Source organism: Streptomyces sp. NBC_01431, from assembly GCF_036231355.1.
GTDB lineage: Bacteria > Actinomycetota > Actinomycetes > Streptomycetales > Streptomycetaceae > Streptomyces.
Genome location: NZ_CP109496.1, coordinates 3,322,897 through 3,777,980 on the forward strand (window position 1 = coordinate 3,322,897; position 455,084 = coordinate 3,777,980).

Annotated in this window: 439 protein-coding genes, 5 tRNA genes, 3 rRNA genes, 2 pseudogenes and 1 riboswitch (2 of these 450 only partly in view); of the genes and pseudogenes, 173 read left to right on the plus strand and 276 right to left on the minus strand. The window is 70.3% G+C overall.

The features are described 5' to 3' along the window. Positions 1-853, plus strand: partial view of a nucleotide sugar dehydrogenase gene (locus OG522_RS15105; protein ID WP_329463514.1) — the 3' portion only. Its footprint begins 392 nt before the window's first position; only the last 853 of its 1,245 coding nucleotides appear in the window; the start codon falls outside the window, past its left edge; its stop codon occupies positions 851-853. Between the two features lie 111 nt (positions 854-964). Further along, positions 965-1,492, plus strand: a complete 528-nt coding sequence (locus OG522_RS15110; protein WP_329463515.1) for a hypothetical protein — start codon at positions 965-967, stop codon at positions 1,490-1,492. Positions 1,493-1,567: 75 nt separating this feature from the next. Here OG522_RS15110 and OG522_RS15115 read toward each other — a convergent pair whose 3' ends face one another. The 4 genes from OG522_RS15115 to OG522_RS15130 form a co-directional block, all read right to left on the minus strand. Beyond that, a complete protein-coding gene (locus tag OG522_RS15115; RefSeq protein WP_329463516.1) occupies positions 1,568-2,692 on the minus strand; it encodes a GuaB3 family IMP dehydrogenase-related protein in 1,125 nt (374 codons plus the stop codon). A 107-nt stretch (positions 2,693-2,799) separates the two neighbouring features. Continuing rightward, positions 2,800-4,305: an IMP dehydrogenase gene (gene guaB / locus OG522_RS15120; protein WP_329463517.1), complete on the minus strand. Its 1,506-nt coding sequence runs from the start codon at positions 4,303-4,305 to the stop codon at positions 2,800-2,802. A gap of 161 nt (positions 4,306-4,466) precedes the next feature. Then, a complete protein-coding gene (locus OG522_RS15125) occupies positions 4,467-5,051 on the minus strand; it encodes a sigma-70 family RNA polymerase sigma factor (protein WP_329463518.1) in 585 nt (194 codons plus the stop codon). A gap of 253 nt (positions 5,052-5,304) precedes the next feature. Further along, positions 5,305-5,916 (minus strand): response regulator transcription factor, encoded by a 612-nt coding sequence (locus OG522_RS15130; RefSeq protein WP_003948568.1) that lies wholly within the window; start codon positions 5,914-5,916, stop codon positions 5,305-5,307. A gap of 427 nt (positions 5,917-6,343) precedes the next feature. On the opposite strand from OG522_RS15130, the gene OG522_RS15135 reads away from it, so the two are divergent. Further along, positions 6,344-6,670: a WhiB family transcriptional regulator gene (locus OG522_RS15135; RefSeq protein ID WP_329463519.1), complete on the plus strand. Its 327-nt coding sequence runs from the start codon at positions 6,344-6,346 to the stop codon at positions 6,668-6,670. A 104-nt stretch (positions 6,671-6,774) separates the two neighbouring features. Here the strand turns inward: OG522_RS15135 and OG522_RS15140 are convergent, their stop codons facing one another. Then, on the minus strand, positions 6,775-7,668 hold the full coding sequence (locus OG522_RS15140) for a LysR family transcriptional regulator (protein ID WP_329463520.1): 894 nt from the start codon (positions 7,666-7,668) through the stop codon (positions 6,775-6,777). Positions 7,669-7,749: 81 nt separating this feature from the next. On the opposite strand from OG522_RS15140, the gene OG522_RS15145 reads away from it, so the two are divergent. Both OG522_RS15145 and OG522_RS15150 read left to right on the plus strand, forming a co-directional pair. Then, positions 7,750-8,418 carry an MOSC domain-containing protein gene (locus tag OG522_RS15145; protein WP_329463521.1) on the plus strand — a complete coding sequence of 223 codons (669 nt, stop codon included), beginning with the start codon at positions 7,750-7,752 and terminating at the stop codon, positions 8,416-8,418. Between the two features lie 112 nt (positions 8,419-8,530). Then, a complete protein-coding gene (locus OG522_RS15150) occupies positions 8,531-9,304 on the plus strand; it encodes an SDR family NAD(P)-dependent oxidoreductase (RefSeq protein WP_329463522.1) in 774 nt (257 codons plus the stop codon). Positions 9,305-9,468: 164 nt separating this feature from the next. Here the strand turns inward: OG522_RS15150 and OG522_RS15155 are convergent, their stop codons facing one another. Next, the gene (locus OG522_RS15155; RefSeq protein WP_329463523.1) at positions 9,469-11,346 is read right to left on the minus strand and encodes a DUF2264 domain-containing protein; all 1,878 of its coding nucleotides are present in this window, start codon (positions 11,344-11,346) and stop codon (positions 9,469-9,471) included. Positions 11,347-11,811: 465 nt separating this feature from the next. Between OG522_RS15155 and OG522_RS15160 the strand changes: the two genes are divergently transcribed. The 6 genes from OG522_RS15160 (at position 11,812) to OG522_RS15185 (ending at position 18,440) form a co-directional block, all read left to right on the plus strand. Continuing rightward, the gene (locus OG522_RS15160) at positions 11,812-12,969 is read left to right on the plus strand and encodes a substrate-binding domain-containing protein (RefSeq protein WP_329463524.1); all 1,158 of its coding nucleotides are present in this window, start codon (positions 11,812-11,814) and stop codon (positions 12,967-12,969) included. Positions 12,970-13,203: 234 nt separating this feature from the next. Beyond that, positions 13,204-14,532: an ABC transporter substrate-binding protein gene (locus tag OG522_RS15165; RefSeq protein ID WP_329463525.1), complete on the plus strand. Its 1,329-nt coding sequence runs from the start codon at positions 13,204-13,206 to the stop codon at positions 14,530-14,532. A gap of 101 nt (positions 14,533-14,633) precedes the next feature. Then, positions 14,634-15,659 carry a carbohydrate ABC transporter permease gene (locus OG522_RS15170; RefSeq protein ID WP_329463526.1) on the plus strand — a complete coding sequence of 342 codons (1,026 nt, stop codon included), beginning with the start codon at positions 14,634-14,636 and terminating at the stop codon, positions 15,657-15,659. Further along, positions 15,656-16,579, plus strand: coding sequence for a carbohydrate ABC transporter permease (locus OG522_RS15175; RefSeq protein ID WP_329463527.1), 924 nt, complete (start codon positions 15,656-15,658; stop codon positions 16,577-16,579). Before OG522_RS15170 ends, OG522_RS15175 begins: the two co-directional genes overlap by 4 nt. A gap of 59 nt (positions 16,580-16,638) precedes the next feature. Continuing rightward, the gene (locus OG522_RS15180) at positions 16,639-17,667 is read left to right on the plus strand and encodes a hydroxyacid dehydrogenase (protein WP_329463528.1); all 1,029 of its coding nucleotides are present in this window, start codon (positions 16,639-16,641) and stop codon (positions 17,665-17,667) included. Positions 17,668-17,744: 77 nt separating this feature from the next. Then, positions 17,745-18,440 carry an ester cyclase gene (locus OG522_RS15185; protein WP_329463529.1) on the plus strand — a complete coding sequence of 232 codons (696 nt, stop codon included), beginning with the start codon at positions 17,745-17,747 and terminating at the stop codon, positions 18,438-18,440. 83 nt (positions 18,441-18,523) lie between these two features. On the opposite strand, the gene groL (OG522_RS15190) is transcribed toward OG522_RS15185, so the two are convergent. The 3 genes from groL (OG522_RS15190) to OG522_RS15200 form a co-directional block, all read right to left on the minus strand. Beyond that, the gene (gene groL / locus OG522_RS15190) at positions 18,524-20,152 is read right to left on the minus strand and encodes a chaperonin GroEL (RefSeq protein ID WP_329463530.1); all 1,629 of its coding nucleotides are present in this window, start codon (positions 20,150-20,152) and stop codon (positions 18,524-18,526) included. Between the two features lie 114 nt (positions 20,153-20,266). Continuing rightward, positions 20,267-20,575: a co-chaperone GroES gene (groES, locus tag OG522_RS15195; RefSeq protein ID WP_329463531.1), complete on the minus strand. Its 309-nt coding sequence runs from the start codon at positions 20,573-20,575 to the stop codon at positions 20,267-20,269. 312 nt (positions 20,576-20,887) lie between these two features. Then, complete coding sequence (locus OG522_RS15200; protein WP_329463532.1) at positions 20,888-21,799, minus strand: polysaccharide deacetylase family protein; 912 nt, start codon at positions 21,797-21,799, stop codon at positions 20,888-20,890. Between OG522_RS15200 and OG522_RS15205 the strand changes: the two genes are divergently transcribed. Further along, positions 21,798-23,153: a class I SAM-dependent methyltransferase gene (locus tag OG522_RS15205; protein ID WP_443074705.1), complete on the plus strand. Its 1,356-nt coding sequence runs from the start codon at positions 21,798-21,800 to the stop codon at positions 23,151-23,153. The genes OG522_RS15200 and OG522_RS15205 overlap by 2 nt on opposite strands. Before the next feature lie 84 nt (positions 23,154-23,237). Here the strand turns inward: OG522_RS15205 and OG522_RS15210 are convergent, their stop codons facing one another. From OG522_RS15210 to tsaB, 10 genes are all read right to left on the minus strand, one after another. Continuing rightward, positions 23,238-23,603, minus strand: coding sequence for a hypothetical protein (locus tag OG522_RS15210; RefSeq protein ID WP_329463533.1), 366 nt, complete (start codon positions 23,601-23,603; stop codon positions 23,238-23,240). A 67-nt stretch (positions 23,604-23,670) separates the two neighbouring features. Continuing rightward, positions 23,671-24,291: a hypothetical protein gene (locus OG522_RS15215; protein WP_329463534.1), complete on the minus strand. Its 621-nt coding sequence runs from the start codon at positions 24,289-24,291 to the stop codon at positions 23,671-23,673. 120 nt (positions 24,292-24,411) lie between these two features. Continuing rightward, positions 24,412-25,026 carry an HD domain-containing protein gene (locus tag OG522_RS15220; protein ID WP_329463535.1) on the minus strand — a complete coding sequence of 205 codons (615 nt, stop codon included), beginning with the start codon at positions 25,024-25,026 and terminating at the stop codon, positions 24,412-24,414. 71 nt (positions 25,027-25,097) lie between these two features. Further along, positions 25,098-25,574, minus strand: coding sequence for a VOC family protein (locus OG522_RS15225; RefSeq protein WP_329463536.1), 477 nt, complete (start codon positions 25,572-25,574; stop codon positions 25,098-25,100). A gap of 258 nt (positions 25,575-25,832) precedes the next feature. Further along, the gene (locus OG522_RS15230; protein WP_329463537.1) at positions 25,833-26,189 is read right to left on the minus strand and encodes a YciI family protein; all 357 of its coding nucleotides are present in this window, start codon (positions 26,187-26,189) and stop codon (positions 25,833-25,835) included. A gap of 156 nt (positions 26,190-26,345) precedes the next feature. Further along, a complete protein-coding gene (locus OG522_RS15235) occupies positions 26,346-27,140 on the minus strand; it encodes a polysaccharide deacetylase family protein (protein ID WP_329467598.1) in 795 nt (264 codons plus the stop codon). 233 nt (positions 27,141-27,373) lie between these two features. Then, positions 27,374-27,625, minus strand: coding sequence for a hypothetical protein (locus OG522_RS15240; protein ID WP_329463538.1), 252 nt, complete (start codon positions 27,623-27,625; stop codon positions 27,374-27,376). Continuing rightward, complete coding sequence (tsaD, locus tag OG522_RS15245) at positions 27,622-28,734, minus strand: tRNA (adenosine(37)-N6)-threonylcarbamoyltransferase complex transferase subunit TsaD (protein ID WP_329463539.1); 1,113 nt, start codon at positions 28,732-28,734, stop codon at positions 27,622-27,624. The genes OG522_RS15240 and tsaD overlap by 4 nt, the downstream gene beginning before the upstream one ends. Next, the gene (gene rimI / locus OG522_RS15250) at positions 28,734-29,192 is read right to left on the minus strand and encodes a ribosomal protein S18-alanine N-acetyltransferase (protein WP_329467599.1); all 459 of its coding nucleotides are present in this window, start codon (positions 29,190-29,192) and stop codon (positions 28,734-28,736) included. The genes tsaD and rimI overlap by 1 nt, the downstream gene beginning before the upstream one ends. Positions 29,193-29,269: 77 nt before the next feature. Then, positions 29,270-29,923, minus strand: a complete 654-nt coding sequence (tsaB, locus tag OG522_RS15255) for a tRNA (adenosine(37)-N6)-threonylcarbamoyltransferase complex dimerization subunit type 1 TsaB (protein ID WP_329463540.1) — start codon at positions 29,921-29,923, stop codon at positions 29,270-29,272. Positions 29,924-30,014: 91 nt separating this feature from the next. Between tsaB and OG522_RS15260 the strand changes: the two genes are divergently transcribed. Continuing rightward, positions 30,015-30,614: a hypothetical protein gene (locus tag OG522_RS15260; protein ID WP_329463541.1), complete on the plus strand. Its 600-nt coding sequence runs from the start codon at positions 30,015-30,017 to the stop codon at positions 30,612-30,614. Between the two features lie 37 nt (positions 30,615-30,651). On the opposite strand, the gene OG522_RS15265 is transcribed toward OG522_RS15260, so the two are convergent. The 8 genes from OG522_RS15265 to glmS form a co-directional block, all read right to left on the minus strand. Beyond that, on the minus strand, positions 30,652-30,831 hold the full coding sequence (locus OG522_RS15265; protein ID WP_329463542.1) for a hypothetical protein: 180 nt from the start codon (positions 30,829-30,831) through the stop codon (positions 30,652-30,654). 153 nt (positions 30,832-30,984) lie between these two features. Beyond that, the gene (gene tsaE / locus OG522_RS15270) at positions 30,985-31,494 is read right to left on the minus strand and encodes a tRNA (adenosine(37)-N6)-threonylcarbamoyltransferase complex ATPase subunit type 1 TsaE (RefSeq protein ID WP_329463543.1); all 510 of its coding nucleotides are present in this window, start codon (positions 31,492-31,494) and stop codon (positions 30,985-30,987) included. Continuing rightward, positions 31,463-32,698 (minus strand): alpha/beta fold hydrolase, encoded by a 1,236-nt coding sequence (locus OG522_RS15275; protein ID WP_329463544.1) that lies wholly within the window; start codon positions 32,696-32,698, stop codon positions 31,463-31,465. Before OG522_RS15275 ends, tsaE begins: the two co-directional genes overlap by 32 nt. Before the next feature lie 24 nt (positions 32,699-32,722). Then, positions 32,723-33,877, minus strand: coding sequence for an alanine racemase (alr, locus tag OG522_RS15280; protein ID WP_329463545.1), 1,155 nt, complete (start codon positions 33,875-33,877; stop codon positions 32,723-32,725). Between the two features lie 57 nt (positions 33,878-33,934). After that, positions 33,935-34,753: a L,D-transpeptidase family protein gene (locus OG522_RS15285; RefSeq protein ID WP_443074834.1), complete on the minus strand. Its 819-nt coding sequence runs from the start codon at positions 34,751-34,753 to the stop codon at positions 33,935-33,937. A gap of 486 nt (positions 34,754-35,239) precedes the next feature. Further along, on the minus strand, positions 35,240-36,661 hold the full coding sequence (locus OG522_RS15290; protein ID WP_329463547.1) for an NAD(P)H-hydrate dehydratase: 1,422 nt from the start codon (positions 36,659-36,661) through the stop codon (positions 35,240-35,242). A gap of 109 nt (positions 36,662-36,770) precedes the next feature. After that, positions 36,771-37,139 carry a holo-ACP synthase gene (locus OG522_RS15295; RefSeq protein WP_329463548.1) on the minus strand — a complete coding sequence of 123 codons (369 nt, stop codon included), beginning with the start codon at positions 37,137-37,139 and terminating at the stop codon, positions 36,771-36,773. Next, complete coding sequence (gene glmS / locus OG522_RS15300) at positions 37,136-38,983, minus strand: glutamine--fructose-6-phosphate transaminase (isomerizing) (protein WP_329463549.1); 1,848 nt, start codon at positions 38,981-38,983, stop codon at positions 37,136-37,138. Before glmS ends, OG522_RS15295 begins: the two co-directional genes overlap by 4 nt. A gap of 175 nt (positions 38,984-39,158) precedes the next feature. On the opposite strand from glmS, the gene coaA reads away from it, so the two are divergent. Then, positions 39,159-40,148 (plus strand): type I pantothenate kinase, encoded by a 990-nt coding sequence (gene coaA, locus OG522_RS15305; protein ID WP_329463550.1) that lies wholly within the window; start codon positions 39,159-39,161, stop codon positions 40,146-40,148. Positions 40,149-40,236: 88 nt separating this feature from the next. On the opposite strand, the gene glmM is transcribed toward coaA, so the two are convergent. From glmM to OG522_RS15325, 4 genes are all read right to left on the minus strand, one after another. After that, the gene (gene glmM / locus OG522_RS15310; RefSeq protein ID WP_329463551.1) at positions 40,237-41,595 is read right to left on the minus strand and encodes a phosphoglucosamine mutase; all 1,359 of its coding nucleotides are present in this window, start codon (positions 41,593-41,595) and stop codon (positions 40,237-40,239) included. Positions 41,596-41,698: 103 nt separating this feature from the next. Next, positions 41,699-42,220 carry a 30S ribosomal protein S9 gene (gene rpsI, locus OG522_RS15315; RefSeq protein WP_329463552.1) on the minus strand — a complete coding sequence of 174 codons (522 nt, stop codon included), beginning with the start codon at positions 42,218-42,220 and terminating at the stop codon, positions 41,699-41,701. 44 nt (positions 42,221-42,264) lie between these two features. Next, a complete protein-coding gene (gene rplM, locus OG522_RS15320; protein ID WP_329463553.1) occupies positions 42,265-42,708 on the minus strand; it encodes a 50S ribosomal protein L13 in 444 nt (147 codons plus the stop codon). A 273-nt stretch (positions 42,709-42,981) separates the two neighbouring features. Then, a complete protein-coding gene (locus tag OG522_RS15325; RefSeq protein WP_329463554.1) occupies positions 42,982-44,604 on the minus strand; it encodes an ABC-F family ATP-binding cassette domain-containing protein in 1,623 nt (540 codons plus the stop codon). Between the two features lie 56 nt (positions 44,605-44,660). On the opposite strand from OG522_RS15325, the gene OG522_RS15330 reads away from it, so the two are divergent. Beyond that, positions 44,661-45,503 carry a hypothetical protein gene (locus OG522_RS15330; RefSeq protein ID WP_329463555.1) on the plus strand — a complete coding sequence of 281 codons (843 nt, stop codon included), beginning with the start codon at positions 44,661-44,663 and terminating at the stop codon, positions 45,501-45,503. On the opposite strand, the gene truA is transcribed toward OG522_RS15330, so the two are convergent. The 31 genes from truA to rpsJ form a co-directional block, all read right to left on the minus strand. Continuing rightward, a complete protein-coding gene (truA, locus tag OG522_RS15335) occupies positions 45,474-46,355 on the minus strand; it encodes a tRNA pseudouridine(38-40) synthase TruA (protein ID WP_329463556.1) in 882 nt (293 codons plus the stop codon). The two genes, OG522_RS15330 and truA, sit on opposite strands and share 30 nt — an antisense overlap. Before the next feature lie 85 nt (positions 46,356-46,440). Continuing rightward, positions 46,441-46,917, minus strand: coding sequence for a 50S ribosomal protein L17 (gene rplQ, locus OG522_RS15340; protein WP_329463557.1), 477 nt, complete (start codon positions 46,915-46,917; stop codon positions 46,441-46,443). Positions 46,918-47,061: 144 nt separating this feature from the next. Next, complete coding sequence (locus OG522_RS15345; RefSeq protein WP_010473911.1) at positions 47,062-48,084, minus strand: DNA-directed RNA polymerase subunit alpha; 1,023 nt, start codon at positions 48,082-48,084, stop codon at positions 47,062-47,064. Positions 48,085-48,210: 126 nt separating this feature from the next. Beyond that, positions 48,211-48,615, minus strand: a complete 405-nt coding sequence (gene rpsK / locus OG522_RS15350) for a 30S ribosomal protein S11 (RefSeq protein WP_003956432.1) — start codon at positions 48,613-48,615, stop codon at positions 48,211-48,213. A 71-nt stretch (positions 48,616-48,686) separates the two neighbouring features. After that, a complete protein-coding gene (gene rpsM / locus OG522_RS15355) occupies positions 48,687-49,067 on the minus strand; it encodes a 30S ribosomal protein S13 (RefSeq protein WP_053727621.1) in 381 nt (126 codons plus the stop codon). A 189-nt stretch (positions 49,068-49,256) separates the two neighbouring features. Next, complete coding sequence (gene rpmJ / locus OG522_RS15360; RefSeq protein WP_003956441.1) at positions 49,257-49,370, minus strand: 50S ribosomal protein L36; 114 nt, start codon at positions 49,368-49,370, stop codon at positions 49,257-49,259. Positions 49,371-49,432: 62 nt separating this feature from the next. Further along, complete coding sequence (gene infA, locus OG522_RS15365; RefSeq protein WP_003956442.1) at positions 49,433-49,654, minus strand: translation initiation factor IF-1; 222 nt, start codon at positions 49,652-49,654, stop codon at positions 49,433-49,435. Between the two features lie 232 nt (positions 49,655-49,886). Next, complete coding sequence (gene map, locus OG522_RS15370) at positions 49,887-50,732, minus strand: type I methionyl aminopeptidase (RefSeq protein ID WP_329463558.1); 846 nt, start codon at positions 50,730-50,732, stop codon at positions 49,887-49,889. A 423-nt stretch (positions 50,733-51,155) separates the two neighbouring features. Continuing rightward, positions 51,156-51,812 (minus strand): adenylate kinase, encoded by a 657-nt coding sequence (locus tag OG522_RS15375; protein WP_329463559.1) that lies wholly within the window; start codon positions 51,810-51,812, stop codon positions 51,156-51,158. Beyond that, entirely contained in the window at positions 51,812-53,125 is a 1,314-nt protein-coding gene (secY, locus tag OG522_RS15380; protein WP_329463560.1) for a preprotein translocase subunit SecY, read from the minus strand. Before secY ends, OG522_RS15375 begins: the two co-directional genes overlap by 1 nt. Positions 53,126-53,361: 236 nt before the next feature. Continuing rightward, positions 53,362-53,817 carry a 50S ribosomal protein L15 gene (gene rplO / locus OG522_RS15385; RefSeq protein WP_100578128.1) on the minus strand — a complete coding sequence of 152 codons (456 nt, stop codon included), beginning with the start codon at positions 53,815-53,817 and terminating at the stop codon, positions 53,362-53,364. Between the two features lies 1 nt (position 53,818). Further along, positions 53,819-54,001, minus strand: coding sequence for a 50S ribosomal protein L30 (gene rpmD / locus OG522_RS15390; protein ID WP_329463561.1), 183 nt, complete (start codon positions 53,999-54,001; stop codon positions 53,819-53,821). Next, positions 54,001-54,603 carry a 30S ribosomal protein S5 gene (gene rpsE, locus OG522_RS15395; protein ID WP_329463562.1) on the minus strand — a complete coding sequence of 201 codons (603 nt, stop codon included), beginning with the start codon at positions 54,601-54,603 and terminating at the stop codon, positions 54,001-54,003. The genes rpmD and rpsE overlap by 1 nt, the downstream gene beginning before the upstream one ends. 46 nt (positions 54,604-54,649) lie before the next feature. Further along, positions 54,650-55,033 carry a 50S ribosomal protein L18 gene (rplR, locus tag OG522_RS15400; RefSeq protein WP_028812363.1) on the minus strand — a complete coding sequence of 128 codons (384 nt, stop codon included), beginning with the start codon at positions 55,031-55,033 and terminating at the stop codon, positions 54,650-54,652. Between the two features lie 3 nt (positions 55,034-55,036). After that, positions 55,037-55,576 (minus strand): 50S ribosomal protein L6, encoded by a 540-nt coding sequence (gene rplF, locus OG522_RS15405; RefSeq protein WP_329463563.1) that lies wholly within the window; start codon positions 55,574-55,576, stop codon positions 55,037-55,039. 21 nt (positions 55,577-55,597) lie between these two features. Continuing rightward, entirely contained in the window at positions 55,598-55,996 is a 399-nt protein-coding gene (gene rpsH / locus OG522_RS15410) for a 30S ribosomal protein S8 (RefSeq protein ID WP_329463564.1), read from the minus strand. Between the two features lie 223 nt (positions 55,997-56,219). Then, on the minus strand, positions 56,220-56,405 hold the full coding sequence (locus tag OG522_RS15415; protein ID WP_003956452.1) for a type Z 30S ribosomal protein S14: 186 nt from the start codon (positions 56,403-56,405) through the stop codon (positions 56,220-56,222). A gap of 5 nt (positions 56,406-56,410) precedes the next feature. Beyond that, positions 56,411-56,968, minus strand: a complete 558-nt coding sequence (gene rplE, locus OG522_RS15420; RefSeq protein ID WP_053727613.1) for a 50S ribosomal protein L5 — start codon at positions 56,966-56,968, stop codon at positions 56,411-56,413. Then, a complete protein-coding gene (gene rplX / locus OG522_RS15425) occupies positions 56,968-57,291 on the minus strand; it encodes a 50S ribosomal protein L24 (protein WP_053727612.1) in 324 nt (107 codons plus the stop codon). Before rplX ends, rplE begins: the two co-directional genes overlap by 1 nt. Positions 57,292-57,293: 2 nt before the next feature. Continuing rightward, positions 57,294-57,662, minus strand: a complete 369-nt coding sequence (gene rplN / locus OG522_RS15430; RefSeq protein WP_053727611.1) for a 50S ribosomal protein L14 — start codon at positions 57,660-57,662, stop codon at positions 57,294-57,296. A 130-nt stretch (positions 57,663-57,792) separates the two neighbouring features. Further along, positions 57,793-58,077 (minus strand): 30S ribosomal protein S17, encoded by a 285-nt coding sequence (gene rpsQ / locus OG522_RS15435; protein WP_100578124.1) that lies wholly within the window; start codon positions 58,075-58,077, stop codon positions 57,793-57,795. Further along, complete coding sequence (gene rpmC, locus OG522_RS15440; RefSeq protein WP_003966952.1) at positions 58,077-58,301, minus strand: 50S ribosomal protein L29; 225 nt, start codon at positions 58,299-58,301, stop codon at positions 58,077-58,079. The genes rpsQ and rpmC overlap by 1 nt, the downstream gene beginning before the upstream one ends. Further along, entirely contained in the window at positions 58,301-58,720 is a 420-nt protein-coding gene (rplP, locus tag OG522_RS15445) for a 50S ribosomal protein L16 (RefSeq protein WP_053727610.1), read from the minus strand. Before rplP ends, rpmC begins: the two co-directional genes overlap by 1 nt. A 5-nt stretch (positions 58,721-58,725) precedes the next feature. Then, positions 58,726-59,568 carry a 30S ribosomal protein S3 gene (rpsC, locus tag OG522_RS15450; protein ID WP_053727609.1) on the minus strand — a complete coding sequence of 281 codons (843 nt, stop codon included), beginning with the start codon at positions 59,566-59,568 and terminating at the stop codon, positions 58,726-58,728. Then, on the minus strand, positions 59,568-59,915 hold the full coding sequence (gene rplV, locus OG522_RS15455; protein ID WP_004571827.1) for a 50S ribosomal protein L22: 348 nt from the start codon (positions 59,913-59,915) through the stop codon (positions 59,568-59,570). The genes rpsC and rplV overlap by 1 nt, the downstream gene beginning before the upstream one ends. A 43-nt stretch (positions 59,916-59,958) precedes the next feature. After that, positions 59,959-60,240 carry a 30S ribosomal protein S19 gene (rpsS, locus tag OG522_RS15460; protein WP_100578122.1) on the minus strand — a complete coding sequence of 94 codons (282 nt, stop codon included), beginning with the start codon at positions 60,238-60,240 and terminating at the stop codon, positions 59,959-59,961. Positions 60,241-60,252: 12 nt separating this feature from the next. Then, positions 60,253-61,089 carry a 50S ribosomal protein L2 gene (gene rplB / locus OG522_RS15465; RefSeq protein ID WP_120721901.1) on the minus strand — a complete coding sequence of 279 codons (837 nt, stop codon included), beginning with the start codon at positions 61,087-61,089 and terminating at the stop codon, positions 60,253-60,255. Positions 61,090-61,128: 39 nt separating this feature from the next. Next, the gene (rplW, locus tag OG522_RS15470; protein WP_100578120.1) at positions 61,129-61,443 is read right to left on the minus strand and encodes a 50S ribosomal protein L23; all 315 of its coding nucleotides are present in this window, start codon (positions 61,441-61,443) and stop codon (positions 61,129-61,131) included. Next, positions 61,443-62,093 (minus strand): 50S ribosomal protein L4, encoded by a 651-nt coding sequence (gene rplD / locus OG522_RS15475; RefSeq protein WP_100578119.1) that lies wholly within the window; start codon positions 62,091-62,093, stop codon positions 61,443-61,445. Before rplD ends, rplW begins: the two co-directional genes overlap by 1 nt. A gap of 4 nt (positions 62,094-62,097) precedes the next feature. Further along, complete coding sequence (gene rplC, locus OG522_RS15480; protein WP_120721902.1) at positions 62,098-62,742, minus strand: 50S ribosomal protein L3; 645 nt, start codon at positions 62,740-62,742, stop codon at positions 62,098-62,100. A gap of 14 nt (positions 62,743-62,756) precedes the next feature. Beyond that, a complete protein-coding gene (rpsJ, locus tag OG522_RS15485) occupies positions 62,757-63,065 on the minus strand; it encodes a 30S ribosomal protein S10 (RefSeq protein WP_003948644.1) in 309 nt (102 codons plus the stop codon). 829 nt (positions 63,066-63,894) lie between these two features. Between rpsJ and OG522_RS15490 the strand changes: the two genes are divergently transcribed. Then, positions 63,895-65,886 carry a PIG-L family deacetylase gene (locus tag OG522_RS15490; RefSeq protein ID WP_329463565.1) on the plus strand — a complete coding sequence of 664 codons (1,992 nt, stop codon included), beginning with the start codon at positions 63,895-63,897 and terminating at the stop codon, positions 65,884-65,886. A 90-nt stretch (positions 65,887-65,976) separates the two neighbouring features. Here the strand turns inward: OG522_RS15490 and tuf are convergent, their stop codons facing one another. The 14 genes from tuf to OG522_RS15560 form a co-directional block, all read right to left on the minus strand. Next, complete coding sequence (gene tuf, locus OG522_RS15495) at positions 65,977-67,170, minus strand: elongation factor Tu (protein WP_261712259.1); 1,194 nt, start codon at positions 67,168-67,170, stop codon at positions 65,977-65,979. Between the two features lie 157 nt (positions 67,171-67,327). Continuing rightward, the gene (gene fusA, locus OG522_RS15500) at positions 67,328-69,454 is read right to left on the minus strand and encodes an elongation factor G (RefSeq protein ID WP_329463566.1); all 2,127 of its coding nucleotides are present in this window, start codon (positions 69,452-69,454) and stop codon (positions 67,328-67,330) included. 39 nt (positions 69,455-69,493) lie between these two features. After that, positions 69,494-69,964: a 30S ribosomal protein S7 gene (gene rpsG, locus OG522_RS15505; protein ID WP_018101248.1), complete on the minus strand. Its 471-nt coding sequence runs from the start codon at positions 69,962-69,964 to the stop codon at positions 69,494-69,496. A gap of 2 nt (positions 69,965-69,966) precedes the next feature. Further along, on the minus strand, positions 69,967-70,338 hold the full coding sequence (gene rpsL, locus OG522_RS15510; protein ID WP_003948652.1) for a 30S ribosomal protein S12: 372 nt from the start codon (positions 70,336-70,338) through the stop codon (positions 69,967-69,969). A gap of 418 nt (positions 70,339-70,756) precedes the next feature. Next, entirely contained in the window at positions 70,757-74,656 is a 3,900-nt protein-coding gene (locus OG522_RS15515; protein WP_329463567.1) for a DNA-directed RNA polymerase subunit beta', read from the minus strand. Between the two features lie 99 nt (positions 74,657-74,755). Continuing rightward, on the minus strand, positions 74,756-78,241 hold the full coding sequence (gene rpoB, locus OG522_RS15520; protein ID WP_329463568.1) for a DNA-directed RNA polymerase subunit beta: 3,486 nt from the start codon (positions 78,239-78,241) through the stop codon (positions 74,756-74,758). Positions 78,242-78,851: 610 nt separating this feature from the next. Further along, entirely contained in the window at positions 78,852-79,235 is a 384-nt protein-coding gene (gene rplL, locus OG522_RS15525; protein ID WP_329463569.1) for a 50S ribosomal protein L7/L12, read from the minus strand. 113 nt (positions 79,236-79,348) lie between these two features. Beyond that, complete coding sequence (rplJ, locus tag OG522_RS15530; RefSeq protein ID WP_328310989.1) at positions 79,349-79,879, minus strand: 50S ribosomal protein L10; 531 nt, start codon at positions 79,877-79,879, stop codon at positions 79,349-79,351. A gap of 296 nt (positions 79,880-80,175) precedes the next feature. Beyond that, the gene (locus OG522_RS15535) at positions 80,176-81,099 is read right to left on the minus strand and encodes a hypothetical protein (RefSeq protein WP_329463570.1); all 924 of its coding nucleotides are present in this window, start codon (positions 81,097-81,099) and stop codon (positions 80,176-80,178) included. Positions 81,100-81,260: 161 nt separating this feature from the next. Continuing rightward, the gene (gene rplA, locus OG522_RS15540) at positions 81,261-81,983 is read right to left on the minus strand and encodes a 50S ribosomal protein L1 (RefSeq protein WP_329463571.1); all 723 of its coding nucleotides are present in this window, start codon (positions 81,981-81,983) and stop codon (positions 81,261-81,263) included. Between the two features lie 89 nt (positions 81,984-82,072). Further along, the gene (rplK, locus tag OG522_RS15545; protein ID WP_053731185.1) at positions 82,073-82,507 is read right to left on the minus strand and encodes a 50S ribosomal protein L11; all 435 of its coding nucleotides are present in this window, start codon (positions 82,505-82,507) and stop codon (positions 82,073-82,075) included. A gap of 167 nt (positions 82,508-82,674) precedes the next feature. Next, on the minus strand, positions 82,675-83,592 hold the full coding sequence (gene nusG, locus OG522_RS15550) for a transcription termination/antitermination protein NusG (RefSeq protein ID WP_329463572.1): 918 nt from the start codon (positions 83,590-83,592) through the stop codon (positions 82,675-82,677). A gap of 74 nt (positions 83,593-83,666) precedes the next feature. Further along, positions 83,667-83,963: a preprotein translocase subunit SecE gene (gene secE, locus OG522_RS15555; RefSeq protein ID WP_329463573.1), complete on the minus strand. Its 297-nt coding sequence runs from the start codon at positions 83,961-83,963 to the stop codon at positions 83,667-83,669. Between the two features lie 106 nt (positions 83,964-84,069). Next, a tRNA-Trp gene (locus OG522_RS15560) sits at positions 84,070-84,142 on the minus strand. A 224-nt stretch (positions 84,143-84,366) separates the two neighbouring features. On the opposite strand from OG522_RS15560, the gene OG522_RS15565 reads away from it, so the two are divergent. Both OG522_RS15565 and OG522_RS15570 read left to right on the plus strand, forming a co-directional pair. Then, positions 84,367-85,605, plus strand: coding sequence for a pyridoxal phosphate-dependent aminotransferase (locus OG522_RS15565; protein WP_329463574.1), 1,239 nt, complete (start codon positions 84,367-84,369; stop codon positions 85,603-85,605). 131 nt (positions 85,606-85,736) lie between these two features. Further along, positions 85,737-86,756 carry an adenosine deaminase gene (locus OG522_RS15570; protein WP_329463575.1) on the plus strand — a complete coding sequence of 340 codons (1,020 nt, stop codon included), beginning with the start codon at positions 85,737-85,739 and terminating at the stop codon, positions 86,754-86,756. A gap of 175 nt (positions 86,757-86,931) precedes the next feature. Here the strand turns inward: OG522_RS15570 and OG522_RS15575 are convergent, their stop codons facing one another. Next, entirely contained in the window at positions 86,932-87,528 is a 597-nt protein-coding gene (locus OG522_RS15575; RefSeq protein WP_329463576.1) for a TetR/AcrR family transcriptional regulator, read from the minus strand. 119 nt (positions 87,529-87,647) lie between these two features. Between OG522_RS15575 and OG522_RS15580 the strand changes: the two genes are divergently transcribed. Then, on the plus strand, positions 87,648-88,280 hold the full coding sequence (locus OG522_RS15580; protein WP_329463577.1) for an NAD(P)-dependent oxidoreductase: 633 nt from the start codon (positions 87,648-87,650) through the stop codon (positions 88,278-88,280). A gap of 26 nt (positions 88,281-88,306) precedes the next feature. Here OG522_RS15580 and OG522_RS15585 read toward each other — a convergent pair whose 3' ends face one another. The 8 genes from OG522_RS15585 to OG522_RS15620 form a co-directional block, all read right to left on the minus strand. Continuing rightward, complete coding sequence (locus OG522_RS15585; protein ID WP_443074706.1) at positions 88,307-89,362, minus strand: UDP-N-acetylmuramate dehydrogenase; 1,056 nt, start codon at positions 89,360-89,362, stop codon at positions 88,307-88,309. A 310-nt stretch (positions 89,363-89,672) separates the two neighbouring features. Next, positions 89,673-91,172, minus strand: a complete 1,500-nt coding sequence (locus OG522_RS15590) for an MFS transporter (protein WP_329463578.1) — start codon at positions 91,170-91,172, stop codon at positions 89,673-89,675. Between the two features lie 96 nt (positions 91,173-91,268). After that, entirely contained in the window at positions 91,269-91,844 is a 576-nt protein-coding gene (locus OG522_RS15595; protein ID WP_329463579.1) for a TetR/AcrR family transcriptional regulator, read from the minus strand. Positions 91,845-92,011: 167 nt separating this feature from the next. Then, positions 92,012-92,446: a MaoC family dehydratase gene (locus OG522_RS15600; RefSeq protein ID WP_329463580.1), complete on the minus strand. Its 435-nt coding sequence runs from the start codon at positions 92,444-92,446 to the stop codon at positions 92,012-92,014. 5 nt (positions 92,447-92,451) lie between these two features. Further along, complete coding sequence (locus OG522_RS15605; RefSeq protein ID WP_329463581.1) at positions 92,452-92,904, minus strand: MaoC family dehydratase N-terminal domain-containing protein; 453 nt, start codon at positions 92,902-92,904, stop codon at positions 92,452-92,454. Between the two features lie 162 nt (positions 92,905-93,066). Next, positions 93,067-93,231: a 50S ribosomal protein L33 gene (gene rpmG, locus OG522_RS15610; RefSeq protein WP_003956487.1), complete on the minus strand. Its 165-nt coding sequence runs from the start codon at positions 93,229-93,231 to the stop codon at positions 93,067-93,069. Between the two features lie 88 nt (positions 93,232-93,319). Next, a tRNA-Met gene (locus OG522_RS15615) sits at positions 93,320-93,392 on the minus strand. A 44-nt stretch (positions 93,393-93,436) separates the two neighbouring features. Next, positions 93,437-93,509: transfer RNA gene (locus OG522_RS15620), tRNA-Thr, on the minus strand. Positions 93,510-93,738: 229 nt separating this feature from the next. On the opposite strand from OG522_RS15620, the gene OG522_RS15625 reads away from it, so the two are divergent. Together OG522_RS15625 and OG522_RS15630 are read left to right on the plus strand one after the other, a co-directional pair. Continuing rightward, positions 93,739-95,010: an amidohydrolase family protein gene (locus tag OG522_RS15625; RefSeq protein ID WP_329463582.1), complete on the plus strand. Its 1,272-nt coding sequence runs from the start codon at positions 93,739-93,741 to the stop codon at positions 95,008-95,010. A 191-nt stretch (positions 95,011-95,201) separates the two neighbouring features. After that, positions 95,202-95,858 (plus strand): SDR family oxidoreductase, encoded by a 657-nt coding sequence (locus tag OG522_RS15630; protein ID WP_329463583.1) that lies wholly within the window; start codon positions 95,202-95,204, stop codon positions 95,856-95,858. Between the two features lie 317 nt (positions 95,859-96,175). Here OG522_RS15630 and OG522_RS15635 read toward each other — a convergent pair. After that, a tRNA-Tyr gene (locus OG522_RS15635) sits at positions 96,176-96,257 on the minus strand. Between the two features lie 227 nt (positions 96,258-96,484). On the opposite strand from OG522_RS15635, the gene OG522_RS15640 reads away from it, so the two are divergent. From OG522_RS15640 to OG522_RS15650, 3 genes are all read left to right on the plus strand, one after another. Then, entirely contained in the window at positions 96,485-96,973 is a 489-nt protein-coding gene (locus OG522_RS15640) for a YajQ family cyclic di-GMP-binding protein (protein ID WP_329463584.1), read from the plus strand. A gap of 130 nt (positions 96,974-97,103) precedes the next feature. Then, the gene (locus OG522_RS15645; RefSeq protein ID WP_329463585.1) at positions 97,104-97,628 is read left to right on the plus strand and encodes a methylated-DNA--[protein]-cysteine S-methyltransferase; all 525 of its coding nucleotides are present in this window, start codon (positions 97,104-97,106) and stop codon (positions 97,626-97,628) included. After that, positions 97,625-98,293, plus strand: a complete 669-nt coding sequence (locus OG522_RS15650) for an alpha-ketoglutarate-dependent dioxygenase AlkB family protein (protein WP_329463586.1) — start codon at positions 97,625-97,627, stop codon at positions 98,291-98,293. The genes OG522_RS15645 and OG522_RS15650 overlap by 4 nt, the downstream gene beginning before the upstream one ends. A 35-nt stretch (positions 98,294-98,328) precedes the next feature. Here the strand turns inward: OG522_RS15650 and OG522_RS15655 are convergent, their stop codons facing one another. The 14 genes from OG522_RS15655 to OG522_RS15720 all read right to left on the minus strand — a co-directional run bounded on the left by OG522_RS15655 (position 98,329) and on the right by OG522_RS15720 (position 110,931). Continuing rightward, on the minus strand, positions 98,329-98,601 hold the full coding sequence (locus tag OG522_RS15655; protein WP_329463587.1) for a GlsB/YeaQ/YmgE family stress response membrane protein: 273 nt from the start codon (positions 98,599-98,601) through the stop codon (positions 98,329-98,331). Between the two features lie 178 nt (positions 98,602-98,779). Next, entirely contained in the window at positions 98,780-99,172 is a 393-nt protein-coding gene (locus OG522_RS15660; RefSeq protein ID WP_329463588.1) for a YccF domain-containing protein, read from the minus strand. Beyond that, positions 99,169-100,032, minus strand: coding sequence for a zinc metalloprotease HtpX (htpX, locus tag OG522_RS15665; RefSeq protein ID WP_329463589.1), 864 nt, complete (start codon positions 100,030-100,032; stop codon positions 99,169-99,171). Before htpX ends, OG522_RS15660 begins: the two co-directional genes overlap by 4 nt. Positions 100,033-100,171: 139 nt before the next feature. Further along, positions 100,172-100,627, minus strand: coding sequence for a large conductance mechanosensitive channel protein MscL (locus tag OG522_RS15670; RefSeq protein WP_329463590.1), 456 nt, complete (start codon positions 100,625-100,627; stop codon positions 100,172-100,174). 176 nt (positions 100,628-100,803) lie between these two features. Beyond that, positions 100,804-102,300 (minus strand): NADH-quinone oxidoreductase subunit N, encoded by a 1,497-nt coding sequence (locus OG522_RS15675; RefSeq protein ID WP_329467601.1) that lies wholly within the window; start codon positions 102,298-102,300, stop codon positions 100,804-100,806. Positions 102,301-102,338: 38 nt separating this feature from the next. After that, complete coding sequence (locus tag OG522_RS15680; RefSeq protein ID WP_329463591.1) at positions 102,339-103,964, minus strand: complex I subunit 4 family protein; 1,626 nt, start codon at positions 103,962-103,964, stop codon at positions 102,339-102,341. Positions 103,965-103,967: 3 nt separating this feature from the next. Next, entirely contained in the window at positions 103,968-106,007 is a 2,040-nt protein-coding gene (locus tag OG522_RS15685; protein WP_329463592.1) for an NADH-quinone oxidoreductase subunit 5 family protein, read from the minus strand. Continuing rightward, on the minus strand, positions 106,004-106,384 hold the full coding sequence (gene nuoK, locus OG522_RS15690; RefSeq protein ID WP_329463593.1) for an NADH-quinone oxidoreductase subunit NuoK: 381 nt from the start codon (positions 106,382-106,384) through the stop codon (positions 106,004-106,006). The genes OG522_RS15685 and nuoK (OG522_RS15690) overlap by 4 nt, the downstream gene beginning before the upstream one ends. After that, complete coding sequence (locus OG522_RS15695; protein WP_329463594.1) at positions 106,384-106,992, minus strand: NADH-quinone oxidoreductase subunit J family protein; 609 nt, start codon at positions 106,990-106,992, stop codon at positions 106,384-106,386. Before OG522_RS15695 ends, nuoK (OG522_RS15690) begins: the two co-directional genes overlap by 1 nt. After that, the gene (locus OG522_RS15700; RefSeq protein WP_329463595.1) at positions 106,989-107,657 is read right to left on the minus strand and encodes a NuoI/complex I 23 kDa subunit family protein; all 669 of its coding nucleotides are present in this window, start codon (positions 107,655-107,657) and stop codon (positions 106,989-106,991) included. The genes OG522_RS15695 and OG522_RS15700 overlap by 4 nt, the downstream gene beginning before the upstream one ends. Then, the gene (locus OG522_RS15705) at positions 107,657-108,625 is read right to left on the minus strand and encodes a complex I subunit 1/NuoH family protein (RefSeq protein WP_329463596.1); all 969 of its coding nucleotides are present in this window, start codon (positions 108,623-108,625) and stop codon (positions 107,657-107,659) included. Before OG522_RS15705 ends, OG522_RS15700 begins: the two co-directional genes overlap by 1 nt. After that, positions 108,618-109,955: an NADH-quinone oxidoreductase subunit C gene (locus OG522_RS15710; protein ID WP_329463597.1), complete on the minus strand. Its 1,338-nt coding sequence runs from the start codon at positions 109,953-109,955 to the stop codon at positions 108,618-108,620. The genes OG522_RS15705 and OG522_RS15710 overlap by 8 nt, the downstream gene beginning before the upstream one ends. After that, on the minus strand, positions 109,952-110,557 hold the full coding sequence (locus tag OG522_RS15715; protein ID WP_329463598.1) for an NADH-quinone oxidoreductase subunit B: 606 nt from the start codon (positions 110,555-110,557) through the stop codon (positions 109,952-109,954). The genes OG522_RS15710 and OG522_RS15715 overlap by 4 nt, the downstream gene beginning before the upstream one ends. Further along, positions 110,548-110,931 carry an NADH-quinone oxidoreductase subunit A gene (locus OG522_RS15720; protein WP_329467602.1) on the minus strand — a complete coding sequence of 128 codons (384 nt, stop codon included), beginning with the start codon at positions 110,929-110,931 and terminating at the stop codon, positions 110,548-110,550. Before OG522_RS15720 ends, OG522_RS15715 begins: the two co-directional genes overlap by 10 nt. A 224-nt stretch (positions 110,932-111,155) precedes the next feature. On the opposite strand from OG522_RS15720, the gene OG522_RS15725 reads away from it, so the two are divergent. From OG522_RS15725 to OG522_RS15750, 6 genes are all read left to right on the plus strand, one after another. Then, on the plus strand, positions 111,156-112,388 hold the full coding sequence (locus OG522_RS15725) for a sensor histidine kinase (protein ID WP_329463599.1): 1,233 nt from the start codon (positions 111,156-111,158) through the stop codon (positions 112,386-112,388). A 180-nt stretch (positions 112,389-112,568) separates the two neighbouring features. Further along, on the plus strand, positions 112,569-113,888 hold the full coding sequence (locus OG522_RS15730; protein ID WP_329467603.1) for a sensor histidine kinase: 1,320 nt from the start codon (positions 112,569-112,571) through the stop codon (positions 113,886-113,888). Between the two features lie 343 nt (positions 113,889-114,231). Continuing rightward, positions 114,232-114,891, plus strand: a complete 660-nt coding sequence (locus OG522_RS15735) for a response regulator transcription factor (RefSeq protein WP_329467604.1) — start codon at positions 114,232-114,234, stop codon at positions 114,889-114,891. Positions 114,892-115,209: 318 nt separating this feature from the next. Next, entirely contained in the window at positions 115,210-117,147 is a 1,938-nt protein-coding gene (locus OG522_RS15740) for a 2-oxoacid:acceptor oxidoreductase subunit alpha (protein WP_329463600.1), read from the plus strand. Continuing rightward, positions 117,140-118,204, plus strand: coding sequence for a 2-oxoacid:ferredoxin oxidoreductase subunit beta (locus tag OG522_RS15745; protein ID WP_329463601.1), 1,065 nt, complete (start codon positions 117,140-117,142; stop codon positions 118,202-118,204). The genes OG522_RS15740 and OG522_RS15745 overlap by 8 nt, the downstream gene beginning before the upstream one ends. A 77-nt stretch (positions 118,205-118,281) precedes the next feature. After that, positions 118,282-120,231, plus strand: a complete 1,950-nt coding sequence (locus OG522_RS15750; RefSeq protein ID WP_329463602.1) for an APC family permease — start codon at positions 118,282-118,284, stop codon at positions 120,229-120,231. 62 nt (positions 120,232-120,293) lie between these two features. Here OG522_RS15750 and OG522_RS15755 read toward each other — a convergent pair whose 3' ends face one another. Continuing rightward, a complete protein-coding gene (locus OG522_RS15755; protein ID WP_329463603.1) occupies positions 120,294-120,692 on the minus strand; it encodes a winged helix-turn-helix transcriptional regulator in 399 nt (132 codons plus the stop codon). A 97-nt stretch (positions 120,693-120,789) separates the two neighbouring features. On the opposite strand from OG522_RS15755, the gene OG522_RS15760 reads away from it, so the two are divergent. Together OG522_RS15760 and rarD are read left to right on the plus strand one after the other, a co-directional pair. After that, positions 120,790-121,647 carry an SDR family oxidoreductase gene (locus tag OG522_RS15760; RefSeq protein ID WP_329463604.1) on the plus strand — a complete coding sequence of 286 codons (858 nt, stop codon included), beginning with the start codon at positions 120,790-120,792 and terminating at the stop codon, positions 121,645-121,647. A gap of 98 nt (positions 121,648-121,745) precedes the next feature. Beyond that, entirely contained in the window at positions 121,746-122,720 is a 975-nt protein-coding gene (rarD, locus tag OG522_RS15765) for an EamA family transporter RarD (protein ID WP_329463605.1), read from the plus strand. 130 nt (positions 122,721-122,850) lie between these two features. On the opposite strand, the gene OG522_RS15770 is transcribed toward rarD, so the two are convergent. Beyond that, entirely contained in the window at positions 122,851-123,879 is a 1,029-nt protein-coding gene (locus tag OG522_RS15770; RefSeq protein WP_329463606.1) for a helix-turn-helix domain-containing protein, read from the minus strand. A gap of 53 nt (positions 123,880-123,932) precedes the next feature. Here OG522_RS15770 and OG522_RS15775 point away from each other — a divergent pair, with 53 nt between their 5' ends. Both OG522_RS15775 and abc-f read left to right on the plus strand, forming a co-directional pair. Next, positions 123,933-124,337 carry a cupin domain-containing protein gene (locus tag OG522_RS15775; RefSeq protein WP_329463607.1) on the plus strand — a complete coding sequence of 135 codons (405 nt, stop codon included), beginning with the start codon at positions 123,933-123,935 and terminating at the stop codon, positions 124,335-124,337. Positions 124,338-124,639: 302 nt separating this feature from the next. After that, positions 124,640-126,268: a ribosomal protection-like ABC-F family protein gene (gene abc-f, locus OG522_RS15780; RefSeq protein WP_329463608.1), complete on the plus strand. Its 1,629-nt coding sequence runs from the start codon at positions 124,640-124,642 to the stop codon at positions 126,266-126,268. A gap of 59 nt (positions 126,269-126,327) precedes the next feature. Here abc-f and OG522_RS15785 read toward each other — a convergent pair whose 3' ends face one another. Next, positions 126,328-126,837 (minus strand): RICIN domain-containing protein, encoded by a 510-nt coding sequence (locus tag OG522_RS15785; RefSeq protein ID WP_329463609.1) that lies wholly within the window; start codon positions 126,835-126,837, stop codon positions 126,328-126,330. 198 nt (positions 126,838-127,035) lie between these two features. Here OG522_RS15785 and OG522_RS15790 point away from each other — a divergent pair, with 198 nt between their 5' ends. Then, positions 127,036-127,611, plus strand: a complete 576-nt coding sequence (locus OG522_RS15790; protein WP_329463610.1) for a flavodoxin family protein — start codon at positions 127,036-127,038, stop codon at positions 127,609-127,611. Here OG522_RS15790 and OG522_RS15795 read toward each other — a convergent pair. From OG522_RS15795 to OG522_RS15810, 4 genes are all read right to left on the minus strand, one after another. Next, the gene (locus OG522_RS15795) at positions 127,577-128,182 is read right to left on the minus strand and encodes a TetR/AcrR family transcriptional regulator (RefSeq protein WP_329463611.1); all 606 of its coding nucleotides are present in this window, start codon (positions 128,180-128,182) and stop codon (positions 127,577-127,579) included. The two genes, OG522_RS15790 and OG522_RS15795, sit on opposite strands and share 35 nt — an antisense overlap. Positions 128,183-128,330: 148 nt before the next feature. Next, complete coding sequence (locus tag OG522_RS15800; RefSeq protein ID WP_329463612.1) at positions 128,331-129,302, minus strand: ABC transporter permease; 972 nt, start codon at positions 129,300-129,302, stop codon at positions 128,331-128,333. After that, positions 129,289-130,224 (minus strand): ABC transporter ATP-binding protein, encoded by a 936-nt coding sequence (locus OG522_RS15805; protein WP_329463613.1) that lies wholly within the window; start codon positions 130,222-130,224, stop codon positions 129,289-129,291. Before OG522_RS15805 ends, OG522_RS15800 begins: the two co-directional genes overlap by 14 nt. A 131-nt stretch (positions 130,225-130,355) precedes the next feature. Then, entirely contained in the window at positions 130,356-131,573 is a 1,218-nt protein-coding gene (locus OG522_RS15810; protein WP_329463614.1) for a LolA family protein, read from the minus strand. Positions 131,574-131,892: 319 nt separating this feature from the next. Here OG522_RS15810 and OG522_RS15815 point away from each other — a divergent pair, with 319 nt between their 5' ends. Beyond that, positions 131,893-132,432 carry a hypothetical protein gene (locus OG522_RS15815; RefSeq protein ID WP_329463615.1) on the plus strand — a complete coding sequence of 180 codons (540 nt, stop codon included), beginning with the start codon at positions 131,893-131,895 and terminating at the stop codon, positions 132,430-132,432. Here OG522_RS15815 and OG522_RS15820 read toward each other — a convergent pair whose 3' ends face one another. After that, positions 132,433-133,443 carry a polyprenyl synthetase family protein gene (locus OG522_RS15820; protein ID WP_329463616.1) on the minus strand — a complete coding sequence of 337 codons (1,011 nt, stop codon included), beginning with the start codon at positions 133,441-133,443 and terminating at the stop codon, positions 132,433-132,435. A 379-nt stretch (positions 133,444-133,822) separates the two neighbouring features. Here OG522_RS15820 and OG522_RS15825 point away from each other — a divergent pair. Both OG522_RS15825 and OG522_RS15830 read left to right on the plus strand, forming a co-directional pair. After that, positions 133,823-134,145: pseudogene (locus tag OG522_RS15825) on the plus strand (peptide MFS transporter); the annotation flags it as partial. Between the two features lie 10 nt (positions 134,146-134,155). Continuing rightward, complete coding sequence (locus OG522_RS15830) at positions 134,156-136,156, plus strand: CocE/NonD family hydrolase (protein ID WP_329463617.1); 2,001 nt, start codon at positions 134,156-134,158, stop codon at positions 136,154-136,156. Between the two features lie 57 nt (positions 136,157-136,213). Here the strand turns inward: OG522_RS15830 and OG522_RS15835 are convergent, their stop codons facing one another. Together OG522_RS15835 and OG522_RS15840 are read right to left on the minus strand one after the other, a co-directional pair. After that, on the minus strand, positions 136,214-137,419 hold the full coding sequence (locus OG522_RS15835) for an NAD(P)-binding domain-containing protein (protein WP_329463618.1): 1,206 nt from the start codon (positions 137,417-137,419) through the stop codon (positions 136,214-136,216). An 80-nt stretch (positions 137,420-137,499) separates the two neighbouring features. Beyond that, a complete protein-coding gene (locus OG522_RS15840; protein ID WP_329467605.1) occupies positions 137,500-138,735 on the minus strand; it encodes a carboxylate--amine ligase in 1,236 nt (411 codons plus the stop codon). Positions 138,736-138,953: 218 nt separating this feature from the next. Here OG522_RS15840 and fahA point away from each other — a divergent pair, with 218 nt between their 5' ends. Then, the gene (gene fahA / locus OG522_RS15845; RefSeq protein WP_329463619.1) at positions 138,954-140,180 is read left to right on the plus strand and encodes a fumarylacetoacetase; all 1,227 of its coding nucleotides are present in this window, start codon (positions 138,954-138,956) and stop codon (positions 140,178-140,180) included. Between the two features lie 155 nt (positions 140,181-140,335). On the opposite strand, the gene recQ is transcribed toward fahA, so the two are convergent. From recQ to OG522_RS15920, 15 genes are all read right to left on the minus strand, one after another. Continuing rightward, entirely contained in the window at positions 140,336-142,195 is a 1,860-nt protein-coding gene (gene recQ / locus OG522_RS15850) for a DNA helicase RecQ (RefSeq protein WP_329463620.1), read from the minus strand. A 160-nt stretch (positions 142,196-142,355) separates the two neighbouring features. After that, on the minus strand, positions 142,356-144,008 hold the full coding sequence (nuoN, locus tag OG522_RS15855) for an NADH-quinone oxidoreductase subunit NuoN (protein WP_329463621.1): 1,653 nt from the start codon (positions 144,006-144,008) through the stop codon (positions 142,356-142,358). Continuing rightward, the gene (locus OG522_RS15860; protein WP_329463622.1) at positions 144,005-145,603 is read right to left on the minus strand and encodes an NADH-quinone oxidoreductase subunit M; all 1,599 of its coding nucleotides are present in this window, start codon (positions 145,601-145,603) and stop codon (positions 144,005-144,007) included. Before OG522_RS15860 ends, nuoN begins: the two co-directional genes overlap by 4 nt. Before the next feature lie 4 nt (positions 145,604-145,607). Beyond that, on the minus strand, positions 145,608-147,554 hold the full coding sequence (nuoL, locus tag OG522_RS15865) for an NADH-quinone oxidoreductase subunit L (protein ID WP_329463623.1): 1,947 nt from the start codon (positions 147,552-147,554) through the stop codon (positions 145,608-145,610). 14 nt (positions 147,555-147,568) lie between these two features. Then, entirely contained in the window at positions 147,569-147,868 is a 300-nt protein-coding gene (gene nuoK, locus OG522_RS15870) for an NADH-quinone oxidoreductase subunit NuoK (protein WP_053728780.1), read from the minus strand. Next, on the minus strand, positions 147,865-148,689 hold the full coding sequence (locus OG522_RS15875; protein WP_329463624.1) for an NADH-quinone oxidoreductase subunit J: 825 nt from the start codon (positions 148,687-148,689) through the stop codon (positions 147,865-147,867). Before OG522_RS15875 ends, nuoK (OG522_RS15870) begins: the two co-directional genes overlap by 4 nt. After that, positions 148,686-149,351, minus strand: coding sequence for an NADH-quinone oxidoreductase subunit NuoI (gene nuoI, locus OG522_RS15880; protein WP_329467606.1), 666 nt, complete (start codon positions 149,349-149,351; stop codon positions 148,686-148,688). Before nuoI ends, OG522_RS15875 begins: the two co-directional genes overlap by 4 nt. Before the next feature lie 4 nt (positions 149,352-149,355). After that, the gene (gene nuoH, locus OG522_RS15885) at positions 149,356-150,708 is read right to left on the minus strand and encodes an NADH-quinone oxidoreductase subunit NuoH (protein ID WP_329463625.1); all 1,353 of its coding nucleotides are present in this window, start codon (positions 150,706-150,708) and stop codon (positions 149,356-149,358) included. Beyond that, positions 150,705-153,209 (minus strand): NADH-quinone oxidoreductase subunit G, encoded by a 2,505-nt coding sequence (locus OG522_RS15890; protein WP_329463626.1) that lies wholly within the window; start codon positions 153,207-153,209, stop codon positions 150,705-150,707. The genes nuoH and OG522_RS15890 overlap by 4 nt, the downstream gene beginning before the upstream one ends. Then, entirely contained in the window at positions 153,206-154,567 is a 1,362-nt protein-coding gene (gene nuoF / locus OG522_RS15895; RefSeq protein ID WP_329463627.1) for an NADH-quinone oxidoreductase subunit NuoF, read from the minus strand. The genes OG522_RS15890 and nuoF overlap by 4 nt, the downstream gene beginning before the upstream one ends. Then, the gene (gene nuoE / locus OG522_RS15900; RefSeq protein WP_329467607.1) at positions 154,567-155,382 is read right to left on the minus strand and encodes an NADH-quinone oxidoreductase subunit NuoE; all 816 of its coding nucleotides are present in this window, start codon (positions 155,380-155,382) and stop codon (positions 154,567-154,569) included. Before nuoE ends, nuoF begins: the two co-directional genes overlap by 1 nt. A gap of 17 nt (positions 155,383-155,399) precedes the next feature. Further along, entirely contained in the window at positions 155,400-156,722 is a 1,323-nt protein-coding gene (locus OG522_RS15905; RefSeq protein ID WP_329463628.1) for an NADH-quinone oxidoreductase subunit D, read from the minus strand. After that, a complete protein-coding gene (locus OG522_RS15910) occupies positions 156,722-157,447 on the minus strand; it encodes an NADH-quinone oxidoreductase subunit C (RefSeq protein ID WP_329463629.1) in 726 nt (241 codons plus the stop codon). Before OG522_RS15910 ends, OG522_RS15905 begins: the two co-directional genes overlap by 1 nt. After that, entirely contained in the window at positions 157,444-157,998 is a 555-nt protein-coding gene (locus tag OG522_RS15915; RefSeq protein WP_329463630.1) for a NuoB/complex I 20 kDa subunit family protein, read from the minus strand. The genes OG522_RS15910 and OG522_RS15915 overlap by 4 nt, the downstream gene beginning before the upstream one ends. A 17-nt stretch (positions 157,999-158,015) precedes the next feature. Beyond that, a complete protein-coding gene (locus OG522_RS15920; protein ID WP_030494815.1) occupies positions 158,016-158,375 on the minus strand; it encodes an NADH-quinone oxidoreductase subunit A in 360 nt (119 codons plus the stop codon). 731 nt (positions 158,376-159,106) lie between these two features. Here OG522_RS15920 and OG522_RS15925 point away from each other — a divergent pair. Together OG522_RS15925 and OG522_RS15930 are read left to right on the plus strand one after the other, a co-directional pair. Then, the gene (locus OG522_RS15925) at positions 159,107-159,922 is read left to right on the plus strand and encodes a C40 family peptidase (protein WP_329463631.1); all 816 of its coding nucleotides are present in this window, start codon (positions 159,107-159,109) and stop codon (positions 159,920-159,922) included. A 146-nt stretch (positions 159,923-160,068) separates the two neighbouring features. After that, on the plus strand, positions 160,069-160,611 hold the full coding sequence (locus OG522_RS15930; protein WP_329463632.1) for a hypothetical protein: 543 nt from the start codon (positions 160,069-160,071) through the stop codon (positions 160,609-160,611). A 71-nt stretch (positions 160,612-160,682) separates the two neighbouring features. Here the strand turns inward: OG522_RS15930 and OG522_RS15935 are convergent, their stop codons facing one another. Next, a complete protein-coding gene (locus tag OG522_RS15935; protein WP_329463633.1) occupies positions 160,683-161,966 on the minus strand; it encodes a geranylgeranyl reductase family protein in 1,284 nt (427 codons plus the stop codon). A 136-nt stretch (positions 161,967-162,102) separates the two neighbouring features. On the opposite strand from OG522_RS15935, the gene OG522_RS15940 reads away from it, so the two are divergent. Then, complete coding sequence (locus tag OG522_RS15940) at positions 162,103-162,663, plus strand: GNAT family N-acetyltransferase (RefSeq protein WP_329467608.1); 561 nt, start codon at positions 162,103-162,105, stop codon at positions 162,661-162,663. 30 nt (positions 162,664-162,693) lie between these two features. Here OG522_RS15940 and OG522_RS15945 read toward each other — a convergent pair whose 3' ends face one another. Further along, a complete protein-coding gene (locus tag OG522_RS15945; RefSeq protein ID WP_329463634.1) occupies positions 162,694-163,386 on the minus strand; it encodes a demethylmenaquinone methyltransferase in 693 nt (230 codons plus the stop codon). Positions 163,387-163,508: 122 nt separating this feature from the next. On the opposite strand from OG522_RS15945, the gene OG522_RS15950 reads away from it, so the two are divergent. Further along, positions 163,509-164,513 carry a chitinase gene (locus tag OG522_RS15950; protein ID WP_329463635.1) on the plus strand — a complete coding sequence of 335 codons (1,005 nt, stop codon included), beginning with the start codon at positions 163,509-163,511 and terminating at the stop codon, positions 164,511-164,513. A gap of 14 nt (positions 164,514-164,527) precedes the next feature. Here the strand turns inward: OG522_RS15950 and OG522_RS15955 are convergent, their stop codons facing one another. From OG522_RS15955 to OG522_RS15965, 3 genes are all read right to left on the minus strand, one after another. Next, a complete protein-coding gene (locus OG522_RS15955; protein ID WP_329463636.1) occupies positions 164,528-165,163 on the minus strand; it encodes an imidazolonepropionase-like domain-containing protein in 636 nt (211 codons plus the stop codon). A 15-nt stretch (positions 165,164-165,178) separates the two neighbouring features. Continuing rightward, the gene (gene mqnC, locus OG522_RS15960; protein ID WP_329463637.1) at positions 165,179-166,378 is read right to left on the minus strand and encodes a cyclic dehypoxanthinyl futalosine synthase; all 1,200 of its coding nucleotides are present in this window, start codon (positions 166,376-166,378) and stop codon (positions 165,179-165,181) included. Positions 166,379-166,537: 159 nt separating this feature from the next. Further along, positions 166,538-168,370, minus strand: a complete 1,833-nt coding sequence (locus OG522_RS15965; protein WP_329467609.1) for a serine/threonine-protein kinase — start codon at positions 168,368-168,370, stop codon at positions 166,538-166,540. A 249-nt stretch (positions 168,371-168,619) separates the two neighbouring features. Here OG522_RS15965 and OG522_RS15970 point away from each other — a divergent pair, with 249 nt between their 5' ends. After that, the gene (locus OG522_RS15970) at positions 168,620-169,669 is read left to right on the plus strand and encodes an alpha/beta hydrolase (RefSeq protein WP_329463638.1); all 1,050 of its coding nucleotides are present in this window, start codon (positions 168,620-168,622) and stop codon (positions 169,667-169,669) included. 45 nt (positions 169,670-169,714) lie between these two features. Here the strand turns inward: OG522_RS15970 and OG522_RS15975 are convergent, their stop codons facing one another. Continuing rightward, positions 169,715-170,581, minus strand: coding sequence for a menaquinone biosynthetic enzyme MqnA/MqnD family protein (locus tag OG522_RS15975; protein WP_329463639.1), 867 nt, complete (start codon positions 170,579-170,581; stop codon positions 169,715-169,717). A gap of 271 nt (positions 170,582-170,852) precedes the next feature. On the opposite strand from OG522_RS15975, the gene OG522_RS15980 reads away from it, so the two are divergent. Next, positions 170,853-171,056, plus strand: a complete 204-nt coding sequence (locus OG522_RS15980; RefSeq protein WP_003967102.1) for a cold-shock protein — start codon at positions 170,853-170,855, stop codon at positions 171,054-171,056. Between the two features lie 112 nt (positions 171,057-171,168). Here the strand turns inward: OG522_RS15980 and OG522_RS15985 are convergent, their stop codons facing one another. Together OG522_RS15985 and OG522_RS15990 are read right to left on the minus strand one after the other, a co-directional pair. Beyond that, a complete protein-coding gene (locus OG522_RS15985) occupies positions 171,169-171,948 on the minus strand; it encodes an AMP-binding protein (RefSeq protein WP_329467610.1) in 780 nt (259 codons plus the stop codon). Next, positions 171,897-173,141, minus strand: coding sequence for an AMP-binding protein (locus OG522_RS15990; RefSeq protein ID WP_329463640.1), 1,245 nt, complete (start codon positions 173,139-173,141; stop codon positions 171,897-171,899). Before OG522_RS15990 ends, OG522_RS15985 begins: the two co-directional genes overlap by 52 nt. A gap of 93 nt (positions 173,142-173,234) precedes the next feature. Here OG522_RS15990 and OG522_RS15995 point away from each other — a divergent pair, with 93 nt between their 5' ends. Next, the gene (locus tag OG522_RS15995) at positions 173,235-174,242 is read left to right on the plus strand and encodes an AraC family transcriptional regulator (RefSeq protein ID WP_329463641.1); all 1,008 of its coding nucleotides are present in this window, start codon (positions 173,235-173,237) and stop codon (positions 174,240-174,242) included. A gap of 91 nt (positions 174,243-174,333) precedes the next feature. Further along, complete coding sequence (locus OG522_RS16000) at positions 174,334-175,488, plus strand: lipase family protein (protein ID WP_329463642.1); 1,155 nt, start codon at positions 174,334-174,336, stop codon at positions 175,486-175,488. Between the two features lie 113 nt (positions 175,489-175,601). Here the strand turns inward: OG522_RS16000 and OG522_RS16005 are convergent, their stop codons facing one another. Further along, on the minus strand, positions 175,602-176,237 hold the full coding sequence (locus OG522_RS16005; RefSeq protein ID WP_329463643.1) for a MerR family transcriptional regulator: 636 nt from the start codon (positions 176,235-176,237) through the stop codon (positions 175,602-175,604). A gap of 117 nt (positions 176,238-176,354) precedes the next feature. Here OG522_RS16005 and OG522_RS16010 point away from each other — a divergent pair, with 117 nt between their 5' ends. The 3 genes from OG522_RS16010 (at position 176,355) to OG522_RS16020 (ending at position 178,424) form a co-directional block, all read left to right on the plus strand. Continuing rightward, positions 176,355-176,873, plus strand: coding sequence for a DUF4188 domain-containing protein (locus tag OG522_RS16010; RefSeq protein WP_329463644.1), 519 nt, complete (start codon positions 176,355-176,357; stop codon positions 176,871-176,873). 19 nt (positions 176,874-176,892) lie between these two features. After that, a complete protein-coding gene (locus tag OG522_RS16015; protein ID WP_329463645.1) occupies positions 176,893-177,129 on the plus strand; it encodes a hypothetical protein in 237 nt (78 codons plus the stop codon). A gap of 113 nt (positions 177,130-177,242) precedes the next feature. Further along, positions 177,243-178,424 carry an acyltransferase family protein gene (locus tag OG522_RS16020; RefSeq protein ID WP_329463646.1) on the plus strand — a complete coding sequence of 394 codons (1,182 nt, stop codon included), beginning with the start codon at positions 177,243-177,245 and terminating at the stop codon, positions 178,422-178,424. Positions 178,425-178,574: 150 nt separating this feature from the next. Here the strand turns inward: OG522_RS16020 and OG522_RS16025 are convergent, their stop codons facing one another. From OG522_RS16025 to OG522_RS16045, 5 genes are all read right to left on the minus strand, one after another. Continuing rightward, positions 178,575-179,924, minus strand: coding sequence for a dicarboxylate/amino acid:cation symporter (locus OG522_RS16025; RefSeq protein ID WP_329463647.1), 1,350 nt, complete (start codon positions 179,922-179,924; stop codon positions 178,575-178,577). Between the two features lie 461 nt (positions 179,925-180,385). Continuing rightward, on the minus strand, positions 180,386-180,682 hold the full coding sequence (locus tag OG522_RS16030) for a DUF4229 domain-containing protein (RefSeq protein WP_329463648.1): 297 nt from the start codon (positions 180,680-180,682) through the stop codon (positions 180,386-180,388). 122 nt (positions 180,683-180,804) lie between these two features. Continuing rightward, positions 180,805-181,329, minus strand: coding sequence for a GNAT family N-acetyltransferase (locus OG522_RS16035; protein WP_329463649.1), 525 nt, complete (start codon positions 181,327-181,329; stop codon positions 180,805-180,807). A gap of 10 nt (positions 181,330-181,339) precedes the next feature. Continuing rightward, positions 181,340-182,503, minus strand: coding sequence for an aminofutalosine synthase MqnE (mqnE, locus tag OG522_RS16040; protein ID WP_329463650.1), 1,164 nt, complete (start codon positions 182,501-182,503; stop codon positions 181,340-181,342). A gap of 55 nt (positions 182,504-182,558) precedes the next feature. Then, positions 182,559-183,008 (minus strand): Lrp/AsnC family transcriptional regulator, encoded by a 450-nt coding sequence (locus tag OG522_RS16045; RefSeq protein WP_329463651.1) that lies wholly within the window; start codon positions 183,006-183,008, stop codon positions 182,559-182,561. A 142-nt stretch (positions 183,009-183,150) separates the two neighbouring features. On the opposite strand from OG522_RS16045, the gene OG522_RS16050 reads away from it, so the two are divergent. Further along, the gene (locus tag OG522_RS16050) at positions 183,151-183,276 is read left to right on the plus strand and encodes a hypothetical protein (RefSeq protein WP_329467892.1); all 126 of its coding nucleotides are present in this window, start codon (positions 183,151-183,153) and stop codon (positions 183,274-183,276) included. On the opposite strand, the gene OG522_RS16055 is transcribed toward OG522_RS16050, so the two are convergent. From OG522_RS16055 to OG522_RS16065, 3 genes are all read right to left on the minus strand, one after another. Continuing rightward, complete coding sequence (locus OG522_RS16055; RefSeq protein WP_443074707.1) at positions 183,273-183,953, minus strand: UbiX family flavin prenyltransferase; 681 nt, start codon at positions 183,951-183,953, stop codon at positions 183,273-183,275. The genes OG522_RS16050 and OG522_RS16055 overlap by 4 nt on opposite strands. 49 nt (positions 183,954-184,002) lie before the next feature. Then, the gene (mqnP, locus tag OG522_RS16060; RefSeq protein ID WP_329463652.1) at positions 184,003-184,905 is read right to left on the minus strand and encodes a menaquinone biosynthesis prenyltransferase MqnP; all 903 of its coding nucleotides are present in this window, start codon (positions 184,903-184,905) and stop codon (positions 184,003-184,005) included. A gap of 82 nt (positions 184,906-184,987) precedes the next feature. Beyond that, positions 184,988-186,445: a menaquinone biosynthesis decarboxylase gene (locus tag OG522_RS16065; protein WP_329463653.1), complete on the minus strand. Its 1,458-nt coding sequence runs from the start codon at positions 186,443-186,445 to the stop codon at positions 184,988-184,990. An 88-nt stretch (positions 186,446-186,533) separates the two neighbouring features. Here OG522_RS16065 and OG522_RS16070 point away from each other — a divergent pair, with 88 nt between their 5' ends. Continuing rightward, complete coding sequence (locus tag OG522_RS16070; RefSeq protein WP_329463654.1) at positions 186,534-186,803, plus strand: PLD nuclease N-terminal domain-containing protein; 270 nt, start codon at positions 186,534-186,536, stop codon at positions 186,801-186,803. 24 nt (positions 186,804-186,827) lie between these two features. Here OG522_RS16070 and OG522_RS16075 read toward each other — a convergent pair whose 3' ends face one another. From OG522_RS16075 to hemL, 8 genes are all read right to left on the minus strand, one after another. Beyond that, a complete protein-coding gene (locus OG522_RS16075; RefSeq protein ID WP_329463655.1) occupies positions 186,828-187,331 on the minus strand; it encodes an SRPBCC domain-containing protein in 504 nt (167 codons plus the stop codon). A gap of 25 nt (positions 187,332-187,356) precedes the next feature. After that, on the minus strand, positions 187,357-188,448 hold the full coding sequence (gene ccsB, locus OG522_RS16080; protein ID WP_329463656.1) for a c-type cytochrome biogenesis protein CcsB: 1,092 nt from the start codon (positions 188,446-188,448) through the stop codon (positions 187,357-187,359). Then, complete coding sequence (gene resB, locus OG522_RS16085; RefSeq protein WP_329463657.1) at positions 188,445-190,175, minus strand: cytochrome c biogenesis protein ResB; 1,731 nt, start codon at positions 190,173-190,175, stop codon at positions 188,445-188,447. The genes ccsB and resB overlap by 4 nt, the downstream gene beginning before the upstream one ends. Before the next feature lie 3 nt (positions 190,176-190,178). Beyond that, complete coding sequence (locus tag OG522_RS16090) at positions 190,179-190,940, minus strand: cytochrome c biogenesis CcdA family protein (protein WP_382799870.1); 762 nt, start codon at positions 190,938-190,940, stop codon at positions 190,179-190,181. Between the two features lie 7 nt (positions 190,941-190,947). Then, positions 190,948-191,556, minus strand: a complete 609-nt coding sequence (locus tag OG522_RS16095; RefSeq protein WP_329463658.1) for a TlpA family protein disulfide reductase — start codon at positions 191,554-191,556, stop codon at positions 190,948-190,950. A 77-nt stretch (positions 191,557-191,633) separates the two neighbouring features. Further along, positions 191,634-192,848, minus strand: coding sequence for a hypothetical protein (locus OG522_RS16100; RefSeq protein WP_329463659.1), 1,215 nt, complete (start codon positions 192,846-192,848; stop codon positions 191,634-191,636). Positions 192,849-193,217: 369 nt separating this feature from the next. After that, complete coding sequence (locus OG522_RS16105; protein WP_329463660.1) at positions 193,218-193,928, minus strand: histidine phosphatase family protein; 711 nt, start codon at positions 193,926-193,928, stop codon at positions 193,218-193,220. Then, positions 193,925-195,247: a glutamate-1-semialdehyde 2,1-aminomutase gene (gene hemL, locus OG522_RS16110; protein ID WP_329463661.1), complete on the minus strand. Its 1,323-nt coding sequence runs from the start codon at positions 195,245-195,247 to the stop codon at positions 193,925-193,927. Before hemL ends, OG522_RS16105 begins: the two co-directional genes overlap by 4 nt. Before the next feature lie 174 nt (positions 195,248-195,421). Here hemL and OG522_RS16115 point away from each other — a divergent pair, with 174 nt between their 5' ends. The 7 genes from OG522_RS16115 to OG522_RS16145 all read left to right on the plus strand — a co-directional run bounded on the left by OG522_RS16115 (position 195,422) and on the right by OG522_RS16145 (position 204,051). After that, positions 195,422-196,006: a hypothetical protein gene (locus OG522_RS16115; RefSeq protein ID WP_329467613.1), complete on the plus strand. Its 585-nt coding sequence runs from the start codon at positions 195,422-195,424 to the stop codon at positions 196,004-196,006. 223 nt (positions 196,007-196,229) lie between these two features. Next, on the plus strand, positions 196,230-196,625 hold the full coding sequence (locus tag OG522_RS16120) for a TOBE domain-containing protein (protein WP_329463662.1): 396 nt from the start codon (positions 196,230-196,232) through the stop codon (positions 196,623-196,625). A gap of 196 nt (positions 196,626-196,821) precedes the next feature. Then, entirely contained in the window at positions 196,822-197,634 is an 813-nt protein-coding gene (modA, locus tag OG522_RS16125) for a molybdate ABC transporter substrate-binding protein (protein WP_329467614.1), read from the plus strand. 330 nt (positions 197,635-197,964) lie between these two features. After that, complete coding sequence (locus tag OG522_RS16130) at positions 197,965-199,989, plus strand: ABC transporter permease (RefSeq protein WP_329463663.1); 2,025 nt, start codon at positions 197,965-197,967, stop codon at positions 199,987-199,989. A gap of 70 nt (positions 199,990-200,059) precedes the next feature. Then, entirely contained in the window at positions 200,060-200,410 is a 351-nt protein-coding gene (locus OG522_RS16135) for an ArsR/SmtB family transcription factor (protein WP_329463664.1), read from the plus strand. Continuing rightward, positions 200,394-203,258 carry a magnesium-translocating P-type ATPase gene (gene mgtA / locus OG522_RS16140; RefSeq protein ID WP_329463665.1) on the plus strand — a complete coding sequence of 955 codons (2,865 nt, stop codon included), beginning with the start codon at positions 200,394-200,396 and terminating at the stop codon, positions 203,256-203,258. The genes OG522_RS16135 and mgtA overlap by 17 nt, the downstream gene beginning before the upstream one ends. Then, positions 203,227-204,051: a helix-turn-helix domain-containing protein gene (locus OG522_RS16145; RefSeq protein WP_329463666.1), complete on the plus strand. Its 825-nt coding sequence runs from the start codon at positions 203,227-203,229 to the stop codon at positions 204,049-204,051. Before mgtA ends, OG522_RS16145 begins: the two co-directional genes overlap by 32 nt. 109 nt (positions 204,052-204,160) lie before the next feature. Here OG522_RS16145 and OG522_RS16150 read toward each other — a convergent pair whose 3' ends face one another. Beyond that, positions 204,161-204,592 carry a GNAT family N-acetyltransferase gene (locus tag OG522_RS16150; RefSeq protein WP_329463667.1) on the minus strand — a complete coding sequence of 144 codons (432 nt, stop codon included), beginning with the start codon at positions 204,590-204,592 and terminating at the stop codon, positions 204,161-204,163. Between the two features lie 397 nt (positions 204,593-204,989). Between OG522_RS16150 and OG522_RS16155 the strand changes: the two genes are divergently transcribed. Then, complete coding sequence (locus OG522_RS16155; RefSeq protein ID WP_329463668.1) at positions 204,990-205,829, plus strand: NAD(P)H-binding protein; 840 nt, start codon at positions 204,990-204,992, stop codon at positions 205,827-205,829. Positions 205,830-205,961: 132 nt separating this feature from the next. Further along, positions 205,962-206,717: a Mut7-C RNAse domain-containing protein gene (locus tag OG522_RS16160; protein ID WP_329463669.1), complete on the plus strand. Its 756-nt coding sequence runs from the start codon at positions 205,962-205,964 to the stop codon at positions 206,715-206,717. 51 nt (positions 206,718-206,768) lie between these two features. On the opposite strand, the gene OG522_RS16165 is transcribed toward OG522_RS16160, so the two are convergent. Together OG522_RS16165 and OG522_RS16170 are read right to left on the minus strand one after the other, a co-directional pair. Further along, on the minus strand, positions 206,769-207,215 hold the full coding sequence (locus OG522_RS16165) for a MarR family winged helix-turn-helix transcriptional regulator (RefSeq protein ID WP_382800000.1): 447 nt from the start codon (positions 207,213-207,215) through the stop codon (positions 206,769-206,771). Between the two features lie 178 nt (positions 207,216-207,393). Next, positions 207,394-207,975: a TetR/AcrR family transcriptional regulator gene (locus tag OG522_RS16170; protein WP_329463671.1), complete on the minus strand. Its 582-nt coding sequence runs from the start codon at positions 207,973-207,975 to the stop codon at positions 207,394-207,396. A 115-nt stretch (positions 207,976-208,090) separates the two neighbouring features. Here OG522_RS16170 and OG522_RS16175 point away from each other — a divergent pair, with 115 nt between their 5' ends. Then, complete coding sequence (locus OG522_RS16175) at positions 208,091-209,587, plus strand: FAD-dependent monooxygenase (RefSeq protein ID WP_329463672.1); 1,497 nt, start codon at positions 208,091-208,093, stop codon at positions 209,585-209,587. Positions 209,588-209,742: 155 nt separating this feature from the next. Here the strand turns inward: OG522_RS16175 and OG522_RS16180 are convergent, their stop codons facing one another. Further along, positions 209,743-210,114 (minus strand): hypothetical protein, encoded by a 372-nt coding sequence (locus OG522_RS16180; RefSeq protein ID WP_329463673.1) that lies wholly within the window; start codon positions 210,112-210,114, stop codon positions 209,743-209,745. A 598-nt stretch (positions 210,115-210,712) separates the two neighbouring features. Here OG522_RS16180 and OG522_RS16185 point away from each other — a divergent pair. Both OG522_RS16185 and OG522_RS16190 read left to right on the plus strand, forming a co-directional pair. Further along, entirely contained in the window at positions 210,713-211,048 is a 336-nt protein-coding gene (locus OG522_RS16185; protein ID WP_329463674.1) for a YnfA family protein, read from the plus strand. Between the two features lie 375 nt (positions 211,049-211,423). Beyond that, the gene (locus tag OG522_RS16190) at positions 211,424-212,188 is read left to right on the plus strand and encodes an SDR family NAD(P)-dependent oxidoreductase (protein WP_329463675.1); all 765 of its coding nucleotides are present in this window, start codon (positions 211,424-211,426) and stop codon (positions 212,186-212,188) included. A gap of 187 nt (positions 212,189-212,375) precedes the next feature. On the opposite strand, the gene OG522_RS16195 is transcribed toward OG522_RS16190, so the two are convergent. Next, positions 212,376-213,206, minus strand: a complete 831-nt coding sequence (locus tag OG522_RS16195; protein ID WP_329463676.1) for an MmyB family transcriptional regulator — start codon at positions 213,204-213,206, stop codon at positions 212,376-212,378. Positions 213,207-213,773: 567 nt separating this feature from the next. On the opposite strand from OG522_RS16195, the gene OG522_RS16200 reads away from it, so the two are divergent. Next, entirely contained in the window at positions 213,774-214,841 is a 1,068-nt protein-coding gene (locus OG522_RS16200; protein ID WP_329463677.1) for a hypothetical protein, read from the plus strand. A gap of 700 nt (positions 214,842-215,541) precedes the next feature. On the opposite strand, the gene OG522_RS16205 is transcribed toward OG522_RS16200, so the two are convergent. Beyond that, the gene (locus OG522_RS16205) at positions 215,542-216,735 is read right to left on the minus strand and encodes an RtcB family protein (protein WP_329463678.1); all 1,194 of its coding nucleotides are present in this window, start codon (positions 216,733-216,735) and stop codon (positions 215,542-215,544) included. A 199-nt stretch (positions 216,736-216,934) separates the two neighbouring features. On the opposite strand from OG522_RS16205, the gene OG522_RS16210 reads away from it, so the two are divergent. The 3 genes from OG522_RS16210 to OG522_RS16220 all read left to right on the plus strand — a co-directional run bounded on the left by OG522_RS16210 (position 216,935) and on the right by OG522_RS16220 (position 219,985). Then, positions 216,935-217,798, plus strand: a complete 864-nt coding sequence (locus OG522_RS16210) for a DUF3558 domain-containing protein (RefSeq protein ID WP_329463679.1) — start codon at positions 216,935-216,937, stop codon at positions 217,796-217,798. Between the two features lie 34 nt (positions 217,799-217,832). Continuing rightward, positions 217,833-218,597: a DUF3558 domain-containing protein gene (locus OG522_RS16215; protein ID WP_329463680.1), complete on the plus strand. Its 765-nt coding sequence runs from the start codon at positions 217,833-217,835 to the stop codon at positions 218,595-218,597. 104 nt (positions 218,598-218,701) lie between these two features. Next, the gene (locus tag OG522_RS16220) at positions 218,702-219,985 is read left to right on the plus strand and encodes a DUF2637 domain-containing protein (RefSeq protein WP_329463681.1); all 1,284 of its coding nucleotides are present in this window, start codon (positions 218,702-218,704) and stop codon (positions 219,983-219,985) included. 7 nt (positions 219,986-219,992) lie between these two features. Here the strand turns inward: OG522_RS16220 and OG522_RS16225 are convergent, their stop codons facing one another. Continuing rightward, the gene (locus tag OG522_RS16225; RefSeq protein ID WP_329463682.1) at positions 219,993-220,217 is read right to left on the minus strand and encodes a hypothetical protein; all 225 of its coding nucleotides are present in this window, start codon (positions 220,215-220,217) and stop codon (positions 219,993-219,995) included. Positions 220,218-220,341: 124 nt separating this feature from the next. Then, positions 220,342-222,069, minus strand: coding sequence for a lysine--tRNA ligase (lysS, locus tag OG522_RS16230; protein WP_329463683.1), 1,728 nt, complete (start codon positions 222,067-222,069; stop codon positions 220,342-220,344). Positions 222,070-222,237: 168 nt separating this feature from the next. Here lysS and argS point away from each other — a divergent pair, with 168 nt between their 5' ends. After that, positions 222,238-224,001: an arginine--tRNA ligase gene (gene argS, locus OG522_RS16235; RefSeq protein ID WP_329463684.1), complete on the plus strand. Its 1,764-nt coding sequence runs from the start codon at positions 222,238-222,240 to the stop codon at positions 223,999-224,001. A gap of 32 nt (positions 224,002-224,033) precedes the next feature. On the opposite strand, the gene OG522_RS16240 is transcribed toward argS, so the two are convergent. Further along, the gene (locus OG522_RS16240) at positions 224,034-225,461 is read right to left on the minus strand and encodes a helix-turn-helix domain-containing protein (RefSeq protein WP_329463685.1); all 1,428 of its coding nucleotides are present in this window, start codon (positions 225,459-225,461) and stop codon (positions 224,034-224,036) included. Positions 225,462-225,795: 334 nt separating this feature from the next. Here OG522_RS16240 and OG522_RS16245 point away from each other — a divergent pair, with 334 nt between their 5' ends. Beyond that, on the plus strand, positions 225,796-226,548 hold the full coding sequence (locus OG522_RS16245) for a DUF4232 domain-containing protein (RefSeq protein ID WP_329463686.1): 753 nt from the start codon (positions 225,796-225,798) through the stop codon (positions 226,546-226,548). A gap of 22 nt (positions 226,549-226,570) precedes the next feature. Here OG522_RS16245 and OG522_RS16250 read toward each other — a convergent pair whose 3' ends face one another. Then, positions 226,571-228,019, minus strand: a complete 1,449-nt coding sequence (locus OG522_RS16250) for an MFS transporter (protein WP_329463687.1) — start codon at positions 228,017-228,019, stop codon at positions 226,571-226,573. Positions 228,020-228,136: 117 nt separating this feature from the next. On the opposite strand from OG522_RS16250, the gene OG522_RS16255 reads away from it, so the two are divergent. Beyond that, positions 228,137-228,745: a helix-turn-helix domain-containing protein gene (locus OG522_RS16255; RefSeq protein WP_329463688.1), complete on the plus strand. Its 609-nt coding sequence runs from the start codon at positions 228,137-228,139 to the stop codon at positions 228,743-228,745. Between the two features lie 44 nt (positions 228,746-228,789). Here the strand turns inward: OG522_RS16255 and OG522_RS16260 are convergent, their stop codons facing one another. Together OG522_RS16260 and OG522_RS16265 are read right to left on the minus strand one after the other, a co-directional pair. Next, entirely contained in the window at positions 228,790-229,992 is a 1,203-nt protein-coding gene (locus OG522_RS16260) for an aminotransferase-like domain-containing protein (protein ID WP_329463689.1), read from the minus strand. Between the two features lie 110 nt (positions 229,993-230,102). After that, positions 230,103-230,531: an ATP-binding protein gene (locus OG522_RS16265; RefSeq protein ID WP_329463690.1), complete on the minus strand. Its 429-nt coding sequence runs from the start codon at positions 230,529-230,531 to the stop codon at positions 230,103-230,105. A gap of 151 nt (positions 230,532-230,682) precedes the next feature. On the opposite strand from OG522_RS16265, the gene OG522_RS16270 reads away from it, so the two are divergent. From OG522_RS16270 to OG522_RS16280, 3 genes are read left to right on the plus strand one after another with little or no spacing between them, the layout of a single operon-like run. Then, positions 230,683-231,468 carry a helix-turn-helix domain-containing protein gene (locus tag OG522_RS16270; protein ID WP_329463691.1) on the plus strand — a complete coding sequence of 262 codons (786 nt, stop codon included), beginning with the start codon at positions 230,683-230,685 and terminating at the stop codon, positions 231,466-231,468. Further along, positions 231,465-231,701 (plus strand): DUF397 domain-containing protein, encoded by a 237-nt coding sequence (locus OG522_RS16275; protein ID WP_329463692.1) that lies wholly within the window; start codon positions 231,465-231,467, stop codon positions 231,699-231,701. Before OG522_RS16270 ends, OG522_RS16275 begins: the two co-directional genes overlap by 4 nt. Before the next feature lie 34 nt (positions 231,702-231,735). Continuing rightward, positions 231,736-232,497, plus strand: a complete 762-nt coding sequence (locus OG522_RS16280) for a DUF4253 domain-containing protein (RefSeq protein ID WP_329463693.1) — start codon at positions 231,736-231,738, stop codon at positions 232,495-232,497. Positions 232,498-232,581: 84 nt separating this feature from the next. On the opposite strand, the gene hemB is transcribed toward OG522_RS16280, so the two are convergent. The 6 genes from hemB to OG522_RS16310 form a co-directional block, all read right to left on the minus strand. Next, positions 232,582-233,571, minus strand: coding sequence for a porphobilinogen synthase (gene hemB, locus OG522_RS16285; RefSeq protein ID WP_329463694.1), 990 nt, complete (start codon positions 233,569-233,571; stop codon positions 232,582-232,584). A 434-nt stretch (positions 233,572-234,005) separates the two neighbouring features. After that, on the minus strand, positions 234,006-235,652 hold the full coding sequence (locus OG522_RS16290) for a bifunctional uroporphyrinogen-III C-methyltransferase/uroporphyrinogen-III synthase (protein WP_329463695.1): 1,647 nt from the start codon (positions 235,650-235,652) through the stop codon (positions 234,006-234,008). Beyond that, complete coding sequence (gene hemC / locus OG522_RS16295) at positions 235,649-236,647, minus strand: hydroxymethylbilane synthase (protein WP_329463696.1); 999 nt, start codon at positions 236,645-236,647, stop codon at positions 235,649-235,651. The genes OG522_RS16290 and hemC overlap by 4 nt, the downstream gene beginning before the upstream one ends. Then, on the minus strand, positions 236,644-238,245 hold the full coding sequence (locus OG522_RS16300) for a glutamyl-tRNA reductase (protein WP_329463698.1): 1,602 nt from the start codon (positions 238,243-238,245) through the stop codon (positions 236,644-236,646). Before OG522_RS16300 ends, hemC begins: the two co-directional genes overlap by 4 nt. Then, positions 238,242-239,015, minus strand: a complete 774-nt coding sequence (locus OG522_RS16305) for a redox-sensing transcriptional repressor Rex (protein WP_329463699.1) — start codon at positions 239,013-239,015, stop codon at positions 238,242-238,244. Before OG522_RS16305 ends, OG522_RS16300 begins: the two co-directional genes overlap by 4 nt. 332 nt (positions 239,016-239,347) lie before the next feature. Continuing rightward, positions 239,348-239,635: a glutaredoxin family protein gene (locus OG522_RS16310; RefSeq protein WP_329463700.1), complete on the minus strand. Its 288-nt coding sequence runs from the start codon at positions 239,633-239,635 to the stop codon at positions 239,348-239,350. 140 nt (positions 239,636-239,775) lie between these two features. On the opposite strand from OG522_RS16310, the gene OG522_RS16315 reads away from it, so the two are divergent. The 3 genes from OG522_RS16315 to OG522_RS16325 all read left to right on the plus strand — a co-directional run bounded on the left by OG522_RS16315 (position 239,776) and on the right by OG522_RS16325 (position 243,281). Beyond that, positions 239,776-240,723 carry an HAD family hydrolase gene (locus tag OG522_RS16315; protein ID WP_329463701.1) on the plus strand — a complete coding sequence of 316 codons (948 nt, stop codon included), beginning with the start codon at positions 239,776-239,778 and terminating at the stop codon, positions 240,721-240,723. Positions 240,724-241,044: 321 nt separating this feature from the next. Next, on the plus strand, positions 241,045-241,833 hold the full coding sequence (locus OG522_RS16320; protein WP_329463702.1) for an ECF subfamily RNA polymerase sigma factor, BldN family: 789 nt from the start codon (positions 241,045-241,047) through the stop codon (positions 241,831-241,833). A 263-nt stretch (positions 241,834-242,096) separates the two neighbouring features. After that, a complete protein-coding gene (locus tag OG522_RS16325) occupies positions 242,097-243,281 on the plus strand; it encodes a DUF5667 domain-containing protein (protein ID WP_329463704.1) in 1,185 nt (394 codons plus the stop codon). Positions 243,282-243,416: 135 nt separating this feature from the next. On the opposite strand, the gene OG522_RS16330 is transcribed toward OG522_RS16325, so the two are convergent. The 11 genes from OG522_RS16330 to OG522_RS16380 form a co-directional block, all read right to left on the minus strand. Next, positions 243,417-244,472: a lysophospholipid acyltransferase family protein gene (locus tag OG522_RS16330; RefSeq protein ID WP_329463705.1), complete on the minus strand. Its 1,056-nt coding sequence runs from the start codon at positions 244,470-244,472 to the stop codon at positions 243,417-243,419. A gap of 14 nt (positions 244,473-244,486) precedes the next feature. After that, complete coding sequence (locus tag OG522_RS16335) at positions 244,487-245,569, minus strand: NAD-dependent epimerase/dehydratase family protein (protein ID WP_329463706.1); 1,083 nt, start codon at positions 245,567-245,569, stop codon at positions 244,487-244,489. Positions 245,570-245,749: 180 nt separating this feature from the next. Continuing rightward, positions 245,750-245,848 carry a 30S ribosomal protein bS22 gene (locus tag OG522_RS16340; protein WP_003948845.1) on the minus strand — a complete coding sequence of 33 codons (99 nt, stop codon included), beginning with the start codon at positions 245,846-245,848 and terminating at the stop codon, positions 245,750-245,752. A 120-nt stretch (positions 245,849-245,968) separates the two neighbouring features. Then, positions 245,969-246,181 (minus strand): helix-turn-helix domain-containing protein, encoded by a 213-nt coding sequence (locus tag OG522_RS16345; RefSeq protein WP_329463707.1) that lies wholly within the window; start codon positions 246,179-246,181, stop codon positions 245,969-245,971. Between the two features lie 128 nt (positions 246,182-246,309). Next, the gene (locus tag OG522_RS16350; protein WP_329463708.1) at positions 246,310-247,125 is read right to left on the minus strand and encodes a phosphatase; all 816 of its coding nucleotides are present in this window, start codon (positions 247,123-247,125) and stop codon (positions 246,310-246,312) included. A 98-nt stretch (positions 247,126-247,223) separates the two neighbouring features. Beyond that, on the minus strand, positions 247,224-248,399 hold the full coding sequence (locus OG522_RS16355) for an acetoin utilization protein AcuC (protein WP_329463709.1): 1,176 nt from the start codon (positions 248,397-248,399) through the stop codon (positions 247,224-247,226). Further along, positions 248,368-249,567 (minus strand): MFS transporter, encoded by a 1,200-nt coding sequence (locus tag OG522_RS16360; RefSeq protein WP_329463710.1) that lies wholly within the window; start codon positions 249,565-249,567, stop codon positions 248,368-248,370. The genes OG522_RS16355 and OG522_RS16360 overlap by 32 nt, the downstream gene beginning before the upstream one ends. A gap of 43 nt (positions 249,568-249,610) precedes the next feature. Further along, positions 249,611-250,255 carry an HAD family hydrolase gene (locus OG522_RS16365; RefSeq protein ID WP_329463711.1) on the minus strand — a complete coding sequence of 215 codons (645 nt, stop codon included), beginning with the start codon at positions 250,253-250,255 and terminating at the stop codon, positions 249,611-249,613. A 75-nt stretch (positions 250,256-250,330) separates the two neighbouring features. Next, positions 250,331-250,447: ribosomal RNA gene (gene rrf / locus OG522_RS16370) — 5S ribosomal RNA — on the minus strand. 88 nt (positions 250,448-250,535) lie between these two features. Continuing rightward, a 23S ribosomal RNA gene (locus tag OG522_RS16375) occupies positions 250,536-253,660 on the minus strand. Positions 253,661-253,947: 287 nt separating this feature from the next. Continuing rightward, positions 253,948-255,473: ribosomal RNA gene (locus tag OG522_RS16380) — 16S ribosomal RNA — on the minus strand. Together the 16S, 23S and 5S rRNA genes form the textbook arrangement of a ribosomal RNA operon. Before the next feature lie 776 nt (positions 255,474-256,249). On the opposite strand from OG522_RS16380, the gene OG522_RS16385 reads away from it, so the two are divergent. Then, positions 256,250-256,750 carry a hypothetical protein gene (locus OG522_RS16385; protein WP_329463712.1) on the plus strand — a complete coding sequence of 167 codons (501 nt, stop codon included), beginning with the start codon at positions 256,250-256,252 and terminating at the stop codon, positions 256,748-256,750. Between the two features lie 4 nt (positions 256,751-256,754). On the opposite strand, the gene proC is transcribed toward OG522_RS16385, so the two are convergent. The 6 genes from proC to OG522_RS16415 form a co-directional block, all read right to left on the minus strand. Next, positions 256,755-257,564 carry a pyrroline-5-carboxylate reductase gene (proC, locus tag OG522_RS16390; RefSeq protein WP_329463713.1) on the minus strand — a complete coding sequence of 270 codons (810 nt, stop codon included), beginning with the start codon at positions 257,562-257,564 and terminating at the stop codon, positions 256,755-256,757. A 146-nt stretch (positions 257,565-257,710) separates the two neighbouring features. Then, complete coding sequence (locus tag OG522_RS16395; protein WP_329463714.1) at positions 257,711-258,448, minus strand: ABC transporter permease; 738 nt, start codon at positions 258,446-258,448, stop codon at positions 257,711-257,713. Continuing rightward, the gene (locus tag OG522_RS16400) at positions 258,445-259,272 is read right to left on the minus strand and encodes an ABC transporter ATP-binding protein (RefSeq protein WP_329463715.1); all 828 of its coding nucleotides are present in this window, start codon (positions 259,270-259,272) and stop codon (positions 258,445-258,447) included. Before OG522_RS16400 ends, OG522_RS16395 begins: the two co-directional genes overlap by 4 nt. 76 nt (positions 259,273-259,348) lie before the next feature. Further along, positions 259,349-260,161, minus strand: coding sequence for a class I SAM-dependent methyltransferase (locus OG522_RS16405; RefSeq protein ID WP_329463716.1), 813 nt, complete (start codon positions 260,159-260,161; stop codon positions 259,349-259,351). 95 nt (positions 260,162-260,256) lie between these two features. Beyond that, the gene (locus OG522_RS16410) at positions 260,257-260,736 is read right to left on the minus strand and encodes a hypothetical protein (RefSeq protein ID WP_329467615.1); all 480 of its coding nucleotides are present in this window, start codon (positions 260,734-260,736) and stop codon (positions 260,257-260,259) included. Between the two features lie 579 nt (positions 260,737-261,315). Then, positions 261,316-261,570, minus strand: coding sequence for an SH3 domain-containing protein (locus OG522_RS16415; protein ID WP_329463717.1), 255 nt, complete (start codon positions 261,568-261,570; stop codon positions 261,316-261,318). Between the two features lie 119 nt (positions 261,571-261,689). Here OG522_RS16415 and OG522_RS16420 point away from each other — a divergent pair, with 119 nt between their 5' ends. Then, complete coding sequence (locus OG522_RS16420) at positions 261,690-263,846, plus strand: serine/threonine-protein kinase (protein WP_329463718.1); 2,157 nt, start codon at positions 261,690-261,692, stop codon at positions 263,844-263,846. A gap of 7 nt (positions 263,847-263,853) precedes the next feature. Here the strand turns inward: OG522_RS16420 and ilvD are convergent, their stop codons facing one another. The 4 genes from ilvD to OG522_RS16440 all read right to left on the minus strand — a co-directional run bounded on the left by ilvD (position 263,854) and on the right by OG522_RS16440 (position 268,297). Continuing rightward, positions 263,854-265,704 carry a dihydroxy-acid dehydratase gene (ilvD, locus tag OG522_RS16425; protein ID WP_329463719.1) on the minus strand — a complete coding sequence of 617 codons (1,851 nt, stop codon included), beginning with the start codon at positions 265,702-265,704 and terminating at the stop codon, positions 263,854-263,856. Between the two features lie 115 nt (positions 265,705-265,819). Further along, positions 265,820-266,458 carry a TetR/AcrR family transcriptional regulator gene (locus OG522_RS16430; protein WP_329463720.1) on the minus strand — a complete coding sequence of 213 codons (639 nt, stop codon included), beginning with the start codon at positions 266,456-266,458 and terminating at the stop codon, positions 265,820-265,822. Next, on the minus strand, positions 266,455-267,276 hold the full coding sequence (locus tag OG522_RS16435; RefSeq protein ID WP_329463721.1) for a sugar phosphate isomerase/epimerase family protein: 822 nt from the start codon (positions 267,274-267,276) through the stop codon (positions 266,455-266,457). Before OG522_RS16435 ends, OG522_RS16430 begins: the two co-directional genes overlap by 4 nt. Before the next feature lie 88 nt (positions 267,277-267,364). Next, positions 267,365-268,297: a Ppx/GppA phosphatase family protein gene (locus OG522_RS16440; RefSeq protein WP_329463722.1), complete on the minus strand. Its 933-nt coding sequence runs from the start codon at positions 268,295-268,297 to the stop codon at positions 267,365-267,367. Between the two features lie 52 nt (positions 268,298-268,349). Between OG522_RS16440 and OG522_RS16445 the strand changes: the two genes are divergently transcribed. Next, entirely contained in the window at positions 268,350-269,165 is an 816-nt protein-coding gene (locus OG522_RS16445; RefSeq protein WP_382802606.1) for a hypothetical protein, read from the plus strand. A 38-nt stretch (positions 269,166-269,203) separates the two neighbouring features. Here the strand turns inward: OG522_RS16445 and OG522_RS16450 are convergent, their stop codons facing one another. Next, positions 269,204-270,865: a hypothetical protein gene (locus tag OG522_RS16450; protein WP_329463723.1), complete on the minus strand. Its 1,662-nt coding sequence runs from the start codon at positions 270,863-270,865 to the stop codon at positions 269,204-269,206. Between the two features lie 338 nt (positions 270,866-271,203). Between OG522_RS16450 and radA the strand changes: the two genes are divergently transcribed. Both radA and disA read left to right on the plus strand, forming a co-directional pair. Further along, positions 271,204-272,601 (plus strand): DNA repair protein RadA, encoded by a 1,398-nt coding sequence (radA, locus tag OG522_RS16455; protein WP_329463724.1) that lies wholly within the window; start codon positions 271,204-271,206, stop codon positions 272,599-272,601. A 90-nt stretch (positions 272,602-272,691) separates the two neighbouring features. Beyond that, complete coding sequence (gene disA / locus OG522_RS16460) at positions 272,692-273,816, plus strand: DNA integrity scanning diadenylate cyclase DisA (protein ID WP_329463725.1); 1,125 nt, start codon at positions 272,692-272,694, stop codon at positions 273,814-273,816. 15 nt (positions 273,817-273,831) lie between these two features. On the opposite strand, the gene OG522_RS16465 is transcribed toward disA, so the two are convergent. Continuing rightward, positions 273,832-274,692, minus strand: coding sequence for a hypothetical protein (locus OG522_RS16465; protein WP_329463726.1), 861 nt, complete (start codon positions 274,690-274,692; stop codon positions 273,832-273,834). 162 nt (positions 274,693-274,854) lie between these two features. Here OG522_RS16465 and OG522_RS16470 point away from each other — a divergent pair, with 162 nt between their 5' ends. From OG522_RS16470 to OG522_RS16500, 7 genes are all read left to right on the plus strand, one after another. Then, positions 274,855-275,481: a phosphatase PAP2 family protein gene (locus tag OG522_RS16470; RefSeq protein WP_329463727.1), complete on the plus strand. Its 627-nt coding sequence runs from the start codon at positions 274,855-274,857 to the stop codon at positions 275,479-275,481. 52 nt (positions 275,482-275,533) lie between these two features. Continuing rightward, a complete protein-coding gene (locus OG522_RS16475) occupies positions 275,534-276,457 on the plus strand; it encodes an A/G-specific adenine glycosylase (RefSeq protein WP_382802616.1) in 924 nt (307 codons plus the stop codon). Positions 276,458-276,674: 217 nt separating this feature from the next. Continuing rightward, on the plus strand, positions 276,675-277,232 hold the full coding sequence (locus OG522_RS16480; RefSeq protein ID WP_329463728.1) for a SigE family RNA polymerase sigma factor: 558 nt from the start codon (positions 276,675-276,677) through the stop codon (positions 277,230-277,232). Next, on the plus strand, positions 277,220-277,873 hold the full coding sequence (locus OG522_RS16485; RefSeq protein ID WP_329463729.1) for a hypothetical protein: 654 nt from the start codon (positions 277,220-277,222) through the stop codon (positions 277,871-277,873). Before OG522_RS16480 ends, OG522_RS16485 begins: the two co-directional genes overlap by 13 nt. A gap of 121 nt (positions 277,874-277,994) precedes the next feature. Continuing rightward, positions 277,995-278,696, plus strand: a complete 702-nt coding sequence (cseB, locus tag OG522_RS16490; protein ID WP_329463730.1) for a two-component system response regulator CseB — start codon at positions 277,995-277,997, stop codon at positions 278,694-278,696. 120 nt (positions 278,697-278,816) lie between these two features. Continuing rightward, positions 278,817-280,142 (plus strand): two-component system sensor histidine kinase CseC, encoded by a 1,326-nt coding sequence (gene cseC / locus OG522_RS16495; protein ID WP_329463731.1) that lies wholly within the window; start codon positions 278,817-278,819, stop codon positions 280,140-280,142. 79 nt (positions 280,143-280,221) lie between these two features. Beyond that, on the plus strand, positions 280,222-281,454 hold the full coding sequence (locus OG522_RS16500; protein ID WP_329463733.1) for a low temperature requirement protein A: 1,233 nt from the start codon (positions 280,222-280,224) through the stop codon (positions 281,452-281,454). Positions 281,455-281,476: 22 nt separating this feature from the next. Here OG522_RS16500 and OG522_RS16505 read toward each other — a convergent pair whose 3' ends face one another. From OG522_RS16505 to OG522_RS16515, 3 genes are all read right to left on the minus strand, one after another. Next, on the minus strand, positions 281,477-281,884 hold the full coding sequence (locus OG522_RS16505) for a VOC family protein (protein ID WP_329463734.1): 408 nt from the start codon (positions 281,882-281,884) through the stop codon (positions 281,477-281,479). Between the two features lie 10 nt (positions 281,885-281,894). Then, entirely contained in the window at positions 281,895-282,335 is a 441-nt protein-coding gene (locus OG522_RS16510) for a helix-turn-helix transcriptional regulator (RefSeq protein WP_329463735.1), read from the minus strand. A gap of 158 nt (positions 282,336-282,493) precedes the next feature. Then, positions 282,494-284,086 carry an MDR family MFS transporter gene (locus OG522_RS16515; RefSeq protein ID WP_329463736.1) on the minus strand — a complete coding sequence of 531 codons (1,593 nt, stop codon included), beginning with the start codon at positions 284,084-284,086 and terminating at the stop codon, positions 282,494-282,496. Between the two features lie 171 nt (positions 284,087-284,257). On the opposite strand from OG522_RS16515, the gene OG522_RS16520 reads away from it, so the two are divergent. Next, positions 284,258-284,821, plus strand: a complete 564-nt coding sequence (locus OG522_RS16520; RefSeq protein WP_329463737.1) for a TetR/AcrR family transcriptional regulator — start codon at positions 284,258-284,260, stop codon at positions 284,819-284,821. A gap of 4 nt (positions 284,822-284,825) precedes the next feature. Here OG522_RS16520 and OG522_RS16525 read toward each other — a convergent pair whose 3' ends face one another. Further along, on the minus strand, positions 284,826-285,503 hold the full coding sequence (locus OG522_RS16525; RefSeq protein WP_329463738.1) for a M23 family metallopeptidase: 678 nt from the start codon (positions 285,501-285,503) through the stop codon (positions 284,826-284,828). 308 nt (positions 285,504-285,811) lie between these two features. Between OG522_RS16525 and OG522_RS16530 the strand changes: the two genes are divergently transcribed. Beyond that, on the plus strand, positions 285,812-289,144 hold the full coding sequence (locus OG522_RS16530) for an NACHT domain-containing protein (protein ID WP_329463739.1): 3,333 nt from the start codon (positions 285,812-285,814) through the stop codon (positions 289,142-289,144). On the opposite strand, the gene OG522_RS16535 is transcribed toward OG522_RS16530, so the two are convergent. After that, positions 289,068-289,571, minus strand: a complete 504-nt coding sequence (locus OG522_RS16535; protein WP_329463740.1) for an FBP domain-containing protein — start codon at positions 289,569-289,571, stop codon at positions 289,068-289,070. The two genes, OG522_RS16530 and OG522_RS16535, sit on opposite strands and share 77 nt — an antisense overlap. 130 nt (positions 289,572-289,701) lie before the next feature. Here OG522_RS16535 and OG522_RS16540 point away from each other — a divergent pair, with 130 nt between their 5' ends. Together OG522_RS16540 and OG522_RS16545 are read left to right on the plus strand one after the other, a co-directional pair. Next, positions 289,702-290,061, plus strand: coding sequence for a trypco2 family protein (locus OG522_RS16540; protein ID WP_329463741.1), 360 nt, complete (start codon positions 289,702-289,704; stop codon positions 290,059-290,061). Further along, a complete protein-coding gene (locus tag OG522_RS16545; RefSeq protein ID WP_329463742.1) occupies positions 290,058-293,291 on the plus strand; it encodes an NACHT domain-containing protein in 3,234 nt (1,077 codons plus the stop codon). The genes OG522_RS16540 and OG522_RS16545 overlap by 4 nt, the downstream gene beginning before the upstream one ends. Positions 293,292-293,389: 98 nt before the next feature. Here OG522_RS16545 and OG522_RS16550 read toward each other — a convergent pair whose 3' ends face one another. Beyond that, a complete protein-coding gene (locus tag OG522_RS16550) occupies positions 293,390-295,915 on the minus strand; it encodes an ATP-dependent Clp protease ATP-binding subunit (protein ID WP_329463743.1) in 2,526 nt (841 codons plus the stop codon). A gap of 430 nt (positions 295,916-296,345) precedes the next feature. On the opposite strand from OG522_RS16550, the gene OG522_RS16555 reads away from it, so the two are divergent. Then, positions 296,346-297,044 (plus strand): SCO3374 family protein, encoded by a 699-nt coding sequence (locus tag OG522_RS16555; RefSeq protein ID WP_329463744.1) that lies wholly within the window; start codon positions 296,346-296,348, stop codon positions 297,042-297,044. Here OG522_RS16555 and OG522_RS16560 read toward each other — a convergent pair. From OG522_RS16560 to OG522_RS16605, 10 genes are all read right to left on the minus strand, one after another. Further along, positions 297,023-297,364: a histone-like nucleoid-structuring protein Lsr2 gene (locus OG522_RS16560; protein ID WP_053729112.1), complete on the minus strand. Its 342-nt coding sequence runs from the start codon at positions 297,362-297,364 to the stop codon at positions 297,023-297,025. The two genes, OG522_RS16555 and OG522_RS16560, sit on opposite strands and share 22 nt — an antisense overlap. Positions 297,365-297,517: 153 nt before the next feature. Beyond that, positions 297,518-298,048 carry an amino-acid N-acetyltransferase gene (locus OG522_RS16565; RefSeq protein ID WP_329463745.1) on the minus strand — a complete coding sequence of 177 codons (531 nt, stop codon included), beginning with the start codon at positions 298,046-298,048 and terminating at the stop codon, positions 297,518-297,520. Positions 298,049-298,057: 9 nt separating this feature from the next. Beyond that, complete coding sequence (locus OG522_RS16570; protein ID WP_329463746.1) at positions 298,058-298,522, minus strand: BlaI/MecI/CopY family transcriptional regulator; 465 nt, start codon at positions 298,520-298,522, stop codon at positions 298,058-298,060. A 138-nt stretch (positions 298,523-298,660) separates the two neighbouring features. Then, positions 298,661-298,831, minus strand: a complete 171-nt coding sequence (locus tag OG522_RS16575; protein WP_329463747.1) for a hypothetical protein — start codon at positions 298,829-298,831, stop codon at positions 298,661-298,663. A 13-nt stretch (positions 298,832-298,844) separates the two neighbouring features. After that, positions 298,845-299,420, minus strand: coding sequence for a hypothetical protein (locus tag OG522_RS16580; protein ID WP_329467618.1), 576 nt, complete (start codon positions 299,418-299,420; stop codon positions 298,845-298,847). 195 nt (positions 299,421-299,615) lie between these two features. Further along, positions 299,616-300,422: a type III pantothenate kinase gene (locus OG522_RS16585; protein ID WP_329463748.1), complete on the minus strand. Its 807-nt coding sequence runs from the start codon at positions 300,420-300,422 to the stop codon at positions 299,616-299,618. Further along, positions 300,422-301,447: a carboxylating nicotinate-nucleotide diphosphorylase gene (nadC, locus tag OG522_RS16590; protein ID WP_329463749.1), complete on the minus strand. Its 1,026-nt coding sequence runs from the start codon at positions 301,445-301,447 to the stop codon at positions 300,422-300,424. The genes OG522_RS16585 and nadC overlap by 1 nt, the downstream gene beginning before the upstream one ends. A gap of 2 nt (positions 301,448-301,449) precedes the next feature. Then, positions 301,450-303,138, minus strand: coding sequence for an L-aspartate oxidase (locus OG522_RS16595; protein ID WP_329463750.1), 1,689 nt, complete (start codon positions 303,136-303,138; stop codon positions 301,450-301,452). Next, positions 303,135-304,139 carry a pantoate--beta-alanine ligase gene (panC, locus tag OG522_RS16600; protein WP_329463751.1) on the minus strand — a complete coding sequence of 335 codons (1,005 nt, stop codon included), beginning with the start codon at positions 304,137-304,139 and terminating at the stop codon, positions 303,135-303,137. The genes OG522_RS16595 and panC overlap by 4 nt, the downstream gene beginning before the upstream one ends. Beyond that, entirely contained in the window at positions 304,136-305,059 is a 924-nt protein-coding gene (locus OG522_RS16605) for a Rossmann-like and DUF2520 domain-containing protein (protein WP_329463752.1), read from the minus strand. Before OG522_RS16605 ends, panC begins: the two co-directional genes overlap by 4 nt. A 131-nt stretch (positions 305,060-305,190) precedes the next feature. On the opposite strand from OG522_RS16605, the gene OG522_RS16610 reads away from it, so the two are divergent. Continuing rightward, positions 305,191-306,393, plus strand: coding sequence for a threonine aldolase family protein (locus OG522_RS16610; protein WP_329463753.1), 1,203 nt, complete (start codon positions 305,191-305,193; stop codon positions 306,391-306,393). 25 nt (positions 306,394-306,418) lie between these two features. Here OG522_RS16610 and OG522_RS16615 read toward each other — a convergent pair whose 3' ends face one another. Further along, positions 306,419-306,649, minus strand: a complete 231-nt coding sequence (locus tag OG522_RS16615; protein WP_329463754.1) for a hypothetical protein — start codon at positions 306,647-306,649, stop codon at positions 306,419-306,421. A 144-nt stretch (positions 306,650-306,793) separates the two neighbouring features. On the opposite strand from OG522_RS16615, the gene OG522_RS16620 reads away from it, so the two are divergent. After that, complete coding sequence (locus OG522_RS16620) at positions 306,794-307,906, plus strand: DUF5937 family protein (protein ID WP_329467619.1); 1,113 nt, start codon at positions 306,794-306,796, stop codon at positions 307,904-307,906. Between the two features lie 82 nt (positions 307,907-307,988). Here OG522_RS16620 and OG522_RS16625 read toward each other — a convergent pair whose 3' ends face one another. The 3 genes from OG522_RS16625 to OG522_RS16635 form a co-directional block, all read right to left on the minus strand. Beyond that, positions 307,989-308,966 carry a quinone oxidoreductase family protein gene (locus tag OG522_RS16625; RefSeq protein ID WP_329463755.1) on the minus strand — a complete coding sequence of 326 codons (978 nt, stop codon included), beginning with the start codon at positions 308,964-308,966 and terminating at the stop codon, positions 307,989-307,991. Positions 308,967-309,143: 177 nt separating this feature from the next. Further along, positions 309,144-309,818: a response regulator transcription factor gene (locus OG522_RS16630; protein ID WP_329463756.1), complete on the minus strand. Its 675-nt coding sequence runs from the start codon at positions 309,816-309,818 to the stop codon at positions 309,144-309,146. 54 nt (positions 309,819-309,872) lie between these two features. After that, a complete protein-coding gene (locus OG522_RS16635) occupies positions 309,873-311,078 on the minus strand; it encodes a sensor histidine kinase (RefSeq protein WP_329463757.1) in 1,206 nt (401 codons plus the stop codon). A gap of 194 nt (positions 311,079-311,272) precedes the next feature. On the opposite strand from OG522_RS16635, the gene OG522_RS16640 reads away from it, so the two are divergent. After that, positions 311,273-312,172: an SAM-dependent methyltransferase gene (locus tag OG522_RS16640; RefSeq protein ID WP_329467620.1), complete on the plus strand. Its 900-nt coding sequence runs from the start codon at positions 311,273-311,275 to the stop codon at positions 312,170-312,172. A 67-nt stretch (positions 312,173-312,239) separates the two neighbouring features. Continuing rightward, positions 312,240-313,382: an NADH-quinone oxidoreductase subunit D gene (locus OG522_RS16645; RefSeq protein WP_329463758.1), complete on the plus strand. Its 1,143-nt coding sequence runs from the start codon at positions 312,240-312,242 to the stop codon at positions 313,380-313,382. A 23-nt stretch (positions 313,383-313,405) separates the two neighbouring features. On the opposite strand, the gene OG522_RS16650 is transcribed toward OG522_RS16645, so the two are convergent. The 5 genes from OG522_RS16650 to OG522_RS16670 all read right to left on the minus strand — a co-directional run bounded on the left by OG522_RS16650 (position 313,406) and on the right by OG522_RS16670 (position 318,207). Continuing rightward, positions 313,406-314,425 carry a PhlD gene (locus tag OG522_RS16650; protein WP_329463759.1) on the minus strand — a complete coding sequence of 340 codons (1,020 nt, stop codon included), beginning with the start codon at positions 314,423-314,425 and terminating at the stop codon, positions 313,406-313,408. A 268-nt stretch (positions 314,426-314,693) separates the two neighbouring features. Continuing rightward, complete coding sequence (locus OG522_RS16655) at positions 314,694-315,707, minus strand: hypothetical protein (RefSeq protein WP_329463760.1); 1,014 nt, start codon at positions 315,705-315,707, stop codon at positions 314,694-314,696. An 86-nt stretch (positions 315,708-315,793) separates the two neighbouring features. Next, entirely contained in the window at positions 315,794-316,780 is a 987-nt protein-coding gene (locus OG522_RS16660; protein ID WP_329463761.1) for an ABC transporter substrate-binding protein, read from the minus strand. A gap of 74 nt (positions 316,781-316,854) precedes the next feature. Then, positions 316,855-317,523 carry an ABC transporter permease gene (locus OG522_RS16665; RefSeq protein ID WP_329463762.1) on the minus strand — a complete coding sequence of 223 codons (669 nt, stop codon included), beginning with the start codon at positions 317,521-317,523 and terminating at the stop codon, positions 316,855-316,857. Between the two features lie 3 nt (positions 317,524-317,526). Then, a complete protein-coding gene (locus OG522_RS16670) occupies positions 317,527-318,207 on the minus strand; it encodes an ABC transporter permease (protein ID WP_329463763.1) in 681 nt (226 codons plus the stop codon). A 138-nt stretch (positions 318,208-318,345) separates the two neighbouring features. Between OG522_RS16670 and OG522_RS16675 the strand changes: the two genes are divergently transcribed. Beyond that, positions 318,346-319,500 (plus strand): ABC transporter ATP-binding protein, encoded by a 1,155-nt coding sequence (locus OG522_RS16675; protein ID WP_329463764.1) that lies wholly within the window; start codon positions 318,346-318,348, stop codon positions 319,498-319,500. Here OG522_RS16675 and OG522_RS16680 read toward each other — a convergent pair. Next, the gene (locus OG522_RS16680; RefSeq protein ID WP_329463765.1) at positions 319,487-320,599 is read right to left on the minus strand and encodes an alpha/beta hydrolase; all 1,113 of its coding nucleotides are present in this window, start codon (positions 320,597-320,599) and stop codon (positions 319,487-319,489) included. The two genes, OG522_RS16675 and OG522_RS16680, sit on opposite strands and share 14 nt — an antisense overlap. A gap of 150 nt (positions 320,600-320,749) precedes the next feature. Here OG522_RS16680 and OG522_RS16685 point away from each other — a divergent pair, with 150 nt between their 5' ends. Continuing rightward, on the plus strand, positions 320,750-322,588 hold the full coding sequence (locus tag OG522_RS16685) for a phosphatidylglycerol lysyltransferase domain-containing protein (protein ID WP_329463766.1): 1,839 nt from the start codon (positions 320,750-320,752) through the stop codon (positions 322,586-322,588). A gap of 287 nt (positions 322,589-322,875) precedes the next feature. On the opposite strand, the gene OG522_RS16690 is transcribed toward OG522_RS16685, so the two are convergent. After that, complete coding sequence (locus tag OG522_RS16690) at positions 322,876-324,351, minus strand: MFS transporter (protein ID WP_329463767.1); 1,476 nt, start codon at positions 324,349-324,351, stop codon at positions 322,876-322,878. 131 nt (positions 324,352-324,482) lie between these two features. Here OG522_RS16690 and OG522_RS16695 point away from each other — a divergent pair, with 131 nt between their 5' ends. From OG522_RS16695 to OG522_RS16720, 6 genes are all read left to right on the plus strand, one after another. Beyond that, entirely contained in the window at positions 324,483-324,941 is a 459-nt protein-coding gene (locus OG522_RS16695; RefSeq protein WP_329463768.1) for a MarR family winged helix-turn-helix transcriptional regulator, read from the plus strand. A 16-nt stretch (positions 324,942-324,957) separates the two neighbouring features. After that, on the plus strand, positions 324,958-325,818 hold the full coding sequence (folP, locus tag OG522_RS16700) for a dihydropteroate synthase (RefSeq protein ID WP_329463769.1): 861 nt from the start codon (positions 324,958-324,960) through the stop codon (positions 325,816-325,818). Next, on the plus strand, positions 325,815-326,276 hold the full coding sequence (locus OG522_RS16705; RefSeq protein ID WP_329463770.1) for a nuclear transport factor 2 family protein: 462 nt from the start codon (positions 325,815-325,817) through the stop codon (positions 326,274-326,276). The genes folP and OG522_RS16705 overlap by 4 nt, the downstream gene beginning before the upstream one ends. Positions 326,277-326,473: 197 nt before the next feature. Next, entirely contained in the window at positions 326,474-326,833 is a 360-nt protein-coding gene (gene folB, locus OG522_RS16710) for a dihydroneopterin aldolase (RefSeq protein WP_329463771.1), read from the plus strand. Next, positions 326,830-327,438 carry a 2-amino-4-hydroxy-6-hydroxymethyldihydropteridine diphosphokinase gene (gene folK / locus OG522_RS16715; RefSeq protein ID WP_329463772.1) on the plus strand — a complete coding sequence of 203 codons (609 nt, stop codon included), beginning with the start codon at positions 326,830-326,832 and terminating at the stop codon, positions 327,436-327,438. The genes folB and folK overlap by 4 nt, the downstream gene beginning before the upstream one ends. A 216-nt stretch (positions 327,439-327,654) precedes the next feature. Continuing rightward, positions 327,655-328,134, plus strand: coding sequence for a DUF3180 domain-containing protein (locus OG522_RS16720; RefSeq protein WP_329463773.1), 480 nt, complete (start codon positions 327,655-327,657; stop codon positions 328,132-328,134). A gap of 332 nt (positions 328,135-328,466) precedes the next feature. Here the strand turns inward: OG522_RS16720 and folE are convergent, their stop codons facing one another. The 6 genes from folE to dacB form a co-directional block, all read right to left on the minus strand. After that, the gene (folE, locus tag OG522_RS16725) at positions 328,467-329,072 is read right to left on the minus strand and encodes a GTP cyclohydrolase I FolE (RefSeq protein ID WP_329463774.1); all 606 of its coding nucleotides are present in this window, start codon (positions 329,070-329,072) and stop codon (positions 328,467-328,469) included. 117 nt (positions 329,073-329,189) lie between these two features. After that, complete coding sequence (gene ftsH, locus OG522_RS16730) at positions 329,190-331,214, minus strand: ATP-dependent zinc metalloprotease FtsH (protein WP_329463775.1); 2,025 nt, start codon at positions 331,212-331,214, stop codon at positions 329,190-329,192. 205 nt (positions 331,215-331,419) lie between these two features. Next, the gene (gene hpt / locus OG522_RS16735; protein WP_329467621.1) at positions 331,420-331,959 is read right to left on the minus strand and encodes a hypoxanthine phosphoribosyltransferase; all 540 of its coding nucleotides are present in this window, start codon (positions 331,957-331,959) and stop codon (positions 331,420-331,422) included. 74 nt (positions 331,960-332,033) lie between these two features. After that, on the minus strand, positions 332,034-333,074 hold the full coding sequence (gene tilS, locus OG522_RS16740) for a tRNA lysidine(34) synthetase TilS (RefSeq protein ID WP_329463776.1): 1,041 nt from the start codon (positions 333,072-333,074) through the stop codon (positions 332,034-332,036). Positions 333,075-333,295: 221 nt separating this feature from the next. Further along, entirely contained in the window at positions 333,296-334,435 is a 1,140-nt protein-coding gene (locus OG522_RS16745) for a zinc-dependent metalloprotease (RefSeq protein WP_329463777.1), read from the minus strand. Between the two features lie 49 nt (positions 334,436-334,484). Continuing rightward, the gene (gene dacB / locus OG522_RS16750; protein WP_329463778.1) at positions 334,485-335,900 is read right to left on the minus strand and encodes a D-alanyl-D-alanine carboxypeptidase/D-alanyl-D-alanine endopeptidase; all 1,416 of its coding nucleotides are present in this window, start codon (positions 335,898-335,900) and stop codon (positions 334,485-334,487) included. A gap of 134 nt (positions 335,901-336,034) precedes the next feature. On the opposite strand from dacB, the gene OG522_RS16755 reads away from it, so the two are divergent. Further along, positions 336,035-336,529: an inorganic diphosphatase gene (locus tag OG522_RS16755; protein WP_329463779.1), complete on the plus strand. Its 495-nt coding sequence runs from the start codon at positions 336,035-336,037 to the stop codon at positions 336,527-336,529. A gap of 129 nt (positions 336,530-336,658) precedes the next feature. After that, positions 336,659-338,308 carry a threonine/serine ThrE exporter family protein gene (locus tag OG522_RS16760; RefSeq protein WP_385098885.1) on the plus strand — a complete coding sequence of 550 codons (1,650 nt, stop codon included), beginning with the start codon at positions 336,659-336,661 and terminating at the stop codon, positions 338,306-338,308. Between the two features lie 103 nt (positions 338,309-338,411). Here the strand turns inward: OG522_RS16760 and OG522_RS16765 are convergent, their stop codons facing one another. Continuing rightward, complete coding sequence (locus tag OG522_RS16765) at positions 338,412-339,107, minus strand: DedA family protein (protein WP_329463780.1); 696 nt, start codon at positions 339,105-339,107, stop codon at positions 338,412-338,414. 138 nt (positions 339,108-339,245) lie between these two features. Between OG522_RS16765 and OG522_RS16770 the strand changes: the two genes are divergently transcribed. Beyond that, positions 339,246-339,611 carry a YbjQ family protein gene (locus OG522_RS16770; RefSeq protein ID WP_329463781.1) on the plus strand — a complete coding sequence of 122 codons (366 nt, stop codon included), beginning with the start codon at positions 339,246-339,248 and terminating at the stop codon, positions 339,609-339,611. 51 nt (positions 339,612-339,662) lie between these two features. Continuing rightward, entirely contained in the window at positions 339,663-341,096 is a 1,434-nt protein-coding gene (locus OG522_RS16775; protein ID WP_329463782.1) for a glutamate decarboxylase, read from the plus strand. Positions 341,097-341,175: 79 nt separating this feature from the next. Here the strand turns inward: OG522_RS16775 and OG522_RS16780 are convergent, their stop codons facing one another. The 4 genes from OG522_RS16780 to OG522_RS16795 all read right to left on the minus strand — a co-directional run bounded on the left by OG522_RS16780 (position 341,176) and on the right by OG522_RS16795 (position 344,896). Beyond that, positions 341,176-341,808, minus strand: coding sequence for a PadR family transcriptional regulator (locus OG522_RS16780; RefSeq protein WP_329463783.1), 633 nt, complete (start codon positions 341,806-341,808; stop codon positions 341,176-341,178). A 17-nt stretch (positions 341,809-341,825) separates the two neighbouring features. Next, positions 341,826-342,362: a DinB family protein gene (locus OG522_RS16785; protein WP_329463784.1), complete on the minus strand. Its 537-nt coding sequence runs from the start codon at positions 342,360-342,362 to the stop codon at positions 341,826-341,828. A 130-nt stretch (positions 342,363-342,492) separates the two neighbouring features. Continuing rightward, positions 342,493-343,950 carry an aldehyde dehydrogenase family protein gene (locus OG522_RS16790; protein WP_329463785.1) on the minus strand — a complete coding sequence of 486 codons (1,458 nt, stop codon included), beginning with the start codon at positions 343,948-343,950 and terminating at the stop codon, positions 342,493-342,495. Between the two features lie 46 nt (positions 343,951-343,996). Beyond that, positions 343,997-344,896 carry a helix-turn-helix domain-containing protein gene (locus tag OG522_RS16795; protein WP_329463786.1) on the minus strand — a complete coding sequence of 300 codons (900 nt, stop codon included), beginning with the start codon at positions 344,894-344,896 and terminating at the stop codon, positions 343,997-343,999. Between the two features lie 291 nt (positions 344,897-345,187). Here OG522_RS16795 and OG522_RS16800 point away from each other — a divergent pair, with 291 nt between their 5' ends. After that, positions 345,188-345,688: an ATP-binding protein gene (locus OG522_RS16800; protein ID WP_329463787.1), complete on the plus strand. Its 501-nt coding sequence runs from the start codon at positions 345,188-345,190 to the stop codon at positions 345,686-345,688. A 151-nt stretch (positions 345,689-345,839) separates the two neighbouring features. On the opposite strand, the gene OG522_RS16805 is transcribed toward OG522_RS16800, so the two are convergent. After that, positions 345,840-346,079 (minus strand): DUF397 domain-containing protein, encoded by a 240-nt coding sequence (locus OG522_RS16805; protein WP_329463788.1) that lies wholly within the window; start codon positions 346,077-346,079, stop codon positions 345,840-345,842. Between the two features lie 385 nt (positions 346,080-346,464). Between OG522_RS16805 and OG522_RS16810 the strand changes: the two genes are divergently transcribed. Next, positions 346,465-346,953, plus strand: coding sequence for a hypothetical protein (locus OG522_RS16810; RefSeq protein WP_329463789.1), 489 nt, complete (start codon positions 346,465-346,467; stop codon positions 346,951-346,953). A gap of 44 nt (positions 346,954-346,997) precedes the next feature. Here OG522_RS16810 and OG522_RS16815 read toward each other — a convergent pair whose 3' ends face one another. Beyond that, positions 346,998-349,052 carry an FUSC family protein gene (locus OG522_RS16815; protein WP_329463790.1) on the minus strand — a complete coding sequence of 685 codons (2,055 nt, stop codon included), beginning with the start codon at positions 349,050-349,052 and terminating at the stop codon, positions 346,998-347,000. Positions 349,053-349,127: 75 nt separating this feature from the next. Continuing rightward, positions 349,128-350,252 (minus strand): DUF2786 domain-containing protein, encoded by a 1,125-nt coding sequence (locus OG522_RS16820; RefSeq protein WP_443074708.1) that lies wholly within the window; start codon positions 350,250-350,252, stop codon positions 349,128-349,130. A gap of 372 nt (positions 350,253-350,624) precedes the next feature. Between OG522_RS16820 and OG522_RS16825 the strand changes: the two genes are divergently transcribed. Beyond that, positions 350,625-351,290: a DUF4232 domain-containing protein gene (locus OG522_RS16825; RefSeq protein WP_329463792.1), complete on the plus strand. Its 666-nt coding sequence runs from the start codon at positions 350,625-350,627 to the stop codon at positions 351,288-351,290. Between the two features lie 25 nt (positions 351,291-351,315). Here the strand turns inward: OG522_RS16825 and OG522_RS16830 are convergent, their stop codons facing one another. Then, positions 351,316-351,828: a carboxymuconolactone decarboxylase family protein gene (locus OG522_RS16830; RefSeq protein ID WP_329463793.1), complete on the minus strand. Its 513-nt coding sequence runs from the start codon at positions 351,826-351,828 to the stop codon at positions 351,316-351,318. A 107-nt stretch (positions 351,829-351,935) separates the two neighbouring features. On the opposite strand from OG522_RS16830, the gene OG522_RS16835 reads away from it, so the two are divergent. Both OG522_RS16835 and OG522_RS16840 read left to right on the plus strand, forming a co-directional pair. Continuing rightward, complete coding sequence (locus OG522_RS16835; protein WP_329463794.1) at positions 351,936-352,505, plus strand: MarR family winged helix-turn-helix transcriptional regulator; 570 nt, start codon at positions 351,936-351,938, stop codon at positions 352,503-352,505. Positions 352,506-352,638: 133 nt separating this feature from the next. Beyond that, positions 352,639-353,631, plus strand: a complete 993-nt coding sequence (locus OG522_RS16840) for an aldo/keto reductase (protein WP_329467624.1) — start codon at positions 352,639-352,641, stop codon at positions 353,629-353,631. Between the two features lie 121 nt (positions 353,632-353,752). Here OG522_RS16840 and thpR read toward each other — a convergent pair whose 3' ends face one another. Next, positions 353,753-354,322, minus strand: coding sequence for an RNA 2',3'-cyclic phosphodiesterase (gene thpR / locus OG522_RS16845; protein ID WP_329463795.1), 570 nt, complete (start codon positions 354,320-354,322; stop codon positions 353,753-353,755). A 117-nt stretch (positions 354,323-354,439) separates the two neighbouring features. On the opposite strand from thpR, the gene OG522_RS16850 reads away from it, so the two are divergent. Continuing rightward, positions 354,440-355,657 carry an FG-GAP repeat domain-containing protein gene (locus OG522_RS16850; RefSeq protein WP_329463796.1) on the plus strand — a complete coding sequence of 406 codons (1,218 nt, stop codon included), beginning with the start codon at positions 354,440-354,442 and terminating at the stop codon, positions 355,655-355,657. A 169-nt stretch (positions 355,658-355,826) separates the two neighbouring features. Here OG522_RS16850 and OG522_RS16855 read toward each other — a convergent pair whose 3' ends face one another. Both OG522_RS16855 and OG522_RS16860 read right to left on the minus strand, forming a co-directional pair. Continuing rightward, the gene (locus tag OG522_RS16855; RefSeq protein ID WP_329463797.1) at positions 355,827-357,164 is read right to left on the minus strand and encodes an MFS transporter; all 1,338 of its coding nucleotides are present in this window, start codon (positions 357,162-357,164) and stop codon (positions 355,827-355,829) included. A gap of 27 nt (positions 357,165-357,191) precedes the next feature. Continuing rightward, the gene (locus tag OG522_RS16860) at positions 357,192-357,635 is read right to left on the minus strand and encodes a MarR family winged helix-turn-helix transcriptional regulator (RefSeq protein ID WP_329463798.1); all 444 of its coding nucleotides are present in this window, start codon (positions 357,633-357,635) and stop codon (positions 357,192-357,194) included. Between the two features lie 157 nt (positions 357,636-357,792). Between OG522_RS16860 and OG522_RS16865 the strand changes: the two genes are divergently transcribed. Beyond that, positions 357,793-357,975 carry a ribbon-helix-helix protein, CopG family gene (locus OG522_RS16865; protein WP_329463799.1) on the plus strand — a complete coding sequence of 61 codons (183 nt, stop codon included), beginning with the start codon at positions 357,793-357,795 and terminating at the stop codon, positions 357,973-357,975. Between the two features lie 105 nt (positions 357,976-358,080). Here OG522_RS16865 and OG522_RS16870 read toward each other — a convergent pair whose 3' ends face one another. After that, complete coding sequence (locus OG522_RS16870) at positions 358,081-359,472, minus strand: NCS2 family permease (RefSeq protein WP_329463800.1); 1,392 nt, start codon at positions 359,470-359,472, stop codon at positions 358,081-358,083. Between the two features lie 220 nt (positions 359,473-359,692). Between OG522_RS16870 and OG522_RS16875 the strand changes: the two genes are divergently transcribed. Continuing rightward, positions 359,693-359,953, plus strand: coding sequence for a DUF2530 domain-containing protein (locus OG522_RS16875; RefSeq protein WP_329467625.1), 261 nt, complete (start codon positions 359,693-359,695; stop codon positions 359,951-359,953). Positions 359,954-360,082: 129 nt separating this feature from the next. Continuing rightward, the gene (locus OG522_RS16880; protein WP_329463801.1) at positions 360,083-362,500 is read left to right on the plus strand and encodes a cation-translocating P-type ATPase; all 2,418 of its coding nucleotides are present in this window, start codon (positions 360,083-360,085) and stop codon (positions 362,498-362,500) included. A gap of 8 nt (positions 362,501-362,508) precedes the next feature. On the opposite strand, the gene OG522_RS16885 is transcribed toward OG522_RS16880, so the two are convergent. Continuing rightward, on the minus strand, positions 362,509-365,601 hold the full coding sequence (locus tag OG522_RS16885) for a sacsin N-terminal ATP-binding-like domain-containing protein (RefSeq protein WP_329467626.1): 3,093 nt from the start codon (positions 365,599-365,601) through the stop codon (positions 362,509-362,511). Positions 365,602-365,959: 358 nt separating this feature from the next. Further along, positions 365,960-366,868, minus strand: a complete 909-nt coding sequence (locus tag OG522_RS16890; protein ID WP_329463802.1) for a DUF3027 domain-containing protein — start codon at positions 366,866-366,868, stop codon at positions 365,960-365,962. Between the two features lie 335 nt (positions 366,869-367,203). On the opposite strand from OG522_RS16890, the gene OG522_RS16895 reads away from it, so the two are divergent. From OG522_RS16895 to OG522_RS16910, 4 genes are all read left to right on the plus strand, one after another. Next, a complete protein-coding gene (locus OG522_RS16895) occupies positions 367,204-368,559 on the plus strand; it encodes an MFS transporter (RefSeq protein WP_329463803.1) in 1,356 nt (451 codons plus the stop codon). An 80-nt stretch (positions 368,560-368,639) separates the two neighbouring features. Beyond that, a complete protein-coding gene (locus OG522_RS16900; protein WP_329463804.1) occupies positions 368,640-369,134 on the plus strand; it encodes a DUF2771 domain-containing protein in 495 nt (164 codons plus the stop codon). Between the two features lie 17 nt (positions 369,135-369,151). After that, positions 369,152-369,967 (plus strand): futalosine hydrolase, encoded by an 816-nt coding sequence (locus OG522_RS16905; protein WP_329463805.1) that lies wholly within the window; start codon positions 369,152-369,154, stop codon positions 369,965-369,967. Further along, complete coding sequence (locus tag OG522_RS16910; protein ID WP_329463806.1) at positions 369,954-370,853, plus strand: 1,4-dihydroxy-6-naphthoate synthase; 900 nt, start codon at positions 369,954-369,956, stop codon at positions 370,851-370,853. The genes OG522_RS16905 and OG522_RS16910 overlap by 14 nt, the downstream gene beginning before the upstream one ends. A 31-nt stretch (positions 370,854-370,884) precedes the next feature. Here OG522_RS16910 and OG522_RS16915 read toward each other — a convergent pair whose 3' ends face one another. After that, positions 370,885-371,268: a cold-shock protein gene (locus OG522_RS16915; protein WP_189965218.1), complete on the minus strand. Its 384-nt coding sequence runs from the start codon at positions 371,266-371,268 to the stop codon at positions 370,885-370,887. Positions 371,269-371,438: 170 nt separating this feature from the next. Here OG522_RS16915 and OG522_RS16920 point away from each other — a divergent pair, with 170 nt between their 5' ends. Next, complete coding sequence (locus tag OG522_RS16920; protein ID WP_329463807.1) at positions 371,439-371,693, plus strand: hypothetical protein; 255 nt, start codon at positions 371,439-371,441, stop codon at positions 371,691-371,693. 57 nt (positions 371,694-371,750) lie between these two features. Here the strand turns inward: OG522_RS16920 and OG522_RS16925 are convergent, their stop codons facing one another. After that, complete coding sequence (locus OG522_RS16925) at positions 371,751-372,374, minus strand: HAD family hydrolase (RefSeq protein ID WP_329463808.1); 624 nt, start codon at positions 372,372-372,374, stop codon at positions 371,751-371,753. Positions 372,375-372,509: 135 nt separating this feature from the next. Continuing rightward, positions 372,510-373,484 (minus strand): hypothetical protein, encoded by a 975-nt coding sequence (locus OG522_RS16930; RefSeq protein WP_329463809.1) that lies wholly within the window; start codon positions 373,482-373,484, stop codon positions 372,510-372,512. A 157-nt stretch (positions 373,485-373,641) separates the two neighbouring features. On the opposite strand from OG522_RS16930, the gene OG522_RS16935 reads away from it, so the two are divergent. Further along, positions 373,642-376,143 (plus strand): helicase C-terminal domain-containing protein, encoded by a 2,502-nt coding sequence (locus OG522_RS16935; RefSeq protein ID WP_329463810.1) that lies wholly within the window; start codon positions 373,642-373,644, stop codon positions 376,141-376,143. 324 nt (positions 376,144-376,467) lie between these two features. Here OG522_RS16935 and OG522_RS16940 read toward each other — a convergent pair whose 3' ends face one another. Together OG522_RS16940 and OG522_RS16945 are read right to left on the minus strand one after the other, a co-directional pair. Beyond that, entirely contained in the window at positions 376,468-377,655 is a 1,188-nt protein-coding gene (locus OG522_RS16940) for a flotillin family protein (protein WP_329463811.1), read from the minus strand. A gap of 11 nt (positions 377,656-377,666) precedes the next feature. Next, a complete protein-coding gene (locus OG522_RS16945; RefSeq protein WP_329463812.1) occupies positions 377,667-377,918 on the minus strand; it encodes a hypothetical protein in 252 nt (83 codons plus the stop codon). Between the two features lie 322 nt (positions 377,919-378,240). Here OG522_RS16945 and OG522_RS16950 point away from each other — a divergent pair, with 322 nt between their 5' ends. After that, positions 378,241-379,884: a DNA repair helicase XPB gene (locus tag OG522_RS16950; protein ID WP_329463813.1), complete on the plus strand. Its 1,644-nt coding sequence runs from the start codon at positions 378,241-378,243 to the stop codon at positions 379,882-379,884. On the opposite strand, the gene OG522_RS16955 is transcribed toward OG522_RS16950, so the two are convergent. Next, a complete protein-coding gene (locus OG522_RS16955; RefSeq protein ID WP_443074709.1) occupies positions 379,842-381,002 on the minus strand; it encodes a glycosyltransferase 87 family protein in 1,161 nt (386 codons plus the stop codon). The genes OG522_RS16950 and OG522_RS16955 overlap by 43 nt on opposite strands. 115 nt (positions 381,003-381,117) lie before the next feature. Continuing rightward, on the minus strand, positions 381,118-381,312 hold the full coding sequence (locus OG522_RS16960; RefSeq protein WP_329463814.1) for a hypothetical protein: 195 nt from the start codon (positions 381,310-381,312) through the stop codon (positions 381,118-381,120). 136 nt (positions 381,313-381,448) lie between these two features. On the opposite strand from OG522_RS16960, the gene OG522_RS16965 reads away from it, so the two are divergent. Both OG522_RS16965 and OG522_RS16970 read left to right on the plus strand, forming a co-directional pair. Then, positions 381,449-382,372 carry a sigma-70 family RNA polymerase sigma factor gene (locus OG522_RS16965; protein ID WP_329463815.1) on the plus strand — a complete coding sequence of 308 codons (924 nt, stop codon included), beginning with the start codon at positions 381,449-381,451 and terminating at the stop codon, positions 382,370-382,372. A gap of 177 nt (positions 382,373-382,549) precedes the next feature. Beyond that, positions 382,550-384,520 (plus strand): HelD family protein, encoded by a 1,971-nt coding sequence (locus OG522_RS16970; protein WP_329467628.1) that lies wholly within the window; start codon positions 382,550-382,552, stop codon positions 384,518-384,520. Positions 384,521-384,611: 91 nt separating this feature from the next. Here OG522_RS16970 and OG522_RS16975 read toward each other — a convergent pair whose 3' ends face one another. Both OG522_RS16975 and OG522_RS16980 read right to left on the minus strand, forming a co-directional pair. Then, positions 384,612-385,070: a hypothetical protein gene (locus OG522_RS16975; protein WP_329463816.1), complete on the minus strand. Its 459-nt coding sequence runs from the start codon at positions 385,068-385,070 to the stop codon at positions 384,612-384,614. A gap of 200 nt (positions 385,071-385,270) precedes the next feature. Beyond that, positions 385,271-385,618: an ArsR/SmtB family transcription factor gene (locus tag OG522_RS16980; protein ID WP_329463817.1), complete on the minus strand. Its 348-nt coding sequence runs from the start codon at positions 385,616-385,618 to the stop codon at positions 385,271-385,273. A 128-nt stretch (positions 385,619-385,746) separates the two neighbouring features. Between OG522_RS16980 and OG522_RS16985 the strand changes: the two genes are divergently transcribed. The 4 genes from OG522_RS16985 (at position 385,747) to OG522_RS17000 (ending at position 389,608) form a co-directional block, all read left to right on the plus strand. Then, entirely contained in the window at positions 385,747-386,916 is a 1,170-nt protein-coding gene (locus OG522_RS16985; protein ID WP_329463818.1) for an MFS transporter, read from the plus strand. A gap of 76 nt (positions 386,917-386,992) precedes the next feature. Continuing rightward, entirely contained in the window at positions 386,993-387,541 is a 549-nt protein-coding gene (locus OG522_RS16990) for a hypothetical protein (RefSeq protein WP_329463819.1), read from the plus strand. Between the two features lie 209 nt (positions 387,542-387,750). After that, complete coding sequence (locus OG522_RS16995; protein ID WP_443074710.1) at positions 387,751-388,947, plus strand: sensor histidine kinase; 1,197 nt, start codon at positions 387,751-387,753, stop codon at positions 388,945-388,947. After that, positions 388,940-389,608: a response regulator transcription factor gene (locus tag OG522_RS17000; RefSeq protein WP_329463820.1), complete on the plus strand. Its 669-nt coding sequence runs from the start codon at positions 388,940-388,942 to the stop codon at positions 389,606-389,608. Before OG522_RS16995 ends, OG522_RS17000 begins: the two co-directional genes overlap by 8 nt. A gap of 33 nt (positions 389,609-389,641) precedes the next feature. Here the strand turns inward: OG522_RS17000 and OG522_RS17005 are convergent, their stop codons facing one another. Both OG522_RS17005 and OG522_RS17010 read right to left on the minus strand, forming a co-directional pair. Continuing rightward, positions 389,642-389,899 (minus strand): DUF397 domain-containing protein, encoded by a 258-nt coding sequence (locus tag OG522_RS17005; protein ID WP_329463821.1) that lies wholly within the window; start codon positions 389,897-389,899, stop codon positions 389,642-389,644. After that, complete coding sequence (locus OG522_RS17010; RefSeq protein WP_329463822.1) at positions 389,896-390,732, minus strand: helix-turn-helix domain-containing protein; 837 nt, start codon at positions 390,730-390,732, stop codon at positions 389,896-389,898. The genes OG522_RS17005 and OG522_RS17010 overlap by 4 nt, the downstream gene beginning before the upstream one ends. Before the next feature lie 158 nt (positions 390,733-390,890). On the opposite strand from OG522_RS17010, the gene OG522_RS17015 reads away from it, so the two are divergent. After that, the gene (locus OG522_RS17015) at positions 390,891-391,367 is read left to right on the plus strand and encodes an ATP-binding protein (protein ID WP_329463823.1); all 477 of its coding nucleotides are present in this window, start codon (positions 390,891-390,893) and stop codon (positions 391,365-391,367) included. A gap of 363 nt (positions 391,368-391,730) precedes the next feature. Here the strand turns inward: OG522_RS17015 and OG522_RS17020 are convergent, their stop codons facing one another. Beyond that, positions 391,731-392,420, minus strand: a complete 690-nt coding sequence (locus tag OG522_RS17020) for a copper homeostasis protein CutC (protein ID WP_329463825.1) — start codon at positions 392,418-392,420, stop codon at positions 391,731-391,733. Between the two features lie 255 nt (positions 392,421-392,675). Between OG522_RS17020 and OG522_RS17025 the strand changes: the two genes are divergently transcribed. From OG522_RS17025 to OG522_RS17040, 4 genes are all read left to right on the plus strand, one after another. Next, positions 392,676-394,937, plus strand: coding sequence for a heavy metal translocating P-type ATPase (locus OG522_RS17025; protein ID WP_329463826.1), 2,262 nt, complete (start codon positions 392,676-392,678; stop codon positions 394,935-394,937). Between the two features lie 349 nt (positions 394,938-395,286). Continuing rightward, positions 395,287-395,928, plus strand: a complete 642-nt coding sequence (locus OG522_RS17030; RefSeq protein ID WP_329463827.1) for an HD domain-containing protein — start codon at positions 395,287-395,289, stop codon at positions 395,926-395,928. A 50-nt stretch (positions 395,929-395,978) separates the two neighbouring features. Then, a complete protein-coding gene (locus OG522_RS17035; RefSeq protein WP_329463828.1) occupies positions 395,979-396,497 on the plus strand; it encodes a GNAT family N-acetyltransferase in 519 nt (172 codons plus the stop codon). Positions 396,498-396,798: 301 nt separating this feature from the next. Further along, on the plus strand, positions 396,799-398,010 hold the full coding sequence (locus OG522_RS17040) for a Cmx/CmrA family chloramphenicol efflux MFS transporter (RefSeq protein ID WP_329463829.1): 1,212 nt from the start codon (positions 396,799-396,801) through the stop codon (positions 398,008-398,010). Positions 398,011-398,104: 94 nt separating this feature from the next. Here the strand turns inward: OG522_RS17040 and OG522_RS17045 are convergent, their stop codons facing one another. The 3 genes from OG522_RS17045 to OG522_RS17055 all read right to left on the minus strand — a co-directional run bounded on the left by OG522_RS17045 (position 398,105) and on the right by OG522_RS17055 (position 399,194). After that, the gene (locus tag OG522_RS17045) at positions 398,105-398,308 is read right to left on the minus strand and encodes a cold-shock protein (RefSeq protein ID WP_053724154.1); all 204 of its coding nucleotides are present in this window, start codon (positions 398,306-398,308) and stop codon (positions 398,105-398,107) included. Positions 398,309-398,553: 245 nt separating this feature from the next. Further along, positions 398,554-398,820 carry a DUF4031 domain-containing protein gene (locus OG522_RS17050; RefSeq protein WP_329463830.1) on the minus strand — a complete coding sequence of 89 codons (267 nt, stop codon included), beginning with the start codon at positions 398,818-398,820 and terminating at the stop codon, positions 398,554-398,556. Continuing rightward, positions 398,817-399,194 carry a hypothetical protein gene (locus OG522_RS17055; RefSeq protein WP_329463831.1) on the minus strand — a complete coding sequence of 126 codons (378 nt, stop codon included), beginning with the start codon at positions 399,192-399,194 and terminating at the stop codon, positions 398,817-398,819. The genes OG522_RS17050 and OG522_RS17055 overlap by 4 nt, the downstream gene beginning before the upstream one ends. A gap of 131 nt (positions 399,195-399,325) precedes the next feature. On the opposite strand from OG522_RS17055, the gene OG522_RS17060 reads away from it, so the two are divergent. From OG522_RS17060 to OG522_RS17070, 3 genes are all read left to right on the plus strand, one after another. Beyond that, a complete protein-coding gene (locus OG522_RS17060; RefSeq protein WP_329463832.1) occupies positions 399,326-400,243 on the plus strand; it encodes a MurR/RpiR family transcriptional regulator in 918 nt (305 codons plus the stop codon). A gap of 75 nt (positions 400,244-400,318) precedes the next feature. After that, on the plus strand, positions 400,319-401,266 hold the full coding sequence (gene murQ / locus OG522_RS17065; protein WP_329463834.1) for an N-acetylmuramic acid 6-phosphate etherase: 948 nt from the start codon (positions 400,319-400,321) through the stop codon (positions 401,264-401,266). A gap of 44 nt (positions 401,267-401,310) precedes the next feature. Continuing rightward, positions 401,311-402,774: a PTS transporter subunit EIIC gene (locus tag OG522_RS17070; protein ID WP_329463835.1), complete on the plus strand. Its 1,464-nt coding sequence runs from the start codon at positions 401,311-401,313 to the stop codon at positions 402,772-402,774. Between the two features lie 50 nt (positions 402,775-402,824). Here OG522_RS17070 and OG522_RS17075 read toward each other — a convergent pair whose 3' ends face one another. Further along, on the minus strand, positions 402,825-403,421 hold the full coding sequence (locus OG522_RS17075) for a Uma2 family endonuclease (RefSeq protein ID WP_329463836.1): 597 nt from the start codon (positions 403,419-403,421) through the stop codon (positions 402,825-402,827). A gap of 278 nt (positions 403,422-403,699) precedes the next feature. After that, on the minus strand, positions 403,700-404,200 hold the full coding sequence (locus OG522_RS17080; protein ID WP_329463837.1) for a hypothetical protein: 501 nt from the start codon (positions 404,198-404,200) through the stop codon (positions 403,700-403,702). A gap of 202 nt (positions 404,201-404,402) precedes the next feature. On the opposite strand from OG522_RS17080, the gene OG522_RS17085 reads away from it, so the two are divergent. Continuing rightward, positions 404,403-406,712, plus strand: a complete 2,310-nt coding sequence (locus OG522_RS17085; RefSeq protein WP_329463838.1) for a hypothetical protein — start codon at positions 404,403-404,405, stop codon at positions 406,710-406,712. Positions 406,713-406,912: 200 nt separating this feature from the next. Here the strand turns inward: OG522_RS17085 and OG522_RS17090 are convergent, their stop codons facing one another. Further along, entirely contained in the window at positions 406,913-407,164 is a 252-nt protein-coding gene (locus OG522_RS17090) for a hypothetical protein (protein WP_329463839.1), read from the minus strand. 118 nt (positions 407,165-407,282) lie between these two features. Between OG522_RS17090 and OG522_RS17095 the strand changes: the two genes are divergently transcribed. The 4 genes from OG522_RS17095 (at position 407,283) to OG522_RS17110 (ending at position 410,336) form a co-directional block, all read left to right on the plus strand. Then, complete coding sequence (locus OG522_RS17095; RefSeq protein ID WP_329463840.1) at positions 407,283-408,122, plus strand: helix-turn-helix domain-containing protein; 840 nt, start codon at positions 407,283-407,285, stop codon at positions 408,120-408,122. Next, positions 408,106-408,441 carry a DUF397 domain-containing protein gene (locus tag OG522_RS17100; RefSeq protein WP_329463841.1) on the plus strand — a complete coding sequence of 112 codons (336 nt, stop codon included), beginning with the start codon at positions 408,106-408,108 and terminating at the stop codon, positions 408,439-408,441. The genes OG522_RS17095 and OG522_RS17100 overlap by 17 nt, the downstream gene beginning before the upstream one ends. Positions 408,442-408,738: 297 nt before the next feature. Then, positions 408,739-409,701 (plus strand): hypothetical protein, encoded by a 963-nt coding sequence (locus OG522_RS17105; RefSeq protein WP_329463842.1) that lies wholly within the window; start codon positions 408,739-408,741, stop codon positions 409,699-409,701. Between the two features lie 56 nt (positions 409,702-409,757). Beyond that, complete coding sequence (locus tag OG522_RS17110; RefSeq protein WP_329463843.1) at positions 409,758-410,336, plus strand: Uma2 family endonuclease; 579 nt, start codon at positions 409,758-409,760, stop codon at positions 410,334-410,336. 34 nt (positions 410,337-410,370) lie between these two features. Here OG522_RS17110 and OG522_RS17115 read toward each other — a convergent pair whose 3' ends face one another. The 5 genes from OG522_RS17115 to thrC all read right to left on the minus strand — a co-directional run bounded on the left by OG522_RS17115 (position 410,371) and on the right by thrC (position 415,710). Further along, entirely contained in the window at positions 410,371-411,117 is a 747-nt protein-coding gene (locus tag OG522_RS17115) for a DUF4097 family beta strand repeat-containing protein (RefSeq protein ID WP_329463844.1), read from the minus strand. Positions 411,118-411,338: 221 nt separating this feature from the next. Further along, positions 411,339-412,964 carry a chaperonin GroEL gene (gene groL, locus OG522_RS17120; RefSeq protein WP_053728151.1) on the minus strand — a complete coding sequence of 542 codons (1,626 nt, stop codon included), beginning with the start codon at positions 412,962-412,964 and terminating at the stop codon, positions 411,339-411,341. Positions 412,965-413,512: 548 nt separating this feature from the next. Further along, entirely contained in the window at positions 413,513-413,716 is a 204-nt protein-coding gene (locus tag OG522_RS17125) for a cold-shock protein (protein WP_005315736.1), read from the minus strand. A 400-nt stretch (positions 413,717-414,116) separates the two neighbouring features. Then, complete coding sequence (locus OG522_RS17130; RefSeq protein ID WP_046258800.1) at positions 414,117-414,392, minus strand: MoaD/ThiS family protein; 276 nt, start codon at positions 414,390-414,392, stop codon at positions 414,117-414,119. Positions 414,393-414,423: 31 nt separating this feature from the next. Beyond that, positions 414,424-415,710, minus strand: a complete 1,287-nt coding sequence (thrC, locus tag OG522_RS17135) for a threonine synthase (RefSeq protein WP_329463845.1) — start codon at positions 415,708-415,710, stop codon at positions 414,424-414,426. 16 nt (positions 415,711-415,726) lie between these two features. After that, a riboswitch (SAM riboswitch) is annotated at positions 415,727-415,871 on the minus strand. Between the two features lie 135 nt (positions 415,872-416,006). Here thrC and OG522_RS17140 point away from each other — a divergent pair. Further along, positions 416,007-416,954 (plus strand): glucosyl-3-phosphoglycerate synthase, encoded by a 948-nt coding sequence (locus OG522_RS17140; protein WP_329463846.1) that lies wholly within the window; start codon positions 416,007-416,009, stop codon positions 416,952-416,954. Positions 416,955-417,038: 84 nt separating this feature from the next. After that, the gene (locus OG522_RS17145; RefSeq protein WP_329463847.1) at positions 417,039-418,502 is read left to right on the plus strand and encodes an alpha,alpha-trehalose-phosphate synthase (UDP-forming); all 1,464 of its coding nucleotides are present in this window, start codon (positions 417,039-417,041) and stop codon (positions 418,500-418,502) included. Between the two features lie 104 nt (positions 418,503-418,606). Here the strand turns inward: OG522_RS17145 and otsB are convergent, their stop codons facing one another. From otsB to OG522_RS17160, 3 genes are all read right to left on the minus strand, one after another. Further along, positions 418,607-419,446, minus strand: coding sequence for a trehalose-phosphatase (gene otsB / locus OG522_RS17150; protein WP_329463848.1), 840 nt, complete (start codon positions 419,444-419,446; stop codon positions 418,607-418,609). Positions 419,447-419,494: 48 nt separating this feature from the next. After that, on the minus strand, positions 419,495-419,722 hold the full coding sequence (locus OG522_RS17155) for a DUF3263 domain-containing protein (protein WP_329463849.1): 228 nt from the start codon (positions 419,720-419,722) through the stop codon (positions 419,495-419,497). A 125-nt stretch (positions 419,723-419,847) separates the two neighbouring features. Next, complete coding sequence (locus OG522_RS17160) at positions 419,848-421,065, minus strand: extracellular solute-binding protein (protein WP_329467630.1); 1,218 nt, start codon at positions 421,063-421,065, stop codon at positions 419,848-419,850. A gap of 283 nt (positions 421,066-421,348) precedes the next feature. Between OG522_RS17160 and OG522_RS17165 the strand changes: the two genes are divergently transcribed. The 3 genes from OG522_RS17165 (at position 421,349) to OG522_RS17175 (ending at position 424,506) form a co-directional block, all read left to right on the plus strand. Beyond that, positions 421,349-422,368, plus strand: coding sequence for an ROK family protein (locus tag OG522_RS17165; RefSeq protein ID WP_329463850.1), 1,020 nt, complete (start codon positions 421,349-421,351; stop codon positions 422,366-422,368). Further along, entirely contained in the window at positions 422,368-423,513 is a 1,146-nt protein-coding gene (gene nagA, locus OG522_RS17170; RefSeq protein ID WP_329463851.1) for an N-acetylglucosamine-6-phosphate deacetylase, read from the plus strand. Before OG522_RS17165 ends, nagA begins: the two co-directional genes overlap by 1 nt. A gap of 72 nt (positions 423,514-423,585) precedes the next feature. Then, positions 423,586-424,506 (plus strand): 1-phosphofructokinase family hexose kinase, encoded by a 921-nt coding sequence (locus OG522_RS17175; RefSeq protein WP_329463852.1) that lies wholly within the window; start codon positions 423,586-423,588, stop codon positions 424,504-424,506. A 12-nt stretch (positions 424,507-424,518) separates the two neighbouring features. Here OG522_RS17175 and OG522_RS17180 read toward each other — a convergent pair whose 3' ends face one another. Both OG522_RS17180 and cdgB read right to left on the minus strand, forming a co-directional pair. Beyond that, entirely contained in the window at positions 424,519-425,484 is a 966-nt protein-coding gene (locus OG522_RS17180; protein ID WP_329463853.1) for a CBM35 domain-containing protein, read from the minus strand. 107 nt (positions 425,485-425,591) lie between these two features. Next, positions 425,592-427,265, minus strand: coding sequence for a diguanylate cyclase CdgB (gene cdgB / locus OG522_RS17185; protein WP_329463854.1), 1,674 nt, complete (start codon positions 427,263-427,265; stop codon positions 425,592-425,594). A 420-nt stretch (positions 427,266-427,685) separates the two neighbouring features. On the opposite strand from cdgB, the gene OG522_RS17190 reads away from it, so the two are divergent. After that, the gene (locus OG522_RS17190) at positions 427,686-428,159 is read left to right on the plus strand and encodes a flavin reductase family protein (protein WP_382813145.1); all 474 of its coding nucleotides are present in this window, start codon (positions 427,686-427,688) and stop codon (positions 428,157-428,159) included. Between the two features lie 169 nt (positions 428,160-428,328). On the opposite strand, the gene arfB is transcribed toward OG522_RS17190, so the two are convergent. After that, on the minus strand, positions 428,329-428,763 hold the full coding sequence (gene arfB / locus OG522_RS17195; RefSeq protein ID WP_329463855.1) for an alternative ribosome rescue aminoacyl-tRNA hydrolase ArfB: 435 nt from the start codon (positions 428,761-428,763) through the stop codon (positions 428,329-428,331). A gap of 186 nt (positions 428,764-428,949) precedes the next feature. On the opposite strand from arfB, the gene OG522_RS17200 reads away from it, so the two are divergent. Together OG522_RS17200 and OG522_RS17205 are read left to right on the plus strand one after the other, a co-directional pair. Continuing rightward, complete coding sequence (locus tag OG522_RS17200) at positions 428,950-429,525, plus strand: TerD family protein (protein ID WP_329463856.1); 576 nt, start codon at positions 428,950-428,952, stop codon at positions 429,523-429,525. A 277-nt stretch (positions 429,526-429,802) separates the two neighbouring features. Next, complete coding sequence (locus OG522_RS17205) at positions 429,803-431,308, plus strand: M4 family metallopeptidase (RefSeq protein WP_329467632.1); 1,506 nt, start codon at positions 429,803-429,805, stop codon at positions 431,306-431,308. Positions 431,309-431,336: 28 nt separating this feature from the next. On the opposite strand, the gene OG522_RS17210 is transcribed toward OG522_RS17205, so the two are convergent. Then, positions 431,337-432,725: a M1 family metallopeptidase gene (locus OG522_RS17210; protein ID WP_329463857.1), complete on the minus strand. Its 1,389-nt coding sequence runs from the start codon at positions 432,723-432,725 to the stop codon at positions 431,337-431,339. Between the two features lie 723 nt (positions 432,726-433,448). On the opposite strand from OG522_RS17210, the gene OG522_RS17215 reads away from it, so the two are divergent. After that, complete coding sequence (locus tag OG522_RS17215; protein ID WP_329463858.1) at positions 433,449-433,949, plus strand: hypothetical protein; 501 nt, start codon at positions 433,449-433,451, stop codon at positions 433,947-433,949. 1 nt (position 433,950) lies between these two features. Next, positions 433,951-434,400 (plus strand): protein-tyrosine phosphatase family protein, encoded by a 450-nt coding sequence (locus tag OG522_RS17220; RefSeq protein WP_329463859.1) that lies wholly within the window; start codon positions 433,951-433,953, stop codon positions 434,398-434,400. A gap of 48 nt (positions 434,401-434,448) precedes the next feature. On the opposite strand, the gene OG522_RS17225 is transcribed toward OG522_RS17220, so the two are convergent. Continuing rightward, entirely contained in the window at positions 434,449-435,132 is a 684-nt protein-coding gene (locus tag OG522_RS17225; RefSeq protein ID WP_329463860.1) for a pentapeptide repeat-containing protein, read from the minus strand. 133 nt (positions 435,133-435,265) lie between these two features. Here OG522_RS17225 and OG522_RS17230 point away from each other — a divergent pair. Continuing rightward, a pseudogene (locus tag OG522_RS17230) lies at positions 435,266-435,577 on the plus strand (FAD-dependent oxidoreductase); the annotation flags it as partial. Between the two features lie 180 nt (positions 435,578-435,757). Here OG522_RS17230 and OG522_RS17235 read toward each other — a convergent pair. Then, entirely contained in the window at positions 435,758-436,234 is a 477-nt protein-coding gene (locus OG522_RS17235; RefSeq protein ID WP_329463861.1) for a GNAT family N-acetyltransferase, read from the minus strand. A 229-nt stretch (positions 436,235-436,463) separates the two neighbouring features. On the opposite strand from OG522_RS17235, the gene OG522_RS17240 reads away from it, so the two are divergent. Further along, positions 436,464-437,270: a rhomboid-like protein gene (locus OG522_RS17240; RefSeq protein WP_329463862.1), complete on the plus strand. Its 807-nt coding sequence runs from the start codon at positions 436,464-436,466 to the stop codon at positions 437,268-437,270. Here the strand turns inward: OG522_RS17240 and OG522_RS17245 are convergent. Next, positions 437,267-437,992 (minus strand): DsbA family protein, encoded by a 726-nt coding sequence (locus OG522_RS17245; RefSeq protein WP_329463863.1) that lies wholly within the window; start codon positions 437,990-437,992, stop codon positions 437,267-437,269. The two genes, OG522_RS17240 and OG522_RS17245, sit on opposite strands and share 4 nt — an antisense overlap. 194 nt (positions 437,993-438,186) lie before the next feature. Here OG522_RS17245 and OG522_RS17250 point away from each other — a divergent pair, with 194 nt between their 5' ends. Next, positions 438,187-439,578 (plus strand): NAD(P)/FAD-dependent oxidoreductase, encoded by a 1,392-nt coding sequence (locus tag OG522_RS17250; protein ID WP_329463864.1) that lies wholly within the window; start codon positions 438,187-438,189, stop codon positions 439,576-439,578. A gap of 69 nt (positions 439,579-439,647) precedes the next feature. On the opposite strand, the gene OG522_RS17255 is transcribed toward OG522_RS17250, so the two are convergent. Both OG522_RS17255 and OG522_RS17260 read right to left on the minus strand, forming a co-directional pair. Beyond that, on the minus strand, positions 439,648-441,783 hold the full coding sequence (locus OG522_RS17255) for a restriction endonuclease (protein ID WP_329463865.1): 2,136 nt from the start codon (positions 441,781-441,783) through the stop codon (positions 439,648-439,650). A 658-nt stretch (positions 441,784-442,441) separates the two neighbouring features. After that, positions 442,442-443,200 (minus strand): GntR family transcriptional regulator, encoded by a 759-nt coding sequence (locus tag OG522_RS17260; RefSeq protein ID WP_329463866.1) that lies wholly within the window; start codon positions 443,198-443,200, stop codon positions 442,442-442,444. 78 nt (positions 443,201-443,278) lie between these two features. On the opposite strand from OG522_RS17260, the gene OG522_RS17265 reads away from it, so the two are divergent. From OG522_RS17265 to OG522_RS17280, 4 genes are all read left to right on the plus strand, one after another. Continuing rightward, positions 443,279-443,557, plus strand: coding sequence for a hypothetical protein (locus OG522_RS17265; RefSeq protein WP_329463867.1), 279 nt, complete (start codon positions 443,279-443,281; stop codon positions 443,555-443,557). 736 nt (positions 443,558-444,293) lie between these two features. Continuing rightward, complete coding sequence (locus OG522_RS17270; RefSeq protein ID WP_329463868.1) at positions 444,294-445,040, plus strand: GntR family transcriptional regulator; 747 nt, start codon at positions 444,294-444,296, stop codon at positions 445,038-445,040. Between the two features lie 59 nt (positions 445,041-445,099). Further along, positions 445,100-445,393 (plus strand): hypothetical protein, encoded by a 294-nt coding sequence (locus tag OG522_RS17275; RefSeq protein ID WP_329463869.1) that lies wholly within the window; start codon positions 445,100-445,102, stop codon positions 445,391-445,393. Positions 445,394-445,618: 225 nt separating this feature from the next. Then, positions 445,619-446,782: a hypothetical protein gene (locus OG522_RS17280; protein WP_329463870.1), complete on the plus strand. Its 1,164-nt coding sequence runs from the start codon at positions 445,619-445,621 to the stop codon at positions 446,780-446,782. Between the two features lie 384 nt (positions 446,783-447,166). On the opposite strand, the gene OG522_RS17285 is transcribed toward OG522_RS17280, so the two are convergent. Beyond that, entirely contained in the window at positions 447,167-447,634 is a 468-nt protein-coding gene (locus tag OG522_RS17285; RefSeq protein WP_329463871.1) for an NUDIX hydrolase, read from the minus strand. Positions 447,635-447,652: 18 nt separating this feature from the next. On the opposite strand from OG522_RS17285, the gene OG522_RS17290 reads away from it, so the two are divergent. From OG522_RS17290 to OG522_RS17335, 10 genes are all read left to right on the plus strand, one after another. After that, positions 447,653-448,432 (plus strand): GntR family transcriptional regulator, encoded by a 780-nt coding sequence (locus OG522_RS17290; protein ID WP_329463872.1) that lies wholly within the window; start codon positions 447,653-447,655, stop codon positions 448,430-448,432. Between the two features lie 139 nt (positions 448,433-448,571). Further along, entirely contained in the window at positions 448,572-448,928 is a 357-nt protein-coding gene (locus OG522_RS17295; RefSeq protein ID WP_329463873.1) for an SCO3933 family regulatory protein, read from the plus strand. A 2-nt stretch (positions 448,929-448,930) separates the two neighbouring features. Further along, positions 448,931-450,289 (plus strand): FtsK/SpoIIIE domain-containing protein, encoded by a 1,359-nt coding sequence (locus tag OG522_RS17300; RefSeq protein ID WP_329463874.1) that lies wholly within the window; start codon positions 448,931-448,933, stop codon positions 450,287-450,289. A gap of 76 nt (positions 450,290-450,365) precedes the next feature. Then, positions 450,366-450,998, plus strand: a complete 633-nt coding sequence (locus OG522_RS17305; RefSeq protein WP_329463875.1) for a DUF2637 domain-containing protein — start codon at positions 450,366-450,368, stop codon at positions 450,996-450,998. Positions 450,999-451,061: 63 nt separating this feature from the next. Next, positions 451,062-451,253 carry a mobile element transfer protein gene (locus OG522_RS17310; RefSeq protein ID WP_329463876.1) on the plus strand — a complete coding sequence of 64 codons (192 nt, stop codon included), beginning with the start codon at positions 451,062-451,064 and terminating at the stop codon, positions 451,251-451,253. 9 nt (positions 451,254-451,262) lie between these two features. Further along, entirely contained in the window at positions 451,263-451,418 is a 156-nt protein-coding gene (locus tag OG522_RS17315; RefSeq protein ID WP_329463877.1) for a hypothetical protein, read from the plus strand. A 23-nt stretch (positions 451,419-451,441) separates the two neighbouring features. Continuing rightward, positions 451,442-451,765 (plus strand): SpdD-like protein, encoded by a 324-nt coding sequence (locus tag OG522_RS17320; RefSeq protein WP_329463878.1) that lies wholly within the window; start codon positions 451,442-451,444, stop codon positions 451,763-451,765. 88 nt (positions 451,766-451,853) lie between these two features. Continuing rightward, positions 451,854-453,284 carry a replication initiator protein RepSA gene (gene repSA, locus OG522_RS17325; RefSeq protein ID WP_329463879.1) on the plus strand — a complete coding sequence of 477 codons (1,431 nt, stop codon included), beginning with the start codon at positions 451,854-451,856 and terminating at the stop codon, positions 453,282-453,284. Then, entirely contained in the window at positions 453,281-453,475 is a 195-nt protein-coding gene (locus tag OG522_RS17330) for a helix-turn-helix domain-containing protein (RefSeq protein WP_329463880.1), read from the plus strand. Before repSA ends, OG522_RS17330 begins: the two co-directional genes overlap by 4 nt. After that, positions 453,475-454,629, plus strand: a complete 1,155-nt coding sequence (locus tag OG522_RS17335) for a tyrosine-type recombinase/integrase (RefSeq protein WP_329463881.1) — start codon at positions 453,475-453,477, stop codon at positions 454,627-454,629. The genes OG522_RS17330 and OG522_RS17335 overlap by 1 nt, the downstream gene beginning before the upstream one ends. A gap of 101 nt (positions 454,630-454,730) precedes the next feature. On the opposite strand, the gene OG522_RS17340 is transcribed toward OG522_RS17335, so the two are convergent. Continuing rightward, a tRNA-Thr gene (locus OG522_RS17340) sits at positions 454,731-454,807 on the minus strand. Between the two features lie 181 nt (positions 454,808-454,988). Here OG522_RS17340 and OG522_RS17345 point away from each other — a divergent pair. Then, positions 454,989-455,084, plus strand: partial view of an ABC transporter ATP-binding protein gene (locus OG522_RS17345; protein ID WP_329463882.1) — the 5' portion only. It continues 1,041 nt past the right edge of the window; the window shows 96 of its 1,137 coding nt (coding positions 1-96); the start codon lies at positions 454,989-454,991; its stop codon lies off the right edge, out of view.

Sequence of the window (455,084 nt, forward strand, 5' to 3'; positions counted from 1 at the left end):
CCGCCCGATCCTCGAAGAGGGCTCGGGCCTGCGGGCCGGGCGCGACTTCCACCTCGCCTGTTCGCCCAGCCGCGTCGAGCCCGGCAACCGCACCCACCCCTACGCGGCCATCCCCAAGGTCATCGGCGGCCTCACCCCCGCCTGCACCGAATCGGCCGCCGCGTTCTACGGCCGGCTCACCGACAAGGTGGTGCGCGCCCGGGGGCTGCGCGAGGCCGAGATGTCCAAGCTTCTGGAAACCAACTTCCGGCACGTCAACATCGCCCTGGTCAACGAAATGGCGGTGCTCTGCCACGACATGGGCGTCGACCTGTGGGACGTCATCCGCTGTGCGGAGACCAAGCCGTTCGGCTTCCAGGCCTTCAGGCCCGGTCCGGGCGTCGGCGGTCACGGCATCCCGCTCGACCCCGCCCCGCTCCCCTACGCGGGCCTGCGCATGGTCGGTCTCGCCCGCGAGATCAACGCGCACATGCCCAGCTACGTCATCCAGCGCTCCACCGCGCTCCTCAACGAGCACGGCAAGTCGGCCCGCGGCGCCCGCGTCCTGCTGCTCGGCGTCACCTACAAGCCGGACTCACCCGACCAGGAGGGCTCGCCCGCCCACGAGATCGCCGGACGGCTGATGGATCTGGGCGCCCAGATCACGTACCACGATCCGCACGTGCCCACCTGGCGCGTGCGCGACCAGCCGGTTCCGCGCGCGGACTCGCTGTACGAGGCCGCCGCCCACGCCGATCTGACCGTGCTGCTCCAGCACCACCGCACGTACGACCTCCAGGGCCTCGCGGTCAAGGCGCAGCTCCTCCTGGACACCCGCGGCGCGACCCCGGCGGGAGCCGCCCACCGGCTCTGAATCAGGGACTTACAAATTTCATATGACCACGCGGTCACAGGCTGCTAATCTTCGGGGCCGCTCAATCGCACAATCGTGCGCTTGTCCATGTTTCCAGGGGGGAACGCGAAGATGAGTCAGTCCTTTCCGCCGCCACAGCAGCCGGGTCAGCAGCCGGGCCAGTTCGAGCAGGCCCAGCAGCCGCAGGGAGGCTTCGGCTACCCGATGGCTCCGATGGCCCCGCCGGCCGCTCCGGTGCGGAACAACTTCGCGCTCGGCCTGATCGCCGCGATCGTCGCCGCCCTGGTCACCGCGGGCATCTACGGTGCGATCATCGGCGCCACCAAGCACGAGATCGGTTACGCGGCCGTCGGCGTCGGCTTCCTGGTCGGCTTCGCCGCGGGCAAGGCTGGCGGCCGCAACCCCGCGCTGCCCGTCATCGGCGCCGTGCTCTCGCTGGTCGCCGTCTACTTCGGCCAGCTCCTCGGTGAGGCGATCATCGCCTCCAAGGAGCTCCCGGTGACCGTCTCGGAGCTGTTCTTCCAGCACTTCAGCCTCCTGAACGAGGCCTGGAAGGCCGACGCCGACCCGCTCACCTTCCTGTTCTTCGCGATCGCCGCGGTGGCCGCCTTCTCGGGCGCCAAGAAGGCCTCCGTCTGAGCAGCCGCACGACACCGCACAACGAAGGGGCCCTGATCGCCAGCCGATCCGGGCCCCTTCGTTGTGCGGCTGACCTCAGCGCTTGTGCTGCGCGTCCGCCACCGTGACCTCGACCCGCTGGAACTCCTTGAGCTCGCTGTAACCAGTCGTCGCCATCGAGCGGCGCAGGGCGCCGAACAGGTTCATCGAACCGTCCGGGGTGTGCGAGGGACCGGTGAGGATCTCCTCCGTGGTGCCCACGATGCCCAGGTCGACGAGCTTGCCGCGCGGCACGTCCTCGTGGACGGCTTCCATGCCCCAGTGGTGGCCGCGGCCCGGCGCGTCGGTGGCGCGGGCCAGCGGGGAGCCGATCATCACCGAGTCGGCGCCGCAGGCGACGGCCTTGGGGATGTCGCCGGACCAGCCGACCCCGCCGTCCGCGATGACGTGCACGTACCGACCGCCGGACTCGTCCATGTAGTCGCGGCGGGCCGCGGCGACATCGGCGACGGCGGTGGCCATCGGGACCTGGATGCCCAGGACGTTGCGGGTGGTGTGCGCGGCGCCGCCGCCGAAGCCCACCAGGACGCCGGCCGCACCGGTGCGCATCAGGTGCAGGGCAGCCGTGTACGTGGCGCAGCCGCCGACGATGACCGGGACGTCCAGCTCGTAGATGAACTGCTTCAGGTTGAGCGGCTCGGCGGCGCCCGAGACGTGCTCGGCCGAGACGGTGGTGCCACGGATGACGAAGATGTCGACGCCCGCGTCCACGACGGCCTTGGAGAACTGGGCGGTGCGCTGCGGGGAGAGCGCGGCGGCGGTGACCACACCGGAGTCGCGCACCTCCTTGATGCGCCGGCCGATCAGCTCTTCCTTGATCGGGGCCGCGTAGATCTCCTGAAGGCGGCGGGTCGCGGCGGCCTCGTCCAGCTCGGCGACCTCGTCGAGCAGCGGCTGCGGGTCCTCGTACCGGGTCCACAGACCTTCGAGGTTCAGCACGCCCAGGCCGCCGAGCTCGCCGATGCGGATCGCCGTCTGCGGCGAGACCACGGAGTCCATGGGGGCGGCCAGGAAGGGCAGTTCAAAACGGTAGGCATCGATCTGCCAGGCGATCGAGACCTCCTTCGGGTCCCGGGTGCGCCGGCTCGGGACGATGGCGATGTCGTCGAACGCGTACGCCCTGCGGCCGCGCTTGCCGCGCCCGATCTCGATCTCAGTCACGTTGTGTGGGCCTTTCCCTCTACGTCTGCATGCCCCAGTATCCCCGACACAGCGCCGAGGGGCGGCCCCGGGAACTCCGGGGCCGCCCCTCGGGCGCTCTGCGGGCGTCAGCGCCGGTTGTAGTTCGGCGCCTCGACGGTCATCTGGATGTCGTGCGGGTGGCTCTCCTTGAGGCCCGCCGAGGTGATCCGGACGAACCGGCCGTTGTCCTGGAGCTCGGGCACGGTGCGGCCGCCGACGTAGAACATCGACTGGCGCAGACCGCCGACGAGCTGGTGCACGACCGCGGAGAGCGGGCCGCGGTAGGGCACCTGGCCCTCGATGCCTTCGGGGATCAGCTTGTCGTCGGTGGAGACGGTCTCCTGGAAGTACCGGTCCTTGGAGAACGAGCGCTGCTCGCCGCGGGACTGCATGGCACCGAGCGAGCCCATGCCGCGGTACGACTTGAACTGCTTGCCGTTGATGAAGAGCAGCTCGCCCGGGGACTCCTCGCAGCCCGCGAGCAGCGAGCCGAGCATCACCGTGTCGGCGCCCGCGACCAGGGCCTTGGCGATGTCGCCGGAGTACTGCAGACCGCCGTCGCCGATGACCGGCACGCCCGCGGCCTTCGCCGCGAGGGAGGCCTCGTAGATCGCGGTGACCTGCGGGACGCCGATGCCGGCCACGACGCGGGTGGTGCAGATGGAGCCGGGGCCCACGCCGACCTTGATGCCATCGACGCCCGCGTCGATGAGCGCCTGGGCGCCGTCACGGGTGGCGATGTTGCCGCCGATGACGTCGACGCCCGACGAGTTCGACTTGATCTTGGCGACCATGTCGCCGACCAGGCGCGAGTGGCCGTGCGCGGTGTCGACGACGATGAAGTCGACGCCGGCGGCGATCAGCGCCTGGGCGCGCTCGTAGGCGTCGCCCGCGACACCGACGGCCGCGCCGACGAGCAGCCGGCCGTCCTTGTCCTTGGCGGCGTTGGGGTACTTCTCCGCCTTGACGAAGTCCTTGACCGTGATGAGGCCCTTGAGGATGCCGGCGTCGTCGACGAGCGGCAGCTTCTCGATCTTGTGGCGGCGCAGCAGCTCCATGGCGTCCACGCCGGAGATGCCGACCTTGCCGGTGACCAACGGCATCGGCGTCATGACCTCGCGCACCTGACGGCTGCGGTCCGATTCGAAGGCCATGTCGCGGTTGGTGACGATGCCGAGCAGCTTGCCCGCGGAGTCGGTCACCGGGACGCCGCTGATGCGGAACTTGGCGCACAGCTCGTCGGCCTCGCGCAGCGTCGCGTCCGGGTGCACCGTGATCGGGTCGGTGACCATGCCGGACTCGGAGCGCTTCACCAGGTCGACCTGGTTGGCCTGGTCCTCGATGGAGAGGTTGCGGTGCAGCACGCCCGCGCCGCCCTGACGGGCCATGGCGATGGCCATGCGCGCCTCGGTGACCTTGTCCATCGCCGCGGAGAGCAGCGGGACGTTCACCTTGACGTTCTTCGAGAGGTACGAGGAGGTGTCGATCTGCTCGGGCGCCATGTCGGACGCGCCCGGCAGCAGCAGCACGTCGTCGTATGTCAGCCCGAGCGTCGCGAATTTCTCGGGCACTCCGTCGACGTTTGCAGTCATGACACCTTCCCCAATGGCCTTGATCGGTGCGGATGTCCATGCTAACGGGCTGTGCGGGTGTCTCATTCCACGAGCAAGATCATCAAGATTCTTTGTACGTTCGCACGTGTTTCACATCGGCGTACGCCGCATAAGGCTCCCCGCGCTCACAAGAGGCGCGCCTACTGCTCCGCGAGGGCCCGCAGCCTGCTCAGCGCGCGGTGCTGGGCCACCCGGACCGCGCCGGGCGACATCCCCAGCATCTGGCCGGTCTCCTCGGCGGTGAGGCCGACGGCGACCCGCAGCACCAGGAGCTCCCGCTGGTTCTCCGGGAGGTTGGCGAGCAGCTTCTTGGCCCACTCCGCGTCGCTGCTGAGCAGCGCCCGCTCCTCGGGGCCGAGCGAATCGTCGGGGCGCTCCGGCATCTCGTCGGACGGCACGGCCGTCGAACCGGGGTGGCGCATCGCGGCCCGCTGGAGGTCGGCGACCTTGTGCGAGGCGATGGCGAAGACGAAGGCCTCGAAGGGCCGCCCGGTGTCGCGGTAGCGCGGCAGCGCCATCAGGACGGCGACGCAGACTTCCTGGGCCAGATCCTCGACGAAGTGGCGAGCATCACCCGGAAGGCGGCTGAGCCGGGTGCGGCAGTAGCGCAGTGCGAGGGGGTGGACGTGCGCGAGGAGATCGTGCGTGGCCTGCTCGTCGCCGTCGACCGCACGGTGAACGAGTGCACCGATGACCCCTTGGGCCGCAGCCTCGTCGTCGCGCATCGATCCATGGTGCCCCGGCGCCGCCCCGTCCGCGGCACCGCGTCCGTAGTTGTGCACTGAAGCGTTATGAGCGGGTGCGCCGGAACTCATCCCCTGCACCCCCCTCCCGCTCGACCGACCTGTCCCCGAGGAACTCCACACCTACAAGGATGCGGCATCGCGGCGGAAGCAACACCTCTGCTGCCGTTCGCGGGGCGACCGGGCCCGTCCGCCCGGCGGCGGACGGGGCTCCGACCGGCTGTGCAAACCGCCGTCAGCGCACCAGACCCCAGCGGAAACCGAGCGCCACGGCGTGCGCCCGGTCCGAGGCACCGAGCTTCTTGAACAGCCGCCGGGCGTGCGTCTTGACCGTGTCCTCGGACAGGAACAGCTCGCGGCCGATCTCCGCGTTGGAGCGGCCGTGGCTCATGCCTTCGAGCACCTGGATCTCACGCGCGGTGAGCGTGGGCGCCGCGCCCATCTCGGCCGACCGCAGTCTGCGCGGGGCGAGCCGCCAGGTCGGGTCGGCGAGCGCCTGGGTGACGGTCGCCCGCAGCTCGGCGCGCGAGGCGTCCTTGTGCAGGTAGCCGCGGGCGCCGGCGGCGACCGCGAGCGCGACCCCGTCGAGGTCTTCGGCGACCGTGAGCATGATGATCCGGGCACCCGGATCCGCGGACAGCAGCCGCCGGACGGTCTCCACACCGCCCAGTCCGGGCATGCGTACGTCCATCAGAATCAGGTCCGAGCGGTCGGCACCCCAGCGGCGGAGGACTTCCTCGCCGTTGGCCGCCGTCGTCACACGCTCGACGCCGGGCACGGTCGCAACCGCGCGGCGGAGCGCCTCGCGGGCAAGCGGGGAGTCGTCGCAGACGAGGACTGATGTCATGGCCGCCCTCCGCAGCTGATGCGCGTCACCTTGAGCCTCCAGGCTGGGTACATGTGTCACCTGTGCGATTGACGCTCTCGGACACCTGCCCGAGCGCTTGTTCTTTCAATCGCTCCGCACTCTCAACGACGGTCACTCGAAAGAGTTACGGGTCGGACGGGCACGTTCGGCACTCTACGTGAGGAAGCGCGCACACAGGAGAGCGCCGCGAGTCCGGCGCCCAACTTTTTGACCTATGCCCCATTTAGCAGCTTTTCTTCCCTTTTGCTGGTGTCTGTGACTAGATTCCCAATGAGTCATATTTACATCTACTTCTACAGGAGATGTACCTTCGTCGGTACGTACGTTTCGGATGAGCCCTCGTGCGCACCCGTCCCGTACCGGCCGCCCATCCGTCTCAGCACACGGCTTCAAGGGGACTAGAGCAATGGCAGATTTCTCCCGCCTTCCCGGACCGAACGCCGATCTGTGGGACTGGCAGCTCCTCGCGGCCTGCCGCGGGGTCGACAGCTCGCTCTTCTTCCACCCGGAGGGCGAGCGCGGCGCGGCACGGAGTGCGCGCGAGAGCTCGGCGAAAGAGGTGTGCATGCGCTGCCCGGTGCGTGCACAGTGCGCGGCCCACGCCCTGGCGGTACGGGAGCCCTACGGGGTGTGGGGCGGACTCACCGAGGATGAGCGCGAAGAACTCATGGGCAGGGCCCGTAACCGCCTGGTGACGGCGGCCGCACCGGCCGTCGGCATGGGGCCCAGCTGAGCGAGCCCGGATCGGACCGGATCAGAAGAAACGTTCCTGCGCCGTTTGGTCCAGCGGCGTCGGCAAAGTCGTGCCCCGGCGCCCCCTGGTAGCGCCCGGCGCCCTCAGCCGCGCGTGGCGGCGCGGACCAGCTCGTCCAGGGTGGCCGCGACGGCCGGAACCCGGGCCAGGTCGGGCAGCGTGAGCGCCACGATCTCCCGCTCGACGGCGGGCTCGACGGTCACCGTCCGCGCCCCCTTGGGCCGCACGGACTCGATCGCGAGCTCCGGCAGCACCGCGACACCGAGCCCCGCCCCGACCAGACCGATCACCGCCGGGTAGTCGTCCGTGGCGAAGTCGATGCGCGGGGTGAACCCGGACTCCTCGCAGACCTCCACCAGCTGACGGCGACAGCGGGGGCAGCCCGCGATCCACGGCTCACCGGCCAGGTCCTTGATGGCGACGGTGCCCGCCTCGGCCAGCGCGTGCCCCTCGGGAACCAGCCCCACCAGGCGGTCGACCAGCAGCGGGCGCACCACCAGGTCGTCCCACTCCGTGGCGTTCGAGCCGTACCGGAAGGCCAGCGCGACGTCGCAGTCGCCGTCGCGGAGCATCTCCACCGAATGCGGCGGCTCGGCATCCACGAGGGAGACGCGGGTACCGGGATGCGCGGCACGCAGCGCGGCGAGCGCGGTCGGTACCAGCGTGGAGGACCCGCTCGGGAAGGAGACCAGGCGCACCCGCCCGGCCCGCAGGCCCGCGATGGCGGCGATCTCCTCCTCCGCGGCGGTCAGCCCGGCCAGGATGCCGGAGGCGTGCCGGACCAGCACCTCGCCGGCCTGCGTCAGACGCATCTCGCGGCCGGTGCGGATGAGCAGCGGGGTGCGGGCCGACGATTCGAGGGCTTTCATCTGCTGGCTGACGGCGGGCTGGGTGCAGCCCAGCTCTCGGGCCGCCGCCGAGAAGGAGCCGGTGGTGGCGACGGCGCGCAGGACGCGGAGATGACGGGCCTCGATCATTTCTTCATCATAAGCGAATCTTGGAGACTGCGGAGAAAAATCGTGCATAACTTTGGGTTTGCCTCGGCTAGCGTTCGCTGAATGGAACTCCTGTCTGTGAACCTGGGCCGCGCCATGGCCGTCGACTACACCGACGCCGAAGGCGGCCTGACCGGTATGAACAAGCGGCCGGTGACCGGCCCGGTCCGGGTCTTCGCGCCGGGGCCCAGGGGTGCGGGCGGCAGCGGCGCCGAGGGCGACGATGTCTGCGACAGGCGCCACCACGGCGGGGACCACCAGGCGCTCTACGCCTACGCCCGCGAGGATCTGGACGTGTGGGCCGAGGAGTTCGGCCGCGAACTGCCCAGCGGATCGTTCGGCGAGAACCTCACGACGTACGGCATCGATGTGAACGACGCCCGGATCGGCGAGCGTTGGCGGATCGGCCGGAACGTCGTCGTCGAGGTGGCGTCCGGACGCATCCCCTGCCGTACGTTCGCGAGCTGGCTCAATCAGAAGGGCTGGGTCAAGCGCTTCACCCAGGCGGCAGTGCCGGGTGCGTACTTGCGGGTGATCGAGCCGGGAGAGATCCGTGCGGGCGACCCGATCGAAGTGATCGAGCGACCGGATCACGAGGTTTCGGTCACGTTCTGGTTCCGGGCGTTCACGACCGAGCGGACGCTGCTGCCGCGCACCCTCGCCGCAGGCGAGGCCATGGAGCCCGAGGCGCACGAGACCGTACGGAAGTACCTGGCCAAGCACGCCGCTTAGGGGAGGGCGCCGACCCGGCCCGGAAGAACTGTCGGTATTGGGCCAGTTCATGCGGATGGGGGCCGGACCGGGGGCGGTCACCGCACCGCCACCGGGGCACTAACGTGCGCGTATGACGACTGCACTGATTACGGGAGCGACGGCGGGCATCGGCGCCGCGTTCGCGCGGCGCCTGGCGGCCGATGGACACGATCTGGTGCTGGTGGCCCGGGACACCAAGCGGCTGCGCGAGCAGGCCACCGAGTTGCACGACCGGCACGGCATCGAGGCCGAGGTGCTGACCGCCGACCTGTCCACCGAGGACGGGATCGCCGCGGTCGAGGCGCGCCTCTCGCAGCCCAGACAGCCGGTCGATCTCCTGGTCAACAACGCCGGGTTCGGCAACAAGGGCAGTTATCTGGACGTTTCCATGGCCGACGAGCTGACCATGGTGAAGGTGCACATCGAGGCGGTGCTCCGGCTGACGTCGGCGGCGGCCTCCTCGATGCGCGAGCGCGGGCGCGGCGGGGTCGTCAACGTGGCCTCGGTCGCCGCCTTCGTACCGCGCGGCACCTATGGCGCGTCCAAGGCGTGGGTCGTGCAGTTCACGCAGGGCGCGGCCCGGGACCTCGCCGGGTCCGGGGTGCGCCTGATGGCGCTGTGCCCCGGGTTCGTGCGCACCGAGTTCCACCAGCGGGCCGGCATGGGCACCGACAACATCCCTGGCTGGCTGTGGCTGGACGCCGACAAGCTGGTGGCGGCGGCCCTGAGCGACCTCGCCCGCGGGAAGTCGCTGTCGATCCCGGACCCGCGCTACAAGGCGCTGATGGGCGCGGTGAAGCTGGCGCCGCGCGGCCTGCTCGGCGGGATCACCTCCAAGACGGGCCGCAAGTACGGGCCGAAGTGACCTGGGGGCGTCCGGTTGACGCCCCTCAGTTCCGGCGGTTCCGGGCCTCGGTGGCTGAGTAGTCGACGTTGTACTTACGCCCGTGGTGCGGGGCGGCGTTGGCGACCGGTCGGCGAGCACGGCGGCTGCCGACGCGGTGCCGTCGGCGGCGGTGCGGCGAGGTCTCATATGCCCTGCGTGCGGCCGGTCGGGGAGGTGTGGACGGTCGGTGAGGTGGAGTCGAGTACGAGTCGGCAGGTGGTTCCGTTCCGCCAGGTGACCTGGATCGTGTGGCCGGTGACCTGGATGTCGGCGAGGGCGTGGACCGGGCCGGGGTCCGGTTCCGCGGTGAGGGAGGCCAGTGCGACGAACAGCGAGGATTCGGTGCTGGTCGCTCCGTGGAGGGCCTGGATGTCCGAGGCGGGGCCGAACAGGGTTGATCCGGCGGCCAGTTGACACGCCCCTGCGGTATAGCCGTGCACGGGGTGCAGCTGGGCGGTGCGGCCCAGGGTGGTGGCCCAGCCGGTCTGGCGTACCGGGGTGCCGGGGGTGGCCCCGATGACGAGGTGTGCGCGGAGTTCGGCGCGGCCGTGCGCCAACGTCACCGAGACGATGCGCACGCCCGGCGGGCCCGGCCGCGGCTCGGACAGTGAGGCGGCCCAGCCGGGGCCGTGGCCGAGCGGCGCCGCGGGCCCCCGGGTGGTCGGCCCGGCCTGGGACAGCAGGGCGAAGTGGTTGTCGGGCGTGCCCGTCGAGGTCGGGCCGGTCGCGGTCGAGTAGGCGAAGCGCGAGTAGCAGGGGTCCTCATCCGGGCCGCCGTCCAGGTGGTGGTTACTGCCGTGGTTGTGGAGGCGGACCAGGCCGTCCGCGGCCGTCGACTGGATGAGCATGTTCGGCCGGCCGAGGGTGATGGCCGCGTCCTCGGTCTCGGCGGGCAGCGGTTCCTCGACGGCCGTCCAGGCGGGGTGGTCTGGCGGCAGGAGCAGTCCGAGGTAGCCCTTGGCCGCCCAGTACGGGGAGGCGGGGCCCGAGTAGTGCTGGATCACCGGCGGGTACGGGCCATGCCAGCCCAGCGTGAGCAGCCCGTTGGCGTCGGTGGCGCCCCGGTTGTCCGGCCGGTCGAGGAAGTACTTCAGGGTGCCCGAGGCCAGCCGCCGGGTGGCGCCGGGAGTGAGGGGCGTGTGGCCGGTGAGCGCGCCCAGCCAGGGGGCGGCCGCGGCGGCGAAGCGGTAGGTCAGCGAGCGCCCGTACGGCAGCGGCGCACCGTCGGACCCGAACAGGCGTGTATGCGCGTCGAGTTGGGCGTGCAGCCGGGGCCCGTAACGGTTCAGGAGGTCCTGGTCGCCGCCGAGGTGGGCGTGCAGGACGGGATAGAAGTGGAGCGCCCAGGCGTTGTAGTGGTCGAAGGAGCGGTTCGGGCCGTCGCTGTACCAGCCGTCGCCGAGGTACCACTGATCGATGCGTTCCAGGGCGCGTTCGATGGTGACCGCGGCGCGGTCGGTCTCGATGCCGACGTCCTGGAGGAATCCGGCGACAGTGAGCCCGAACAGCCACCAGTTGTTGTCGACCGGGGACGGGCGAAGGGCGGGCAGCAGCCAGTCGACGGTGCGTCGGCGGGTGCGGTCGTCCAGCTTGTCCCACAGCCAGGGGCGGGTGAGACGCAGTCCGAGCGCGATGGAGGCCGACTCGACGACGGCCTGTCGGACGTGGGTGGTCAGCGGCCAGGCGTCCGGATGGGACGGCGTCAACTCGCCGGTGGGGAGCGGGTGTTGGGTGCCCGAGGCGAGTCCTTGGGCGTAGCGGTCGAGGTGGCCGTGCGGATCGTCGCCGTTCGCGCCGGCCACGCGGAGTGCGGCGAGCAGCCAGGTGCGGGCGTAGCCTTCGAGGCCGTCCGAGCGCGGCCCCGACCGGCTGGGCCGGGCCCCGGGCAGGTTGATCAGACCCCGCCCCGGCGATGCGTGGGGCCGCACCGCCAGCAGGAGGCGGTCCGCCGTCCTCTCCCAGTGCTCGCGCGTCCAGCCGGTGTACGGGCTGAGCTCACGGTTCTCGAACGCGATGGGCATGGATGCGCTCCCCTCATGGATGCTTCCCTGGAGACGGCGGCGCCGGAATCGACAGGACCCGCGGGGCCGTTCCGGCGGGGTCCGGGATGGGCTCCTGGTCCCGGTCTTGGTCCAACCCGGAACCTGGTGCTGGTCCAACTCGGTCCTGGTCCAACCCGGATCTGACGCGGTCCCGGTCTGGATCCAGCCCCGCCGACCCGGGCTCTGGTCCAACCCGGTCCTGGTCCGGTCCAGATCCGACACCGACCCCAGCCCAGGGCCAATCCGACCCCTGGTCCCGGCCCCGGGGGCGGTTGGGGGCGGAGCCAAGCGTGGGGCCCGGTCTCGCGGAATCTCTGGGAACTTAGAGCTCTGTTTGATCGAACGTCAATGGATCGGACCGAATGATCGAAACTCTCGGCACTCGATCACGCTGCACTAGGGTCATGGCCCATCGGGCCACCACACCGCGAAGGGGATGCCGCCGTGCGTGAACGTGCTGCTGAACGTCATGACCGACTGCTGGAGCTGGTGCGCGCGCGTGGTTCGGCGCGGGTCTCCGAGCTCGCCGCCCAGCTGGGGGTCTCGCCGGTGACCGTGCGGCGGGACGTGGAGTTCCTGGCCAACGAGGGGCGCCTGGACCGGGTGCACGGCTCGGTCTCCTGGCCGGGCGCCACCGACGCTCCCCCGCAGGGCGGGCCGGCATCCGGTCCCGGCCCCGCCCCCCGCGAGCTGGTCATCGGCATGCTCGCCCCCAATGCCACGTACTACTTCGCCGAGGTCATCAGGGGTGCGCACGAGGCGGCCGCAGCCGCGGGGACGCGGCTGGTCCTGCGGATCTCGGACTACCGGCCGCAGGAGGACGCGGGCCGGGCGGCCGGGCTGCTCGCGGCCGGGGCCGAGGGACTGCTGATCGCGCCGGGCTGGAAGGAGCCGGACGACCCGGTCGAGCACGGCGCCTGGATCGCCGGACTCCCGGTGCCCACCGTGCTCCTGGAGCGGCGCGGGGTGCCCGGCCGGGAGCTGGACGATCTGGACCGGGTGTGCTCCGACCACAGCCACGGCGTACTCATCGCGGTGCGCCACCTGCTCGGCCTCGGCCACTCCACACCCCTGCTGGTGGCGCGGGCGGACAGCCCCACGGCGATCGCGGTGCGCGCCGGATACCGGTACGCGCTCGACGCGCTCGGCCTCAAGTCGCCGCTCCCCCCGATCGGTTCGGTGTCGGCCGAAGTGGACCCGGCCGGCTTCGAGCGCGCCGTTCAGGCGCTGCGCACGGCGGTCCTGGCCGGCCGGGCCACGGCGGCGCTCGTACACAACGACGTGGACGCCATCCGGATCGTGCAGCGCCTGGCCGAACTCGGCGTCCGGGTCCCGGACGACCTGGCCCTTGTGGCGTACGACGACGAGGTGGCGGCCCTCGCGGACATCCCGCTCACCGCGGTCGCCCCACCCAAGCACGAGGTCGGGCGGTACGCCGCCGAGCTGCTGATCGAGCGGCTGCGCAGGGGGCCCGGAGGCGGTCCGGGCGCGGGCGCCGAGGGGCCGCGGCGCCATGTCGACCTGCTGCCGCGGCTGCGAGTGCGGTCCTCCTGCGGGGCCCCGTCGGAGACCCTGCCAAACACGGCGACCCCCCGGTCCTGAATCAAGCCTCTCTGGGCCCCTCCCGAGCAGCGCGACCACCCAGTCATGAACCAAGCCCCTCGGGCCCCTCCCGAGACCCTGCCGAACGGGGGCACCCCTCCAACCGCGAACCAAGACCATTCGCTCTCCCTTTGATCTTTTTTCGATCAATCGAACTTTCGCTCTTGACTTCGGTCAGAACTGGGCCAAGGATCGCGGCCATCGCCTCGTCCCCTCACGTTCAGGAGCCGTTCCGTGAGCCGCAGTTGGACCAGATCGACATGTGCCCTCATCGGCGCCGCCACCGCTCTCACCATGCTCACGGCCTGCGGTGGCGGGGACGGCGCGGCGGGCGACGCGGGCAAGGGCAGCGCCGACAAGCCCGTCACCATCACGTTCTGGGCCTGGCAGAAGGGCACCAAGGACGTGGTGGACGCCTTCAACGCGTCCCACAAGAACATCCGGGTGAAGTTCGAGGAGATCCCCTCCGGCAACGCCGGCGGCTACGCCAAGATCTCCAACGCGGTGAAGGCCGGCAACGCGCCCGACCTCGTCACCGTCGAGTACCCGATGCTCCCGGAGTTCGTCAGCCAGGGCTCCTTCCAGGACATCAGCGAGTACGTCACCGACGACATGAGGAAGCAGTTCCTGCCGCAGTCGATCCAGCAGACCACCCTCGGCGGAAGGAACTGGGCGATCCCCTTCGACGCCGCGCCCCAGGCGTACTTCTACCGCAAGGACTTCTTCGCGAAGAACAACATCGAAGTCCCCAGGACCTGGGCCGAGTTCAAGGCCGCCGCGCAGAAGGCCAAGGCGGCCGACCCCAAGGCGCGGATCGGCACCTTCTTCCCCGACGATCCGACCACCTTCGAGGCGATGGTCTGGCAGGCCGGCGCCCAGTGGTTCAAGGCCGACGGCGACACCTGGAAGCTCAACACCGCCGACGCCGCCACCAACAAGGTCGCCGACTACTGGCAGGGCCTGCTCGACGACAAGCTGGTGCAGAACGCGGTCTCCTTCAGCCCCGAGTGGACGGCCTCCCTCAAGGACGGCTCCACCGTCGGCTACCTCGGCGCCTCCTGGGGCGCGGGCGTCCTGAAGGGCACCCTGCCCGACCAGAGCGGCAAGTGGGCCGTGGCTCCCGTGCCCACCTGGGACGGCAAGCCCGCCAGCGGCATGCTCGGCGGCTCCACCTGGGCCGTGACCAAGGGCAGCACCAAGACCCGGGCCGCCCTGGAGTTCGCCACCTGGATGTCGACCACCGAGGCGGGCATCCAGGCCCGCATCAAGTCCGGTACGTCGAGCGCCTTCCCGGCCGACATCGCGCTGCGCCCCGCCGCCAAGAAGGCCTTCGACGCGAACTTCTACACCGGCGAGGACATCTACCAGCTCTTCGACGCCGCCGGCACCTCGATCAACGCCAACTGGGGCTGGGGTCCGAGCATGGGCACCACCAACACCACGCTCAAGGACCAGTTCGGCAAGGTCTCCGGTGGCTCGGTGAAGATCACCGACGCCATCAGGGCCGCGCACGACGCCACCGTGACCGAGCTGAACAAGCGCGGGCTGAAGGTCGAGGGCTGAGAGCGATGAGCACGAAGGGGCGTCCCGCGGGACCCACCGGGCCGCCGCCCGGCACCCCCGGTGCCCGAATGCCGGGCGGCCCAGGGGGTCATGGCCCTGCCATGGCGAAGGGCGACGCGGCAGACCTACGCGCCGAGGCCCCCGGGCCCGGCCCGGCCCGCGGGACGCCCATCGGTACGCGGGCACGCACCGCCGAGGCACCCCGGCCCGGCCCGGCCCGCCGGACACCCCTCGGGACCCGGGGTCGCCACGGCGCCGCCGCGGGCGTGCTGCTGACCCCGTTCTTCGTCCTGTTCACCGCGGTCACGGTGGTGCCGATCGGTTACGCCCTCTGGCTCAGTCTGTTCACCGAGAAGCAGTCGGGGCTCGGCTTCGGCGGCGTCCGGTCCGTCTTCAGCGGGCTCGACAACTACACGGCGGCGCTGAGTGACCCGGCCTTCCGCGACGGCTTTGGCGTGCTGGCCGGCTACTGCGTCGTCTATATCCCGCTGATGGTCGGGGGCGCCCTCGCGCTCGCGCTGCTGCTCGATTCCACGCTGGCCCGCGCCCGCCGCTTCTTCCAGCTCGCGCTGTTCCTGCCGCACGCCGTGCCCGGCATCATCGCCGCGCTGATCTGGGTGTACCTCTATACCCCCGGACTCAGCCCCGTCGTCAAGGCCATGAACTCCGGCGGCATCGGCTTCAGCTTCTTCTCCTCCAGCGGCACGCTCCCCTCCGTCGTCAACATCGCGCTGTGGGAATGGCTCGGCTACAACATGGTCATCTTCTACGCGGCGCTCCAGGCCATCGACCGCTCCGTACTGGAGGCGGCCACCGTGGACGGGGCGGGCGAGTGGCGCACCGCGTTCGGCATCAAACTCCCGCTGATCCGCGCCTCGTTGGTGATGGTCTGCCTGTTCACCGTCATCGGCTCGCTCCAGCTCTTCACCGAGCCGCTGATCCTCAACCAGGGCGGCAGTTCCACGGTCACCACCACCTGGACGCCCAACATGTACGCCTACACCGCCGCGTTCAGCCGCAACGACTACGGTCTCGCCGCCGCCTCGGCCGTGCTCCTCGCGCTCACCGCGGCGCTGCTCTCCTTCGTCGTCACCCGCCTCACCAACCGGAAGGGCGCCAAGGCATGACCTCCCCGACCGTGGCCGGGCCGAACACCGCCGTGCGCGCCGGGGACGGCTCCCCCTCCCGTACGGGCACGGCCCGCCGGGCCCCCAGCCGCTGGCTGTCGCGGACAGCGGTCAACGGCACGCTGCTGCTCTCCGTGCTCTACACCCTCTTCCCTCTGGTGTGGCTGGTCACGGCCGCCACCAAGGATTCCGGCGGGCTGCTGTCCGGCGAGGCCTTCTCCTTCAAGGGCTTCGACCTCGGCCACAACCTGTCGCAGCTCGCCGCGTACAACGACGGCGTCTACTTCCGCTGGTACCTCAACTCCCTTCTGTACGCGGGCGGCGGGGCCGCCGTCTGCGCGCTGGTCAGCGTCGCCGCGGGGTACGCCTTCGACAAGTACGCCTTCCGCGGCAAGGAGAAGCTGTTCGGCGTGGTGCTGCTCGGGGTGCTCGTGCCCACCACGGCGCTCGCGCTGCCCATGTATCTGCTCGCCAGCAAGGTCGGCCTGGTCAACACGTACTGGTCGGTGCTGATCCCGGTCCTGGTCAACCCGTTCGGCGTCTATCTGTCCCGGGTGTTCAGCGCGAGCTACATCCCCGACGAGGCCCTGGAGGCCGCCCGTATCGACGGGGCGGGCGAGCTGCGCACGTTCTGGTCGATCGGTCTGCGCATGGTGATGCCGGGCTTCGTGACCGTCTTCCTCTTCCAGTTCACCGCGATCTGGAACAACTTCTTCCTCCCCCTGGTCATGCTCAGCGACCAGAAGCTCTTCCCTCTGAGCCTCGGTCTGTACGCGTGGAACAGCAACACCCATGCCGAACCGAGCTACTACCCGCTCGTCGTCACCGGCTCCCTCCTCGCCGTCATCCCCCTGGTCGTCGCCTTCGTCTCCCTCCAGCGGCACTGGAAGGCCGGACTCGCCGCGGGCAGCCTCAAATGACCGGCCCCCGCCCCCCGTTACGCTTGCGCCAGCGCCTCGTGAGGAGCCCGAGTTCAACCATGCCCCACGCCACTGACAACCGGCCCACGCTGCTTCTCGCGATGGGCCCCGGCATCGCGGACCGCCTCCTTGCCGACCGGCACCGCGCCCGGCTGGCGGACCTCGCCCGCACCGACCCGTACCTCGTCGCGCACGACCTCGCCGCTCCGGCCCCGCCCGTCGCCGCCGCCCTCGCCACGGCCGAGGTCCTGCTCACCTGCTGGGGCGCGCCCCCGCTCACCGCGGCCGTCCTCGACACGGCCCCCAAGCTGCGCGCGGTCGTCCACGCGGCGGGCTCGGTCAAGCACCACATCACGGACGCCTGCTGGGAGCGCGGCATCGCGGTGACGTCCGCGGCGGCGGCGAACGCGCTGCCGGTCGCCGAGTACACGCTGGCCGCGATCCTCTTCGCGGGCAAGAACGTCCTCGCCGCGGCCCGGAACTACGCCGCGCTGCGCACCACTCCCCCGTGGCCGATCGGGACCGGCGCCACCGGCAACTACCGCCGCACGGTCGGCCTGGTCGGCGCCTCCCGCATCGGCCGCCGGGTGATCGAGCTGCTGCGCCCCTTCGATTTCGAGGTCCTGCTGTACGACCCGTACGTCAGCGCCGCCGAAGCGGCCTCCCTCGGCGTCGAGCCGGTTTCGCTCGACGTCCTCTGCGCCCGCTCGGACATCGTCTCCGTGCACGCGCCGCAGCTGCCCGACACGTACCGCATGATCGGCGCGCGCCAGCTGGCCCTGATGCCGGCGGGTGCCACCCTGATCAACACCGCGCGCGGCTCCCTGGTGGACGAGGCCGCCCTGCTCGGCGAGCTGCTCACGGGCCGCCTGCACGCGGTCCTGGACGTCACCGACCCCGAACTCCCGCCCCGCGAGAGCCCGTTGTACGACCTGCCCAACGTGCTGCTCACCCCGCACATCGCGGGCTCGCTCGGCAACGAGCTGCACCGGATGGCGGACCGGGCGCTGGACGAGGTGGAGCGGTTCGCGGCCGGGGTGCCGTTCGCGGACCCCGTACTCCCGGCGACTCTGCGCCACTCGGCGTGAGCCGTCGCCCCTGCGCGCAAATGGGTCAAATCTCATTAAAATGGATGTGTCCCGCCCACATCCAGTCGGGAGGAGTCATGACTTTCACGCAGGTAATCGACTTCAAAACCCAGCGGTTCAGTGACCTGGACCAGCTCATGGACCGGTGGATCGCACAGACCAAGGGCAGGCGGACCGCCTCGCACAGCCTCATAGGCAAGGACCGCTCCGACGGGTCCCACTACATCGAGATCATCGAATTCCCCTCGTACGAGGAGGCGATGGCGAACTCGAACCTCCCCGAGACCAACCGGATCTTCGAGGAGATGGTGGCGCTCTGCGACGACATGCCCACCTTCATGGACCTGGATGTGGTGCGCAACGACCAGTTGAACGCTACAACAGCTCGCCGGTTCTTCCACGAGATCGCCTCGGGCGGCAACCTCGACGCCATCGGCGAGGTGTTCGCGGACGACTACGCCGACCACGACATCCTCAAGGAGCAGGACACGGTCGTCGGCTCCGACAAGATCCGCAACGACGTCGCCGGATGGCGGTCGGCCTTCGACTTCGCCTTCGAACTCGACCGGCAGATCTGCGAGGGCGACGACGTGGTGACGCTGTGGACCTTGAACGGCACCCACACGGGCGACTTCAGGGGCGTCCCGGCCACCGGCAAGCAGGTCAGCATGACCGGCACCACGATCTTCCGGTTCAAGAACGACAGGATCCAGGAAGGCTGGTGGCACTACGACGCCATGAAGCTGATGCGGCAGTTGGGCATCGGGGGCTGAGGCGCCGACACCTCCCGGAAACGGGGAAGGCCCCCGCCCCGCCGATGGCGGGAGCGGGGGCCTTCACGCGTGGTGCGGGGCCGTCAGTGGCTGTGGCCGTGACCGTGGCCGTGACCGGCCTCGGGCTCCTCCTCGGCCGGCTTCTCGACGACCAGGGTCTCGGTCGTGAGCAGCAGGGAGGCGATGGAGGCGGCGTTCTCCAGGGCGGAGCGGGTGACCTTGACCGGGTCGATGACGCCGGCCTTGACCAGGTCGCCGTACTCACCGGTCGCGGCGTTGAAGCCGAAGCCCTTGTCCAGCTCGCTCACCTTGGAGGTGATGACGTAGCCCTCAAGACCGGCGTTCTCGGCGATCCAGCGCAGCGGCTCGACGACGGCGCGGCGCACGACGGCGACACCGGTGGCCTCGTCGCCGGTCTTGTCGAGGTTGCCCTCCAGGACCTTGGCGGCGTGCACCAGGGCGGAGCCACCACCGGAGACGATGCCCTCCTCGACCGCGGCGCGGGTCGCGGAGATGGCGTCCTCCAGACGGTGCTTGCGCTCCTTGAGCTCGACCTCGGTGGCGGCGCCGACCTTGATCACGCACACGCCGCCGGCCAGCTTCGCGAGGCGCTCCTGGAGCTTCTCGCGGTCCCAGTCGGAGTCCGTGGACTCGATCTCGGCCTTGATCTGGGCGATGCGGCCCTCGACGTCACCGGAGTTGCCGCCACCGTCGACGATGGTGGTGTCGTCCTTGGTGACGGTCACGCGACGGGCGCTGCCGAGCACCTCAAGACCGGCCTGGTCCAGCTTGAGGCCGACCTCTTCGGCGATGACGGTGGCACCGGTGAGGGTGGCCATGTCCTGGAGCATCGCCTTGCGACGGTCGCCGAAGCCGGGAGCCTTGACGGCCACGGCGTTGAACGTGCCGCGGATCTTGTTGACGACCAGGGTGGAGAGCGCCTCGCCCTCGACGTCCTCGGCGATGATCAGGAGCGGCTTGGAGGAGCCGGCCTGGATGACCTTCTCCAGGAGCGGCAGCAGGTCCTGGATCGAGGAGATCTTGCCCTGGTTGATCAGGATGTACGGGTCGTCGAGGACGGCCTCCATACGCTCCTGGTCGGTGACCATGTAGTGCGACAGGTAGCCCTTGTCGAAGGCCATGCCCTCGGTGAACTCGAGCTCCACACCGAAGGTGTTGGACTCCTCGACGGTGATGACACCGTCCTTGCCGACCTTGTCCATGGCCTCGGCGATGAGCTCGCCGATCTGCTTGTCCTGGGCGGACAGCGCGGCGACGGCGGCGATGTCGGTCTTGTCCTCGATCGGACGGGCGGTCGCGAGGAGCTCCTCGGACACGGCCTTGACCGCGGCGTCGATGCCCTTCTTCAGGGCGGCCGGGGAGGCGCCGGCGGCGACGTTGCGCAGACCCTCGCGCACCAGCGCCTGGGCCAGCACGGTCGCGGTGGTGGTGCCGTCACCCGCGATGTCGTTGGTCTTGGTCGCCACCTCCTTGACGAGCTGGGCGCCCAGGTTCTCGTACGGGTCGTCGAGCTCGACCTCGCGCGCGATGGTGACACCGTCGTTGGTGATGGTGGGAGCGCCGAACTTCTTGTCGATGACGACGTTGCGGCCCTTGGGGCCGATCGTCACCTTCACCGTGTCGGCAAGCTTGTTGACGCCGCGCTCAAGGGCGCGACGGGCGTCCTCGTCGAACTTCAGGATCTTCGCCATGGGAGCGGTTCAGCCCTCTCGGAAAACTCGGGTTAACGAAACTGCGCCCCTCGCCGCCCGGCAATCAGCGGGGTGACCAGGGGCGCAGACTCAAAGCATTCGCTTCGAGGTGAATTACTTCTCGATGATCGCGAGCACGTCGCGAGCCGAGAGGACGAGGTACTCGTCGCCGTTGTACTTCACCTCGGTGCCGCCGTACTTGCTGTACAGCACGATGTCGCCGACCTTGACGTCGAGCGGCAGACGCTCGCCGTTCTCGAAGCGGCCCGGACCAACGGCCAGGACGACGCCCTCCTGGGGCTTCTCCTTGGCGGTGTCCGGAATGACCAGGCCGGAGGCCGTGGTCTGCTCGGCGTCGAGCGGCTGGACCACAATGCGGTCCTCGAGCGGCTTGATGGCAACCTTGGAGCTGGTGGTCGTCACGATCCGGTCTCCCCCTTCGGAGATCTCACGGGGTTAACTGTTTGGGTGGCGACCAGGTGGATCCGTCGTCGCGGGTGCCGGACCTGCCCGTCGCTGTGTTGGCACTCTCCAGTGGGGAGTGCCAGAAGCGAGACTAGGACGGCGATTAGCACTCGGTCAAGCGGAGTGCCAATCTCGCACCGACGCGGCGGATTCCGCGGGGCTGTGTGACGGCCCGCCAAGCGCCCCCGGACAGCCCACCGGCCGCGGTCCGCCCTCCCAGGGGCGGCCCGCGGCCGGTGCGCGCGGTTCATGCCGGATCCCCGGCTCCGGTCATACGTAGTCCTCCAGCCGGGCTACCGCGTACCCCTTGTCGGTGATCACCTTCATCACCTGCCGGACCATGTCGCCCATGGTGCCGTTCCAGTCCTGGGGTCCGCGGAAGTGGGTGAGGATGATGTCGCCGGGGTGCAGGTCGCGGTCCCACTCGCGCCATTCCATGTGATCGGTGAAGGCCTCCTCCGCCCACAGCGGCGCGGCCTTGATCCCGCACGACTGGGCGGCCTTGAGGGTGTCCTCGTTGTAGTTGCCGTACGGCGGCCGGAACAGCTTGGGCCGCTCACCCGCCCACTGGCCGATCTTGTCCTGCTGGTCGCAGATCTCGTGCCGCTGCTCGTCGTAGGAGAGCGCGGGCATGTAGCGGTGGTTGAGGGTGTGGTTGTTGAGCGTGACCCCGAGGCTCTGCATCTTCTTGAAGTACGCGTGGTTGTCCTTGACGAGGTAGTCGCTGAGGAACGCCGTGTACGGGATGCGGAGTTCCTGCATCATCTTCAGGAACTGGGGGTCCTTGTCCGCGCCGTCGTCGATCGTCAGGAAGACGATCTTGTCCTTGGTCGGCACGGTGGTGAAGACGGGCGGCAGCGAGTCTCCCCCGTCGGTCTCGAACCCCGGTCGGTTGGTGATCCTCGGCTTGACGGCGGGCGCCGGGGGCGCGAGCAGCGGCGGCTTGGCGAGCCCCCACTTCTTGACCGCCGCGAGCCGGGCGGCCTCGGCGTGTTTGAGCTGCTCGGAGTATCCGGTGAGGGAGCCGGCCGGCCCCTTGGCGGCCGGGGCGCCGTGCTGACCGGTTCCGGCGTCGTCGGCGGCGCACCCGGAGGCGAGCAGGGCGGCGGCGAGCGCCGCGGCGGCCCAGACGGCCTTGGTGAGTGATGTTCGGGATTTCCCCTTTTGTCCTACTAGCTGCATGGCGCCGCATCCTGTCAGGACCGCGCCGCGCGAGCCGCACGACACCGCCACCACGGGCGCACCGTCGCCCGCCTGGCCCACAGCGGCCCGGCGACTGGACGACAATGGCGGGGTGAACGACCTCGACACCTTCTCCCTCCTGCTGACCGGCGAAGGCCGCGCCCTGCTCGCCTCACTGCGGGAGTACGACCCGTCCCAGGAGCTGGCGGTGGCCACCCGGCTGCGCCGCGAGCACGACGCGGACCTGGTGTCGGCGGCGCTCGGGCAGGCGCGGCTGCGGCAGCGGGCGGTGGCGAAGTTCGGTGCCGAGGACGCGCACCGGATGTTCTTCACCCCGAACGGCGTCGAGCAGTCGACCCGCGCCTCGGTCGCCGCCCATCGCGCGCGGGTGTTCGCCTCGCGCGGCGTACGCGGTGTCGCGGACCTGTGCTGCGGCATCGGCGGGGACGCCCTCGCGCTCGCGCGCGCCGGGATCCGTGTCCTCGCGGTCGACCGCGACCCGCTGACGGCGGCCGTCGCCCGCGCCAACGCTCAGGCGCTGGGCCTCGCGGACCTGATCGAGGTGCGCTGCGCGGATGTGACCGACATCGACACGAGCCCGTACGACGCCGTGTTCGTGGACCCGGCGCGGCGGGGCGGCAGACAGGGCGGGGCCGCGCGAAGCGCGTCGGTGAGGGGCGGTGGTCGGGCGACGGGCGGGCGGATCTTCGACCCCGAGGCGTACTCCCCGCCGCTCTCGTGGGCCGTCACGGCGGCCCTGAAGGCGCCGTTCGCCGCCCTGAAGATCGCCCCCGGCATCCCGCACGAGGCGATCCCGCCGCAGGCCGAGGCGGAGTGGATCTCGGACGGGGGCGACGTGAAGGAAGCGGTGCTGTGGTTCGGCACCGGCGTGGCCCCGGGCGCGGTCCGCGCCACCCTGCTGCCCTCGGCCGCCGCCCTGTCGGCGCCCGCCCCGCTCGCCGCCCCGCCGGTGGGCCCGGTCGGCCGCTATCTGTACGAGCCGGACGGCGCCGTCATCCGCGCCCATCTGGTCGCCGAGATCGTCCGGCGGTGCGGCGGTCGGCTGATCGACGAGACGATCGCGTACGTCACGAGCGACGAGCCGTACGCGTCGCCGTACACCTCGGCGTACGAGATCACCGATCAACTCCCGTTCAACATGAAGAAGTTGAAGGCCCTGCTGCGCGAGCGCGAGGTGGGTGTCCTGACGGTGAAGAAGCGCGGCTCGGCCGTGGAGCCGGAGGAGGTCCGCCGCAAGGTGAAGCCCCAGGGCCCGAATTCGGCCACGGTCTTCCTGACCCGGGTGGCGGGCGCCCCGACGATGCTGATCGGAAGGCCGGTACCACGCCCGTAGCCGACCGCGCCCCTGGGGCTCGGCGCGGGGAACCGCGCAAAACGCCGCGGCCGCCCGAACCGACGAACGCGCCCCGCGCAGCGCCTAGTTGAGGTCGGTCAGCTCGTCCGCGTACACCTGGGAGAGCGGCTGAGGACCCACGTACTGCTGGCAGTTGCACTGGGCTGATTCGAAGCGCAGCGGCTTCTTGTTCTCGTCCCAGGCGACCGGGACCTCGACCCGCTCGTGGCACTTGCCCTGCTTGTCGTGCTTGGCGAGGTGATGGGTGCAGCCGCAGACCGGCTCGGGCGCCTTGTTGGCGGCTTCGAGGGCGAGCCGCTCCTGCTTGGCCGCCTCCAGGCGCTCCATCTTGCGCTCGTGCCGGGTGCGCAGCGCCGTGCGGGCGTTGTCTATCGCCCAGCCGAAGCCGCCCATCCAGAAGACGACCAGAATCCACCAGTACCAGGCCATGTCGGCCGTCCTTCCCCCGGTTGTGTCACCGCCGGTCCGCGGCGACATCCCCAGGATAGGACGCGGTTCAGCGGCGTACACCGCGGGCCAGGGAGCGCAGCACCCAGCGCCGGTGCGCGGCGGCCTTCACCACGCCGATCAGTCCGGTCAGCCAGCAGATGAGGCCGAGACCCATGCCGTAGACGACGACGGCGTAGGTGTCGTGGCGCGGGTCGGCGCTCGCGGGCAGCACCAGACAGACGACGAGGCCGACCCCGCACAGCACGGTCGAGGGCAGCAGCCAGGCCAGGTTCAGGCCGGGCCTGCGCAGGTTGCGGTCGAGCACCGGGTCGCGGTCCAACTCGCCCCACTGGCACAGTAGTTCATGGATCCGGCGGTCCTTGCGCAGCCCGAACCCGACGGCCAGGCCGGTGGGTATCATCACCGAGAGTCCGAGCACCAGGAGTACTCCGCCGACGATCGCGGTGAGGACGTCGGTGAGGGAGGTGAGCGCCGCGCCGACCAGCGACCAGCCGAGCGCGAAGAGCGCCGCCCACAGCCAGAGCAGCCCGAGCCGCCCGGCCCCCAAGTACGCCTTGACCAGGGCGTCCAGGACCTGCGCCCGGTCGGCGAGCAGCGCGTTGCGGTCGCGCCAGGCGCGTATCTCGACCGGAGGCGGGGGCGGCGGAAGCGGCGAACGGGACGACATGCGGCAGAGATTAGCGGTGCCGCGAAGGGCCCCGCCGCGCAGCCTCGGTCCCGGCCGGACCCGATGGCTGGGATCGTCCGTCGGCGGCCCCGACGGCACGGTGGTCCGCTCGCCGGCCCCTCACCCCTGTTCGAGCGGGTTGGCCGCGACGCGCTCCGGCCAGCCGCCCGCGACCAGCGTGGCCGCCACGCACGCCGGCTTGCGTGCGGCCTGCTCGCGGAAGAGGGCGACGAAGGCGGCGCCGAACCCGGCCCTCGGGTGGTGGTGCAGCAGCTCCGCCCGGAACTCCGGGTCGAAGGCGCCGAGTCCGCCGCCGGAGACGTCGGCGGTCGTGCCGATCTGGAGGAGGTGGCTCTCCACGTCCTGCTCCGCGGACACGTCGTCCCGCATGTGCAGCACGATGATCTCGGCCGCCCGGTCCCGCCGCGCCGCGTCCCAGCCGAGCCCCGCCGTGAAGACCCGGGCGAGATGACCGCCGGCCTCCTCGAAGGGCAGGGCGTGACTGTCGAAGGGCGGGGTCAGCGCGAGGTCGTGCAGGAGCGCGGAGACGTAGAACAGCTCGGCGTCGAAGGCGAGTTGGCGCTCCTTGGCATAGGCGGCGCCGAAGACGTACGACCGCATGGAGTGGTGGTACAGCGCCTCGTCGGCGTACTCGGCGCACACCGTCCGCGCGGCCTCGGCAGCCCGTCCGCCGGGCATCTCCACCCCGGCGACCCACGCACTGGTCCTGCTCATGATCCCCTCCCCGCGCGGGCCGGCTGCCCGCGGCGCCCTCAGGGTAGGACGTGGGCCGGGCCCCGGCGCGTTCAGGCGTCCCGCATCGCCTGGACGTCCAGCTTCTTCATGCCCATGACGGCCGCCATGACCCGATCGGTCTTCTCCTGGTCCCGGCCGAGCAGCTCGGGCAGCTCGGCGGGGACGACCTGCCAGCTGAGCCCGTACTTGTCCTTCAGCCAGCCGCACGGCCCCTCTTCGCCGCCCTCGGACAGCAGCGCCCAGAACCGGTCGATCTCCTCCTGGCCCTCGCAGGCCACCGCGAGCGAGACCGCCTCGGTGAAGGAGAACTGCGGGCCGCCGTTGAGCGCGATGAAGTGCTGGCCGGCGAGCTCGAAGTCGACCGTCATGACCGAGCCGGTCTCACCGGGGGCCGACGCGGTGTAGCGGGTGATCCCCACGATGCGCGAGTCGCCGCCGAAGATGGCGACGTAGTGGTTGGCGGCCTCCTCGGCCTGGGTGTCGAACCAGAGGAAGGGGGTGATCTTCTGGGTGATCTTCGCGGTCATCGTCGGCCTCCTTGCCGTTGCCGCCCGGTGCGGGCGGCATCGACAGGTGGACCGGAACCGCGCGCGGAACTCATCGCCGTGCGGCCCGGGAGCCCCGCCTCCTCGCTGCGGCCCGGCCGTCCCAGCAGATCACCACGGCTGGCGGGCGGCAACATTTCCCGCGGAGTCGGGGGCCGGGGGCCGGGCCGGGAGCCAGGGAGCCGGGGAACTGGGACCGGGAAGCCAGGCCCCGGCCCCGGCCGCTCCGGCGGGCGGAGGTCAGCCCTCGGCGATCTCCCGCACCTCCGAGGTGACGTCCCACTCCACCTCGTGGATCTGCACGAACCGCCTCGCCCACTCCACGGCCTCCGCCTGATCCTTGGCCTGGATGATCGCGTAACCGCCCACGACCTCCTTGGACTCGGTGAACGGACCGTCGGTGACCGCGAGCCCGTCGGCGTTCCAGCGGACCCGGGTGCCCTCGGCGGACGGCCTGAGGCCCGCGGTGTCGAGGAGGACACCGGCCTTGGTCATCTCGCCGATCAGTTCGCCCATCCGCTCCATGAGCTCGGGGCTGGGGCCGCCCGCGGGGGCGTTGTTCTCGTCGATGCGGACCATCGTCAGGTAGCGCGGCATGGCCGTCTCCGTTCTGTGCGTGGTGCGTGCGGTGCGGGGACCGTTCCCCGCCTCTCACTCATACGTCGAACGGGGGCCGCCGCGATCGACACCACCCGGGAAATCCGCCCAAGATTCTTTCGCGCGCCCGTCGGGCCCGACAGACCCGGACACCGCTCAGACGTAGTCCTCCAGGCGGGCCACCGTGAAGCCCTGCTCCTGGATGTGGCGGAGCATGTTGGCCGTCATCTCCGTCATGGAGGTGCCCTTGAGCTCCTTGGGGCCGCGGAAGTGCGCCAGGATGATGTCGCCCGGGTGCAGCTTCTTGTCGCCGCGCTGGTACTGCATGTTGGTTATCTGCATCGTTTCGCGCCACAACACGATCGCCTGGAGATCGCAGGCCTTGGCCGCCGTCCGGGTGTTCTCGTTCCAGTTGCCGTACGGGGGCCGGAACAGCCGGGGCACCTTGCCGTACTCCTTGCCCAGCTTCTGCTCCTGGGTGCATATCTCGTTCTTCTGCGCGGCCGCGCCGAGCGTGCGCAGGTTGGGGTGCGAGAGCGTGTGGTTCTCGATGGAGTTGCCGAGCTCCTGGAGCGGCTTGAAGTAGCCGTAGTCGCTGCGGATGATGTCGTCGGTCAGGAACATCGTGAAGGGGACCTTCAGGTCCCGCATCATCTCGACGAACTTGGGGTCCTTCTCGGCCCCGTCGTCGAACGTCACGAAGACGATCTTGTCCTTGGTGGGGATGTCGCTCACCACCGGCACCTCGCCGGGCTTCGCCTTCACCGGCTTCTCGGCCGGCGGCGCGGGCGGTGCGGCGAACGGCTTGAGCCCCCACTTGCTGTACGCGGCCGCGCCGTCGGCCCCGTCGGCGCCCGGGGACGCGGACGGCTTGCCGCCGACCTGACCGGACGGGGCGGACGCGGACGGCGCGCTGCCCGAGCCACCGCCGGACGAGCAGCCCGCGACCATCAGAAGCCCGAACAGAGCCGCACCGACCGCCTTCTTGCGACCGATTGCCTTCTTGCGCACGAGCCAACCCCATGTCCGTTTTCAGTCATCACCTGCAGAGAGGTTGATGCCAGAAACAGTCACAAGGTTGCTTTAAATGATCAGCCGTTGGTCACCGGTGGTTAGGTGGTGACCAGTCAGCGGTCAGACGGTGGCCAGTCAGCAGTCGATCATTCAGCGATCGGGCAGACCCGTCAGTCCACCGGCTCGAAACGCCAGCGGTGCACCGGCCGTGCCACCAACTCCCCTGCCGGATCGGGCAGTTCGGGCAGTTCCGCGTCGTACGGGGCGTCCCACCAGGTGATGACGAGGACCCGGTCGCCGGGCGCGCGCATGATCTCGCGGCGCAGTGGCGAACCGGCCACGGGCCGCTCCCGCACCCAGGCGAGGAGTGCGGCGCCGCGCCCCTCGGCGGCGCGGGCCTCCCACATCAGCGCGACGGTCATGAGTACAGGTTCTTCTTGCTGACCTCGTGCACGTGGTCGTGGTCGTGGCTGTGCGCGTGCGCCTCGCCGGGCACGTGCGGCTCGGTCACCGGCAGCGAGGAGTCCGCCGAGAGCTCCCAGTCGGAGGCGGACCGGTTGCGCGCCACCATCTCGGCGCCGAGGGCCGCGACCATCGCGCCGTTGTCCGTGCACAGACCGGGGCGCGGCACCCGCAGCCGGATCCCGGCCCGCTCGCAGCGCTCCTGGGCGAGCGCCCGCAGGCGGGAGTTGGCCGCGACCCCGCCGCCGATCATCAGGTGGTCGACGCCCTCGTCCTTGCAGGCCCGTACCGCCTTGCGGGTCAGCACGTCCACCACGGCCTCCTGGAAGGACGCGGCGACATCGCGCACCGGAACCTCCTCGCCCGCGTTCCGCTTGGCCTCGATCCAGCGGGCCACCGCGGTCTTGAGGCCGGAGAAGGAGAAGTCGTACGCCGGGTCGCGCGGACCGGTCAGGCCGCGCGGGAACGCGATCGCCGTCGGGTCGCCCTCCTTGGCCAGCCGGTCGATGACCGGGCCGCCGGGGAAGCCGAGGTTCAGCACCCGGGCGATCTTGTCGAAGGCCTCGCCCGCCGCGTCGTCGATGGTGGCCCCCATGGGGCGGACGTCGGCGGTGATGTCGGGGGCGAGCAGCAGCGAGGAGTGGCCGCCGGAGACGAGCAGCGCCATCGTCGGCTCGGGCAGCGGCCCGTGCTCCAACTGGTCGACGCAGATGTGCGAGGCGAGGTGGTTGACCCCGTACAGCGGCTTGTTCAGCGCGTACGCGTACGCCTTGGCGGCCGAGACGCCGACGAGCAGCGCGCCGGCGAGCCCGGGGCCCGCGGTGACCGCGATGCCGTCGAGGTCACGCGCGGAGATCCCGGCGGTCTTCAGGGCGCGTTCGATGGTCGGCACCATCGCTTCGAGGTGGGCCCGCGAGGCGATCTCGGGGACCACGCCGCCGAACCGGGCGTGCGTGTCCACGCTGGAGGCCACGGCGTCGGCGAGCAGCGTCGTCCCGCGCACGATGCCGACGCCGGTCTCGTCGCAGGAGGTCTCGATGCCCAGTACGAGCGGTTCGTCAGCAGCCATCAGTCAGTCTCTTCTGTTCCTTGGACGGTCAGTCGCATCACGAGCGCGTCGACGTTGCCCGGCTGGTAGTAGCCGCGCCTGAAGCCGATGGGCTCGAAGCCGAAGCGCTCGTAGAGCTTCTGGGCCCGGGTGTTGTCCACGCGCACTTCGAGCAGGACCTCGTCGCACTCGAAGGCGGTGGCGTGCTTGAGCAGGTCGGTCAGGAGGCGGGCGCCGAGCCCGGTGCCCCACTGGTCGCGGGCCGCGGCGATGGTCTGGACGTCGCCGAGGCCGCCGACCGCGGCGAGTCCGGCGTAGCCGACGAGGCGGCCGTCCTGTTCGGCGACCACATAGCGGCGGGTGGCGCCGGGCCCGCGCGCGTGGGCGAGCTCGGACCAGAACATCCCCGCCGACCAGGCATCCTCGGGGAAGAGGTCGTGTTCGAGGTCGAGCACGGGCGCGATGTCCCACCAGCGCATCTCGCGCAGCGACGGACGGGGGCCGCCGCGCACCGGTGTCGGTGCGGGGCAGTGGCCGGGCGACGGGTGGGCCTGGGTCACTTGGGGGTGACCACCTTGTAGTTCTTGGGCACCTGGGCGTCCGGGCGGCGCAGGTAGAGGGGGGTCGGCGGCAGGAACTCCGAGCCCTGGGCCAGCTTGTGGGCCGCGAGCGCGGCGAGCGCCGCCGCCGACTGGTGCTCGGGGCCACGCGCGTCGGGGAACGCCTCCGGGTAGAGGACGGCGCCCGCTCCGACGACGGGCAGTCCGCTCAGCTCCTCGGCGATCTCGCCGGGCCGGTCGACGGCGGGCTCGCCCGCGCGGGTACGGAAGTCGTCGTATCTAGCCCAGTACACCTCCTTGCGGCGGGCGTCGGTCGCGACCACGAAGGGCTCCTCGATGCCGGAGGCGTAGGCGAGTCCGTCCAGGGTGCACAGGCCGTGGACGGGGACGCCGAGCACGGAGGCGAAGGTCGCCGCGGTGACCAGGCCGACCCGCAGCCCGGTGTACGGGCCGGGTCCGACCCCGACGACCAGGTCCGTCACGGCGTCCAGTTTCAGGCCGGCCTCGGCGAGCACCCGCTCGACGGCGGGCAGCAGCAGCTCCCCGTGCCTGCGGGCGTCGACCTGACTGGACTCGGCGACGACGGCGGTGCCGTCGTGCAGGGCGACGGTGACGGCGGGGGTGGCGGTATCAACGGCGAGCAAGAGCACGCGAACAGCCTACGACCAAGGCGGCGGAGGCACGGCGTCCCGCCCAAGGCATCACCTGCTGCTACCGTCAGCCGCAGGTATGACCGTAGACATGCACGTACGTACGAAAGGGGAAGCCCAGGTGGCACGGAGCAGCTCGGGATTCGTGGCCGCGATCACCGTGGCCGCTCTCGCGGTGGTCGGCTTCCTCGCCTTCCAGGCCTCGGCGAGCGCACCGCGGGCCGCGGACCTCGCGGCCCCCGGTACCAGCGCGTCCCCTTCCGTGAAGCCATCGAAGGCACCGGCCGCGGGCTCGCCCAACAACAGGGTCGACCTCTCGGTGCCGGCCAACTCGGGCACCGGCGTACGGGTCGTGTACGCGCTCGGCGCGAAGCGGGTGTGGCTGGTGGGCGTGACGAAGACGCCGAAGACCTTCGAGGTCATGCCGTCCACGATCAGCCCGAAGCCGGGCACCTACGTCGTGACCTCGCGTTCGGGCAACGTCACGGGCTCGGACGGGGTGGCCGTCGAGCACGTGGTGCGGTTCGCGAGCAGCGAGAACGTGGCGATCGGCTTCAGCGCGGCGGTCGACGGCTCGATGGCGAGCCCCAAGACGGAGAAGAAGACCGGCGGCATCCGCATGAAGCGGGCGGACGGCAACGCGATGTGGACGTTCGCGACCGTCAACTCGAAGGTCGTCGTCGTCCCGTAATCGCGCGTCCGACCGCCCCGACGAACACTCGATAGAGCTACGCCGCGTCCTTGCGGGCGTCGTCCTCGGTGGTCGTCTTCGGGGCGCTCTCGCGTGGTGGGGTCGACACCGCGCTGGCCGCGGCGCACGAGGCGAGCAGATCGTGTATCGACACCCCGAGCGGCGCCGGGACGCCCCGCGGGGCCTGCGGCTTCGCTTCGCGTTCCGGCACGGTCATGGCGGCCTCCTGAGGCTGCGGAAGAAGGCGCGGTTAGGTAGACCTAACCAGGTCTCTGTCTCCATGTGACCACGCCTGGTGCGGCCCGCGCAACATTTTGCCGACGGCTTGTCGGAATGTACGGCGCACTCCGGCCCCGCCCGAGGCGCGTCCTCAGAGGCTCTCGACTCCCGCGTCCGCCCAGCGGGGCCCGATTCCGGTGACCGTGACGGTCCTGCGGTCGTCGTCGGTCTCGCCCACCACGCGGTCGATCAGCACCTGGAGCCGGTCCTCCGAGAGGTCTTCGACCTTCCCCTCGCCCCACTCCACGACGACCACGGACTCGGGCAGCGACACGTCGAGGTCGAGGTCCTCCATCTCGTCGAGCCCTCCGCCGAGGCGGTACGCGTCGACGTGCACCAGCGCGGGTCCGCCGACCAGGGAGGGGTGGACGCGGGCGATGACGAAAGTGGGCGACGTCACGGCACCCCGCACCCCGAGGCCCTCACCGAGGCCGCGGGTCAGGGTCGTCTTGCCCGCGCCGAGCTCTCCCGTGAGCATCACGAGGTCGCCGGGACGGAGCAGTTTCGCGATGCGACGGCCCAACTCCTGCATTTCGGAAGGGGAGTTGAGGGTCATGCCGGTGCCGGCGTCAGCCGCCGGGCTGCTGTGCGGTGCTTCCATGCGTCCCAACGTTAGCGGCCTGCGGGACCGCGCCGACCCGGGCCAGGAGGTCGGCGAGGCGGTCGGTGACCGTCTCGGGGTGCTCCAGCATCACCAGATGCCCGGCGTCCGGCACTATGACCAGCTCCGCGTCGGGCAGCAGATCGGCGATGGCCTCGCTGTGCGAGCTGGGGGTCACCAGATCGCTCTCGCCCGCCAGGACCAGGACCGGGACCTCCGCGAAGACAGGCAGGGCCGCGGCCTTGTCGTGCTCGGAGAAGGCCGGGTAGAACTCCGCGACGACGTCGATCGGAGTGCTCTCGATCATTCGCTCGGCGAACCGGGCGATGGCCGGGTCGACGTCCTTGGAGGAGAACGAGTAGCGCTTGATCATGCCGGCGAAGAGATCCGCCGTGGCCCGCCGGCCGCGCTCCACCAGCTCGGCCTGCGAACCCAGCGCCTTGAGCACCCCGGGCAGCACCCGGCGCACCGCGTTGACCCCGGCGACCGGAAGCCCGTAGTTGACTTCGCCGAGCTTGCCCGACGACGTACCGACGAAGGCGACGCCGACCACGCGCTCTCGGATCAGTTCGGGGTACTGGTCGGCCAGGGCCATGATCGTCATGCCGCCCATGGAGTGACCGACCAGGACCAGCGGGCCGTCCGGTGCGGCCGCGTCGATGACGGCCTTCAGATCGCGGCCGAGCTGGTCGATGTCGACCGGCACGCCCTCGCGCTGGGCCTTGCCGCGGTCGGAACGGCCGTGGCTGCGCTGGTCCCAGTGCACGGTGCGGACCACTCCGCGCAGCGCGGCCCGCTGGAAGTGCCAGGAGTCCTGGCTCAGGCAGTAGCCGTGCGAGAAGACCACGGTGACCGGGGCCGGGGGCTTGCGTCCGAAGAGCCTGCGCTTGCGCGAGCCGTTGGCGCCCGCCTCCGGCTCGACCTCGTCGCTCTCGTAGTAGAGGACGGTGCCGTCGTCGGCGACCGCCTTGCCCGGCATCCCGCGCAACGAACCGTAGGGGCCGGACGCGTCCAGCGCCAGACGGGCCTTCTTGCGCATGCCGCGCCCGACGGTGAGCCGCTCTATGGCGACGCCGGCCGCCGCGCCCGCCGCGACCACACCTATCGCGGCGCCCGCGATCCCCGCCACGCGCCAGTTACCCACCGCCGTCTGGGCACCCTGGACCGCGGATGCGACGGCGTCCCCCGTGCTGGTCTCGCTCACCGTGCCGCTCCGCTCTCGCTCGTCCTACTCGTCGCCGGAACACTCGTTCACATAGACCCGGGGCACCCGCGAACCGATCCGGGTCACGATCTCGTAGCCGATGGTGTCGGCCGCCCGCGCCCAGTCCTCCACCGTCGGCTCCCCGCGCTCCCCCGGCCCGAACAGGATCGCCTCCGCGCCCGGCTCGACCGTGTCCCCCTCAAGGTCGACCACGAACTGATCCATGGCAATGCGGCCCGCCGCGGTACGCACTTTCCCTTCGACCAGAACCGGACCGCGCCCCGAGGCGTGCCGCGGGATGCCGTCGGCGTACCCGAGTGGTACGAGGCCGAGGGTGGTCTCGCCCCGGGTGACGTAGTGATGCCCGTAACTGACGCCGTGACCCGCCGGAACCTGCTTGGTCAGCGCCACCGAGGCGGCGAGCGTCATGACGGGCCGCAGCCCGAGCTCCTGCGAGGTGCCGAGTTCGGGGGCCGGGGAGACGCCGTACATCGCGATGCCGGTGCGCACGAGGTCGAAGTGGGACTCGGGGAGCGTGAGCGTGGCCGGGGAATTGGCGATGTGCCGCACCTCGGGTGTGACGCCCGCCTTCTCGGCGAAGGCCAGCATTTCCTGGAAGACGGACAGCTGGGCCGCGATCGAGGGATGGCCCGGCTCGTCGGCGCACGCGAAGTGCGACCACAGGCCGGTGACGGTCACCTCGGGGGTGGCGAGCGCGGCATGGACCAGTTCCGGCCAGTCGGCGGGCTGGCAGCCGTTGCGGCCGAGCCCGGTGTCGGCCTTGAGCTGGATCCTGGCGGTGCGCCCGGCGGCGCGGGCCGCGTCGGTGACCTCGCGCAGCGCCCACATCCCGCTCACCGAGACATCGATGTCCGCTTCGATCGCCTCGCGCCAGGGGCCGCCGGGCGTCCACAGCCAGCACAGCATCGGGCCGTCGATCCCGGCCGCGCGCAGCGCCAGCGCCTCCTGCGGGGTCGCGGTGCCCGTCCATGCCGCGCCGGCCTGCCTGGCCGCCCTGGCGCACGGCACCGCGCCGTGCCCGTACGCGTCCGCCTTCACCACGGCCATCAGCTGCGCGCCGGGTGAACAGGCCCGCAGCGTACGGACGTTGGCGCGCAGCGCGCCCAGGTCGATCTCGGCGCGGGCGCGCCCGGCGGGGTTCTGTGTCTTCGCGGTCATCGCGCCAAGTCTCTCAGAGCGCACGGGGACTCGGATTGTGCCGCAGGACACACGCGATCAGGTGCCTTCCCGGTGCCCCCACACATAGACGGCGTCGCCCTGACGCAGTGCGTCCCAGAGCGTGCGGGCGTCGGCCAGGCTCAGGTTCACGCAGCCCTGGCTGCCGACGGTGGTGTAGACGCTGTGGTAGATGGCGTGGAAGGCCTGCCCGCCGTCGAAGAACTGGGCGTACGGCATGGACTGGTGGTAGATGGTCGACCAGTGGTTCTTGTGCCGCCAGTAGACCTTGTGCCAGCCCGCCCGGGTGGGCAGGCTGGCCCGCCCGCTGCGGATCGGCACCGGACCGTAGGTCACCTTCTTGCCGGTCTGCACCCACATCAGCTGCCGCGTCAGGTCCACGCAGGCCACCCGCCCCGCCCGCACGGGGCACTTGTGCGCGGCGTTGGGGTTCTTGCGGGCCGACAGGAACTGCATCCGGGACCAGGTGACCGGGCCCGCGAAGCCGATGGTGGGCTGAATGCCCTGCGCCTGCTGGAACTTGCGGATCGCGGCGCAGTCCGCGGCGGACTGCTTGCCGTCCACTTTGAGCCCGAGCCAGCGTTCGACCTCCCGCTGATGTGGCCCGGTCCTGGTGGTGCAGCTGCCGGGCTTGGCGCCGAGTTCCTCCCGCGGTACGTACTCCACGAGCCGGTCCGCGCCCTCGGGCGCCGCGGCGGGTTCGACCCTGTCCTCGGCGGCCCCGGGCTCGTACACGAGCGGCGGCAGCGCCTGGTCCGGGGTGTCGAGGGGCGCCTGCGCGAGCGGCACTCCGGGCACCAGCGTGTCGGAGGGCGCGGGCTCGGTGCCTCCCGGCGCCGGCGGGGGCGGCGCCGGGATGCCGGGCGGCGCGGGGATGCCGGGCGGCGCGGGGATGCCGGGCGGCGGGGGCAGCGGGACGCCCGACGCGGGGCCGGCGGCCCCGAGCACGAGCGCCGCCGCGAGCACCACCCCCCGGGTCCCCCATTTCTGACGCTTTGTACGCGTATGTTCTTTTCTCATGAGCGTAGGAAACCCCGCCCCCCGGGCGTGTCGCGGAAGCCGCGCGGCAGATGTCACCCGGGGGTGGACGGGTTCGTGACACGGGACCCCGTGTCCGAGCGGCCCAGCCGAAGTCCGGCGCGGTAGCGCGCGCCATGAGCGGCGCCGGAAAGTACGCGATCAGCCACCGGCTACCCGCGGAACGGGGGCCGTCTTGCGCCGGAGCGCTTGGCCGCGCCCCGCGAGAGGCCTACTCGCGGCAGGCGTGGGCCCACGGTCAGCCCTCGACCTCCGGCAGGCGTGACCCGCGGCCAGCCCCCAGCCCGACGCAGGCGCGACCCTCGGTCAGCCGCCCGTCACGTCTCGCCATACGCCCGGCAGCGCCTCGGCCACCGCGTACGCCGTCGTCGGGGCGCCCTCGGCGGCGTGGCGGCCTGCCAGGCCGTGGAGGTAGGCCGCGGCCGAGCCCGCGTCGCGGGCGTCGAGGCCGGTGGCGAGCAGGGAGCCCGCGAGGCCGGACAGAACGTCGCCGCTGCCCGCCGTGGCCAGCCACGGGGTGCCCGTCGGGTTGACCCGGACCGGGCCTTCGGCGTCCGCGACCAGCGTGGTGGAGCCCTTCAGGAGGACCGTCGCGCCGTACCGCGCCGCCAGCTCGCGCACCGACGCGAGCCGCTCGGCCTCGACCTTCTCGCGCGGGACCCCGAGCAGCGCCGCCGCCTCGCCCGCGTGCGGCGTGAGCAGGGTGGCCGCCGACCGGGCCCGTACCGCTTCGGGGTCCAGACCGCGCAGCCCGTCCGCGTCCACCAGGACCGGCACGTCCGAGGCCAGCACCTCGTCCACGCCCGCGCCGTCGCCGAGCCCGGGGCCGACCACCCACGCCTGCACCCGGCCGGCCTTCGCCGGCGAGCCGTCCGAGACCAGGGCCTCGGGGAAGCGCGCGATCACCGCGTCCGCGCCGGGCCCCACGTACCGCACGGCCCCGGCCCCGCCCCGCAGCGCACCGGCCACCGCGAGGACCGCCGCGCCGGGGTAGCGCGCCGACCCGGCCACGACGCCGACCACGCCCCGCCGGTACTTGTCGCTCTCGGCCGCCGGAGCGGGCAACAGGTCTGCCACGTCCGCGTGTTGGAGCGCCTCGGCATCCGGTACGGACGGCAGGTCGAGCCCGATGGGGATCAGCCGCACGGCCCCCGCGTACTGCCGCGCGGGGTCGATGAGCAGCCCCGGCTTGTACGCCCCGAACGTCACCGTCGCGTCCGCCCGCAGCGCCTCGCCCGCCACCTCACCGGTGCCCGCGTCCACGCCGCTGGGCAGATCGACGGCGACCACCAGCGCGTTCGACCCGCGGGCGGCCCGCGTGACCGGCACCGCGTCGGGACGCAGGCCGCCGTGGCCGCCGATGCCGGTGATGCCGTCGAGTACGAGATCGGCGGCGGCGAGCACCTCGTACGGATCGTCGGTGACGCGCCCGCCCGCCCGGGTCAGTGCGGCGAGGCCGCCGGGGTGTGCGCGGTCCGGGGCGAGCAGTACCGCGCTCACTCCGGCGCCGCGGCGGGCCAGCCGGGCGCCCGCGTACAGGGCGTCGCCGCCGTTGTCCCCGCTGCCGACCAGCAGCACGACCCTGGCGCCGTAGACCCGCCCCAGCATCGCGGCACAGGCGGCGGCGAGCCCGGCGGCGGCGCGCTGCATGAGCGCGCCGTGGGGCAGTCGCCCCATCAACTCCCGCTCGGCGGCCCGGACGGTCTCGACACGGTAGGCGCTACGCATGAAGCCAACTCTCCCTCACCCCGCCCCTTCCCGAAACCGGGGGCTCCGCCCGGACCCCGCTCCGCCATCGCCACAGGCTCCGGACGCGCGCCGCCAGCGCGGGGCAAGGTCAGCCCTCCGCGATCACCACCGCCGACGCCACTCCCGCGTCATGGCTGAGCGACACATGCCAGTGCCGGACCCCGAGCTCCGCGGCGCGTGCGGCCACGGTTCCCCGCACCCGCACCCGCGGCTGCCCGCTCTTCTCGACGTACACCTCCGCGTCCGTCCAGTGGAGCCCCGCCGGAGCCCCAAGGGCCTTCGCGAGGGCCTCCTTCGCCGCGAACCGCACGGCCAGCGAGGCGATCCCGCGCCGCTCACCGCTCGGCAGTATCAACTCGCTCTCCACGAACAGCCGTTGGAGCATCGCGGGGGTCCGCTCCACCGACTCCCCGAACCGGTCGATCTCGGCGACGTCGATCCCCACCCCGATGATCATTCGACGGTGACCGACTTCGCGAGGTTGCGCGGCTGGTCCACCTCATTGCCGCGCGCCGTCGCCAGCTCACAGGCGAACACCTGGAGCGGCACGGTCGCCACGAGCGGCTGGAGCAGCGTGGGCGTGGCCGGAATCCGGATGAGGTGGTCGGCGTACGGCGCCACCGCCTCGTCGCCCTCCTCCGCGATCACGATCGTCCGCGCTCCCCGGGCCCGGATCTCCTGGATGTTGGACACGATCTTGTCGTGCAGGACGGACCGGCCCCTGGGCGAGGGCACCACGACCACCACCGGCAGGTCCTGCTCGATGAGCGCGATCGGCCCGTGCTTGAGCTCACCGGCCGCGAAGCCTTCGGCGTGCATGTACGCCAGTTCCTTGAGCTTGAGCGCGCCTTCGAGCGCGACCGGGTAGCCGACGTGCCGCCCGAGGAAGAGCACGGTGTTCTTGTCGGCGAGCGAGCGCGCCAACTCCCGTACGGGCTCCATGGTTTCGAGCACCCGGTCGACCTCGCGGGCGATCTCGGCGAGGTCGTGCACCACGGCCCGGACCTCGTCCCCCCACTTCGTTCCGCGCACCTGTCCGAGGTACAGGGCCACGAGGTAGCAGGCCACGAGCTGGGTGAGGAACGCCTTGGTCGACGCCACCGCGACCTCGGGGCCCGCGTGCGTGTACAGCACCGCGTCCGACTCCCGCGGGATGGTCGAGCCGTTGGTGTTGCAGATCGCGAGGACCTTGGCGCCCTGTTCCCGTGCGTGGCGCAGCGCCATCAGCGTGTCCATGGTCTCGCCGGACTGCGAGATGGCGATCACGAGCGTGCGCTGGTCGAGGATCGGGTCGCGGTAGCGGAATTCGCTGGCCAGCTCCGTTTCGCACGGAATCCTGGTCCAGTGTTCGATCGCGAGCTTCGCGATCATGCCGGCGTGGTACGCCGTCCCGCACGCCACGACGACGACCTTGTCGACCTCCCGCAGCACCGCGTCCGGGATCCGCAGCTCGTCCAGGGTCAGCGAGCCCGCCGCGTCGATCCGCCCGAGCAGGGTGTCGGCGACCGCCTTCGGCTGCTCGGCGATCTCCTTCAGCATGAAGTAGTCGTAGCCGCCCTTCTCGGCGGCCGAGGCGTCCCAGTCCACGTGGTAGGCCCGGGTCTCGGCCGGCGCCCCGTCGAAGTCGGTGACGCTCACCCCGTCCCGGCGCAGCTCGACCACCTGGTCCTGGCCCAGTTCGATCGCGGAGCGGGTGTGCGCGATGAACGCGGCGACGTCGGAGGCGAGGAAGGACTCCCCTTCGCCGACGCCCACGACGAGCGGCGAGTTGCGCCGCGCGCCCACCACCACGTCAGGCTCGTCGGCGTGCACCGCGACCAGCGTGAACGCGCCCTCAAGGCGTCGGCACACCTGGCGCATGGCCTCCGCCAGGTCCTCGGCCGAGGAGTAGCACTCGGCGAGCAGGTGGGCGACGACCTCGGTGTCCGTCTCGGAGGCCAGCGCGTGGCCGCGTTCAGCCAGCTCGGCCCGCAGCGCGGCGAAGTTCTCGATGATGCCGTTGTGCACGACCGCGACCCGCCCCGCGTTGTCCAGGTGCGGATGCGCGTTGGCGTCGGTGGGGCCGCCGTGCGTGGCCCACCGGGTGTGCCCGATGCCGGTTGCCCCGGCGGGGAGCGGCGCCTCCAGGAGCGCCTTCTCCAGATTGATCAGCTTTCCGGCCTTCTTCGCCGCGGCGAGCCCGCCGTCCGCGAGCACCGCGACGCCCGCCGAGTCGTACCCGCGGTACTCCAGCCGCTTCAGCCCCGCCACCACGACGTCGAGCGCCGACTGCCCGCCTACATATCCCACGATTCCGCACATGGCGGCAGCCTACGACCGTGGCGCCCCTTTCCCGGGCCATCCCGGGCACCCCGTCGAGACCTACGGCCGGTTTGTGCCCGGACGCCACAATCCGGCCGTGGCCCACCCGAAACCCCCTGCTCCACGTGACCCACCCCACCCCCCACGGGGGAGCCGGACCACCCACAATGGGGAGGTGATCACTTCGCCGCCACGGAGCGCCCACCGCAAGCCGGAGGCGACTCCCTACGTGGACCTGACCCGCGCAGAGTGGAGCGCCCTGCGCGACAAGACGCCGCTGCCGCTGACCGCCGACGAGGTCGAGCGGCTGCGCGGGCTCGGCGACGTCATCGACCTCGACGAGGTGCGGGACATCTACCTGCCGCTGTCGCGCCTGCTCAACCTGTACGTGGGGGCCACCGCCAATCTGCGCGGCGCGCTGAACACCTTCCTCGGCGACGCGGGCAACGGGCACGGCACCCAGCACGGCACCCCGTTCGTCATAGGCGTGGCGGGCTCGGTCGCGGTCGGCAAGTCGACCGTGGCCCGCCTGCTCCAGGCGCTGCTGGCCAGGTGGCCCGAGCACCCCCGGGTGGAGCTGGTCACCACCGACGGCTTCCTGTACCCGATGGCCGAACTCCAGCGCCGCGGCCTGATGTCGCGCAAGGGCTTCCCCGAGTCGTACGACCGCAGGGCGCTGACCCGGTTCGTCGCGGACATCAAGGCGGGCAAGGACGAGGTCACGGCGCCCGTCTACTCGCACCTGATCTACGACATCGTGCCGGACGAGCGGCTCGTGGTGCGCCGCCCCGACATCCTGATCGTGGAGGGCCTCAACGTCCTCCAGCCCGCCCTGCCCGGCCAGGACGGCCGCACCCGGGTCGGACTCGCGGACTACTTCGACTTCAGCGTGTACGTCGACGCCCGCACCGAGGACATCGAGACCTGGTACCTGAACCGGTTCCGCAAGCTGCGCGAGACCGCCTTCCAGAACCCCTTCTCGTACTTCCGCAAGTACACCCAGGTCTCCGAGGACGAGGCGCTGGACTACGCGCGGACGACCTGGCGGACCATCAACCGGCCCAACCTGGTGGAGAACGTGGCGCCCACGCGCGGGCGGGCCACGCTCGTCGTGCGCAAGGGACCCGACCACAAGATCCAGAAGATCTCGCTGCGCAAGCTCTGAAGGCTCCCCGGATCCGGACGGCTCCGAAAACACGCGTGCGCCGGTCGCCCGGAACCTCTCCGGGCGACCGGCGCACGCGCCAACTTCCTTAGCCCAGTGCGGACTTGACCACATCGGCGAGACGACCGGCGACCGAGCGGGCCTGCTCGATGTCGGCGGCCTCGACCATGACGCGGACCAGCGGCTCGGTGCCGGAGGGGCGAAGCAGCACCCGGCCGGTGGCGCCCAGCTCCCGCTCGGCCTCGGCGACCGCGACACCCAGCTCGGCGGAGGTGGTGACCCGGGACTTGTCGACGTCGGGGACGTTCACCAGGACCTGCGGCAGCCGCTCCATGACCCCGGCGAGGTCGGCGAGCGTGCGACGGGTCGCGGCGAGGCGGGCGGCCAGCATCAGACCGGTCAGCGTGCCGTCACCGGTCGTCGCGTGGTCGAGGATGATCACGTGGCCGGACTGCTCGCCGCCGAGCGCGTATCCGTGCTCCTTCATCGACTCCAGGACGTAGCGGTCACCGACCCCGGTCTGGACGAGCTGGATGCCCTCGCGCTCCATGGCGATCTTGAAGCCCAGGTTGGACATGACGGTGCCGACGACGGTGTTGCCGCGCAGCGTGCCCGCCTCGCGCATGGCGAGGGCGAGGACGGCGAGGATCTGGTCGCCGTCGACCTCGTTGCCCTCGGCGTCCACGGCCAGGCAGCGGTCGGCGTCGCCGTCGTGCGCGATGCCGAGGTCCGCGCCGTGCTCCACGACGGCCGCCTTGAGGAGGTCGAGGTGGGTGGAGCCGCAACCGTCGTTGATGTTGAGCCCGTCCGGCTCGGCACCGATCGTGACGATCTCGGCACCGGCCCGCGTGAACGCCTCGGGCGAGACCCGCGCGGCCGCGCCGTGCGCCTCGTCCAGGACGACCTTCAGCCCGTCGAGGCGGTTGGGCAGCACCCCGATGAGGTGCGCGACGTACCGGTCGAAGCCCTCGCCGTACGACCGGACGCGACCCACGCCGGCGCCGGTCGGACGCTCCCACGGGGCGCCCGTGCGGTGCTGCTCGTAGATGGACTCGATGCGGTCCTCCAGCTCGTCGGCCAGCTTGTGGCCGCCGCGCGCGAAGAACTTGACGCCGTTGTCCGGCATGGCGTTGTGGCTCGCCGAGAGCATCACGCCGAGGTCGGCGCCCAGCGCCCCGGTGAGGTACGCCACCGCGGGGGTGGGCAGCACACCGACGCGCAGGACGTCCACGCCCGCGCTCGCGAGGCCCGCGACGACCGCGGCCTCCAGGAACTCTCCCGACGCCCGGGGGTCACGGCCGACCACGGCGGTCGGTCGATGCCCCTCGAAGGTGCCCGCCTCGGCGAGCACGTGCGCCGCAGCGACCGACAGGCCGAGCGCGAGCTCAGCCGTCAGATCCGAGTTGGCGACACCGCGCACGCCGTCCGTGCCGAAGAGTCGTCCCACGTCTGTCCTCCGAAAACCTCAATGTGCCAGGTGATAGACGAACGCCCCGGCAGCACGGAACGTGCTGCCGGGGCGAACGAAAGCCGTACGGGCAGGCGCGGATTTAGCGCTTGCTGTACTGCGGAGCCTTGCGGGCCTTCTTGAGACCGGCCTTCTTGCGCTCGACCGCACGGTCGTCGCGGGAGAGGAAGCCGGCCTTCTTGAGGACGCCGCGGTTGTTGTCCACGTCGGCCTCGTTCAGCGCGCGGGCCACACCGAGACGCAGGGCGCCGGCCTGACCGGACACGCCGCCACCCGAGATGCGGGCGATGACGTCGTAGCGGTTGTCGAGCTCGAGCACCTTGAAGGGCTCGTTGACTTCCTGCTGGTGGACCTTGTTCGGGAAGTAGTCCTCGAGCGTACGCCCGTTGATCTTCCACTTGCCGGTGCCCGGGACGATCCGGACGCGGGCGATGGCGTTCTTGCGACGACCCAGGCCGGCGGCCGGCTGGGGGTCACCGAAGCGGGACGCCAGCGACTCGGAGGTGTACTCGCCCTCGACGGGCACCTCGGACTCGGTGGTGTAGTTCTCGATGTCGACGAGCTCAGTCTCTTCGACCGGCTGCTCAACGGTGGTCTCGGCCACGATTCTCCTCAGATTCTTTTCTGTCTTAGGGGGTGTGGCCGGAACTACTGCGCGACCTGGGTGATCTCGAACGGCACCGGCTGCTGGGCAGCGTGGGGGTGCTGGTCGCCCGAGTAGACCTTCAGCTTCGAGAGCATCTGACGGCCCAGGGTGTTCTTGGGGATCATGCCCTTGATGGCCTTCTCGACGGCCTTCTCCGGGTTGTTCGCCAGGAGGTCGTCGTAGCGCACCGAGCGGAGACCGCCCGGGTAGCCGGAGTGGCGGTACGCCATCTTCTGGGTCTTCTTGTTGCCGGACAGGTGAACCTTGTCGGCGTTGATGATGATGACGAAGTCACCCATGTCCATGTGCGGTGCATAGACGGGCTTGTGCTTGCCCCGGAGGAGGTTCGCAGCGGTGGTCGCCAGACGACCCAGGACGACGTCCTGGGCGTCAATGACGTGCCACTGGCGAGTGATGTCGCCGGGCTTGGGGCTGTACGTACGCACTTCGTAGCCTTCGCTTCTTCAGTGGATGGGGTCCAGACACATTGCACCCTGAAGCGATATGCAGCTGGGACTCACAATGCCGGGGACGCTGCCCGTATGCGAGCCACTGGTAACTGCTCCAGAGAACCTACGTAAGGGCCCCTCGCGTGAGAACGACCAAGCCAATACGCATAACAAACCGCAAGAATACCCGGGTGCCCCCGGGCGGGTCAAAACCGCCCGGACGCCAGCTCGCCGGAATCGGCCGCTTCGGGCCCTGGCCTGCGCAAACGGCTACCGCGCCCGCTCCACCCGCCGCTCGTCCCACACGGGCTCCGTCGTCTCCCGCACCACTCCGTCCGAGCCGAACACCAGATAGCGGTCGAACGTCTTCGAGAACCAGCGGTCGTGGGTCACCGCGAGCACCGTGCCGTCGTACGACTCCAGTCCGTCCTGGAGCGCCTCCGCCGACTCCAGGTCCAGGTTGTCCGTCGGCTCGTCCAGAAGCAGCGCGGTCGTGCCGGCCAGCTCCAGGAGCAGGATCTGGAAGCGGGCCTGCTGGCCGCCGGAGAGCTTCTCGAAGGGCTGGTCCCCCTGCCGCTCCAGCTCGTAGCGCCGCAGCACCGACATCGCGGCCCCGCGGTCCTTGGCGTGCTCGCTCCACAGGATGTCGACGAGCGTGCGACCAAGGAGCTCGGGGTGCGCGTGGGTCTGCGCGAAGTGACCGGGCACGACCCGCGCCCCCAGCTTCCAGCTCCCGGTGTACGCCACCGACGCGTCCCCCGCGAGCAGCCGCAGGAAGTGCGACTTCCCCGAGCCGTTGGAGCCGAGCACCGCCACCCGCTCGCCGTAGAACACCTCAAGCGAGAACGGCTTCATCAGCCCGGTCAGCTCAAGGTTCTCGCAGGTCAGGGCGCGCACACCGGTACGGCCACCGCGCAGCCGCATCCGGATGTCCTGCTCGCGCGGCGGCTCCGGCGGCGGGCCCGCCTCCTCGAACTTCTTGAAGCGGGTCTGCATCGCGTGGTAGCGCGAGGCCATGTCCGGGCTGATCGCGGCCTGGTTGCGCAGCCGCAGCACCAGCGCCTTGAGACGCGCGTGCTCCTCGTCCCAGCGCCGCTTGAGCTCCTCGAAGCGCGCGAACCGCTCCCGGCGGGCCTCGTGGTAGGTCCCGAATCCGGCGCCGTGCACCCACACGTCCGTCCCAGCGGGGCTCGGCTCCAGGCTCACGATCCGCTCGGCGGCCCGGGAAAGCAGCTCCCGGTCGTGCGAGACGAACAGGACGGTCTTGCGGGTCTCCCGCAGCCGCTCCTCAAGCCAGCGCTTGCCCGGCACGTCCAGATAGTTGTCCGGCTCGTCCAGGAGCAGCACCTCGTCGGGCCCGCGCAGGAGCGCTTCGAGCACGAGACGCTTCTGCTCGCCACCGCTGAGCGTGCGCACCTCGCGGAACTGGGCCTTGTCGTACGGCATCCCGAGCGCGGCCATGGTGCACATGTCCCAGACCGTCTCGGCCTCGTAGCCGTGCGCCTCCGCCCAGTCGCTGAGCGCCTGGGCGTACTGCATCTGCGCGGCTTCGTCGTCCACCGTCATGATCAGGTGCTCGGCCGCGTCCACCTCGGCCGCGGCCTTCCGGATGCGCGGCTGCGCGACGGAGACGAGCAGGTCACGCACCGTGCGCTCATCTCGTACGGAGCCGACGAACTGCGGCATCACACCGAGCCCGCCGCTCACGGACACCGAGCCGCCGTGCGGCTTGAGCTCCCCGGAGATCATGCGCAGCAGCGTCGTCTTGCCGGCCCCGTTGGCGCCGACCAGGGCCACCACCGAGCCCTCCGCCACCCGGAACGAAGCATCGCCGAGCAGCACCCGCCCGTCCGGCAGGTAGTACTCCAGGTGTGCAGCCTCTAGATGTCCCATGGGCGGATTGTCACCCAGGCCCTGCCCCCCTGAACAATCGAATTAGGATGCGCGGCATGAGCTTTGGGCATGGGGGACCCGGGTGGGGCCCGGGGGATCAGCAGACACCCGACTGGGCGGCGCTCGCCGACCAGTCGGCCGCGCGCAGCAGACGCAGGAAGTGGCTGTTCATCGGGGGCGGCACGGTGGCGACGGCGGTGGTCGTCGCGGTCGTGGCCACGGTGATCGTCACCTCGGGTTCGAAGGACGACGGCAAGTCCGCCGACCAGCTGCCCTCTCCCCCGGCGCTGCCCAGCAACAGCGCCCAGCCTGGGCCCTCGTTCTCCAAGGTGGCCCCGCCTCCCCCGCCCAACCCGTACGACTACGTCGCGGACGCGAAGAAGGACAAGGCGCCGCTGAGCGCCGACACCCTCTTCCCGGGCACGAGCCTGACACTGGGCAGCGGCGTGTACGTCAAGGGCCCCACCGACAGGGTCACCGACTGCTCCTCGGCCACCCAGGGCGCGCTCGGCTCCGCCCTCAACGGCAACGGCTGCCGCCAGCTCATCCGGGCCACGTACACCAAGGACGGGGTCGCGGTCACCATCGGCGTCGCGGTCTTCGACACCGACGTCCAGGCGAAGAAGGCCAAGGACCAGGCCTCCGGCGGCGTGGCCTCGCTGTCCGGCTCGGGCGTGAACACCTTCTGCCGGGGCGGTTCGGTCTGCCGCCAGACCACCAACTCCTATGGCCGGTACGCCTACTTCACCACCGGCGGCTTCGCCAACGGGAAGAACGTCACCCAGGGCGACGCGGGCGTCTTCACGGCGGGCGACGACCTCGCGAAGTTCACCTTCGATCAGATCGTCGCCCGCGGCCGCAACCAGGCCTCAGCAGCAGCCGCCGTCCCCGCCACCTGACGCACCGTCAATCAGGGGCAGGGTCCGCATGTTCCGCGCCTGCCTGCTGCGCTCGGCGAGCAACTCGTCGGCTGGGTAGCCGACTTCCTCCAGGGTGAGCCCGTGCGGCTTCACCACGTGCACGGAGGAGTCGCGCACCGCCGCCGCGAGGACCTTGCCGGGCCACTCGACGCCCCGGTGCCCGTCCCCGACGTACAGCAGCGCACCGACCAGCGAGCGCACCATGTTGTGGCAGAAGGCGTCCGCGCGCACGGTCGCGGTGATGACGCCGCCCTCGCCGCGCGTCCAGGACAGCTCCTGGAGCGTACGGATGGTGGTGGCGCCCTCGCGCCTCTTGCAGTACGCCGCGAAGTCGTGCTCGCCGAGCAGTGCGGCGGAGGCCGCGTTCATGGCGTCGACGTCCAACTCCCAGTCGTGCCACAGGACATGACCGCGCAGCAGCGGGTCGACGCCGCCGGGGTTGTCGGTCACCCGGTACGCGTAGCGGCGCCAGATGGCCGAGAACCGCGCGTTGAAACCGCTCGGGGCCTCGGCGGCGCGCCAGATCCGCACATCGTGCGGCAGCCGCCCGGCGAGGCGACGCAGCAGCTTCTCGCGGTGCTCGGCCCACACGTCCTCGGGGAGGTCGACGTGCGCGACCTGTCCGCGCGCGTGCACCCCGGAGTCCGTGCGCCCGGCGACGGTCAGGTCGTACGTCCGGTCCGAGCGCGTGACCGTGCGCAGCGCTCCCTCGATCTCGCCCTGGACGGTCCGCCGGCCGCCGGGCTGCTTGGCCCAGCCGGAGAAGTCCTTGCCGTCGTACGACAGGTCAAGCCGCACCCGCACGAAGCCGGGCTGCACCTCGTCACTCACGTGATAGTTCCTCTCGAAGCATCCACACAGCAGAACGGGCCCGCCCCCCGAAGGGAACGGGCCCGTTCACCAGCCTTCAGAACGCTTACGCGTCCTTCGCCTCGGCGTCCTCGGCGACCTCGGCCTCAGCGGCCTTGGCGTCGGACTCCTTGACGGCGCGCACGGTGGCGGCCTCGGCCTCGGCAACGGTCGCCTTCTTGGCGATCTCGCCCTCGACCAGCTCGATCACGGCCATGGGCGCGTTGTCACCACGGCGGTTGCCGATCTTGGTGATACGGGTGTAGCCACCCGGACGCTCCTCGTAGCGGGGCGCGATCTCGGTGAAGAGGGTGTGGACGATGCCCTTGTCGGTGATCGTCTGCAGCACCAGGCGACGGTTGTGGATGTCGCCCTTCTTCGCCTTGGTGATCAGGCGCTCGGCGACCGGACGCAGGCGGCGGGCCTTGGCCTCGGTCGTCGTGATGCGGCCGTGCTCGAAGAGCGACTTCGCCAGGTTGGCGAGGAGCAGACGCTCGTGCGCGGCGCTGCCGCCCAGACGGGCACCCTTTGCGGGACGCGGCATGGTGTTTCTCCTAGTGATCTGCACCGGCCGTATGAGGTACCGATGTCAGTGTCCGAGCAGGCGGATGCCTGTCGGAGACCCGCGCCCCGTAAGGGGCGCGGGGAACTGCGCGACCAGCCGAAGCCGGCCCGCAGACGAAGACCGTCAGTACTGCTCGGTCTCCACGAAGCCCGCATCCGCGTCGTCGTCGGCGCCGAAGGCGTCGGCAGCGGCGGTCGGGTCGAATCCGGGCGGCGAGTCCTTCAGCGCGAGGCCCATTCCGGCCAGCTTCGCCTTGACCTCGTCGATCGACTTCGCACCGAAGTTGCGGATGTCGAGCAGGTCGGCCTCGGAGCGCGCCACGAGTTCACCCACGGAGTGGATGCCCTCACGCTTGAGGCAGTTGTACGACCGAACGGTGAGCTCAAGCTCCTCGATCGGCAGCGCCAGGTCAGCGGCGAGGGCGGCGTCCGTGGGGGACGGGCCCATGTCGATGCCCTCGGCGTCGATGTTGAGCTCGCGCGCCAGACCGAACAGCTCGACCAGGGTCTTACCGGCCGAAGCCATGGCGTCACGGGGACGCATGGCCTGCTTGGTCTCGACGTCGACGATCAGCTTGTCGAAGTCGGTGCGCTGCTCGACACGGGTCGCCTCGACCTTGTACGTGACCTTGAGCACCGGGGAGTAGATGGAGTCGACCGGAATGCGGCCGATCTCCTGGCCCAGCTGCTTGTTCTGCACGGCGGAGACGTAGCCGCGACCGCGCTCGACGGTCAGCTCCATCTCCAGCTTGCCCTTGCCGTTGAGCGTGGCGAGCACCAGGTCGGGGTTGTGCACCTCGACACCGGCCGGCGGGGCGATGTCAGCAGCGGTGACCAGGCCGGGACCCTGCTTGCGCAGGTACATCACGACCGGCTCGTCGTGCTCCGAGGAGACGACCAGCTGCTTGATGTTCAGGATGAGGTCGGTGACGTCCTCCTTGACGCCCGGCACGGTGGTGAACTCGTGCAGGACACCGTCGATCCGGATGCTGGTGACAGCGGCGCCGGGAATCGAGGAGAGGAGCGTACGACGCAGGGAGTTGCCGAGCGTGTAGCCGAAGCCCGGCTCCAGGGGCTCGATGACGAACCGCGAGCGGTACTCGTCAACAACCTCTTCGGTCAGCGAGGGGCGCTGAGCGATAAGCATGAGGAGATCCTTCAGTCATGGGCACCCACTATTTGATGCCCTGCTGGGTACTGCGTACTGCAAGGGTACGGGCGGCACGCCTCGAAGGAGCCGTACCGCCCGAAAACCTGTACAAGCAGCCGTGCGTCAGACGCGGCGGCGCTTGGGCGGGCGGCAGCCGTTGTGCGGCGTGGGGGTGACGTCCTGGATGGAGCCGACCTCAAGACCGGTCGCCTGAAGCGAACGGATGGCGGTCTCGCGACCCGAACCCGGGCCCTTGACGAAGACGTCAACCTTGCGCATGCCGTGCTCCTGCGCGCGGCGGGCGGCCGACTCGGCGGCCATCTGCGCGGCGAACGGAGTCGACTTGCGGGAGCCCTTGAAGCCGACGTGGCCGGCGGACGCCCAGGAGATCACGTTGCCCGAGGGGTCCGTGATCGAGACGATGGTGTTGTTGAACGTGCTCTTGATGTGCGCGTGGCCGTGAGCGACGTTCTTCTTTTCCTTGCGGCGCACCTTCTTGGCAGCGCCCTGACGACCCTTGGGGGGCATGTCTTACTCCAGCTGGAGAGGGGAGGTGATCGGTCCTACAGCGAAGACCGCTGAAAAGCGTCCGCTGTGGACTACTTCTTGCCCGGCTTCTTCTTACCGGCGATGGCGCGACGCGGGCCCTTGCGGGTACGAGCGTTCGTGCTGGTGCGCTGACCGTGGACCGGCAGACCACGACGGTGGCGCAGACCCTGGTAGCAGCCGATCTCGACCTTGCGGCGGATGTCGGCGGCAACCTCACGGCGAAGGTCACCCTCGGTACGGAGGTTGGCGTCCACGTACTCGCGGATCTTGACCAGGTCCTCTTCGGCCAGGTCACGAACGCGGGTGTTCGGGTTCACGCCCGTCGAGGCGAGGATCTCCTTGGACCGGGTGCGCCCGATACCGAAGACGTAGGTGAGTGCGATCTCCACACGCTTTTCGCGCGGGATGTCAACACCGGAAACGCGTGCCATTTACTGGCTCCAGTTGTTTTCGGGGGTCTTCCGCAGTACCGCTCCCGACCGCCGTACTAGGTACGTTTCGGGTCCCCGGCCCCCGCCGGAGGTGTCACCAGCCGGGGAAACCGGCCAGGTGGGTGCTGCGTATGTACGTTTTGCTCGCGTCGCGGGAAGAACTGCGAAGTGCAGGTCGGTCGGCGTGCGTCAGCCCTGGCGCTGCTTGTGGCGCAGGTTGTCGCAGATGACCATGACCCGGCCGTGACGGCGGATCACCTTGCACTTGTCGCAGATCTTCTTGACGCTCGGCTTGACCTTCATGGGATGTCAGGTTCTCCGGGTCAGTGCCACCGCCGCCTGGGAACAAGCGGCGCGGGCAAGATCTACTTGTACCGGTAGACGATCCGGCCACGCGTCAGGTCGTAGGGAGAAAGCTCCACCACAACCCGGTCATCCGGGAGGATACGGATGTAGTGCATCCGCATCTTGCCGCTGATGTGCGCGAGGACCTTGTGACCGTTCTGGAGTTCCACCTTGAACATGGCGTTCGGGAGGGACTCGATCACGGTGCCCTCGATTTCGATGGCACCTTGCTTCTTGGCCACGCTTCGCCTTTCGAATCGGCTACCTTGATCGACTCCCGCAGCCGTGTGTGGACACACGGGTACACGAGAGCCGACGCATCAGTCTACGTCAGGGCACCCGAAAAGACGAATCAGATGAGTCTGCCCCGACGCGGAGATCGTTACGCGGCGGAGCCCCATCCCTGACGCCGCTCTCGCGGGCTCGGCGCCGGGGCGCCTCACGAGCTTCGAGCGGCCACGGATCAGGACCGCGTCAGGCCAGCGGATCCGGCGCCGTCGTGATGCCATACTCCGCCAGCTTCGCCTTGCCGCCGTCCGGCATGGTCAGCACCAGCGGGCCGTTCTCGGTCAGCGCGACCGAGTGCTCCCAGTGCGAGGACCAGGAACCGTCGGTCGTGATGACCGTCCAGTCGTCCTCAAGCACCTCGGTGCGCGGCGTGCCCAGCGAGACCATCGGCTCGATGGCCAGGCAGAAGCCGGGGATGAGCTTCGGGTTGTGGCGGCCCAGCATGCGGCGCTTGTCGACGTAGTTCAGCAGGTGCGGGTCCATGTGCATCTCGGAACCGATGCCGTGGCCCCCGTAGTCCTCGACGATCCCGTACTTACCGGTCGAGGGGCGCGGCTGGCGGCGGATGTACGACTCGATCGCGCGCGAGACGTCGACGAGCTTGTTGCCCTTCTTCACCGCGGCGATGCCGGCCCACATCGACTCCTCGGTCACCCGCGAGAGCTCGACCAGCTCCGGCGCGTGGCCGGAGCCCACGAACGCGGTGTACGCGGCGTCGCCGTGCCAGCCGTCGATGATCGCGCCGGCGTCGATGGAGATGATGTCGCCGTCCTTGAGGACGGTCTTGTCGTCCGGGATGCCGTGCACGACGACCTCGTTGACCGAGGTGCAGATGGTGGCGGGGAAGCCGCCGTACCCGAGGAAGTTCGACTTGGCGCCGTGCTCGGCGATGACCTTGCGGGCGACCTCGTCCAGGTCCTTCGTCGTGGACCCGGGCACCGCGGCCTCGCGGGTGGCGGCGTGGATCGCGGCGACGACCAGCCCCGCCTCACGCATCTTCGCGATCTGCTCGGGGGTCTTGATCTCCACCATGTGCGGCTCACGCCTTTCTGGACAGGTACGGGTCACCCCAACGATAAGGCTTCCCTGTCCACCCTTGACCGGGCAGCCCGGCCCGCTCGACCGGGGCAGAGCCCCGCGCGCCCTCCCAGCACGGACCGTGCGGGATTGCCCGCGCAGTTCCCCGCGCCCCCAAAACCCGTCGTCGGCTGCGGACCGTGCCCACGTCTCGCGCAGTTCCCCGCGCCCCTGGCAGGACCGGGTACAGCCATACCCAGCCCGTCATGGGGGTCCCCTGGCCCTTAAGGCCTTGGGGGAGTTTGAGGACGAGCGCCCTCAAGGCGCGATACGGGGTCTGGGGCGGAGCCCCAGGAAACGACCACCAGCCCGCACACGCAAAACGGCCGCAGCACCCCAGGAGGGGCACCGCGGCCGCAGGCAGCGCGCTGAATGCGACTACGCCGCTTCGCGGCGCAACGCGTCCATCGCCTTCTTGGTGACTTCGTCGACCTTGCCCAGCGCGGAGATGGTGATGACCAGCCCCTGCGCGCGGTAGTAGTCGATGATCGGCTCGGTCTCGCTGTGGTAGACCTCAAGCCGCTTGCGCACGGTCTCCTCGGTGTCGTCGCCGCGCTGGTACAGCTCGCCGCCGCACTTGTCGCACACGCCGTCCTGCTTCGGGGCGTTGTACGCCACGTGGAAGACGTGCGCGCTCTCGTTGCGGCAGATGCGCCGACCGGCGATCCGCTTGACGACCTCGTCCTCGGGGACTTCCAGGTCGAGCACCGCGTCCAGCTTCACGCCGTCCGCCTTCAGCACCTCGTCGAGCGCTTCGGCCTGGACCACGTTGCGCGGGAAGCCGTCGAGAAGGAAGCCGTTCTCGGCGTCCGGTGCTTCCATGCGGTCCTTGGCCATCCCGATGGTGACCTCGTCCGGCACCAGGTTGCCGGCGTCCATGTACGCCTTCGCCTGCTTGCCGAGGTCCGTGCCCTGGCTGATGTTGGCACGGAAGAGGTCGCCCGTGGAGATGTGCGGGATCGCCAGGTTCTGGGCAAGGAACGCGGCCTGCGTTCCCTTGCCTGCACCGGGCGGTCCGACGAGGACGATTCGCATCAGCGGAGGAACCCTTCGTAATTGCGCTGCTGAAGCTGGCTCTCGATCTGCTTAACGGTTTCCAGACCCACACCCACGATGATGAGGATGCTCGTCCCGCCGAGCGGGAAGCTCTGGACACCGCCGAAGATGATCAACGCCATTGTCGGTACGAGCGCGATCAGCCCCAGATACAGCGACCCCGGCCAGGTGATCCGGTTGAGTACGTAACTCAGGTACTCAGCGGTCGGTCGGCCAGCCCGGATGCCCGGGATGAAGCCACCATACTTCTTCATGTTGTCGGCGACTTCCTCGGGGTTGAACGAGATCGCCACGTAGAAGAACGCGAAGAAAACGATCAGCAGGAAGTAGCTGACGATGTAGTAAGGATGGTCGCCCTTGGTCAAGTTGTCCTTGATCCAGGTCGCCCAGCCCGCCGTCGAGTTCGAGAACTGGACGATCAGCGCCGGAATGTAGAGCAGCGACGAGGCGAAGATGACCGGGATCACACCGGCCTGGTTGACCTTCAACGGGATGTAGGTCGAGGTTCCGCCGTAGGACCGGCGGCCGATCATGCGCTTCGCGTACTGCACCGGGATGCGCCGCTGGGCCTGTTCGACGAAGACCACGAGCCCGACCATGACGAGGCCGACGAGGATCACGGTGCCGAACTCGATCCAGCCGCCCGCCAGGTGACCCTGCTTCTTGATGGTCCACAGGGAGCTGGGGAAGCTGGAGGCGATCGAGATGAACATCAGGATCGACATGCCGTTGCCGATGCCCTTGTCGGTGATGAGCTCACCGAGCCACATGACGGCGGCGGTACCGGCGGTCATCGTGACGACCATCGTGATGGTGGTGAAGATCGAGCGGTTCGGAATGATCTCGGTGGCCACCTGGCAGCCGTTGAAGAGCGCACCGCTGCGGGCGGTGGCCACCAGACCGGTGCCCTGGAGGATCGCCAGCGCGACGGTCAGATAACGCGTGTACTGCGTGATCTTGGCCGTGCCCGCCTGCCCCTCCTTCTTGAGGGCTTCCAGGCGTGGGATCACCACGGTCAGCAGCTGCAGAATGATGCTCGCCGTGATGTACGGCATGATGCCGAGCGCGAAGATCGTGATCTGCAGCAGCGCACCGCCACTGAACATGTTCACCAGGCCGAACAGACCGCTGTTCTGCTGAGCCTGGTCCACACAGGTCTGCACGTTCTTGTAGCTCACGCCGGGCATCGGCACATGCGTACCGAGCCGGTAGATCACGATGATGCCGAGTGTGAAGAGCAGCTTCTTGCGCAGGTCAGGCGTCTTGAACGCCTGGGCGAACGCGGTGAGCACGGTGCCTCCTGCGACCCCCGCGCAAGTGCGTCAGGGTGACGGTCTTGAGGATCGACGAATAAGGATGGAAAGTCTTGACCTGCCAAAAATCCGTGCGGTAGCCGTCCAGGCACACAGCACGGAACTTAGACAGTGCACGCCACCTTACCGGCGAGCGTGCCCCCCTAGGAACGACCAACCGGGGATGCCCCATATGAGAGGCATCCCCGGTCGGATGTTCAAGCCATCAAGCTGTCTCAGACAAGCTCGGTGACGGTGCCGCCGGCAGCGGCAATCTTCTCCTTGGCGGAGCCGGAGACGGCGTCAACCGTCACCTGCAGCGCCACGGAGATCTCGCCCTGGCCCAGGACCTTGACGAGGCTGTTCTTGCGCACCGCGCCCTTGGCGACCAGGTCGGCCACCGTGACCTCTCCACCCTCGGGGTAGAGAGCGCCGAGCTTGTCCAGGTTCACGACCTGGTACTCGGTGCGGAACGGGTTCTTGAAGCCCTTCAGCTTCGGAAGACGCATGTGGAGGGGCATCTGGCCACCCTCGAAGCGCTCCGGAACCTGGTAACGGGCCTTCGTACCCTTGGTACCACGACCTGCGGTCTTACCCTTGGACGCCTCACCACGACCCACACGGGTCTTGGCGGTCTTGGCACCCGGGGCAGGACGGAGGTTGTGGGCCTTCAGCGGGCTGTTCTCACCCATGTCAGTCAACCTCCTCAACCGTCACGAGGTGGCGGACGGTCTGCACCATGCCGCGGAACTCGGGGCGGTCCTCCTTGACAACCACGTCGTTCAGGCGCTTGAGCCCGAGCGAACGCAGGGTGTCGCGGTGGTTCTGCTTGCTACCGATGTACGACTTCGTCTGCGTGATCTTGAGACGGGACATTACGCACCCGCCCCAGCACGTGCACGCAGCAGAGCCGCGGGGGCGACGGCCTCGAGGGGCAGACCACGGCGAGCCGCGATCTCCTCGGGACGCTGCAGGCCCTGGAGGGCTGCCACGGTCGCGTGCACGATGTTGATCGCGTTGTCGGAGCCGAGCGACTTCGACAGGATGTCGTGAACGCCGGCGCACTCGAGCACCGCACGCACCGGGCCACCGGCGATAACACCGGTACCGGGGGAAGCAGGCTTCAGCAGGACGACGCCCGCGGCCTTCTCGCCCTGGATCGGGTGCGGGATGGTGCCCTGGATGCGGGGAACCTTGAAGAAGTTCTTCTTGGCTTCCTCGACGCCCTTGGCGATGGCCGCGGGAACTTCCTTGGCCTTGCCGTAACCGACACCTACGGTGCCGTCACCGTCGCCCACCACGACCAGCGCGGTGAAGCTGAAGCGGCGACCACCCTTGACAACCTTGGCAACGCGGTTGATCGCGACGACGCGCTCAACGTAGGCGGTCTTCTCGGCGGCAGCGCCACCGTCGCGACCCTTCCGGTCCCGCCGCTCGCCGCCACCGGCACCGCTTCCGCGGCGCTGGGGTCCAGCCATTGGATTTACCTCTCTCTGTTACGTCCGTTAGTCCCGGAACCGGGGCTTAGAACTTCAGCCCGGCTTCGCGGGCGGCGTCAGCCAGAGCGGCAATGCGCCCGGCGTACCTGTTGCCACCACGGTCGAACACGACGGCCTCGACGCCGGCGGCCTTCGCACGCTCGGCGACAAGCGCGCCGACCTGCTGGGCCTGGGCGCTCTTGTCGGCCTCGCCACCACGGATCGAAGCGTCCAGGGTCGACGCCGACGCGAGCGTGTGGCCCGCGATGTCGTCGATGACCTGAGCCACGATGTTGCGGTTGGAGCGCGTCACGACCAGGCGCGGACGCTCCGGCGTACCGGACACGTGCTTGCGCACGCGGATGTGGCGGCGCTTGATGGCAGCGCGCTTGTACGCGTCGCCCTTAGCAATCTTCACACCGTATGCCATGGCTTACTTACCCGCCTTTCCGACCTTGCGGCGGATGACCTCGCCCGCGTACTTGACGCCCTTGGCCTTGTACGGGTCGGGCTTCCGCAGCTTGCGGATGTTGGCGGCGACCTCGCCGACCTTCTGCTTGTCGATGCCCTCGACGCTGAGCTTCGTGGGCGACTCGACCTTGAAGGTGATGCCCTCGGGGGCCTCGACGGTGATCGAGTGGCTGTATCCCAGCGCGAACTCCAGGTTGGAGCCCTTCGCCTGGACGCGGTAACCGACACCGCTGATCTCGAGCGCCTTGGTGTATCCCTGGGTCACACCGGTGATCATGTTGGCCACCAGCGTGCGGGACAGGCCGTGCAGGGCCTTGTTCTGACGCTCGTCGTTGGGGCGGGTGACGTTCAGAACGCCGTCCTCACCCTTCACGATCTCGATGGGAGCCGCAACGGCGTGCGTGAGGGAACCCTTGGGGCCCTTCACGTGGACCGTACGGCCATCGATGGTGACGTCCACACCGGCGGGAACCTGGATGGGGAGCTTGCCGATTCGCGACATTAGCTTTTCCTCCGTTCCCGACTACCAGACGTAGGCGAGGACTTCCCCACCTACGCCCTTCTTGCCTGCCTGCTGACCGGTGAGCAGACCGTGCGACGTGGAGATGATCGCCACGCCCAGGCCGCCGAGCACCTTCGGCAGGTTGGTGGACTTCGCGTACACACGCAGACCGGGCTTCGAGATCCGCTTGATGCCCGCGATGGAGCGCTCACGGTTCGGCCCGAACTTCAGCTCGAGGGTGAGGTTCTTGCCGACCTCGGCGTCCTCGACCTTCCAGCCAGTGATGAAGCCCTCCTGCTGGAGGATCTCCGCGATGTGCGACTTGATCTTGCTGTGCGGCATCACGACGGTGTCGTGGTACGCCGAGTTAGCGTTGCGCAGACGAGTGAGCATGTCTGCGATCGGGTCAGTCATGGTCATGAATCGGCCTTCGGCCTCTCTCGCCGCGGTTTCCTGTATGCGCCATCCCTCTCCCCACTCAGTGGCGGGACGGGTGCGGTGCGGGGACCTACGGCGTAGTAAGTCGTTATGGGCGGCGGACGCCCAACCCCACAAGCCTACGGCATATGGAGGAGGGCATCCGCCGACCAGATACTTACCGAGAGCGTCTGGAAATTCCCAAGTCCCTTAGGACAGAGGGGAATTACCAGGAGCTCTTGGTCACGCCCGGCAGCTCGCCACGGTGAGCCATCTCACGGAGGCACACGCGGCACAGGCCGAACTTGCGGTACACGGAGTGCGGACGGCCGCAGCGCTGGCAGCGGGTGTACGCACGCACACCGAACTTGGGCTTACGAGCAGCCTTGGCAATGAGAGCCTTCTTCGCCATCTCGCTTACGCCTCCTTGAAGGGGAAGCCGAGGTGACGGAGGAGCGCGCGGCCCTCGTCGTCGTTGGTCGCCGTGGTGACCACGGTGATGTCCATACCCCGGGTACGGTCGATCTTGTCCTGGTCGATCTCGTGGAACATGACCTGCTCGGTGAGACCGAAGGTGTAGTTGCCACGGCCGTCGAACTGCTTCGGCGACAGACCACGGAAGTCACGGATACGCGGCAGCGCGAGCGACAGCGTACGGTCCAGGAACTCCCACATGCGGTCACCACGGAGGGTGACGTGGCAGCCGATCGGCTGCCCCTCGCGCAGCTTGAACTGCGCGATCGACTTGCGGGCCTTGGTGACGGCCGGCTTCTGACCGGTGATCGTGGTGAGGTCGCGAACCGCGCCGTCCATCAGCTTGGAGTCGCGGGCGGCGTCGCCCACACCCATGTTGACCACGATCTTGACGAGGCCGGGAACCTGCATGACGTTCTCGTACGAGAACTCCTCACGCAGCTTGCCCGCGATTTCCTCGCGGTACTTCGTCTTGAGACGCGGAGTGGTGGTGGTAGCCATCAGATGTCCTCACCCGTCCGCTTGGCAACGCGGATCTTGTTGCCCTCGTCGTCGAAGCGGAAACCGACGCGGGTAACGACCTTGTTGCCGTCCTTCTCCACGACGAGCTGAACGTTGCTCACGTGGATCGGGGCCTCGGTCGTCACAATGCCACCGGTCTGCGAACCGCGAGCGGTCTGGCCGGCCTTGGTGTGCTTCTTGACCCGGTTGACACCCTCGACCAGGACGCGGTCCTCGCGGGGGAAGGCCGCGATGACCTTGCCCTGCTTGCCCTTGTCCTTACCGGTGATGACCTGAACCAGGTCGCCCTTCTTGATCTTCATGCTTACAGCACCTCCGGCGCGAGCGAGATGATCTTCATGAACTTCTTCTCGCGCAGCTCCCGGCCCACCGGGCCGAAGATGCGGGTGCCGCGGGGGTCGCCATCGTTCTTGAGGATGACGGCCGCGTTCTCGTCGAAGCGGATGTACGAGCCGTCCTGACGACGACGCTCCTTGACGGTGCGCACGACGACAGCCTTGACGACGTCGCCCTTCTTCACGTTGCCACCGGGGATCGCGTCCTTGACGGTGGCGACGATGACGTCACCGATACCCGCGTAGCGGCGACCGGAGCCACCGAGCACACGGATGCAAAGGATTTCCTTCGCACCAGTGTTGTCGGCGACGCGCAGTCGCGACTCCTGCTGGATCACGTCTATCTCCTGATCGTCTGCCGGTTCCCGGCCGGGGCTTGATGAATCAAGCCCCGGCCGAGCCTGGCGGAACTAACCCGAGGGAAAACCCCTCGGACTGTCTGTATGGAATTCGCTTGCGCGAATTGCCTTACTTGGCCTTCTCGAGGATCTCGACGATGCGCCAGCGCTTGCTCGCCGACAGCGGACGCGTCTCCATGATGAGGACGCGGTCGCCGACGCCGGCAGCGTTCTGCTCGTCGTGCGCCTTGAGCTTGTTCGTACGGCGGATGACCTTGCCGTACAGCGCGTGCTTCACACGGTCCTCGACAGCGACGACGACGGTCTTGTCCATCTTGTCGCTGACGACCAGACCCTCACGGGTCTTGCGGAAACCGCGCGCTTCAGTCGTCTCAGTCACATTCTTCTCGCTCATCAGGCGCTCTCCACCGTCTCGATGCCCAGCTCGCGCTCGCGCATCAGGGTGTAGATCCGGGCGATGTCCTTACGGACGGACTTGAGCCGACCGTGGTTCTCGAGCTGGCCCGTCGCCGCCTGGAAGCGGAGGTTGAACAGCTCTTCCTTGGCTTCGCGGAGCTTGTTGAGAAGCTCCTCGTCACCCAGCTCGCGCAGTTCGGACGCCTTGGTTCCGGCCGACATCACGCCTCACCTGCCTCGCGCCGGACGATGCGGCACTTCATCGGGAGCTTGTGAGCGGCTCGGGTGAGCGCCTCACGAGCAATCTTCTCGTTCGGGTAGGACAGCTCGAACATCACCCGACCCGGGTGAACGTTCGCGACCCACCACTCCGGAGAACCCTTACCGGAACCCATGCGGGTCTCGGCAGGCTTCTTCGTCAGGGGGCGGTCCGGGTAGATGTTGATCCAGACCTTGCCGCCACGCTTGATGTGGCGGGTCATCGCGATACGAGCCGCCTCGATCTGGCGGTTGGTCACGTACGCCGGCGTGAGGGCCTGAATGCCGTACTCGCCGAACGCAACCGTCGTACCACCCTTGGCCATACCGCGGCGCTTGGGGTGGTGCTGCTTGCGGTGCTTGACCCTACGGGGGATCAGCATTTCGGTCAGGCCTCCGTTCCGGTGCTCTCAGCCGGAGCGGCAGCGGCGGGAGCCTCGGCCTTGGGGGCCTCGGCAGCCGGCGCAGCCTGCTGCGGCTTGCGGCCGCGACCGCCACGCTCGCCGCCACGGCCACCGCGGCCACCGGCCGGACGGTCGTTGGCGCCACCACGGGCCGGGCGGTTACCCGCACGGGCCGCTGCGTTCTCGGCGCGAACCTCGGCGATGTTCTTGACGTCGCCCTTGTAGATCCAGACCTTCACGCCGATGCGGCCGAAGGTCGTCTTGGCCTCGAAGAAGCCGTAGTCGATGTTCGCGCGCAGGGTGTGCAGCGGCACACGGCCTTCGCGGTAGAACTCCGAGCGGGACATCTCGGCGCCGCCGAGACGGCCGCCACACTGGATCTTGATGCCCTTGGCGCCGGCCTTCATCGTGCCCTGCATGCTCTTACGCATGGCGCGACGGAAGGAGACGCGGGAGGAGAGCTGCTCGGCAACGGCCTGAGCAACCAGCTGAGCGTCCATCTCGGGGTTCTTGACCTCGAGGATGTTCAGCTGGACCTGCTTGCCCGTGAGCTTCTCGAGGTCACCGCGGATGCGGTCGGCCTCGGCGCCACGGCGGCCGATGACGATGCCGGGACGCGCGGTGTGGATGTCCACCCGCACGCGGTCACGGGTGCGCTCGATCTCAACCTTCGAGATGCCGGCGCGCTCCATGCCGGACGTCATCATCCGACGGATGGCGACGTCTTCCTTGACGTAGTCCTTGTACAGCTTGTCGGCGTACCAACGCGACTTGAAGTCGGTGGTAATGCCGAGCCGGAACCCGTGCGGGTTTACCTTCTGGCCCATTACCGGGTTCCTTCCTTGCTGCTGACGACCACGGTGATGTGGCTGGTCCGCTTACGGATCCGGTAGGCACGGCCCTGAGCACGCGGACGGAACCGCTTCAGGGTCGGGCCCTCGTCCACGTACGCCTCGCTGATGACCAGCGAAGAGGCGTCGGTGTGGTCGTAGTTGTGCGCGGCGTTGGCAATGGCGCTGTCAAGCACCTTGCCGACCGGCACGCTCGCGGCCTGCGGGGCGAAACGCAGGACCGCCTGAGCCTCCGTGGCATCCATGCCACGGATAAGGTCCACCACGCGGCGGGCCTTCATGGGCGTGACGCGGATGTACCGCGCCTGGGCCCTGGCTTCCATGGTTGTCCCTTCGGTGTAAGTCATAGTCGTTACCCACCCCGCGTTAGCGGCGCTTCGACTTCCGGTCGTCCTTGACGTGGCCGCGGAAGGTGCGAGTCGGCGAGAACTCGCCGAGCTTGTGGCCGACCATCGACTCGGAGACAAACACCGGGACGTGGGTCTTGCCGTTGTGCACCGCGATCGTGTGGCCGAGCATGGCCGGGATGATCATCGAGCGACGGGACCAGGTCTTGATGACGTTCTTGGTACCAGCTTCGTTCTGAGCGTCCACCTTCTTTACGAGGTGGCCGTCAACGAAGGGTCCCTTCTTGAGACTGCGCGGCATCTAAACCCGCTCCTAGCGCTTCTTGTTCGTCTTGCGGCGGCGGACGATGTACTTGCTCGATGCCTTCTTCGGCGAGCGAGTACGACCCTCCTTCTGACCCCACGGGCTGACCGGGTGGCGACCACCACTGGTCTTGCCCTCACCACCACCGTGCGGGTGGTCGACCGGGTTCATGGCGACACCGCGGACGGACGGGCGAACGCCCTTCCAGCGCATACGGCCGGCCTTGCCCCAGTTGATGTTCGACTGCTCGGCGTTGCCGACCTCGCCGATGGTGGCGCGGCAGCGGGCGTCGACCAGGCGAATTTCGCCGGACGGCATACGAAGGTGGGCCATCGTGCCCTCCTTCGCCAGCAGCTGCACCGAAGCACCCGCGGAGCGGGCGAACTTCGCACCGCCGCCGGGACGCAGCTCGATGGCGTGGATGGTCGTACCGACCGGGATGTTGCGCAGCGCCAGGTTGTTGCCCGGCTTGATGTCGGCCCCGGGGCCGTTCTCAACGCGGTCACCCTGGCCGAGGCCACGGGGCGCGATGATGTAGCGCTTCTCGCCGTCTGCGTAGTGCAGGAGCGCGATGCGCGCGGTGCGGTTCGGGTCGTACTCGATGTGAGCGACCTTGGCCGGCACGCCGTCCTTGTCGTGACGACGGAAGTCGATCACGCGGTAGGCACGCTTGTGGCCACCGCCCTGGTGACGGACGGTCACACGACCGGTGTTGTTACGGCCGCCCTTGCTGTGCAGGGGGCGGACCAGCGACTTCTCCGGCGTGGACCGCGTGATCTCGACGAAGTCGGCGACGCTGGAGCCACGACGGCCCGGAGTCGTCGGCTTGTACTTGCGGATACCCATTTCTCAGTCCTCGTCCGATATTCGGACCAGGGCGCTCCGTTAGGAGGCCTGGCCGAAGATGTCGATACGGTCGCCCTCAGCAAGGGTCACGATGGCGCGCTTGGTGTCGGCGCGCTTGCCGAAACCGGTCTTCGTGCGCTTGCGCTTGCCCTGGCGGTTGATCGTGTTGACCCCGGTGACCTTGACCGAGAAGACCGCTTCCACGGCCTGCTTGATCTGGGTCTTGTTGGAGCCCGGCTTAACGACGAACGTGTACTTGTTCTCGTCGAGCAGCGCGTAGCTCTTCTCGGAAACAACCGGCTTGACAAGAATGTCGCGCGGGTCCGTGAAGGTCTTGCTGGTGATCTCGGCCATCAGGCCTCGCTCCCCTCGTTGTCATCGGCCTTGGGGCCAGACACGAAGGACTCGAAAGCGGCCTGGGTGAAGACCACGTCGTCGGAGACGATCACGTCGTACGTGTTCAGCTGGCCCGGCTCCAGGATGTGGACCTGGGGCAGGTTGCGGGCGGACAGCCACGCGGCCTCGTCGGCGCGCTCGACGACCAGGAGCAGGTTGGCGCGCTCCGAGATCTTGCCGAACAGCGTCTTGGCGGCCTTGGTGGAAGCCGTGCCCTCGACCACGCCGGTGACGACGTGGATGCGGGAGTGGCGCGCCCGGTCGGAGAGGGCACCGCGCAGGGCGGCGGCCTTCATCTTCTTCGGGGTGCGCTGCGAGTAGTCACGCGGCTGCGGGCCGTGGACGACGCCACCGCCTGCGAACTGCGGCGCACGGGTCGAACCCTGGCGCGCGCGGCCGGTGCCCTTCTGGCGGTACGGCTTGCGGCCACCACCACGGACTTCGCCGCGGGTCTTGGTCTTGTGCGTGCCCTGACGGGCAGCTGCCAGCTGAGCGACGACGACCTGGTGGATCAGCGGAACGCTGGTCTTCGCGTCGAAGATCTCCGCGGGGAGCTCGACGGTACCGGCCTTGTCGCCTGCCGGCGAAAGGATGTCAATGGTGCTCATTACCTCAAGCCCCCTTGGCCGCGGTACGGACCAGGACGAGGCCGCCGTTCGGACCGGGGACCGCGCCCTTGATGAGGAGCAGACCCTTCTCCGCGTCAACCGCGTGGATGGTCAGGTTCTGGGTGGTGACACGCTCGTTGCCCATGCGGCCCGCCATGCGGACGCCCTTGAACACACGGCCAGGGGTGGCGCAGCCACCGATGGAACCGGGCGAGCGGTGCTTGCGCTGGACGCCGTGTCCGGCGCCGAGGCCCTTGAAGTTGTGACGCTTCATGACACCGGCGAAGCCCTTGCCCTTGCTCTTGCCCGTGACGTCAACCTTGACGCCGGACTCGAACACCTCGGCAGTGATCTCCTGGCCCAGCGTGTACTCGCTGGCGTCAGGGGTGCGGAGCTCCACCAGGTGGCGGCGCGGGGTCACGTCGGCCTTGGCGAAGTGACCCTTGAGGGGCTTGTTCACCTTGCGCGGGTCGATCTCGCCGAAGGCGATCTGGACCGACTCGTAGCCGTCGACGTCGTTCGTGCGGACCTGCGTCACGACACACGGCCCGGCCTTGATGACGGTGACCGGGACAACCCGGTTGTTCTCGTCCCAGACCTGGGTCATGCCGAGCTTCTCGCCCAGGACGCCCTTGATGTTCTTGCTCATCTCGGCCCGTCCCTTCAGAGCTTGATCTCGATGTCGACACCGGCCGGAAGGTCGAGGCGCATCAGCGAGTCAACCGTCTTCGGCGTGGGGTCGAGAATGTCGATGAGGCGCTTGTGCGTGCGCATCTCGAAGTGCTCGCGAGAGTCCTTGTACTTGTGCGGCGACTTGATGACGCAGTACACGTTCTTCTCAGTGGGCAGCGGCACCGGGCCTGCGACCGACGCACCAGTGCGGGTCACCGTCTCGACGATCTTCTTCGCCGAGGAGTCGATGACCTCGTGGTCGTAGGCCTTGAGCCGGATGCGGATCTTCTGTCCCGCCATGGCTACCTAGTAGTCCTTTGTCTCGTAACGCTCTGGGACCCGAGGGTTCTACCGACTCTGTCTCCGACCCACGCGGTCGGGCGTGTCGCACTCCCTCTACGCAGAAATCCCATACGGGATTTCCCAACCAAGGGGATGCGGGCCACAAGACCTCGCAGACGGGGGCAGAACACCCACCGGGCGCCTGGCCGGCACCCCGCTGACACTTCCCGGAAGATTCCCGTACGTCCGCCCCTTGCCCCTCCTCTGGAGAAGCGTGGGACGACGAGTACTGTGGGACTCGCTTCCGGTCCTCCCGGCGGGAGGCGCGCAGCATCGGCACTCAACCGAGCAACCCCGACAGTCTGCCATACGAGGCCACGGCCTGGCCAATCGCAGCGGGGAAGCGTACCCCACGTCACAGGGGCTCACGCATTCGGCACGGGCAAGCTGTGCCCAGCGCCGCCCCTCCCTCTCCATACGGGTGCCCCGCGCCACGCCGGGTATGCCCCAGCAATCCCCGATCTGGGTGGATACGACGACGACCACGACGGGCCACCCGTCCGCGCCGGTCACCTGTTCGCACGCAGACCTTTGACTGTCGCCAACTCGGCGGTACTCGTTGCCAGTTGGCCGCCATACGCTCGCCGCGACAGCCCCGGGCCCGCGGCGACGACAACCCCCGCGGCGCTACGCCCACCTCCCGGCCTGCCGCCCCGCACACCCTCGATAGCATCGCCGGTGTCCCCCTCGGCACTCAGCGGACGGAACGTACGTGTACGACGCAAGCGGTCGCGCGCGGCCCAGCGAAGAAGCCAGGCCCACCCGAGTCGGACCCACCCGTCGCCGGGTGATCGGCACCGCGGCCGCCGCCGGGCTCGCCGCCAGCGTCGCGGGGTGCTCCGTGCCCACCACCGGGCGGGCGAAGCAGGCGGGCACGGCCGCCCCGCTCGCCGCACCCCGCACGCCCCTGCTCCTCCAGATCCTCGCCCACCCCGACGACGACCTGTACTTCATGAACCCGGACACCCAGCACACCCTGGACTCCGGCGTTCCGCTGGTCAGCGTGTACGTCACCGGCGGGGAGGCCAACGGGGACAACCGGGTCGTGAGTGACACCGGGCCGCACGTCTACGACAAGGCCGCCTACTCCTCCGCCCGCCACCAGGGGCTCCGGCAGGCGTACGCCACCATCCTCGGGCTCGACAAGTACACGCCGTGGGAGAAGTCCGTCGCCGAGCTGCGCGGCGGGCACCGCGCCGAGGTCAACCGGCTCCAACACGGCGGCCGCAGCGTGGAGTTGGTGTTCCTCAACACCGCCATGCACACCCCGCTCGGCGGCCGGATGGGGCTGCCCAGCCTCTGGGAGGACCGGAGTCTGCAACTGCCCGTCGTCATCGCCGCCGGGTCCCCGCTCACCCGGGCCAAGGCGTACACGTACGACGACATGGTCGATGTGCTCGCCGGGATCCTGGAGGACTACGCGCCCACCCTCGTCCAGACCCTCGACCCCGACCCGGACATCCAGCACAGCTCCCCCGCCGACCGCCAGCACGATTCGGAGCAGCCGGGGTACGCCGATCACGCCGACCACACCGCCGCCGCCTCCTTCGCCTGGGCCGCGATGATCCGGCACGCCGAGCGGGGCAACGCGTTCGCCGCCACCGCGTACCGCGCCTACTACAACCGGCACTGGCCCAAGAACCTCCCCCCGAAGGTGCTCGCCGAGAAGGCCGCGCACCTCGTTCCGTACGGCGGGAGCAAGGACTGGCAGTGCGGGAATCCCGGCGGCTGCGGGGACTACAACGTCGGCGGGAACCGGCCGCTGACCAACTGGAAGGGGTGGGTGCGTTCCACTCACTACCGCTACCCCGGGACCCGGCTCCTGGTGTCCGAGGACGGCGCCCACGCCTATGGCGTGCTCGGGCTGCGGGCCGTGCGGTGGAGCCGGCGCCCCGATGACAGCTGGGGCGCCGCCGAGGATCTCGGCGGCTCGCCGCTCGCTCCGGTGCTCGGCGGTACGACCCTCCCCGACGGGCGACAGCTCCTCTTCGCGCTGCGGTTCTCCTCGCTCCAGGGGCGGGCCGGGGCCAACACCCGCGAGGTCGTTCTGCTCGAACAGGCCACACCTGGAGGGCGGTTCACCGCCTGGAAGGGGCTCGGCAACCCCGAGCGCGGGGACGACCGCGGTCGGCGGATCGGGCCGCCGACGGCGGTCACCACGCCGGACGGGCGCGTCCACCTCTTCGTGCGCAACGCCGACCGGGGCATCAGCACCCGTGTCCGGGAGGCCGGCGGCACCTGGTCGCCCTGGCGCGACCTCGGCGGGGAGTCCGTACAGGAGGGGCTGAGCGCCGTTGTCGACGGGCGCGGTCGCGTGCACGTCTTCGCGGCCGGCGCCGACACCGTGCACCACTGGACCCAGTCCGCCCCCGGCAAGCCCCTCGCCCCGGCCCCTTCCAGGCTGCCGCTCGCCGTGGACGCGGTGGCCCCGGTCCCGCTCGGCGACGGCGTACAGCTCCTGTACCGCACGTCCACCGACCCGAAGAAGGCCCGCCAGGACCCCGGCTCCCCCGCCTCCCCGCACCTCACCTCCGTACACCTGGACGGCAGCGCCGCGAAGCCGGTCGCGCTCGACGGGTACGGCCCGGTGGGCGCGGCCGACGGGTACGTGCTGGGCACGGACGAGAAGGGCCTGGTCCAACTGGCGGTCGCGGGGCGGGTGTTGAAGCGGGCGCGCGGTGTCGTGACCGTAGGGGCGCCCACGCTGTACGTCCGTGACGGGCGGGCGCTCGCGGTGGGGCTCGGCGTCGACGCGACCCCCTGGTCCTGGCGGCCCTGACCCGCCCCGGCACAGCGAAGAGCCCCGCACCTCGAAAGGTGCGGGGCTCTTCTGACAGCTCAGCGAGCTACCAGGTCAATCGTCGGGTACTTACTTGACGATCTTGACGACCTGGCCGGCGCCCACGGTCCGGCCACCCTCACGGATGGCGAACTTCAGGCCCTCCTCCATGGCGACGGGCTGGATCAGCGAGACCGTCATGGAGGTGTTGTCGCCCGGCATGACCATCTCGGTGCCCTCGGGGAGGGTAACGACGCCGGTCACGTCCGTGGTACGGAAGTAGAACTGCGGGCGGTAGTTGTTGAAGAACGGCGTGTGACGGCCGCCCTCGTCCTTGGAGAGGATGTAGGCCTGGGCCTCAAACTCGGTGTGCGGCGTGACCGAACCGGGCTTGATGATGACCTGGCCGCGCTCGACGTCCTCGCGCTTGATGCCACGAAGCAGCAGACCGACGTTCTCACCGGCCTGGCCCTCGTCGAGCAGCTTGCGGAACATCTCGATGCCGGTGACCGTGGTGGTGGTCTTCTCGGTCTTGATACCGACGATGTCGACGGTCTCGTTGACCTTCAGGACACCACGCTCGATACGACCGGTGACGACGGTGCCACGACCGGTGATCGTGAAGACGTCCTCGATCGGCATCAGGAACGGCTTGTCGACGTCACGCTCGGGCTGCGGGATCGCCTCGTCGACGGCGGCCATCAGGTTCAGGACCGACTGGCCCCACTCCTTGTCGCCCTCGAGCGCCTTGAGCGCCGAGACCTTGACGACCGGCAGGTCGTCGCCCGGGAACTCGTACTCGGAGAGGAGCTCACGAACCTCGAGCTCGACGAGCTCCAGGATCTCCTCGTCGTCCACCATGTCGGCCTTGTTCAGGGCGACAACGATGTACGGAACGCCGACCTGGCGGGCCAGGAGCACGTGCTCCTTGGTCTGCGGCATCGGGCCGTCGGTGGCGGCAACCACGAGGATCGCGCCGTCCATCTGCGCGGCACCCGTGATCATGTTCTTGATGTAGTCCGCGTGACCGGGGCAGTCGACGTGGGCGTAGTGACGCGACTCGGTCTGGTACTCGACGTGCGCGATCGAGATCGTGATACCGCGCTGGCGCTCCTCGGGAGCCTTGTCGATCTGGTCGAAGGCCGAGGCCTCGTTCAGGTCCGGGTACGCGTCGTGCAGCACCTTGGTAATGGCGGCCGTGAGGGTCGTCTTACCGTGGTCAATGTGACCGATGGTGCCGATGTTGACGTGCGGCTTAGTCCGCTCGAACTTCGCCTTCGCCACTGAGTCCTCCTGAAGTGGTTCTGTACGCCTTGCTTCATCGGCGCCAGGTGATCTTTGCTGGGATGCCGGGGCCCGGGGCATTCACCGTAAACCTGGTGGTTTACGCCGAATGCCCCAGTGGCTCCGGTGACAAGCCTAAAGCGTGAACTCGGAAGAGTTACTCGCCCTTGGCCTTCGCGATGATCTCCTCGGCGACGTTCCGCGGAACCTCGGCGTAGGAGTCGAACTGCATCGAGTAGCTTGCGCGACCCGAGGTCTTGCTGCGGAGGTCGCCGACGTAGCCGAACATCTCCGAGAGGGGCACGAGGCCCTTCACGACGCGGGCGCCGCTGCGCTCCTCCATGGCCTGGATCTGGCCACGGCGGGAGTTGATGTCACCGATGACTTCACCCATGTAGTCCTCGGGCGTGGTGACCTCAACGGACATCATCGGCTCGAGGAGCACGGGAGAAGCCTTGCGCGCGGCCTCCTTGAAGGCCTGCGAACCGGCGATCTTGAACGCGAGCTCGGAGGAGTCGACCTCGTGGTAGCCACCGTCGAGAAGGATGACGCGGACGCCAGTCATCTCGTAGCCGGCCAGGATGCCGAACTGCATGGCCTCCTGCGCACCCGCGTCCACCGACGGGATGTACTCCCGGGGGATGCGGCCACCGGTGACCTTGTTCACGAACTCGTACGACGCCTCGCCGCCCTCGATGGGCTCGATCGCGATCTGCACCTTGGCGAACTGACCGGTACCACCGGTCTGCTTCTTGTGGGTGTAGTCCACGCGCTCGACGGTCTTGCGGATCGTCTCGCGGTACGCGACCTGCGGCTTGCCGACGTTCGCCTCGACCTTGAACTCGCGACGCATGCGGTCGACGAGGACATCGAGGTGAAGCTCGCCCATACCGCCGATGACGGTCTGGCCGGTCTCCTCGTTGGTGTGCACCTGGAAGGAGGGGTCCTCCTCCGCGAGACGCTGGATGGCGACACCCAGCTTCTCCTGGTCACCCTTGGACTTGGGCTCGATCGCGACCTCGATGACCGGCGCCGGGAAGTCCATGGACTCCAGGATCACCGGGTTCTTCTCGTCCGCGAGCGTCTCACCGGTGGTGGTCTGCTTCAGGCCCATGACGGCGACGATGTCACCGGCGCCCACCGACTCGATCTCCTCACGCTTGTTCGCGTGCATGCGGTAGATCTTGCCGATGCGCTCCTTCTTGCCCTTGACGGAGTTCAGCACCGAGGTGCCGGCCTCCAGGCGACCGGAGTAGATCCGGATGAAGGTGAGCTTGCCCAGGTGCGGGTCGCTCGCGATCTTGAACGCCAGCGCCGAGAGGGGCTCCTCGTCGGACGGCTTGCGCTTGACCACGACCTCCGGGTCCTTGACGTCGTGGCCCTCGATGGCCTCGACGTCCAGGGGGGAGGGCAGGTAGCGCACAACGGCGTCGAGCAGGGGCTGAACGCCCTTGTTCTTGAACGCGGTGCCACAGAAGACCGGGGTCACCGTGGTGTCCCCGCCCTTGCCGGACGCGATGGTGATGCGACGGACCGCGGCGTACAGCTGCTCCTCGGTGGGCTCGACGCCCTCCAGGAACAGCTCCATGATCTGGTCGTCGTTCTCGGCGACGGTCTCGACCAGCTTGCCGCGCCACTCTTCAGCGGCTTCGACGTGCGTGGCCGGGATGTCGACGACGTCGTACATCTCGCCCTTGGTGGCCTCGGCGGACCAGACAAGAGCCTTCATACGAACGAGGTCGACGACGCCCTCGAAGTTGGCCTCGGCACCGATCGGCAGCTGCATGACGATCGGGGTGGCGCCGAGGCGGTCCACGATCATGTCCACGCAGCGGTGGAACTCGGCGCCGGTACGGTCGAGCTTGTTGACGAAGCAGATACGCGGAACGCCGTAACGGTCGGCCTGACGCCAGACCGTCTCGGACTGCGGCTCCACACCGGCGACACCGTCGAACACGGTGACGGCACCGTCGAGGACGCGGAGCGAACGCTCCACCTCGACCGTGAAGTCCACGTGGCCCGGGGTGTCGATGATGTTGATGGTGTGGTCGACGTCCTCGAGCGGCCAGTGGCAGGTCGTCGCGGCGGACGTGATGGTGATGCCGCGCTCCTGCTCCTGCTCCATCCAGTCCATCGTGGCAGCGCCGTCGTGGACCTCACCGATCTTGTACGACACACCGGTGTAGAACAGGATCCGCTCGGTGGTGGTCGTCTTGCCCGCGTCGATGTGAGCCATGATCCCGATGTTGCGGACCTTGGCCAGGTCAAGTGAAGTGGTAGCCATCTCGGCTCAGTCTTCTCTCGGTCTCGATGTGGGTTCGGACTACCAGCGGTAGTGCGCGAAGGCCTTGTTGGACTCGGCCATCTTGTGGGTGTCCTCACGCTTCTTGACCGCAGCGCCGAGGCCGTTGGAGGCGTCGAGCAGCTCGTTCATGAGGCGTTCGGTCATGGTCTTCTCACGGCGGGCGCGGGAGTAACCCACGACCCAGCGCAGCGCGAGGGTGGCGGCGCGACCGGGCTTGACCTCGATCGGCACCTGGTAGGTGGCGCCACCGACACGGCGGGACTTGACCTCGAGCGAGGGCTTGACGTTCTCAAGCGCGCGCTTCAGCGTGATGACCGGGTCAGCGCCGGTCTTCTCGCGGAGGCCTTCCATGGCGCCGTAGACGATGCGCTCGGCGGTGGAGCGCTTGCCGTCCAGGAGGATCTTGTTGATCAGCGAGGTGACAAGAGGAGAGCTGTAGACCGGGTCGATGATGACCGGGCGCTTCGGGGCGGGGCCCTTACGAGGCATTCTTACTTCTCCTTCTTGGCGCCGTAGCGGCTGCGGGCCTGCTTGCGGTTCTTGACACCCTGGGTGTCGAGCGAACCGCGGATGATCTTGTAGCGAACACCCGGCAGGTCCTTCACACGGCCACCACGCACGAGCACGATCGAGTGCTCCTGCAGGTTGTGTCCCTCACCCGGGATGTAGGCCGTGACCTCGATGCCGGAGGTCAGACGCACACGCGCGACCTTACGGAGCGCCGAGTTCGGCTTCTTCGGGGTGGTCGTGAACACACGCGTGCAGACGCCGCGACGCTGGGGCGAACCCTCGAGCGCGGGCGTCTTGTTCTTCTCGACCTTGTCCTGCCGGCCCTTCCGGACCAGCTGCTGGATCGTAGGCACTACTTCTCCGGTTTCTGTGTGCCGTAGTAAAACTAACCTGAAACACGGCGCCGACCCACGCGGTCGGGTGTGTCGAATACTGCACACTGCCACCCGAAGGCAGAAGAGGCGCAGATTGCGGTAGCCGGTCTAGGAGCTCACCCTGCGGACGTAGGCACGCAGCGGAGCCCAGGCACACCCCAGGCACAAGGTCTGAGCGTACCTACCTCATCGACTTGGGTCAAAACAAATGGCCACGCACGGGCCCCCGCACCCAGTGGGACATGTCACCGCATACCCATCCCGTCCCACCGGTGAGACAAACCGTCTCAGCAGGCGGCCATCCGCGCCTTCCCGCACACCGGGATCCGCACCGGAAAACCCCGAAGGGCACCCACCCCGCCGCAGCGGAGTGGGTGCCCTTCGGCAGACGTAGGCCTTACTGGTTGTACGGACCGTAGTCGTAGTCCTCCAGCGGAACGGCCTGGCCGGAGCCCGTGCCGAACGGCGAGTAGTCGATGTCGTCGTAGCCGACGGCCGAGTACATCGCGGCCTTGGCCTCCTCGGTCGGCTCGACCCGGATGTTGCGGTAGCGGGACAGACCCGTACCGGCCGGGATGAGCTTACCGATGATGACGTTCTCCTTGAGGCCGATGAGGCTGTCGGACTTGGCGTTGATCGCCGCATCCGTCAGGACTCGGGTCGTCTCCTGGAAGGAGGCGGCCGACAGCCAGGATTCCGTCGCCAGCGAGGCCTTGGTGATACCCATCAGCTGCGGACGGCCGGAGGCCGGGTGGCCGCCTTCCGTGACCACACGACGGTTCTCGGTCTCGAACTTCGAGCGCTCGACGAGCTCGCCCGGCAGCAGCTCCGCGTCGCCGGACTCGATGATCGTCACGCGGCGCAGCATCTGCCGGATGATGATCTCGATGTGCTTGTCGTGGATCGACACGCCCTGCGAGTTGTAGACCTTCTGGACTTCGCCGACCAGGTGGACCTGGACCGCACGCTGACCGAGGATCCGCAGCACGTCGTGCGGGTTGGTGGCACCGACGGTGAGCTTCTGGCCCACCTCGACCGCGTCGCCCTCGCCGACCAGCAGACGGGCACGCTTGGAGATCGGGAACGCCGTCTCCTCGCTGCCGTCGTCCGGGGTGACGACGAGCTTCTTGGTCTTCTCGGTCTCCTCGATCCGGACGCGGCCCTTGGCCTCCGAGATCGGCGCGACACCCTTGGGCGTACGGGCCTCGAAGAGCTCGACGACACGCGGCAGACCCTGCGTGATGTCGTCACCGGCCACACCACCGGTGTGGAAGGTACGCATCGTCAGCTGGGTACCGGGCTCACCGATGGACTGGGCGGCGATGATGCCGACCGCCTCACCGATGTCGACCAGCTTGCCGGTGGCGAGCGAGCGTCCGTAGCAGAAGGCACAGGTGCCGACCGCGGACTCACAGGTCAGGACCGAGCGGGTCTTGACCTCCTCGACACCCGCACCCACGAGGGCGTCGATGAGCACGTCACCGAGGTCCACGTTGGCCGGCGCGATGACCTTGCCGTCGACGACGACGTCCTCGGCGAGCATGCGGGCGTAGACGGAGGTCTCGACGTCCTCGGTCTTGCGCAGCACGCCGTCGGCGCCCCGCTCCGCGATCTTGAGCTTGAGGCCGCGGTCGGTGCCGCAGTCCTCCTCGCGGATGATGACGTCCTGCGAGACGTCCACCAGACGACGGGTCAGGTAACCCGAGTCGGCGGTACGCAGGGCGGTGTCCGCCAGACCCTTACGGGCACCGTGCGTGGAGATGAAGTACTCCAGAACGGTGAGGCCCTCGCGGAAGGACGCCTTGATCGGACGCGGGATGGTCTCGTTCTTCGCGTTCGACACCAGACCACGCATACCGGCGATCTGACGCATCTGCATCATGTTTCCTCGGGCACCCGAGTCAACCATCATGAAGATGGGGTTCGTCTTGGGGAAGTTCGCGTTCATCGCCTCGGCAACCTCGTTGGTCGCCTTGGTCCAGATCGCGATGAGCTCCTGCGTGCGCTCGTCCTTGGTGATCAGACCGCGCTCGTACTGCTTCTGGACCTTCTCGTCCTGGGCCTCGTAGCCCTGGACGATGGCCTTCTTGGCCTCCGGGACGACGATGTCCGAGACAGCCACGGTGACACCGGAACGGGTCGCCCAGTAGAAGCCGGCCGCCTTCAGGTTGTCGAGCGTCGCCGCCACGATGACCTTGGGGTAGCGCTCGGCGAGGTCGTTGACGATCTCGGAGAGCTGCTTCTTGCCCACCGAGTAGTCGACGAACGGGTAGTCCTCGGGCAGCAGCTCGTTGAAGAGCGCGCGGCCAAGGGACGTACGCAGACGGAACGAGTCGCCCTGCTGCCAGGTCGTCTCGCCCTCCTCCTCGGCCGGCGGGGTCCAGCCGCGCGGCGGGACGGTGCCGATCGGGAAGCGGATGTCGACCTTCGCCTGGAGCGAGAGCTCCCGGGCGTCGAACGCCATGATCGCCTCGGCGGTCGAGTTGAAGGCGCGACCGGCGCCCTTCACCTCGCGCTCCTCTTCGTCCGTGGTGAGGAAGAAGAGACCGAGCACCATGTCCTGGGTCGGCATGGTGACGGGACGACCGTCGGCCGGCTTCAGGATGTTGTTCGAGGACAGCATCAGGATGCGGGCCTCGGCCTGCGCCTCCGCGGAGAGCGGCAGGTGCACGGCCATCTGGTCACCGTCGAAGTCCGCGTTGAACGCGGTGCAGACGAGCGGGTGGATCTGGATGGCCTTGCCCTCGACCAGCTGGGGCTCGAAGGCCTGGATGCCGAGGCGGTGCAGGGTGGGCGCACGGTTCAGCAGCACCGGGTGCTCGGCGATGACCTCTTCGAGGACGTCGTACACCACGGTGCGGCCGCGCTCGACCATGCGCTTGGCCGACTTGATGTTCTGCGCGTGGTTCAGGTCGACCAGGCGCTTCATCACGAACGGCTTGAAGAGCTCAAGAGCCATGGCCTTGGGCAGACCGCACTGGTGCAGCTTGAGCTGCGGACCGACGACGATCACGGAACGCGCGGAGTAGTCCACACGCTTACCGAGAAGGTTCTGACGGAATCGACCCTGCTTGCCCTTCAGCATGTCGCTGAGGGACTTCAGCGGGCGGTTGCCGGGGCCCGTGACCGGGCGGCCGCGACGACCGTTGTCGAACAGCGCGTCAACGGCCTCCTGAAGCATGCGCTTCTCGTTGTTGACGATGATCTCGGGCGCACCGAGGTCGAGAAGGCGCTTCAGACGGTTGTTGCGGTTGATCACGCGGCGGTACAGGTCGTTCAGGTCGGAGGTCGCGAAGCGGCCACCGTCCAGCTGCACCATCGGACGCAGGTCCGGCGGGATGACCGGCACGCAGTCGAGCACCATGCCCTTGGGGCTGTTGCTCGTCTGCAGGAACGCGGAGACGACCTTGAGGCGCTTGAGCGCACGGGTCTTCTTCTGGCCCTTGCCGGTACGGATGATCTCGCGGAGGCGCTCGGCCTCCTCGTCGAGGTCGAAGGTCTCCAGGCGCTTCTGCAGGGCAGCGGCACCCATCGAGCCGTCGAAGTACGTGCCGAAGCGGTCACGCAGCTCGCGGTAGAGCAGCTCGTCGCCCTCGAGGTCCTGGACCTTGAGGTTCTTGAAGCGGCTCCACACCTCGTCGAGACGGTCGATCTCGCGCTGCGAACGGTCGCGCAGCTGCTTCATCTCGCGCTCGGCACCCTCGCGCACCTTGCGGCGCACGTCGGCCTTGGCACCCTCGGCCTCAAGCTCGGCGAGGTCCGTCTCGAGCTTCTTGGCGCGGGCTTCGAGGTCCGAGTCGCGACGGTTCTCGATCTGCTGACGCTCGACGGAGACGTGCGCCTCCAGCGACGGCAGGTCGCGCGTACGGCGCTCCTCGTCCACGAACGTGATCATGTACGCGGCGAAGTAGATGACCTTTTCGAGGTCCTTCGGCGCGAGGTCGAGCAGGTAGCCAAGACGCGACGGAACGCCCTTGAAGTACCAGATGTGGGTCACGGGAGCGGCAAGCTCGATGTGGCCCATCCGCTCGCGGCGCACCTTGGCACGCGTGACCTCTACGCCACAGCGCTCACAGATGATGCCCTTGAAGCGGACGCGCTTGTACTTGCCGCAGTAGCACTCCCAGTCCCGGGTCGGACCGAAGATCTTCTCGCAGAAGAGTCCGTCCTTTTCGGGCTTGAGGGTGCGGTAGTTGATGGTCTCCGGCTTCTTGACCTCACCGTGGGACCACTGACGAATGTCGTCAGCAGTGGCGAGGCCGATCCGCAGCTCGTCGAAGAAGTTGACGTCGAGCACTTGTCGTCAATCCCTCTTTCGGGGTCGATTCTTCAAGATGGTCTGAGGGGGGTCCGGGGACGGCGGGGGACTCTCAGCGAGAGCCCCCCACCAGACCCGTCAGACCTCTTCGACGCTGCTCGGCTCGCGCCGGGACAGGTCGATACCGAGCTCCTCCGCAGCGCGGAAGACGTCCTCGTCCGTGTCGCGCATCTCGATGGACATGCCGTCCGAGGACAGCACCTCCACGTTGAGGCAGAGCGACTGCATTTCCTTGATGAGCACCTTGAAGGACTCGGGAATGCCGGGCTCAGGGATGTTCTCGCCCTTGACGATCGCCTCGTAGACCTTCACGCGGCCGGTGACGTCGTCGGACTTGATGGTCAGCAGCTCCTGGAGGGCGTAAGCGGCGCCATAAGCCTCCAGCGCCCACACCTCCATCTCACCGAAGCGCTGGCCACCGAACTGGGCCTTACCACCCAGCGGCTGCTGGGTGATCATCGAGTACGGACCGGTCGACCGGGCGTGCAGCTTGTCGTCGACCAGGTGGTGCAGCTTCAGGATGTACATGTACCCGACCGAGATCGGGTCCGGGAACGGCTCGCCGGAGCGGCCGTCGAACAGGTTGGCCTTGCCCGAGGGCTGGACCAGCCGGTCACCGTCGCGGTTGGGGATCGTGGCCTCGAACAGGCCGGTGATCTCGTCCTCGCGGGCGCCGTCGAAGACCGGGGTCGCGACGTTGGTGCCGGCGGCGACCTGGTCGGCGCCGATCGCCTGGAGGCGCTGGGCCCAGTCGTCCGCCAGACCGGAGACGTCCCAGCCGCGGCTGGCGAGCCAGCCGAGGTGGATCTCCAGGACCTGTCCCGGGTTCATTCGGGACGGGACACCCAGCGGGTTGAGGATGATGTCGACCGGGGTGCCGTCCTCCAGGAACGGCATGTCCTCGATCGGGAGGATCTTGGAGATGACACCCTTGTTGCCGTGGCGGCCGGCGAGCTTGTCACCGTCCGTGATCTTGCGCTTCTGCGCCACGTAGACGCGAACCAGCTGGTTCACGCCCGGCGGCAGCTCGTCGCCCTCTTCACGGTCGAAGACGCGGACGCCGATGACCTTGCCGGTCTCGCCGTGCGGCACCTTCAGGGAGGTGTCACGGACCTCGCGGGCCTTCTCACCGAAGATCGCGCGCAGCAGGCGCTCCTCCGGCGTCAGCTCGGTCTCGCCCTTGGGCGTGACCTTGCCGACGAGGATGTCGCCGGCGACGACCTCGGCACCGATACGGATGATGCCGCGCTCGTCGAGGTCGGCGAGGACCTCCTCGGAGACGTTCGGGATGTCCCGGGTGATCTCCTCCGGGCCGAGCTTGGTGTCACGGGCGTCGACCTCGTGCTCCTCGATGTGGATCGAGGAGAGGACGTCGTCCTGCACGAGGCGCTGCGACAGGATGATCGCGTCCTCGTAGTTGTGACCCTCCCACGGCATGAACGCCACGAGCAGGTTCTTGCCCAGCGCCATCTCACCCTGCTGGGTGGCGGGACCGTCGGCCAGGACCTGGCCCTCGATCACGCGGGCGCCCTCGTCGACGACAACCTTCTGGTTGACCGAGGTGCCCTGGTTGGAGCGGGAGAACTTGGCGATCCGGTACGTGGTGTACGTGCCGTCGTCGTTGGCGACGGTGATGTAGTCCGCGGAGACCTCCTGGACGACACCCGCCTTCTCCGCCTTGATGACGTCACCGGCGTCGACCGCGCAGCGGTACTCCATGCCGGTGCCGACGAGCGGCGCCTCGGACGTGATCAGCGGCACGGCCTGACGCATCATGTTCGCGCCCATGAGGGCACGGTTGGCGTCGTCGTGCTCAAGGAACGGGATCATGGCGGTCGCGACCGACACCATCTGGCGCGGCGAGACGTCCATGTAGTCGACCTCGGTGCCGGGCACGTAGTCGACCTCGCCGCCACGACGGCGGACCAGGACGCGCGGCTCGGTGAACTGCATCTCGTCGTTGAGCGCGGCGTTGGCCTGCGCGATGACGAAGCGGTCCTCCTCGTCGGCGGTGACGTAGTCGACCTCGTCGGTGACCTGGCCGTCGACGACCTTGCGGTACGGCGTCTCGATGAAGCCGAACGCGTTGACGCGGCCGTACGAGGCGAGCGAACCGATCAGACCGATGTTCGGGCCTTCGGGGGTCTCGATCGGGCACATGCGGCCGTAGTGGGACGGGTGCACGTCACGGACCTCGAAGCCGGCCCGCTCACGGGAGAGACCACCCGGGCCAAGCGCCGACAGACGGCGCTTGTGGGTGAGACCCGACAGCGGGTTGTTCTGGTCCATGAACTGCGACAGCTGGCTGGTGCCGAAGAACTCCTTGATGGAGGCGACGACCGGCCGGATGTTGATCAGGGTCTGCGGCGTGATCGCCTCGACGTCCTGGGTCGTCATGCGCTCACGCACGACGCGCTCCATACGAGCCAGACCCGTACGGACCTGGTTCTGGATGAGCTCGCCGACGTTGCGCAGACGACGGTTGCCGAAGTGGTCGATGTCGTCGGTCTCGACGACGATGTTCCGACCCGACTCGCCGACCGTCTCGGTCTCACCGGCGTGCAGCTTGACCAGGTACTTGATGGTCGCGATGACGTCGTCGGTGGTGAGCACGCCGGCGTCCAGCGGCTCGTCGGCGCCGAGCTTCTTGTTCACCTTGTAGCGGCCGACCTTCGCGAGGTCGTAGCGCTTCGGGTTGAAGTAGAGGTTCTCGAGCAGCGTCTGAGCGGCCTCGCGCGTCGGCGGCTCGCCCGGACGCAGCTTGCGGTAGATGTCGAGCAGCGCGTCGTCCTGGCCCTGGGTGTGGTCCTTCTCCAGGGTGGCGCGCATCGACTCGTACTCGCCGAACTCCTCAAGGATCTGCTCGGTGGTCCAGCCGAGAGCCTTCAGGAGGACGGTGACGGACTGCTTGCGCTTGCGGTCGATGCGGACACCGACCATGTCGCGCTTGTCGATCTCCATCTCGAGCCAGGCACCCCGGGACGGGATGATCTTGGCCGTGAAGATGTCCTTGTCGGACGTCTTGTCGATGTTGGAGTCGAAGTAGACACCCGGCGAGCGGACCAGCTGCGACACGACGACACGCTCGGTGCCGTTGATGACGAAGGTGCCCTTGTTGGTCATGAGCGGGAAGTCGCCCATGAAGACCGTCTGGGACTTGATCTCGCCGGTCTCGTTGTTGGTGAACTCGGCGGTGACGAAGAGCGGGGCCGCGAACGTGAAGTCGCGCTCCTTGCACTCGTCGATCGAGTTCTTCGGCGGCTCGAAGCGGTGGTCGCGGAAGGTCAGCGACATCGACCCGGAGAAGTCCTCGATCGGAGAGATCTCTTCGAAGATCTCCTCCAGACCGGACTTGGTGGGGACGTCCTGTCCACTCTCGAGAGCGGCCTCGACCCGAGACTTCCAAGCGGCATTGCCGAGCAGCCAGTCAAAGCTCTCGGTCTGCAGCGCAAGAAGGTTCGGAACCTCGAGGGGCTCCTTGATCTTTGCAAAGGAGATGCGCAGCGGGGCGGTGCTGGCGCCGTTGTTCGTATTGGCGGTCGAGGCGTTGCGCGAGGCGGCCAAGAGGGGGTCCTTCCGAGGGCTCGGACTCACTACGCGCGTACCGGTCCCACGTGGGCACAGAGAGAGACGTTTCTGATTCGGCCGCGAGGGCCAGGTCAGGGCGGTTCAATCCGAGGTGCTCAAGCGAGGGCATGCCCCTGGTGACGGGCAGGGGACAGCTAACAGGCAGCGCAAAGGGACAGTGTAGCCACTCGGCACACTGATGTCCAGGGCGGATTTTCAGAGACCCGCATTGCTCTTCTCAAGTACCTCGGTACCTCGGTCAGCCGTGCGCCGCGCAGACGCAGATTAGTACTGCCCTCTTCGCCGTCGATCCATGCCTCGGATCCGGATCGTTGTGACGACGCGTCCTGAGAATTGCGCGCTGCGTGCGGTTCGTCAAGACCCCTCCGCTCCCCGGAGATCGCCGCGGGAGTCGTCGTGGGCGCGTACCTGCGTCATCGCCGAGCAGACGGCGAAGATCACCATACCCCCGACGGGCCGCGCGCAAGGCAGCCACCGCGGGCACGCCGAAGGGCGACCACCCGGATGGGTGATCGCCCTTGGCAGTGTCCAGCGGCGCGCGAGCGCGCCTGCGAGACGGGTGCGGGTCCGAAGGACCCGCGAGGTGTTACTTGACCTCGACGGAGGCGCCGGCGCCCTTGAGGGACTCGGCGGCCTTCTCGGCGGCGTCCTTGGCGACCTTCTCGAGAACGGGCTTCGGGGCGCCGTCCACGAGGTCCTTGGCCTCCTTCAGACCCAGGGAGGTCAGCTCACGCACGACCTTGATGACCTGGATCTTCTTCTCGCCGGCACCGGTGAGGATGACGTCGAACTCGTCCTGCTCCTCGACGGCCTCGGCGGCCGGGCCACCGGCGGCGGGGCCGGCAACGGCGACGGCCGCGGCGGCGGTGACGTCGAACTTCTCCTCGAAGGCCTTCACGAACTCGGAGAGCTCGATGAGGGTCATCTCCTCGAACTGGGCGAGCAGGTCTTCCTGGCTGAGCTTCGCCATGATGGGCGATCCTTCCACTAATTCGGCGGGTGCCGGATGTACATGTAGGCGGGCGTACGTTCGGCCCGCTGCGACCGCGTCCCTAGTGGGCCGCGATCAATGCGCGAGCCGAGTTACTCGGCACCGCCCTGCTCGGCGAGCTTGACGCGAAGCGCTTCCGCGGTGCGGACGAACTTCGACGGCAGCGCCTGGAAGAGCGAGGCAGCCTGGGACTGCTTGCCCTTGAACGCGCCGGCCAGCTTGCTGAGCAGAACCTCGCGGGACTCGAGGTCCGCAAGCTTCTTGATCTCATCGGCGGACAGCGCCTTGCCATCAAGGACACCGCCCTTGATGATCAGGTTCGGGTTCTCCTTGGCGAAGTCACGAAGACCCTTCGCCGACTCCACCGGGTCACCGGTGATGAAGGCAACCGCCGTCGGACCAGTGAACTGGTCGTCCAGCGAAGTGATCCCGGCCTCGTTGGCCGCAATCTTGGTCAGCGTGTTCTTCACCACGGCGTACTGGGCGTTCTCACCGAGCGAACGACGCAGCGTCTTGAGCTGCGCCACGGTGAGACCCCGGTACTCGGTCAGCACGGCGGCGTTCGAGCTGCGGAACTGGTCCGCGAGCTCGGCTACCGCGGCAGCCTTGTCGGGCCTTGCCATAGAGCGTCGGCCTCCTTCCGGGTGATGAGGACCGCTCAGAAGGGGCTGAACAATACGAAACGCCCCGGCGCAGGCGCACGGGGCGTAGCTCGACCGGAACGAATCCCGGGAGCTTTCCACGGTCACCTGCGCGGGTCGTCCGCATTGAGCGGATCCTTCGGCCACCGCCCCTTCGAATGAAGGCACGGCAACGACCAGCGGTCTTTGGCTTCTGGGGAAGCGTACGGTACGTCGTCCGTGTCAAGCAAATCCGCCCATACGGGTTGCTCGTTCGGGGGTGGACGACGACGGGCCCGTCAGGCGTTGTCGCCCGTGCCGCGGCCCTTCATCATGTCGGCGAAGTCGAAGGTCTCCGACGCCGGCGGCGCACTGACGGCGACCTTGGTGCCGTAGTCCGAGTAGTGCGCGCTCATGGTGATCTGGCCGTTGGAGCTGTTGATGCCGACGTTCATCCGCACCGGGTAGCCGTCCTTGTTGAGCCAGAGCTCGGTGTCGTACCCCTGGATGCCGGCCTGCTTCATGCCGTCGACGAGCTTCTGGCGGTCCTGGGCGGGCATGCCGTCCAGGTTCTGGTTGCTCGCCACCATCTCGTCCAGCGTCAGGGTGCCCTTGTAGTGCTCCGCCGGGGCGCCGTCGATCTGCTCGGTACCGAGGTGCTTCACGTTCGGCGAGTCCGTCAGCAGGGCGAGCTGCTGGGCCGGGTCCTGCTTCTCCGCGCCGCCGGTCATCGCCTGGGGCGACACCGCACCACCGCCCGCCTTGGCCAGGGCGCCGAGGTCCATCTTCATCCAGCGCTTGCCGTCCATGTCCTTGGCCGCGGCGGCACCCACGTCCGTGTACGAGACACCGTCGAGCTGGATCATGTGCAGCTTGGCCGGTGCGTCCGGCGCGGTCTTGAAGGCGGCACCGCTCAGGGTCAGGTCCAGCGCGGCCGGGTCCCACGACTGGACGCCGGACATCTCCATGTCGCCCGCGCCCGCGGCCCCCGCCCCCGGGATCGACATCTTCATGGTGACCTTCGCCGACTTGGCCGCCGAGGTCTTCTTGTACGCCGCCTGGAGCGCCGTGCGGGCGTCCTTGGGGCTCGACATCCCGGCGTCCTTCTTCGGCGCTTCGGCGGACTTCTTGGCGTCGCCCCCGCTCTGGCACCCGGCGGCCCCCGCCACCAGTACCGCCACCGCCGCCAGGGAGATTCCGGCGCGCTCGACCGACCTGCTCATGACCCCACCCCTTGATCAATCCGACGCAAACTCCCGCAACCGTAACTCAGCCCACTGACAGCGGACACAGAAAAACCGGCCCCCGCTCCTCTGTCGAGGTGCGGGGGCCGGTCTCAGTACAGCTCAGTACGCGAACCCGCGACTGCCGGTGATCGGTGGGATCAGACGGCGGCCGGGTCCTCCTCGACGAGGAGGTTGCGGGTGCGGTTGGAGTCGAGCGAGATACCGGGGCCCATCGTGGTGGTGATGGTCGCCTTCTTGATGTACCGGCCCTTGGCGGCGGACGGCTTCAGACGGAGGATCTCCTCCAGAGCCGCACCGTAGTTCTCCACCAGCTTGGTGTCGTCGAAGGACACCTTGCCGATGATGAAGTGCAGGTTCGAGTGCTTGTCGACGCGGAACTCGATCTTGCCGCCCTTGATCTCCTCGACGGCCTTGGCGACGTCGGGGGTGACCGTGCCGGTCTTCGGGTTCGGCATCAGACCACGGGGACCGAGCACGCGGCCGAGGCGGCCGACCTTGCCCATGAGGTCCGGGGTGGCGACGACGGCGTCGAAGTCCAGACGGCCCTTCGAAACCTCGTCGATGAGCTCGTCGGAGCCGACGATGTCGGCGCCCGCGGCAAGCGCGGCCTCGGCACGGTCACCGGTCGCGAAGACCAGGACCCGGGCGGTCTTACCGGTGCCGTGCGGGAGGTTCACGGTGCCACGGACCATCTGGTCGGCCTTGCGCGGGTCGACACCCAGGCGGAAGGCGACCTCGACGGTGCCGTCGAACTTGGTCGTGGAGGTCTCCTTGGCGAGACGGACCGCCTCGAGCGGCGCGTACAGCTTGTCCGCGTCGATCTTGGCGTCCGCAGCGCGGAGAGTCTTGCTGCGCTTCACTTCAGCTCCTGTGTTGGTTCAGGCATGGAGTCGTGGTGCGGGCCAGCGCATGGCCCTACCACTGGAGGTCAAACGGGGGTGAGCTGAGATCAGCCCTCGACCGTGATGCCCATGGAACGGGCGGTGCCGGCGATGATCTTCGACGCGGCGTCCAGGTCGTTGGCGTTCAGGTCGGCGAGCTTCGTCGTGGCGATCTCGCGGACCTGGGCCTCGGTGATCTTCGCGACCTTGGTCTTGTGCGGCTCGCCGGAGCCCTTCTCGACACCAGCGGCCTTGAGGATCATCTTCGCGGCCGGCGGAGTCTTGGTGATGAAGGTGAAGGAGCGGTCTTCGTAGACCGTGATCTCCACCGGGATCACCCAGCCACGCTGCGACTCGGTCGCGGCGTTGTAGGCCTTGCAGAACTCCATGATGTTGACGCCGTGCTGGCCGAGCGCGGGGCCGACCGGCGGGGCCGGGTTCGCCGCACCGGCGTTGATCTGGAGCTTGATAAGCCCCGTGACCTTCTTCTTCTTGGGAGGCATTGCTCTCTCCGGGTCCTAGTGAGAGTGAACCGCCTGCATCCGATCAACCGGATGGAGGCATACCGCACAACGATAACGGGTATAGCTGCGCGGCTAAAAACCGAGCAGGTCAGAGGGGCTGCGAGAGCCTCTCTGACCTGCTCGGAAGTGCTGGGTTCCAGAAGCCGCTAGTTCTTCTGGATCTGGTCGAAGCTGAGCTCGACCGGGGTCTCGCGGCCGAAGATCTCGACGAGGCCCTTGACCTTCTTCGAGTCGGCGTTGATCTCGTTGATGGTCGCCTGCAGCGTCGCGAACGGGCCGTCGGTGACGGTGACCGAGTCGCCCACCTCGAAGTCCAGGACCTGGACCTCGACCTTGCGCTGCGGTGCCGGCTTGCCCTCGGCCTCGGCAGCCTCACGGGCTGCCTTCTCCTCGGCCTCCGGGGCGAGCATCTTGACGATCTCGTCCAGGGTCAGCGGGTACGGGTCGTAGGCGTTGCCCACGAAACCGGTGACACCGGGGGTGTTGCGGACGACGCCCCACGACTCGTTCGTCAGATCCATGCGGACGAGAACGTAACCGGGCAGCTTGTTCTGCCGGACGTTCTTGCGCTCGCCGTTCTTGATCTGGACGATCTCCTCTTCGGGGACCTCGGCCTGGTAGATGAACTCCTCGACGTTCAGCGAGACGGCGCGCTGTTCGAGGTTGGCCTTCACACGCTTCTCGTAACCGGCGTACGTGTGGATGACGTACCACTCGCCGGGCAGGAAGCGGAGCTCCTGGCGCAGGGCCTCGACCGGGTCGACCGGAGCGGCGGGCTCCGCGGCCTCTTCCTCGGCGGCGTCGGTGGCCTCGGCGGGCTCGTCCGACTCGGCGTCCTCGTCCTCGTCGGAGGCCTCGGCGTCGGCGGCTTCGAGCTCGGCCTCGTCGGCGGGCTCGGCGGAGTCGTCATCGGAGTCGACGTGCAGGGCAGCCTCTTCGGCCGCTTCGCCCGCAGCGGCGTCGGCAGCCTCGGCCTCGTCCTCGTCGGCCGCCTCGATGATCTCGAGCTCGTCCTCGACGGACTCGACCGACTCGATGGCGTCGTTCAGGTTCGGGTCAGACACGGTGGCTGCTTCTTCCTGGCTACAGATGGGGTGGAACATGCGAAAGGGGCGCCGTTGTGGGCGCCCTTCGCTGATCAGCCGAAGACGTACTTGACTACCTGCTGGAAGCCGGAGTCAATCAACGTCACGATGCCAATCATGATGACAACGAACACGATCACTACGCTGGTGTACGTCGTCAGCTGGCTGCGTGTCGGCCAGACAACTTTACGGAGTTCGGCGACAACCTGCCGGTAGAAGAGCGCGAGACGGCCCAGAGGGCCCTTCTTTCCGCGCTTACCGCCCTTGCGGGCCTTCTTCTTCGAATCCTTGGACTCCGCTGCCTCGTCCTGGGCATCAGGCATGTCGATGGAGCCCACGGCGTCCGTCACGCTACTCACCTGATTCCGGGTCATGGCCGTGCCGCGCCCGGTGGAGCCGCACGGCGGTGCATTGAAGTACGTACATGCGCACACATCCTGGCGAAGGTGTGTGTAGCAGGGCCGGAGGGACTTGAACCCCCAACCGCTGGTTTTGGAGACCAGTGCTCTACCAATTGAGCTACGACCCTTTGTGGTTCCCCCAACCTACCGCATCAAACGATGTGGTCGGTGAGGGCCAACAGCCAGTGAGTGTACGTGGTCAGAGGCCCGGCGTCGAACAGCTTGCTCCCGAACGGTCCCGCACCCCGTCCGCACCACCTCTGCCGGTGGCCGCTCGGACGCGTGTCCACATGCTGACCGGTCCGTGGAACGCGGATGCTCCCGGCGTTCGAGGTCTGCGAGCATGGCCCGCATGAGCGCTGCAACTCCCCCGCCTTCCTCCCCCACCGAGCGCCGGGTCTCCGCGCGCATCGGCGCCATCTCCGAGTCCGCGACCCTCGCCGTCGACGCCAAGGCCAAGGCCCTCAAGGCCGCCGGGCGTCCGGTGATCGGCTTCGGCGCGGGCGAGCCCGACTTCCCGACGCCCGACTACATCGTCGATGCCGCCGTCGAGGCCTGCCGCAACCCGAAGTACCACCGCTACACGCCGGCCGGCGGACTGCCCGAGCTGAAGGCCGCGATCGCCGCGAAGACGCTGCGCGACTCCGGCTACGAGGTCGACGCCTCGCAGGTCCTGGTGACCAACGGCGGCAAGCAGGCGATCTACGAGGCCTTCGCGGCGATCCTCGACCCGGGTGACGAGGTCATCGTCCCGGCCCCGTACTGGACGACCTACCCCGAGTCGATCCGGCTCGCGGGCGGTGTCCCGGTCGAGGTCGTGGCCGACGAGACGACCGGGTACCGGGTCTCGGTGGAGCAGCTGGAGGCGGCGCGCACGGAGCGTACGAAGGTCGTGCTCTTCGTCTCCCCGTCCAACCCGACCGGCGCCGTCTACAGCGAGGCCGACGCCGAGGCGATCGGGCGCTGGGCCGTCGAGCACGGCCTGTGGGTGATGACGGACGAGATCTACGAGCACCTCGTGTACGGCGACGCGGCGTTCACCTCGCTGCCCGCGATCGTGCCCGCGCTGCGCGACAAGTGCATCGTGGTCAACGGTGTCGCCAAGACCTTCGCGATGACCGGCTGGCGGGTCGGGTGGATCATCGGCCCGAAGGACGTGGTGAAGGCCGCGACCAACCTCCAGTCGCACGCCACGTCGAACGTCTCCAACGTCGCGCAGATCGCCGCGCTGGCCGCCGTCTCCGGGAACCTGGACGCGGTCGCGGCGATGCGCGAGGCCTTCGACCGGCGCCGCCGGACCATGGTGCGGATGCTGAGCGAGATCGACGGCGTGATCTGCCCCACCCCCGAGGGCGCCTTCTACGCCTACCCCTCGGTGAAGGGCCTGCTCGGCAAGGAGATCCGCGGCAAGCGCCCGCAGACCTCGACGGAGCTCGCCGCGCTGATCCTGGACGAGGCCGAGGTCGCGGTCGTCCCCGGCGAGGCCTTCGGCACGCCGGGCTACCTGCGCCTCTCGTACGCCCTGGGCGACGAGGACCTGGTCGAGGGTGTCTCGCGCATCCAGCAGCTGCTTGCGGAGGCCAAGGACTGAGGTCCGCTCCGCTCACGGCAGGGGCACGTCCGGGAAATCGGAGGTGCCCCTGTCCCGTTTCTGTGTACGAGCGAGACCACCTTCAGGGAAAGCCCTACCGGTGCAGTGGGGACGTGCGGCAGGATCTTGGGATGGAGCACGTTCGCGACGTACGAGATCTGCCGAAGGCCCATCTGCACCTGCACTTCACCGGGTCGATGCGGCCCACCACCCTGCTGGAGCTCGCCGACAAGTACGGTGTGCGGCTGCCCGACGCGCTGACCGGCGCCGAGCCGCCGAAGCTGCGGGCCACCGACGAGCGCGGCTGGTTCCGCTTCCAGCGCCTGTACGACACGGCCCGGTCCTGTCTGCGCGCCCCCGAGGACATTCAGCGCCTGGTGCGCGAGGCCGCCGAGGAGGACGTCCGGGACGGTTCCGGTTGGCTGGAGATCCAGGTCGACCCGACGTCGTACGCCCCGCTGCTCGGCGGCCTGATTCCGGCCCTGGAGATCATCCTGGACGCGGTCGACTCCGCGTCGCGCGAGACCGGGCTCGGCATGCGCGTCGTGGTCGCCGCGAACCGGATGAAGCACCCACTCGACGCGCGCACGCTGGCCCGCCTCGCGGTCCGCTACGCCGATCGGGGCGTGGTCGGCTTCGGGCTCTCCAACGACGAACGCCGGGGCATGGCAAGGGACTTCGACCGCGCCTTCGCGATCGCCCGCGAGGGCGGCCTGCTCGCGGCCCCGCACGGTGGCGAACTGGCCGGGCCCTCGTCGGTACGGGACTGCCTGGACGATCTGCACGCGCTGCGGGTCGGGCACGGGGTGCGTGCCGCCGAGGACCCCCGGCTGCTGCGCCGCCTGGCCGACCAGGGCGTCACCTGCGAGGTCTGCCCCGCGTCCAACGTCGCCCTCGGCGTGTACGACAAGCACGAGGACGTGCCGCTTCGGGTGCTGTACGACGCGGGCGTCCCGATGGCGCTGGGCGCGGACGACCCGCTGCTCTTCGGGTCACGACTCGCCGACCAGTACGAGATCGCGCGCCAGCGCCACGGGTTCGGCGACACCGAGCTTGCCGAACTGGCCCGCCAGTCGATCCGCGCCTCGGCCGCACCCCCGGAGGTCCGGGAGAAGCTGCTGGCAGGCGTAGAGGGATGGCTGACCCCTTAGGGGCGCGGGGAACTGCGCGACCAGCCCCGCACGGCCCGCAGCCGATCCCGCCGGGCAACAAGCGCCCCGCACGGCCCGCAGCCGAACCGACCGGACAACCTGAGCTCCGCAAGGCCCGCCCGGCAGCCGAGCCGCCGCACAACCAGCGCCCCGCAGCCACAGCCCCGACGTGCGCCTAGGCGATTCCGCGCAGGACCGCCCGCGCCGTGGCCAGCGCGAATTCCGGCAGCGGCTGGGGAGGCTGGCCGGTCTCCGTCATGTCGTACGCGAACGCCCGCAGCGCACAGGCCCCGAGCAGCAACGACGCCGCCGCATACGTGTCGGCGCCCGAGGCGATCCGCCCGGCCCGCTGCTCCGCCCGGAGATACGCGTCGACGCCCTCGATCGGCACGTGCGGGCCCGAGCCGAGTTCGCGCAGGGCGTCGTCGTGGCGGCGTTTGAGCTGGGGATCCGCGTAAAGGGACGCTGCGATCGGGAAGCTCTCCGCGTAGAACAGCGCGGCCTGGCGGGCGATCTCGGTCAGGTTCTCCTCGACCGAGCCCTCCCCCGGCTCGGCGGCCAGCCGCGACACCAGCGGGCCCAGTTGGGGCAGCCGCTCGTTGAGGACCTTCACGAACAGGTCCTCCTTGCTCGCGAAGTGCTTGTAGAGCGCGGCCTCCGAGCAGCCCGCGGCCTTCGCGATCTCTTTGGTCGTGGCCCGCGCGAGTCCAATGGTGTGCATGAGCTCGTGTGCCGCGTCGACGATGCGGACCCGGGCCGGCGGCAACTGCATGTGTGCTCCAACGGGGCTTGACGAGTGGGTAAGTATTTACTCACTCTAGTGGGGAGGCGTGGTGAGTGAATACTCACCCACCTTTTCTCGGCCACTTACCGCCCTAGGAGGGTGACGCGATGAAGCTCACGGTTTTCGGTGCCACAGGAGGCATCGGCCAGGAAATCGTCAAGCAGGCGCTGGCTTCCGGTCACGAGGTGACGGCGGTCGTGCGCGACCCCGCGAGGTTCACGGTGACCGGCACCGGCCTCCAGGTCTTCCGGGCCGATCTGACCGACCCCGAATCACTGCGCGCCGCGGTCGCCGGGAGGCACGCCGTCCTGTCCGGGCTCGGCGCCCGCAAGCGCTCGGACGCGGGGGTCGCGGCCCGGCTCACGCGGTCGGTGATCGCCGCGATGGAGGCGGAGGGGACCCGGCGGCTGATCGTCGTGAGCGCGGCGCCGCTGGGGCCGGAGCCCGAGGGGCAGCCGCTCGTCGACCGCCTCATGCTGTCCGCGATCGGCGCGCTGCTCAAGGGCGTCTACGACGACCTGCGCGTCATGGAGCAGGAACTGGCGCGCAGCGCGACCGACTGGACGTCGGTGCGTCCGCCCCGGCTGCTCGACAAGCCGCTGACCGGGGCGTACCGGGTCACCGTCGGCGCGAATCCGCGCAGTGGGCGGCTGATCTCGCGGGCGGACGTGGCCCACGCGATGCTGGCGTTCGTCGACAACCCGGCGACGGTCAAGCAGGGCGTGGGGGTGGCCTACTGAGGGCCGGGGAAGCGTTTTCGCGGGGGCTAGATCTCCACGCCAACCGCCACCGGCTCGTTCACCAGGGTCACTCCGAAGGCCTGCTCGACGCCCGCGACCACTTCGCGGGCCAGGGCCAGCAGGTCCTCGGTGGTGGCGCCGCCGCGGTTGGTGAGGGCGAGGGTGTGCTTCGTGGAGATGCGCGCCGGGCCGCTTCCGTACCCCTTGGTGAAGCCTGCCTTGTCGATCAGCCAGGCGGCGGAGGTCTTGGTGCGGTCGGCGCCCACCGGCCAAGCGGGGGGCGTGACCTCGGCGCCGAGGTGCTCCTGAGCGCGGGCGAGGAAGGCCTCGTACGCCTCGTTGGGCAGGATCGGGTTGGTGAAGAACGAGCCCGCCGACCAGGTGTCGTGGTCCTCGGGGTCGAGCACCATGCCCTTGCCCGCACGCAGCTTCAGAACAGTCTCGCGGGCCATCGTGGCGGGCACCCGGTCGCCGGGCCGCACGCCGAGCGTGCGGGCGGTCTCGGCGTACTTGACCGGCGCGGAGAGGCCCCCGGCGTCCTCAAGCTCGAAGACGACGCGCAGCACGACGTAGCGGTCGGGGTGCTGCTTGAACCGGCTGTGCCGGTACGAGAAGTCGCATTCGGCGCCGGGGATGGTGACCTTGGTGCGGCTGTGGCGGTCGTAGGCGACGACGTGGGTGATGGTGCTGGAGACTTCCTGGCCGTACGCCCCGACGTTCTGGATCGGGGTGGCGCCGGCCGAGCCGGGGATGCCGGCGAGGCACTCGATGCCGGCCAGTCCGGCCTCGACGCTCCTGGCGACGGCCTCGCTCCACACCTCGCCCGCGGCGAGCTCCAGGCGGGTCCCGTCGAGCTCGAACCCGCGGGTGGCGATGCGCAGTGCGGTACCGGCGAAGCCCTTGTCCCCGATGAGCAGGTTGCTGCCGCCGCCGATGACGAGCAGCGGGGTGCCGCTGTCGTCGGCCTCGCGTACGGCGTCGATCACCTCGGCGTCGGTGGTGGCCGTCACCAGCCGGTCCGCCGGGCCGCCGAGGCGGAGGGTGGTCAGGGGGGCGAGGGGGGCGTCGTGAAGTTCCTGCACGGGGTCCAGCGTACGGGGGCGTCCGAGCGGGGCCGCGCAGCCCTGCGGCCGGTGGCGGTGGAGGGGTTCACGCCGAGCTGGTGCCGGGGTGTCCACGAGGTGGCACACCTCGGCGGACTTGGGCCCACTGGCGCATCCCCGCCCGGCCCGGAGATTCGCCAGGACCGGACGGGGATTCGCCAGGGGCAGGCGGGGATTCGGCAAGGACGGACGGGGATGCCGGGCGGGATTCGCCAGGGACGGGCCGGGACCCGTTAGGGGCGGGCGGGGATTCGCCAGGGACGGACAGGAACTCGGCACGGGCGAGCGTTCAGCCCACCAGTTCCGCCACCTCCGCCGGGGCCCGCTCCCCCGAGCGGTCCCGGGTCGCGCGCCCCGGGAGCAGCGCCGCGGCGATGGCCGCCACCGCGACCACCCCCGCGCCCACCCACAGCGCCGGGCCGAGGCCGTCGACGAAGGCCTGCGCCGACCCGTATCCGCCCTGCGCGGAGAAGACCGAGGCCAGCACGGCGATGCCGAGCGCGCCGCCGACCTCCCGCAGCGCGTTGTTCGCGCCGGAGGCGATGCCCTGCTCGGAGGGCCGCACGCTGGACATCACCAGGTTGGCCGCCGGCGCGAAGTACAGCCCCATGCCGATGCCGCTGATGACGAGCGCCGGGAGCTGGGCCCCGTACGACACGTCGGGCGAGATGATCACTGCGAACCAGGCGAGGCCGAGTGCCTGGAGCGCGAGGCCCGTCGCGACGACCGGCCGGCCGCCGATCCGGTCGGAGAGGTAACCCGCGATGGGCGCGGCGATCATCGGCATCCCGGTCCAGGGCAGCATCCGCAGTCCCGCCTCGGTGGGCGAGTAGCCGATGACGTTCTGCAGGAACTGGCTGAGCAGGAAGATCGAGCCGAACATCCCGACGAACATCAGCAGGCTCGCCGCGTTGATCGCGGAGAACGCCCGGCTGCGGAACAGCCGCATCGGCAGCATCGGGTCGGCACTGCGCATGCCGTGGCGTACGAAGGCCGCGAGGAGGGCGGCTCCCGCGATCAGGCCGGTGAGCACGGTCGGGCTGGTCCAGCCGTCGGGGTTGCCGCGGATCAGCGCGTACACGATTCCGAAGAGGCCGCCGCTGGCGAGCAGGGTGCCGGTGATGTCGAGCGGCGCACCGGTGCCGTACGACTCGGCGAGGCGGAGGCGGGCCAGCGGAAGCACGACCAGGCCGAGCGGAACGTTCAGCCAGAAGATCCACTGCCAGGACACGTGCTCGGTCAGGCTGCCGCCGATCAGCGGTCCCGAGGCCACCGCGAGTCCGTTGACCGCGCCCCAGATCCCGTACATCATCCCGCGCTTGGCGGCGGGCACGGCCGCGGTGAGCAGGGTGAGCGTCAGCGGCATCATGATCGCGGCGCCGACCCCCTGTATCGCGCGGGCCGCGATCAGGCCGTTGATCCCGGGCGCGAGCGCCGCGGCGGCCGAGGCCCCGGTGAAGATCGTCAGCCCGGTGATGAAGAGCCTGCGCCGCCCGAACCGGTCCCCCAGCGCCGCGCCGAACATCAGCAGCACCGCGAAGGTGAGGGTGTACGCGCTCACCGTCCATTCGAGGTCGTCCAGCGCCCCGCCCAGATCCTGGCGGATGGAGGGGAGCGCGGTGGTGACGACGAGGTTGTCGAGGGCCGCCATGAAGCCGGCGACGCTGGTGATGACCAGCGCCCAGACCGCACCTGCGCGCCGGGGCCCTGTGCCGTGGTGCTCATGGTGCTTGTCCTGCTCGTGGTGCTCATGGTGCTCGTGGTTCGGCTGTTCAGACCGCTCGGACATCGCTCCCCCTGGAGATCTCGGGATGGATCGGTTCGTGATTAGTTATTGATGACTAACTTCAGCGGCCACGCAAAAGCGCGGGCCCCGCCCGCCGGTTCAGGCCTTGCGGGGGTCCGGCTGCTTCGGCTGGGCCGATTCGTAGAAGCCCGTCCACACCCGGTCCTCGGCCGAAAACCCCAGCGCCACAAAGGTGTTGATGAGCATTCCGTACGCCAGAAACGTCGTGGTCTCGGCCACGTCGGCGCCGAGGGCCAGATGGATCGCGTCGTACAACTCCATCCACCCGGCCCGGACGGCCACGCCGAACTCGTGGTCCCCGGCCGCCTCCGCGGAGGCCACGGCCACATAGGTCTGCATCTGCATGAGCAGCTTGTCCCGGTCCTCGGCGATGAGCGCCTGGTAGGCCGCGCTCATGGCGCGCAGCGCCTCCTCGCCCTCCAGCCCGTGCGCCGCTTCCCGGAAGACCGCGACGGTCTCCTCGATGCAGCGGCCGGAGGCGGCGAGGAAGATGGCCTGCTTGTTCGGGAACAGGCGGAAGAGGTACGGCTGCGAGACGCCCACCCGCTTGGCGATCGCCTCGGTGGAGGTGCCGTGATAGCCGCCACGGGCGAATTCGACCATCGCCGCGCGGATGACGCTCTCGCGCCGCTCCTCTGCACTCATCCTGACCATGGAGGATAAGTTAGTGGCCAATCACTAAGTAAGTCAACGGGCGGTACGGGACAGACCGGAGCGGTAGGGGGCGACCAGCCTCACCCGCACGGCCCCGGAGGCGGGGAGGAGGCAACCGGGACCCGCCCGCAAGGCTCCGGAAGCGGGGGCCTCCGGAGCCACTGGCCTCACGCCAGCCGGACCACCGCTCGCGCCATGCCGAGCACCTTCTGGCCCGCGCTCATCGCGGTGATGTCGACGCGTACCGTGCGCGCCTCGTCGTCCAGTTTCGCCGCCACCTTCGCACTGACCTCGATCAGTGCCCCGGTCTCGTCGTTGGGGACGACGACCGGCTTGGTGAAGCGCACGCCGTACTCGGCCACCGCGCCCGGGTCGCCGGCCCAGTCAGTGACCACACGCGCCGCCTCCGCCATCGTGAACATGCCGTGCGCGATGACGTCGGGCAGCCCGACCTCCTTCGCGAACTTCTCGTTCCAGTGGATCGGGTTGAAGTCGCCGGAGGCGCCCGCGTACCGGACGAGCGTGGCACGGCTGACGGGGAAGGACCGGGCCGGCAGTTCGGTGCCGGTCTCGACGTCCTCGTAACGGATCTTCGCGGTCATCCGCCTCACGCCCCCTCTGCCGCTCGGGACACCAGCTTGGTCCACGCGGTCACGACGTGTTCGCCGGCCTCGTCGTGGACCTCGCCCCGGATGTCCAGGATGTCGTTGCCCGCGAGGGACTTGATCGCCTCGATGGTCGAGGCCACCGTCAGCCGGTCACCCGCGCGGACGGGCCGGGTGTACGCGAACTTCTGGTCGCCGTGCACGACCCGGCTGTAGTCCAGACCGAGCTGCGGGTCCTCGATGACCTGCCCCGCCGCCGCGAACGTGATCGCGAACACGAAGGTCGGCGGCGCGATCACATCGGTGTGGCCGAGCGCCTTGGCCGCCTCGGGGTCGGTGTAGGCGGGGTTGTCGTCCCCGACCGCCACGGCGAACTCGCGAATCTTCTCCCGGCCGACCTCGTACGGAGCGGTGGGCGGATAGGTCCGCCCCACGAAGGACTGATCGAGCGCCATCGGCTGGCTACCTCCTGCGAATGGGGGTGGGTTCTCGCACCGAATCTAGTCGTACGGCCGTTCCTGGAACTGGTCGTACGGAGTGGCCGTATCAACGCCGAGAGGCCGCTCCCCGGTGTGGGGAACGGCCTCTCGAACGAGCCTGAGTGCCAGACGCCGTAATTAACGGGTCTCGCGGTGCGCGGTGTGCGAGTTGCAGCGCGGGCAGTGCTTCTTCATCTCAAGACGGTCCGGGTTGTTACGCCGGTTCTTCTTGGTGATGTAGTTCCGCTCCTTGCACTCCACGCAGGCCAGCGTGATCTTCGGGCGGACGTCGGTGGCAGCCACGTGAGTGCTCCTTGACGGACGGGTTGACGGATGAACGCATAAAAGAGTAGCCGATCGAAGGACCGACCCCACAATCGGCTACCGTGTGTAGCGGTGACCGGACTTGAACCGGTGACACAGCGATTATGAGCCGCTTGCTCTACCGACTGAGCTACACCGCTTTGACACGGAGTCCCTCACCCGAAGGTGAGGGCTTCCGCACCAGAGCCCCAATACGGAATCGAACCGTAGACCTTCTCCTTACCATGGAGACGCTCTACCGACTGAGCTATTGGGGCGAGCGATGAAGACATTACACGGTCCCTCGCCGATCGCCCAAATCCGTTTCGCACCGCCCACCGGGCCGCCTCCAGGGGCCCCGCCCCACCTGTCCCGTAGGCCACTCAGGGCCACGCCGGTACGACTATTCCGCTCCTCCTCGATGCGCGGGGTGAGCGCCCCTAGGCTCACCTCACGCTGCGTGATCTTGGCCCCGGGCCCGATCACCCGAGCCCGATCAGGAGCGCGATGTCCGACAGCCACCAGCAGCCGGCCCACTCCCCCGGCACCGGCGAAGGTCCCGACGCCGGGGCCGCCTCCTCCCTGCTGCTGTGCGGCGCCCGGCTCGCCGACGGCCGCACCGTGGACGTCCGGCTCGGCGGCGGCCGGATCGAGGCCGTCGGCACCGCGGGCAGCCTCACCGCGCACGGCTCCTCCCGCGTCGACCTGAACGGCTTCCTGCTGCTGCCCGCCCCCGCCGAGCCGCACGCCCACAGCGACACCGCGCTCACCGCCTTCAGCGCGGAGGGGCCGGTCTCGTACGCCGTCGAGGAGGTCCAGCGCCGGGCCACCGAGGCCGCGCTGCTCCAGCTCGGGCACGGCGCCACGGCGCTGCGTTCGCACGTACGCATCGACGAGGTGAGCGGGCTCGATCCGCTGGAGGCGGTGCTCCAGACCCGCCGCTCCCTGCGCGGCCTCACCGAGCTGGCGGTGGTCGCCGTGCCGCGGCTGCTGACCGGGGTGGCCGGTGCGGACGGCCTGGCCATGCTGCGGGACGCGTTGAAAATGGGCGCGTCGGTGGTGGGCGGCTGCCCCGATCTGGACCCCGATCCGGCCGGCTACGCAGAAGCCGTGATGGAACTCGCCGCCGAACACGGCTGCGCGGTCGACCTCCACACCGACGGCACCGACCCCGCGCGCCTGTCCCGTCTCGCGGCGATGTCGGGCGGGATGCGCCCCGGCGTCGCGGTCGGTCCGTGCGGCGGCCTGTCCCGCCTGCCGCGCGACACGGCGGCCCGCGCGGCCGACCAACTCGCCACGGCGGGAGTGACGGTGGTCTGCCTGCCGCAGGGCGGCTGCGCCATGATGGATCGTCAAGGAACCGCGCCCGTACGTCTGTTGAGGGCAGCAGGTGCCCGACTGGCCGCCGGGAGCGGCGCGTTGCGCGATGTCTCCAACCCGGTGGGCCGGGGCGACCCATTGGAGGCCGCGTTCCTCCTCGCCTCCCAGGCAGGCATGCGCCCCGAGGACGCGTACGCGTCGGTGAGCACGGTGGCCCGCGAGACGATGGGCCTCCCGGAGGTCCGCGTGGAGGCCGGCTTCCCCGCCGAACTCCTCGCGGTACGCGGCGAACGCATCGCGGGCATCCTGTCCCTCGCGTACAGCCGGATCGTCATCCACCGCGGCAGAGTGGTGGCCCGCACGAGCGCGGTGCGCGAGTACTGCGACTCGGCGGCGGCGGTGGCCCTGGACCTCCCGAGACAGGGGCGCGCGGACGGCGGACGGGGTGATCGGGGCTGAGGGGGCGTCTCGCTCAGCCCCACCGGCCTCGGGTGGGTGAAGCCGTGCACCCCGCCGCGGCGAAGATCGGCGGCACGTCCCGCGTGCGGGAAGCCCCACCGGCCCCGGGCGGGTGAAGCCGTGCACCCCATCGCGGCGAAGATCGGCCGCTCCACCGGCGGGTGGCGGGATCTCCGGTTACCGTCGTGACCATGCGCATTGTCATCGCTGGAGGTCATGGTCAGATCGCGCTGCGGCTGGAGCGTCTGCTCGCCGCGCGCGGCGACGAGGTGGCGGGCATCATCCGCAAGCCGGAACAGGCGGACGACCTGCGGAAGGCCGGAGCGGAGCCGGTGGTCCTCGATCTGGAGTCGGCGACGGTGGACGCCGTCGCCGAGGTGCTCCGTGGCGCGGACGCGGTGGTGTTCGCGGCGGGCGCGGGGCCGGGCAGCGACGCCGCCCGCAAGGAGTCGGTGGACCGGGCGGCGGCCGTCCTGTTCGCGGACGCCGCGGAACGGGCGGGCGTACGCCGCTACGTCATCGTGTCGTCGATGGGCGCGGACCCGACCCACCGGGGCGACGAGGTCTTCGACGCCTATCTGAGGGCGAAGGGCGCCGCCGACGAGGCCGTACGCGCCCGCACCTCACTCGACTGGACGGTCCTGCGCCCCGGAATGCTGACCAACGACGCCGGCAAGGGCCTGGTCTCGCTGGCCGCTTCGACGGGCCGGGGCGCCATCCCGCGCGACGACGTGGCGGCGGTCCTGGCCGAACTCCTGGACACCCCGGCGACCGCGGGCCTGACCCTGGAACTGATCACGGGCTCGGCGCCGGTGGCGGTCGCGGTGAAGGGCGTGGCGGGGAACTGAGGCAACCGCCAGGGGGTCAAGTCGCCCTGGCAAGGCCCGAGTTGGATTCTCGGACCAGACTCGAAGATCTACGCAAGTCCTCCCCGCGCAGGGGGCCACCTGGCGGCGCACTGGCCGGCAGCACCCCGGGAAGGCGCGGCCAACCGAGCGGAACCGTCCGGCGTCGTCCTCAGCGCCACATCCGGCGCATTGGTCTGCCCTGGCCGTCCTGGCCTGGCGGCGAGGCGGGCGGGCGGCAACGCCAGGTACACCGCCCGACAACGAAGAAACCCCTGGTGATCCGCATTTCTACGGATCACCAGGGGTTTCACCCAGTGTGGCGGCGCCAGGATTCGAACCTGGGTAGGCAGAGCCGACGGATTTACAGTCCGTTCCCATTGGCCACTCGGGCACACCGCCATGGGATGTCGCCGCTGGATTTCCGCCTTTCGGCGGTGCTCCGTGGCAACGACGTAAACGATACCCGATGCCCAGGGGTGCTTCGCCACCCCATTGATCAGCGCGGTCCGGGGGTGCGGGTGGCTAGGCTTTACGGCGGTGGTTCGGCAGTGGGGCCGGGCACCAGCGCGCGCGGTTCACGCCTCGCGCGCACTCCGACACGCACCCGATCCAAGGAGCCACAGGACATGGCCGACTCCAGTTTCGACATCGTCTCGAAGGTCGAGCGGCAGGAGGTCGACAACGCCCTCAACCAGGCCGCGAAGGAGATCTCGCAGCGTTACGACTTCAAGGGCACCGACGCCTCGATCGCGTGGTCCGGCGAGAAGATCCTGATGCAGGCGAACGGCGAGGAGCGGGTCAAGGCGATCCTCGACATCTTCGAGAGCAAGCTGATCAAGCGGGGCATCTCCCTGAAGTCGCTGGACGCGGGTGAGCCGCAGCTCTCCGGTAAGGAGTACAAGATCTTCGCCTCCATCGAGGAGGGCATCTCCCAGGACAACGCCAAGAAGGTCGCCAAGGCCATCCGCGACGAGGGCCCCAAGGGCGTCAAGGCGCAGGTCCAGGGCGACGAGCTGCGTGTCTCCTCGAAGAGCCGGGACGACCTCCAGGCCGTGCAGGCGCTGCTCAAGGGCAAGGACTTCGACTTCGCGCTGCAGTTCGTGAACTACCGCTGATCGTTTGTGAACCACCGCTGAGCCTTTCGCACCGATCGGCGCCGGGCCCGGACGCCCTGTCCGATTTCCGCCAGCGCTCAGCCGTCGGGGGCCGCAGACTCGATGTCGTACACAAGGAAAGGAACGTGCGATGACGACTGTCCATGCGGCCTTCGACAGCCCGCTTGGCGAGCTCCTGCTCGTGGGTGTGGAGTCGGCGAGCGCGCCGGGCGGGACCGCGCTGGTGTCCTTGTCCGTGCCCGGCCAGAAGGGCGGCGCCGTTGTCAGGGACGGGTGGCGGCGCGCGCCCGGGGCGTTCGCGGGGATCGGCGCGCAGCTGGGGGCGTACTTCGCCGGTGAGCTGACCCGTTTCGACATCGAGTACGCGGCCGACGCGCCCGGCACCGACTTCCAGCGCCAGGTCTGGGCCGAGCTGGACGCGATCGAATACGGGACGACGGTCTCGTACGGTGAGATCGCCCGGCGGATCGGCGCCTCCTCCGTGAAGGTGCGGGCCGTGGGCACCGCGATCGGGCGGAACCCGCTGCTCGTGGTCCGGCCCTGCCACCGCGTGATCGGCTCCGACGGCTCCCTGAAGGGGTACGCCGGCGGGCTTGAGCGCAAGGAAGCGCTGCTGGGGCTCGAAGGCGCCCTGAGCCCTCACACGGCGCCATGAGCGAGGGGCTGTTCCGGCTGCCCCGGCCGGCCCGGACCGAGGTCGCGCCGGGGGCGGTCCATGTGCCGGGCTGGCTCTCGTTGGACCGGCAGCGGGAGCTCGTCGCCGCCTGCCGGGAGTGGGCGCGCGGACCCGTACCGATCCGCCGCACGGTGCTGCCCAACGGCGGCGTCATGTCCGTGCGGACGGTGTGCGTGGGGTGGCACTGGCAGCCCTACCGGTACACCCGCACCGCGGACGATGTGAACGGGCTCCCCGTCGCCGAATTCCCCGACTGGCTGGGTGAGTTGGGCCGCGCCGCGGTGACCGCGGCGTACGGCGGCACGGCCGGGGCGGGCTACTCCCCCGACACCGCGCTCATCAACTTCTACGACGGCTCCGCCGCGATGGGCCTGCACCAGGACAAGGACGAGCGGTCCGGCGCGCCCGTGGTCTCGCTCAGCATCGGCGAAAGCTGCGTCTTCCGCTTCGGCAACACCGAGGGCCGTGGGCGCCCTTATACGGACATGGAGTTGGTCTCGGGCGACCTGTTCGTCTTCGGCGGGCCGTCACGGTTCGCGTATCACGGCGTCCCCAAGGTCCTGCCGGGGACGGGCGACCCGGCGACCGGTCTGGCCGGCGGACGGCTCAACATCACCCTCCGCGAGACCGGCCTTGCCGGGTGAGGCGCTCCAACTACCGCCCCGCGACGCCCTGTTGGTCAGCGGCTGCTGCGTGAGTTGCCGAACAGGATCCGGTAGATGATCAGCAGTACCAGCGATCCGCCGATCGCCGCCGCCCAAGTGGCGCCGTCGTAGAAGTGGTTGGCGATGGGGCGGTCCAGCCAGCGGGCCGATATCCAGCCGCCGACGAAGGCACCCGCCACACCGATGACGGTGGTGCCGATCAGCCCGCCGGGGTCGCGCCCCGGGAGCAGGATCTTGGCTATCGCCCCGGCGAGCAGACCGAGAATGATCCAGCTGACGATGCCCATGCCGGGCACCTGCCTTTCGTACGTGCGCACCGCGCGAGGTAGCTGCCGTGTTGCGTAACCCGGCAACTGTGCTGTTCGTCGGGGAAGACGCCCGTGAACGCGGCGCGGTTGCGCCCGTCGTCAGGGTGCGGCGCAGCACACAGACCCCCCTCCAACGCGGCCCCCGCCACCGCCCGCGTCACCAGCCGGCGAACGGCTGGTCCGTGGGGACGATCTCCTTGCCCAGGGGAAGCAGCGACACCGGGACCAGCTTGAAGTTGGCGATGCCAAGCGGGATGCCGATGATCGTGACGCACAGCGCGATGCCGGTGAAGATGTGGCCGAGCGCCAGCCACCAGCCCGCAAGCACCAGCCACAGCACATTGCCGACGCAGGAGGGCGCGCCCGCGTCGCGCCGGTCGACCACGGTGTAGCCGAACGGCCAGAGGGCGTACAGACCGATACGGAAGGCCGCCATGCCGAACGGGATCCCGATGATCGTCACGCACAGCAGCAGTCCCGCCAGCAGGTAGCCGAGGAACATCCAGAAGCCGCACAGGATCAACCAGATGATGTTCAGGATGGTCTTCATGGGCGGCGTCCTGCCATCTGCTCGAGTCGGGCGATGCGTTCCGCCATCGGCGGGTGGGTCGAGAACAGTTTGGAGACTCCCTGTCCGGGGCGGAAGGGGTTCGCGATCATCATGTGGCTCGCCGTCTCGATCCGGGGTTCGGGCGGCAGCGGCAGCTGCTGGGTGCCCGCTTCGAGCTTGCGCAGCGCGCTGGCCAGGGCCAGCGGGTCACCGGTGAGCTGGGCGCCGGACGCGTCGGCCTCGTACTCGCGGGACCGGCTGATGGCGAGCTGGATCACCGAGGCCGCGAGCGGTCCCAGGATCATCACCAACAGCATGCCGACGATGCCGGGGCCTTCGTCGTCGTTGGAGCGGCCGACCGGGATCAGCCAGGCGAAGTTGACCAGGAACATGATCACCGAGGCGAGGGCGCCGGCGACCGAGGAGATCAGGATGTCCCGGTTGTAGACGTGGCTCAGCTCGTGGCCGATCACCCCTCGCAGCTCCCGCTCGTCGAGGATCTGCAGGATCCCCTCCGTGCAGCACACGGCCGCGTTGCGCGGGTTGCGGCCCGTCGCGAAGGCGTTGGGCGCCTGTGTGGGCGAGATGTACAGCCGGGGCATCGGCTGGCGTGCCTGGGTCGAGAGGTCGCGGACCATCCGGTAGAGCTGCGGGGCCTCGAACTCGCTCACCGGGCGCGCGCGCATGGCCCGCAGCGCCAGCTTGTCGCTGTTCCAGTACGCATAGGCATTGGTGCCCAGCGCCACCAGGAGCGCGACGATCAGTCCTATACGCCCGAAGAAGCTGCCGATGACGATGATGAGCGCGGACAGTCCTCCGAGGAGGACAGCTGTCCTCAGCCCGTTGTGCCGGCGGTGCACGGTACGCCCTCCAAGTGGTGCGGCGGGGAACCCCTTGCTCGTGGTCCTTCCAGTGGACTCTCCCGTACTGGTCAACGCCAGGCGGGGGACGCTGGTTCCCTTGTGCGCGCTGAAGGGCGCGTTAGGCCGTACGGGCCGATCAGCGCGGAGCGGGCAGCCCGGCCATCTCCAGCGCCTTCGAGTCCGGTTCGAGCTCGCTGGTGCAGTGCGAGCAGCGGGTCGCGATGCCGGGGACCTGCGAGTAGCAGCGGGGGCAGTCGCGCAGGGCGGCCTTGATGTCCACCGGCTTGTCCCGGTCCAGGCGGGCCTGGACCTTCATCATCGGGACGACGACGAGGAAGTAGAGCACCGCGGCGGTGATCATGAAGGCGATGGCCGCGCTGATGAACTTCCCGTAGGGGAAGGTGACGCCGTCGGCGTTGAAGGTCGCCGCGCTGAAGTCTCCGGTCGAGCGGGTGGCCAGACCGATCAGCGGGGTGATGAACGCGGTGCTGAAGCCCGTGACCACCGCGGTGAACGCGGATCCCACGGCCAGACCCACGGCCATCGTCACTATGTTCCCGCGCAGGATGAAGTCCTTGAACCCGCTCAGCACCGCTCTGCTCCCTGTTGTGTCTCGTCGTACGTCCGGGTGACGTCCGCATACGACAGTGCCCTCTCAAGGGCCCCGGTACCAAACCGCGGCCCTCGCGCTCCGCCGAAAGAGGGGGGCGTCCCGCTGAAAAAGGAGGGGAACGTCCCTTTGCGGGGTGGGGAGGAGGAGTGCCTCTTTTAAAAGAGGGTGACCGAAGCGAAGTGCAGGACCAGTTGCGGGGCGCCGGACAGGACGACGCCGGCGAACGCGGTGAGCGCGATGGCGACCGTCAGCGTCGCCGGGACGCGCGGCCGGTCGGGCTCGGCCCCCGCGGGCTGCTCGGCCGCCTGCGGCGCCCGGAACAGGACGGCGGTCCACCGCAGGTAGTAATAGAGCGCGACCACCACGTTGAGGGCCATGACGACGGCGAGCCAGCCCAGACCCGCGTCGACGGCCGTCGAGAAGACGGTGACCTTCGCGAACAGGCCGATGATGCCGGGCGGCAGTCCGGCCAGGCACAGCAGGAAGAAGGCGAGCGCCAGCGCGGCCAGGGGGCGCTCGGCGTACAGACCCCGGTAGTCACTGATGCGGTTGAGCGGGCGGCTGCGGGCCACCAGGGCGGCGACCGCGAACGCGCCGAGGTTCACGACGGCGTACATCAGGGCGTACGCGACGGTCGCGCCGACCTGGCTGTTGCCGGAGTACGCGGCGGCCGCGATCGGCACCAGGAGGTAGCCGGCCTGCCCCACCGAGGACCAGGCGAGCAGGCGGACCGCGCTGTGGGCGCGCGCGGCGGACTGGCGCAGGGCTGCCGTGTTGCCGACGGTCATGGTCAGGGCGGCCAGGACGGCCAGTGCCGGGCCCCACACGTCGGCGTACGAGGGGAAGGCGACGACCGTCACCAGGATGAGTCCGGAGAAGCCGACCGCCTTGCCGACGACCGAGAGGTAGGCGGCGACGGGCAGCGGCGCGCCCACATAGGTGTCGGGCACCCAGAAGTGGAACGGGACCGCGGCCGTCTTGAAGGCGAAGCCGACGAGCGTCAGGGCGACACCCGCCTTGGCGAGCGTGTCCAACTGGCCGGGAACGGTGGCCAGTTTGGTGGCGATCTCCGTGAGGTGCAGGGTTCCGGTCGCCGCGTACACGAAGCTGACGCCCAGCAGCATGACGGCGGTCGCGGTGACCGACGACAGGAAGAACTTCAGCGCCGCCTCGGACGAGAGCCGGTCGCCGCGCCTGAGACCGACCAGCGCGAAGGCGGGCAGCGAGGCGACTTCCAGGGCGATGACGAGGGTGGCCAGGTCGCGGGAGGCGGGCAGCAGGGCCGCGCCGGCCGCCGAGGACAGCAGCAGGAACCAGAACTCCCCGGCCGGCAGCCTCTCCTTGACGGCGGTGACCGAGAGCAGGGCGGTGAGCAGGGCGCCGCCGAGCACCAGTGCCTGGATGACGAACGCGAACTGGTCGACGGTGTAGCTGCACGCGTCCGGGTTGGCGGTCAGGCAGAACGTGGAGCGGCTGCCGGTGCGCAGCGGCGCGAGGGAGGCGAGCGCGGCGACGAGTCCGGCGACCGTGATCCAGCCGAGCAGCGGCTTGCGCCGCTCGGGTACGAACAGGTCGGCGAGCAGCACGGCCAGGGCGACGGCGGCGGTGATCAGGGGCGGCGCGATGGCGACCCAGTCGACGGACTGGACCATGCTCGCGGCCCCGGCCGCCGCGGTGGTGACGTCGGGGGTCACGACTTGCCTCCTGCGAGGAGCTTCTGGACGGCCGGGTCGGTCAGGCCGAGGAGGACCGCGGGCCAGAGCCCGGCGAGGACGGTGAGCGCGACGAGCGGGCTCCAGGCGGCGGCCTCGTACCCCTGGACGTCGGCGAACCGCGGGCCCTCGTGGGGCAGTCCGCCCATGCAGACCCGGCGCACGACGGCCAGGAGGTAGGCGGCGGTGAGCAGGGTGCCGAAGGCCGCGATCGCCACGAAGGTGAGGTACGCGGGGCGGCTCAGCCCGGCGGCCGGGTCGAAGGCGCCGAACATGGCGAGCATCTCGCCCCAGAATCCGGCGAGTCCGGGCAGTCCGAGGGAGGCGACGGCGGCGAAGGCGAGCAGTCCGCCCAGGCGCGGCGCCCTGCCGTACAGGGCGGCCCCGGTGGCGCCGGCGAGGGTGTCGAGGTCGGCGGTGCCGTAGCGGTCCTTCAGGGCGCCGACGAGGAAGAACAGCAGGCCGGTGATGAGGCCGTGGGCGATGTTGGCGAAGAGCGCGCCGTTCACGCCGGTGGGGGTCATCGAGGAGATGCCGAGCAGCACGAAGCCCATGTGGCCGACGGAGGAGTACGCGATGAGCCGCTTCAGGTCGCCCTTGTTGCCCTGCTTGGCGAGCGAGAGGCAGGCCAGTGATCCGTAGATGATCCCGGCGACCGCGAAGGCGGCCAGGTAGGGCGCGAAGGTGTGCATGCCCTGCGGCGCGATCGGCAGCACGACGCGGACGAAGCCGTACGTTCCCATCTTCAGGAGCACGCCGGCCAGCAGCACCGAGCCGACGGTGGGGGCGGCGGTGTGGGCGTCCGGGAGCCAGCTGTGCAGCGGGAACATCGGAGTCTTGACCGCGAGCCCGATCCCGATCGCCAGAACGGCGATGACCTGCACGGATGTGGTCAGCCCGCGGCCGTTGTCAGTGGCGAGTGCCACCATGTCGAACGTGCCCGACTTGAGCCCGATGAGGAGCAGGCCGAGCAGCATGACGACCGAGCCGAGCAGTGTGTAGAGGATGAACTTCCAGGCGGCGGCCTGCCTACCACCCGTCGCCCGACCACCACCCCTGACGGAGGTGCTTCGCACCACACCTTCTGATCCGCCCCAGCGGGCGATCAGGAAGTACATCGGGACCAGGACCATCTCGAAGGCGAGGAAGAACAGCACGAGATCGAGGACGGCGAACGTGGCGAGGGTGCCGGACTCCAGGACGAGCAGGAGCGCGACGAATGCCTTCGGGGACGGGCCGGTGGGCATTTTGAAGTAGCTGTACAGCGCGCAGAGGAAGGTCAGCAGCGCCGTCAGGACCAGGAGGGGGAGGGAGATGCCGTCGGTGCCGAGGTGGATGTGGACGTTCAGCGCCGGGATCCACTGGATGTCCGTCGTCGCCTGCATCTTCGACGAGTGGCCGCGGTCGAAGCCGAGCGCGAGGACGATCGCCGCGAGGAGGATCACACCGGTCACGGTCACGCCGTGGCGGAGCACGGCTTGGTCGGGGTTCTTGCCCTTCAGGCCGGGCGGGGCGGGGAGCAGGGCCGCGACGGCGCCGATGAGCGGGCCGACGACGAGGAACGCCAGAAGGAACTGCATCACGGACTCGCTGATATGGATCACGGCTCAGGACCCCGCGGTGACGTTGGCGAGGACGACCACGACGGCCGCCAGGACGAGTGAGCCGGCCAGCAGCGCGCTCAGGTAGCTCTGCACATTGCCGTTCTGCGCGCGGCGGACGGCTGCGCCGAACCAGCCCGGCAGCGCGCTCGCACCGCGTACGTACGTATCGACGACCTCGCGGTCCAGGAAGCGGACCAGGGACGCCGCGGCCAGGACGGGGCGGACGAACAGGGCGTGGTAGACGGCGTCCAGGTGGAATCCGCCGGCCGCGTGGCGGTGCAGCGGGCCGAGCAGGAGACGGCCGGGGTCGGCGGGGTCGGGGGCCGAGGCGATGTCGCCGTAGACCTCGGTGTGGCTGGCGATGGCCTCTTCCTCGACCAGGCCTCCGTCGCGTTCCGGGTGCGCGGCGACCGCGCCCATCGGGGTGCGGGCGGCGAGCGCCGAGGTGTGGCGCCACGCGGCGTAGGTGACCAGGCCGCCGACCAGGGCGAGGCCGGTGGACAGGACGGAGGTGGTGACGGCCGGGGTGAGGGGGTGTCCGTCGAACCAGTCGGCGAGGTAGCCGGCGGTCAGCCCGAAGCCGATCGTGGGGACGGCGAGCACCCAGAGTACGGCGTTCATCACGACTGGCTGGTGGGTGGGGGGCTCCCCTGCTCGAACGGAGTCGAGAGCTTGGGAACGGCGCGCGGCTTCGGCTTTCCTGCCCCGGAAGGCGAGCAGCCACAGGCGGGTGGCGTATGCGGCGGTGAGCAGGGCGGTGATGAGTCCGGCGATCAGCACGGTCCAGCCTGCGCCGGAAGGGGCGACGCTGCTCTCGCCGAGCGCGGTGTGCTCGGCGGCGGACAGGACGGCCTCCTTGGAGAAGAAGCCGGCGAAGGGAGGGATCGCGGCGAGCGCGAGCAGGGCGACGGTCATCGTCCAGTACGCGTCGGGGATGCGCTTGGCCAGGCCGTCCATGCGGGACATGGCGGCCAGGGAGTTGGTTCCGGCGGCGTGGATGATCACGCCGGCCGCGAGGAAGAGGAGCGCCTTGAAGGCGCCGTGGGTCAGGAGGTGGAAGACGGCGGCCCCGCGGTTGCCAACGGCCAGGGCGCCCGACATGTAGCCGAGTTGGCCGATGGTCGAATAGGCGAGGACCCGCTTGATGTCGTCCTGGGCGATGGCGGCGAGCGCCGAGCCGACCATGGTGACCGCGGCCATCGCGGCGAACACGGTCATCGCGGCCGCCGACGCGGCGAAGACGGGGAGCAGCCGGGCCACGAAGTAGATGCCGGCGGCGACCATCGTGGCGGCGTGGATCAGCGCGGATACGGGCGTCGGACCGGCCATCGCGTCGGGCAGCCAGGTGTGCAGCGGGAACTGCGCGGACTTGCCGGCCACACCGGCGAGCAGCAGCAGGGCGATGAGGGTGGGGTGGCCGATGCCGCCGGTCAGGGCGGCCTGGACGACTCCGGTGATGCGGAACGTTCCGGCGTCGGTGGCCAGCGCGAACAGACCGATCAGGAAGGGGACGTCGCCGAGCTTGGTGACCAGGAAGGCCTTGAGTGACGCCGCGCGGGCCTCGGGGGTCTCCCAGTAGTGGCCGACCAGGAAGTACGAGCAGATGCCCATGACCTCCCAGCCGACCAGCAGCACCATCAGGTCGCCGGAGTAGACGACGAGCAGCATCGCGGAAGTGAAGAGCGAGACGAGCGCGGAGTAGGAGGTGTAGCGCGGGTCGTCGCGCAGGTAGCCGGTCGAGTAGAGCTGGACGCAGGTCGCCACGAGGCCGACCAGGACGGCGACGAGGACGGCGAAGCCGTCCAGGTGCAGGGCGAGTTCGATCGGCACGGAGCCGGTCGGGATGAACCGGGTCGCCGCGTCGATGGGCTGGGCACCGCCCTGGTCGACGGCGACGACGACGGCGAGCACGAGCGCGGCGAACGTCGGCAGGACCGCGAGGGGGCGCACGAAGCCGGGCGCCCGGCGGCCGAGCAGCAGGCCGGCCGCGGCACCCAGGAACGGAAGGAGGGGTACGAGGACGGCGAGGGTCGTGGTGGTCACGCGGCGGCCTCAGCCTTCTGCGCCGGGGCGGCGGGGTCTTGCGGGCCCGCCGGGTCCACGTCGGGGCCGGTGCCCTCGGCGGTGTCGCGGAGCTTGTCGATGTCGGCGGTGCCGCGGTTGCGGTACACGGCGAGCACGATCGCGAGGCCGAGGCCGATCTCGGCGGCGGCGATGGCGATCGTGAACAGGGTGAGTGCCTGTCCGGCGTGGAGGGTGTCGCGCAGCCAGACGTCGAAGGCGACGAGGTTGAGGTTGACGGCGTTGAGCATCAGCTCGACGGACATCAGGACCAGGATCGCGTTGCGCCGCGCGAGCACACCGTAGAGACCGGTGCAGAACAGGAGGACGGCGAGCACGGCGGGATAGACGAGGGGCATCAGCGCGGCTCCGTCTCACGGGGGGCGGCAGTGGCGGCGCCGGGGGCGTCACCAGCGGCGTCGCTCTTGCGGGACAGCACGATCGCGCCGACCAGGGCGGCGAGCAGGAGTACGGACAGTGCCTCGAAGGGCAGCACCCAGTGCCGGAAGAGGATCTCGCCGGACACCTTGGTGGAGCCCTGGGCGGGGCCGTCCAGGTCGATCCAGCTCGTGCGGAAGGCGTCCGCGACGACCCATACGAGGGTGCCGGCCGTGGCGAGCGCCACCGTGAGCGCGACCCACCGGTTGCCCGAATCGGCGTCCGGGGAAGGGCCGATGGGGGCCTTGGTGAGCATCAGGCCGAAGAGGAGGAGCACGACGACGGAACCGACGTAGATGAGGACCTGCACCCAGGCGATGAACTCGGCGGTGAGCAGGAGGTACTCGACGGCGAGGCCGCCGAGCGCCACGACCAGCCAGAGGGCGGCGTGCACCAGTTGCTTGGTCGTGACGGTCATGACGGCCGCGCCGAGGGTGGCGATGCCGACGAGCAGGAACGCGATCTCGACGCCGGACGGCGACAGGAAGCCGTGCGGCGCGGTACCGGCCGCCTGAGCGAGGAGCCTCATGCCGCACCTCCCGCCGGGCCGGCCGGCGGCGAGTCGCCGTCACCAGCCGGACGCGTGGGCCGGGCAGGCGGGGTGGCCTCGCCGGACTCCGCGGATGGCTGGGTGGGACCGGCCTCGCCGGGGTGCGCGGGGGGCTCCGGCTGGGCGGCCGCCGCGAGTTTGTCGGCGGTCTTGCGGGCCGCGGCGAGTTCCTTCGGCTCTTCCGCGCCCGGGTCGAGCGCGGGCGGGGCCGGGACCGTCCACATCCACTCGCGGAGCTTGTCGCGCTCGTGGGTGAGTTCGCGGATGTCCGTCTCGGCGTACTCGAACTCGGGGGACCAGAACAGCGCGTCGAAGGGGCACACCTCGATGCAGATGCCGCAGTACATGCAGAGCGAGAAGTCGATGGCGAAACGGTCCAGGACGTTGCGGCTGCGCTCGCGGCCGCCCTCGACCGCGGCCGGCACCGTCTCCTTGTGGGAGTCGATGTAGATGCACCAGTCGGGGCACTCGCGGGCGCACAGCATGCAGACCGTGCAGTTCTCCTCGAACAGGCCGATCACGCCCCGGGTGCGGGGCGGGAGTTCGGGCTGGACGTCGGGGTACTGCGCGGTGACGGTCTTCTTCGTCATCGTGCGGAGCGTGACGGCGAGGCCCTTGGCGAGGCCGGAACCAGGGATGGGCATTAGCTGATCGCCACCTTCACGATGCCGGTGAGCGCGATCTGCGCGAGGGCGAGCGGGATGAGCGTGGTCCAGGCGAGCTTCTGCAACTGGTCCTCGCGGAGCCGGGGGTAGCTGACCCGGAGCCAGATCACGACGAAGGCCAGGACGGCCGTCTTGAGCAGGGTCCAGACCCAGCCGATCCCGTCGGCGCCGAAGGGGCCGTGCCAGCCGCCCAGGAACAGGACGGTGGTCAGGCCGCACAGGACGACGATGCCGGCGTACTCGGCAAGCAGGAAGAGCGCGAAGCGCAGGCCCGTGTACTCGGTGTACGCGCCGAAGATGATCTCGGAGTCGGCGACGGGCATGTCGAAGGGCGGGCGCTGGAGTTCGGCGAGGCCGGAGACGAAGAAGACCAGGGCGCCGACTATCTGCCAGGGCAGCCACCACCAGTGGAAGGCGTTGAGGATGCCGGGCAGCGAGACGGTACCGGCCGCCATCGCCACGGAGGCGGCGGCGAGCAGCATCGGCAGCTCGTACGCGAGGAGCTGGGCCGCGGTGCGCAGGCCGCCGAGGAGGGAGAACTTGTTGGCCGAGGCCCAGCCCGCCATGAGCGAGCCGAGCACGCCCACGCCCATCACGGCGAGCACGAAGAAGATACCCGCGTCGACGACTTGGCCGACCGCGCCCTCGCTCGGGCCGATCGGGATCGCGACGAGGACGAGGAGGTAGGGCAGCAGAGCGACGGCGGGCGCGAGCTGGAAGATCCGCCGGTCGGCCGCGGCCGGTACGACGTCCTCCTTCTGCGCGAACTTCACGCCGTCCGCGACGAGTTGGGCCCAGCCGTGGAAGCCGCCGGCGTACATCGGGCCGAGCCGGCCCTGCATGTGCGCCATCACCTTGTGCTCGGTCTGCCCGACGACGAGGGGCACCACCATGAACACGGCGAAGACGACGACCAGCCGGATGGCGACGTCGAGTGCGTCATTCACGCGGGTCGCCTCCGGCGGGGTCGGTGGGTTCGGCTGGGTCGGATTCGTCAGGTGCTTCGGTTCCGGTGGCCGGGTCGGAGTCGGACGGTTCGGCCTCCGGGTCCGGTTCCGGCACCGCGGTGGGGGCAGAGGCGGGGGCTGGCTCCGGGGCCTGGGCGGCCTCCGGCGGCGGGGCAAGCTCCTGCTCCCCCTCCGCGAAGGCCGGTTTCGGGTTGTGCCAGGGGGCGTCCGTGCTGCGGGTGCGCGGCGGGGCGGGGGGCTTGGCGGGCTGCCCCTCCCCGGCGTCGGCCTGCTGCGAAGCCGAGCCCTCGCTCGCGCTGCGGGTACGGCGCGGACGCACGGCACCACCCTCCGAAGCCTCGCTGCCCTCAGGGGCCCCGGCAGCCTCAGTGGCCCCGCCTGTCTCGGGGGCGGCCGGGGTCGCGGGCGCTGCCGGGGCGGTCGAGGCCGCTTCCGGGGTGGTCGGGCTCGCCTCCGACGAGGTCGGGGTCGCCGCCTGCGAAGCCGAGCCCTCACTCGCGCTCCGTGTGCGGCGCGGACGTACCGCCGGGGCCTCCGCAGCCCGAGCCGCGCCAGCAGCCTCTGAGGTCCCAGCCGCCTCGGGCGCGGCCGCAGCCGTCTGCGACGCCGAGCCCTCCGAGACACTCCGGGCGCGCCGGACCGGGCGGTCTCCCGTGGCTCGCGCCGGGCGTTCGCCGGCACCGGCACCGGCCGCCGCGCGCGGCGTACGGGCCGGGCGGGCCGGGGCGGGGGGGAGTTGGCCCTTCTGGGGGCCCCATTCGTTGGGGTCGGGGACGCCGGGCGGCAGCATCTGGCGGCGCTTGGGCCCGCCGTGTTCCGATTCGCCCGGCTCCTTCGCGCCCGGCCACGCCTTCGCGACGCGGGCCGCGAGCACGAAGTCCTTGCGCAGCGGGTGGCCCTCGAAGTTCTCGGGCAGCAGCAGCGGAACCAGGTGCGGGTGGTTCTCGAAGCCGACGCCGAACATCTCGTGGGTCTCGCGCTCGTGCCACGCCGCGCCCGCGTAGACGTCGACCGCGGAGGCGAGCACCGGCGCCTCGTGCGGGACGGTCGTGCGCAGCAGCAGTCGCCGCACCCGCCGTCCCTCCAGGGACACCACATGGGCGCAGATCCGGAAGCCCGCGGCGGGTTCGTCGACGGCGCTCAGCCAGTCGAAATAGGTGCAGCCCAGTTGGTCGCGGGCGATGGTGAGAGCGGCGATCCAGGAGGCGGCGGGAACGTCGACGGTGAGCAGGCCGTACGCCTCCTCCGCCGTGGCCTCGGCGCCGAAGATCTCGGTGACGCCGCCGGGCAGGGTGTCGTACGCGTTCACGCCCGGCCCTCCCCGGGGGTCGGCGGGGCGGCCACGAGCCCGCTGGTCAGCTGGGCCGGGGTGGGCTCGTTCGCGTACCGCTCGCCGAGCGACTCGCGGGCGATCTTCTCCTGGAGCTTGAGGATGCCCTGGAGCAGCGCCTCGGGCCGGGGCGGGCAGCCGGGCACGTACACGTCGACCGGGATGATCTGGTCCACGCCCTTGGTCACCGAGTACGAGTCCCAGTACGGGCCGCCGCAGTTGGAGCAGGCGCCGAAGGAGATGACGTACTTGGGCTCGGGCATCTGCTCGTAGAGGCGCTTGATGGCGGGTGCCATCTTGTCCGTCACCGTGCCGGAGACGATCATGAGGTCGGCCTGGCGCGGTCCCGGCGCGAAGGGGATCACGCCGAGCCGGATGAAGTCGTGGCGGGCCATCGAGGCCGCGATGAACTCGATGGCGCAGCAGGCGAGGCCGAAGTTGAAGACCCACAGGCTGTAGCGGCGGCCCCAGTTGAGGACCACCTTCATCGGCTCGGGGGCCAGGCGCGAGAGCACGCCCAGCTTCTTCGGCTCGGGCAGCAGCACGGGCTGCGACTCGGGTCCGGGAGTCGTCACGTCCATTCCAGGACGCCCTTCTTCCATGCGTAGAGCAGTCCCACGGCCAGGAAGCCGAGGAAGATGAACATCTCGACGAGGGTGGTCGCGCCGTAGCCGGGGGCGGCGAAGACGGTCGCCCACGGGAAGAGGAAGATCGAGTCGACGGCGAAGATCACGTACAGGAACGCGTAGACGTAGTAGCGGACCTGGGTGTGGGCCCAGCCCTCGCCCACCGGGTCCACTCCGCACTCGTACGTCAGCAGTTTCTCCGGCGTCGGCACGATCGGTCGCAGCAGGCGCCCGGCGCCGAAGGCCACGGCCACGAACAGCACGCCGACCACGGCGAGCAGGCCGACGACCGAGTAGCTGTGGAAGTAGTCGGCAGCCGACACCGGCATCTGGCGCACGGTCGGTTCCGGCACGTCGCGCCCCTCGCTCCCTGGCCTCGATGATCTCGTCGCGCCCTGTTCGACGCTGTGTACGGACGGGAGTCTAGGCCCTGCTAAGGGGGCCCTTGGCAGGCGCGTCTCACGGGCTGGGCCGCCGGGGTGGGGTTTTCCCCCGTACAAGAGGGTGCGGCACCCCATGGCGCCGGTGGGCTCCGCCCGGCACGCTGAGGACCATGACCAGGACCCTCCGCGACCAGCAACGGTACGAAACGAATCACCGGGGCGGCGCCGCCGACGGCACGGAAACCGGGCAAGCCCCCCTGCCCGCGGCGCGGTTCGCCTACGGCGCGCACACCTGGAAGGAGATCGCGCATCTCCTCGCGAACCTGCCGATGGCGCTGCTCGGCTTCGTGTACGTCGTCGTGATGGTCGTGCTCGGGATCGGTCTGTCGGTGACGGTGGTCGGACTGCCGCTGCTGGCGGTGGGGCTCATCGGCGCGCGTCAGTTCGGCAAGGTGGAGCGGGCTCGGGCGCGGGCGCTGCTCGGGCTGCGGATCGAGGAGCCCACGCCGATTCCGGTGAGCGCGCGCAAGCACGGCGGCTTCTTCCCCTGGCTGTGGGCGAGCCTGAAGGACCCGGTGGCCTGGCGCAATGTGCTGTACGAGTTCATCCGGCTGCCCTGGGGGGTGCTGACCTTCACGGTGATGGTGGTCGGCGTGTTCGTGGCGTGGCCGCTGCTCGGGTTCATCGCCCGGGGGCTCGCCAACGCCGACCGGATGATGGCCCGCGGGCTGCTCTCGCCCTCGGACGAGCTGGAGCGGCGGATCGCCGAGCTGGAGTCCGACCGGGGTGTGGTGGTCGATACGGCCGCGGCGGACCTGCGGCGGATCGAACGGGATCTGCACGACGGGGCGCAGGCCCGGCTCGTCGCGCTCGCGATGGGGCTCGGCCTGGCCAAGGAGAAGCTTCTGGAGGACCCGGACGCGGCGGCCCTGATGGTGGACGAGGCGCACGGCGAGGTGAAGCTGGCCCTCCAGGAGCTCCGCGAGCTGGCCCGCGGCATCCACCCGGCGGTCCTCACCGACCGCGGTCTCGACGCGGCGCTGTCCTCGGTCGCCTCCCGCTGCACGGTCCCGGTCAAGGTCGCCGTCGACCTGCCGGCCCGGCCGGCGCCCGCCATCGAGGGCATCGCCTACTTCACCGTCTCCGAGCTGCTCCAGAACATCAGCAAGCACAGCCGGGCGCGCGCCGCCTCGGTCGACGTGTGGCGCAGCGCCGACCGGCTGCTGGTCCAGGTCCAGGACGACGGGGTGGGCGGCGCCCGTTTCGACGCCGGTACGGGGATGGCGGGTCTGGCCGAGCGGCTCGGCGCGGTGGACGGGCTGCTCGTCCTCGAATCGCCGGTCGGCGGACCGACCGTGGTCACCGCCGAACTTCCGTGGCGCGACCGGGGTCCGACGACCTGACGCGTGCCGCCCCGAACCGGCCGGTGGTAGGGAAAACCCCCGGCCGAAGAGGGTGACCGGCTCCATGGCCCAGGCCCACGCCCGCTGCCAGGCTGGTGGACGAAGGCGCGGCGGGCAGACGGTGGCCGCACATCGTAGAGACATCAGAGGGATGAGAAGGAAACGGACGGGACCATGACCATGGAGACGGAGTACGGCTACGCGGGGGCGCGGTCCCCGCGACGGCACTTCCTTCCGCCGGCGCTGCGCGCACCGTTCGAGGGGCGGACCTTCCGGGAGTTCGCCCATCTGCTGCTGAGCCTGCCGATCGGCATCGTGCTGTTCGTCTGGTCGGTCACGCTGGTGTCGGTGAGCGCCGGGCTGCTGATCACCTTCCTCGGCATACCGCTGATGGCCGCCGGCCTGATGGGCTGCCGGGCGTTCGGCGTGGTGGAGCGGGCTCGGGCCCGTGCGCTGCTCGGGGTGGAGATCGGCGAGCCGCAGCCGGTGCGGGCGCGCGGCGGGCTCATGTCGTGGATCGGCGGAGTCCTCAAGAGCGGGGTCTCCTGGCGGCACCTGCTCTACGCGTTCCTCCAGATGCCGTGGGCGATCTTCACGTTCGCTGTGGTGGTGCCGCTGTGGACGACCGGCTGGCTGCTGTTCTCGTACCCGCTGTGGCGGTGGGTGTTCCCGGCCTACACCGGCATGGGCGGCATCCAGCTCTACGGGGACGACCACCACCAGGTCTATCTGGACTCGCCGTTCGAGATCGCGGTGACCTCGCTGGTCGGGCTGCTCATCACGCTGGCCGTGCCGTGGCTGATCCGCGGGTTCGCGACGGTGGACAAGGTGATGGTCACCGGGCTGCTCGGCCCCTCCCGCCTGGAGGAGCGGGTCACCGAGCTGGAGTCGGACCGCGGGGTCGTGGTGGACACCTCGGCCGCGGACCTGCGGCGCATCGAGCGGGACCTGCACGACGGGGCGCAGGCGCGTCTGGTGGCGCTGGCCATGGACCTGGGGCTCGCGAAGGAGAAGCTCACCGAGGATCCGCACGCGGCGGCCCTGATGGTGGACGAGGCGCACGGCGAGGTGAAGGTCGCGCTCCAGGAGCTGCGGGACCTGGCCCGCGGCATCCACCCGGCGGTCCTCACCGACCGCGGTCTCGACGCGGCGCTGTCCTCCGTCGCCTCCCGCTGTACGGTCCCGGTGCAGGTGGAGGTGGACCTCCCGGCCCGGCCGGTACCGGCGATCGAGGGGATCGCGTACTTCACGGTCTCCGAGTTGCTCCAGAACGTCAGCAAGCACAGCGGGGCCCGGCGCGCCTCGGTCGACGTGTGGCGGGCCGGGGACCGTTTGATGCTCCAGGTCAGCGACAACGGGCGCGGCGGGGCGGACGCCTCGGCGGGGTCGGGGCTCGCCGGGCTCGCGGAGCGGCTCGGCTCGGTGGACGGGATCCTGATGGTCGATTCGCCGCGCGGCGGGCCCACGACGATCACGGCGGAGCTGCCGTGGAGGGCGTAGCCCGGCGGGTGAGCGGGGTTCGGTTTCCCAGCCCCGGATAGTTGCGCGGGTTTTCCCTGAGCTTCCGGGGGCTCTGCCCCCGGACCCCCGCTCCTCAAGCGCCGGAGGGGCTTGATCTTGGCACCCCCGCTCCCCAAACGCCCGCAGCGGCTTGAGCTTGGCCCCCCGCAGAGGCTTGAGGAGCGGGGCTTTTTGCCTGCCGGGGGCCGATTCTTGGCCGGTTGCTGGGATGCTGGGTGGGCACACACGCCACGGCTCGGACTGGGCCGTGGGGCGCGCGCCCGAGGGGCTCGCGTCCGGGGGAACCAACGGAGTACGGGGGCTGCAAGTCGTGGAGGACAGGGTGCGGGTCGTCATCGCCGAGGATTCGGTGCTGCTACGGGAGGGACTGACCCGGCTGCTGACCGATCGGGGGCATGACGTCGTCGCGGGAGTGGGCGACGGGGATGCGCTGGTCAAGACCGTCGGCGAGCTCGCCGACCAGGGGGCGCTGCCGGATGTCGTGGTCGCGGACGTGCGGATGCCGCCGACCCACACCGATGAGGGCGTGCGCGCGGCGGTGCTGCTGCGCAGCCTGTATCCGGAAGTCGGCGTCCTGGTGCTCAGCCAGTACGTGGAGGAGCAGTACGCGACCGAGCTGCTCGCGGGGTCGAGCCGGGGGGTGGGCTACCTGCTCAAGGACCGGGTCGCCGAGGTGCGGGAGTTCGTCGACGCCGTGGTCCGGGTCGCGCGGGGCGGCACCGCTCTTGACCCCGAGGTCGTGGCCCAGCTGCTCGGGCGCAGCCGCAAGCAGGACGTCCTGACCAATCTGACGCCGCGCGAGCGCGAGGTCCTGGGCCTGATGGCCGAGGGCCGGACGAACTCCGCCATCGCCCGGCAGCTCGTGGTCAGTGACGGCGCCGTCGAGAAGCACGTGAGCAACATCTTCCTGAAGCTGGGCCTGTCACCGAGTGACGGGGATCACCGGCGTGTACTTGCCGTTCTGACCTACATCAACTCGTGACCGCCTGCCACCCTGTCGAATATCGAGCGGTACCCAGCCGACAGGTCCGAAAGTCGGTCACCGGGCCGGGATCGAGCCCCCGTCCGCGGGGCTTCCGGAGCGGTGCGGCCTAGGACCAAAGACGGATGGCTGGGCGCCTCAACCAGAGGAGCCGGGGGGCGAGTGAATCGTGGCAATTCAGGTCAGAAGGACGGCTCAAAAGAGCGTCCACGATATGAGCGGTCCAGGGAAGGCGACCCTTACCGGCATAGGGTGGGCGTTGGCGCTACCGGTCGGCCGGATGCGCCCGAGCAGCCCGCCCGAGGGAGGTCCAGTTCAGTGACCAGCCAGGTCAGTAGCCCAGCCGAGCAGGCCGACGGAGCCGATGAGGCCCTTGTCGGTGAGCAGCGACGGCCCACCGGGGAGAAAGAGGTCCGGCGCCTCGACCGCGTGATCATCCGGTTCGCGGGTGACTCGGGCGACGGAATGCAGCTCACCGGTGACCGCTTCACATCGGAGACCGCTTCGTTCGGCAACGACTTGTCGACGCTGCCGAACTTCCCGGCCGAGATCCGGGCACCTGCCGGCACGCTGCCCGGCGTGTCGAGCTTCCAGCTGCATTTCGCCGACCACGACATCCTGACCCCGGGCGACGCGCCGAACGTGCTGGTCGCGATGAACCCGGCGGCGCTGAAGGCGAACCTGGCGGACGTGCCGCGCGGCGGCGAGATCATCGTCAACACGGACGAGTTCGCCAAGCGCGCCATGGCCAAGGTCGGCTACGAGACCAGCCCGCTGGAGGACGGCTCGCTCAGCGCGTACAACGTGCACCCGGTGCCGCTCACCACGCTGACGATCGAGGCGCTCAAGGAGTTCGGGCTCTCCCGCAAGGAGGCCGAACGCTCCAAGAACATGTTCGCGCTCGGCCTGCTGTCGTGGATGTACCACCGCCCCACCGAGAACACCGAGAAGTTCCTGCGGACCAAGTTCGCGAAGAAGCCGGCCATCGCGGAGGCGAACGTCGCCGCGTTCCGGGCCGGCTGGAACTTCGGCGAGACCACCGAGGACTTCGCGGTCTCCTACGAGGTCGCCCCGGCCACCTCCGCGTTCCCGGCGGGCACGTACCGCAACATCTCGGGCAACCTGGCGCTGTCCTACGGGCTGATCGCCGCGTCCCGCCAGGCGGACCTGCCGCTCTACCTCGGCTCGTACCCGATCACGCCGGCGAGCGACATCCTGCACGAGCTGTCGCGGCACAAGAACTTCGGCGTGCGGACCTTCCAGGCGGAGGACGAGATCGCCGGGATCGGCGCGGCACTCGGTGCGGCGTTCGGCGGCTCGCTGGGCGTCACCACCACCTCGGGTCCGGGCGTCGCACTCAAGTCCGAGGCGATCGGCCTGGCCGTCTCCCTCGAACTGCCGCTGCTCATCGTGGACATCCAGCGCGGCGGCCCCTCGACGGGACTGCCGACCAAGACCGAGCAGGCGGACCTGCTCCAGGCGATGTTCGGCCGCAACGGCGAGGCCCCGGTCCCGGTCGTCGCGCCGAAGACGGCCGCCGACTGCTTCGACGCGGCCATCGACGCGGCCCGGATCGCGCTGACCTACCGCACCCCGGTCTTCCTGCTCTCCGACGGCTACCTGGCCAACGGCTCCGAGCCGTGGCGGATCCCCGACATCGACGAACTCCCGGACCTGCGCGTCCAGTTCGCGACCGGACCCAACCACACCCTGGCCGACGGCACCGAGGTGTTCTGGCCCTACAAGCGCGACCCGCAGACCCTGGCCCGCCCGTGGGCGGTGCCCGGCACGCCGGGTCTTGAGCACCGTATCGGCGGTATCGAGAAGCAGGACGGCACCGGGAACATCTCCTACGACCCGGCCAACCACGACTTCATGGTCCGCACCCGCCAGGCAAAGATCGACGGGATCGAGGTGCCCGACCTCACCGTCGACGACCCGCACCAGGCCCGCACCCTGGTGCTCGGCTGGGGCTCCACCTACGGCCCCATCACCGCCGCCGTACGCCGCCTGCGCGCCCAGGGCGAGCCGATCGCCCAGGCCCATCTGCGCCACCTCAACCCCTTCCCGAAGAACCTCGGCGAGGTCCTGGCGAGCTACGACAAGGTCGTCGTGCCGGAGATGAACCTCGGCCAGCTGGCGACCCTGATCCGCGCGAAGTACCTGGTCGACGCGCGCTCCTACAACCAGGTCAACGGCATGCCGTTCAAGGCCGAGCAGCTCGCCACCGCTCTCAAGGAGGCCATCCATGCCTGACGCTCACAGCAACGAGCTCCTGCACCTGGTGCCCAAGGCCGAGGCCAAGCAGTCCATGAAGGACTTCAAGTCCGACCAGGAAGTGCGCTGGTGCCCGGGGTGTGGCGACTACGCGGTCCTGGCCGCCGTGCAGGGCTTCATGCCCGAGCTGGGGCTGGCCAAGGAGAACATCGTCTTCGTCTCCGGCATCGGCTGCTCCTCCCGCTTCCCGTACTACATGAACACGTACGGGATGCACTCCATCCACGGCCGCGCCCCGGCCATCGCCACCGGGCTCGCCTCCTCCCGGCGCGACCTGTCGGTGTGGGTCGTCACCGGCGACGGCGACGCGCTGTCGATCGGCGGCAACCACCTCATCCACGCGCTGCGCCGCAACGTGAACCTGAAGATCCTGCTCTTCAACAACCGGATCTACGGGCTGACCAAGGGCCAGTACTCCCCCACCTCCGAGGTCGGGAAGATCACCAAGTCGACGCCCATGGGCTCCCTCGACGCCCCGTTCAACCCGGTCTCGCTGGCCATCGGGGCCGAGGCGTCGTTCGTGGCGCGCACCGTGGACTCCGACCGCAAGCACCTCACCGAGGTGCTGCGCCAGGCCGCCGAGCACCCCGGCACGGCCCTGGTGGAGATCTACCAGAACTGCAACATCTTCAACGACGGCGCCTTCGAGGTCCTCAAGGACCGGGACCAGGCCGAAGAGGCCGTCATCCGCCTCGAACATGGCCGGCCCATCCGGTTCGGCGCCGACGGGAACAAGGGCGTGGTGCGCGACGCGTCCACCGGTGACCTCAAGGTCGTCCCCGTCACCGCGGACAACGAGGCCGACATCCTGGTCCACGACGCCCACAACCCGTCGCCGACCACGGCGTTCGCGCTGTCCCGGCTCGCCGACCCGGACACCCTGCACCAGACCCCGATCGGTGTCTTCCGCTCCGTCGACCGTCCGGTCTACGACACGCTCATGGCCGACCAGCTGGACACGGCGATCGAGCAGAACGGCAAGGGCGACCTCGCCGGTCTCCTCGCGGGCAAGGACACCTGGACCGTCGTCGGCTGATCCAAGGGCGTGAGAGCCGGGTGCCCGGCCGGGGAGTCTGCCTGGACCCCGGGCCCGGCACCCGCTCTCATGGAGGGATGGACCGTCTCGCGTACCGCGTCAAGCGACGCCTGCTCGGCAAGCCCCTCACCACCAGCCGCATCGGCAACGAGAAGCTGAACAACCGCACCGCGCTCGGGGTGCTGGCCTCCGACTGCATCAGCTCGTCGGCGTACGGATCCGAGGAGATGCTCCGGGTCCTGGTGCCGGTGGCCGGTGCGGCCGCGTTCACCCTGCTCATGCCGGTGACCGGTGCGATCCTGCTGGTCCTGGTCCTGCTGACGCTCTGCTACAGCGACGTCGTCATGATCTACACCCGGGCCGGCGGCTCCTATGTGGTGGCCCGTGACAACTTCGGTCCGAACATCGCGCAGATCGCCGCCGTGGCCCTGCTCGTCGACTACATCGTCACCGTCGCCGTCCAGGTCTCGGCCGGTACCAACGCGATCGTCTCGCTCGCGCACCTGATGGCCGGCGGCCCGACCCCCATGGACCACCTCCAACTCCCCATCTCCGCCGGGGTGATCCTGTTCCTGGCGTACGGGAACCTGCGCGGGGTGCGCGAGGCGGGGCGGCTGTTCGCACTGCCGGCGTACCTGTTCATGGCGGCCATCGGCCTGGTACTCGCCGTCTCCGCCGTGCGCGGGCTCACCGGCGGTCTGCCGCACGCCGATCTCCACTCGCCGGGCGCGATCCCGGTCGGCACCCCGGGCAGCGGCTGGCTGTACGGGGCCTCGCTGTTCATCGTGTTGCGCGCGTTCGCCAACGGCGGTTCCTCGCTGACGGGTCTGGAGGCGATCTCCAACGGCATCTCGGCGTTCCGCGAACCGCAGGGCCGCAACGCCCGCCGCACCCTGATCACGATGAGCTGCGTGCTCGGCGTACTGGTCCTCGGGGTCTCCACGCTCGCCCACTTCACCCATGCGATCCCGTACACCGACGGCAGCCCGACCGTGATCGCGCAGGAGGCCCACTTCGCCTTCGGCAGCGGGGCGCTGGGGGCGATGGGCCTCGTGTTCGTGCAGCTGGCCACCGCCCTGGTGCTCTACACGGGGGCCAACACGCCCTTCACCGGGTTCCCGTACCTGGCGAGTTTCGTCGCCGAAGACCAGTTCCTGCCACGGCAGTTGACCCGGCGCGGGCACCGGCTCGCGTTCTCCAACGGGATCATCGCGCTCACCGTCGTCGCGCTCGCGCTGCTCCTGGTGACGCGCGCGAGCGTGGACAAGCTGGTGGCGCTGTACGCGATCGGCGTCTTCACAGCGTTCACGATGGCCGGGGCGGGTCTCACCGCGTACCACTGGCGGCGCCGCGAGCGGCACCGGCGGCTCAAGATCGGCGTCAACGCGCTGGCCGGGCTGGTCTCGGCGGCGGTGGTGCTGATCTTCGCCGTCACCAAGTTCACCGAGGGCGCGTGGCTGGTGGTCGTGGTGTTCCCGCTCGGGGTGTGGGCGCTGATCCGGATCAACCGCGAGTACCGCAGCGAGGCCGGGGCGCTCGGCACCATCGAGGCGCCGGGCGCCGATCTGCCGCGCCACCGGCGGCACTTGGTCTTCGTCCTGGTCGAAACCCTGGACCTGGCGACCGTCAAGGCGCTGCGGTACGCGCACGAGGTACGACCGGACGAGATCCGGGCCATCCACTTCGCGATCGACGTCGAGCACGCCCAGAAGCTCGCGGCGGCCTGGGAGGCGACGGCCGCGACCACGGTGGCGCTGGAACTGGTGGAGTGCCCCGACCGGCGGCTGCGGCACGCCATGGTGGAACTGGCCGCGCGCACCACCGAGGACGGCGCGACCTCCCTGACGGTCCTGGTCCCACGGCGCACCTACAGCAACGCGCTGGGCAAACTGCTGCACCGGGGCACCGCCGAGGAGATGGCGAAAGCCCTGGAGCACCTGCCGCACGTGGCGGTGACGATCCTGCCCTTCGACGTGTCGCGTGCCCTGCACGCCCTGGCGGCGGGCGACGCGCCCGAACCGGACTGATCCACAAGGCAGTTGACCCAGCGCGGGCCCGGCCCACGGGGCCGGCTCCGTACCCGGCCGGTCTACGGGACGCTCGACTCCCGTGCCGTGTCATAGGCCGCCCGTGCCCGCTGCACGTCGTCCATCCGCACCCCGGTCCAGCGGGCCAGTGCCCCCACCTGCTCGGCGGCCTCGCGGCCGAGCGGGGTGAGCGTGTAGTCGACGCGGGGCGGGATCACGGGCTTGGCGTCGCGGTGCACGAAGCCGTCACGCTCCAGCGTTTGGAGGGTCTGGGCGAGCATCTTCTCGCTGACCGGGCTGACCTTGCCGATCGCGCGGCGCAGTTCACTGAAGCGGTAGGAGCGCTCAAGCAGCGCGTCCAGGACCAGGACGCCCCAGCGGCTGGTGACGTGCTCCAGGACGAGCCGATGCGGGCACATGGCCTCGCGCGCGGCCCAGCCGCCGTTATCACTTACTCCCATGCCAGTACCTTACTTCAAAGTGGGTACTTTCGAAACGTTAGCGCTCTCCGTACGGTGGAAACCGGAACGAACCACCACTTCCACCCAGGAGCTTTCCATGAGCATCGTCGTCACCGGAGCCACCGGAGCCCTCGGCCGTCTCGTCATCGACGAACTGCTGACGCGGGTACCGGCGAGCGAGGTAGCCGCCGTCGTACGCGACAAGGAGAAGGCGGCCGGGCTGGCCGCGCGGGGCGTGGAGCTGCGGATCGCCGACTACAGCGAGCCCGCCACCCTGACCGGAGCCTTCCGGGCCGGCGACCGGGTGCTGCTGATCTCGGGCAGCGAGGTCGGGCAGCGGGTGCCGCAGCACACCGCTGTGATCGAGGCGGCGAAGGCCGCGGGCGTGGCCCAGCTCGCCTACACCGGCATCCTCGGCGGACCCGGCGCGGACTTCGCGCTCGCCGCCGAGCACAGGGCCACCGAGCAGCTGATCCTCGACTCGCGGCTGCCGTACACGTTCCTGCGCAACGGCTGGTACACCGAGAACTACACGGCCAACCTCGCCCCGGTCCTCGCCCACGGCGCCGTCGTCTCCAACGCGGGCGAGGGGCGCATCGCCTCGGCCGCCCGCGCCGACTACGCGGCGGCCGCGGCCGCGGTGCTGACCGGCGACGGCCACCTGGGCCGGGCGTACGAGCTGAGCGGCGACGTGGCCTGGTCGCTTGCCGAGTACGCGGCCGAGGTCGCCGCCGCCTCCGGCAAGGCGATCTCCTACACCCCCCTCACCCCCGAGGCACACCTCGCCGTCCTGACCGGCGCGGGCGTGCCCGCCGCCTTCGCGGAGATCCTGGTCGACGTGGACCACGCCATCGAGCGGGGCCTGCTGGCCGCCACCCCGGGCGACCTCGCCCGCCTGATCGGCCGCCCGACCACGCCGCTGGCCGCCTCAGTCCGGGCCGCCGTCGCCGCCTGATTCCGAGGCGTCAGGACCGTATCGCGGTACGGGCATGACACCGGAGGCTCTTCGGCGCTACCTTCAGCTGGGTTCGAGCGCGCGCACAGGGAGGGCCAGTGGCCAAGGAGTCGGCAGGACAACAGCGGGCAGGACTGCTGTACGGGATCGGCGCCTACGGGATGTGGGGGCTCGTCCCCCTGTTCTGGCCGCTCCTGAAACCCGCGGACGCCATCGAGATCCTGGCCCACCGCATGGTGTGGTCCCTCGCGGTCGTCGGCATCGCCCTGCTCGCGCTGCGGCGCTGGGCGTGGATCGGCGAGCTGGTGCGCCAGCCGCGCAAACTCGCCCTGATAGCCGTCGCCGCCGCCGTGATCACGGTCAACTGGGGCGTCTACATCTGGTCGGTCAACTCCGGCCACGTCGTGGAGGCCTCGCTCGGCTACTTCATCAACCCGCTGGTCACCATCGCGATGGGCGTCCTGATCCTGAAGGAGCGGCTGCGCCGGGCCCAGTGGGTGGCGGTCGCGGTCGGCGCGGCGGCCGTGGTCGTGCTGACCGTGGGCTACGGACGGCCGCCGTGGATTTCGCTGACGCTGGCGTTCTCCTTCGCGACCTACGGCCTGGTCAAGAAGAAGGTGAACCTCGGCGGCCTCGAATCCCTGGCCGCCGAGACCGCCGTGCAGTTCCTGCCCGCGCTCGGCTACCTGCTGTGGCTGAGCAGCCAGGGCCGGGCCACCTTCACGAACGAGGGCGCCGGGCACTCCGCGCTGCTCGCCGCGACCGGCATCGTGACCGCGATCCCGTTGATCTGCTTCGGCGGGGCGGCGATCCGGGTACCGCTCTCCACGCTGGGCCTGCTCCAGTACCTGGCGCCGCTCTTCCAGTTCCTGCTCGGCATCGCGTACTTCCACGAGGAGATGCCGCCGGAGCGCTGGGCGGGCTTCTCCCTGGTGTGGCTGGCCCTGACGATCCTGACCTGGGACGCCCTGCGCACGGCCCACCGCAGCCGCCGGGCACTGGCCGACGCGATCGCCGCGGCGGTACCGGCGGCACAGCGGGCGGGACTGCCGCAGAAGGCGCAGCCGTCCTAGACCGCGCACCTGCCGTTCGCCGCCATCGCGGCGCCGCCGCACGCCGTCACGGTCCCGCGCCCCTTCGGGAGGGGCGAGACCGCAGCACGCTTGGAGGGGGCGGGACCGCGGCGCGCTTCCGCAAGGCGGCTCACCCCGCGAACCTGCGGCGGTAAGCCGAAGGGCTCAGGCCCGTCGCGCGGTGCAGGCGCGCCCTCAGGTTGGCCGTGGTGCCCAGACCGCTCAGCCGGGCCACCCGGTCGAGGCCCCCTTCCCCGCGTTCGATCAGACGGCACGCGAGCGCGACCCGCTCCGCCGTGAGCCAGGCCAGCGGGGTGGTGCCGAGCTGGTCCCGGAACCGGCGGTGCAGGGTCGCGGCGCTCACCGCGGCCCACTGCGCGAGATCGGCGACGGTGAGCGGCTGGTCGAGGCGCTCGCGCGCCCACGCGAGCACTTGGGCCAGCGAGCTTTCGGGCACGGCGGGCACCGGTCGCTCCACGAACTGGCGCTGCCCGCCGTCCCGGTGGGCCGCGAAGACGAGGCGCCGGCTCACCGTGTTGGCGACCTCCGCGCCGTGGTCGCGGCGGATCAGCTCCAGTCCGAGGTCGAGCGCGGCCGCACTGCCCGCCGCGGTGTGGAGGTTGCCGTCGGCCACGAACAGCACATCGGGTTCGAGCAGCACCGCCGGGTGGCGGGCGGCGAATGCCGCTGCCCAGCGCCAGTGCGTGGTCGCCCGGCGCCCGTCGAGTACCCCGGCCGCGGCCAGCGTGAACGCGCCCGTGCAGAAGCTGACGAGACGCGCGCCCCGGGCGGCCGCGCCCCGCACCGCGTCGAGGACGGCCGGGGCGGGGGCGCCCAGCGGGTCGGGCCGGTTGGGCACGATCACGGTGTCGGCGGCATCGACCGCGTCCAGTCCCGCCACCCCGGACAGGGTGAACATTCCGTGGTGCATACGCACCGAGGGCGCGGCCGAGGCCAGCGTGAAGTCGTACCAGGGGCGGTCGAGTTCAGGTCGCCGAAGCCCGAACAGCTCGGTGGCGACGCCCAGTTCGAAGGGGTTCGACCCGTCGTCGACGATCACCACGACCCGGTGCGGCCGGGCGCCGGAGCGCCCACCGGGACACTGCTCGGAACGCCGGCCGGGGCACTGCTCAGAACGCTGCGAGGATCCTTGCGACATAAGCGATTCCTAGCACTCACGGCGCTCCGGGGCCCGCCCCGACGATGGAGGACATGACCACTGACCCCACCACCCTGCCCACCCTCCTGAAGACGGCGCTCGCCGGGTTCGAGGCCCTGTGGAGCCCGCGGATCGTCACGCGGGTGAATGACTACGACGTACGGATCGCGAAGGTCGCGGGCGATCATGTGTGGCACGCACATGACGACACGGACGAGTTCTTCCTGGTCATCGAGGGCGAGCTGACGATCGCCCTGCGCGAGGCGGGCGTTGAGCGCGAGGTCACCCTGCCGCAGGGGTCGGTGTTCGTCGTCCCGCGCGGCGTCGACCACAAGCCGTCGTCGCGGACGGGAGCCGCCCTCCTGCTCTTCGAGCCCACGGGCACGCTGACGGTGGGCACCCGGCACGAGCCCGTCCCGGCCCATGTCGACGCGACGACCGGCCACCCCCTGACCTGAGCAAGCACGGGGAAAGGCTGGATCGTGCCGAGCCGCATGCCCAGCCCCTCCGGTGGTTGGGGAGCCGGGGGGCGTGGGCAGCGCCCCCGGTTCGGGAAGGGGCGGGGTCGGGGTCGGGGAAAAATCAGGCGACGCCCCGCCCGGCCCCCTTCTACCCTGGCCCCATGCCCGTGTACTCGTACTACTTCTTCCGCTGATCCCCAGCGCGACAGCCGCGCGCGTGTGCCCACCCGCACCGCCGCCGCATTCGCGCTGCCCCCGCACAGGAAGAAGTCCACAACGAGTACCCCCAGGGATCCCCCATGCGCCCGCGCGCCCATCACCCCTCACAGCTGACCCTCAACGCCGTCTCCAAGGCCTACGGCGACCGATCCGTATTCGACCAGGTGTCGTTCACCGTCCGCCCCGGCGAAAAGGCCGCCGTCATCGGCGAGAACGGCTCCGGCAAGTCGACCCTGCTGCGCCTGCTCGCCGGCGCCGAGCACCCCGACACCGGCGAGGTCACCGCCGTCTTCCCCGGTGGCATCGGCCACCTCGCCCAGACCCTCGACCTCGCCCCCGACCGCACCGTCCAGGACGCCGTGGACCTCGCGCTCACCGAACTGCGCACCCTCGAATCCGGTATCCGCGCGGCCGAGGCCACCCTCGCGGAGGCCGACGAAGCCCAACTCATCGCGTACGGCGAGCTGTTGAGCACATACGAGGAACGCGACGGCTACCGCGCCGAGTCCCGCACCGAATCCGCCCTGCACGCGCTCGGCCTGCGCCACCTCACCCGCGACCGCCCCCTCGGCTCGCTCTCCGGCGGCGAGCGATCCCGCCTCGCACTGGCCTGCGTACTGGCCGCGGCCCCCGAACTACTGCTGCTCGACGAGCCCACGAACCACCTGGACCACCGGGCCACCGACTGGCTGGCGGAGCAACTGCGCGCCCACCGTGGCACGTTGGTGGTGGTCACCCACGACCGCGCCTTCCTCGAATGCGTCTCCACGACGATCCTGGAGGTGGACCGGGAGCTGCGCACGGTCGTCCGGTACGGGGACGGCTGGGCCGGATACCGCACGGCGCGGGCGGCCGCGCGGCGCCGCCGGGAGCTGGCACACCAGGAGTGGCGGGAGGAGCTGGCCCGCACCCGCGAACTGGTCGCGGCCGCCGGGCAGCGGCTCGCCGCCACCGGGCGAGACCCGCGCCAGGGCTTCGGCAAGCACCGCCGTTCCTCGCAGAACAAGCTGTCCGGACAGGTCGGGGCGGCCCGGACCCGCCTCGACCAGCTGGAACGCGAGCCGGTCGCGGCCCCGCCGCCACCCCTGCGATTCCGGGCCCGCCTCACCACGGCGGCGCCCGCCCCCGACGGCCCGCTCGTCGAGCTGACCGGCGTGAAGGTCGGCGACCGCCTCGACGTGCCCGCACTCACCGTCAAACCGGGCCGCCGCCTGCTGGTGACCGGCCCCAACGGCGCGGGCAAGACGACCCTGCTCCGGGTCATCGCCGGCGACCTCACCCCCAACGAGGGCACGGTCCACCCGACGAGCCGTCATATTGCCTACCTGGCACAGGAGTTGAGCCACCGGCCGAGCCGTCTGCCGCTGCTCGACGCGTACGCGGCCGGGCGGCCCGGCCATCCGGAGGAGTACGCCGACGGGTTCCTGGCGCTCGGTCTGTTCCGCGCGGAGGACCTGGCGATGCCGGTCGCCGCGCTCTCCGTCGGACAGCGCCGACGGCTCGAACTGGCCCGTCTGCTGACCCGCCCCGCCGACCTGCTGGTCCTGGACGAGCCGACGAACCACGTGTCGCTCGCTCTGGTCGAGGAGCTGGAGGAGGCGCTGGCCGGCTATCCGGGCGCGGTCGTGGTGGTCTCGCACGACCGGCGCTTCCAGTCCTCCTTCTCGGGCGACCGGCTGGAACTCCGCGCGGGCTCGCCGGTGCGCTGAGACGGCTGCGGGCTCCGCGCACGACGGTCGCGGAGCTCGCAGCGGTGGGGCCGGGGCTCCTACTGCTGGTGCCACCTGTCGTACTGGCGGGAGGGGTCGCACTGGGTCGTCTGCAAGAGGGTGCCGTTGCCCACGCTGGGCGTCGAGAGGCAGAGCCCGCTCGACACGTTCTGCCAGACGTCGTACCAGCCCGAGGGCGGACCGTTGGGGTTGTCCGCGAAGTACACGCGCCACTGCTGGGTGGTCGCGGCGGCGTCGCAGAACGCCACCGTGACCGTCCCCGACCCCGAGGCGGGCGCGGTGATGCACCCGCCCGTGTGCTGGTTGGTGAAGGTGAACAGGCCGGTCTTGGTGTTGAACCCTTCGAGCCACTTCTGCTCGGAGCCGCCGGTGCACGACCACATCTGGAGCCTCGCGGCGTTCTCGGTGGCGTTGTCGAGACAGTGGCCGGAGTTCCAGACGTTGATCGGGCTGAAGCCTGCGGCCTGCGCAGGTGAGCCGGTCGCGGCGATGGCCAGGATCGCCAGCACCGCCGTGACGAACGCGATGAGACTGCGTCGTAGGGCCATGTGCTCTTCTCCGGATTCCTCGCTGGATACTGCTGTCGGTTCCCATGGAGTGGAGCGCCCAAGGACGCCGCGGTCAAGGCTCGGCACCACCGGACAACGCCGAACAGGCCACCGCATCACGCACCTCACACCACCAAACGTATGCGTGTGCATATACTGCACGCGCGTGGTTTTTTGGGTTTACGTACGGAGGGGACCATGGCCCGCGATTTCCTTTTCCTGCTCGGCAGCACCCGCAGCGGCGGCAACACCGAGGCGCTCGCCCGGCAGGCCGCCGAGCAGCTGCCCGCCGGCGACACCGCCCGCTGGCTGAGCCTGGCCGACCTCGAACTGCCCCGGTTCCGCGACCTGCGGCACACCGAGGACCGCGTGCCGCCCGCCCCCACCGGTGACGCGGCCGTCCTGCTCGATGCGACGCTGGCCGCCACCGACCTGGTGATCGCCTCGCCGCTGTACTGGTACAGCGTCACCACCCCGGTCAAGCACTACCTCGACCACTGGGTCACCTGGCTCTACAACCCCGAGATCGAGTTTCGCCGGCGCATGACGGGCCGCACCCTGTGGGGCGTGACCGCGCTCGCCGGGCACGACCACTCGGTGGCCGACCCGCTGGTGGGCACCCTGCGGCACTCGGCCGCGTACATGAAGATGAACTGGGGCGGGGTGCTGCTCGGCTCCGCGACCCGGCCCGGCGAAATGGCCGGGGACAGCGCGGCGGCCGCCCGCGCCAAGACCTTCTTCAGCTCCACCCCGGTGCCCGCAGCGCACGCATGACGTGGGCCACCAGGGCGTCGATCCGCTCCGGCTCCTGGAGCGGACGGCCCAGCGCGTGGCGGTAGTAGAGCGGGCCGTAGAGCATCTCCACGGCCAGCGGCAGATCGGCGTCCGGAGGCAGTTGGCCCTGCCCCTGGGCGCCGCGCATGCGCTCGACGACCAGGGCGACGCGCGGGATGACGAGCTCGTCGTTGACCGCCCTGGCCAGCCGCTCGTCGTGCAGCAGCGCGGCGAGGATCCCGCCGTAGGCGGAGCCGAACACCGGCGAGTTGAAGAGCCGCACCACACTGCCGATGTGGGTGCGCAGATCGGCGGCGAGGTCGCCGGTGTCGGGGAACGGCGAATCGCTGACCACCATCTCGGTGACCGCGTCGAGCAGGATCGCGCCCTTCGTCGGCCACCATCGGTAGATCGTCTTCTTGCTCACCCCCGCGCGGGCCGCGATGGCCTCGATGGTGACCTTTCCGTAGCCGCTCTCCGCGCAGACCTCCAGCGCGGCCTCCAGGGTCGCGCGACGCGATCTCTCGCTGCGTCGCCGGGGGTTGGGGGCGGACTCGGACGAGGTGATCACACCCTCACTCTACGAGTACGCCGGGATCCGGATTGACAGCAGAGCCCGGGGCTCCAACAATGGCGCAGGAAACGGCACGTGTCGTGTCGAGCCGTCACGGGGGTCGGCTCGCACGACCCGCTCCGTTCCTGTCGCGCTCCCCGCCCACTCAGGCCGTGATGTCCTTCGTCGTGAAGCGCGCCCAGGCCGCCGAGCCGAAGACCGCCACGTACAGGGCCTGGAGCTCGAAGTTCTTCACCAGCTGGTCCCAGTAGACCGGCTCGCGCAGCACGTCCGCGAAGGACAGCCAGTAGCGCGTGAACAGGTACGGCTGGATCGCGTGCAGTTGCGGAATCTGGCCCAGGATCTGGACCGTGATCAGCAGTCCGACCGTCGAGGCCATCGCCGCTATCCCGCTGTTGGTCAGCGTCGAGATGAACAGCCCGAGCGCCGCTATTCCGGTCAGCGAGGCCGCCACCACGGCGGCGATCGCCAGGGCCCGCAACAGCCCGTCCGCGAAGGAGATCTGCGTGCCGGAGATCGTCGTGACGTCGCCCAGCGGGAAGAGCAGCGCGCCGACGGCGAGCGCCGAGAGCGCCACCGCGAGTGCGGCCGTCAGGCAGAACGCGAGCACCGAGACGTACTTGGCGAGCAGCAGCCGGGTGCGGCCCGCGGGGGCGACGAGCAGGTAGCGCAGGGTGCCCGAACTGGCCTCCCCCGCCACCGCGTCACCCGCGACGACCCCGACCGCCATCGGCAGGAAGACCGGCAGCGTGGCGGCGAGCGACGCGAAGACCAGGAACAGGCCGTTGTTGGTGATCTGCTCGATGAACGCGGGCCCCCCACCGCCGCCGCCACGACCGCCTCCCCCGCCGGGCGTCTCGATCCGTACGGCGATACCGATGAGCACCGGCACGGCGGCGAGCACCCCGAGCAGCGCGAGCGTCCGCCAGCGGCGCAACACGGTGACCAGCTCGGACCGGAAGAGCCCCAACGCCCACAGCCCACTCGGAGCCCGCACCGCCAGGACCCCGGATGCACCCTCCGCCCCCCGCCCGGCCGCGTCCACCCCCACGGCCCCGGATTCGTTTGCACTCTCGGCCCCAGCCCGCGACGTACCCCCGGTCTCAGCCCGCGACATCGAAGCCCTCTCCCGTCAGTGCCACGAAGGCGTCCTCCAGTGAGGCCCGCTCGGCCGCGAAGCCGCGGACCCGTACTCCCGCGCGTACGAGCTCGGCGTTGAGGTCCGCCAACTCCACGTCTTCGGGCGGCAGTTCGCCCGTCACCCGGCCCTCGGCCGCCACCGTCACGTCGGCGATCCCGCGTTCCTTGAGGACGCGGGCCGCCTCCGCGGTGTCCGGCGTGGTCACCGCGAGGCGGCCGCGCGCGTTCGCGGCGAGCTCCGTGACCTCGCCCTGGACCACGAGTCGGCCCTGGTTCATCACGGCGGCGTGCGAGCAGACCTGCTCGATCTCGTCCAGAAGGTGCGAGGAGAGGAAGACGGTCGTCCCGTCCTCGGCCAACTCCCGTATGAGGGAACGGATTTCACGCATGCCCTGCGGGTCGAGTCCGTTCGTCGGTTCGTCCAGGACGAGCAGCTCCCGGCGCTGGAGCAGCGCCGCCGCAAGCCCCAGGCGCTGCTTCATGCCGAGTGAGTACGCCCGCGCCTTCTTGCCCGCCGCGGAGGTCAGGCCCACCCGCTCCAGGGCGACCGACACCCGGGCGGTGCGGGTGCGCGGGTCGGCGGTGGGGTCGGCCGCGTCGTAGCGAAGGAGGTTGTCGCGGCCGGACAGGAAGCCGTACAGGGCGGGGCCCTCGATGAGGGCGCCCACCCTGGGCAGCACGGTGCGGGCCGCCTTCGGCATGGGGCTGCCGAGGATCCTCGCGGTGCCGGCGGTCGGCTCGATGAGGCCCATCAGCATGCGGATGGTGGTGGTCTTGCCCGAGCCGTTGGGGCCGAGGAAGCCGAAGACGCTGCCGCGGGGGACGGTGAGGTTCAGCGCGTCCACGGCCAGTTGGCCGCCGCGGTACCGCTTGCTCAGGCCACGTGTCTCGATGGCCAATTGACTGTTCCCCACCACGTCCCTTCCCGCTGTGACGCTCTGCCGCCGCCGCGTGCGGGGCCACCCCAGACCCCGCCCCGGGGCTTGGATCACGGGGGTTGAGAGAGCCCCTCTCAACCCCCGTGAAAGACCTACTTGTTCGCCGCGTCGAGAAGCGCTTCCTTCGTCACCGCGCCCACGTACACCTTGCCGTTGTCCGTGATCAGGGCGTTGACCAGGCGGGTCTTGAAGACCGTGCCAGTGCCGAACTTGCCGGTGACCTTGTCGCCGAGCGAGTCGAGGAACTTCTGTGCGTCGCCTCCCGACTTGCTGTTGTTGTCGGCCTTCGGCATGCCCTTGCCGCCGGTGTCGAGCTCGGCGATGGCCGTCCAGCCCTTGCCGATCACCTTGGCGTTCTTGGCGTTCTTGGCGTCACCGAAGCCGCCCAGACCACCCGGCAGGTTCTGCTGGGGCTTGCGGTCCTGCTTGCCGTCGTCCTCGGTGACCTTCGCGCCCTTGGGCGCGCGGAACGCGAACGTGTCCGCGGCCGGCTTCGAGAAGTCGACCTTGGTAAAGCCCGCGTCGACCACGGCCTTGCCGCCCGCGCTCGGCGAGAGCGTGAACTTCAGCGGCACCCCGGTCTTGGCGTCCACGGCTATGCGCACCGAGCCGATGGTCGAGCCGGACTGCTTGGGCTTGATGAGGAGCTGGTACGCGTCGTGCCCAGCCACCTGGACCGTGCCGTCGACCGACACCGACGTGGTGGGGTCGACGTTCTTGAGGAACTCGTCGGCCAGCGCCTTCGGCGTGGTCGGAACGCCGGACTCCGGTGCCTTCTTGCCGTGCTCCCTGGCCGCGTCGGCCGCGGACTTCTTGGAGTGGAAGACCTGGTTCGAGCCGCTGTCGTACGCCCAGACGTCGCTGCCGTTGTGGACCAGGCTGTACTCGGCTGCGTCCTCCAGGATCGACACCTTCTGGCGGTCGGGTCCGTCGGCCGCGATGCGCAGGGTGTGGGTGCCCGACGCGAGCTCGGTGAGCTTCTGCTGCGGCGCGGCGGACTTGTCGGAGCCGCCGCCCTTGGGCGCGAACGAGCCGAGGCTGCCCAGTCCGGGCAGGCCCAGGTCCGTAGTGATCTTGACCGTGCCGGAGAGCTGCTGGGTGTCCGACGCGGCCATCTTCTCGATGAGCTGCTGCGCGCTGATCTTCGGCAGACTGGGGTCACCCGACGCGGCGAGTGCCGGGACCAGTCCGATGGTCGCGGCCGCCACGCCCGCCACCCCGACCGGGACGAGATAACGCGCCGCCTTCCGGCGGCTCGCGCCCGGCTCCCCGGCCTGGTCGGTGGCCTGTGCGCTGTCGTTCGGTGCCATGTGTGCCCTACCTCCGTGGTCGGCGGCGTCCGTCCGTCGTGCTCAGTCGCCCACCCCGCGCCGCCATTCTCACCCGAATTGGTCAGGAGTGGTGGTATCCATTCGACCAAAACGGCCGCCCCCGCGCGTCAGCCCCCGGGAGCAATCCCGTGTACCTCTCTGGGATGACGGAACCCCACGGCAGCTAACCCGACCAGTAGGGGTACCCCGCCGCCCAACCGGGCCCGTGTCCTGAATCAGCCGGGTTTGTCATGAGTGCCGAGCCGTCCGGATCCGTACCTGAGAGTGAGAGCAAGCGGCACTACGAAGGGGGCTCGCCATGCTCAGGACCCAGCGCTACGCCGTGGGCGCGGCCGCGGGGACGTTCGTCCTCGCGCTGGCCGTCAGCGCCTGTGGCAGCAGCGGCACCAGTTCCACGCCCAGCTCCTCGGGGAGCGGCTCCAGCAGCAGCTCGTCCCAGCCGGCCGCCGGCACCCTCACCACCGCGAAGGTCGACAAGGTCGGCACGGTGGTCGTCGACGGCAAGGGGTTCGTGCTCTACCGCTTCGACAACGACACCGCGAAGCCGTCCAAGTCGAACTGCTACGGCACCTGCGCCACCTTGTGGCCGGCCGCCCCCGCGACCGGCAACGTCAACGTGAAGGGCATCGACAAGTCCCTGGTCGGCACGGTCACCCGGGCCGACGGCAGCAAGCAGCTGACCCTCGCGGGCTGGCCGCTCTACCGGTACTCCAAGGACGACCAGCCGCACGAGGCCTACGGCCAGGGCGTGGGCGGCATCTGGTTCGCGGCCACGCCGACCGGCGCGAAGGCAGCGAGCGACACCGGCGGCGGCTCGGGAGGCGGCTCGGGCTACTGATCAGCCCGCGCGGTGCACGACCGCGTCGCAGAGCTCCTGGAGCGCGGACTTCGCGTACCCGGCGGGCAGCGGCGCGAGCGTGGCCCTGGCCTCCTCCGCGTACCGGACGGTGTCCCTGCGGGCCTGCTCCAGGGCCGGGTGGACCCGCAGGCGGCGCAGCGCCTCGGCGTGCCGCCCGTCGTCACTGAGGTCGCCGTCGATCAGCGCGACCAGGTCCAGGTCGTCCAGGCGGCCGTCCTTGGCGGCCTGCGCCCGCAGGTGCAGCACCGGCAGCGTGGGAATGCCCTCGCGCAGGTCGGTGCCGGGGGTCTTGCCGGACTCGTGGGAGTCGCTGGCGATGTCCAGGACGTCGTCGGCGAGCTGGAAGGCGGTGCCCAGGCGCTCGCCGTACTGCGTGAGGATGTCGACCACCGACTCGTCGGCGCCGGACATCATCGCGCCGAACCGGCCGGAGACGGCAACCAGCGAGCCCGTCTTGCCGGACAGCACGTCGAGGTAGTGCTCGACCGGGTCGCGCCCGTCACGCGGGCCCGCGGTCTCCAGGATCTGGCCGGTGACGAGCCGTTCGAACGCTTCGGCCTGAATGCGTACGGCCTCGGGGCCCAGATCCGCCAGGATGTGCGAAGCGCGTGCGAAGAGGAAGTCACCCGTCAGGACGGCTACGGAGTTGCCCCAGCGGGCGTTGGCGCTGTCCACGCCGCGCCGCACGTCGGCCTCGTCCATCACGTCGTCGTGGTACAGCGTCGCCAGGTGCGTGAGCTCGACGACCACGGCCGACGGCACGACGCCCGGCGCGTACGGATCACCGAACTGTGCGGCCAGCATCACGATCAGCGGGCGGAATCGCTTGCCACCTGCGCGGATGAGGTGCTGCGCGGCCTCCGTGATGAACGGGACCTCACTCTTGGTGGCATCGAGCAGTCCCGCCTCGACAGCCGCCAATCCGGTCTGGACATCGGCTTCAAGTGCCTGGTCCCGCACGCTCAGCCCGAACGGCCCGACGACGGTCACGAGGGGTACTCCTGTCTGCTGACGATCACACGGTTTATCGATGTGTCGCTGCCTTCACTCAACTCAGCGTATCGGGTCGCTGTTCGATCACCATGGGCGCCTTCCCGTCACCCCTCGCGCACAGTCCCTTGGACCCCGGTATGTTCTGGATCAGCTCATACGATCAGGAGTACCCCTTTTGCCCCGAATGATGACCGACGCCACCGACGAGCAGCCGCCTCCGCGGGACGACCACGCCTTCTTCGGTCAGCCCCGCGGTCTGCTCACCCTCGCCGGCCTGGAAGTCCGGGAGCGTTTTTCGTTCCTCGGCATGCAGGTGATCCTCGTCCTGTACTTCGCCGGATCAGGCCGAACGCCATGCCGATCTCGGCGGCCGAGAAGCCCCAGCGCCGAGACGACCATCCTCGGCTTCCACTTCCCGGCGAGCTGTTACGCCTCCGCGCCCGGCGCGTTCGAGGTGGCGCTCGCGCCGGTGGCGGCCGCCGTGTGGGCCCGCATGGGCCGGCGCCGGCCAGACGACGTCGCTCTGGTTCCTCTCCCTCGCGCTCGCCGACGGCATCCAGGGCGCAGACCGTGAAGGTGTACGGGAAGGTCTCCAACCCCTCGCACTTCGGCGTCAACGGCGCCATCGCGGTGGTCGGCGGCGTCGCCGTGATCCTCGCCGCCCCCTGGCTCAAGCGCACCATGCACCCCATCCACTGAGGTCGCCGCCATGCACATCCGCACCGAATTCCCGTACGAGACCGAGCGCCGCGATGTCCGGATCCCACTCCCGGACGGCACCTTGCTGTACGCCCGGATCTGGCGCCCGGTCACCGAGGAGCCGGTCCCCGCACTGCTCGAATACCTCCCCTACCGGCTGACCGACTGGACGGCGCCGCGCGACTGGCAGCGCCACCCCTGGTACGCCGGGCACGGCTACGCCTCGGTCCGCGTGGATGTGCGCGGACACGGCTGCTCCGAGGGGATGCCGGGTGACGAGTACGACGCGACCGAGCTCGCCGACGGCGTCGCGGTCGTCAACTGGCTCGCCCAGCAGCCCTGGTGCAGCGGCAGGGTCGGCATGTTCGGCATCTCGTGGGGCGGCTTCAACAGCCTCCAGATCGCGGCCCTCGCACCCGAGCCGCTCAAAGCGATCGTCACGGTCTGCTCGACCGACGACCGCTATGACAACGACGTGCACTACATGGGCGGCTCGGTGCTCGCCGTGGACATGCACGCCTGGGCGGCGACGATGCTCGCCTTCGTGTCGCGACCGCCCGACCCTGCGTTCGTCGGAGAAAAATGGCGCGAAATGTGGCTGAAACGACTCGAAAGGGTGGAACCGTTCATCCACACGTGGCTCGCGCACCAGACCCGGGACGATTACTGGAAGCACGGCAGCGTCTGCGAGGACTACGCGGCGATCGACGCGGCCGTCCTCGCGGTGGGCGGCTGGCACGACCCGTACCGCGACACGGTGCTGAGGCTGGTCGAGCACCTGCCGGCCGACCGGGTGCGGGGGCTGATCGGCCCCTGGTCGCACCAGTACCCGGACCGGGGGCTCCCGCCCGGCCCCGCGATCGGCTTCCTCCAGGAGACCCTGCGCTGGTGGGACCACCACCTCAAGGGCGAGGAGACGGGCGTGATGAAGGAGCCGCTGCTGCGGTCCTGGATCAGCGAGTCGCATCCGCCGGCCACCGTCTACGCCGAGCTGCCCGGCCGCTGGGTGGGCGATGCCGCCTGGCCCTCGCCCCACGTCACCCCGGTCTCGTACGCACTCCAGGGCCCGCCCGTCCAGGTGCGTTCACCGCAGCACACCGGTCTGGACGCGGGCCGCTTCTTCCCCTTCGGCAACGACGGCGACCTCCCGCCGGACCAGCGGTCCGAGGACGCCCGCTCGGCGGCCTTCGACTTCCCGGTCCCCCAGGACGCGGACCCGCTGGAGATCCTGGGACGCCCGCGGGTCACGCTGCGGCTGCGCATGGACGTGCCGTTCGGGCAGGCGATCGCCCGGCTCTGCGACGTGGCCCCGGACGGCTCCTCGACCCTGGTCACCCGGGGCGTGCTCAACCTGTCGGCCCGCAACGGCCGCGACCGGGCGGACGCGTGGGTGCTCGGTGCGACGGAGTCGGTGACGTTCGAACTGAACGGCATTGGGCACGCTTTCCGGCCCGGCCACCGCATCCGGCTCGCCGTCTCCTCCGCGTACTGGCCGTGGATCTGGCCGCAGGCCGACTCGGTCGGCTTCACCCTCGATCCGGCCGGGTCCTCGCTCCAACTCCCTTTCCGCGAGCGGACGTTGGACGACACGATCGCCTTCGCGGACCCGGAGCAGTCGGAACCGCTCGGCGTGTCCTCCCCGGCCCCGCTGGATGAGCCGCGCCCCGAGCGGCTCGTCGTACGGGATGTGGCCAAGGGCGAGTGGCGCCTCGAAGTGGACCCGGGCTACGGCGGCACCCGGGTCTACCCCGACGGCCTCGAATTCACCGAGGACGCGCGGGAGGCCTACACGATCGAGGAGGCCGACCCCCTCTCCGCCCGCACCCGCTCGGACTGGCACCTGCGCCTGCACCGCCCCGAACTCGCCTGGGACGTGACGATCGACACGCGCTCGGAGATCAGCTGCGACGCGGCGGATTTCGTGACGTCGAACGAGGTGGTGTGCCGGGAGGGGGGCGAAGTGGTCTTCCACCGCACGTGGGAACGCCGCATCCCGCGCGAGGCGGGCTGACCCCCTCCGGCCCCGGGGGCGCAGCCCCAGGAAACCGGCCTCCCCACACCCCTTGGCTCAGGCGGCTGCCACCGAGGCGGCGAGCCTCGGGGAGGCGTACTCCGTGCCGCACACGAACCGCATCACCGGACCGAAGGACGCCGCCGCGGGCAGGCCCGTGAAGTACAGGCCGGGGACGGTGGACTGGTACCCCGCGTCCAGGACCGGCGCCCCCCGGGACGTGGAGAGCTGGGTGCGCAGACCGTGCCCCAGGAAGTCGAGCGCCGCCACGTCCATGCGATAGCCGGTCGCGGCCATGACGTGGTCCGCGGACAGTTCCCGCTGCGGGCCGGTGCCCCCGCTCAGGGTGAGCACCGGGCGGCCCCCCTCAAGACGGGCCCGTACGATCCGGCGTCCCTCGGTCACCGCGACCCGCCCGGTGAAGCGCTCGCGCAACCACCACGCACCCAGGGGGCCCAGCACATTGCGCACCAGGTAGTGGCGGGCCGGGGCGGGCAGATGCCGGAAGTGGGTCGCGTGGTACGAGAAGGCGTACAGCGACCAGGCCTTGCCGAAGGGCGAGTTGGGGCTGAGGCGGGGCTGCTGGTCGGGGGCGGCCCCGAACCGGACCGCCCCCGCCGTACGCGCCACGATCCGTACGCTCGCTCCCGTCTCGGCCATCAACACCGCGTTCTCCAGGGCGGATTGGCCCGCCCCGATGACGAGCACCTCCCGCCCCGCGAACACGGACAGGTCCCGGTGCTGCGCGGCGTGCGAGACCGGTCCCGTGGCAGAGGGGCCGTCCGGAATCGCGGCGGCCAGTTCGCGCGGCAGCCGAGCCAGTCCCGCGAGCCCGGTCGCCACCACGACCGCCCGCGCCTCGAAGCTCTCCCCGGAGTCCAGCTTCAGCGCGAACGCGCCGCCCGACACCCGGTCCACCGAGACCACCCTGACCTGTTCGAGGTCGGGGAAGAGCTTGTCGGCGAACCACTGCCCGTACGCCGAGAAGACCTCCACAGGGATCAGGTCCCAGTCCGATTCCAGCCGGCTCGTCCCGGTGTCCGCGCAGAAGTCGAGCAGCCCCGTTCCCACCTGCGGCGCGTCGATACTGGAGGCGGCCGGCGTCGACTTGAGGACCATGCCCGCCGGCATGTGCTCCCGCCAACTCACCATCGGCGAACCGAAGACGCGGACCGGTATGCCCCGGGCGCGCAGATGAGCGGCGGCGGACAGGCCGAACGGCCCCGCGCCGATGACCGCCACCGGACGTGTCGCAGTGCTCACTTGCTGTCCCTTCTCGGAATGTGACTCACCCTGCGCGCAGCGTCAACGACCGTGCTGCACGAGGTGGTTGGGCGCCTGACTTACTTGGTCACGGCGCGGCGGGAACTCCGCCACAGCCGGTACAGATGCTGCGCACCAGGACGTACGAAGCGGGCCATCATCGTGAAGAAGGGTCCGAGGTCGTCCCGCGCGACCCACGCGAGTTCGGTACCGCTCGGCCGCTCGGGCGCGTGCGGGGTGGTGTAGCCGCCGCGCCGGTAGGCGATCAGCGCGGGCAGGTCGATGTTCTCGACCACGTAGCGGCGCCCGGCCCGCTGCTCGCCCTCCGGGACCCGGCGCCCGGTGAGGTGGAGGTGCTGGGCGCGGATCACGTCGACTCCGGCCTCGCTCTCGAAGAGCCGGAACTGCGCGCCCATCCGGGGATTGAAGTCCAGGAGCTTGTAGCGGCCGTCGCGCCGGTCGAAGCGCAGATCGAGGTCGACTATCCCGGTGAAGCCGATCCGTTTGACGAACTGCTCGGCCAGCGCGGCCAGTTCGGGATTGTCCACGACGTACGCGTTGGCCGTCATACCGGCGTGCGGCGGCCAGGACCGCACCTTCACCCCGGTGAACAGGGCGAGCGGCGCGGAGTTCTCGTCGAAGTAGGCGTGCACGATCCAGTCCTCGGCGTGCTCACGCGGCAGGTACTCCTGGAGGATCACCCCGGGCCGCTCGCCCCAGCCGCGGGCCAGCGCCATGAGGTGGGCGCGGTCCTCGATCCGGGTGGTGCCGGGCACCGCGGGCCTGTGCCGCCGCACGAACGCCTCCCGGTTCTTGGCCACCACGGGAAAGCGGGCGTACCGCGCGAAGTCCTCGACCTCGGCGTACGTTTCGGGAAAGGCGGACGCCGGGGACGGCACCCCGTGCTCCACGCACAGCTCGTGCAGGCCCTGCTTGCTGGCCAGGCGCCTGGGCAGTTCCGGCGTCACAGGCGGAAACAGGAAGAGGTCGCCGAGTTCCTTCTGGTGCTCGGCGATCAGCACCGCGGCCTCTTCGTCGGTGGGGATCAGCACGGTCGGCCGCCCGATCCGGCGGCCGATCCTGAGCAGCCCGTCGACCAGCGCTTCCGGCTCCTCGGTGCCGGTCGTCGGCCAGGCGAACGCGTGCTTCAGATACCGCGAATGGGCCGCGGGCGTCCAGCGGTCCTCGGTGATCGCGTACATCGGCACCCCGAGTCTGCCGAGACTGCGGATGGCACCAACCCCTCCGTGATGCAACGGATAGTTCCCGAACTTCACGATCAGTCCCGGTACATCCCGGTCCGCCCTGAACAGCACGCCCCTGCTCGCCACCAGTCCCCCCTCGGGACAGAGAGCCCCCACGCCGCACAGGGCGCGCGGCCCCCTCGCCTCCGCACCCCGGACAGGACGCTAAGGGGGAATGACCTCTTCCGGGTACGGCATTTCCGGACATTGCGAACTCTTTAGGCACTGCCGTCCCGTCCCACGCCGACGTAACGTGTGACCCACACCCGTGGAAAGCGAGGCAGGCACCGATGTCCGAGCAGAGCCCGCTCGAACTGGCCGAGGGCGACCCCTTCGGCCCGCACAATCTCCCCTATGGCGTCTTCTCCACGCCGGGCCAACCCGCCGACCGGAGGGTAGGTGTCCGCATCGGCGACCACGTCCTGGACGCGGGGGCGGCGGCGCACGCGCTGGGCTCCCCGTACGCGGCACTCCTCGCCCAACCGAGCCTCAACCCGCTGCTCGCGGCGGGGCGCACGGCCTGGCGCGATGTGCGCCGGGCGCTCACCGCCTGGGTGACGGTGCCCGCGCACCGTCCGGTCATAGAGCCCCTGCTGCACCCGCTGTCCACCGTCGAACTGCATCTGCCGTACGAGGTCGCCGACTACGTCGACTTCTACGCCAGCGAGCACCACGCCACCAACGTGGGCCAGATCTTCCGCCCGGACGGCGCGGCGCTCACCCCCAACTGGAAGCACCTGCCGATCGGTTACCACGGCCGGTCCGGCACGGTGGTGGTCTCCGGCACGGACGTGGTACGTCCGCGGGGCCAGCGCAAGGCCCCCGCGGACCCGGCACCGGTCTTCGGCCCGTCGGTGAAACTGGACATCGAGGCCGAGGTCGGCTTCGTGGTGGGCACGCCGTCCGAGCTGGGGCAGCCGGTCGGCCTCGGCTCCTTCGACGACCACGTCTTTGGTCTGTTCCTCCTCAACGACTGGTCGGCGCGGGACATCCAGGCCTGGGAGTACGTGCCGCTCGGCCCCTTCCTCGGCAAGTCGTTCGCGACCTCGGTGTCGGCCTGGGTCACCCCCCTGGAGGCCCTCGCGGCGGCCCGCGTCGCCCCTCCGTCCCGCGACTTCCCGCTCCTCCCCTATCTGGACGACGCCGCGGAAGAGGTCCCCGGCGGCTTCGACCTGCACATCTCGGTGGCCATCAACGGCACGGTCGTCGCCGAGCCGCCTTTCTCCTCGATGTACTGGACGGCCGCGCAGCAGCTCGCCCACATGACGGTGAACGGCGCGTCACTGCGGACCGGGGACGTGTACGGCTCGGGCACGGTGAGCGGACCCGAGCGCGGGCAGCGGGGTTCGCTCCTCGAACTCACCTGGAACGGCACGGAACCGCTGGAACTGCCCACCGGGAAGCGGACGTTCCTGGAGGACGGCGACGTGGTGACCCTGACGGCGTGGGCACCGGGCCCGGACGGCGTACGGGTGGGCCTGGGCGAGGTGACGGGCCGGATCGCGGCGGCGAGCTGAGCCGCGGGGTTCCGCCCGGACCCCAGCCCCTGGGGAACCCGCTCTTGGGGGACTTTGAGCAGCGGGCCTTGGGCGGAGCCCACCTGCCGCGACCCGCCCCCACCCCCGGCGGGTTCCGGGAAGGGGCGGGAAGGGAGGGGTGGGTGGGGTGCGGGCTACTCCAGCTCGGCCAGCACGGACAGCACACCCTCCCCGTACTTCGCCCGCTTGTTCTCGCCGACGCCACCAATCGTGCCGAGCTCCTCCATCGAGCCCGGCCGAACCGTCGCGATCTCCCGCAGCGTCGCGTCATGGAAGATCACGTACGCGGGAACCCCGCCCTCCTTGGCCTGGGCCGCGCGCCACGCCCGCAGCGCCTCGAACACCGCCACCGCGTCCTCGGGCAGATCAGCGACCGCGGCCTTCTTGCCGGAGGAACTCCGCGGCGCCCGCACCGGCTTCTCCGGCTCCTTGCGCATCCGGACCTCCCGTCGGCCCCCGAGCACCTCCCCGCTCGGCTCGGTCAGGACCAGCGTCCCGTACTCCCCCTCCACCGCCAGCAGCCCCTGCGCGAGCAACTGCCGCACCACGCCCCGCCATTGGGCCTCGGACAGCTCCTCCCCGATACCGAAGACGGACAGCGCGTCATGGTCGAACTGGATGATCTTCGCGGTCCTGCGGCCGAGCAGGATGTCGATGATCTGGCCCGCGCCGAACTTCTGGCCCCGCTCACGCTGGAGGCGTACGACCGTGGAGAGCGCCTTCTGTGCCGCCACCGTGCCGTCCCAGGTCTGCGGCGGGGTCAGACACGTGTCGCAGTTGCCGCAGTTGGCGTCCGAAGCCTCCTGGCCGAAGTAGCCGAGGAGCTGGGCCCGCCGGCACGTCGCCGTCTCGCAGAGGGCGAGCATCGCGTCCAGATGCGCGGCCGCCCGGCGCCGGAACGCCTCGTCGCCCTCACCGCCCTGGATCAGCTTCCGCTGCTGGACCACGTCCTGGAGTCCGTACGCCATCCACGCCGTCGAGGGCAGCCCGTCGCGGCCCGCGCGGCCGGTCTCCTGGTAGTAGCCCTCGACCGACTTGGGCAGATCGAGGTGGGCCACGAAGCGGACGTCCGGCTTGTCGATGCCCATGCCGAAGGCGATGGTCGCGACCACCACCAGGCCGTCCTCCCGCAGGAAGCGCGACTGGTTGACGGCGCGCGTCCCCGAGTCGAGACCCGCGTGGTACGGCACGGCCTGCACCCCGTGGTCGCTCAGGTACTGCGCGGTCTTCTCGACCGAGGCGCGCGAGAGGCAGTAGACGATTCCGGCGTCCCCGTCGTGCTCCTCCTTGAGGAAGCTGAGCAGCTGCTTCTTCGGGTCGCTCTTCGGCACGATCCGGTACTGGATGTTCGGCCGGTCGAAGCTCGCCACGAAGTGCCGGGCGTCGGGCATCCCGAGGCGCTGGGTGATCTCGCGGTGGGTGGCGCCGGTGGCGGTCGCGGTGAGGGCGATGCGCGGCACGTCGGGCCAGCGCTCGCCGAGCAGGGACAGGGCGAGGTAGTCGGGGCGGAAGTCGTGGCCCCACTGGGCGACGCAGTGCGCCTCGTCGATCGCGAAGACGGAGATCTTGGCGCGGGAGAGCAGGTCGAGGGTGGCCTCCACGCGCAGCCGCTCGGGCGCCAGGTACAGCAGGTCGAGCTCGCCCGCGAGCAGCTCGGCCTCCACGGTGCGGCGCTCCTCGAAGTCCTGCGTGGAGTTGATGAACCCGGCCCGCACGCCGAGCGCGCGCAGGGCGTCCACCTGGTCCTGCATGAGGGCGATGAGCGGGGAGACCACCACACCGGTGCCGGGTCTGACGAGCGCGGGGATCTGGTAGCAGAGGGACTTTCCGCCGCCGGTCGGCATGAGCACGACGGCATCGCCGCCGGCCACGACGTGCTCGATGACCTCGCCCTGGGCGCCGCGGAAGCTCTCGTACCCGAAGATGCGGTGCAGCGTCTGTCGGGCCTCGCTCTCCGAGGCCACCGTCTGCGTCCCGCCGCCCGTCTCGATCATCGCTCTGTCTCCCGCACTGGTCCGCCGTCCGCCTCACCGTTCACCCCAGCAACGATAGGCGCCCGAGCCGACACCCCGCGAAGTTATCCACAGCCCCGGCCGGAAACGCAGAGGTCCCGGCGCCAACCCCGCACGCCGGGACCCCGAGCCACCCGCACACCTACCGCACGAACACCCCCGCGCTGTGCGCCAGATCCAGGAAGTACTGCGGGGCGACGCCCAGCACCAGTGTCACCGCCACGCCCACCCCGATCGCCGTCATCGTCAGCGGCGACGGCACCGCCACCGTCGGCCCGTCGGCCTTCGGCTCGCTGAAGAACATCAGCACGATCACCCGGATGTAGAAGAACGCGGCGACCGCGGAGGACACGACACCGACGACGACCAGCGCCCCGGCCCCGCCCTCCGCCGCCGCCTGGAACACCGCGAACTTCCCGGAGAACCCGGACGTCAGCGGGATGCCCGCGAAGGCGAGCAGGAAGACCGCGAAGACCGCCGCGACCAGCGGCGAGCGGCGGCCCAGGCCCGCCCACTTGGACAGGTGCGTCGCCTCGCCGCCCGCGTCCCGGACCAGCGTGACGACCGCGAACGCCCCGATCGTCACGAACGAGTACGCCGCCAGGTAGAACAGCACGGACGAGACGCCGTCCGAGTTGGTCGCGATGACACCGGCCAGGATGAACCCGGCGTGCGCGATCGAGGAGTACGCGAGCAGCCGCTTGATGTCGGTCTGGGTGATCGCGACGATCGCGCCGCCCAGCATCGTGATGATCGCGACGCCCCACATGACCGGCCGCCAGTCCCAGCTCATGCCCGGCAGCACCACGTACAGGATGCGGAGCAGCGCTCCGAAGGCGGCGACTTTCGTCGCCGCCGCCATGAAGCCCGTCACCGGAGTGGGGGCGCCCTGGTAGACGTCCGGGGTCCACATGTGGAACGGCACCGCGCCGACCTTGAACAGCAGACCCATCAGGACCAACGCGCCGCCGATCAGCAGCAGCGCGTCGTTGCCCATGGTGCCGGCGAGCGCCGGGTCCACCGTCTGGACGGAGCCGCTCACCACGTCCGCGATCGTGGCGTACGAGACGGAGCCCGCGTAGCCGTACAGGAGCGCGATGCCGAAGAGCAGGAAAGCGGAGGAGAACGCGCCGAGCAGGAAGTACTTGACCGCCGCCTCCTGCGACATGAGTCGCTTGCGCCGGGCGAGCGCGCACAGCAGGTAGAGCGGGAGGGAGAAGACCTCAAGGGCCACGAAGAGGGTCAGGAGGTCGTTCGCGGCCGGGAAGACCAGCATGCCGGAGATCGCGAACAGGGCGAGCGGGAAGACCTCGGTCGTGGTGAACCCGGCCCTGACCGCGGCCTTCTCGCTGTCGCTGCCCGGCACCGAGGCCGCCTGCGCGGCGAAGGAGTCCACCTTGTTGCCGTGCGCCACCGGGTCCAGGCGCCGCTCGGCGAAGGTGAAGATCGCCACGATGGAGGCGAGGAGAATGGTGCCCTGGAGGAAGAGCGCCGGGCCGTCGACGGCGACCGCGCCCATGGCCGCGATGTGGGCCTTGGTCGTGCCGTAGCCGTCGGCCGCGAGGCCGACCACCGCCGCGAAGGCGGCGGCGAGCGCGACCACCGACAGGAACACCTGAACGTAGTAGCGGCCGCGGCGCGGGACGAAGGCCTCCACGAGGACCCCGAGGATCGCCGCGCCCACCACGATCAGCGTGGGCGCGAGCTGGGCGTACTCGATGTGCGGCGTGGGGATCTTGTCCAGCTTTCCCTCGGCCGCCGTGGTCCACAGGCTGTGGACAGCTGATGTGCTCACTTGGCCGCCTCCACCACCGGGTTGGGGTCCTTCTTCTGTACGTCCGACATGGTCTGGCGCACCGCCGGGTTGACGATGTCGGTCAGCGGCTTCGGATAGACGCCGAGGAAGATCAGCAGCGCGATCAGCGGGGCGACCACCAGCAGTTCGCGGACCTTGAGGTCCGGCATTCCCTGGACCTCCGCCTTGACCGGGCCGGTCATCGTCCGCTGGTAGAGGACCAGGACGTACAGCGCGGCCAGGACGATGCCGAGGGTCGCGACCACTCCGGCCGCCGGATAGCGGCTGAACGTGCCGACCAGGACCAGGAATTCACTCACGAAGGGAGCCAGGCCCGGCAGGGACAGGGTGGCGAGGCCGCCGATCAGGAAGGTGCCCGCCAGGACCGGCGCGACCTTCTGGACGCCGCCGTAGTCCGAGATGAGCCGGGAGCCGCGGCGCGAGATCAGGAAGCCGGCCACCAGCATCAGCGCGGCCGTCGAGATCCCGTGGTTGATCATGTACAGCGTGGCGCCGGACTGGCCCTGGGTGGTCATCGCGAAGATGCCCATGATGATGAAGCCGAAGTGCGAGATCGACGCGTACGCCACCAGGCGCTTGATGTCGCGCTGGCCGACCGCGAGCAGCGCCCCGTAGATGATGCTGATCACCGCGAGGACCACGATCACCGGCGTCGCCCACTTGCTGGCCTCCGGGAAGAGCTGGAGGCAGAAGCGGAGCATCGCGAAGGTGCCGACCTTGTCGACCACCGCGGTGATCAGCACGGCGACCGGGGCGGTCGCCTCGCCCATCGCGTTGGGCAGCCAGGTGTGCAGCGGCCACAGCGGGGCCTTCACCGCGAAGGCGAAGAAGAAGCCCAGGAAGAGCAGCCGCTCGGTGTTGGTCGCCATGTGGAGCGAGCCGTTGGCGCGGGCCGCGGCGATCTCGTTCAGCGAGAACGAACCCGCCACGACGTAGAGCCCGATGACGGCGGCCAGCATGATGAGCCCGCCGACCAGGTTGTAGAGCAGGAACTTGACGGCCGCGTACGAGCGTTGGGTCGCCGCCGCCTCGTCGCCGTGGCCCGGTGCGGCAGCACCAAATTGGGAAGGCGCCGCCCGGTCGCCGAAGCCGCCGATGAGGAAGTACATCGGGATGAGCATGGCTTCGAACAGGATGTAGAAGAGGAAGACGTCGGTGGCCTCGAAGGAGAGCACCACCATCGCCTCGACGGCGAGGATCAGGGCGAAGAAGCCCTGGGTCGGCCGCCAGCGACTGCTGTTGGTCTCCAGGGGATCGGCGTCGTGCCAGCCGGCCGCGATGATGAACGGGATGAGGAGCGCGGTGAGGCCGATGAGGGCGACCCCGATGCCGTCCACACCCAGTTCGTAGCGGACTCCGAAGTCCTTGATCCAGGCGTGCGATTCGGTCAGCTGATAGCGGGCGCCGCCCGGTTCGAACCGTACGAGCTGGATCGCGGAGAGCACCAGTGTGCCCACCGAGACCAGCAGGGCCAGCCACTTGGTGGCGGTGCGCCGGGCTGCCGGCACGGCCGCGGTGGCGACCGCGCCGAGCGCCGGCAGAGCGGCCGTGGCGGTCAGGAGGGGGAAGGACATTGCGTTACACCGCCCTCATCAGCAGAGTCGCGGCGATGATCACCACAGCACCTCCGAACATCGAGACCGCGTAGCTGCGGGCGAAGCCGTTCTGCAGCTTGCGCAGCCGGCCGGAGAGCCCGCCGACCGAGGCGGCGGTTCCATTGACGACTCCGTCGACCAGGCTGTGGTCGAGGTAGACGAGCGAGCGGGTGAGGTGCTCACCGCCGCGGACCAGGACCACATGGTTGAAGTCGTCCTGGAGCAGGTCGCGGCGGGCGGCCCGGGTGAGCAGCGAGCCGCGCGGCGCGACGGCCGGGACCGGCCCCCGCCCGTACTGGACGACCGCCAGGCCCACGCCGATCAGCATGCAGACGACGGTGGCACCGGTGACCGTCCACTGGCCGACCGGCGAGTTGCCGTGGTCGAAGGACGTGACCGGCTCCAGCCACTTCACGAACCGGTCGCCGATGCTGAGGATGCCGCCCGCGAAGACCGAGCCGAAGGCGAGGACGATCATCGGGATCGTCATGGACCTAGAGGACTCGTGGGGGTGGGGCTCGTCATGCGCGCCCCGCGTTTCCGCGGCGGGCTCCACACTGGGCTCGGCCGGCGAGGGGGTCTTCGCGTGCCGCCAGCGCTCCTCACCGAAGAAGGTCAGGATCATCACGCGGGTCATGTAGTACGCGGTGATCGCGGCGCCGATCAGGGTGACCGCGCCGAGGATCCAGCCCTCGGTCCCGCCCTTGGCGAACGCCGCCTCGATGATCTTGTCCTTGGAGAAGAACCCGGACAGGCCGGGGAAGCCGATGATCGCCAGATAGCCGAGGCCGAAGGTGACGAAGGTGATCGGCATGTACTTCCGCAGGCCGCCGTACCTGCGCATGTCGACCTCGTCGTTCATGCCGTGCATGACCGAGCCCGCGCCGAGGAAGAGCCCGGCCTTGAAGAAGCCGTGCGTCACCAGGTGCATGATCGCGAAGGCGTAGCCGATCGGCCCGAGGCCGGTGGCCAGGATCATGTAGCCGATCTGCGACATCGTGGAGCCGGCCAGCGCCTTCTTGATGTCGTCCTTCGCGCAACCGACGATGGCACCGAACAGAAGCGTGACCGCGCCGACGACCACGACCGCCGTCTGTACATCGGGCACCGCGTTGAAGATCGCGCCGGAGCGGGTGATCAGGTAGACGCCCGCGGTCACCATGGTCGCCGCGTGGATCAGGGCCGAGACCGGGGTCGGGCCCTCCATCGCGTCGCCGAGCCAGGACTGGAGCGGCACCTGCGCCGACTTGCCGCAGGCGGCGAGCAGCAGCATCAGGCCGATGGCGGTGTTGCGGCCCGAGCTCGCCGCGCCCGTCTCGTTCAAAACGGTGGAGAAGGCGAACGAGCCGAAGGTCGTGAACATCACCATGATGGCGATCGACAGGCCCATGTCGCCGACCCGGTTGACCAGGAAGGCCTTCTTGGCGGCGGTCGCCGCGCTGGGCTTGTGCTGCCAGAAGCCGATGAGCAGGTAGGACGCGAGGCCCACGCCCTCCCAACCGACGTACAGGAGAAGGTAGTTGTCGGCGAGGACCAGGAGCAGCATCGCCGCGAGGAACAGGTTGAGGTAGCCGAAGAAGCGGCGGCGGTTCTCGTCGTGCTCCATGTAGCCGATCGAATAGATGTGGATCAGCGTGCCCACACCGGTGATCAGCAGGACGAAGGTCATCGACAACTGATCGAGCTGGAAGCCGACGTTGGCCTGGAAGCCCTCGACCGGAACCCAGCTGAACAGCTGCTTGGTCACCGTGCGGTGATCGGCCGAGCGGCCCAGCATGTCGACGAAGAGCACCGCGCCGATGACGAAGGACGCGCCCGCGAGCAGCGTGCCCAGCCAGTGGCCGACCTTGTCCAGCCGCCGTCCGCCGCACAGCAGGACGGCCGCTCCGAGCAGGGGCGCCGCGATGAGCGGCGCAATGAGGTTCTCCACGATTCAGCGACCCCTTACAGCTTCATCAGGCTGGCGTCGTCGACCGAGGCCGAGTGGCGGGAACGGAAGAGCGACACGATGATCGCGAGCCCGACGACGACCTCCGCGGCGGCGACGACCATCGTGAAGAACGCGATGACCTGGCCGTCGAGGTTGCCGTGCAGCCGGGAGAAGCAGACGAAGGCGAGGTTGCAGGCGTTGAGCATCAGCTCGACGCACATGAAGACCACGATCGCGTTCCGCCTGATGAGCACCCCGGCGGCGCCGATGGTGAACAACAGGGCTGCCAGATACAGGTAGTTGACCGGATTCACTTGACCGCCTCCTCGTCCCGGCCGAGCCGCTCCTCGGAGCGCTGCTCCAGGGCCTTGAGGTCGGCGAGCGCCTCGCTCGACACGTCGCGGATCTGGCCGCGGCCGCGCAGCGTCTGGTTGACGGTGAGCTCCGCCGGCGTGCCGTCGGGCAGCAGTCCGGCGACGTCCACCGCGTTGTGCCGGGCGTAGACACCGGGGGCGGGCAGCGGGGGCAGGTGCTTGCCGCGTACGCGCTCCTCGGACATCTCGCGCTGGGTCTTGGCGCGCTCGGTGCGCTCCCGGTGGGTGAGCACCATCGCGCCGACCGCCGAGGTGATGAGGAGGGCGCCGGTGATCTCGAAGGCGAAGACGTACTTGGTGAAGATCAGGGTCGCCAAACCCTCGACGTTTCCATTGGCGTTGGCCTGGCCGAGACCGGTGAAGGTCTTCAGTGAGGCGTTGGCGATGCCGGCGATGAGGAGCACTCCGAAGCCGAGCCCGCAGGCCGCGGCCCACCAGCGCTGCCCCTTGATGGTCTCCTTCAGCGAGTCGGCGGCGGTGACGCCGACCAGCATGACGACGAAGAGGAACAGCATCATGATCGCGCCGGTGTAGACGACGATCTGGACGACGCCCAGGAAGTACGCCCCGTTGGCGAGGTAGAAGACCGCCAGGATGATCATGGTCCCGGCGAGGCAGAGCGCGCTGTGCACGGACTTCTTCATCAAGATGGTGCACAGGGCGCCGATCACGGCGACCGTGCCGAGCACCCAGAACTGGAGGGCTTCCCCGGTGGAGGTGTGCGAGGCGGCCACGGCCAGCACGTCGGTGGGCGCGCTCATGCCTCCACCACCTTGCCGGACGCGGGCTCGTCCTCGCCGAAGGTGGAGGCGGCCTCCTGCGGCCGCTCCCCCTTGCTGAGCGCCACCTGCCGGACGGTGCCGGGCGCGGCCTCGGTGACCAGACCGCGGTAGTAGTCCTGCTCGTCCATGCCCGGGTAGATCGCGTGCGGGGTGTCGACCATGGTGTCCTCAAGACCCGCGAGCAGCTGCTCCTTGGTGTAGATCAGGCTCTCGCGGGAGGAGTCGGCCAGTTCGAACTCGTTGGTCATCGTCAGCGCCCGGGTCGGGCAGGCCTCGATGCACAGGCCGCACAGGATGCAGCGGGCGTAGTTGATCTGGTAGACGCGGCCGTAGCGCTCGCCCGGCGAGTAGCGCTCCTCCTCGGTGTTGTCCGCGCCCTCCACATAGATGGCGTCGGCCGGACAGGCCCAGGCGCACAGTTCGCAGCCGACGCACTTCTCCAGGCCGTCCGGATGCCGGTTGAGCTGGTGGCGGCCGTGGAAGCGCGGCGCCGTGGTCTTCTGCTGTTCCGGGTACTGCTCGGTCAGCCGCCTCTTGAACATGGCCTTGAAGGTCACGCCGAAGCCGGCCACGGGGTTCAGGGCCTTGCCCCCGGACGCCTTCGCGGGCTCCGCGGACTTCGCCGGACCGGTCGGTTCGATTGATTCAGGCACCGTCGCCCTCCCTTCCCTCTCGGTCACTGTCAGTATCGGACCCACCACTGACAATCAACTCGCGCTCTTGGCGCGGCCGTCGGCGGGGTACGGGCGGGAGGGTCTGTCCGGGCAGCGGAGGCACCGGGAACCCACCGGCCATCGGGTCGAACGCGGCGGGCGGCGCCTTCGCCTCCGCGGCCTCCTTCCGGCCGCGGAAGATGTCCGCGACGAAGGAGAGGAGCAGCACCGTGATGAGCGCGCCGCCCACGTACAGCACGATCTTCGAGAAGTCGTAGCCGTCGTTGCGCAGCGCCCGTACGGTCGCGACCAGCATCAGCCAGAGGACCGAGACCGGGATCAGCACCTTCCACCCCAGCTTCATCAGCTGGTCGTAGCGGACCCGCGGCAGCGTGCCGCGCAGCCAGATGAAGAAGAAGAGCAGCAGCTGGACCTTGATGACGAACCAGAGCATCGGCCACCAGCCGTGGTTCGCGCCCACCCAGAAGGTGCTGATGGGCCAGGGGGCGCGCCAGCCGCCGAGGAACAGGGTGACCGCGACCGCCGAGACGGTGACCATGTTGACGTACTCGGCGAGCATGAACATCGCGAACTTGATGGACGAGTACTCGGTGTTGAAGCCGCCCACCAGGTCGCCCTCGGACTCCGGCATGTCGAACGGTGCCCGGTTGGTCTCGCCGACCATCGTGACGATGTAGATGATGAACGACACCGGCAGCAGCACGATGTACCAGCGGTCGCCCTGCGCCTCCACGATCTTCGAGGTCGACATCGACCCGGAGTAGAGGAACACCGAGGCGAAGGCCGCGCCCATGGCGATCTCGTACGAGATCATCTGCGCGCACGAGCGCAAGCCTCCGAGCAGCGGGTACGTCGACCCGGACGACCAGCCCGCGAGGACGATGCCGTAGATGCCGACGGAGGCGACCGCGAGGACGTAGAGCATCGCGATCGGCAGGTCGGTGAGCTGCATCGTGGTGCGCTGGCCGAAGATGGACACCTCGTTGTCCGAGGGCCCGAAGGGGATCACCGCGATCGCCATGAACGCGGGGATCGCGGCGATGATCGGGGCCAGGACGTAGACGACCTTGTCGGCCCTCTTGACGATGACATCTTCCTTCAGCATCAGCTTGATGCCGTCGGCGAGCGACTGGAGCATGCCCCAGGGGCCGTGCCGGTTGGGGCCGATGCGCAACTGCATCCAGGCGACGACCTTGCGCTCCCACACGATGGAGAACAGCACGGTCACCATCAGGAACGCGAAGCAGAAGACGGCCTTGACGACGACGAGCCACCAGGGGTCGCGGCCGAACAGCGAGAGGTCCTCCGCAGCGAACGTGATCACGCCTCCACCACCTCCGAGGGGGCTTCCGTAACGGCCGGGCCGATCCGGACGACCTGTCCGGGGACCGCGCCGGTGTCCGCGGTGACCCCGCCGCCGGTGGAGTTCAGCGGCAGCCACACCACCCGGTCGGGCATCTCGCTCACCTGGAGCGGGAGTTGGACGCTGCCCGAGGCGCCGGTGACCTCCAGAAGGTCGCCGTCCTTCACTCCGGACTCGGCCGCGGTGGCCGCCGAGAGCCGGGCGACGGCCGCGTGCCGCGTGCCGGCCAGCGCCTCGTCGCCCTCCTGGAGCGAGCCCTGGTCGAGCAGCATCCGGTGGCCGGCGAGGACCGCCTCGCCCTCGGCGGGCCGCGGCAGCGGCTGCGCCGACTCCAGGGGCTCACTCGCGCGCGGCCCGTCCCACACGCCGAGCCGCGTCATCTCGTTCCGTACGGACCGGACATCGGGCAGCGCGAGATGCACGTCGAGCGCGTCCGCCAGCATGTGCAGCACCCGTGCGTCCGTGGGCGCCGGGGTGCGGGTCAGCTGCTCGGGCTTCAGCGCGGCCTCGAACGGCCGCGCCCTGCCCTCCCAGTCGAGGAAGGTGCCGGACTTCTCGGCGACGGCCGCGACCGGAAGGACCACGTCCGCCTGCGCGGTGACCGCGCCCGGCCGCAGTTCGAGACTCACCACGAAGGCCTCGCCCAGGGCCTCGTGGGCGCGGGCCGGGTCCGGCAGGTCCGCCGGGTCGACCCCCGCGACGAGCAGCGCGCCCAGTTCGCCGGTGGCCGCGGCCTCGACGATCTGGCCGGTGTCGCGCCCGTAGCGGTGCGGGAGTTCGCGCACGCCCCAGGCCGAGGCGACCTCGTCGCGGGCGCGGGGGTCGGTGGCCGGGCGGCCGCCGGGCAGCAGCGACGGGATCGCCCCCGCCTCGACCGCCCCGCGCTCACCGGCCCGGCGCGGGATCCACACCAGTTCGGCGTCGGTCGCCGAGGCCGTGCGCACCGCGGCGGTCAGCCCGCCGGGCACCCCCGCGAGCCGCTCGCCGACGACGAGGACGGCGCCCGGGGAGCGCAGCGCCTCGGCCGCCTCGGCGCCGTCGGCGTCAAGGCCGACGCCACCGGCGAGCGCGTCCAGCCACTCGGTCTCGGTGCCGGGCGCGGCGGTCAGCAGCGTGCCGCCCGCCTTCTCCAGGCCGCGCGTCATGTGGGTGGCGAGCGAGAAGGTGCGCTGGCCGTGCTTGCGCCAGGCCTTGCGCAGCCTGAGGAAGACGCCGGGCGCCTCCTCCTCGGACTCGAAGCCGACCAGGAGCACGGCCGGGGCCTTCTCCAGGGAGGTGTAGGTGACGCCCCGCCCGTCGAGGTCGCGGCCCCGTCCGGCGACCCGCGCCGCCAGGAAGTCCGCCTCCTCCGCCGAGTGCACCCGGGCCCGGAAGTCGACGTCGTTGGTGGCGAGGGCGATCCGGGCGAACTTGGCGTAGGCGTAGGCGTCTTCGACGGTCAGGCGGCCACCGGCGAGCACTCCGGCCCGGCCGCGCGCGGCGGCGAGTCCGGCGGCGGCCGCCTCAAGGGCCTCGGGCCAGCTGGCCGGCGCGAGCTCACCGGTCGCGGAGTCGCGCACCATGGGCGTGGTCAGACGGTCCGCCTTCTGCGCGTACCTGAATCCAAACCTGCCCTTGTCGCACAGCCATTCCTCGTTGACCTCGGGGTCCTCGGCCGCCAGGCGCCTCATGACCTTGCCGCGCCGGTGGTCGGTGCGGGTCGCGCAGCCGCCCGCGCAGTGCTCGCACACCGACGGCGACGACACGAGGTCGAAGGGACGGGAGCGGAAGCGGTACGCCGCCGAGGTCAGCGCGCCGACGGGGCAGATCTGGATGGTGTTCCCGGAGAAGTACGACTCGAACGGGTCGCCCTCGCCGATGCCAACCTGCTGGAGCGCGCCCCGCTCGATCATTTCGATCATGGGGTCGCCGGCGATCTGGTTGGAGAACCGGGTGCAGCGGGCGCACAGCACGCACCGCTCGCGGTCCAGGAGCACCTGCGTGGAGATCGGGACCGGCTTCTCATAGGTGCGCTTCTTGCCTTCGAAACGCGAATCCGTGTCGCCGACCTGCATCGCCTGGTTCTGTAGCGGGCACTCGCCGCCCTTGTCGCAGACCGGGCAGTCCAGCGGGTGGTTGATCAGGAGGAGTTCCATCACTCCGCGCTGGGCCTTCTCGGCGACCGGCGAGGAGAGCTGGGACTTGACCACCATGCCGTCGGTGCAGGTGATGGTGCAGGACGCCATCGGCTTGCGCTGGCCCTCCACCTCGACGATGCACTGGCGGCAGGCGCCGACCGGGTCGAGCAGGGGGTGGTCGCAGAACCGCGGGATCTCGATGCCGAGCTGTTCGGCGGCGCGGATCACCAGCGTGCCCTTGGGGACGCTGATGTCGATGCCGTCGATGGTCAGCGAGACGAGGTCCTCCGGCGGTACGGCCGCCTCGCCGCCCCCGGAGGAAGCGCTACTCGTCGTCACAGTCATGCGTTCACCTCCGTGCTGTCGTCCGCCCAGAGCGTGGACTTGGCGGGGTCGAAGGGGCAGCCCTTGCCCGTGATGTGCCGCTCGTACTCGTCACGGAAGTACTTGAGCGAGGAGAAGATCGGCGAGGCGGCGCCGTCGCCGAGGGCGCAGAACGACTTGCCGTTGATGTTGTCGGCGATGTCGTTCAGCTTGTCGAGGTCGTCCATGGAGCCCTTGCCGGCCTCGATGTCGCGGAGCAACTGGACCAGCCAGTACGTCCCTTCGCGGCACGGGGTGCACTTGCCGCAGGACTCGTGGGCGTAGAACTCGGTCCAGCGGGTGACCGCCCGCACCACGCACGTGGTCTCGTCGAAGCACTGGAGCGCCTTGGTGCCGAGCATCGACCCGGCGGCGCCCACGCCCTCGTAGTCCAGCGGGACATCAAGGTGCTCGTCGGTGAACATCGGCGTCGAAGAGCCGCCCGGCGTCCAGAACTTGAGCCGGTGGCCGGGCCGCATGCCGCCGCTCATGTCGAGCAGCTGGCGCAGCGTGATGCCGAGCGGCGCCTCGTACTGGCCGGGGCTCACGACGTGCCCGCTCAGCGAATACAGCGTGAAGCCGGGGGACTTCTCACTGCCCATGGATTTGAACCAGTCCTTGCCCCGGTTCAGGATCGCGGGAACCGAGGCGATGGATTCGACGTTGTTCACCACAGTGGGGCACGCGTACAGACCGGCGACCGCGGGGAAGGGGGGTCGCAGCCGGGGCTGGCCGCGACGGCCTTCGAGGGAGTCCAGGAGCGCGGTCTCCTCGCCACAGATGTACGCGCCCGCGCCCGCGTGCACGGTGAGTTCGAGGTCCAGACCGCTGCCCAGGATGTCCCTGCCGAGGTAGCCCGCCGCGTAGGCCTCCTTGACGGCCTCGTGCAGCCGCCGCAGTACGGGGACGACTTCGCCCCGCAGGTAGATGAAGGCATGCGAGGAACGGATCGCGTAACAGGCGATCACGATGCCCTCGATGAGGGAGTGCGGGTTGGCGAACAGGAGGGGGATGTCCTTGCAGGTCCCGGGCTCCGACTCGTCGGCGTTGACGACCAGGTAGTGCGGCTTGCCGTCGCCCTGCGGAATGAACTGCCACTTCATTCCGGTGGGGAAGCCCGCGCCGCCGCGGCCGCGCAGACCGGAGTCCTTGACGTACGCGATGAGGTCGTCGGGCGTCATCGCGAGCGCCTTGCGCAGGCCTTCGTAGCCGTCGTGGCGCCGGTAGGTCTCCAGGGTCCAGGAATCGGGCTGGTCCCAGAAGGCGGAGAGGACGGGTGCCAGGAGTTTCTCCGGGCTGCTCCCGTTCCCGTTGCCTTCGATCTCGGTTGCCAAGGTCATCACTCCCCCTCCTCGGAGACCGGGCCCGCCGGGTGCTCGGGGTCGGACGCCGAGGTCTGCTGCGGTGCGTCGTGCGAGCTCAAGTGACGGGCGCCGGGCTGAGGTTCGCCGTGCGGGGCCGCGCCGCGCGGGTGCACCACGCGCCCGCCCGGGGAGGTCTCCCCCCTGGCCAGCCTCAGGCCGGCCAGTGAGGCCGGGCCCGCTCCGCCGGTCGCCTCGACGGCGCCGGGGCGCTCGTCGGGGAAGCCCGCCAGGATCCTGGCGGTCTCCTGGTAGGTGCACAGCGGCGCGCCCCGGGTGGGCTCCACCTGGCGGCCCGCGCGGAGGTCGTCCACCAGGCGCTTGGCACTCTCGGGGGTCTGGTTGTCGAAGAACTCCCAGTTGACCATCACGACGGGCGCGAAGTCGCAGGCGGCGTTGCACTCGATGTGTTCGAGCGTCACCTTGCCGTCGTCGGTCGTCTCGTTGTTGCCGACGCCCAGGTGCCGCTTCAGCTCGTCGAAGATGGCGTCACCGCCCATGACCGCGCACAGGGTGTTGGTGCAGACGCCGACCTGGTAGTCGCCGGAGGGCCGGCGCCGGTACATGGAGTAGAAGGTGGCGACGGCGGTCACCTCGGCCGTCGTCAGCTTCAGCAGGTCCGCGCAGAAGGCCATGCCGGTTCGCGATACGTACCCCTCCTCCGCCTGGACGAGGTGGAGCAGCGGCAGCAGCGCGGAGCGGCTGTCGGGGTAGCGGGCGACGATCTGCCCGCCGTCCGCTTCGAGCCGGGCGCGTACATCGGCCGGATAGTCGGGTGCGGGCAGCTGGGGCATGCCCAAGTTGATGTCGGTCACCGGTCGACGCCTCCCATCACGGGGTCGATGGACGCGACGGCGACGATGACGTCGGCGACCTGGCCGCCCTCGCACATGGCCGCCATGGCCTGGAGATTGGTGAAGGACGGATCGCGGAAGTGGACCCGGTAGGGGCGGGTGCCGCCGTCGGAGACGATGTGCACGCCGAGTTCGCCCTTGGGTGACTCGACGGCCGTGTAGGTCTGCCCGGCGGGGACCCGGAAGCCCTCGGTCACCAGCTTGAAGTGGTGGATGAGGGACTCCATCGAGGTGCCCATGATCTTCTTGATGTGGTCGAGGGAGTTGCCGAGTCCGTCCGGTCCGAGCGCGAGCTGCGCGGGCCAGGCGATCTTCTTGTCCTCGACCATGACCGGTCCCGGCGCGAGCCGGTCCAGGCACTGCTCGACGATCCTGAGCGACTGGCGCATCTCCTCCAGGCGGACCAGGAAGCGGCCGTAGGAGTCGCAGGTGTCGGCGGTCGGGACGTCGAACTCGTAGTTCTCGTAGCCGCAGTACGGGTCGGTCTTGCGCAGGTCGTGCGGGAGCCCGGCCGAGCGGAGGATCGGACCGGTCGCGCCGAGCGCCATGCAGCCGGTCAGGTCGAGGTAGCCGACGTCCTGCATACGAGCCTTGAAGATGGGGTTGCCGGTGGCGAGCTTGTCGTACTCCGGCAGGTTCTTCTTCATGGTCTTCACGAACTCGCGGAGCTGGTCCACCGCGCCCGGGGGCAGGTCCTGGGCGAGTCCGCCGGGACGGATGAACGCGTGGTTCATCCGCAGGCCGGTGATCAGCTCGTAGAGGTCGAGAATGAGTTCACGATCCCGGAAGCCGTAGATCATGATCGTGGTCGCGCCCAGCTCCATGCCGCCGGTGGCGATGCACACCAGGTGCGAGGAGAGCCGGTTGAGTTCCATGAGCAGGACGCGGATGACCGATGCCCGGTCGGGGATCTGGTCGGTGATGCCGAGGAGCTTCTCGACGCCGAGGCAGTAGGCCGTCTCGTTGAAGAACGGCGTCAGGTAGTCCATGCGCGTGACGAAGGTGGTGCCCTGCGTCCAGGTCCTGAATTCGAGGTTCTTCTCGATGCCGGTGTGCAGGTAACCGATTCCGCAGCGGGCCTCGGTGACCGTCTCGCCGTCGATCTCCAGGATCAGGCGCAGCACTCCATGGGTGGAGGGGTGCTGGGGACCCATGTTGACGACGATGCGCTCGTCGTCGCTCTTGGCGGCGGACTGGACGACCTCGTCCCAGTCGCCGCCGGTGACCGTGTATACGGTTCCCTCGGTGGTTTCCCGAGCGGACGCGTGAGAAGTGGACATCAGGTGTACGACCTCCGCTGGTCCGGAGCCGGGATCTGGGCGCCCTTGTACTCGACCGGGATGCCGCCGAGTGGGTAGTCCTTGCGCTGCGGGAAGCCCTGCCAGTCGTCCGGCATCATGATCCGGGTGAGGGCGGGGTGGCCGTCGAAGACGATGCCGAAGAAGTCGTACGTCTCGCGCTCGTGCCAGTCGTTGGTCGGATAGACCTCGACGAGCGAGGGGATGTGCCGGTCGCTGTCGGGGGTGCTCACTTCGAGCCGGATCAGCCGACCGTGGGTCAGCGACCGCAGGTGGTAGACCGCGTGCAGTTCGCGCCCCTTGTCACCCAGGAAGTGGACGCCGCTGACGCCGGTGCAGAGCTCGAAGCGCAGCGCGGGGTCGTCGCGCAGGGTGCGGGCGACGCGGACGAGGTGTTCGCGCGCGATGCGGAAGGTGAGCTCGCCGCGGTCGACGACGGTCTTCTCGATGGCGTTCTCGGGCAGCAGGTCCTGCTCCTCCAGGGCGCCTTCGAGTTCGTCGGCCACCTCGTCGAACCAGCCGCCGTAGGGGCGGGAGGTGGCGCCGGGCAGCGTCACGGTCTTGATGACGCCGCCGTAGCCGCTGGTGTCGCCGGCGTCGCCGGCCCCGAACATGCCCTTGCGTACGCCGATGACCTCGCCGGTGTCCTCGCGCGGGGCGGGCACGCCGTTCTGTTGGGGGGTATCGGGAGTATCGGGAGAGCTCACCGCAGCAGCCCCTTCATCTCAATGGTGGGGAGCGCTTTCAGGGCCGCCTCCTCCGCCTCGCGGGCCGCCTCCTCCTGGTTGACCCCGAGCTTGGAACTCTGGATCTTCTGGTGGAGCTTGAGGATCGCGTCGATCAGCATCTCGGGCCGGGGTGGGCAACCGGGCAGGTAGATATCAACCGGGACAATGTGGTCAACGCCCTGAACAATTGCGTAATTATTGAACATTCCGCCCGATGAGGCGCAAACCCCCATGGAGATGACCCACTTGGGGTTGGGCATCTGGTCGTAGACCTGCCGCAACACCGGCGCCATCTTCTGGCTGACCCGTCCGGCCACGATCATCAGGTCGGCCTGGCGCGGGGAGCCGCGGAAGACCTCCATGCCGAAGCGGGCCAGGTCGTAACGGCCGGCGCCGGTCGTCATCATCTCGATGGCGCAGCAGGCGAGGCCGAAGGTCGCGGGGAACACGGACGCCTTGCGCACCCAGCCCGCGGCCTGCTCAACAGTGCTCAGTACAAAGCCGCTAGGCAGTTTCTCTTCGAGTCCCATAGGTGCCCCTCAGCCCCTCAGTCCCATTCCAGACCGCCGCGCCGCCACACATACGCGTAGGCGACGAAGACGGTGAGCACGAAGAGCAGCATCTCCACGAGCCCGAAAAGCCCCAGGGCGTCGAAGGTGACGGCCCAGGGGTAGAGGAAGACGATCTCGATGTCGAAGACGATGAAGAGCATCGCCGTCAGGTAGTACTTGATGGGGAAGCGGCCGCCGCCGGCCGGCGTGGGAGTGGGTTCGATTCCGCACTCGTACGCCTCAAGTTTCGCCCGGTTGTACCTTTTTGGGCCGATAAGCGTGGCCATGACCACGGAGAAGATCGCAAACCCTGCCCCGAGGGCGCCGAGCACGAGGATGGGCGCGTACGCATTCACGCTCCTCGCTCCTTCCAGTCGTCCTTGACCGTTGGACCGCACACGGGCACCGCGACCACCTCGTTGCCTCCTTGCCGACTGCTCGCGGCGCGAAGATCGCCTACATGTGAGGCAGTTCACAAGCCCGACTGCCCCGCATCCTATGCCCGCCGGTCTGTGATCTGCGACACGGGGTGCGCCAACGAGTTTGTGATCTCCACCACCTGACGAAGGATCATGAAGTCGGATGAGCGGTGATCTACATACGCGAAGCGCCTGAGTGATCACGAGACGTGACATCCCGAGGTGTTACCCCTGGTCGCCGACCGTCTGGCTTTATCAAGAGATGTGCGCTAAGGGCAAATTGGCGATGGGTGGCCATCGGGTGATAAGCGGGCGCCGGTCACTCACGGGAGGGACTTCGGACCTCAAAGGTGGACGCGTGCGCGCATTCACGAAGCGACGCCTTCTGCCCGCAGTCGAGCGGATCACTCACCATGTGACCTGCGTCACTTGGTAATAGTCCGGAAATCAACGGGGCTTGGCCATCGACGTGAGGGGATGGTAAGCGCCGGGCAATTCGGACCATTCATGGAAAACACATGATCACAGCCCTGATCGCGCGTGCCAGTTTTGTCCGTTACGGCGTCAATAAGTGCTGGCAAGAAGCGGATTCGGCTCTTCCGGCGCCAACTGTGGCGCAGCACACGTTTCTTGAAGGGAACCCTGAACCCCTGATAGCGGTTATACCCATGTCCCACACCGCTCACATACCCAGCCACCGGAAGCCCCGCCGCAGCGCCTCGAAGGTCTCGCTCCGGGCCGGAGTTGCCGGTGGCGTACTCAGCACCATCGCGTTGGCAGGTGCGGCCGCCCCGGCGAACGCCGCGCAGCCCGTGACCGAGACCATCGAGATGCCGACGCTGACCGGCAACCTAGCGACCACCGCGGCCGCCACGGTCCAGGCCACCAAGACGGTCGCCGCCGACCTCCAGCTCCAGGCCGCCCAGGACGCCGCCGCGTCCAGCGCCGCCAAGGACGCCAAGAAGGCCAAGGACGACGCCGAGCAGAAGGCCGCCGAGGCCAAGGCGAAGGCCGAGGCCGCCGCCAAGGCGAAGGCCGCCGCCGCCGAGCGCGCCTCCCGCTCCGCCGAGCGCACCACGCTCAGCGCCGCCTCCACCGCCACGTCGACGTTCAAGGCATCCAACGCCACCGGCTCCGCCGCCGCCATCGTGAACTTCGCGCTGGCCCAGGTCGGCAAGGCGTACGTCTCCGGCGCCACCGGGTCCAGCGCGTACGACTGCTCCGGCCTCGTCCAGGCGGCCTACCGCCAGGTCGGCGTCGACCTGCCGCGCGTCTCGCAGGACCAGTCGGCCACCGGCACCCAGGTCTCGCTGTCCAACCTGCAGCCGGGCGACATCCTTTACTGGGGCAGCTCCGGCTCCGCGTACCACGTGGCGATCTACGTGGGCGGCGGCAACTTCGTCGGCGCGCAGAACCCCTCCACCGGTGTCGTCGAGCGCAGCCTGGACTGGGACCAGCCCACCGGCGCCGTCCGCGTTCTCTGAGCCGTACAGCGGCCTTCTGAGCCGTCCGCACCACGCCTGCAAGGGCCGTTACTCCCCCGCTCGGGAGCGACGGCCCTTTGGCATGCCCGGAATGTGTTGAACTCTGCCTGTTCCGGGGCACCATCCCCCTATCAGGGGGTGGGCGCGTGGAAGAACAGGTGCGGGTCCCGGAGCCGCAGTCGTACGAGGTCTACGCCGACGGGCTCGGCATGTTCGCCGCGATCGGGATCGTCTTCATGGTGCTCGGCCTGTGGATGCTCACCGGCATCCGCCCCTGGCAGGGCCCGGCCGACTGGGCCCAACTCGCCTTCCGCTGGGGGCTCGCGCTGTTCGTCCTGGGCGCGGGCGCCTTCCTGCTCCTGGCCTGCGTGTACGGCGCGGTGCGCCCGGTCATCCGCGCGAACGCCGCCGGGATACACCTGGCCACCCGCTTCGACGCGGCCTGGTCGGAGGTGCGGGAGATCGAGGTCGGCACCGTGGCGATCTGGGAGCACGGCGACGAGAGCACCGCGGGCGGCTACGAGCACCACCGCGTGGTGTGGGTGACGCTGCACAGCGGCAGACGGCACGAATACATAGCGCGCCGCCAGGGCGGCGACCTCTCCGCGACCGAACTGCGCACCGGTCTGTCCCGGTTCGCCGGAGAGGTCCCCGTCCGCTGGACGGACGAGGTGGAGCGCCGCCCCTAGAAAGGCGCCCGGCTCAGGCCTTGGAGGCCACCTTGGTACGGCCGGGTCAGTGGTGATCCGGCCTTACCGGATCAAGCTTTGGGGGCCACCTTCGAGAGGCCGTTGATGATGCGGTCCATCGCGTCGCCGCCCGTCGGGTCGGTCAGGTTCGCCAGCATCTTCAGGGTGAACTTCATCAGCATCGGGTGGGTGAGTCCGCGCTGCGTGGCGATCTTCATGACCTTCGGGTTGCCGATGAGCTTCACGAAGGCGCGGCCCAGCGTGTAGTAGCCGCCGTAGGTGTCCTTGAGGATCTTCGGGTAGGCGTGCAGGGCGAGTTCGCGCTGCGAAGGCGTCGCGCGGGCGTGCGCCTGGACGATGACGTCCGCGGCGATCTGCCCCGACTCCATGGCGTACGCGATGCCTTCGCCGTTGAACGGGTTGACCAGACCGCCCGCGTCGCCCACCAGCAGCAGGCCCTTGGTGTAGTGCGGCTGGCGGTTGAAGGCCATCGGCAGGGCGGCGCCGCGGATCGGGCCCGTCATGTTCTCGGGGGTGTAGCCCCAGTCCTCGGGCATGGACGCGCACCACGCCTTGAGGATCTCGCGCCAGTCCAGCTCCCGGAACGCGGACGAGGAGTTGAGGATTCCGAGACCGACGTTGGACGTGCCGTCGCCCATGCCGAAGATCCAGCCGTAGCCGGGAAGGAGCCGCTCCTGCGGTCCGCGCCGGTCCCACAGCTCCAGCCAGGACTCCAGGTAGTCGTCGTCGTGGCGCGGCGAGGTGAAGTACGTCCGTACGGCGACGCCCATCGGGCGGTCCTCGCGCCGGTGCAGGCCCATCGCGAGCGAGAGCCGCGTCGAGTTGCCGTCGGCGGCGACCACGAGCGGCGCGTGGAAGGTGACCGGGGTCTTGTCCTCGCCGAGCTTGGCGTTGACGCCGGTGATGCGCCCGTTGCGCTCGTCGACGATCGGAGCCCCGACGTTGCAGCGCTCGTACAGCCGCGCGCCGGCCTTCTGCGCCTGCCGGGCGAGCTGCTCGTCGAAGTCGTCGCGCTTGCGCACGAGGCCGTAGTCCGGGTACGAGGCGAGGTCCGGCCAGTCGAGCTGGAGCCGCACGCCGCCGCCGATGATCCGCAGGCCCTTGTTCCGCAGCCAGCCGGCCTCTTCGGAGATGTCGATCCCCATCGAGACGAGCTGCTTGGTGGCGCGCGGGGTCAGCCCGTCGCCGCACACCTTCTCGCGCGGGAACGCGGTCTTCTCCAGGAGCAGCACATCGAGTCCGGCCTTGGCCAGGTAGTACGCCGTCGTGGAACCGGCCGGGCCGGCCCCGACGACGATCACGTCCGCGGTGTGTTCGGAGAGCGGCTCGGTCACAGCGGGATCTCCCGAAGACTCGAATTTGCGTGCCGAGAAGCACAGGACACGTGCAGTCTATGGGTGGCTGTTGATCGACATCGCGAAGGGTTGCCACGCCATGAGCTCCGAGTCCCCCCAGGCCCCCGGGCCCTCCATGACGTCCCGCGTGACGTCGTCCCCCGTACCGGAGGGGTCCCTGCCCGTAGTACGGCTGCGCGTGCCCACCGAGGAGGACGCGTACGCCTGGCACCGGGTGTTCGACGACCCCGAGGTGATGGAGTTCCACGGGGGCCGCTCCGCGGAGGTCTCCGTCTACGAGGAACTGACCGCCCGCCAGCGCAAGCACGACGCCGAACACAGCTTCTGCCTGTGGACGTTGCTGGACGAGGACGACGAGGTCATCGGCTTCACCGGCGCCCAGCCGTGGCCCCCCACGGACTGGGGCCCGGCGGGCGAGATCGAGATCGGCTGGCGCCTGGGCCGCGCGCACTGGGGTCGCGGGTACGCGACGGCGGCGGCCGCCGCCACGCTGGAGCGGGTCCGCGCGACGGGCCTGGACCACGTGGTGGCGATGGTCCACCCGGGCAACACCCGCTCGGTGGCGGTGACGGAACGCCTCGGTATGACCCTGTCCAGAACGTATCTGTCCCCGGTGTCGGGGGTGGAGGCGCTGTGCTTCCGGCTTGAGCTGGCCATGAGCCCCTCCGGCGATTGAGGAGCGGGTGTGGGGGCGGCGCCCCCACCCTCAGCCCTTGAAGCCCCGGTGCAGGGCGACGATCCCGCCGGTCAGGTTCCGCCAGGCCACCTTGGACCAGCCGGCCTCCCGGAGCTTGCCGGCGAGCTCCGGTTGGGCGGGCCACGCCCGGATGGACTCCGCGAGGTAGACGTACGCCTCCGGATTCGACGACACCGCGGTGGCGACCGGCGGCAGCGCCCGCATCAGGTACTCCGTGTACACCGTCCGGAACGGCTTCCACGTCGGCTGCGAGAACTCGCAGATCACCACGCGCCCGCCCGGCTTGGTGACCCGGTACATCTCCCGCAGCGCGCCCTCCGTGTCCTGCACGTTGCGCAGCCCGAAGGAGATGGTCACCGCGTCGAACGTGTCGTCGCGGAAAGGCAGCTTCGTGGCGTCGCCCGCCGTGAACGGCATGTGGGGGTGGCGCTGCTTGCCGACCCTGAGCATCCCGATGGAGAAGTCGCAGGGCACGGTGTACGCCCCGGCCGCCTCGAAGGGCTGCGACGAAGTGGCCGTGCCCGCCGCGAGGTCGAGCACCTTCTGCGTGGGCCGCGCGCCGACCGCCTTCGCGACCTCCTTGCGCCACAGCCTGGCCTGGCCGAGGGAGAGCACGTCGTTGGTGAGGTCGTAGTGTGCCGCGACGTCGTCGAACATCGAGGCGACTTCGTGCGGCTGCTTGTCCAGGGATGCGCGGGTCACCCACCCATTCAAGCAGTACGCGGCGCCCGGCCGGCTGCCCGGCCCTCACCGCCACAGGCGGGGCACGTACATTCGCCTTTCCGTGCCACGGGGGCGCGGATCACGAGAGCGGGGCACACGACATGCGGAGTTTCCTGAGGGTGCGGGTCGCGGGGGCCGCCGCCGTGGCCGCGCTGCTGTGCGCGGGGTGCTCCGCGGCCCAGGACGGGGCCCCGGCCGTCCCGGAAAAGCCCGTTCCGCCCGCGGCCCTGAACAGCGCGTACTCCCCCTACGTCAGCGCCACCACGGCCACGCCGACCGACGCCGTGGGCTTCCCGGCCGTCTACAACCTGGCCTTCGCCATCGCCCACGGCAACACCTGCCGGGCGGTGTGGGACGACGACACGGCCATCGTGGACCAGGACGTCAAGGACCGGGCGGCGGCGCTCAAGAAGTCGGGCGCCGCGGTGCGAGTGTCCTTCGGCGGCCAGGCCGGCAAGGAACTGGCGCTCACCTGCCGCACACCGGCCGAACTGGCCGCCGCCTACGGGACGGCACTGGACGCGGCGGGTTCCGCCGAGGCCGACTTCGACATCGAGGGCGCGGCGCTGACCGACACCGCCTCGCTCACCCGGCGCGCCGAGGCGATAGCCCTGCTCCAGAAGCAGCGCGCCCTCAAGGTGACCTTCACGCTGGCGGTGCTGCCGACGGGGCTCACGCCCCAGGGCACGGCTCTGCTCACGTCGGCCAAGGAGCACGGGGTGAAGATCTCGACCGTCAACATCATGACGATGGACTACGGTCCGTCGCTCCGCGGGGACATGGCCGACTACGCGGCGCGGGCCGCGACCGCCGCGCACGACCAGCTCCAGAAGGCCCTGGGGCTCTCCGACGCCGCCGCCTGGCAGGGGCTCGGGATCACGTCGATGATCGGCGTCAACGACGTCAAGGGCGAGACATTCACGCTCGGCGACGCCGCGAAGGTACGCAAGTTCGCCCAGGACAAGGGCGTGGGACGGCTCTCGCTGTGGGTGACGTACCGCGACCAGAAGTGCCCCACAAACGTCAACTCGGGGGTGGCCCAGGCCAGTTGCAGCGGCGTGGCCCAGCAGCCGGGTGATTTCGCGAAGGCGCTGTCAGGAAGCTGACCGGGCCGAGGCGGTCACCGGCGCCGGTGCAGCAGCCGCCCCCCGATGACGGTGGCGACACAGGTCACGGCCCCCCGCACGGCGAGAGCCGCCTCGTCCGGTACGTCGAAGACGGCGAGGCGGGCCGGGCCGCCCGCGGCGAGCGGGGAGAGGAAGGCGTTGGCCGGCGCGCCGCCGGCGAACGGGTCGAGAGCCGGCGGCCCCTCGGCGCCGACACTCGCCAGCACCTCAAGTCCCGCCCGCCGCACGGCAGTTCGCACCGTGGGGGTGGTGAGCGGCCCGGTCACCGCGACCACTCCGCGGGCCAGGAGCTTCTGGGTGCAGCGGCGGGCGCTGTTGCCGCGGCGCGCGTCACTCGGGGCGAGGTCCGCGAGCGCGGCCCCGGTGATCGGCTCGGCGCCGAGCTCGTCGGTCTCGAAGGTGTCGTCCGGGAAGTAGGTGTGCTCAAGCAGGACCGCGCCGTGCCGGTTGACCAGACCGGGCGTGAGCACACCGGGCCAGCGGCGGACGCGGGCGGCGGGGTGCCCGGCGGCCACCTCCTCGTATCGCCCGATCATCGCGATCCGGTCGCCGTCGACCAGGACCGCGCCGCCGGGGAGCTCAGTGGAGTCCCCGGTCAGCACGAGGTCGGCGGCGTGGATCGTCAACACCTCAGGAACACAGCCTCAGTTGGAGGCGAGGAGCTTCAGCTCCGGGTGGGCGGTGCCGCCCTCGATCGCGGTCGAGGAGATGTGCGACTGGACGCGCGTGTCGACCGGGTCGTTCGCCGGGTCGTCGTGCACGACGAGGTGCTCGTAGGTGGTGGCCCGCTGGGCCGGCACCCGGTCCGCCTTGCGGATCATGTCGATCATCTCGATGAGGTTGGAGCGGTGCTTGGCACCGGCCGACGAGACGACGTTCTCCTCCAGCATGACCGAGCCGAGGTCGTCGGCGCCGTAGTGCAGCGACAGCTGGCCGGCCTCCTTGCCGGTGGTCAGCCAGGAGCCCTGGATGTGGGCGACGTTGTCGAGGAAGAGCCGCGCGATGGCGATCATGCGGAGGTACTCGAAGAGCGTCGCCTGGGTGCGGCCCTTGAGGTGGTTGTTCTCGGGCTGGTAGGTGTACGGGATGAAGGCGCGGAAGCCACCCGTACGGTCCTGCACGTCGCGGATCATGCGCAGGTGCTCGATGCGCTCGGCGTTGGTCTCGCCCGTACCCATGAGCATGGTCGACGTCGACTCGACGCCGAGCCCGTGCGCCGTCTCCATGATCTCCAGCCAGCGCTCACCGGACTCCTTGAGCGGCGCGATCGCCTTGCGCGGCCGCTCGGGCAGCAGCTCGGCGCCGGCCCCGGCGAAGGAGTCGAGCCCGGCGGCGTGGATGCGCGAGATGGCCTCTTCCACCGACACCTTGGAGATGCGGGCCATGTGCTCGACCTCGGAGGCACCGAGGGAGTGGATGACCAGCTGGGGATACGCCTTCTTGATCGCCGAGAAGTGCTCTTCGTAGTACTCGACGCCGAAGTCGGGGTGGTGGCCGCCCTGGAACATGATCTGGGTGCCGCCGAGTTCGACGGTCTCGGCGCAGCGGCGCAGGATGTCGTCGAGGTCGCGGGTCCAGCCCTTGGCGGTGTCCTTGGGGGCGGCGTAGAAGGCGCAGAACTTGCACGCCGTCACGCAGACGTTCGTGTAGTTGATGTTCCGCTCGATGATGTACGTCGCGATGTGCTCGGTGCCCGCGTAACGGCGGCGGCGCACGGCGTCGGCAGCCGCGCCGAGCGCGTGCAGCGGCGCGGAACGGTACAGGTCGAGCGCTTCCTGCGGGGTGATCCGCCCACCCTCGGCTGCACGGTCGAGAACGGACTGAAGATCGGCCTTCTCAGTCACCGGGGGTGTCCCTTTCGGAGGGGTTGGAATCTGGCGGGTGCGGCGCGAAGCGCCTCGTTCAAGGTGGCGGTGGGAGACGGACGGACGGACCGATCCAGCGTACGCCAGCGGTGACGCGGGACCGAGCGGGGCCCGGGGGGCCGTCCACCCCACTTGAAGCTAACCGGCGTTTTGCTTGTCCAGCGTCCCCGTCGGCTTGCCCGCGGCCGTCTCCTGGGACTCGAAGCGGAGCTTGCCGTCGGGTTGCAGGGTGTACGTCATCGTCGCGGTGGCTCCCGTGCAGCCGATGGTCGACGGTTTCGAGGAGTCCGTGCGCTCGGTGATGTGCAGCACCTGCGCGGTGGCCGAGTCCAGCGTGCCGATGCCGTGGCACTCCAGCGGGCCGATCGCGGTGGTCGTGTGCACCACGTCCGCGCCCTTCGCGCCTTTGGTGATCACCGCCGTGTACGCGTATCCCGAGGTGCCGTTGTCCTGGGTGAGCACGCCCTTCCAGGTGCCGATGAACCCGCCGGGCACGTCGGCCAGTTGGCCACCGTCGGACGGCGTACCGGACGGCGAGTCCGACGGGGACGCCGTGTCCCCCGGCTGGTCGGATCCCGTCGGCTCCCCGTCGCCGGGCGGCTGCGCCGATTCGGTCGCCGGGCTGGACGCGGGCGGCTTCGCCCCCGTGTTGTTCGTGCTGCCCCCACCCGGCAGCAGGTCGAAGAGGAACGCCGCCCCGAGGGAGACCGCCGCCAGCGCGCCCGCCACCGCGAGGGCCACCGTGCAGCTGACCTTGCGTCCCTGGCCGCGTTCGCCCGGTTCGGCGGCGGTCGCGACGGAGAGCGCCACCCGGCGGCCCCGGTCGGCGCGGCCCGGGGGTTCCGTCGGCCGCGGGGGCGTACGCGGGCCGGGCAGCCCCGCCCCCTCGGCGCTCCCGTACGACGCGTCCGGCGGCCCGAACGCACCGGCCGCCGATCCGCCGAGCGAGGCCCCATCCGTGCCTCGCGCCCCCTCAACCGCCGCGCCGCCGAGCGGAGAACCAGACGCGCCTCGCGCATCCTCAACCGCCGGGCTGCTGAACGGGATTGGGCCGGAGGCTCGTATCGAATCCTCCGGCTCCAGGTCGAGCAGCCGTACCGCCGAGCGACTGACCTCCTCGACCAGCGGGCGCGGCAGCCAGCCGTCGTTCACCAGGGCCGCGGCTCCGGCCGGGGCGAGGCGGGCCGACAGTTCCGCCGGGGCCGGGCGGTCCGCCGGGTTCTTGGCCAGGCAGGCCGTCACCGATTCGCGCAGCTCGCCCGACAGCGCCGGGCCCAACTCCGGTTGCTCGTGCACCACCTTGTAAAGGAGCGCCGCCGATGAGTCGCCGGGGAAGGGCGGCTCGCCGGTCGCCGCGTAGGCGAGGACAGCACCGAGCGAGAACACGTCGGCCGCGCCGGTGACGCCCCGGCCGAGGATCTGCTCGGGCGACATGTAGCCGGGCGAGCCGATCGAGACGCCGGTCGCGGTGAGCGAGGCGGTGCCGTCGGTGGCGCGGGCGATGCCGAAGTCGATGAGGCGGGGGCCGTCGAGGGTGAGCAGCACGTTCGACGGCTTCACGTCGCGGTGGATCAGACCCAGCGCGTGAACCGCGCCCAGCGCCTCGGCGAGGCCCGCGCCCAGAACGCGTACCGCACGATCGGGCAGCGGGCCGTGGCCCGTTACGGCCTGGGTCAGCGAAGGGCCCGCAACATAGCCGGTCGCGACCCAGGGAACGGGCGCCTCCGGGTCCGCGTCCAGGACCGGCGCGGTCCAGGCGCCGCCCACCCGCCGGGCCGCCTCGACCTCGTGCCGGAAGCGGGCCCGGAACTGCTCGTCGAGCGCGAAGTGCGGATGCACCACCTTGACCGCGACCGTGCGGCCGCCCGCGCTGCGGCCCAGGTACACGCGGCCCATGCCGCCGGCCCCGAGCCGGCCGAGCAGCCGGTAGGCACCGATGCTCTGCGGATCGCCTGCTTCCAGCGGCTGCATCGACTGCATCGCGGTGCTCCCCCAACGCCAACCTGGTCAAGCCGGTCCGAGAGCAGCGTAGGGCCGCGCGTGCGCCGTATCACCCTCTATCGAGACTCATCCGATGCACAGCCCATAGAACCGAATGACGCATTCCGCACTCTTGACTGGCGTAGTCCGCAGGCAATCGCCCGAAGAATCGCCAAAAGGGCGCCCAAAGCGCCCCGCGCAGCACTGTCCAGACCCTCAGCCAGATCCACGGAGCCCCGCATGAACCGTCGCCGCCCGGCCGCCCTGCTCGCTGCCGCCGTCATCGGCTCGGTCGTGCTGGTCGCAGGCTGCTCGGACGAGGGCAAGCCGGTGAGCTTCGACTCCGGGGCGAGCAGCCCCTCAAGCAAGGCGTCGGCCTCGCAGGCCCCGCAGAAGAACGACCCCGCCTCCGCGAAGAACGGCGCGGCGGCACAGACGCTCCTGCCGACCGGCCCGAAGGCCGAGTTCACCACGCAGAGCACGCTCGCCGACGGCACCAAGATCGGCGTGGCCACGCTCCAGGGCGCGAAGTCCGGTTTCACCGGCAAGGTGTGGGTGTGGGCGCCGAAGCAGTACTTCGAGGACAAGTACAAGAACAGCGGCTTCCCGGTGCTCATCGCGCTGCCGGGAGGAAACGGCTATCCCAAGAACTACTGGATGGGCACCGACCTCAAGCTCCAGAGCAGCATCAGCGAGTGGTCGAAGACCGGTAAGAGCCTGCCGTTCATCGTCGTCATGCCGGTCCTCAACCCGGACGCGAAGCGCTACTACGACGGCAGCGACATCCCGGGCCAGCCGAAGATGGGCACCTGGATGACCGATGACGTACCGGACTTCGTGCAGGCCAACTTCCGCACCTTCAAGTCCCGCGACGGATGGGCGTTCATGGGCTCTTCGTCGGGCGGCTTCGTCGGCCTGAAGTCGGTGCTCAAGCGGCCCGACCGGTTCAAGGCCGTCATCGCCTCGGGCCCGGACATCGTGCCGGACTCCCCGCTGTGGGCGGGCCACGAGGCCGAGAAGCAGGCGAACAACCCGGAGAAGCTCGCCCAGGACCTCATCACCGCGAACGGCCCCGAGGTGGCCCTCGCCTTCCAGGTGGGCACGAAGGAGAGCGCCGTCGTCCCGAACGTGCAGAAGTTCATCGCCACGTACGGCAAGGGGCCGATCAAGACCCGCCTCCAGTTGATAGAAGGCGGCACCCACAACGCCCACACCTACGTGAAGGGCATGGGCGAAGGGACCATGGAGTGGATCAGTAAGCAGATGCTCGCCCCGGTCCCGTCCTCCTGACCCGTCGCGTTTTCCCGAGCGACCCGCGTCACGGAGCGACCCGCGTCACGGAGCGAGCAGCTCCACATTCACATCGGCGGGGAATCCGGTGGTCGGGCCGGTCCGGCGGGCGAACTCCCGTACTCCGTCGAGCTGTTGGGCCCCAAAGCGGAAGTCCAGCGTCGTGAAGTAGCGCTCCAGGAGCTCGGCGTCGAAGACCTCCCACCGTGCGGCCTGCTCGGCGACCTTGGTGACCTCCTCAAGGGACAGGTCGCGCGAGGCGAGGAAGGCCTCGTGCACCTGCTGTACAACGCGGGGCTCGCGGGCCAGGTAGTCCTTGCGGGCCGCCCAGACGGCGAAGACGAACGGCAGCCCCGTCCAGTCCTTCCACATCTGGCCGAGGTCGTGGACCTGGAGACCGAGCCGGGGCGCGTCGTGCAGCGAGGCCCGCAGCGCGGCGTCGCCGATCAGCACGGCCGCGTCCGCCTCCCGCATCATCAGACCGAGGTCGGGCGGGCACGTGTAGTAGTCGGGGCTCACCCCGTACCGCTCGGCGAGCAGCAGCTGCGCCAGGCGTACCGAGGTGCGCGAGGTGGACCCGAGCGCGACGCGCGCCCCGTCCAGGTTCTCCAGCGGGCGCTGCGAGACGATCACGCAGGACATGACGGGCCCGTCGCAGCCGACGGCAATGTCGGGGAAGGCGACCAGATCGTCCGCGTTGCGCAGGAACTCCACGAGGGTGATCGGTGCGATGTCGAGCTCGCCGCTCACCAGCTGTTCGCTGAGTTTCTCCGGGGAGTCCTTGGTCAGCTCCAGGTCGAGCAGCGTCCCGGTCCGTGCCAGGCCCCAGTACAGGGGCAGGCAGTTGAGGAACTGGATGTGGCCGACGCGCGGCCGGCCGCCGTTGTGCTGGGGGCTGGTTGAATTGTCCACATGGCGAGGCTAGACCCGTCCCACTCCGTGGACGGCGCCGGGCCCTCGCGCGGCGCTCTCTGGCCTGATCAGAGGCCTGCCAAACACATCGGGTCGCGTGATCTTTCCCTCTACCGCAGCACACATCCTGCGTGCTACGCTCAGCGCAAGTTGCAGTTTGGTTTCCCTTGCAGTACAGAGCCTGCGGAGCATGTAACCCGCAGGCTTTTGTAGTTTTCAGACTTGTTTGCAGGTTCTGGAGCAGGGCAACCCTTTGGCCCAAGGAGGGCTTATGGCTACCGGAACCGTGAAGTGGTTCAACGCTGAAAAGGGCTTCGGCTTCATCGCCCAGGACGGCGGCGGCCCGGATGTCTTCGTCCACTACTCCGCGATCAACGCGTCTGGTTTCCGCTCCCTGGAGGAGAACCAGGTCGTGAACTTCGACGTCACTCAGGGCCCGAAGGGCCCGCAGGCGGAGAACGTCACCCCGGCCTAACTTGCCCGGGTTGGCGATCGCTGACTTAGCAGTACCCAAGGAGCCCCCGTCCTTTTCGGACAGGGGCTCCTGCCTTTGCTCCCGAGGTCCGAGGTCCGAGGTCCGAGGTCGGCTAAGTCTGCTGGGTTTGCCGGGCCTGCTGCCCGTACAGCTCTTCGATCTCGGTCGCGTACCGCTCCAGAACGGCCTTCCTGCGCACCTTCAGGGTCGGGGTCAGCTCCCCGCGCTCCACCGTGAAGTCCTCGGGCAGCACGGCGAACGCGCGGATCCTGGCCGGGCGGGACACCTCGGCGTTGGCTTCCTCGACCGCCTCCTGGACCAGCGCGCGGACCTCGGCCGCACTGCGCCCGGACGCCGCCTGCCCGTCCACCGTGATCAGCGCGACCGGATACGGGCGCCGGTCCCCCACCATCACCGCGTGCGAGACGACCGGGGAGCGCTCGATGGCCAGTTCCCAGTGCGAGGGCGTCAGGTTCTTTCCGGCGGACGTGATGATCAGGTCCTTCTTTCGGCCCGTGATCAGGAGATAGCCGTCCGCGTCCAGCTCACCGAGGTCGCCGGTGTGCAGCCAGCCGTCCGCGTCCAGCGCGTCCGCAGTGCCCGGCTCGTTGGCGTGGTACCCGGGAAAGACCATCGGGCCCCGGGCCAGTACCTCGCCGTCGTACGCGATCTTCACTTCGCAGCCCTCGACCGGCCGGCCCACCGTGCCGTAACGCACCGCCCCCGGGTGGTTGAGCGAGATCACACCGGCGGACTCGGTCATTCCGTACCCCTCGAAGACGGCGATCCCACAGGCTCGCAGGAAGTCCAGGGTGGCCGGGTCGATCGGCGCCCCGCCGGTCAGCGCCGACCGCAGGCGGCCGCCGACAGCCGCCCTGACCAGGCTGAACAGGGACTGCTCGGCGGCCTCGTACTCGTCCTGCCGCTCGGGCGGAAGCTTGCCGTCCGCCCGAGGACGCCGATCGCGACCGCCGCTTCGAACCGCTCGCGGCCGCCCTCCTGTGCCTCGGCGAGCGAGCGCACCACCGAGTGGATCTTCTCGAACAGCCGCGGTACGGACGGCAGATGGGTCGGCTGTGCCTCGGCGAGCTCGCTCACCACGTCCTCGATCCGGCCGCCGAAGTAGCAGAGTTCGCCGCCGTACAGCAGGGTCGAGAACTGGATCAGCTGGGCGAGCAGGTGGGCCAGCGGCAGGTAGAGGTAGGTGCGGTCGCCGGGGCCGCCTTCGGTGAGGTGGAGCGTCGCGTCCTGGACGGCGCCCAGGTTCCCGTGGGTGAGCCGACAGCCCTTGGGCAAGCCGGTGGTCCCGGACGTGTAGACGAGCTCGGCGTCATCACCGGGCCGAACACTCGCGGACCGGGCCAACAGATCACCGAGCGACACGGAGCCCACGTCGGGGAACCCCGGGAACAGCGTGGCGGCACGGTCGCGGGTGGTACGGCCGCCGGTGGTAGCGTCGGCGATCACGGGGTCGCCGGTGGAACGGGCGCCGGTGACGCCGCCCCCACTCGCGCCATTTCCGGTGACGCCCTCCCGGCTCACGCCGCCCCCACTCGCACCGTCCCCGGTCACCCCATCCCCGCGCGTACCGTCCCCACTCGCACCGCCTCCCCGCACGCCGTCCCACGTCATCAGGAGTACGTGATCGAGGGCCGGCAGTTTCCCGCGTAGGCCCTCGATCCGGGCGGCCGTCCGGGGGTCTTCGCAGATGATGGCCTTCGCGGCGGAGTCGGCGAGGACCCAGGTCGTCTCCTCGGCGCCCGCCGTCGGATACACCGGCACCACGACCGCGCCCGCCGCCAGACAGGCCAGATGCGCATACGTCCACTCGGGGCGCGTCTCGGCGAGGATCGCCACCCGTTCGCCGGACTGGATGCCGAGCGCGAGCAGCCCGCGCGCGGTGCGGCGTACGGTGTCGCGCAGTTCGGCGTACGTGACCGAGACCCAGCCGCCGTCCGGGCCGCGGAACCGGAGGGCCGGCTGATCGGGATGGCTCCGCGCCGCCCACTCGGCGAACACGGCGAGCGTCTCGGGGCGCTGGTGCGGGCGCCGATGCGGGTTCTGGGGCGGACTCTGGGGGGTCATGACCCGACGGTAAGCACGGGGCGGCCCGCGCGGGATGACGGGAAGCGTCAGCCCGGCTGACCCCACCGCTCAACCCCGCTACCGTCGTTGACCATGGCGAAGCCGACGATCACCGTGCACCATGTGCGGGCCGTGCTGCGCGGCGCCGAGCGGCACGGCATCGACACCGTGCCGCTGCTCCAGGCGTCCGGGATCCCCCCGCTGCTGCTCGGCGACGACCGTGCGCGGGTCACCCCGGCCCAGTTCGCGCAGCTCTTCCGGGCCCTGTACCGGGCGACCGGGGACGAGTTCCTCGGGCTCGGCGCGGCACCCAGCCGGCCCGGCACCTTCGCGATGATGTGCTACGCGGCGCTGGGCTGCCGCGACCTCGGCGGGGCGATGCGGCGCGGCACCACGTTCTACGGCCTGTTCGCGCACGGCCCCGACCTCGGCCTCGAACTCGTGGGTACGGACGCGGTGTTCACCGTCCGCAACGATCTGGCGGGCCACGACGAGGACCGCTTCCTGACCGAGTGCCTCGTGATCATCTGGCACCGGGTGTGCAGCTGGCTGGTGGGCCGCCGCATCCCGCTGACCCGCGCCGCCTTCGGCTATCCGCCGCCCCCGCACAAGGACGAGTACGAGTCGCTGTTCGGCTGCCCGGTGCGGTTCGGGGACACCCGCACCGAGGCGGTGTTCGACGCGCGCTGGCTGACCGCACCCCTCGTACGCGACGAGGCGGCCCTTGACCAGATGCTGCGCCGCTCACCCTTCGAACTGCTGAGTCGGCGCGCGTACGGCACGACGGTCGGCGAGCAGGTGCGCCGGGCGCTGGCGGGCGCCCTGCGCGCCTCGCCCCGGCTGCCCACGCTCGACGAGACGGCCACCCGGCTCGCCATGTCCCCGGCGACCTTGCGCCGCCGGTTGGCACAGGAGGGAACGTCGTTCCAGCAGCTCAAGGACGCGGTGCGGCGCGATGCCGCGATCGCGGGGCTCGCCGAGGGCCGCGAGCCGATCACGGAGATCGCGGCTCGGCTCGGCTTCTCGGAGGACACCAGCTTCCACCGCGCCTTCCGCCGCTGGACGGGGACGACGCCCGGTTCCTATCGCCTGGGTCAGTGAAGGTGAGCGGTACGGTCAGCGCCGTACCTACCGGTCAGTCACTACCTTCTCCTCAACTGCCCGCGCCCCACAGGACCGTTGGGAGAGCCGCATGCACGTCCGTACCAGAGTCGCCGGTGCCATCACCGCCGCATTCCTCCTCTCGGCAGCCACCACCCCCACCGCATTCGCCGACGACACCCCGACCGCTTCGCCCGGGGACGTCGTCACCCAGTCCCCCACCGAGTTCCATCCGCTCCCGGGCCAGTGGACCAACACCCGCGCCTGGCACGTCACGTACCGTTCCACCACCGCCAAGGGCGGCCCGAACGTCGTGTCCGGGACGGTCATCGTGCCCAACGACGGCCGCACGGGCCGGCGCCCGCTCGTGACGTACGCCGTCGGAACGGTCGGGCTCGGCGACTCGTGTGCGCCGAGCGCCAACTTCCCGTACGGGACGGCCGTCGAGGCCACCCTGATCAACCAGGTCGTGCAGAAGGGCTGGGCGGTCGCGGTCACCGACTACGAGGGCCTCGGCACCCCCGGCGACCACACCTATACGGTCGGCCGGGCCGAGGGCACCGCCATGCTGGACGCGGCCCGCGCCGCCGAGCGCCTCGGCATCCCCGGCGTCGACGCCAACTCGCCCGTGGGGATCATGGGTTACTCGCAGGGCGGCCAGGCCGGCAGCTGGGCCGCCGAGCTGCACGACTCGTACGCCCCCGAGCTGAAGGTGAAGGGCACCGCGACCGGCGGCGTCCCAGCCGACCTCATGAAGGTCGCCGCCGCCAACGACGGCGGCCTCGGCTCCGGCCTCATCCTCATGGCGGCGGCGGGCCAGAACGCGGCCTTCCCCGAGCTGAAGCTGGACTCGTACCTGAACCCGGCGGGCAAGGCGCTGATCGACTACTTCAAAAACAACTGCGTGGCGATCGACTCGACGGTCGGCTCCTTCAAGCACATCACCGACCTGACCGTGCGAAACCCGCTCCAACAGCCGGACTGGCAGGCCAGGTTGGCCGAGTCCAAGCTCGGCACGCACCGCCCGGACGCCCCGGTCTACCTCTACCACGGCACGGTGGACGAGCTGATCCCGTACGCGGTGGGGCAGCAGCTGCGCGCCGACTGGTGCGCGAAGGGCGCGAACGTGGAGTGGCACGCACTGCCGCTGCTCGGCCACATCGGCGGGGTGACGGTCGGCGCGATCCCCGCCGCGAACTGGCTGGCAGACCGCTTCGCGGGCAAACCGGTCGGGGGCAATTGCTGAACTGCTGAGCGCGCACGTGACGAGCCCGCCCCCGCGACGACGGGGGCGGGCTCGTTGCGCGAGTACGGCTCCCGGCCCGTACCGGCGAGCCGCCCCCTTGGCCCGGGTACGGCTCACAACCCGTACCGGCGGGCGGATTCCTCCTGCTGGGCGAGGCGGTGCAGCGCGCGGAGGACCGGTTCGAAGAGGACGGTCGCGGCGACGGCGGTCTCGACCTTCTCCGCCTCCGAGGGGTGGGTCTCCACGAAGTCCAGGTCGCGCACGGCGGCCTGGTGCATCAACTCGGCGTAGGGCGCCATGAGTTCGGCGTCCCAGGCATAGCCGAGCCGGTTGAGCGTGGCCACGGCGACGATCAGCGCGCGGTGGTCCGGGGAGAGTTCGCCGAGCTCGCGGGCGGTGGACCAGCCGAGCGCCTGGAGCAGCCGGTCCACCTCGGTGCGGGCGGCCGCCACGGACGCGTCGTTGTCGTCGGGCCCGTGCGGCAGGGCCCAGAGGGCGGCGCCCAGGCGCATCGTACGGTCCAGGGAGTCGTCGTCGACGTACCCGATCACTTCCCTGGCGGCGGCCACGGGCAGGCGGCCGACCTCGATCAGGGCGCGGACGAGGCGGAGCCGGCGCAGATGGCTCTCGTCGTAGTCGGCCGTGGTCGCACCGACTTTGCGGCCGGGCGCGAGCATGCCTTGCCGCAGATAGTACTTGATCATCGCGGTGGAGACCCCGCTCCGCTCGCTCAACTCTGCCAGCCGCACCCCTTGCACCCTTCCTCGGATAACGCCATTATCCAAGATACGAGCCCGGATAACTCCCTTATCCAACAAGGGAGTTGTCCGACAGGGGAAGTCGTCCGCCGAGGAGCTGGAGGCACCATGTCCGCCAAGCCGACCGTGAACCGCACGACCGCCGCCGCCGAGGGCGACGTCGTGGTGCTGCTGATCGGGATGCGCGTCAACCACTTCTGGGCGGTGCACCAGTGGGTTCCGGTGGCTCTGGCCATGTTCCGCATGCTCGGCGAACTCACCAAGGACAAGAGCCGCGGCCTGCTCAGCCACGTCCTGCTCACCGCGTCGCCCCGTACGTATTACGTGGTCCAGTACTGGGAGTCCCAGGAAAAGCTGTACGCCTACGCGCACTCGCCGGAGATGTTCCACCACCGGGCGTGGGCGATCATCAACCGCAAGGAGCACAAGGGCAAGGCTCGCGGGCACGTGGGCCTGTGGCACGAGACGTACGTGGTGCCCGAGGGCTCGTACGAGTCGATCTATGCGGATATGCCGCCGTTCGGACTGGGGGCGGCGACGGGGGTCCTGCCGATCGAGAGCCGGGGCCGCCGCGCCGCCCAGCGCCTGGCCCACCGGAGCGGTGCGGGGGCGCGAGCGGCCAAGTAGCCGGGCGGCGGCGTGGGAGATGGGGGTCAGCTCTGCGCGCCGCGGCGACGGCAGGGCGGCGAGCAGCAGGCCCGCGCCTGTGGCCGGTGCGACCACGGCACCGCCCGCGGCACACGGCAGCGCGGATCCGGCGCCCGTGGCGACGGGCGGGGAAGCCGCCAACGGCTACCTCGCCGACGGCTTCACGGAGCGTGTGGCATTCGGCACACAGCCGATCCGGCCGACTTCGGTGGCGTCGGCAGTGCTCGACGGCTAGATTCGGCGTCCCGTGAGAACATTGCCCGCACATACTTTACCCACGGGTAGCACACAGCTCCCGGTGGCTTGATCTTGTGCACCCCTTCACCGGGGTGCCGTGGAGGTTTCACCATGGCCGAGCGCCGTTTGGCAGGCAGGCTCGGCGCATTGGACGGCCTGCGCCTCGTCGCCGCGTTGATGGTGGTCTGCTACCACTACCTCGCGCTGACGCGGCCCTGGGGGCACAACCCGGCGACGATCTTCCCGACCGTCCACAAGTTCGCCGAGTTCGGCTGGCTGGGCGTCGAGATCTTCTTCCTCGTCAGCGGATTCGTCATCTGCATGAGCGTGTGGGGCCGCACGCTGGGCGACTTCGCGGTCTCGCGGGTCTCGCGCCTGTTCCCCGCCTATTGGGTGGCGGTGCCGCTGACGGCGCTGGTGGTGAAGAAGTGGCCGGAGGTCACCTCCGTGCGCGGCTGGGACGACGTGATCGTCAATCTGACGATGGTTCAGGCCGGCAACAACACCCGCAACGTCGACGACGTGTACTGGACGCTGTTCGTGGAGCTCAAGTTCTACGTCCTGATGGCGATCGTCGTCCTGTGCGGGGTCACCTACCGCAACCTGCTCATCTTCTGCGGGGTGTGGACCGTGGCGGCCGCGCTGGCACCCAGCCTCGGCTTCCCCGCCCTGGCCGCCTTCGCGATGCCGCAGTACGCGCCGTTCTTCATCGCGGGCATCGCCTTCTACCTGATGCGGCGCTTCGGATCCAACGCCCTGCTGTGGGGCATCGTCCTGTTCCAGCTCCTGCTGTCCCAGCGCTACGTCCACTACCGCATCGCCAGCAACCTCGGCCGCGTCGCCGCCGACCACCTGCCCACCTGGCCGGTACGCCTGATCATCATCGCCGGGTTCGCCATGGTCGGCGCCATCGCCCTGGGCGCCTTCGACAAGATCCAGTGGAAGTGGCTCTCCACGGCGGGTGCGCTCACCTATCCGCTGTACCTGATCCACATGTTCATCGGTATGACCCTCATCCACCACTTCCGCAACAAGGTGCCCGCCCCCGTTCTCGTGGTGTCGGTGATCGCCCTGATGATGGCGGTCGCGTGGCTGATCCACCGCTTCGTCGAACGCCCCGTCGGCAAATGGATCCGCGACTCCATGAAGCGCGGAATCGCCGACGTACGCCTCAACTCCCCCGCCCGCCGGGGCTCCCGGCCGCGCACCACCATCCCCGCGGCGACCGCCGCCGAGGGTACGCAGCCCGAGCCGGTACCGGCGAACACGTTCAGCGGGGTCGGCACGCGATAGGGCCCTTCGGGGTTGCTGGAACGTCTGCGCGTCCGGCCCCACATCACAATCCGGTGGCCGTGTCCGAGGCGCGCGCAACTGCGGGCCGCCGGACACGCCAACGCCCGCACCCCCGGTAGGTGGGGCGCGGGCGTCTCAGGGGCGAGGTGCTCAGGCAGCGGCCGGGGCCGTCACCTTCTGCTCCGCCTCCCGCACGTCGTAGTCGTCGTCAACCGGCGAAAGGTGCACCGAGTTGAAGACATCCCGGTCCAGGATGTTCTCCCGGGCCGACACCACGACCGGGACCAGCGCCTGGCCCGCCACGTTCGTGGCCGTGCGCATCATGTCCAGCACCGGGTCGATGGCCATCAGCAGGCCGACGCCCTCCAGGGGCAGGCCCAGCGTGGAGAGGGTCAGGGTCAGCATGACCGTGGCGCCCGTCAGGCCCGCCGTCGCCGCCGAGCCGATCACCGAGACGAAGGCGATCAGGACGTAGTCGCCGATACCGAGGTGCACATCGAAGATCTGGGCGATGAAGATCGCGGCGAGCGCGGGGTAGATCGCCGCGCAGCCGTCCATCTTGGTGGTCGCGCCGAACGGCACCGCGAAGGACGCGTACTCCTTGGGCACACCGAGCCGCTCGGTGACCTTCTGCGTCAGCGGCATCGTGCCGACCGAGGAGCGGGAGACGAAGGCCAGCTGGATCGCGGGCCAGGCGCCCTTGAAGAACTGGAGCGGGTTGACCTTGGCGACGGTGGCGAGCAACAGCGGGTAGACGCCGAACATCACCAGGGCGCAGCCAATGTAGACGTCGGCGGTGAAGGTCGCGTACTTGCCGATGAGGTCCCAGCCGTAGTCGGCGATGGCGAAGCCGATGAGGCCGAGCGTGCCGAGCGGGGCCAGGCGGATGACCCACCACAGGGCCTTCTGGAGGAGTTCGAGTACCGCCTCGCTGAGCGTGAGGATCGGCTTGGCCTTCTCGCCGAGCTGGAGCAGCGCGATTCCGGCGACGGCCGCCATGAACACGATCTGCAGGACGTTGAGTTCGGTGAACGGCGTGATGATGTCCGTCGGGATGATGCCCGTCAGGAAGTCCAGCCAGGAGCCCGTGTGCTTGGGGAGCTTGCCGTCCTTCGGGGTGAGGCCGGTGCCGGCGCCCGGGTTGGTGAGCAGGCCGATCGCGAGGCCGATGGCCACCGCGATCAGCGACGTGATCATGAACCAGAGCAGCGTGCGCGAGGCGAGGCGGGCGGCGTTGTTCACCTTGCGCAGGTTGGTTATCGACACGAGGATCGCGAAGAAGACGAGCGGCGCGACGGCCAGCTTCAGGAGCTGGACGAAGATGCTGCCTATCTGCTCAAGGGTGTCCTTGAGCCAGCCGATGTCCTGGCTGCGGGCGAGCCAGCCGAGCAGGCCGCCGAGGACGAGGCCCGCGATGATCTGGGCCCAGAACGGGAACTTGGACGATATGGAGAAGCCGCGCTTGGGCTTCTCGTCGGTGGTCGCGGTGGACGCGGACACGGACACACTCCCGGGTGAGCGGAGACGGAGACGTTCGGGAAAGAGCGCGGCGCCCGTTCACAGAGGACTGGTCGGTGTGGACCTGTCACAGAAGGCTGGGGACACCGCCGCATGATGCCGGGGTCAGACCCCGCGGCAACAGACCGCGGACATGCAGCGGCAGAGGTCGACATGCAGACGCGCCACGAGCGGAACGGCGCCGCCGGTGGGGTGCTGGTGCACGGCTGCTGTCATCATGTCGAACACGTTAACACTTGAACTTTGAGAACCTCAAAGCAGTTCTTTTACCCATGCTGACCGGAATCCTGCTGCGAGGAGGCGGGACGCCGCTCGCCAACTGGCCGGGCCCGGCCGCGAGTCGGCCGGAGAACGACGACGGCCCCGTCCCGAAGCGGTGGCTTCGGGGCGGGGCCGTCGGAACGTGTGAGGTGCCTTACGACAGCAGCGCGACTACGCGGGTGCTACTGGACGAGACCGTCCTCCTGGGACCGGTTCGCCTCCAGCTTCGCCTTCGCGTTCTCGACCTTGCCGACGAGTTGCGCGGACATCGCGTCGCGCTGCTTGCGCAGGAGTACGAAGCTGAGCGGCGCCGAGACGACGAGCGCGAGCAGGATGACCCAGACGAAGTTGGAGTGGCCCAGGCCCTTGGGCAGCACACCGAACTGGACCAACAGGCCGACGAAGACCAGGCTGCCCATGAAGATCCCCACACGCAGCATGGTGTACCAGATGGTGGCGCTCGGCTTGGCGGCGTTCACGACTGACCTTCTCTCTACGGTGGATCCTGCCCGACTAGTGAAGCACGCCCGCAATTGGATCAATTCAGCGGGCGCGGCTCCCCGGGCACGGCCCCGGCGCGGGCGGCCCGGCTCAATCAGCCTCAGTGCAGCGGCAGCAGCATGATGATGTCGTCCCGGTCGTCGCCCTCGGCGACCCGGATCGCGCCGGGCACCCGCCCGACCTCCTTGTATCCGCACGAGCCGTAGAACCGGTCGACCCCGGTCCCGCCCCGGCAGGTGAGCCGGATCGCGTCGACGCCCTCGAAGCCGCGTACGGCATCGGCGGTCGCCTCCATCAGGTCGCGCCCGTATCCCTTGCCCTGATGGCCGGGGTGCACCATGACCGTGTACAGCCACACCCAGTGCTTCATCAGGCGGTGGGTGTTGTACGCGATGAACGCGGTGGCGGCGACCCGCCCGCCCTCGTCGTACCCGACGAGCAGCCGCATCCGCCCCTCGGCCATCGCCACGAAGTGCTTGACCAGTTCGGGACGGATGTCCTCGACGGAGACCGGCGGTACGAAACCGACGGCCCCGCCCGCGTTGGACACCTCGGCCCACAGGGCAAGGAGTCCGTCACGCAGGGCGGGGGTGAGCGGCGGGTCGAGCTGGAAGGTCAGTGCCACCGGGCCTCGCTCAGAAGCGCATCGGCTGCGGCGTCTCGCGCAGCCCCGCGTCCGGACCCGGGTACTCGCGGATGATCTCGTACCGCGTGTTGCGCTCTACGGGACGGAAGCCCGCCTCGCGGATGAGGTCGAGCAGGTCGTCCCGGGTCAGCTTGTTCGGCGTGCCGTAGTTGTCGGCGTCGTGCGTGATCTTGTACTCGACGACCGAGCCGTCCATGTCGTCGGCGCCGTGCTGGAGCGCGAGCTGGGTGGTCTGGAGGCCGTGCATGACCCAGAAGCACTTCACGTGCGGCACGTTGTCGAAGAGCAGCCGCGAGACCGCGAAGGTCTTCAGCGCCTCCGCGCCGGTCGCCATCGTGGTGCGCGCCTGGAGCTTGTTGCGGACCTTGCCGTCCTGCATGTCCACGAAGTCGTGCTGGTAGCGCAGCGGGATGAAGACCTGGAAGCCGCCGGTCTCGTCCTGGAGTTCACGCAGCCGCAGTACGTGGTCAACGCGGTGGCGCGGCTCCTCGATGTGCCCGTACAGCATGGTCGAAGGGGTTTTCAGGCCCTTCTCGTGGGCGAGGCGGTGGATGCGCGACCAGTCTTCCCAGTGCGTGCGGTGGTCCACGATGTGCTGGCGGACCTCCCAGTCGAAGATCTCCGCGCCGCCGCCGGTCAGCGATTCCAGACCGGCGTCGATGAGCTCGTCGAGGATCTCGGAGGCGGTGAGCCCGGAGATCGTCTCGAAGTGGTGGATCTCGGTCGCCGTGAACGCCTTGAGCCCGACGTTCGGCAGCGCCTCCTTGAGGGCTTTCAGCGAGCGCGGGTAATAGCGCCAAGGCAGCGTCGGGTGGAGCCCGTTGACGATGTGCAGCTCGGTGAGGTTTTCGTTCTCCATCGCCTTGGCGAGGCGGACGGCCTCCTCGATGCGCATCGTGTATGCGTCCTTCTCGCCCGGCTTGCGCTGGAACGAGCAGTACGCGCACGACGCCGTGCACACGTTGGTCATGTTGAGGTGACGGTTGACGTTGAAGTGGACGACGTCGCCGTTCATGCGCGTGCGCACCTCGTGGGCGAGCCCGCCGAGCCAGGCCAGATCGTCCGACGCGTAGAGCGCGATACCGTCCTCGCGGCTGAGCCGCTCACCGGCCCGGACCTTCTGCTCCAGCTCGCGCTTGAGTCCCGCGTCCATCAAGGCCGCCTCCCATACGTGTGTCTTTCAGGCTCCACCAAAGGTACGCCCCGGCCTACTCCGGAAGTTCCCCGACCCGGTTCTCCCACTTCGTGGAGAGCACGATCGTGGTGCGGGTGCGCGAGACGCCCTTGGTCGAGCCGAGCCGGCGGATCGTCTTCTCCAGGCCGTCCACGTCACCGGCCCGGATCTTGAGCATGTACGAGTCGTCGCCCGCGATGAACCAGCAGTCCTCGATCTCGGCGAGGTCGCGCAGGCGCCGGGCCACGTCCTCGTGGTCGGCGGCGTCGGAGAGCGAGATGCCGATCAGCGCGGTGACCCCGAGGCCGAGCGAGGCCGCGTCCACGGTGGCGCGGTATCCGGTGATGACCCCGGCCGTCTCCAGACGGTTGATGCGGTCGGTGACGCTGGGGCCGGAGAGCCCGACGAGCCGGCCCAGTTCCGCGTACGAGGCCCTGCCGTTCTCGCGCAGTGCCTGGATGAGCTGCCTATCGACGGCGTCCATATGCCTGAAGCCTTCCATTGTTCAGCGATACCGCGAGTTTACGTGTAGAATCTAAGGCATGCAGGGACGACACCCTGCGAATCATTCAGCTGTGTGGATAAATTTCCAGCAGATCAAAGACGATCTTTCAGGAGTTGTCACCGTGTACACGATCGAGATGGCCTACGCCCGGATGCGCGAGCTTCAGGACCTGGCCAACCGCTCTCGTGCCCACCAGCCGTCCTCGACGAAGCACCGCGCCCCCAAGCGCGCCGCCAAGAAGCGCTAATCCCCGCGGGAGCCTCCGAGTTCTCCCTCCCAACGGCGGTACAGGCCGTGCGGCACTCCTGCCGCATCCAGCACCCGCCCCGCGACGAAGTCCACCAGATCCTGGATGTGCGTCGCCCCCGCGTAGAACGCCGGAGAGGCGGGCAGCACCACGGCGCCCGCCTCGTCCAGTGTCACCAGATGCCTGAGCGTCTGACCGTTCAGCGGCGTCTCGCGCACCGCCACCACCAGCTTCCGCCGCTCCTTGAGCGTCACGCTCGCGGCCCGCTGCAACAGATCCTTCGAAAGCCCCAGCGCCACCCCGGCCACACAGGCCGTCGACGCCGGGACGATGAGCATCCCCTTCACGGGGTAGGAGCCCGACGAGGGCCCGGCGGACAGATCGCCCGCCGCCCAGTGCCGTACGTCCCGCGTGTCCACATCGAAGGCGTGCGGCTTCCCGTCCGCGCCCCGCGCCAGCCAGGCCCGCAGATCGTCCTGCCAGTGCGCGTCCCGGAACGCGATGCCGGTCTCGTCAAGCAGCGTGAGCCGCGAGGCCCGCGACACCACCAGGTCGACGCTCTCCCCCGCCGCGAGCAGCCCCCGCAGCACCGCCGCCGCGTACGGCGTCCCGGACGCGCCCGACACCCCGACGACCCAGGGGGTGCGCTGCTGACTGTGTACGTTCACATGCTCCACGTGTCCGAGCCTATCGGGGGGCGTGGGGGCGGGGCCGGGCCAGGTGTGGCTAGAGGGTCAGGCCCCGCACCAGGAGGTCGAGCAGCGCGCAGATGAACAGCGCGATCCCGATGAAGCCGTTGACCTGGAAGAAGGCCCGGTTGAGGCGGGACAGGTCGTGCGGCTTGACGAGGGTGTGCTCGTAGAGGAAGGCGGCGAGCACGATCAGCAGGCCGAGCCAGAAGAAGAACCCGGCGCCGGTCGCGAGCGCGTACCAGACCAGCAGCGCCATCGTGACGGAGTGGCAGCCGCGCGCCCCGTAGATCGCGGCCGGGATGCCGAACCGCGCCGGGACCGACTTCACGCCGTGGCCGCGGTCGGCCTCGACGTCCTGGCAGGCGTAGATCAGGTCGAAGCCGCCGATCCAGATGCCGATGGCGAGGCCGAGGATCACCGCGTCCCAGGACCAGGCGCCGGTGATCGCGATCCAGGCGCCGACCGGGCCCATCGCCTGCGCGATGCCGAGGATGGCCTGCGGGAAGTTGGTGAACCGCTTGCCGTACGGATAGACCACCATCGGGATCACCGCGACCGGGGCCAGCGCCAGACACAGCGGGTTGAGGGCCGCGGCCGCGCCGAGGAAGACGACCAGGGCGATGAGCGCGCCGGTCCACGCGGAGCGCACCGACATCGCGCCGGTGACCAGCTCGCGGCCCGCGGTGCGCGGGTTGCGGGCGTCGATCTCGCGGTCGATGATCCGGTTGCAGGCCATCGCGAAGGTGCGCAGGCCCACCATGGCGACGGTGACCAGGAGCAGCCGCTCCCAGTGGATGTTCTTGTCCAGCTGGAACATCGCGGTCAGCGCGGCGGTGTAGGCGAAGGGCAGCGCGAAGACCGAGTGCTCGATCATCACGAGCCGTAGGAAGGCCTTGGTGCGGCCCGGCTGCGGGACTGCTGCTGCGGAGGCGCTCACCGGAGTCCGTACTCCGGTTCATCCCCGCGGAGGCGGGGAAACCCGGCCTCCGCACCGCTGTTCTCCATCATCTGCCAGCACCTCACAGCCCGTATTCCTTCCAACGCTTCGTCACCCGTTCCGCGGTAGCCGCGTCCGACTCGACCATCGCGGGCCAGCCGCCGTCGCGCGTGTAGCCCTCCTCGGGCCACTTCGCGGTCGCGTCGATGCCCGCCTTGCCGCCCCAGAACTGCTGGTAGGAGGCGTGGTCGAGGTGGTCGACCGGGCCTTCGACGACGGTCAGGTCGCGGGCGTAGTCGGTGTTGCCGAAGGCCCGCCAGGACACTTCGTGCAGGTTGTGGACGTCGCAGTCGGCGTCCACGATCACGATCAGTTTGGTCAGCGACATCATGTGCGCGCCCCAGATCGCGTGCATGACCTTCTGGGCGTGCTTGGGGTACTTCTTGTCGATCGAGACGATCGCGCAGTTGTGGAAGCCGCCCGACTCCGGCAGGTGGTAGTCCACGATGTCCGGCACGATGATCTTGAGCAGCGGGAGGAAGAACCGCTCCGTGGCCCGCCCGAGCGGACCGTCCTCGGTCGGCGGCCGGCCGACCACGATCGACTGGAGCAGCGGGCGCCTGCGCATCGTCACGCAGTCGATCGTGAGCGCGGGGAACGGTTCCTGCGGGGTGTAGAAGCCGGTGTGGTCGCCGAACGGGCCCTCCGGCAGCATCTCGCCCGGCTCAAGCCAGCCCTCGATGACGACCTCGGCGTTGGCCGGGACCTGGAGCGGCACGGTCTTGCAGTCGACCATCTCGATCCGCTTGCCCTGGATGAACCCGGCGAACAGGTACTCGTCGATGTCGCCGGGCAGCGGCGCGGTGGAGGCGTACGTGACGGCCGGCGGGCAGCCGAAGGCGATCGCGACCGGCAGCCGCTCGCCCCTCTTGGCCGCCACCGCGTAGTGGTTGCGGCTGTCCTTGTGGATCTGCCAGTGCATGCCGATGGTGCGCTTGTCGTGGCGCTGGAGGCGGTAGAGGCCCAGGTTGCGCACGCCCGTCTCGGGGTGCTTGGTGTGGGTGAGACCCAGGTTGAAGAAGGAGCCGCCGTCCTCGGGCCAGGTGAACAGCGCGGGCAGTTGGTCGAGGTCGACGTCGTCGCCGGTGAGCACGACCTCCTGGACGGGCGCGCTCTCCTGCTTCACCTTCTTCGGCGGCACGTGCACCATCGAGCCAAGCTTGCCGAAGGCCTCCCGGACCCCGACGAACCCCTGCGGCAGCTCCGGCCTGAGCAGCCCGCCGATCTTGTCGCTGATCTCCTCGTACGACTTCAGCCCGAGCGCCTTGAGCAGGCGGCGGTCGGTCCCGTACACGTTCATCGCGAGCGGCATGGCGGCGCCCTTGACGTTCTCGAACAGGAGCGCCGGGCCGCCGGCCTTGTTGACCCGGTCGACGATCTCGCCGACTTCGAGGTGCGGGTCGACTTCGGCCTTGATGCGCTTGAGGTCGCCCTCGCGCTCCAGCGCCCTGAGCAGCGAGCGGAGATCGTCGTAAGCCATGGGGTCAAGTATCGGGCACCCGATACCCTGGGCCGGTCACCGGGGCCGAGGCACGGCCCGCAACCGCTCCCGGGGGGACCGTCACGCCATGCTCAGGTATCTGCCGTTCCTGCTGGTCCTGGCGCTGTGGATCTACGCGTTCATCGACTGCCTGAACACTCCGGAACAGGACGTCAAAGGCCTGCCCAAGGTGGCGTGGATCATCGTCGTGCTGCTCTTCGGCGAGGTCCTCGTCGGCCCGGTCGCCTGGCTGCTGGCGGGCAAGGTGCGGCGCGCGCCCGCGCGGTACGTCGCGCCCGATGACAACCCCGAGTTCCTGGCGTCGCTGAACAAGGACGTGGACCGGGACGAGCCGTAGGGCCACCGCGCCTCGCGGACGCCGCTACGAGCGGTCGACGTAGACGTCCCTCAGCTCCTGCCACCGCTCCTTCGACCAGGACGACCAGTCCTTGGGGCGGCCGTCCAGCGCGTCGGCGAGGAACTCGAAGTGGTTGTGCCAGCCGGCGAGGCAGTCCAGGCGCAGCGTCTCGCTGCCGGGGAACTCATTGGTGAACCGGACGACCGTGCCGTGCGCGCCCTCCGGTTCAAGGTGGAAGCGGATGCGGCCGTGCAGGTCGATGGTGTACTCGGCGACGTGCTCGGGGTCCCAGGCCGTGACGGTCCCGCTGTGCACCCCGTCGCCCTCGTCGTTCAGCCAGCGCAGCGTGACCGCGCCGTCGAGCCGGGGTTCGAGGACATCGGCGGCGGCGAGCCAGCCGGGCAGTCCCCCGGGCGTCGCGACGGCCGCCCAGACCTGGTCAACGGGGTGTGGCAGATGGAGCTCGTAGTGGAGCAGCCAGGCCCCGTCCTCGAACGCGCTGGTGCCATAACCAAGAGACTCGGTCATGGCACCAGTGTCTCTCCGCAGAGGACTAGACGCCCGCGTAGGAGTGCTTGCCGTTCACGAAGATGTTCACGCCGTAGTAGTTGAACAGCCAGCAGCCGAACGCGATCAGCGCGAGGGTGGCGGCCTTGCGGCCCTTCCATCCGGCGGTGGCGCGGGCGTGCAGGTAGCAGGCGTACGCGACCCACGTGATGAAGGACCAGACCTCCTTGGGGTCCCAGCCCCAGTAGCGGCCCCAGGCGTCGCCTGCCCAGATCGCGCCCGCGATGATCGTGAACGTCCACAGCGGGAAGACGGCCGCGTTCACGCGGTAGGCGAACTTGTCGAGCGAGGCGGCGGCCGGGAGGCGCTCCATGACCGAGGTCGCGAAGTTGCCCGGCTGACCGCCCTCGGCAAGCTTGGCCTCGTACTTGTCGCGGAACAGGTAGAGGATCGTGGCGACCGCGCCCACGTAGAACACCGCGCCGCAGAAGATCGCGGTGGAGACGTGGATCCACAGCCAGTACGAGTGCAGCGCGGGTACGAGCTGGTCACTGGCGGTGTAGAGGACGGTGACCGCGAGGCCGAGGTCGAGCAGGACCGTGGTGACCAGCGGAAGTCCGAGCCAGCCGATGTTCTTCTTCAGGGCGAGCAGCGTGAGGTACACGCCGACCGCGACCGTGGAGAAGGTCAGGTTGAACTCGTACATGTTGCCCCACGGCGCCCGCTGCACGGACAGCGCGCGGGTCAGCACACCGGAGAACTCGATGAGGAAGGCGAGCACCGTCAGCGAGACGGCGATGCGGCCGTAGAGGTCGCCCTTCTCGTCACCGCCGGAGGCACCGGGGCCGTCCGGGACGTCGCGGGCGCCGGAGACGGACCGCGTCACGATCTTGGGGCGCTCCAGGACGGCGGTGCCGCCGTTCTTGGTGGCGACCTCGACCTTGACCGTGCCGGCGTCCTGGGCTTCCTGCCCGGCGCCGGTCAGCGCGGCCGCCGTGCGGGCGACCTTGCTGCGGCTGCCGAAGAGCCACTCGGCCATGTTGGCGAAGAAGGCCAGCAGGTACACGGCCATCGACGAATAGATCAGGTAGTTGCTGGTGTGCGCCAGGCTCTCATTGGTGGCGGCGGCGAGATTCACTTCTCAGCCCCTTCGGCAGGAACAACTGAGGATTCGGGTTCGGGATCCGGCGCGGTCGGCGCCTGCGGGATGAGCGTGACCGCGAGATCGGCCAGCTCCTCGGGTAGCTTCGCGGACTCGCTGCGGCCGAGTCCGGCCATCTCTACGACGGTGACCCCGTCGTCCCCCCTGACGGCCCGGACCCAGATCCGGCGCCGCTGGATGAACAGGGAGCCGGCGAGTCCGCCGATGGCACCGATCGCGCCGGTGAGGGCGAGCCCGCTGGCCGGCTGGTGGGAGATCTGGAAGCTCGCCCACTGCTTGATCGCGCCGGGGCCCTTGTCGAAGGTGATCGACCCGGCACCGTCGGGCAGGTCCAGGCTCTCGCCCGGCAGCAGCAGCTTCTTGAGGATGTTGCCCTGGGCGTCCTTGAAGGGCTTGATGGACCGGCTGCTGGTGTCCAGCTGGTACACGTTCTTGGGCAGGCCCGAGTCCACGCCGAGGTCGCCGTGGTAGGCGCCGACGTTGAGGACCGGGAAGTCGAGGGCGGGGAACTGCGAGAACATCTGGCCGGTGCCCTTGCCGCCGAAGGTCGGCACGAAGAACGCGGCGAAACCGAGCTGGTCCTTGTTGCCCTTGGCGTCGCGGTAGCCGTCGAGCACCTTGATGGCGCCGCTGGACGTGAGGTTGTTGTCCATCGGCAGCAGCGGCACCGCACCGTGGAAGACGACCTGGCCGCGGCCGTCCTTCACGGTGACCGTCGGCGCGTAGCCGTGCGCGAGCAGGTAGACCTTCGACCCGTCCACGTCGAGCGGCTTGTTGACCTCGACGGTCTTGCCCTGGGGCTTGCCGTCGGCGCCCTCGGAGTAGGTGAGGTGGGCCTTGAACTCGCGAGCCGTGCCGACCTCGGGCCCGGTGCGCTCATAGGTCGCGTCGAACCGGTCCAGGGTGAAGCTGAACGGCGCCAGGTCCTCGGTGTTGAAGAGCGAGCCGGATTTGAAGTCGTCGAACTGGGTCAGCGTGTTGGAGAACCCGTCGCCCTGGACGACGAGCTTGTGGCCCTCCGACTTGAAGAGCTGGCCGGTGGCGAACGCCACCAGGATCACGATCAGCGACACATGGAAGAGCAGGTTGCCGGCCTCGCGCAGATAGCCCTTCTCGGCGGCGACCGCGTCCCCGCTGATACGGGACCGGAAACGGCGCTTCTTGAGCATCGCAAGCGCGGCCTCGCGGACCTGCTCGGGCTCGGCGTCGGTGCGCCAGGTCGTGTACGCGGGAAGACGGGTCAGGCGGCCGGGCGCGGTCGGCGGCAGACCGCGCAGCTGGCCGACGAACTGCCAGGTGCGCGGCACGATGCAGCCGATGAGCGAGATGAACAGCAGGATGTAGATCGCGGAGAACCACACCGAGCTGTAGACGTGGAACAGGCCGAGCTTCTCGTAGATCGGCGAGATGGTGTCGTGCCGCTTCTGGAAGTCGGCGACCTTCATCTCGTCGACGCTGGTCTGCGGGATCAGCGAGCCGGGGATGGCGCCGAGCGACAGCAGGAAGAGCAGGATCAGCGCGACCCGCATCGAGGTCAGCTGCCGCCAGAACCAGCGGATCCAGCCGAAGACGCCGATGCCGACGGGCCCGTTGGACCGTTCCTCGGTGGGGGCGGTCGAGAGTTGGGCCCCGGCCGCGCCGAGGTCGGGCTCCGCCCCGGCCTCACCGAGGTCGGGCTCCGGAGTCGATTCGGTCTTGCTCATGCGTCAGACACCCACCTGAAAGCCTTGGGACCAGCTCTGCACCTGCTGGACGAGCTCCGCCCAGGCCCCGGTCAGCAGCAGCACACCGGTCACGATCATCATGCCGCCGCCGACCCGCATCACCCATACGTAGTGCCTCTTGACCCAGCCGAAGGCGCCGAGCGCCTTGCGGAAGGCGACCGCCGCGAGCACGAACGGCAGTCCGAGGCCGAGACAGTACGCGACGGTCAGTATCGCCCCGCGGCCGGCGCTCGCCTGGTCCATCGCCAGCGCGTTCACCGAGGTGAGCGTCGGCCCCAGGCACGGCGTCCAGCCGATGCCGAAGAGCGCGCCGAGCAGCGGCGCCCCCGCCAGACCCGTCACCGGCCGCTTGTGGAAACGGAATTCGCGCTGCGTCATCCAGGGCATGAGCCCCATGAAGAAGACGCCCATCAGGATCATCAGCACCCCGAGGACCTTGGAGAGCGTGTCCCCGTAGTCCTGGAGGTTCTTGCCGAAGTAGCCGAACAGGGCGCCACCGGAGACGAAGACCGCGGTGAAGCCGAGGACGAACAGGCTCGCGCCCGCGACCATCCGGCCGCGCCGCGCCTCGGCCAGATCGGTGCCGGTGACTCCGGTGACGTACGAGAGGTAGCCGGGGACCAGCGGCAGTACGCACGGCGAGAAGAACGAGACGAGGCCGCCCAGTACGGCGACGGGCAGGGCCACGAGCAGGGCCCCGCTGAAGACCGTCTCGTTCATTGAGCCGACGGCGGCCAGTGCCATCACAGGATCACTTCTCCGCGATCAGCGGGTCGATCATCTGGTGCAGCTTGGCGTCGTCCAGCGCCATGAGGGCGCGCGCGGCGATCTTTCCGTTCCGGTCGAGAACGATGGTCGAGGGAATGGCCTGCGGATTCAGGCTGCCCTTCGGGAAACGCAGAATGAGCTTGCCGATCGGGTCGTACAGGCTCGGATAGTCGACACCGAATTGCTTCTCGAACTGCTGGGCCGGGCCCTTGTCCGTGTCACGGGTATTGATGCCGACGAACTCGACGCCCTTGGCCTTCGTTTCCTTGGAGACCTTGGCCAGATACGGCGCCTCGGCCCGGCAGGGCGCGCACCACGAGCCCCACACATTCAGGACGACGACCTTGCCCTTGAGACTGGCGACGTCGAACTGCTTGCCGTCGACGGTGTCGCCGGACAGTTCGGGGGCGTTCTGGCGGTCGCCCTTGGCCACGGTGGAGATTCCGCCGGTGCCGGTGACGAACTTCGTGTCACCGGAGCCACCGGACGTACCGCCGGAACTGCAGGCCGTCAGGGTCAGCGCACCGGCGGCCGCGGCAGCCGCGGCCAGCGTCAGCGGGCGACGGCGTCGAAAGGCAGGACTCACGGACATGTGAAAAGTTTCGCATGGCGGTTCCGGGGATCTTCCGCGCCCCCCTGACTGCCCGGAAAGCCCCTTGTCAGGAACGTCTAAACAGACTTCATGAACGTGTTCCAGCCACCGGCGGGGGCCTCTCCCACGTTGAGCGTACGGAGCTTGGCGAGCACCTTCGGGTCCTGGACGTCGAGCCAGTCCACGTACTGCTTGAAGGAGACGAGCCTCACATCCTTCTTCTCGTCCCGCTGCGCCACGATGCCCTTGAACGCCTCCTCCACGGCATCCATGTAGATGCCGCCGTTCCACTCCTCGAAGTGGTTTCCGATGTAGAACGGCGCGCGATTGGTTTCGTATGCGCGCTTGAATCCCGCGAGATACGCCTCGGTGGCCTGCTTGCGCCAGCCGGGATAGTTGGCCGGCGGCGCCTTGGTCGAATTCTTCGACTGGTTGGCGAGGATGTTGTAGTCCATGGACAGGACCTGGAAGGAATGCCCGGGGAAGGGTATTTGCTGGAGCGGCAGGTCCCACAGGCCGTGCCGCTTGACCGGCCACACCTGGGTGCCGCCGGGCGAGGAGGCGTCGTAACGCCAGCCCAGCTTCTGAGCGGTGGGCAGCAGGTTGTCCTGGCCGAGCAGACAGGGCGTGCGGCCACCGGCGAGCTCGCGCCGGTAGTCGAACGGCAGCGGGTCCTCGTCCGTCAGACCGGTGTTGGTCTTCCAGTGGGTGACGAAGTCGATCGCCTGGTCTATCTCGCTCTGCCACTGGGCCGGGGTCCAGTGCTCGACGGTGCCGCGCCCGGAGCAGAAGTGGCCGTTGAAGTGGGTGCCTATCTCATGGCCGTCGTTCCACGCCTGGCGGACGCACTTCAGCGTCTCCTTGAGGTGCGGGTCGGAGAGGTAGCCGATGTCGGAGGCACCGACGGGATTGTTCGGCGGCCGGTAGAGGCGCTTCTTGTCCTCGGGCAGCAGATACAGCCCGGACAGGAAGAACGTCATGCCCGCGCCGTGGTCCTTGGCGAGCTGGAGGAAACGCGGGAAGAGGCCGTTGCCGACCTCGCCGGCGCCGTCCCAGGAGAAGACCACGAACTGCGGCGGGGTCTGTCCGGGTTCGAGGGGGACGGGCTTGTCGGGCTGGTGCGGCTGCTTGCCGGTGTCCGATGTGGAACCGTCGCCTATCAGTTTCGCGTCGGCCTTTTTGGCGGCCGCGTCACCGCTCTCGCCACCCTTGCCACTTGACCCGCTACCGCCCGAAGTGCCGCAGCCGGCCAGGCCGGCCGCCGCTGCGGCTCCCAGACCCAGTCCCAGCATGCCCCTTCGGCTGACGTTCCGGCCGATCTCCCGCATAAGCCCGTCCGTTCCCATCGCTTCGCACCGTCGTCTCGTCGTCCTCGAAGCCCAAGCGCGTCACCACAGTTGGGCAATCTGTGAGATGCCGGGTGAAACTGGGATGGTTCCATACGGCTCGCACAAATCTTCTTAAACCGTACGAGATGCTGGTTCGGCCCGAAGGGGCGGGGGTGGTTCGGGCCGAAGGGGCGGGCGTGGGGTCCCGTGAACGACTCAGGTGGCCGGGCCAGTTGGGGCGGCGGGTTGTGAGGGGCGGGCTGGGCGCCGATGGGTTGCGATCGGCGGATCGGGGCCGACGGGCTGGCCGGGGGCGCCGGCCAGCCGGAGGCGTCAGGCGCCGAAGGCCTTCGACTTGCCCTTGACCGGCTTGGCGCCGGCGAGCAGATGCGCCGGTACGAGATCGCGGGCGGGCTCGCTGTAGCCAACGGAGACGATCCGGTCACCCTGATAGGTGAAGCTGGTCAGCGAGGCCAGGGTGCACTGCCGCTTGCGCGGGTCGTGCCACAGGCGACGCTTCTCCACGAAGCTGCGCACGATCCAGATCGGCAGCTGGTGGCTGACGCACACCGCCTCGTGACCGCGAGCCGCGTCGCGCGCGGCGTCCAGCGCGCCCATCATCCGCACGACCTGCTCGACGTACGGCTCGCCCCAGGACGGCCTGAACGGGTTCGTCAGGTGCTTCCAGTTGGCAGGCTTGCGCAGCGCGCCGTCGCCGACCCCGAAGGTCTTGCCCTCGAAGACGTTGCCCGCCTCGATGAGCCGCGGGTCGGTGGCCAGGTCGAGACCGTGCACCTTGGCGATCGGCGTCGCCGTCTCCTGGGCGCGCTCCAGCGGCGAGGAGACGACATGGGTGACGTCCCGGCCCGCGAGGTGCTCGGCGACCCGGTCGGCCATCTGACGGCCGAGCTCGGAGAGGTGGTACCCCGCCCGGCGCCCGTAGAGCACCCCGTCCGGGTTGTGCACTTCACCGTGGCGCATGAGGTGCACGACGGTGATGTCGTTCCTGCTGTCGTTCCCGCTGTAGTTCTTGCTCTCGCTCATGCGGTGGCCTCCGCTGCGGCGCGGGCGGCGGCGGGCAGCGCGGCCGCGATGCGCTCGATCGCGCGCTCATCGTGGGCGGTCGACACGAACCAGGACTCGAAGGCCGACGGCGGCAGGTAGACGCCCTGCGACAGCATCGAGTGGAAGAACCCGTTGAAGCGGAAGGCTTCCTGCTTCTTCGCGTCGTCGTAGTCACGGACCTCGTCGGCCGTGAAGAAGACCGAGAACATGTTGCTCGCGGTCTGCAGCCGGTGGGCCACGCCCTCCTTGCTGAGCGCGCCGGTGACCAGCGCCTGGATCTCACGGGAGACGGCGTCGACCTTCGCGTACGCCGCGTCGTCGAGCAGCCGCAGCTGGGCGAGACCGGCGGCGGTGGCGATCGGGTTCCCGGAGAGGGTGCCCGCCTGATAGACGGGGCCGGCCGGGGCGAGGTGGCCCATGACGTCGGCACGTCCGCCGAACGCCGCGGCCGGGAAGCCGCCGCCCATGACCTTGCCGAAGGTCATCAGGTCGGGGGTGACGCCGTCGACACCGAACCAGCCCGCCTTGGACGTACGGAACCCGGTCATCACCTCGTCGGAGATGTACAGCGCGCCGTTCTTCGCACAGGCCGCCTTGAGCCCCGCGTTGAAGCCGTCCCGGGGCGGTACGACGCCCATGTTGCCGGGCGACGCCTCGGTGATGACGCAGGCGATCTCGCCGGGGTGCGCGTGGAAGGCGGCGTGCACCGCGTCCAGGTCGTTGTAGGGCAGCACGATCGTGTCGCCGGCCTGCGCACCGGTCACCCCGGGGGTGTCGGGAAGGCCGAAGGTGGCGACCCCGGAACCGGCGGCGGCCAGCAGCGCGTCCACATGACCGTGGTAGCACCCGGCGAACTTGATCACCTTGGCGCGGCCGGTGAAGCCGCGGGCGAGGCGGATCGCGGACATGGTCGCCTCGGTGCCCGAGGACACCAGGCGGACCTGCTCGACCGGCTCGACCCGGGCCACGATCTCCTCGGCGAGCGCGACCTCGCCCTCGCCCGGCGTACCGAAGGAAGTACCGCGTGCGACGGCCTCCTGCACGGCGGCGATGACCTCGGGGTGCGCGTGCCCGAGGATCATCGGACCCCAGGAACACACCAGGTCGACGTACTCGCGGCCGTCGGCGTCGGTCAAGTAGGGACCCGTACCGGACACCATGAACCGGGGCGTACCGCCCACGGCACGGAAGGCACGGACCGGGGAGTTCACGCCGCCGGGCGTCACGGCGGAAGCGCGGTCGAAGAGGTTCTGCGAAACTGGGGCGTCGTATTCGTACGGATAGCTCACACACGCCATGGTGGCAGAGGGCCGGACGTTCTTGCGGACTGGTGTTTCACCGCACCCGCGCGGGGGAGGTCAATGACACGATGATCCGCAGATGATCGAGTTGCATCGGCGGATCATCGGGTTGCGCGGTGGGGGCCGCGCCATCTACAAAGCAGTCGGGCTACAAGCAGTCGGGTGAAGGATATGCATCGCGGTGGCGGACTGGGCGAAGGGACCGACGACCGGGGTCCCGAGCGCGCCCACCGTCGGGGACGGCACCGGCGACGCGACGCCCAGGACCGGATCGAACGGGTCGGGGGCGGCGCAGGGGCGGGGAACGGGAGTGGCCGCATGGGGGTGACCTACAAGTACTTCGGTGCCCCGGACGGCGCCACGGCGGCCCGGGTGCCCGTCACCATGCGCCCCGAGGAACTCGGCGGCGACGAGCTGGGCATGGGCGGCATGTTCACCAAGATCAAGCCGGAGACGGTGGCCGCGATGGTCCTCACCGGCATCCAGGGCATACCGCTGCACAAGGTGCCGCCCCTGGAACTGGTCGTCCTGCACCCCGACTACGCGGTGGTCAAGCTCCCCATGACCGTCGTCGACCCGTTGCGCGGCGTCGGCGAGGAGTCCGTCGGCGCGGCCGCCTTCATCTGGTCCACCGTCCCGGACCGCGGCGGCCCGCGTGACGCCTTCAACGTCTACCAACTCCTGCACGAATGGCAGGATTTCAGCCACCGCCTGCACGACGCGGGCCATCAGGCCTACTGCCTCGTGTGGCCCTGATCAGCTGACTCTCGCCCCGAGCGGCTGCACCTGAGCACCCAGCGGACCCGTCGCGCGGGGCCGCACCCCGGGCTGCCAGCGCCCCCTTGAACCTGGGTCGACCTGACTCCTGGACCTTCGCCCATCCGGCTTCTGGACCTTCATCCACCTGGCTTCGCATCTGCGACGTATCTTCCGACGGATCCTTTGTATATGCGGGCTAATGACGCTTATCTTGTCGCACATGCAGTCCTACACCATCGGCCAGGCAGCGCGTCTGCTCGGCGTCAGTCCCGACACCGTGCGCCGCTGGGCCGACGGCGGCCGCGTCACGACCCACCGTGACGAGGGCGGCCGCCGACTCATCGACGGGCGGGATCTGGCCGCTTTCTCCATCGAGGTCGGCCAGTCCTCCAGCGGCGAGGACGAGGAGCCCTACACCTCCGCCCGCAACGCCTTCCCCGGCATCGTCACCGCCGTCAAGCTCGGCGATGTCGCGGCCCAGGTCGAGATCCAGGCCGGTCCGCACCGGCTGGTTTCCCTCCTGACCCGGGAGGCCGTCGAAGAGCTGGGCCTGGAGGTGGGCATGCAGGCCACCGCACGGGTGAAATCCACCAGCGTGCACATCGACCGCACCTAGAGGTGCCCGGCGGAGTCGCGAGCTCGCGATCCGGGCCACGCCCCGCCCGACACGCCCCCGGCCGGAACCAAGGCCACCCCAGTACGTCCCCCGCGGCGTCGCCCTTCCCCGAACTCTCTCACCGCTTCAAGCGGGGAACCCTCACCTCCCGGCGCGGCTCGACAAAGCATCCGAAGGAGTTCCACCCATGCCTGTCATGGCTCTCAGCACCACGCGCCGCCGCGCCGCCGCGGCGGCCGTCTCCGCCGCCCTGCTCATTCCGCTGGCCGCGTCGTGTGGCAGCGGCAAGTCAAGCGGCGACACCAAGGCCGCCTCCCCGTCCGGCAGTTCCAACTCGGTGCCCGCGGCGCAGCTCACCGTCCTCGCCGCGTCGTCGCTCACCGACGTCTTCAAGGCGGCGGGCGCGGCGTACGAGAAGGAGCACCCGGGAACCAAGGTGAAGTTCTCCTTCGCCGGTTCGCAGGAACTCGCCGCACAGGTGAAGCAGGGCGCCCCCGCCGACGCGCTGGTCACCGCCGACACCAAGACCATGGACGGCCTGAAGGCGGACACCAACAGTCCGTCCGTCATTGCCAAGAACCGTCTGGTCATCGCGACCGGCAAGGGCAACCCGAAGAAGGTCGAAGGCCTCAAGAGCCTGTCCGGGACCAACTTGAAGGTCGTCCTCGCCGCTCCCGAGGTACCGGTCGGCCGCTACAGCAAGCAGGTCCTCGACGCCCAGAAGATCACGGTCAAGCCGGTCTCCGAGGAGCCGAACGTGCGCGCGGTACTGAGCAAGGTCGAGCTGGGGGAGGCCGACGCAGGCATCGTCTACAAGACCGACGCCTCCTCCGCCAAGGGCAAGGTCGACACGGTCGACATCCCCGACGCGCAGAACGCCGTCGCCCAGTACCCGGCCGCCACCCTCAAGACCTCGAAGAACGCCGACGCCGCGGCCGCGTTCGTGAAGTGGCTGTCCTCCCCCGAGGCGCAGAAGATCCTCCAGGACGCGGGCTTCCAGAAGCCGTAACCACAACTCCCTGATGGAGCCACAACTCCCGCATGGGGTCTGCCCGTACACAGGGGGACGGGCAGCCTCCAGTCGGGAGCGACGTGACGTTCCCCCGTCCGGGAGGTCGCCCGTGCGGCGCCATCAGGGCACGGTGTCGATGAAGCCGCCACACCCCTCAGGGCACGGTCGCGATGCAGCCGTCGTACCCCTCACGGCACCGGAGCCCGTCATGACTCGCAGCCGCCAGGACGCCGGACCCACGAAGGCGCCGCAACCGTCAGGACACCCTGACCGTCAGGACACCGTGGCCACCAAACCGCCGTACCCACCAGCACACCGGGGCCAGCCATGACTCGCAGCCGCACCCGTACTCGCCCGCGCACGCCCGTCGCGCTGGGGGTGCCCGCGCTGCTCGCGATCGCTTTGCTGCTGATGCCCCTTATCGGCATCCTGGCGCAGACCTCGTGGGGTGAACTCGGCACGGACCTGACCGACCCCGATACCACCGAAGCCCTGCGCCTCTCGCTGGTCGTCTCCTTCTGGGCGCTCGGCCTCTCCCTTCTTCTCGGTGTGCCGCTGGCCTGGCTGCTCGCCCGCGTCGACTTCCCCGGCAAGGCCCTGGTGCGTTCGCTCGTCCTGCTGCCGATGGTGCTGCCGCCGACGGTGGGCGGCGTGGCGCTGCTGCTCGGCTTCGGCCGACGCGGCCTGCTCGGCCCCTGGCTGGAGGACACCTTCGGCATCACCCTCCCCTTCCACACCTCCGGCGCGGTGGTCGCCGCCACCTTCGTCGCCATGCCGTTCCTGGTGATCAGTCTGGAAGGCGCGCTCGGCGGACTGAGGCCTCGCTACGAGGAGACCGCCGCCTCGCTCGGCGCGTCCCCGCTGCGGGTCTTCCTCACCGTGACCCTGCCCATGGTCGCGCCGGGTCTCGCCGCGGGCGCGGCGCTCACCTGGGCCCGCGCGCTCGGCGAGTTCGGCGCGACGATCACCTTCGCCGGCAACCTCCCCGGCACCACCCAGACCCTGCCCCTCCGGGTCTACCTCCTCCTCCAGGACTCCCCGCAGGCCGCCACCTCCGTCTCTCTTCTCCTGCTGGTCATCGCGATGGCGGTACTCGTGGCCCTGCGCGGCCGCTGGACCGGCCCCGCCTCGCTGGGCGGTGGCTCACCCGGCACCGCCCCGCTCCCGGACACCGCGGAGCAGGATCTATCGGGACAGCCGGGTTCCATCCCCGCATCCCTGAGGGCGGCCGGTTCCGTACGCACCGGCGCGGACAACCCCAGTGACGGACACGGGAACACGGCCGCGGATGGCGTCAACACGCCTGAATCAACGCCGAGTTGGGGGCTGCACGCCGAGATCTCCGGCTTCAATGTGCTGACCCTGGACGCCGAACCCGGCACCACCATCGCGGTCGTCGGCGAGAACGGCGCCGGCAAGACCACCCTGCTACGTGCCCTGCTCGGCCTCACCCCGCGCGCCCATGCCGAACTTCGCCTCGGCGACCTCGATGCCACCGCGCTGCCGCCGCACAAACGGGGAGTCGCCTGGGTCCCCCAGGACGGCGCGCTGTTCCCGCATCTGACCGCGCTCGCCAACACGGCGTACGGGCTGCGCGCTCAGGGCGTCTCCCGCACGGAGGCACGTGCCAACGCTCAGCACTGGCTGGACCGGCTGGGCGTCGGCCACCTCGCCCAGCGCAAGCCCGCCCAGCTCTCCGGCGGCCAGGCGCAGCGCGTCGCGCTGGCGAGGGCCCTCGCGGCCCGTCCCCGGCTGCTGCTCCTGGACGAGCCGCTCGCGGCTCTCGACCAGACGACCCGGGCCCATGTCCGGCACACGCTGCGCACCCACCTCGACGGGTTCGGCGGGGTCTGCCTGATCGTGACCCACGATCCGGTCGAGGCGGTTTCGCTGGCGGACCGGGTCCTCGTCCTTGAGGCCGGGCGAACCCTTCAGGACGCGCCGCCCTCCGAGGTCACCCGGAATCCGCGCTCCCCGTGGGTGGCCCGGATGCTGGGGCGCAATGCCTGGGCAGGGGAGGCGAACGGCGACGGGCTCGCGCTGTCCGGCGGCGGGCGGATCGTGGCGGCCGAGCAACTGCCGGAAGGCAGCCGGGCGTTGGCGATCATCGCGCCGGAGTCGGTGTCGGTGCACCGCAAGCGCCCCGATGGCAGCCCCCGCAACGTCTGGTCCGGCACTGTGCGGGAGATCACGGCGAGCGGGAGCAGGCTGCGGGTGCTCATCGGATCGGCCGAGGCGCCCGACCTGATCGCGGAAATCACCCCGGAAGCCGCGCTGGAGCTGGGCCTTGTGGACGGCGCGGCCGTATGGTCGAGCGTGAAGGCGACCGAGGTAACCCTCGTGTCGCTGTGACTCGGCGCCCCTAGACTGGCTGCCCGGGGCGGCAGGAGCAGCCACCGCACCAAGGAGACGGGAGGCGAGGGTGACGACGAGCAGCACCGACCCGTCGGCGGAGGTGCTCGGTGAGGCAGCGGGGGTCTTCGGACTCCTTGCCTCGCCCGCGCGGCTGCACATCATGTGGATGCTGAGCCATGGCGAGTCCGATGTGTCGGGTCTTGCAGAGAGGGTCGGCGGTGCGTTGCCGGCCGTCAGTCAGCATCTGGCGAAGCTGAAACTCGCGGGGCTCGTACGGTCCCGGCGGGAGGGTCGCCGGGTCGTCTATCTCGTCGATGATCCCGATGTCGCTCAGATGGTGTGCTGGCTGGTGGCCCGGCTGGGCGAGGGCGTGAAGCTGCCGGGACCGTCAGGACTCGTCCGTGACCTGGGCGCCTGAGCGGTTCTCGTCTGTGCAGTTGTCAAGGAGCACTCCTTTGCAGCTGCTGCGTTCGCTGGGCTCGGGGCCACGGGGGCTGGTGGAGTCCGAGGCCGAAAAACGACTCGCGCGGTATGGGGAAAACGTCCTGCCCACCCGCCGGGTTCCCTCCCTGCCGATTATTTTCCTCCGCAGCCTCCGGGACCCGTTCACGGCCGTCCTCGCCTGTCTGGCGCTGGTCTCCGCGGCGGTCGCCGCCTGGGCCACTGCCGCGGTCATCGCGGTTCTGGTGGTGGTGAGTTGTGCGCTGCGGGCGGCCGGTGAGCACCGCGCGGACCGTTCGGCGGCGGGGCTGCGGGAGTTGGTGGCGAGTACCGCGACCGTGCTGCGCAGATCGGACGAGAGCGCGGCGCCGGTGGCGCGTGAGATCCCGGTGGATCAGGTGGTGCCGGGCGATGTGGTGCGGCTGGCCCCCGGCGATCTCGTACCGGCGGATCTGCGGCTGCTGCGGGCCACCGGCCTGACGATGCATCAGGCCGCGCTGACCGGCGAGTCCGCACCGGTGTCCAAGTATCCGGTGGACGAGCCCGTACGTGCGGGGGGTGCGCGCGCCTCCGGTTCGCCCGCCGACTTCGACGCGCCGACTGCATGGCCGGTGAGCGAGCCCGCGCATCCGGCAAGCGAGTCGGCCGCGCATCCGGTTGGTGGGCCCGCGGGTCCGGCGGATGTGCCCGTCTCATACTCGGCGAGCGCCCTGTCGTCCCGGCCGTCCGTCGCATCGCGCGAGCAGCCGCTCGGCGCCCGGGACTTCGACCGGCCCGAGGTCTGCTTCCAGGGAAGCAGTGTGGCTTCCGGCAGCGGCACCGGTGTGGTGATCGCGACGGGCGCCGACACCCGGTTCGCGACAGGCGACAAGCTGCCCGGGAATGATCAACGCACGACCGCTTTCGACCGGTCCGTGTACGGCATCTCCTGGATCCTGATCCGTTTCATGCTGCTCACTCCGCCACTGGTTCTGATGGCCAACGCGGCGCTCCGCGGCCGGGGCCTGGAGACGCTGCCGTTCGCCGTGGCGGTGGCGGTCGGGCTCACGCCCGAGATGCTGCCGGTGATCGTGACGATCACGCTGGCGCGCGGCGCGTCCGCGCTGGCCCGCACCCACCAGGTGATCGTCAAGCGGCTGCCCGCGCTGCACGACCTTGGCGCCGTCGATGTCGTCTGCCTGGACAAGACGGGCACCCTGACTCAGGACCGGCCGGTCCTCGACTGCGCGCTCGACACGTCCGGCACGCCCGACGACTCCGTACTGCACTGGGCCGCCGTCAACAGCCTGTGGACCTTGCAACTCGCCGAACTGCCCATGTCGGACGCCCTCGACGCGGCCCTCCTGGACGCCGCGGAGGAACGCTTCCCCGAGGGTCTCGATGCCCTGGAGTACGACGCCCTCACCGCCCTTCCCTTCGATCCGGTACGCCGTCTGTCCACCGCCGTCGTCAGGAGCCCGCATGCGCTGGGCCGCCACACCCTGGTGGTCAAGGGCGGCGTGGAGGACGTACTGGAACGCTGCGTGCTCGGTGCCGACGAACGGGAGCGCGCGGCCGCGCTCGCGGACCGCCTGGCCGCGGACGGGCTGCGCGTCCTCGCCGTGGCGCTGGCCGACCGGCCCGCCACCACGCGCCCGTACACCACCGCGGACGAGCGCGGACTGACCCTCCTGGGCCTGGTCGGGCTGCGCGACGCGACGGCGGAGACGGCGGCCGAGGCACTCGCGGCGCTCATCCGCAGCGGGGTCGCGGTGAAGGTACTGACCGGCGACCACCCCGGCACGGCCGCCCGCGCCTGCCGCGAACTGGGCCTGCCTCCCGGCGAGGTCGTCACCGCCGCCTCGCTCGACGCCCTCACCGACGCCGAAGCGGGCGAACTCGCCGCAGGTAGTACTGTCTTCGCGCGCTGCTCCCCCGAGCACAAGGCCCGGATCGTACGGGTGCTGCGCGAGCGCGGACATGTCACCGGATTCCTCGGCGACGGCGTCAACGACCTGCCCGCGCTGCGCGCATCCGATGTCGGCATCTGCCCGCCCGACGCGGTGGACGTGGCCCGCGAGAGCGCCGATGTCGTTCTCGCCGCGAAGGATCTGACCTCGCTCGACCACGCCATCATGGCGGGCCGCAGCAGCGGTGCCGTGATCGCCGGCTATTTGCGGATCACTCTCTCTTCAAACCTCGGCAACGTCATCGCGATGCTGACCGCCGGACTCCTGCTGCCGTTCCTGCCCATGCTGCCGTCCCAGGTCCTGGTCCAGAACCTGTGCTTCGACGCCGCCCAGCTGGCCTTCGCGTACGACCGCCCGCGAGCCGGGGCGCTGCGCCGCCCGCTGAAACTGCGCCCGCGCGAAGTCCTCGCCTCCGTCACCGGATTTGGCGTCGTGAACGCCGCGGCCGACCTCGCGACCTTCGCGGTGCTGGTGTGGGCGGTGAGCAGCACTCGCGCCGAACCCGCCTTCCACGCGGGCTGGTTCACGGAGAACCTGCTGACCCAGGCCCTGGTCATGGTCCTGCTGCGTACGGGACGCGGCGGCGGAGTCCCGGTCACGGCCGGCCTCCTCGCCCTCACCGGACTGCTGCTCCCGCTCTCGCCCCTGGGACCGCTGATCGGCATGGCCGCGCTGCCGCCGGCCTACTACCCGCTGCTCGCCCTGGTGCTCGCCCTGTACGCGGCGGCGCTCTACTGGTTCGCCCGGCACGACCACGCCGCAGAAGACGACGACTCCGTAGGAGACGGCCTCTCCGCGAGCGACGATCACTCCATAGGAGACGACGGCTCCGTAGGATCGGCCCATGGCAGCGAGCACCCCCGAACCGCGGCGTGACACCCGGGGCATCATCGACGCCGCCGACCTCTTCGCGCACGTACGATTCCGCCGCCACGAACCGGCGCCCGCGCTGCGCCCGTACCTGGAGCACTACTGGCTGATCGACTGGGACCTGCCCCAGCCGTACGCCTCGCACGTGGTGCCGCACCCCTCCGTCAACCTGGTCTTCCAGCGGTACGACGACGGGCGCCCCGACTTCCTCGAACTCTCGGGGGTCGGCCTGGCCGTGGACACCCGGAAGCTGTCGGGCCGCGGACGGGTGTGCGGAATCCAGTTCCGGCCGGGCGGCTTCCGGCCCTTCGCGCCCGCCTTCCCCGTCTCCGAGTGGACGGGCCGGGTGATCCCGGCGGGCCCGGTGTTCCCGGCCGCCGACCCCACGGCCGTCCTCTCGCCGGACCGGGACGAGGAGCGGGTGGCGGCTCTCGACGCCTTCCTGCTGGGCCTCGATCCACAGCCCGACCCGCAGGCGCGGCTCGCGATGGAGCTGGTGGACCGCATCCGCAACGACCGGACGGTGCGCCGGGTCGACGCGCTCGCCCGCGAGGCGGGACTGTCCGCCCGGTCCCTGCAACGCCTCTTCGCGGCCTGTGTGGGCGTCGGCCCCAAGTGGGTCGTGCTGCGCTACCGCATCCACGAGGCCCTGGAACACGCCGAATCGGACGCCCCCATCGACTGGGCCCGACTGGCCGACGAGCTGGGCTACGCCGACCAGGCCCACCTGGTACGGGACTTCACGGCAACACTGGGCGCCCCGCCCTCGGCACTGCGTCCGGGCGGCTCCCGCCCCTGATCACCGGCCGTTGTCAGACCCGGTGCTTACAGTTTTGAACATGACCGACACAGTGTGTGACAAGCCAAACCCTCTGCCGATCCGCTACCCGCGGCCTCCGCCGCGCGCCTCAGTCCAGCCGCTTGTCGAAGTTGAAGGCCGTCACCGCCATGCGCTCGCGGAAGTAGAACCGGTGGGCGTCGGTGCGATGAGTCCCGGAGTCGAGGTTGAGGGAGGTGCAGCCCGCCGCCCTCGCGTGGCTCTCCAGGAACGTGAGCAGGGCATGTCCCACCCCTGTGGAGCGGGCCGTCGCGGCGGTGACCAGGTCGTCGACGTACAGCTTGCGGACCGCGCTCGTATTGACGACGATCCGCCATCCGGCGGCGCCGACGCACACCCCGTCGTCGCCGTACGCGGCAGTGAAGCGCAGCCCCTGGCCGTGCCCCTCCCCGTAGATCTCGGCGAAGAGGTCCTCGGTGAGGTGCGGGCGGAGTTCGCGCAGCACCGGCAGCAGGTCGTCCGTCAAACGCCGGTCGCCCGGCTCAAGGTCGATCATCTTCATGCGGGAAGGGTAGAGGCGACGCCCCCCGGCCGCTCCCCGCGGCACCCTCGCTCACGTACCCCGGCCTGGAGCGGCCGCGTTCCCCGGACCAGCGCGGCGCGCAGGGGGCCGCCCGGAAGTCGCTTGACGGGCAGGCGCCTATCCCGCATATTTATCTGCGTAACGCAGATTCTGCACGATACAGAATCTTGCCCAATGGAGACCAGCGAACCGAGCCGCTGGAAGCCGTCGCCCGCCTGCCCTCACGCAGGCGTCCGATCCGCAACCGCAGTCGTCTCACGCCTTCGACCGGAACGCCGTCACCGCCGCGACGGCCGATCACCGACGTACGCTCGTTCTCTGCACGCCAGTCCTGCCGTAAGGCATCAACTTCCTTTATCCGAAGGGCATTTACACCATGACGGTTCTGATCACCGGCAGCCGGGGCAAGGTCGCCACCACCCTGATCCCGCTGCTTCGCGAGCGCGGTCTCGCCGTTCGCGCGGCCTCCGCGAGCCCCGACAAGCTCACCCTGCCGGACGGCGTGGACCGCGTCGTCTGCGATCTCGACGACCCGGCGACCTTCCCGGCCGCGCTGGCCGGAGTCGAGTCGGTCTTCCTGTACGCCAACCCCAAGCACATCGAGGCGTTCCTCGCCGAGGCGAAGGCCGCGGGCGTCCAGCACATCGTGCTGCTCTCCTCCAGCTCCGTCCTCCAGCCCGACGCCGACACCAACGCCATCGCGGCGATGCACCGCGCTGTCGAGCGCACCCTCGAAGCCTCCGGCATCCAGTCGACCTTCCTGCAGCCTGGCGCCTTCTCGGGCAACGCGCTGGGCTGGTCGTGGTCGATCAAGTCGACCGGCACCGTGGACCTCCCCTACCCCGGGGCCCAGGCCAGTCCCATCCACGAGGCCGACATCGCGGAAGCCGCCCTCGCCGTCCTCACCACCCCCGAACTGCGCGGCCGGGCCTACCACTTGACGGGACCCGCCTCCCTGAGCGCGGCCGAGCAGGTCGCGATACTCGCCGAGGCAAGCGGCCGGCCGCTCACCGTGAACCCCGTGACCGGGGAGGCCTGGAAACAGTCGGTGGCCGAGTTCATGCCCCCGGGTGTCGCGGACGCGCTGCTCAGCTACTTCGCCGCGAGCGAAGGCCGTCCCGACGCGGTGACCACTGCGGTCGAAGAGCTGACCGGCCATCCCGCCCGCACCTTCGCGTCCTGGGCCCGCGAGAACGTGGACGCCTTCCGCCCCTGACCCACCGGCGGCTCGCTCAGGGGATCCCGGTGCCGCACCGAGTGCGGCCGTGCCTCCGGTGCTCCGGCGCGAGTACCGGGGCGCACCCGGAAATCCCTGGCCCGATGCCCGCACCAATGCGATCCTGACGGCGTGAACGGACCGGAGATCCATCTCGACTTCGCCCCCGAACTGCGCCTTTTCGTCCCGGCAAAGCGCCGCCAGGGGCGCAGCGCCGTCGTGACCGACGGCTCGTCCACGCTCGGCCACGTCGTGGAATCGCTGGGCGTCCCGCTCACCGAGGTCGGCCGGTTGCTTGCCGACGGCCGAGAGGTCGCCGTCTCCCACATCCCGGCCGCCGGTGAGTCAGTCGAGGTGCGCGCCGTCGAGCGCCCCCAGCAGGTGCCGGGCGCCCCGCTCCGCTTCCTGCTCGACGTCCATCTCGGCACGCTGGCCCGGCGGTTGAGGCTGCTCGGCGTCGACGCGGCGTACGAGAGCGAGGACATCGGCGACCCGGCGCTCGCCGCGCTGTCCGCGCGGGAGCAGCGCGTCATGCTGTCCCGGGACCGGGGGCTGTTGCACCGCAGGGAGCTGTGGGCCGGGGCGTACGTCTACAGCCACCGCCCCCAGGAGCAACTCCGGGACGTACTGGGCCGGTTCGCGCCCGCGCTCGCGCCCTGGACCCGCTGCACCGCCTGCAACGCGCCGCTGCGAAGCGCCGACAAGGACGCGGTGGGCGAACGTCTGGAGCACGGCACCCGCACCACGTACGAGGTCTTCGCCGAGTGCACCGCCTGCGAGCGCGTGTACTGGCGCGGCGCCCACTACGCCGATCTGGAGGCGATCGTGGACGACGCGGTACGGGAGTTCGGGGCGGGGCGGGCCTGCCCGGCGGACCGGACCGGATGAGGCAACGGTCCCTGGGCCGGCGCCCTTCCGCCAGAGCTCAGCGGCCGTCCGTCAGAACTCGCCGCTCCTGAGGCGTTCGATCTGGCCGGCGCCGATCTCCACGGTGCGGCGCATGTGGGTCGCGATGAGCGCGATCTCGTCGTCCTCGTACGCGTCGAACATCTGCCACCAGACACCGTTGAGGCGGCCCCAGACCTTACCGAGCTCCGCCATCTTTTCGGGCACGAGCTCCACGAGCACTTTCCTGCGGTCGTGGGTGCACCGGCGCCGCGTCACATATCCGGCCTTCTCCAGGCGGTCCGCCAGGCGGGTCGCGGAACCGGTGGTCAGCCCGGTCAGTTCGGCGATCCGGCCCGTGGTGACGGGGCCGGCTTCCAGGCCCAGCAGGTTGAGGCACTGGAGATCCGTGGGGTGCAGCCCCAAGCGGTCGGCCAGGGCCTGGTTGAAGAGCGCGTACGAGGCCATGTAGCGCCGCGACACGGCACCCAGGTCCCGCATCAGCCCGGCCCGGTCGGTGTGCTCCCGATCGCTGCCGGTTTTCTTCTGTGCCATGCAGAAAGTGTACGGCGCAGAGCTTGCATAAGGGCAGCGCTCAACGAGCCCGCGCCCGATGGGTACGCAGGCGGCACAGCCAGGGAGTCGCACCCGGCCGCGCACGACCGGATTCGGCCGCGGACTAAGGGGCCTCGGCCGTGAGATAGCGCTGGATCGTGGGGGCCAGCCAGCCGATCACCTCCTCGCGGGACATGGCGACGGCGGGCGGGAAGCGCAGCACGTAGCGGGTCAACGCCATGCCGAGTATCTGCGAGGAGGTCAGCGCGGCACGGCGCGGGGCGTCGGCGGGGTCGGGGCAGACGCCCGCGACCAGCGGCACGAGCTGCCCAGCGAACACCATCTGCACTCGCTCGGCGCCCGCCGCGTTGGTGACCGCGACCCGGAGCATGGCCGCCAGCACGTCGTCCGCCTCCCAGAGGTCGAGGAAGTGGCCGACGAGCACGGCGCCGATGTGCTTGCCGGGCAGTCCCCCCAACGCCGGCATGCGCAGGTCGACTTCGGAGGCGGCGGCGAACAGGCCCTCCTTGTTCCCGTAGTAGCGCATCACCATCGACGGGTCGATTCCCGCGTCGCGGGCGATCGCCCGGATGGTCGCGCGCTCGTAACCATCGGCCGCGAAGCGCTCTCGGGCGGCTTCCAGGATCGCGGCCTTGGTGGCTCCGGAGGTGCGGCGGGGGCCTCCAGCAGGGGCTTCGGTCGTCATGCCAACAATCGTAGGCCAACAAGCGTTGACAAGCCAGCCGCGTTGGTTCTACATTTGCCAACAAGCGTTGACCAACAAGCGTTGACCAACGAGCGTTGGCACCCAGGAGGCAGCCATGAACGGCACCACGGGCTCAACCGGCTCCACCCGCTCCACCGGCCCCGAAAGCCCCTTCACCACCGACGTCCTCGTCGTGGGCTCGGGGCCAACCGGGCTGCTCCTGGCCGGCGACCTCGCGGCCGCGGGGCTGGACGTCACGGTGGTCGAGCGTCGCGCGCACGGGGTCAGCAATATGACGCGCGCCTTCGCGGTCCATGCGCGCACGCTGGAAATGCTCGACGCCCGCGGCTTGGCCGACGAGTTGGTCAAGCGGGGCCGGACGATCGACCACCTGCGCCTGTTCGGCCGCGCCTCGCTCGACATGACCCGCTTGCGCTCGCGTTTCCCGTACGTGTTGATCACCCCGCAGTACGAGGTGGAGCAGGTGCTTGAGCAGCGTGCCCTGTCGGCGGGTGCCGAATTCCGTTACGGGGCCGAGCTGTTGAGCCTCCGCCAGGACGCCGAGGGGGTGACGGCCGAGCTGCGCGGCACCGCCGATGCGGGGCCCACCACGGTCCGGGCCCGCTATCTCGTCGGGGCCGACGGCGTGCACAGCAGCGTCCGCGAGGCGCTCGGACTGCCGTTCCCCGGAGTGTCCGTGATCCGCTCGATCGTGCTGGCGGACGTGCGTCTCACCGAAGAACCGGAGGGGCTTCTCACCGTCAACGGCTCGGGCGACTCGTTCGCCTTCATCGCCCCCTTCGGCGACGGCTATTACCGGGTCATGGGGTGGAACCGGAAGCGCCAGGCCCCCGACAGCGCGCCCGTGGACCTCGCCGAGCTCCGCACCATCGCCCGCGAGGCTCTCGGCTCCGACTACGGTATGCACGACGCCCGTTGGATCTCCCGCTTCCACAGCGACGAGCGCCAGGCCCCCGACTACCGGGTCGGCCGGGTCTTCCTCGCCGGGGACGCCGCGCACGTCCACTCCCCCGCCGGCGGCCAGGGCATGAACACCGGCCTCCAGGACGCCGCGAACCTCTCCTGGAAGCTCGCCGCCGCGCTACGGGGCCGCACACCTGATGCCGAGGCCCTTCTCGACAGCTACCAGACGGAGCGCCACCCGGTCGGCAAGACGGTGCTGCGCACCAGCGGCTCGCTCGTCCGGCTCGCCATGGCCCACAACCCCCTGCAACGCGTGGCGCGTTCACTGTTCACCCGGATCGTCGCCTCCGTACGACCCGCTTCCAACCGGGCCATCGGCATGATCAGCGGCCTCGCCATCTCCTACGGCCAGGAACGCGGAGCCCACCCGCTCACCGGAAAGCGCGCCCCCGACCTGGAGCTCGCGGAGGGACGCCTCTACGAGGTGCTGCGGCGGGGCGAGTTCGTCCTGGTGACTCCACGGGGCGGCGAAGCGCCGGCACCCTCGGGAGCGATATGCGCCCACTGGAAGAGCGACCGCCGCGGCACGCTGCTCGTCCGCCCCGACGGATACGTGGCCTGGGCGAGCGACCGCGCGGACGCGCCCGGCCTGCACACGGCCCTCGCGCGCTGGACGGGGCGCGCCTGAGGGGCCACCGGGTATGGGCTTGAGTACGAGCAGTCGCCCGGGGCGCGCCTGAGGGGTCACCCGGGAGCGGGCCTGAGGGCGAGCCGTCGCCCAGGGGTGGGCCGCGGGACGCGTCGGCCACCGCGGCGGCGACAGGCCACCCTGCGGCCCTCCGGTCAGAACGTGTACGGGTCGCCCGTGGCCAGTACCAGCACGCGGTGGGTGTCGTTCGCCGGATTGGGGTCACTCAGGCCGCCGTTCCAGGCGGTGCCGATGTCGACGGTCACCTGGGCCGGGGTGCCGACGACCGGTACGTCCAGGGCGAATTGGGCCCCGGTCCCGGCCGCGTGCATCGGGCCGGTGCCGCACTGCACCACCGAGGGGACGGTCCGCGAGCAGCTCGGAGGGAGGGTGGCGCCGGGCTCAAGCGCCACCGAGAACCGCAGCCGCACGGTGGTTCCGGAGACCGCGGCAGGACCGTGGTTCGCGCTCTCAAGCCACACACCGACCCGGCCGTTCCAGAGGGAGACGTGACCGTGATACGACACATCCGCCTCAGCCCCGACGCCCCTGGCCGACCCCGGAGCGGGCACCACACCGCGATCGTGGCCGACCGCCCCGCTGGGCGTGCCGGTGGCGATCAGTGTCGCCGCCGCCAGCACGGCGACGGCAACGGTTGCCAGCGTGCCGCGAGCCCCGGCCCGCCGTCGAGCGCCGACCCCGCCCCCGCGAGGGGCCCCGGCCCCGAACCCGCCCGAGCGGGGCACGCCAGCCCCGGGGCGAGGCACCCCGGCTCCAGCCCCGGCCGCGGCGGCACGAGACGCCCCGACCCCGGCCGCCCAAGGGACTCCGGCTCCGACCACGGCCCCTGCCGCGCAAGGCGCCCCGGCCCCCACCCCGCGAGGTTCGCCAGCCGCCGCTGGCCTCCCCCACCTGCTGGACCTGCCGATTCGGCCGACCTTACGGATGGCGCCGACCACGCCTACTCGGCCGGTCCAGCCCCACCCGTCGGCTCCGGCCGTCCCGGCTCTGCCCGCCCCAACTGCCCTGATCAATCCGTTCATCACACGAACCACCATGAGCGAAAGGTACCTTTCACCCCTTATTTCCCCGGAACGCCACCCCGTCCCGTGCCACCCTGTGCGCATGCTTGTAGCCCGCTCAGCCCTTCTGTTCGTCGTGGCGGCCCTGTTCGAGATCGGCGGGGCGTGGCTCGTCTGGCAGGGCGTCAGGGAACACCGGGGCTGGATCTGGATCGGTGCCGGAGTCGTCGCGCTCGGCATCTACGGCTTCGTGGCGACGCTCCAGCCGGACGCCGAGTTCGGGCGGATCCTCGCGGCGTACGGCGGTGTGTTCGTGGCGGGTTCGCTCGCCTGGGGCATGGTCGCCGACGGCTACCGCCCCGACCGCTGGGACGTCACCGGCGCGCTGATCTGCCTGGTGGGCATGGCTGTGATCATGTACGCGCCGCGCGGCCGCTGAGTGCCGCCCCCACCTGCGACGCCGCCCGCCCCGGCCTCCCCACCCGTCTCGGCCCCGTCACCTCGGCCCGCCTATCCTGGCCGCACACCGGCTTCAACCACCCGTCCACCACCGCCCCCCTCGACCGCGCCCCGTTCACCCCGGCCGTCCGACCACCACCGCCCTCAACCGCGAGCGCCGCCGCCCCTTTTGACCTCCACCCCTTCACCGCGAGCGCCGCCGCCACCCTTTGACCTCCGCCCCCTTTAACCACACTCCCCCACAACCGCCGCCCACCCCCCTCAACCCAGCACACCGCCGCACGCCACCCACCACACCGCCATCCGCCATACCTTCGACCGCAGCGCCGGTCACCACACGCGCGAGGAGCACGACATGACTGCCGCCGGGACCCCGATCGCCGTCGTCACGGGAGCGAGCAGCGGAATCGGTGCCGCCACGGCCCGCCGGCTCGCCGCCGCCGGATACCGCGTGGTGCTCACCGCCCGCCGCAAGGACCGCATCGAGGCGCTGGCCGCCGAGATCAACGAGGCCGGGCACCAGGCCACGGCGTACGCGCTCGACGTGACGGACCGCGCGGCAGTGGACGAGTTCGCCACCGCGTTCCGCACGATCGGGGTGCTCGTCAACAACGCGGGCGGCGCGCTGGGCGCCGACCCGGTGGCCACCGGCAACCCGGACGACTGGCGGCAGATGTACGAGACCAACGTCATCGGCTCGCTCAACGTCACCCAGGCCCTACTGCCCGCGCTCGAAGCCTCGGGCGACGGCACGGTCGTCATCCTGTCCTCCACGGCGGGCCACGCCACTTACGAGGGTGGAGGCGGGTACGTCGCCGCGAAGAACGGCGCCCGGGTGCTCGCCGAAACCCTCCGTCTGGAGATCGTGGGTCGCCCGGTGCGGGTCATCGAGATCGCGCCGGGGATGGTGAAGACGGACGAGTTCGCGACGACCCGCTTCCGCGGCGACACCGAGAAGGCCGCCAAGGTGTACGCGGGCGTGGCCGAGCCGCTCACCGCCGATGACGTCGCCGACACGATCACCTGGGCGGTCACCCGGCCCAGCCACGTCAACATCGACCTCCTGGTGGTCCGCCCCCGCGCCCAGGCCTCCAACACCAAGGTCCACCGGGAGCTGTAGGCGGAGCAGCCCACCCCACCCAGCACCCCGGCTACCGGACTGCCCCGCCCGCAGCATCGGCGTCCTGGTTAGGCGGAGCAGCCCATAGCGCCCCACCCGGCACCCCAGCTACCGGACATGCCTCGCCCACAGCATCGGCGTCCTGGTGTGGCGGAGCAGTCCATCGCACCCCACTCGGCACCCCCAGCTACTGACCCTGCCTCGCACGCAGCATCGGCGTCCTGGTGTGGCGGCGCTTCTCGCCCGCGTGGAACACCAGGATGATCATGCGGGCGCCCGGCGCGGCCATCGGCTGGGCGGCGCACATCGTCACCCAGCCGGGTCCGAGCACCGCGTGGTTGAGGGGGCGTTCGTCACCGTCGAGATGGAGGTAGGCGCTGGCCCGGTTGTAGATGCCTGCGGCGAGGGGGTCCGCGAGGACCTCCTTCTCGATCTGCGTCAGCGTCTGGTCGGTGGGGTCGGCCGCCAGCGCCGCCCGCAGCTGGGGCAGCACGAGCGGCGCCCAGGAATGCTCCCAGTCGGTGAGGGTCTGCCGGGCGCCGGGGTCGAGCGCCATCCACCGCATGGTGTTCTGCGGAACCCTCCGACCGGGGAACATCTCGGTCCAGCGCTCGTTGTGGGCCAGCAGGTTCCACGACCGGTCATTGACGTACGCCATGTGTCCGATGCCATCGACAGCCTCTTGCCACACGCCGGGGATCTCCTCTCCGGACTGCGAGTTCAGGGGGAACGGCGGGTCCTGGCCCAGGCAGTACCGCCAGAGCGCGATCCACTCCTGCTCGTTCATGCCGAGCAGCCGGGCCACGTCCTGGAGCAGGTCGGCGGGCGGGTTGGGGTAACGGCCCGACTCCAGGCGGCCGTAGGTGTCGGGGGCGCGGTGCAGGATCTGGTCGATCTGGGCCTGCGACAGGCCGGGCGCCCGCCGTCCCTGCCGGGTGGGCCTGCTCAGCCCATGGCTCTCGGGCTTGATCAGCGCACGGCGTTCGCGCAGCAGAGCGCGCAGAGCGGGCTTGTCCATCTGTGGTTCTCCCCCGGATACGGGCGGCCGGCGACTTCGCCGATGGCCGCGCGGTTGGAACGGCCGCTCCCGACTGTCGGCCCCGACTCCGCCATCAGCTCCGGGCCGGGTGATCGGCGTACACCGGGTCGTCGGCGCACATCCGATGCTCGGCATACGTTCCATTGTCGGAGCGGATCGATTCCTCGATGTGCACCGGGTGGTCGAAGAGCGCCGTTGGACCGGCGTGGACCAGCGGGGCATGGCTCGCCGACAGCGCAACGGCCCCGGACGAAACCGTCAGGGGCTGACACCGCGGTCATTGCGGGCGGGGCGAGGGCGGCGGCCATCACGGCCGGGGCGCGGGCCGGGAGGTGGTTGGCGAGGCGTGCCTTTCGTGGACGAGTCGGGGTACGGTCGGCCGCTCCGGGCACAGCGTAGGCGCCCGCCCCTCCGGACCGGTCGCCGAGGCACCCGCCAGGAGAGACCCCACGGGTACGCTGACTGATGAGCCATGCATGGATCAAGCGGTAGCGGGGTGCGCTCGTACGCCGGGCGCACACACGCAACGGCACAACGGGGGCAGTCATGGGCGAACCGGACAACTGGGCGACCGCCGCCGGTGAGTTGTCGCCCGAAGCGGTCGAGGCCTATGGCCGGGTCACCCGCCATGAACACATCGACCCGGAGCTGGACGCCCGAGCGCTCGCCGAGCTCACCGAGTGGGGTCTGGTCACCACCGACCCGCGGTTGCCGCACCTGCCCATCGCGCTCGACCCCCAGGAAGCCGGCCGGCGCCGCCTGGACGACGAGCTGCGGCAGGTGGCGGCCAAGGCCGCGCACATGGCCCGCATCCCGCAGCTCACCGACGAGCTGAGTCTGCACTTCGAGCGGGCGAAGTGGCGGTCGGGCCGCGGCTCGGAGTTCCTCGCCGAGCCCGAACTCGTCGACGCCCGTATCGAGCAGGCCGTCGGCCAGGCCCGCGCCGAACTCCTGACCGCGCGGCCCGGCGGCCCCCGCACCCCGGCACGGCTGGCGGCCGCACAAGAGCGGGGCGGCGCGGCGCTCGCCCGCGGGGTGGGCATCCGCACGCTCTATCTGGACACCGGCCGCGACGACGCGATGACCCGCGCGTATGTGACGGCGATGACCGGTCTGGGCGCCCAGTTCCGCACCCAGGTCACCCCGTTCCAGCGCTGTGTGGTCATCGACCGGCGCCAGGCGTTCATCTCCGACCACATCGTCAACTCCACGCCCAGTCATGCCTCGTGGCACGTTCGGGACCGGGCCGTGGTCGCGTTCATCGCCGAGGTCTTCGAGGAGGGGTGGCGGCGCGCCGACCCCTGGAACGGCGACCCGCGCAGCGGCGCGCCCCGCTCGGCCGGGCGTTCCGGTACGCGCACGACACCGCTCCAGCGCGAGATCCTGCGCGACATGGCGCGGGGCATCGAGCAGCGGCTCACGGCGCAGCGGCTCGGGATCGGGCTGCGCAGCCTGTCCAAGGAGGTGCACACGCTGCGGCGGTTGTTCGGGGCGTCGACGCTCCAGGAACTCACCTATCAGTGGGCGCTGTCCGACGAGCGCCTCATCGACGACCCGCCCCCGCACCACGACCAGGCCACAGCCCCGCCGCACCACGACCAAGCCACGGCCTGAACCAGCCCCGCACACTCGCGACCCAGTACACGCGCGCCCCCCGCACCCCCGTACACCCGCGGACCCCCGTACACCCCCGTACACCCCCGTACACCCGCGGACCCTCGTACCCCCGCGCCCCGCGCACCCGCGCCCCGTACAACCGCGCACCCCCGTACACCCGCGCCCCGCGCACCCGCGGCCCCCCGTACACTCGCGACCCTCGTGCACCGGCGCACCCTTTGGCCTCCGCCGACACCGTCGCGCCGCCCGGGCCGCCCCTATCGCGCCCGCCGGGCCGGATCTTTTCCCATCCCTCTTTTCAGCGGATAAATCTTCAGCGGAAAACACCGCCCGCTTCCTGCATCCTGAGTGAGGACGATCAACACGCCCCTTGAAAGGCGGAACTGGATCGCCGTACGTCCGATGTCACGAGGACGTTGTCCGCGTCACGCCAGAACCGGCAGTGCAGGGCATGGGCAGACGATGCCCTGCCGGGCGTCCCGCGGACTCCGAGCGGCTTCTGCCACGGCCGCCGGGCAAAACCGGACCCCTCCCCGGTACGTCCTCGTGATACGGGCAGTGCCCGGCAGCCTCTCGGCTCGCCGCAGGCACAGCCGCGCGCCCTCCGGCGCTTTCCCGGCATGCGGGCCGGGAAGAGGCGGCGGCCGGGGGTGCGAGCCCCCGGCCCGGCCGCCCGCACCCTCGAACGAGGTGCGTTTCAGCCCTTGACGCACACCACCTGCTTCAGCTTCGCGACGACCTCCACCAGGTCGCGCTGCTGGTCGATGACCTTCTCGATCGGCTTGTACGCGCCCGGGATCTCGTCCACGACGCCGGCGTCCTTGCGGCACTCCACGCCCCGCGTCTGCTCCGCCAGGTCGCGCGTCGAGAACGTCCGCTTGGCCGCGCTGCGGCTCATCTTGCGGCCCGCGCCGTGCGAGGCCGAGTTGAAGGAAGCCGCGTTGCCGAGGCCCTTCACGATGTACGAACCCGTGCCCATCGAGCCCGGGATGATCCCGAAGTCGCCGGAGCCCGCCCGGATCGCGCCCTTGCGGGTGACCAGGAGGTCCATGCCGTCGTACCGCTCCTCCGCCACATAGTTGTGGTGACAGGAAATGACCGTTTCGAAGGTCACCTTGGCCTTCTTGAACTCCTTGCGGACCACGTCCTGGAAGAGCGCCATCATGATCGCCCGGTTGTACTTCGCGTACTCCTGAGCCCAGAACAGATCGTTGCGATACGCCGCCATCTGCGGCGTGTCCGCGACGAAGACGGCGAGGTCGCGGTCGACCAGGCCCTGGTTGTGGGGCAGTTTCTGCGCCTCGCCGATGTGGAAGTCGGCCAGCTCCTTGCCTATGTTGCGGGACCCGGAGTGCAGCATCAGCCAGACCGAACCCGTCTCGTCCAGACAGAATTCGATGAAGTGGTTGCCCGACCCGAGCGTTCCCATCTGCTTGGAAGCCCGCTCCTCGCGGAATTTGACCGCCTCCGCGATCCCCCCGAACCGCTCCCAGAACCCGCCCCACCCCGCCACCGGGAAGCCGTGCAGGCGGCCCGGGTCCACCGGGTCGGCGTGCATGCCGCGGCCCACCGGGATGGCCTGCTCGATCTTCGAACGGAGCCGGGACAGGTCGCCGGGAAGGTCGTTGGCGGTCAGCGAGGTCTTGACCGCGGACATGCCGCAGCCGATATCGACGCCCACCGCCGCCGGGCACACCGCGCCATGCATGGCGATGACCGAGCCGACCGTGGCGCCCTTGCCGTAGTGCACGTCCGGCATCACGGCGAGGCCCTTGATCCACGGCAGCGTGGCGACGTTGCGCAGCTGCTGGAGCGCCCCGTCGTCGACCGAGGCCGGATCTGTCCACATCCTGATGGGCACCCGTGCGCCGGGCATCTCCACGTACGACATAATTCCTCGATCCCCCGAAAGCTGATATCTACACGAAAACCTGAAACCGCACTTATGGCAAAACCGGCGCCAAGGCCCACAAACAGGACAGTGGACCGGCGTTCACAGGTTCGCGTGCGATACACATTGTGTCCGGCCACCGTCCGCGGGCGGCAACCGTTTTTTCTTCCGTCGTCCTGCTGAAAGGAGCCTGGGAACCGTGCAGCGAAAGGCGTACGTGCCCGGTCTCGCGCTCCTCGTGGCGCTCGCCTCCGGCTGCTCGGCGGCCTCCGGCACCGACGGCTCCACCGCCGATTCCAAGGACGGCGTGACCAAGGCGGCCCCCGCGCCGCCCGGCAAGTACCGCACCCTGCCCGAGCCCTGCCACGCCGTGAGCAAGAGCGCGCTCAAGAGCATGCTGCCGGGCGCGGCCACGCTGGCGGAGGCCGACGCGGCCAAGGAGTACGCGGGCACCGCCGACCTCACCTACGACACCGACCGGCGGGTCGGCTGCCGCTGGAAGGACGACACGGCCGACGGCGGGCGCAGGCTCTCGGTCGACTTCGAGCGGGTCGTGTCGTACGACCCGGCGGTGAGCGACGACGACACCGCGACGGAGCTGTACGGGAAGAAGGAGACGGCGGCGAACCTGCCCGCGCCCCGGAGCTCCACGCCCGCGGCGAGCCCGTCCGGCAGCCCGGCCCCGGCCACGAGCGCGAGTCCGTCGGGCAGCCCGAGCGCTTCCGGCTCGACCGCCCCCGGCACCCCCTCGACCCCGCCCAGCGGCGCCCCGGCCTCCGCCGGCGCCTCGGCCGGCACCGACGCGGACGAGCTCCAGCCGCGGCGGCTCAGCGGCATCGGCGATGCCGCGTTCCTGAACGACGTGGCGTCCCCGGCCGGCGCCGACGGCGGCACGGGCCCCTCAGGACGTACCGTCTCTGTGGTCTTCCGTACGTCCAATGTGATCGTGACCATCGAGTACACCGCCCAGTCCGCGGCATCCGCCGCGGTCCCCGACAGCAAGGAGCTGCAGGAGCAGGCCCAGGCTCTGGCCGGCAAGCTCGTCGAGCAGTTCAGCGAATAGCGCGCCAGCGCGAAGAACGAAGAGCGAAGGAATCATGCACCGATCAGCCCCGGCCACCCCCGAAAAGGCCCACGCCCCGGCCCCGCGCATCCGGCTCGCCCGCGTCCTCGCCTGTGGTGCCGTCCCTGTGATGCTCGTCGCAGCGGGCTGCTCGTCCGGCTCGGGCGGCGACGCATCGAAGGACTCGTCCGCGTCCGCGTCGGCGTCCGCCTCCGGCAGCAAGCAGGCCTCGGCCTCCCCCGCGCCGGCGAAGTTCGCCAAGCTGCCCGACGCGTGCAAGACGGTCACGCCCGCGTCGATCGACAAGTACGTCCCGAAGGCCAAGACGAAGGCGGGCGAGGTGGGCAAGACCTCGGACCCGCAGGCCCAGGCCAGCTGCACCTGGAACGGCCTGGACGACAAGGGCGTGCAGGGTTCGCTCTACCGCTGGCTCGACGTCGACCTGAAGCGCTACGACTCCACGGCGGGCCTCGGCAGCGGCGAATCCCTGGCGCACAAGCAGTTCGACCGTGCGGTCTCGGCCGCGCAGGCGACGGCGGACGCGAAGAACGTGAAGACCTCCCCGGTCCCCGGCCTCGGCGACCAGGCGACGGCGATCACGTTCGACCTGAAGAAGACCGACGCGGACTTCAAGTACGGCGTCGTGGTGGTCCGCACCGCCAACGCCGTCGTCACGGTCGACTACAACGGCACCGGCTACCAGGGCGCCGACGCCCCGCAGACCAACGAGGTCCAGGAGGGCGCGACCGTCACCGCCAAGGAGACGGTGGCGACGGTGGCCACCGCGAACAACAAGTAGTCCCAGCGCGACCGTACGGAGTCCGGCCCTCCCCTGTGGGCCGGACTCCGTACGCATGTGCCAGGCTGTGCCCGCCAATTGCCTGACAAGGGGAGGGGACGCGGGTGGCCGCGACTCAGCTGACTCGGACGCACCGCATTCTGATCGGGGTGGTGGTCGCGGGTGCCGTGGTGATCGCCGGGATCGGTTTCGCGGGTTCGTACGCGGCGGTCCGCGAGCTCGCGCTGCACAAGGGCTTCGGGAACTTCTCCTACGTCTTCCCGATCGGCGTCGACGCGGGCATCTGTGTGCTGCTCGCCCTCGACCTGCTGCTCACCTGGATGCGCATCCCCTTCCCGCTGCTTCGCCAGACCGCCTGGCTGCTGACGGCCGCCACCATCGCCTTCAACGGCGCCGCCGCCTGGCCGGACCCGCTGGGCGTGGGCATGCACGCGGTCATCCCGGTGCTGTTCGTGGTCTCGGTCGAGGCGGCCCGGCACGCGGTCGGCCGGATCGCCGACATCACGGCCGACAAGCACATGGAGGGCGTGCGCCTGACCCGCTGGCTGCTCTCGCCGATCCCCACCTTCCGGCTGTGGCGCCGCATGAAGCTGTGGGAGCTGCGCAGCTACGAGCAGGTGATCAAGCTCGAACAGGACCGCCTGGTCTACCGGGCCCGCCTCCAGTCCGTGTACGGCCGCGCCTGGCGCCGCAAGGCCCCCGTCGAGTCCCTCATGCCGCTGCGCCTCGCGAAATACGGCGTCCCGCTCGCCGAGACCGCCCCGGCGGGCCTCGCCGCGGCCGGGGTCGAGCCGGTCCTGCTTCCGCCGCCGCCCGTGCTCGCCCAGCAGGACCGGCAGCCCGAGCTGCCCCCGGCCCACGCGCACTCGGCCCCCGAGGAGCAACCGCCGGTGCAGCCTCAGTCTCCCGCGCCGGACGCCGTTCCCGTCGCCGAGGAGCCCACCACGCACGAGAGCCCCTGGTTCGCCGCCCAGCAGGTCTCGCAGGAGGCGTACGAGGGCACGTACGACCCGGACTTCATCGGACCCGAGCCCCAACCGCAGCCCCAGCAGGAGCCGGTGATGGTCCCGGCGGGTCCCGGCCGCGAGCGCCGTCTCGGCGTGCCCGACCCGCGCGCGGCCGAGCCGCACCCCGCGCAGCAGCAGGCGCCCTCCACCGAAGCGGCCGAACCGACGCTCGCGGACGCCGAGTTCGCGGAGACGGCGTACGAGGTCTTCCGCCAGTACTCCAACCAGCACACCATCTATCCGACCGTCGACGTGCTCGACATACACCTCAGCGACGGCCACGGCGTGACCCATCCCGACAGCACGGCCCTCCTGCGCAAGCTGCACCCCGAGTTCAAGCAGCGCTTCCAGGCCGAGCTGACCGAGGACCACATCGCCTGACAAATCGTCAGGAAGCTTGCTGGCGCTGCTTCTTGCCCGTCTCCGCCCAGACGGCCGGCACCGCGCCGAGGACCAGCAGCGCCAGATAGCCGACCGGCGGAACGTCGGCCAGTTTGTGCAGGAAGCCCCAGGGGCCGTCCCCGAACAGCCCGCCGGCGAGGCCGAGCGCGCCCTGGATGCCGACGACCCAGCCGAGGGGGCCGACGACCTGCTTGGTGATGTTCGCGTTCATGACTCCACGGTCCCCCGGCGACGGGGCCCGGACATCCTGCGCGGGTCGCAAACCGCGGTACACACAAGGATGCAGCGAGGGCCGCCACCCACGAGCGGGTGACGGCCCTCGGCCACGTATCGGGTCAGGCGGCGAGCAGCTTGCGCACCCGGTCCGCGCCCACGGCGAGCAGCAGCGTGGGCAGGCGCGGCCCGGTCTCACGGCTGACCAGGAGCGTGTAGAGCAGCGCGAAGAAGGAGCGCTGGGCGACCTTCAGCTCGGGCGTCGGCTTGGCGTCGGGGGCCAGGCCCGCCATCACCTTCGGCACGCCGTAGACGAGCGTGGTGAGCCCGTCGAGCGACCAGTGCGAGTCCAGGCCCTCGACGAGCAGGCGCAGCGACTCCCGGCCCGCGTCGTCCAGCGAGGCGAGCAGCTCGGTGTCGGGCTCCTCGCGGACCAGGGTGCGCTGGTCGGCCGGGACCTGGGTGGAGATCCAGTTCTCCGCGCGGTCCAGGCGCGGGCGCACCTCGTCCAGCGAGGTGACCGGGTTCGCCGGGTCCAGCTCGCTGAGGATGCGCAGGGTCTGGTCCTCGTGGCCCGCGGTGATGTCCACGACGGAGGCCAGCGTGCGGTACGGCAGCGGGCGCGCGGTGCGCGGCAGCTCACCGGCGGCCGTGCGGGCGGCCCGCGCGTGGGCGGCCGCGTCGGCGGGCAGCGCCGAGCCGTCGGCGACCTTCGCCTCCAGCTTGTCCCACTCGTCGTACAGGCGCTGGATCTCCTGGTCGAAGGCGATCTTGAACGACTGGTTCGGCCTGCGGCGCGCGTACAGCCAGCGAAGGAGCTGCGGCTCCATGATCTTCAGCGCGTCGGCCGGGGTCGGGACCCCGCCCTTGGAGGACGACATCTTGGCCATGCCGCTGATGCCGACGAAGGCGTACATCGGGCCGATCGGCTGGACGCCGTCGAAGATCGAGACGATCTGGCCGCCGACCTGGAAGGAGGAGCCGGGCGAGGAGTGGTCGACGCCGGACGGCTCGAAGATCACGCCCTCGTACGCCCAGCGCATCGGCCAGTCGACCTTCCAGACCAGCTTGCCGCGATTGAACTCGCTGAGCAGGACGGTCTCCGAGAACCCGCACGCGGAGCAGGTGTAGGTCAGCTCCGTGGTGTCGTCGTCGTACGCCGAGACGACCGTGAGGTCCTTGTCGCAGCCACCGCAGTACGGCTTGTACGGGAAGTAGCCCGTCGAGCCCGTGCCGTCGTCCTCGGCCGCCGCGCCGGAGCCCTCGGCGGCCTCCAGCTCGGCCTCGTCGAGGGGCTTCTGCGACTTCTTGCCCGGGGCCTTCTTGGTCCGGTACTGCTCAAGGATCGCGTCGATGTCACCGCGGTGCTTCATCGCGTGCAGCACCTGCTCGCGGTAGACGCCCGAGGTGTACTGCTCGGTCTGGCTGATGCCGTCGTACTCGACGCCCAGCTCGGCGAGCGCCTCGGTCATCGCGGCCTTGAAGTGCGCGGCCCAGTTCGGGTACGCGGAACCGGCCGGGGCCGGGACCGAGGTCAGCGGGCGGCCGATGTGCTCGGCCCACGACTCGTCCACACCGGGGACGCCGTTGGGCACCTTGCGGTAGCGGTCGTAGTCGTCCCAGGAGATCAGGTGACGGACCTCGTACCCGCGGCGGCGGATCTCGTCCGCGACCAGGTGCGGCGTCATGACCTCGCGCAGGTTGCCCAGGTGGATGGGGCCGGAGGGGGAGAGTCCGGAGGCGACGACGACCGGTTTGCCAGGCGCACGTCGCTCCGACTCGGCGATGACATCGTCCGCGAAACGGGAGACCCAGTCGGTCTCGGTGCTGCTCTGAGCCACGGTCGGCACGTCCTTCTTTCTCGTATTGCCCTCGTCTGCCCGGGAGAGGCCGGCACGCCCATTCTCCCAGACGGAACGAGCTCCTCCGGGGTTGCCCGTTAACCGGGAGAAAGGGCAGGAGACCCCGTGGGAGAATCGGGGGGCAATCATCGTCACCCTCGACAGGAACGGCACCTCATGGCCTCGGTCCATTCCCTCGCTTCCACGGTCCAGCAGCGCCTGGCGGACGCCCTCTCGGCTGCGCTGCCGGAGGCCGGCTCCACCGACCCGCTGCTGCGACGAAGCGACCGGGCCGACTTCCAGGCCAACGGCATCCTGGCGCTCGCGAAGAAGCTCAAGGGCAACCCGCGCGAGCTCGCGACGAAGGTCACCGACGCGCTGGACGCGGGTGACCTGCTCAAGGACGTCGAGGTCTCGGGCCCCGGCTTCCTCAACATCACGCTCGCCGACCGGGCGATCATCGAGACCCTCGCCGCGCGCGCCGCCGACGACCGGCTCGGCGTGCCGCTGAAGGAGAAGCCGGGCGTCACGGTCATCGACTACGCCCAGCCCAACGTGGCCAAGGAGATGCACGTCGGCCACCTGCGCTCGGCGGTCATCGGCGACGCGCTGCGCGGCATGCTCGACTTCACCGGCGAGCGGACGATCGGCCGCCACCACATCGGCGACTGGGGCACCCAGTTCGGCATGCTCATCCAGTACCTGATCGAGAACCCCGGCGAGCTGGCCCCGCCCGAGGACGTCGACGGCGAGCAGGCCATGTCGAACCTGAACCGGGTGTACAAGGCCTCACGCGCCGTCTTCGACTCCGACGAGGAGTTCAAGGAGCGCGCGCGCAAGCGGGTCGTCGCCCTCCAGTCCGGCGACGCGGAGACCCTGGAGCTGTGGCAGCAGTTCGTGGACGAGTCGAAGGTCTACTTCTACTCGGTCTTCGAGAAGCTGGACATGGAGATCCAGGACGACGAGATCGTCGGCGAGTCCGCGTACAACGACCTGATGCCGCAGACCGCCCGCCTCCTTGAGGAGTCCGGTGTCGCGGTGCGCTCCGAGGGCGCGCTGGTGGTCTTCTTCGACGAGATCCGCGGCAAGGACGACCAGCCGGTGCCGCTGATCGTGCAGAAGGCGGACGGCGGCTTCGGCTACGCGGCCTCCGACCTCTCGGCGATCCGCAACCGCGTCACCGACCTGGACGCCACGACGCTGATCTACGTCGTGGACGTACGCCAGTCGCTGCACTTCAAGATGGTCTTCGAGGCGGCCCGCCGGGCGGGCTGGCTCGGCGACGACGTCACCGCGCACAACATGGGCTACGGCACGGTGCTCGGCGCGGACGGCAAGCCGTTCAAGACCCGTGAGGGCGAGACGGTCAAGCTGGAGGACCTCCTGGACGAGGCCGTCGAGCGGGCCACCGCCGTCGTGCGCGAGAAGGCCGAGAAGGTGGGCCTGACCGAGGAGGAGATCGTCGAGAACGGCCGGTACGTCGGGATCGGCGCCGTGAAGTACGCGGACCTGTCGACGTCGGCGAACCGCGACTACAAGTTCGACCTGGACCAGATGGTGTCGCTCAACGGTGACACGTCCGTCTACCTCCAGTACGCCTACGCCCGGATCAAGTCGATCCTGCGCAAGTCCGAGGGCGCGACCCCCACGGCCCACCCGGAGCTCGAACTCGCCCCGGCGGAGCGGGCGTTGGGCCTGCACCTGGACGCGTTCGGCGAGCTGGTCTACGAGGCGTCGGCCGAGTACGCGCCGCACAAGCTGGCCGCCTACCTGTACCAGCTGGCTTCGCTGTTCACGACGTTCTACGACCAGTGCCCGGTGATCAAGCCGCGCCCGGCGCAGGAGGTCGTGGAGAACCGGCTGCTCCTGTGCGACCTGACCGCCCGGACGCTGCACCAGGGCATGGCGCTGCTGGGTATCCGGACGCCCGAGCGCCTCTAGTCAGCGCCAACTCCCGTGTGGGACCGGCTGGTTCAGCCGGCGTCCAGGTGGTCCCACACGTTGGTGTCCAAGCGGTACTCGTACGCCGGACGGCCCTTGACCGCGCTGGTGCGGAACGGCTTCCCGTTGTCGTAGACGGGGATCCTGCCCGAGCGTTCGCCGCTGCTCCAGGCGACCTCCAGGTACCAGCTGACGTCGTGCGCATCGGTGTGCAGGTTCAGGTCGAAGACCTCGGGGTCGGTCGTGGACACCTTGAACGGGAAGTCCTTGGCCGGCACGACCTTGTCGGCCTGCTGACCGGCGACCGGCTTGCTGACCGGCTGGGCCGCATCCAGGTTGAAGTCGAAGGACTGCGGCATGATTCCGCTGCCGCAGCCCGAACCCATCGAGTACGCCGTCCAGTTCAGCGGCGCCGACCGCCCCACCACCCGCACGTTGATGCCGGTGATCACCACCGAGTCCTGGCTCTTGCCGGTCGCGGTCAGCTCCAGCTTCAGTCCCCCGCCGTCGACCCCGTTGAGCGCGCGCGCCCAGGAGCGCCGGTCCTGCTCGTTCGTGGGTGGCGGCGGCACCGCACCGGGCTTCTGGTCGAGCAGGAAGAACTTGCCGCACGGCGTTTCCCAGTCGTACGAGCTGATCCCGACGCTCAGCGGGACGCCCTCGGGCGGAGCGTGCTTCTTCGTGTCCTTCGAAGCTGAGGGGCTCGGGGAGGAGGACGGGGAGGGCGAGCCGGGCGTGCTCGCGCTGGGGCTCGAACTCGGCGACGGGCGGGCGCTGTTCGTGGCCTCAGGCGTGCTCGTCGTGGCGTCGGCGACGGTGTCGCTCCCGTCCGGCCCGCCCGACAGGGTGGCGACGGCCGTCACGGGCACCGCCAGCGCGACGACGGCGGCGCCGATGAGTACGAGCCGTGTCTTCTTCGTGCCGAGCCGGTCCCCGAATCCGCGCATGCGTTTCGTGGCGGGCGGGGCGGCCGGGCCGACGGCGGGCAGCTCGCTCCCGCCGGACGGACCGGCCCCGCTCTCGGCGTCGGCCTCCGCCTTCGCGGGCGGGGCCTGAGCGGGCCCGTTCTCGACGGCGGGCTCGGGAGTGGCCCGGTCGGCGGCTTCCGCATCTGGCGCGGGATCAGGCACGGCGGCGGGAGTCGAAGTCGGCTCGGGCCCGGGCCCGGAAGGCGTATCGGCCATGGGCGCTGGGTTCGCCCCGCGCGAGCGGCGCCGGGCCTCGTCCGCCAGGATCCACCGGCGGTGCAGCTCGACCGACTCCTCCGGCGTCGCCCCGCACAGCCGGGCGAGCCGCTCGACGGGGGCGTACTCGTTGGGAACCGCGTCGCCGTTGCAGTACCGGTGGAGCGTGGACGTACTCATGTGGAGCTTGCCCGCGAGGACTCCGTAACTGCGTCCCGAACGGTCCTTCAACTCGCGCAGCAGCGCCGCGAACTGCTCGGACTCGGTTGTCGCCATGCCCCGGTTCCCTCCCCATCCATCCCAGGAACGCATTCCAGGGACAGGTTGTTTCCCCAGGTCAAAGGGTGTTCCAGCGTTCCAGCTTCCCCCATTGTCCCTTGCTCGTTGCGGGGCCGTCGGACCGGCCCGCAAGGTAGGTGCAGCAAGCAGCCGAACAGCTCGATCCGGGAGCAGTCCATGCGATTCCGCATCCGGTTCAACGTCACGGATTCGATGGCCGTCCTCATTCTGGCCGCGTCCATCGCCACCGTCATCACGCTGATCCACCACCTGCGCCGCTGACGCGTTCACACGTCAAGCAGGCGCACTCACACGGGGAGTACCAAGCATCATGCGCACCAATTTCCGCATCGCCGCCGCTGCGACCACCACCCTCGTCGCCGCCCTCGCCCTGACCGCCTGCGGCAGTGGTTCGGACGACGCGAAGGCGGGCGACAAGCCCTCCGCCTCCTCGACCGCCACCCCCGCGACCGGCGACGGCCAGGCCCCGGCGGCGGGCGACGCGGCGGGAGCCGCCCAAGGCGGCAAGGGCGCGGCCTCGGGCTCCGGTTCGGGCTCCGGTTCGGGCTCCGGTTCGGGCTCCGGCAAGCACGCCGGCTCGCCCGCCAAGTCGACCGGCAAGACCGCGAAGAAGCCCTCGTCCGGGGGCGGCGGCACCGACACGCCCTGCACCGGCGCCAGTGTGAAGCTGACCGCGACCCCGGTGAGCCGCCCGGTCAACCACATCCTCCTGACGGTCACCAACACCGGCAAGACGATGTGCAACGCCTACGATGCCCCCGCCGTCTCGTTCTCCACCGCCCAGCAGTCCCCGATCGCGGTCGACAAGGAGACCATCCCCCAGGCGGTGGTCTCGCTCGCTCCCGGCGCCTCCGCGTACGCGATGGTCCGCACCCTCGGCGAGGACGACGGCAGCGAGTCGTACAACACCAGCCATGTCACCGTGTACTTCGTCGGCGAGGCAGGCATGGAGTCGACGGGCCCCGCCGCGAAGTCCACGCTCCCCAAGAGCGTGGCGGTCGTGGACAGCCAGGCCAGGGTCACCTACTGGCAGTCGGACCTGTCGACGATCGACTCCTGGTAGCCGACGCGCCCGACGCCCGGCCTCAACTGCCGTGTGCCACTGGGCGAGTGAGGGAGCGGCTCGTGGCAGCGAGGGCGACGGCGGCCAGGATCAGAGCCGCCGCGACGGCGAACGTGACCCGCATCCCGGTGGCCACGGCCCCGGAACCGGCCGTGGTGACATCGGTCGTCGCCGACGCGAGCGCAAACACCGCGCCCATGGCGGACGTTCCCGTGATGAGCCCGAGGTTGCGCGACAGATTGAGCATCCCCGACGTGACGCCCCGCCGGTCCGGCCGCACATCCGCCATGACGGCGGTGTTGTTGGCCGTCTGGAACACCGCGTACCCGGCCGTGATCACCACGATGGGACCGACGTACCCGAGGACGCCGGAGGTCGTCGGCGTCACGGCCAGCAGGACGGATCCGGTCGCGATCACGACGAGTCCCGCGACGGTCGTGCGGTATGCGCCGAAGCGGTCCGCGACGCGCCCGGCCGGCACCCCGGTCAGGGCGGCGACGAGGGGACCGGCGGACAGGACGAGCCCGACCAGGCTCTCGCCGAGCCGGAGCGTACGGGCAAGGTAGAACGGCCCGACCACCAGCGTCGCCATCATCACCGTCGAGACGAGCGTGCTCATGGCGAGGCTCGTGCTCAGCGCCCGATCGCGGAACATGGCCGGCCGGATCAGCGGCGACGTCGCCCTCTGCTCGGCCCGTACGAAGAGGCCGGCTCCGAGGGCGGCAGCCACCAGCAGAGCGGCGTTGAGCGGACCGAAGCTGCCGTGTCCCAGGGTCATCGCGAGGGCGTAGGCCGCGAGCGTCAGAGCCAGGAGCAGCGTGCCCATGCGGTCGAAGGCGGCCGCCGGGGCGGTCCCGGGTTCGCGCCGGTCGACGGGTAGATGGCGGTGGGCGAGTACGAAGGTCACCAGGCCGAGCGGCACGTTGACCAGGAAGATCGCCCGCCAGCCGAGACCGGAGAGCAGGACGCCGCCCAGCGAGGGGCCGAGAGCGGTGCCGATCGCGGACATCGTGCCGAGCAGTCCCATGGCCCGGCCGGTCCGCGCCTTGGGGACGGTCTCGCCGACGAACGCCATGGTGAGGGCCATCATGACGGCCGCGCCGAGGCCCTGCGCCGCGCGGGCCGCGATCAGCAGCCGGAGCGTGGGCGCGGCGCCGCACAGGACCGAGGCCACCGTGAACAGCACGATCCCGGCGAGGAGCAGCCGTCGGCGGCCGGTGAGGTCGCCGAGCCGTCCGACGCCGACGATCAGGGTGGTGATGGCGAGCAGATAGGCGAGGACGATCCACTGGACCTGCTGGAAGGAGGCGTCGAACGCGCGGGCCAGGGTCGGCAGGCCAACGTTGGCGATGCTGGTGCCGAGCGAGGACAGCAGGTGGGACAGCGAAAGCCCGGCCAGCACCCACCGGACCGAGGGCGTCCGCGCCGCCCTCCCCCCGTCCGTCCGCCCCGCGTTGATGAGCTTCACCATGGACCCCGCCCTCCGGCCGGAGCCCGCCGACGGGGCTCTTGCCGAGGAAGGTCCCTCTACAGACCGCTAACGGCAATCCTTGTTGCCAATTCCGGGACGGCGCGGTGGAATGCCCGCATGGACAGACTGGACGGCCACGAACCGGCCGAAGCCTCCCGCCACCAGGCAGTGCTCGACGAAGTCGGCCCCCGGCTCAAGCGGTTGCGTGCCCAGCGCGGTCTGACGCTGGCCGCGCTCGCCGAGGAGACCGGCATCTCCAAGAGCACCCTGTCCCGCCTGGAGTCCGGACAGCGCCGGCCCAGCCTGGAACTACTGCTTCCGCTGGCAGCCGCGTACCGCGTGCCCCTGGACGACCTGGTAGGCGCTCCCGAGGTGGGGGACCCCCGGGTGCGGCTGAACCCCCGCCCGTTGCCGAGCGGCGGCACGTTCGTCCCCCTGACCCGGATGCCGGGCCCCCTCCAGGCGTACAAGCTGCTCATCCCCGACCGGGGCACCGAGCCCGAGCTGAAGACGCACGAGGGCTACGAGTGGCTGTACGTCCTGGACGGGCGGCTGCGCCTCGTCCTCGGCGGACACGACATCGTTCTCGGCCCCGGCGAGGTCGCCGAGTGGGACACCCGGCTGCCCCACTGGTTCAGCAGCGCGGACGGGCGCCCCGTCGAGGTGCTCAGCCTCTTCGGCAGGCAGGGCGAGCGCATGCACGTCCGCGCGAAGCCGCAGGCCTGACGGCGCCGCCACTGGAGTCCAACTCCTTGTCCCACCGGGGGAGTTCAGCCCTTGAGCGCGTGTCCCAGCCGACGCAGTCCCTCCGCGATCTCGTCCGGCGCCGATGTCACGAAGCAGAGCCGCAGCGCGGCCGCATCGGGCGCACCCGCGAAGAAGGGAGCCCCCGGCACATAGGCGACGTCATGCTCAACCACCTTGTGCAGCAAGGCTGTTGCGTCGCTGCCCGCGGGGAGGCGGGCCCACAGGAACATGCCGCCCTCGGGGCGGTTCCACGTGGAGCCGTCGGGCAGCGCGTCGGCGAGGCCCGCGAGCATGGCGTCCCGGCGCTCGCCGTAGGCGGCCCGCACCCGGGCGACGTGTCCGTCAAGGTCGCGCTCCGCGAGATAGCGGGCGGCGGCGAGCTGGTTCACGGTGGGGGTGTGCAGGTCGGCGGCCTGCTTGGCTATGACGCAGGCGCGCAGCAGGTCGTGCGGCGCCCGCACCCAGCCGATGCGCAGCCCCGGCGCCATGATCTTCGAGTAGCTGCCGAGCAGTACGGTCCGGTCGGCGGCGTCCTCGTACGACGACATCCACGGCACCGTCTCGCCCTCGTAACGCAGCTCGCCGTACGGGTCGTCCTCCACGATCCACAGCCCGCGCCGCACGGCCACGTCGGCGACGGCCCGGCGCCGCTCGGCGGTCATGGTGCGGCCGGTGGGGTTCTGGAAGGTGGGCACGGAGTAGAACAGCTTGGGCCGCTCGCGCGCGACCAGTTCGTCCAGCGCGGCGGGATCGGGCCCGTCCTCGTCACACGGCACCGGGACGATGCGAGCACCGGCGAACCCGAACACCTGCAACGCGGCGAGGTAGCAGGGATCCTCCACAAGCACCACATCGCCGGGTTCGAGCAGGGCGGCGGCGAGGAGGGTGAGTCCCTGCTGCGAACCGGTGGTGATCAGCAGGTCGTCGGCGCCGGTCGCCAGTCCGCGCGCACTGAGCCGCGCGGCCGTCGCGGCCCGCAGCGCGGGACTGCCCTCGGTCGTGGAGTACTGAAGCGCGGTCGCCGCCTGCTCCTCCATCACGGCTCGGAACGCGGCGGCCATGCCCTCGCCGTCGAACAGCTCGGGCGCGGGCAGACCCCCCGCGAAGGAGATCACCTCGGGCCTGGCGGTCAGCGCCAGGATCTCCCGTACGGGAGAGGGACCGACGGATGCCGCACGAGCGGCGAGCGCGGGCACGGCGGCGGCCGATGAGGCGACGGCGGGCATGGGGCGGCTCCTGTCAGTTGCTCGGACGTCCAACTACCCAGCACTTTATGCAGCGCCCGGCCCCCGCGATCAGGCCATTCCACGATCCGGGCGGGCGCGGGGCGAGGTGCTCAGGCGTCCGGCTCGCTGTCCGGACCGCTGTCCGCCTCGCGGTCCGGGCAGACGAACTCGCACCAGACCACCTTCCCCGGGTCCCGCTCCCCCACGCCCCACTTGTCGGCGCTCGCGCCCACGAGCACAAGCCCCCGCCCACCGTCGTCCGCGACATCCGCGACGCGGGGCACCCCGCCCCCGCTGTCATGCACCTCGACCCGCAGCACGGCCCCCTCGCACAACAGCAGCCGCAGCAGAAACCCCCGCCCCGGCGGCACGCCGTGCACCAACGCGTTGGTCGTGAGCTCGCTGACGCAGAGCAGTACGTCATCGAACCGATGGAAGAACCCCCAATCGGCGACGGCCCCCGCAGCGAACTGCCGTGCAGCGGGGATCGATTGACGCGCCCGAGGGTAGAAGCGCTCCCGGAAATCGTTCTCGGTCATGGGGGGAGGGTTGCGGAGGAAGGGTGGGCAGCCGCAGTGGCCTGACCCGTACACAATTTCTGTACGGGTCCACAATGCGTAACGTACGGGTCTACATGGGGAGTTGGCAGGCATGCGCCCCAGGAAGCGACCCCGGAAGAACACGTCGGCGATGAAGATGGTCGGCGCCCTCGTGGCGACCTTCCGGACCGCAGCCCGCCTGACCCAGCGCGAGCTGGGCCAACGCGTGCTGCTGCACGAGGAGATGATTGCCTCGATCGAACAGGGCCGCCGCCCTCTGAAATTGGACCTGGCCCGCTCGCTCGATGCCCTCCTTGAGACCAAGGGAGCGTTGGAGACGGCCGTCCACAACATGCCGGAGATCGATCTGATCCCGGCATGGGCGGAGGAGTACATGGACCTGGAGCGGGAGGCGATCGCGCTGCCCTGGTTCGAGAACCAGGTACTGCCGGGCCTGCTCCAGACAGAGAACTACGCACGGGCGGTGTTCCGCAGCAAGGTGCCGGCGCTGAGCGAGGAGGAGATCAACGCGCAAGTGGCAGCACGCCTGGATCGCCAGGAAATACTGCACCGCAAGGTCCCGCCGACCCTTAGCTTCATCGTCTCCGAGGGAATCCAGCGGGACAGGCTAGGCGGCCCACCGGTCCTCCGGGACATGCTCAATCACCTGCACCGATGCACTGAGCTGCCCGGAATCACCCTGCAAGTAATGCCGTTGGGACTGAAGAGGCATGCCGCACTCGACGGCCCGTTCACCGTGTTGGAAACGCCCGACCACCAGCACCTCGGCTACGCCGAGACCCAACGTGGCAGCCAAATCATTTCGGATCCCGACGAGGTGAGCATCCTTGCTCAGAGGTATGCGATGCTGCGGACACAGGCCCTCAACTCCGAGGAAACCAAGGACCTGTTGGACCGCTTGCTAGGAGACCGATGAGCAACGCCGCACTGAAGTGGTTCAAGTCCAGCTACAGCGGCAGCGACGGCGGCCAGTGCCTCGAAGTCGCCTGCGTCTGGCGGAAGTCGAGCTACAGCGGAAGCGATGGAGGCGAGTGCGTGGAGGTGGCGAGCCACCCCTCCGCCGTCCACGTCCGGGACTCGAAGAGCCCCGAGGGCCCCACCCTCACCCTGAACCCCACCGCATGGCAGGGCTTCGTCTCCTCGGTCTGAGGGCGTTGTCAGTGGCGGGACTTACATTCGGGTCATGGCGATGCTTCCGAACGCACTTCCGCACCTGACCGACGACCCGACCGGCAAGGCGCTGGGCCTTGACCTGCCACCGGGCAGGCTGATCGGCCCGGCGGACGAGCCGCTGCTCTGGTACGCCGACGGCCCGGCGACCCCTCAGGACTGGCTCCGGCTGGCGCAGGCACGAAGAGCGGCGGGGCTGCATCCCGTACTCCTTGGCGGCGCGCGGGAGTTGGCGGACTGGGGCTTGGACGCGGACCGGCCGTCGTACCCGGGTGACCACGACGCCGAGGACGTGCTGGCCGAGTTCTGGGAGGCGTACGCCGAGGACGAGCTGGGCTATGAGGGCGGCGAGTGGCCCGGCCTGGCCCTGGCACCCGCACTCCACGAGGACCCGGACCGCAGGGCGGCGGAGACGGCGGGGGCGGCGCTGAACGAGGCCCCCTTGAAGGGCGCCCGCATGGCCTTGGTCCCGGCCCGCCGGAGTGCCGACATACCGGCGGTGATCGGCTGGACGGGCCCGCTGAACCACGAGAACGACGTGGCGAGGCTGTGCGCGGTGCTGCGCTCGTGGGAGGACAGGTTCGGCGTACGGGTGGTGGGCCTGACGAGGGACGAGCTGACGCTGTCGGTGGCGGCCCCGCCCACGAACGACGAGGAAGCCCTGATCCTCGCGGCGGAACACTTCGCGTTCTGCCCGGACACGATAGAAACCGACCTGCACGAACACGCGAAATCCCTTATGGGCAGGCCGAGTTGGACCTTCTGGTGGGACTGAAGCGACGGCTTCACACACGGCGGACGCCATGACGCACTCGTCCCGCCTCCCTCGCGCCGGGCAGGCGGGACGAGTGCGGTGGTTTCACAGCCCCCGCGCGACCTCCGTCGCCCAGTACGTGAGGATCATGTGCGCCCCGGCCCGCTTGATGCCGGTCAGGGTTTCGAGGATCGCTCGGTCACGGTCGATCCAGCCCTTTTCCGCCGCCGCTTCGATCATCGCGTACTCGCCACTGATCTGGTACGCCGCGACCGGCACGTCCACCGACTCGGCGACCTTGGCCAGGATGTCGAGGTAGGGGCCGGCCGGCTTGACCATCACCATGTCCGCACCCTCGGCCAGGTCGAGCGCCAACTCCCGCATGGATTCACGGGAGTTGGCGGGGTCCTGCTGGTACGTCTTGCGGTCGCCGCGCAGCGCGGAACCGACGGCCTCGCGGAACGGGCCGTAGAATGCGGAGGAGTACTTGACGGTGTAGGCCAGGATCGACACGTCCTCGTGGCCCGTCTGGTCCAACGCGTCCCGGACGACGCCCACTTGGCCGTCCATCATGCCCGAGGGGCCCACGACGTGGACGCCCGCGTCGGCCTGGACCTGGGCCATCTCGGCGTACCGCTCAAGGGTGGCGTCGTTGTCGACGCGGCCGTGCACGTCCAGGACTCCGCAGTGGCCGTGATCCGTGTACTCGTCGAGGCACAGGTCGGACATGATGACCAGCTCGTCCCCGACCTCCTCCTTCACGGCGCGGATGGCGACCTGGAGGATGCCGTCCGGGTCGGTGCCGGCGGTACCGACGGCGTCCTTCTTCTCGTCCTCGGGCACTCCGAACAGCATGATCCCGGAGACGCCCGCCGCGACGGCCTCGACGGCGGCCTTCCTCAGGGTGTCCAGGGTGTGCTGCGCGACGCCGGGCATCGCCTGGATCGGAACGGGTTCGGTGATCCCTTCCCGTACGAATGCGGGGAGGATGAGGTCGGCGGGGTGCAGCTGGGTCTCCGCGACCATGCGGCGCATGGCGGGGGTGGTCCGCAGCCGACGGGGCCGGGCCCCGGGGAAGGATCCGTACTCAGTCATGTCGTACACGCTACGCCGCCGCGGAGGGGGCTTTCCCCCCGCCCACCCCGGTCCCGGCGGGGGCACCCGGGCCGCCTGCGGCCCCGGCCTCGCTTCTGCCCGCGGGCCCTGCGAGCTTGCTCGCGCAGTTCCCCGCGCCCCTAACCCCGCTCACGTCTGCGGACCGTGCCCACGTCTCGCGCGGTTCCCCGCGCCCCTAGGTGGGTCGACCTTGGCAGGGTGCCTCATCGAGCCCACCCCGGCCCGTCCGGCGATTGAGGACGAGCGCCGTCCAGGCGCGAACGGGGTCTGGGGCGGAGCCCCGGGAAACCCCGCTCACGTCTGCGGACCGTGCCCACGTCTCGCGCAGTTCCCTGCGCCCCTGAGGTTCAGGCGCGAACGGGGCTGGGGCGGAGCCCCGGGGAGTTGGGGCCCCGGGGTCCGGCCAGGTGGGGTTACGTCGTGCGGCGGCGGCGTGCGCCGGGGCGGCGCTCGCTGGGACGCGTGACGTGCTCGCCCGCCGACACCGCGGCGTCGCGGCGCGCCGCGCCGAAGTCCGCCAGCGCCTGGGCCAGCTTGTGGACCGACGGCTCCGGGGCCATGACGTCCACCCGCAGCCCGTGCTCCTCCGCGGTCTTCGCCGTGGCGGGGCCGATGCACGCGATCACGGTCACGTTGTGCGGCTTGCCCGCGATGCCGACCAGGTTGCGGACGGTGGACGACGACGTGAAGAGCACCGCGTCGAAGCCGCCGCCCTTGATCGCCTCACGCGTGTCCGCCGGCGGGGGCGAGGCCCGCACCGTCCGGTAGGCCGTGACGTCGTCGACCTCCCAGCCCAGCTCGATCAGGCCCGCCACCAGCGTCTCGGTGGCGATGTCGGCACGCGGCAGGAAGACGCGGTCGATCGGGTCGAAGACCGGGTCGTAGGGCGGCCAGTCCTCCAGGAGACCGGCGGCCGACTGTTCGCCGCTCGGCACCAGGTCCGGCTTCACACCGAATTCCACGAGCGCGGCCGCGGTCTGTTCGCCGACCGCGGCGACCTTGATGCCCGCGAACGCGCGGGCGTCGAGACCGTACTCCTCGAACTTCTCGCGCACGGCCTTCACCGCGTTGACCGAGGTGAACGCGATCCACTCGTAGCGGCCCGTCACCAGGCCCTTGACCGCGCGCTCCATCTGCTGGGGCGTGCGCGGCGGCTCGACGGCGATCGTCGGGACCTCGTGCGGCACGGCACCGTACGACCTGAGCTGGTCGGAGAGCGAGGCGGCCTGCTCCTTCGTACGCGGTACGAGCACGCGCCAGCCGAACAGCGGCTTGGACTCGAACCACGACAGCTGGTCACGTTGGGCAGGGGCACTGCGCTCGCCGACCACGGCTATGACGGCCTGGTGCCCGTCCGGCGAGGGCAGCACCTTCGCCTGCTTGAGCACCTGGGCGACCGTACCGAGCGTCGCGCTCCAGGTCCGCTGCCTGGTCGTGGTGCCGGCGATCGTCACCGACATCGGGGTGTCGGGCTTGCGTCCGGCCGAGACCAGCTCGCCGGCCGCGGCCGCGACGGTCTCCAGGGTGGTGGAGACGACCACCGTCCCGTCGCTCGCGCCGACCTCGGCCCAGCACCGCTCGGAGGCGGTACGGGCGTCGACGAAACGGACGTCCGCGCCGGCCGCGCCGCGCAGCGGCACACCGGCGTACGCGGGCACACCGACCGCGGCGGCCACGCCCGGCACCACCTCGAAGGGGATGCCCTCGGAGGCGCAGGCCAGCATCTCGCCGGCGGCGTCGCCGTCGAGGCCCGGGTCGCCGGAGACCGCACGGACGACCCGCCTGCCGGAGCGCGCGGCCTCCATGACAAGATTGGCGGCGTCCCGCAACACCGGGATCCCGGCGGTTGTTGACGCCTCGTCAACTACCGTCAGCTGGGGCGTGTCCACCCCTGCCCGCGCATGCGCGCGAACGACGTCGAGCACTGCGGGCTCAGCGATCAGGACGTCCGCCGACGCCAGCGCCTCCACGGCGCGCAGCGTCAGCAGACCCGGGTCTCCGGGCCCGGCACCGAGGAAGGTGACGTTTCCGGCAGCGGTGGGGTGGGTGGTGGGGCTCAAAGTTCTCGCTCCCCCATAAGACCGGCCGCACCCTTGGCAAGCATCTCGTCCGCGAGTTCGCGTCCGAGAGCCATCGCCTGGTCGTGCGACGTGGGTACGGGACCGGTGGTGGACAGCTGCACCAGTGAGGAACCGTCGGTGGTACCGACGACTCCGCGCAGGCGCATCTCATGAACAACCTGCTCCTGCGCCATCGAGGTCTCCCCTGCTCGAACGAAGCCGAGAGCTTGGGGAAGGTCGGCGAGTGCACCCACAGGTGCGCTGCAACCGGCCTCCAGGGCGGCGAGCAGGGACCGCTCGGCGGTCACGGCGACCCGCGTGAACGGGTCGTCGAGCTCGGCGAGCGCGGCGGCGAGCTCGGCATTGGCTGCCGCGCACTCGATCGCCAGTGCCCCCTGGCCGGGGGCGGGCAAAACGGTGTCGACCGACAGGAAGTCGGTCACCACGTCGATACGTCCGATGCGCTTCAGCCCGGCGGCGGCCAGGACCACCGCGTCGAGCTCGCCCTTGGTGACGTATCCGACGCGGGTGTCGATGTTGCCGCGGATCGGCACGGTCTCGATGGTGCGGCCGTGGCTGCGGGCGTACGCGTTGAGCTGCGCCATCCGCCGCGGCGAGCCGGTGCCGACGCGGGCCCCGTCCGGAAGCTGCTCGAAGGTCAGCCCGTCGCGGGCGACCAGCACGTCGCGCGGGTCCTCGCGGACCGGGACGGCCGCGAGCACCAGATCGGGGTGCTCGGCGGTGGGCAGGTCCTTCAGGGAGTGCACCGCGAAGTCGACCTCGCCGCGCAGCAGCGCCTCACGCAGCGCGACGACGAACACACCGGTGCCGCCGATCTGCGCGAGGTGCTCGCGGGAGGTGTCCCCGTACGTCGTGATCTCCACCAGCTCGACGGGGCGCCCGGTCAACTGCCGTACCGCGTCGGCCACATGCCCGGACTGGGCCATGGCGAGCTTGCTGCGCCTGGTCCCGAGCCTCAATGCTTTCTCGGTCATGACCGCCCTCGGTTCTTGACATCGGCGTCGTTCAGATCGGCCCTGGAGACGGCGGCCACCGTGTCCGGGTCGAGGTCGAACAGAGTGCGCAGCGCGTCCGCGTAGCCGGCGCCGCCGGGTTCCGCGGCCAGCTGCTTGATCCGCACGGTCGGTGCGTGCAGGAGTTTGTCGACGACGCGGCGCACGGTCTGGGTGACCTCGGCGCGCTGCTTGTCGTCGAGTCCGGGCACCCGGCCCTCCAGGCGCGCGACCTCGCTGGCCACGACCTCGGCGGCCATGGCGCGCAGCGCCACCACGGTGGGCGTGATGTGTGCGGCCCGCTGGGCGGCGCCGAACGCGGCCACCTCGTCGGACACGATCGAGCGCACCTGGTCCACATCGGCGGCCATCGGCGCGTCGGCGGACGCTTCGGCGAGCGACTCGATGTCCACGAGCCGCACCCCGGGGACGCGGTGCACGGCGGCGTCGATGTCCCGCGGCATCGCGAGGTCGAGCAGCGCCAGCTTCACGGGCCCGGCCGGTACGGGAGCGACGCGCCCGGCACGGGAAAGACGCCGCTGGGTGTTCTCGGCCCAACTGCCGTGCAGCTCAAGGGAGTCGGCGTCGACACCCGGGGTCGCGGCGGCCGCGCCGTCGGCCCGGAGCGCCTCGTCCACCACCCCGAACCCGGCGACCGCGGCACCCGCGACCGCCGTGCCAGGGAAGTCGACGGGGCACCCCGTGACAGCGGCGGCATCTGCCGACGCGGCCGGCTCGGCCGCCTTCAGCTCCTCGCCCACCGCGAAGGCCACGGCCTCGCCGGTGAGCACGAGGCCGGTGGCACCGGTGCAGGACACCGCCACGTCGACTCGTGTCAGTTCGCGTGCGACGTCGGCCATCGCCACGGCGCGCGCGGCCGTGCCCGACTCGCCGAGGATCTCGGCGAGGCGCTCGGCGCGGGCGTGGGTCCGGTTGGCGACGACGATCTCGCGGATGCCGATCCGGCCCAGCGTCGCCGCGGCGAGCGAGGACATCGAACCGGCGCCGATCACCAGCGCCCGCTTGCCCTTGGCCCAGTCCTCGACCGGCTCGCCCGCGGCGAGCTGCTCCAGACCGAAGGTGACGAGCGACTGCCCGGCCCGGTCGATGCCGGTCTCGCTGTGGGCTCGCTTGCCGACCCGCAGCGCCTGCTGGAACAGGTCGTTCAACAGGCGCCCCGCGGTGTGCAGTTCCTGCCCGAGCGCGAGGGTGTCCTTGATCTGCCCGAGGATCTGGCCCTCGCCGACGACCATCGAGTCGAGGCCGCAGGCCACCGAGAAGAGGTGGTGGACGGCCCGGTCCTCGTAGTGCACGTACAGATAGGGGGTCAGCTCTTCGAGGCCGACGCCGCTGTGCTGGGCGAGCAGCGTGGAGAGCTCGGCGACGCCGGCGTGGAACTTGTCCACGTCCGCGTACAGCTCGATCCGGTTGCAGGTGGCGAGCACCGCGGCCTCGGCGGCGGGCTCGGCGGCCAGCGTGTCGTGCAGCAGCTTGACCTGCGCGTCCGGGGAGAGGGAGGCTCGCTCCAGGACGCTCACGGGGGCGCTGCGGTGGCTCAGACCGACGACCAGGAGGCTCATGCCGGCATCACGGCGGGCATGTCCCCGTCCGGTCCCTTCCGGACATTGCCCGCGCCACCGCGCACCGGCGGCACCACGGCCGCGGTGGCCTCGGCGACGGCGGCTTCCTCGCCGGCCTTGCGCTGCTCGTGGAAGGCGAGGATCTGGAGCTCGATGGAGAGGTCGACCTTGCGCACGTCGACGCCCTCGGGCACCGACAGGACCGTCGGCGCGAAGTTCAGGATGGAGGTGACTCCGGCGGCGACCAGGCGGTCGCAGACCTGCTGGGCGGCGCCCGCCGGGGTCGCGATGACCCCGATCGACACGCCGTTGTCGCTGATGATCTTCTCCAGGTCGTCGGTGTGCCGCACCGGCATGCCTGCCACCGGCTTCCCGGCCATCGCGGGGTCGGCGTCTATCAGGGCCGCGACGCGGAAACCACGGGAGGCGAAGCCGCCGTAGTTGGCGAGCGCGGCGCCGAGGTTGCCGATACCGACGATGACAACCGGCCAGTCCTGGGTCAGCCCCAGTTCCCGGGAGATCTGGTAGACGAGATACTCGACGTCGTACCCGACACCGCGGGTGCCGTACGAGCCCAGGTACGAGAAGTCCTTGCGCAGCTTCGCGGAGTTGACCCCGGCGGCGGCCGCGAGCTCCTCGGAGGAGACCGTCGGCACGGAGCGCTCCGAAAGTCCGGTGAGCGCGCGCAGGTACAGCGGAAGCCTGGCGACCGTGGCCTCGGGGATTCCTCGGCTTCGGGTCGCCGGTCGGTGAGTTCGGCCAGTTGCCACGGTGCTCCTGCGGGATGAGCGGGGCTGTAGGCGGCCACACGTTCCAGGGCCGCCCCGTCGGATGCAGGCTATGTCTTTGTGAACGCGTGCACAAAGATGGTGTCCGCTTTGTCCGAGCAAAGTGACCGGGCTCACGCGAGTCGAGGAGGGAATCGCGGAACCACAGACGGGTTCAGTCCGTTCAGGACCCGAAGGGGGCAAAGCCGCACACTCTCCTCACAGCGATACCCCCGAACCACAGCAAAACGACCATGATGGTAACCGCAACCATCACGATCCCCATCATCTCGCTGCTCAGCCGCCCAGCGCCCGGAACTGCGCCGGTGCTCACTTCAGCCGGCCAGTGCGCCCTTGAGCCGGGCCGGGTCCACGCGCCAGAAGGTGTGCTGCTCGCCGTCGACCAGCACCACCGGGATCTGCTCCCAGTACTCCTTGTACAACGCCTCGTCCTGGGTGATGTCCTTCTTCTCCCAGGACGCGCCCGTCTCGGCACACACGGCCTCGATCACCTCCTGTGCGTCGTCGCACAAATGGCAGCCGGGCTTCCCGATCAGCGTGACCATCCGCCCGGCGGGGTCCCGCTGCGGCTGCTTCTTCGTACGTCGCGGCAAGAAACTCATGCCTCCCATTCTCCAACCCCCACGCCTCCCGGGAACCCCATAAGCCCGGATCGTCCGTTTAACACGGTGGCCTCGGAGAGTTCACGCCATCGCTCCCCGGCGAGTCGGGAACTTCCGAACAGACTGGCTATGCTCACGGCATGGCCGCACTGGGATGGCTCACCCCTCGTAGGCGCTCGGCGACAGCACGCAGCGTGCTGGCCGGCGAGGCCGCAGCCGAGGCAGCCCGCAAGTCCTCGCAGGAACTGGCAGAGCTCGCAGCACTGGCGGACACAGCCGCCGAGCGGCCCTCGGAGCCGGACTTCCCCGTCGTGGGGGACGACCTCGCCGCGGCCTTCTTCGACCTCGACAACACCGTGATGCAGGGCGCCGCCCTCTTCCACTTCGGCCGGGGCCTGTACAAGCGGAAGTTCTTCCAGCGCCGCGAGCTCGCGAAGTTTGCCTGGCAGCAGGCCTGGTTCCGGCTCGCCGGCGTCGAGGACCCCGAGCACATGCAGGACGCCCGCGACAGCGCCCTGTCCATCGTCAAGGGCCACCGCGTCTCCGAGCTGATGTCGATCGGCGAGGAGATCTACGACGAGTACATGGCCGACCGCATCTGGCCCGGCACCCGTGCGCTGGCCCAGGCCCACCTCGACGCGGGCCAGAAGGTCTGGCTGGTGACGGCCGCGCCGGTCGAGACCGCCACGATCATCGCCCGCCGCCTGGGCCTGACCGGCGCGCTCGGCACGGTCGCCGAGTCCGTGGGCGGTGTCTATACGGGACGCTTGGTGGGCGAGCCGCTGCACGGGCCGGCCAAGGCGGAGGCGGTGCGGGCACTGGCCGCCGCCGAGGGACTCGATCTGTCGCGCTGTGCCGCGTACAGCGACTCGCACAACGACATCCCGATGCTCTCGCTCGTCGGCCACCCCTACGCCATCAACCCGGACGCCAAACTCCGCAAGTACGCCCGCGACCGCGAGTGGCGCCTGCGCGACTACCGCACCGGCCGCAAGGCCGCGAAGCTCGGCATCCCGGCCGCCGCCGGCGTGGGCGCGCTGGCGGGCGGCACGGCCGCCGCCGTGGCCCTGCACCGCCGCCGGCGGTAGCCGACAGCCGGAATATTCGATTGCGGGGGTTTCGCCCCCATCCCCCGTGGCCCGCCTGCCCCGTTGCCGACACCCGGGCACAACAGATCCCCGGCACGGACAGATCTCGAAGCAATCCGATCAACTTCTGCTCACGATGTGCGACTTGAACAGCTACATAGACGTAACAGAAGCGACGGAATCGACGATTTGAGCAACTGGGTGTAGCGCTCCCTGCACGAAGCGTTATTCTCCTCAGACGCAATCCGGAACCCGCACATCGCCACGATGGGTGAACGGTTCCGCACTGCACGTGATGGAAGCTCTGCCTCTGGGAGTCCCGTGTACCCACACGTCGGGGTTGACGCCTCGGGCCTGGCTACGCTGCGCGGGGCGGTCATCGACCGCCTGCGCGTCTTCGTCCCCACCGCGTACGCCGGCGCCCCTGCCTTCGCCACCGCAACACCCGTCGGGCCCTGCTATGCCCTGGCCGACGGTGGCGCCGCAGTCGGTAGACGGAGCGGCGGCCGCAGCACGGGCACGTCCGCGACGTCCACCGTCCGCCGGCCCACCGCCGACAGCGACAGCGCCCGCATGATGGACCTCGTCGAACGCGCACAGGCCGGCGAGGCCGACGCCTTCGGGCGGCTCTACGACCAGTACAGCGACACGGTCTACCGCTACATCTACTACCGCGTCGGCGGCAAGGCGACGGCCGAGGACCTCACCAGCGAGACGTTCCTGCGCGCGCTGCGCCGGATCTCCACCTTCACCTGGCAGGGCCGCGACTTCGGCGCCTGGCTGGTCACGATCGCGCGCAACCTGGTCGCCGACCACTTCAAGTCGAGCCGTTTCCGGCTCGAAGTGACCACCGGCGAAATGCTCGACGCCAACGAGGTCGAGCGCTCCCCGGAGGACTCCGTCCTGGAGTCCCTCTCCAACGCCGCCCTGCTCGAAGCCGTACGCAAGCTCAATCCGCAGCAGCAGGAGTGCGTCACCCTGCGCTTCCTCCAGGGCCTCTCGGTCGCCGAGACCGCCCGCGTCATGGGCAAGAACGAGGGTGCGATCAAGACCCTCCAGTACCGGGCCGTGCGCACCCTCGCGCGGCTCCTCCCGGAAGACGCCCGCTGACCTGCCCCGCCTCCTCCCGGACGACGCCGGTCGATCCGCCCGGGGCGGGCCAAACTCACCTTCGGTGAGCGCCCGATAACGCTGCGATCCGATCATCCTTCCTCCGTAACCCAAGTGCCGCGTCCGTCGTTGTCCGGAATGAAGGCTCCCTGTGGTCACGCCATGTCCACAGCCGCTCACTCGATCGTGTGGATGTGCTCAAGGCGTGCAACCTTCCAGGCCCCTTGGGGAGTCGACCGTGATGACGAGAGGAGGTGCCGCCAGTGATCGCGAACGTATCGGCGCACCGGCGGGCGAACGCCTTCGCCCAGGCCCTGGAAGAAGCCTCGGCGGCCGACCAGGAGACACCCGATACCGGAACGGCCGAACAGGCCGACACCGGAAGGATGTTGACCCTGGCGGGTGGGCTCGGCGAACTGCCGAAACCGGAGATGGACCCGCAGGTCAAGGTGGAGCAGCGAACGCTGCTCATGGCCGAGATGGAGCGGATGTTCGCCGGCGGCGCTGCCGCCGACCCTCAGGTGCCCGAGCAGCGGACCGGCCGCGGCGCCCACCGGGCGGCGTCGCTCCGGAAATTGCGACCCCGCTCCCGCTGGTCCAAGGGCATCGCGGCGGGCGGACTCAGCATCGGTGTGGCAGCGGGCGCGTTCAGCGGAGTGGCCGCTGCGAGTTCCGACGCCCTTCCCGGTGATTCCCTGTACGGGCTGAAGCGCGGCATGGAAGACCTGAAGCTCGGTATGGCCGACGACGACGCCAGCCGGGGTGAGCTCTACCTCGACCAGGCGTCCACCCGGCTCTCCGAGGCGCGCCGCCTGATGGAGCGGGGTCGTGCGGGCGACCTCGACCACGAGCAGCTCGGGGAGGTCCGCCGCGCCCTGAACGGCATGGAGCACGACGCCTCCGAAGGCCACCGCCTGCTGCACGAGGCCTATGCGCGGGACGGCTCCATCGCCCCCATCGCCGCGCTGAACTCGTTCGCCCAGGCGCACCGCGACAGTTGGAGCAAACTCCGCGGCAAGCTGCCCGCCCAGCTGACCGATGTCGGCGACAAGGTGAGCTCAGTCTTCGCCGCCATAGACCAGGAGGTCGGGCCGCTCCAGTCGATGCTGCCCAAGACGTCGTCCACGACGCACGGCCGGACCGGCTCGTCGCGCCCCGGCGCCTCCTCCGGCACCGCTCACCCGTCCACCCCGTCCTCGTCCGGCTCCTCGGGCCACGGCACGCCGCCCACCAGTGGCAAGCCGCAGCCTTCGGGCCCCCCGTCGAACGAGGGCCTCCTCGGCGGCAACACGGGCGGCCTGTTCGAGCCGGGCACCGGGGTCACCGCCCCCGGCCAGCCGGGCCAGCCCGCCAGGCCCCCGGTCCCGGACGTCACCCTGCCCCCGCTCCTGCCGGGCCTGCTGCCGGGCCTGGGCATTGACGGGGACAAGACGGAGAAGACGGAGTAGGTACGGATGTGACTGAGGGGCCGGGGTTCTCCCCGGCCCCTCAGTCACATCCGGCGCGACCCGCGCCCGCAACAGAACACCCACAACAGAACCCGGACCTCAGAAGAACCCCGGACCCCAGAGGCACCCCGGGCCTCAGAAGAACACGGACCTCCGCTGCACGAGCAGCTTGTACAGCGTGTGCTGGATCTGCTCCCGCACCTGGTCCGTGAGGTTGAACATCAGCATCGGGTCCTCCGCCGCCTCCGGCGGATACCCGTCCGTCGGGATCGGCTCGCCGAACTGGATCGTCCACTTCGTCGGCAGCGGCACGAGCCCCATCGGGCCGAGCCACGGGAACGTCGGCGTGATGGGGAAGTACGGGATCCCAAGCAGCCGGGCCAGCGTCTTGGCGTTCCCGATCATCGGGTAGATCTCCTCCGCGCCGACGATCGAGCACGGCACGATGGGCGTGCCCGCCTTCAGCGCCGTCGACACGAAGCCGCCCCGCCCGAACCGCTGTAGCTTGTACCGGTCGCCGAACGGCTTGCCGATGCCCTTGAACCCCTCCGGCATCACGCCGACGACCTCGCCGCGCTCCAGGAGCGCCTGGGCGTCCTCCGAACAGGCCAGGGTGTGCCCGGCCTTGCGGGCCAGTTCGTTGACGACCGGCAGCATGAACACCAAGTCGGCCGCGAGCAGCCGCAGATGCCGCCCGGCCGGATGGTGGTCGTGGACGGCCACCTGCATCATCAGCCCGTCCAGCGGCAGCGTCCCGGAGTGGTTGGCGACGACGAGCGCCCCGCCCTCGGCCGGGATGTTCTCGACGCCCTTCACCTCCACCCGGAAGTACTTCTCGTAGAACGGCCGCAGGATCGACATCAGGACCTGGTCGGTGAGCTCCTTGTCGTAGCCGAACTCGTCGACGTCGTACTCACCGGTGATCCGCCGCCGCAGGAAGGACAGGCCGCCCGCGATGCGCCGGTCCCAGCCGCCGTACTGCCCTGCGGGTGCCGCCGCAGCGGCCCCGGAAGCCTCCTCGGTGGCCTCGTGGGCCACCGGCAGTGCGCTGACCGGCGCCGCGGGCCTGTCGAGCGGCTGAGCCACCGGGTCGACCTTGCGGCGGCCCGCGGCCGGGCGCCTGCGGCCGGTGCGTTGCGCGCTCTGGCGCGAGCGGTCGTCGTCGAACGGGATGACCTTGGCGTCCGCCATCGTTGGTGCGCTCCTCATTCCGCGTTCGAAGGGGTGGTGGCGTGGGCGGGGACCGCGCCCGGGAAGGGCGCGAACGGCAGCCCCGCCACCCGGTCCACGGCCCGCGCCAGCGAGTCCGGCGGCAGCAGACCGGGGCCCCGGCTGCGCGCGAAGTCCGCGAAGGCCCCGGCCGTCGTGTACTTGGGCTCGTACCCCAGCGTCTCGCGCATCTGGATGGTGCTGACCACCCTGCCGTGCGTGAGCAAACGAATCTGCTCCGGCGAGAAGTCGGTCACCCCCACCGTTCTGAGCGCCGTGCCGACCCAGCGCACCGCCGGCAGCATCACCGGCACCGTGGGCCGCCCGAGCCGTCGCGAGCACTGCGACAACAGCAGCACGCCCTCCCCCGCCACATTGAACGTCCCGCTGTTGAGGGTGCCACGCCGCGGCTCGCCCGAGGCGATCCGCAGCACGTCGATCACGTCGTCCTCGTGGACGAACTGGAGCCGCGGGTCATAGCCGAACACCGTCGGCAGCACCGGCAGCGAAAAGTACTCGGCGAGCGGCGAGTCCGCGCCCGGACCCAGGATGTTCGCGAAACGCAGCACGCACACCGCCACATCGGGCCGCCTGCGCGCGAAGCCGCGCACATAGCCCTCGACCTCGACCGCGTCCTTCGCGAAGCCCCCACTGGGCAGCGATTTGGGCGGCGTCGTCTCGGTGAACACCGCCGGATCGCGGGGCGCCGACCCGTACACGCTCGTACTGGACTTCACCACGAGCCGCTTCACGGTCGGCGACTTCTGACAGGCACCGAGCAGCTGCATGGTGCCGATGACGTTGGTTTCCTTGACCGTGGCACGCCCGCCTCCGGAACTCAGCGGCGTCCCGGTCACATCCATGTGCACCACGGTGTCCACACCGTGCTCGGCGAGCACCTTCGCTATCGCTGGCTGGCGGATGTCCGCCCGTACGAAATCGGCACCACCCAAATGGTGCCCCGGCCGGACCACATCGACCCCGATCACCCGGTCCACTTCCGGGTCCCGCTGGATCCGGCGCACCAGGCGACCGCCCAGCTGCCGGGCCACTCCGGTGACGAGCACGACCTTCCCCAAGATCAGCGCCTTCCTTCGGCCTTCGGTACGCCCTTGCACCCTCTGCGCCACCGTAGCGGCTGGATGTTGCGTGGTGATGGCCCCGTACCGGCGCATGGCCGAGAAAATGCCTCCGCGAACGCCGCAGCCCCCCCACCGACAATGCGGCGGGAGGGCTGCGAATTCACGAACAGCGCTCGCTTACTTCTTGTTGCGACGCTGAACGCGCGTGCGCTTGAGCAGCTTGCGGTGCTTCTTCTTGGCCATCCGCTTGCGCCGCTTCTTGATAACAGAGCCCACGACTACCCTCGCTCACTTCTTCTCACTCGGTGCGGGGCGTCTGGGCCCACACGACCTACGTCGGCCTAGCCTACCTGCCACCGAGTGAGGGACGTAATCCGAGGGGAGCGAGTGACTCCCTCAGACCGTTTCCACCCCCACAAAGGACTCGCGGAGATACTCGTGAACTGCCTGTTCCGGAACCCGGAAGGACCTGCCCACCCGGATCGCCGGCAGATGACCGCTGTGCACCAAGCGGTACACGGTCATCTTTGACACTCGCATCACCGAGGCGACTTCCGCCACGGTCAGGAACTTGACCTCGTTGAGAGGCCTGTCACTCCCAGCAGCCATGACCCACCTGTACCTTCCGCACCGAACGCGCACCGGCTTCCCCTCCGGTGACTCAACGTCGCTGTGCGCTCACTCCCCAGACTAGGGGCGGGTGGTGCGAGTGGGGAAGAGGAGCTGCCATCGGCCGCCTACTGTGACAGACACGCTCGATTGAGTACATAGCGAGTAAGCGGCCGGTAGTAATCAGACCGCACAGCGTCATCAAGCGGAACGGCCACGGCCACCCGCCCCTCGGCCTCGCCGACGAACAGCGCGGGGTCGTCGGTATCCGCCAGCCCGACCGCCTCAATGCCCAGCTGACCTGCCCCGCAGACCCATCCGTGATCTCCGATCACAAGATCGGGAACCCGCCCGCAATCCCCCGCCGCGACCCCCAGCGCGACCCGAACCGGCAGCGGTGAATGGCTGTGCGCACCCGGCGCGCTCCCGGCCGCCGGTACGCCGGGTTCCCGCACCAACGCGACTCCCCGTACGTAGTCAAGGTTGTACGTACGTACCCCGAACCGGGTCGTTATGTCGACAGAGCTACCCTGCGCAGGGGTGAGAACAGGGCAGCCCGCCGCCGACAAAGCGTCCGCCAGCGCGGCGTAGAACCCGAGCAGCCGGTGCGGATGCCCGGTGCCGAGCAGCACCGCGCCCTGCCGTGCGGCGACCTCCCCGAGCCGCGCCGCGAAGGCGTCGAGTCCCGCCAACGTCCGCTCCGGGTCGATGACATCGGGCCCGCTGACGTGCCGCGGATCGTCGCTCACCCCGCACTTGTCCGCCATCAGCCGCAACAAGTCCCGCTCGCCCCAGTGCCATTCGGGCTCGAGGCCGAGGGTGACCCGCGGATCCCGGGCCGCGAACAGGCGGTAACTCCGCAGGCTCTCCTCCCGAGAGGTCGCCACGGGCCCGGACAGCCTTGCCGCCAGAAGATGCGCCCGCAGCGCCCCAGTGCTCAACACCCGACGATGCTCCCGCAGGGGCGGGTTCCGGGTGCCAAAACAGGCTGGAGAACGCACAGTTGGCGTAACAGCGACGGCGCTCCAGCCACATCAGCCCCTCAGGCCAGCAACCCCCGCAACGGAAACACCGCCCGCCGGGTCGCCAGCACCGCCTGGTCGAGCCGGTCCGCCGGGTCGTACCCCGCGTCCCATCCCCGCCAGGACACCACCCGCCCGTCCGTCATCCGCCCCGGCCCCAACTGCCGCGTACGCGCGAACACTTCATCCCGCCAGGACGCCGGAATCACCGACTCCGGGTCGATGGGCGCATGCCCGGCGATCCCCACCAGATGCGTCCAGGAACGCGGCACCACATCCACCACCGCATACCCGCCGCCCCCCAGCGCCAGCCACTTCGCCCCCTCGACGTACTCGTGCGCGAGCTCGTGGCAGGCGGCCTGCACCGCCCGCTGGGCGTCCAGCGAAACGGCCAGGTGCGCCAGCGGATCCTCGAAGTGCGTATCGGCGCCGTGCTGGGTGACGAGCAGCTGTGGCCGAAAGTCGGCGATCAGCTCCGGCACCACGGCGTGGAAGGCTCGCAGCCACCCCTCGTCCCCCGTCCCGGCCGGCAGCGCGAGATTGACGGCGCCGCCCTCGCCGGGCCCGTCCGCACCGGTCTCCTCCGGCCACCCGGTCCCGGGAAACAGCAGGCGGGGATGCTCGTGCAGTGAGACCGTCAGGACGCGCGGGTCCTCCCAGAACGCCGCCTGCACCCCATCCCCGTGGTGCACGTCGACATCGACATAGGCGACCCGCTCGACACCCAGCTCAAGCAGCCGGGCGATCGCGAGCGCGGCATCGTTGTAGACGCAGAATCCGGCCGCCCCGCCCGGCATCGCGTGGTGCAGCCCGCCCGCGAAGTTCACCGCGTGCGCGGCCTCCCCCGCCCACACCGCCTCGGCGGCGGCGACCGACTGCCCGGCGATCAGCGCGGAGGCCTCGTGCATACCGGCGAACGCGGGATCGTCCATCGTCCCGAGCCCGTACGAGGTGTCCGCGGCCCGCGGGTTCGCGGAGGCCGCCCGCACCGCGTCGATGTAGTCCTCGCGGTGCACGAGCCTCAGCGTCGAGTCCCCGGCCGCGGGCGCGGCGACCACGTCCAGCTGCTTGTCGAGCCCGTACGCCCGCACCAGACCCATGGTCAGCGCGAGCCGGACCGGGTCCATCGGATGACTCGACCCGAAGTCGTAGCGCGTGACAGCTTCATCCCACATCAACAGTGCGCGGCCGCTCATGCCCGCCACCGTATCGGGCGGCCTGCGAGCCGAACGAACGGGCGTACACCAGCGTCAGCAGCACCAGGACCATCGGAACGAGCATCGCCCCCCGATAGCTCCACGCATCGCCCAGCGCACCGACGAGCGGCGAGCCGACGAGGAACCCTACGTAGTTGAAGACGTTGAGCCGGGCGACCGCGGCATCGCTGGCCCCCGGGAACAGCCGCCCGGCAGCCGCGAAGGTCTGCGGCACGATCACACAGAGCCCGAACCCGAGCAGAGTGAATCCGGCCATCCCCGCCCACGGCCCCGGCGCGGCCGCCACCACGGCGAACCCGCCCGCCGCGAGCACCGTCCCGAGCCGCACCACCGCAACCGCCCCGAACCGCCGCACTCCGAAGTCCCCCGCGGCCCGCCCGAGCAGCGTGGTGACCATGTAGACGTTGTACGGAACGGTCGACAGCTGTTCCGAACTGCCCAGGGTGTCCTGGAGGTACTTCGCGCTCCAGTTGGAGACGGTCGAGTCGCCGATGTACGCGAAGCACATCACCAGGCACAGCGGCAGCAGCAACCGGAAGACGACGGGCTTCGCCCCAGTGCCGCCCTCCGCCACGCCACCGGCGGGCTCCCCGTCGACGTACCACCGGCTGGCGACCAGACACACCGGCAGCAGCACGGCGACGACCGGCGAGTACGACACGAGCAGCGACAGGTGCCAGTGGGCCCCGGCCCAGGCGAGCGAGGCACCCCCGATCCCGCCGAGGCTGTACGAGGCGTGGAACCCGAGCATGATGCTGCGCCCGTACGACCGCTGGAGACTGACCCCCAGCATGTTCATCGAGGCGTCCAGCGCCCCGACCGAAAGCCCGAACGCCCCGAGCGCCAGCGCGGCCTGCCACATCCGGCCGCCCGCGCCGGCCCCGAGCAGCGCCAGGAGCACGGCGGGCTGGGCGAACCGCAGCACCGCGCTCGGCCGCACCCGCTTGATCAGCTGCTCGGTACAGACGCTGCTGACCCCGGCGAGGATCGGCACGGCCGCGAGGAAGACGGGCAGCAGCCCGTCGGAGATCCCGTACCGGTCCTGGATCGCGGGTATGCGGGTCACCAGGAGGGCGAAGGCCATGCCCTGGGCGAAGAAGCTCACCGCGAGGGACGCCCTGCCGTGCCGCAGGCGTGCGTCTGTCATGGCCGCACAGCCTAGGGCCGTCACTTACTCCTGGGTAGATGGATCACCCGAGCAATCCGAGCAGCTGCCGCATGTCCTCGAAGAGCCCGTTGGCGCCGGCGAGTCGCTCGGCGGGTGTCATCGCGGTGAACCCGTACACGTCCATCCCCGCGGCCCGCGCGGCCTCGACGCCGAGGCGGCTGTCCTCGACCACGGCGCACCGCTCGGGCGCGACGCCCATCCGTTCGGCCGCGTGCAGGAACAGGTCCGGCGCGGGCTTGCCGCGCCCGACGTCCTCCGAGGAGAACACCCACTCCTCCTCGAACCACTCGTCGAGCCCGGTCGTGCGGTGCCCCACCCGGATCCGCTCGTGCGTGCCGGACGACGCCACGCAGTACGGCACCCCGTCCGCGACCAGCTTGCCCAGTACGTCGGTGACCCCGGCGACGGGCCGCAGCTCCCGCTCGAACGCGGCGAAGATCCGGGCGTGCAGCGTCTCGTCGAAGTCGAGGGGCAGCGACGCCCCGGTCCGTTCCTTGATCAGGTCGTGTACGCGATGAACGGCGGCCCCCATGTAGTCGCGGAGGGACTCCTCGTACGAGGTGGCGTGACCGAGTTCCGTGAGGTACCCGGCCAGGATCGTGTTGGAGAGGGGCTCGCTGTCCACGAGCACGCCGTCGTTGTCGAAGATGATGAGGTCATAACGCATGACTCGACCTTAAACGCAGAAAAGCCCCGCACCGTGATCCCGAAGGACCATGATGCGGGGCTTTCCCCAAAAATTGTTCGGCGGCGTCCTACTCTCCCACAGGGTCCCCCCTGCAGTACCATCGGCGCTGAAAGGCTTAGCTTCCGGGTTCGGAATGTAACCGGGCGTTTCCCTAACGCTATGACCACCGAAACACTATGAAGTTGAACACCGGAACCCCAAGCAGGGGCTCTGACAGCTGTTCATTGCTTCAGAACAAACACAGTGGACGCGAGCAACTGAGGACAAGCCCTCGGCCTATTAGTACCAGTCAGCTCCACCCCTTACGAGGCTTCCACATCTGGCCTATCAACCCAGTCGTCTACTGGGAGCCTTACCCTCTCAAGGAGGTGGGAACACTCATCTCGAAGCAGGCTTCCCGCTTAGATGCTTTCAGCGGTTATCCTTTCCGAACGTAGCCAACCAGCCATGCCCTTGGCAGGACAACTGGCACACCAGAGGTTCGTCCGTCCCGGTCCTCTCGTACTAGGGACAGCCCTTCTCAATGTTCCTGCGCGCGCAGCGGATAGGGACCGAACTGTCTCACGACGTTCTAAACCCAGCTCGCGTACCGCTTTAATGGGCGAACAGCCCAACCCTTGGGACCGACTCCAGCCCCAGGATGCGACGAGCCGACATCGAGGTGCCAAACCATCCCGTCGATATGGACTCTTGGGGAAGATCAGCCTGTTATCCCCGGGGTACCTTTTATCCGTTGAGCGACGGCGCTTCCACAAGCCACCGCCGGATCACTAGTCCCGACTTTCGTCCCTGCTCGACCCGTCGGTCTCACAGTCAAGCTCCCTTGTGCACTTACACTCAACACCTGATTGCCAACCAGGCTGAGGGAACCTTTGGGCGCCTCCGTTACTCTTTAGGAGGCAACCGCCCCAGTTAAACTACCCATCAGACACTGTCCCTGATCCGGATCACGGACCGAGGTTAGACATCCAGCACGACCAGAGTGGTATTTCAACGACGACTCCACAACCACTGGCGTGGCCGCTTCAAAGTCTCCCACCTATCCTACACAAGCCGAACCGAACACCAATATCAAACTGTAGTAAAGGTCCCGGGGTCTTTCCGTCCTGCTGCGCGAAACGAGCATCTTTACTCGTAGTGCAATTTCACCGGGCCTATGGTTGAGACAGTCGAGAAGTCGTTACGCCATTCGTGCAGGTCGGAACTTACCCGACAAGGAATTTCGCTACCTTAGGATGGTTATAGTTACCACCGCCGTTTACTGGCGCTTAAGTTCTCAGCTTCGCAACCCCGAAAGATCACTAACCGGTCCCCTTAACGTTCCAGCACCGGGCAGGCGTCAGTCCGTATACATCGCCTTACGGCTTCGCACGGACCTGTGTTTTTAGTAAACAGTCGCTTCTCGCTGGTCTCTGCGGCCACCCCCAGCTCACCGAGTAAATCGGATCACCAGTGATGGCCCCCCTTCTCCCGAAGTTACGGGGGCATTTTGCCGAGTTCCTTAACCATAGTTCACCCGAACGCCTCGGTATTCTCTACCTGACCACCTGAGTCGGTTTAGGGTACGGGCCGCCATGAAACTCGCTAGAGGCTTTTCTCGACAGCATAGGATCATCCACTTCACCACAATCGGCTCGGCATCAGGTCTCAGACTATGTGTTGTCCGGATTTGCCTAGACAACGTCCTACACCCTTACCCCGGGACAACCACCGCCCGGGCTGGACTACCTTCCTGCGTCACCCCATCGCTTACCTACTACAGATCCGGGTCACCGGCTCCACCACTCCCCTCAACTCCGAAGAGATCAGGGCGGCTTCACGGGCTTAGCATCGTCTGATTCGATATTGGGCGTTTCAAAGCGGGTACCGGAATATCAACCGGTTGTCCATCGACTACGCCTGTCGGCCTCGCCTTAGGTCCCGACTTACCCTGGGCAGATCAGCTTGACCCAGGAACCCTTAGTCAATCGGCGCACACGTTTCTCACGTGTGTATCGCTACTCATGCCTGCATTCTCACTCGTGAACCGTCCACCACTAGCTTCCGCTGCAGCTTCACCCGGCACACGACGCTCCCCTACCCATCCATACAGGCGTTGGCCCTATACGTATGAATGACACGACTTCGGCGGTACGCTTGAGCCCCGCTACATTGTCGGCGCGGAATCACTTGACCAGTGAGCTATTACGCACTCTTTCAAGGGTGGCTGCTTCTAAGCCAACCTCCTGGTTGTCTCTGCGACTCCACATCCTTTCCCACTTAGCGTACGCTTAGGGGCCTTAGTCGATGCTCTGGGCTGTTTCCCTCTCGACCATGGAGCTTATCCCCCACAGTCTCACTGCCGCGCTCTCACTTACCGGCATTCGGAGTTTGGCTAAGGTCAGTAACCCGGTAGGGCCCATCGCCTATCCAGTGCTCTACCTCCGGCAAGAAACACACGACGCTGCACCTAAATGCATTTCGGGGAGAACCAGCTATCACGGAGTTTGATTGGCCTTTCACCCCTAACCACAGGTCATCCCCCAGGTTTTCAACCCTGGTGGGTTCGGTCCTCCACGACCTCTTACAGCCGCTTCAACCTGCCCATGGCTAGATCACTCCGCTTCGGGTCTAGAGCGTGCAACTCAAACGCCCTATTCGGACTCGCTTTCGCTACGGCTTCCCCACACGGGTTAACCTCGCTACACACCGCTAACTCGCAGGCTCATTCTTCAAAAGGCACGCAGTCACGACTGCATGTGCAAGCACATACAGCGACGCTCCCACGGCTTGTAGGCACACGGTTTCAGGTACTATTTCACTCCGCTCCCGCGGTACTTTTCACCATTCCCTCACGGTACTATCCGCTATCGGTCACCAGGGAATATTTAGGCTTAGCGGGTGGTCCCGCCAGATTCACACGGGATTTCTCGGGCCCCGTGCTACTTGGGTGTCTCTCAAACGAGCCGTTGATGTTTCAGCTACGGGGGTCTTACCCTCTACGCCGGACCTTTCGCATGTCCTTCGCCTACACCAACGGTTTCTGACTCGCCTCACAGCCGGCAGACTGTGAAAGAGAGATCCCACAACCCCGCATGCGCAACCCCTGCCGGGTATCACACGCATACGGTTTGGCCTCATCCGGTTTCGCTCGCCACTACTCCCGGAATCACGGTTGTTTTCTCTTCCTGAGGGTACTGAGATGTTTCACTTCCCCTCGTTCCCTCCACATACCCTATGTGTTCAGGTATGGGTGACAGCCCATGACGACTGCCGGGTTTCCCCATTCGGAAACCCCCGGATCAAAGCCTGGTTGACGGCTCCCCGGGGACTATCGTGGCCTCCCACGTCCTTCATCGGTTCCTGGTGCCAAGGCATCCACCGTGCGCCCTTAAAAACTTGGCCACAGATGCTCGCGTCCACTGTGCAGTTCTCAAACAACGACCAGCCACCCATCACCCCCACCATGCAGTGGAGTTCACTGGGGCCGGCGACCGAAGACCAACAGGCAAAGCCCGTGCCTTCAGATACCCAACAGCGTGCCCGGCCCTCTCCATCGCCTCGTTCCGTGTTCCACGCTCCGAAGAGCAGTACTAGCGGCCCGAGTTGACCAAGAGCGCCGAATAGTCAACGTTCCACCCATGAGCTGACCGTGCAGAACATTTGTCTGCAGACGGTGCTGTGCTCCTTAGAAAGGAGGTGATCCAGCCGCACCTTCCGGTACGGCTACCTTGTTACGACTTCGTCCCAATCGCCAGTCCCACCTTCGACAGCTCCCTCCCACAAGGGGTTGGGCCACCGGCTTCGGGTGTTACCGACTTTCGTGACGTGACGGGCGGTGTGTACAAGGCCCGGGAACGTATTCACCGCAGCAATGCTGATCTGCGATTACTAGCAACTCCGACTTCATGGGGTCGAGTTGCAGACCCCAATCCGAACTGAGACCGGCTTTTTGAGATTCGCTCCGCCTCACGGCATCGCAGCTCTTTGTACCGGCCATTGTAGCACGTGTGCAGCCCAAGACATAAGGGGCATGATGACTTGACGTCGTCCCCACCTTCCTCCGAGTTGACCCCGGCAGTCTCCTGTGAGTCCCCATCACCCCGAAGGGCATGCTGGCAACACAGAACAAGGGTTGCGCTCGTTGCGGGACTTAACCCAACATCTCACGACACGAGCTGACGACAGCCATGCACCACCTGTATACCGACCACAAGGGGGCGACTATCTCTAGCCGTTTCCGGTATATGTCAAGCCTTGGTAAGGTTCTTCGCGTTGCGTCGAATTAAGCCACATGCTCCGCTGCTTGTGCGGGCCCCCGTCAATTCCTTTGAGTTTTAGCCTTGCGGCCGTACTCCCCAGGCGGGGAACTTAATGCGTTAGCTGCGGCACCGACGACGTGGAATGTCGCCAACACCTAGTTCCCAACGTTTACGGCGTGGACTACCAGGGTATCTAATCCTGTTCGCTCCCCACGCTTTCGCTCCTCAGCGTCAGTAATGGCCCAGAGATCCGCCTTCGCCACCGGTGTTCCTCCTGATATCTGCGCATTTCACCGCTACACCAGGAATTCCGATCTCCCCTACCACACTCTAGCTAGCCCGTATCGAATGCAGACCCGGGGTTAAGCCCCGGGCTTTCACATCCGACGTGACAAGCCGCCTACGAGCTCTTTACGCCCAATAATTCCGGACAACGCTTGCGCCCTACGTATTACCGCGGCTGCTGGCACGTAGTTAGCCGGCGCTTCTTCTGCAGGTACCGTCACTTTCGCTTCTTCCCTGCTGAAAGAGGTTTACAACCCGAAGGCCGTCATCCCTCACGCGGCGTCGCTGCATCAGGCTTTCGCCCATTGTGCAATATTCCCCACTGCTGCCTCCCGTAGGAGTCTGGGCCGTGTCTCAGTCCCAGTGTGGCCGGTCGCCCTCTCAGGCCGGCTACCCGTCGTCGCCTTGGTAGGCCATCACCCCACCAACAAGCTGATAGGCCGCGGGCTCATCCTTCACCGCCGGAGCTTTTAACCCCCCAAGATGCCCTGAGGAGTGTTATCCGGTATTAGACCCCGTTTCCAGGGCTTGTCCCAGAGTGAAGGGCAGATTGCCCACGTGTTACTCACCCGTTCGCCACTAATCCACCCCGAAGGGCTTCATCGTTCGACTTGCATGTGTTAAGCACGCCGCCAGCGTTCGTCCTGAGCCAGGATCAAACTCTCCATGAATGTTTACCCGCTATCGGGTGCACACATCACGTAAGAGCGGGACGACCAAGCCGGAATAAGGCCGGTCGTCCACAGCGTCCTCGCTGTGTTGTTGCCTGCCCACCACAAGAGCGGAACAGGACTTTTCAAAGGAACCTCGATCCGCCGAAACGGATACGGGGTTGTCAATCTGGCGTTGACTTTTGGCACGCTGTTGAGTTCTCAAGGAACGGACGCTTCCTTTGTACTCACCCTCTCGGGCTTTCCTCCGGGCGCTTCCCTTCGGTATTTCGTGTTCCCGACTCTATCAGACGCTTTCGTGTCCGACTTCCTCGGTGCCTTTCCGGTTCCCCCTCTCGGGTTTCCCTTTCCGGCGGTTCCGACTCTATCAGATCCTTTCGGACCTGATTCCCGGTCTCCCGGAGCCAAGTCGGCTTGCCTTCCCGGCCGTTGGGCCGTTCCGACGGGTGAGACATTAGCGGAATCCTCGGGCCCGACGCCAATCGGGATGCGTCCTCGAACGCGGATTCCTCATTTCGCAAAAGCGCACGAAAAACGAGACGACGAGGTGTCGTTCATAAGAAGTGGTTGATGCGGAATGGCTGTCCGGGGACCGACCGGGGTCGGCGCTCACGGCGGACAACTCGGAGAACACTACGGATCGGGCGAGGCCGTGTCAACCCTCGGCCGGGGTGTCCGACGGGCCTCGCAGGGGCTGGACCTCGTGCTTTCGGCCGAGGAAGACGTGGCGGGATGACCGATCTGGCGGACCCCGGGCTCGGCCTAGCTTGGCGGGTATGAGGTCTCTTCTCCGTAGCGCCGTGGCTGCCGCGACCCTCCTCGTGCTCGGAGTGGCCGTGGCACCCGGGGCCGCGTACGCCGTGGACGGGGACGACCGTGTCGCGCGGATCCGGCTGCGGGTCGTCGACGCGGTGAATGAGGAGACCCGGCACGAGGTCGAGCGGGCTCGCTCGTGCGGGGGCGGGGCCGCCTCGGGTGAAGTGGGCCGGCTTGAGCGCAAGTTGGAGCGGGGATGCCGACTGGCGGCGGAGCTGCGTTCCATCGGAGCTCGGGGCAACAGTGCCCGGGGCCGGGCCACTGGGGGCGCCGGGTCCTCGACGGGTGTCGCCGGTGAAGGGGAGCCGCAGGCCGGGGTCGGTCTGTTTCACGCCGCGGGCCAGGCCATTCCACATGCGCCTGTGGGGGTGCTGGCCCTCGTGGGCGGCGTGGCGCTGGCCATCGCCGGATGGGGTGCGGCGGCTGTTGTGCTGCGGCAGCCGCCGCGCGGCAGAGGCTGAGGGGTCAGCTCTGGCCGGAGGCCAGTTCGCGGCTGCGGTCGCGGGCGGCTTCCAGCGCCGCGATGAGGGCCGCGCGTACGCCGTGGTTCTCCAGCTCGCGGATCGCGCTGATGGTCGTGCCCGCCGGGGACATCACCGCCTCGCGCAGCTTCACCGGGTGCTCGCCGCTGTCGCGGAGCATCACGGCGGCGCCGATCGCCGACTGCACGATCAGGTCGTACGCCTGGGCGCGGGGCAGGCCGAGCAGGATTCCGGCGTCGGTCATCGCCTCGACCAGGTAGTAGAAGTACGCCGGGCCCGAGCCGGACAGGGCCGTCGCGGCGTCCTGCTGTGATTCCGGTACGCGCAGGGTCTTGCCCACTCCGCCGAAGATTTCCTCCGTGTGGGCGAGGTGGTCCGGCGTGGCGTGGCTGCCGCCGCTGATCACCGACATGCCCTCGTCGACCAGGACGGGGGTGTTCGGCATGACCCGGACGACCGGGGTGTTGGGCGTGAGGCGGTCTTCGATGAACGCGGTGGGGATGCCCGCCGCCGCGCTGACGACGAGTCGGTCGCTCGTGACGTACGGGGCCAGTTCGTCCAGGAGCCTGCCCATGTCCTGGGGCTTCACCGCGAGGATCAGCGTGTCGGCGCGCTTGGCGGCCTCGGCGTTGGTGACCGCGTCCACGCCGTAGCGGGCGTGGAGTTCCGCGGCGCGCTCCGAGCGGCGGGTGGTCACCAGGAGGTTGGCCGGGTGCCAGCCGGCCCGGATCATTCCGCTGAGGAGGGCCTCGCCGATCTTGCCGGTGCCGAGGACTGCGACGGTCTGGGTCATGCGGGTCACCCTCCTGGTGGTGCGCTTGCTCCTGCGCGGTCCATCCTCGCACCGGGGGTGGGGCGGTGCGGGGTGGTGTCCGAGGGGCGGTACGGGGACGCCGGGCCTGCTTCTTTCCCGCCGCCCCGCCCTTGGGCGGGGGGTGCTCAGGGGGTTTGGCGGCGGAGGGTTGCCGCGCCCAGGGCGAGGACCAGGGCCGCTACCGCGGCCACGATTCCCGCGTCTCTTGCGAAGTCAGCGGTGGCCTCGGGGTGGTGGAGGACCTGGGTCATGGCGTCCACCGCGTACGACATGGGCAGGACGTTGGAGATCCATTCCAGTACCGGCTGCATCGCGCTGCGCGGGGTGAACAGGCCGCAGAGCAGGAGCTGAGGGAAGATCACCGCCGGCATGAACTGGACCGCCTGGAATTCCGACGAGGCGAAGGCCGAGACGAACAGGCCGAGCGCCGTGCCGAGCAGGGCGTCCAGGAGGGCCACCAGGAGCAGCAGCCACGGGGAGCCGACCACGTTGAGGTCGAGGAGCCAGAGCGCGATGCCGGTCGCGATGAGCGACTGGAGGACAGCCAGGGCGCCGAACGCGAGGGCGTAGCCCCCGATCAGGTCGCCTTTGCCCAGGGGCATGGCGAGGAGGCGTTCCAGGGTGCCCGATGTGCGTTCGCGCAGGGTGGCGATGGAGGACACCAGGAACATCGTGATCAGCGGAAAGATGCCGAGCAGCGAGGCGCCGATGCTGTTGAACACGGCCGGGCTGCCGTCGAACACGTACCGGAGCAGGATCGTCATCAGGGAGGGGATGACGAGCAGGAGCGCGATGGTGCGCGGGTCGTGGCGCAGTTGGCGCAGGACGCGGGCGGCGGTCGCCAGGGTGCGGGATGCGTTCATCGGGGTGCCTTGCCTCGGGCCCCGAGCTGGGCCTCGTCCACGAGGTGGAGGAAGGCTTCCTCCACCGTCCGGGTGGCGGTACGGGTGCGCAGGGCGTCCGGGGTGTCGTCGGCCAGGAGGACGCCTTCGCGCAGGAGGAGCAGGCGGTGGCAGCGCTCCGCCTCGTCCATGACGTGCGAGGAGACCACGAGGGTGGTGCCGCGGGTGGCGGCGATGGTGTGGAAGAGGGTCCACAGGTCGCGGCGGAGTACGGGGTCCAGGCCGACGGTGGGCTCGTCCAGGACGAGCAGTTCCGGAGTGCCGAGCAGGGCGACGGCCAGTGAGGCGCGGCTGAGCTGGCCGCCGGAGAGGCGGCCCGCCAGGTCGTCGGCGTGGCTGGCGAGGTCGACGTCGGTGATGGCCCGCTCGACGGCTTCGGTGCGGGTGGTGCGGTGGGCCCGGCCGGGGTGGAGTACGGCCGCGAAGTAATCGAGATTCTGACGTACCGTCAAGTCCTTGTAGATGGACGGATCTTGGGTTACGTAGCCGATCCTCCGACGCAGGGACGGGGTGCCCGCGGGGGTGCCGAGGACCGTGAGGGTGCCGGTCACTTTCGCCTGCGTACCCACGAACGCACGCATCAGGGTCGACTTTCCGCAGCCGGACGGGCCGAGGAGGCCGGTGATGCGGCCTCGCGGGACGGTGAAGTCCAGGTCGTCGAGGACGGTTCTGAGGCCTCGGACAACGGTCAGGGCTCGGGCCTCGACCGCGGGGGCGGCGGCCGGGGAGGCGGTGTTCGTGGTGCGGTCCGGGTTCGTGGTGCGGTCCGGCTTGGAATTCACCATGTGATGAATAGTCCTCCGCCGGAGAGTGGGCGTCAAGGATCGGGGACCGTACGCGGTGCGCTGTGCGCTCGTCCGCTCAGTTGGTCGCCAGGCGCAGGTGGACCACGTAGCTCTCCTGAACCCATCCGTCCGGGAAGCGGGTACCGAGTAGGGCGCGCTCCTTGGCCAGGAACGCCGCCGCCTTCTCCTCGCCCAGGACCAGGAACGCGGAGTGGCTTCCCAGGTTCGCCAGGTGAGTGGCGAGCGGGACCCGGCGGGTGTGCGGGATGCGGCGTTCCGCGAACTCCAGGCCGGGGACGTCGGTCCAGGGGTGGGCGCCGCCGGTGGACTCGGTGGACTGGGTGGACCCGGCCGCTTCGCCAGTCGCCTTCGCTGCCTCGCCGGCGGCCTTCGCGGCTTCGCGCTGCGGTGCGAAGAACGCGTGCAGGCGGGCCTCCTGTTCGGCCACCCACTCCACGGTGCTGTCCGTGATGTTCCACCACAGCGCCAGCGCGCCGCCGGGCCGGAGTACGCGGCGGGCTTCCGGGCCTGCCTTCGCCGGGTCGGTCCAGTGCCAGGCCTGGGCGTACGTGATGAAGTCCGCGGATGCGGTGGCGAGGGGCAGCGCGTTGCCGTCGCCCCGCACCAGCGGGATGTGGGGGTTGCCGCGACGGAACTCGGCGGCCATGCCCTCGCCGGGTTCGACCGCCGTGACGTTCGCGCCGCGGGCGTGCAGCAGGGTGCTGGCTATGCCGGTGCCGGCCCCGATGTCCGCGACGTGGGCGTTCTTCAGGGGGTGGGCGGCGAGTTCCTCCACCGCGTCCAGGAGCGCAGGGGGGTACGAGGGGCGGTTCGCGGCGTATTGGGGAGCGGCGGTGTTGAAGGACTGGGCGCGGTTACCGGTCGTCATGGGGGGATTCTTGCCCAGCCGCCCGCCGCTTCCGCCTCCCCGGCTACTTTCGCCTCCCCGTTAATTCCTTCTGCCCCGCTACTTCCGCCTCCCCGCTACTTCCGCTTCGGCCTCTTGCGCGCCGCCGGGTTCCCCGTGCGGCTGCCCTGGCGGCGTTCGTACTGGGTGCGGGCCGTTTCGTACTCCTTGCGGTGCAGCGCCTCGCCGGGGGCCTCGGTGAAGGTGCGGAAGAAGTAGGCCAGCAGGGAGCCGATGAAGCCGATGGTCTTCAGACCCTGGAGCGAGCGGTCCGCGTCGGGGTTCTCGGGGCGGGTCGAGAAGCCCTCCCAGGTTTTGCGGAACGCCAGCGCGCTACAGATCGCGAACATCACCACGACCAGCACGTTCACAAATCCGCCGGTGTTCGCGATCTGTAGCCCCTCGTACGCGAAGCGCAGCACGAAGCAGGCCGCCGCTGCCGCCGCCAGCGAGCCGATCGCTGCGCCCGCTCGGCGCAGGCCGTATCCGTTGTCGTGGTCGACCCACGTCGTACCGAAGAAACGGATCGGCTCGGGCCGCGGTCCAGGGGCGAGGATCGCAGCCGCCGGCTTGCCCTTGCGGGCGCCGGGCCCCGTCCGGTCGCCGCGCGCGGTCGGGTCGGCGGACCCCGTCTGGTCGCCTTGCCCGTTCCGGTCAGCGGCCTCCGTCTGGTCAGGGGCACCGGTACGGTCGGCGGCCTCTGCCCGGTCTGCGGCCCCGGAACGGCCAGCAGCATCAGCCCGACCAGCAGCCCGCGTACGCCCAGCGGCTGCGGAACGGCCAGCGGCCCCGCGACGGCCAGCAGCACCAGTTCGGTCGGCTGGGACGTTGCCGTCGTCGGCCTTGCTGCCGCCTTCGGCTCCGCTGCCGTCCTCCGCGCTCGCGCCGTTCTTCTCGCTCATGGGGTCGATTATCCCCGGGCGCGTCCCGTGGGGCCGCCGACCGTGCGGGGCCTCGCCCGCTGTGCGCTCCGCGCGAAACGGCGTTCTCCGGCCGGTCTTCGGCCGGTCTTCAGCGCCTCTTCAGCCGGTCTTCGGCTCCGGGCCGATGCCCATGGGGCCGCTCCCCCGAGCTCTCGGCTCGCTCGAACCGCGGGGCCCCACCGCGGCGGAGCCGCGCGAGACCCCCACGGCCGCTCAGCCGCAGCGCGGCGCCACGTAGCCGTCGCTGCCCGTCTTCACATACGCGTCGGACACAAAGCGGCCGTTGCCAATGTTGTCCCAGATGTTCGTGGTGCCGTACGGGCCCGAGACCTTCGTGCCCGGGGTCTGGCAGTTCACCTCGACTGTCGCGCCCTGCGGCAGGACCTCGACCACCGCGTACCCCGTGCCGGGGCCGCTGCGGACGTTCAGTTCGCAGCCCGGCGCCACCGGATAACGTGCCATGTTCATCTCCCCCGTCTGCTTCACTCTGCGTGCAACACGCAGGCTAGCAAGCCCCTCGGGCCCGTACGTCCCATCGACTAGGCTCCGTCGGACGCGGGCGTACAACGGACACATGGGGGTGGGCCATGGCGTCGCCGCGCAGTATCGGGTTCGGGGCGGAGGGTGCCGAGGAGCCGGAATCCGTCGGCGCCTACCGGCTCGAATCCGTGCTCGGGGCGGGCGGCATGGGTGTGGTGCACCTGGCCACCTCTCCCTCCGGCATGCGGCTCGCCGTCAAGGTCGTCCACGCCCAGCACGCCGCCGATCCGGAGTTCCGGGCGCGGTTCAGGCAGGAGGTGTCGGCGGCCCGGCGGGTCAGCGGGGCCTTCACCGCCTCCGTCGTCGACGCCGACCCGGAGGCCGACCGGCCCTGGATGGCCACCGTGCACATTCCGGGCCCCACCCTCGCCGAACGGGTCAGGGACAGCGGGCCACTGACCGCCGAGGAGGTGCGCCGGCTCGGGGCCGGGCTCGCCGAGGCGCTGCGCGACATCCACCGGGCCGGGGTGGTGCACCGCGACCTCAAGCCGAGCAACGTGCTGCTCGCCGCCGACGGACCCAAGGTCATCGACTTCGGGATTTCGCGTCCGTACGACAGTGATCTGCGGACCGAGACCGGCAAGCTGATCGGGACCCCTCCCTTCATGGCGCCGGAGCAGTTCCAGCGGCCCCGCGACGTCGGGCCCGCCGCGGACGTGTTCGCCATGGGGGCCGTGCTCGTGCACGCCGCCACCGGCAGGGGGCCCTTCGACTCCGACTCGCACTACATCGTCGCCTACCAAGTGGTGCACAACGAACCGGACTTGACCGGTGTGCCCGACGATCTCGAACCGGTGCTCCGCGACTGCCTCGCCAAGGACCCCGGCGACCGGCCCACCCCGGACGAGCTGATGTCCGCGCTGCGGTCGGCCGCGTACGGCTCAGAGGCCCACATCCGCACGCAGCGGTTCAGGAATCCGGTACGGGGCAAGAGCGCGGCCGCCGAGTCGGCGGGCGCCTCGCGCCCGAGCCGCCGGGTGCGCGGCCGGGCCCGCTGGGTGCTCGGCGCGCTCGCGCTCGTCGGGATCGCCGGTGGGGCCGTGGCGGGCCTCCAGGCGCTGCCCGACGGGACCGGCACCGAGACCGTGGCCGCCGCCCCCGAGCAGGGCGCGGCTTCCCGATTCCGGCCCTGGTCCGTGCAGTTGCCCGGGAAGGGCACGGGTGAGAACCGCATGCCCTTCTGCTCCGCCGGCCCGGACGGCCACTCCCTCTACTGTGCCGCGCCCGGCGTCGCGGTCGCCCGGCTCGATCCCCTCGACGGGAAGATCCTGTGGTCCGTGCCGGGGGCGGCCGGGGCGATGCTCTCCGACGACCTCGCTCCGGTCGTCGCCGGCGGCCGGGTGCTCGTACGGATGCCCGGGGGCGGGGCGCTGCGCGCCTACGACCCCGGCACCGGGAAGCAGGTGTGGTCGGTGGACGTGTCGGCGTACTCCGGGGTGCGTCCCGCGGGCGACACCGTGTTGCTTTCGGCGCCCGACGGCGGGGTCACCGCGCTCAACTCCCTTACCGGGAAGCTGAGATGGCACCACCGGATCGGGGACCGGCGGTCGCAGTGGATCGTGCCCGGCGATCTTGGCCGAGGGGACTCCCCCGGCGGCGCGGCACTCGCGTTCGTCGCCACACCCTCCGCGGACGGCGCGTCGACCTCGGTCGGCGCCGTCGATCCGGCCACCGGCGCCGTGCGCTGGCAGAGCCGCGTCGACGGGCGGCTGAGGCCGGTCGCGGCCGACGGGAAGGCGTTGTTCCTGCTGCCGGCCGACGCCGGCGGGCTGACCTCGGCCGTCGTACGCCTGGACACCGCCACCCGCGCCGTCCGCCGCACCCCGCTCACCTCCCCACTCGACCAGGCGCAGGCCGCGGCCGACGGGGACACGGTGTACGTGTTCGGGGCGGGCGGGGCGCTCGTCGCGGTGGACTCGGTGCGCGGCGGTGAGACGTGGCGGCTCGACACCGGCGTCGCCCGTGCCTCGCGTCCCGTCGCGTCGGACGGCCGGGTGTATCTGACCGGTGCCGACGGCAGGCTGCTCGCCTTCGACGCACACAAGGGCGTACTCGCCGGGCAGACCAACCCCCGGATGAACGGCGGGCGTTACACCTTCACGCCCGCCCTTCCCGCGCCGCTCGCCGCCGGGGGCAGGCTGTATGCCGCCGCCCCCGACGGGTCGGTGTTCGCGGTCGACCCCGGCGCCGTCACCGCGTGGTGAAGCCCGGTCAGCCGAGCTTCGACACGTCGCGGACCGCGCCTCGGTCGGCGCTGGTGGCCATCGCCGCGTAGGCGCGCAGCGCGGCGGAGACCTTGCGTTCGCGGTTCTTCGGCGCGTACACGCCGCCCAGAGCCTCGCGCCGGGTCGCCAACTCGGCCTCGGGGACGAGGAGTTCGATCGTACGGCCCGGGATGTCGATCCGGATGCGGTCGCCGTCCTCGACCAGCGCGATGGTGCCGCCGGACGCCGCCTCGGGCGAGGCATGGCCGATGGACAGGCCGGAGGTGCCGCCGGAGAAGCGGCCGTCGGTGATCAGCGCGCAGGTCTTGCCGAGGCCGCGGCCCTTGAGGAACGACGTCGGGTACAGCATCTCCTGCATGCCGGGGCCGCCCTTGGGGCCCTCGTAGCGGATCACGACCACGTCGCCGTGGGTGATCTCCTTGCGCAGGATCTTGTCGACGGCCTCTTCCTGCGACTCGCAGACCACGGCCGGGCCCTCGAAGGTCCAGATCGACTCGTCGACGCCGGCCGTCTTCACGACGCAGCCGTCCTCGGCGAGGTTGCCGTGCAGGACCGCGAGTCCGCCGTCCTTGCTGTACGCGTGCGCCGCGTCCCGGATGCAGCCCTCGGCGGCGTCGGTGTCCAGGGTGTCCCAGCGCTCGGACTGCGAGAACGCGGTGGCCGAGCGGACGCAGCCGGGGGCCGCGTGCCACAGCTCGACCGCTTCTTCGGACGGGGAGCCGCCGCGCACGTCCCAGGCGTCCAGCCACTCCTTGATGGAGCGGGAGTGGACGGTGTGCACGTCCTCGTTGAGCAGGCCCGCGCGGTACAGCTCGCCGAGGATGGCGGGGATGCCGCCGGCGCGGTGCACGTCCTCCATGTAGTACGTACGGTTCTTGGCGACGTTCGGGGCGACCTTGGCCAGGCACGGGACGCGGCGGCTGATGGCGTCCATGTCGCTGAGGCCGTAGTCGAGCTCGGCCTCCTGGGCGGCGGCCAGCAGGTGCAGGATCGTGTTGGTGGACCCGCCCATCGCGATGTCGAGCGCCATGGCGTTCTCGAACGCGGCGCGGGTCGCGATGGAGCGGGGCAGGACGGTGTGGTCGTCGTCCTCGTAGTGCCGCTTGGTGATCTCCACGACCGTGCGGGCCGCGTTCTCGTACAGGGCGCGGCGGGCGGTGTGGGTCGCCAGGACCGAACCGTTGCCGGGCAGGGAGAGGCCGATCGCCTCGGTCAGGCAGTTCATGGAGTTGGCCGTGAACATGCCGGAGCAGGAGCCGCAGGTGGGACAGGCGTTCTCCTCGATGCGGAGGATGTCCGCGTCGGAGATCTTGTCGTTGACGGCGTCCGAGATCGCGTCGACCAGGTCGAGCGTGCGGACCGTGCCGTCGACCAGGGTCGCCTTGCCGGACTCCATCGGGCCGCCGGAGACGAACACGGTCGGGATGTTGAGGCGGAGCGCCGCCATCAGCATGCCGGGGGTGATCTTGTCGCAGTTGGAGATGCAGATCAGGGCGTCCGCGCAGTGCGCTTCGACCATGTACTCCACGCTGTCCGCGATGAGGTCGCGGGAGGGCAGGCTGTAGAGCATGCCGCCGTGGCCCATCGCGATGCCGTCGTCCACGGCGATGGTGTTGAACTCGCGGGGGACGGCTCCGGCGGCCAGGATCGCCTCGCTGACGATGCGGCCGACCGGGGCGAGGTGGGTGTGGCCCGGCACGAACTCGGTGAAGCTGTTCGCCACGGCGATGATCGGCTTGCCGATGTCCTCGCTCGCTACACCGGAGGCCCGCATAAGGGCGCGGGCGCCCGCCATGTTGCGGCCGTGGGTGACTGTGCGGGACCTCAGCTCGGGCATCGTCGCTCGTCTCCTTCAGACAGGGTGGGCTGTCTGTGAGCCTACGCCGGTGCTCCAAGATTTGGACAGCCTGCCCATATGGCAAGACTCCAGTTCGCCATGTGACCCCCGGGGGCTAGCCCTCGGTCAGGTACCGCTGGAGGGTGGGGCCCACCAGGCCCACGATGGTCTCCGGGTCCGCCGAGGCCAGCGGTTCCACCTCCAGTACGTACCGCATGATCGCGATCCCGATCATGTGGGACGCCGCCAGTTCCGCGCGGAAGCGGGGGTCGGGGACCTTCAGGTCGGCCGCCACCCGTTCCAGCAGGCGGCGCAGCACGAACCCCCGCAGGACCTTCGCCGCCGCCTCGTGGGTAAGCGCCGAGCGGATCACGGCGATCAGCGGGGCGCGCGTCGCCGGGTTCTCCCAGACGGACAGGAAGTAGCGGGCCAGGCGTTCGCCCACGCCGTCGAGGTCGTGGCCGAGGACCGCCGACAGCGTCAGGGCCGGTTCGAAGTCCACCTCGACGGCCGCCGCGAAGACCTCTTCCTTCGTGCCGAAGTAGTGGTGCACGAGCGCCGCGTCGACCCCGGCCGCCTTGGCGATGCCGCGCACCGACGTCTTGTCGTAGCCCCGGCCGGAGAACTCGGCTCGGGCGGCGGCCAGGATGCGTTCGCGCGTGCCGGGGCCCGCATCGACGGTGGCCCGCGGCGGCCGGCCGCGGCGGCGCGGGGTGGCCCGGCCCGGGTCCGTACCGTCCGGGGAGCCGGTCATGCGCGGCGGGCCGGCGCGGACGCCAGGTGCAGCCGGGTGAAGGCGAGCGCCTCGGCGAGGTCGGCCTCGCGTTCGGCTGCGGACATGGCGCGGCGGGTGTTGACCTCGATGACGACGTGACCGCCGAAGCCGGTCAGGGCCAGCTGTTCGAGGAGCTCGGCGCACGGCTGGGTGCCGCGGCCCGGCACCAGGTGCTCGTCCTTCGCCGAGCCGCGCCCGTCGGCGAGGTGCACATGGGCGAGCCGGTCGCCCATCCGGTCGACCATGGCCATCGCGTCCGCACGGGAGGTCGCGGCGTGCGAGAGGTCGATCGTGAAGTTGCGGTAGTCGTCCTTGGTGACGTCCCAGTCGGGGGCGTACGCCAGCATTTCGCGGTCCCGGTAGCGCCACGGGTACATGTTCTCGACGGCGAATCTGACGTCGGTCTCGTCGGCCATCCGCCAGATGCCGTTGACGAAGTCCCGGGAGTACTGGCGCTGCCAGCGGAACGGCGGATGGACCACCACCGTGGAGGCGCCGAGCCGCTCCGCCGCCGACCGGGCCCGCTGGAGCTTGACCCAGGGGTCGGTGGACCAGACCCGCTGGGTGATCAGCAGACACGGGGCGTGGACGGCCAGGATCGGCACCTGGTGGTAGTCGGAGAGCCGCCGCAGGGCCTCGATGTCCTGGCTGACGGGGTCGGTCCAGACCATCACCTCGACACCGTCGTAGCCCAGGCGTGCGGCGATCTCGAAGGCCGTCGCCGTCGACTCCGGATAGACCGAGGCCGTCGACAGGGCGACCTTCGCATCCGGGATGCGCACCACTGGATCTGCCACGGAGACAGGGTACGGGCCGCCACCGCTCGTCGGGGAGGCGGTCCGGCGAGCCCGACGAACGTCACACTCGGCGCTCACCCGGAACCGGTCACCCCACCGGAAGGTGGTCGAGGTGGCGCAGGATCACGCCCTCGCGCAGCGCCCAGGGGCAGACTTCCAGCTCATCCACCTCGAAGAGGTCCATCGCGCCCTCCGCGACGAGCGCCCCGGCGAGCAGCTGGCGCGCCCGGCCCTCGGAGACGCCGGGCAGCGTGGTGCGCTGCTCGACCGTCATGGCGGCGAGCTTGGGCACCCACTCCTCCAGTGAGTTACGACTCAAAGTGCGCTGGACGTAGGCCCCCTCGCTCGACCGTGCGGCCCCCGCGATCCGGGCGAGCTGCTTGAACGTCTTCGACGTGGCGACGACGTGGTCGGGCCGCCCCGAGCGCGCGAACTCGCCGACGGTTCCGGCGATCTGGGCCCGTACGTGCCGGCGCAGGGCCCGTACGTCGGCCGGGTCCGGCGGGTCGCCCGGCAGCCAGCCCGCGGTCAGCCGGCCGGCGCCCAGCGGCAGCGAGACCGCCGCACCGGGTTCCTCGTCGATGCCGTACGCGACTTCCAGGGAGCCGCCGCCGATGTCGAGCAGCAGCAGTTTTCCGGCCGACCAGCCGTACCAGCGGCGGGCGGCCAGGAAGGTGAGCCGGGCTTCCTCCTCGCCGGACAGGACCGGCAGCTCGACGCCGGTCTCGTCGCGGACGCGGGCGATCACCTGGTCGATGTTGCTGGCCTCGCGGACCGCGGAGGTCGCGAAGGGCAGCAGTTCCTGGACGCCCTTGTCCTCGGCGGACAGCAGCGCGCCACTGATCGTGGCGACCAGCCGGTCGATGCCCTCGGGTCCGATCGCACCGTCCCCGTCGAGGAGTTCGGCGAGCCGCAGCTCGGCCTTGTGCGAGTGCGCGGGCAGCGGCGCGGCACCGGCGTGCGCGTCCACCACCAGCAGATGAACCGTGTTCGACCCCACATCGAGGACTCCGAGTCTCATGGAGTGAACGCTACTGCGCGTGCGGACACGGCCTCGGACATACGCTTGAGGTGTGCCAAAGACGAAAAAGGCGAAGCCGGGCAAAGCCAAGGCCGCGAAGAACCCCGCCCCACCGGTTCAGGACGAGCAGGGGATCGACTTCCCGCGCGCCTGGGTCGAATTCCCCGACCCCGCCGACGACGAGCAGGTCTTCCGCTGCGATCTGACGTGGCTGACCTCACGGTGGACCTGCATCTTCGGCAGCGGCTGCCAGGGCATCGAGGCGGGCCGCGCCGACGACGGCTGCTGCACGCTCGGCGCCCACTTCTCCGACAAGGACGACGAGAAGCGGGTGGCCGGGCATGTGGCGCGGCTCACCCCGGAGCTGTGGCAGTTCCACGACGTGGGCACCGAGTCGGGCTGGATCCAGACCGACGAGGACGGCGACCGCCAGACCCGCCGCTGGGAGGGCTCCTGCATCTTCCAGAACCGGCCGGGCTTCCCGGGCGGCGCCGGCTGCTCGCTGCACATCCTGGCCCTCAAGGAGGGCAAGGAGCCCCTTGAGACCAAGCCCGACGTGTGCTGGCAGCTGCCGGTGCGCCGGACGTACGACTGGATCGAGCGGCCCGACGACACCAAGGTGCTGCAGATCTCGATCGGCGAGTACGACCGCCGCGGCTGGGGCCCCGGCGGCCACGACCTGCACTGGTGGTGCACCTCGGCGACGTCCGCACACGGCGCGGGCGAGCCGGTGTACGTGACGTACAAGCCGGAGCTCACCGAGCTGATGGGCGAGGAGGCGTACGCCGTCCTCGTCGAGCAGTGCGAGGCGCGGCTCGCCTCGCAGCTGCCGCTGGTCGCGCCGCACCCCGCCGATCCCGCGCGGTAAGCAGGCCTACGCGGTACGGGAGTTGACCCCAAGCCCGGTCAGCCGGTGTGGCCGGCCGGGGGTGCCGGCGGGGTCTGTGTCGGCGAGGCGGGTGGGGTCGGCGTGGGGCTCGACGTCGGCTGCGAGGGCGTGGGCGCCGGGCTCGACGGTGGCGGCGTGGGCGGGAGCGAGGCGGACGCGCTGGATCCCGGCGGGCCGGGGTGGCCCGGGTGGCCGGGGTGGCCGGGGTCGGGCGCGGACGGCGGGGTGAGGGGGGTGCCGTCGCCGGAGATGCGTACCGCGGCGCCCGAGGGCGCCACCTCGACCCGCACCGACCAGGAGCGGTGCGGCTCCACGGCGTGCTCGACCCGGATGTAGACGGTGACGCTCCGGCCGGGCGCGAGCTTGCCCGCGCTCTGGCTGAAGGAGAGCCAGGGGGCGCGGCTGCGCAGCGACCAGTCGACGGGCGAGCCGCCGGTCGAGGTGAGGGTGAGCACGGTCGTGTCGCCCGCCGAGCTCGCCGCGACGGCGAGCCGGCCGGGGCCCGCGGGGGCGGCCGAGGGGCTGATGACCTCGACGGAGACGTCCGGGGCGCGGCTGCCGGCGGTGAAGCGGCCTTCGGGTTCGCTGCGGGCGTTGCCCGCGTTCTCGTACCGGTCGTACGGGTGCCCGTTCAGGCCGGCGGGAGTGTCGGCCTCGCTCGCGGTGACCTTCGCGCCGCCTTGGGTCTCCCCCGTGGACGGGGCTCCGCGGTAGGCGGCCCAGAGTGCGAAGACGGGCGCGGCGACGACGGTGGCGACGACGGTGGTGGTGACCGCCCTCGCGCGCAGCCGGTCGCGCCGGGCCGCCCGGTCCTTGGGGTCCATCGGGAACCCGGTGCGGTCGAAGCGCGGGGCCCCGCCGCGCGTCCGCGGCACGTGCAGCATCGCGGCGTGCGCGGCGGCCCGCGGCGCCTGAGCCAGCGGCAGCGCGGCCGGGGTGACGGTCGAGCCGGGCCAGGGGCCGCCCGCGTCCGCGCGTTCGGCGGCGCGACGGCAGCGGGGGCAGTCGTCCACGTGCCGGACCAGTTCGCGGCGCAGCGCCGCGGACAGCAACACCTGGTGGTCGCCGGTCAGTTGGGCGACCGACGGGCAGCCGCCGGTCTCCACGACGGCGAGCGCGGCCCGGGTCCGCTCGACCTCGCAGGCGCCCGCGGCGAGCAGTTCGCGGGCGGCCGGGTAGGTCATGCCGAGCACCGAGGCGACCTCGCGGGCGCCGAGCTGGTGGCGGACCGCGAGTTCGAGGGCCTCGCGCTGCTCGGGGGTGGTGCCGGCGGCCTCGGGCCAGGCGAGCAGGGCGAGTTCGCGGCGGCGGCGCTCCTGCTCCTCCTCACCGATCGCGGCGGCGGGGGTTTCCTCGGGCACGCGTCCGGTGTGGGCGCCCTGCCGGTTGCGCCTGCGCTCGGCCAGCTTGCGCAGACAGGCCCAGCGGGCCAGCGCGTACAGCCACGCCTTGCGTTCGGCCTCGCCCTGGGGGCAGCGCGCGTACTGGCGCTCGGACACGGCGAGCATGTCGCCGAGCGCGGCGATCGCCTCGTCGTGGTCGCACAGGACGGACAGACAGTAGGTGAACAGGCCGTCGAGGTACGCCTCGTAACGCGCGGGCGGGCGCTGGGTCAACGTGCGGGGCGCCCGGTGTGCGCCGGTGTTGTGCGCTGGCTGATCCAGTCTGCTGCTCGTCACCCGAGCGACCGTAGGGGGAGGATCGAGGGTTCTTCGTACCGGTTGCGCACAATTAATCCTTACGGGTGAACGTATCCCTCAAAAGGGGACAGGAACCTGGTCTTCCACGGCATTCCATGGCAGACCGATCACGCACAGTTCCAACGGCCGCAAGCAGCCGGAACGGCGGCCTGCGGGCCAGGACCACCCGAACGGCGGGGCGCGGAAAAGCGGCCCCCGCGCCGGGCAGGCACAAGGCCCCTCGCAACACGGGCCCGGCGGCAACCGCGGCACCCCTGCCGGGCGGCGTGGGTGGCGGCCCGTACGGGAGTGTCAGTGGCCCCCTATACGGTGACGCCATGGCTGCCCGTACGAAATCCGCGAAGGACCGGCCGTCCTACCGCTGCACCGAATGCGGCTGGACCACCGCCAAGTGGCTCGGCCGTTGCCCCGAGTGCCAGGCCTGGGGGACGGTCGAGGAGTACGGCGCGCCCGCGGTTCGCACCACGGCGGCGGGCCGGGTCTCGACCGCCGCCCTGCCCATCAGCCAGGTGGACGGCCGCCAGGCGACCGCCCGCACCACCGGCGTCGACGAGCTCGACCGGGTGCTCGGCGGCGGCCTGGTGCCCGGCGCGGTCGTCCTGCTCGCGGGCGAGCCCGGCGTCGGCAAGTCCACGCTGCTCCTGGACGTGGCGGCGAAGGCTGCCTCCGACGACCACCGCACGCTGTACATCACGGGCGAGGAGTCGGCGAGCCAGGTCAGGCTGCGCGCCGACCGCATCAAGGCGCTCAGCGACCACCTCTATCTGGCCGCCGAGACCGACCTGTCCGCCGTCCTCGGCCACCTGGACGCGGTGAAGCCGTCCCTGCTCGTCCTGGACTCGGTGCAGACCGTCGCCTCCCCCGAGATCGACGGCGCCCCCGGCGGCATGGCCCAGGTCCGCGAGGTCGCGGGCGCCCTGATCCGCGCTTCCAAGGAGCGCGGCATGTCCACGCTCCTGGTCGGCCACGTCACCAAGGACGGCGCGATCGCGGGCCCGCGCCTGCTTGAGCACCTGGTCGACGTGGTCCTCTCCTTCGAGGGCGACCGCCACGCGCGGCTCCGTCTCGTGCGAGGCGTCAAGAACCGCTACGGGGCGACCGACGAGGTGGGCTGCTTCGAGCTGCACGACGAGGGCATCACCGGACTCGCCGACCCCAGCGGCCTGTTCCTCACCCGGCGCGACGTGGCCGTGCCCGGCACCTGCCTGACGGTCACCCTGGAGGGCCGCCGCCCGCTGGTCGCCGAGGTGCAGGCGCTCACGGTCGACTCGCAGATCCCCTCCCCGCGCCGCACCACCTCGGGCCTGGAGACCTCCCGCGTCTCGATGATGCTCGCGGTGCTCGAACAGCGGGGCCGCATCACCGCGCTCGGCAAGCGCGACATCTACAGCGCGACGGTCGGCGGCGTGAAGCTCTCCGAGCCCGCCGCGGACCTGGCGGTCGCCCTGGCCCTGGCCTCGGCGGCCAGCGACACTCCCCTGCCCAAGAACCTGGTGGCGATCGGCGAGGTGGGCCTGGCGGGCGAGGTCAGGAGGGTCACCGGGGTGCAGCGCCGGCTGGCCGAGGCGCACCGGCTCGGCTTCACCCACGCTCTGGTGCCGACCGACCCGGGCAAGGTCCCGGCCGGTATGAAGGTCACGGAAGTCGCCGACATGGGTGACGCGCTGCGGGTGCTCCCGCGCGGGCGTCGTGCACAGGCCCCACAGGGGGAGTAGCCGCGCCGGTAGACTTTGCCCTGGTCTCGCCCGTCCGTACGAGCAGTACCCGAGCAGTACGCGCCGTATGAGCAACACCGGAGGAGTGCAGTGGCAGCCAACGACCGGGCATCAGCACCCGGAAAGTCCGGCACAGGCTCCGGTAACGAAGCGCTGATGCGCGCCGCCCTGAGCGCCGTCGCGCCCGGCACGGCGCTCCGCGACGGCCTGGAGCGCATCCTGCGCGGCAACACCGGCGGTCTGATCGTCCTGGGTCTGGACAAGACCGTCGACTCGATGTGCACCGGCGGCTTCGTCCTGGACGTCGAGTTCGCCGCGACGCGCCTTCGCGAGCTGTGCAAGCTCGACGGCGCGCTGGTCCTCGACAAGGACATCACCAAGATCCACCGGGCCGGTGTGCAGCTGGTCCCCGACGCCGACATCCCCACCGAGGAGACCGGCACCCGCCACCGCACCGCCGACCGCGTCTCCAAGCAGTGCAACTACCCGGTCGTCTCGGTCTCCCAGTCGATGCGCCTGATCGCGCTGTACGTGAACGGGGAGCGCCGGGTCCTGGAGGAGTCGGCGGCGATCCTGTCCCGCGCCAATCAGGCCCTCGCGACCCTGGAGCGCTACAAGCTCCGCCTGGACGAGGTGGCGGGCACGCTGTCCGCGCTTGAGATCGAGGACCTGGTGACGGTCCGGGACGTCACGGCGGTGGCCCAGCGTCTTGAGATGGTGCGCCGCATCGCGACGGAGATCGCGGAGTACGTGGTCGAGCTGGGCACGGACGGGCGGCTGCTCTCCCTCCAGCTGGACGAGCTGATCGCGGGTGTCGAGCCCGAGCGCGAGCTGGTGGTGCGGGACTACGTGCCCGAGCCCACCGCCAAGCGGTCGCGCACGGTGGACGAGGCGCTGCGCGAACTCAACGACCTCACACATGCCGAGCTCCTCGAACTGCCCATAGTGGCAAGGGCGTTGGGCTACAGCGGTTCGCCCGAGACGCTGGACTCGGCGGTGTCGCCGCGCGGCTACCGCCTCCTCGCGAAGGTGCCGCGGCTGCCGGGCGCGATCATCGAGCGCCTGGTCGAGCACTTCGGCGGCCTCCAGAAGCTGCTCGCCGCCTCGGTGGACGACCTCCAGACCGTCGACGGCGTCGGCGAGGCGCGAGCGCGGAGCGTGCGCGAGGGCCTGTCCAGGCTGGCCGAGTCCTCCATCCTGGAGCGGTACGTGTAGCCGGCGCGGGCGGGGCTAGTCCTGGGCCAGGGAGAAGGACGCCCTCGCCACCGGGAGGCCGGGGAAGTGGGCCTCCAGGAGATAGGTGCCGGGGGGCACTGAGCCGGCCGGCGGGGTCGCGCAGCTCGGCGCGGACTTCGTGCGGTCCCACTCCACGGTGTGGACGATCGTGTCGTCCCCCGGCACCTCGAAGAACACGCTGCCGTTCCCGACCGCGCAGTCGTCCGTCGACCACACCCGGTCGTTGCCGGTGGAGGTGACCGTCACGACTGCCCCCTTCGGCCCGAGGTCCGCCTTGCAGGTGGAGGCCGAGTTGTTCTTGAGGACGACTTCGAGCCGCGGCTTCTCCACCGGTGCGTACGCCGTCTTGCTGCTGCGGAGCGTCAGCGTCAGCGACCCCGGCGCGCAGGTCGGCAGCTCGGACCCGGCCGGCACCTGACGGCCGGTGTTGCCGCCACCGCCCGAACTCCCGCTCCCGGAACCGGAGTCGGAGCCCGACGAGCCGGCACTCGCACCGCCACCACCGGAGTTGGCGCCACCCGAGCCGCCCGAACCACCCGAGCCGCCCGAACCACCCGAGCCGCCCGAACCACCGGAACCGCCCGAGCCGCCGGAGCCGCCCGAACCGCTGGACTCGTCGCGGCCGCCGGGCGCGGTGCTGACGGCGGGTCCGGAGCCGGAGGGGCCCGGCGTGATGGAGTGCGTGGGTTGCGGGCCCTTGTCGTTGCCGCTGCTCTTGTTGCCGCTGCCACCACCGGAGGTGACGACCCACAGGACGATGATCGCGATCAGTGCGATCAAGGACAGCGCGACTGCCCTCCGTCGCCAGTAGATGGAGGAGGGAAGCGGCCCGACCGGATTGCGCAGAGATCCCACGCACCGAACCTTACGAGAGATCGCGGCCAACTCCCGCCCCACCCGCCGCCTCTCGTCCCAAGTTTTCCGGATCATCATCACGGAGGGCGGCGGTCGGGGGCGGGGCGGCGGCCCCGGTCGCCCGCGATGAGCTCGCACCGATGATTCATACTGTCCGTCACCATGGATAGTGAGCTCTACCGCAACATCACCGACTTCGCCCACGACATGCCGTCGTGGGTGCAGCACATCGTCGAGGTCTGGACGGAGTACGGCCTGCTCCTGTTCGGCGTGCTGTTCGTCGTCGCCTGGTGGCGGGCCCGGCGCCGCGACACGACGTCCCTCGCGCTCGCCCTGCTCGCCCCGCTGGCGACGGCGGCCGCCTACGTGTGCAGCGAGGTGCTCAAGTCGGTGATCGACGAGGAACGGCCCTGCCGCGCCGTGGCGGGGGCGGCGACCTCGCTGATCGCCTGCCCGGTCAACGGCGACTGGTCGTTCCCGTCCAACCACGCCACCATCGCGGGCGCCGCCGCCCTCGCGCTGGCGCTCGCCTGGTCCCGGATCTGGCTGCTCACCGTGCCGATGGCGCTGGCGATGGCCTTCTCACGGGTGTTCGTCGGGGTGCACTACCCCCACGACGTGGCGGTCGGCCTGGCGCTCGGCGTGGTCGTCGCGCTGCTGGTCGTCAAGGTGGGCACCCGGCCCGCGCTGGCGCTGGCGGAGTCGATGCGTACGAGCGACATCTCGGCCGTCGCCGGGTTCGCCGGACCCGGCGCGCGCCAGCACGCCCGGCAGCACGCGCGCCGCTGAGCCCCCTCGTGCTCCCCCTTCGGGCGCCGAACGTGCCAGGATCGGATCTGCGATGAAGATTCTGCCGACGATGCCCACCGTGTCCACGAACGCGACGACCGAGCCCGCCGTCCTCCACGAATCCGTCATCGGCTGGTTCGGCGAGCACGCCCGCGACCTGCCCTGGCGGCGCCCCGAGGCAGGCGCCTGGGGCGTGATGGTCAGCGAGTTCATGCTCCAGCAGACCCCGGTCAACCGGGTGCTGCCGGTGTACGAGCAGTGGCTGGCGCGCTGGCCGCGCCCCGCCGACCTGGCCGCCGAGGCGCCCGGCGAGGCGGTGCGCGCCTGGGGCCGGCTCGGCTATCCGCGCCGCGCGCTGCGGCTGCACGGCGCGGCTCTCGCCATAACGGAGCGGCACGGCGGCGACGTACCGGCCAATCACGGTCAGCTGCTCGCGCTGCCGGGCATCGGCGAGTACACGGCGGCCGCGGTCGCCTCGTTCGCGTACGGGCAGCGCCACGCGGTCCTCGACACCAACGTCCGCCGGGTCTTCGCGCGCGCCGTCACCGGGGTGCAGTACCCGCCGACCGCCACCACCGCGGCCGAGCGGCACCTGGCCCGCGCGCTGCTGCCCGAGGACGAGGCCACGGCGGCCCGCTGGGCGGCGGCCTCCATGGAGCTCGGCGCGCTGGTCTGCACGGCGAAGAACGAGACGTGCGCACGCTGCCCGATCGCCGCGCAGTGCGCCTGGCGGCTGGCCGGGAAGCCCGCCCACCAGGGCCCGGCGCGGCGCGGGCAGACGTACGCGGGCACCGACCGGCAGGTGCGCGGCCGGTTGCTCGCGGTGCTGCGCGAGGCCACCGACCCCGTACCGCAGTCGGCGCTCGACGCGGTGTGGCACGAGCCGGTGCAGCGCGCCAGGGCGCTCGACACCCTCGTCGCGGACGGTCTCGTGGAGCCCCTCGACGGCGGTTACTACCGGCTGCCGCACTCCTGAACCCGGCGTGTCCGAGTGTGCCCGTTACGCCCGGAACAGCGGCGTTACCCCTGGAAAACGGCGGTAAACCTCGGCTGTTACACAACCGATGGCTCTCCGTGCGTCGGCCGACGGCTCCTCCGCACAGCCCCGTGACAAGCGCTCCGTAGGTTCATTCACGTAAGCGACCAGCAGGACGAGCGGGACCAGCTCGCGGGGATGACGGAGGCGGTTGGGTATGGCGCAGGGCGAGGTGCTTGAGTTCGAGGAGTACGTACGCACCCGGCAGGACGCGCTTCTTCGGAGTGCCCGGCGGCTCGTTCCGGACCCGGTGGACGCACAGGACCTGCTCCAGACCGCGCTGGCCCGCACCTACGGCCGCTGGGACGGCATCGCCGACAAGACGCTCGCCGACGCCTACCTGCGCCGGGTCATGATCAACACCCGGACCGAGTGGTGGCGGGCCCGCAAGCTCGAAGAGGTTCCGACCGAGCAGCTGCCCGACGCCCGCGTCGAGGACGGCTCCGAGCAGCGCGCCGACCGCGCCCTGCTGATGGACGTCCTCAAGGTGCTCGCCCCCAAGCAGCGCAGCGTCGTCGTGCTGCGGCACTGGGAGCAGATGAGCACCGAGGAGACCGCGGCGGCGCTCGGCATGTCGGCCGGCACCGTCAAGAGCACGCTGCACCGCGCGCTGGCCCGGCTCCGCCAGGAGCTGGAGAGCCGCGAGCTCGATTTCCGTGCCCTGGAGCACGGCACCGTGCGCGAGGTAAAGGGGCGGGAGCGGTGCGCGGCCTGAACAGGGGCAACGGGGGCGCTCTGACGGCGGGGACCACGGCACTGGCCGGGCTCTCCGCCCTTGGGCTGCTCATGGCCGGGTGCTCCACGGGCGGCACCGGCACCCGCGACGAGGGAGCGGCTCCGCGCAGCGACAAGACGGCCCACGCCACGCCGTCGCCCAGCGCGTCGAGCCCGGCCCCGTTCGCCAAGGTCGACCCGGTACGGCTGCTCAAGGACGATCCGAAGGTCAGCGCCCAGGTCAAGGCCGGCCTCAAGCCCTGCACCAAGGACGAGTACCCGGTCGACGTGACGTACGGGCACCTGACCGGCGCGAGCGGCCAGGACGTGATCGTGAACGTCATGAACTGCTCCGACGCCGTCGGCCTCGGCTCGTACGTCTACCACTCCTCGGGAGCCTCGTACAGCAACGTCTTCACCGCGGAGGAAGCTCCGGTCTACGCCGAGATCGACCGGGGCGAGCTGGTGGTGACCCGGCAGATGTACGCACCGGGCGACAAGCCGGCCTTCGCGTCCAGCGAGATCGTCACCACCTACCGCTGGTCGGGCACCAAGTTCGCCCAGCAGGACGAGGTGGAGAACGACTACAGCAAGGCGGCCGGCGGCAACGAGACCATGGCGCCGGTGCCCGCCTCGCCCTGACCGTGCAGCGGGGGCGGCCACCGTCGGTACGGTCATGCCGCAGACTGGTTACCGCGCCCGGATCCACCGCACGACCGCCGGGCGCCGGAAACGACCACCGGAGAACTGAGAGAGCAGCGCGATGGCCGAGACCCATGTTCTGTTCGTCGAGGACGACGACGTCATCCGTGAAGCCACCCAGCTGGCCCTTGAGCGGGACGGCTTCACCGTGACGGCCATGCCCGACGGGCTCTCCGGCCTGGAGGCGTTCCGCGCCGACCGGCCGGACATCGCGCTGCTCGACGTGATGCTGCCGGGCCTGGACGGCGTGAGCCTGTGCCGCCGGATCCGCGACGAGTCGACCGTGCCTGTGATCATGCTGTCCGCGCGCGCCGACTCCATCGACGTCGTCCTCGGCCTGGAGGCCGGGGCGGACGACTACGTCACCAAGCCCTTCGACGGCGCCGTCCTGGTCGCCCGGATCCGCGCCGTGCTGCGCCGCTTCGGCCACGCGGGCGGGCCCGGCGCCGTCGAGACGCCCGAGGAGGCGCCCGAGCGCGGGGTGCTCGCCTTCGGCGACATCGAGATCGACACCGAGGGCATGGAGGTCCGCAAGCGCGGCGAGACCGTCGGCTTGACCCCGACCGAGATGCGGCTGCTGCTGGAGTTCTCCACGGCGCCCGGCACCGTCCTGTCCCGCGACAAGCTCCTGGAGCGGGTCTGGGACTACGGCTGGGGCGGCGACACCCGGGTGGTGGACGTGCACGTCCAGCGGCTGCGCACCAAGATCGGGCAGGACCGGATCGAGACCGTCCGTGGCTTCGGCTACAAGTTGAAGGCGTGACGCGCCGATGAGGCGCTTCGCCCCGCGCACCGGCATCCGGCGGCTCCGTCCCCCGGGGGCCCACCCCCGGACCCCCGGCCACGCCCCCCGCCCGGCCCGGCCCGAACAGGAGCACGTCGCATGAGGCGCTTCGCCTTGCGCACCGGCATCCGGTGGAAGATCAGCATCGCGATCACGGCGGTCGGCGCGCTCACCGTGATGGCGCTGAGCCTCGTCGTGCACAACGCGGCGCGCGTCTCGATGCTCGACAACGCCCGCGAAGTGCAGGTCGAGCGGCTCAACTTCGCGCAGAACTACTACGAGACCAGCAACAAGCGGGTCCGCTTCGGCACCAAGCTCAACGATCCCGCCCTGCCGCCCGAGCTGAAGGCCAAGGCCCTCCAGGGGCGCAAGGTCTCCTCCGTGCAGGACCACGACAGCGGCTCGCCCGACATCTGGGCCGCCGTGCCCGTGGGCAACGGCGACGTCCTGTCGCTGCACTCCAGCTTCACCGACCGCAGCTCCAGCGTGATAGCCGACCTCGACCGTGCCCTGGTCATCGGCTCGGTCGCGGTCGTCTTCGGCGGCTGCGCGCTCGGCATCCTCATCGGCGGCCAGATCTCGCGCCGGCTGCGCAAGGCGGCCGACGCCGCGGGCAAGGTCGCCGAGGGCAACACGGAGGTACGGGTACGGGACGCCATCGGAGGCTTCGTACGCGACGAGACCGACGAGCTCGCCCGCGCCGTCGACGCGCTCACCGACGCGCTCCAGGAGCGCATCGAGGCCGAACGCCGGGTCACCGCGGACATCGCGCACGAGCTGCGCACCCCGGTCACCGGTCTGCTCACCGCCGCCGAACTGCTGCCGCCCGGCCGCCCCACCGAGCTGGTGCGCAACCGGGCGCAGGCCATGCGCACCCTGGTCGAGGACGTGCTTGAGGTGGCCCGGCTCGACAGCGCGTCCGAGCGGGCCGAGCTCCAGGAGATCGCGCTGGGCGAGTTCGTCACCCGGCGCATCGCCGTGTTCGACCCCGAGGTGAAGGTGCGGGTCGTCCACGAGTCCTCGGTCAGCACCGACCCGCGCCGCCTGGAACGCATTGTGGGCAACCTGCTCGGCAATGCCGCCAAGCACGGCAAGGGACCGGTGGAGGTGACCGTCGAGGGCCGGGTCGTACGGATCCGCGACCACGGCCCCGGCTTCCCCGAGGCGCTGTTGCGCGACGGGCCGAGCCGGTTCCGCACCGGGTCGAGCGACCGGGCGGGCAACGGCCACGGCCTGGGACTGACGATCGCCGCGGGTCAGGCCAAGGTGCTCGGCGCCCGGCTCACCTTCCGCAACGCCGCGCCGGAGGGCACGTCCGGCGCCGCGGGCACCGGCGGGGCGATCGCCGTGCTCTGGCTGCCCGAACACGCCCCGACGAACACGGGCAGCTTCCCGGCCCAGCCGCCGGGCGGGCAGGCGCGGTAGGGGGCGGCAGGGCGACCCGCCCCGCGCTCATCGAAAATCGGGAAGGCGCCAACGGCCCTCAGCGACAAGACTGTTGACCATGCATGCGGGCGAGCACACTTCCCCCCTCCTTCCCGAACCGGCGCCGGTCCGCCGGAAGGAGACCGAACTCCCCTCCCCCGACGACGAGTTGGCGCCCCCCGAGGCCGAGCGGCGGGCCACCTGGTTCGAGTTGTTCTGCGACCTCGTCTTCGTCGCGGCGGTCGGGCAGATCACCCACCGCATCAGCTCCGGACCCACCCTCGGCTCGGTCGCCGCGGCGTCCGCGCTGTTCGTGCCCCTGTGGTGGACCTGGGTGCTGTACGCGGTCCGGGCCAACCGCGCGGACCGGGACGTCACCTCGCACCGCCTTGTCACCATGGCCGGCCTCGCGGCGGTGTGCGGGCTTGGGGTGTTCGTGGGCAGCGTGGGGACCTCCCAGGGCGCGGACACCGGGTTCGCGCTGTCGTACCTGGGCGCCCGGCTCGGCGTCGCGGCGCTGTACGCCCTTGAGGCCCGCCGCGAGCGCGTACTGGTCCCGCTGCTCGCCTCGTTCGGCGCGGGATCGGCCGTCTCGGCGCTGTTCTGGGCGGGCGGCGCGCTGCTCGCCCCGGCCGGGCCGGTGCGGTACGGGAGCTGGGCGGCCGGCATGGCGGTCGATCTGGCCATTCCGCTGCTCTCGGGCCGCCGGATCGCACGGGCCCCGCACCACACGGAGCACCTGCGCGAACGCTTCGGTCTTTTCACCATCATCGTGCTCGGCGAGTCGGTGCTCGGCTTCACCAACGGCCTGGTCAAGGCCCACAGTGCCGGGTCCGCGACGGTGACGGGCGCGGCGGCGTTCGCGCTGTGCGCCTGCCTGTGGTGGTCGTACTTCAGCGCCAGCGGGACCCGGCCGGGCGCGCACGCCGAACTGGCCCGCGATCCAAGGCTGTTGCACACCTACGTCTTCGGGCATCTGCCCGTACAGCTCGGACTCGCGGTGACCGGGGGTGCGGTGGGCACCGCCGTGGTGGGCTCGGCGAACCGGCTCACCACGGCGCTCGCGCTGTGCGTCCTGGGCGGGGTGGCGCTGTTCCTGCTGTCCACGGCGGCGGTCCGGTCGGCCTTCACGGGCGTACGGGACCCGGTGGTGCTGCTCCGCGTGGGGACCGCGCTGTTGATCGCGGCGCTGGTGCCGGTGGCGGGGTCGTTGCCGGTGGCGGTGGTGCTGGCGGTTCCGGCGGGTCTCCTCGGGGTGTCGGTGGCGGCGGAGGGGCCGAGTCACCGGCGCCGCCTGGCCGGGGCGGGCTAGCGGCCCGGCGCCCCGGGCCGCGTTACTTCTTGCCCTGCTGGATGCGCACCAGGTTCCCCGACGGGTCGCGGAAGGCGCAGTCGCGGGGGCCCCAGGGCTGGTCGATGGGCTCCTGGAGGACCTCGGCGCCCGAAGCGCGCACCTTCTCGAACGTCGCGTCGAGGTCGTCCGTCCGGAACACCCACATCGGCAGAACGCCCTTGGTGAGCAGCTCCTGGAGGGCGTCGCCGTCGCTCTGGGAACGGCCGGCGTGCGGTTCCGAGAGCACCATTTCGAGGTCGGGCTGCGTCGCGCTGCCGAGGGTGACCCAGCGAAATCCGCCCGAAGCGACGTCGTTGCGCTCTTCGAGGCCGAGCGCGTCGCGGTAGAAGGCGAGCGACTCGTCCAGGTCGTTGACGGTGATGTGGCAGTACTGGAGTGCGATGGTCATGCCGTCAAAGCTATGCGGCGGCGTCGCCGTCCGCTTCTCGAATCCTGCCCGGAAGGTGGCGGGCTGGGCGGGTGCGCACCTTCGCCACGCACGCGGGCATCGCGGCCACGGCGGGGTGCACCCCGAGGCGGTACGCGCTCGGCGTCTCGCCGACGATTTCGGTGAACCGCGAGCTGAACGAGCCGAGTGACGTACAGCCCACCGCCATGCACGCGTCGGTCACGCTCATCCCGCCGCGCAGCAGCGCCATCGCCCGCTCGATCCGGCGGGTCATGAGATAGCTGTACGGAGTCTCGCCGTAGGCCGCCCGGAAGCGCCGCGAGAAGTGCGCGGGGGACATGAGCGCGTGCCGGGCCATCGTCGGCACGTCGAGCGGTCGCGCGTACTCACGGTCGATGAGATCCCGCGCTCGGCGCAGGTGCGCGAGGTTGGCGAGGTCTTCGGGCGTCATGCGATCGACGCTACCACCGGGCACTGACACGGCCCCTGGCGTCGGCAGGGGCCGGTGGACACGACGGTGCCCCCGGAGCAAGGGGGGGGTTCTACCGGTCCCCGGGGGCACAGCGGCGTCTCGTGCCCCGCCGCGCGGACGGGGCACGAGACGCGCGGTCAGCTCACGCTCACCGAGTCGGCCGGCGCGACCTTGTCGACCGGCGCCGCCGGGCCGGAACCACGCAGCGGCACCTCCTTCACGAACAGCGCCGCCACGAACATGGCCACCGCGATGATCGAGCCGACCAGGAACGTGCCGTGCGTACCGGAGGAGACGGCGTACTGGTACGCCTCACGGACCGGCGGTGCCAGCTTCGCCAGGCTCGCCTTGTCGAGCTGTGCGTTGGCCAGGTTGCCGGCCCCCGACGACGCCGCCGCGCCGAGCCGGTGCACCATCTCGTCGCCCACCCGGTTGGTGAAGATCGCGCCCATGATCGAGACGCCGAAGGACGAGCCGAGCGTACGGAAGAGGGTCGTGGAGGACGAGGCGACGCCCATGTCCTTCATCTCGACGCTGTTCTGCGCGACCAGCATCGTGATCTGCATCAGGAAGCCCATGCCGGCGCCGAGCACCGCCATGTAGACACCGGACATCAGCCGGGTCGTGGTGGTGTCCATCGTGGACAGGAGGAACAGGCCGACCACGACGAGCGCGCCGCCGATGATCGGGAAGACCTTGTACTTGCCGCTGTTGGTGGTGACCCGGCCCGCGATCAGCGAGACGGCCATCATCGAGAGCAGCATCGGCAGCAGCAGGAGGCCCGAGTTGGTGGCGGAGGCGCCCTGCACGGACTGCTGGTACAGCGGCAGGAACAGCATCGCGCCGAACATCACGAAGCCGGTGAGGAAGCCGATCCCGGACATGAGCGAGAAGTTGCGGTTGCGGAAGATGTGCAGCGGCACGATCGGCTCGGCGGCCTTCGTCTCGACGAAGAGGAAGCCGACGATGGCTGCGACACCCAGCGCGATGAGCTCCATGATGATCGCGGAGCCCCAGGCGTACTGCGAGCCGCCCCACGTGGTGACCAGGACGATCGAGGTGATGCCGACGGTGAGCAGGATCGTACCGAGGTAGTCGATCCGGCCGCGGGCCCGCTTCTTGGGCAGGTGCAGGACGGCGGTGACCATGGCGAGCGCGACCGCGCCGAGCGGGATGTTGATGTAGAAGGTCCAGCGCCAGCCGAGGTGGTCGGTGATGGCGCCGCCGACCAGCGGGCCGCCGATCATCGCGAGCGCCATGACGCCGGCCATCATGCCCTGGTACTTGCCGCGGTCGCGGGGCGGTATGAGGTCACCGATGATCGCCATGACGCCGACCATGAGGCCGCCGGCGCCGAGACCCTGGATCGCGCGGAAGCCGATGAGCTGGGTCATGTCCTGTGCCATGCCGCTGAGCGCGGAGCCGGCCAGGAAGATCACGATGGAGGTGAGGAAGGCGCCCTTGCGCCCGTACATGTCGCCGAGCTTGCCCCAGATCGGCGTGGAGGCGGCGGTGGCCAGGGTGTAGGCGGTCACCACCCAGGACAGGTGCTCAAGGCCTCCGAGCTCGCCCACGATCGTCGGCATCGCCGTGTTGACGATCATGTTGTCCAGCATGGCGAGCAGCATCGCGATCATGAGCGCGAGCAGCACGACCCGCACGCTGCGGGGCTGTGGCCCGTCGCTCACCCCCGTCTCCGCGGCCGTCTCGTCCGTTATCCCCGTCGCCATCGTCCCCAACTCCCTGAGCGTGCCGTCCACCGAGCGGGGCACTTACTTGCCGCCCGGCTAGTTACCACTACACTGGGGAAGGTAGACCCCAACTTGCCGGGCGTCAAGTAAGTAAATGACAAACGGCACGGCCGCCGGGGGACGGCGGCCGCACGTATTCGGGAGAGCGGCATGGCCAGAGGAAACACCCGCCAGCGGATCCAGGACGTTGCCCTGGAGCTCTTCGGTGAGCAGGGGTACGAGAAGACCTCGCTGCGCGAGATCGCCGAGCGGCTCGATGTGACGAAGGCCGCGCTCTATTACCACTTCAAGACCAAGGAAGACATCATCATCAGCCTCTTCCAGGACCTCACCAGGCCCATGGACGAGGTGATCGAGTGGGGCCGGGAGCAGCCGCGGGACCTGGATACCAAGCTGGAGATCCTGCGCCGCTACAGCGAGGCGCTGGTCGGCGCGGAGCCGCTGTTCCGGTTCATGCAGGAGAACCAGGCGGCCATGCGCGAGCTGAGCATCGGCGAGAGGTTCAAGGAGCGGATGCACGCGATGGTCGACCTGCTCAAGGACCCGGACTCCGCCATGTCCGACCGCATCCGCTGCTTCACGGCGCTGTTCTCCTTGCACGCCGGGATGTTCGTCCTCAAAGACATGGAAGGCGACCCCGAGGAGAAGCGCACCAGCATCCTCGAAGTCGCCAACGACCTGGTCATCCAGGCCCACCACAACTCCCGCCGATAGGCGGTCAGAGGGTCACGCCCACCGTCCTCAGGAACGCGACCGGGTTGACGGCCGAGCCGTAGTTCGGCGTCGTACGGATCTCGAAGTGCAGGTGCGGTCCGCTGGAGTTTCCGGTGTTGCCGGACAGCGCGATCCGCTGGCCGGTGGTCACGCTCTGGCCGACACGCACGTCGATCCGCGAGAGGTGGGCGTACTGCGAGTACGTGTTGTCGGCGTGCTTGATGACGATCGCGTTGCCGTACGCCGGGCCGTCTCCGGCGCCGACCGGGCCCGCCTTGACGATGGTGCCGCCGTGCGCGGCCCCCACGCCCGTACCGTTCGGCACCGCGAAGTCCTGCCCGGAGTGCTTGTGCGACCACATCGAGCCGCCCAGGCCGAAGCTCGCGCTCAGGGTGTAGCGCTCGACCGGGTGCACCCAGGACGCGGCCTTGGCCGCCGCCGCCCGCTTCACCGCGGCCGCGGCCCTGTTCTGCGCCTTGGCCTGCTGGGCGACGGCTGACGTGGCGGTGGCGGTGGCGGTCGAGGCGATGCCGGATCCGGTGCCGTTCACCTCGCCGGCCGCCGCGACACCCGTACCGAGGAGCGTGACGGCTCCCATCGCGGCGGCGACGGCGAAGGCGCCCGCGGTGCGACGGCGGAACGCGAAGGCGCGGGCGGGCTGGGAGGTGGTGCGCTGGGGCATGCGGGACTCTTCCGTACGGCGACAAGGGATCGCCGCCGGTCGAGCCGGCGGCAGAGGCCGACCCGGCACGCGCAGGACGCACCGGGTCGACCTCACCTTGGTAACCCGAACTCCCATCTCTACCCAAAACACCCATCTACTACCGAAAGCCGTAAGGATCAGTGAGGGAATACCGGACAGCCCCGGCCAACGCCTCCTAGGCCACCTAGTAGGCCCCTGACCGGCTGTGCGGCTTGTCACCGCGACCGGGCCCCAGGTCCTTCCCTTTCGGGACCAACGGCCCGCGACCCTCGCTACGCTGACGCGTTGTGGACCCCGCACAGTTAGGCCTCAAGCTCGCCACGAGCGTCGTCGGCCCCCTCGTCAGAAAGCTCTTCGTCTCCGAGGGGCCGGGCGCCGGACTGGTGGACCGGCCGGTTCGCCTTTCCTCGTACGTCTCCTTCCGCGGCGAGAAGCGCACCCTGACCGAGCCCGACCTGCGCAGACTCGCGGTCGCCCTGGTCAAGGAGGGGGTGCGCGGCGGCGAGCGGCCCGTCCCGGCCGACGAGGAGCAGGCCGTCGCCGACGCGCTCACCACGACGCTGTACGCGCTCGGCGAGCTGAGCCTCAGCGACGTCGAGGCCGTGGCGCTCGGCCACCGGGCGCTGGCCCGCGAACTGCGCCGGTCCTGCGACCGCCCGGAGCGCCACCTCTCCGCCGACGCCGCGCACTTCTACGAGAGCCTGCTGCTCGCCACGTGTCTGCACATCCTGCACTTCTTCACCCAGCGCACCACGTTCGTCCCGGCCACCGTCGTCCAGCAGAGCCGACGCCAGGCCGAACTGGCGGCCAAAGTCGATGAGTTGATCGCCAGAACACCGCGCGCCGACGCGTATGACGCCGAGTTCGAGCGCCGCTACCTCGCCCATGTCGCACGCAAGCACGGCAAGTTGACGATCTACGGGCTCGACCTCACCAACTCGCCCGGTACCTGGCCCCTGGACGCCGCCTACCTCAGTCTGGAAGCGACGCCCGCCGCCCCGCGCACCGAGCTCGCCCACCAGCTGCGTGCCTCCGCCGTCCGCTACGAGCAGCACCCGGGACTGCTCGCCTCCCGCTTCCGCCCCGACCGCTTCCCGGACCGACCGGGCCCGGCCGAAGCGCCGGCGCCCTGTCTGCCGATGCCCGCCGACCAGGCCCTCGCCGAGCGCGAACGCGTCCTGCTGCGCGGCGAGGCGGGCTCCGGCAAGACCACCCTGGTCCAGTGGCTCGCCGTCTGTGCGGCCCGCCACGACCCGACGGCCCCGGACGGCCGCATGGCGTACCTCCGCGACCGCATCCCCTTCGTCCTGCCGCTGCGCACCCTGACCCGGCACGGAGAACGGCTGCCCGCCCCCAAGGACTTCCTGCTCGCGGTCGGCTCCCCGCTGGCCGGGGAGCAGCCTGCCGGCTGGGAGTCGCGGGTGCTCACCGCGGGCCGGGGCCTGGTCCTGGTCGACGGCATCGACGAGATCCCGGACGCCGAGCGCGCCCGCACCCGCGGCTGGCTCGGCGACCTCATCGCCGCCTTCCCCGGCAACCGCTGGCTCGTCACCTCGCGCCCCTCGGCCGTGCGCGAGGACTGGCTCGGTGACGAGGACTTCGCGGAACTGACCATGTCCACGATGAGCCCGGCGGGCGTGGCCGCGTTCATCGGCCGCTGGCACACGGCCGCCCGGACCGGCACCGAGGACGAGGACGCGGTCCTGGCCGCCTACGAGCGCCAGCTCCTGGACGCCGTACGCACCAAGTCCGACCTCGGGCGACTGGCCACCAACCCGCTGATGTGCGGGCTCATCTGCGCCCTGCACCGCGACCGCCGCGGGTTTTTGCCCTACGGCCGCAAGGACCTGTACGACGCGGCCCTCACCATGCTCCTGACCCGCCGCGACCGCGAGCGCAGCATGGACCTGCCCGAGCTGCGCGAGGAACCCCAGCTCCAGCTCCTCCAGCGGATCGCGTACTGGCTGATCCGCAACGGGCGTACGGAGATGGACCGTTCGCGCGCCGAGCAGATCATCGGCGAGCTGCTCCCGGCGGTCCCCGAGATCGCCCGCATCGGCGACGCGGCGGCCGTCTACACCCACTTCCTGCACCGCAGCGGACTGCTGCGCGAACCGGGCCCCGGCGCCGTCGAGTTCGTCCACCGCACCTTCCAGGACTTCCTGGGTGCGCGGGCCGCCGTCGACGAGGGCGCGTGGGGCGAGCTGGTCCGGCACGCCGGGGACGACCAGTGGGAGGACGTGGTCCGGATGGCCGTCGCACACGCCCGCCCGCGCGAACGCCGGGAACTCTTCGGCGAGTTGCTCGCCTTCGGGGACGGACACGAGTCCTCCGCGGTGCGCATGCGGGTGCACATGCTGGCCGCGACCTGCCTGGAGCACGCGGCGGAGCTCGACCCCGCGGTACGGGCCGGGGTCGAGCGGCGCACCACCGGGCTGATCCCGCCCGTCAGCTCACGCGCGGCCCAGATCCTGGCCAAGGCGGGACCGCTGATCCTGGACCTGCTGCCGGAGCCGGACCAGGTGGACGACACGATCGCCGTGCACGTGGTGACGGCCGCCTCACACACCGGTTCCGACCGCGCCATCCCCTTCCTGGCCCGGTTCGCGCGCCATCCGAAGCTCGGGGTGCGGTCTCAACTCGCCTGGTCCTGGGGCCGGTTCGACACCCAGCAGTACGCGGACGAGGTCATCGCCCGCCTCGATCCCACCGACCTGTACTTCTGCGTGACGTCCGAGGAGCAACTGGCCGCGCTTCGGGCCCTGGGGGGCCGACCGCTCCTGGAGGCGCGCGGCGACCTGTCGGCGGACGCGCTGCGGCAGTACGCGGGGGACGTCCGGCTGAAGAGCCTGAGACTCCGCGACAACACGGCCCTACGGGCTCTGTCGTTCCTGGCGGGGCAGGACGCGCTGGCCGATCTGACGATCACGAAGTGCCCGCGGCTCACCGACCTCAGCGAGCTGAGCGGGGTGCCCCTGCGCTCCCTGACCCTGCACGCGGCACACGGGTTCGACCCGCGTGCGCTCTCGGCCCTGTCCAGCCTGGCGAGCCTCACCCTGAGGGAGCTCTACGGGACGTGGCGGCTCGCCGACCTGGCCGCCGACGCGCCGCTGACGACGCTCGACCTGTCCTGGGCGAGCAGCCCCGCCGGCGGTCTCGCCGGTCTCGGCCGGTTCGAGTGGCTGGACACGCTCCACCTCGGCCCGGACAGCAGCCCGGTGGTCTCCGGCGACTGGGCCGCCCTCACCGGGCTGCCGCGGCTCGGCACGCTGGGCGTCTCCGGCCGGTCGGTGGAACTGGCCCCGCCCACCACGGCCGCTCTCGCGTCCGTCAGGGGCGTAGAGCTCTACGGACCCACGCCGTCGTCCGTACTGGAACGGATTCCCGGGCTGTTTCCCGGCATCGAGATGCTGATCGTCCGCGACAGCGCGGCGGAGCTCGATGTCGCCCCACTGGCCTCGGCGAGCCGGCTGAAGGCGGTGCGCGTCGGGTCCGGGACCGTCGAGCTGCGCGGGGCCGACGCCCTGTCCCCGGACGTCCGGATCACCCGGGAAGGCCGACCTTTTCCAGGAACGCGCCCAGGTTCCCCCGTGCCCGCTCCACCTGTTCCTCCTGCGTGAGCGACTCCTCGAACCGGCCGAAGACACCGTCCGGCACCTTCTTGCCGCGCAGATACAGCGAGCACGCCAGGTCGGTGCACATGTAGATGCCCACCGAGTTGCCGTCGCGGCCGGCTCGGCCCGCCAGGCGCGCGGTCATCAGGGAGACCCCGCTGCCGGAGTGCGTCGTCAGGCAGACCGAGCACATGCTGCGCTGGAGCGCGCCGCGCTGGCGCGAGGGGAAGCGCAGGGCGACCCCGACCAGCTCGCCGGCGCGCTCCGTGACGAGGTTGGCGCGGTCCGGCGCGGACGGTTCGCGCCAGCCCAGGAAGTCCAGGTCGTCCCAGGGGCGGGAGTCCAGGTCGCGCGGCACGGCGAGGCGCGAGGCCTCGCCCTTGGAGCAATTGATGAACGACGCGCGGATCTCCCGCTCGGTTACTGCCTTCATGCCACAGGACGCTAACGCTAGGCCCATTAGGCAGCAACCTAATATTCCCAGGAAGCCACCGACCACGCCCCACCCCTGTCCCAACTGACGTACCCAGAGCCAGAATTGGGGCGACGCGAGGGGGCGCACCATGACCGATGACACCCACGGATCCGACACGTTCCACGCTTTCGACGGCATCGAACTGGCCGACGCCATCGAGTCCGTACGCGACCAGCTCACCGAGGCCGCCGCCCGGTCCACCGGGCAGCCGCTGGTCTTCGAGCTCGGCGACATCCACATGGAATTCACGCTGGAGCTGCGCAGGGAACTCAAGGGCGGCGCCAGGGTCAGGGCCTGGGTGGTGGACGCCGGCGCGGACGCCGGGCGCAGCACGGGGCGTACGCACAAGGTGTCCTTCACCCTGAAGCCGCACACCGCCGCCGACGGCTCCGCCTGGAAGGTCGCCAACGACGCTCCCGGCGGGCGTTTCGGGACCGGGCCGCGGTGAGCACGGGGGTGCCGACCACCGCCGACCGGGTGGTGGCGGTGCTGTCCGACGGGCGCCAGGGCAGTGGGGTCATCGTGTCGCCCTGGCTGGTGCTGACCTGTGCGCACAACCTGATCGGCGCTTCCCCCGTCCGGCTCGCCCATCCCGCGATCGGCGAGATGAGCTCCCAAGTCCTGTGGCAGGACGCCGAGTTGGACGCCGCACTGATCTACAGCGACGAGGAGCTGCTGCCGGGGCTGTTGCGCCTCGGCGCCGTCGACACCGCGCAGTCACTGCCCGGCTGCGAGATCATCGGCTTCCCCGACATCCAGCGCTACGGCAGCGACCACCACCTGGACTACGACCAGTTCGTCGGTACGGTCCTGCCGGTCGCGGGCAGTCTGCGCGAGGACCTGGTGTGCGAACTGCACCGGCCGCCGGCGCCCGAGCGCGCCGACGGCACCTCCCCGCTCGCGGGCCTCTCGGGCGCGCCGCTCTTCGCGGGGGCGACCCTGCTCGGCCTGGTCAAGGAGATCCCGCGCGGCCGCGGCCACCGCAGAGTGGTGTGCGTGCCACTGCGCAGCGTCTTCGACTCCGAGGGATTCCGGGCCGCGTTCGCCACACTGGCCGCCGTCACCGGCCTCGAACTGGTCACCGGCGTACCGCCTGAGGACCAGAGCTACGAGCGCGAGTACGCGGAGGCGATAGGCGCCTCGTACCGCAAGACGAAGATCTTCGGCCTGGACGAGCTGAACAAGCGGGACTCCGAGTGGGACCTGGACACCGCCTACCTCAGTCTGGAGGCGAGACCGAAGGCGACCGAGCCGCCGCAGGCGGGCCGCCCGCTGATGGACAGCGCGCCGCAGCGCATCGACGCCCTGCTCGCCTCCCGCCCCCGGGTCCTCATCCGCGGCGAGGCGGGCGCCGGGAAGACCACCCTGGTGTGGTGGCTCGCGGCGCACGCGGCGGCCGGGCGGCTCGGGCCGGGCCTCGCCGATCTCAACGCGCTCGTCCCGTTCGTGGTGCCGCTGCGCACCCTGCGCGCCCAGGGCGCCACCTTCCCGCTGCCCGCCCAACTCCCCACCGCCGCAAGGCTGGTGGTCGACGCGGCACCCGAGGGCTGGGCCGGGCGGGTCCTGAAGACCGGTCAGGCGCTGCTCCTGGTGGACGGCCTCGACGAGGTCCCGCAGGAGGACCGCGAGGAGGCGCACCGCTGGCTCGCCGCCCTGCTCGACCGCTACCCGCGCACCCGCTGCGTCGTCACCGTACGGCCGATGGCGGTCGAGCCGGACTGGCTGAAGTACGCCGGCTTCGAGGAGCTCAGACTGCTCCCGATGAACGACGAGGACATCTCCGCCTTCATCGCCGCCTGGCACCGCGCGGCCCGCCTCGACAGCGGCCCGCACGAGGACCTGGACGAGCTGGAGCGCGACCTGTCCGAACAGTTCAAGCAGAACAGCGCGCTGCGCGGCCTCGCGCGCACCCCGCTGCTCTGCGCGGTGATCTGCGCACTGCACCGGCTGCGCCAGGGCTTTTTGCCGGACACCCGCTGGAAGCTGTACGAGGCGGCCCTGCGGATGCTGCTCGGCAACCGGGACCAGCAGCGCAAGGTCGAGGCGCCCGAGGGCATCGAGATCAGCGCCGAGGAGTGCACCGAACTGCTCCAGCGGATCGCGGTGTGGCTGGTGCGCGAGGGGCAGTCGGAGTTCTCCCGCGACCAGGCGCTGCGCCAGCTGAAGCGGGCCCTGTCCGGCATGGAGAACGTCCGCGGCCAGGGCACCCCCGAGGACGTGCTGCGCCATCTGCTCAACCGCAGCGGGCTGCTCCAGGAACGCGCCGACGGCGTCTTCCAGTTCACCCACCGCACCTTCCAGGACTTCCTGGCGGCCAAGGAGTTCGTGGAGGACGGCCATCTCAACGAGCTGCTCCGGCACGCCTCGGAGGAGCAGCAGTGGCAGGACGTGATCCTGCTCGCCGCCGGACACTGCGGCCGCCGCGACCGTCCGGTCCTGGTCAACGGGCTCATCGACGCGGGCTCCCGGCAGGAGAGCCACCAGGACAAGGCGAAGATCCACGTCCTGGCGGCGCGCTGCGCCCAGCACGCCGCCTACCTGGACGAGACGACCGCCCGCCGGGTCCGCGAGCGCATCGCGGCCCTGCTCCCGCCGCGCGACCTGGAGACCGTCACCCTGCTCGCCCGCCTCGGCCCGTCCGTCCTCGGCCACCTGCCGGACCCCGGCGGCACACCCGCCGAAGCGCTGCCGAACGTCGTCGGGCTCATCAACCGGGTCGGCAACGCCGAGGCCGTCGACCACGCCCGCGCCTGGGCCGCGGCCCACCCATGCGCCGTCGACCTCTTCGCCACCGAGTGGTCGCGCTACCCGGCCGAGCGGTACGCCCGTGAAGTGCTCGCCCACCTCGACCTGCGCGAGGCCCGGCTGCACATGGAGACCCGCTGGCAGCTCGCCCAGCTCCCGCACGTCCCCGACGCCCGCCGCCTGTGGATCACCGTCCCGCCGGACCTCGGCGCGGACGAACTCCACGCGGCGCTGCGCGGACGCGAGGTGGCCTCGCTGCGCCTGAACGGCACCGACCACCTCACCGGCCTCGGCTTCCTGCGGGACAGCGCCGAGCACCTGGAAGACCTGGAGGTGCTGCGCGGCTCGGGCCTGCGCGACCTCTCCCAGCTCGCCCGGCTGCCGCGCCTGGCCTCACTCGGCTTGCTCGACGTGTCCTCCCAGGAGGTCGACCTGGCCCCGCTCGGCGAGGTCCGGGCGCTGCGCACCCTGCTGTTCGGCAGCAGCACCGACCTGCACCTGGCCCAGCTGCCCGTCCTCGGCGGCGTCACCACCCTGCACCTGGAGGCCGACCAGGTCGCGGGCTTCGACGCCCTCAACCGCTGGCCCGCGCTCAGCCACCTGGAGCTCGCCCCCTCCGCGTCGGCCACCACCACAAGGCTGCTCGCGTACGTGCGCGGGCGGGCGGGCATCACCCGGCTCGGCGTCGCGCTCAGCTCGGTCGCGGCCCTGTCCGGGGTGGCGCCGCTGTCCACCGTCCGCCACCTCGACCTGTGGCTGGCCAACTCCGACGGCGACCTCGGCGCGGTCCTCGCGGTGTTCCCCGCGCTGACGACGGTGGACCTCGCGGTGGGCACCGTCCAGGCGGGCGCGTGGAACCCGGCCGCCCTGCTGCGCCGCCCCGGCCTGACGGTCACCGTCAACGGCGGCCCGCCACCGCCCGAACTCCCCTGAGGCGGGCAGGAGTTGACGGACACGAAGAAGGGGCTGCCCCGGCGCGTACGGTGCGTACGAGCCGGGGCAGCCCCTTGGGGCAAGACCTCCGAGGAGGGCTACGCCTCCTTGCTCAGGTTCGGACCGCCACCGGCGGCCGCGTCCTCGATCGGCGGGACGTCGGGCAGCGCCGACTTCTCCTCGCCGCGGAAGGTGAACTTCTTCCCCTCACCCTCACCCTCGGTGCCGATGACCACGATGTGACCGGGGCGCAGCTCACCGAAGAGGATCTTCTCGGAGAGGATGTCCTCGATCTCCCGCTGGATCGTCCGGCGCAGCGGCCGGGCGCCCATGATCGGGTCGTAGCCCTTCTTGGCGAGCAGCGACTTGGCCTCGGCATTGAGCTCGATGCCCATGTCGCGGTCCTTGAGGCGCTCGTCCACCTTGGCGATCATGAGGTCGACGATCTGGATGATGTCTTCCTCGGTCAGCTGGTGGAAGACCACCGTGTCGTCGACACGGTTGAGGAACTCGGGGCGGAAGTGCTGCTTCAGCTCCTCGTTGACCTTGGCCTTCATCCGGTCGTACCCGGTCTTGACGTCGCCCTGGGCGGCGAAGCCCAGGTTGAAGCCCTTGGAGATGTCCCGGGTCCCGAGGTTGGTCGTCATGATGATGACCGTGTTCTTGAAGTCCACCACCCGGCCCTGGGAGTCGGTCAGACGACCGTCTTCCAGAATCTGGAGCAGGGAATTGAAGATATCGGGGTGGGCCTTCTCGACCTCGTCGAACAGGACGACGGAGAACGGCTTGCGGCGCACCTTCTCGGTGAGCTGGCCGCCCTCTTCGTAACCCACGTAACCGGGGGGCGAACCGAAGAGGCGGGAAACCGTGTGCTTCTCGCTGAACTCCGACATGTCGAGGGAGATCAGCGCGTCCTCGTCGCCGAAGAGGAATTCGGCGAGCGTCTTCGACAGCTCCGTCTTACCGACACCGGACGGGCCGGCGAAGATGAACGAACCGCCGGGGCGCTTCGGGTCCTTCAGGCCTGCACGGGTACGGCGGATGGCCTGCGAGAGCGCCTTGATGGCGTCCTTCTGGCCGATGACGCGCTTGTGCAGCTCGTCCTCCATGCGGAGCAGTCGCGAGGACTCCTCCTCGGTGAGCTTGAAGACCGGGATGCCCGTGGCCGTGGCCAGGACCTCGGCGATCAGCTCGCCGTCGACCTCGGCGACGACGTCCATGTCGCCGGCCTTCCACTCCTTCTCGCGCTTGGCCTTCGCGGCGAGCAGCTGCTTCTCCTTGTCGCGGAGAGAGGCCGCCTTCTCGAAGTCCTGGGAGTCGATGGCCGACTCCTTGTCGCGGCGCACGCCCGCGATCTTCTCGTCGAACTCGCGGAGGTCCGGCGGCGCTGTCATCCGGCGGATGCGCATCCGGGAACCGGCCTCGTCGATCAGGTCGATCGCCTTGTCCGGCAGGAAGCGGTCCGAGATGTACCGGTCGGCCAGCGTCGCGGCCTGGACCAGCGCCTCGTCGGTGATGGAGACGCGGTGGTGGGCCTCGTAGCGGTCGCGCAGACCCTTGAGGATCTCGATGGTGTGCGGCAGCGACGGCTCGGCGACCTGGATGGGCTGGAAGCGGCGCTCAAGGGCCGCGTCCTTCTCCAGGTGCTTGCGGTACTCATCCAGCGTGGTGGCGCCAATGGTCTGGAGCTCACCGCGGGCCAGCATCGGCTTGAGGATGCTCGCCGCGTCGATCGCGCCCTCGGCGGCACCCGCGCCCACCAGGGTGTGGAGCTCGTCGATGAACAGGATGATGTCGCCGCGGGTGCGGATCTCCTTGAGGACCTTCTTCAGGCGCTCCTCGAAGTCACCGCGGTAGCGGGAACCGGCGACCAGGGCGCCGAGATCCAGCGTGTAGAGGTGCTTGTCCTTGAGCGTCTCGGGCACCTCGCCCTTGACGATCGCCTGGGCCAGGCCCTCGACGACGGCGGTCTTGCCGACGCCGGGCTCGCCGATGAGCACCGGGTTGTTCTTGGTGCGGCGGGACAGCACCTGCATGACCCGCTCGATCTCCTTCTCGCGCCCGATGACCGGGTCGAGCTTGGATTCGCGGGCGGCCTGCGTCAGGTTGCGGCCGAACTGGTCGAGCACCAGGGACGTGGAGGGAGTGCCCTCCGCAGGGCCGCCGGCCGTGGCGGCTTCCTTGCCCTGGTAGCCGGAGAGCAGCTGGATGACCTGCTGCCGCACCCGGTTGAGATCGGCGCCCAGCTTCACGAGGACCTGGGCGGCGACGCCCTCGCCCTCGCGGATCAGGCCGAGCAGGATGTGCTCGGTGCCGATGTAGTTGTGGCCGAGCTGGAGGGCCTCGCGGAGCGACAGCTCCAGGACCTTCTTGGCACGAGGGGTGAAGGGAATGTGCCCGGACGGGGCCTGCTGGCCCTGGCCGATGATCTCCTCCACCTGCTGGCGGACCGCCTCGAGCGAAATCCCGAGGCTCTCCAGGGCCTTAGCGGCGACACCCTCACCCTCGTGGATCAGGCCCAGGAGGATGTGCTCGGTGCCGATGTAGTTGTGGTTGAGCATCCGGGCTTCTTCCTGAGCCAGGACGACAACCCGCCGCGCGCGGTCGGTGAACCTCTCGAACATCGTTAATCGCTCCTCAGAGCGGTCGGGCAGTAAGGGGGCGGTCCCCTCCCTGTCCTTCCGCATGCTAGTCCCGCAGGGCGGGACAGCTCATTCCAACTGCCGACACCCGTTCATTGCCTCCCGGCCCGAACAGCCGACAACTGCTCCAACCCGATGGTGCGAGACGATGTTCCCGCAGGCCAGGTAGATACCCCTGTCTCCAGTACGCCGATGGCGAACGTGAGACCGCCTGACGAGCGTGTCGCCCCTCCCCACTAGGAATGTCTTACCCGTAAGGGCGGACACTCCATGCGGCGCACCCCGGTTCCGTAAGCTACGGGCGAACACACCTGCGCCCGTTCACACCCCCATGCACCCCGGAAACGGCAACGCAGCGCAGCCGTCCGGGAACTCTGCGTAACTCCGCGCCGTTTCTTCAGTTGCTCCGGTCATGGCCCTCACCGTCCCGGCTCCTCGCACCCCGCTGGATGGCTCGCTCGCGCACTGGTACGAGCGCGAACTCGGCTGGGCCGTCTCCGCGGGTCCTCCACTCCAGCTTCTCACCGGACTGCGCTTCGACGTACTGGAACTCCCGGCGACCGCCGGCTTCGCGCTCCTCGCCCGGTACGAGCACACCGGTCCGGTAGCCCTGATGGGGCGGCGGATGCGGCTGCTGGTCGCCGCCGGCAGCGCGGAGGAGCTGCCGGGGCTGCTGGACTGGCTGGAGTGGGGCGGGGTCGACCTCGATCTGACGGCCATCGGCGCGGGCGGTCGGATCACCGCCCCGCTGCCGCCGGGCCGGCCCGGCTCACAGGGGGCCGCCGAATGGCTGCGACCCCCCGAGCCCGGATGCGAGGTGGAGACACGGCTCCCGGCGTTCACCGGATTCGCACAATCCGCGAAATCCCCGGAATCCAGCGGATTCACAGGATTCGCCAAGGGCGGTGGCGCCGGTACGGACAGCGCTTCCGGGGGCCCCGGGAGTGGATGCTCCGGCTCCCCCGGACCCCGCGGTGGCCGCGCCGCGGGCCTCAGCCTGGTGAGGCTGGTGGCCGCGGCGGCGACGGAATGCCACCGGGCCCGGTTGTTTCACGCTAAATCCCCAGGTGGTGCGGGGAGTGCGGAAACTCAGCCGTTCTGCTTCTCGTAGGCCTCACGGATTTCGGCCGGGACGCGTCCGCGGTCGTTCACGTTGTAACCCTGCTCCTTGGCCCACTTGCGGATCTCGGCGGTGTTCTGGTTGCCGGTGCCGAGCAGCGCGCCACGGGCCTTGCCGCGACCGCCCGCCGCGCGGCCACCGGTACGCCGGCCGCTCTTGACGTAGGGCTCAAGGAGACCGCGGAGCTTGTCCGCGTTGGCGGTGGTGAGGTCGATCTCGAAGCTCTTCCCGTCAAGAGCGAACGTCACGGTCTCGTCAGCCTCGCCACCGTCGAGGTCATCGACAAGAAGGACCTGAACCTTCTGTGCCACCGGATTTCCTTTCATCGAAAATGCAGTACGCGGAAAGGAAACCGCTTTTGCGTGGAAAACACAAACCCCCGGGAGAGGTTCAGGATCCTTGCACAGCGGGAAACGTACGCGATTCGGACATAGGGTTCCGACAGCTTCCTGCCGCTTCCCCGATCACAGGTGCAGAAGCATCCGGGTGTTGCCCAAGGTGTTCGGCTTCACTCGTTCGAGACCGAGGAACTCGGCGACGCCCTCGTCATAGGACCGCAGCAGCTCGCTGTAGACATCTGTGTCGACGGTATCGACCGGAGTCTCCCCGATCTCGGTGAAGCCGTGCTTCGCGAAGAACGCGACTTCGAAGGTGAGGCAGAAAACCCGGCTCACTCCGAGCCTGCGCGCGGTCCGCAGCAGCTCACCGAGCACGAGATGCCCCACACCCGCGCCCGTGAACTCGGGATCCACGGCGAGAGTGCGTACTTCGGCGAGGTCTTCCCACATCACGTGGAGCGCCCCGCAACCGACCACCCGGCCGTCCGAGTGGCGTTCCGCCACCCAGAACTCCTGGATGGACTCGTAAAGCGTGACGGTTGCTTTGTCGAGCAGGATCCCGTCCCCGACGTACGCGTCGAGAAGGCTTCGCACGGCCCGTACATCGCTCGTCCTGGCCCGGCGGACGGTGACGGCATTAGCGGCGGGATAAGACATGCCTGGACGCTATCGCCCCGCTCCGGCCCCGGACGCATCGCCCTCTTCGGATCCGCGTTCGACTTCCGGACCGGCTTCGGGTTCTGGTGCGGCTTCGGGTTCTGGTTCGGGTTCCGGCTCCTGCACCATGCGGACGGCATCGCGCAGGGCTTCGCGCTCCTCGGGGGACATCATGCCGAAGAAGGCGACGAGAGCGGCCGCCCGGTTGTCGCTCTGGGACCAGGCTTCGTTCATCAGCGCGGCGGCGTACGCGGCGCGCGTGGAGACCGCCGTATATCGATAGGCCCGGCCGTCGACTTCCCTGCGGACCCAGCCCTTCTGATGGAGATTGTCCATTACGGTCATGACCGTGGTGTACGCGATGGACCGTTCCTGCTGAAGGTCTTCGAGGACTTCCCGGACGGTCACCGGACGGTTCCACTGCCAGACGCGCGTCATGACGGCGTCTTCCAGCTCTCCCAATTGACGGGGCACATCTGCACCATAGTGGGAGATGTCGCGAATGGCTGGTTATTTTCCGCGGGCGGGCAGCAAAAAGGGCGCACGGCGGGAAATGCCCCGTGCGCCCCTGCTGGGTGTGTGCCTGTGTGCCGCGCCGTCCCGACCGCGGGGTCAGGAGGCGGGCTTGTGCTCCGCGGCTTCGGCGCGCGCGAGCGCGATGTCCACGGCCGCGTCCTCCTTGCCCTTGTTGGGGCCGCCCTGGCTCTTCACGATCGTCACGACGAGCGCGGTGAAGAAGACGGCCATCACCACGGGGGGCAGAAGCGCGGAAACGTAGTCCATACCGACAGGGTAGCTACCCGGCCGCGCGCTGCGCGGGCGGGGGCGCCGGGCGGCGGCGCGGCGGGAAGACCTCGGACGGCTTGGGCACCGGGCGCTCGGGCGCGGGCGTCGGGCGGGCCGGGGCTCCCGGGCGCGGCTCGGCACCCTTGTCCTTGTCCCCGGCGCGCCCGCCGACCAGCGTGAGCAGCCGGGTGCGCTGGCCGGGCGCGGTCGTGGCGCGACCCGCCGGACGCGCCCGCACGGAGCGCTCGGCCAGCAGCCGGCAGCGTTCGAGCAGGGCCGCGCAGACCGGGTTCGAGCGCAGGGCGCGCAGGGCGGCCAGGTCGTGGGGTCCCGGGTCGTAACCGGCCGCCAGGGCGTCCTGGAGCAGCTCGGTGTAGCCGGGCAGCGAGCCGGGGAGGGCCGCGCGGTAGCGGGCGAGGTCGGCCAGCAGGAAGGCGCGCAGCCGGTCCCTCTCGCGGACGGCCTCGTCCACGGAGTGGGCCAGGCGCAGACAGTCCTGGATGTCCTCGTCCTGGACAGTGCTGGGATGGAGGGCGATGGCGAGGGCGCGTCGGAGCACACGCAGCTCGTCTGCGCCGAACGCCATGCCGCCACGGGATCCGTATGGCGTGGGCATGCAGTGACGATACGTGCTAATTGGACAAAATCCGCTTAATTACCCGATATCCGGCGCGTTGGCAATCCGGAAAGCCGACGGCGGCGGCTCGAATGGCGGCGCGGATAAGCGGGGCGGCGGCGCGGGAAAATCAGCGCCACCGCCCTATGGGCGTCCGGCTCCGCCTCAGGAGCGCGCCACGTTGCGCTCGTACACCAGCCGCAGGCCGATCAGGGTCAGCCACGGCTCGTGCTCGTCGATCTCCTCGGCCTCGCCGAGGACTGTCGGGGCCAGGCCGCCGGTCGCGATGACCGTGACGTCGTCGGGGTCGCCGCCGGGCCCGACCAGCTCCCGCTTCATGCGCCGCACCACGCCGTCGACCTGACCGGCGAATCCGTACACGATGCCGGACTGCATGGCTTCGACGGTGTTCTTGCCGATCACCGAGCGGGGGCGGGCCACCTCGATCTTGCGGAGCTGGGCACCCCGGATGCCAAGGGCGTCGACGGAGATCTCGATGCCCGGGGCGATGACGCCGCCGGTGTACTCGCCGCGCGCGCTCACCGCGTCGAACGTCGTGCCCGTGCCGAAGTCGACCACGATCGCCGGGCCGCCGTAGAGCTCGACGGCGGCCACCGAGTTGACGATGCGGTCGGCGCCGACCTCCTTCGGGTTGTCGGTCAGGACCGGCACGCCCGTCTTGATGCCCGGCTCCACGAGCACCGCGGGGACGTCGCCGTAGTAGCGGCGGGTCACCTCGCGCAGCTCGTGCAGGACGGAGGGCACGGTCGCGCAGATCGCGATGCCCTCGATGCCGTCGCCCAGTTCCGCGCCGAGCAGCGGGTGGGTGCCCATCAGACCGTTGAGCAGCACGGCCAGTTCGTCCGCCGTGCGGCGGGCGTCGGTGGAGATCCGCCAGTGCTCGACCACCTCTTCGCCGTCGAACAGGCCGAGGACGGTATGGGTGTTGCCGACATCGATCGTGAGCAGCATCAGGCCCGGCCCTCTCGGGTGGCCTCGCGCAGGTCCAGGCCGATGTCGAGGATCGGCGAGGAGTGCGTGAGGGCGCCGACCGCGAGGTAGTCGACGCCCGTCTCGGCGTACTCGGCCGCGTTCGCCAGGGTGAGGCGGCCCGAGGATTCGAGCATCGCGCGGCCGTTGACCAGGGCGACCGCCTCGGCCGTCCGCTCCGGGGTGAAGTTGTCGAGCAGGATCAGGTCGGCGCCGGCGTCCAGGACTTCGCCGACCTGGGCCAGGGTGTCGACCTCGACCTCGATCGCCAGGTCCGGGAAGCGGTCGCGTACGGCCTTGAAGGCCTCGGCGACGCCACCCGCGGCGACCACATGGTTGTCCTTGACCAGGGCCGCGTCCGACAGCGACATGCGGTGGTTGACGCCGCCGCCGCAGCGGACCGCGTACTTCTCCAGGGCGCGCAGGCCCGGGGTGGTCTTGCGGGTGTCGCGGACCTTGGCGCCGGTGCCTTCCAGGGCGTCGGCCCAGGCGCGGGTGGCGGTCGCGATGCCGGACAGCCGGCACAGCAGGTTCAGCGCGCTGCGCTCGCCGGTCAGCAGGTCGCGGGTGCGGGTGGTGACGCTGAGCAGCTTCTGCCCGGCGGCCACCCGGTCGCCGTCGGCGACGTGCCGCTCGACCTCGAACTCCTCGGTGCACACGATGGACAGGATCGCCTCGGCGACCCGCAGGCCCGCGACCGTACCGGCCTCGCGGGCCGTGAAGTCGCCGGTGGCGACGGCGTCCTGGGGGACGGTCGCGGCCGACGTGACGTCGATCCCGCCGTCGAGGTCCTCCTCGATGGCGAGGTGGGCGATGTCCTCGACCTGTACGGGGTCCAGGCCCGACTCGGCGAGCAGCGCGGCGAGCGCCGGGTCGAGCCCGCACTCGTACACCTCCTCGCCGCCGCCGCAGCCGCAGCCGTCGCCGCAGCCGCCCTCGGCGGGCGCACCGATCTGGATCAGGGGGACGTCCACCGGCTGGGGACGGAGTTCCTCGGGCGTGCTCACGGTTACGGCTCCAGGGGGGTGGCGGCGACGGTCGGGGGGAAGGTGGCACCGGCGGTGGGACGGATGTCCAGGGACCGCTCGGGCGTGATGCGGACGACGAGGTGGCGCTGCCAGGAGGCGTCGTCGCGGTCCGGCCGGTCCTCGCGCCAGTGGCAGCCGCGGGTCTCCTCGCGGGCGGCGGCAGCGGCGACCAGGACCCGGGCGACGAGCAGCAGGTTGGTGGTCTCCCACGCCTCGACGCCCGGCACGGCCGCCTTGTGCTCGTCGGCGCGGATCGCCTCCAGGCGGTCGGCGGCCTCGGCGAGGCTGTCGGCGGAGCGCAGCACTCCGGCGCCCGCGGTCATGATCCGCTGGACCTGGATCCGGGCGGCCGGGTCGAGCAGCGGCACGGCAGCGCCCTGCGGCTCAACGCCAACTGCCTTGCCCGGTACGTAGGTTGAGACGTTCGCCGCGATGTCCGCCGCGATGTTCTCCGCGAAGACCAGGCCCTCAAGGAGGGAGTTGGAGGCGAGCCGGTTGGCGCCGTGGACGCCGGTGCAGGCGACCTCGCCGCACGCGTACAGGCCCGCCACCGTGGTGCGGCCGCGCAGGTCGGTGCGGATGCCGCCGGACGCGTAGTGCGCGGCCGGGGCGACGGGGATCGGCTCGGTCACCGGGTCGATGCCGTGCGAGCGGCAGGCGGCCAGGATGGTCGGGAAGCGCTGCTCCCACATCTGGGCGCCGAAGTGCCGGGCGTCCAGGTACATGTGCTCAGTGCCCCGCGCCTGCATCTGGCGGGTGATGGCCTTGGCGACGATGTCACGCGGGGCGAGCTCCGCCAGCTCGTGCTGACCGAGCATGAAACGGGTGCCCGACGCGTCGACCAGGTGGGCGCCCTCGCCGCGCACGGCCTCCGACACCAGCGGCTGCTGGCCCTCGGAGTCCGCGCCGAGGAACAGCACCGTCGGGTGGAACTGGACGAATTCGAGGTCGGAGATCTCGGCGCCCGCGCGCAGCGCGAGGGCCACGCCGTCGCCGGTGGACACCGACGGGTTGGTGGTGGCCGAGAACACCTGGCCCATGCCGCCGGTCGCCAGCACGACGGCGGGCGCGCGGACCGCACCCACGCCGTCGTGCTGGCCCTCGCCCATCACGTGCAGGGTGATGCCGGCGGTGCGGCCCCGCTCGTCCTTGAGGAGGTCGAGCACCAACGCGTTCTCGATGGTGCGCACGGCCTGCGTACGGACCGCTTCGACCAGCGCGCGGGAGATCTCGGCGCCGGTCGCGTCCCCGCCCGCGTGCGCGATGCGGCGGCGGTGGTGGCCACCTTCGCGGGTCAGCGAGATCGCACCCGTCTCGTCGGTGTCGAAGTGGGCGCCGGTGGCGATCAACCGCCGTACGGCGTCCGGGCCCTCGGTCACGAGCAGGCGTACCGCGTCCTCGTCGCACAGGCCCGCTCCCGCCACCAGGGTGTCGCCCAGGTGCTGATCGGGGGTGTCGCCCTCGCCGAGTGCCGCCGCTATGCCGCCCTGCGCCCAGCGCGTCGAGCCGTCGTCCAGGCGGGCCTTGGTGACGACGACCGTGGCGAGGCCCGCCGCCGTGCAGCGCAGGGCGGCGGTCAGGCCCGCGACTCCGGAGCCGACGACCACGACGTCCGCGTCGATGGCCCAGCCGGGTGCGGGGGCGTCAAGCCGTATGCCGGTGCTTGTCATTCCGGTGCTCCGAACGTGAGCGGGATGTTGTCGATGAGGCGCGTGGTGCCGACACGGGCGGCGACCGCGAGGACCGCCTCACCGCCGAACCCGTCGCAGGCCTCCGTGAACGTCGCCGGGTCGACCAGCGCCAAGTAGTCGGCCACGACCGGGGGTTCGGCCTTGGCCGCCTCGTCGAGCACGCCTTGAGCCACGGCCTTGATGGCCACGGGGGACGGCGCCGCCGCGGCGACCGCGTACGCGTCGGCGGCGGCCCTGGCCTCGCCGATCGCGGTGAGCGCGTCGGCGCGGCCCGTGGCCGCGCCCGCGGCGGCGGCCCGCGCGTACAGGGCGTGCTCGGCGGCGAGCCGGTCGCGGGCCGCGAACAGGGCACGGGAGAGGGCGAGGGCCGCGGTCCGCTCGGCCGGGGCGAGATAGCGGTTGCGGCTGGAGAGCGCGAGGCCGTCGTCCTCGCGCACCGTCGGTACGCCGACGATCTCCACGGGGAAGTTCAGATCGCGCACCATGCGCCGGATCAGCGCGAGCTGCTGGGCGTCCTTCTGCCCGTACAGCGCGAGGTCGGGCGCGGTCAGGTGGAGCAGCTTGGCGACGACGGTCAGCATGCCGTCGAAGTGGCCGGGCCGGCAGGCGCCTTCGAGGCGCTCGCCCATGGGGCCCGCGGTGACGCGCACTTGGGGCTCGCCGCCGGGATAAACCTCTTCGACCGACGGCGCGAACACCGCGTCGGCGCCCTCGCGTTCGGCGATCGCGCGGTCCGCGTCCAGGGTGCGCGGATAGCGGTCCAGATCCTCGCCCGCGCCGAACTGCAACGGGTTGACGAACACGGTGACCACCACCTGCCCGTCGGAGCCGGCCAGTCGGCGTGCGGTACGGATCAGGGTGGCGTGGCCCTCGTGGAGCGCGCCCATGGTCATGACGACGGCGCGGCGGCCGGTCCGCTCCAGGGCCGCGAGCTCCGCGGCCGTACGCACGAGGGCGGTCTTGGCGGCCTGGGCCTTCATCGGGCTTCTCCTTCGGCGAGGACGCCGAGCAGGTCCTCGGCGAGCTCGGGCTTCAGCAGTCCGTGGGCGAGCGCCCGGTCGGCGGTCGTACGGGCCATCGCGAGGTAGCCGGCGACGGTGCCCGGCGCGTGCTTGCGCAACTCGGCGACGTGGGCGGCGACCGTGCCGGCGTCGCCGCGCGCGACCGGACCGGTCAGGGCCGCGTCCCCGGAGCGCAGGGCGTTGTCGAGCGCGGCACCGAGCAGCGGGCCGAGCATCCGGTCGGGGGCCTCGACGCCCGCTTGGCGCAGCAGCTCCATGGCCTGGGCGACCAGCGTGACCAGGTAGTTCGCGCCGAGCGCGAGGGCCGCGTGGTACAGCGGGCGGGCCGCCTCCTCGATCCACTCCGGTTCGCCGCCCATCTCGATGACCAGCGCCTCGGCGGCGAGCCGCAGCTCCTCGGGGGCGGTCACGCCGAACGAGCAGCCCGCGAGCCGCTGGACGTCCACGCTCGTGCCGGTGAACGTCATCGCGGGGTGCAGGGCGAGCGGCAGCGCGCCGGCCCGTCGGGCGGGGTCGAGGACGGCCGTCCCGTACCGCCCCGAGGTGTGCACCAGGAGCTGGCCGGGCCGGATCGCGCCGGTCTCGGCGAGACCCTCGACCAGACCGGGCAGCGCGTCGTCCGGAACGGTGAGCAGCACCAGGTCCGAGCGCTCCATGACCTGGGCGGGCGGGACCAGGGGCACGTCGGGCAGCAGGGTGGCGGCCCGGCGCACGGAGGCGTCGGACACGCCGGAGACCGCGACCGGGCGGTGACCGGCGAGCTGGAGCGCGGCGGCGAGTGCGGGGCCGACCCGGCCCGCGCCGACGACGCCCACGGCGAGGCGGGCGGGGCGGTCCGCCGGACTGTGGTCGAAGCGGTGCTCTGGTGATGCGTTCACGCGTGGGGGCCTTCCGTTCCAGTCCGCGAGGGGTACCGGACGCCAAACCAAAATCAAACGGCCCCGTCATGCTACGCCCCGGGCCGGAAAACTCCGTTGGTTGTCCACAGGCTGTGGGCGATCATCACACCATGGCAGATCCCGAGCTCCATCCCCTCCCCGAGTCCACCTCCGACGCCCCCGGCGGGACGGCGGACAAGACCCCGGAACAGGCCCGGCAGCACCGCCTGGCCGTCTTCCGGGGCGCCAAGCGGACCCTGGCGGACCAGACGGTCGACCACACCCTCGCGGAGCGGCTGACGGCCCTCCTGGCGGACGGCGCCGAGGTCTACGACCTGGACGAGTTCCCCGACGTCTACGGCAACGGCGCCGTGGCCGAGCTGGAGCGGCGCACCGCCGAGGCGCTCGGCTTCCCCGCCGCCGCGTTCTTCCCGACCGGCACCATGGCCCAGCAGGTCGCCCTGCGCTGCTGGGCCTCGCGCACCGGCGACCCGACGGTCGCCCTGCACCCCATGGCCCACCCCGAAGTGCATGAGCGCGACGCGTTCAGCCAGGTCAGCGGGTTGCGCACGGTCCACCCGACGGAGGAGCCGCGACTGCCGAACGCGGACGAGGTACGCGGCTTCGAGGAGCCGTTCGCCACCCTGATGCTGGAGCTTCCGCTGCGCGACGCGGGCTACGTCCTGCCAACCTGGGACGAACTGGTCGCCGTGGTCGACGCGGCCCGTGAGCGCGACGCCGTGGTGCACTTCGACGGCGCCAGGCTCTGGGAGACCACAGTCCACTTCGGCCGCTCCCTGCCCGAGATCGCGGGCCTCGCGGACAGCGTGTACGTGTCGTTCTACAAGACGCTGGGCGGCCTGTCGGGCGCGGTCCTGGTGGGCTCCGAGTCACTGATCGAGCAGGCCCGCACCTGGCGGCACCGCTACGGCGGCCAGCTCTTCCAGCAGTTCCCCGCCGCCCTCGCGGGCCTGCTCGGGCTGCGCAAGGTGCTGCCCGAACTCCCCTCGTACGTGGCCCACGCCAAGGTCGTGGCCGAGGCCATGAAGGAGGGCTTCACGGCGGCGGGCGTGCCGTGGTTCCGCGTCCATCCCGAGCCGCCGCACACCCACGAGTTCCAGGTGTGGCTGCCGTACGACGCCGAGGTGCTCAGCGCGGCCGCGCTGGCCCAGGCCGAGGAGAGCGGCGTCTGCCTGTTCCGGCGCTGGTTCGCCAACCCCTCGGGACCGGCCGGCCTCGCCTTCACCGAGGTCACGGTGAACGCGCCGGGCCTGGCGTGGACCGCCGAGGACGTACGCGCCGCGGTGGCCGACTTCGTACGACGGCTGCCGTAACCGGTGGTCCCGGCGCCCCGCCCGCTCAGCGGCAGGCGGGCGGGTGGTGACGGGGGTGGTGCGGGGCGAACAGGCGGGCCAGGGCCGCGCGCAGCCGGCCGGTGGCGAGCCGGCCCGCCAGAACCGCCTCGAAGCGGCGGTAGTCCCGCAGTTCCCGCAGCACCGCCACGTCGTGGGTGCCGGGGAGCGGCGGCGCGCTCTCACCGAGCCGGGCCATGCGGTAGCTGTCGATCATGTGCTGCTGTATCGCGTCCATGCCTCCACGGTGAACCCGTTCGGGCCGCCCGTCGCGCTGATTGACGAGCCGCGTCAAATGGCGCTGACCAGCGGCGCCGATTGACCGGGACCGTCAATCGGCGGGGGCGTTGTCAGTGGCCCGGTGCACGATGGGGCCATGAGCGTGACCATCGACATCACGGGCCTGCCCGCCGAGCGCATCGACTTCTCGATCTCGCCGCTCGCCGAGCTCGGCCTGGCCCTGCACGCGCTCTCCGAGCCCGGCCACCACCCGGGCCTGCACGGCTGGGCGACGGCGACCGCGGCCGCCCTGAAGCCGGACCTCGCCGACCGGCTGCACGAGGCCGATTTCCTGTGGCGCAACACCTTCTCCGACGTGTTCATGCCCTTCGCGGGCATACCCGGCTGGGACGGGCGTACGGGCTCGACGCTCGCCGAGGACCTGGACCTGCTCGACCGGCTCTCCGACGAGCGGTTCACCGCCGCCGCCCTGGAGTTCACCTGCTCCAGCCTGTACGGGGTCAAGACGCCGTCCCCGCTGCGCGATCCGGCGCTGCGCGTGCGCGCCCTGGAGATGGCGGCGACCCGCGGCCCGCGCCAAGTGGAGTTCACCCAGCGCCTGTTGAGCGACCCGGCGTCCGTGCGGGCGTGGGTGCGGCGGCTCCTGGAGGACTGCGAGGAGGCCTTCTTCGCGGACACCTGGCAGCGGGTCCGGGTCCAACTGGCCGCCGACGCGCGGCACAAGGCGGAGCTGCTGCGCCGCAAGGGGCTCGGCGAGGCCGTCCAGGCGGTGTCGGCCGCGCTGAGCCTGGACGCGAGCGGGACACGAATCAGCGTGGACAAGCTGACCGAGGGGCGGACGACCGCCACCGACCCGGAGCCCGGCGCCGGCCTCACCTTCGTGCCCACCTCGTTCGGCTGGCCGCACCTGATGGTGCTGCACGCCCCGGGCTGGCGGCCGGTGATCCACTATCCGGTGCACGGACCCGAACTGCCCTCGCCCGCCTCGGTCGAGGTCCTCAAGCTGCGGATGGAGGCCCTCGCGCACCCGATGCGGATGCGGCTGTGCCGCAACCTGGCCCGCTCGCCGTACACGACGAGCGAGCTGGCCGACGCACACGGCATCACCGCGCCCGAGGTCTCCCGCCACCTGGCCGTCCTGAAGAAGGCCGGGCTCATCACGACCCGGCGGCGCGGGCGTTACGTACTGCACCAGCTGGACCTGACGGTGGTGGCCCGCCTCGGCAGCGACTTCCTTGAGGGGGTGCTGCGGTAGCGCTGCGCGGGGGCGGTCGAGGCGACTGCGGCCAGTCGGCGGCTGGTCGCGCGGTCCACCGCGCCCCTCGGGGCGCTCGGCGCTAGGACACCCTCAGCAGGAGCTTGCCCGTCGAGGTGCGGCCCTCCATCAACTCATGGGCGGCGGCCACCTCTTCGAGAGGGAACTCCGCCGTGATCGGCAGCTCCACCTGGCCGGTGGTGGCCAGCCGCAGCGCCCGCCCGGCGATGTCGCGCAACGCCCCCCGGTCGCCGGCCGCCGCGAGCCCCAGGATCGAGAAGCCCGAGACGGTGCGACCGCGCGAGTACAGCTCGGCCTGCCCGACCTGCCAGGCCTGCTCACCGCTCGCGTTGCCGTACGAGACAAGCCGGCCGAACAGGGCGAGCGACTCCAGGCCGCGGCGCAGGGTCTCGCCGCCGACCGGGTCGAGCACCAGGTCCACGCCCCGGCCGCCGGTGGCCCGCAGCACGTCCGCGTCGAAGCTGTCGGTCAGGAAGGCGTCGTCGTAGCCGTGCTTGCGGGCGTAGTCGGCCTTGGCCTCGCTGGAGACCACGCCGTACACCGCGCCCGCCCCGGCCAGCTTGGCGATCTGCCCGGCAACGGTGCCGACGCCGCCCGCCGCGCCCTGGACCAGGACGCTCTCGCCGGGCTGTAGCCGGCCCACCTCGTGGATGAGGGCGTGGGCGGTCGGCAGCACGGTGGGCAGCGTGGCCGCGGTGCGCAGGCTCACGCCCTCGGGTACGGGGAAGACGGTGACGGCCGAGGCGAGGGCGACGTCCGCGTAGGCTCCGCCCTCGGTCATCGCGGCGACCTCCTGGCCGACCGCGAGGCCCTCGACCCCGGCGCCGATCGCGCGGATGCGGCCGGAGAGTTCCAGGCCGGGCACGAAGGGCAGCGAGGCGACCCGGTATCCCGCCGAACGCGCCTTCAGATCCGCGAAGTTGACGCCGGCGTAGGCGACGTCGACGCTCACCTCACCGGGCCCCGGCCGCGGCACCTCCGCCTCCACCAGCTGGAGAACCTCCGGACCGCCGAACTCGTCGAATCGGATCGCGCGCATGTCGCCACTCCCCCGCACTTGAATTGCCCTGGGTTCCGAACGAGCCCGATAGTACGACGCCCGTCGTACTAAGACAATGCCGGTCGGCGAGGGCCCGGGGCTGCACCGGGTCGCGGCGGCCCGGCGCGGAGCGGAAGGCCGCGCGCCGGGCGGACCCGGCACCGGCGGGCCCGCCGGTCAGACGGCGCCGCCACCCGCGCGGACCAGCCCCGTCTCGTACGCCAGCACCACGACCTGCACCCGGTCACGCAGGCCCAGCTTGGTCAGGATGCGGCCCACGTGGGTCTTCACGGTGGCCTCCGAGAGGACCAGGCGGGCGGCGATCTCGCCGTTGGACAGCCCCTGGGCGACGAGCAGCATGACCTCGCGCTCGCGCTCGGTCAGCTTCTCCAGCTGCTTGTGCTCCGGCTCCTTGCCGCTGGCCGGGAGCATCGGCGCGAACCGGTCCAGGAGGCGGCGGGTCGTGGAGGGCGCGACCACCGCGTCCCCGCTGTGCACCGAGCGGATCGCGCCGAGCAGTTCGGCCGGGGGCACGTCCTTGAGCATGAAACCGCTCGCGCCCGCCTTCAGCCCGGAGAAGGCGTACTCGTCCAGGTCGAAGGTGGTGAGGATCAGCACCTTGGGGGGATTGGCCGCCGCGCAGATCCGCCGGGTCGCCTCCACCCCGTCCAGCTTCGGCATGCGCACGTCCATCAGGACCACGTCCACCTCGGTCGCCCGGAGCACCTCGATGGCCTCCGCGCCGTCGCCCGCCTCCGCGACGACGTCCATGTCCGGCTGCGCGGCGAGCACCATCCGGAACCCCGTGCGCAGTAGCACCTGGTCGTCCACGAGCATCACGCGGATCGTCATCGTTCTCTCTCCATCACGCCGTACAACGGTACGTACCCCAGCACGTACAGGAAATCAGTGAGCCGGCTTCAGCGGCAGCAGGGCGCTGATCCGGAAGCCGCCGCCGGGGCGCGGCCCCGCGTCCAGCGTGCCGCCGACCATGCCGATGCGCTCGCGCATGCCGATCAGGCCGTGCCCCTGACCGTCGGCGCCGCCGTCCTCGTACATCTCGTGGGCGGCGCCCCGGCCGTCGTCCTCGACGAGGAGGCCGAGCCCGTCGTCGAAGTACACGAGCCGCACGCTCGCCCCCGCGTCCGGACCGCCGTGCTTGCGGGTATTGGTGAGGGCTTCCTGCACGATCCGGTAGGCCGTGAGCTCCACGCCGCTGGGCAGCGGGCGCGGGGTGCCCTCGATCTTGAAGTCGACGGTGAGGCCCGCCCCGCGGACCGTCTCCACCAGATCCTCGATCTGCTGGACATCGGGCTGCGGCACGTACTCCCCCGCCTCCTGGTGCTCGCCGGTGCGCAGCACCCCGAGGAGCCGGCGCATCTCGGCGAGCGCCTGGCGGCCGGTCATCGAGATAGTCTCCAGGGCGGTCTTCGCCTGGTCCGGCGAGCTGTCCATCACGTACGCCGCGCCGTCGGCCTGCACGACCATCACCGACACGTTGTGCGCCACCACGTCGTGCAGCTCACGGGCGATGCGGGCCCGCTCGGCGGCGACCGCCACCTTGGCCTGCGCCTCGCGCTCCCGCTCCAGGCGCGCGGCCCGCTCCTCCAGTTGCGCGAGGTAGGCCTTGCGGGTCCGCATCGAGTCGCCGAGCACCCAGGCGAGCACGAACGGGACCGTCATCATGACGATGAAGAAGGCCTTCTCCGTCGCGGAGTTGGGCCCGGTGTCCAGCCAGCGCACATGCGCGAGCGGCGCCGCGCACAGCCCCGCGACGAGCGCGACCCGCGAGGCCCAGCGCTCGCCCGCGGAGGCCACCGTGTAGATGATGACCAGCATCGCGAAGTCCTGCACCTGGGGCTGCACGTTGAGTACGAGCTGGGCGACGCCCACGGCGATCACGAGCAGCAGCATCTTCTCGGGCACCCGGCGGCGCAGCGCCACGGCCGCGCTCATCCCGAGCGCGACCAGGAGCTGGATGGGCCAGCCCGCCTGGCGCGGATCGTGCGCCGCGGCCGCGACTTGCAGGCAGGAGAACCCGAACAGGATGACGGCCCAGAAGGTGTCGACCCCGGTCGGGTGTCTGCGGATGAAGTCGTAGAGGCGCTGCACGTAATCAGCGTAGGGAAAGGGGATAGGTGCAGGGGTCAACCGCCGGGGCGATCCTGATCCCGGCGGCGTACTCCGCAAGGTGGAGACTTGGCCCCGTGACGGATGAGACGTGTCAACACGCGGCGGGTACGAGTGACGCGGAACCGGGGTCGCCGGGCGCCCCCGTCGGCTGGCGTGCGGCCACCGAGCGGGCGCTGTACGGGCCGGGCGGTTTCTATCTGCGGCCCGAGGGGCCGGCCGGGCACTTCCGCACGTCGGTGCACGCCTCGCCGCTCTTCGCACGGGCCGTCGCCCGCCTGCTCACCGAGGTCGCGGCCGGGCTCGGCCCCGGCCCGGTCGACCTCGTGGACGTGGGTGCCGGGCGCGGGGAACTGCTCACCGGGGTGCTGGCCGCGCTGCCTGCCGGCTTCCCCGTCCGCCCGTACGCCGTCGAGCGCGCCCCCCGCCCGGCCGGGCTCGACGAGCGGATCGTCTGGCGTGCTTCGGTGCCCCGGGGGGTCCGGGGTCTGCTCTTCGCCAACGAATGGCTCGACAACGTGCCCGTCGAGGTCGCGGAGGTCGATCCGGACGGGGTGGCCAGGCTCGTGCTCGTACGGCCCGACGGCAGCGAGACGCTGGGCGAACCGGTGTCGGGCGCGGACGCCGCGTGGCTGGAGCGCTGGTGGCCGCTGGGTGAGCCGGGCACGCGGGCGGAGATCGGTCGGCCGCGGGACGAGGCGTGGGCGTCGGCCCTCGCCGCGCTGGACGCGGGGGTCGCGGTGGCCGTCGACTACGCCCATACGAGGCAGGCGCGGCCGCCGTTCGGTTCGCTGAGCGGGTTTCGCGGCGGGCGGGAGGTGGCGCCGGTGCCGGACGGGTCGTGCGACATCACGGCGCATGTCGCGCTGGACGCGTGTGCGGGGGGTTCCGGGGAGCTGACCTCGCAGCGCGAGGCACTGTCCCGGCTCGGCGTCTCGGCGACGCGGCCCCCGCTGTCGCTGGCGTCCTCGGACCCGGCGGCGTACGTCCGCGCGCTGGCCGCGGCGGGCGAGGCGGCGGAACTGACGGCCCGGGGCGGCCTGGGCGACTTCGGCTGGCTGACACACCGGGTATGACCCCGTGGCGCTACCCCCGGCGGGGGCTGGGCCGCAGGCCACGCGGCCTCGGGGGATACTGGCCCGCATGACGGAGACGACGGTCGGGATCGGGGGCGGGGCGGAGAGCACCGACATGGTGCTCAACATCGGCCCCCAGCACCCCTCCACCCACGGAGTGCTACGCCTGAAGCTCGTACTGGACGGCGAGCGCATCCAGCACGCCGAGCCGGTCATCGGCTACATGCACCGCGGCGCCGAGAAGCTCTTCGAGGCCCGCGACTACCGCCAGATCGTGATGCTGGCCAACCGCCACGACTGGCTCTCCGCGTTCTCCAACGAGCTCGGTGTCGTCATGGCGGTCGAGCGGATGCTCGGCATGGAGGTCCCCGAGCGCGCCGTGTGGACCCGCACGCTGCTCGCCGAGCTGAACCGGGTCCTCAACCACCTGATGTTCCTCGGCTCCTACCCGCTGGAGCTCGGCGGCATCACCCCCGTCTTCCACGCCTTCCGCGAGCGCGAGGAGCTCCAGGCCGTGATGGAGGAGGTCTCCGGCGGCCGCATGCACTACATGTTCAACCGCGTCGGCGGCCTCAAGGAGGACCTGCCGCTGGGCTGGCTCGGCCGGGTGCGGCACGCCATCGCCTCGGTGCGGTCGCGGATGGACGTGTACGACCGCCTCGTGCTCGGCAACGAGATCTTCCGGGCCCGGACCAGGAACGTCGGCGTGCTGTCCGCCGAGGCGGTGCACGCGTACGGCGTGAGCGGCCCCATAGCGCGGGCCTCCGGCGTCGACTTCGACCTGCGCCGCGACGAGCCGTACCTCGCGTACGGGGACCTCCAGGACACCCTGAAGGTCGTCACCCGCACCGAGGGCGACTGCCTGGCCCGCTTCGAGTGCCTCCTGGAGCAGACCCACAACGCGCTCGACCTCGCCGACGCCTGCCTCGACAAGATGGCAGACCTGCCGCCCGGCCCGATCAACCAGCGGCTGCCCAAGGTACTGAAGGCGCCCGAGGGCCACACCTACGCCTGGACCGAGAACCCGCTCGGCATCAACGGCTACTACCTCGTCAGCAAGGGCGAGAAGACGCCGTACCGGCTTAAGCTGCGGTCGGCCTCGTACAACAACATCCAGGCACTCGCCGTGCTGCTGCCGGGGACGCTGGTCGCCGACATGGTGGCGATCCTGGGGTCGTTGTTCTTCGTCGTGGGCGACATCGACAAGTAGGCCCAACCGGGTTGCCGCGCCGGTCAGTTGGACCAGTGGCCCCGGACGGCGGCAAGGACGAAGCCGGGGCCGAAGCCGATGATCAGGCCGCGCTCGTCGTGGCCGGGCGGCTCGGTGAACGTACGGGACAGCACGTCGAGGACCGCCGAGCCGCCCAGGTTCCCGTTCTCGGCGAGACTGGCCCAGGCGGTGCGCAGGGCCCCGCCCGCGCGGTCGCCGTCGAGCTGGAGGCCGGCGGCGATGTCGTCCAGGATGCGCGGACCGCCGGGGTGGACCACCGCGAAGTCGAGCGGCCGGCCGTCCGCCGCCAGCCATTTACGGATGGCGGGCAGGCAGTCGTTGAAGGCGGCGGTGGCCGCGCGGGTGGAGTCGAAGTGCAGCCCGGCGCCGGTCAGCCGCCCCCGGTAGCGGTCGGCGCTGTCGGGCAGCGCGTACTCGAAGGCGTCCTCGATGACGAAGCTCGCCCCGCCCCAGGAGGGGCGCGCGGAGACGACCGCGGCGGCGGCGCCGTCCCCGAACAGGACCTTGTAGACCATGGATTCGCGGCTGGTGTCCGCGTGGTTGTACGTCGCCGCGGACAGGCATTCCGAGGTGACGACCAGGACGTTGGCGCCGGGGTGGGCGGCGATGTCGTCGCGGGCGCGGAGCAGCCCCTGGGCGCCGCCCGCACAGCCGGTCGTGCTCATGGGGTGGCGCCGGATCTCGGGCCGCAGACCGAGTGCGGCGATCAGGTGGAGGTCGAGGCTCGGCACGGTCCAGGAGGTGGTGTGGCTGGTGATGACGCAGTCGATGTCCTCGGGCCGCAGCCGGGCCGCGTCCAGCGCTCTGCGGGCCGCTTCGACCGCCATGACCGACGCGTCCTCGTAGGCCGCCCGGTTGCGCTGTTCGACAAGGGCATTTCCGGCCACGGTCGGCGCGCCCAGCGGACGGCAGAAGTGGCGGGTCTCGACGGTCGTCGCCCGAGCGATCCTCAGGAAGGCCTCCAGGCGCGGCAGGTCCGGATGGGCCCGGCGGATGTCGGCGCAGATCTCGTCGGTCGTCACGGTGTTCCCCGGGAGGGCCACACAGGGAGGTGCTATGTGAGCAGGCACGGACGAACTCCCTCAGAAATCGAAAAGGGCAGATCCTTAACGTACGTCAGGCGGCCTGAATCGATCCCCGAAATGAAAAAACTTGGTCAACTGGCCGTCTGGACAGACGCGTTCCAGCTCGCGGGCGATACGCCCGGGACAGCAGCCAGCATGCCCCGGGCACCCGGAAAAGTGACCGGCCCTGCGACACATGGGAGTAAGCGGGCCGCCGGGGCGTCAGCTAGGAGATGGCGGTGCGCAGTTCGGCGAGGTCGAGCTGCTCGGTCTCGTCGTGCGCGGTCAGGTCGATGACCTCGCCGACGACCTTATCGGGGCTCTGCTGCGCCCGGCTCGCCAGAACTTCCTCGCCCACCACGTCGGCGAGGTCCTCGTCCTGTACGGCCTCGATCGCGGCGGCCGCCTTGTGCCCGGCACCGGCCTGCCCCGCGCCGGTACCGAAGAAGTCGAAGCTGCCCTCGGGGCGAACCGCCCGGCGCGCCGTGTACGGCACCACGGCGGCGGCGACCGGCGCGGGGGCGGCGGGCAGTTCGGCCCGCCGGGGCTTGGCGGGGAGGGCGGACGACGGGCGGGCGTGCTGCCCGCTGCCGACGGCCGCCGAGGGCTTCCCCTGCGGCCCCTCCGCCTCCCCGGACTCCGAGCCGGCCCGCGCCGACTCCGCCTCGGCCCGTGCCTTCGCCTGGCGCTCGGCGCTGAGCGAGAGGCGCTCCAGGGCGCGGGCGGCCGCGAGATAGGCGGCCGGGGTCGGGGTGCTGCCCGACGGCATCAGCGCCTTGGGGGCCGTCGCCTCCAGGGCGAGTTGGCGTCGCCCCTCCAGTGCGCTGGCCCGCTCGGTCTCGGCGTTGGCGTAGCGCCGCAGCAGGGCCGCGTGTTCGCCGCGCAGCCCGGCCAGCTCCATGCGCTTGGTGCGCAGCTTGGCGTCGAGGCGGCCGCGCAGCTCGCGCGACTCCTCCAACTCGGTCTCCAGCTCGGCGATCCGCTCCTCGGTACGCCACTGGTCGGCGGCGCGCGAGCGGGTCAGCTCGGCGACCCGGCGGCCCGCCGCCCGGTCCCAGCTGCGCATCAGCACCGAACCGGTGACGCAGGCCGCCGCGGCGGCGGCGGCCAGTGCTCTGAGCACCGTGGGCTGGTCGAAGAGCCAGGCACCACCGGCGCAGATGACCGAGACGCCGGCGACGGCCGACGGCTGAAGGAGCCGGTGCAGCGGAGGGGAATGACGGTGGCGTCCACGTGGCATGGCCTGAAATTTACCGTGCGTAGGCGTCACATGTACCCCCGCCCGCCAATCTGTTCCCCTGTAGTTACTCCGATCGCCAATTTCGACTACTTCTTGATCAGCCCCTTCGACTGGAGATACGCCTTGGCGACATCGGCCGGCTTGGCCCGCTCGGCATCGACCTTGCGGTTCAGATCGACCAGATCGGCCGTCGTCAGGGCCTTGGTCAGCTTGCCGAGCGCATCGGCTATCTCCTGGCCGCCGGCGTCCTTCGCATTGACGACGGGCAGCACGTTGTCCGCGTTCTGCAGCTTCTTGTCGTCCTGGAGCAGAACAAGGCCGTAGGTGTCCAGGGTGGCGTCGGTCGTGGTGGTCAGGACCAGTTGATCGACGCCGTCCTTGACCGCCTGCTTGGCCTGCGGGGTGCCGACGCCCTTGGGGTCGATGCCGGCGACGTCGATCCCGTACTTGGACGTCAGACCCGGCGCGCAGAACGGCCGGATCTTGCACTCGTCACCCGCGGCGATCTTCACCTTGGCCTTCGACGTACCCAGATCCGAAAGGGACTTGAGGTTGTTCTTGGCGGCGAATTCCTTGGTCACCGCGAACGCGTTCTGATCCACCGCCGCACCGGCCGGCAGCACCTTCAGACCGCGCGGCCCGGCGAGCTTGGACAGTTCGGCCACGGTGGCCGTGACATCGCTGGAGGCGAGCGGCTTGTCCTTCGCCGTGTCACCGTTCACCTTGGCATTGAGGAATTCGGTGAGGGTGGCCGCGTATTCCGGTACGACATCGATCTCGCCCTTCTCCAGGGCGGGTTCGTACAGTTCGCGGTTCTTCACCGTGGTGACAGAGGTCGAGTACCCGGCGTCGGCGAGGACCTGGGAGTACAGCTCGGCCAGGACCGCGGACTCGGTGAAGCCGGCCGCGCCGACGACCAGCGAGCCCTTCTTCCCGCCGCCGGTACTGCTGGACGTGCCGTTGTCCTTGTCGTTCTTGCTCTTCTCCAGGCTGTCGCCACCACACGCGGCGAGCGAGCCCGCGAGCGCCACCGTGCCGAGCACCGCACCGGCCGTACGCAGGATCTTGCTCATGAAGATTCACCATCCAGAGAATTACGGGGTAACGGATCGCGGGTTTCGCGGATCACGATCAGCGGATCAAGGGGTCACGAACGCTTGCGCAGCGGGCTGAACAGGCGGTCAAGGCCCACCAGCGCGCCCTCCACGAGCAGCGCGAGCGCCGCCACCAGCAGCGCCCCCGCCACCACCTGCGGGGTGTTGTACACCGCGAAGCCCTCGGTGACTATGCGGCCCAGGCCACCGAGGCCGGCCATCGCGGCGATGGTCGCCGTGGCGATGATCTGGACCGCCGCCGACCGGAGCCCGGTCATGATCAGCGGGTAGGCGAGCGGCAGTTCGACCTGGAGGAAGAGCTGACGCCCGGACATCCCCATGCCGCGGGCCGCCTCCACCGCGGCCCGGTCCACCTCGCGCATGCCGACGTAGGCGTTGGTCAGCAGCGGCGGCACCGCGAAGAGCACCAGGGCGATCACGGTCGGCAGATAGCCCGCGTTGCGCAGCGGGGTCACCATGAACAGGGCGAGCACCGCGAAGACGGGTATCGCCCGGCCGACGTTGGAGATGTTGACCGCGAGCGCGCCGCCCCTGCCGATGTGCCCGAGCCACAGCGCGAGCGGCAGGGCGACCAGGCACGACACCACCAGGGCGAGCGCGCTGACGTACACGTGCTCACCGAGCCGGTGCCAGGCGCCGTCCTCCCCCGACCAGTTGGCGCCCGTCGTCAGCCACGTCCAAGCCTGCGCGAAGACTCCCATGGTTCAGACCGCCTTCGCCGTACGGATCCGGGTCCAGGGCGTGAGCAGCCGCTGGAGACCGAGCAGCAGCAGGTCGGCGGCGATCGCGAGCACCACGCACAGCACCGAGGCGGTCAGGATCTGCGCCTTGAAGAAGGTGGGCAGGCCCTGCTCAATGAGGTTGCCGAGGCCGCCGTGGTCGACGAGGGAGCCGATCGTGGTCAGCGCGACGGTGGCGACGGTGGCGATCCGCAGACCGGCCATCAACGCGGGCAGCGCGAGCGGCAGCTCGACCTCGAACAGCAGCCGTATGCGCCCGTACCCCATGCCGCGCGCCGCCTCCAGGGCATCGGCGGGCACCGATTCGAGCCCGGCCAGGATGTTGCGCACCAGGATCGTCAGTGAGTAGAGCACCAGGCCCGTGATCACAAGGCCGGCCGAGAGGCCGAAGACCGGGAGCAGCAGGGCGAACATCGCGAGCGAGGGGACCGTGTAGAGCACGGTCGTGAAGCCGAGCACGGTCGCCGCGACGCCCTTGCGGCCCCGGGCGAGCAGCGCCAGCGGGAAGGCGACGAGCAGCCCTATGAGCACGGACACCGCGGTGATCCAGACGTGCTGGACCGTCGCGTCGGTCAGCTCCTGGCTGCGGGAGCTGACGTACTCCCAGCAGATCCAGTCGTTCGCCGCCAGGCAGTTCCCGGCCACTCCCCCACCTCCCCCGGCCCGCTCCGTACGTCTGTCTGAAGACCCTAACCCTGACCACTGACAATCGACTCGGGCCTTCGCATTACAGCAACATGGGCTTCACACAAGGGCGGTCACCACCCGGCACAATGGGGCATCATGATCCGGTTCGAGCACGTCACCAAGCGGTACGACGACGGCACCACCGCCGTGGACGACCTGTCCTTCGAGGTGGCAGAGGGTGAACTGGTCACTCTCGTAGGACCGTCCGGCTGCGGCAAAACCACCACGATGAAGATGGTCAACCGGCTCATCGAGCCGACCAGCGGGCGGATATTCCTGGACGGCGAGGACATATCGACCGTCGATCCCGTTCAACTGCGGCGCCGCATCGGCTATGTGATCCAGCAGGTCGGTCTCTTCCCGCACAAGACGGTCCTGGAGAACACCGCGACCGTCCCGCACCTGCTCGGCGTGAAGAAGGCGAAGGCCCGCGAGCGAGCGGCCGAACTGCTCGACCTGGTGGGGCTCGACCCCAAGACGTACGGATCGCGCTACCCCGAGCAGCTCTCCGGCGGCCAGCGTCAACGGGTGGGCGTGGCAAGGGCGTTGGCGGCCGATCCGCCGGTGCTCCTGATGGACGAGCCGTTCGGCGCGGTCGACCCGGTGGTGCGCGAGCGGCTCCAGAACGAGTTCCTCAGGCTCCAGTCGCAGGTGCGCAAAACGGTCCTGTTCGTCACCCACGACATCGAGGAGGCGGTCCGCCTCGGCGACCGCATCGCCGTCTACGGGCAGGGCGCCATCGAGCAGTTCGACGCCCCCGCCGCCGTGCTCGGCACCCCCGCCACCGAGTACGTGGCGGACTTCGTGGGCGCCGACCGGGGTCTCAAGCGGCTCTCCGTCACCCCCATCGAGGAGAGCGACCTGGAGCAGCCGCCCGTGGTCCACCTCGACGACCCGCTGCCGGCCGAGGTGCCGCGCTGGGCGGTCGTCCTGGATGCCGAGGACAACCTGCACGGCTGGATCTCCGCCGAGCAGGCCCGGCTCGGCAAGGGCACAGTCCGCGAGCACGCCCGGCGGATGGAGGCCTGGCTGCCGGTCGGCGCCTCGCTGAAGCAGGCCTTCGCGACGATGCTCCAGCACGACGCCGGCTGGATCGCCGTGATCGACCGCGCGGAGCGCGGCCGCTTCCTCGGCGTCCTCACCCCGGCCCGGCTCCACGAGGCGCTGCGCCGCTCCGTCGACGCGGACGCCAAGGACGTGCCCCGGACCGAGGTGAAGGTCGAGTCGGTCGAGTCGGTCAGTTCGCGCTGAGCCGCCCGCTCATCCACTCCAGGGTCGGCGGGATCTCGCGCCGCCAGGTGTTGAAGTTGTGCCCGCCACTGTCGAGCGTGATGGACGACACACGGCCGGGCGCCTTCACCTTGGCGATGAAGGACCGGGTCGGCTTGAGGTTGTCCTCGCCGGACAGCGAGGTGGTGACCAGGAAGGACGACTTGCCCTGCGGCAGGTGGTCCAGGCTCCACAGCAGGTTGGCCCGGTTCTCCTCCTTCTTGTTGCCGTGGAAGAGGTCACCGGTCGTCGGGTCGTCCGCCGCCTTGTAGTACGCCGACAGTCCCGCGCTCGCCGCGAACTGCGCGGGGTGGTGCATGCCGATCTTCAGCGCGCAGTAGCCGCCGGTCGAATCGCCGATGAAGCCCCAGTTCTGCGCTTTTGTGCCGACCCGGTAGTTCGCCGAGATCGCGCCCGGCACGTCCTTCGCGAAGAACGTCTCGGTCTGCGGGCCGTTCGGTATGTCCACGCATTCGGTGTCCCGCTGACCCGCCACCGTCGGGCGCATCATGATCAGGATCATCGGCTGCATCTTCTTCTGTTTGGCCTGCGTCCACGCCGTCTTCGGGTACCGCAGGCCCTTGAGCAGGTTCTCGGCGGTGCCCGGGTAGCCGGTCAGCACGATCGCGGCCGGGAAGGTCTTGTTCTCGTACGCCTTCTGGAAGTACTCGGGGGGCAGATAGACGTAGGCCGGGCTCGTGATCTTCGACTTGGCGCCGGCCAGCACGATCTTCTGGATCTCGCCGCCCAGCGCCGGCTTGCCCGCCCCCGGCGTCTCCGGCTTCTGCTTGTCGATGACCTGGACGTTCGTGCCGCCCGCCGAGTGGTCGACGACCTTGCCCATGTCCTGCTCCTGGCCGAACAGGTCCGCCCAGGACCCGTAGAACAGGAACGAGTTGTTGGCGGCCAGACCGACCGAGGCGAAGATCGCCAGCTGGGTCGCGAGGAGCAGCCCGACGCGGCCCGTCACAGCCTTCCAGCTGCGCCGTGCCAGGCGCGGCCACAACCAGATGGTGACCGCGAACAGCACCACCGCCAGGAACACGGCGAGTGCCAGAACCTTGTTGCTCGTGAGACCCATGAGGCGCTGAAACTTTCTGACTGAGAATTTCCTGAGACCAAGGGAACCCGCCCCCCGAATGTGCCGTCCTAGAGGGCGCAAATTGTCCGGCTGGACGGTGTGGACGCCGTCCCCCGGCCAACTGAATCTCTCGCGGAGTCACGGGAAGCGATGTCTGTCAGGATAGATGGGGACAAAAACGGATCGGTTCCGACTCGTGTACGAAAGGTCCTCCGCGGGCCGCGCCCCGAGTCGGTTCCCAGGGTGGTCGGAACAGCCTGCACGATCGTGGGCCTCCTGGACGTAGCGGCCGGAGTCTTCGATCGCGTCCGGCACAGTCGGTTCCACAGCGTAAGCGAGGTGCTGCCGGGCACCTTCGGCCCCTTCGCGGCGGCCGTGGCGCTCAGCGCCGGCATCCTCCTGCTGCTCCTCGCGCACGGTCTCAAGCGCCGCAAGCGCCGGGCCTGGCGGGCCGCGGTGGTGCTGCTGCCCATCGGGGCGGTGGCCCAGTTCTGGTACCGGCACTCCATCACCGGCGTGCTGATCTCATTGGTGCTTCTCACCCTGCTGGTCCGCCACCGGAGCGAGTTCAACGCGCTGCCCGACCCGCGCAGCCGCTGGAAGGCCGTCGCGAACTTCTTCCTGATGGGCGCCGGATCGCTGGGCCTCGGCCTGGTCATCGTGAGCGTCCACCCGAACAGGACGGTCGGCAATCCGTCCATCGTGGACCGCATCCAGCACGTGATGTTCGGCCTCTTCGGCTTCGAGGGCCCGGTCGAGTACCAGGGCAAGACCAGCTGGACGGTCGGCTACTCCCTCGGCGCGCTGGGCCTGCTGACCGCCGTCACCACGATCTACCTGGCGTTCCGGCCCGAGCACCCGGCCGCCCGGCTCACCCAGGACGACGAGCACAAGCTGCGCGAACTGCTCGCCAAGCACGGCGCCCGCGACTCGCTCGGCCACTTCGCGCTCCGCCGCGACAAGGCCGTCGTCTTCTCGCCCAGCGGCAAGGCGGCCGTCACCTACCGCGTGGTCTCCGGTGTGATGCTCGCCTCCGGCGACCCGATCGGCGACGTCGAGGCCTGGCCCGGCGCCATCGAGCGCTTCATGGACGAGGCGAAGGCACATTCCTGGACCCCGGCGGTCGTCGGCTGCTCCGAAACCGGCGGCGAGGTCTGGACCCGCGAGACCGGGCTCGACGCCCTGGAGCTGGGTGACGAGGCGGTGGTGGACGTCTCGGATTTCTCGCTGGCCGGACGCGCCATGCGAAACGTACGCCAGATGGTCAAGCGCATCGAGCGCAATGGCTACGAAACCCGCGTACGGCGCGTTCGTGACCTCTCCGACGGTGAGCTGGAGCGGATCCGCCGGGCCGCCGAGGACTGGCGCGGCACCGACACCGAGCGCGGCTTCTCGATGGCGCTGGGCCGCATCGGCGACCCGAACGACGGCGACTGCGTGATCGCGACGGCCCACAAGGCGGACGACGACGGGGCGGCGCCCGGCCCGTACGGCGACCTGAAGGCCATCCTGCACTTCGTGCCCTGGGGCAAGGACGGAATGTCGCTTGAGATGATGCGCCGCGACCGCTCGGCCGACCCCGGCATGAACGAGCTCCTGATCGTGGCCTCGCTCCAGGCGTGCGACAAGATCGGCATCAAGCAGGTGTCGCTCAACTTCGCGATGTTCCGCTCGGCGCTCGCACGCGGCGAGAAGATCGGCGCGGGTCCGGTCCTGCGGATGTGGCGCGGCCTGCTGGTCTTCCTCTCCCGCTGGTTCCAGATCGAGTCGCTGTACAAGTTCAACGCGAAGTTCCAGCCCCGGTGGGAGCCGAGGTTCATGGTGTACCGGGCGCACGCCGACCTCCCCCGCATCGGCTTCGCCGTGATGCAGGCCGAGGGCTTCGTGAACCTGGGCCTGCCGGGGCCGCTGGCCCGCCTGACCCGGGCGGCCCGCCGCGAACGCGCCTGCGCGCACGTGACCACCCCGGACCAGGTGCCCGCGGCGTAGCCGCCCCCTCCCGCAAACCCCGGTGCCGGGCCCCCTTTACGGGGCCCGGCACCGGGGTTTCGCTTTCCCCGCCCTGCTGCTTGCGGCTTCCCCACGGCGATGGGTTCCCCCGGTGGGGGCCGGGGTGCGGTGGCGGGACGGGGCGCTGGGTACGGTGCGCGCTGGGGCTCCGCCCCGCCGCTTCCCGAAACCCTCCGGGGGTGAGTGGTTCGGGTGCGGATCGCGCCGACTGGTCGCGCGGTTCCCCGCGCCCCTGGCGGGGCCGCCCGGGGGCGGGGCCCCAGGTGTCAGGCCTTTTCCAGCTCCACTTCAACCGCCGTCGCCGAAGACTCCGCGACCCGCCGCCCCCGCGCCTTGTCGGACGAAAGGCCCACCAGCGCCACGCCCACAACAAGCACGAACGCGATCCCCGCCAGCGCGAAGCTCAGCGTGAACTGGCTCTCGGCCGGCAGCGGCGGCACGCCCTTGGGCAGGCCCGAGATCACCTTTGAGGCGAGGAGGGAGGTGATCACCGCGCTGGCGATCGCCGAACCCACCGAGCGCGAGATCGAGTTGATGCCGTTCGCGATGCCCGTCTGGTGGTGCGGGACGCTCGCCACGATGAGCGCCGGCATCGCCGCGTACCCGAAGCTGATCGCGGCACCGATCAGCATCCCCGCGAGGATCACGGACGACGTCGAGTCGTGTGCCCCGGTCAGCCAGGCGAAGCCCAGGACACCGAAGGCGGCACCGGCCGCGAGCGTGAAGCGCGCTCCGATCCGGCCCACCAGCTGCCCGCCCAGCGGTGCGGCGACCAGCGAGACGAGCGTGGTCGGCAGCAGGTACTCGACGGAGGCCCGAAGCACGGACGCCGAGAAGCCGTAGCCGGTCAGCTTGTCCGGCATCTGCACCAGGTACGAGACGCCGATGAACTGCGAGAACATCGCGAAACCGAGCAGCAGCCCGGCCAGGTTGGTGAAGAGCACCGGCCGGTGCGCGAACATCCGCATGTCCACCATGGGCGCCTTCACGTTGCGCTCGACCAGGACCCAGACCCCGGCCATGACCACGGCGGCGACGAAGAACCCGACCGTACGGGCGGAGCCCCAGCCCCACTCGTGACCCTGCGAGATGGGCAGCAGGAGCAGAACGAGGAAGCCGGCCAGGGTGGCCGCGCCGAGCCAGTCGGTGCGCCCGCCCGTCTTCGTACGGGAGGCCGGTACGACCGCGATGACCGCGATCAGGGCGAGGACCGCGAGGATCACTGCGAGCCAGAACACCCGGTGGTAGTCGGGGTGCGAGCCTTGCGTGAGCAGACCGGCGCCGACGAGCGCGAGGCCACTGCCGAACGCAAGGGTGCCGCTGACCAGCGCCATCGCGCCGTGCAGCTTCTGCGGCGCGATCTCCTCGCGCAGTACGGAAAGAGCGAGCGGGAAGATCGCGGTGGCCGCGCCCTGGAGCACCCGGCCGACGATCAGCAGGGTGAGCGAGCTGGTGGTGGCGGCGAGCACGGAGCCCGCGACCATGACCACGAGCACACCGATCAGCGTCGGCTTCTTGCCGTGCATGTCGCCGAAGCGGCCGAGCAGCGGGGTGAAGACGGCCGCCGAGAGCAGGGTCGCGGTGGTGACCCAGCTGACGCCCGAGGTGGTGGTGCCGAGGTCGGTCTGGATGATCCCGAGGATCGGTACGACCAGGGTCTGCATCATCGAGACGACCATGGCGGCCAGGCCGAGCACCAGGACGAGGCCGGTACCGCCGCGGGGGCGTTGGTTAGTGGTCACTTTTTCTTCCGTACGGCAGGAGGAGGTACTTGAGCGGATGGAAGCTTGATTACCTCAAGCAACTTAATGAAGGTAAACATCAAAGGTTGAGGTAGTCAAGTTTCACTCGAATCGCGGGTACAGTGGACGGCATGCCTGGAACCAGCCGCCCGACCGCTGTCAGCAACGCCGTGCTCATGGACGCCATCTGGGACTCCCTGGCCGGCTTCTACGGCGACTTCTCCTCGGCCGCCGCCGAGGAGGGCCTCACCTCCAGCCAGGCCAAGACCCTGACCGTGCTGCGCCGCGGACCCGCCTCCATGCGCTCGCTCGCCACCACGCTGCACTGCGACGCCTCCAACGTCACCGGGATCATCGACCGCCTGGAGGCCCGCACTCTGGTGCGCCGCGAACCGAGCCCGACCGACCGCCGCGTCAAGAACGTCGTCCTGACCGAGGACGGCATACGCACCGTGGAGACCGTGCGGATCGGCATGCTCGCCACCCACACCGCCCTGGACGCGCTCCCCGACGCCGACCGCGTCGCCCTGCACGACCTCCTCCAGCGCCTTTTCGCCACCCCCGAGCATGGTCCGGCAACCTCCGGCTGACGCCTACGCTGGACGTATGAGTACGTTGAACGGGCGGGGGTCCGTCGAAGGCCTGCCCGAATGGGACCGCTGCGCGGTCATGGGCGTGGTCAATGTGACGCCCGACTCCTTCTCCGACGGCGGCCGGTGGTTCGACACCTCCACCGCCGTCAAACACGGCCTCGACCTCGTCGCCGAGGGTGCCGACCTCGTCGACGTCGGCGGCGAGTCCACCCGCCCCGGCGCCTCCCGCGTGGACGAGGACGAGGAGCTGCGCCGCGTCATCCCGGTCGTGCGGGGCCTGGCCGCCGAGGGCGTCACCGTCTCCGTCGACACCATGCGCGCCCGCGTCGCCGAACAGGCGATAGCCGCCGGCGCGGCTCTGGTCAACGACGTCAGCGGCGGGCTCGCGGACCCCGCGATGATCCCCGCCGTCGCCGCCACCGGCGCCCCCTTCGTGGTGATGCACTGGCGCGGCTTCAGCCAGGACATGAACAGCCGCGCGGTCTACGACGACGTGGTGGCCGAGGTCGTCGCCGAACTCCGCGTCCGTACCGAGGCCGTCATCGAGGGCGGCATCGCCCCCGAACGCCTCGTGATCGACCCCGGCCTCGGCTTCGCCAAGCAGGCCGAACACGACCTCGCGCTCGTGGCCCACCTCGCCGAGCTGCACGCGCTCGGCCGCCCCCTCCTGGTCGCCGCCTCCCGCAAGCGGTTCCTCGGCCGCGTACTGGCCGGTGACGAGGGCGCCCCGCCGCCCGCCCGCGAGCGCGACGCGGCCACCGCCGCCGTCTCCGCCATCGCCGCGCACGAGGGCGCCTGGGCGGTCCGCGTCCACGAGGTACGGGCCACCGCCGACGCCGTGCGCGTGGCACGCGCCGTCGAGGGCGCGCGGTGAGCGCGCGTACCGACAGCGAGGCGGTCGAGCGCGCCAACACCGCGTTCTACGAGACGCTGGAGCGGGGCGACTTCGACGAGCTGTCCGAGCTGTGGCTGAGCGCGACCGAGGCCGGCGACACCGGGATCTCCTGCGTCCACCCGGGCTGGCCGGTGCTCTCCGGGCGCGGCGAGGTGCTCCGCTCGTACGCGCTGATCATGGCGAACACCGAGTACATCCAGTTCTTCCTGACCGATGTGAAGGTCGTCATCCTGGGCGACACCGCGCTGGTGACCTGCACCGAGAACATCCTCAGCGGCGGCCCCGCCGAGGAGAGCGGCGAGCTGGGGCCGCTGGTCGGGCAGCTCGTGGTCGCCACCAATGTGTTCCGCCGCACATCCGACGGCTGGCGGCTGTGGTCCCACCACGGCTCGCCGGTCCTCGCCGAATCGGGCGACGAAGAGCCGGAAGAGGACTGAATCCGGGCACGATTGGGAGCTTTGGAGGATTGAATCCCCGGTCATCGGGTAGGGGCGGCTACCAGCCCTTTGAAGATCTGTCCATAGCCCCCGTGGGCGAGCACTGTCAGTGCCCGCAGGTAGATTCGATTGTGGGCACCGTGCCGCCCGCACGCGGCCGCATGTCCGTCTGACCAACGACAGCAGGAGTGATTCGCGTGGATCGTGTCGCGCTGCGCGGCCTCAAGGCCCGTGGGCACCATGGCGTCTTCCCCCGGGAACGCGAGGAGGGCCAGACCTTCATCGTGGATCTGGTGCTCGGCCTCGACACCCGCCTCGCGGCGGCCGACGACGACTTGGCGAAGACCGTGCACTACGGCGTGGTGGCCGAGGAAGTGGTCGACGTCGTCCAGGGCGAGCCCGTCGACCTGATCGAGACGCTCGCCGAGCGCATCGCCCAGCAGTGCCTCAAGCACGACGGCGTGCAGGAGGTGGAGGTGGTCGTCCACAAACCGGACGCGCCGATCACCGTCCCGTTCGACGACGTGACCATCACCATCACCCGGAGCCGAGTATGACCGTGTTCTCGCAGGGCCAGAGCGACCCGACCGTACAGCCGGTGCCCGCCTCCGTGGTCGAGCAGGTCGACGCCGCCGATGTCACGCTCTCCAATCCGCGCCGCGCCGTCATCGCCCTCGGATCCAACCTGGGCAACCGCATGGAGACCCTCCAGGGCGCCATCGACGCGCTGGAGGACACCCCCGGTCTGCGCGTCAAAGCCGTCTCGCCGGTGTACGAGACGGAACCGTGGGGCGTCGAGGCGGGCTCCCAGCCCTCCTACTTCAACGCGGTGGTCGTGGTGAAGACGACGTTGCCACCGGCCTCGCTCCTGGAGCGCGGCCACGCCATCGAGGAGGCCTTCGACCGGGTGCGCGACGAGCGCTGGGGCCCGCGCACCATCGACGTCGACATCGTCGCGTACGCGGACGTCGTCTCCGACGACCCGGTGCTGACGCTCCCCCACCCGCGCGCCCACCAGCGGGCGTTCGTACTGGCCCCCTGGCACGACGTGGAGCCCGAGGCGCAGCTGCCCGGCCACGGCCCGGTGGCCGACCTGCTGACCGGCGTCGGCCGCGACGGCGTACTGCCCCGCGCCGATCTGGAACTCCGCCTGCCCGAGTAGTCGTTACGCTTCCGAGGTCGACCACCGAGCGCTCCACGGGAAGTAGAGTGCATTGACTGCGGGCCGATGAGGATCCCCCTGTTTCGAACGAAGTTGAGGGCTCGGGGGAAGCCGGTCGCGCACTCCCCCGCGCCCCTCGCGGGCGCTGTAGCGCACCGAGCTTCGACACGACCGCTACTTCGACACGACCGCTAGAGACGCGAAGGGCACTACTCCGTGAAGCAACTGCGGCTGGGCGTACTGGCCGGACTCTTCGTCATTGCCGGAGTGCTCTCCTGGGCCGGCGCCCGGCTGTGGGACTCGGTCGGCACCCTGCCCGGCGTGCCGATCGCGGCGCCGATCGTGCTCGGGGTGATCGCCGCCGCGCTGCTCGCGACGGCCCTGTCCATCCGCTCCCGGCTGCGCGCCCAGCGCGAGCGCCGCCCGGGGGCCAAGGGCGTCGAGCCCCTGATGGCTGCCCGCGCGGTGGTCTTCGGCCAGGCCAGCGCCCTGGTGGCGGCTCTGGTGTGCGGGATGTACGGCGGCACCGGCGTCTATCTGCTGAGCTACCTCGACATCCCGGCCCGCCGCGACCAGGCGATCTACGCCGGCTTCTCGGTGGTGGCCGGCATCGGCGTCATCGCGGCGGCCCTGTTCCTGGAGCGCATCTGCAAGCTCCCGGACGACGAGGACGACAACAAAGCGCCCGCCGTCTGAGACCCCCGCCCCGCCGCACGGACCACAACGGCCCCGGCTTCCTGCTCGACAGGAGGCCGGGGCCGTTCCCATCCCGGGAGCCCCAACGGGCTCTCCCGATAAGGGAGTTGGACGCACAAACACGGGGCCTTGGGAAGATCCGGTACGCCGCTGTTCATCAACTGCGGAGCCGGTGTCCATCGACTACGGGCCGGTGTCCATCAACCGCAGGGCCGGTGTCCATCAACCGCGGGCCGGTGTCCATCGACTGCGGGCCGGTGCTCATCGACCGCGGGCCTGCCGTGGCTGGTCGCGCGGCCCTCAGGGCACGGCACCCGCTGTCCGCGGAGCCCTCAGCGAGCCATGATCAGGCTCATCGCCTCGTTGCGGGTCGCCGGATCGCGCAGCTGGCCGCGCACCGCCGAGGTGATGGTCTTGGCCCCGGGCTTGCGGACCCCGCGCATGGTCATGCACATGTGCTCGCACTCGATGACCACGATCACGCCGCGCGGCTCCAGGATCTCCATCAGCGCGTCCGCGATCTGCGTGGTCAGGCGCTCCTGCACCTGCGGCCTGCGGGCGAAGACGTCCACCAGTCGGGCCAGCTTGGACAGACCCGTGATCTTGCCGTCCGTGGACGGGATGTAGCCGACGTGGGCCACCCCGACGAACGGCACGAGGTGGTGCTCGCAGGAACTCATGACCTCGATGTCCTTCACCAGGACCATCTCGTCGTGGCCCAGGTCGAACGTCGTCGTCAGCACGTCCTCGGGCTTCTGCCGCAGACCCGCGAATATCTCCCGGTAGGCCCGAGCCACCCGCGCCGGTGTCTCCCGGAGCCCTTCGCGGTCCGGGTCCTCGCCGACCGCGATGAGGAGCTCACGCACGGCGTTCTCGGCTCGCTTCTCGTCGAACTCGCCGATCTTGGCCTCGCCGTCCAGCGTCACCGGGTCGGTCATCTGTGCCTCGTTCCTCAACTGTCTTCCATGGCGCGTGGCCGAAAAACAGCCGCGCCCCCACAGGCTAAAACCTGGGGGGCGCGGCATGCATTCCGGGGCCCGTGTGGACCCGCGGGCTCAGCTCTCGGGCCGGTCTTCGGGGGCCGGGGCGGCCTCCGTGGCCTTGTCCAGCGGCACGGAGCCGTTGGCGCTCGCGGCGCCATTGGTCAGCGCCAGCTCCTTCGGCGAGAGCACCGGCGGGCGGGTCGACGGCGTACGCCGCGAGGAACCGGTCCACGCCGGACGGGCCGGGCGCTTGACGATCCCGGAGAAGACCTCGGCGATCTGCTCCTTGCTGAGGGTCTCCTTCTCCAGGAGCTCCAGGACCAGCTTGTCGAGGATGTCGCGGTTCTCGACCAGGATCTCCCAGGCCTCGTTGTGCGCCGTCTCGATGAGCTTCTTGACCTCTTCGTCGACGAGCGCCGCGACCTCTTCCGAGTAGTCGCGCTGGTGCGCCATCTCACGGCCCAGGAACGGCTCGGTGTTGTCGCCACCGAACTTGATCGCGCCGAGCCGCTCGGTCATGCCGTACTGCGTGACCATCGCGCGGGCGGTGGCCGTGGCCTTCTCGATGTCGTTGGCCGCACCCGTGGTCGGGTCGTGGAAGACGAGCTCCTCGGCCGCGCGCCCGCCCAGCATGTACGCCAGCTGGTCGAGCATTTCGTTGCGCGTGGTCGAGTACTTGTCCTCGTCCGGCAGGACCATGGTGTAACCCAGGGCCCGGCCGCGCGACAGGATCGTGATCTTGTGGACCGGGTCCGAGTTGGGCGAAGCCGCGGCGACCAGGGCGTGTCCGCCCTCGTGGTACGCGGTGATCTTCTTTTCCTTCTCCGACATGATCCGGGTCCGCTTCTGCGGGCCCGCCACGACGCGGTCGATCGCCTCGTCAAGGGCGTTGTTGTCGATCAGCTTCCGGTCGCCGCGCGCCGTCAGGAGCGCCGCTTCGTTCAGCACGTTCGCCAGGTCGGCACCGGTGAAGCCCGGGGTGCGCCGCGCCACGGCGGACAGGTCCACGTCCGGAGCGACCGGCTTGCCCTTCTGGTGGACCTTGAGGATCTCCAGACGGCCCTGCATGTCCGGGCGGTCGACCGCGATCTGGCGGTCGAAGCGGCCGGGACGCAGCAGCGCCGGGTCCAGGATGTCGGGCCGGTTCGTCGCGGCGATCAGGATGACGCCGCCCTTCACGTCGAAGCCGTCCATCTCGACCAGCAGCTGGTTGAGCGTCTGCTCGCGCTCGTCGTGCCCGCCGCCGAGGCCCGCGCCGCGGTGACGTCCCACGGCGTCGATCTCGTCGACGAAGACGATCGCCGGGGCGTTCGCCTTGGCCTGCTCGAAGAGGTCGCGCACCCGGGAGGCGCCGACGCCGACGAACATCTCGACGAAGTCGGAGCCGGAGATCGAGTAGAAGGGAACGCCGGCCTCACCCGCGACGGCGCGGGCGAGCAGCGTCTTGCCCGTACCGGGCGGGCCGTACAGCAGCACACCCTTGGGGATCTTGGCGCCGACGGCCTGGAACTTCGCCGGCTCCTGGAGGAACTCCTTGATCTCGTGGAGTTCCTCGACGGCCTCGTCGGACCCCGCCACATCGGCGAAGGTCGTCTTCGGGGTGTCCTTGGTGATGAGCTTGGCCTTGGACTTCCCGAAGTTCATGACTCGGGAGCCGCCGCCCTGCATCTGGTTCATCAGGAACAGGAAGACCACGACGATGAGGACGAAGGGGAGCAGCGAGAGCAGGATCCCGAGGAACGGGTTCTGCTTGTCGGGCGAGACGGTGTACCCCTTGGGGATGTCACCGGCCTTGACGCTGCTCTGCAGCTGATCGGCCAGCGAACTCGCCTGGATGTCCCCGATGTAGTTCGCCTGGACCTTGCTGCTGCCCTTGACCTTCTGGCCGTCCTTCAGGTCGATCTTGATGACCTGACTGTCACCTGTGGTGATCTTGGCCTGTTCGACCTGCTTGTTGCTGATCGCCTGAACGACATCGGATGTGTCGACCGCCTTGTAGCCGCCACCCGAGCCGACGACCTGCATCAGCACGACCACGGCGAGGACGGCCAGCACGATCCACATGACCGGCCCACGGAAGTATCGCTTCACGTCCATCCATACGGAGCGCGAGAACGCCCCGTCCCTCCTGCCCGTAGGTAAATGCTGCTGTGAGTATGACTAAGACTGTGTGTAAAGACTGTTCTTCGGACGGTACCCCAGCATTGTCACCCGTGGCCGCACGGTACGGCTGACAAAGGCCCCTTCCCCTGCTCCAACGGCGGGAGGGCCGCTGTGGTTCCCCGGACGGGCCGGAGCTGTGTCAGCCGCCGTACACGTGCGGCGCGAGGGTCCCGACAATCGGGAGATTGCGGTACTTCTCGGCATAGTCGAGGCCGTAACCCACGACGAATTCATTGGGGATGTCGAACCCGATCCACTTCACGTCGATCGCGACCTTTGCGGCATCCGGCTTACGGAGCAGCGTGCAGACCTCAAGCGAGGCGGGCTCGCGCGAACCGAGGTTGGAAAGCAGCCAGGACAGCGTCAGACCGGAGTCGATGATGTCCTCGACGATCAGGACGTGCTTGCCCTTGATGTCGGTGTCGAGGTCCTTGAGGATCCGGACGACGCCGGAGGACTGGGTGCCGGCACCGTATGAGGAGACGGCCATCCAGTCCATCGTGACCGGGGTGGCCAGCGCGCGGGCCAGATCCGCCATGACCATCACGGCGCCCTTGAGGACACCGACGATGAGCAGGTCCTTGCCCGCGTACTCCGCGTCGATCTTCCCGGCCAGCTCGGCCAGTTTCGCGTCGATCTCTTCCTTGGTGATGAGCACCGACTGAAGGTCGGTGCCCATGTCCTTCTCGTTCACCCGGGCCGCTTTCTTGGGGGTTTCGTTGTCCGTGCGGGAGCCGAGTTACGTGCGTGAGCTCAGCTCTGCCGAATGACCAGTCTGCCACCCTGCCGACGCGCGACGACGCGGCCGGGGAGATTGATGGCCCGCTGGCCGCGCCAGCTGGTGATCAGTTTGTCGACCTCCTCGACATGGCGGGCGAAGAGCGAACCGGCGGGGGAGCCCGCGTCGATGGCCGCCCGGCGCACGATGCGGCGGCGCACGGCGGGCGGTAGCGCGAACAGCCTGGCGCAGTCGAGGAGCCCGGCGTCGTCCCGTACGGCCGGGTCCGCCTGGACGGCCCAGGCGTCCAGGGCGTCGGCGTCGTCGCGGGAGAGCTGGGCGGTGCGGGCCAGCGCCTCGACGACGCCCTTGCCGAGCGCCTTCTCCAGAGCGGGCAGGCCCTCCTGGCGCAGCCGGGAGCGGGTGTAGGCGGGGTCGGCGTTGTGCGGATCGTCCCAGACGGGCAGCGACTGGACCATGCAGGCCTTGCGGGCGGTCTGCCGGTCGATCTCCAGGAACGGGCGCCGGTAGCGGCCCCGGGTTCCGGAGACGGCGGCCATACCGGAGAGCGAGCGGGTGCCGGAGCCGCGGGCGAGGCCGAGCAGGACCGTCTCGGCCTGGTCGTCGCGGGTGTGGCCGAGCAGGATGGCGGCGGCGCCGTGGCGCTCGGCCGCGGCGTCCAGAGCGGCGTAGCGGGCGTCCCGGGCGGCGGCCTCGGGTCCGCCCTCGCGGCCTACGCGAACGGCGATGGCCTCGGCCGGGTCGAGCCCAAGGCCTGACATGCGGGAGACGACTTCGGCGGCCCGCAGGTCGGAGCCGTGCTGGAGGCCGTGATCGATGGTGATGCCGCCGGCGCGCAGCGAGAGCTTGCGGGATTCGAAGGCGAGGGCGGAGGCGAGCGCCATGGAGTCGGCACCGCCCGAGCAGGCCACGAGCACGAGCGGCTCGGGGGCGGTACGGGTGCCGGCCCCGGCGGCCCCGGCGGCCTCGGTGTCGCGGGAGTGTTCGTTCAGTACGTCGTGGAGTACGCGGCGAACCGCCAGGCGTATCGCTGCGACCGCAGGATGGGGACCCATGTCCGGTGCCCTTCGGTGAAGTTGGGGGTGCCTCTGGCGCGGAGAGGAAGCGGGGGGGAGATCAGAGGGATCAGAGGGAGCAGGAGAGCCGTTCAGTCACACAGAGTGCGTAGATGGTGACAGAACAGAGCCGTTACCCGAGCATTGCACGCCTACCCATGCCCGACGGTCCCTCGGATGGGTGATTCCCGCGTTGACACCTTCCACCGGCGGCTTTCGCGTCAGGAGTCCGCCTTGCGGTGGACCCGCGCGACCCAGTCCGCCGGCTTGGCGATCTCGGCCTTGGTCGGAAGCGTGTTCGGGGACGTCCACACCCGGTTGAAACCGTCCATGCCCACCTCCTCCACCACGGCCCGCACGAAACGCTCGCCGTCACGGTACTGGCGCAGCTTGGCGTCCAGGCCGAGCAGCTTGCGCAGGGCCAGGTCGAGCCGGGAGGCACCCTTGGCCCGGCGCTCCTTGAACTTCTCGCGGATCTCCGCCACCGACGGCACGACCTGCGGTCCGACCCCGTCCATCACGTAGTCCGCGTGTCCTTCGAGCAGCGACATCACGGCGGTGAGCCGGCCCAGGATCTCGCGCTGGGCCGGGGTCTGCACCAGCTCGACCAGGGAGCGGCCGTCCTCGCCCTCCTCACCCTCGGGCCGTCCGCCGCTCAGCGACTGGGCGGCCTCGCGCAGCCGCTCCAGGATCGTCATCGGGTCGACCTCGGTCTGGTCCAGGAATGACTGGATCTCGCCCTCCAGGTGGTCGCGCAGCCAGGGCACGGCCGTGAACTGGGTGCGGTGGGTCTCCTCGTGGAGACAGACCCAGAGCCTGAAGTCGTGCGGGTCCACGTCGAGTTCGCGCTCGACGTGCACGATGTTGGGCGCGACGAGCAGCAGCCGGCCCCCGCCGCCCGGCGCCGCCGGGAGCTCCCGGCTCGCGGGCGCGAAGGTCTCGTACTGACCGAGGACCCGGGAGGACAGGAAGCTGAGCAGCATGCCGAGTTCGACACCGGTGACCTTGCCGCCGACCGCGCCGAGCACGGCCCCGCCGGGCATGTTCCCGCGGCGGTCCTGCATCTTGTCGAGCAGCGGGCGCAGCACCTCGCGGAAGCCCGCGACGTTGGCCCGCACCCATCCGGCCCTGTCGACGACCAGGACCGGCGTGTCCTCGGGTTCGACACCCTCCGGGATCATCCGGGTGAACGCCCGCACGTGTTCCTCGGCGGCCTTGGCGTGCCGGCGCAGCTCGGCGACGACGGCGCGTGCCTCGTCGCGGCTCACGTCGGGGCCCGGCCGCACCAGTCGGGTCGCGGTCACGACCGCGAGGTTCCAGTCGACCATCCCAGAGGTACCTGCACCGCCGATGCCAGTCATGCGTCAACCGTACGTTGTCGACCCGGTGAGGGGACCCGGTTGGCGGCGCTCAGTGCGCGATGAGTCGGGTGGCCAGTTTGTCGAGGGCCTTCTGGGTGGGGAGCGGGTCGGCTCCCGGGGTGCCCGCCGTCAGGAAGGCGAACGCGAGGAGGTGCCCGCTCGCGTCCACGACCGTCCCGGCCAGCGTGTTGACCCCGGCGCCGCCCAGGGTCCCGGTCTTCGCGCGGACCAGGCCGGTCGCCGCGGAGTCGGTGCCGTAGCGCGCGCTGAGGGTGCCGGTGAACCCGGCGACGGGCAGGCCCGTGAGGATCGGCCGCAGCATGGGGCGGGCCGGGTCGGCGGCGCGGGCGAGCAGCTGGGTGAGCAGCCCCGCGGTGACCTTGTCGGTGCGGTTGAGCCCGCTACCGTCGGCGAACTCGGCTCCGCCCAGCGGGAGTTGGAGCTTGGCGAGCTGGGCGGGCACGGCCTCGGCGCCGCCGTCGAAGCTCGCGGGTCTCCCGGTGGCGATCGCGGTCTGGCGGTTCAGGGCCTCCGCGATGTCGTTGTCGCTGTTGGTCAGCATCCGCTCGACGATCGCGGGCAGCGGCGCGGACAGGGTGCTCGCGACCGGCTTGGCGCCGGACGGCGCGGCCGCGGCCACGGGAGCGCTCGCCCGCACTCCGCGCGCTTGCAGCAGCTCGGCGAAGGCGCGGGCGGTGTCGCCCGCCGGGTCGGCGGTGCGCGCGGCGGGCCCACTGTCGGTCCCGGTGTCCAGGCGCCCTTCGTCGGTCATCAGGGCGACGACCGGAGCGAGGTTCTCGTTCGGCCCGATCGGATGCACCGCCGGTCCGGTGAACAGCGAGGTGTCGTAGGCCAGTTGTACGTGGTCCACCGAGTGGGCCCGCAGGGCGCGGGCGGTGTCGTCGGCGAGGGCCGCCAGGCGCGCCCGGTCCAGGGTGGGGTCGCCGCCGCCGACGAGGGTGACGGCGGAGCCGTCGGCCGGAGCCACCACGGTGGTGGCGAAGCGGTGGTCGGGGGCGAGCGCGGTGAGGACCGCCGCCGCCGTCGCGATCTTGACGGTGGAGGCCGGGGTCATGGCCGCGTCCGCGCGGGCCCCGTACAGCGCGTTGCCGGTCGCGGTGTCGACCACCGAGGCGGCCGGCTGCGCGCCGAGTGCCGGGTCGGTAAGCAGCGGGGCGAGCGCGGCGGGCAGCCCGGCCGGGACGGGGGCGCCGGCCGGGGTGCCGAGTGCGGCGAGCACGGTGGGCGCGCTCGGCGCCGGAGCCGGAGTCGGAGCCTGAGCGTCCGGATCCATCGGGCGCTGGTGATGTGCGCCACCCCCGGCGCCCCGCGCTGCGGCCCGGTCGCGCTCGGCCGTACGCTGGCCTGAGTCCCACGGTCCGGCCACGGACACCGTCCCGGCGGCGACCGCCAGGCCGACCGCCGCCGCACCCGCCGTGAGCTGCCATGTCTTGGGTCCCGGCACCGAGGACCAGCCCCTTTCGCGATCACACACCTGCGTGAGGGACACTTAATCACCAGAACTGCGTCCAGCCGCGAACACGGCGCCCGGCGCAGCACCCGTCCGATGCATGTGCTGATCATGGAGGAGAGCCACCCGTGGAGTTCGACGTCACCATCGAGATCCCGAAGGGATCGCGGAACAAGTACGAGGTCGACCACGAGACCGGCCGGATCCGCCTGGACCGTCGACTCTTCACCTCGACCAGCTACCCGGCCGACTACGGCTTCGTCGAGAACACCCTGGGCGAGGACGGCGACCCGCTGGACGCCCTGGTCCTGCTGGACGAGCCGACCTTCCCCGGCTGCGTCATCAAGTGCCGTGCCATCGGCATGTTCCGCATGACCGACGAGGCCGGCGGCGACGACAAGCTGCTGTGCGTCCCCGCCTCGGACCCGCGCGTCGAGCACCTGCGCGACATCCACCACGTCTCCGAGTTCGACCGCCTGGAGATCCAGCACTTCTTCGAGGTCTACAAGGACCTGGAGCCCGGCAAGTCCGTCGAGGGCGCCAACTGGGTCGGCCGCGTCGAGGCCGAGGCCGAGGTCGAGGCCTCCTACAAGCGCCTTGAGGCGCAGGGCGGCGCGCACTGACGCGCGATCTTCCGTACGACGACGGGCGGTGCACCTTCGAGGTGCGCCGCCCGTTGTCGTACCAGCCGATGAACGCCCACATACTGGGCACACGCATCGAAGCGGCCGGAGGGAGGCGTGGGACACGTGGTGGCTGAGCAGCAGGAGTGGACCGAGGACCGCAAGCCGCAGTCCGACGAGGCGCGCAGCGCGTTCGCACCCCCCGAGGGCGTGGAGCAGCCGCAGCCGCCCGAGGAGGACTCACCGACCTCCGAGTTCGCGCTGCCCGCCGGAGTCGCCACCCCGGCCGCCGAGCCGGTCGCCGACCAGGCCGCCTCCGCGTTCGCGACGCCGAGCACCTACACCGCGCGCGACGTGCCCTCCGCCCTGATCACCACGGCGGGCCTGCCGCTGGTGCGGCTGTCCAAGGACGCGCCCTGGCAGGACCGGATGCGCACCATGCTGCGGATGCCGGTCGGCGAGCGGCCGGTGCCCGAGCCGGTGCAGAAGCACGACGACACCGGCCCCGCCGTGCCCCGTGTGCTCGACCTGACGCTGCGTATCGGCGAGCTGCTGCTCGCGGGCGGCGAGGGCGCCGAGGACGTCGAGGCCGCGATGTTCGCGATCTGCCGCAGCTACGGGCTCGACTCCTGCGAGCCGACGGTCACCTTCACCATGCTCGCCATCACCCACCAGCCGTCCCTGGTGGACGACCCGGTGACGGCCAACCGCACGGTGCGCCGCCGGGGCACCGACTACACCCGGCTCGCGGCCGTCCACCGGCTCGTCACCGACATGACCAGCGCCGACCACGAGGTGTCGCTCGAAGAGGCCTACCGCCGCCTCGCGGAGATCCGCCGCAACCGCCACCCCTATCCCGGCTGGGTGCTCACCACCGCCTGCGGACTGCTGGCCGGCGCGGCTTCCGTGCTGCTCGGCGGCGGTGTCACGGTGTTCCTGGTGGCGGCGGTCGGCGCGGTGCTCGGTGACCGGCTGGCCTGGCTGTGCGCGGCCCGCGGACTGCCGGAGTTCTACCAGTTCGTGGTGGCCGCGATGCCGCCCGCCGCGATGGGCGTGGCGCTCAGCCTGCTCTCCTGGGACCTCAGCCCGTCCGCCGTGATCACCGGTGGCCTGTTCGCGCTGATCCCCGGGCGGGCCCTGGTGGCGGCCGTCCAGGACGGTCTGACGGGCTTCTACGTCACCGCGTCGGCACGGCTGCTCGAAGTCGGGTACTTCTTCGTCGCGATCGTCGTCGGCGTCCTCACCGTGCTGTACGGCGGGCTCCAGATCCACGCCGAGCTCAACCCGGAGGGCACCTTCAAGCCCATCGACCGCCCGGTGATCCAGATCCTCGCGTCGGTGCTGCTCTGCCTGACCTTCGCGGTGCTGCTCCAGCAGGATCGTTCCACCGTGCTGATCGTGTCCGCGAACGGCGGGGTCGCCTGGGTGGTGTACGCGGCGATCGCGGTCACCGCGAAGGGCTCGCCGATCATGGCGACGGCGGTCGCGGCGGGCCTGGTCGGCCTGTTCGGCCAGCTGCTCTCGCGGTACCGCAACACCTCGGCCCTGCTGTACGTCACGGCCGCCATCGGCCCGCTACTGCCCGGTAGCGCCATGTACTTCGGCGTCCTGTCGATCGCCCAGAACCACTTGGACCAGGGCATCGCCTCGCTCGCCAAGGCGGCGGCGCTGGCCCTGGCGATCGCGATCGGCGTGAACCTCGGCAACGAGATCGCCCGGCTCTTCCTCAGGGCCCCGGGCGCGAGCCGCGCCGCGGCCAAGCGGACCCGCGGCTTCTGACCGTACGGGCCTGACGGCGTACGGCCGGTGACAGCGTAGGACCGGTCGCCGTGTACCGCCGGTGGCGTCGTGCGGCCGGTGACGTACCGGGGTGAAGCGCCGGTCAGCGCTTGGCGTGGCGGCCGCCGCGCTGCGGGGACCGGGCCGTGGGGCCGTCGGCCGCGAGCGGCGGGTTCTTCTTCGCCTTGGCGCGCGCCCGCAGGAACTCGATGGCGATCGGCACGACCGAGACCAGCACGATCGCGACGAGGATCAGCTCGATGTGCTTGTGGACGAAGCCGACGTTGCCCAGGGCCGCGCCGAGCAGGGTGACGCCCGCGCCCCACAGCGTGCCGCCGATGACGTTGAAGGTGACGAACGAGCGGTAGTTCATGCCGCTGACGCCCGCGACGATCGGTGTGAAGGTGCGCACGATCGGCACGAAGCGGGCCAGGACCAGCGACTTCGGCCCGTACTTCTCGAAGAATTCGTGGGCCTTCTCGACGTTCTCCTGCTTGAAGAGCTTGGAGTCGGGCCGTCTGAACAGCGACGGGCCCACCTTCTTGCCGAACAGATAGCCCACCTGGTCGCCCAGGACCGCGGCGAGCACCACGAGCACACAGACCAGCCACAGCGGGGTGTCCAGCTTGCCGGTGGTGACGAGGAGGCCGGTGGTGAACAGCAGCGAGTCGCCCGGCAGGAAGAACCCGATGAGCAGTCCGGACTCGGCGAACACGATGAGCAGCAGTCCGGCCAGACCGAAGGTCTGGAGCAGATAGTCCGGGTCCAGCCAGCTCGGTCCGAGGGCGAGGTCAGTCACGGGTACCGGGCTCCTGGGGGTGGGTGTCGGGCGGGCTGTCCGCCGTCGGCAGCCAAAGTTATCAACGTAACGCGCGAAAGCATGGTTCCAGGGGCAGGCTGGGGAGGGCCGACAAGGGCTGGTGGAAGGGGCGACCGCATGGGTATCGAGGAGTACGGCGGCGGGCAGGGACCGCAGTCGGACGTGCTGGTCGTGACCACGAACGACGTACCCGGCTACACGGTGCAGCAGGTCATCGGGGAGGTCTTCGGACTCACGGTGCGCTCCCGTCACCTCGGCAGCCAGATCGGTGCCGGGCTGAAGTCCATGATCGGCGGCGAGCTGAAAGGCCTGACCAAGACGCTGGTCGAGACGCGGAACCAGGCGATGGAGCGGCTGGTGGCCCAGGCGAAGGCGCGCGGCGCCAACGCGGTCCTGATGATGCGGTTCGACGTGACGGAGGCGGCCGACGTGGGTACGGAGGTGTGCGCGTACGGCACCGCGGTGGTCATCTCTCGCAGCTGAGTCCGGGCGCCCGCCCAACTCTCTCTCCCCCCGAAAGGACGTTGACAGCTCATGGCACTGCACCGGGGCGGCAGCAAGAAGGATCACGCCGACGAGAAGGGGGAGGGCGGTCGGCTCTCCCTGAACCCGTTCTACGGGGAGGCCGACCCCATCGGGTCGATGACGTCGGCGCCGCCCCGGCACCGGCTGCCCGAGCGGCCGCTGGCGCCGACGACCGCGTACCAGGTGGTCCACGACGAGCTGATGCTCGACGGCAACGCCCGCCTCAACCTCGCGACGTTCGTCACCACCTGGATGGAGCCGGAGGCCTCGGTGCTGATGGCGGAGTGCCGCGACAAGAACATGATCGACAAGGACGAGTACCCGCGCACCGCCGAGTTGGAGCGGCGCTGCGTGGCGATGCTCGCCGACCTCTGGCACGCGCCGGATCCGACCACCGCGGTCGGCTGCTCCACGACCGGCTCCAGCGAGGCCTGCATGCTGGCGGGCCTCGCGCTCAAGCGGCGCTGGGCGCAGCGGAACGCGGACCGCTACCCCTCGCGCGAGGCCCGCCCCAACCTCGTGATGGGCGTCAACGTGCAGGTCTGCTGGGAGAAGTTCTGCAACTTCTGGGAGGTCGAGGCGCGCCAAGTGCCCATGGAGGGCGACCGCTTCCACCTCGATCCGCAAGCCGCCGCCGCACTCTGCGACGAGAACACGATCGGGGTCGTCGGGGTGCTCGGCTCCACCTTCGACGGGTCGTACGAGCCGATCGCCCAACTGTGCGCGGCGCTGGACGATTTGCAGGAGCGTACGGGTCTGGACGTCCCCGTGCACGTCGACGGGGCGTCCGGGGCAATGATCGCGCCCTTCCTGGACGAGGACCTGGTGTGGGACTTCCGGCTGCCTCGGGTGTCCTCGATCAACACCTCGGGGCACAAATACGGTCTCGTGTACCCCGGGGTGGGCTGGGCGCTGTGGCGCACGGCGGAGGAGCTCCCAGAGGAGCTGGTCTTCCGGGTGAACTACCTCGGCGGCGACATGCCGACGTTCGCGCTCAACTTCTCGCGGCCGGGGGCACAGGTGGTGGCGCAGTACTACACGTTTCTGCGGCTCGGGCGGGAGGGGTACCGGGCGGTCCAGCAGACGACGCGGGACGTGGCGCGGGAACTCGCGGAGCGGGTGGAGGCCTTCGGCGACTTCCAACTCCTCACCCAGGGCAACGAGTTGCCGGTGTTCGCCTTCACGACGACGCCGGAGGTGGACCGGTACGACGTGTTCGACGTGTCCCGGCGGCTGCGCGAACGGGGCTGGCTGGTTCCCGCGTACACCTTCCCGGCGAACCGCGAGGACCTGTCGGTCCTCAGGGTGGTCTGCCGCAACGGCTTCTCCTCCGACCTGGCGGACCTCCTGATCGAGGACCTGTCCCGGCTGCTGCCGGAACTGCGGCGCCAGGCCGCGCCACTGGGGCGGGACGAGTTGGTGGCGACGGCGTTCCACCACTAGGCGCCGCTCAGCGGGTTCTGCCCAAGGGGCCCGCCCGCTCGTTGCCCTGTAAGAACCGGCCCCGCCCCGGTGGTGCCCGTCAGTCCGGGGCGGGCCCCTGGGGTGACGGGCCGGCGGGGGCGGGGGCCGAGCCCCAGTCCGGGGTCCAGCCGGGTTCGCCCGCGAAGGCGTACGCACCCGCCTCGATCCGGGCGATCAGCCCCCGCGTCCACGCCGCCCCCGCGTCCGACGAGTGCACCCACATGTTCATGATCTCGCCGATGTGGCCGAACTGGTCCGGGCCCTCACCCACCAGGTAGTACTCCGCCACCGTGGCGCGCCATCCCGCCAGCTTCTCCAGCCGCTCGCGCAGCAGGGCGACGACCTCCGCGCGCGGCAGGTCCACCATGAAGCCGAGCGCCGCCGACATCACGTCCATCTTCTGGTCGTACGAGGACAACGCCTCGCGCAGCAGCCGGAAGTACTCCGCGCGGCCCGCCTGCGTCAGCTCGTACTCCGTGCGCGGCGGCCCGCCGACCGTGCTGGGCGCCACCTCATGGGCGAGGAGGACGCCCTGCTTGGCCATCTGCTTGAGCGCGTGGTAGATCGAACCGGGCTTGGCGTTGGACCACTCGTGCGCGCCCCAGTACTCCAGGTCGCTCCGCACCTGGTAGCCGTGTGCCCGGCCGTGCTGACGTACCGCGCCAAGGACGAGGAGACGGATCACTGACATGGCGCCAGCCTATGACCTCAGGAATTTGCGAGCGCCACCAGCTCGAACGCGGTCTTGCCGTCCAGGGATTCACGGACGATGTCCGCGTGCCCGGCGTGCCGTCCCATCTCCTCGATCAGGTGCAGCATGAGCCAGCGCATCGAGACCCGGCCCTCCTTGGGGAACCACGGCTGGTCCGGCAGCGGGAAGGTGTCGTCGAGGGAGGGCACCTTGCGGATGAACTCCTCGGTCTCGGCGGCCACTTCGTCCCAGAACGCGAGCATCCCCTCGACCGTCTCGTCACCGACGAGCTGGAAGCTCTCGTGCCAGTTCGAGGCGTCGCGCTGCTTCTCGTTGGGCTGCTGCTGAGCCATCCGCAGCCAGTTCAGCTCGCACTCCGCGACGTGCTTGACCAGCCCGGACAGCGACAGCCCGCTGGCGCTGGGGCGGCTCGCGGCCTGCTCCTCGGTGAGCCCGATGAGCGCGCGGCGCAGCCCGCCGCGCTGGGCCTCGACAAACGCGAGGAGCGCGCCGCGCTCGTCGCCCCGGTCTTCCGCGGGAACGTGAGTGACCATGATCCGGACCGCCTTCGTTCGTGTTCTGCCGTGCTGACAAGGATCACGTTATGAAGCAATGAGGTCAGGTTCTGTCCGCATTGGCGGCCGACTTCGAAGGAATCGGCCGGAGGGATCGCAACCGGAGCGATCAGAACGGGAACGGGCTGCGCTCGTGCTGGACCGAGATCCACTTCTGGGTGGTGAACGCCTCGACCGTGGAGTCGCCGTTCAGCCGCCCCAGCCCCGAGTACTTCTCGCCGCCGAAGGCCACCAGCGGCTCGTCCTGGATCGTGGAGTCGTTGACGTGCATCATCCCGGTGACGATCCGCTTGGCGAACCGCACCCCGCGCTCCACATTGGCGGTGTGCACCGCGCCGCTGAGTCCGTACGGGCTGTCGTTCGCCATGCGTACGGCCTCGGCCTCCCCGTCGAAGGGGATGAGCAGCGCCACCGGCCCGAAGATCTCCTGGCGCAGTACGGAGGAGTCGGCGGGCAGGCCCGCGAGCACGGTGGGCTCCACCAGGTTGCCGCGCGTGCGGCCCCGTACGAGCGCCGTGGCCCCCTCGGCGAGGGCCTGCTCGACCAGTGAAGTCAGCGCTTCCGCCTGGAAGTTGTTGATGACCGGGCCGATGTCGGTGGCCGGGTCGGCCGGGTCGCCGGTCTTCAGCGAGGCCACCTTCGCGAGGAACTTGGCGGTGAACTCCTCCTGCACCGAGGAGTCGACCAGGATCCGGTTGGCGGCCATGCAGACCTGGCCCTGGTAGACGAAGCGGCTGAAAACCGCCGCGTCCACCGCGTAGTCGAGGTCCGCGTCGTCCAGGACGACCAGCGCGCTGTTGCCGCTCAGCTCCAGGATGACGCGCTTGAAGTGGCTGCCGGCGACGGAGGCGACATGGCGGCCGGTGCGGTCGGAGCCCGCGAACGAGATCACTCTGGGGACCGGGTGCTCTATCAGCGCGTCGCCGACCTCGGCGATGTCGGTGACCAGGACGTTCAGCAGCCCGGCGGGCAGCCCGGCGTCCTTGAATATCTTGGCTATGAGCCCGCCGCCGACGACCGGCGCGTTCTGGTTCGGCTTGATGACTACGGCGTTGCCCAACGCCAGTGCCGGAGCGACCGACTTGATCGTCACCAGGAACGGGAAGTTGAACGGGCTGATCACCCCGATCACACCGACCGGGAGCCGGTAGACGCGGTTCTCCTTGCCGTCCACCGGCGAGGGCAGGATGCGTCCCTCGGGGCGCAGCGCCAGCTGTATCGCCTCGCGCAGGAACTCCTTGGCGAGATGCACCTCGTACACCGCCTTGAGCCGGGTGCCGCCCAGCTCACTGATCATCGCCGCGATGATCTCCGGCTCGCGCTCCTCGACGATGCGCAGGGCGCGCTCGAAGACCAGTCTTCGGGTGTAGGGGTTGGTGTCGGCCCACTCCCGCTGGGCGCGCTCGGCCACCCGGTAGGCCTCGTCGACCTCCTCCACGGTGGCCACGGTGATGGCGGCGAGCTTCTCCCCGTTGTACGGATCGAAGTCGATGATGTCCCACGACCCGCTGCCGGTGCGCCACTGGCCGTCTATGAACTGGTGGGCTAGGTCGGTGAAGAAGGACATGCCATCCCTAACTACTGGCCTGATGTGACGTCATCCTACTGATGAGTCAGCTGAGTTGGAGGAGTCCGCGCAGAAGATCGCGGCTTTCCTCCGGGCCGGGACTGTCCTTCTGGAGGCGGGCCATGGCCCTTTCGTACTGCGCGACCTCCTCCGCCTTGTCCAAATACAGTGCGGAGGTGAGCTGTTCGAGATAGACGATGTCCGACAGGTCCGACTCGGGGAACCGCAGCATCGTGAAGGCGCCGCTCTCCCCCGCGTGCCCGCCGAAGCTGAACGGCATGATCTGGAGATTGATGTTGGGCTGCTCCGACAGCTCGATGAGATGCTTCAACTGGCCGCGCATCACGTCCCGTTCACCGTAGGGGCGGCGCAGCGCGGCTTCGTCCAGTACGGCGTGGAACTGCGGGGCCCGCTCCGAGACGAGGGCCTTCTGGCGCTCCAGACGCAGCGCGACCCGGCGGTCGATCTCGGCGGTGGGCGCGCCCTGCATGCCGCGCGAGACCACCGCGTGCGCATAGGCCTCGGTCTGCAACAGGCCGTGGACGAACTGGACTTCGTAGATCCGGATGAGCGACGCGGCGCCCTCCAGACCGATGTATGTCTGGAACCAGCCGGGGAGCACATCGCCGAAGCTGTGCCACCAGCCTGCGATGTTGGCCTCCTTGGCGAGGCCGAGGAGCGCCATGCGCTCGGACTCGTCACCGACGCCGTAGAGCGTGAGCAGGTCCTCGACATCCCTGGCCTTGAAGCTCACCCGCCCCAACTCCATACGACTGATCTTGGATTCGGATGCCCGGATGGAATAGCCGGCCGCTTCCCGCGTGATGCCGCGCGACTCGCGCAGGCGCCTGAGCTGTGAGCCGAGCAGAATGCGCCGGACCACCGAACCTCCACCGGCCTCGACTGCGCTCGGCCGGGGGGATCCCCATGCCTCCCCTGCGGTCACTTCGCCGTCCTCCCCATCCGAATGTGGAGGGCAGTCTGCCATCAAAACGCTTCAGCCCGTACCCGTGTGATTACGGAAATGGTCAAGGAGCGAAATCGGCCTGAGGAACTTCCGGGGAAGAAATGAGCAAGAAACGGCACGGGGTTGGACAGGTCGGTCGCGTGCACGTGCATCTGCCCTTGCATCGGGCCGAAGCATTCGGAACCATGGTCCCCGCGCACCTGCGTGCTCAACTGCGTCTAGCTGCTTGCGTCCTGTACCGCCACGGCCGCGAACCTGGGAGTGCTTCGCATGGGGACGAACGGATCGACCATGCTGGAGCCGTGCGAGCCCTTAAGGCAGGCGCTTCCCTCCATCGACCCCTCGACGGTCTCGGGCTCGGCGTCCTGTGCGCTGCCCGCCCGGTACGAAGCGGTGGGCGGGGCAAGGAAGTTCACGAGATCGACGCTGACACAGTGGGGGCTCGGCGAGCGCTTCGACGATGTCGCCCTGGTCGTCTCGGAACTCGTCACCAACGCGCTGCGGCACGCGCTGCCCGCCGACACCCCGCGCGAGAGCGACGCCCCGGTGCGGCTGCATCTGATGCGCTGGACCAGCCGCCTGGTGTGCGCGGTCCGCGACCCCAGCGCGGAGAGCCCCGTCGAGCGCGAGGGCGACGACTTCGGCGCGGAGTGCGGGCGCGGCCTGTTCCTGGTGGACTCGTTCGCCGACAGCTGGGGCTGGCACCCGCTGTCGGGCGCGCTCGGCGGCAAGGTCGTCTGGGCCCTGTTCCGTCTTCAGCCCGCGGAATAGCACGACACAACAGCCGGAGGCTGCGGCTCCGACCCCGCGGTCCTCGACCCTGCGGCTTGCGCCCCTCCGGATCGTCGACCCTCCGGATGTGCGACCCTCCGGATTTTCGAGGCGGGTTCACCCCCTCACACGGGGGCCCGTCCCGCGGGGTTCAGTCCATCACCAGGTGATCGAACTCGCCGTCCTTGATGCCGAGCAGCATCGCCTCTATCTCAGCCCTGGTGTAGACCAGTGCGGGCCCGTCCGGATGGCGTGAGTTGCGTACCGCCACCCCTCCGCCCGGCAGTTTGGCGAATTCGACGCAGGAACCCTGCGAGTTGCTGTGCTGGCTCTTCTGCCAAGCGACACCCTGAAGCTCCGCTGCCGCCATGCCGTTGTACGCGTGGTGCAAGGTCGCTCCCGGGATGTGCAGAGGTGCATCTGTGAATGGTCAACTGCCCCGGATCATAGCTGTGTTCATGTGCGCCTGCATGGGAAGATGCACGTGCACGCGGGGTGCCCAGGCGGTTACAGCCGCTGCGTGGGCCACCGGGATCGACTCTCCGTACCCGACAGGCAGACGCATTCCGGGGTCCGACGGTTCAACCGGCCGCGCGATCACCCCTGCCCCGGCATACGAAACCGGCCGTCGCCGACTCCCCTTCGACCGGGCGGCGGAGGGCGGAGGGGGTCGGTCCGCTCAGCGCCGGGCGATCAGGACCGTCGACGCCGGGTGGCCCGGCCCGGCTGGTAGCTTGTCGCGGTCTCGAACACCGTTCACAGGGGGAAGAAAAGCCGTGCACAGGCACATACGTACCGCCGCATTCGCCGCCGCCGGGCTCTCGGTCGCACTCGTTCTGACCGGCTGCGGCAGCAGCGGCAAGAAGTCCGACCCGGCCACCAAGTCCCCGGCGGCGAGCAGCGCGCCGTCGGCTCCGGACGGCGGCGGCACTCCGGCCAAGAGCGCCGACCTCCAGGGCAGCTGGACCGCGACGAGCGGCGGCAAGACCGTCACCATGGTCATCGCGAACAAGACCGCGGCCCTGCTCTCGCCGCACGTGTGCTCCGGCACCACGGCCGAGGGTGCGGGCATGACCATGATCACTCTGAAGTGCGCGGACGGGAACACCGAGCGCACCCAGGGCATGGCCACGATCAAGGGCGACAGCCTTGAGGTGAAGTGGGAGGGCTCCGGCACGGACACCTTCACCCGGGGCAAGACGGCCTCGCTCCCGAGCGGCCTTCCCACGGCGGGGCTCCCCACCGCCGGCCTTCCGACCCCGTAACCCCGAAAGGGTCAGGGGCTGCCGTACGCACAACTTCCTTACAGTTAGGGGGAGTTGGACGGCGTGAGCGCGTCGGTCAGGTCGTCCAGGCAGTGCAGGACGAGACCGGCGCCCTGCCGGACCACCCGGTCGGGCACGCCCTCGCCGTCCCACGCGGCCAGGGCCTGCTCGACCTCCTCCCAGCGCGGCACCCGCCGCTCGCGCACCGCCTTCGCGCCCTGTTCTGTGGCATGCCGCAGTGCGTCGGCGAGCTTGGCCGCGGCCGGCACCGGCACCGCGTCCCGGTCCGGAAGATGCGCCTCCATCAGCATGGCCGTACGCCCCAACTGCCGTAGCGCGCGGGCGGCTTCGTCGGCCGCGGAACGGGAAAGCCCCCGGTGGCGGACCGGCTCGTGCCGGGCCTTGTCGAGCGCCTCCTGCCAGGCGATGCGCGCCGCCCGGGTGTCGAGCAGCGCTTGGCGGATCTCGCCGGAGCCCCGGCTCGGATCGGCGTAGTGGGCGATGACGGCGGCGGCGTACCGGCCGTCCCCCGCCACCCAGTCGGCGAGCCGGGTGCGCAGCCTCGGCGTCTCCCAGGCCGGGTAGACGGCGTACGAGACCATCGCGAGCGCACCGCCCAGCAGGGTCAAGAACACCCGGTCGGGCACCGTCTGGGTCCACTGGAGACCGCCCATGCCGAGCAGGAACACCACATACGCGGACACGCAGGCGCTCAGCACCGCGTAGCCCGTGCGCATCAGCAGGTACGCCAGGAACGCGCAGGCCACCGCGATGGCCGCGGACGTCGGGGTGTCCGGATGGGTGAGCTGCACCACGCCGGTCGCCAGCGCCACGCCCACCAGGGTGCCGCCGAAGCGGGCCACCGCGCGGGCGTAGGTGAGCGAGAAGTCCGGTCGCATCACCATCACGGACGCCATCGGCGCCCAGTAGCCGTGGCCGAGCGGCAGTACCTGGCCGAGGAGGTAGCCGGCCGTCGTCACCGCGCAGACCCGCACCGCGTGCCGCAGGATCGGTGAGTCGCGGCGGCCCAGCTCGGCACGCATCGTGCGCAGTGCGACCGGCACCTCGCGGAACAGGGTCGGTCTGAGCAGCGGGGCCGCGTCGTCGCCGGTGCCGCTGCCCCCGGCGGTCTCGACCACGTCGGCGAGCAGCGCGCCGAGCCGGGCCGCGGCGCGGCGGGCGGGGCCGGTCAGGATGGCGCCGGTGTCGGGGGTGGCGAGCGCGGCCTCGGCCGCGGGCGGGATGCTGACCGGCTCGCCGTGTCTGACGGCCCGCGCGGCGGCGTCCAGTACGGTCGCGGCGGCGGCGAGCAACTCCCTGACCCGGTCGCGTTCGACGCCCTCGTCGGGGACGCCCAGCGCCGGGTCGGCGAGCGAGGCCAGGACCGGCCGGATCCGCTCGGCGATGCCCCGGGCGCCGTGCAGTTCGGGGGGCCGGCGGCGGGCCTCGCGCGGGGTGACGGCGGCGGCGAGCCGGGCGGTCATCAGGGGCTGCGGGTCGAACGGCGCGACCGGATCGTGCCGTAGCCGGCGCGCGTAGTCGGCCACCGCGGCCAGTGCGTCGGCCAGCGCGTCGCGCCGCGCGCCCCATCGGCGTACCGGGAAGACCACGACGAGGGCGGCCTGCACGACCCCGCCGAACGCGATCATCGCGGCGTGCCCGGCGGCCTCGCCGAGCGAGCTGGGCAGGGTGACGGTGACCAGCATGATCGCCACGTTCGACGAGGCGATCACGCCGACGGTCGGGCCGACCGCCCACGACAGGCCCGCCACGAACGTCCACACGGCGAGCAGCAGCAGGAAGAACGGCGAGTGGGTGCCGACGAGGTAGCCGAGGAACGTCGAGATCGCGAGCGAGAGGCCGGAGGCCAGCGCCAGTACCGGCCTGGGGCGCCAACTGCGCTGGTACGTGGCGATGGCGGCCTGGAACGCGCCGAACGCGGAGCTCACGGCGACCGAGGGGCCGAAGAGGGTGAGGCTGATACCGACGACGATGGCAAGGCCGGCGGCTCCGCGCAGGGCCACCAGCGGTTCCAGGCGCAGGCGCTCGACCTTCAGCCCCGAGCGTGTGGTCTCTTTCAGCGCACGGAGCCAGCCCATGATCTAGAGGGTAGTGCGCTGCTCACCACCGTGCCGCTCGCGGCCCGGGAGGCTCTTGCCGAAGGGAGATTGGTCTCAGCTCCCCGGAAGTCGGGGGCGCCCTTTGTGTGCTCGGTCCGCTGCCTCCCGGCCGTGCGTCCAGCCCTCCTCGTCCGTCGCGCCGCGCACCCTCGTCGTCACCGTTTTCGGGAACATCTCCTGCGCGCGGTCCGTCACCGCGACAGCGCGGGTGGCGAGGACCGGGAGGAGGGCGCCGCCGAACTCCTCCTCCACATGGCGGGCCGTCGCGGCGAGCAGGTCGCCGAGGCGGTTGGCGTAGGAGAGGAGGAAGGACTGGCGGAACGTCTTGGTGCGTTTGCGGCCGCCGGCCCGCTGCGCGGCCTCCGCCCGCGTCATCGCGGCCGTGCCCTGCACGAGGAGGGAGGTGTAGAGGAGCTCCACCGCCTCCAGGTCGCCCTCGAAGCCGACGACCGTCGAGAAGCCGAGCTCCGAGCTCCACACCGCCCGGCAGTGGTTCGCGCCGGCGACCGCGTCGAGCAGGATCGCCTTCGCTGTCTCGTACGGCGCGTCCACCCCGATCCGGCAGGCCCCCGGCACCTCGCCGCCCGGCCCCTGCCCCGCGAGCAGCGCCTCGTCCACGCTGTGCCGCGCCATCAGCTCCTGCGCCTTGGCGCTGAGCGCCTCCGCCTCCTCGGGAAACCCGGTCGCCTCGGCCTTCGCGAGCAGCGCCCTGATCCGGGCCAGGGTCTTCGGCTCGCCGTGCACCGGCGGTCCGAGCAGCGCCGCCCCCGGCGCCGGGCCGACCGGCTCGATCGCGGGCAGCCGCAGCAGCAGCCGGTAGAGCTCAAGGACGGCGGTCGCGTACGAGAAGCGGTCCGCGTGCCAGGCCTGCGCCGGCAGCTCGTCCAGCTGCTCCTGCCAGCGTGCGGGCAGCCGTTCGTAACGGGCGAGCTCGTCGCGGACCAGGCCGCTCAGGATGCGCACCTGCGGCTCGTCCAGGTCGCGCCGTACGATCCGTACGACATCGGCGGGCTGCCAGCCCCGGTCCCAGGCGCGCCGCACGAACTCCCGCCCGCGCAGGGCGAGTTCGGCGTCCGCGTCCGGGGCTGCGGCGAGCAGTGAGGCGCCGGTGTCCAGACCCGCGTCGCCCTCGGCGTAGAGCGCCGCCGCGAACGCCCGGTCCACGCTCTCCACCGACATCAAGGTGCCTCCCTACCGATCCGCGCGCTGCCGGTCACGATGGTCCCAGCAAGCGCACGGAACCACGAAACGCGGCGCCTTCCACGGCTCGCGCGACTCGCTTGTCCACAGCCTGTGGACAAAGTTTCGGTACGGGAACCGCCGCGGTCCGGCACGGCCGTACGCCATGGTGGACCGGAGGCCGTCGGTAGGGCGGCAGCCTCGCCCGGGGCGGCGGGGGCCGGCCGCGGCGCAGTCGCTCCGGCGCGCCGACCGCCGGATGCGGTCGCGCGGTGAAACCGTTTCGCGGTGCGGGGCCTCCATGAGGTGTCCGGTCCGCTTGAGACCGGCCCCATGGGGCACCCGAAGGGACAACGAACGAAAGGACCGGCCGTGTTGCGCCTGCGTACCGCCCCCCTGGCCGCGATCACCGTGCTCACCGCCACCCTGGCCCTGACCGCCTGCGGCGGCAGCGGGGCCGGCAAGGTGGCCACCAGTGACACCCCGAGCAGCACCGGCTCGGGCAGCTCCGCCGCCGCGTCCAGTGCGCCCGGCACCGACGGCGGCCGGAGCATGGCGCCCTCCGGCGGCAGCATCGGAGGCGGCACGAACGCGGGCACGGGCGTCGGGGACGGTGGCTCCGGCCACTGCCTGACCTCGCAGCTCGCCTTCGCCGTCAGCCCCGGCAGCGGCGCGCAGTCGGCGGGCTCGCAGGGCGTGGTGACCATCACCCTCACCAACAACGGCGCCAAGCCCTGTGTGATGAAGGGCTATCCGGGCGTCGACCTGGTGGGCGCCACCACCAAGTGGTCGCTGACCCGCGGCACCGCCGAGACCCCGTCGACGGTCACGGTCCGGCCGAACGCGACGACCACCTTCAACATCTTCTACCTGCCCTTCACCAAGGGAAGCGGCCAGGAGTTCAAGCCGAAGAGCATCGTCATCACCCCGCCGGGCGAGACCCATTCCCACACCCTGCCCTGGACCTTCTCCTCGGTCCTGCTCCAGGACGGGGCGACGCACCCGGGCACGTACATCAGCCCGGTGGGCTCCAAGTAGGCGGCCCAGGCGGCCAGTTGGCGTCCTACAGGCCCGCGCCCGTGAGCCGGTTGGCGAAGGTGGACAGGGTGTAGGTGCCGATGCCGAGGACGACTTCGAGGGCGTTCTGCTCGGTGTACCCGTACGAGAGGAAGTCCTTGACGGCCTCGTCCGCGACCCCGCCCGCCGTCGCGAGCACCGCCAGCGTGAAGCGGCGTACGGCGTCGAGCTTCGGGTCGGCGAGCGGGCGCTGCTCGTGCAGGGCGCTCACCAGCTCCTCGTCCGCGCCCAGGGTGCGCAGCTTGCCGGTGTGCATGGCGACACAGACGTGGCATTCGTTGCGGACGGCCACGGTCATGATGACGACCTCGCGCGCCGGCGGCTCAAGGGTGCACCGCTCGAAGATCCCGCTCACCGCGAGGAAGCCGTCCAGGACGTGCGGGGAAGTGGCCATTTTGGCGACGGGCGAGGTGAGCCGGCCGAGGTGGCGGATGGTCACCTCCATCGACTTGCGCGAGGCGGCGGGGGCCGATTCCAGGGTGTGCTCGGTGAACGTCATGCGGCACCTCTTTCGTACGGTCCGGAACCAGGGACCCGGAACCAGGGGCGGTCCGGAGCCCGGGAATCCCGGCGGCCGGCGCCCGGAATGCCGGGTCCGGAACTAGGATGGACAACGTGGTTGACGAAGAAAAGGTAAACCAGGTTGTCGATTCGCGCAACGGCCCGAGCGCCGCGCGGCATACGGGCACGCCCCGGAGCGGCCCTGCGGCCCACCCCGACGCTCCCGGGTACGAGCTCCCCCTGCTCCTCCTCGCCGGATTCCGCTCGCTCATCGACCGGCTGCACGCCGAGCTGGCGCGCCAGGGCCACCCGGACATCCGGCCCGCGCACGGCTTCGCCCTCCAGGCCATCGGGCTGCCCGGGTCGACCGCGAGCGAGATCGGGCGGCGGCTCGGGGTCTCCAAGCAGGCGGCCGGCAAGACCGTGGACCGGCTCATCGCCCTCGGCTACGCCGAGCGCGCCGACGACCCCGCCGACGCCCGCCGCAAACTGGTCCGTCTCACCCCGCACGGACTCGACGCGCTCGGCCGCTCGGCCGCCATCTTCGACGAGCTGAGGGCGAGCTGGGCCGACACACTGGGCGGCGAGCGGCTGCGCGACCTTGAGGCATCCCTGCGCGCGGCCGTTCCCGCGGACGCCTTCCGCCTCGACGCGTCGAGCTGGCTGGGCAGTTGAGACCCGCGATCCGCGCCGTGGCCTTCTGAACGCCTTCGGCTGGTGGGACGCGTACGGCGAGAGGGGCCGGGACCGCGAAGTCGCGGCTCGCCCTCTTGCCTGGAGCGCACTCGAAGACGTTGGCTGGATGCCCATGAAGTACACGCAGCTCGGACGCACGGGTCTCCAGGTGAGCAGGATCGTCCTGGGGACGATGAACTTCGGACCGCAGACCGACGAGACCGCAAGTCACGCGATCATGGATGCCGCCCTCGACGCGGGCATCAACTTCTTCGACACCGCCAACGTGTACGGCTGGGGCGAGAACAAGGGCCGCACCGAGGAGATCATCGGCAGCTGGCTCGCCCGGGGTGGCGACCGGCGCGACAAGACCGTCCTCGCCACCAAGCTCAACGGGCACATGGGCGTGGGCGACCCCTGGCCCAACCACCACAAGCTGTCGGCGGTCAACATCCGCCGCTCCGTCGAGGCTTCGCTCCGGCGCCTCGGCACCGACTACATCGACGTCTACCAGTTCCACCACGTCGACCGCCTGACCCCGTTCGAGGAGATCTGGCAGGCCATCGACGTCCTGATCACCCAGGGCAAGGTCCTGTACGCCGGGTCGTCCAACTTCCCCGGATACAAGATCGCCCAGGCCAACGAGATCGCCGCCCGTACCGGCCGGGTCGGCCTGGTCAGCGAGCAGTGCCTCTACAACCTCGCCGAGCGCCGCGCCGAGATGGAGGTCGTCCCCGCCGCCCGGGAATACGGGCTCGGGGTCATCCCCTGGTCGCCGTTGCACGGCGGGATGCTCGGCGGGATCCTGCGCAAGGAGCGCGAGGGCGGCGGCTCACGCTCCAAGGGCGGCATCGCGGCCCAGTCCCTCACGGACCCGGCGGTGCGCGCCCGGGTCCAGGCGTACGAGGACCTGCTCGCCAAGCACGACCTCGACCCCGGCGAGACCGCACTGGCCTGGCTGCTCACCCGGCCCGGAGTGACCGGGCCCATCGTCGGACCCCGTACGGCGGAGCAGCTGGACGCGGCGCTGCGGGCGGTCGAGCTCGACCTGTCCGACGAAGTGCTGACGGCGCTGGACGACATCTTCCCGGGCCCCGGGCCGTCGCCGGAGGCCTTCGCCTGGTAGGCCGGTTGCGCGCGGGCGGCCGTCCTCAGCCGACGGCGGCCGCCACCGCGACGACGACGAACATCAGCACGAGCACACCGGCCATGATCCGGTTCCTGGTCTTCGGGTCCACCCCTTGAGCCTAACCGCCCCCGCCGAGCGGCCAGCGGGCGACCGGCTCGTACCGGGGCCGCTCGCCCGGTACGCCACCGCGCGGGAGGGTGCTGCGGACCAGGATCAACTCCGCCACCTGCCAAGGGCTGCCTTCGAGTGCGGCGAGCTCCGCCACGTACGGGCGCAGGTCGACGGGTGTGCGCGAGCGCGCCAGGGTGAGGTGCGGCACATATCTGCGGTGCGCGTCCATCGCGATGCCGGAGCGGCGGGCGGCCGCGTCGGCGCGTTCCGCGAGCAGGCGCAGGGGGTCGATGGCGCCCGCGACCCCGGCCCACAGGGCGCGTCCGTCGAAGCGGCCGCCGCCGTGCAGGCGCACCGTGAAGGGCTCGGTGCGGCGGGCCGCCCGGCCGAGCCGTGTGTCCAGTTCGGCAAGCAGCGCCTCATCGGTCTCCCCCAGGAACGCGAGGGTGAGGTGCCAGCCGTCCCGGCCGGTCCAGCGCAGCGCGTCCGCGCCGGGTAGAGTGCCCAACTTCCTTACGACGAGGCCGAGTTCAGCCACGGCCTGGGCCGAGGGGAGTACGGCGGCGAAGAGGCGCATGGGGACAGTCAATCAAGATCGGCACCCTGTGCGGAGCCGCCGCGGGCGTCCGGCGTAGGATCCGCTCGCTCGTCTCACCGGGGCCCGCGGCCCTGCTTTCCTGGGGGGAAAGAATCCATGCGGCTCTCCGTCCGCTCTGTTCTGGCCACGGCTGCCGCCACTGTCGGGCTCGTCGCATCCGCGGTCGCTCCCGCCGAGGCGTCGGTCGGCTTCGACCACTGTCCGGTGGGCAAGTTCTGCGTCTTCGACCGGGCCGACGGCCAGGGCGCGATGAACGCGTACGCCGGCCCCGAGGCCTCCTCCGGCCCCTGGGACGACGACGCCCCGGAGGTCTACAACCGCAGCGGCGGCGAGTTCTCGTGCATGTGGAGCCCGGCAGAGTTCCAGTACCTGGACCCGGGTCGCGACATGTACGTCACCGGTCCGGGCATCGGCGACACCCAGACCCAGCAGCCCGCGCGGCGCGGCGCGAAGAAGCCCAAGGACGACAACAGCGCGTTCCGCTGGGGGCGGACGCTGCGCGAGTGCCGCACGGGCAAGGAGTACTCGGACTGGACCTCCCGCGACGGAGGCGCCGAGGACGCGGACCCGCTGCCCTTCGGCGACCTCAACGGCGACGGCCAGGCCGACCTCCTCCAGCGCAACTGGAACGGCAGCCTCTACTTCCTGGACGGCAACGGCAACGGCACTTATCTGGGGCGGGGCTGGAACACCATGACCGCCTTCGCCCGGCACGGCGATCTGACCGGCGACGGCAAGGAGGACCTGCTCGCCCGGGACCGGGCCGGCGTGCTGTGGCTGTACCCGGGCAAGGGCGACGGACGGCTCGGCCCACGGCTGCGCCTGGGCGCCGGCTGGAACGGGATGCGGCACTTCGCTCCCGTCGGCGACCTCGACGGCGACGGGCGCACCGACCTGATGGCGATCGACAGCGCCGGGCGGGCGTGGCTGTACCCGGGCGACGGGCACGGCGGCTTCGGGCACCGCAAGAGCCTCGGCGGTGACTGGAATGCGACCTTGACGTTCACCGGCACCGGCGACCTGACCGGCGACCACCACAACGACCTTGTGGCGAACGACACTTCGGGCCGCCTGTGGCGCTACCCGGGCAACGGCCACGGCGGCTTCGGGCACCGTGTGCTGATCGGCAGCGGCGGCTGGGACCAGTACCCGACGCTGCTGTGCGTCGGCGATGTCGTGGACGACCTCGCCTGGTCCGCGCCCGACCTGCTGGCCAAGGGCGACCGCAGGCTCACGACATACCCGGGCACCGGCAAGGGCACCCTCGGCCCCGGCCAGGAGGACTGGAACTGGGCCATGAGCGACGTCTTCTGAAGCCGGGTCGCGACGGCTTGCGGACCGGGCGCGCGGGCCCTTTGAACACCGCGCGCGTCCGCTTCTGAACCCGGCTCGCGTCCGCTTCCGGACCCGGCGAGACCACGCACAACGGCCCGGCCCCCGTCATCGGTTCGGGGGCCGGGCCGTTTCGCTGTGCCGCGGGTGGTCAGGCCGCCGCCACCAGCGACTGCTTGCGCGGGACGAACTCCAGGTGCCGGTGTCCTGGGCGTACGTCGACCTTCAGGCGCAGATTGGCCGCGCGGGCCAGCATCAGGCCGACGCCGATCGCCGCCGAGCCGCAGATGAGGCCGCCGAGCGCGAGGCTGACGCGGACACCGTAGACGTCGGTCAGCCAGCCGAAGAGCGGGCCGCCGAGCGGAGTGCCGCCGGTGAAGACCATCATGAACAGGCTCATGACGCGGCCCCGCATCTCGGGGTCGGTGGCCATCTGCACCGAGGCGTTGGCGGTCACGTTCACCGTCAGGCCAAGGATGCCGACGGGGATCAGCAGCGCCATGAACACCCCGAGGCCCGGGGCGCCGGACGCGACGATTTCGAGGACCGCGAACAACAGCGCCGCGAGCGCGAGCACCCGCAGCCGGGTGGTGGCGCGCCGGGCCGCGAGCAGGGCGCCGATCAGCGAACCGATCGCCATCAGGCTGTTGAACAGGCCGTACAGACCGGAGTCACCGTGGAAGACGTCGGAGGCGAACGCGCTCAGCCAGATCGGGAAGTTGAACCCGAAGGTGCCGACGAAGCCGACGAGCACGATCGGCCAGATCAGCTCGGGCCGCTCGGAGACGTACGCGAGCCCTTCCCTCAACTGACCCTTGCCGCGCGGGGCGAGCCTGGTCGGCTGGAGTTCCTTGGTGCGCATCAGCGTCAGCATCAGCAGCGGGGCGGTGAAGGACAGGCCGTTGGCTAGGAACGCCCAGCCGGGTCCGACGGCCGCCATGACCGCGCCCGCGACGGCGGGGCCGACGAGCCGGGCGGACTGGAAGTTCGCCGAGTTCAGGCTGACGGCGTTGCGCACCCGGTCGGGGCCGACCATCTCGGAGACGAAGGACTGCCGGGTCGGGTTGTCCACGACGGTGACCAGGCCGGTGAAGAAGGCGGTCAGATAGACGTGCCAGACCTGGACGTTGCCGGACAGGGTCATCACGGCGAGGAAGAGCCCGCCGAGGCCCATCGCGCTCTGCGTCACGAACAGGATGTTCCGCTTGGCGAACCGGTCGGCTATGACGCCGCCGTACAGGCCGAACAGGAGCATCGGCAGGAACTGCATGGCGGTGGTGATGCCGACCGCCACCGAGGAGCCGGTGATGGTGAGGACCAGCCAGTCCTGGGTGATCCGGGCCATCCAGGTGCCGATGTTCGACACGATCGCGCCGGAGAAGAACAGCCGGTAGTTGCGGACCGCGAGCGAGGAGAACGTCCCCCCGCCGCGCTTGTTGTAGGTGGGGGTCGGTGCGGGGGCGGATGGTGATCCGGTTCCCGTACTCAAAAAGGGTTCGCCTCCTAGCTATGCGCCTTACAGGTGTGCGAGCTTCTCCAGGACCGGGGCGGCCGCGCGCAGCTTCGCCCACTCGTCCTCGTCCAGGTTTTCGGCGAGGGAAGCCAGCCAGGCGTTGCGCTTTCGGCGGCTCTCTTCGAGCATCGCCTCGGCCTCTTCGGTCTGACTGACCACCTTCTGCCGACGGTCATCGGGATGCGGCTCCAGCCTGACCAGGCCCTTTGCCTCAAGCAGCGCGACGATGCGGGTCATCGACGGCGGCTGCACATGCTCCTTGCGGGCCAGTTCGCCAGGTGTGGCCGAACCGCACCGGGCGAGTGTCCCGAGCACCGACATCTCGGTCGGGCTGAGCGATTCGTCGACGCGCTGGTGCTTGAGGCGCCGGCCCAGCCGCATGACGGCCGAGCGCAGGGAGTTCACGGCTGCGGCATCTTCACCGCTGCCGTGGGGCAGGTCAGACATGTTCGTTAGAGTAACTCATTACTCTGGCTAAATACCACCCGGTTAAGCCCAGGTGTCCAGCGCCACACCGGAGACATCGCGCCACAGATCACCCGAACGAGTGAGACGTAAGCGAAAAGTGACGCACCGGGGCTGGGCGGGCGGCGACCCTCGTGCCATGGGGACCAGCGTGCTCAGCCTGCGAATAGACAGTGAGCTGCTCGAACGGCTCAGGCACCATGCCGCGAAACGCGGAATGAGCGTCCAGGACTATGTGGTCCGGACGCTCATTCGCGACGACTTCGACGAACGCTTCAAGGCGGCGGTCGACGAGACGGAGAAGTTCTACGGGGCGGCCTAGGCGCTCCGCGGGAGAGCGGGGCATGGCTCCCCACGCCGGTGGATGCCGATCGCGCGGTGCCCGCACCCCTGTCGTGGGCCCGAATCCCGGGCCGGGGGGCCGGGCTCAGGTCAGTCCCAGCGCGGGCATCAGGTAGTAGAAGCCGAACACCGCCGCCACGACGTACATCGCGACCGGGACTTCGCGGCCCCGGCCGGCCACCAGGCGCAGCACCGTGAAGGTGATGAAGCCCATGCCGATGCCGTTGGTGATCGAGTACGTGAACGGCATCATCACCATCGTCACGAACGCCGGGATGGCGATCGTCCAGTCCGCCCAGTCGATCTGCCCGATCGAGCCGGACATGATCAGGAAGCCGACCGCGACCAGGGCCGGGGTGGCCGCCTGGGAGGGGACCATCGTGGCGAGCGGGGTGAGGAAGAGGGAGATGGTGAAGAGCCCGCCGGTGACCACGTTCGCGAGGCCGGTCCGCGCGCCCTCGCCGACGCCCGCCGTGGACTCCACGAAGCAGGTGGTGGCCGACGAGGAGGAGGCGCCGCCCGCCGCGACCGCGATGCCGTCCACGAACAGGACCCGGTTCATGCCGGGCATGTAGCCGTTCTCGTCGGTCAGGCCCGCCTCGTCGCTGATGCCCATGATCGTGCCCATGGCGTCGAAGAAGGTCGAGAGCAGCACGGTGAAGACGAAGAGGATGCCGGTCAGCAGGCCGACCTTGGAGAACCCGCCGAAGAGGCTGACCTGGCCGACGAGTCCGAAGTCCGGGCTGGCGACCGGGTTGCCCGGCCACTTCGGGGTGGTCAGACCCCAGGACGGCACCTTGGCCACGGCGTTGATGATCATCGCGAGGACGGTCATCGCCACGATGGAGATGAGGATCGCGCCCGGCACCTTGCGCACCATCAGCGCGAGCGTGAGCAGCACGCCGAGGACGAAGACCAGGACCGGCCAGCCGAGCAGGTGCCCGTTGCTGCCGAGTTGGAGCGGCACGGTGGTGTGCGCGGCGTCCGGGATGCGCGAGACGAAGCCGGAGTCGACCAGGCCGATCAGCATGATGAACAGGCCGATGCCGATCGCGATGCCCTTGCGCAGTCCGAGCGGCACCGCGTTCATGACGCGCTCGCGCAGCCCCGACGCGACCAGGAGCATGACCACGAAGCCGGCGAGCACGACCATGCCCATGGCGTCGGGCCAGCTCATCCGGGGGGCGAGCTGGAGGGCGACCACGGTGTTGACGCCGAGACCCGCCGCCAGCGCGATCGGGACGTTGCCGATGACGCCCATGAGCAGGGTGGTGAAGGCGGCGGTGAGCACGGTCGCGGTGACCAGCTGTCCGCTGTCGAGCTGATGCCCGTACATGTCCTTGGCGCTGCCGAGGATGATCGGGTTCAGCACGATGATGTACGCCATCGCGAAGAAGGTCGCGAATCCGCCACGGATCTCGCGGGCGATCGAGGAGCCGCGCTCAGAGATCTTGAAGTAGCGGTCCAGGCCGTTCATGCGGAACCTCAGTGGTGACGGGGGCAGGGAAACGGCACGTACCCGAACTTCTTTGGACGTTTTAACGAACAGAATGAGTCAGCCGTAAGCCGTTTCAGTATGAATACATAGGTCGAAGATCACCATCTCCGCGCGTAGACCCATGGGGGGCCTGTACGCGGCCGTCCGCAGAGGGCGTGGACAGGGCGCGCCCTACACTGATCGCATGCCCGCGTTTTCCATGGGATCACCCCAGCACGAGGCGCCGGAGCCCCTTGAGGGACCCGTGGTCGCCACCATCACCGGCGGCACGATCCTCTGGTTCGTCCTCTTCCTCGTCCAGCTCCCCTTCTACGGCTGGTTCGACTCGCACGGCCACCTGTGGTGGGTGTGGACCTGCCTGGCCGGCGGCGGGCTCGGCCTCATCGGCATCTGGTACGTCCGCGGCCGCGACGCGGCGCTGAAGCGGCACGCCGCCCAACAGGAAGCCAAGGACGAATAGGCGCAAGAGCCGAAAGTCACCAACGCGCGGGACCCACGTACCGCCAGAGGACCATCCGTCTCCTCCCAGGGTCGGATGTTCGGCCGTCCCGGCAGGTGAAGCGCCCCGTCCCCCCGTACCGTCGAAATCATGACGCAGCGCGCCAACATCGACGCCGGGGCGGAACTCGACCCCGTCCATCCCGTGAAGCTCCCCCAACCGGCGGGGCGCGCGGGGGGACTGACGACGGCCGAGGTCGCCAAGCGGGTGGCGCGCGGCGAGGTCAACGACGTACCCGTCCGCAGCAGCCGCTCCACCGCGGAGATCGTCCGCGGCAACGTCTTCACCCGCTTCAACGCGATCATCGGCGTGCTCTGGGCGATCATGCTCGTGGTGGCGCCGATCCAGGACAGCCTCTTCGGCTTCGTGATCATCGCGAACACCGGCATCGGCATCATCCAGGAGATGCGAGCCAAGAAGACCCTGGACGGCCTCGCGGTGATCGGCGAGGCCAGGCCCACCGTGCGGCGCGACGGCCGGGCCGCCGAGATCTCCACCTCCGAGATCGTGCTCGGCGACGTCATCGAACTCGGGCCCGGCGACAAGATCGTGGTGGACGGTGAGGCCGTCGAGGCGGACGGCCTGGAGGTGGACGAGTCCCTGCTGACCGGCGAGGCCGATCCGGTCCTCAAGAAGCCCGGCGACAAGATGATGTCGGGCGCCTTCGTGGTCGCGGGCGGCGGCGCGTTCACCGCCACCAGGGTCGGCCGCGAGGCGTACGCGGCTCAACTGGCCGAGGAGGCCAGCCGGTTCACCCTCGTCCACTCCGAGCTGCGCAGCGGCATCTCCACCATCCTCAAGTACGTCACGTGGATGATGATCCCCACCGCCCTGGGCCTGGTCATCAGCCAGCTCGTGGTGAAGGACAACAACGTCCAGGACTCCATCGCCCGCACCGTGGGCGGCATCGTCCCGATGATCCCCGAGGGCCTGGTCCTGCTCACCTCGGTCGCCTTCGCGATCGGCGTCATCCGCCTGGGCCGCAAGCAGTGCCTGGTCCAGGAACTCCCCGCCATCGAAGGCCTGGCCCGCGTCGACGTGGTGTGCCTCGACAAGACGGGCACGCTCACCGAGGGCGGCATGGACGTCACCGAGCTCCGCCCGCTGAACGGCTCGGACGAGGCGTACGTACGCAAGGTGCTCGGCGCGCTCGGCGAGTCCGACCCCCGGCCCAACGCCTCCCTCCAGGCGATCATCGACGCCTACCCCGACAGCGAGGTGTGGCGCTGCACCGAGTCGCTGCCGTTCTCCTCGACCCGCAAGTACAGCGGCGCCGCGTTCAGTGAGGGCGACGGCGAGAACAGCACCTGGCTGCTTGGCGCGCCGGACGTGCTGCTGAAGCCGGGCGACCCGGTGCTGACCGAGATCGACACCCTCAACGAGAAGGGCCTGCGCGTCCTGCTCCTGGCCGGCTCCTCGCGCGAACTCGACGACCCGGCCATCGCCTCCGACACCAGGCCCACCGCGCTGGTCGTCCTCGAACAAAGGCTGCGGCCCGACGCCGCCGACACTCTGCGCTACTTCGAGGAGCAGAACGTCAAGGCCAAGGTCATCTCCGGCGACAACGCGGTGTCCGTCGGCGCGGTCGCCGCGAAGCTCGGCCTGCCCGGCGCGGCCAACACCTTCGACGCCCGCCAACTCCCCACCGACCAGGCCGAGATGGCCGATGCCCTCGACGCCAACGCGGTCTTCGGCCGGGTCACCCCGCAGCAGAAGCGCGACATGGTCGCCGCCCTCCAGTCCCGCGGCCACACCGTCGCGATGACGGGCGACGGCGTCAACGACGTCCTCGCCCTCAAGGACGCCGACATCGGCGTGAGCATGGGCTCCGGCTCGGAGGCGACGCGGGCCGTGGCCCAGATCGTGCTGCTGAACAACAGCTTCTCGACGCTGCCTTCGGTGGTGGCGGAGGGCCGCCGGGTGATCGGCAACATCACGCGGGTGGCGACGCTGTTCCTGACGAAGACGGTGTACTCGGTCCTGCTGGCGGTCCTGGTGGTCTGCTCCCAGGTCGAGTACCCCTTCCTGCCAAGGCACTTGACCCTTCTCTCCACCTTCACCATCGGCATCCCGGCGTTCTTCCTCGCGCTCGCCCCCAACAAGGAGCGCGCCAAACCGCACTTCGTGCGCAGGGTGATGCGGTACGCGATCCCCAGCGGGGTCATCGCGGGGGTGGCCACGTTCGTGACGTACCTCATCGCGCGGGCGTACTACTCGGGACCGGGCGAGCTGGACGCGGAGACCAGCGTCACCACGCTGACCCTCTTCCTGGTCTCGATGTGGGTCCTGGCGATCATCGCGCGGCCCTACACGTGGTGGCGCGTCGCCCTGGTGGTGTCGATGGGCGTGGCGTTCCTGCTGGTGCTCGCGGTGCCGTGGTTGCAGCACTTCTTCGCGTTGAAGCTGGTGGGGGCGGTGCTGCCGTGGACTGCCGTCGGCATCGCGGTGGTGGCGTCCGCCCTGCTGGAACTGACCTGGCGCTGGGTGACCCGCCGCTGGCCGGACTAGACAGGGAACTAGTCGAACCAGCGGTCCCTGGCCAACTCCTCCGTCCGTGACGGGTCCTCCAGGAGCGCCGCCACCTCGAAGCGGCGGGGCCACTGGCCGGCGGCCCAGGCCAGGCCCGCCGCGACGCCCTCCAGGGTCGCCGCGTGGACCGTGCCGTCGACCGGCCGGCGCCAGTCCAGTTCCGTCCCGCCCGCCATCAGCGACTCGTGCTCGACGTACGTCGAAGGCGTGGCCGCGCCGAGCAGCGCCCGTACCGAATCCGGCACCGCACGCTCGACCCCCGCCGTCGTCACCTCGGCGTCCGCGGACTCGCTCAGCCGCCCCACCTGAAGCAGCTCCGCGAGTTCGCCCGCCCGCGCCGGGGCGACCGGCAGCAGGGCCGCGCCGCCCGCCAGCGGCAGCAGGTCGGGGGCGTCCGCGACCATCGCGTCGGCCGCGTCGACCACCCGGACCTCGCCGTCCACCACGGCCCGCAGCTCGTCGGGCAGCGTGACCTGATCGGGGTCGAGGTCCGCCAACGCCGTGTACAGGGCATGGAGTTGGGAAGCCGGCACCGGACGGTCCTCGTCGGCCAGGCGGCCCAACAGCTCCGCCGCGCCGCCCGGTTCGTCCAGGAGCACCGCCACCGAGGTCCGCACCCCGAGCGCCCGCAGGACCTGGGCGTCCTCGAAACCGGTCGCGTCCGCGGACTCGTACAGACCGGCGAGCAGCGGGTCGGAGCCCGCCGCGCGCAGACCGGCGGGGCGCCGGCCGCCGAGCACCGGGTGATCGCGCAGCCACCACGCGGTGTAGGGGCGTACGGACTCGGTCGTGCCGTCGGGCAGCAGCACCCGCACTGGCTGGATCAGGGCGTCCCGCAGCGGCGGCTGGGCGAGCAGGGCGAGCGCCTGCGGCCAGGCGTCGTCGTCCACCAAATCGAGATCGCGTACGGCGACGATCTCGGTGGCGACCGGCGGGACCGGAGAGTCCGGCAGCCGGTCGAGGACGTCCTCGCACCAGACGTCCACGGCGTCGAGCAGCCCCGCGTCGTCGGGTTCGGCGAAGTCGCCGTCACGGGGCTCCAGTTCGTCAGGATCGAGGACGACATCGGTGGCGCGCACCAGGGCGAAGGTGGCGAGCACCCCGCACGCGGTGAGCGGCTGTTCGCCCCAACGTCCCGCCAACTCCCGTTCCACTTCGGCGAGTTCACCCTCCCGAATGACCGCGGCGAAGGCCGACCCGGGCAGGACCAGCTCCCCCGCCGGGGCGAGTTCACCGTCCTCGTCGGGCAGCGCGAGCGCGCCGAGCCAGGGTTCGTCACCGGGGGCGAGGTTGGCGTCGCGCACCAACGCCAGGACGGTGTCGGCGAGTTCGTCGGCGTCGAGGGCGTCCTCGTCCCAGACCTCCCCGGCGTCGAGGGATCCGGCGACCGCGGCCCGCACCTGAGGAGTCGTCAGGACGGCGCGCGGGGTGGCGGGCAGCGCGCCCAGCTTTTCGAGCAGAGGGTGCGCGGCGTCCGCGTGGGCGACCTTCAGGCCGAGGCGGCCGAGGTCACGCGGCGTGTCGGCGAACGGCAGCAGGACCTGCCGGGGGCCGATGGCGGTACGGCCGCCCGCGAGCGGCACCGGGAGGCCGGACAGCCGGTCGGGGTCCACCCCGGCGAGCGTGTCGTAGAGCCGGTACCACCACTCGGGGGCGCGTTCAGCCCCGGCGATGCGCTCGATGGCGTCGCCGAGCTGGAGCCGTCCGACCTCCAACGCCCTTAGTTCCGGGCGTCGTTCGAGACCGGCCGGGAGCAGGGTGGGCAGCACTTCGGCGAGGACGCGCACCGTGTCGGCGCCCGCGCCCTCTACGACCTCCGCCTCGAACGGGCGCAGCGCGAGGAGTTCCTCGGTGGGCGCGGCGGGCGCGAGGAACGCGGTGCGGGGCAGGCGTTCCAGGACAGCCGCGCGCAGGGCGCCGTCCAGCGCGCCCCGGCCGAGCGGCCCCGGCACCAGGTCGAGCGTGCCGGTCGTCACCGGCGCCCATCCACCGAGTAGTTCGGCGTACACGTCGGCCGCGCGCTGCACCAGGAAGTCGGTGAGCGGGCCGGGCGCGGGGTGGCGGCGAGCGGTGTCGAGCGGGAACGACGCGATCAGCAGCGCCGGTACGCCCAGCGGCTCGTCGGTGGGGGTCGGCGCGTGGACGACGGCTGCGGTACGGGGCCGCTCGGGCGCGCCCTCGTCGTCCACCGGGACCGCCCACGTCACCGTCCAGTGCGGCCGCAGCCGCTCCTCGACGGGGCGGTCGGCGAGCAGCTCCTTGCCGATCGGCCCGTGATGGCTGACGGTCCGCCAGCGGTGGACGGTCCCGTCGCGGCTGTCGTCGATGTGCACGTACGCGTCGTGCACAGATCGCGTCAACACCCGTGTGGAGTCCGGGGTTTCGACCACGATCTCGGTCAGTCCGGGCAGTGTGAGGAGCAGCGCGTCATCGATGCCGTCGAGGAGGCGGCGCACCAGATCCTCCGCGGTGCCGTCGCGCAGCGGCAGCACCACGACGGTGTCGTAGCCGTCCGGTGCGGCGCCCTCGGCGGGCAGCGGCAGCCGCAGCAGCGGTACGTGTCCGTCGCGGCGGCGCAGCTCGTCGCCGAGGCCGGGGCTGGCCTGGGCGGCGTCGGCGGCCAGCTCGCGGGCCTCGGCGAGCGACCAGCGCACGCCCCCGGTGCGGCCCACCACGGCGGGCTCGTCGCTGACGGCGAGCACCGCGGCGAACCCGACGCCGAAGCGTCCGACGGCCGCGTCGGTGTCGGCGCGCTTGGCCGAGGCGCGCAGGGTGGACAGCGACTCGACGCCGGCGGCGTCCAGGGGGGCGCCGGTGTTCGCGGCGGCGAGCACGGCCGGGGTGTCGTGGTCGGCGGCGTGCAGGGTGAGCCGCAGCCGGCCGGTGGTGCGGGCGCGGGCGGCGGCGTCGGCGGCGTTCTGGGCCAGCTCGACGACGAGGCGGTCTCGGTAGCCGCCGAGAGCGAGGTCCTCCTCGGCGTTGGCGTCCTCGCGGAACCTGGCCGGGCCCCCGCCCCAGGCGTTCAGCACCCCGCGGCGCAGCCGTGCCGTGCCGAAGGGGTCGGCCCCTTCGGCCGCCATCGCCTTGACGATCACGCCGTACTCCGCTCTGTCCGTCCCGGTGGTGCCGGGAAGTGGATGCGGCCCGAAGGTACCGCGCGGGCCACGAGACCTTGAATTCCCCCACCCCGCCCCTCCCCGATTCCAGAGATTCCACCCCGCCCTGGTGGGTGGCGCCCAGAAAGGGGCGCGGGGAACTGTGCGACCAGCCACGAACGACCCGCACCCGAGCGAACAGCCCCCGGCCGGAGCAAAGCCCCGGAGGGACACCGGTGGCGCAGCCCCGAAAAGGGCGCGGGGAACTGCGCGACCGGCCACAAACGACCCGCACCGGGGCGAACGGCCCGCCGGGGTTCGAGGGGCGCAGCCCCTCAGGGGGCTACGAGTGGCCCAGGTCGTCAGACCCCGCGTCCGTCGCCTCCGACACAGACCCCTCGTCCCGCACGGGATGCAGCGGGAACGGATCCGGCGCGACCGAGTCCAGGACGGGCGGGGCCGGCCGCGGCGGCTTCGGCATGACCGCCGCCTCGGAGTGCCCACCGCACCCGTAGTCCAGCGCCACGACGTGCCCGTCCGCCGGACCGAATTCGTTGGCGCAGATACCGAAGGCCTGCGACAGGGACCCCGCGATGGGGACCAGGAACGCGCAGGACACGCAGGACGCCGGCGCCGCCTGCGCCATCGCGGTCTTGCCGCCGAAGGATTCCTCCCAGCGGTCGGCCGCCGCGTGCAGCCCGTACCGCGACAGGATCCGCGCCCGTCGCATGCCGAGTTCTTCGGCGACGGCCGCGATGGAGCCGCGGGTGGTCGTCGCCGGGGCCACCAGTTCGGCGTCCTCCGCCTCGACCCGCTCGGCCAGCTCCTCGGAGACCGCGGAGTTCGGCGGCGGGGCGTCCTCGCCGGAGTAACCGGGCTCCAGGCGCAGATCGTCGGCCTCGGTGGGCAGCAGGTCGCCGGGGCCCATGTCACCGGGGCGCAGTCGCTCGCTCCACGGCACCCACTCGGGTGCCTGGAGGGCGTCCGGTCCGGGCAGCAGGACCGTCTCGTCCAGGGTGATCAGCTTGGCGCGGGAGGCCCGGGTGACGGTCACCGCCCAGCGCCAGCCCCGGTAGCCCAGTTCCATGCACTCGAAGAAGTGCGTGACGACCCGGTCGCCCTCCGAAACCAGGGCCACATGCTCGCCGACCACACCGGGCGCGGCGGCTTCCTCCGCCGCCTCGCGGGCTAGGTCGACCGCCTCGGCGCACAGGCGGTCAGGGGTACGGCTTCGCGTCGTCGCAGCACTCACAGGTCTCGCTTCTCTCCTACGCCGTCTCACGGGTGCGCCGGGGAGCCGAATCCGTACGGGTGGCGGGCGGAGCGGACCAGGGGGCCGCGTCAACGTCCGCGCCCGAGCGATCAACTGCCCAGCAGCTGTCCAGTTCTCTGGCCGGGGGACCCCTGTGCTCGTGACGAGCTCGGGGGCGCACCTTCTGCAATCCATTCTGCGGGATCGCGGGAAGGCGCGCGGCCATGGGCAGCCGCGGGCGGCGCGCCTGTCACGCTACCCCCTTCGTGGCCCCCGGCCCACCTGCACGTCCGAATCCCGGTTCGGGTCGGACGGGCTTGGGGCACTATGACGGGGTGACAACCGCAAGGTCGTCGGGGTCGCCGGACGGGCCGGGCCGCCTGCGCAGGGCGGGCCGGGCGGTCGGTCGCGCCCTGCATCTGCCCTTCACGGGCACGGCCCGATCGATCAGAAAAGCCACACACGCCCACGGCGCCGGTGAGTCGGGGCTCGGCAAACTGATCGAGCTGCACGCGGTGAACGGCGCCGGCGACGTCATGATCACCGTGGCGCTCGCCTCGACCGTCTTCTTCTCCGTACCGACCGACCAGGCGCGCGGCCGGGTCGCCCTCTACCTCGCCATCACCATGGCGCCGTTCACTCTCCTGGCGCCCGTCATCGGCCCGTTCCTCGACCGGATGCCGCACGGCCGCCGCGCCGCGATGGCCGGTGCGATGCTCGCCCGCGCCCTGCTGGCCCTGACCATGTCCGGCGCGGTCGCCACCGGCGGCCTTGAGCTCTACCCGGCGGCGCTCGGGGTGCTGGTCGCGTCGAAGGCGTACGGCGTGGTCCGCAGCGCCGTGGTGCCGCGACTACTGCCGCCCCGCTTCTCCCTGGTGAAGGCGAATTCGCGGGTCACCCTCGCCGGGCTGCTCGCGACGGGAGCCGCCGCGCCGATCGGCGCCGGGCTCTCCCGCATCGGCCCCGAATGGCCGCTCTACGGGGCGTTCTGCGTCTTCACCGGCGGTACGTTCCTGGCCTTCACGCTGCCCCACAAGGTCGACTCGGCGAAGGGCGAGCACAAGGCGCGGCTCTCCGACCGGGGTGGCCAGAAACCCAGCCTGCGCACGGTCGGCGTGTCCGTCCAGAACGGTCTGTACGCCAATGCCGCCCTCCGCGCGCTCTCCGGATTCCTGATCTTCTTCCTGGCGTTCCTGCTGCGCGAGTACCCGCTCGCCGGGCAGAGCGCGGCGGTCTCGCTCGGCATCGTCGGCGTGTCGGCGGGGGTCGGAAACGCGCTGGGCACGGCGGTCGGCTCGCTGCTGCGGGCGCGCGGACCCGAGGTGCTGATCGTGACGATGCTGACGATCGCGCTGGGCGTCGCGGTGCTGTCCGCCGCGTTCTTCGGCGGCCCGATGGTGGCCGTGCTCGGCGCGACGGCCGGCTTCACGCAGGCGCTGGCCAAGCTGGCCCTGGACGCGATGATCCAGCGGGACGTGCCGGAGGAGGTCCGTACGTCCGCCTTCGCCCGCTCCGAGACGCTGCTCCAGATGGCCTGGGTCCTCGGCGGCGCCATCGGCATCGCGCTCCCGCTCAACGGCGTCCTGGGCATGGTGGTGGCCGCGGGCCTGCTCGCCCTGGGCGCCGCCGTCTCCGTACGGCCCCTGCTCGGCGCGGCGCGCCGGGGCACGCCTCACGCGCGGGTGGCCTGAACAGGCGCGCGCGGCCCGTCCGACACACCACTTCGCACCCCCGCGCGGCTTGGCTCGGGGCGACCGATAGCCTTCGGCCCATGACCGTTGCGTTCACTTCCGGTAGGACCCGCCGGGTCGGCGTCGCACTCGCCGCCGCCTCCGCCGGACTCCTCGTCCTCTCCGCCTGCGACAAGCCGACGCCTCTCGCGACCGTGACGGTCGGCACGAACTCCGTCAACACCGAGGCCTCCTGCCGCGGCGACGGCAAGCCGCTCGCCGAGGACAAGCTCACCAGTTGCCTCAGCGGCGTCAAGAACGCCACGTCGATCGACTACGCGCCCGGCGCGACCCTGCGCCTCGGCGTCGACCCCAAGGTCGTCGAGAACGGCAGCAAGTGGATCGCGCTGCTCGACGGCAGCCCGATCACCGAGGCGTCCAGCCAGACGTACCGGAGCTTCCCGGGCGCCGACGTCTTCTCCACCGGCGGGCAGGGCGCCGCGCCGAAGGAGAAGAAGGTCAGCATCGTGCAGGTCGACAAGGACAACAAGCCCGAGTCGGTCTGGAGCTTCACGCTCAAGCACACCAACTCCTGACGACCGGGCTCCGCCTGATGCGCGTACTGGTCGTGACCGCGGTGGCGGCGGAGGCGAACTCCGTCGCCGCCGGCCTCGCGCTCGCCGGCTACACGCCCCTGGACACGGAGCCCGAAGCAGAACACGCGCCCGCCGCACCTGCCTCGCCGGAGACGGACCCCTCACCCGTACGCGCACCCGCCTCGTCCGGGGTCCGGCCCGCTCCTTCGCGCCCCACCAGCCCGACGCCGCCCGTTCGCTGGCGCGGTTCCGGCGGGCACCGCGTCGATGTGCTGGCCGCCGGGGTGGGTCCCGCGGCCGCCGCGGCCGGTGCCGCCGCCGCGCTCGCCACGGCCCCGTACGACCTGGTCGTCTCGGCCGGGATCGGGGGCGGATTCCCCGCCCCGCTCGGCTCCCTCGTCGTCGCCTCCGAGATCGTCGCGGCCGATCTGGGCGCCGGCTCGGCCGACGGCTTCATCCCCGTCACCGCGCTCGGCTTCGGGCGCGACACGCTGCACCCCCACCTACCCCTGACCCGCGCGGTGGCGCGGGCGCTCGGCGCCCTGGTGGGCCCGGTCCTCACCGTCACGACCGCGACCGGCACCGCCGAACGGGCCGCCGAGCTGCTGGCCCGCCACCCGTCCGCCGCCGCCGAGGCGATGGAGGGCTTCGGTGTCGCCGAGGCCGCCGACCGGTTCGGAGTGCCGGTACTGGAGATCCGCGCGGTCTCCAACTCCGTTGGCCCGCGTGACCGTTCGGCCTGGCGGATCGGTGACGCGCTCGCCGCGCTCACCGAGGCGTTCGGGAAGTTCCCGCCCGTACTGGAGAGTTGGACCAGCCATGAGCCCGTCTGAGCCGTTGAAGATCGCCTACTCTCCCTGCCCGAACGACACCTTCGTCTTCGACGCCTGGGCGCACGGCCGGGTACCCGGCGCGCCCGCCCTGGACGTCACGTTCGCCGACATCGACATCACCAACGGCATGGCCGAACGCGGCGAGTTCGACGTGCTCAAGGTGTCGTACGCGGTGCTGCCGTGGGTCCTGGACGAGTACGCGCTGCTGCCGTGCGGCGGCGCGCTCGGCCGGGGCTGCGGCCCGCTGGTCCTCACCCGGGAACCGGACGATGGGGGCACCTCCCTGCTCAAGCGCGGCCGAGAGCTTGGGGGACTCACCGGCAGGACCGTCGCCGTACCGAGCGAGAAGTCGACGGCGTACCTGCTGTTCCGCCTCTGGGCCGCGGACGTCGTACCCGGCGGAGTCGGCGAGGTCGTGGTGATGCCGTTCCACGAGATCATGCCCGCGGTGCGCGACGGCAGGGTCGACGCCGGACTCGTCATCCACGAGGCGCGGTTCACCTACCAGCAGTACGGGCTGCACTCACTGGCCGACATGGGCGAGTACTGGGAGCAGACCACCGGGCTGCCCATCCCGCTCGGCGCGATCATCGCCAAGCGCTCGCTCGGCGCGGACACGCTGCGGCTGCTCGCCGCCTCTGCCCGGACCTCCGTGCGGGCCGCCTGGGACGATCCCGAGGCGTCCCGGCCGTACGTACTGGAGCACGCGCAGGAGATGGACCCGGCGGTGGCCGACCGGCACATCGGGCTCTACGTCAACGAGTTCACCGCCGACCTCGGCGAGGACGGCTACGCCGCGGTGCGCGGGCTGCTGACACGCGCCGCGGCCGAGGGGCTCGTTCCGCCCCTCGGCCGCGATGCGCTCGGTTTCGTCCCCCAGGTGTGACGGCGTTGCGCGTCCCCCGGGTGTAACGGCGTTACACGTCCAGCTGGTCGGCGACCGCCCGCAGCAGGCCGCCGATCTTCTTGCCCGCCGCCTTGTCGGGGTAGCGGCCCTTCTCCAGCATCGGCGTGATGTTCTCCAGCAGTGTCGTCAGGTCCTGCACGATGGAGGCCAGTTCATCGGGCTTGCGGCGCTGGGCCGCGGCCACCGACGGGGCCGGGTCAAGGACCGTGACGGAAAGGGCCTGGTCACCGCGCTGTCCGGCGACGACGCCGAACTCGACGCGCTGTCCGGGCTTGAGTGCGTCGACTCCAGCGGGGAGCACGGAGGAGTGGACGAAGACGTCGCCGCCGTCGTCCCGGGAGAGAAAGCCGAAGCCCTTCTCGCTGTTGAACCACTTGACCTTGCCGGTGGGCACGTCTGTCCTCGTCCTCGTACTCGTCGTTGTGTGCGGGGCGCCGAAAAACGGCTCTGGATAGCACTACAGCGGGTCGCCTTCCGACCCGCCGACACCAAGGCTAATGGTCCAGGGGCTGCTGACAAGACGTCCCGGCCTGTCCTTACGTGCAGGGGAACTACCCTGGCGGGGTGAGTACCGAAACCCAAGCCAGGACCGACCACGACGCCCCCGGCCCCGGTGATCGGCTGGTTCGCGTCGGCGCCGTCGTCTTCTTCGTCGGCGCGCTCGCCACGCTGGTCACGGTGGCGCCGCTGTTCCTGCACACCGCGCCGTTCCCGTCGTTCGCCTATCTCGTCTGCATGCTGATGGGCGTCGGCTTCCTGATCGCGGGCGCGGGCGTGCTGCGTTCCATCGCGGCGCAGCGCCGCCAGGCACGTACCTGAGGTGCCCGGCGGGCGGCTTGAGGGGCCCGACCTGTACGTAAGTGCGAGGCCTCGCTGTCAAGCCCCTTCGGCCACGTAACCCTTCAACCAGGCCGGAAATGACGTCAGATCGCCGAGGATGACGTCCGCACCGGCCTCGCGCAGCTCGTCCGCGCCGATCGGCCCGGTCGGCACCGCGACCGACAGGGCGCCCGCGGCGCGCGCCCCGAGCACATCGCCGAGGTGGTCGCCGACGTACACCGCGGCGCCGTGCTCGCGCAGCGCGGTCGCCTTGCCCTCGGCCCAGAGCCCGCCGACGACCTCGTCCGGGACGATGCCGAGGTGGTCGAGGTGCAGCCTGGCCTGCGGCGCGTTCTTGGCGGTGACGACGACCGCGCGCCCCCCGAGCTCCCGCACCGCGCGCACCGCGTCGGCCGCGCCGGGCAGCGCGGGCGAGGGCAGGATCGCGCGCCTGGGGTAGATCTCACGGTATTTGACGACCATCTCGGCTATGAGCTCCTCGGGGAACCAGTGCCGCAGCTCCCAGTCCAGCGGCGGCCCGAGCCGGCCGACAGCCTGGTCGGCGTCGATGAACGTCCCGGTCGCGGCGGAAAGCTCCTGGTAGACGGCGTGGATACCGGGTCGTGTGTCGATCAGGGTCATGTCGAGGTCGAAGCCGACCGTGGGCACGTTCGTGGGCATGCGAGCCATTGTGCCCAGACGCCGCGCGCGCCCGGCCGCGCCGGGGGCCCGCCCCGGCGCGATCCCCCGGAGGGTCTCGGGAAGGAAGGGGCGGGGGTGGGGAGAACGCCCCTAACCGCCCAGGGGGGACACCCCCTACCGCCCACCCCTCCGCGCCCGCCACACCAAGAACGCCGCCGACGTCACCGCCGCCACCCTGATGAGCCACGGCCACATACCGCTCAGCGCCGCGCCCATCTCACCCTGGGCGATCGGGTCGCCCCAGCGTCCGTCCTGGCGGCCCCAGAGCCAGACCAGGCCGCCCAGGAGCGTCAGGCCCGGCATGCCCAGGACCGCCCACTTCACCTCCGCGCGGCTGAGCCTGCGGGACGCGTACGCCAGGAGCCAGCCCGCGCCCAGCGCCAGCCACAGGCCGAACAGCGCTCCCGCCACGAGCAGCGCCGCCGCGAACAGCAGGAGGGGGTTCGTCACGCCGCCCCCGGGGCGGGTGGCGCGGCGCAGGCGCAGTCGGCCCCGCCGCGGCGATTCGACATCGACATCGGCATCGACGTCGGCCTCCACCGCGACGGCTTCCGCCTCCTCCTCTTCCAGCGGCGGCTTCAGCAGTTCCGGGATCTCCACCCCGCCCACGAACCCCGCGACGGAGTCACCCGCACCACCGAGCGGGCCGGGCTGCACCCGCCACCAGTCGGGTTCGACGCCCTGCGCGCCGAGTTCGTCCATGCCCGCCAGATGCGGCGGCGAGGGCACGACGGGCGGTGCCGCCTCATCGGCCCCGCGCGGGCGCGGAACGCGTTTTCCCCGGCCGGGGAACAGCCGGTCGCGCTGGGCCGGCACGCCCGGCTCGGGCTCCGCGGGCGGGGCGACGTACGGGGTGCCGGACCCCGACGCCGCCGTCTCCACGACCTCCTCCGGCGTCCCGAACCGCCCGAGGATCCGCCGCACCGTCGCCGGCGTCTCAGTCGCGTACTTCGCCCGCTGCCGGTCGATGTCGTTGCGCAGCGCCGACACCAGCCGCATCCGGTCCCCGGACGGCAGCTGACGCTGCTGGGCCAGGTCGCCCACCCGGCTCAGGTAGTCGTAGACCAGCTGGTCGCTCTCGATCCCCACGCGCGCTTCCCCTCCGCGGTCCCCGCCCCGCCCCCCGAGCTCTTGAGGAGCAGGGGGACCCTCAGCCTCCCTGAGAGCCGCCGTCCGCCGGTCCGGTCGCGTTTTGGACACCGGCTCTGGCTCCTGACGGTAGCGCGCAGCGGCTAACGTGGGGCGGATGGGGACCGGCCAGCGCAATCAGGAGGCGCACGTGCCCGACACGACGACCGGCACGGCCGGCACGACGAGCAGGGCTGCCTCGGCACCCCGCACCCTCGCCGAGGCGCTGCGCGTCCGCACCGACGACTCGCTCGCCGCCCTGCTGCGGACCCGCCCCGACCTGCTCAGCCCGGTCCCCGGCGACCTCACCCAGCTCGCCACCAGGGCCGCCACCAGGGCCTCCGTCGTCCGCGCCCTTGAACGGCTCGACACGTTCGCCCTCCAGACCGCCCAGGCCCTCGCCGTCGCACCCGACCCGGCCCCGTACGACACCGTACGGAGCCTGCTCGCGGGGGACGACGGCGATCAGGCCGTCGAGGACGCGCTGCCCGGTGCGGTCGCGGCGCTGCGCGAGCAGGCGCTCGTGTGGGGCGGCGACGACCGGCTGCGGCTCGTGCGGACCGCCCGGGAACTGCTCGCGCCCTCCCCCACGCACCTCTCCGCCACGGGCCTCGGGCCGACCGTCGCCGAGGCGATCTCGGGAATGTCGCCGGGCCGCGTCCAGGAGATCCTCCGGGCGGCGGGGCTGCCGGCCACCCACGACCCGGTCTCCGCGATCGCCGCGCTGACCTCCCTGTTCACCGACCGCACCCGCATGGCCGCCCTGCTCGACACGGCCCCGTCCGAAGCGCTGACGGTGCTGGACCGCCTGGTGTGGGGGCCTCCGTACGGCGAGGTCTCCGCCGATCCGCCGCCCCCCGTGCGCTGGCTGCGCGACCACGGCCTGCTGCTCCCGGCCTCGCCGCGCACCCTGGTCCTGCCGCGCGAAGTCGCTCTGCACCTGCGCGCCGGGCGCGCGCACCGGGCGCCCGAGCCGATGGCGCCCGCCGTGGCGCCGCTGCGCGAGTACCGTCCACAGGCTGTGGACGCGGCCGCCGCGGGCCAGGCGTTCACCGCGCTGACCACCGTCGAGGACCTGCTCGCCGAGTGGAACGAGGGCGGCCCCGCCGTGCTGCGGGCCGGCGGTCTGTCCGTACGGGATCTCAAGCGCACCGCGACCGCCCTCGACGTCTCCGAGCCGATCGCCGCGTTCTGGCTCGAACTCGCTTATGCGGCAGGCCTGTTGGCCTCCGACGGCGAGGCGGACGAGCGGTTCGCGCCGACCCCCGAGTACGACGACTGGCTGGAGCTGCCGCCCGCCGAGCGGTGGGGCCGGCTCGCCGTGGCCTGGCTCGCCGCGACCCGCACGCCTGGGCTCGTCGGCGACCAGGACAGCAAGGGCCGCACCCTCGCCGCGCTCGGCCCCGACCTCGACCGCTCCCCCGCGCCCGAGGTCCGCCGTCGCGTCCTCGCCCTGCTCGCGACGCTGCCCGACGCCACCTCCCCGGACCCCCAGTCGCTGATCGACCGGCTGCGCTGGGAGCACCCGGCCCGCAGCGGCCCGGACGACCTGCGCTCGCGGCTCGCCCAATGGACGCTGTCCGAGGCCGAGTTGCTGGGGTTGACCGGCCGGGGCGCGCTCACCACGCACGGCCGCGCCCTGCTCACCCCGGCCTCCGGCGCCCTCGAACTCGACGCCGTCGGCCACCTCGCCGCGCAGGCGCTCGCCCCGCATCTTCCCGAGCCCGTCGACCACATACTGCTCCAGGCCGATCTGACGGCGGTCGCGCCCGGCCCGCTGCGCAGACCGCTCGCCGCGATGCTCGGGGTGCTCGCCGACATCGAGTCCAAGGGCGGCGCCACCGTCTACCGCTTCACCCCCGGCTCGGTGCGCCGCGCCCTCGACGCGGGCCAGACCGCCGCCGACCTCCAGGCCTTCCTGACCGAACACAGCCGTACGCCGGTGCCGCAGCCGCTCAGCTACCTGATCGACGATGTGGCCCGCCGACACGGCCACCTGCGGGTGGGTGTGGCCTCGGCCTATGTGCGCTGTGACGACGAATCGATGCTGGGCGAGATCCTCGCCGACAAGCGCAGCCAGCCGCTGCGGCTGCGCCGGCTCGCCCCGACGGTCCTGGCCACCACGGCCGAACCGGGCGCCCTGCTCGACGGGTTGCGCTCGATGGGCTACGCGCCTGCCGCCGAGTCCGCCGAGGGCGATGTCGTGATCACCCGCGCCGACTCCCGTCGTACCCCGCGCCGCGCGGCGCCCGTGCCGGTTCCCGACGGCCCGCCGCTGCCCGACGAGACGCTGCTCGACGCGGCCGTGCGCGCGATCCGCGCGGGCGACACGGCCGCCACCGTCGTACGCAAGGAGCCGGAGGCGGCCCGCACCGACGGCTCGCTGCCGCGCACCTCGCCCGCCGAGACGCTGGCCACCGTGCAGGCGGCGGCCATGACCGGCTCGGCGGTGTGGATCGGCTACGTGAACGCGGAGGGCGCCGCCAGCCAGCGGGTCATCGCGCCGGTACGGGTGGAGGGCGGCTTCGTCACCGCGTACGACCACACGGCGGACGAAGTCCGCACCTACCCCCTGCACCGCATCACAGGCGTAGCAGAACTAGCCGACGACCCCGCCTGACCCCCACTTTCAAGGGGCGCGAGGACCTGCGCGCTCAACCACGCACGCCCCGCAGCCAACATCGGGCCCCTTCAAGGGGCGCGGGGAACTGCGCGACCAACCACGCACGGTCCGCTGCCAACACCCCACCCCACCCACCCACCCACCCAAGGGGCGCGAGGAACTGCGCGCTCAACCACGCACGGTCCGCACCCCGAAACGGGGTTGAGGGGCGCGGGGAACTGCGCGAACGACCACGCACGACCCGCAGCCAACATCCCACCCCACCCCACCGAGGGCAGCCCGCACCCGACGACCCGACGACCCGCACCCCCCGCGGAGCGCCTAGTCGACGTTGACCGGCCCATCCCCCTTGCCCGAACCACGCTCGGCGTTGCCGGAGAGCAGACCGGGCAGCGAGAGCTGCCGGTCGCTCTTGTCGCCACGCGGCTCAGACCCGCTCAGGTTCTGCCGGACGGAGTCGAGAATCGTCAGCCCCTGCCCGACAAGCCCCGCCGCGATCTCGCCCAAGCCATCCGCCCCGTTGAGCACGTTGACGTTCGCCCCCGCGAGGCCCCCCGCGGCCTCCTTCACGATCTGCGGCAGCTGGTCGATCAGCATCCGGTCGAGCGCCACCCGGTCGTACGACGCGGCGGCCTCGGCCTGGATCTTCATCCGCTCCGCCTCCGCGATCGCGAGGACCTTGATGCGCTCGGCCTCGGCCTGCGCGGGCTTGACGATCTCGGCGACCAGCTGCTGCTGGCGGAGCTCGGCCGCGCGCTGGGCCAGCTCGGTCTGCGCGGCGAGCACCTCCTGCTGGGCGTGCGCCTGCGCGAGCGGACCGGCCTGGGCCGCGTGGGCCTGGGCCCGGTCGACCTCGGCGGAGTACTCGGCCTTGACGACCGCGGTCTGGCGGGCGTACTCGGCCTGGTTGCGCGCGGCCACCTGCTCCGCCTCCACCGAGGCCTGGGTGGCCTGCGCCTGCGCGATCTGGGCCTGGCGCTGGATGGCCGCCTTGTGCGGCGCGGACATCGCGTCGATGTAGCCGACGTCGCCGTCGTCGATCGACTGGATCTGGAGCGAGTCCACGATCAGGCCGATCTTCGCCATCTCGGTCTTGGAGGTCTCCAGGACCTCGGCGGCGAGCTTCTGCCGCTCGGTGACGATCTCCTCGACGGTCATCGATCCGATGATGGACCGCAGGTGACCGGCGAAGATCCGGCCGGTCAGGACCGACATCTGGTCCTGGTCGGACAGGAAGCGCTGGCCCGCGTTGACGATGCTCTCGTTGTCGTTGCCCACCTTGAACGCGATCACGGCGCGCACGTGCAGCGCGATGCCCTGCCGGGTCACACAGGTCTCGGTGACCTCGGCCTCGCACATCGAAAGCGTGAGGAAGCGGGTCTTGCGGAAGATCGGCAGGACGAACTTGCCGTGGCCGGTCACTACCCGGAACGGGGCGCCCCCAAGGCCGCGCCTGCCACCGGAGATCAGCATTGCCTCGTCGGGGGCGGGAACCCGGTAACCGAACATCCTTTGTCTCCTTAGCCGGCGTCGGCGGCGTCGCCGCCCAACGCGTCCAACGGATCGGCCCACTCGATGACGTCCACCTGGCGGGTGCCACGTGATCCGATCACGAGTACGGTCGCCCCCTTCGGGAGGGGTTCCTCCGACCAGGCGAGGAAGGCCTCGGAGCCGCCCCTGACACTCACCAGGATCTCGCCGGGACCGGCGGCTCCGCGAGTGGCGACGAGCAGCACTCCGGGACAGCCGATGACCGCATCGTCCTCGTACACGGCCTGACGCCCCCCATCGTTCTGGTTCTGGATTCCAGACCTTAGACCTGTGGGGATCAGGGGCCTATCCTCGGGCCACCCCGTGTTGGACCGGAAGCATCGATACCGGTCCTGACCTGTGGGTACGGCCGCCCGGTCGGGCAGGAACAGCAGCCCGGCGGCCAAGCCGGGCACAAGCCACCGTCCGGCCCCCACCAGGTGCGAGGCGCCCAAGCCCGTCCGGCCCCACCACGGGTGGCTCCGCCACACCTCCGGATGCGGCAGACTGGAAGTTTGCCCGCCCGCCCCAGGGTGGCCATCCGTCGGAAGGGACACGCCCCAGGTGAACGGACCCCTCATCGTCCAGTCAGACAAGACCCTGCTCCTGGAGGTCGACCACGAGCAGGCCGACGCCTGCCGTCGTGCCATCGCGCCGTTCGCGGAGCTGGAGCGGGCGCCCGAGCACATCCACACCTACCGGGTGACGCCGCTGGGCCTGTGGAACGCGCGGGCCGCCGGGCACGACGCCGAGCAGGTCGTCGACGCGCTGGTCGAGTTCTCGCGCTACCCGGTGCCGCACGCCCTGCTCGTGGACGTCGCCGAGACGATGGCCCGCTACGGCCGCCTCACGCTGTCCAAGCACCCCGTGCACGGTCTCGTGCTGACCTCCACCGACCGGCCCGTACTCGAAGAGATCCTGCGGTCGAAGAAGGTCACCCCACTGGTCGGGGCGCGCATCGACGCCGACACGGTCGCCGTGCACCCCTCCGAGCGCGGCCAGATCAAGCAGACCCTGCTGAAGCTGGGCTGGCCGGCCGAGGACCTCGCCGGGTACGTCGACGGCGAGGCCCACCCCATCGAGCTCGCGGAGGACGGCTGGGCGCTGCGTCCGTACCAGAAGCAGGCCGTCGAGGGCTTCTGGCACGGCGGCAGCGGTGTGGTCGTGCTGCCCTGCGGCGCGGGCAAGACGCTGGTCGGCGCGGGCGCGATGGCCGAGGCGAAGGCGACGACGCTCATCCTGGTCACCAACACGGTCTCGGCCCGCCAGTGGAAGCACGAGCTGGTGAAGCGCACCTCGCTGACCGAGGACGAGATCGGCGAGTACAGCGGGACGCGCAAGGAGATCCGGCCGGTCACGATCGCGACGTACCAGGTCCTCACGACCCGCCGCAAGGGCGTCTATCCGCACCTGGAGCTCTTCGACTCCCGCGACTGGGGCCTGATCGTCTACGACGAGGTGCATCTGCTGCCCGCGCCGGTCTTCAAGTTCACTGCCGACCTCCAGGCCCGCCGACGCCTCGGGCTGACCGCGACGCTGGTGCGCGAGGACGGCCGCGAGTCGGACGTGTTCTCGCTGATCGGCCCCAAGCGGTTCGACGCGCCGTGGAAGGAGATCGAGGCGCAGGGCTACATCGCGCCCGCCGACTGCGTCGAGGTGCGGGTGAACCTCACGGACTCGGAGCGCCTCGCGTACGCCACCGCCGAGACGGAGGAGAAGTACCGCTTCTGTGCGACGACCGCGACGAAGCGCAAGGTGACGGAGGCGCTGGTACGGAAGTTCGCGGGCCAGCAGATCCTGGTCATCGGCCAGTACATCGACCAACTCGACGAGCTGGGCGAGCACTTGAACGCGCCGGTGATCAAGGGTGAGACCTCCAACGCGCAGCGCGAGAAGCTCTTCGGCGCGTTCCGCGAGGGCGAGATCAGCGTGCTCGTGGTGTCGAAGGTCGCGAACTTCTCGATCGACCTGCCGGAGGCGACGGTCGCCATCCAGGTGTCGGGCACGTTCGGCTCCCGCCAGGAGGAGGCCCAGCGCCTGGGCCGCGTACTGCGCCCGAAGGCGGACGGCCACCAGGCGCACTTCTACTCGGTGGTGGCCCGCGACACCATCGACCAGGACTTCGCCGCCCACCGCCAGCGCTTCCTGGCCGAACAGGGCTACGCCTACCGGATCATGGACGCGGACGAACTCCTCGCGGACAGCTGACCGGTCCGCTCCCCGGCGGCCACCCACCCCACCACCGCAAGCCCCATCAGTGCGTAGGGAGACGCCAACGGCTGTTGCCACAACGGGAGTTGGAGGTCGAGGTCGCCCGCGTGAGGCACCAGCCACAGGGTGCGGGCGGTGAAGACGACGGCGAGCGCGGCGGCCGTACGGGCATGCCCCTCGGCGGCCAGCAACGCGATCAGGGGAACGCACCACACCCAGTGGTGCGACCAGCTGATGGGCGAGATCAGCAGCGCGGTGAAGGCCGTCGCCACCAGCGCCCGGCGTTCATCGGCGCGGCGGGCGGCCCACAGCCCGGCGCCGCCGACGGCGAGAGCGCACACCGCCCACGCCGCGCCCGGCTCGGCGGTGTGCAGAAGCCGGGCGACGAGCCCTTGCAGTGACTGGTTGTCGACGATCCACGCCTTGCCGACCCGCCCCGTCTCGAAAAGCCGCCGGGTGAAGAACTCGACGCTGGCGCAAGGGAGTACGAGCGCGCCGACCAGCACGGTCACCCCGAACCCGACGAGCGCGGTGGCGGCTTCCCGGCGAAGCCCACGGACCAGCAGACCCAGCACGAAGAACAGCGGCGTGATCTTGATTCCGGCGGCCACACCGACCGCGAACCCCCTGCCGGCGGCGCCCGTGGGCCGGGACAGGTCCCAGAGTACGAGGCAGGCGAGCGCCAGGTTGACCTGCCCGAAGAGCAGCGTCTGGAAGACGGGTTCCAGCCAAATTCCGGCGGCGGTCGCGGCAAGAACGTACGCGAGGCGCGGCTTCAGACCCGCGAAGCGGCAGGAGAGGTGGACCAGGAGCGCGAGCAGCGCGGCGTTGCCGACGACGAAGAGGGCCTTGAGGACCGGCAGCGGCAGCCAGGCGGTCGGCACGAACAGCAGGGCGGCGAACGGCGGGTAGGTGGCCGGCAGGTGCCACTCGGTGACGGTGAACCCGTAGAGATCGGTGCCGTGGACGACGGCCGCGCCCTCCGCCCGGTAGACCAGGGCGTCCGCCATGGGGATCCGCAGGGCGACGCAGAGCACGGCGAGCGCGGTGAGCGAAAGCGCGAGGACGGCGCTCGCCACCAGGGCGGGAATCGCGGAGTGTGGGCGTACGGTCACACGAAGTGACCCTAGCGGGAAGGGGATTGCGAAGGACATCGGCGCTTGCGGCGCACACCCGCCTCAGTACTCGCGGTGCACATCCGCGCCAGTACTTACGGTGCTCGCACCCGCGTCAGCGCTTGCGGTGTACACCCGCCTCCTCCGCGTACTCCCCGAGGACGACGACACGGAAGGCGGCGCCTGCCATGACCTTGGCGGCTCGGACCGCATTGCCGATCATGTGGGTACGGTGGGTCGTGGCGCCCGAGGCGGTGGCGCCTCTGGGGGGCCGGGCGGAGGGGGCTGGGGTGAAGGTCGCGGTACTCATGTATCCATGATGGATTCCGGACAACCCTGGCACATCGGTCCCCGGGCTGAGTCTGCCCACACCCCGCGTACTCCTTTGGTCCGACCCCAACCCCTACGGGGTATGAGCCCCGCGTCTCCACGGAGGAATGACGACGATGGACGAACTCGCTTCCGGCGGCGGCGCCGACCACGAACACCTCGCCCGGCTCTTCGAGGAGCACCGCGGGCACCTGCGCGCGGTGGCGTACCGGATGCTCGGTTCGCTCAGCGAGGCCGAGGACGCCGTGCAGGAGGGCTGGTTGCGGGCCAGTCTCGCGGACAGCGGCGCGGTGGACAACATGGGCGGCTGGCTGACCACGATCGTCGGACGGGTCTGTCTGAACATGCTGCGTTCGCGCAGTGTGCGGCGTGAGGCGGCGCTCGACGTCGGGGACTACGAGACGGTCCATGTGCCGGATCCGGTGCTCGGCCGGGTGGACGTGGTCGACCCCGAACAGGAGGCGCTGCTGACCGACTCGGTGGGCCTCGCGCTTCTGGTGGTCCTGGACACCCTGGCGCCCGCCGAGCGCCTCGCCTTCGTGCTGCACGACATGTTCGCGCTGCCCTTCGAGGACATCGCGCCAATCGTCGACCGGACGGCGGCGGCGACGCGTCAGCTGGCGAGCCGGGCGCGGCGCCGGGTGCAGGACCAGGGCGCTTCTCCCTCGACGGACCGCGGGCGCCAGCGCGAGGTGGTCGACGCGTGGATCTCCGCCTCGCGGGCCGGCGACTTCGAGGCGCTGCTCGCCCTGCTCGACCCGGACGTGCTGCTGCGCGCGGACGCGGGGCTGCTGCCGGCGTCGAAGTTGGTGCGCGGTGCGCGCGCGGTGGCCGAACAGGCCCACACCTTCCGCAAGTTCGCGCCGTTCACCCGCCCGGTCCTGGTCAACGACATGCCGGGCATCGTCGCGGTGGTCGACGGCCGGTTGTACTCGGTGATGGCCTTCACGCTGGGCGAGGACGGCCGGATCACGGAACTGAACATCCTGGCCGACCAGGAGCGCACGCCGAAGCTGGACGTCTCGTTCCTGACGGCCTGACCTTGGGAGGTGCTGGGGCGGGCCCGGGGAAAAACCGCTCGCCCCGCACCCACCCCCCGGCTAAAATCCCCCCTCCGCCAAAACCGCCGGAGGCACCCCGTGCAGACGCACGACCCCAACGACCCCCTGCTCCGCGAGCGCACCCACCTCACCGACTCCCGCGCGGCGCTGCGCACCATGCGCGAGGACGTCCAGGCCCTGGACATCAAGGACGTCACCGCGAACTGGGTCACCGCCGCCGTCCTCCAGCGCCAGATCGACGACCGCATCAAGGCCCTCGCCGACCTCTCCCACACCCCCCTCTTCTTCGGCCGTCTCGACTATCTCCACGCCCCCGGCGCCGACCTCGCCGAGGGGGCCGAGGGCGAGCGGTTCTACATCGGCCGACGGCACGTCCACGACGCCGACGGCGACCCGATGGTCATCGACTGGCGCGCGCCCGTCTCGCAGCCGTTCTACCGCGCCTCCAAGAAGGACCCGATGGACATCGGGCTGCGCCGCCGATTCGGCTACACCGGCGGCGAGTTGACGGCGTACGAGGACGAGCACCTCACCGACCCGACCGAGAGCGCGCGGACCAGCAAGCTCCTCCAGGCCGAGATCGAGCGCCCCCGCGTCGGCCCGATGCGCGACATCGTGGCGACGATCCAGCCGGAGCAGGACGAGATCGTGCGGTCGGGTCTTTCCGGCAGCGTCTGCGTGCAAGGGGGGCCCGGCACCGGAAAGACCGCCGTCGGCCTGCACCGCGTCGCCTACCTCCTGTACGCCCACCGCGACCGCCTGGCCCGCACCGGCACCCTCGTCATCGGCCCGAACAAGTCCTTCCTGCACTACATCGAGCAAGTCCTCCCGGCTCTGGGCGAGTTGGAGGTGAAGCAGGCCACGGTGGACGACCTCGTGTCGAAGGACGTCGAGGTACGCGGAGCCGACCCCGCCGAGTCCGCCGTCGTCAAGGGCGACGCCCGGATGGCCGAGGTGCTCCGCCGGGCCGTCTGGGCGCACGTCACCGTCCCCACCGAGCCCATCGTCGTGGTGCGCGGTTCGCGCCGCTGGCGCATTCCGGCGTACGAACTCGCCGAGATCGTCGAGCAGTTGAAGGACCGCGACATCCGGTACGGAGCCGCCCGCGAGGCGCTGCCGCAGCGGATCGCGCACACCGTTCTCGTACGGATGGAGCAGGCCGGGGAGGCCCCCGACGACCGCGTGCAGGACGCGGTGGCCCGCAACAGTGCCGTGAAGGCGGCCGTGAAGGAGATCTGGCCGCCGGTGGACCCGGCGAAGCTGGTCCTGCGGCTGCTGAACGAGCCCGAGTTCCTCGCCGCGCACGCCGACGGCATCCTCACCGCCGACGAGCAGAAGGCGATCCTGGCCCCCAAGCCCGCCCGCAGTGTGAAGTCCGCGAAGTGGTCGGCGGCCGACGCCGTTCTGATCGACGAGGCGAACGACCTGGTGGCCCGCACCCACTCGCTCGGCCACGTCGTCCTGGACGAGGCGCAGGACCTCTCCCCCATGCAGTACCGCGCGGTCGGCCGCCGCTGCACGACCGGTTCGGCGACGGTGCTCGGCGACCTGGCGCAGGGCACCACGCCCTGGGCGACGGCGAGTTGGGCCGAGGCGCTGCGTCACCTCGGCAAGGAGGAGGCGGTGGTCGAGGAGCTGACGGCCGGTTTCCGCGTACCGCGCGAGGTGATCGCGTACGCCTCGAAGCTACTGCCGTCGATCTCGCCGGGGCTCACGGCGGTGGAGTCGGTACGTGAGACGCCCGGCTCGCTCGACGTGCGCGAGTCGGCGGACCTGGACGCGGATGTGGTCGCGGCCTGCGTGGCGTCCCTCGTACACGAGGGCTCGATCGGCCTGATCGCGGCCGACGCCAGAATTCCCGTACTGGCAACGGCACTTGAGGAAGAGGGCCTGGCCTACCTCGCGCCCGGCGAGGAGACGACGGCCAAGTCCCGGCTGACCCTGGTCCCGGCCTCGCTGGCCAAGGGACTGGAGTACGACTACGTGGTCCTGGACGAGCCGGCCGCCGTGGTCGACGGCGAGCCCGACGAACGAACCGGCCTGCGCCGCCTGTACGTGGCCCTGACCCGCGCCGTCTCCGGCCTCACCGTCCTGCACGCGGCGCCGCTCCCGGCCCAGCTCGGGTAGCCCGGGGCGGCCACACCGGACGTCGGCGGCCTCGCGGGCAACCGGCCCGCGGGACGGCCGCAGGCGCCGCCTGGCCTGAGCGAGCCCCCGGTCAGGCCAGGGGTGCCCGGGAGGCGACCACGATCGGGTACGACGTGTCGCGAGGCGTTCCGGGTGGGGTGTTGGCCGTGTAGTGCACGTGCAGGACGCTGTAGTACGACTGGCCTTCGTGGCCCGGCCTGGGGCGCACGGTGTCAAGGCGCACGGTCACGGGGTAGGAGTGGAAGCGGCCGGCGGCACAGTAGGGCCGGCAGTCGTTCACCATGTCCAGGCCTGCGGCCGCGGCCGATGCCGGCCCCCACTGTGTCCAGCGCAGGGAGACGAGGCCGTTGTTTCCGTCACCGCAGGCGATCAGATAGCTGCCGGGCCGGACCTGGGAGTTCCCGGAGCAGTCGACCGCGACGGTGGGGGGGTCGCCGGGTCGCTCCTCGCCCGCGGCCGGCCCAACGGCTGCGGCCAGAGCCACCACCGCGCCGATGAGAGCTGCCGCCTTGGCCTTCTGCCGTCGCATGTCCGCTCCTCAGCCATTTCGGAACACATCACTCAGCCACTTCACGGCCCGTCTCGCAACCGCTTCAGAACACGTCACTCGAAGCGAGTACGCCGCGAGGGTGTCGTCCCGGCACAGTTCCCATTGTCCGCATCCCTCCCCACATCGCGACCGCACGGCGAGCACCACGGTTGCGAGTGGGCGCCGGGCGCCGCGCACGCCTAGTACGGCAGCGACTTCACCAGCGCGTCGAGGAGCCCCGGGAACCGCGCCTCAAGGTCCTCGCGGCGTAGCCGCACGTAGCGGTTGCGGCCGACGACGCGGGTGGAGGTGACCCCGGCTTCGCGCATGATCCGCATGTGGTGCGAGACGGTCGACTTGTGCAGGTGGCCGAGGCCGAGCGCGTCCGGGGCACAGCTGTACTGCTCGCCGTCCGAGTACACCTTGAGCAGCCACAATCGCACCGGGTCACCCAGCGCGTGCAGCACCTTCACCAGCTCGATGTCGGCCGTGCCGGGCTGCGGAAGCCGCTCGCCTGCGTCGGGGTCCTGCGCCTTCTCCTCCACCATGCCCGCACTCTCCCCTCCCCTAAAATTGTTTGACAACTATCAAACGACCCCTATTCTACGAGGGACCGTTTCGTTTGACATGCGTCAAACCATTCTCGCACCGCGCTGCCCGTGGAAGGGGACCACCCATGCGCCTACGCCTCATCCTGCTCGCCCTCGGCACCTTCGCCGTCGGCACCGACGGGATGGTGATCGCCGGGATTCTCGGCCTCGTCTCCCGCGACCTCGACGTATCCGTCACCGGCGCGGGCCAGATGATCACCGTCTTCGCGCTCTCGTACGCGGTGCTCGCACCCACCCTCGCGACCCTGACGGCGAAGTGGCCAAGACGACGCACCCTGCTCATCGCGCTCACCGTCTTCACCCTGGCCAACGCCCTGTCCGCGCTCGCCCCCACCTTCGGCACGCTGCTCCTGACCCGCGTCCTGGCCGCCGTCGGCGCCGCGCTCTACACCCCGACCGCCAGCGCGGTGGCCACCTCGCTGGTGCCGCCGGAGCGACGCGGCCGGGCCATCGCCACGGTCATGGGCGGCATGACGGTCGCCACCGCGCTCGGCGTGCCGCTGGGCACCTGGATCGGCCGCACCGACTGGCGGCTCACCATGTGGCTGGTCACGGTGCTCGGCGCGGCGGCCTTCGCGGGCCTCGCCCTGATGCTGCGCGACCTCCCGGCCCCGGCCCCCGCCGTCTCCCTGCGCACCCGGCTCGCGCCGCTCACCGACCGCCGCGTCCTCGGCGCGACCGCCACGACGTTCCTGGTCTTCCTCGCCTACCAGACCGTGTTCATCTACTACACCGTGGCCTCGGCCCCAGCGACCGGCGGCGACCAGTCGCGGCTGACCCTGCTCCTGTTCGTGTCGGGCGTCTTCTCCGTCGTCGGCAGCAACGCGGGCGGCCGGATCGTCGACAAGTGGGGCCCGCGCCTCGTGATGCTCACGGCCGGTACGCTCTCGGCCGCCGTCTCGCTCGCGCTGCCCTGGCTCATGCAGTCCATGACGACAGCCCTCATCGCCTCCGCGCTCAACCCGCTCGCGGGCTGGGCGGTGGCCGTCGCCCTGCCCGCCCGACTGGTCTCCCTCGACCCGCCGAGCGCCCCGCTCCTGCTCTCCCTCAACTCCACCGCGCTGTACCTGGGCATCGCGGCAGCGGGCGGCACGGGCAGCGCCGCGATAGCCATCCTGGGCGACCGCTGGTTCCCGATGGCCTCAACTGCCTTGATGCTGGCGGCAGTTGCGATGGCGTACGCGACGACGCGCGAGCCCCGGGTACGCATGCGGCTGGATCCGGGGTGGACCTGAGGCAGCCGCCGATCTCCACCCCGGGCTCCACCCATGGGTCCAGGTGCGTAAGGCCCGGTGACAGCAGTCTTGAGTCATGACAACGACCGACTGGATCACCGACATCGCGCTCGTCCTCGTCGTCTTCCGGCAGCTGCGGGAAGGCCGACTCGACCTCAAGACCTTCCTGATCCCCCTCGGGATCGTGGCCTTCGTGGCCCAGAGCTACCTCAGCTCCATCCCCACCGCGGGCAACGACCTCGTCCTCATCGGCGCGCTGATGGCCGCGGGCGCCGCGCTCGGCATCGCGGGCGGCGTCTTCACCCGGATCCGCGTCGCCGGGGAACACCTGCTGATCAAGGCCGGCGTCGCCTCGGCCGCCCTGTGGGTGCTCGGCATGGGCGCCCGGATGGGCTTCCAGGTGTGGGTCGACCACGGCGGCGCGGACCACGTCGCCCGGTTCAGCATGACCCACCACATCACCACGGATCAGGCGTGGGTCGCCGCCTTCGTCCTGATGGCGCTCACCGAGGTGGTCACGCGGCTCGCCACGATCTTCATCCGCGGCCGCATGGTCGCCGACCGCCGTCGGCCGTCGGCGGCAGCCGGGACTCGTACCGCCCGCACGCTCGACCACACGGCCTGACCGTGCGCCTGCGAGGCCACGGCCGGACCGCGAACTCCCGCCCCCAGGGCCCGGTATCGGGCCCTGGGCCGTACGGCCCGACCACCGGCCCCCGATCCCAGGGCACCACGACGGACCCCCGGCCCCACGGCCCGGCCACGAGCCCCCAAGCACCCAGCCCGACCAGGAGCTTGCGCCCCCACGGTCCGACCGTCGGCTATGGTCGCGCCGTGTCCGAAGCCCAGAGCGCCCCGCCCCACGGGCCGGCCCCGCACCAAGGGTCCGGCCCGCGGGTCGTGCCCGGTCAGGACCCCCGTACGCAGTGGATCCCGACCCTCCTCGTCGTCGCGACCGCGATCTGGACCATCCAGCCGCTCGGCCTGACCGGCCGCGGCCTGGCCTGCGCCCTCCTGGTCCTGGTCAACTCCCTTGCGCTGTCGGTCCGTCACGTACCCGACTCCAGGCTCTCCCCCCGCCTCACCCTCGCCTGGCTGACGTTCGGCGTCCTCGCCGCGGTCGCCCTGATCGGCGTGAGCACCGCGGGCGCGAGCTACCTCTTCGCGTACTTCATCGTCGGGCACATCGGGTTCCGCCTGGAGCCCCGCCCGGCCCTCACGCTCGCCTTGCTGTGCGGCGTGCTCTGCATGGTGGTGCTGTACTTCCGCTTCGGCGTCGGCCAGGACCTGCTGCCCTGGACGCTCGGCTTCACCACCGCGGCCCCGGTGCTGATCGGCATGCTCAACCGCAGCCGCCACCGTGCGGTCATGGCGGCGCTCTCGGCGGCCGAGTCCGCGGAACGCGCCGCGCGCGCCGAGGCGCAGGCCGCCATCCTGACCGAGCGCGGCCGGATAGCCCGCGATGTGCACGACGTCCTGGCCCACTCCCTCGCGGGCATCAACATGCAGCTGGAACTGGCCGACGCGCTGATCGACACCGGCGACCTGGACCGGGTCCGCGAGGCCAACCAGAAGGCGCACAGCATGGTCAAGGAGAGCCTGAAGCAGGCCCAGTGGACCGTGCACGCGCTCCGCGAGGACTCCCTGCCGCTGGTGGAGAGCCTCACCGCGATGCTGGACTCCTCGGGCCACCGCGACGCGCTCACGGTGACGGGAACCGTACGCGACGTACCGTCCCGGGTCACCCAGAACCTGCTGCGCATCGCCCAGGAGGCCCTGACCAACGCGGCCCGGCACGCCCCCGGCGGCAAGGTCGCGGTGGAGCTGACGTACGCCGATGCCGCCATGACACTGTCCGTACGCAACGGCCCGGCGACCCGTAGGGTGAACGCCGGCGTCGGCAGCGGAATGGGCCTGATCGGCATGCGGGAACGGGTCGCCCTGCTGCACGGGACGATCACGGCGGGCCCGGTCGTCGCCGGACCGTACGAGGGCGGCTGGCAGGTGGAGGTAGTGATCCCGGATGAGTGAACCGACGCACAGCGCCCGGAAGTTGAGGGTGATCGTCGCCGACGACCAGGCCGCCGTACGCGAGCCGCTGGCCGCGGTGCTCGGCCTGTCCGACGACATCGAGGTCGTCGCGGCCGCCGCCGACGGCACCGAAGTACTCGCCGCTGCCGCCGCCGGCCCGGTGGACGTGGTCCTGATGGACCTGCGCATGCCGGTGATGGACGGCATCGAGGCGACGCGGCGCCTGACCGAGGAGCACCCGGAGGTGGCCGTGGTCGTCCTGACCACGTTCGCCGACGACGACTCGATCCTGGCCGCGCTGAGCGCGGGCGCGCGCGGCTACCTGACGAAGAACGCGGGGCGCCAGGACATCGCCCGCGCGATCCGCGCGGCAGCGGCGGGCCAGTCGGTCCTCGACCGCGAGGTCCAGGATCGCCTCCTGGCCACGGTCCGCACCAAGCCCACACCCGCCGCCGCCCAGGCCCTGCCCGCCGACATCACCCCGCGCGAACGCGAAGTGCTCACCCTGATCGGCCAGGGCCTGCCGAACCGTGCCATCGCCCAGCAACTGTTCATCAGCGAGGCCACGGTCAAGACGCACATCAACAACCTGTTCGCCAAGGCGGACATCCACGACCGCGCCGACGCGGTACGCCGCGCCATCGCAGCGGGCCTGGCCTGACCCGGCGCCCCCCTTACTGCCACCGGGCGAGCGTCAGCCCCGCCCGCCCCCGGCATACGCGACGAACTCACCCCAGGCGGCGGGCGAGAGCGCGAGCTGCGGCCCGGCCTTGTCCTTGGAGTCCCGGACGTGGATGACGGCGGGGCAGGCGGCGACTTCTACGCAGTCGCCGCTACCGCTGCTGCTGTACGAGGACTTGTACCAGTCGGGGCAGACGGCGACCTCGACGCAGTCGTCACCGGAGCTGCCGCTGTAGCTGCTCTTGAACCAATCCAGTTCGATGGTGGTCATAGCGCTCCTCGCAGTGTCTCCAACATCGCTACGGATTCCTCGTAGCTGTTGGCCTGTGAGCGCAGTTTCGCATACCGCATATGGAGCGTGCTGACCACTTTTGGATCGGAGACGAACTGTCCGCTCTCCTGCCCCTCGCAGTAACCGAACCACCGGTTGGCCGGGGTCTCAAGCAGCCGGATCGGGCCATCCATCGCAGCATGAACTCCCCTTTTCATGGGCACGACTTGGAACTCGACGTTCCGGGGCTCTACAGATGCCAGCACATGGTCGATGAGCTCCCGGGTCACCTCCGGGCCACCGGTGCACCGCAGGAAGAGATGCTCTTCCAGGATGAAGCTGTAGGTCGCGTTCGGGCGCTCACGCAGAAGCTGCTGGCGCTCCAGTCGGGCCGCGACCTGCGCCTCCAGTTGCTCGTCAGCGAGGGGAGGCAGGCGTTGGCCGAACAGGGTACGGGCATACGCCTCCGTCTGAAGCAGACCCGGCACGAGCCGGGACTCGTACGTGTACAGGCTGATCGCGCCCTGCTCCAACCGGGCCCACTTGCGGAACCACGTCGCGAGGCCGGGCTGGCGGTTGAGGTGGGGGGCCGACCTTCGCAGCGCGCCCGTGTTGCCGAGCGCGGGTTCGGCGCGCTCGATGAACTCGGGGTCGGGCATGCGACGGCCCAACTCGACGGAGGCGACGGTGTGTTTGGAGTACCCGACCAGCGAGGCGAAGGTCTCGCGGCTGATGCCCGCGTGTTCGCGCAGGGCCTGGAGGACCGCGCCGAACGTCCGCAGACTGTCGGAGGGGTCGGGTTCTCCGTCGTGTCCCTCGTGGTCCCATGCCATCGGCGGCCACCTCCCGGTGAACAGATCGCCCCGCGTACGCAACTCACCCAGAGTTACGGCACCGGCGCCGTACTGTCTACAGCGCGTGCGCGTACGCTCGCGCAGCGTACGCGGCGGATGCCTGGTGTCGGAGGGGGCGGCCCGGTCAGGGTGGGCTCATGCACCTGGAAGCCGATGCAAGGGCCGGTCAACTACCGGTTACCGTACGTGTATTCAGAAAGCGGTTCGCCTCGACCAGGCGGGCGGCCGGGCTGGCGCGGAGGCTGGCGCGGGGGCAGCTGGAGACGTGGGGTGTCGCGCACGGAAGCGAGCCGTCGGACACGGTGGCGCTGATCGTGGCGGAGCTGGCGGCGAACGCGGTGCTGCACGGGTATGTGTCGGGGCGGGGCTTCGAGTTGGCGCTTGAGCTGCGCGAGGACGGCGTGGTGCGGATCGAGGTGACGGACACGCGGGCCGACAGGACGCTGCCGGTGGTGGCGTCGGCGGCGCCCGAGGACGCGGAGTCCGGGCGCGGCCTGCTCCTGGTACAGGCCCTGGCCGACCACTGGGGCACGACGCCGGGCCCGTCACCACAGAAGACGGTATGGGCCCAACTGACGCTGGGCGCTGCCAGTTCGACGCCAAATCAGAACTGAACGCCCCAGCCCCGACAAGGGCGCGGGGAACTGCGCGCCCAGCCACAAACAACCCCCGCCCGGGGCTCGGGGGGCCGCACCCCAAAAGGGGCGCGGGGAACTGCGCGCCCAGCCACAGACAAGCCGCACCAGACAAACAACGTCGCCCGGGGTTCGAGGGGCGGAGCCCCAAAGTGGGGTCTGGGGCGCAGCCCCGGGGGCAGGGCTTTCCAACCCCCGTCACGGGCGGGTGGGTGGGCAAACCCCCGGGGGCACGGGGGCGCAGCCCCCGAAGGGGTCTGGGGCGAAGCCCCAGGCAGGACCGCGGTGTCCAACCCCGCGCAACGGGCGGGCGGGCGGGAAACGCCCCACTCCCACCCCCCGCTACGCGTCAAGCACAGCCCGCCACCCCGCAACCGCCTCCGCCGAGACCGGCCCCGCCCACCCCAACGGCCGGGACGCCCCGCCAATGTGCACCGCGTCGATCCCCGCGTCCCGCAACACCGGCACGTGCGAGAGCCGCAGCCCCCCGCCCACCAGGATCCGCGGCTCGTACCCGGGCTCACCCCGACGCGCGGCCTCCGTGACCAGCACGGGCAGCCCGTCATCCACCCCCAGCGCCGACCCCGCGGTCAGATACGTGTCGAGGCCGGGCAGCCCCGCCAGCTCCTTGCGGAGGGCATCGCGTGAGGCGGCGCGGTCGATGGCCCGGTGGAACGTCCAGCGGCACCCGGGCAGCGCGGAGACGAGCGCGCGTACCGCTTCCATGTCGGGCCCCCCGGTCCCGTCGAGGAAGCCGAGCACGAATTCCTCCGCCCCCTCGCCGCGGAGCGCCTGAGCGTCCCGTACGAGCGCGTCGACGTCACCCGCCGCGAACCCGTCCGTCAACCGCAGCATCACCCGCAGCGGGATGTCCACCGCCGCCCGGATCGCCGCGAAGGTCTTCAGGGGCGGGGTCAGCCCGTCGGCCGCCATGTCGGTGACCAGCTCAAGGCGGTCCGCCCCGCCGGCCTGGGCCGCGACGGCGTCCTGCGCATCGAGCGCGATCACCTCAAGCAGTGCGCGGTTGCTCATCTGACCCCATTCCTCCGTCACCCGGGCCCAGCTCGGCCCAATAGGTCTAGTCCATTGCCCAGCCTACGCCGCGAAATGCCCGGCCCGCAGGGACGGTAAACGCGCCCATCAGGCACCCCCGGCCCGGCCAACCCCTTGCACCTAATACACCCGGGGGGTATACATAAGGGAGACGGATACCCCCAGGGGGTATAGTTCACCCCGGTCCACACCCCCGCAATACGCTCCGGAATCTCCGCCCGAGGAGTCGCACCCATGACCACCACCACACCCGGCGCCGCCGATGTCGAACTCGCCATCGGCGGGATGACCTGCGCCTCGTGCGCGGCCCGGATCGAGAAGAAGCTCAACCGCATGGACGGCGTCGACGCCACCGTCAACTACGCCACCGAGAAGGCGAAGGTCACCTTCCGCGAGGACGTCTCGGTGGCCGACCTGATCGCCACCGTCGAGGCCACCGGCTACACCGCCACGCCGCCCGCGCCCGCTCCCGCCCTCGTACCGGCCGCCCCGGACGGGAGCGGGCAGCCGGAACCGGAAGCCGCCGACGAGCTGCGCACGCTGCGCCAGCGCCTGACCACGGCCGTCGCGCTCGCCGTCCCGGTGATCGCGATGTCGATGATCCCGGCCCTCCAGTTCCAGTACTGGCAGTGGCTCTCGTTCACCCTGACGGCGCCCGTCGTGACGTACGCCGCCTGGCCCTTCCACCGGGCCGCCTGGACCAACGCGCGGCACGGCGCGGCGACCATGGACACGCTGATCTCGGTCGGCACATCGGCGGCGTTCCTCTGGTCGGTGTGGGCCCTGTTCTTCGGTACCGCCGGAATGCCAGGCATGACGCACCCCTTCGAGCTGACCATCTCCCGCTCGGACGGCGCGGGCAACATCTACCTGGAGGCCGCCGCCGGAGTCACCGCGTTCATCCTCGCCGGGCGCTACTTCGAGGCCCGCTCGAAGCGCAAGGCGGGCGCGGCCCTGAAGGCGCTGCTCGAACTGGGCGCCAAGGACGTCACGGTCATACGCCCCGACGGAAGCGAAGTCACCATCCCCACCGCCGAGTTGACGGTCGGCGACCGCTTCCTGGTCCGGCCCGGCGAGAAGATCGCCACCGACGGGACGGTGGTGGAGGGCAGCAGCGCGGTCGACGCGTCGATGCTCACGGGCGAGTCCGTACCGGTCGAGGTGACCCCCGGCGATGCCGTCACCGGCGCCACGCTCAACGCGGGCGGGCGTCTGGTGGTCGAGGCCTCCCGCGTCGGCTCTGACACCCAACTGGCCCGTATGGCCAGGCTCGTCGAGGACGCCCAGAACGGCAAGGCCGCCGCCCAGCGGCTCGCCGACAAGATCTCGGCGGTGTTCGTGCCGGTCGTGATCGGCCTCGCGCTCGCCACCCTCGGCGGCTGGCTCGCCACCGGCTCCGGCCTCACCGCAGCGTTCACGGCCGCGGTCGCCGTACTGATCATCGCCTGCCCCTGCGCCCTGGGCCTGGCCACCCCGACCGCGCTAATGGTCGGCACCGGCCGGGGCGCCCAGCTCGGCATCCTGATCAAGGGCCCGGAGGTCCTGGAGACCACGCGCAAGGTGGACACCATCGTCCTGGACAAGACGGGCACGGTGACGACGGGCCGGATGACGCTGCTCGCCGTGCACACCGCGGACGGCACGGACGAGTCCGAAGTCCTGCGCCTGGCAGGCGCGTTGGAGCACTCCTCCGAGCATCCCATCGCCCGCGCCGTGGCGGACGGCGCCGCCGCGAAGGTCGGCACGCTGCCGGTCCCCGAGAACTTCGCGAACGTCGCCGGGCTCGGCGTGCAGGGCGTGGTGGACGGACACGCGGTGCTGGTCGGCCGCGAACAGCTCCTGGCCGAGTGGGCGATGGAGCTGACCCCGGCCCTGAAGAGCGCGAAGGCCGAGGCCGAGGCGGCGGGACGCACCGCCATCGCGGTGGCCTGGGACGGCGAGGCCCGCGCGGTCCTGGAGGTGGCCGACGCAATCAAGGAGACCAGCGCCGAGGCGATCCGCCGCCTGCGCGCCCTCGGCCTGACACCGATCCTGCTGACCGGCGACAACAAGGCCGTCGCGGAGGCGGTCGCGGCGGAGGTGGGCATCGAGCGGGTCTACGCGGAGGTGATGCCGCAGGACAAGGTGGAGGTCGTGAAGTCCCTCCAGGCAGCGGGCCGTTCGGTCGCCATGGTGGGGGACGGCGTGAACGACGCGGCGGCGCTCGCGCAGGCGGACCTGGGCCTGGCGATGGGCACGGGTACGGACGCGGCCATCGAGGCCGGTGACCTGACCCTCGTACGAGGCGACCTGCGCGCGGCGGCGGACGCGATCCGGCTCGCCCGCAAGACCCTGGCCACGATCAAGTCGAACCTGTTCTGGGCCTTCGCCTACAACGTGGCCGCGCTGCCGCTGGCGGCGTCGGGCCTGCTGAACCCGATGATCGCGGGCGCGGCGATGGCGTTCTCGTCGGTGTTCGTCGTGGCCAACTCGCTGCGCCTGCGCCGCTTCAACTGACCGCGCCGCCCCTCAGGACGCGAGGGACCGCGACATGAGGAAGCCCCTGCCGCCGGACAGGGGCTTCCTCATGTGCTGATCCGAATGCGCGCGAGTGGTGCGGACACTCAGACGCCCTGGCGGTTGCCGGTGACCCGGTCGACCAGTTGGGAGGTGCGGTGGCGGGCGGCCGGGCCGGGCCGGGGGCGCGGCGCCATATCGCTGCCGGGTCCCGGCCCGGCCCGCCGCAGGCGGGCACCCGCACGCGAAGGGAGGCCCGCCAACGGCGCGGCACCCCCGTGCCCGTCCTTCCAACCCGGCCGAACAGGCGGGCGGGTGGGAAGGCGCCAGCCCCCGCTACCCTCACCGCATGCCGCTCCAGGACAACTCCCTCCCCGCCCGCTGGCACGCCGCCCTGCTCGCCGCAGGCGGGACCCCCCGCGACCCGGACCCGTACGCCGCCGACCTCCTGGCCCGCTGGGCCGAACCCCAGCGCCGGTACCACGACACCGCCCACCTCACCGCCGTCCTCGACCACATCGACGTACTGGAGCAGTACGCCCACGACCCCGCCCTCGTCCGCCTCGCCGCCTGGTTCCACGACGCCGTGTACCTCCCGGACCGCTCCGAGAACGAGGAACGCTCGGCCCGGCTCGCCGAACGCGCGCTGCCCGAGGCTGGTCTGAGCGCCCAGGCCACCGCCGAGGTCGCCCGGCTCGTACGGCTGACCGTCACCCACGCCCCCGACGACGGCGACGCCAACGGCGCGGTCCTGTGCGACGCCGACCTCGCGATCCTCGCCGCGCACCCCGAGGCGTACGCCGCCTACGCCGCCGCCGTACGCGAGGAGTACGCCTTCGTACCGCAAGACCTTTTCCGCGCGGGCCGGGCCGATGTGCTGCGCCAACTCCTCGCCCTGCCACGACTGTTCCGCACTCCGCACGGAGAACGCGCGTGGGAGGCCGCGGCCCGGGAGAATCTCGCGGCGGAACTGGCCCTGCTCGCCCCATAATCGGCCCGAGCCCACCGCTCGCCCCGCTCCCGCCGAAAGCAGGTATCCGCGTGCTGCCCGTGACCGTCCAGGCCGACCGTCTCACCCTCCACGAACTGACCCCCGCCTCGGCCGCCGAGCTCCAGTCGGGCGGCTCCGGCGGCTGGGAGTGGGTGCCGGGCGGCCCCCACGAGGGCAGCCGCTTCGCCGCGGGGAAGATGCTGGCGGGCATGGCGGCCGGGCGGCACCTGACCGGCTGGGGCGCGTACGTCATGGTCCGCACCGAGGACGATCGCGCCATCGGCGGCATAGGCTTCCACGGCCCGCCGGAGGACGGCCGCGTCGAGGTCGGCTACGACCTCGCGGAGTCCGCCCGCGGCCAGGGGTACGCGACCGAGTCACTCCGGGCGCTGACCGCCTGGGCGCTGGCACAGCCCGACGTCGAGACGGTGTACGCCACGACCGACGCGGACAACACCGCCTCGCAGCGCGTCCTGGAACGGGCGGGCTTCACGCGCATAGGCGACACCCCGCGCCCGATCGCGGGCCGCCAGGCCCAGCACCTCTTCGAGCAGAGCCGCCCGGAGTAGCCCCGGGCAAGCCCAGCCGTTGATCCGCCCCCGGCAGACGGCGGACACCAGTCACCCGGCGCCACGCAGCAGCCACCCGCGCCCCGACGGGGCGCGGTTCCGCGGCCTGGCGCAGGCGGACCCCGCCAGGCCGGGCACACGCCCGCAAAGCCACCCGCGAGCCCTGCCGTCAGCCCGGCCCCGGCGGGCGCCGGGAATAGTGAAACCAGCCAATTCGTTGGCACCCGATATGCCTGCCGACGCCATACCCGCGCCCGCACCCGCACCCGACCCCTCCCCCAGCACGCCGTCCTCTGCGCGCATGCCGCTCGCCGTCTACATCCTCGGCCTGTCCGTCTTCGCGCTCGGCACGAGTGAGTTCATGCTCACCGGCCTCCTGCCGTCCATCGCGGACGACATGCACGTGTCGATTCCCCAGGCGGGCCTGCTCATCTCGGCCTTCGCGATCGGCATGGTGGTGGGTGCCCCGCTGCTCGCGGTGGCCACGCTGCGCCTGCCGCGCCGCACCACCCTGCTCGCGCTGATCACCGTCTTCGGCCTGGGCCAGGTGGCCGGCGCACTGGCCCCGAACTACGCCCTGCTCTTCACGTCACGGGTGGTGTCCGCGCTGGCCTGCGCCGGATTCTGGGCGGTCGGCGCGGCGGTCGCCATCGCGATGGTCCCGGTGAACGCCAGGGCCCGCGCGATGGCCGTCATGATCGGCGGCCTGTCGATCGCAAACGTACTCGGCGTGCCCCTGGGCGCGCTGCTCGGTGACGGCCTGGGCTGGCGTTCGGCGTTCTGGGCGGTCGGCGCGGCCTCCGCGATCGCCCTCGTCGGCATCGCGACCCGCATCCCGCGCATCCCGCTCCCCGACGAGAAGCCCCGGCTCCGCCGCGAGCTGCGGATCTACCGCGAGCCCCAGGTACTGCTCTCGGTCGCCATCACCGCGCTCGCCGCGGGCGGGGTGTTCTGCGCGTTCAGCTACCTCAAGCCGCTCCTGACCGATGTCGCGCACCTGGACCCGGGCTGGGTCCCGGCCGTCCTCGGCCTGTTCGGGGTGGGCGCCCTGGTCGGTACGACGATCGGCGGCCGGGTCGCCGACGCGCACCTCTTCGGTGTGCTGCTCAGCGGCATCACCGCCTCGACGGTGTTCCTGGTCGCGCTCGCCCTGTTCGCCTCGACGCCCGCCGTCGCGATCACCCTGGCGTTCCTGATCGGCTGCTCGGCGTTCTACACGGCGCCCGCGCTCAACGCGCGCATGTTCAACGTCGGCGGCGCCGCCCCCACGCTGGCCGGCGCGACGACGACCTCCTCGTTCAACCTGGGCAACACCGCGGGCCCCTGGCTCGGCGGCGTCGTGATCAGCGCGAACCTCGGCTTCGCCGCCACCGCCTGGGCGGGCGCGGCGATGACGGTCCTCGCCATCGGCCTGGTCTCCGTCTCCCTGCGGCTGCACACGTCCCACTCCCGCGTGGTCGCCCGCTCCGCGGCCACCGACCCCGCGTCCCTCGAAGCCCGCGTGCGGGCCTGACGCACGGATACGACACGGGTACGAGGGCTGAAGCCCGGATACGGCAGAGCGCCCCGCACCGAAACGGTGCGGGGCGCCCTGTCATGCGGTGCGCTTAGGCCGGGGTGACGTTCTCCGCCTGCGGACCCTTCGGGCCCTGGGTGACGTCAAAGTTGACCTGCTGGTTCTCCTGGAGCTCACGGAAGCCGGTGGAGTTGATCGCCGAGTAGTGCACGAAGACGTCGGGACCGCCGCCGTCCTGCGCGATGAAACCGAAGCCCTTTTCGGCGTTGAACCACTTCACGGTGCCGGTTGCCATGTGTTTCCCCTGTCGAGGATCGCGGGGCACTTGCTTGTCGGTGCCCCTGGGTAAGGTGATCGCCCTGGTCCTCGGACATTGCTGCACAGCACGACGCCCACGGCGTAAACCGCGGGCGCTGAGACTTCGGAACCACGACTACTGGCAAGGAAGTTAGCCGATCCGCAGTCGTCTGGCTACGGGCCGCAGCCGAACCGGTGAAAGTTCCGGCCAACGCATGATGCGGCTCCGGCGCGCCGGGCCCCTCAGGCGGGCCTCCCCTTCGGCCTTCGCAGCCCCGCCTCCGTGAGGCGGCGTACCAGCTCTTTCGAGCCGATCTCCACCGCGCCCGCCCGCACCGCGTCCGCGTAGTGCTGCGAAGGCACGTCGTAGTGGTCGCCGTCGAAGGCGCGCCGCGGGCAGCCGATGGACGCCGCGAACGCGTGCAGTTCCTCGTACGAGACGTCGCTGACCAGGTGCGACCACATGCGGCCGTGGCCCGGCCAGTTCGCCGGATCGATGTAGAGCGTCATCCGCCGAGACCGGCGAGCCCGCCGAGCCCTCCGACCGGCGCGACGCTGACGCCCGCCTTGCCGCACACCCAGTGCGGATCGGGCCCGAGCTCCGGTTCCACGTCAAGCGCGTGCGGATCGCCCGCGTCGCACACCGGGCACAGCGGCCACCGGCCGTACCGCTCAAGGAGCGCGTCCTGTACGTCCTGGGCGACGAGCCCGGCGACGTACTCGGTGCCCTCGGGCCACTGCTCGACCCACCAGCGCCGGTGGGTCACCGCGTCCTCGACCAGCGAGACGACATCCGCGTGCGCCACGTCGCGCGCCGCCAGATCCGCCAGGACCAGGGCGCGGGCCGCGTGCAGTGCTTGCTCCAGGGGTTGTACGTCGTCCATGCAGTCCATTGTCACCCCACCCGCAACGGCGGCACCCGCCCCGCGTCGCGCCCCCGCCGGGACCAAGGGCCCGGCGGCGGGCGGGACCGAAGGGGGTTGACCGAAGGAGCCGCCGAAAATATCTTTCAAAGGTGACCAACGACGTGAAGGAAAGTTTCAGCGACGCGGCCCCGCCCGCACCGGCGGCCCTCGCGGCCAAGGTGCGCACGCTCGCGCCGTCCATGACGCGCTCCATGCAGCGGGTCGCCGAGGCCGTCGCCGGCGATCCGGCCGGCTGCGCGGCCCTTACGGTCACCGGTCTCGCCGAGCTCACCGGCACCAGCGAGGCCACCGTGGTGCGCACCGCCCGCCTCCTCGGCTACCCCGGCTACCGCGACCTGCGTCTCGCGCTCGCCGGGCTCGCCGCCCAGCAGCAGTCGGGCCGGGCCCCCGCGGTCACCGCCGACATAGCCGTCGACGACCCGATCGCGGACGTCGTGGCCAAGCTCGCCTACGACGAACAGCAGACCCTCGCCGACACCGCCGCCGCCCTCGACACCGTCCAACTCGGCGCCGCAGTCAGCGCGTTGGCCGGCGCCCGGCGCATCGACGTCTACGGGGTGGGCGCCTCCTCGCTGGTCGGCCAGGACCTCGCGCAGAAGCTGCTGCGCATCGGGCTCATCGCGCACGCCCACACCGACCCGCACCTCGCCGTCACCAACGCCGTGCAGCTCCGCTCCGGCGACGCGGCGGTCGCCATCACCCACTCGGGCTCCACCGGCGACGCCATCGAGCCGCTGCGGGTCGCCTTCGACCACGGCGCGACCACCATCGCGATCACCGGCCGCCCCGACGGTCCCATCTCGCAGTACGCCGACCACATCCTGACCACCTCCACGGCCCGCGAGAGCGAACTACGCCCGGCCGCGATGTCGTCCCGGACCAGTCAACTCCTCGTCGTGGACTGTCTGTTCATCGGCATCGCCCAGCGCACCTACGAGACGGCGGCCCCGGCGCTCGCCGCCTCCTACGAAGCCCTGGCCCACCGCCACAGCCCCCGTACCCGATAGCCGAGTCCGACCACAAAGCCACCCAGGATCTGAAGAGCCGTACGCACGAGAACACGAGAAAGAGCCGCCGTCACCATGACCACCCAGGACTACGCCGAGCTCCGCGCCCAGCTGGACACCCTCACCACCGAGGCCTTCCGGCCCGAGCTCGCGGAGATCGACCAGCTGCCGACCGCCGAGATCGCGCGGATCATGAACAGCGAGGACGCCACCGTCCCCGCCGCCGTGGCCGAGCGGCTCCCGGCCCTCGCGGCCGCCATCGACGCCACGGCCGCGCGGATGGCGCGCGGCGGGCGGCTGGTCTACGCGGGCGCCGGTACGGCCGGGCGGCTCGGCGTCCTCGATGCGAGCGAGTGCCCGCCGACGTTCAACACCGACCCCTCCGAGGTCGTCGGGCTGATCGCGGGCGGCCCGTCCGCGATGGTCAAGGCGGTCGAAGGCGCCGAGGATTCCGCACAGCTGGCGGCCGAGGACCTGGACGCGCTGGGCCTGACCGCCCTCGACACCGTGGTCGGCATCTCGGCCTCGGGCCGCACCCCGTACGCGGTCGGCGCGGTCGAGCACGCCCGCTCGCTCGGGGCGCTCACCATCAGCCTGTCCTGCAACGCGGGCAGCGCCCTCGCGGCGGCCGCCGAGCACGGCATCGAGGTCGTGGTGGGCCCGGAACTGCTCACCGGCTCCACAAGGCTGAAGTCCGGCACGGCGCAGAAGCTCGTCCTCAACATGATCTCGACGATCACCATGATCCGCCTTGGCAAGACCTACGGAAACCTGATGGTCGACGTACGGGCGTCGAACGAGAAGCTGCGCGCCCGCTCGCGCCGCATCGTGGCGCTGGCGACCGGCGCCGACGACACGGAGATCGAGGCCGCGCTCGCCGCCACGGACGGCGAGGTGAAGAACGCGATCCTGGTCATCCTCGGCGGCGTCGGCGGACCCATCGCCGCCCGGCTCCTGAACGAGAGCGCGGGCCACCTGCGCGCCGCACTGGAAGCGGCCCGCACGACCCGCACGATCGGCTGACAGCGCCCACACCCGCCATCACCGCACAGCAAGGCACCGCCACCATGGCACCGGAGAACAGCAACCACGCCACCGCCGCCGCGATCCTGCCGCTCGTGGGCGGCGCGGCGAACATCACATCGGTCGCCCACTGCATGACCCGCCTCCGCCTGGGCCTCAAGGACCGCGCCCTGGTACGGGACGACGCACTGAGGGCGCTGCCCGCGGTGCTGGGTGTGGTGGAGGACGACACGTACCAGATCGTGCTCGGGCCGGGCACGGTGGCGCGGGTGGCCCCGGAGTTCGAGGCACTGGTATCCGCCGGATCCCCTCAACTCCCGCCTACAGCAGAGGAGTTGGCGGAACGCGGTGCCGAACTGAAGGCGGCGCGGAAGGCGAGGAACGCGACCCCGCTCAAACTCCTCCTCCGCCGCATCGCGAACATCTTCGTGCCGCTGATCCCGGCGCTGATCGGCTGCGGCATCATCGCGGGCCTGAACGGCCTGCTGGTGAACCTGGGTTGGCTGCCGGCCGTGACGCCGGCCCTTGCCGCGCTCGCGTCGGGGTTCATGGCGCTGATCGCGGTGTTCGTGGGCTTCAACACGGCGAAGGAGTTCGGCGGCACGCCGGTGCTCGGCGGCGCGGTCGCCGCGATCATCGTCTTCCCGGGCGTGGCGAAGATCGACGCCTTCGGCCAGCCGCTCTCCCCCGGCCAGGGCGGAGTCCTCGGCGCGCTGGGTGCGGCGGTGCTCGCGGTGTACGTCGAGAAGTGGTGCAGGCGCTGGGTGCCAGAGTCGCTGGACGTCCTGGTCACCCCCACCCTCACGGTGCTGGTCTCGGGCCTGGTCACGCTGTACGGCCTGATGTTCGTGGCGGGCGAGGTCGCGACCGGCATCGGGCACGGCGCGAACTGGCTCCTGGACAACACGGGCGCGTTCGCGGGCCTGGTGCTCGGCGGACTCTTCCTCCCCCTGGTCATGCTGGGCCTGCACCAGGCGCTGATCCCGATCCACGCCACCCTCATCGAGCAGCAGGGTTACACGGTGCTGCTCCCCGTCCTCGCGATGGCGGGCGCCGGTCAGGTGGGCTGCGCGGTGGCGGTGTACGTACGGGCCAAGCGCAATGAGCCGCTGCGCGCCACCATCAAGTCGGCGCTCCCCGCGGGCCTCCTGGGCGTGGGCGAGCCCCTGATCTACGGCGTCTCCCTCCCCCTCGGCCGCCCGTTTGTCACGGCGTGCGCGGGCGGCGCGGCGGGCGGCGCGTTCGTGGGCCTGTTCTCGATGCTGGGCGACAGGGTGGGCTCGACGGCGATCGGCCCGTCGGGCTGGGCCCTGTTCCCCCTCCTCCGGGGCAACCACGGCCTGGGCACGACGATCGCGATCTACGCGGGCGGGCTGGTGGTGGGCTACGCGGTGGGCTTCGCGGCGACGTACTGCTTCGGATTCAGCGAGCGACTACTGGCCGACCTGAACACCGCGCACCCGGCGGAGACCCCCGCCCCGGCCACGGAACCGGTGCGGGCCACCTGAGCACCCGGCACCCCCGGCGGCTGCGGCCCGCCCGTCGGCCCGGAAGCAGCTCAGCGCGGGAAGGCGGCCGTATCGACCTCCGAGAAGAAGGGGTCGGGGAGCGCGACGATCCCGCCGAACGACACCGGCTCGCCCCGCTTGTACGCCCCGCCCTCCGGCTCCGTGAACAGCGTCGCCGTCGGCCCCCGCGAGTCGAACCGGTCGATGAGCAAGTACGCCGGGACCGGCGCATGGGCGTACGCCCACAGCTTCTTCGTCCGGTCGTCCTTCGCATTGCTCTTCGAGGCGATCTCCACCACCAACAGCGTGTCGGCGCCGTCGACGGGCAGCGGGTCCTCACCCGCGTCGGCGGCCCGCTGTGCCAGCTCTGCCCGCCCGAAGACGACCAGGTCCGGAACGTACAACTTGTCCAGACTGGCGATGTGCACACCGAGTGTCTGATAGAGCCCGTAGCCGTCGGGCAGGCAGCCGTACAGCCTCTGCGACACGAGGTCCGCGATGAGGTTGTGGCCGCTACTGGGGGGTGGAACCACGATGATCCGGCCCTCGTCGATTTCGGCCCGCCAACCGTCGGGCACGTCCATGTCCTGCCAGGCCTTCAGCAGGCGTCCCCACTCGGAGCCGCCTTCCACCACCTCAGCGGTCACTGCGGACCTCCCGATCTCGGCCTCACACGACGTGAACGTACGGGCACTCTTCGGCGCCCGATGCCCATCCCCCTCAGCGTCCCACGATCGTGTGAGCGATGCAGCAACCCGGCGCCGGACCCACGGCGGGCGCCCGCGCCGCGGTTTCACCGACACCAACCCGAACCACGCCAAGGCCCAGGCCATCGCTGATCACATCCGCGATGCGCTTCAGGAGGCCCACCGCGTCGACGAGCGCTTCAGCACGACCCTCGCCAAGCTCAAGGCCCGGTTGACGGTCAGGCCCGGTCCCGGCCCCACTCCTCGAACTCCGCCACCACATCCCGCAGCCGCCAAGCGTCCGGGTCCTTCAGGAACATGTCGCGGAGTTCGGGGATCGGGACGGCCGCCGGGTAGTAGTCCTCGTCCTCGTACAGGTCCTCGTGGTCCGGGTCCTCCATGGGGTCCCCGGGGACGCCGACGAAGGGGCCGTCCCACGCTCCCGACTCGAAGTCCGTCGCCGGGTTGACCTTCCACACCGCGCCCGCCCGTACGCACACCTCGCCGAAGTACCACGCGGGGACGGTGAGGCGCGGAGTGTGCTGGGCGGCGCGCACGTCCTCCCACGCGGCACCGCCGAAGTCCGCCCGCACCGCCGCCTCCAGCGCGTCGATCGAGTCCACGAAGAAGTCCCAGTCACCCGGGTGCGCCGCGGCCCACTCCCCGAAGGCCGCCTCCTGCTCCGCCAGCCACGCCCTGAGCCGGGGGTGGTCCGTCCACTGCTGATCGAGCTCGCTCATGGGAGCCGAGCGTACGGGAGCGGTGTAAGAGGCTTGTGGAGATGGGGAGTTGGGAGTTTGGGGACCGGGAAAACTATGGGTCTCCTGTGGGCCGAGAGGGCTAGCGTCTGGTGTTGCGCGACGCCATTGAGCACGGGGGCCCCTGGTGTCGCAGCACGCTGCACGCCCACTTCTTCGGGCTCCCGGGGAAAGACACGCTCGCGTGAACCATCCGATCTCCCGGATATCTCCGATATCCGTATCCACACGCCGACAGCACCTGTGGGCGCGCGCCGCGGTCGCGCTCGCCACCGTCGGCATCCTCTCCGTCAGCGGACTTCCGCAGCTCCAGGGCACCGCCGACGCCGCGACGAAAGCCATGCCCTGCGAGCAGATGTTCAAGCTCAAGGGCAAGCCCACCGACCCCGGCAAGCTGCCGTGGGCCAAGGGCGACGCGGTGCGGCCCGAAACCGACTGGGACTCCTACGGATTCCCCAACCAGCGCCAGGCCATGGACGGCCTGACCTTGCCCGACGACCCCGCCGAGCGCGACAAGATCCTCGGCAAGCTCACCCTGCCCTACAAGAAGTACGCGGAGGGCACTCCCGACCGGGTCTACGCCACGTACAAGGACTACCTGTCGCGCAACGGCAACACCGACACCAAGTACGGCGGCTTCAGCAACTGGCTCAACGAGGCCTACATCGAGGTGTACGGGCGCAATCCGCGTGGCGAGGCCTTCCACGGAAAGGTCGTCAAGGACCTCGGGCTCCTCGGTCCGGACTGGATCTGCGAGGAGAGCCTCACCGTCACCGACCCGGACACCGGCAAGCCGTACACGCGGCGCTTCGACGCGGTCAATCACAAGACCAAAGAAGTCCTCGAAATCAAGTCCGGCGGGAACCACGACAGTTCACAGGCGCCGAAGGACCGCGCCTTCCTGAAGGACCCGAAGTACAAGGATTACAAGCTGCGTTACACCTTCGGGCAGCAGCAGTCCGAGGACACGCTCCGCTACACCGACAGCCTCAAGAAGCTCGGCGGATCGGGCCGGGTCACCACGTACGAGCATGTCGCCACGCCGGAGGCCGAGTTCAGCCCCGGCAAGTACACCGCGCAGGACACCGCGCGCAGCATCGGCCGCAGTGCCGACGTCATCCGGCAGTCGCCGCCCAACCCCGCCGACATGAAGCGCCGGATGGACCGCATCCGGGCCGCCGACCCCGAGGGCTTGCGCGTGCGCGGCCCCGGCGGCGTCGACTTCTCCACCCTCGAACTCCGCTACGTGGGCAAGCCGGTCAAGGGCCGGGGCCTCAACTACTCGTTCTCCGCCAACAAGGTCGACGAGTCCTCGGGCCTCGGCTACGGCGGCAAGGAGCGGGCCGAGCTCATCTCCGACTCGTTCTTCACCTGGCTCGCCCTGACCCCGGAGAAATTCTGGGTCAACCTCAACCCGGACGAGCCCAGCCGGATCATGGACAAGACGTTCGGCTCGACGGACGCGGGCCGCGTGCTGCTCCAGGCCGACCTGGAGATGAAGCACGACTACGCCAAGGACATGGACCCGCGCACCGGCATCGGCAAGCAGCTCTTCGCCAAGCTCGCGGCGGAGAACATCCCTTGCACCCACGGCGTGCGCAACTGGATCGTGCCCAAGCCCGCCGAGGTGCGCGAGCAGGACGGCGGCCTCTACATCCTCGACGCCCCACTCAAGGTCAACTCGGTCCCGCAGGACTTCAAAACACCTCAGCCGAACGGCAGTTGTGACCTCACCGAAGCCCAGCACAAGCGCGTCCAGGAACTCATGGACACCATGATCGTGCCGGACATCGAGAAGAAGGTGAACAGCGACGCCAAGTACGCCGACCTGCGCACCGTCTACAACGCGCGCGTCGCCGCCGAGTGGATCCGCCAGCAGGACGCCAAGTCGCCGACGGACTACCACGCGATCATCAACAGCAACAAGGTGACCGACTGGCCCCTGCGCGGCAAGAACGCGTCCTGGACGCCCGAGCAGACGTACAAGGACTACGTGAAGTCCTTCACCCAGGGCGACTACAGCTACCCCTGCGAGAAGGCCGGCCGCCCCGGCACGTGTGTGGCGGGGGGCGTCGACTTCTCCAAGTCCCCGAAGCAGAACGTCACTCAGGCCAAGTTCACCGCTGAGCACAAGAACCTGCCCCGCACGACCGACATCTCCGTGAAGGCGATGACGGACGACGCGGAGAACAAGGCGCTGCTTGCCCTCGGCGGCAACACCGCCGCCCACACCGGCACGGGCGGCGGCACGAACCCGACCCCGACCCCGACACCCACACCGACCCACCCCGGCCAGCCCTCGACTCCCCCGGCCACGCCCAGCCCGAACCCCGGCCCCACCGGGGTGCCGTCCGGCGACCACCACGCGAGCGGGGGCCTGGCCAACACGGGCACCCAGATCGCCACGGTGGCCGGCGCGGCGGCCGCGCTGCTCGCAGCAGGCGCGGGCCTGGTATGGCTCCGCCACCGCCGCAGGGCCTCCGGCGGGGCGTAAGCCTGGGGCGCGTAACCCTCAGGGTGCCGGGGGGGTTGCGGGGCTGGGTGTTCGGCTACAGGCACGTCGTGGCTGGTCGCGCAGTTTCCCGCGCCCCTGACTACGCCGGACACAGGCACCTCCGGCCCCTCCGGCGGTTGAGGGCGAGCGCCCTTGAGGCGCGAACGGGGTCTGGGGCGGAGTCCCAGGTACGTGGGTTGTCAGTTGCTCACCCCTGAAGGGGTGCCGCCACCCAGCGGCGCCCCTTCAGGGCCGTACGCCCCGGACAGCACCGCCACCAGCCGCAGCGCCATGTCCAGGTTGCAGCGCCCCAGGTCCACCAGGGGGAACAGGACATGCCCCGAGCAGGTCAGCGGGTCGATGCGCAGCGACGGCAGCACCACACCGGCCCGCGCCAGGCCCTCCCGCAGCTCCTCCACCGCTCGCACCCGCTCCATCGCCGTCAGCGCCATCTGCCTTGCCCTCCCGCACACCGAGTGTTCCGCTTTCCTCACCCAGCGTGGCCGATTCCCGCTAGCCTGACTACCGACGGCAACCCAACAACCCCAGCTGTTCCTGAGGGAGTTGCCCATGCCAGGACCCAAGGACCTCGACCCCTCCACCTCTCCCCGCGCCCTCCTCGGCGCCGAACTCCGCTTCGCCCGCGAGAAAACCGGCCTCACCCAGGACGAACTGGGCCAGCCCCTTTTCGTCTCCGGCTCCTTCATCGGCCAGCTCGAATCCGGCACCCGCCGCATGCACCTCGAATACGCCCGCCAGATCGACCAAATCCTGGGCACCGAGGGCTTCTTCAGCCGCAACTGCGTCGCCGCCGCCAAGTCCAAGTACCCCGACCACTTCGCCGAGGCGGCCGAGGCGGAAGCCGTCGCCACGACGATCCGCGAGTACGCGCCTCTACTCATCCCGGGTCTACTCCAGACGGAGGCGTATGCGCGGGCCGTGTTCCGCGCCTACCAGCCCACGGCCCCGGAGGCCGTCATCGATGAGCTGGTGGCGGCTCGGCTGGAGCGCGCCCAGCTCCTCGCTGATCCAACAACCCCCATGTTGTGGGCAGTGATTGACGAAGCCGTACTGAGGAGGGATGTTGGCGGCTCGGAAGTGATGGCCGAAGCTCTGGCTCACATCGCCGCGCTCGGCTTCCGACACCGGATCATCGTCCAGGTGTTGGAGTTCGAAGCGGGGGCGCACGCGGCTTTGAATGGCTCCCTCAAGTTGATGAGCTTCGAGGACGCCCCTCCCCTCGCCTACCTACAAGGTCTGAGCACGGGACGGCTTCAGGACGATCCCGCCACTGTCGCCCGTCACGAACTGACCTACGATCTACTCGGGGCCAGCGCACTGTCACCAAAACAATCCCTGGCCCTGATCGAATCAGTGGCGGAGGATTACGCCCATGAGGATCAGCCCTAAGTACGATCTGAGCAAGGCCACTTGGCACAAGTCGAGCTACAGCGGGGGCGACGGCGGCGACTGCCTCGAAGTAGCCCGGTGGCACAAGTCCAGCTACAGCGGGGGCGACGGCGGCAACTGCCTCGAAGTGGCGCGCTGGCGCAAGTCCACCCACAGCGGTGGCGACGGCGGCAACTGCCTCGAAGTAGCCGACGACTGCACCGAGTTCGTGCCGGTCCGCGACTCCAAGGCCGTCCCCGACGGCCCGGCGCTCGTGTTCCGAGCCGCGGCCTGGTCGGCGTTCGTCGCCGACATAAAAGGATCCAACACGGCGGGCTGAAAACCCCGTTCACCCAGTACGAGCCGGTCGCCTTCCTGATGCGGCCGGCTCGTCGCGCATGCCCCGAAGCTCAGGCGGCGAGCTCCGAGCCGTGCCTGAAATGGAATGGGAGGAGGGTCTCAACCCACCCTCCCTCCCCGCCAGTTGGGCACACACCTGACAGATTTCCACTTTCCGTGTTCAGCTTGCCACGGAAGGTGACGACCCTCTAGCGTCACTGACAGCAAGCAGCCCCCGCCAGGTGCGGGAACACCTCCGGGGGCTTGACCACCAAGATCACTCTAGGAAGTTGATCCGATGGCTGACAGCCACTCTAGTGCCGCGCCCTCCGCCGCGCACGCAGACCCGCACCCGATGGCCAACCCGGGCTACGGAAAGCGTTCGATCTCCGGCCAACCGGCTCGCACCAACAACGACTTCACGCACCTTCCGCCCCGAGAGGCCGCCGTCGCCGCATACGTCGACCGGCTCCCGGAAGGCGCGGACATTTCCGTAAAGACGCTGGCCAAGGTGCTGCCGTACGGCCAGTGCGCCTTGCGTACCGCTCTCCAGCACCTCGTACGCGCGGGCCACCTGCGCCGGGGACGGGAACATGTGCGCGGCTCGACCAGTTCCCGCTGGGTGACCCACACATGGTTCTCGCGCACCGCGCGGGACGACGCGTGGTGGGCGGAATTCACCCGAGGGTGTGTCGGCGACGCGTCACCACCACCCCCACCCCCACCCCCCTCCGCTCCCGCCCCCACAGCCCCAGCCCCAGACCCGGCCACAGCCACAGCCACAGCCACAGCCACAGCCACAGTGACTCAACCACCCACTCGCAGCCGGGCGTTCACGCTGCTGGCCGCCCTGGGGCGTACCGCACCCGCGCTCTCCCTCTCCGCGCGAGACTGCTCGGACCTGGAACCGCTGGCGGCCGTGTGGTTCGAACGCGGCGCGACGGAACAGGAGGTACTGCACGCCCTGACCGCCGGACTGCCGACCCCGGTCTACAGCCCCGGCGCCATCACCCGCACCCGCCTCATCAACAAGCTGCCACCCGAACGGGCGCCCACGCGCCCGGCCCTGCGTGTTCTGGAGTGCGCGAGGTGCGGCGCTCCGGGCCGCCCCGAGGCCCTGCCGGGCGGCGAATGCGCTCCGTGCCGAGGCGAATCCGCACCGCGCGCGCCCGGCGCCGCCCTCCCCACCGAAAAGGTCCGCGCCCATGCCGCCGAGGCCCGGACGGCGGCGAGGCGACGCCCCGAGAGGACCTCCGCGTGACCATGCAGCCCATCCGCGCACGTGGCGGGGCACGATGTAGGGGAGGAGGCGACGCCATGACCCCCAGCACCGCCGAGCACCCCCAGATGTCCGTCGAGGACTTCGAAGAGCTCGCCCGCCATGCCCCCGAGACGGTGACTCTTGAGTTCATCAACGGAAAGCTGGAGGTCAAACCCGTGCCGGACGGCGACCACGTAACGATCTTCATGTGGCTGCTCCGACAGTGCATGCGGCACCGGCCCGAGCTGGATCTACATCCCGAGCAGGGCTTGAAGGTCGGGGCGTACCGCAAGGGCCGTACCAGGCCGGACGGATCACTCGGGCCAGTGGGCCATTTCGCCGGCGGGGGCGAATGGGCAGATCCCGCCGGCGTACTCATGGTCGTGGAAGTCACCTCTCATGACTCCGGCACCGACCGCCGAGACCGCGTCGAAAAGCGCGACGGCTATGCCCAGGCGGAGATCCCCGTCTACCTCCTCATCGACCGGGACGCCAACGCCCTCGTCGTCCACAGCGACCCGCAGGAGGGCAGGTACGCGCAGACCGTCTCCCACCCCTACGGCGCGACCGTCGAACTGCCCGACCCGGTGGGGATCACCCTGGAGACCGAGAGGCTCAAGGACTACGCCCTTTAACCAGGCTGGCGGTCGAACTCCGTTGCCCCGGCGCCTACTTGGCGGACTTCAGAGTGATCGCGCCGTTGCCCGTGGTCAGGTCCAGCTGGTGCGGGGCGGACGGGCTGTCCGCGATGCCTATGTCCTTGTTGCCCTTCTGGGTCTGCGCCGAGACGCGGTACGGGCCGGACGGGGCGGTCACGCTGATGCTGCCGTTGGACGTCTGCGCGCGGACGTCCTGGCGGGTGGCCGGCGTGATGGAGATCGAGCCGTTGGAGGCCTGCGCCTTCACGCCCGTGCCCTTCAGGCCGGTCGCATTGATCGCGCCGTTGGCGGTGTGGACGTCGACCGGTCCGCTCGCGCCCTGCACGGTGATCTCCCCGTCGCTCGTGGACACCCTGACCGCGCCCACCGCCGACAGTTTCAGCGCGCCCTCCGTCGCCGAACCCGTGACCGGAATCCCGGCCGGGACGTCGACCGTGTAGTCCACCGAGCAGTGGGAACCGCAGCTTTCGAGGACCAGGACGCCGTTCTCGACGCGGTACGTCGGGCCCTCCGGCTTCGCGTTGCGGTACGTGATCTCCCGGTGCACGGCCACCTCGCCCAGGCCCTGCTTCCCCCGCAGCCGGACACCGCCGGACGCCGTGTCGATGCGTACCGAGGTGATCTTCTGCGCGACCTTGCTGTCGTCCTTGACCACCTTGTCGTTCAGGGCGCCGCACGCCCCGAGGCCGCCGACCGCGAGCGCGGTCAGGGTCACGGCCGCGATGGAGCGGAGCCGCAGCTGTGGTGCCGTAGACATGAACTTCCCCCGATTGGGTGCCAGTTGGCGGGCCAACCGCCGTCGATCATCATCACTGCCAGCGTAGACCGGCCCCCATGGGCTCCACCATGAAGCCAGCACCCGTATCGAGCTTCACTTTTCCGCACCCCGGGGGTTCGGAAAACGCCCGAGGGCGGCACCCCTTGAAGGGGGTGCCGCCCTCGGTTCGTACAGCTTGACCAGACTTACTGAGCCGGGGCTCAGAAGTCCATGTCGCCGCCCGGCATGCCGCCCGGGGCGCCGCCGGCGGCGGCCTTCTCCGGCTTGTCGGCGATGACGGCCTCGGTGGTGAGGAAGAGCGCCGCGATGGAGGCGGCGTTCTGCAGCGCGGAGCGGGTGACCTTCGCCGGGTCGATGATGCCCTCGGCGATCATGTCGACGTACTCGCCCGTGGCGGCGTTCAGACCGTGGCCGACGGCCAGGTTGCGCACCTTCTCCACGACGACGCCGCCTTCGAGACCACCGTTGACGGCGATCTGCTTCAGCGGGGCCTCAAGGGCGAGCTTCACGGCGTTGGCGCCGGTCGCCTCGTCACCTTCGAGCTCAAGCTTCTCGAACACCGCGGAAGCCTGGAGCAGGGCCACGCCACCACCGGCGACGATGCCCTCCTCGACGGCCGCCTTCGCATTGCGAACGGCGTCCTCGATGCGGTGCTTGCGCTCCTTGAGCTCGACCTCGGTCGCGGCACCGGCCTTGATGACCGCAACACCGCCGGCGAGCTTCGCCAGGCGCTCCTGCAGCTTCTCGCGGTCGTAGTCGCTGTCCGAGTTCTCGATCTCGGCGCGGATCTGGTTGACGCGACCCTGGACCTGGTCGCTGTCGCCCGAACCGTCGACGATCGTGGTCTCGTCCTTGGTGATGACGACCTTGCGGGCGCGGCCGAGCAGGTCGAGACCGGCGTTCTCCAGCTTGAGGCCGACCTCCTCGGAGATGACCGTGCCGCCCGTGAGGATGGCGATGTCACCGAGCATGGCCTTGCGGCGGTCGCCGAAGCCCGGAGCCTTGACGGCGACGGACTTGAAGGTGCCGCGGATCTTGTTGACGACCAGGGTCGACAGCGCCTCGCCCTCGACGTCCTCGGCGATGATCAGCAGCGGCTTGCCCGACTGCATGACCTTCTCCAGGAGCGGGAGCAGGTCCTTGACCGAAGAGATCTTCGAGTTGACGATCAGGATGTACGGGTCGTCGAGCGACGCCTCCATACGCTCCATGTCGGTGGCGAAGTACGCCGAGATGTAGCCCTTGTCGAAGCGCATGCCCTCGGTGAGCTCAAGCTCAAGACCGAAGGTCTGCGACTCCTCGACGGTGATGACGCCTTCCTTGCCGACCTTGTCCATCGCCTCGGCGATGAGCTCGCCGATCTGGGTGTCGGCGGCGGAGATGGAGGCCGTCGAAGCGATCTGCTCCTTGGTCTCCACGTCCTTGGCCTGCTCCAGGAGAGCGGCGGAGACGGCCTCGACGGCCTTCTCGATGCCGCGCTTCAGAGCCATCGGGTTGGCGCCGGCGGCCACGTTGCGCAGACCCTCGCGCACCAGGGCCTGGGCCAGGACGGTCGCGGTGGTCGTACCGTCACCGGCGACGTCGTCCGTCTTCTTGGCGACTTCCTTGACCAGCTCGGCGCCGATCTTCTCGTACGGGTCCTCGAGCTCGATCTCCTTGGCGATGGAAACACCATCGTTGGTGATCGTGGGGGCGCCCCACTTCTTCTCGAGGACGACGTTGCGGCCCTTGGGGCCAAGGGTGACCTTGACGGCGTCGGCGAGCTGGTTCATCCCGCGCTCGAGACCGCGCCGTGCCTCCTCGTCGAACGCGATGATCTTGGCCATGTGAAGTGGTCCTCCCGGACAGGGGTGGCGTTCTTCGTGGACCGCGCCGGTGCCCGCGACGGACGGCCTGCAGCCCTTGTGGTTCCTTGCCCCACCCGGCCTGCGGGCCTCACTGACCCGATCCAAGTTCTGTCACTCTCACTCGGAGAGTGCTAAGCCCAATGATTAGCACTCGGCCCCTGCGAGTGCAAGCGAGTCTCTTGAACCGGACCCCTCCACTTACCGGTGTCGTCCGGTCCCCCAGCACCGGCGGGGGCGCCGCCCCCGCACCCCGGCTCCTTGCGGAGGGCCGTCCATTTCGGCCGCGGACCGGGCGTGGCTGATCGCGCCGTTCCCCGCGCCTCTTTCAGGGTGCATGCGGCCATACCCAGCCCGTCCGGCGATTGAGGACGAGCGCCCTTCAGGCGTGAATGGGGTCTGGGGGCAGAGCCCCCAGGGGGCCGACCACCGGGCCGCGCCCCCGGGGGACGCGGGAACGCGTGAAGGGGGCCACCCTTTTGGGCAGCCCCCTTCATGCGTGAGTGCGTCGGTGGTCGATCGCGCCGAGATCAGACGGCGAGCTTGACCATGTCCGCCTGCGGACCCTTCTGGCCCTGCGAGATCTCGAACTCGACTCGCTGACCTTCTTCAAGGGTGCGGTAACCGTCCATCTGGATCGCGCTGTAGTGGACGAAAACATCCGCACCACCGTCGACCGCGATGAAGCCGTACCCCTTCTCCGCGTTGAACCACTTGACGGTGCCCTGAGCCATGCCTAACTCCCCTATTACTGGCCCTTGCACGGGACCGCACTTCGCGGACCCGGGTCAGATCTCCACCCTCCGACAGGAGAGGGTGTGCGCCGGAACGCGTCGACCGCGGCTGAATGTATCTGCCCAACTGCCCTCTGCAACAGGTCAATCGGACGAGAATTCCGGGCGCTCACAGGGAGCGGAATGCCATCTATTCTGCATTCCGGGGCAAGTCGGGCCGGGCAAAGCGCACTTATGGCGCAAAGGGCTCTCACACTTTGACCCCACGTTGTCGCGTTCTCATATGCGCTTGGCACTCGAAGCGAAGGGGCTTCCCCAACTGTACCCCGCTCAACCATGTTGAATTGCCCCCTCCGCTTCTTAAGTGGAGGGGGCAATTCCGAAAACAAAGGCGGGGCGGTCAGCCTCCGGCGACGGCCGGAATGATCGAGACTCCGGCGCCCTCGGGCGTCGCCGTCTCCAGGCCCTGCTCGAAGCGCACGTCGTCGTCGTTGACGTACACGTTGACGAAGCGGCGCAGCTTGCCCTGGTCGTCCAGGACGCGGGCGGCGATGCCGGTGTGGTTCTTCTCCAGGTCTGCGATGACCTCGGCGAGGGTGGCGCCCTCGGCGGCGACCTCGGCCTGACCGCCGGTGTAGGTGCGCAGGATCGTGGGGATGCGGACGTTCACGCTCATGGTTCGGTGCTCCTAGTCGTTCAGCAGTGGCTCAGTGGGCGAGGCCCGCGTCGCGGAACGCGTCCAGGCTCGGGCGGATCGTCGCCGTCGGGCCGGTGGTCGGGGCCACGGCGTCGAGGGTCTTGAGGCCGTCGCCCGTGTTGAGAACGACCGTGGTGAGCGAAGGGTCGATGAGTCCGGCCTCGATGAGCTTCTTGGTGACGCCCACCGTCACGCCGCCCGCCGTCTCCGCGAAGATGCCCTCGGTGCGGGCGAGCAGCTTGATGGCGTCGACGATCTGCTCGTCGTTGACGTCCTCCACCGCGCCGCCGGTGCGCCGGGCGATGTCCAGGACGTACGGGCCGTCCGCCGGGTTGCCGATCGCCAGCGACTTGGCGATGGTGTCCGGCTTCTGCGGGCGAACCACGTCGTGCCCGGCCTTGAAGGCGGTGGACACCGGGGAGCAGCCCTCGGCCTGCGCGCCGAAGATCTTGTACGGCTTGTCCTCGACCAGGCCCAGCTTGATGAGCTCCTGAAGTCCCTTGTCGATCTTGGTGAGTTGCGAGCCCGAGGCGATCGGGATGACCAGCTGGTCCGGCAGCCGCCAGCCGAGCTGCTCGCAGATCTCGTACGCCAGCGTCTTGGAACCCTCGCCGTAGTACGGGCGCAGGTTGACGTTGACGAAGCCCCAGCCCTCGCCCAGCGGGTCGCCGATGAGCTCGGAGCAGAAGCGGTTCACGTCGTCGTAGTTGCCCTCGATGCCGACGAGCTCGCCGCCGTACACCGCGGCCATGACGACCTTGCCCTGCTCCAGGTCGTGCGGGATGAACACGCAGGAGCGGAATCCGGCCCGCGCGGCGGCGGCGCCGACCGCGCCCGCGAGGTTTCCGGTGGAGGAGCAGGAGAGCGTGGTGAAGCCGAAGGCGCGGGCGGCCTCCAGGGCCTGCGCCACGACGCGGTCCTTGAAGGAGTGCGTCGGGTTTCCGGAGTCGTCCTTCACGAAGAGCTTGCCGGGCTCGACGCCCAGCTCGCGCGCCAGGTTCTCGGCCCTGACGAGCTTGGTGAAGCCCGGGTTCAGGTTCGGCTTGTCGGCGACGTCGGCGGGGACGGGCAGCAGCGGCGCGTAGCGCCAGATGTTCTCGGGGCCGGCCTCGATCTGCTTGCGCAGCGCCTCGGGGTCGCCGAGCGGCAGGTCATAAGCCACTTCGAGCGGTCCGAAACACAGTTCGCACGCGAAGATCGGGCCGAGTTCGAAGCGCTGTCCGCACTCGCGGCAGGAAAGCCCGGACGCCGGACCGAGATCGACAGCAGTGCGGGATTCAACAGTCTGTGCAGACATGGAGGGAGGCCCTTTCTCCTCATCTTCCTCAGGGCGAACTTCGCCATGAGACGGATTTGGCACCTTCCCTAGCCGGGGACCTGCGCCGTGACTGGCGAGAACCGACTGGAGGGTTGCCGGGGCTTCAACGGGCCGTTTCCCTCTGCCCCTCTGGATGAGCGGTATTCGATTGTCAGCGTGGTGACGACCCCGACATGCGACGGTCATCCGCGTTGCTCAAGACTGTAACCGAAGCCCCGGACGGTTGAGACAGCCGTCCGAACCGCGAGATGGATCACACAAGGAGGCCGGAAACCGTGCTGGAAGAGGTGGAGCGCTGGCTGAGCAGGCGTTCCTGGTCGGCGGCCGAGCGTCCGCTGGACCGGATCATGGCCGCGAAGCACAAGGGCGGAGCCACCGTCAGCGTCGTCCTGCCCGCTCTCGACGAGGAGGCCACGGTCGGCGCCATCGTCACCGCGATCCGGGACGCGCTCATGACGTCCGCGACTCCGCTGGTGGACGAACTGGTCGTCATCGACTCCGGTTCCACCGACCGCACCGCCGAGGTCGCGGCGGCGGCCGGCGCGCGGGTGGTCCACCGGGACGCGATCCTGCCGCGCATCCCCGCGCTGCCGGGCAAGGGCGAGGTGCTGTGGCGCTCGCTGCTCGTGACCAGCGGCGACATCGTGTGCTTCATCGACGCCGACCTGAAGGACTTCGACCCGGCGTTCGTGTCCGGGATCGTCGGGCCGCTGCTCACCGACCCGGACGTGGACTTCGTCAAGGCGATGTACGACCGCCCGCTCGGAGAGGCGGCGGGCCAGGGCGGCCGGGTCACCGAGCTCGTGGCGCGACCGCTGCTCAACCTGCACTGGCCCCAACTGGCCGGATTCGTCCAGCCGTTGGGCGGCGAGTACGCGGCCCGGCGCTCGCTCCTTGAGCGGCTGCCGTTCCCCGTCGGGTACGGGGTGGAGATCGCCCTGCTGATCGACGCGCTGCACACGGTGGGCCTCGACGGGCTGGCCCAGGTCGACGTGGGCGTACGCAAGCACCGTCACCAGGACGGACAGGCGCTGGGGCGGATGGCCGCCGCGATCTACCGCACCGCCCAGCTGCGGCTGTCCCGGGGCCACCTCGTACGCCCCGAGCTGACCCAGTTCGAGCGCGGCGAGCGCGGCTTCGTACCGCGGACGTACGCCGTGGACACCGAGGAGCGGCCGCCGATGCGGGACATCGAGGAGTACCCGGTCCATCGCGCCGCGTAGCGCCCCGGCAGGACGGCCGGATCCCGCCCCTCGGGCGGGGCGTACGCGTGTTTGGCGGATTGCGGGGCGGGCTAGGTTCCGCTCATGGTCTCCGAGCACGCCACCCCCAAGGTCCAGGTACTCCTCGCGTCCAACCGCGGCCCCGTTTCGTACGCCCTGAAGGAGGACGGCTCGCTGGAGTCCAGGCGCGGCGGGGGCGGGCTGGTCTCCGGGCTCAGCGCGATCGGCGACGAGGTGGAGTCGCTGTGGGTCTGCGCGGCGCTCGGCGACGGCGACCGCGAGGCGGTGCGGCGCGGCATCGGTGAACAGGGTGTCCGCATGCTGGACATCGATCCGGAGGTCTTCGCCCAGGCGTACAACGGCATCGCGAACTCGGTGCTGTGGTTCGTCCACCACATGCTCTACCAGACGCCGCTGGAGCCGTCCTTCGACGCGGAGTTCCGGCGGCAGTGGGCTTCGTACGAGACGTGCAACCGGGCGTTCGCCGAGGCGCTGGCGGCGGCGGCCGGGGACGGGGCGCGGGTCCTGGTGCAGGACTACCACCTGGCCCTGGTGCCGGGGATGCTCCGCGAGCTCCGTCCCGACCTGCGGATCGGGCACTTCTCGCACACGCCGTGGGCGCCGGTGGACTACTTCCGGATGCTGCCGGACGACATCGCGGCGCGGCTGGTGCGGGGGATGCTCGGCGCGGACCGGCTGGGGTTCCTCACCCGGCGGTGGGCGTCGGCGTTCATGGACTCGGCGACGGCGACGCTGCCGGACGAGACGGAGGCGTTCGTGCCGTCCGGCGAGGGGCGGCGCTGGTTGCGGCACCGCGTGCCCGGCCGGGCGCCGCACGAGACGGACATCGCGGTGCACCCGCTGGGCGCGGACGGCGACTTCCTGCGGCGGCGCTCGCGCGAGGCGGACGTGGAGGAGCGCATCATCGCGCTGCGCGAGCAGATCGGTGCGGGCCGTCGGACGATCGTGCGGGTCGACCGCACCGAGCTGTCCAAGAACATCGTGCGGGGCCTGCATGCCTACCGGCACCTGCTGGACACGCGTCCCGAGTGGCGGGAGCGGGTCGTGCACGTCGCCTTCGCGTATCCCTCGCGGCAGGACCTCGCGGTGTACCGGGACTACACCGCGGAGGTCGCCCGGGTCGCCGAGGACATCAACTCGGCGTATGGCACGGCAAGTTGGACCCCGGTCCTGCTGCACGTCCAGGACGACTTCGCCCGCTCGCTGGCGGCGTACCGGCTCGCGGACGTGGCCCTGGTGAACCCCATCCGGGACGGCATGAACCTCGTCGCGAAGGAGGTGCCGGTGGTGTCGGACGCGGGGTGCGTGCTCGTGCTGTCGCGGGAGGCGGGCGCGGTGGCGGAGCTCGGGGACGACGCGCTGGTGGTGAACCCGTACGACGTGGTGGGCACGGCCGACGCGCTGCACGCGGCGTTGTGCATGGGGGAAGGGGAGCGGGCCGAGCGGACGAAGCGGCTGGCCGCGGCCGGGACGGGCGTGCCGCCCCGGCGCTGGTTCCTGGACCAGTTGGAGGGGCTGGGGAGCTGAGGGGCCGAAGGGCTGCGGGCCCGCCCTTTTGCCCCGCGCGTTGCCCGGGGTGGCAAGGCCCGGCCCGCTTGGCGTCGCCCCTCCAACAGGGAACTCCTGAACGGCTACATCTGACCGGCCAGCGTTCGCAGGAACGTCGTCACCGATGCCGGGCCGTTCAGCAGCAGGTCGGCCCGCTCCGACAGTTCGGGTATCACCGTATCCGCGGCCACCAGCAGGCCCGGCATTCCGTCCGAGCGGAGCTTTTCGACGGCGGCGAAGGCGGGAAGGTCGCCCAGGTCGTCACCCGCGTACAGGACCGACTCGGCGCCGACCTCTCGTACGTACGCGGCGAGCGCCACCCCCTTGTCCATGCCGGGGGGCCGCAACTCCAGTACCAGGCGGCCCGGTTCGAGGACCAGGCCGTGGTGGCTCGCAAGCTCGGCCATGGGTGCGCGCAGCGCCTCGTAGGCGGCCTCGGGGTCCTGGGCCCGGCGGGTGTGGACCGCCACGGCCTGGCCCTTCTCCTCCACCCAGGTGCCGCGCCAGGCGCCGTGGGACTCAAGGACTCCGGGGAGTTCGGCGCGGGCGGCGGTTACGCCGGGGTGCGGGGCGGGGGTGTGGACGGTGCCGGTGACCGCGTCCCAGCGTTCGGCACCGTAGTGGCCCAGGACGACGAGGTGTTCCAGGCCCGGTACGCCCGCGAAGCCGCCGTAGCGGACCGCGACCCCGGCCGGCCGGCCGGTGACCACGGCGACGGATGCCACGTGCGGGGCCAGCGCGACGAGCGCCGGCACGGCGTCCGGGTGGGCTCGGGCCTGTTCGGGGTCGGCGACGATCTCGGCGAGGGTGCCGTCGAAGTCGAGCGCGACGACGGCCCGTTCCGGCCTCGCGACGATCGCGGCGAGCCCGTCGCGGCCGAGCTGGGTGGCGGGGGTCGGCAAGGGGTGCGGTTGGCTGCCCATGCGCTCGACCCTATCGGGGCCGGGCCGGGACACATATGGCGCAATGCCTCAGCGGCGGGCCCGCTGCTCGTCGCGGACCCGGCGGAGGCGGTTGACGGTGACCGGGTCGTGGGCGAGCGCCCGGGTGTCGTCGAGGAGGGCGTTGAGCAGCTGGTAGTAGCGCGTGGGCGAGATGCCGAGCTCCTCGCGGATGGCGCGTTCCTTGGCGCCGGGGGCGGGCCAGGACCGCCCCTCCATGCGGAGCACGGCCTGCGCCCGGTCGTCTAGCTCACTCATACGGCCCACCGTAGCCGGGGGCCACGCCCCCGGCCCCCACGCTCACTCGTCCACACACCGCATGCGGCCGCTCGCGCGGTTCCCCGCGCCCCTGGCGGGGCCGTGGTGGGCGAGGTGGACCAGGGTTATTCGGCGTTCTCCGCGTCCACCGCGACCTTCGCGATGTCCTGGAGGACCACCTTCGGCGAACCGCCGGGCGCCACCGCGCCGCCGATCTTCTTCTTCACCGTCTCGCTCACCTTCGGCCACGACGTCTTGCCCACCGGCGGCAGTTCCGACGTCGCGAGCGCGGCCAGGAACGGCTTGAGCTCCTTGTGCTTGGCGTCCGACGCCATCGTCGCCGACGCCGACACCGTGGACGGCAGCAGGTCGTACTGGTCCGCGAACTGGAGCACGTTCTGGTCGGAGAACGTGAAGTCCAGGAACTTCCCGATCTGCGCCCGGTGCCCGCTCTGCTTGAAGCCCATGATCCAGTCGGCGACGCCCATCGCCGCCTTGGCAGGACCGTTCTGGCCGGGCAGCGGCACCATGCCGAACTTGATGCCCTTCTTCTTCGCCTGCTCCATCAGCGAGGGGTGGCCGTTGAGCATGCCCACCTCGCCCTTGGCGAAGCCGTCGAACGCGGCCTGCCGGTTGAGCTTGGCGGGCGCGACGGGACCGGTCAGTCCCGGCTCGACCAGGTTGCTCTTCAGCCAGTCGAAGGTCTGGATGTTCTCGGGCGAGTCGATGTCGTACCTGTCGACCGAGTTCGTGTAGCCGCCGTTGCCGCTGAGCATCCACATCATGCTCTCGGCCTGCGCCTCCTCGCTGCCGAGCGGCAGCGCGAAGGGGGTCTTCACACCCTTGGCCTTGAGCGCCTTGGCGTCCGAGGCGATGTCGGCCCAGGTCTGCGGCGCCTTGATGTGCGCCTGCTCGAACAGCGTCTGGTTGTAGAAGAGCAGACGCGTGGAAGCCACGAACGGCATGCCGTAGGAGACGCGCTTGACCTGCCCCGCGTCCGCGAGCGAGGACAGGAAGTTGGCTTGTACGGGGATGGAGAGCAGCTGGTCGACGCTGTAGAGCTTGCCGGTCGCCGCATAGTCCGAGTACGCGCCGATCTGCGCGATGTCGGGGGCGTGGCCCGCCTTCACCATCTCGGCGACCTTGGCGTCCACCACGTCCCAGGAGAAGATCTGGACATCTATCTTGATGCCGGGATTCTTCTTCTCGAAGTCCGTGACGACGTTGTTCCAGTACGTCTTCGTACTGCCACCGCCGGAAATGTCGTAGTCCGCGGCCACCAGCTTGAGGGTGACGTCGCCGGATCCGCTCTGCCCGCCGCATCCCGAGAGCACTGCCGTCATACCGAATGCGGCCACTGCCGCGATCAAGCCCAAGAAGCGCCGCTGCACGCGCTATCCCACCCTCGTTGTGATCCTGGCGGATCCAGTCGGTCCCCCGTGACGTCCTGATTGTGAGCTGCGATTTTCCCTCATACGGGGGCATGAGGTCTACACCAGTCGCATATCGCTTCCGCAACGCCCGGGGCAAGAGTACATTGGAGAACTTTGGGCGTAGAAAGCGCTTTCTACTTCATCCGGCGAGTGGACTAGACCTTTAGTGGGTTTTGGCGCGAGACTGTTCCCCGTGAGACACGTCATCGCCCTGGATGTGGGCGGCACCGGGATGAAGGCCGCCCTGGTCGGGGTGGAAGGCACGCTCCTCCACGAGGCGCGCAGGCCCACCGGCAGGGAGCGCGGGCCCGACGCCGTCGTCGAGTCGATCCTCGCGTTCGCCGCCGAGCTGCGGGCGTACGGCGAGGAGCACCTCGGCGAAAGCGCCGTCGCGGCCGGGGTCGCCGTGCCCGGCATCGTCGACGCCGAGAACGGCGTCGCCGCGTACGCCGCCAACCTGGGCTGGCGCGACGTGCCCATGCGCAAGCTGCTCAGTGAGCGGCTGCGGGGCGTGCCGGTGGCGCTCGGCCACGACGTGCGCACCGGCGGTCTCGCCGAGGGCCGCATCGGTGCGGGCAAGGGCGCCGACCGCTTCCTGTTCGTGCCGCTGGGCACCGGCATCGCGGGCGCCATCGGCATCGACGGCCGGGTCGAGCCGGGCGCGCACGGCTTCGCCGGGGAGATCGGCCACATCGTCGTACGCCCGGGGGGCATCGCCTGCCCCTGCGGTCAGCGGGGCTGCCTGGAGCGCCTCGCGTCCGCCTCCGCCGTGACGCTGGCCTGGGCCGAGGCGAGCGGTGATCCGGACGCGGACGCCGCCGACTGCGCCAAGTCCGTCGAGTCCGGCGACCGGCGCGCGATCGCGGTGTGGCAAAACGCGGTCGACGCGCTCGCCGACGGCCTGGTCACCGCGCTCACCCTGCTCGACCCCCGCGTGCTGATCATCGGTGGCGGACTCGCCGAAGCCGGGGAAACGTTGTTCGCACCGCTCCGGGCCGCCGTCGAGGAGCGCGTGACGTTCCAGAAGCTACCCGAGATCGTGCCGGCTGCCCTCGGGGACACCGCCGGGTGCCTGGGCGCGGGCCTGCTCGCCTGGGACCTCGTCGCCACGACCACCGACTCGGGCTCCGGTCCCGACTCCGCCCCCGCCCCGGCCTCCGGCTCTGGCGCCGACTCCGACTCCGACTCCGACTCCAGTGAGGTAACCGCCTGATGGCCGCATCGCTTGTTCTCTCCGGCGCCCGCGTCGTCCTCCCGACCGGGGTCGTCGAGAACGGACGCGTGATCGTCGACGGCACGGTCATCGCCGGAGCGGCTGCCGCGGACGCGCCCTCGCTCGACCTGTCGGGCCACTGGATCGTGCCGGGCTTCGTGGACATGCACAACCACGGCGGGGGCGGCGCCTCGTTCACCAACGGCACGGTCGAGGACGTCCTCAAGGGCGTCCACACCCACCGCCTGCACGGCTCGACCACCGTGGTCGCCTCCACGGTCACCGGCGAGATGGACGTGCTCGCCCAGCGCGCCGGGCTGCTGTCCGAGCTGGTCGAGCAGGGCGACCTGGCCGGCATCCACTTCGAGGGCCCGTTCATCTCGCCGTGCCGCAAGGGCGCGCACAGCGAGGACCTGCTGCGCCACCCGGACCCGGCCGAAGTCCGCAAGCTGATGGACGCCGCGCGCGGCACCGCGAAGATGTTCACGCTCGCCACCGAACTGCCCGGCGGCCTCGACTCCGTACGCCTGCTCGCCGAGCACGGCGTCATCGCGGCGATCGGCCACACCGACGCCTCGTACGAGCAGACGGTCGAGGCGATCGACGCGGGCGCCACCGTCGCCACCCACCTGTTCAACGCGATGCCCCCGCTCGGCCATCGCGAGCCCGGCCCGATCGCGGCCCTCCTGGAGGACGAGCGGATCACCGTCGAGCTCATCAACGACGGTACGCACCTGCACCCCGCGGCCCTCGAACTCGCCTTCCGCCACAAGGGCGCGAGCCGGGTCGCGTTCATCACGGACGCCATGGACGCGGCCGGGTTCGGCGACGGGCTCTACCACCTGGGCCCGCTGGAGGTCGAGGTCAAGCAGGGGGTGGCACGCCTGGTCGAGGGCGGTTCGATCGCGGGCTCCACGCTCACCCTGGACCGGGCGTTCCAGCGCGCGGTGACGATCGACGGCATCGCGGTGGAGGACGCCGTACGGGCACTTTCGGCCAACCCCGCGCGGCTGCTCGGCGTGGACGACAAGGTGGGCTCCCTCGAACCCGGCAAGGACGCCGACCTGGTGGTCCTGGACGCCGACTTCGCCGTGCGGGGCGTGCTGCGCAAGGGCGCGTGGGTTCTTGAGCCCCAACTCGGCTGATTACCCCCTGCCGCGGCGGCGCGGTCGGCCCGAGGTCTGGGCCTGCCGCCGTCCGTTTGACATGATCACCCCGTGATTCTGACCGTCACGCTGAACACCGCGCTCGACATCACCTACCGCGTCCCCGCCCTCGTACCGCACGCGAGCCATCGCGTCGAAGAGGTCACCGAACGCCCCGGCGGCAAGGGCCTCAACGTCGCCCGGGTGCTCGCCGCGCTCGGTCACGACACCGTCGTGACGGGGTTCGTGGGCGGGCCGAGCGGTGAGGTGCTGCGCGCGCTGCTCGCCGACTTCGCGCCCGTTGACGAACTCGTCCCCATCGCGGGCGCCACCCGCCGCACGCTGGCCGTGGTGGACGCGACAAGCGGCGACACCACCCAGCTCAACGAGCCGGGCCCGCTGGTCTCGCCCGCCGAGTGGGAGGCGTTCCTCGCGGCGTACGAGCGGCTGCTCGCCGACGCCGACGCGGTGGCGCTGTGCGGCAGTCTGCCGCCGGGGTTGCCGGTCGGCGCGTACGCCCAACTGGTGCGCCGGGCCCGCACGGCGAAGGTGCCGGTGCTCCTGGACACCAGCGGCGAGCCGCTGCGGCGCGGGATCGCGGCCCGGCCCGATCTGGTCAAACCCAACGCGGACGAACTGGCCCGGCTGACCGGTTCGCGCGAGCCGCTGCGCGCGGCCAGGGACGCCCGTCGGCGCGGGGCCCACACGGTGGTCGCCTCACTCGGCCCCGAAGGGCTCCTCGCGGCCGCCCCCGAAGGCCTGTGGCAGGCGGCCCCGCCGACCGCCGTCCAGGGCAACCCGACGGGCGCGGGCGACTCGGCGGTGGCCGGCCTGCTGTCCGCTCTGGTCGAGGGCCTGGACCTGCCGGGCTGTCTGACCCGCGCGGTGGCCCTGTCCGCGGCGACCGTACTGGCACCCGCGGCGGGCGAGTTCGACGCGAAGGCGTACGAGGAACTGCTCGGTACAGTGCGCGTGTCGCGGCCCGCGCACTGAATCCGGGGCGCTTCAGGAGGCCGGGGTCAGCCAGATCTGATCGAGGTTGACGTTGCACTGGTTGCCCTGCTCACAGGACAGCTTGATCTCGTTGGCGCCCTTGTCGAGCTGCACTATGGCGTACGTGCTCTGCCAGCCCTTGGACCAGTCGCCAGCCGGGGAGCCCGCGAAGTTCTTCATGTTCATCGGGCGGCTCTGCGCCTTGCCGTTGAGCGTTATCGTCGCGTTCGCGTCGGCGCCCGGTACGCCGTAGCGCAGGTTCAGCTTGTACGAGCCGGCCTTCGGGACATCGGGCTTCCAAGTGACCGAGGCGCCCACGTTGTTGAAGTCGCCGACGAACGCGCCGCCCGTGGCCTGCGCGCCGGGCACGTTGGTGCCGACCTGCGCGGAGCCGCCGAGGGTCAACGTCGCCGCGTCGTCCTTGGGCAGGTCCGCCGGGGCCGACGCCGAGGACGACGGGTCGGTGCTCGGCTGTTGCGAAGGTTGGCTGGAAGAAGACTTGCCAGGGTTGGCGGTGTCGTCCTTCTTGTCCTTGCCGTCGTTGTTGCTGGCCAGCGCCACGGCGATGCCTATGACGACGGCCGCGACCACCGCGACCGCGCCGATCAGCAGCCCCTTGGTGTTGGGGCCGCGCCCCTGAGGCGGCGCCGGGGGCGGGGTCTGCCGGGGCGGGGCGCCGCCGGGGTAGGTCTCCGGCGCCGCGTACTGGGCGGTCGGCTGCCCGTACTGCTGCTGCGGAGGCCCCTGGTACTGCTGCTGCGGGATCTGTCCGTACTGGCGCTCACCGACCGTGCGCACCTGGTTGTACGACGTCCTGGGGACTCCGGGCTGCTGCTGCCCCACCGTCGGACCGGGGTAGCCGTAGCCGCCACCGGTGCGGGGCGGGTTGGCGCCCGATGCCTGCCCGTCCTCATACAGGTAGCCGAACGGATCGTCGTCCTCGGGGGTGCTCGCGCCGTTGTTGCCGGGCGTCGTCATCCGGGGTCACTCCTCACTGTCCGCCAGCCGTCGCCGACCGGCCGAGCCTACCCCGAACGGACCACTGCCCCGTCTGGGCTTGACCACACCCGGCGGGGCCGACGTGATCAGCCGGCCCGGCGGTGGACCTTGGCGCGCGACCGCTTCTCGATGTACATGCGCTGGTCGGCCGAGCGCAGGACCTCTTCCACGGACATCCCGCAGCTGGCCCAGCCGATGCCGAAACTGGCCCCGACCCGGACCGCCCTGCCGTCCACCCGGATCGGCGGGATGATCGCGTTGCGCAGCCGAACCGCCAGGTCGGCGGCGTCCGCCGCGCCGAGCCCGTCCGCGAGGACGACGAATTCGTCGCCTCCGAGCCGGGCCACCGTGTCGCCGTCGCGCACCCCGGTGGTGAGCCGGCGCGCGACCTCGATGAGAACCGCGTCACCGGTGTGGTGACCGAATCGGTCGTTGATCGATTTGAAGCCGTCGAGGTCGCAGAAGAGGACCGCGAGCCCCTTCGTACCGTCGTCGATCTCACTGTCGGGGGCCACGGTGTGGACGTGGTGGTCGTACGGTCCGCCGCCGGGCACCGCGTCGAAGTCGAAGCCGTCGGCCCGGAACGCGTGCCCGTGCCCCTCGCTCTCGGCGGCGGCGGGCAGCCGGTCGTACGCCGCGTCCAGAGCGTCGGCCGTGGCCGCCGGTCCGGCCGAGTGCGGCCGGGGACAGAGCCGGGCCGACAGCCTCGCGCGCAGCTCGGCACTGTTGGGCAGGCCGGTCAGGGCGTCGTGCGAGGCGCGGTGGGCGAGCTGGAGCTCATGCCGCTTGCGGTCCTCGATGTCCTCGACGTGGGTGAGCAGGAAACGCGGCCCGTCGGCGGTGTCGGCGACCACCGAGTTGCGCAGCGACACCCACACATAGGTGCCGTCGCGCCGCCCGAGCCGCAGCTCGGCCCGGCCGCCCTCGGCGGAGGTGCGAAGCAGTGTCCCTATGTCCTCGGGGTGCACGAGGTCGGCGAAGGAGTAGCGCCGCATCACCGAGGCGGGCCGCCCGAGCAGTCGGCACAGGGCGTCGTTGGTGCGCAGCAGGCGGCCGTGCTGGTCGCCGCCCATCTCGGCGATGGCCATGCCGGAGGGCGCGTACTCGAAGGCCTGCCGAAAGCTCTCCTCGCTGGCCCGCAGCGCCTGCTGCTCGCGCTCCAGGCGGACCAGGGCGCGCTGCATGTTTGCGCGGAGCCGGGCGTTGCTGATCGCAATCGCCGACTGCGACGCGTACATCTGGAGCGCTTCCCGGCCCCAGGCGCCGGGCTTGCGGCCGTTGCGGGGTTTGTCGACGGAAATGACGCCGAGGAGCTCCTGGGCACCGCCCGCGGAGTACATCGGGGCGTAGAGGCGGTCCTGCGGATGCCACTCGTCCTCGAAGCGCGGATCGGGGCCCTCGGTGTACCACTGCGGTACGTCGTCCTCCAGGAGCACCCAGCCCTCGGTGTGCGGGATGAAGCGGAGGCCGTCCCAGTCCTCGCCCATCGACAGGCGCCGGTCCCAGGAGGCGCGCGAGCCGACCCGGCCGGTGATCAGGGCTTCGGCGGCGGCGTTGCCCGCGAAGGCGGCGACGACCAGGTCACCATCGGGTCGTACGAGGTTGACGCAGGCCAGCTCGTAGCCGAGTCCGGCGATGATGCCGTCCGCAACGGTCTGCAGCGTGTCCGCCAGGCTGCGGGCGGTGTTCAGCTCCGCAACCACCTGATGCAGCTGCCGCAAGGTCGCAAGACGGACGTACGGCTCCGACTCGGTCTCCATTGCTCGCTCTCCCCGAGACCTCGACAGCAACTCCTGGCTTCAGATCGGCGTTCCTTTTCCACTGTCCCCGCCACTGAATCACAGCGAGCTGCGTAGCCGGTACACAGGGTCAACAAATAGTGCTCTCTGTGACTCAAGTCACAGCAGATGAGGAAGAGTTGGACGGTCTTTCCGTCTTTGCCCCCTACCTTTTCTGAACGCAAACACTCGTTGAGTGCGGGCGTCGAGAGCGGGCAGGGACCGGGCCGCAAGACCTAGGTCCGGGCTGGGTCCAGGGTCCGATGCGGCCGACGGTGCGAGGAGACTAGCGTTCCGGTTGTGTTGCAGACACCCCTTACCGGCACCCTTTCCGCACTTCCCGCACTTCCCGCAGGAACCCCTCATCCTGATGGGGTGAGCAATGACGAGTTCCGCGCGGCGATGTCCCGACTGGCCGCGGGCGTGGTCCTGGTGACCGCGCACGACAGCGACGACGGGCCCCGCGGCGAGGACGTCGGCATGACCGCGACCGCCTTCATGTCGGTCTCCCTCGACCCGCCCCTGGTCCTCGTCTCGCTGCGCAACGGCTCCCGGATGGACGACCTCTTGGCGGAGCAGCCGCTGTGGGCGGTGTCCCTGCTGTCCGAGAGCCAGCGCCACATCGCCGGCCGGTTCGCGATGAAGGGCCGCATCAGCGACCGTCTGCTCTTCGAGGACATCCCGTACCGCACCGGCGAGGTGAGCGGCGCCCCGCTGGTCGGCGGCGCGCTGGCGACCCTGGAGTGCCGCACCGAGCAGCACGTCGTGGCGGGCGACCACACGCTGGTCGTGGGCCGGGTCCTGACGGTGGGCCTACCGAGCGCGGAGGGCGGCCCGTTGACGTACTTCCGGGGAAAGTACCGGCAGTTGGGGTGAGCGGGGCCCCGGGGGGGGGCGAGCGGGGCAGCACCGCCGGTGTGAGGGCCAGCACCGCCGGTGTGCGGCAGAGCCGCAGCGGCCGCGAGGGAGTCACGAGTTGCGCGGCCGATACGCATTCACGAGCCGCGGCCGAGACGGGCTCACCAGGTCCGCGGTCGGTACGGGTTCACCAGTCGCGGCCGGTGCGGCCCTTCTTGGTCTGGGCGCGCTGCTTCTTCTCGCGCAGGCGGCGCTCGTTGATGCCGCGCGGGATCTTCGTGGCGCGGCGCGGCTTCGGCGGCGGGGCGGTCGCCTCGGCGAGCAGCGAGGCAAGCCGGACGGCCGCCGTCTCGCGGTTGCGCCACTGCGAGCGGTGCTCGGAGGCGCGGACCGAGACGACGCCGCCCACCAGCCGGTTCGCGAGCCGTTCCAGCGCGCGGGCCTTCCAGACCTCCGGCAGCGCCTCGGTCTTCGCGAGGTCGAAGCGGAGCTCCACCTGGGAGTCGCTGGTGTTGACGTGCTGGCCGCCGGGCCCGGACGACCGGGAGAAACGCCAGATGAGCTCGGCCTCCGGGAGGGAGACGGAGCCGCGGATGAGATAGGGCCCGGACATGACATCCATGGTGACGGGTGCGCGGCACCCCGTCACCCGCTTTTCAGCGGACCGCGGCCGCCGGTCCCCCCTGACGACCCCTTGGCAAAGAAAGCAAAGGGGATTGGAACCTCACGGTCCCCTGCCGACGTTATGGGGGATGACGGTAACTTCGGGACGGCCGAAGCCCGCACATCACGACGAAGGGGACATCCCATGGCTGTAAGCCTGTCCAAGGGCGGCAACATCTCGCTCACCAAGGAGGCCCCGGGCCTGACCGCCGTCACGGTCGGCCTCGGCTGGGACGTCCGCACCACCACCGGCACCGACTTCGACCTGGACGCCTCGGCCATCGCGGTGAACGCGACGGGCAAGGTCTACTCCGACGGCCACTTCGTCTTCTTCAACAACAAGTCGACGCCGGACCAGACCATCGTCCACACCGGTGACAACACCACCGGTCAGGGCGAGGGCGACGACGAGTCGATCAAGGTCAACCTGGCCGGCCTGCCCGCCGATGTCGACAAGATCGTCTTCCCGGTCTCCATCTACGACGCCGAGAACCGCTCGCAGAACTTCGGCCAGGTGCGCAACGCCTACATCCGCATCGTCAACCAGGCCGGCGGCGCCGAGGTCGCCCGCTACGACCTGAGCGAGGACGCCGCGACCGAGACCGCGATGGTCTTCGGCGAGCTGTACCGCAACGGTGCGGAGTGGAAGTTCCGCGCGGTGGGCCAGGGGTACGCCTCGGGCCTGGTCGGCATCGCGCAGGACTTCGGCGTCAACGTCTGACGCAACTGGGCGGACCCGACGCCCTGACGTCTTCGCGGTGAGATGCCCCCGGCGATTTTTCGCCGGGGGCATCAACTTGCCTACGCGTGGCCTGAATTCACCGTTCACCGGACAGTAGCGACCTCCTTCCGGACACGAAAAGGTCAAATACTTGTCGGGTCGCTGTCAAGATGTGGTCATCTCCTGGCAGTCTCCAACTCGCCCCCACAGAACGAGTGAAGGAGACCACCGAGTGCGAACCACTCTGCGTGCCGCCGCTCTTGCCGCATCCGCCGCCATGGTCGTCGTCGGCGTACAGTCCGGCTCCACCGCCGGCGCCACCGACCGCGCCGCCGGCGCCACCGCGCTCCCCCTCAGCACCACCCAGCGCGCCGACGCCCTGCGCACCGCCCAGGACGCGGCCCCCGCCGCCGCCCGCCAGATCGGGCTCGGCGCCCAGGAACAGCTCGTCGTCCGCGACGTGATCAAGGACGCCGACGGCACGGTCCACACCCGTTACGAGCGCACGTACAACGGCCTGCCCGTCCTCGGCGGCGACCTCGTCGTGCACACCGCGAAGGACGGCGCCCTCAAGGGCGTCGACAAGGCGACCGACGCGAAGATATCCGTCGCCACCGCCACCACCTCGCTCAAAGCCGCCCCCACCGGCTCCCGCAAGGTGATCTGGGCCGCCACCGGCAAGCCCGTCCTCGCCTACGAACGCACCGTCACCGGCACCCAGCCGGACGGCACCCCGAGTCGCCGCGACATCGTCACGGACGCCACCACCGGCGCCGAGCTCTACTCCCACGAGGAGATCGAGACCGGCATCGGAACCAGCGAGTACTCCGGCAAGGTCACCCTCGGCACCACCAAGAGCGGCTCGACCTACAGCCTCACCGACGCCGCGCGCGGCGGCCACAAGACGTACGACCTGAAGGGCGGCAGCTCCGGCACCGGCACGCTCTTCACGAAGTCCACCGACACCTGGGGCAACGGCTCGCCCTCCAACCGCGAGACCGCAGCCGTGGACGCCCACTACGGCGCGGCCGAGACCTGGGACTTCTACAAGACCGAGCTCGGCCGCAACGGCATCGCGGGCAACGGCAAGGCCGCCTACTCGCGGGTCCACTACGGCAACGCGTACGTCAACGCGTTCTGGGACGACAGTTGCTTCTGCATGACGTACGGCGACGGCGAGGGCAACAAGAAGCCGCTCACCGCGCTCGACGTGGCCGGTCACGAGATGAGCCACGGCCTCACCGCCGCCACCGCCAAGCTGAACTACAGCGGGGAGTCCGGCGGCCTCAACGAGGCGACCAGCGACATGTTCGGCACGTCGGTCGAGTTCTTCGCCAACAACGCCTCCGACAAGGGCGACTACCTCATCGGCGAGAAGATCGACATCAACGGCGACGGCACCCCGCTGCGCTACATGGACAAGCCGAGCAAGGACGGCAACTCCGCCGACTACTGGTCGAGCACGGTGGGCAACAAGGACGTGCACTACTCGTCCGGCCCCGCCAACCACTTCTTCTACCTGCTGTCCGAGGGCAGCGGCGCGAAGACGATCAACGGGGTGAGCTACAACTCACCGACCTACGACGGCTCGAAGGTCACCGGGATCGGCCGGGTCAAGGCGTACAAGATCTGGTACAAGGCGCTCTCCACGTACATGACCTCGACCACCAACTACGCGAAGGCGCGCACCACCACGCTCCAGGCGGCCTCGGATCTGTACGGGGCGACCAGCGCGGAGTACAAGGCGGTGGCGGCGACTTGGACCGCCATCAACGTGAAGTAGATGTGACATAGCGTCAACTCACCTGGTTCTACGGGGAGTCGGGCTTGCCGTCCCCGTAGAGCCAGGTGTCCCACACGGATGCGGCGAGGCTCCTGCCCGCCTCCTCGTCGGCGAAGCGGGTGAAGTCCGCGGTCGAGGCGTTGCCGTACCGGTGGACGCGCACCCAGTCCCGCAGCAGGGCGTGGAACTTCTGCTCCCCCACGGCCTGGCGCAGCTTGTGGACGACCATGGCGCCGCGCACGTACACCGGCCGCGCCGACACCTCGGCGGCGGTCGGCGGCTGGGCGGGCGGGAACGCCCAGATCTCGTCGCCGCCGTCCTTCGCGTACTCCTGGTCGAAGAGCCGCTGCGCCGACGGGCCGCCATGGTCCTCGCTCCACAGCCACTCCGTGTACTGCGCGAAGCCCTCGTTCAGCCACATGTCGCGCCAGGTGGCGGGCGTGACGGAATCGCCGAACCACTGGTGGGCCAGCTCGTGCACCAGGGTGCTGGCGTCGAAGTGGTCGAGCGGCAGCACCGGCCGGTTCTGCGTCTCCAGGGCGTACCCGGAGCTCTTCTCGGGTGCGACGATGACGCCGGTCGAGGAGAACGGGTACGGCCCGAAGTTCTGCTCCTCCCACGCCAGCATGTCCGGCAGCTGGGCCACGACGGCCGCGGTCTGCTTCTTCACCCGGGGGTTGACGGCGGTGTAGATGGGGATCCTGGACTTGGTCATCCCCTTGTCGTCGATCTCGTACGGTCCGATGGCGACGGTGGCCAGATATGTGGCCATGGGCTGGGTGGTCCGCCAACTGAAGCTTGTACGGCCGCCGTTGGAGACCTTGCCCGTCAACTCGCCGTTGGACACGACCTGAAGACCGTCCGGCACGGTGACCTTGATGTCGTACGTGGCCTTGTCGCGTGGATGGTTGTTGGAGGGGAACCAGGCCATCGAGCCGGTCGGCTCACCGAGCGCGAGCACACCGCCGTCGGGCGATTTCAGCCAGCCCTCCAGGGAGCCGTCGGGATCGGTGATGGTCTTCGGGCTGCCCGAGTAGCGGACGTACGCGGTGAAGGTCTGGCCCTCGGTGAGCTCGTGGTGCGGGCGTAGGGTGAGTTCGTCCCCGGCCCGGTTGACGGCCGCGGGCCGGCTGTCGACGGTGGCCTCCTGCACGTCCATCCCGGCGAAGTCGAGATCGAACGCGCTGAGGTTCTTGACCGCCCGCGCCACGATCGTGGCCCCGCCCTTGAGGTGCCCGGAGGCGGGGTCGTAGTCGAGGTCCAGGCTGTAGTGCTGGACGTCGTAACCGTCGTTGCCGAGCCGGGGGAAGAGCGGGTCGCGGGTGCCCGAGGAACCAGGGGTGCCGTCGACGCCGCCCGAACAGGCCGTGACGGCGAGGACGGTGATCAGCGCGGCGGCCAAACGGGCCGGGGCCACCGTGTACCGCCCCTTCACTGCCGCCCCCCGCCTCTCCGGTCGTTTGTCCACATCTGTGATCCTACGGGCGCCACGAGCCCCCGCGAGGCGCGGTCACTCCTTCAGCGCCGCGAAGCTCCGCGAGGCGCCGCCACTCCTCACAGCACCGCGAGGCCCCGCGAGGCCCCGCCACTCCTTCAGCGCGGCGAGACCCGCCCGGCCGAGCTCCTGTCCCGGATCGCGACGCGGACCACCGACCCCGCCGACACCCACGACCGGGCCGTCCCCCGCCCCAGGGCGCGGCCCGCCAGAAACACCCCGACCCTGGGAAGGGCCGCGGGCCCGGGACAGGCGTGGGCCCGGGAAGGGGCGCGGGCCGGGAAGGGCGCGGGCCCGAAAAGGGGCGCGAGGAACTGCGCGACCAGCCACCAACCACCCGCGGCCAAACCCCAGCACAACCCAGCCGGGGTCGGGTCAGGGGCGGAGGCCCGGGGGCACCCCAGGGTCAGGGCCGGAGCCCAGCGCGGGCTCACACGGGTTCAGAAGCGGAGCCCAGGGCGGACCCCCCGGGTCAGAAGCGGAGCCCAGGATGGCCCCCCCGGGGGTCAGAAGCGGAGCCCAGGATGGACCCCCCCCCGGGGGTCAGAAGCGGAGCCCAGCGCGGACCCCCCGGGGGTCAGGGGCGGAGCCCCTGCGAGGGGGCTGCGGAAGGGGTGCCCACCCCAGCCATGACACCATCGAGGCGTGCTCGACATCGGCTACTCCCTATCCCGCCGTTTCCCCGACCCCTCGCAGACCGACTACAGCCGCGCGGACGTCTACACCCTGCGCCACGACCTGTTCTGCGGAGACGTCTACCTCGCCGACACCAAGGCGGACCGCGAGGTGTCCACAGCCTGGGGATGGGTGCCCGTGCTCGACTTCGCGTGGGCACTGTGCGACACCGTCGAGCGGCTCGACCGGGACCCCCGCGGCTCGCGCGCCTCGCAGCCCCAGTACGCCGAGATCGACTTCACCGAGTCGTCGGACCGGATGCTCTTCGAGCGCCGCTTCGGATGGGTCGACGTGGAGGCCGACTGGATGCCCGCCGACGAACCGCCCCTCACCTTCTCGCACGCCGAACTCCGCCGCGAGACAAGGGACTTCCTGCACGACTTGATCGCCGATCTGACCGACATGCACGAGAGCCTCGGCGACAACCCGATCGTCTGGGACCTCCAATCCCGGTTCCCCCGGATGGACTGACGTGACCGCCGGCCCGCTCTGGGACCCCGCGGCGCCCGGCGTGCTACGGCTGCCCTCGGGACGGCTCGTACGGGGCCGCGGCCTGCGCCACCCGATGCCCGCCGGCCCGCTGCCCGACTTCGCCGTCCGCCTGCTCGGCAAACGGCCCGTCGAACCGCCCGACGGCGCCCTTGAGGTCCACTGGCTGCGCTGGCCCGACTTCCGGCTGCCGAGCAGCGACGCCCAGGCGCGGCAGATCCTCACGGAGGCCTGGCAGCGGGCCGCCTCCGAGCGCGTGGAACTCACCTGCGCGGGCGGCCTCGGCCGCACCGGCACGGCGCTGGCCTGCATCGCCGTACTGGACGGTGTCCCGCCGCAGGAGGCGGTGGCGTACGTCCGCGCCCACTACCACCACCGGGCGGTGGAAACTCCCTGGCAGCGGTGGTACGTACAGCGCCGCTTCCACCCGTAGCCACGTGGCCCAGGTCCCGACCGGACCACAGCCCCGCGACGAGGGCCTCTACGCCTCCACCCGCACCCCGATCTGCGCGGCCAACGCCGGTGCCAGATCGAGGAGTTGGGAGGGTGTGATGACCGCGCCCGCCAGCCGCTCGACCCCGCGCGCGATGTCGAGCAGTGTCGCCCCGCGCAGATCGACGTCCTTCATGCGGACCCCCGTGAAGTCCGCCCCGCGCAGCTCGCAGCCGTGGAACTCGACCCGCTCCAGCTTCGCCCCGCCGAAGTCCGGTTCGGTCAGGACGCAGCCCTCGAAGACCACGTCACGCAGCTCGGCCTCGCGCAGATTCAGGTAGTCGATCTTCCCGCCCTTGATCAGCACGCGCTCAAGCACCGACCCGTGCAGCTGCACCCCGCCCATCCGGACGTCCCGCACCTCCACGTCACGCAGACCGGCCCGGGACAGATCCGTACCCACCCCGCGAATCCCCGACAGGACCGAGTCGATGAAGCGGGCGCCACTCAGCCGGGTCTCGTCCAGCGCGCATCCGTAGACACCGCAGTCGAGGAAACGGGCACCGTGCGCCTGCTGCCCGCCCAGATCGAGGTTCCTGAACTCCAGCCCGTCATAGTCGCCCTCCGGCTCCAGTTCACCCGCGCCGAACGGCGCCAGTGGTGGCAACCTCACCTCCGTCCTGCGGGCTCCCGCCGTCGCCGCCGAATTCTTCGCACTCCGTGCCGCTGCCATGTCCCCATGCTGGACCATGGCACTGACAATCACCCCTGCTCGCAAGCGGGGGAAGGCCCCGCTCCGTAAATTCGCGACGCGGACGTGTCACATTCGCGGAACCCGCACCGTCCCATCTCCGAACGCGTCGCCCCCGCCCGGCGAGCGACTGTTCCAGGGCCATCTCCCCGTCGCCCCGTACGAGTCGAAGGCCGCCGGGATCGCCCGCGCGGAGCTGCTCCTCGACACGGGGTTCCCGGGGTGGCGCGAACGCACCACATGGCGCCGCGAGGCCCTCGCGGCGGGCCGCACGGGCGCGGTCGACCCGCCCGGCACGACCTGGCGCGACCGCCCCGCGATCGACCGGGGCCACGGCGTGTACCTGGCGGGTGACCAGGTCGCGGCCCCGGGCGTCCTGTCGGAGGTGGCCTTCAACAGCGCGATGGCGGCGGCGTCGATGGCCCTGAAGAACCTGAACTGGCACGCCTGGACGCGCGTCACGCCTGACCGGTCCCAGCTCCGCCAAGGCCCACTGGACCCACTCCACACCCCCCTGACTTCGAGGGGACGGCGAACCATGGTCCAGGAGATCAAGCGCAGGGCCCGCGCTACACACTGGAGCCGGGGCGCTGATGGCCAGCGGGTGCTACTGCGCCCCGCCCAGCTTGCGCAGCGCGTCATCCGTGAGCCGGTTCACGGTCCACTCCGACATCGACACTGCTCCGAGGGACCGATAGAACTCGACGGCAGACAGGTTCCAGTCGAGGACCGACCACTCCAGGCGCTCATAGCCGCGCGCCACACAGATGCGGGCCAGCTCGGTGAGGAGGGCCTTGCCGTGGCCGCCTCCCCGGGCCTCGGGGCGTACGTACAGGTCCTCCAGGTAGATGCCGTGCACCCCGCGCCAGGTCGAGAAGTTCAGGAACCAGAGGGCGAAGCCCACCGGCTCGCCCGACTCGTCCTCCGCGATGTGCGCGAACGCCGCCGGGTGCTCGCCGAACAGCGCCTCGCGGAGCTGCTCCTCGGTGGCGCGCGCCTCGTCCAGTGCCTTCTCGTACTCGGCGAGCTCGCGCACCATCTGGTGGATCACGGGGACATCGGCGGCTGTGGCATTGCGAATCATGGCCGAAGAGTAGGCGGCGCGGCATCCGTGCCGCCTATCCGTTTCGCCGTACGGACAGGGCACGGGGGGCCGGGCGCAGGACGGGGCCGCCGCGGGTGCGGGGTGGGGGTGGGCAGTCGCGGGCGCGGTACAGACATGCGGGCCCTCCGTCCTCCTGGGAAAGTCACACCCGGCCGACGCCCGGATGTCGATCCCCCGTCCCGCCCCGCCCTCATGCGTGAATCAGCGCATGAGGCGTTTTCCCCCCGGCCGACGGCACCGCGGCGCACGGGCCCCCGACACGCAGGCTCCCGACACATCTGCCGATCCCCCACCGCCCCGCCGCACACCGCGTGCCGGCGCGCTACACCGCACCCTCCGCCACGCGCTCCACCACGCCCTCCGCTACATCCGCAGCGCCCCCGGCACCTACCTCTGGCTCGCCGCGCTGTTCGTCACGACCGTCGCCATGCACCACATGTCGCCCGAATTCGAGACGGACTTCCTGCGGCAGCGGTCCACCAACATTCACGAGTTGTCGACCAACCCGGGCCGCGTCCTGATCGCGAGTGCCTTCTGGATCGACGGCGGTGGCTGGCTCCCGTACGCCGTGCTCTACACCATCTTCCACGCGCAGGCCGAACGCTGGCTCGGCACCCTGCGCTGGCTGATCATCGCGTTCGGTACGCACGTGGCCGCCACGTTCATCAGCGAGGGCGCCCTGCTGTGGGCCATCCGGCACGGCTACGCGCCCCCTTCCGCGGTCAACACCCTTGATGTGGGCGTCAGTTACGCCCTCGCGGGCGTCATCGCGGTCCTCACGTACCGGATCGCCCCGCCCTACCGCTACCTCTATCTGCTCGGCGTTCTCGTCGTCTACGGCGCCCCGCTCCTCAGCGGCCGCACGTTCACCGACCTCGGGCACTTCGCGTCCGTACTCATCGGTCTCGCGTGCTACCCGCTGACCCGCGGGCAGGGCGGCGCGCCCTGGAACCCGGCCGACACCCTGCGCGCCGCCGCCCGCCGGCTCAGCAGACCCCGCCGAGCGGCTCGCTAAGAAACGCCCGCCGCTGCCAGCGCCTTCCCGAACGCCTGCGTGTCGAAGATCGCCCGGCCGGCCCCGGCCGGTTTCTTCCCGTCGATCAGCACCACGGGGCTGCCGTTGACGCCCGAGTCCTCGAACGCGCCCTCCGCCGACTTCACCCAGGCCTTGTACGTGTCCTCGCGCACCGCCTTGTCGAAGGCGGCGCCGCGCAGCCCCGGCACCTTGTCGGCGATCTTCAGCAGATTGTCGGCGGTGAGGGCGTCATCGGTCTCCTTCTCCGGCTGGCTGGCGAACACCGCCGCGTGGAACTCGGGGAACTTGCCCGCCTCGACGGCCGCCCGCATCGCGTTGACGGCCCGCTTCGAGCCGCTGCCACCGAAGTTGGCGTCGAGGAACGAGGCGATCGTGTAGCGGACCTTGACCTTGCCCTCGGCCGCGAGCCTGGTCACCGCGGTCGCACCGCCGCCCTCGTAGTGCTTGCAGAACGGGCAGCGCGGATCCTCGTACACGGTCACGGTGTGGGGCGCGGCCGGATCGCCGACGACGATTTCCGCACCCGCCACCTTCGCCGGCAGCTTCGCCAGCGTGGCGGCCTCCGGCGCGGTCTTCACGGTGAGTTCGGCCTGCGAGGACGCACCGGAGCCCGAACCGGAGGAGCAGGCGGCCGCCGAGAGGCCGAGCCCCACGGCCGCCACCACCACAACCGCGGCACGACGGATAGCGCGTACGCCCATGAAAAACCAACCCTTCGGTGCGAAATACCGCAAAATTACCTGACCTTCGACACTAAACACCCGCCCCTGCCGCCCTGGCCGCCAAAGGTCCCCCCGCACGCCGCCATTGGTCCCGCGGATTCCGCAGCGACCCTGCCCACCTGCGGATTCCATGGCTGGACAGCCCCCGTGCCCCGGGTGTACGAACAACCCCCATGAGCGCGATCAACGGCGGAATCTCCTTCTGGTACGCCACCGACGGCATACCCGCACCCCGCGAACCGCTGGCCGGTGACACCAGCGCCGACGTGGTGATCGTCGGCGGCGGCTACACCGGCCTGTGGACGGCGTACTACCTGAAGAAGGCGGCGCCCTTCCTCAACATCACCGTCCTGGAGTCCCGGTTCTGCGGCTACGGCGCCTCGGGGCGCAACGGCGGCTGGCTCTACAACGGCATCGCGGGCCGTGCCCGGTACGCGAAGCTGCACGGGCAGGACAGCGCGGTCCGCCTCCAGCAGGAGATGAACGCGACGGTCGACGAAGTCGTACGCGTCGCCGCCGAGGAGTCGATCGACGCCGACATCCACCGCGGCGGGGTGCTCGAAGTGGCTTACACACCGGCCCAGTTGGGGCGGCTCAAGGACTTCCATGCCGCCGAGTTGGCCTTCGGTGAGAAGGACCGCGTCCTGCTGGGCGCGCGGGAGACCACCGAACGCGTCCGGGTCAGCGGGGCGGTCGGCTCGACCTGGACCCCGCACGGCGCGCGCATCCACCCGGTGAAGCTCGTCAAGGGCCTGGCCGCCACGGTCGAGGCCCTCGGCGTCACCGTGTACGAGTCGACCCCGGTCACCGAGATCCGGCCGCGGCACGCCGTCACCCCGTACGGAACGGTTCGCGCGCCCTACATCCTGCGCTGCACGGAAGGCTTCACCGCATCGCTGAAGGGACAGCGGCGGGCCTGGCTGCCCATGAACTCCTCCATGATCGCCACGGAGCCGCTCGGGCCCGAGGTGTGGGAGGCGATCGGCTGGGCGGGCCGCGAGACGCTGGGCGACATGGCGCACGCCTACATGTACGCGCAGCGCACCGCCGACGACCGCATCGCGCTGGGCGGCCGGGGCGTCCCGTACCGCTTCGGTTCGAAGACGGACAACGACGGGCGTACCCAGCCCGCCACCATCGAGGCACTGCGCGACATCCTGGTGCGCTTCTTCCCGCAGCTGGCCGGGGCCCGCATCAGCCACGCCTGGTCGGGGGTGCTCGGCGTGCCGCGCGACTGGTGCGCCAGCGTCACCCTGGACCGTACGACGGGGCTGGGCTGGGCGGGCGGCTACGTCGGCTCGGGCGTCGCCACGGCCAACCTCGCCGCTCGCACCCTGCGCGACCTGGTCCAGCAGGACTCCGGGCAGGCGGGGCCCACCGAACTGACCACCCTGCCGTGGGTCAACCACAAGGTCCGCATGTGGGAGCCGGAGCCGCTGCGCTGGCTGGGGGTGCAGGGGATGTACGCGGCGTACCGGGCGGCCGATCGCCGCGAGCTGGCGGGACGGCGGGCGGACACGGACCGGATCGCCACGATCGCCGACCGGATCGCCGGACGCCGCTGAGCCCCTGGCGGGGCGGGGTGCGGGCACGGCTTCCACCCTCCCCGGGGCTCGCCGGGGAGGGCCAGCCGCTCAGGCCACCACGATCCCGTACTCCCCCACCAGCTCCCCCAGCCCGCCCCGGTAGCCCTTGCCGCCTGCCACGAAGTCCCAGTCGCCACCCGGTCTGCGGCGGAACGAGCCCAGTACCAGGGCCGTTTCGCCGGGGCGGCCGTCCGAGACGGGGAGACGGTCCAGTTCGCGGCTCGCGGGGTCGCGCAGGCAGATCGCCGCGTCCGTGAAGCCGGACAGGTCCTGGTCCGGGTTCAGCTCGGGGTCGACGGCGGCGACCAGGACCAGCCGGTCGGCCCGTTCGGGCAGCGCGTCGAAGACCACCCGCACCGCCGCCCGGTCGCCCCCCGTGCCCGGCACCATCCGTACCGAACCCCCCGGATTCTCGGGGTTGTTGAAGAACACGAAGTGCTCCTCGGCCAGCACCCGCGCGCCCCGGCACACCAACGCGCACACATCGAGGGCGACCGCGCCGGCCCACGTCATGCCGAGCAGGTTGAAGTCCTCGACCGCCCCCCGCTGCTCAGGGACGGCGTGCACAGACCCGGGCGCAGACGCAGAGGCAGAAGCAGCCGCAGCCGTAGAGGTAGACGCAGAGACGGGCGCAGGCGCGGACCCGTCGCCGAGGCGGCCGCGCAGGCCGTGCTGGTGCAGCAGTCCCACCAGCTCCTCACCGGAGACCAGCGTGAGCGGCTTGCCCTCGGCGAAGCCGTACGAGCCGGGCCCGAAGCCCGAAGTCGTCACCAATACACCCTTGTTGGCGCCGGCACCCTGGACCGTTCCGTACAGATCGCGCACCGCGGTCGGCGGAACCGTGTTGCGGTAACGCTTGACCTGGACGATGATCCGGCCGCCGCTGATCGGGTCCGGATCGAGGGCTTCGACGTCCACCCCGCCGTCATTGGAGCGCTGCGTGGTCAGCGCCTGCATCCCGCGGGCCCGGAACAGCTCGGCGACCAGGCCCTCGAACTCGATGGGGTCCATCGTGAACAGGTCGGGCTCCTCACCACCGCCGTGCGACACCACTCCCGTACCCACATCGGCAGGCCGGCGCCCGGGACGTACCGCGGCGCGCTGGTCCGGCCGCGTGGACAGCTGCCCGCGCAGCGCCTCCACCAGGCAGTCGACCGCGCTGACCTGCCCGAGGTTGAGCCGCGCGAACGTGGCGCGCGACACGCTCACCGTGGCGAGGAAGATCTCCGCCCGGCGCCCGGTGGCGGGGTCCACGTCGTCGACGAACCCGTTCAGGGCCACCGATTCCAGGACCCCGGCCTCATCGGCCGCGAACAGATCGCGAAGGACGAGCAGCATGCACTGCGCGAGCGCGTCCCGGTACAGCGCGCGGCGCTGGGTGACCGGGCGGGCCGACTCCTTCTCCTGGTCCGAACTCGCCACGTAGCGTACGGACTTGGACTCCGGGACGATCTCGTACCCGGGCAGCTCCCAGTCCAGGACCAGTTGGCGCGCGCCCCGGTCGAAGGAGGCCGCCACCTGGCGGGGGAAGCCCTCGGGCCAGGCGCCCGAGGAGTACAGGGCGGCCGAGAAGTAGTCGACCACCGCGCCGGGATCGCCGGCCTTCAGCGCGTCGGCGAGCTCGGCGATGCCCGCGTTGTGTCCGCGCACCTCGGCGAGCTGTCCGTCGGCCCAGGCGTCGTACTCCGCCCGGTACGCCGCGAGTTGCTCCTGGCGGCGCGCCTCGGCGAGCTGCGCCGCCTGCCAGTCGTGCTGGTACCGGGCCTGCGCCTCCTGCTGGGCCTGCGCCCGCCGCCCGGCCGTCCAGCCGCCCGGCGCCTGGTAGTGCGCCGGATCCGGCATGGCCACCGGCTGGGCGAGCCGGCCCGGCTCGAACGGCGCGATGCGCTCCGGCCGCATCAGCGCCGCGATCCTGAACGGTGCCGCCTCGCAACCGGCCGCCAACAGCCCGGCGAGCGCGGCCACTTGGTCTTCCAGCTCCTGGGTCCGCAGCCGCGCGTCCGCGTCCCGCCCCTGCCGGTACGCCGCCTGCTGCTCCCGCTGCGCCCGCGCGAGATCACGCTCGTACGCCCGCTGCTGCCGCTGCTGCTGCGCCACCGCCCGCTGCTGCGCCTCCCGCTGGCGCTGCTGCTGACGCTGCGCCTCGGCCCAGACCCCGACCAGACCGCTGGAACGACGGCTCATGCGTTGACTGCCTCTCTCCCCACACCCCGGCTCCCCGCACCCCGGAAGAGCCCCGCATCCCCGGAGAGCCCCACACCCCGGAAAAACAAGTGTCCCGGACCTGGCAGGCCCGGGACGGTTTGTTGCACTTCGCTACGACAGAGCCCCCTGTCGGGTTCGAACCGACGACCCCCGCTTTACAAGTTCGATCAGGCTACCCGCGCCGACGGCCAACCTGACGGACGGGTGCGGCTTGAGGCTGCCAAGGTACGGCGCTGATCGAGGCCGTTGATGTCAGCGTTGGATGTCAGCGAAACAGCCCCGGCATGGGGCAAGCTTCCAACGGCTCGTGCGGCCGATCGGTCCAACCCCACCAGACGTGCCGACTCGGGCACTTCCAGAGGGCCCGGCAGATCCGCTGACCGTCGTCCTCCCGTCGGGAGAGCACAAGGCCGCCTGATTGGGTGAGTTGACCGCACTCGGGGCAGGGTGGGGTCTCGTCGATCATGCGCCGCACCTTAACCGAGGAGTTCTTCTCAGTCTCCAAGCACCCTGCGTTGGGTCCAACCTCCTGAGATCTACTGGCGCTCACCTGCACTGATGGCCCATCGCCAACCCATCTGTCCCACGATCCAAGCGATGACGGCTCGCAGGGGACCGCTTGTCACCAAGTGCGCCGCTACTGCCGGTTGATCGGCACCTCATAGACGATCTCGCACAGAGCAACCGGCACGACGATGTCGGCCGTCTCCACGGGGCGCCCCTGATCGCTGTAGTACGTCCGCCGAATGTGTGTGACGAGCGCGCCCTTCTGAATGCCGAGCAGTGACGCCTCTTCGGCGGTCGCGTGTCGCGGCTCCGGCTGCTCCACGGCATGGCCGACCGTGATCCCGATCTCGGCCATACGGTTCACGACGCCCTCTCCGGCATGGGGCCCTCCCTCGGGAAGGACGACGATCGTCCCCGCGGTGAGGTCGTAGGGCTCCCAACTCGTGGAGAGCTGCACGGGCCGGCCGTCGGCCAGGAACTCGTACACGGTGCGGACACAGAGATCGCCTACCGCGATGCCCAGCCGCGACGCGATCTCACCCGGCGCCGGAACCTTCGCATCGGTCCGGCTCTCCCAGCCACCTTGCCGCCCCAGGGCACGCATGTCCGAGCGGAACGGGGAGCCGTCGGGCTGCTCGCGAGCCGCGGAGCGAACCACGCGCACGCGCTCCCGCGGCTCGGCGACGTACGTTCCGGACCCGGCCCGCCCCTCCAACACCCCTTGCGAGATGAGCAGTTCCTGCGCCCGGCGGATCACGTTCTCGCCGACGCCGCACTCCTGGGCGATCTGAGCGCGGGAGGGCAGCCGATCGCCCGGCGTCCACTCGCGATCCGCGATGCGCCGCCGGAGGACATCAGCGATGCGGAGATAAGGCGGCTGCTCAGGCATGTGGAAAATCTAGTCCACTAGCTCTAATCTAGTTAACTAGCTTCACTGAAAGTGATCAGCGGTGACGGAGGCTGCCCTGTGCCTGCTTCAGAAGTGAGCGCGGGGGCCATCGCTGCCCGGCTGTCCGCCCTCGGACTCGCCACACGCGTGGAGGAGCACGCACGGCAGACCGCGATCGAGGCGGAGGTACCCGACTGCCTCCCCGCCGAGACCTGGCAGGAGGCCCTGGACGTGGTCGCCCAGGCCGACCGCTTCGGCCTCCTGGCCACCAGCCTGGGCGGCCGCACGTTATGGGCCGCCGTACGCAAGCCAGCCCCCGCGACGGACAACGCCCCGGGACCTGGCCAACAGCGATAGGAGCACCATCGTGTCCAACCGCATCCGCCGCGCAGCATCGCAGTTCGGCGAACGGCTCTCAGAAAGGCGCCGGCATCGCCAGCGTCCCCCAACTGCCGTTTGCACCACGGCCAATCACCCGGCTGGTAGCGATCGCGGGGTGGCGAAGATTCCTAGGCACCCGCAGAAGCACACTGAGGTGCTGATCGGGGAGGAGACGGCCCTAATCCGCCCGTACCTGCTGGCATCCGAGCAACGAGCACGGCAGCGCGCCACGATGCTCGCCCTTCGCGCTCTGGTCGAGACGCCTTACTGCTCGGCAGAGGCCCTTTGATGCCATACCGCCGCCTTCAGTCTCTTGCAGCGCAGAGAACTTTCGAAGCCCCGTACCGTTCGAGTTCGTGCCGGGTCGGCCAGCACCGCGAGTGCGCGCATTCTGTGCCGACACCAGCGCCGAGCGGCGTCCCCGTGATCTACGAGGCCTGCACATGCTCGTGCCACACGGTGTCCGACCGGGATACGACTGCCGGGGTGTCCCCTTGAAGAACTGGACCTCCGGCCGTTCCCTGACGGCCCCTGTCGAAATCACCTCGACCAACGTGCGATGCGGCGACGTCATCCTGACCGGTGCCCGCCCGTGCCGTGTGACGTACCTCGGCCAACTCCCAGGTGGAGCCAAACGGCCCCTCTTCGAGTCAGGCGAACAGTTGACGATGTACGTCCGCACTCGATTGATCACATCGAGGGGGCCGTCAAGGTGGTGACCCGGCCCGCCCCGCCCCTCCCGTACGCGATCGCCGACGACCTACGCGCCCGGATCATCACGGGACGACTCCAGGTCGACGAACGCCTCCCCTCGGAGGCTCAGCTCGCCGCGCACTACAGGGTCAGCACGCCGACCCTGCGAAACGCCTTGGCGGTCCTCCAGGGCGAAGGGCTCATCGAGAAGATCCACGGCAAAGGCAACTTCGTGCGCCGCCGTCTTCATCAGGTCACATACGTCGGCGGCGGCCACATGGCCATCGACCGGGATGCCGCAAGGGTGACCCTCCGCGTCACGGTCCGCACCACCAAGATCTGGGCGCGAAGTGACGTGGCCTCGCTGCTGAAGGTGCCGCTCCACAGCCCGCTGACCGAACTGCGCTGCGTCGGCTACGAGGGTGATTCGCCACACAGCCTGATCCGCTTCTACGTCCCGCGCGACCTGGCACCGGTCAACCCGCGAGCAGAGCTGTCCTGTTGGGGGTCGGTCGAGGCGACCCTGGCGGAGGCGCGCCCAGCACTCGCCGACACTCAGGAGACAGTCAACGCCCGCCTTCCGACCCGGAGCGAAGCCGCCACCCTGCGCATCAGCACGGCACTGGCCATCCTGGCAATCACCCGGGTCTCAACCGACATCACGGGCCGCGTGGCAGAAGCAGCCCACCTCGTCCTCCCCGGCGACCGCGCCAACGCCCTTTTCACCACCCATCGCATTACGGCAGAGAGGCTGACGCAACGATGACCCCGCACGATGAGCTCCGCCTCCTGCCCTGGTCGAGCCCGGACGGCAAGCCGTGCTACTTGAGCACCGACGACCCTGCCAGCCGCGTGTCTCGCATGGCGGACGAGATGGAAGCGGCACAACTCGACCTCGCGCGGGAGTTGATGAAGCACGCTCTGGAGATGCTGGCCGACGACAAGATTAAAAGGTCGGAGATCCGACACCTGTCGAAGATCCTTGCCGAAGCCTTAGGAGACACCCTCCGGGTAGCAGCACTCCGCGGCCTTCGCTTGGCAACCCTGGTCCCTGCACCCTGGAAACACAGCGACCTTCCTCAAAGCCCGCCAGGAGCTGACGCCCACGGCCGTCCGTAGCATGACAAAGAGAGAGGCCCGGACGACGCGACCTGGGCCTCTCTAGAGGAGGCTTCCCTCCGGAGCTATTAGCCCGGACCAAGGCGTCAGAACCACGATCTTCTTCCTGGGCTGAGGAATCTACTGCCACTGAGCCATGGCAGGAGGGCGCACACCCAGGAGGAACGCTCGACTATTTTTCTAATTTAGTGATCCGTCAGCGGTTGCGAAGGTAGCCTGACTCCCATGAACCTTCAGGCGCAGATTGAACTAATTACGGCACCACAAGACTTCACTCGGCTTTGCAATGCAGTATTGCAGGCAGAGTACGGCACCGACTTTCTCCCCATCGACGATGATCGAGCCGACCGCGGGAACGACGGATATCTCAAATCCGAAAAACGCATGTTTGCTGCGCACTGCTTCAAGCGCATCCAGAACAAAGGCCTTGACGGTGAGATTCGCAGCAAAATGATGGGCGACCTAAAGAAGGCTATCACTCTGCGCGACCAAGGCGACTGGGACATTACCCGGTGGACGTTCTTGTGTAATTACCCGATACCAGAAGGAATCGCCGCAGAGGTGCATGCATTCGGCACGCGCGCCGGAATCGACGTGAGTTGGTGCGGGCCGGGCTACTTTGCTGAAGTTCTACAAAGAGTTACGAGCGTTCGAGAGCTATTTCCGAACCTAATGGGAAACGACATCCTGAAAAAACTTGATGAAATATCCCAAATCATCGAGTCCCTGTCGCGCCCCCCAGATGATGTACAGATTCTGGTCGATTGGGTGCCTCGGGACGCCGAAGAGCAGCGTGCGCTCATTTCGCAGGCTCCACCTGCATGGGAGTACCTGCTATTTGCAAGCGCCCTGAAGCTGGGAAAAGAGCGCCTGGAGCCTAAGTGGCGCGATTTCCAAACCGGATATGGTCGACGGAACGGCATGTACCACGATGAGTCGTCCAGCATTCAGAGATTGGTCGACGCGTTTTCGGACGTCGAGGGAGTAGTCGAGCGCATGGTGATGGTATTTTCCGCCAGAATTCAAGAAGAGGCATTCGGCCCGCCAGGGGTCCGAGGAAATTCCGATTCTATTCTTCATCTCGCCGGAAGGGTTGTTGCCGGTTATGAAGAAATTTTGGACTGGGCTAGTGAAATTCGCGGAGAGGTCTACCCTGAATCGACCAAGAATGCCGCGAAGCTAGCCGCACAAATGGCGGAACGCCCGGCTCAGGACGTAAGAGACTTCATAGATCGCGTTTTCCTGGAGATTTCCAAGTTGCCCGATCTTCTGAAGCTCCCGAACCCGCGAGTAAAGCTCAGTCTCGAACTAACCGTAACTGTAGATGACGCCGCCGTTCTCGCTTTCACGAAAGAGGTACGGAAAATTCGCCGAAAGCGTCGCTTCTAGCTTATTCGTTTCAAATTGAACCATGCACAGACTGCGGTTCGCCAGCGCATCCATAGCACCAAGGTCGGCGGAGCGGCTTTGGGCGGGAGCTGCTTTGGCGCGAGTGATCATGGCCCCGTAAGCTTCCGGCGCGTCGGGCAGGTTGTGGACCTGCCCGGTAAAGCACGACGTTGGGGCCATGATCTTCGAGGCTCGCGCCAAAGTGGCTGCCTAAAGCCGTGGAGCCGGCCGCCCCAGCCACGGAGGGTGTCTCCCACTTCATGCCCGCAGCCGCAAGCGCGCCGCCGGGCGCGGCCAGCCGGGGCGGAGACAGGAGGCAGGCCGCGCCGCAGAGGCGGCGCGCGCCCGCGCCGTGCGCGGGCACTTGATGAAGTAGGGAAAGTTCTATCGCGCGGGCGTCAGGCGCTTACCGTCGTGGCTGCGGACGTGCGGGCCCGCCCCGTCCAGCGCGTCCAGGAGACGGATCGCGTAGACCTCGGACATCCACTCCGCGACCTCTTCCGGCGTGAGCCAGTCGACGGCCGTTGATTCGCTCGACGTGCGCTCCACGCCGCCCGCGGGCTTGCAGCGGAACACCAGGGCCACGATGCCCCGGGTCGTGTTCTTGTAGACCCCGGTCAGCTCGTCGACCTCTACGTGGATGCCCGTCTCTTCTCGGACTTCGCGACGAACACCTTCCTCCGGGGACTCATCGAGTTCGAGTACGCCGCCGGGGAGTTCCCAAGTGCCGTTGTCAGCGCGCCGGATGGCCAGGAGCCGACCGTCGTCGCGAACCACTACCCCGGCGACGGACACGGAGTGGAGTGGCGTTGACTGGCCTTCCCGGGCGCTGTTACTCATGTACAGGAGCATAGGAGGAAGAGAAGGACTATGGGAACAGTAGTAGGAGGTGGGAGAGCCGTACCTCGGTACGTGCAGATCGCCGACGAGATCGTTCAGCAGATCCGAGCCGGTGTCCTCAAGCCCGGCGAAATGGTGCCGAGCGAGTCCGAACTCGTGGATCGCTACGGCGTCTCGGGCGGGACCATTCGTAAGGCCATGGTCGAGGTCCGGGCCAGTGGGCTCGTGGAGACCCGGCACGGCAAGGGCTCCATCGTGAAGGACCGGCCGCCCGTGCGGCACCGCTCCTCCGACCGTTTTCGGCGCTCGCATCGGCAGGGCGGCAAGGCCGCGTACCTGGCCGAGTCCGCCCAGTCCGGAGCGACCGCCAAGGTGAGCGTGCTCTACATCGGCCCCATGGAAGCCCCCGAGGACATCGCCGAGCGCCTGGACGTCGAGGCCGGCACTCAGGTGCTCGCCCGTCGGCGGCTGTACTTCCGCAACGGAACGCCCGTCGAAACGGCGACCTCGTACCTCCCGTGGGACGTCGTGAAGGACATCCCCGAGCTCTTCGCCGAGAACCCCGGCGGGGGCGGCATCTACGCCCGACTCGAAGACCACGGGCACGAGTTCGCGGAGTTCGTCGAGACGCTCCAAGCCCGCCCTGCGTCCAAGGCCGAGACGTCCGAGCTGGCGCTGAGCCCCGGGGCTCCGGTGGTGCACCTCGTCCGCGAAGCCGTGACGACCGCGGGCCGCGTCGTCGAGGTTTGCGACACCCTCATGGCCGCTGACCAGTTCGTCTTCAGCTATCGGATCCCCGCCGCCGACTGACTCACGCTCAACTGCCCACAACCCGCCGGGACTTCCTCGTCCCGGCGGGTTGACTCATGTACAGGAGTCATGCACTCTTCTTCATGTCACTCATGTACATGAGTGACGGAGTTCAGCATCTATAGAGGAGTGATCAGCTGTGCGTCAGATCCCTGTAGACACTTCCGCCGCGACCGTGATGGTCGCCAAGGCGCCGCAGCCCAAGGTCAAGGACCGCCGTACCGGCGAGCTCGCCGTGGACGCCGACACCGGAGCCGCGCTGATGACCGTGGACGTGATGTTCGCGGCCAACGACGAAGTCGAGATCCTGTCCGTCACCATCCCCAAGCCCGGTCTCTCCGACGACTTGGCCATGGGGACCCCGGTCGCGCTGACGGGGCTCATCGCGCGGCCGTGGGAGAACGAGTTCAACGGCCAGAAGCGGCACGGCATCGCTTACCGCGCGGTCGCCCTCACTTCCCTCGGCGTCGGCTCTACGCAGCCCAAGGCAGCCTGACCATGACCACCTTCACGGTCGTGTTGACGCTGGTCGTCGCCTCCGCAGTGGTCCTGCGGTGGCGGCGCCCCGCCTGGTACTGGGTCTGCTTCGGCGCCGCGCTCGCCTCATTACGGCTTCTGATCCGGTACGCCTCGGTCATGGAGGCCTGCGGGCTCACCGTGCCACCCGCGCGCTGGCAGCTCGCCCTCGCCCGGATGGCAGGCCGATCCGTACCCGAGTCCCGCTCGCCCCGCGTCCTGCGGTTACGGCCGACGCGCACGGGCCTGGTCCTGCGGCTCAAGCTCCGCCCCGGTCAGGACGCCTTCGACTTCTCCGCCGCCACGGACCGGCTGCGCCATTCGTTCGGGATGTACGGCGTCAGCTCTCGCGAACTGCGTTCAGGAGTTGTGGAGTTGCGCATGACCGGCTACGACGTGCTCAGGCGGGTTCGGATGCCCGCCGAGAAGGCCGGTGACGCTGCTCCGATGTGCATCCCCGTGGCCCTGCGCGAGGACGGGGCCGTGCACTACCGCGACTTCCGTGCCGTGCCTCACGGGCTCACGCTGGGAGCCACCGAGTCCGGTAAGTCCGTGTACCTGCGCAGCCTCGTCTGCGGGCTCGCCCCACTCGACGTCGCCCTGGTCGGGATCGACTGCAAGCAGGGCGTCGAACTCTTCCCCCTGGCCCGCCGCTTCTCCGCCCTCGCGGACGCCCAGGAGACCGCGCTCGACCTCCTCGACGCGCTCGTCTCGCACATGGCGGACGTCTACCGGCTCATCCGTGCCCAGCAGCGCATCAGCGTCGCCGTACCGGACGCGGAGATCGCCGCCGACATCTGGGACCTGCCCGTCGACCTTCGCCCCGTCCCGGTCGTCGTCCTGGTCGACGAGGTCGCCGAACTCGCGCTCTTCGCGAACAAGGACGAGGAGAAGCGCCGCGATCGCATCGTCACCGATCTGGTCCGGCTCGCCCAACTCGGCCGCGCCGCAGGCATTTACCTGGAGATCTGCGGTCAGCGCTTCGGCTCCGAACTGGGCAAGGGCATCACGATGCTCCGCGCCCAGCTCACCGGCCGCACCGCCCACCGCGTCAACGACGAGACCAGCGCCAACATGGCCTTCGGAGACATCTCCCCGGACGCCGTTCTCGCTGCCATCCAGATCTCGCCCGATACTCCGGGCCTCGCCGTCGCCGGCGACTCGACCGGCGGCTGGGCCCGCATCCGCGCCCCGCACACCTCGCTGCGCGACGCCGTGAACCTCTGTAACACCTACGCCGACCGCACGCCGGACCTACCGGCCCTCGCCGCCTTCCGGCCCGTCGTCGCGGCACCGGCCAAGGCCCTCGCGCCGTTCAACGCCTCCCCCGCCACGGCCTGACACACCCCGCACCACGGTCGGCGCGGCCACCTCGCGCCACGTCCCTACCCCCTCCATGCCGAATTGGTGGAGCCTCATGAACCGCTCGATCCGCGTGGACGCCGTTCTCGTACAAGCCGGGATCGCCGGGGCGCTGTCCTTCGCACACCTTCATGACCTCGCTGCCGCCTCCGGGCAGGACGGCTGGAAGGCCTGGGCCTATCCCGTCAGCGTCGACCTGCTCCTGGTCGCGTCCTGGCGACGGCTTCGCACTGAAGGTCCGTCGCGGCTTGCCTGGTCCTGGTTCCTGATCGCGCTGTCCGCGTCGCTCGGAGCCAACGTGGCCACAGCGGGCTTCTTCGACCTTCAACACCCTTCTTCCTGGCTGCGGTTCGGCATCGCCGGGTGGCCAGCGCTCGCCTACCTCGGCGGCACCCTGCTCGCCCACACCTCGCCAGACCCGACCAGCGACGAACCGACGGAGCCGTTGCCGACGCACGAGTCCGCTCCCTCGGATGCCGCCTCCGCTCGAAGGCTCATCGAGGCTCCCGGACGGGAAGAGCCCGCTCCGGCCACCGCCTCCGTTCCGGCCGCCCTCGTCGACCACGCCCGCAAGCTCGCCGACGACCACCAGGCGCGTACGGGATCCGCGATCGACGCCGACACTCTGCGCGCCCGCCTCGGAGTACCGGCCCAGCTCGCCAACGCCATCGTCGCCCAACTCGACTGAGGCCAGCGGCGATACGGGCTCGTTTGGCCAACACCCGACCCCCGCCCGAAAGGACTGACCGACATGCCCGCTCGTGACCACTTCCACTCCGTGATGCGGATCGGCCCCGTGCAGATCGGCACCTATCGCGACCACCGCGGCCGGACCAAGCACGCGGCCGTGTGCACCAACGACCGCTGCGGCTGGTCCGCCGACTACTCCAGCCGCAGCGCGGCCCAGCTCGCCGCCCGCACCCACCGCTGCGCCACCCGATAGGAGCCCACCGTGGACGTCCCGCTCTGGCTCGCCCTGGTCGTCGTCGGCTACCTCGGCATCAAGCTCGTCCGCCCGCCCTGGTGGCTCGTGGCCGTGCTCCTCGTCGGCGGCTACCTCCTTGCCGACAGCCTGTTGTCCCCCGTCATCGACATCGCGATCAAGTAGTCAGCCGCGAAAGGGGATTCATCATGTTCCGTCCCAAGGTCCCGACCATGCCGCAGCCGACCGGCCTCGCCATTCCGCCGACCGTCACCGTCGAACCGGTCGTCACCGCCCAGCACCCCGTGCAAGCCGTGCAGGCCGTCGTACCGAGTCCCGCACCCTCCCGGCCCGCCATCCAGATCACCCCCGGCGCCGTCATCGCCCTCATCGGCGGAGGGACGGCCGTGGTCCTGGTGCTCGGCGCTGTCCTGGTCTCGATGCTGCTCGCAGTCGCCCTCACCGGGACATCGCTCGCCATCTGCGCCCTGGTCGTCCGTTCCCTGATGAGCACGGGCACGAAGCACCGCTGACCGGCCCCCGGGCGGCCTCGATACCGCCAAGCATCCGCCGCCCGGGAGCCGTACGCCCTCCGATCCGAGAACCGAAGGAACCTCCAGCATGGCTCACCCCGCCGCACCCGACCGACGCCTCCGCACACGGGAGTCGCCCGTAACTGCAACGCCCATCGACCCGATCACCCTCGGAGACCTGTTGAGAGTGGCCTCGGCCCCCGACTTCGATCGCTGGCAGGACCAGGTCCGTCGCACCGGCGGCTGCTCCGACCCCGTACACCTCACCGGCTGGACTCTCACCAAGGACAGGACGACCGGGGAGACCCTGCACTCGTACTCCACCGGCACGGAACCGGGCGGCCGACTCCGCGTCGCCTGCGGTAACCGCCGCGCCTCCCGCTGCCCGTCGTGCGCCTGGACGTACGCGGGCGACACCTACCAACTCATCCGCGCCGGGCTCGCCGGGGACGACCGCCGAGACGTTCCCGGCACGGTCCGGGACCACCCGCGCGTCTTCGCCACCCTCACGGCCCCGTCCTTCGGTCCGGTCCACAATCGCCCTGGCCGAGGACTCTGCCGCTGCGGCACTGCCCATGCCACGGACGACCCCGCACTGGGCACGGCCCTCGACCCGACGACGTACGACTACGCGGCGGCGGTGCTTTTCAACAACCACGCGGGCGGCCTGTGGATGCGCTTCACGACCCGACTGCGCCGAGAGCTGGCCGCACGCGCAGGGGTGACGCAACGCGAGTTGAAAGAGTCGGCCCGCGTCTCGTACGGAAAGGTCGCGGAGTTCCAGAAGCGGGGTGCCGTGCACTTCCACGCCGTGATCCGCGTCGACGGCCCGGACGGACCCGGAACGCCGCCGCCGTCCTGGGCCACGGTCGCTCTGCTCACCGACGCCATCCACGCCGCCGCAGCACACGGCTATACGTCCGTCTCCGTACCGGCGGCCGACGGGCAACCGGCCCGTACCTTCCGCTGGGGCGCGCAGCTCGACGTACGCCCGATCAAGGCCTTCGGCGACGGGTCGGACATCACGGAACAGGCCGTGGCCTCCTACGTCGCCAAGTACGCCACCAAAGCCGCCGAGAACACCGGCACGCTGGACCGACGCATCGGCGAGCCGGCCGAGCTCGACCGTCACGACCTCCCCGAGCACGCCCGGCGCCTGATCAAAGCCTGCAAGCTCCTCGATCCGCTCTACCCCGACCGCCGTCTCTGGGCGTGGGCTCACATGCTCGGCTTCCGGGGCCACTTCTCCTCGAAGTCGCGCCGTTACTCGACCACGCTGGGCGAACTCCGGGCTGCGCGAGCCGACTTCCGCGCCGCACAAGAGCGCGAAGCCCTCGGCCTGGAGGACCGCGAGCCGGACAGCGTCCTCGTCGTGCGCGACTGGCAGTACGCGGGCCACGGCCACACCCCCGGCGAGTCGGCCCTCGCCGCGACCATCGCCCGCGCGCTCCAGCTCAACCGCGAGACCGCGCGCGAGGAACTGCCCGCCCAACTCGCCCTGGAAGGAGCCGCAGCATGACCACCTCGACCACCACCGCCGAGCTGCTGACCGTCACCGAAGTCATGACGCGGCTCAAGCTCGGGCGCTCCAAGGTCTACGACCTCATCCGGTCGCACCGCCTGGTCTCGATCAAGATTGACGGTGCGCGCCGCATCCCGCTCGACTCCGTCAGCGCTTTCATCCTCGGCCAGATCGAGGAGGCTTCCTGATGGCCACCACCCAGCGCAAGCGCAACCCCAACGGCGCGGGCACGATCACCAAGCGCAAGGACGGCCGCTACCAGTGCGCGGTCTACGTCCTCCAGCCGGACGGCACCCGGGCCCGCAAGTTCGCGTACGGCAAGACCTGGGAGGAGTGCGACGCCAAGCGCCGCGAATTCCTCGACAAGGTCGCGAGCGGCACCCCGGTGCCCACCCGGTCGGCCAAGCTCTCCGAGTGGCTGTCCTTCTGGCTGGAGAGCGTCGTGAAGCCGCGCCGCAAGCTCAGCACGTACGACAAGTACGAGGCGCACGTCCGGCTCTACCTCTCCCCGATGATCGGCGGGAAGCGGCTTGAGTCTCTCGGGACCGCAGACGTCCGGCGCTTCCTCCTCCAGCTGGAGAAGAAGACCACGGCCGCCACCGCGAAGGAGTCGCACCGGGTCCTGCGCTCAGCCCTCTCCGCCGCCTGCCGGGAGGAGATGATCACGCGCAACGTGGCCAAGCTCGTCGAGCCTCCGCGCCCGAAGCCGCGTGAACTGAGCCCGTGGTCCCTCGACGAGACCCTGACCTTCCTCGCCGCCGCCCGACTCGATCCGCTCTACGCCGCCTTCGTGCTCGCCATCGCCATGGGCCTGCGCCGGGGAGAACTCGTCGGTCTGCGCTGGTCCGACATCGACCTGGAGCAAAGGACGTTGACCGTACGGCAGCAGCTCCAGCGCCGACGCGGCGTGCTCTACAACGACGAGACGAAAGGGCGCCGGAGCCGGGCGCTCCCGCTCCCCGCCATGTGCGTCGCTCCCCTGCGCTGGCACCGCATGCGCCAAGCCGCCGCCCGCGAGGGTGCCGGTGCGGCCTGGCAGGAGTCCGGCTACGTCTTCACCACTCGGACCGGCCGACCGGTCGAACCCCGCAACGTGCACCGGTCCTTCGTCCGGGTCTCCGAGACCGCCGGCCTCCGCGTCGTCCGGCTGCACGATGCCCGCCACGGTTGCGCAACCCTGCTCACCGCGGCCGGAGTCGCGCCCCGCGTCGTGATGGAGATCCTCGGCCACTCGCAGATCAGTCTGACCATGGACGTGTACACGCACGTCGTCCAGGACACCCAGCGCGAGGCCATCAGCCACATGGACCGGCTGCTGCGGCGTCGCCCGGTCAGGGACTGACCGCCCGGCCCGGAAGTGACCATCCGGGAGTGATCAACCGCGTTGATGTCAGGGACGGATGTCAAAGGCCCCCAGCCAAGATCGGCTGGGGGCCTTTTCCCTGGAGCCCCCTGTCGGGTTCGAACCGACGACCCCCGCTTTACAAGAGCGGTGCTCTGGCCAGCTGAGCTAAGGAGGCAACCCGAGAAGTGTAACCAACGCTCGCGCGGGCGCGGCCGGAAATTCGCGGCCGCCGACCTGCTGACAAGGCGGACGTCGCCGGGTAGCGTCCTGACCCAGTCCGCTCAGGTGGACTACACCACTTCTCCCTCTACTCGGATCGTCCGGCACGTTCCTGCCGGTGAAGGGACACATCAGTCATGGCCACTGTCACGTTCGACAAGGCGACCCGGATCTACCCGGGCTCCACCAAGCCCGCGGTCGACGGTCTGGAGATCGAGATCGAGGACGGCGAG

Coding starts and splice junctions, on each gene's coding strand:
- OG522_RS15110 (WP_329463515.1), top strand. CDS start 965: ATGAGTCAGTCCTTTCCGCCGCCACAGCAGCCGGGTCAGCAGCCGGGC.
- guaB (WP_329463517.1), bottom strand. CDS start 4,305: ATGACTGCAAACGTCGACGGAGTGCCCGAGAAATTCGCGACGCTCGGG.
- OG522_RS15125 (WP_329463518.1), bottom strand. CDS start 5,051: ATGCGCGACGACGAGGCTGCGGCCCAAGGGGTCATCGGTGCACTCGTT.
- OG522_RS15130 (WP_003948568.1), bottom strand. CDS start 5,916: ATGACATCAGTCCTCGTCTGCGACGACTCCCCGCTTGCCCGCGAGGCG.
- OG522_RS15135 (WP_329463519.1), top strand. CDS start 6,344: ATGGCAGATTTCTCCCGCCTTCCCGGACCGAACGCCGATCTGTGGGAC.
- OG522_RS15140 (WP_329463520.1), bottom strand. CDS start 7,668: ATGATCGAGGCCCGTCATCTCCGCGTCCTGCGCGCCGTCGCCACCACC.
- OG522_RS15145 (WP_329463521.1), top strand. CDS start 7,750: ATGGAACTCCTGTCTGTGAACCTGGGCCGCGCCATGGCCGTCGACTAC.
- OG522_RS15150 (WP_329463522.1), top strand. CDS start 8,531: ATGACGACTGCACTGATTACGGGAGCGACGGCGGGCATCGGCGCCGCG.
- OG522_RS15155 (WP_329463523.1), bottom strand. CDS start 11,346: ATGCCCATCGCGTTCGAGAACCGTGAGCTCAGCCCGTACACCGGCTGG.
- OG522_RS15170 (WP_329463526.1), top strand. CDS start 14,634: ATGGCGAAGGGCGACGCGGCAGACCTACGCGCCGAGGCCCCCGGGCCC.
- OG522_RS15175 (WP_329463527.1), top strand. CDS start 15,656: ATGACCTCCCCGACCGTGGCCGGGCCGAACACCGCCGTGCGCGCCGGG.
- OG522_RS15180 (WP_329463528.1), top strand. CDS start 16,639: ATGCCCCACGCCACTGACAACCGGCCCACGCTGCTTCTCGCGATGGGC.
- OG522_RS15185 (WP_329463529.1), top strand. CDS start 17,745: ATGACTTTCACGCAGGTAATCGACTTCAAAACCCAGCGGTTCAGTGAC.
- groL (WP_329463530.1), bottom strand. CDS start 20,152: ATGGCGAAGATCCTGAAGTTCGACGAGGACGCCCGTCGCGCCCTTGAG.
- OG522_RS15205 (WP_443074705.1), top strand. CDS start 21,798: ATGGCGCCGCATCCTGTCAGGACCGCGCCGCGCGAGCCGCACGACACC.
- OG522_RS15200 (WP_329463532.1), bottom strand. CDS start 21,799: ATGCAGCTAGTAGGACAAAAGGGGAAATCCCGAACATCACTCACCAAG.
- OG522_RS15210 (WP_329463533.1), bottom strand. CDS start 23,603: ATGGCCTGGTACTGGTGGATTCTGGTCGTCTTCTGGATGGGCGGCTTC.
- OG522_RS15215 (WP_329463534.1), bottom strand. CDS start 24,291: ATGTCGTCCCGTTCGCCGCTTCCGCCGCCCCCGCCTCCGGTCGAGATA.
- OG522_RS15220 (WP_329463535.1), bottom strand. CDS start 25,026: ATGAGCAGGACCAGTGCGTGGGTCGCCGGGGTGGAGATGCCCGGCGGA.
- OG522_RS15225 (WP_329463536.1), bottom strand. CDS start 25,574: ATGACCGCGAAGATCACCCAGAAGATCACCCCCTTCCTCTGGTTCGAC.
- OG522_RS15230 (WP_329463537.1), bottom strand. CDS start 26,189: ATGCCGCGCTACCTGACGATGGTCCGCATCGACGAGAACAACGCCCCC.
- OG522_RS15235 (WP_329467598.1), bottom strand. CDS start 27,140: ATGGTCGCGGGCTGCTCGTCCGGCGGTGGCTCGGGCAGCGCGCCGTCC.
- OG522_RS15240 (WP_329463538.1), bottom strand. CDS start 27,625: ATGACCGTCGCGCTGATGTGGGAGGCCCGCGCCGCCGAGGGGCGCGGC.
- tsaD (WP_329463539.1), bottom strand. CDS start 28,734: ATGGCTGCTGACGAACCGCTCGTACTGGGCATCGAGACCTCCTGCGAC.
- rimI (WP_329467599.1), bottom strand. CDS start 29,192: ATGCGCTGGTGGGACATCGCGCCCGTGCTCGACCTCGAACACGACCTC.
- OG522_RS15260 (WP_329463541.1), top strand. CDS start 30,015: ATGCACGTACGTACGAAAGGGGAAGCCCAGGTGGCACGGAGCAGCTCG.
- OG522_RS15265 (WP_329463542.1), bottom strand. CDS start 30,831: ATGACCGTGCCGGAACGCGAAGCGAAGCCGCAGGCCCCGCGGGGCGTC.
- tsaE (WP_329463543.1), bottom strand. CDS start 31,494: ATGGAAGCACCGCACAGCAGCCCGGCGGCTGACGCCGGCACCGGCATG.
- alr (WP_329463545.1), bottom strand. CDS start 33,877: ATGACCGCGAAGACACAGAACCCCGCCGGGCGCGCCCGCGCCGAGATC.
- OG522_RS15290 (WP_329463547.1), bottom strand. CDS start 36,661: ATGCGTAGCGCCTACCGTGTCGAGACCGTCCGGGCCGCCGAGCGGGAG.
- OG522_RS15295 (WP_329463548.1), bottom strand. CDS start 37,139: ATGATCATCGGGGTGGGGATCGACGTCGCCGAGATCGACCGGTTCGGG.
- glmS (WP_329463549.1), bottom strand. CDS start 38,983: ATGTGCGGAATCGTGGGATATGTAGGCGGGCAGTCGGCGCTCGACGTC.
- OG522_RS15325 (WP_329463554.1), bottom strand. CDS start 44,604: ATGGGACATCTAGAGGCTGCACACCTGGAGTACTACCTGCCGGACGGG.
- OG522_RS15330 (WP_329463555.1), top strand. CDS start 44,661: ATGAGCTTTGGGCATGGGGGACCCGGGTGGGGCCCGGGGGATCAGCAG.
- rplQ (WP_329463557.1), bottom strand. CDS start 46,917: ATGCCGCGTCCCGCAAAGGGTGCCCGTCTGGGCGGCAGCGCCGCGCAC.
- OG522_RS15345 (WP_010473911.1), bottom strand. CDS start 48,084: ATGCTTATCGCTCAGCGCCCCTCGCTGACCGAAGAGGTTGTTGACGAG.
- rpsK (WP_003956432.1), bottom strand. CDS start 48,615: ATGCCCCCCAAGGGTCGTCAGGGCGCTGCCAAGAAGGTGCGCCGCAAG.
- rpsM (WP_053727621.1), bottom strand. CDS start 49,067: ATGGCACGCGTTTCCGGTGTTGACATCCCGCGCGAAAAGCGTGTGGAG.
- rpmJ (WP_003956441.1), bottom strand. CDS start 49,370: ATGAAGGTCAAGCCGAGCGTCAAGAAGATCTGCGACAAGTGCAAGGTG.
- map (WP_329463558.1), bottom strand. CDS start 50,732: ATGGTGGAGATCAAGACCCCCGAGCAGATCGCGAAGATGCGTGAGGCG.
- OG522_RS15375 (WP_329463559.1), bottom strand. CDS start 51,812: ATGCGAATCGTCCTCGTCGGACCGCCCGGTGCAGGCAAGGGAACGCAG.
- rplO (WP_100578128.1), bottom strand. CDS start 53,817: ATGGGTGAGAACAGCCCGCTGAAGGCCCACAACCTCCGTCCTGCCCCG.
- rpmD (WP_329463561.1), bottom strand. CDS start 54,001: ATGTCCCGTCTCAAGATCACGCAGACGAAGTCGTACATCGGTAGCAAG.
- rpsE (WP_329463562.1), bottom strand. CDS start 54,603: ATGGCTGGACCCCAGCGCCGCGGAAGCGGTGCCGGTGGCGGCGAGCGG.
- rplR (WP_028812363.1), bottom strand. CDS start 55,033: ATGGCATACGGTGTGAAGATTGCTAAGGGCGACGCGTACAAGCGCGCT.
- rplF (WP_329463563.1), bottom strand. CDS start 55,576: ATGTCGCGAATCGGCAAGCTCCCCATCCAGGTTCCCGCCGGTGTGGAC.
- rpsH (WP_329463564.1), bottom strand. CDS start 55,996: ATGACCATGACTGACCCGATCGCAGACATGCTCACTCGTCTGCGCAAC.
- OG522_RS15415 (WP_003956452.1), bottom strand. CDS start 56,405: ATGGCGAAGAAGGCTCTCATTGCCAAGGCTGCTCGTAAGCCCAAGTTC.
- rplE (WP_053727613.1), bottom strand. CDS start 56,968: ATGGCTACCACCACCACTCCGCGTCTCAAGACGAAGTACCGCGAGGAA.
- rplX (WP_053727612.1), bottom strand. CDS start 57,291: ATGAAGATCAAGAAGGGCGACCTGGTTCAGGTCATCACCGGTAAGGAC.
- rpsQ (WP_100578124.1), bottom strand. CDS start 58,077: ATGAGCGAGAAGAATGTGACTGAGACGACTGAAGCGCGCGGTTTCCGC.
- rpmC (WP_003966952.1), bottom strand. CDS start 58,301: ATGTCGGCCGGAACCAAGGCGTCCGAACTGCGCGAGCTGGGTGACGAG.
- rplP (WP_053727610.1), bottom strand. CDS start 58,720: ATGCTGATCCCCCGTAGGGTCAAGCACCGCAAGCAGCACCACCCCAAG.
- rpsC (WP_053727609.1), bottom strand. CDS start 59,568: ATGGGCCAGAAGGTAAACCCGCACGGGTTCCGGCTCGGCATTACCACC.
- rplV (WP_004571827.1), bottom strand. CDS start 59,915: ATGGAAGCCAGGGCCCAGGCGCGGTACATCCGCGTCACGCCCATGAAG.
- rpsS (WP_100578122.1), bottom strand. CDS start 60,240: ATGCCGCGCAGTCTCAAGAAGGGACCCTTCGTTGACGGCCACCTCGTA.
- rplB (WP_120721901.1), bottom strand. CDS start 61,089: ATGGGTATCCGCAAGTACAAGCCGACGACTCCGGGCCGTCGTGGCTCC.
- rplW (WP_100578120.1), bottom strand. CDS start 61,443: ATGGCCGAGATCACCAGCAAGACCTTCACGGACCCGCGCGACATTCTT.
- rplD (WP_100578119.1), bottom strand. CDS start 62,093: ATGAGCACCATTGACATCCTTTCGCCGGCAGGCGACAAGGCCGGTACC.
- rplC (WP_120721902.1), bottom strand. CDS start 62,742: ATGAGCAAGAACATCAAGGGCGTCCTGGGCGAGAAGCTCGGCATGACC.
- rpsJ (WP_003948644.1), bottom strand. CDS start 63,065: ATGGCGGGACAGAAGATCCGCATCCGGCTCAAGGCCTACGACCACGAG.
- fusA (WP_329463566.1), bottom strand. CDS start 69,454: ATGGCTACCACTTCACTTGACCTGGCCAAGGTCCGCAACATCGGGATC.
- rpsG (WP_018101248.1), bottom strand. CDS start 69,964: ATGCCTCGTAAGGGCCCCGCCCCGAAGCGCCCGGTCATCATCGACCCG.
- rplL (WP_329463569.1), bottom strand. CDS start 79,235: ATGGCGAAGCTCAGCCAGGAAGACCTGCTCGCCCAGTTCGAGGAGATG.
- rplJ (WP_328310989.1), bottom strand. CDS start 79,879: ATGGCAAGGCCCGACAAGGCTGCCGCGGTAGCCGAGCTCGCGGACCAG.
- OG522_RS15535 (WP_329463570.1), bottom strand. CDS start 81,099: ATGAGCAGGTCGGTCGAGCGCGCCGGAATCTCCCTGGCGGCGGTGGCG.
- rplK (WP_053731185.1), bottom strand. CDS start 82,507: ATGCCTCCCAAGAAGAAGAAGGTCACGGGGCTTATCAAGCTCCAGATC.
- OG522_RS15565 (WP_329463574.1), top strand. CDS start 84,367: ATGAGCGCTGCAACTCCCCCGCCTTCCTCCCCCACCGAGCGCCGGGTC.
- OG522_RS15570 (WP_329463575.1), top strand. CDS start 85,737: ATGGAGCACGTTCGCGACGTACGAGATCTGCCGAAGGCCCATCTGCAC.
- OG522_RS15575 (WP_329463576.1), bottom strand. CDS start 87,528: ATGCAGTTGCCGCCGGCCCGGGTCCGCATCGTCGACGCGGCACACGAG.
- OG522_RS15580 (WP_329463577.1), top strand. CDS start 87,648: ATGAAGCTCACGGTTTTCGGTGCCACAGGAGGCATCGGCCAGGAAATC.
- OG522_RS15590 (WP_329463578.1), bottom strand. CDS start 91,172: ATGTCCGAGCGGTCTGAACAGCCGAACCACGAGCACCATGAGCACCAC.
- OG522_RS15595 (WP_329463579.1), bottom strand. CDS start 91,844: ATGGTCAGGATGAGTGCAGAGGAGCGGCGCGAGAGCGTCATCCGCGCG.
- OG522_RS15600 (WP_329463580.1), bottom strand. CDS start 92,446: ATGACCGCGAAGATCCGTTACGAGGACGTCGAGACCGGCACCGAACTG.
- OG522_RS15605 (WP_329463581.1), bottom strand. CDS start 92,904: ATGGCGCTCGATCAGTCCTTCGTGGGGCGGACCTATCCGCCCACCGCT.
- OG522_RS15625 (WP_329463582.1), top strand. CDS start 93,739: ATGTCCGACAGCCACCAGCAGCCGGCCCACTCCCCCGGCACCGGCGAA.
- OG522_RS15630 (WP_329463583.1), top strand. CDS start 95,202: ATGCGCATTGTCATCGCTGGAGGTCATGGTCAGATCGCGCTGCGGCTG.
- OG522_RS15640 (WP_329463584.1), top strand. CDS start 96,485: ATGGCCGACTCCAGTTTCGACATCGTCTCGAAGGTCGAGCGGCAGGAG.
- OG522_RS15645 (WP_329463585.1), top strand. CDS start 97,104: ATGACGACTGTCCATGCGGCCTTCGACAGCCCGCTTGGCGAGCTCCTG.
- OG522_RS15650 (WP_329463586.1), top strand. CDS start 97,625: ATGAGCGAGGGGCTGTTCCGGCTGCCCCGGCCGGCCCGGACCGAGGTC.
- OG522_RS15655 (WP_329463587.1), bottom strand. CDS start 98,601: ATGGGCATCGTCAGCTGGATCATTCTCGGTCTGCTCGCCGGGGCGATA.
- OG522_RS15660 (WP_329463588.1), bottom strand. CDS start 99,172: ATGAAGACCATCCTGAACATCATCTGGTTGATCCTGTGCGGCTTCTGG.
- OG522_RS15675 (WP_329467601.1), bottom strand. CDS start 102,300: ATGGTCCAGTCCGTCGACTGGGTCGCCATCGCGCCGCCCCTGATCACC.
- nuoK (WP_329463593.1), bottom strand. CDS start 106,384: ATGCCCCTCGTCTATCCCGCCGTGCTCGCCGTCCTCCTGTTCTGCACC.
- OG522_RS15695 (WP_329463594.1), bottom strand. CDS start 106,992: ATGAGGCTCCTCGCTCAGGCGGCCGGTACCGCGCCGCACGGCTTCCTG.
- OG522_RS15700 (WP_329463595.1), bottom strand. CDS start 107,657: ATGCCCATCCCTGGTTCCGGCCTCGCCAAGGGCCTCGCCGTCACGCTC.
- OG522_RS15715 (WP_329463598.1), bottom strand. CDS start 110,557: ATGGACGTGACGACTCCCGGACCCGAGTCGCAGCCCGTGCTGCTGCCC.
- OG522_RS15720 (WP_329467602.1), bottom strand. CDS start 110,931: ATGCCGGTGTCGGCTGCCGACTACTTCCACAGCTACTCGGTCGTCGGC.
- OG522_RS15725 (WP_329463599.1), top strand. CDS start 111,156: ATGACCAGGACCCTCCGCGACCAGCAACGGTACGAAACGAATCACCGG.
- OG522_RS15730 (WP_329467603.1), top strand. CDS start 112,569: ATGGAGACGGAGTACGGCTACGCGGGGGCGCGGTCCCCGCGACGGCAC.
- OG522_RS15745 (WP_329463601.1), top strand. CDS start 117,140: ATGCCTGACGCTCACAGCAACGAGCTCCTGCACCTGGTGCCCAAGGCC.
- OG522_RS15750 (WP_329463602.1), top strand. CDS start 118,282: ATGGACCGTCTCGCGTACCGCGTCAAGCGACGCCTGCTCGGCAAGCCC.
- OG522_RS15755 (WP_329463603.1), bottom strand. CDS start 120,692: ATGGGAGTAAGTGATAACGGCGGCTGGGCCGCGCGCGAGGCCATGTGC.
- OG522_RS15760 (WP_329463604.1), top strand. CDS start 120,790: ATGAGCATCGTCGTCACCGGAGCCACCGGAGCCCTCGGCCGTCTCGTC.
- OG522_RS15770 (WP_329463606.1), bottom strand. CDS start 123,879: ATGTCGCAAGGATCCTCGCAGCGTTCTGAGCAGTGCCCCGGCCGGCGT.
- OG522_RS15775 (WP_329463607.1), top strand. CDS start 123,933: ATGACCACTGACCCCACCACCCTGCCCACCCTCCTGAAGACGGCGCTC.
- abc-f (WP_329463608.1), top strand. CDS start 124,640: ATGCGCCCGCGCGCCCATCACCCCTCACAGCTGACCCTCAACGCCGTC.
- OG522_RS15785 (WP_329463609.1), bottom strand. CDS start 126,837: ATGGCCCTACGACGCAGTCTCATCGCGTTCGTCACGGCGGTGCTGGCG.
- OG522_RS15790 (WP_329463610.1), top strand. CDS start 127,036: ATGGCCCGCGATTTCCTTTTCCTGCTCGGCAGCACCCGCAGCGGCGGC.
- OG522_RS15800 (WP_329463612.1), bottom strand. CDS start 129,302: ATGTCGCGGGCTGAGACCGGGGGTACGTCGCGGGCTGGGGCCGAGAGT.
- OG522_RS15810 (WP_329463614.1), bottom strand. CDS start 131,573: ATGGCACCGAACGACAGCGCACAGGCCACCGACCAGGCCGGGGAGCCG.
- OG522_RS15815 (WP_329463615.1), top strand. CDS start 131,893: ATGCTCAGGACCCAGCGCTACGCCGTGGGCGCGGCCGCGGGGACGTTC.
- OG522_RS15830 (WP_329463617.1), top strand. CDS start 134,156: ATGCACATCCGCACCGAATTCCCGTACGAGACCGAGCGCCGCGATGTC.
- fahA (WP_329463619.1), top strand. CDS start 138,954: ATGTCCGAGCAGAGCCCGCTCGAACTGGCCGAGGGCGACCCCTTCGGC.
- recQ (WP_329463620.1), bottom strand. CDS start 142,195: ATGATCGAGACGGGCGGCGGGACGCAGACGGTGGCCTCGGAGAGCGAG.
- OG522_RS15860 (WP_329463622.1), bottom strand. CDS start 145,603: ATGTCCTTCCCCCTCCTGACCGCCACGGCCGCTCTGCCGGCGCTCGGC.
- OG522_RS15875 (WP_329463624.1), bottom strand. CDS start 148,689: ATGAGCGCGCCCACCGACGTGCTGGCCGTGGCCGCCTCGCACACCTCC.
- OG522_RS15890 (WP_329463626.1), bottom strand. CDS start 153,209: ATGACTGTGACGACGAGTAGCGCTTCCTCCGGGGGCGGCGAGGCGGCC.
- nuoF (WP_329463627.1), bottom strand. CDS start 154,567: ATGACCTTGGCAACCGAGATCGAAGGCAACGGGAACGGGAGCAGCCCG.
- nuoE (WP_329467607.1), bottom strand. CDS start 155,382: ATGCCCCAGCTGCCCGCACCCGACTATCCGGCCGATGTACGCGCCCGG.
- OG522_RS15905 (WP_329463628.1), bottom strand. CDS start 156,722: ATGTCCACTTCTCACGCGTCCGCTCGGGAAACCACCGAGGGAACCGTA.
- OG522_RS15915 (WP_329463630.1), bottom strand. CDS start 157,998: ATGGGACTCGAAGAGAAACTGCCTAGCGGCTTTGTACTGAGCACTGTT.
- OG522_RS15925 (WP_329463631.1), top strand. CDS start 159,107: ATGTCCCACACCGCTCACATACCCAGCCACCGGAAGCCCCGCCGCAGC.
- OG522_RS15940 (WP_329467608.1), top strand. CDS start 162,103: ATGACGTCCCGCGTGACGTCGTCCCCCGTACCGGAGGGGTCCCTGCCC.
- OG522_RS15950 (WP_329463635.1), top strand. CDS start 163,509: ATGCGGAGTTTCCTGAGGGTGCGGGTCGCGGGGGCCGCCGCCGTGGCC.
- OG522_RS15965 (WP_329467609.1), bottom strand. CDS start 168,370: ATGCAGCCGCTGGAAGCAGGCGATCCGCAGAGCATCGGTGCCTACCGG.
- OG522_RS15970 (WP_329463638.1), top strand. CDS start 168,620: ATGAACCGTCGCCGCCCGGCCGCCCTGCTCGCTGCCGCCGTCATCGGC.
- OG522_RS15980 (WP_003967102.1), top strand. CDS start 170,853: ATGGCTACCGGAACCGTGAAGTGGTTCAACGCTGAAAAGGGCTTCGGC.
- OG522_RS15990 (WP_329463640.1), bottom strand. CDS start 173,141: ATGACCCCCCAGAGTCCGCCCCAGAACCCGCATCGGCGCCCGCACCAG.
- OG522_RS15995 (WP_329463641.1), top strand. CDS start 173,235: ATGGCGAAGCCGACGATCACCGTGCACCATGTGCGGGCCGTGCTGCGC.
- OG522_RS16000 (WP_329463642.1), top strand. CDS start 174,334: ATGCACGTCCGTACCAGAGTCGCCGGTGCCATCACCGCCGCATTCCTC.
- OG522_RS16010 (WP_329463644.1), top strand. CDS start 176,355: ATGTCCGCCAAGCCGACCGTGAACCGCACGACCGCCGCCGCCGAGGGC.
- OG522_RS16015 (WP_329463645.1), top strand. CDS start 176,893: ATGGGGGTCAGCTCTGCGCGCCGCGGCGACGGCAGGGCGGCGAGCAGC.
- OG522_RS16020 (WP_329463646.1), top strand. CDS start 177,243: ATGGCCGAGCGCCGTTTGGCAGGCAGGCTCGGCGCATTGGACGGCCTG.
- mqnE (WP_329463650.1), bottom strand. CDS start 182,503: ATGGACGCGGGACTCAAGCGCGAGCTGGAGCAGAAGGTCCGGGCCGGT.
- OG522_RS16045 (WP_329463651.1), bottom strand. CDS start 183,008: ATGGACGCCGTCGATAGGCAGCTCATCCAGGCACTGCGCGAGAACGGC.
- OG522_RS16065 (WP_329463653.1), bottom strand. CDS start 186,445: ATGGCTTACGACGATCTCCGCTCGCTGCTCAGGGCGCTGGAGCGCGAG.
- OG522_RS16070 (WP_329463654.1), top strand. CDS start 186,534: ATGCTCAGGTATCTGCCGTTCCTGCTGGTCCTGGCGCTGTGGATCTAC.
- OG522_RS16075 (WP_329463655.1), bottom strand. CDS start 187,331: ATGACCGAGTCTCTTGGTTATGGCACCAGCGCGTTCGAGGACGGGGCC.
- resB (WP_329463657.1), bottom strand. CDS start 190,175: ATGAGCAAGACCGAATCGACTCCGGAGCCCGACCTCGGTGAGGCCGGG.
- OG522_RS16090 (WP_382799870.1), bottom strand. CDS start 190,940: ATGGCACTGGCCGCCGTCGGCTCAATGAACGAGACGGTCTTCAGCGGG.
- OG522_RS16095 (WP_329463658.1), bottom strand. CDS start 191,556: ATGTCCGTGAGTCCTGCCTTTCGACGCCGTCGCCCGCTGACGCTGGCC.
- OG522_RS16100 (WP_329463659.1), bottom strand. CDS start 192,848: ATGCTGGGACTGGGTCTGGGAGCCGCAGCGGCGGCCGGCCTGGCCGGC.
- OG522_RS16105 (WP_329463660.1), bottom strand. CDS start 193,928: ATGAGCGAGAGCAAGAACTACAGCGGGAACGACAGCAGGAACGACATC.
- hemL (WP_329463661.1), bottom strand. CDS start 195,247: ATGGCGTGTGTGAGCTATCCGTACGAATACGACGCCCCAGTTTCGCAG.
- OG522_RS16115 (WP_329467613.1), top strand. CDS start 195,422: ATGCATCGCGGTGGCGGACTGGGCGAAGGGACCGACGACCGGGGTCCC.
- OG522_RS16120 (WP_329463662.1), top strand. CDS start 196,230: ATGCAGTCCTACACCATCGGCCAGGCAGCGCGTCTGCTCGGCGTCAGT.
- modA (WP_329467614.1), top strand. CDS start 196,822: ATGGCTCTCAGCACCACGCGCCGCCGCGCCGCCGCGGCGGCCGTCTCC.
- OG522_RS16130 (WP_329463663.1), top strand. CDS start 197,965: ATGACTCGCAGCCGCACCCGTACTCGCCCGCGCACGCCCGTCGCGCTG.
- OG522_RS16145 (WP_329463666.1), top strand. CDS start 203,227: ATGGCAGCGAGCACCCCCGAACCGCGGCGTGACACCCGGGGCATCATC.
- OG522_RS16150 (WP_329463667.1), bottom strand. CDS start 204,592: ATGAAGATGATCGACCTTGAGCCGGGCGACCGGCGTTTGACGGACGAC.
- OG522_RS16155 (WP_329463668.1), top strand. CDS start 204,990: ATGACGGTTCTGATCACCGGCAGCCGGGGCAAGGTCGCCACCACCCTG.
- OG522_RS16165 (WP_382800000.1), bottom strand. CDS start 207,215: ATGCGGGACCTGGGTGCCGTGTCGCGGCGCTACATGGCCTCGTACGCG.
- OG522_RS16170 (WP_329463671.1), bottom strand. CDS start 207,975: ATGACGACCGAAGCCCCTGCTGGAGGCCCCCGCCGCACCTCCGGAGCC.
- OG522_RS16175 (WP_329463672.1), top strand. CDS start 208,091: ATGAACGGCACCACGGGCTCAACCGGCTCCACCCGCTCCACCGGCCCC.
- OG522_RS16185 (WP_329463674.1), top strand. CDS start 210,713: ATGCTTGTAGCCCGCTCAGCCCTTCTGTTCGTCGTGGCGGCCCTGTTC.
- OG522_RS16190 (WP_329463675.1), top strand. CDS start 211,424: ATGACTGCCGCCGGGACCCCGATCGCCGTCGTCACGGGAGCGAGCAGC.
- OG522_RS16195 (WP_329463676.1), bottom strand. CDS start 213,206: ATGGACAAGCCCGCTCTGCGCGCTCTGCTGCGCGAACGCCGTGCGCTG.
- OG522_RS16200 (WP_329463677.1), top strand. CDS start 213,774: ATGGGCGAACCGGACAACTGGGCGACCGCCGCCGGTGAGTTGTCGCCC.
- OG522_RS16205 (WP_329463678.1), bottom strand. CDS start 216,735: ATGTCGTACGTGGAGATGCCCGGCGCACGGGTGCCCATCAGGATGTGG.
- OG522_RS16215 (WP_329463680.1), top strand. CDS start 217,833: ATGCACCGATCAGCCCCGGCCACCCCCGAAAAGGCCCACGCCCCGGCC.
- OG522_RS16225 (WP_329463682.1), bottom strand. CDS start 220,217: ATGAACGCGAACATCACCAAGCAGGTCGTCGGCCCCCTCGGCTGGGTC.
- argS (WP_329463684.1), top strand. CDS start 222,238: ATGGCCTCGGTCCATTCCCTCGCTTCCACGGTCCAGCAGCGCCTGGCG.
- OG522_RS16240 (WP_329463685.1), bottom strand. CDS start 225,461: ATGGCGACAACCGAGTCCGAGCAGTTCGCGGCGCTGCTGCGCGAGTTG.
- OG522_RS16245 (WP_329463686.1), top strand. CDS start 225,796: ATGCGCACCAATTTCCGCATCGCCGCCGCTGCGACCACCACCCTCGTC.
- OG522_RS16250 (WP_329463687.1), bottom strand. CDS start 228,019: ATGGTGAAGCTCATCAACGCGGGGCGGACGGACGGGGGGAGGGCGGCG.
- OG522_RS16255 (WP_329463688.1), top strand. CDS start 228,137: ATGGACAGACTGGACGGCCACGAACCGGCCGAAGCCTCCCGCCACCAG.
- OG522_RS16260 (WP_329463689.1), bottom strand. CDS start 229,992: ATGCCCGCCGTCGCCTCATCGGCCGCCGCCGTGCCCGCGCTCGCCGCT.
- OG522_RS16265 (WP_329463690.1), bottom strand. CDS start 230,531: ATGACCGAGAACGATTTCCGGGAGCGCTTCTACCCTCGGGCGCGTCAA.
- OG522_RS16270 (WP_329463691.1), top strand. CDS start 230,683: ATGAAGATGGTCGGCGCCCTCGTGGCGACCTTCCGGACCGCAGCCCGC.
- OG522_RS16275 (WP_329463692.1), top strand. CDS start 231,465: ATGAGCAACGCCGCACTGAAGTGGTTCAAGTCCAGCTACAGCGGCAGC.
- OG522_RS16280 (WP_329463693.1), top strand. CDS start 231,736: ATGGCGATGCTTCCGAACGCACTTCCGCACCTGACCGACGACCCGACC.
- hemB (WP_329463694.1), bottom strand. CDS start 233,571: ATGACTGAGTACGGATCCTTCCCCGGGGCCCGGCCCCGTCGGCTGCGG.
- hemC (WP_329463696.1), bottom strand. CDS start 236,647: ATGACCGAGAAAGCATTGAGGCTCGGGACCAGGCGCAGCAAGCTCGCC.
- OG522_RS16300 (WP_329463698.1), bottom strand. CDS start 238,245: ATGAGCCTCCTGGTCGTCGGTCTGAGCCACCGCAGCGCCCCCGTGAGC.
- OG522_RS16310 (WP_329463700.1), bottom strand. CDS start 239,635: ATGAGTTTCTTGCCGCGACGTACGAAGAAGCAGCCGCAGCGGGACCCC.
- OG522_RS16315 (WP_329463701.1), top strand. CDS start 239,776: ATGGCCGCACTGGGATGGCTCACCCCTCGTAGGCGCTCGGCGACAGCA.
- OG522_RS16330 (WP_329463705.1), bottom strand. CDS start 244,472: ATGGCGGACGCCAAGGTCATCCCGTTCGACGACGACCGCTCGCGCCAG.
- OG522_RS16345 (WP_329463707.1), bottom strand. CDS start 246,181: ATGGCTGCTGGGAGTGACAGGCCTCTCAACGAGGTCAAGTTCCTGACC.
- OG522_RS16355 (WP_329463709.1), bottom strand. CDS start 248,399: ATGAGCGGCCGCGCACTGTTGATGTGGGATGAAGCTGTCACGCGCTAC.
- OG522_RS16360 (WP_329463710.1), bottom strand. CDS start 249,567: ATGACAGACGCACGCCTGCGGCACGGCAGGGCGTCCCTCGCGGTGAGC.
- OG522_RS16365 (WP_329463711.1), bottom strand. CDS start 250,255: ATGCGTTATGACCTCATCATCTTCGACAACGACGGCGTGCTCGTGGAC.
- OG522_RS16385 (WP_329463712.1), top strand. CDS start 256,250: ATGAGGTCTCTTCTCCGTAGCGCCGTGGCTGCCGCGACCCTCCTCGTG.
- proC (WP_329463713.1), bottom strand. CDS start 257,564: ATGACCCAGACCGTCGCAGTCCTCGGCACCGGCAAGATCGGCGAGGCC.
- OG522_RS16395 (WP_329463714.1), bottom strand. CDS start 258,448: ATGAACGCATCCCGCACCCTGGCGACCGCCGCCCGCGTCCTGCGCCAA.
- OG522_RS16400 (WP_329463715.1), bottom strand. CDS start 259,272: ATGGTGAATTCCAAGCCGGACCGCACCACGAACCCGGACCGCACCACG.
- OG522_RS16405 (WP_329463716.1), bottom strand. CDS start 260,161: ATGACGACCGGTAACCGCGCCCAGTCCTTCAACACCGCCGCTCCCCAA.
- OG522_RS16415 (WP_329463717.1), bottom strand. CDS start 261,570: ATGAACATGGCACGTTATCCGGTGGCGCCGGGCTGCGAACTGAACGTC.
- OG522_RS16420 (WP_329463718.1), top strand. CDS start 261,690: ATGGCGTCGCCGCGCAGTATCGGGTTCGGGGCGGAGGGTGCCGAGGAG.
- ilvD (WP_329463719.1), bottom strand. CDS start 265,704: ATGCCCGAGCTGAGGTCCCGCACAGTCACCCACGGCCGCAACATGGCG.
- OG522_RS16430 (WP_329463720.1), bottom strand. CDS start 266,458: ATGACCGGCTCCCCGGACGGTACGGACCCGGGCCGGGCCACCCCGCGC.
- OG522_RS16440 (WP_329463722.1), bottom strand. CDS start 268,297: ATGAGACTCGGAGTCCTCGATGTGGGGTCGAACACGGTTCATCTGCTG.
- radA (WP_329463724.1), top strand. CDS start 271,204: ATGGCTGCCCGTACGAAATCCGCGAAGGACCGGCCGTCCTACCGCTGC.
- OG522_RS16470 (WP_329463727.1), top strand. CDS start 274,855: ATGGATAGTGAGCTCTACCGCAACATCACCGACTTCGCCCACGACATG.
- OG522_RS16475 (WP_382802616.1), top strand. CDS start 275,534: ATGAAGATTCTGCCGACGATGCCCACCGTGTCCACGAACGCGACGACC.
- OG522_RS16480 (WP_329463728.1), top strand. CDS start 276,675: ATGGCGCAGGGCGAGGTGCTTGAGTTCGAGGAGTACGTACGCACCCGG.
- cseB (WP_329463730.1), top strand. CDS start 277,995: ATGGCCGAGACCCATGTTCTGTTCGTCGAGGACGACGACGTCATCCGT.
- cseC (WP_329463731.1), top strand. CDS start 278,817: ATGAGGCGCTTCGCCTTGCGCACCGGCATCCGGTGGAAGATCAGCATC.
- OG522_RS16500 (WP_329463733.1), top strand. CDS start 280,222: ATGCATGCGGGCGAGCACACTTCCCCCCTCCTTCCCGAACCGGCGCCG.
- OG522_RS16505 (WP_329463734.1), bottom strand. CDS start 281,884: ATGACCATCGCACTCCAGTACTGCCACATCACCGTCAACGACCTGGAC.
- OG522_RS16510 (WP_329463735.1), bottom strand. CDS start 282,335: ATGACGCCCGAAGACCTCGCCAACCTCGCGCACCTGCGCCGAGCGCGG.
- OG522_RS16515 (WP_329463736.1), bottom strand. CDS start 284,086: ATGGCGACGGGGATAACGGACGAGACGGCCGCGGAGACGGGGGTGAGC.
- OG522_RS16520 (WP_329463737.1), top strand. CDS start 284,258: ATGGCCAGAGGAAACACCCGCCAGCGGATCCAGGACGTTGCCCTGGAG.
- OG522_RS16525 (WP_329463738.1), bottom strand. CDS start 285,503: ATGCCCCAGCGCACCACCTCCCAGCCCGCCCGCGCCTTCGCGTTCCGC.
- OG522_RS16535 (WP_329463740.1), bottom strand. CDS start 289,571: ATGAAGGCAGTAACCGAGCGGGAGATCCGCGCGTCGTTCATCAATTGC.
- OG522_RS16540 (WP_329463741.1), top strand. CDS start 289,702: ATGACCGATGACACCCACGGATCCGACACGTTCCACGCTTTCGACGGC.
- OG522_RS16550 (WP_329463743.1), bottom strand. CDS start 295,915: ATGTTCGAGAGGTTCACCGACCGCGCGCGGCGGGTTGTCGTCCTGGCT.
- OG522_RS16555 (WP_329463744.1), top strand. CDS start 296,346: ATGGCCCTCACCGTCCCGGCTCCTCGCACCCCGCTGGATGGCTCGCTC.
- OG522_RS16565 (WP_329463745.1), bottom strand. CDS start 298,048: ATGTCTTATCCCGCCGCTAATGCCGTCACCGTCCGCCGGGCCAGGACG.
- OG522_RS16575 (WP_329463747.1), bottom strand. CDS start 298,831: ATGGACTACGTTTCCGCGCTTCTGCCCCCCGTGGTGATGGCCGTCTTC.
- OG522_RS16580 (WP_329467618.1), bottom strand. CDS start 299,420: ATGGCGTTCGGCGCAGACGAGCTGCGTGTGCTCCGACGCGCCCTCGCC.
- OG522_RS16585 (WP_329463748.1), bottom strand. CDS start 300,422: ATGCTGCTCACGATCGATGTCGGCAACACCCATACCGTCCTCGGCCTG.
- OG522_RS16595 (WP_329463750.1), bottom strand. CDS start 303,138: ATGACAAGCACCGGCATACGGCTTGACGCCCCCGCACCCGGCTGGGCC.
- panC (WP_329463751.1), bottom strand. CDS start 304,139: ATGAAGGCCCAGGCCGCCAAGACCGCCCTCGTGCGTACGGCCGCGGAG.
- OG522_RS16610 (WP_329463753.1), top strand. CDS start 305,191: ATGGCAGATCCCGAGCTCCATCCCCTCCCCGAGTCCACCTCCGACGCC.
- OG522_RS16615 (WP_329463754.1), bottom strand. CDS start 306,649: ATGGACGCGATACAGCAGCACATGATCGACAGCTACCGCATGGCCCGG.
- OG522_RS16625 (WP_329463755.1), bottom strand. CDS start 308,966: ATGCGCGCGATCCGATTCGACGAGTTCGGCGGTCCGGAGGTTCTCCAG.
- OG522_RS16630 (WP_329463756.1), bottom strand. CDS start 309,818: ATGACGATCCGCGTGATGCTCGTGGACGACCAGGTGCTACTGCGCACG.
- OG522_RS16645 (WP_329463758.1), top strand. CDS start 312,240: ATGACGGAGACGACGGTCGGGATCGGGGGCGGGGCGGAGAGCACCGAC.
- OG522_RS16655 (WP_329463760.1), bottom strand. CDS start 315,707: ATGCCACGTGGACGCCACCGTCATTCCCCTCCGCTGCACCGGCTCCTT.
- OG522_RS16660 (WP_329463761.1), bottom strand. CDS start 316,780: ATGAGCAAGATCCTGCGTACGGCCGGTGCGGTGCTCGGCACGGTGGCG.
- OG522_RS16665 (WP_329463762.1), bottom strand. CDS start 317,523: ATGGGAGTCTTCGCGCAGGCTTGGACGTGGCTGACGACGGGCGCCAAC.
- OG522_RS16675 (WP_329463764.1), top strand. CDS start 318,346: ATGATCCGGTTCGAGCACGTCACCAAGCGGTACGACGACGGCACCACC.
- OG522_RS16680 (WP_329463765.1), bottom strand. CDS start 320,599: ATGGGTCTCACGAGCAACAAGGTTCTGGCACTCGCCGTGTTCCTGGCG.
- OG522_RS16685 (WP_329463766.1), top strand. CDS start 320,750: ATGTCTGTCAGGATAGATGGGGACAAAAACGGATCGGTTCCGACTCGT.
- OG522_RS16695 (WP_329463768.1), top strand. CDS start 324,483: ATGCCTGGAACCAGCCGCCCGACCGCTGTCAGCAACGCCGTGCTCATG.
- folP (WP_329463769.1), top strand. CDS start 324,958: ATGAGTACGTTGAACGGGCGGGGGTCCGTCGAAGGCCTGCCCGAATGG.
- folK (WP_329463772.1), top strand. CDS start 326,830: ATGACCGTGTTCTCGCAGGGCCAGAGCGACCCGACCGTACAGCCGGTG.
- folE (WP_329463774.1), bottom strand. CDS start 329,072: ATGACCGACCCGGTGACGCTGGACGGCGAGGCCAAGATCGGCGAGTTC.
- ftsH (WP_329463775.1), bottom strand. CDS start 331,214: ATGGACGTGAAGCGATACTTCCGTGGGCCGGTCATGTGGATCGTGCTG.
- hpt (WP_329467621.1), bottom strand. CDS start 331,959: ATGGGCACCGACCTTCAGTCGGTGCTCATCACCAAGGAAGAGATCGAC.
- tilS (WP_329463776.1), bottom strand. CDS start 333,074: ATGGGTCCCCATCCTGCGGTCGCAGCGATACGCCTGGCGGTTCGCCGC.
- OG522_RS16745 (WP_329463777.1), bottom strand. CDS start 334,435: ATGACTGGCATCGGCGGTGCAGGTACCTCTGGGATGGTCGACTGGAAC.
- OG522_RS16770 (WP_329463781.1), top strand. CDS start 339,246: ATGGGTATCGAGGAGTACGGCGGCGGGCAGGGACCGCAGTCGGACGTG.
- OG522_RS16775 (WP_329463782.1), top strand. CDS start 339,663: ATGGCACTGCACCGGGGCGGCAGCAAGAAGGATCACGCCGACGAGAAG.
- OG522_RS16780 (WP_329463783.1), bottom strand. CDS start 341,808: ATGTCAGTGATCCGTCTCCTCGTCCTTGGCGCGGTACGTCAGCACGGC.
- OG522_RS16785 (WP_329463784.1), bottom strand. CDS start 342,362: ATGGTCACTCACGTTCCCGCGGAAGACCGGGGCGACGAGCGCGGCGCG.
- OG522_RS16790 (WP_329463785.1), bottom strand. CDS start 343,950: ATGTCCTTCTTCACCGACCTAGCCCACCAGTTCATAGACGGCCAGTGG.
- OG522_RS16800 (WP_329463787.1), top strand. CDS start 345,188: ATGGGGACGAACGGATCGACCATGCTGGAGCCGTGCGAGCCCTTAAGG.
- OG522_RS16815 (WP_329463790.1), bottom strand. CDS start 349,052: ATGGGCTGGCTCCGTGCGCTGAAAGAGACCACACGCTCGGGGCTGAAG.
- OG522_RS16820 (WP_443074708.1), bottom strand. CDS start 350,252: ATGTCGGTGGAGAGCGTGGACCGGGCGTTCGCGGCGGCGCTCTACGCC.
- OG522_RS16830 (WP_329463793.1), bottom strand. CDS start 351,828: ATGACGTTCACCGAGCACACCCTGGAATCGGCCCCCGCCGCCTCGCGC.
- OG522_RS16835 (WP_329463794.1), top strand. CDS start 351,936: ATGGACAACGTGGTTGACGAAGAAAAGGTAAACCAGGTTGTCGATTCG.
- OG522_RS16840 (WP_329467624.1), top strand. CDS start 352,639: ATGAAGTACACGCAGCTCGGACGCACGGGTCTCCAGGTGAGCAGGATC.
- thpR (WP_329463795.1), bottom strand. CDS start 354,322: ATGCGCCTCTTCGCCGCCGTACTCCCCTCGGCCCAGGCCGTGGCTGAA.
- OG522_RS16850 (WP_329463796.1), top strand. CDS start 354,440: ATGCGGCTCTCCGTCCGCTCTGTTCTGGCCACGGCTGCCGCCACTGTC.
- OG522_RS16860 (WP_329463798.1), bottom strand. CDS start 357,635: ATGTCTGACCTGCCCCACGGCAGCGGTGAAGATGCCGCAGCCGTGAAC.
- OG522_RS16865 (WP_329463799.1), top strand. CDS start 357,793: ATGGGGACCAGCGTGCTCAGCCTGCGAATAGACAGTGAGCTGCTCGAA.
- OG522_RS16870 (WP_329463800.1), bottom strand. CDS start 359,472: ATGAACGGCCTGGACCGCTACTTCAAGATCTCTGAGCGCGGCTCCTCG.
- OG522_RS16875 (WP_329467625.1), top strand. CDS start 359,693: ATGGGATCACCCCAGCACGAGGCGCCGGAGCCCCTTGAGGGACCCGTG.
- OG522_RS16880 (WP_329463801.1), top strand. CDS start 360,083: ATGACGCAGCGCGCCAACATCGACGCCGGGGCGGAACTCGACCCCGTC.
- OG522_RS16885 (WP_329467626.1), bottom strand. CDS start 365,601: ATGGCGGCCGAAGGGGCCGACCCCTTCGGCACGGCACGGCTGCGCCGC.
- OG522_RS16900 (WP_329463804.1), top strand. CDS start 368,640: ATGACCGTTGCGTTCACTTCCGGTAGGACCCGCCGGGTCGGCGTCGCA.
- OG522_RS16905 (WP_329463805.1), top strand. CDS start 369,152: ATGCGCGTACTGGTCGTGACCGCGGTGGCGGCGGAGGCGAACTCCGTC.
- OG522_RS16910 (WP_329463806.1), top strand. CDS start 369,954: ATGAGCCCGTCTGAGCCGTTGAAGATCGCCTACTCTCCCTGCCCGAAC.
- OG522_RS16925 (WP_329463808.1), bottom strand. CDS start 372,374: ATGCCCACGAACGTGCCCACGGTCGGCTTCGACCTCGACATGACCCTG.
- OG522_RS16935 (WP_329463810.1), top strand. CDS start 373,642: ATGGGGACCGGCCAGCGCAATCAGGAGGCGCACGTGCCCGACACGACG.
- OG522_RS16940 (WP_329463811.1), bottom strand. CDS start 377,655: ATGTTCGGTTACCGGGTTCCCGCCCCCGACGAGGCAATGCTGATCTCC.
- OG522_RS16960 (WP_329463814.1), bottom strand. CDS start 381,312: ATGAGTACCGCGACCTTCACCCCAGCCCCCTCCGCCCGGCCCCCCAGA.
- OG522_RS16965 (WP_329463815.1), top strand. CDS start 381,449: ATGGACGAACTCGCTTCCGGCGGCGGCGCCGACCACGAACACCTCGCC.
- OG522_RS16970 (WP_329467628.1), top strand. CDS start 382,550: ATGCGCGAGGACGTCCAGGCCCTGGACATCAAGGACGTCACCGCGAAC.
- OG522_RS16975 (WP_329463816.1), bottom strand. CDS start 385,070: ATGCGACGGCAGAAGGCCAAGGCGGCAGCTCTCATCGGCGCGGTGGTG.
- OG522_RS16980 (WP_329463817.1), bottom strand. CDS start 385,618: ATGGTGGAGGAGAAGGCGCAGGACCCCGACGCAGGCGAGCGGCTTCCG.
- OG522_RS16985 (WP_329463818.1), top strand. CDS start 385,747: ATGCGCCTACGCCTCATCCTGCTCGCCCTCGGCACCTTCGCCGTCGGC.
- OG522_RS16990 (WP_329463819.1), top strand. CDS start 386,993: ATGACAACGACCGACTGGATCACCGACATCGCGCTCGTCCTCGTCGTC.
- OG522_RS17000 (WP_329463820.1), top strand. CDS start 388,940: ATGAGTGAACCGACGCACAGCGCCCGGAAGTTGAGGGTGATCGTCGCC.
- OG522_RS17005 (WP_329463821.1), bottom strand. CDS start 389,899: ATGACCACCATCGAACTGGATTGGTTCAAGAGCAGCTACAGCGGCAGC.
- OG522_RS17010 (WP_329463822.1), bottom strand. CDS start 390,732: ATGGCATGGGACCACGAGGGACACGACGGAGAACCCGACCCCTCCGAC.
- OG522_RS17015 (WP_329463823.1), top strand. CDS start 390,891: ATGCACCTGGAAGCCGATGCAAGGGCCGGTCAACTACCGGTTACCGTA.
- OG522_RS17020 (WP_329463825.1), bottom strand. CDS start 392,420: ATGAGCAACCGCGCACTGCTTGAGGTGATCGCGCTCGATGCGCAGGAC.
- OG522_RS17025 (WP_329463826.1), top strand. CDS start 392,676: ATGACCACCACCACACCCGGCGCCGCCGATGTCGAACTCGCCATCGGC.
- OG522_RS17030 (WP_329463827.1), top strand. CDS start 395,287: ATGCCGCTCCAGGACAACTCCCTCCCCGCCCGCTGGCACGCCGCCCTG.
- OG522_RS17040 (WP_329463829.1), top strand. CDS start 396,799: ATGCCGCTCGCCGTCTACATCCTCGGCCTGTCCGTCTTCGCGCTCGGC.
- OG522_RS17045 (WP_053724154.1), bottom strand. CDS start 398,308: ATGGCAACCGGCACCGTGAAGTGGTTCAACGCCGAAAAGGGCTTCGGT.
- OG522_RS17050 (WP_329463830.1), bottom strand. CDS start 398,820: ATGACGCTCTACATCGATCCGGCGAACTGGCCGGGCCACGGCCGCATG.
- OG522_RS17055 (WP_329463831.1), bottom strand. CDS start 399,194: ATGGACGACGTACAACCCCTGGAGCAAGCACTGCACGCGGCCCGCGCC.
- murQ (WP_329463834.1), top strand. CDS start 400,319: ATGACCACCCAGGACTACGCCGAGCTCCGCGCCCAGCTGGACACCCTC.
- OG522_RS17070 (WP_329463835.1), top strand. CDS start 401,311: ATGGCACCGGAGAACAGCAACCACGCCACCGCCGCCGCGATCCTGCCG.
- OG522_RS17080 (WP_329463837.1), bottom strand. CDS start 404,200: ATGAGCGAGCTCGATCAGCAGTGGACGGACCACCCCCGGCTCAGGGCG.
- OG522_RS17090 (WP_329463839.1), bottom strand. CDS start 407,164: ATGGCGCTGACGGCGATGGAGCGGGTGCGAGCGGTGGAGGAGCTGCGG.
- OG522_RS17095 (WP_329463840.1), top strand. CDS start 407,283: ATGCCAGGACCCAAGGACCTCGACCCCTCCACCTCTCCCCGCGCCCTC.
- OG522_RS17100 (WP_329463841.1), top strand. CDS start 408,106: ATGAGGATCAGCCCTAAGTACGATCTGAGCAAGGCCACTTGGCACAAG.
- OG522_RS17105 (WP_329463842.1), top strand. CDS start 408,739: ATGGCTGACAGCCACTCTAGTGCCGCGCCCTCCGCCGCGCACGCAGAC.
- OG522_RS17110 (WP_329463843.1), top strand. CDS start 409,758: ATGACCCCCAGCACCGCCGAGCACCCCCAGATGTCCGTCGAGGACTTC.
- OG522_RS17115 (WP_329463844.1), bottom strand. CDS start 411,117: ATGTCTACGGCACCACAGCTGCGGCTCCGCTCCATCGCGGCCGTGACC.
- groL (WP_053728151.1), bottom strand. CDS start 412,964: ATGGCCAAGATCATCGCGTTCGACGAGGAGGCACGGCGCGGTCTCGAG.
- OG522_RS17125 (WP_005315736.1), bottom strand. CDS start 413,716: ATGGCTCAGGGCACCGTCAAGTGGTTCAACGCGGAGAAGGGGTACGGC.
- OG522_RS17130 (WP_046258800.1), bottom strand. CDS start 414,392: ATGAGCGTGAACGTCCGCATCCCCACGATCCTGCGCACCTACACCGGC.
- thrC (WP_329463845.1), bottom strand. CDS start 415,710: ATGTCTGCACAGACTGTTGAATCCCGCACTGCTGTCGATCTCGGTCCG.
- OG522_RS17145 (WP_329463847.1), top strand. CDS start 417,039: ATGGTCTCCGAGCACGCCACCCCCAAGGTCCAGGTACTCCTCGCGTCC.
- otsB (WP_329463848.1), bottom strand. CDS start 419,446: ATGGGCAGCCAACCGCACCCCTTGCCGACCCCCGCCACCCAGCTCGGC.
- OG522_RS17155 (WP_329463849.1), bottom strand. CDS start 419,722: ATGAGTGAGCTAGACGACCGGGCGCAGGCCGTGCTCCGCATGGAGGGG.
- OG522_RS17160 (WP_329467630.1), bottom strand. CDS start 421,065: ATGACGGCAGTGCTCTCGGGATGCGGCGGGCAGAGCGGATCCGGCGAC.
- nagA (WP_329463851.1), top strand. CDS start 422,368: ATGGCCGCATCGCTTGTTCTCTCCGGCGCCCGCGTCGTCCTCCCGACC.
- OG522_RS17180 (WP_329463853.1), bottom strand. CDS start 425,484: ATGACGACGCCCGGCAACAACGGCGCGAGCACCCCCGAGGACGACGAT.
- cdgB (WP_329463854.1), bottom strand. CDS start 427,265: ATGGAGACCGAGTCGGAGCCGTACGTCCGTCTTGCGACCTTGCGGCAG.
- OG522_RS17190 (WP_382813145.1), top strand. CDS start 427,686: ATGTCCCGACTGGCCGCGGGCGTGGTCCTGGTGACCGCGCACGACAGC.
- arfB (WP_329463855.1), bottom strand. CDS start 428,763: ATGGATGTCATGTCCGGGCCCTATCTCATCCGCGGCTCCGTCTCCCTC.
- OG522_RS17200 (WP_329463856.1), top strand. CDS start 428,950: ATGGCTGTAAGCCTGTCCAAGGGCGGCAACATCTCGCTCACCAAGGAG.
- OG522_RS17205 (WP_329467632.1), top strand. CDS start 429,803: ATGGTCGTCGTCGGCGTACAGTCCGGCTCCACCGCCGGCGCCACCGAC.
- OG522_RS17225 (WP_329463860.1), bottom strand. CDS start 435,132: ATGGCAGCGGCACGGAGTGCGAAGAATTCGGCGGCGACGGCGGGAGCC.
- OG522_RS17235 (WP_329463861.1), bottom strand. CDS start 436,234: ATGATTCGCAATGCCACAGCCGCCGATGTCCCCGTGATCCACCAGATG.
- OG522_RS17240 (WP_329463862.1), top strand. CDS start 436,464: ATGAGGCGTTTTCCCCCCGGCCGACGGCACCGCGGCGCACGGGCCCCC.
- OG522_RS17245 (WP_329463863.1), bottom strand. CDS start 437,992: ATGGGCGTACGCGCTATCCGTCGTGCCGCGGTTGTGGTGGTGGCGGCC.
- OG522_RS17250 (WP_329463864.1), top strand. CDS start 438,187: ATGAGCGCGATCAACGGCGGAATCTCCTTCTGGTACGCCACCGACGGC.
- OG522_RS17255 (WP_329463865.1), bottom strand. CDS start 441,783: ATGAGCCGTCGTTCCAGCGGTCTGGTCGGGGTCTGGGCCGAGGCGCAG.
- OG522_RS17260 (WP_329463866.1), bottom strand. CDS start 443,200: ATGCCTGAGCAGCCGCCTTATCTCCGCATCGCTGATGTCCTCCGGCGG.
- OG522_RS17280 (WP_329463870.1), top strand. CDS start 445,619: ATGAACCTTCAGGCGCAGATTGAACTAATTACGGCACCACAAGACTTC.
- OG522_RS17285 (WP_329463871.1), bottom strand. CDS start 447,634: ATGCTCCTGTACATGAGTAACAGCGCCCGGGAAGGCCAGTCAACGCCA.
- OG522_RS17290 (WP_329463872.1), top strand. CDS start 447,653: ATGGGAACAGTAGTAGGAGGTGGGAGAGCCGTACCTCGGTACGTGCAG.
- OG522_RS17300 (WP_329463874.1), top strand. CDS start 448,931: ATGACCACCTTCACGGTCGTGTTGACGCTGGTCGTCGCCTCCGCAGTG.
- OG522_RS17305 (WP_329463875.1), top strand. CDS start 450,366: ATGAACCGCTCGATCCGCGTGGACGCCGTTCTCGTACAAGCCGGGATC.
- OG522_RS17310 (WP_329463876.1), top strand. CDS start 451,062: ATGCCCGCTCGTGACCACTTCCACTCCGTGATGCGGATCGGCCCCGTG.
- OG522_RS17320 (WP_329463878.1), top strand. CDS start 451,442: ATGTTCCGTCCCAAGGTCCCGACCATGCCGCAGCCGACCGGCCTCGCC.
- repSA (WP_329463879.1), top strand. CDS start 451,854: ATGGCTCACCCCGCCGCACCCGACCGACGCCTCCGCACACGGGAGTCG.
- OG522_RS17330 (WP_329463880.1), top strand. CDS start 453,281: ATGACCACCTCGACCACCACCGCCGAGCTGCTGACCGTCACCGAAGTC.
- OG522_RS17335 (WP_329463881.1), top strand. CDS start 453,475: ATGGCCACCACCCAGCGCAAGCGCAACCCCAACGGCGCGGGCACGATC.